Raw genomic sequence first — 461,373 nt, 5'->3', positions numbered from 1 at the left:
CGAAATGGGAGTTGTTCGACAGCCCGTCGGAGTTGGTCATGCTCAGCCACAGCGCGTAGCCGAGCGGGAAGGCCGTCAGGGCGAGGAAGCCCAGTACCCAGGGTCCGGCGAACACGTAGAAGGAGAAGGCGCGGCGGGTGGTCAGCGAGCGGCGCCGGCGGCCGGTGTGCGCGCCGGCCCGGGGCCCGGGCCGGGCGGCCGTCTCCCCGGAGGGGGACGGCGCGCCCGGCGCGGTGATCTGTTCGGTGCTCACCCCACGAGCTCCTTGCCCTGGGCGAGCTGCTCGTTCATCCGGGAGTTGAGCGTGTCGGCGACCTTGCCCGCCGGGGTTCCGGACTTCAGCGCACCCGGCAGCACCTTGGTCAGCACGCCCTCCAGGGCGGCCTGCTGGGCGTACGGGGTGAAGCTGAGCACCGAGAAGTGCGGCAGCTCCTTCTCCTGCACCTCGAACGCCTGCTTCTGGAAGGCGCTGGTCTGCGGCATCTTCGAGCGCAGCGAGGTCAGGGAGGGAATGCCCCAGCCACTCGCCGCGCGCTCCTGGGCGGGCTTGCCGCCGAAGTACCACTCGAAGAACTTCCAGGACGCTTCCTTGTTCTTGGCATCCCTCGGGATCCAGAAGCCGGTGGCACCGAAGCAGGAGCTGACGCGATGGCTGCCGAGCTGCGGGGCGGGCGCGAAGCGAGAGACGGCCGCGAGCTTGGGGTCACCGCCGATGAGCCCGCCGAACCAGTAGCCGTTGCAGCTCATCGCCATGCGGTTGGCCTGGTAGGTGGGGCCGTCCCAGCCGTCCGGGTTGGGGTTGGTGACGCTCGGGCCTATGTCGGCCTTGGCGTAGTCCAGGTACCACCGCAGCGCCTTGAGCGCCTCCGGGGAGGAGAAGTCCACCGTGGCCAGGTCCTCGGCGAACAGGCTGCCGCCGGCCGACGCGGTCATCCCCATGAGCTGCGGGAAGACACCCATTCCGGTGGCGTTGAGGCCGTACACCTTCACCTTGCCCAGACGGCGCTTGACCAGCTTCTTGCCCAGATCCAGCCACTCGTCGTAGGAGATCGGCTCGGTCGCGCTCGGCGCGTCCAGCTTGGCGGCCTCGAACAGGTCGGTGCGGTACCAGAACATGGAGTCCTGGGAGTAGTCCTTGGCCATGCCGTAGCGCGGGCCGGCGCCCTGCTTCTTGCCGTCGAAGCGCCACACGTCGTTGACCGGGTCGAGGTCGGAGACCTTCAGCGCCGAGCTCTTGGCGAAGTACGGGTCCAGATCCGTCATCAGGCCGCGGGCGGCGAAGTACGGGGTCTCGGTCGCGCCGAAGCCGCGGACCACGTCCGGCGGGTTCTTGGCGGCCAGCATGGCGTTGAGCTTGGTGGGGTCCCAGATGATGACGTTGAGGTTCATCCCCAGCGCCTCTTCGGCGGCCTTGAGGGCTGCCTTGTCCGGCCACTCGTTCTGCACCGTCATCACGGTGAGCGTCGTCTTACCGCTCCCTGATCCGCCCGTGCTGTTGCCGGCGGTGCCGGCGCAGGCGGACAGACCGGTCGCGGCGAGCGCGGTTCCGGCGGAGACGGCGAGGAAGCGCCGCCTGTCAAGAGATGTCGTCGTTGACATGGGCATGCCGAATGGCCTTTCGTGCGGGACGTACGCGAGTGCGAGACGTACGGCGGCTGCGGGGACGTGCGACGGGGGTCATGGCGGCAGGAGGGACTGCCGCGGGAAGCGAACGGGAGTGCGCGGCGACCGGTGGAACGCCGGCTCGCTCGGCGGTGGTGCGAGGTACCCGGGACCGAGCGCATCCGTCTGCGTGGACGGGTGCGCACTCCGGTGGCTGGGGACCGCTGGTGCGACGGTGGTCGCGGGTGCGGTGAGCCCGGGGCGGCTTCTCGGCCCAGTTGACTCCAGGTCAATCGTGGCCGACATCTTGCTGTTTCGGTATGACCTGTTTCTAGGGCTCTGCTCAGACTTATCGCTTATTTCCGTCTGAGGAAACCGGTTGACTGAAACTTTCGCGAACGTTAGGTTGCGTCGCCAGAAGGTGTCAAGAGGCAAAAACGCGTCACCTGTGTCCGCAGCAGCGCGGACCGGGCAACGCCCACCGGAGAGGGGGAGCACGTGCCGGAACAGCCCGCCCGGGCCAGGCTCGTGGATGTGGCCCATGCGGCCGGGGTCTCCAAGGCCACCGTGTCCAAGGTGCTCAACGGCCGACAGGACCTGTCCGTACGGCCGGAGACGCGCCGGCGCGTCCATGAGGCCGCCGAGGCACTCGGCTACCGGCCGCACTCCGGGGCCCGGGCCCTGGCCGGCGCGAGCACCCACGCGCTGGCTCTGCTGATTCCCGCCCTTGCCAACCCCACGTACGTCACCATCGCCCGCGGCGCCTACCAGCGGGCCCGCGAACTGGGCTATCTCTCCCTGCTGGCCGAGGACTTCGACGGGCAGGAAGCAGACGAGTCCTTCCACGACCTGGTACAGGAGGGCAGGGTCGACGGGCTGCTCATCGCCTCGGCCCGCCCCGGCCACCCCCTGCTGGACGCGCTGAGCCGCAGCGCGATCCCGCACGTCTTCCTCAACCGCTCGGTCGAGGGCTCCGGCCGCAACATCACCATGGACGTCGCCCGCTCCAGCGTGACCGCGCTCGACCACCTGCACGGCCTCGGCCACCGAGTGGTCGGACACATCGCGGGCCCTCCCGGGATCACACCCAGCGAGATCCGCAAGGAGGCGTTCCTGCGACACGCCGACACACTCGGTCTGGACGCGGCCCCGGTCGCATCCGGAGACTTCACCGAGGACGGCGGCGCGTCCGCGGCGCGGGCCCTGCTGGGCCCCGCGGACGGCGACAGACGGCCACCGGTCACCGCCCTCTACACCAGCTCACTCGCCCAGGCGATAGGCGCCATGGCGGCGATCAGGGACCTCGGCCTCAGGATCCCGGACGACGTCTCCGTGGTCGGCAACGACGACCTGCCCGTGGCCGCGCACCTCCATCCCCCGCTGACCACCGTCGCCATGCCCCTGCACGAGCTGGGAACCGCCGCGGTGGACGCACTGGTGGCTACCATCGAGGGCAAGCCGACGGGAGACGTCGTCGTACCGACCGAGCCGCGGCTGGTCCTGCGCGCCTCCACGGCCAGACCAGCACGACCAGGAGAAACGCCATGACCGTCGCCGCCGCACCGGCACGTTTCACCGGCCGTACGGCCCTGCTCACCGCGGCCGCCTCCGGCATCGGGGCGGCCACCGCCCGCCGGCTGGCGGCGGAGGGAGCGTCCGTCCTCGTCACCGACGTGGACATCGATGGCGCCCGTCGCGTCGCCGACGAGATCCGCGCCGAGGGCAGACAGGCACGCGACCTGCCTTTGGACGTCACCTCGCCGACCCAGTGGGCGGCGGCCGTCGTCGAGGCCGCGTCCTGGACCGGACACCTCGACGTGCTCCACCTCAACGCCGGTCGCAACCTGCCGGGAGCGGCACACGAACTCGACGACGCCGCCTGGCACGACCAGCTGCGGCTCTCCCTCGACTCGGTGTTCTACGGCGTCCGGGCCGCGGTGCCGCTGCTCAGGACGGCCAGGGGTGCGGTGGTGATCACCTCGTCCGTCCACGCGGCCGTCGGCTTCAAGGGCTTCCCGGCGTACGCGGCGGCCAAGGGCGGAATCGACGCCCTTGTGCGCCAGTTGGCCGTCGAGTACGGCGGACAGATCAGGTTCAACGCCGTACTGCCCGGAGCCGTGGTCACCGCCCTGTGGGCCCAGACGCCCTCGGAGTACAAGGTGCAGACCATCGGACGCACACCGGTCGGCAGGCTGGGCGCGCCCGAGGACATCGCCGCAGCTGTGGCTTTCCTCGCCTCCGAGGACGCCTCCTTCATCACAGGACAAAACCTCCTCGTGGACGGCGGGCGCAGCATCAGCTCCCAGGAGTAGGCCGCCGGGCCCTGCCCGTACACGGCGGCCAACCGCCGTGCCCGTCCGACACCGACCCGACCGCCGCACCCCGGCGGACGCCCCCGGCACGTGCACCCGCAACCCTTCCTCGGACCCGCCCTCCCCCCTCCGCGCGGGGAGCCGCCGGTCCGGGGCCGTACACAGCACTGAACACAGAACCCGGAGACCCACCCCATGAAGATCACTGGATACGAGCTCTTCCTCGTCGAACCGCGCTGGCTCTTTCTCCGCATCGACACCGACGAGGGCGTCTCCGGCTGGGGCGAGCCGATAGTCGAGGGCAAGGCCCACACCGTCGCCCGCTGTGTCGAGGAGATGTTCGACTACCTGATCGGCCAGGACCCGGCCCGGATCGAGGAGCACTGGCAGGTGCTCGCCAAGAGCGGCTTCTACCGCGGCGGCGTCGTCCTGAACAGCGCCCTGGCCGGAATCGACCAGGCCCTGTGGGACATCGCGGGCAAGACCCACGGCGTCCCGGTCCACCAACTCCTCGGCGGCCACGTGCGCGACCGGGTGCGCGTCTACGGCTGGGTCGGCGGCGAAACCCCCGAGGAACTGGCCGAGTCGGCGGCCGAGCAGGTCGCCAAGGGCATGACGGCGGTCAAACTGAACCCCTGCGGCCAACTGGAACCCCTCGCCACCCCTGCCGCCATCAACGCCATCGTGGACGGGGTGACCGCGGTCCGCGAGGCCATCGGACCGGAGCGCGACCTGGCACTGGACTTCCACGGCCGGTTCAGCGGCGCGATGTCCCGCCGCGTCCTGCCCCTCCTGGAGCCGCTCCTGCCGCTCTTCGTCGAAGAGCCCGTGCTGCCGGAGTTCTCCCGGGACCTCGGCGCCGTGGTGCGCTCCACCTCCATCCCCATCGCCACCGGCGAACGGCTGTACTCCCGCTGGGACTTCCGCTCGGTCCTCTCCGACGGCATCGCCGTGGCCCAGCCCGACATCAGCCACGCCGGCGGAATCTCCGAGTCCCGCCGGATCGCCGCGATGGCCGAGGCGTACGACGTCATGGTGGCCCCGCACTGCCCGCTCGGCCCGATCGCCCTCGCGGCCAGCCTCCAACTCGACTTCGCGATCCCCAACTTCCTCATCCAGGAACAGGCACTGGGCATCGGCTACGGCGACAGCAGCGGACTGCTGGACTACCTCGCCGACACCACACCCTTCACGTTCCGCGACGGCTACATCCACCGCCCGACCGCACCCGGCCTCGGCATCACCATCGACGAGGACGCGGTCCGCGCCGCCGCCGAACGCGGCCACCGCTGGCGCAACCCGGTCTGGCGCAACACGGACGGCTCACTGGCCTCCTGGTAGCGCAGGGACAGATCCCGGCCATCCACCCGCCAAGCCCCCAGGTCCCGGAGTCGTCTTCCGCGGCCTCCCCAAACAGACACAGGCTCGTCTCCTCCTTGGCCCGCCCCAACCGGAGCGAGGGGGCAAGGGCGGTCTTTCAGAATGCTGAGTCTTTGCGAACGAGGGTCAGGCAGTGTGCGAGCTGGAGGAAGGCGTCGTGCATGTCGTCTCGGGTTTTGCAGCGGGTCCGATCGCTACGGGACGCGAGTCCTAGGTGTTGCGGGTCAGGACGTTGGTGACGGCGCATAGTGGTGGGCAAGTTTGGTGGCGAGGTCGCGGAGGTGAGCCCTGGCTTCGGTGGGGCCGTGCACAGTGATGGCGCTCCCGAACGGCAGTAGTGCTCGCACGTCCTCCAGCTGCAGGAAGCGGATCGTCACCTTGCGGCCGGTGGCGGATTCTTCATGGTCGTCCCAGACGAGTCGTAGGCCAAAGATCCGTTGCGCGCGCTCGATCTGGGTCTGGTCGATGGTGGCGCTGACCTCTATCGCGTGGTTGTGTTCCCACTGATCAATGAGCGCTGCAGCGACGGTGGCCAGGGTCTGGCTCTCGCGGATCCGTCGCGGCTGGTCGACTTCTTTCCACGTCGTGATCCGTTCGAGTCGGTACATCCGTGGCACTCGGGCACAGTCGGCGACGAGGTACCAGATGCCGGCCTTGGCGATCAGCCCGTAGGGATCCACGACCATCTCGCGTGGGCATGACTCGCGTGGGCTGTCGTACTCGATCCGTAGCCGGCGACCTCGCCGCACTGCGCCGATCAGCGAAGCCGGAGTCGTGCCGGAAGCTCGTGCCTCATGCCAGGGACGGCTGTCCACGTGCACTACGTCGGTGAGCGGCAAGAGCTCATGCACTCGACGTGGCTGTGTAGCGGCGATCTTGGAGAGCGCGCGCCGGCTTTCGACCGATGCGTTGAGTTCCGCACGTTGGTTCTCGTCCAGCCCGGTGAGCGACAGATGATCACGCTCGCCCGGTGTGAGTCGCGTGAGGTCGAGCCCGGACCCGGGCAGCATGGTCACGCCTCCGAGGCGGCCCCGTTGTGCGGTCACCGGCAGACCGGCGTCGCGGAGCCAGTTCAGGTCTCGGGTGATGGTTCGAAGGGACACCCCGAGCGCTGAGGCAAGTTCCTGTGTGGTCACGGCATCCCTCGATGTGAGGAGCAGCATCAGGCTGAAGAAGCGATCTGGGGTCACACACCAATTTTCCCAGGAATTGCGACACGATGCGGCGCATATCCCGGTCAGGGTGGTGGATGCGTACCTACGAGCTGCCTGTTCGCCGTGGGCGCGCGCACGCACCCCCCGATCCAGAAAGACGCCCGCGATGAGTGCCAACACGACCGACGCCGCATCACCGGTGGCGTACCACCCAGGGTCTGCCGAGTACGACGAGCACCGTGCCGGCTTCCAGTTGCGGGAGCAACATCAGCCAGCCCGCGTGGTGGCGGCACGGGCCGCCGGCGACGTCGTGGCGGCCGTCCGACACGCCGCGGAGTCATGTACGCCGATCGCGGTCCAGGCCACGGGACATGGACTCGCCAACCCGCTCGCCGGCGAAGGTGTATTGGTGTCGACGCGAAGGATGGACAGTGTCGATGTCGACCCCGGTGCCGGCACCGCACGGGTGGGCGCTGGAGCGCGGTGGCGCGACGTGATCGAGGCCGCCGCACGCCACGATCTGGCACCGCTGTCTGGGAGCATGCCCGGTGTCGGCGCTGTCTCCTACACGCTCGGCGGCGGCATCGGGCTGATGGCCCGTCGCTACGGCTTCGCCGCGGACCATGTCACGCGCTTGGAGCTGGTCACCGTCGACGGCTCCCTGCTGACGGTTTCGGAACACGAGGAGCCGGACCTGTTCTGGGCGCTCCGCGGCGGTGGCGGGAACTTCGGCATCGTGACCGCAGTGGAGATGGCTTTGATGCCGGTCGCCAGGCTGGTCGGGGGCGGTCTGATGTTCGACCTGGGCGAGACGCCGGACGTGGTCTCAACCTGGTTGTGTTGGACGGCGACCATGCCCTCGGAGATGACCTCGGCGATAACCACGCTTGAGGTTTCTGAGCGGCACATGGCCCACGTCCAGATCGCCTACCTGGGTTCGGCTGCGGAGGCAGACGAGTTGGTGGCCCCGTTGCGAGCGTTGAATCCTGCGTACGACGGTTTGCAGGAGATCCCGTACCGGCGGTCCGACACCGTCTTCAGCGAACCGGATCAGCCGCATGCGTATGTCGCCGACAACGTCCTGTTGCGGGCGATCGACGAGGAACGTCTCCGCGACACCATCGCCGCGTCGGCGCCAGGCCGGTCGGTTCGCTCCATCATTTCGGTTCGTCATCTCGGTGGGGCGCTGTCCACTCCGCCGAGGGTGCCGAACGCAGTCAGCCACCGCGAGGCGATGTACCTGCTGTGTGTCGTAGGTGTGGTAGCCCCGACAACCAAGTCGAACGCGGCAAGTGCGCGGGCGCTGCAGGATGAACTGTTGGCCAGCTGGTCCGGGACCGCCGTAGGCAGCTCGCCGAACTTCACGCTCGGACGACCCGACCAACGCGCCGCCGCAGAACTGTTCGACGCCGAGCGTCGTGACCGATTGCTGCAGCTGGCCCGTAAGTACGACCCCGCCGGACTGTTGCACCCCAGCTTCGTCATCGCCTGAGCACCTCCTACGAAAGGTCGACCGATGCGTCTGGTCCGTGCTCAGCTTGCCAAGCATCGAAGGTGGTTCGCTGGTGTGACCGTCTTCCAGTTGGTCAGCGTCACCGCCACCTTGTATCTGCCGACGATCAACGCGGATCTGATCGACAACGGCCTACTGCGCACGGACGTCGGGCACATCTGGACGGCCGGCGGGTGGATGGTGCTCGTCAGTATCGTCCAGCTGCTGGCAGCGGTGATCTCGTCCTATGCTGGAACGCGCGCAGCCACAAACGCCGCGCACGACCTGCGGTCAGACGTCTACGACAAGATCGCTACGTTCTCCAGCCGGGAACATCACGACTTTGGCACGCCGACGCTGATCACTCGCAGCACCGACGACGTGCAGCAGATACAGGCGCTCCTGCTCACCTTCGGCACAGTGGTCGTCGCCGCACCCATCACAATGCTGGGCGGAGCCTATCTGGCGTTGCGTGCGGATGCCGGCCTGTCCTTCCTCATAGTCGTGGCAGTTGCCGTACTGAGTGTGGCGTTGGCGGTGATCCCCCTCTCTGCGCTGGATGACACGGGTGTCGCGCCGGATGCAGGACCTCCTGGATGCGATCAACCGGGTCATGCGCGAACAGTTGATGGGTCTCACGGTGATTCGCGCGTTCACCCGCGAGCGCTTCGAGGCCGAGCGGTTCGGGCAGGTGAACAACGAGCTGGCGGTGGCAACCCGTTCCATGGGGCGGCTGAACGGGACGTTCGTTCCGGCCGTCATGCTGATCACCGATCTGTCGATCCTGGGCGTGGTGTGGTTCGGTGGCCACCGGGTCGAGTCGGGACAGCTGCTGATCGGCGGTCTGACGGCCTATGTCACCTACCTGGTCCTGATCCTCGGGGCAGCCATGATGGCCGCCTCGGCGGTGATGATGTTGCCAAGGGTGATGGTCGCGGCGGAGCGTATTCAGGCGGTGCTCAACTCCACCCCTATGCTCCGGCCATCGGGCGCACCCGCCGGCTCGGTCCCGATCCGCGGTGAGTTGGAGCTGCGCGCCGTTGCGCTGCGGTACCCGGGCGCCGCTGCTGACGTCCTGTCCGGCATCGACCTGCGGGTTGAGCCCGGCGGCACGGTGGCGATCGTCGGATCGATGGGTGCCGGCAAGACGACCCTGCTGTCGATCGTCGCGAGACTTCAGGACGCAACATCCGGATCCGTCCGGCTGGACGGCGTTGATCTGCGCACCATCGATCCCACTGTGCTGCGACGTCAGCTCGCGATCGTTCCGCAGCGTTCACTGCTTTTCAGAGGTACGGTCGCAAGCAATCTGCGGCTGGCCAGGCCGGACGCCACTGACGCCGAGCTCTGGGAGGCGCTGGAGGTCGCGCAGGCTCGCGAGTTCGTCTCCGCGATGGACGACGGACTCGAGTCACCCATCGCCCAGGGTGGAACGAACGTCTCCGGCGGCCAGCGGCAACGGCTGTGCATGGCCCGCGCACTCGTTGCCGCCCCGCGCGTCCTCCTCCTTGACGATCCGGTCTCAGCGCTCGATTCCGAAACATCCGCACGCCTACTGGCAGCGCTGCGCACAGCCACGGCCGACGCGACAGTCCTACTGGTGTCGCAGCGGACTGCCGGTATCCGCAGAGCCGAACGGATCGTGGTGCTCCACGAGGGCAGCATCGTCGGCGACGGGACACATCAATCACTCATGGAAAGCTGTCAGCCGTACCAGGAGCTGGTGGCTTCGCAGGAAGCGATCGGGGCACTGTCATGAGCCGCCGGGAGCATGGTCAGCTTGAAGACGGCGCGAGCTTCGCCGCAACGTCGCGCCGACTGGCAGGCATGTTCCGGCAAGTTCGGGTGTCCGTGATCGGTGCGCTTGCTCTGGCTGTGTTCGGCGTACTGGCCAACCTGATCGGCCCACGGATCTGGGGCAGTGCGATCGATGCAGTTCTGGCTGGCACCCTCGGCTCTGGTTTGCCAACAGGACTGTCAATCCCCCCGATCTGTGGAGACCTTCCTATGCAGCCAGTTCCTCGGTGAGGCTGGCCTGGTAGCTGTGTTCGTAGTCGATCGGGCTCTTGAAGCCGCACACGCTGTGTAGCCGACGGCTGTTCTAGAAGTCGGTGATCCAGGTGGCGATCCGGATCCGGGCCTCGGTGCGTGTGGCGAAGGTGTGCCGGTGGACGTACTCGACCTTCAGAACGCTGTTGAACGCCTCGCTGACGGCATTGACGGCATCGAAGCACGAGCCGACCCGGCCCATCGACTGGAAGACGCCCAGCCGGCGACAGGCCCGGCGGAACCTCCGAGAGCCGTACTCGCTGCCGCGGTCCGGGTGGAAAATGACACCGCGGACGTCCCCGCCGCGTGTCGCCGCGGCCATGTGCAGGGCGGCGACGACCAGTTCGGCATCGTGACGGGCACCCATCGCATATCCGAGCAGGCGGCGGGAGAACAGGTCGATGACCGTGGCCAGGTACAGCTTGCCCTCAACGGTTTCGATCTCTGTCAGGTCCCCGCACCAGACCAGGTCGGGCGCCTCGGCGGTGAAGTCGCGGCGCACGAAGTCCGGGGCGGCCAGCCGCTTCCCCGGCCGGGTCAGCCCCCGACGTCTGCACACCTTCCGCGCGACCAGGCCGAGCTCGGCCATGATCTTCGCGATGGTGTTCACCGAGACCCGCCAGCCCTGCCTCACCAGCCTGATCCAGATCTTCGGCGAGCCGTAGGTGCCGCCGGAAGTGTCGAACTCTGCCTTCACCGCTTCGATCAGATGCTGTCTGCGCAGCTCACGCCGGGTGGGCTGACGGGTGCGGTGCTTGTAGAACCATGACTCGCTCACGCCCAGGGCGCGGCAGGAGACGCGGTGCGAAATGCCGTGCTCGGTCCTGAAGTCGCTGATCACCCCGACCACTTGAGACGGGTCCGCCACGGCTACTTCACCCACAGGACCATGCAGCGTTTGAGGACATCACGCTCCATGACCAGCTCCTTGTTGTCCCGCTTGAGCTGGGCGTTCTCCCGCCGCAACCGCTCCAGCTCGTCACTCCCGCCGGCCGGTACGGTACCTGCCCGACGGGCACGGGAGACCCAGCTCGCCAGAGTGGTCTCGTTGATCCCCAGGTCCTCGGCGACCTCCGCGATCGTCTTGCCGGTCTCCGTGACGATCCGCACAGCCCCTTCACGGAACTCCGGATCGAACTTCCGTCGCTTCTCCGCCATGACTCCCAACTTCCCCTGCAGTCACGGTCTCTACGCTACGAGGGGAGGGACAGACAGACCAAAGAGGCCGCTGTGCAGGCCCTCCGCGACAGCGGCCGAAACAGCTTCGCGGACATTATCGACAGGCTGAACGTTACGCCCGGGTCCGGCATCGACTTCGGTCATGTAGGATATCTACTGCTGACAGCCGCAGGTCTGTACAGCCTCGGTGGCCTGGCGGGATTCGCCCAGCAGAATATCCAGAACAGTGCGATCGCTCGCATCATGAAGACTCTGCGCTACGACGTCGAGGAGAAGCTCAACCGGCTGCCGGTCCGCTACCTCAACGGCTCTTCGCGCGGCGAGCTGCTGTCACGGATGACCAACGACATCGACAACATCGCGACCTCGCTGAGCCAGACGCTGACCCAGTTGCTCTTCGCCCTGCTCATCGTCGTCGGCGTACTGGCCATGATGCTGAGCATCTCACCACTGCTGACACTGCTTGCGTTGATCTCGATACCGCTGACCTTCGCCGTCGGGACCGCGGTGGCGAAGCGAAGCCAACGGATATTCGGCGACCAGTGGCGACTGACCGGAGAACTCAACGCTCATATCGAGGAGTCCTACTCCGGCCACGAACTCGTCACCGTGTTTGACCGCGGAGGCGCATTCCGCGAGACGTTCGCGAACAGGAACGCCGAGGTGAAGAAGACGAGCCATCTCGCGCAGTTCATGTCCGGCCTCATCGCCCCGCTGGTGCTGTTCATCGGAAACCTGAGTTACGTCCTGCTCTGCGTCGTCGGTGCCTTCAGGGTGATCAGCGGCCAGCTGACCCTGGGCGAAGTCGTCGCGTTCGTCCAGTACTCCAGGCAGTACTCACAGCCACTCGGATCGCTCGCCTCGATGTCCAACCTGATCCAGTCGGGCATCGCCTCGGCTGCCCGCGTGTTCGCCCTACTCGACGAGCCGGAGCAGGACCCTGGTAGCCAGGGACGGCTGCCGGTCGTTCGGCCGCGCCAAATCACGTTCGAGAACGTATCGTTCGGCTACGACCGCGAGCCGACCATCAAGGACCTCGACCTGGTCGTCGAGCCGGGGCGGACCGCGGCGATCGTCGGCGCGTCGGGCGCCGGGAAGACGACCCTGATGAACCTGCTGATGCGGTTCTACGACGTTGGCAGCGGACACATTCTCGTCGACGGCACAGACATCACCTCAGTGTCACGGGACGCGTTGCGCTCCGAGATCGGGCTCGTTCCTCAAGAACCGTGGCTGCTCGGCGGAACCATTCGCGACAACATCGCCTACGGGCGGCCGAATGCCACACTCGAGCAGGTCAAGCAGGCCGCTCAAGTCTGTGGCGTCAGCCACTTCGTCGACGCTCTTCCACATGGCTACGACACTGTGGTCGACAGTGCGGACGGACGCCTGAGCCAGGGCGAGCGACAACTGCTTTGCATCGCGCGCGCGTTCATCGCGGACCCAGCCGTGCTGATCCTCGATGAGGCCACCAGTGCGGTTGATGCCCGCACCGAGCGCCTCCTGCAACGGGCGACCTCGCGGCTGCGGCATGGCCGCACATGCCTGGTGATCGCCCATCGGCTCTCCACCATCCGCGACGCCGACGTCATCGTCGTACTGCAGGACGGCCGGATCGTGGAGAAGGGAACGCACACGCAGCTACTGCGAGCCGGCGGTGAGTATCACCGGCTCAGTCAGTACCAGTTTCACGAGCCGAGCGCCTTGCCAGCACTGGACCCCGACCAGCATTCGTCGCTATGAGGAGTTCGGCCTCGTCAAGCTACTCACAGCCAGGCCCTTCGCGGAGATCCTGGCCAACGCCGGCTACCAGGGGCTGGGAGCCCCGACGGGCGGACGTGTGGGCACGCCACCGCATCGCAAGTTCAAGAAGAACGCCCCGGACTGGTACGAGGAAATGCATGAACGCCAGCGCAAGGCCCACTCCTCCCGCCGTATCCGCGTCGAGCACGGCATCGCCCATCTGAAGAACTGGCGGGTCCTCGCCAGGCACCACGGCCGCCGCGAGCACATGACCGACATCATCCAAGCCGTCGCCGACTGCTTGCATCGAGGGTGTCATCGACGTCCGGCGGCCCGGCGAAGTCCGGGTCCGTATGCGCCCGCCACCGTGTTCGCCGACGAGTCGACCGCCGATGATTTGCGCGGCCTGCTGCATCAGAGCCGTTGACCAGAACGTATCCGTAGACAACTCAGCCTTTCGGCGGGCGGTGCTGGTATCGCCATGTGCTGAACAGGCCCACCCCCGTACTGCCTACTGCGGAGAGTGCGGTAGGACCGCCCATGGCGTACACGGCCAGCGACAGGCCGACCAGGGCGAACAGCGCGGCCAGTTCGAGCAGTCGACCTCGCGCATGGGCGGGCTCGTTGTTCTCGTTCTCATCCATGTCGGCAAGTGCAACAGCTCGTCGTGCGGATGCGCGAGGAACGCGAACATCCGCGTCATAAGACGGAACACGGGCTGTACACCGCCGAACAAGTCGGCTGTTCCGGCGAACAACGCGTCTGTAAGGCGTTGTTCGCCGATGTTCGCCGCATCCCCACTGCTGTCGCCCTACCATGATTGCCACGCGCCGTCAGGGGGGCATGTGATCACTCGGAGCAACGGACCGGAGCAGGCGCCGGAGAACGAGTATCAGAGGGAACTTGCGGCCTTCGCGCGAGATCTCAAAGATCTCAAGTTGGTGAACGGCATGGGCTACCGCGACTTCGAGAAGCTCTCAACCAAGCACTCACTCTCCGTAACTCTGTCAGCCTCCGGGGTCAGTGACGTGATGAGCGGGAAGCGCTGGCCAAGCAGAGACTTCCTACTCGCCTTGGTTCGCGTCCTACTGATCCAGGAGGACGGGGGCCTGGTGGAGCTCCGTGATAGCCGCTTGCAGCAGTGGGACCATCGCTGGAGACGCTTGGTGCAGCTGCGTGACCGGGCCAACCAATCCACGCCACTCGAGGTTCAGCACGGCAGCCCCTCTGACGAGCCCGCACCGGTACAAATCGACTTCGTACCCCCGCCAGGTGACGCGACCCTCCAGGAACTGGACTCCGCGAAATCGGATCTCCGGGAGATCCTCTCGAATCTCGAAACGCACGCGAATGATGTGCGCAACGAATTTCGCCAAGTCCTCAATGAACAGTCCAGGGTCGCGGCTGAGCTGAGTCGCCTTGCAGAACTGCTCGAAAAGGAGCGAAATCACAACGAAACACTGGAGCGGCAGATCGAGGAACTCGAACAGCTGCGCGCCGAGCTGGGGCGACAGTTGGAGGATCTGCGTGACCAACTCGCAGAAATTGATTCGGATAAGGCAGTCCTCTTCGAGGACGAAAGCGAACTCAACGACCGGCGGGCCATGTTGAACTTCGATTGGGCCCGCTACGAAGAAGACCGAAGGGCGCGTGCGGAAGCCGAAGCCGCTCGACTGCGAGAGGAACTCACGGATGTCAAGCATAAGTTGGAGGCAGCGGACCGGCTGATCCGCGACGGGCAGTCCCACTGATCTTTAGACGCCGTTCCACCATGAGCAGCGAGCGCCTGGCCGTAAAGCTGATCGAGTACGCCACATTGTTCCAGTACGAAGCCCAGTCCGTCGGACGCCGTCGGCCTGTCTCCACCGGCCCGGCGTGGCTCCGCTGGTATCCGGTCTTCCCTCGCATCCTCTTCGTGGTCACCGGCGCCTCCCGCGCCCGGCTGGGCGGCCGCATCAGCGATCTGCAGGCGATGGTCGCCCACCACCCGCTCGTCGCAGCCCTCGCCCGCGAGGTTCAACTGGGAGCCGCCGTCCTCGAAGACATCGAAAAGCACGCTCCGTCCGGGCCGGCCTGGGTGCCGCTGCCCGGGGGCGAGCCCGGCCCGTGGACCGATCTGTGATCACGTCGATCGTGCGCGTGTACCGGGGGTGTGGGAACTGTCCGCCCTCGGGCAGCACGAATTCGGCGCCCCAGGCGTGGGCGCTCCGGCTCGGCTGCATCCGCTGCCAGAACGACGGCATGCCCATCCCCGGCGACTCCGGTGAAGTCCTGGCCCCGCGACGCCGTCTGCCTGCTCGACGTCCCCACCCCTGCCGGGCCGACTCCCCCGCAGATCGGCATCCCAGCTCAGGCCACCCTGCTGCCGGTCATCGAGATCAACCGGAAACCGACCAAGCAGCAGTGCTCAGCGGCCAAGCTGATTTCGAACGTAATCCGAGTGGGCCGCACCGACCTCGATGCAGTTCTCGTCCAGGCCGTTGACGATCTGCAGGCGGTTGCTGGCGAAGACGAACTCCACCGCCACCGTTCCAGCCGCCAGGTCACGTTCCGCCGGCCGCCACTCAAGGAGCGTGACCTCGCGCAGTTCCTGGCCGACGAACGGTTCGAGGCGCTCATCGCTGCGAGACCACAGCGGCGTGAGCTCGAACCCCTCCCACCCGGTGATGGTCGCCGCGGTGTCGATCGTGTCCCAACCGATCGAGAGTTCGTCGAACTTCCAGTGGCAAACCTCCACCTGGATACCGTCGAAGTCCAGCACCACCGGGCAGTCGGCGAACCAGTCCCCATCCTCGACGAACCGCACCAGTGCGAACCCCGTCAGCCGCCTACCAGCCAGCGCCGCCAGGCGCGATCCGTGCGCCTGCCGAATCGCGTCAACCCCCACCAGGAACGACGGCTCAAAACCAGAGATCCCCATGTCCACAGCACCAGAGTCTCCCGGCCTTCGGCCCAGGACGCCAACACATATCGACCAGGGAGATCTCCGAGCCACTTGACAGCTCGGACTCCACAGAAAATGCGGAAAATCATGCGCAGGTAGCGCCACTGCACTCCCGTGCGGCCTACGTACAAGATCGCGTTCAGCAGTACGGCGGCCCGGAGGGATCCTGGCAGTACGTCGTCCGCAGAGCCCTCGAGCACCACCCCTCGGCCGCGCCGCAACGCTCGCGGGCCGACCAGCGTGCGGACATCGCCCTCGCTGCCTGGCGCGAGCAGGGTGACATCCGGCCGGCTCACCGCGTCGCTCTCCCGCGAACACGGCGGCAGTCCCGCTGTCTGGTCCCGCGCGGTGAACGCGGCAGGCCCGGCTCGCCGACCCCACCGCACGAGTCGGCCACGACAATCAGCCTTGATGTGCTCGACGCGGTTGCCGAGGCGTACGACAACGGGCACCGTGCCGCGGTCGCCGGACTCGGCGCACTGTGCGGTGACACCCGCCGCCTGATCCACGACCTCATACTGGACGCTCAGCCGTTGACCGTCTCGCGCAGGAAGCCGTCGACGTCGTCGCCTCGACCCGCCGCGGCATCCTGCGGGCCGTGTCGACACCTTCCGTGCGCTCATCTCCCGCGTCGCCGCTACGCCCCTGGTGAAGATTCTTCGGAATCGGATGTCACATCGGGAGCCTCTTCCCGCACTAAGCAATAACCCGGCCGCAGTTGGCGGGGGGTGCGCTTCACTGGACGGGCAGAGGAGGAGAGCCGATGGAAGCCTCATTGGTGACCGCGGGCATGTGTGCGGTCGCTTATGCAGCCCGCTGCCTGATGGTGTGGGTGCGTACCCGGCGGGACGCGGACGCCGCCGTCTCTCAGCACCGCGCCGGGGCACACATGGTCCAAGCCCTACCGACCGGCAGCCGGGTACGGATGCGCTCTGCCGCCGGAGACGAGGTCGTGATCGAAGTCGGCAAGCGGATCACACGACGAGTGCAGGGACCACATGGTGGATGACATCTCCCCTCCGTCCGCCAGGTCGGCCTCGGCACGCCTGGGAACCGTGCTCGAGCCGCAAGCCTTTGCCGAGGTCTACCGGGCGGAAATGCCGCTGCTGGCCCGGTTCGTGATGAAACACGGCGCCAGTCCGCAGGAAGCCGCGGACGCCGCCCATGAGGCATTCGCTCAGGCATATGAGCAGTGGGACAGGATCCGGTATCCGGCGCGGTGGTTGCGCACGGTGGCCACTCGGATCTACTTCAGAGCGAAGCTCCGCGAAGACCTCCCTGGCGAGCTGCCCTCACCCCGTGCCGAGTTTCATCTGCCCACGAACATCGAGCTCAGCGATCAAGAGCGCGACGTATATGCCGCCCTCGCCGAACTGCCGCCTCGACAACGGCAGGTCATGGCCTGGTACTACGACTGGTACACGGTCCCGGAGATCGCCGAGGTACTCAACATCGCGGAAGACGCAGTACGGCAGAGCCTGTGCCGAGCCCGGGCCGCGCTCAAGGCCCGCCGAAGCCAGCAAGGAGGTGTCCGATGAGCGAGTACCACGACGTGTTCCCCTACGACGACCCAGAACTGGACTCCTGGCTGAAGGCTGTCGACCAATCGACACTGTCAGCGGTGAAGAACGGCATGGACCTCACCGCCGGCCTGCACGCCATCACCGGCGAGACGAGCCCGGCCGCCGAAGGACCCCCCCTTCAGCCACCGCCGGCCCAGCACGTCACACCGCGAACCGCCTACTCGCCACCGCCCCAGGACACTCCTTGCCCCGAAGGCGAAGGATGGATCAAGGGCACGGTCAAGTGGTTCAACGAAGACAAGGGATACGGTTTCATCGCAGTTGACGGCGGCGCGGACGTCTTCATCCACCACACAGCCCTCGACGACGGAATCGACACTCTCGTAGAAGGCGAACCCGTATGGTTCCGCCTCAGCATGCGCAAGCCGGGAAGCAGCAAAAGGGAGCCCGTCGAGGTCGTCAAGGTACTGCGCGGCGCATGACACACTCCATGCGCCGCCCTCATGGCCTCGTTCGCTGTCAGCGACGGCGTTTGGTCGCCCAGACGGGCGGGGTGATCGACGTCCGTGCCTGGACCCTGCCGCCCGGGTGTGGTTGCTCATGACCCGGAAGAGGGTGCGAAGATGCGTTCATGGTGATAGATGCCGAGTGGGATCGGATTCGCCGGGGGTTGTGCTTCGGGCAGGTCTTCGAAGGCACCGTGGTGAAGGTTCCCCGGCCCGGTGCGACCGGGCTCTTCGTGGACATCGGCCTGACCGTCGCAGGCTTCGTCGACGTCGTGTGGCTTCCGGAAGAGAGCGATGACTGGCCGGCGGAAGGCACGGTTGCAGGTTTCGAGATCTGGTGGGCAGACAGCCGTCAACAGATCCGGCTGCGGCCGTTGGACTCTCGGTATCAGCGGAACGACTTCGCAGACTCCGAGGCACTCATCCGTCCCCATTGGCCGTCCGAAGTCGGTCAGCCCGTTCTTGATCCCGGGCCCCCGACCCTCGACGAGGCGCGGTCCGCGCTGCGATCTGACAGACCGCCGGCCAACTCCCCGTGAGTTCTGATGAGGTGACCGACGGTCGTGGCGTGAGCTAGCCGGCCCCAGCACCGGCTCGGGCACGACTTTCGACATCTGCGGGCATGACCAGCACCTTTCACACTCACCGCCAGCTGGGGTCGTTGGGCCTGCCGGGCAGGACATTGAGGTGACTCGGCGGCGAGAGGAGACATGGCGCGAGGTGGTCGACAGAACGACACGATCATCGGCGTAGGCCGCGGACGGGTCTACAGACCTCAAGGCGGCAAGAGAATCCGCAGAGCCCTGGGATACACGCTGGGCCTGGAAGCCGGATTGCTCTTCGTCACCTTGGGTTTCTACTTCGGCTTGGACAACAGGGCTGCACGACTGCACTTCGATGAACTGGCTCACCCGTCACCCCGCAACGCTGAGCGAGGACGAGCGCGCCGCGCTGAAGGACGTCCTGCACGCTGCCCCGAACTGGATACCGCCGCCGAACACGTCCGGGGCTTCGGCGAGATCCTCACCCTGTACTGGAGCCCCGATGGCACAAAAGGTGCCGCGAACCGCATCAAGAAGATCAGGAGACAGCTCTACGGCCGTGCCGGATTCGAACCACTCCACAAGATGGTCCTGCCCCAATAGGCTCTCTACCCAGCTCTCCAACCATCCCCGGTCACGCCAGCGACTGTGGTGGGCTGAGAAGATCGCCGCGCGATCAGATTCCACAAGACCACGAAGGACAGGGATGTCGAGGAGACTGCCCATCGGTCAGGCCCAGGAGCAACTTCGACATGAGCTGAGCCCTGGGCAACAGCGCCTCACCGAGCTGGACTTGGACAAAGTATGGCTCAGGTTCGTTCGCTTCGGCTCGCAACGCTTCGACACCGCGGACACACCCGACGCCGATGGTCTTCTCTTCCAGTACGGGACCCACACCTTCGAGGGCCCGTGCGTCTTCACGCTGGACCTTGCCCGCCAGTTCGAGGTCAACGACGCGTCCGGCGAACAGGATCATTACATCCAGCTCCACTGCGAACTTCGGTACGAACCCGTCCTCCAACTCCGCGCACTGGGGCACTTCGAGTCCTGGTTCTTCCACGACACGGACGACGAACTCGACCACTGGGCTGACAGCCTGGGCCACCACGAACTCTGGGCGACCCTCCGCAACTTCCATCCCACTGAAATCAGGGTTTACCAAGAACACGTGTGATCAGAGCCGCGAAGCGGCCTGTCCAGTGACCCTCCGCGACCACTCCCCAAGATCTGCGCCAGAGCCCAAAGTCGCTGACACCGATCACGAGGATTGCCGCCACACGACTCCCGAAGTCACGCCGGAGCGACTCGTCGAAGAAGCCGACACAGCCAGGCTCCCGTGCACGGGGTTGAAGTGGCTCCGCGGAGCAAGAAGTTGATCTGGCTCCCCTTGGCTGTCGGCGGCCACGTCACATTCGCCAGGTACGGCCAGATACGTGATCACAGTCGGTGATCGATGAGGGCTGGATCACAGCGGGCCTCCAAGTACGCCTGGTAGGCAGGGCGTATGGAGGAACTTGCACGGCTCAGCGAGATCGAGCAGGCCGCGGCCGGAGACGGACATCCGGTCTGGGCCGCCCAGGGACAAGGCGGTGACGGCCTGGGGCCGGGGGTACGGGCCTGGCGCCACGGCGCGGCGCTGGCGGTGGCGAGCCCGAACCCTCAACAGGACCGGCTTGCGGTCAAGGGCGACGGCGCCGACGCGGCCATGCTGGTGCAGCGGGTCCTGGAGGAGATCGGCCCGTCCTACCGGGTCCTGGGGGAAGCTGCCCTGATCGATGCGCTGGTACGCCGGCTGCCCAACCTGGCGCCGGTGCACAACTTCTTCTGGATGCAGGCCACATCCCCCTCCGGTGCCGCCGCCGCAGGCGTGCGGTGGCTGAACGCCCGCGAGGAGAAGGAGGCAACCTCGCTGTTCGACCGCTTCTTCCCTGACTCCTACGCGCAGCCGGGACGCGCGGGCATGCGCCGCTGGGCCGGGGTCGTCGGCGAAGTGGACAGCAGCGACGGAACGGCACCGCTGGCGGTGGCGGCCGACGCCTGGTCCGCGACCGGGTGCGGATTCATGGGCGGGGTGCTCACCCACCCCGCCGCCCGCGGACGCGGCCTCGCACAGGCCGTGTCCGGCTTCGTCATGGACGCCCTCGTCAACCAGCACGGCCGCGCCGCACTCATGGTGCTCACCGCCAACACGCCGGCCATCGCCACGTATGAACGCCTCGGCATGACCAAGCGCCTCTTCGGAGCGGCACACATCGCGACCCGGTAAAGCCCAGGCCCTGCCGCGGCAAGCCGACCGGGCCCGCTCACGCAACCTGAATCGAGTCGGGTCAACAGCTCCACACACCAGTCGGGTACACCCTGACGGAGCTCTGACCGAGACCCCAAAAAAAACCGCGCCCCCCGTCCCGGCCAGCGGACCACCCAGCCGAACTTCTTCCCTGGCTGTCACCGTGCTGGCGTCACACTCCGGTGTAATTCAGATGCTCGACCGGGGGCCACCCCACTACGGTGGACCCTGTTCAGGTGCGCGGGCTGCGGCTACTTCTCTTGTAAAGAATCCGTACCGCCGCCGACTTCGATCTCTGAACACTCAAGGCCACGAGCCGCCCGCCACGGGGGAAACCGGCGGGCCGCTTCCTCATGTCGCCACAGCAACCCGGCACAACCCCACCAACTGGTCGCACGGGCATCTGGCCGACGCGCTACAGCACCAGCACATCTACGAAGCGCCCCCATACCCAGAGCCTGGTGCCACTCGGGGCTGTCGCCGAGATCCCCCATGCCCCGAACCATCTGGAGCGGCGCCACCTCTTTCGGCGGGGTCACTTCTCTGAATTGGTACTTCATCGGGCCACGTTGGCGACTTGAGCGAGTCCGCAAGGACGTTGCCCGTCCGGCCCAGCCCGGGACCGGTGCGTGCGCACTTCCTTCCACGGCCGCTGCCTGCAGGGCTAGCGGCCTGATGTCGGCCGTGGTGGGAGCTGCCTGCCCCGCCGTCAGTTGCTCGTCCGGTCGTGGTACCACGAGGCTCGGTGGTGCACCGAGACGAAGGCGTTGTGCGAGACGGACTGCTGACCCGGCCGGACTGGGTCGGGTCCTGTGACTGCGGCATCGGATGTTGGACGTGGTGGTGATGCTTGAAGAAGCGAAGCCGCTCGCAGTGGGATGCCCACGTTGCCGAGGGTGGCGCCAGGGCCTGGCCGGTCAGCGGGGAGTGACACCGGGCAGGCCCTGGCTGATCGAGGGGGCGTGGCCCCGAATGCGGGCCGCTATACGGCGAGCCAGACCGCGTGTTCGGGTTTCAGCTGCCCGTCTGCGATTGAGCCGCTGGCCAGCAGGATCGCGGTGTGGTCGGGCAGTTGGTGTGCCTCATCCGAGAGGTTGACGACGCAGAGAAGGCCGGGTGCGCGGCGGAAGGCGAGGACGCCAGCAGGGGCATCTTGCCAGGTCATGGCGCCGTCGCCGAGGGCGGGGTGCTCGCGCCGTATTCGGAGGGCGGTGCGGTACAGCTCCAGCATCGAGGTCTCATCCCCGGTCTGTGCCGCCACGCTGTGCTGGGCCCAGTGGGCGGGCTGTGGCAGCCAGGGTCCGGCGTAGGCGTCGTCGGGGCTGAAGCCGAACGGTTCCGTCTGTCCTGACCAGGGGATGGGCACGCGGCAGCCGTCGCGGCCGCGGTCGGTGTGGCCGGAGCGTTCCCAGATGGGGTCCTGGAGGACGTCCGCAGGGAGGTCCTCGACTTCTGGCAGGCCGAGTTCGTCGCCCTGGTAGATGTAGGCGCCGCCGGGCAGGGCGAGCATGAGGAGGGCGGCGGCGCGGGCGCGGCGGGTGCCGAGTTCCAGGTCGACGGGGCCTTGGGGCTGGTAGCGCTCGTTGGGTACCCAGCGTGCGACGGTCTTGCGGGCGTAGCGGCTGGTGTGGCGTATGACGTCGTGGTTGGAGAGCACCCAGGTGGCCGGTGCGCCGACATCGCTGAGCATGGTGAGGGAGTCGTCGATGACCGTGCGGAGGTCCTTGGCGTCCCAGGTGGCCATCAGAAAGTCGAAGTTGAAGGCGGTGTGCAGGCCGCCGGGGCGGACGTAGGCGGCGAGGCGTTCGGGGGTGTCGGCCCAGGCTTCGGCGACGAAGGCGCGGTCGCCGTCGAACTCGTCGGCGACCTCGCGCCAGGTGCGGTAGATGTCGTGGACCTCGTCGCGGTCCCAGTGTGGGTGCTTGACCTGTTCTCGTGTCAGGTCGGGGAGTTCGGGGTCCTTGGCGAGGCCGTGGGCGACGTCGATGCGGAAGCCGTCGACGCCCCGGTCGAACCAGAACCGCAGGATGGACGCGAACTCGGTGTGGACGTCGAGGTGCTGCCAGTTGAGGTCGGGCTGATCGGGTGCGTACAGGTGGAGGTACCAGTCGCCGTCGGGAATGCGGGTCCAGGCGGGGCCGCCGAATTCGGAGACCCAGTTGTTGGGCGGCTCGGTGCCGTCGGGGCCGCGGCCGGGCCGGAAGATGTAGCGGTCGCGTTCTGGGCTTGCGGGGCCGGCGTCCAGGGCGGCCTGGAACCAGGCGTGCTCGTCGGAGGTGTGGTTGGGGACGATGTCGGGGATGATGCGGATTCCGTGCTCGTGGGCTTCGGCGATGAGCTCTTCGGCGTCGGCGATCGTGCCGAACAGCGGGTCGATGGCGCGGAAGTCGGCGACGTCGTAACCGCCGTCCGCCATCGGGGACTTGTACCAGGGGTTGATCCACAGGGCGTCCACGCCGAGCGACTTGAGGTAGGGCAGCCGGGAGCGCAGGCCGGTGATGTCGCCGATGCCGTCGCCGTCGCCGTCGGCGAAGCTGCGGATGTAGACCTGGTAGATGACGGCACTGCGCCACCAGGGCGAGGGCGTGGTGGAGGACATGGTGGTTGAAGGTCCTTCGATTAGTGAGGGGAAGTGTGCTGCGGCGGCCGGGGGTTACTTGGCCGCGCCGGCGGTGAGTCCGGCGACGATGCGGCGCTGGAAGAGCAGCACCATGATCACCAGGGGGATGGTGACCAGGACGCCCGCGGCCATCTGGCTGCCGAAGGGGGTGTCGAACTGGCTAGCGCCGGCGAATTTGGAGATGGCGACCGGTGCGGTCTGGATGCTGGGCTTGTTCGTCATCGACAGGGCGATGAGGAACTCGTTCCAGGCGGCGATGAAGATGATGATCGCGGTGGTGAAGATGCCCGGTGCCGCGAGCGGAATGATGATCTTGCGGAACGCCTGGCCGCGGGTACAGCCGTCGATCATCGCGGCCTGCTCCAGTTCGTCGGGCATCTGCCGGAAGAACGTGGTCAGATTCCACACCGCGAGCGGCAGCACGAAGGACATGCTCGGCACGATCATCGCCTGGTAGGTGTTGATCCAGCCGATGTCGGTGAACAGCTTCAGCAGCGGGACCAGGATCGAGACGACCGGGAACATCGAGGTCGCGATGATCAGGGTGAGGATCATCCGCTTGAAGCGGAATTCCAGCCGGGCCATGGCGTAGGCGGTGAACGTGGCCAGCAGCAGTGCCAGGACGGTGGTGGTGCCGGCGACGATCAGGCTGTTGAGCAGGGCGCGGCCAAATCCCTGGGAGGGGCTGAAGACCGCCCGATAGTTCTCGAACGACACCGGGGCGGGCAGCAGCGAGGTGTCGAAGATGTCGGAGGTACGGCGCAGGCTGGAGACCAGCATCCAGTAGAAGGGGGCCAGGCAGTAGGCCACCACTGCGGCAACGCCCAGGTAGAGCAGCCAGGTTCGCCATTTCACGGTCGCGGTCATGCCGACACCTCCGCACGGTTCCGTTTCGAGGCTCCTCGGCGCTTCTTCCTGCCCGAGCCGCCCGCGTCGCCGACGACGTCCGCGCCCAGCAGTCGGACGAAGCCCAGCGCGATGAGAAGGACGTAGCCGAAGAGCACCACCGCATAGGCGGCGGCCGGTCCGAAGCGGACGTTGGACGCCTCGTTCTGCGCGAGCATCGACAGGGTCTCCACCGAGCTCTTCTGCGCGCCGACGAGGAGGTAGGGCAGGTCGAACATCCGCAGCGCGTCCAGGCAGCGGAAGAGGACAGCGACCAGCAGGGCGGGCTTCACCAGCGGCAGCGTGATGTGCCAGAACTGGCGCTGGGGGCTTGCCCCGTCCATGCGGGCCGCCTCGTAAACCTCCCTCGGGATGACCTGTAGGCCGGCCAGGACCAGCAGCCCGATGAAGGGGGCGGTCTTCCACACCTCGGCGATGATGACGGCGACCTTGGCGTGGAAGCCCTCGGTGGTCCACAGGATCTGGTGGCCGATCAGGGAGTTGGCGATGCCGTCACTGTTGAAGATCCACCGCCACAGCAGGCCGGAGATGGCCGTGGGCACGGCCCAGGGGATGAGGATGCTGGCGCGGATCAGGGACCGGCCGCTGAACGCCTTGTGCATGATCAGCGCCATCGCGACACCGATCACCGTCTCCAGCCCCACGGTGACGACGGTGAAGAAGGTGGTGTTCCAAAAGGCGTTCCAGAACCGCTGGCCGGCCTCGCCGAAGATGTCGGTGTAGTTCTGCAGCCCGACGAACGGCTCGGTGTCGCTGATGAAGCCGGTCTTCGGGTCCAACCCCTTGGTCCCGTACAGCGATTCCCGCAGCGCCATGATCGTCGGGTAGAGCACGACGACGGTCAGCACCAGCAGGGTCGGGGACACCAGCAGGGCGGCCATCCGGCCGGTTCCCGCTGTGGCCGACTTCCGGCCGCGCCGGGCTTTCTCCGGTGCGGGGTACCGCCAGGGACGGCCTGCTGCCGTGCCGTGCGGCTGGTCCCCGGCCGTTTCAGGTGGGGTCCGAGTGGCCACCACGAGCCTCCTTCTCACTGCGCCGGGAGCTTCTGCAGGGCTTCCTGCAGGTCCTTCAGCGCCTGCGTGCTGGACTTGTCGCCGTTCAGGGCTGCGTACGCCTCCTGCTGGATCGCCGAGGACACGTCGCCGTACTGGACCACCCGCGGGCGGGGCACGGCATTGAGGATCGACTTCTTGAGCACCGGCAGGTACGGGTACTGCTTGGCCAGTGCCTGGTCGTCGTACAGGTCCGCGTACGGCGGGGCGGCCGAGCCCTCCTTGAGGAACGTGGTCGCGCTGTCGTGGTCGGTGAAGTACTTGATGAAGTCCAGTGCGGTGGCCTTGTTCTTGGCGAAGGAGGACAGGGCCACGTTGTGGCCGCCCAGGGTGGAGGAGCCGACTCCGGTCAGGCCGGGCAGCGGCGCGACCGCGAACTTGCCGCCGACCTTGCTCTTCTCGGCCAGCGAGTACACGTAGGGCCAGTTGCGCAGGAAGATCAGCTTGCCGGACTGGAACGCCTGGCGGCCTTCCTCCTCCTGGTAGGTGATGGCCTCCTTCGGGATCGTGCCGTCCCTGAAGGAGTCGACGAGGAAGTCCAGGCCCTTCTTCGCCGCGGATGTGTCGACGTCCGGCTTGCCGCTGGCGTCGGTGACCACTCCGCCGGCGGAGTTGACGGCCTCGGAGAAGTTGACAGTGAGGCCCTCGTACTTCTGGAACTGGCCGGCGTAGCAGGACATGTCCTTGGCCTCGGGCAGCTTCTCGACCTTGGCGCAGGCGGCCTGCATTTGTGCCCAGGTCGTCGGCGCGGCGCTGACGCCGGCCTGCTTCAGCAGGTCGGCGCGGTAGTACAGCAGGCCGCCGTCGGAGGACTGCGGCACGGCGTACAGGTTGTCGCGGTACTTGGTCGTCTCCACCACGGGCTTGAGCATCTGGTCCAACGGGAACTGCGCGGCGGGCAGCTGGTCGATCCACTGGTGGGCGGCGAACTCCGAGGTCCACACCGCGTCCAGGGAGAGCACCGTGTAGGCGTCGGACTTCGTCTCGGCGTTCTGGATCATCTGCTGGCGCTGCTGGTTCACGTCCGACGGCAGCTGGACGAAGGTGACCTTCTCCTTGGGGTGCTGCTTGTTCCAGCCGTCGATCACCTTCTGGACGACGCCGGAGCTGTCCTTGGCGGCCGCGAACGTGATCGGGCCACGGCCCGAGAACGACGGGCTCTTCGACTCCCCCGATGAGCTGCTGTCATCGGAGGAACCGCAGGCGGTGAGGACGAGCCCGGCGGCGATGAGCACGGCCGAGCGCTGAAGGACTCTGCTGGTTGTGGCGTTCACTGTCTCTCCTGGACGTGCGGAACCGAAGTCTCGGTGGGGGCGCCCTGTAGGGGTGGCTACCGAGAGGACTATGAGACGGCTCTGGTACGAGACTGTGCTGTCATAGCGTCTTGTAGATCAAAAGAGCAGGTCAAAGCAGTGAATGATGGACTCACGGCGACGACTTCGACTCCGTTGTGACAACGCTTGCACCGTAGGAGTGCACTCGGGAGAAGTCAATGCGTAACGTCGCGGCAGCATTCATGATCTACGCGACCCTGCACCCTCCCCTTCTTGGGAGGTGTTGGACATTCAGCCCTGAGACCGCGGTCGTGACAGCGCTGTCACGAGGGCTCTCGTCGAGAGGTAAATCTGTGCTAGCTTCCGCTCATGTCACCAGCTCATCGGCACCCCACGTTGGCCGACGTCGCCGAACGCGCGGGGGTCTCCCCGTCCACCGTCTCGCGCACCATGCGCGGCCTGGCCTCGGTCTCACCCGAGGTCCGTGCCCGGGTCGAACAGGCCGCCCGCGAACTGAACTTCGCGGTCTCGCGGCAGGCGTCGAGCCTGGTGACCGGCCGGACCGGCGTCATGGCAGTACTCGTGCCCACGCTCGACTCGTGGTTCATGGGAGCGGCACTGTCCAGCCTGGGCCCGCTGCTGCGCGGCGCCGGCATGGAGATGACCGTCTACGTGGTCCCCGATCTGACCGAGCGGGCCGAGTTCTTCGAACGTCTGCCGGCCCGGCGCAACGCGGACGCGCTGCTGGTCTTCTGCTTCGACCTCACCAAGGACGAGACCGCCCGGCTGGACGATCTCGGCATGCCGGTCATCTACATCAGCCAGCACGTCGAGGGCCGCCCCAGCGTCTACGTCGACGACGTCGCCGCCGCCTGCAAGGCCACCCGCCACCTGATCAACCTCGGACACCGCCGGATCGCCTTCGGACACACCGTCAACGCCCGCGGCTTCAGCTTCAGCTCCCGCGATCGCCTCCTCGGCTACCGACAGGCACTCACCGAGGCGGGCATACCCCTGGACGACGACCTGGTCGTCACCACCCCGCCCCGCGACAAGCGCGGCACCACCCAAGCAATCGGAAGCCTGCTGAGCCTGCGCGAACCACCCACAGCAATCTTCGCCGAACAGGACGAACTCGCCGCCTCCGTCATCTCGGCCCTGCGCACCGTACAGATCGAGGTGCCCGAACGGATCTCCGTCCTCGGCTTCGACGACCAGCTGATGGCCGAATGGCTCGACCTGTCCACCGTCGCCCAGTCCCCCTCCGACATGGGCCGCGCCGCCGCCGAACTGGCACTGGAACTCATCAACGACACCGACGCGGATCGCAGCCGGCACATCGTCCTGCCCACCCACCTCATCCCACGAGGAACCACGGCCCCGCCGCCCGCACCCCACAGCGGGCAGGAAGGTTCCGACTGACCTCCGCGCAGCAGAGGCCGAGAGGTCTGATGCCGGCGCCCATGCCGGCTGCGGGCGCCGCCGCATACAGGATTGGATAGGGCACCGCCTTTGCAGCTGACGGTACGTGGTGCTCCGGTATGCGCCCTTTCGGCTCTGGGACGGTGAGAAAGTGACGCGCCCCTCCCTCAACATCGGGCCGGATGAGAAGGAGGCCGGGCAGCTGATGTGGCCTGGTGATCGGTGCGCTCCCAGCGAGCGCCCGTCCACCATCCGTACGTATGCGCAGCAACGGGACTTCCAGCAACAGCAGCACCGGCGCGCCGTCCTGGGCCGGACCACGACCGACCCGGAGCAGGCAGCCGCGCTGCTTGCCAACTGCACAGCCGTCGGCATCGAGGGCCCGGTGTAAATACAAAAACAGGACCTGCCGCCCATGGTCATCGCCGACCTGCTCGGCATCCGCCCCAAGACAGCCGAACGCTGGGCCACCCTCGCTGGCGGGAACTGGTCCGACTACTTGGCAGCGCGACGGGCCGCCCCGTAGGGCTAGGCAGTTGAGTAGGTCAGTGTTCCGAGTCTGCGCTATTGGGGGATGGTGACCAGGATGCGGCCGTAGCCACCGCCGGCGTCGACGTGGTCGTGGGCCTTGGCGATGTCGTCCAGCGGGTGACGGTCGCCGACTGCGACGGTGAGGTCGCCGACGGCGGTTGCGGAGGTGAGGTCGCGGGCAGCCTGGCCCTTGGCCTCGGCGGGGAAGTCGTCGCTGCCGAGCAGCCGCAGGGTGACGTTGTTGAACAGCAGCGGCCAGAAGGGGATCTCAGTGCGGTCCGTGCGGGTGGCGTAGGCGGCGATGACGGCGTTGTTGGCGGCGACGGCGTTGTCGAGATCGGCGTTGTCTGACAGCGCGACCTCGATGATCCGGTCGACGCCTCGCGGCGCGTGCGAGCGGATGGCAGCGGTGGGGTCGCCGGTATCCAGGGCGACGGCGTGGGAGACGACGGCCGGGTCGACGCGGTCGAGGTCCGCGGTGCGGCGGACGGTCGCGATCACAGCCTCTCCACGAAATGGCCAACTGTCCTTGAGCGCAGCCCGGTCACCAGCAGTCTTGCCGCCGTCTCTGGCCAACTATCGCTGAAGGTCACAACACCCCAGCAACCCAGGAGACCGCGTGGACCGCATGAGTCTCGATGAGCTGCTCGAGCAGGCCCGTGTGGATGTGGCCGCGCTGCCGCCGGCGCCCGCCTCCCCCACCGACCAGCAGGTACGCGCCCGGATCACCGCCCGGCCCGCGTATCCCTGCGCCGTCTGCCAGAAGGGCGGCTCGACAGCCCGTGCCCTTACCACCGGCCAGGGGCCCGTTGGTTGGATCTGTGCCTGAGCCACGGCCTGGCCGTACTCGAGCCCTCGCCGCGGATGCCGACCATGATGGAGGCAATCCTCGCCGACCTCCGCGAAGCCCTGGCCGAGGTCGCGGCCGAGACGGGCAGGACGCCGCACGTGCGGCTGTGGACCGATGAGACCGGCTGGCAGGACAAGCCCATGGATGACCAGCACCGCTACCACCTCACCCTGATCCTCGACGGCAGACCGGCGCGGCACGGCTGGTGGGGCGTCGAGACCGTGGCCCGCGAGAAGTTCACGCTGTGGGTGAGCGAGTGCAGCGGCAAGCCCGGCTCCAGCGTGGTCCTCACCGACGAACACACCGGCGCCGTGTTGACGACGTGGCCGCAACAGCCGTAGCTGCTGCCCTGCTGAGCAGCATGCCCGAAGATCAGCTCTCAGCCGACCAGCCCACCGAGCCGGACAACGCGGCCGAGGAAGCCGGCGAGGCCGTGGCCGACGACATCACCGACCCTGGCTTCGCGCCGACTGGCAGCCGACGGCCGGCGCGTACCGGCTCACTACCCGGTAGAGGGTCAGGCGGCGGCCGCGTGCCGCACCGCCTTCTTCACCGTCATCTCCAGCTCGACACGCGACGTGCCGGACTCCACGGCCGCGGCCGTGACCGCGGCCTGAAACACCACAGCCGCCTCCCGCCACCGCTCCCACTGCACCTCATACGCCACGCCATCGAGCCCAGCGAGCCTGGCACGCGCTTCTTCGGCGGAACGTTCCAGCTTGATCAATTCGTCGGGGATGTCTGCCACGGCCGGATCCTAAGCGAACTGCCAATAAACTCCGCCGACCCCACCCCGGCGGCGTGTGACTGGGTCAGGTCTCGATGTTGGCGATGACGACCGCCGTGCACAGAGCGGCGACGAAGTACCGGCACGGTCCCTGGTCGACGTCGTCCGCGTACTCGCGTAGCCACGGGCTGGCGACCGTGCCGGAGAGCGGTCGCCAGCCCGTGGTCACCGCAGAGCGCGACCAGGACACGGTCCAGGGCGATGGAGCTCAGCCTCGGACGTGACGCCTTCCCGCTGCTTGGCGGCCGCGTCGGAGAAGGGCACCGTCCCGCCCACGGTCCGCCACCCCCGCCGTCTCAATGGAGGCATGGCAGCCCGTGCGCACTCCCCCACCCCCGGACCTGATCCGGCTGGAGCGTTCGCGGAGGACCTGGCGCTGTACCGGCGCAACATCGCGAGATGAGTGAGGACTGCCCTTCGTGACGGAGCACGACAGTTTCCGAGGAGAGCACGTCGGCCGCAGATCGACTGTCCGCCCGGCCGGTCGCCAGCCATCGCATGACGGTGTCCTGACTGACCACAGCCTCAAAACTGTCCCCGCGGCGGGTCGGCTCCATCACAAGCCTCTGGGTGCGCAGTACGGGTCCACCTAGTGCTGTGACCGCGTAGGTTCGCAGGGTTGGTGCTCGGGGCGGTTGGATATGGGGAACGTCCGGTCCGACTGCTGGAGGTGCGATGGCCGAGCCTGTCCGCGTGCGCAGACTGACTGACCAGGAAGGCCAACGGCTGCAGCAGATCGTGCGCCGGGGCACCACCAGCTCGGTGCGATACCGGCGCGCAATGATGCCGCTGGCCTCGGTCGGCGGGAACCGGGTGCCGGTGATCGCCCAGCTGGTCCAGGCCGACGAGGACACCGTCCGCGACGTCATCCACCGGTTCAATGAGATCGGTCTGGCCTGCCTGGACCCTCAGTGGGCGGGAGGCCGTCCCCGCCTGCTCAGCACTGACGACGAGGACTTCGTCATCCAGACGGCCACCACCCGACCCGGCAAGCTCGGCCAGCCCTTCACCCGCTGGTCGCTGCGCAAGGTCCATGGCCGGGTGATCCGTGTCGGCCGCGAGGCATTACGCGGCCTGCTCGCCCGCCGCGGCATCACCTTCCAGCGCACCAAGACCTGGAAAGAATCCCCCGACCTCGAGCGCGACACCAAGCTCGACCGCATCGAGCACGTCCTCGACTGCTTCCCGGACCGCGTCTTCTCGTTCGACGAATTCGGCCCACTGGGAATCCGGCCCACCGGCGGCAGCTGCTGGACCGAGCAGACCCGGCCCGACCGGGTGCCGGCGACCTACCACCGCACCCACGGCGTCCGGTACTTCCACGGCTGCTACTCGGTCGGCGACGACACGTTATGGGGCGTCAACCGGCGCAGGAAGGGCGCCGGGAACACGCTGGCCGCGCTGAAATCGATCCGCGCCACCCGGCCCGACGGCGCACCGATCTACGCGATCCTGGAAAACCAGTCCGCCCACAAGGGCGCCGACATCCGCCGCTGGGCGAAGAAGCACAAGGTCGAGTTGTGCTTCACGCCGACCTACGCCTCGTGGGCCAACCCCATCGAAGCCCACTTCGGACCGCTGAGGCAGTTCACCATCGCCAACTCGAACTACCCCAACCACACCGTGCAGACCCGCGCGTTGCACGCCTACCTGCGGTGGCGCAACGCCAACGCCCGCCACCGCGACGTCCTGGCCGCCGAACGCAAGGAACGCGCCCGCATCCGCTGTGAGAAGGGCATCCGCTGGGGCGGTCGGCCCCTCGCCACGGCGGTGTGACCGCCAGCGATATGCGGCAAGGGGCAGTCGCAGGACCCCTGGTGACCAGCCTGTGCTCACGGGTGGTGGCCATTTTGCTCAGCGGTAGCTGGCCAGTGCGGTAGCGATTTGTCGCATGCTGGGCCGAGGCATGCTTCGTGGCGCGCAGCGGTCGGCTACTCGCCGGTGACGCCATCGATGGCCTCGCGGAGGAGATCCGCATGGCCGACGTGGCGGGCGTACTCCTCGATCACGTGCTCAAGGACGAACCGCACATCGGTGTCACCGAATTCCGGGTTCGGCACGATGCGCGCGAGGTCGACGGTCACCTTCGCGAATACCTGCCGCGACTCCTCGCACGCGTTGAGGTAGTCCTCGTAGACGTCCCTGGCCGGCGTAGCGTCCGACTCGTCGTACCACTCGCCACCGTCAGCGGTGACGTAGGTCCGATAGGGAAAGAAGCGAGGGGTCGTGCCGGCCAACGTCCGCTGGAACCAGGCACGCTCAACCCCCTGCAGATGGCGCATGAGCCCCAGCAGGGTCAACGCCGAAGACCGCACAGGACGTAGCCGCAGTTGTTCATCCGAGAGGCTCTCGCACTTCCACAAGAAGGTCGCTCGGTGGTAATCGAGATTCGAGGCGATCACCTCCAGCCACGGGCCCGATACCGCGCGCTCAGGCCGGACGATCTCCTGGACCACAATGTCGCTCACGCTGGAGTCTCCTCACCGGTCATCAAGCTTGGTCGAGTTCGTATGTGCCCACGGTCCGAGGACTGACCGGCGCCTCTACCGGCACCTCACGAGCACATCCGCCCAAGAAGACCTCTCCTCGTATCGGAACTCATCGCTCGATGCCGCGTCGGGTGTGGCCCTCCACGGCTGCGAATCACAGGCGGCCTGAACGCAACCCGGCGAACCTATGCGGTCGCAGCACTAGCCGGGCCACTGGGCAACTCCTCTCGACCAAGACTTGATGGAGCGTGCTCGGCGTCTCTTTGGAGCGATCAAGAGGCAACCGGTGAACCTGTCCGGTCACGGCACTAGATCTTCCGGACCGCGAGAGCCGCTTCGCCTGCCCCAGTACTGTGACTTCGCATGACCGACACCGAGATCGCGATCACCGCAGACCTGGTCCGTGACCTGCTGCAGAAGCAGCACCCAGACCTTGCAGGGCTGGCCATCCGCGAGGTGGCGGGCGGCTGGGGCAACCAGATGTGGCGTCTCGGGGACGAGTTGGCCGTGCGCATGCAGCGCATGGACCCCACCCCGGAGCTCCAGCTCAAGGAGCGGCGGTGGCTACCCGTGCTGGCTCCGCGCCTGCCCCTACCGGTGCCGACTCCCGTGCGGTTCGGCGAACCGTCCGAGCACTTCCCCAAGCACTGGACCGTGATGACGTGGGTTGACGGCGAGCCGCTGGACCACGGCTCGATCAGCCGCGGCGCCCACGCGGCCGATACACTGGCGGGTTTCCTGCGGGCGCTCCACGTGGAGGCGCCCGCCGAGGCGCCGATCAGCTCGGACTTCGGCACTCACCCCAAAAAGTGCACGGGCGGTTTCGACTACTTCTTTGACGCCGTTGTCCCCGGCGGCCTTGCCGACGAGGTCCGGGCCGTCTGGGACGATGCCGTTGCGGCCCCCGAACGGGAGGGCCCGCCGGTATGGGTGCACGGTGACCTTCATCCCGCGAACGTCGTCGTCTCGGACGGAACACTCTCGGGCATCGTCGACTTCGGTGCCCTGTGCGCCGGCGACCCGGCCTGGGACCTCGCCGCCGCATGGGTGCTGCTCCCCGCGGGCACGGCCTCACGGTTCTTCGACAGGTACGCGCATGCGGACGAGGCGGCGATCCGGCGCGCCCGCGGGCTGGCCGCTATGAAGAGCCTCTTTCTCATGCTCATGGGACAGAACGGAGATCGGGGCCTTCCCGGCGGCAAGCCGAACTGGGGCCCTGCAGGCCGGGCGGCACTCGACCGTGTTCTGAACGGCGTTTGATGCTGGCGTACCGGGGAGTTAGTCCTCCCTGTCGTCAGCTCGTCGCCGCTCCAACCACTCCAACATTTCGACGGACTTCAGGGTGTCAGAGTGCTCCGGCCCTACCACCCGACGCTGCACCTCCAGCGTCTCCTCCCCCAACACCACCGCCTCCTCCACCCGACCCACCTCCCCCAACCGGACGGCCAGCCCGGTCGCCGTGCGCAGCGTGGCCGGATGCTCCGACCCCATCACCCGACGGCGCGTCTCCAGCGTCTTCTCGTCCAGGGCGAGAGCTTCCCCGTGCCGCCCCAGCGCCCACAGCCGGCCAGCAAGGTTGAGGGCGCTGGACAGGGTGCTGGGGTGGTCGTCACCGTGGAGGCTCGGCGGCGGGCGAGGGTGTCTTCGTCCAGGGCGAGGGCGCGTTCGTGGTCCTGGGTGTCGTTGTAGGCGCGGGCCAGGTTGTGGGCGGCCCGCAGGGTGTCGTCGTGGTCGGGGCCCAGTTGCTGCAGGCAGGTGTCATACAGCCGTTGCAGCCGCTCTCGGGCCGGGCGGGCCTGCCCGCGGTCCATCAGGTACCAGCACGCATCCCCCACCACGTACCGCCCCCGGCTGGTGGTGAGCCGGGCGGGGTCGATGGCCAGGGCGTGCGGAAGCAGGACCTGCCACGCCGGCCAGAACCGCGGCTCACTGGAGTTACCGGGGTTGGCCGCGGCAAGGAGTGCTTCGGCGTCGGCCCTCGCCCGGTCGGGCTCCTGGCTGGTCATCTGGCCCGCGAGCATCTCCTGGGTCAGGCGGTGCAGTTGCAGGGTGCCACCCACCCTGGACCCGGGCCAGACCGTGCCGGGCGACCGCATCGACCTCATCAGCCGCAGACTGTCCCGAGACTCCACCCCAAACGGGCGCGACAGGTGACGCACGACCTGGCCGCGCACCGCGTCACTTCTGGGTGTTGGTGCTCTCGTGGGCGGCAGTCGCGTCCAGTGCATGCGGCACGACCACGACCTGTACATCGTCCTCATAGATGACCCGTCCCGGGTCTGCGGACCGCAGAGCCCGGCAGTCGACGCCGTGCACGGACAGGATCTGCAGATAGCCGGAGACGCGAGCGAGGAGATGCGTGGCTGACGGCTTGAACCAAGCCGCCGCGCCAGGGTTGATCTCGTGGTCGTAGACGCTGGGGTCAACGGTTGAGGGGTCGGTGTACGCGGCGTCGTACCAACTGTTGTTGCGGCGGCGGAAGGACTCTTGTTCGTCCGAGAGCTTTCCCTCCCTCGCCAGATTGTTGACGAGCCCGAAAACGCCGGTGAATTGGCCTCGACTGTTCCGGTGAGGTGATTGAAACCGTACGTACTGGACGGCCTCACTGCCGTTATCGATCATCCCCATCAGCACATCCTGCCACTGCTCCGTCTATCACCCCATGGCGTCCTCGACGGGGCAAACGCGCGAACAGAGATAGGACGCTCTTTGAGCTGCGGACCCCGCTGAACGGTCCGGCCGACTCGTCGATCTCGTCCGATCACCACCCGCAGTTCCTTCTCCCCTCGCTCTGTGGTGACACGTTCGGTCAACGGGCGGGTGGGGTTGACCGGGTCGCACCGGCGACGTGGCCGAACTCGTCGCCGATGCCTCCGCCGTGGCGCGCGCCTGGGGCTGGCGCCCCCTCGGGGACCTCGGCGACATATGCCGGGACGTCTGGCACTTCCAGCGGCTCAATCCCCATGGCGACGCAGGATCTCCCCGGCGGCCGGGGGTGCAGGAGAGCTGACCGACCGGTGCCGAGATGCAGTCGGCGCCTCCCCTGCCTACGATCGGTGGAGAAGGCCTAGGTCGACGCGTAGTTCGCGCCCGGCCTCCTCCGAGCAGGGGAGGCTCGCCTTGCGATTGCTGCTGGCCCACCGGCTGATGGTTGTCTACGTCATGCCGACCGCGGGCGCCATCGCTCTCTATATGACCGTTCCCAGCTTGCGGACGCCGATGTGGGTCCTCGTGAGTCTGGGAGGCGCCGCGGCCGTTCTCGCCGGTGTCCACGTCAATCGGCCCGCGCACCGATGGCCCTGGCTGGTGTTCGCCGCCGGGCTGGTCGCCTTGGCTGCGGGCGACACCTACTACAACGTGCAGGAGCAGTACTCCCGGTCTTCCGTTCCGTTCCCGTCGCCGGCCGACGCGTGCCACCTCGCTGTGTATCCCCTCCTGGCAGTGGGATTGTTCGGCCTCGTCCGGTACCGCTGGGTGGACCGCGATCGGCCGAGCCTGCTGGATGCGTTGATCATCACGGCCGGGCTCGCGCTGCCGGTCTGGGTCTATCTGGTGCAGCCGCTCACCGTGCTGGAGGGCCTGACCTGGGAGCAGCGCGCGATTGGCATTGCCTACCCGCTGGGCGACGTCCTGGTGCTGGCGATGCTGGTCCGACTGATCGCCCCCGGTCCCCATTGCGGCCGCGAACGCTCCCTGCAGCTGCTCGCCCTGGGCACCGTCGCACTGGTCGGTTTCGACATCGCCTACGGGATCCTGCGGCTTGACAGCTCATGGGAGGCCGGCACGGTGATGGACTCCGGCTGGATCGTCTTCTACATGGCTTGGGGACTGGCCGCGCTGCACCCCTCGATGAGGGACCTGACTGAACCGGAACGCCGGCCGCAGTCTCCTTTCCCGCCCTGGCACCGGCTCCTGCTGCTCGCTGCGGCCATGCTGGTCGTGCCCTTGGTCCTGCTCCTGGAGGAACGGTCGGGCACCGTCAACGACGTGACAGCGCCGGCCGCCTTCTCCAGCCTGCTGTTCGTGCTCGTGATCCTCCGTCTCGCGGACATGATCGTGGCACACCGCAAGTCCGTGGCGCGTGAACTGACGCTGCGTATGGCGACCGCCTCACTCGTCGCGGCAGAAGGAGCGCGGGAGATCGAACAGTCCTGCAACACGGCGGTCACGGCACTGTTCGGGCCGAAGGTCCGGCACGCGAGCATGCTGCTGTCGGCCCAGCAGGCCCTGTGGCTGTACACCCTCCTGGCGCGGTCTCCCGTCGAACGGTGCAGCACCGGCTCGGACGGCAGCCCGCAGGGCGTGCGGACCGCCACCGCCCTGTCCGGCACCCTCATCGTCGCCGTCCCGGAGCTCGGGCCGGACATCGCCGGCCGGCTCGGCGACCTGCCGGCCGCCCTGGTGTGCCCCATGGCCCAGCCCGACCGCCCGACCGGCGGCGAGCTCCCCGGCGTACTGCTGGCCGCGGGACCCGAGCAGCAGCTCACCGAGATACGCGGCACGCTGGAGATTTTGGCCTCGCACGCGGGGCTGGCGGCGGAACGCGTGGTGCTCCGGCGGGAGATCTCCCGGAAGGAGAGCGAGGCCTACTTCCGCACCCTGGTGCACAACGCCTCGGACGTCATCCTCATCCTCAACGACGACACGACCGTGCGTTACGCCAGTCCATCCGCCGAAGCCGTCTTCGGCAGCGCTGTGCTGACGGGTACGGCACTGCAGGAACTGGTGGATGCGCCAGATCGCGGCCGGGTGCACCGGACGCTGACGGTCCTGCGCAGCAACAAGCAGGAGGAGGCCCACGACCACTGGTGCGTGCTCAAGGACGGCAGCCGCATCGAAGTGGAGGTGCGGTGCCGTGACCTGCGGCAGGACAGGACCGTCGGCGGGTTGGTGATCACCCTGCGGGACGTGACCGAACAGCGCCAGCTGGAGCACGAACTCACCCAGCGAGCCTTCCACGATCCACTGACCGGTCTGCCCAACCGGACACTCCTACTGGAGCGGACCGAGCGCGCCCTGCTGCGCGGCCGCCGGGAGACGACTCTCACCTGTCTGCTCTTCATCGACCTGGACGACTTCAAAATCGTCAACGACACACTGGGCCATTCGGTCGGCGACCAGCTCCTCACCACGGTGGGAGAGCGCCTGTCGAGGATGCTGCGCCGCACCGACACCGCGGCGCGCCTGGGTGGTGACGAGTTCGCTGTGCTGATGGAGGGCGCGAGACAGCCCGTCGATGCCGAAGTTCTGGCCGCACAGGTGGTCCAGGGCCTCAACCGGCCCTTCCGGTTGTCCGACGATTCGGTGAACGTCTCCGCCAGCGTGGGCGTGGCCACGGCGTGGGACAGCGCGGACCCCGAAGAGCTGCTGGCCCTCGCCGATCTGGCCCTGTACTCGGCCAAGAGCGCGGGGAAGCGCCAGTGGCGCCGCTTCCAGCCGGATCTGCGCGACAACATGGCGGCGCGCCACGACCTGCGGGCGCGCCTGGACCGGGCGATCGCCGACGAGGAGATCAGCCTGCTCTACCAACCGGTGGTGGACATCACCGTGGGCGAGGTCGTCGGCTTCGAGGCACTGGCCCGCTGGCCGCACACCCGACACGGGATGGTCCCACCACTCCAGTTCATCGCCCTGGCTGAGGAGACCGGGCAGATCACGCCGTTGGGCGCCTGGGTACTACGGAACGCCGTGGCCGACATCGCCCGACTGCAGAACGGGACCCCACGGCTACTACCGCCGCCGTACGTCAGCGTCAACGTATCCGCCCGCCAATTCCAGGACACGGGCTTCCTGAACGAGGTGCGCAGATCCCTCGACACCGCCGGCCTCCACCCGGGCTCACTGCAGCTGGAACTGACCGAGTCAGTGCTCATGCGGCGGGACGACCACATCGACGCCCTCCTTGGGACACTCAAGGACCTCGGGGTTCGCATCGCGGTCGACGACTTCGGCACGGGGTTCTCCTCGCTGCGCTATCTGCGGGAATTCCCCATCGACGTACTCAAGATCGACAAGACGTTCATCGACGACATCCCGGAGGACCCCAAGCAGGTCGCACTTGTCGAGGGAATCGTCCACCTGGCCGACACGCTCGGCCTGCAGGTGATCGCCGAGGGCATCGAGGAACAGGCACAGCGCGAGCTGCTCGCGTCCCTCGGCTGCCGGTTCGGGCAGGGATACCTGTTCGCCCCGCCGATGAACCTGGAGGAGTGCGAGGTCATCCTGCGTCGGCCCGACGCCGACCCTCCGTCCGGCACGGCAGCACCGCAGCGACCTGCGGACTCGTCGCAGTTCGGGCGCGATCAGCGTCGGGCGTGACCCGGTGATCGTGGTGGTCGGTTCACGACACTGGCTGACCGGCCGGCAGTGACCGATCAACGCCGGCCCGACGCTTGCCGGCCACGGGGACTCCGAGATGGTGCTGCCGACAGGGCGAACGCCGTCTCCGCCAGGGCGATGTGGCTGAACGCCTGCGGTGCGTTGCCCATCTGGCGCCCGGCGTCCGGGTCCCACTGCTCCGACAGCAGTCCGACGTCGTTGCGTACGGCGAGCACCCGCTCGAAGGCCTCGCGGGCCTGTTCGGCGTGCCCCGATGCGGCGAGGGCGTCGGCGTACCACAGGGAGCACGCCACGAACGCGCCCTCGTGACCGTGCATGCCGTCCACCTCGTGCGCGCCGTCACCGCCCGGAACGTACCGCCACAGGAACCCCCCGTGATCCAGCCGCTGCATCTCGCGGACGGTGCTCAGCACCCTGGGGTCCCCGGCGGGCAGGAAGCCGAGCCGGGGCATCAGCAGGGCCGAGGCGTCCAGGTCGTCGGAACCATAGGACTGCACGAAGGACCGCTGCTCCGCGTCCCAGCCCTGACGGAGGACCTGCCGGTGTACCTCGTCCCGCATGGCCCGCCACTCGGCCGAGGATCCGTTGCGGCCCAGCAGCTCCCCCATGCGCAGGGCACGATCGGCGGCCACCCACACCATGACCTTGGAGTGGACGAACTGCCGCCGCGGCCCCCGCACCTGCCACAGCCCCTGGTCGGGTTCCCGCCAGTGCCGCTCCAGGAAGCCCATCATCTCTCCGACCAGGTCCCACACATGGGCGGGCATGGGGATGCGGGCCCGCAGGGACAGGTACAGCGCGTCCATGACCTCGCCGTACACATCCAGCTGGAACTGGCCGACGGCGGAGTTCCCGAACCGTACCGGCTGTGAACCCTCGTAGCCGGGCAGCCAGGGCGCCTCTGTCTCCGGCAGCAGCCGCTGTCCGCCGAGGCCGTACACGGTCTGCAGGTCGACCGGGTCGCCCGCGATGGCCCGCACCAGCCAGGCCAGCCAGGCCGCCGCCTCGTCGCGGTAGCCGCTGCGCAGCAGACAGGACAGGGTGAGGGTGGAGTCGCGCAGCCAGCAGTACCGGTAGTCCCAGTTGCGTTCGCCGCCGATGCACCCGGGCAGCGACGTGGTCGGCGCGGCGACGATGCCGCCGGTGGGCGCGAAGGTGAGCGCCTTCAGGGTAATCAGCGAGCGCACCACGGCGTCCCGCCACGGCCCCTGGTAGCGGCACTGGCCCGCCCAACGCCGCCAGAAGCCCTCGGTCTCCTTGAGCATCGTCTCAGCCGGGACGGACACCGCCGCGGGCGGCTCGGGACGGTGCGAGGGCGACCACGCCAGGGTGAGGGCGAGCCGCTCGCCGGCCAGGACGGTGAAGTCGAGGACCGTGGAGCCATCTTTGCCGTGGGCGCGCACGGGGCCGTCCACGCCCAGCCAGACGGAGTCCGGCCCGGCGACCGCGACGGTGGAGTCGTCGGTGGCCCTGACCCAGGGCACCACGCGGCCCTGGTGGAAGCGCAGGCGCAGTTCGCTGCGTACGGGCACGGCACCCGACAGGCCCTCGATCACGCGGACGACGCACGGCAGTTGGGCGCGGGGCGGCATGAAATCGGTGACCCGGACCGCTCCCTCCGCGGTCTCCCACCAGGTGTCCAGGACCAGCGTGTCGGGCCGGTAGGCGCGGCGAGTACAGGTAGCGGGTGCAGCAACCGGAGCGACCCGCCAGAAGCCGTTGTCCTCCGTACCCAGCAGCGCAGCCAGGCAGGCCGGCGAGTCGAATCGGGGCAGACACAGCCAGTCGATCGAACCGTTCCTGCCGACCATCGCGGCGGTTTCCAGGTCGCTGAGGAGGGCGTAGTCCTCGATGGGCGCGCTCATGACCGGAGCCTCCGTCCCCAAGCCTGGGCACCAGCATTTCCCGCCAGGAGCGGTGCGTACGGTACCGGTGGGCGGTCTCCCTGAGCGATGGGGCCACCACGCACCGGCCGCGACCCTGGTCGAGCAGCCACGGGAGGGCATCGGTGGTCTTCGGCTCGCCGCGCCGAGACGACCGTACGGCCTCGTGCACGAAGAGGGTGAAGAGGCAGACCCCGACCGGCGAGGATGAAGTCACGGAGGCGGGTTCCAGCGTCGCCGCACAGGACGAGTGCGTTCATGATGACCCTCCCGCCGGGGCGGGCCCCTGGGGGCCTACGGATGTGTCCGAGTGGGCCGCGGACCAGGCGACGGTGCGGCGCAACCCCGCCTCCAGCGGCACTACCGGGTGCCAGCCGAGCCCTTCGCGGGCACGCGTGATGACGGGGCGCCGGCGGACCGGGTCGTCGACGGGCAGGGGCAGGAAGCGCAGTCCGCCGTCCGAGCCGGTGATCAGCAGCACCAGCGAGGCGAGTTCACGCATGGTCCACTCGCTGGGGTTGCCGAGGTTGAACGGACCTGCCACATCGGTGTCGACCATGGCCAGCAGGCCGCGGACCAGGTCGTCCACGTAGCAGAAGCTGCGGGTCTGGCTGCCGTCACCGAAGATGGTCAGCGCCTCCCCGTCCAGCGCCTGCCGAATGAAGGTGGAGACCACCCGGCCGTCGTGCGGCCGCATGCGCGGACCGTATGTGTTGAAGATCCGCACGATGCCGGTGTCGGCGCCCTCGCTGCGACGGGACGCCATGGCGAGGGCCTCGGCGAAGCGCTTGGCCTCGCTGTAGACGCTGCGTGGTCCGATGGGGTTGACGTGCCCCCAGTAGTCCTCGTCCTGCGGGTGCACCTCGGGGTCGCCGTAGACCTCGCTGGTGGAGGCAAGGACGAAGCGGGCCTGGTGCCGGAGCGCCAGCCTCAGCAGGTTCTCCGTGCCCCGGCTGCCGGCGGCGAGCGTCTGCAGCGGGCGACGGGAGTAGTCGAGTGGTGAGGCGGCGCTCGCGAGGTGGACGACGGCGTCTACATCCCCAGTGACCCTGGTCCGCTCCGTGACGTCGCACGGGACGCACTCGAATCCGGGCTCGCGCATGAGGTGGCCGACGTTCGCCGCCCGGCCCGAGGAGAAGTCGTCCAGACAGCAGACCCGGTCGCCCCTGCGCAGCAGGGCTTCGCACAGATGCGATCCCAGGAAGCCGCTTCCACCGGAAATGACCACACGCATGGGCTCCTCCTGCCGATCAGCCGAGCCGCGGACGGCCCGGAGCGCACACACGCCGGCCCGCCGAGTGCCAGGCCCGGGCGTCAAGGGTGTTGCGGGCGTCGACCATGGCCGGGTTACGGACCACAGTGGCGAGGCCCGCGGGTCGGCCCGGAGGGGCGCGTAGACCGCGCGCAGCCGCGCCTGCCACGATGCGTTCCGGTCGCAGGGTGTCCTGGATCGCGCATCCCTCGCGCAGAAATTCCGGTTCCAGGCGACGTCGGCGTCGCACCGGCCGCGCGTAGCCGGGCGGCCAGCCGGTCCGCCGTGCCGACCGGCATGGTGGACTTGCCGACCACCGGGCCCCGTTGTGGCCGGCACGGCGCAGCCCCGGTGCCAGTGCGTCCATCACACCCTCGACATGGCGCAGGTCGGCGACGCCCGAGCCGGGCCGCTGCGGGGTGACGACGCAGACGAAGTAAGTGTCGGCGAACCGGGCGACCTCGGTCGACGAGGTGGTGAAGCGCAACCGGCCCGTCGTCACCGCCCGTTGGAACATCCGGGACAGGGCGGGCTCGTAGCGCGGAGGGCGCCCGGCGGCGAGTGCGGCGACCCGCTCCCCGTCGACGTCGAAGCTCAGGACCTCGTGCCCGATCTCCGGCATGCAGGCGGCGTGGTCTGCTCCGGCGTATCCGGTGCCGATGACTGTCAAACGCATGTCGCTCTCCATGGACGGTGTGCGGTCGGCAATTAAAGATGTATATTTACGTCGTATACGTACATTGTTCCCCCTAGGGGGGAGCAGGTCAACACATAGCCTGAAGAGGTTCGGAAGGCGGCCGCCTTCGCCATCTGGCGGGGTCATTCGTCACGGATCCACTGAGGCGGCCCGTCTCGTCCCGGAGGGGCTCGCCAGTTACTTCGAGCACCCCGTCGGCTACGACATCGACGGGATCTGGGATCCCGACTCCATGAGTGGCTCGACGCTCCCTGGCCCTGCCCCGAGCGGGCAGCAGTAGCGGACGCCGCCCTGGGAACCCTGGGACGGGCCCTGTGGTGCACGGTGCTCCCTATGCGCCCCACCGTGGTGGTCGAGACAGATGTCGCCCGGGGCATCACCAGCCGAATCGTGCTGGAGGCCGCTATGGGATGTCGACGCAGGTTGAGGCGAGGCTGGCGGAGAAGTTCCAGGCGCTGTGTCCGCACTTGGACGAGCGTCAGCGTCGGTTGGCCATAGGGGCGGAGGCGCGATCACCGGGGGCATGGCGTGATCAAACTTGTCGCCCGCCCGGCCGGGGCGCGGGAGGGGCACTGTGTTGCGCGGGGCGGCTGAACTGGACTCCGGTGAGGCGCCGTTGGGACGGGCTCGCCGGGAGGGCGGTGGATCTCGGCTCGGGGCTGCGGCCCGCCCTGCCGGCCCTCGTCGAACCGGACATGCGAGTCGACCTATGTCGCCGCTGCGCTGGACGACGAAGTCGACCCGCCACCTGGCCGACGAGCGGACCGGACAGGGCCACCGCATCTCGACGGAGACCGTGGCTGACCTGCTCCGCGAGGAAGGCTTCAGCCTGCAGAGCAACGCCAGGACGGTCGAGAGCCGCCAGCAGCCGGACCGGGACGGGCAGTTCCGCTATATCAACGAGCAGGCAAAGGACCACCAGGCCGCCGGGGACCCGGTGGTCAGCGTGGACACCAAAGGAAGGAACTGGTCGGCAACTACAGGAACGCCGGCCGCGAGTTGCGCCGCGAGGGCGAACCGGCCCGGGTGCGGACCCACGACTTCCTGGACCGGGAGCTGGGCAAGGCCGTCCCGTACGGGATCTACGATCTGGCCGCGAACACCGGATGGGGCAGCGTGGGTACCGACCACGACACCGCGGCGTTCGCGGTGGAGTCGGTCCGGCGCTGATGGAACGGCGGTGGCGCTGGCCGCCGTGGACCTGGACCTGGACCTGGACCTGACAGCGGAGCAGCGGGCCCGGCTGGACGCGGCCCACTGATTCCCCACGCGCGCGTGCCGGCGGCCCGGCTGTTCACGGCGCCTGGGTGAAACGGTCGAGCAGCGCGTCGAGTCCGGCGGTCAGCCCCGCGGGTCCGCCGTGCTCGGCGAGGGCCGGGGCGGCCTTGCGGAGCCTGGGAAGTTCCTGGACCGGCATGCGGTGCAGACCGAGCCGGAACGCGGGGTCGGTCTCCTCGGGGTTGTCCACCATGGCCCGCAGCTCCACGAAGATGTAACCGAGAACCCAGCTGGTGAAGGCCCGGAAGGCTGCGGTGGCCTGCTCCTCGTCCAGCCCGGCATCTTCGAGCAGGGCCAGGACGCGTTCATGGTCCTTGAGCACCGCCAGCGGGCGCCGGGCCAGCGGGACCGCCAGCATGCGGGTGGCCAGCAGCGGTACCGCCTGGGGGTGGGCCAGGGAGACCTGGTAGGTCGCCTGCGCGATCCGGTGCAGTTCGGTGCGCCATCCGGGCTCTTCGGCCCGGTGGTCCGCCGCTCCGGCCGTCGCTGCGCCGGGGCCGGCGGTCAGGTACTCCTCCAGCTCGATGTACAGGGCCTCGACCAGGCCGTCCAGGAGTGCGTCCTTGCTGGACGCGTACCGGTACAGGGCCATGGCCTCCACGTCGAGCTCGGCTCCCAGCCGACGCATGCTCAGCGCCGAGAGGCCCTCGCGGTCGACGAGTTCCAGAGCGGTGGCCAGTACGCGTTCCCGGCTCAGCCGGCCGTAACGCCCGTGGTCCCCGGCACGTCTGCCGGGCGCAGGCTTCCTGTCCTTCGCCATGCCATGCCTTTCGGGGCGTGTACGGAGAAAATGTACGGAGTAAGCGTAGCGGAGCGTGCGATCGGGCGCACGGTTGCAGACCTCCATATGCCCTTATAATTTGGCTATATGGTGCATAGTGGATCAGAAGGGCCCGTTACGGTCGTCGGTGCCGGGCCGTACGGCCTGGCCACGGCCGCCCACCTGAAGGCCCGGAAGATTCCGTTTCGGATTTTCGGCGAGCCGATGGACGGCTGGCGCTCCCATATGCCGAGGGGTATGTACCTCAAATCCTCCCCGTTCTCCTCGTCCATTTCCGCACCCGGTCCGGGACGGGGGCTCGCGGATTTCCGTGCCTCCGAAGGCAGGGAGTTCGGAGGCGAGCGGGACCCGGTGCCCATCTCCGAGTTCGTACGGTACGGACTCTGGTTCCAGCAGCATGCCGTACCCGAGCTGGAACGGGTGACGGTGCGCCACATGGAAAAGGTGCCCAGCGCGGGATTTAGGATCGCCCTGGATTCCGGCGAGGAGTTCGTCAGCCGCGCCGTGGTACTCGCCGTGGGAATCGTCCGATTCGCCAATGTGCCGTCCGTGCTGGCCCATCTGGCCGACGACGGACTGGTCTCCCACACGGCGGACCACGTGGACCTCTCGCCGTTCGCGGGACAGCGCGTGGCCGTGGTGGGAGCAGGGCAGTCGGCGCTGGAGAGTGCCGCGCTGCTGCACGAGGCGGGCGCGCAGCCCACCGTCGTCGCGCGGGCAACCTCGGTGGTCTTCGGTCCTCCTCCGCCGGACGACCAGCCGGCGCAACGTTCGCTTCGGGTGCGGCTGATGTACCCGAACTCCCTGCTGGGCGACGGCTGGCCTCTCGTGGCTTGCAGCAAAGGGCCCGCCGTCTACCGGCGCCTTCCCGACCGGGTCCGCGCCCATTTCCTGCGGACCGTTCTCGGACCGTACGGCGCGTGGTGGCTTCGGGACCGCGTCGACGGACACTTCCCGGTGCGGTGCGGCTTCAGCATCGGCTCGGCGACACCCGGCAGCGGCGGTGTACGGCTTCAGTTGCGGCGACCGGACGGGGGCTCGCAGGCCTTGGAGGCCGACCATGTCATCGCCGGGACCGGCTACCGAGTGGACCTCGACAGACTGGAGCTGCTGAGCCCCGAACTGCGCCGCGAGGTGGTCAGGATCGACGGTGCCCCTCGGCTCTCGGCCGACTTCGAGTCCTCCGTCCCCGGCCTGTTCTTCACCGGGCTGGCCGCGGCTCCCACGTTCGGGCCGCTGCTGCGGTTCGTCTCCGGGGCCGGGTTCGCGGCCGGACGGATCAGCACCGCACTGGGGAACCGCGGTGTGGCGCACGGATGAGCAGGTGTCACGCAGGGGTCTTCTGTTCGCGCAGCGGCTTGGTGAGACGCCGTGCGACCGCGCCGCCGAAGAGGACTGACTCGACGACGGCGGGCAAGGGATCGTCCCAGCTCAGCCAGGCGCGTTCGGTTCCACGACGGGGCAGCACCGCGGACGGGAAGCGGCGCTCCTGCCAGGCGCCGATGGTGGCCGACAGCATGTCCAGCTGGCCCACGACGAACATCCGGCCGTGGGTCTGCGGCCCGCCGGGGATCCGCTGCCCCGTCAGATCCAGGTACATCGCCCGGACCGCGTCGATGCCCTCCTCGGACTCGAAGAGCCGGGACTGCGCCCCCAGACGGGGGTTGAAGTCGACCAGCTTGTAGAGGCCGTCCCGCCGGTCGAAACGCCAGTCGAGATCGGCCAGACCGCTGTACCCGATCCGTAGGCACAAGTCCGTGGCCAGCCCGGCGAGTCGGGGATTGGGCCAGGACCAGGCTCTGGTGGTCGCTCCGCTGCGCACGGGCCAGGACCGGACCTTGTACCCCGTGAAAACGACCCTTGAGGTGCCTCGCTCTGCGCAGTAGTGGTGGGTGATCCAGTCCTCGGCGTCGGGGGCCGGGATGTACTCCTGCATCAGCACCGAGGGGGCTTCGCTCGGCCCGATGACGGCAAGCAGTTCGTCCTCGTCGGACACCACGGTGGTGTGCGTTACGACGGGCGCACGCACCCTGGTGTACGCCTCCAGGTTCTTCAGCACCAGCGGGTAGCCCAAATCACGGCCGAGCGCGACGAGTTCCCTCCGGTCGGCGGGCGCGTGGGCGCGGGGCGTGGGCACGCGATGTTCGGTGCAGATGCGGCGCAGGCCGTCCTTGCTTGTCAGCACGCGTGGCAGAGCGGCCGGCACCGGGGGCAGCAGGAACCACTCCGCGAGGCGTTCGGCGTGCTCGGCCAGCAGTACGGCGGACTCGTCGTCCGTGGGTACGGCGACCGTCCTGCGGCCGATCGCGCGGCCGAGCCGCAGCAGTGTCGAGGTCAGGTCCCGGGGATCCTCCAGTCCCGTCGTCGGTACGACGAAGCGGCCTGTGAGGTGGCGGGACACGGCGCAGGGTGTGAAGCGGTCCTCGACCATGGCGTACACGGGTACCCCGAACCTGCCCAGGCTCCGCAGCGCACCGAGGCAGCCGTGATTCTGCGGGGAGGGGCCCACTTTGACGAGCAGGGCGGGCACATCATGGTTCATGGTGGCCTCGGTCCGTCAGTCAGTACGCGCCGGTCCCGCGGGCGACCGCACCCGGGGTGCGCGCCAGAATGTGCAGGTCCAGGGCGGTCGACCAGTTCTCCACATAGCTTATGTCGAGGCGCACCCGCTCCTCCATCGGAAGCTCGGAGCGTCCGCTCACCTGCCACAGGCCGCTCAGCCCGGGCTTCACCAGCAACCGGCGTTGTCTGATGTCCTCGGGCAGGGCGCAGACCTCGTCCCGCGGCAGCGGGCGCGGGCCGACGAGCGACATCTGGCCTGCCGCCACGTTCAGCAGCTGGGGGAGTTCGTCCAGCGACCAGTGACGCAGAAACGCTCCCACTCGGGTGACCCGGGGATCATCGACGATCTTGAAGAGTGCGCCGTCGCCGTACTGGTTGAGAGCGGCGAGTTCGGCCTTGCGCTGCTCGGCGCCCTGGTGCATCGTGCGGAATTTCAGGAGGGTGAACTCATGGCCGCGAAGCCCGACCCGGTGGTGTCTGAACAGCGCCGGGCCCGCACTGTCGAGCCGTACGAGCACTGCGATGGCCAGCATGAGCGGGAGAAGGAGGATGAGACCGGCTGCGGCGAGCAGCCGGTCGGTGAGTTCTTTGGGGATGCGCGGGAGTCGGGAGAGCGTGGGCCCGCGCAGCTCCATCAGCGGGAGCCCGGCGACCGGTGTCACGGCCAGGCGGCCGGCCGCCACGTCCGCCAGCACCGGTGCCAGCATGAACTCGACGCCCTCCTCCTGGAGTTCCCAGGACAGCTTCCGTAGTTCGGCGGCCTCCAGACCAGGACCCGGCAGGGCGATGACCGCGTCGCTGCCGGTGCGCCGCACTGCTTGGACCGTGTCGTCCACGCCGCCGAACACGGGCACCCAGTCGGGGACGACGCCGTCGGCGCGGGCGGGGTCGGTGAGGCACACGCCGACGATCTCGAGTTCGCGGGCGCTGTTCCGCTCCAGAATGGAGATCAGCAGCGAGGCGGAATGGGTCGGTCCGACCACCACCGCCCGTTCGAGGTTCTGCCCGCGTTGCCATCCCGCGCGTATCCGCAGTTGCCGGATCTGGCGCAGCAGGAGCGTCGCCGTCGTGGTGATGGGCAGTGCGAAGAGTGTGTCGTGCAGCAGGCCGGCCCCCGGTACGAACCACCAGGCCACGCTCGCCCCGACGACGACCAGTCCCGCAGCACGCAGCACCCGGCGGAATTCGTCCGTCCCGGCGCGCAGGCAGTGCTGGTCGTATGCCCGTTGCACCGCGAGGCAGAGGACCCACGCGATGGGCAACACGGCAGGGACGAACCATTGGCCGAAGAGCAGCAGGACCGTGACGGATGCCGCGAGCGCTGCGAGTACGTCCATCGCCAGGAACGGGATCACCGGCACATGGCATTCGCCGGTCCGGTGCGGAGTGTCGGGGATGCCTCGCTGCGGTAGCGGTGACGTGTCCCCTCGGGCTGTCCTCACCGTCGTCATCGGATAGCACCTCTCGGAGAGCTGTTATGCGTACGTTTACGTTGTAAATTTACATTTTGCACCCTGAGAGGAGTCAGGTCAAGAGAGGGGTCTTGACCTCAAGGGTCGAGGGGGGCAAGGTGTACGTATACATCGTAAACGTACGTAGTCACCCTAAGAAAGGTCGTTGCGATGAACATCCTGCACGTCGCGCAGTCGAGCGAGGGCGGCGTCGCGACCGTGGTCGCCGATCTGGCCGGTGGGCAGTGCGCCCGAGGGGACCGGGTGGTCGTCGCCTGTCCGCCGGGCAGCCGGCTGGCCATGGCGGCCGGGAAGAGCGGTGCCGAGGTCCTGGCGTGGACCGCCCGGCGCGCTCCTGGACCCCAGCTCCTGCGTGAAGTGGAGGCGCTTCGGCGCATCGTGGATTACGCCCGCCCGGATGTGGTGCACCTGCACAGCTCCAAGGCGGGACTCGCCGGCCGGATCGCCCTTCGCGGGCGGCTGCCCACCGTGTTCCAGCCTCACGCATGGGCCTTCGATGCCGTCACGGGGCTGTTGCGCGTGGCCACCGTTCGATGGGAAAGGGCCGGGGCCCGGTGGACACACCGGCTGGTGTGCGTCAGTGAGGGAGAGCGTGTGCAGGGCGAGGCCGCCGGAATACCGGCTCCGTACGTCGTGATCCCCAACGGGGTGGACCTTGGTCACTTCGATGGTCTCGAAGGCCTGACACGTGAGGCGGCAAGGCGCCGACTCGGCGTGGCTCCCTCCGTACCGCTCGCGGTGTGCGTCGGGCGGCTGTGCAGGCAGAAGGGTCAGGACGTCCTGCTCAGGAGCTGGGGAGGGATCGTCGACCGAGTACCAGGCGCGCAGCTCGTTCTGGTCGGGGATGGGCCGGACCGGGAGATGCTGGAGAACCGGGCGTCCTCCGGCGTGGTTTTCGCCGGAGCGGTCGAGGACCCTCGGGACTGGTATCGCGCGGCGGATCTCGTCGTCTTGCCTTCGCGCTGGGAGGGGATGGCGCTCGCACCGCTGGAGGCCATGGCATCGAGCCGTCCCGTTGTGGTGACGGACGTGACGGGAGCACGCGAATCGCTTCCCTGGGGCCACGCATCGCGCGTCGTGGTGCCGCCCGACGACGCCGAGGCGCTCTCCGGCGCGGTGGCATCCCTGCTGTCGGACCGCGCGACCTGCGACATCCTGGGCCGGCAGGCGCGTCTGCACATCCGCCGGAACCACAGCGTGGGCCAAGTCGTCGAGCGCATGTACACGGTGTACGAAGATGCCCGCAGCGCCTGGGGTGCGAGCACCGGCCGCTCACCGGCTGACGGGGCGACTACCGGGTGGCCCATCCACGTACGGCACCCACCGTCTTGGCAAGATCGCGTACGGCCGTGACCAGGGGGATGACGGGCAAGGCGGCCCAGTGCCGCCCGTGGACGGCCCGTGCCACCGGCAGCGACAGGTAGACGGCGGCCGCAACGGCTGCGACGCCTCGGGCACGGGGGCCTCGCAGCACCGCGGCGGGGGCGGCGAGGTAGGCGACTCCTCTCAGGACATCGCGGCCCAGCAAGCGCACATCGCCCAACTGCCCGTTGCCCTGGCCGTAACGGAAGTACATCACCGTGGTACTGCGGAGTGTCGGCCGCTGCTCCCAGTCCACTTCGGCGGAGAGGACCAGGGCGGCACGGCGGCCTGCCGCTATGACACTGCGGGCGAAGGCCAAGTCCTCGGCTGTCTTGAGATGTTCGGCGAACCCGTGGGCGTCCTGCCACGCCTCGTGGCTGAAAGCCATGGAACGACCGCTGGGCGTGGACGCCTCGAATGCCCGGCCGAAGCAGCGGCAGTACACACGCGTCCAGGGCCCCGGATGGCGGGCCTCCTCGGGAACCGGGTATCCCACCAGCGCCATGGCTTCGGCGGCCACCCCGTGGCCGCTCACTCGGTACCCGCCCGTCAGCAGGTCGGCCGGGTGTGGTTCGGCCCACGCCGCACGCAACCGGGCCAGCCAGTCCGGAGCGGGGACGCAGCCCGCGTCGGTGCAGGCGACGAGGGAGTTGCGAACCGCGCGGACGCCGGCATTGCGAGCCGTGGGGAGGCCTCGGTGGGGGATCCGGAGAACACGCACTCTGGAGTCCCTGGACGCCCAGGTGGCGGCTCGATCGGCCGTGTCGTCGGTGGAGCCGTCGTCCACTACGACGATCTCGTCGCCGTCCACGGTGAGTTGCGGCAGCAACAGTTCGAGGAGTCGGTCGACACCCTCTCCCTCGTTCCAGAAACAGGTCATGACCGATATCGGTGCCGTACCGGTCAGCCCCGCGCCCGTCAGGCGAGCGGCTTGGGCCAGAGCCTCCGCCAGCAGATCAGCGCACGGCCCCGGACCGGGCGGGGAGACGGCCTGGGTCTTCCCGGCCCTGGCCGGCTCCGCGCGGGTGCCCGGATCCGAGAGCCGGCGCAACGCCGCGGCGATTTCGGCGGGTTCCGCGGGCGGCACCGCAACGACGCCCGGTTCTCCTGGCCATCCTGTCGACCCCTGTGTCACCGCATCGGCGGCGGGGACGAGCCGCGATATGTCAGGCACCCGACCGGTGAAGTCGACCCGATCGGCTATGCCCAGGTCGATCGCCAGCGCCGCAAGCCGCTTCCGCTCGGCCGGCTCGGCCGGCTCGGCCGGCTCGGCCGGCTCGGCCGGCTCGGCCGGCTCGGCCGGCTCGGCCGGCTCGGCCGGCTCGGCCGGCTCGGCCGGCTCGGCCGGCTCGGCCGGACCCTGGGCATCGACCACGGCGAGTCTCCATCGCGACAGTCCGGGCTGGGCGAGCGCCGTGAGGGCGTCGTCCAGGCCATTGTCTCCGGCCGGCCGCGCGGCGGTGAGCAGCAACAGTTCGTCCTGGCCGAGTCTTACCCCTCGCCGGATCAGTTCCGCACGCGCCGTCTCGGGAGACAGCGCGGTGCGGCCTGACGCGGGGAAGGGCACCAGCGTGGCCTTGGGGTGCCTCGATGCGTCAAGCAGAGCAGCCTCCGTCGCCACACAGCCATCGGTCATGGTGGCCAACACCGCCATCAAGGGCCCGTCGAACGAATGGTCGTGTTTGGCCCACACACACCGGACCCCGGCGAGCCACGCGGCCGGAGCGGCTGCCAACGCCGCCTTGACCCCGTTGGCGAGGAGCACGTCAGGGCGGTCGGCGCGCAACTGCTGCGTCAGCCATGCCGTTGCTCCACCGAGTGCGGCGACGGAGTTGCCGGCGGGACGCACGACGCACGGCACCCCTCGACGCGTGAACTCGTCGCGCAGCGGCCCGTCCACCAGCAGGACAGCCTCGACCGCCAGCCGATCGGTGGCATCCAGGAGAGAGAGCAGCCAGGTCCCGGCTGCATCGAGGGCACCGGTGGGTGCCACCACGGTCACGCGCAGCCGATCGGTCATGTGGAACTCCTCTTCGTTCGGCCCACCAGGGAGTGCAGGGCCGGACGCAGCCCGGGGACGCGCCCGGTCATCTGCCGCAGCGCCGTGTAGCCCGGCCGTGTCTTCATCAGGAAGGTCGTGTCCGTGTCGACGGAGGTGACATCGACACGGGGGACGGCAAAGCGGCCTGCCCTTTCGTGCACGCTGAACCCGATCTCGAAGCCCGCATCGGCCACGGCTCTGCGGGCCGCGGCATCATGGTCTCCGTAGGGGTAGGCGAACGCGCGAGGCCGGCGGCCGGTGAGATCGGCCAACGCCCGCAGGGCGTGGGTGACATTGCGGGCCAGCGTCCGGGGATCCGTGCCCGCCAGATGACTGTGGTCCCATCCGTGGCATTCGACATCAAGGCCCGCCCTGACCAGCTCCCGCACGCCGTCGGCGTCCACCAGTGGCTCGTCGGGCATGTCTGCCATCCAGACGGACCTGCCGCCGAGCAGACCGCTGAGCACGAAGACCGTGGCGGGCACGTCGAGCTCCCGCAGCACGGGCAGCCCCTCGTCGAGGAACGCCCGGTAACCGTCATCGAAGGTCAGCAGCACGCTTCGCCTGGGGACATCGCCGCGTAGGTATCTGTCGAGCGTCAAGGGTGTCCAGCCGCGGTCGAGCAGGGTGCCGAGCTGTCTGCGCAGGCTCTCCGGCGAGACGAACAGATTGTGGGGATCGCGCGATGTACTGCGCGTGCCGATCCCGTGATACATCAACACCAAAGCGTCGCTCATCAGATCTCCTTGGCGGCTCGACGACTGACGTGCCGGACGCCGAAGGTCACCCATCCCGCGACCAGCAGGGCCGCGACGATGGCGACAGCGCGAAGCAGCGTGCGGGAGGGCTTGCGCTGCGCGGCGGCCGGATCGGCGGGAGCGGTCACCTCCCCGGAGATCAGCTTGTCGCTGTCGGTGGCCCCGGCGACCACGGAAGCGATCGCGTTGGCGGCTTCGGCGGCCTGAGCGGAGTCCACGACCGTCACCTTGATGTCGACGTTGGCCGTCGTCTGCTGCACCGACACCGACACAGCGTCGCGCAGCCGTGCGGTCGTCATGGAGCTGCGCCGGGCCGCGGAGTCCAGTGTCGTACTCGCACCCGCCACCACCGCGTACTTGGTGGCAGCCAGTTGGACGATGTCCGCCTGGACGCCGGGCGCGCGTGGCGCGAAGGAAACGGTACTGGTGACCGCGTAGCGAGTGGGCTGCTGCGCGATCGCGGCCAGGCCGACGCCGAGCACGACCAGCCCCGCGAGCAGCCCCGCGAGGATCGCAGGCCGATTGCGACGGACGCGACGGGGGACCTTGTCCTGGTCATTCCTCTCTTCCGGCTGCTTTTCCGACTGTGCCCGGGGGTACCCGGCCGACGTCGAGGCTGTCGGATTCTTCATTTCGGCCACCTTTGGGATCGTCATTGCCGGGCATCGCCGACCGGGTACGGGCACATGCCGCGAGCAGGCCGATGAGCAGCCATGTCACCGTCCCCAACACGGGGTTGCGCAGGGAGTAGTCGACGGTTCCCTGGGCGATGACGGCGGCGAGCGCCGCGGCCGCCGCGGCCGAGACACCGCTTTCCACTGAGACCGCCGAGGAGGGCGTGAGCCCGTGGCCGCCGCTCGTGAGGCCGGCGGCCACACCGCGATTGCGCAGTGCTTCCCGCGAGCCCACACCGATCGCGGTGACGAGCGCCGCCACCCCCAGAACCCCCTGCTCCGCGCCCACGGTGAGGTACAGGACGTGGGCGTGCTCGACCTGCCGTACATCGGTGGACTGCGCCAACCCCTGTGCCGCCGCTGCCTGATAGGCGGCGGGGCCGCTGCCCAGCAACGGCCGCTGAGTCATCTGCTGGACGGCCCCGGCCCAGGCGGCGGGCCGTTCGTCGTAGGGACTGCGTTCGCCGGTGAAGATCGAGGAGAGACGTTCGGCGAAGACCGGTGACCCCGATGTCGCGGGCACGGCCACCAGCAGTCCCATGACCACCGCGCCCACACCCGTCAGACAGATCAGCAGTGGCCGGCGAGCCCCGCGGAGCAGCACCATCAGGACGGCCAGGCCCGCGACGGCACCGATCCAGGAGCCGCGGGAGAGGCTGAGTACGAGTGCCGTCAGAGCCAGTACCGAGGCGACTGCGCACAGCGCGCTCAGCGTCGTGCGCCGTCGGCGCAGGGTGACGATGGCCATGGCCAGGCTGAAACAGAGCATCATCGCCGCGCAGAGGCCGAGTTCGTTGGGCTGCGCGAACGTTCCTGTCGGCCGGTTGTCGACCACTGTCGCGTTGTACTGGGCCTGAAGGTTCGGAATCGAGGTGAGGACGCTGCCGCACAGCACTGCCCCCCCGACGACGACGGCCATCGCCAGCACCAGGAGGTCGGTACGCCGCTCCGGCGCCGCGACGGCAGCCGCCGCCAGGGCCAGCCCGACCAGATAGTTCACGCACTGCGTCAGTGAGTGGCTCGGGTTGAAGGTCGTGAGGGTGGACAGGAGCGCGGACACCACCAGGAGCGCCGAGGCCGCGATCACCGGAGACCAGCCGACGCGCCGTCCCCGGCCGTTGATCCGCGCCGCCAGCACGATCATGGCAGCGAAGGCGGCGGTGATCTGCACGAGGTTCATGGCCAGGGGCAGTTGGATGCCCCCTGCCGGAAGGAGCAACGCGAAGCCGGCCACGGCCAGCACCGGTCGACGGATGGCGGCAGCCACCAGCAGGACCAGCACCGGTACGCCGAGGAGGAGTCCGAGGCCGAGGGGGACACTCCGCCCGCCAACCCACAGGGCCGCGGCGGTCAGCGCGGCCGCGCAGCCGACGCCGAGGGCGGTGCGTCCGTCGAGTCCCATCGCCCGGATCACGGGGCCCCGCCCGTATCCGTGGTGTCCGACGGTGCGGCGGTCCGCACGCGGTCGGCCAGCCCGCGCAGGGCACCCGCGGCCCGGGCCGCCGCGAGAGTACCGACGGCCGGTGGAACGGCGGGCAGAGCGGCCCAGCTGCCACGGCGGACGGCCCTGACGACCGGCGGCGAGAGATAGGCGCAGACCACGGCGGCTGTCACCGGCCGCATACGTCGGCGCGTCACCGCCGCGGCCAGGATGCCCGCGTACACGGCTGCCCGGACCGCTGCCCCGGCCAGCTGCCCGCGGTCCGCCAGACGCCCCAGCTCCTCACCCTGACGGAAGGCCTGCTCCCAGCCGGCCTCGGCGCAGTCCACCACGGCGGAGCCCACCACGGCGGCCCGGTGCCCTGTCTCCGTCACCGCCCGCCCGAAGAGCGCGTCTGCGCCCGGCGTGGGCCGTTCGGGGAAGCCGCCGGCGTCCTGCCAGGCCTGGCGGGTGAAGGCGAGCGAACGCCCGGACGGTCCGGTGGTGCAAAGGCCCCGGCCGAAGAGCAGCCGGTGCATCCGAGTCCACGGTCCCGGACCGCGTCGGGCCTCCTCCGGGAGCGGATACGCCAGGGCCACGGCTTCGGAGAACACTCCGTGACCTGCCACCCGGCAGACCCCGGTCAGCAGGCCGGCCGGCTCCGGCTCGGCAGCCGCCGCCCGCATCCGGGCCAGCCAGTCCGGCGCGGGTACGCAGTCCGCCTCGGTACAGGCGATCAGCGCGTTGGCCGCTTCCCGGACACCGGCGTTGCGCCCCGCCCCAGGCGTCGCGCCGGGCCGGGCCAGCAGCCGGACCCGGGCGTCGCGGGACGTCCAGGCAGCCACACGCCGGGCCGTGTCGTCGGCCGAGCCGCGGTCCACCGCCACGATCTCGTCACCGTCGACGGTGAGCTGACGCAGTAGCAGCGCGAGGAGTCCGTCGATCGCCTCGCCCTGGTCCAGCACCGTGACCACCACCGACACCGGTGCCACTCCGCGCAGGCCGGCGCCGGGCAGCCGGGCGGCCCCGGACAGCGTCTGCGCGAGCAGCCGGGCACACTCGGCCGGACCGGGATTCGCGGCGGTCCTGCGGAGTCCGGCCCGGCCCATGGCCGTCCGGGTGTCCGGGTCGGCGAGCCGGCCCAGAGCGTCCGCCACCCTGTCTGGGGCGGCCGGTGGCACGGCGATCCCGCCGGGGGGTGCCGCCGCCGGACCGGCCACCCGGTCGGCGACCGAACCGGGCCCGGTGGTGATCACCGGTACGCCGTTGAGCATGGCCTCGATGGCGGTCCCGCCGAACGCCTCCTGCCCGGGCCCGGTGCCGTCGGGCTTGGTGAGCAAGGCGACGGAGTCGGCTGCCGGGATGATCCGCCAGGCGTCCTGGATCCAGCCGGCGAAATCGACGCGGTCCGCCACTCCGAGCTCCTCAGCCAGCGTGGTGAGCCGTTGCTGCTCGCCCGGATCGCTCGGGTCGGCGGGGCCGACCACGGCCAGGCGCCAGCGCTCACCGCCGGGCCGCGCGAGGGCCGTGACCGCGTCGTCCACGCCCTTGTACGAGACCAGCCGGCTGATCGTGAGCAGCAGCCGTTCGTTGCCGTCGAGTCGCGCCCCGCGCCGGGCCAGTTCCTCGCGGGCGGCTGTGCGGGGCAGAGCGGTTCCCTCCGGCGCGGGAACCGGTACGAGCACGGCTCGCGGGTGGTGCGAGGCGGCGATCAGCCCGGGTTCGGTGCCGATGCAGACGTCGGTGACGGCCGCCAGCGCCCGGGTCAGGGGTCCGTCGTAGGAGTGGTCGTGTTTGGCCCAGACACAGGGCACCCCGCAGAGCCGGGCGGCGGGGGCGGCCGCCACCCCGGCCTTGATGCCGTTGGCGAGGATCACATCGGGTCTTGTGGCGCGCAGCCGGCGCAGCAGCCACGCGTCGGTGGCGGCGATGGCGGCGGCGGAGCGGCCGGTGGGACGCAGGGCGCACGGGATGTTCCGCCGGGCGAACTCGTCCCGCAGCGGCCCGTCGGCCAGCAGCACGGCGTTCACATCGAGCCGGTCGGTGGTGTCGAGCAGGGAGAGCAGCCAGAGTTCGGCGCCTCCGACGACCCCGTAGGGCGCCACGATGGTGACCCGCAGCGGACCGTTCATGTGAGCCTCCTCCGCCGGAGCATTCTGCGTAGGACCTGCACCTGGTGAGGGTCGGTGCGCTGGGTGACCAGCAGCCAGCACGCCACGTACAGCGCTGCCGCGCCGAGCAGGGCCGGTGCGAGAGGCAGGGGCGCCAGCAGCGGTGCGCAGGCGAGAGCCGACGCCGCCACGGCGGGCAGCAGAACCCGGGGCAGCCTGGGCGTTCCCATCCTGGTCCGGCCCAGCAGAATCAGGGCGGCCGCGTAGACCGCGTACGAGAGAGTGGTGGTGAACGCGGCCGCGAGCCCGCCGTAGCGGGGGATGAGGGCGAGGTTCAGGCCCAGGTTCACCACCAGCGCGACCAACGAGCTGTAGAGCGCGCGCAGGGTCGGACCGGCCGCGACGACGGAGAAGGAAGCAAGGTAGGACATGCCGAAAAAAAGAGGTGCCGGGGCGAGCCAGGCGAGCATGCCGGTCCCCTCGTCGGCGAACTGCGTGCCGAACAGAATGCGCAGCACGCCGTGTCCCCGGCACCACAGGAGCGTCGCGTACGGGACATACACCGCCGCCATCATGCTGATGCCCAGCTCGGTGTAGTGCTGGACCCGCTTGGGCTCGGGGGTGCTCGCCATCAGGGGGAAGAGGACCCGGGCGGCCACGAAACCGACGAACAGCGTGGTCTCGAGCAGGCGGTAGGCGGCGGCATAGATACCGACCGCCCGGTCGTCGACGAACCAGGCGATCATCACCGTGTCGATCCGGAAGAGCACCATCAGCACCAGCGAGGCCACGCCGATGATCCAGGTGCCGCGGTTCAGCCGCACCAGACTCGCCCGGGACACGGCATGCCAGTCGGGCGCGACGCCCGTGCGCCGCGTCAGCACGGCGGCGGTCAACGGCCCGACCAGGGTCCCCGCCAGAAACGCCACGGCCAGTCCGGTGAGCCCGGTGTCGCCGAACAGCGCCGCAAGAGCCGCGCCCGCGGTCAGCAGCCGCTGCATCAGGTGGACGATCGCCATCATGCCCTGCCGCTCCAGCACGGCGGCGGCGGACCGGTACGCCTCCGTATAGGTGTCCATCAGTACGGCGGCGACGATGAGCAGTCCGGCCGCGGCACCCTGCCGGCCGGACAGTGACGTGAGCCCCGTCAGCGCGCCGACGACCGCGAAGGCCAGGACGACAAGGAGGGTGCGCATGGCCAGCAGCTCGGCCAGCAGGGCCCGCAGGCGCGTCGATTCGGCGCTGGCCCGCTGGATCACCACCGCGTCGTACCCCCACATCGGCAGCACGGCGGCGAGCATGCCGACCGCCAGCGCATAGGAGAAGGCGCCGAAGTCGGCCACGCCGAGCATCCGGGCGGCGCCCACGGTGAGGACCAGCATGGACAGCTTGCCGACGATCTCGGCGGCGCCGAGAGTCAGCGCGGTGCGGGCGGTGTGCACCGGCCGGTCCTGGACGGGTCTGCGGCCGGCGGGGCCGGCGCGCCTGCGTCCGGTGGTGGCCCGGATGTCGTCGGGGTGCGGGTCGGCGGGCTCCTCGCTCAGAGCCCATCCCCGCTGCACGGCGGCAGGGGGACAGCAGCTCAAACGGGGATGGTTCACCATCGACCACCTTGACCCTGGTCTCCCGAGTGCGTACACGATCAATCAATGCTTGCCCATACGCCCCGCCCCTGCCAGCGGAGGACCCCGTTCGCCGAGCGCTTCGACGGCGCGACGCAGGGCGCCGAAGGCGGGCTTGGCGCTTCCGTCGCCGCGGCGCAGGCCGAAGAAGTTCTGGTTCGACGCGGTGTCGGTCCCGAGATCGCGGTCGGTGTACCAGATCAGCGCACTCACCCGCGGGGTCCGGGCCGCCGTGGGCACCGCGTCCGCGGCGATCGCGGCCTGCCGCTCCTCGGTCACGTGGGCCGGTCCGTTCGTGGGCGCGCCGTACTCGGTGATCCACACAGGCGTGTCGGGCGTGCCGTGCGCGGACAGTACGCCTCGCAGGCTGTCCTGCGTACGGCCGATCCTGTCCCAGGCTGTGCCCTGCGGGGCTCTGGAGCTCGCGAGGTACGGATAGGTGTACGGGTGGTAGCCGACGGCGTCGACGAGCCGGTCGCCGCCCTGTGTCAGCACGGCCGTGAGGAAGTCCGTCGCCGAGATGGCCGCGTTCTCGGTGCTCGCCGCGGCGAGCCCGCCGAGGATGACGTAGGCCGACGGATCCGTATGCCGCAGAGCCCGGCTCGTCGTCCGCAGGAGCGTCGTGTAGGCGGCCGCGTCGGGGGCTGGCTGCCAGAAGCCGGGGATGTTCGGCTCGTTCCAGACTTCCCACGTGCGGATGCCCCGCGGCGCGTACCGTGCCGCGGCAGCCCCGGCGAAGGTGGCGAACGCCTCGGGGTCGGCAGGCGCGCACTTGTCGGCGGTACAGCCCGCCGAGCGCGCCCACGGCGGCGTGTAGGCGAGCACGGGCAGCACGGTGAGGCCGCGTGAGGTGGCCGCGGTGACGACGCGATCGAACAGATGCCATCGGTAGCCGTCCGGCCCGTCGGGCTGGATGTCCTGCCAGGACAGGTCGGCCCGGACCCAGCGCGCGCCCACCGTGACGGCGTCGTCGAGCGCGGCGGCCAGATCCTCGTCGGACATCCAGACGAGGCGGTCGCCGTACGCGATGCCGAGCCGCAGGGACGGGGTCGTGGACGTGGAGTCGTGCGACGCACAGCTCGTGGCCAGGAGGGCCCCGGCCACCAGCACGATCAGCGCGAGCCAGGTGACCGAACGACGGCGTCCGAGGTGGTTCATCGCCACCTGATCCAACGTACGTGTGGAGTTGACTCCCCGCATTCCTGGGCGCAAGGTGTACGTATACATCGTAAATTTACGCACGCATCTATGCTATTTCGGGCGTGAGGCACATGACAGTCCAGTGGCCGCGATGGGAACCGAGGCGCAGCACCGGCCGGCCGCATCACCTCCTGCGCGCCGCGCTGGTGCTCGGCCTCGCCGCCGTGCTCGCCCTGCTCGGCCTCGGCGCCGGCGCGGTGTGGTGGGGCACCAACCACTACGGCGACCAGGTCACCCGCATTCCCGACGCCTTCCCGGCAGGCCCCCGCCCGCCCAGACCTCCGGCCCACGACGGCGGTACGACCTTCCTGCTGGCAGGGGTCGACAGCCGCTCGGGGCGGCCGACCACCGGCAGTGACGCGACGGCGCGCCTGTGGACGTACGGCGCGCAGCGCAGCGACACGCTGATGCTGGTGCACCTGAGCGGCGACAAGGGAACCGTCCATGTGATGTCCCTCCCGAGGGACAGCTGGGTGCCCGTCCCCGGCCATGGCTCGGCAAAGATCAACGCCGCGTTCTCCTGGGGCGGCCCGCCCCTCATGATCCAGACGGTGGAGCAGCTCACCGAGAGCCGCGTCGACCACTTCTGCGTGATCGACTGGAACGGGTTCAAACGCCTCACCGACTCCGTCGGCGGCGTACCCGTCACGGTCCACGAGGACTCGTACGACTCGGCGCGACAGCGGCACTGGACGGCCGGCACCCATGTCATGCACGGCGACGAGGCGCTCGCGTACGTCGGGCAGCGGCATGGTCTGCCCGGCGGCGACCTGGACCGGATCAAGCGTCAGCAGCAGTTCCTGCGCGGCCTGGTCGGTGAGATACGGGGCCGGGTCGGCCTCACTGACCCGCTCGGCGCCGCCAGGATGCTCGACGCGATCACGGGCACGGTGAGCGTGGACGACCGGATGTCCAACGGCGACCTGCGCGGCCTGGTGTTCGGCCTGCGGCACCTGGACGCGTCGGACGCCCGGTTCGCCACCGCGCCGGTCCTCCGGTCGGAGACGGTCAGCGGGCAGTCCGCCCTGGTCCTGGACCGGGAGAAGCTGCGGGCCGAGTGGCGTGCGGTCGAGACCGGGGAAGCCGAATGACAGTTGACCTGGGACGCCCGCGAGGTGCTGATGTTACAGACGCCGTAAATACGCGGTTTATCTCTCAGCTCGAATCCACAGGCTGATCTTTTCTGCTCGAAAGCACCGCATGGCGCCTCCTTCTGGGGACCCGATGCTGCGGGCCGATGTCCTGACGAAGGCGTCGGTGATCCATGAGCGGCCAGGCTTTCCGGCGCTCTGGCCCCGAACCACTTCCGGCTGCTGTCCGGCAGATAACGCGGCCCGGTTCTTGCCTTCGGTCTTGGCTCGGTACAGGGCGGTGTCAGCGTCCCGCAGCGCTTCTGCCGACGTGGTCGGCCCGGTGATGCTCCGCGCTCCGATGCTTGATGTCACGTGGACCGGCCGAGAGTGGACTCCATGCGCTCGTTCAGCAGCGCTCGATTGGCGAGACCCGCCAATGGGTCGTGGGTCGCCTGATGGCTCAGCTACTTCTGGAGCTGCCGCCGACATTGGCCAGCACGGTCAACGGCCACATCAGGATGAGCGCGATCAGGATCGACAGTCGCTGCCGGGGCATCCTCTCCTGGTCTTCCGCCAGCTGTGCCGGCCGGCGGACGAGTGCAGCGCCGCCGCCCCCAGCAGGAGAGAGGAGACCATCCAGCCCGCTTCGGCCACGTCCTCCGGGATCACGGTCCCGGTGGCCAGCGTTCCGTAGTGGAGGCCGTCGGCAGCGAGCAGGATCAGAAGCCATCCGATGCACACGGGATAGGCGATGGACACCGCGAGCGGCCACGCGGACATCTCACTGCGCAGGTAGGGGGCGATGCGAAGACCTGCACAGCTGAACGGTCAAGGACCGCGGGCCGGCGTCAGCGGAGCAGCGGACAGCGGCCGCCCTGATTGCCGGTGACGGCCGTCGCCTTGAATCGGGCCTCCAGCACCGGGTGTTGGCTGACCCTGCAACTGCCGTGCCTCACCCGTGCGGAACCTTGGGCGGACGGTCACGCACCTCGCACGGCAGGAGGGGCGACGAACGCGATCAGCGCGATCCCGTCGGCTGGGCGAGGCGGCGGGCGGGCAGGGTGGCGGTGGGCCACGGGAGGCTGTCGCGCGTGGTGCGGCGGAGGTGTCGTACGTACTGCTCTCGCGGTACGAGAATGCCGCCGAGGTCGCGGACGTGCGGACTTTCCCGCTGCGCGTCGAGCAGCTCGCCGCCGGCCTGTGCGAAGCGCGCCGCGAGGTCGGTCACCGCGACCTTCGAGGCACCGGGACGGTGGAAGAACATCGAGTCCATGCTGAAGACCGATCCGACCTGCAGGCCGAAGACGCCGCCGATCAGATCGCCGTCCTCCCACACCTCGACGCTGTGAGCATGACCCAGATCGTGCAGGCGGACCAGGCTTGCGATCAGCTCGTCGGTGAGCCACAGGGGGACGCGGCCGGCGCGGCATTCGCGGACGACCGCCTCGAACCGCCGGTCCAGGCTGGTCGACCACGGCAGCCGGTTGCGCAGCCGCCGGGCGAGGCTCCGACTGAGGTGCGTGGCCGAGACAGGCAGCACCGGCCTGGGGTCGGGCGACCACCAGGAGACGGCGTAGGGATCGGCCGATTCCTCGCCCACGAGCCGGATGCGGCCTTCCCGGACCTGATCGGCGAAGACCACCTCGTTCAGGGCGCGGGTGTACTCGTCGGATGCCGGGAACGGATAGACCCCGGCCCGGTACGCCGCCAGGAGGCCCGCGGGGCTGAGGTCGGCGCCGAAGGCCACCGGTCCGTCGGGCGCCGCTTCCCGTACGTCCAGCTCCTCCCAGCGAGGGCATCGGCTCACCACTGTGTCGCTTCCTGCCCTTGGCTCTTCACCGACCGGAAGCCGTCGGCCTGCTGGAGGAAGTCGATGTAGCGGTCCATCATCTCCGCGTCCACCGGCGGAATGTCGATCCCGGCGTCCACCAGGGCACGTTCCGCGTTGCCGCGGGTGAACTCCGTGAAAACGCCCTGGAAGTACATCTCGCTCACGGTGATGTCGGCGCGCGCACACCGGTCGACGAAGAGCGGGACGAACGGGGTGATCGGGTCGGTGGGGTGCCCGGCCGCGTACTTCACCAGAGCGGCGACCCACTCGGCGTACGGGATCTGCTGGACCGGGTGACCCCGCCGGCGCAGGCGCTCGGCGAGAGAGTTCAGCAGCGTGGGACGGGGGTTGGTCAGGTGGTAGACCTCGCCGCGGGCGGGATGGCGGGTGGAGATGTGTCCGACGGCGCGGGCTAGGTGGTCGGCCGGCAGGAAGTCCAGCGCCAGTCGGACGTCCGGGCACAGCCCGGTCCGCGCGATGAAGTCGAAGAGGGCGGCCAGCTCGCTGCTGGTGTTCATCACGCCGGTTCCGTCGCGGCCCGTGATGTCCATCAGGCGGTAGACGGCGACCGGCAGGCCCGCGTCGGAGGCCTTCTTCAGCAGCGCTTCGCCGACCCATTTGGTCTCCACGTATCCCACCGACAGATACTCGGGGAAACGCAGCGGCGTGCTCTCCGTCACCTCGCGCACCCCGGCAGGCCCGAATCCGGCGAGCACCGCCATGCTGGAGGCGAAGTGGACCGGGACGGCCCGGCCGGCGGCGAGGCGGATGATCTCGTACGTTCCGTCGACGTTGACCGCGCGCAACTCGTGGTACGGGTAGATGAAGTTGACCTGGCCACCGAAGTGGTAGACGGCGTCGATGGTCGATCCCAGCTCCTCGAACCGGCTTGGGGACAGCCCCAGTCCGGGCTTGCCCAGGTCGCCGACGACCGGCTGGACGCGCTCGCTGGACAGATCGGTGAGAACGTACCGCTGGTGGCTCGCGCGGATCCGCTCCATGCCGCGCTGGTCGTCGGAGGCCCTGACCAGGCACAGGACCCGCCCCGTCGTCCTGCGCAACAGCTCGTCGATCATGTAGGCGCCGCAGAACCCCGTCGCCCCGGTGAGGAGGACGTCGCCGGGGCACCGGGGGTCCGGAGCCGACGCGTCACGGCCCACTGCCGGCATGTGCCGATCGGTCTCGGCGGCGAAGTCGACGCTCCCGCCGTCCGGGTGGGCCAGTGTGCCGGCACGTGCCTGGCGTACGGACTCCGCGAACGCGGCGAGCGTCGGATACCGCAGCAGCGAACGGGTCAGGTCGCGGATCTGTGTGACGCCGATGCCGAACACGACGCGGGTCCGGGCGAGCATCTCCATGGCCAGCAGCGAGTTGCCGCCCAGCTCGAAGAAGTCGTCGTGCGGACGGACATAGTCCACATCCAGGATCTGGCCCCACAACTGGGCCATCCCCTGCGGCACCAGACGGTCGTCGGCGCCAATAGTCCGTGCCGCGGTCACGGGTTCCGGCACGGCCCTGCGGTCGAGTTTTCCGCCGGGTGTGACGGGCAGCCGCTCCACCGCGTGGAAGGCCGCCGGGATCATGTGGCCCGGCAGGACCTCGGCGAGCGCCGAGCGCAGCCGTGCGCGCAGCACCTCTGTTTCGCCGCCGGCCGGCGGCGAGGTCGGCGTGAAGTACGCGATGAGGTCCCGGTCGCCGCCTGCGCGTGTCCGGGCCACCACCATCGCCTGCCCGATCTCCGGGTGGGAGGCGAGCGCGGCCTCGACCTCGGCCGGGTCGACCCGGAACCCGCGGATCTTCATCTGGTCGTCGACCCGGCCCAGGACTTCCAGGTTGCCGTCCGGGCGTCGGCGGCCCAGATCCCCGGTGCGATACATCCGGCCCCCGGGCGCCGAGCCGTGCGGGTCGGGCAGGAACTGCTGCGCGGTCAGGGCGGGTTGCCGCCAGATACCACGTGCCAGCACCGGGCCGCCGAGGTAGATCTCGCCGCGCTCGCCCGGCGGCACCGGGCGCAGTTCGGCGTCGAGCACGTGGACGTGATTCCCCTCCAGGGGCCTGCCGATCGGGGCGACTGCGGTGTCCGGCGCGGCGAGCACTTCCTCGTTCAGGTCGCAGAGCGTGGAGGTGATGGTGGTCTCGGTGAGTCCGTAGGCGTTGACGAGTCGCGCGCCGGGGATCCGGTGCAGAATGGCGCGGCAGTCCTTCGTGGTGACGATCTCGCCGCCGACGATGACGAGCCGCAGCGACGCGAGGCTCTCGTCGCGGTCCGGGACGGAGACGATCCGATGCCAGTAGGCGGGGGTCAGGTCGGCGACGGTGATCCCGTACTCCGGGAGGCGGTGCAGCAGGTCGGTGGGCGCCCACGTATGCGTTCCCGCGGGGACGAGTGTCGCGCCGCTGATCAGCGTGGCAAAGATCTGCTCCAGTGAGGTGTCGAAGCCGAGCGCCGCGGCGTGCAGCACCCGGTCACCGGGCCTGAGTTCGTATGCCCGGGCCACCGCGGTGAGGGAGTGGGCCAGCGACCGGTGCGTGATCATCACTCCCTTGGGAGGTCCGGTGGAGCCGGAGGTGTAGATCACGTAGGCGAGGTCGTCCAGCCGTGGGCAGGGGCCCGGTCGCGGTCCCTCCCGAGGCGCCTGCGCGGCCGGTTCCCCGGTGTGGATGATCCGCGCCTCGCACTCGGCGAACATCGGGGCGTGCTCACGGCTCGAGACGACGAGGCGTGAACCGCTCTCCCGGACCAGTCCGGCCACCCGTTGCCGCGGAGTTGCCGGGTCGAGGGGCAGGAACGCGCCGCCGGAGCTCAGCACCGCCAGCAGCGCGACGACCAGCTCGGGCCCGCGGTCGAAACACACGGTGACGACGGGCTCCGTGTCGACACCCGACTCCCGCAGCCGGTGGGCAAGCCGGTCCGCGCGGCCGGTCAGCTCCGCGTAGCTGAGCCGGCCCTCGTCCGAGAGCACCGCGATAGCGGACGGCTCACGCCGGGCCCGCTCCCGGACCAGCTCGGGCACGGTGCCCCGCCCGGGTCCCGGGGGTCGCCCCTCGGTGCGGGCGCTCGCAGGCCGCATGTCGGTCCACAGACGGTCCACCAGGCTTCCGCACCACCCGGCGGACTCCGGTCCGCCGATCCGACGCCACCCTGCCGGAATCCGACGGTCGGCAGGCCAGATGGCGTACTGCTCCTCGTCGTTGCGCAGCACGACGCACGGTGCAGCCGACTCTGCCGACAGGTGATCACGTTCCGTCACCTCGGACCTCCTGCCTCGCGCGGCGTTCCGCGGAGTACGACCTGCCTCTCCCGCGCGGGAGAGGGCCGCCGCCCTCACCGCTTCCTTTCCGCGGGCGCCCCGGGCGATCCAGCCAGGCGGCCGAGCGGCGGCGCAAGGACGAGGTGCTCCGCCTCCTCGGCGCTGACCGGCTCGGCGAAAAGATACCCCTGGCCGAGTCGGCAGCCCATGGAGATCAGCGACTCCTGCTGCCTCACGTCCTCCACTCCTTCGGCGATCACCGTGAGGCCGAGGGTGTCGGCGAGATGCGTGATGCCCTCGACCAGGGCGTACTGCTCGGACGAGCGCCCGAGTTGGTCGACGAACGACTTGTCGATCTTGAGTATCGAGATCGGGAACTCACGCAGATAGCTCAGCGACGAGTAGCCCGTTCCGAAATCGTCAATCGCGAAGCGGATCCCAAGGTCGGTGAGCGAACTCATCTCAGCCAGGATGCGCTCGTCGTTGTACATCAGCACACTCTCGGTCAGTTCCAGTACGAGAGACGACGGTTCGATGCCGGAGAGTTGCAGGGCACGCCGCACCACGTTGTGGAACTCGTCGTCCCGGAACTGACGCGGCGACACATTCACGCTGACGTAAGGTGCGTTGCGGTCGGCCGTCCCGGCGCGCAGCACAGTGTCCTCCCACCGGACCGCCTCGGCCGCGGCCTGGTCGAGCACCCAGGCGCCGAGCGGGACGATCTGCCCGCTCTCCTCGGCCAGCGTGATGAACTGCTCCGGCAACACCATGCCGCGCGTGGAGTGGGGCCAGCGAACCAGCGCCTCAAAGCCGGCGATCTGCCCGCTGGCCAGCTCCACGATGGGCTGGTAGAGCACCATGAACGACGTCTCGATCGACGAACTGTCCAGACCCTCCTGCAACTTGGCACGCTCGGCCATGCCGCTCTGCAGCTCCGGGTGGTAGCTGCGCCACTGGCGCTTGCCCGCCGTCTTCGCCGCGTACAGGGCGAGATCGGCGTGCGTCAGCAGTTCGACCGAGTCGATGCTGTCCTCCGTCGTCGCGACGCCGACGCTGGCGTACATGCTCACCGGCCCCACACTGAGCCGGAACGGCTCGGCGAACACGGACATCACGTGTTCGGTGAACCGTTCCACGCCCGCCGGCGTAACGGAACCCTCCACCAGGAGGGCGAACTCGTCGCCGCCGATGCGCGCGGCGGTGTCGGAGGCACGGACGGTGGTCTGCAGCCGGAGTGACAGCGCGACCAGGAGTTCGTCGCCCACGCCGTGGCCGTGTATGTCGTTGACGACCTTGAACTCGTCCACGTCGACGAAGAGCACGCCGACCACCGTGCCCTCGCGCTGGGCCTGCACCAGGGCGTGGTTGATCCGCTCCTGGAAGAGCACGCGGTTGGCCAGGCCGGTGAGCGAGTCATGGAACGCCTGGTGGGTGAGTTCGCGTTCGAGCTTGCGCTGTTCGGTCACGTCCCGCAGGGTGAGCACCACCCCACCGACGGTGGCTTCCTCGCGCAGGTCGCTCCACCTCACCTCGACCTCGATGGTCGCCCGGTCGGTGCGGACCATGCGCCAGTGCTCGCGCCTGGTCTGGTATTCGCGGCTCCGTATCCGGTCGAGCGTCTCGGCCACCGCGCGGCTGTCCTGCGGCGGCACCAGATCGATCAGCTGGGTGCCCTCCAGGTCCGGAACGCCCAGCATCTGGTCGGCGGAGGGACTGGCATAGCGGACCCGGTCGTCGTCGAGGATCAGGATGACGTCGGAGGCGTTCTGCACCAGCGTGCGGAAGTACATCTCGCTGTTGCGCCGGTTGACCTCCTGGGCGAGGGTGACCCGCGCCGCGGCAAGTGCCGTCTGCGCGGCGAGAGTCTCCAGCGTGTCTCGGAGCACGAGCAGGTCATGCTCGTTCCCGGCCACGATCAGCGCCCCGACCAGCGGGTCGTCCGAGGGGTGGTCCTGCGAGGTGAGCGGGCAGACCAGCGCGTGGCCGGTGCGGGTGGGCACCTCGTCCGAGCCCGTGATGTGGGCGGCAAGATCGGGCCCCGCAGCACCGAGGGGCACCAGGCGGCTCTCGCCGGACGCGATCAGTTCCCGTACGGCGGCGGTCGCCCGCGCGGACAGGGGCCCGCGTGCGCCGCCGTGCGCCCTGCTCATCCAGAGCATGTTGTCCGGCACAGTGAGCAGCGCGGAACGCTGTGGACTGTTAGGCATCAGCTCCGTCACCGCGGAGTGGACGGCTGCGGCCAGATCTCGCAGATCGCCCGCTCCGCCCAGCGACGACACCGCGTTGCGCAGCACCTTCTCCCGGCCGACTGCCCGCCGGTGGGTCGCCACCACGCCCGCCAGGCGGTAGAGCACGAGGAGGAAGAGCACCGCGGAGAACACCCCGATGACACCGACGTCGGACCTCACACCGCGCACCCCCTCCGTCAGGAGGATGACCGGCGCGATCAACGACGCCAGGGCGAGCAGGCTCACCCGCCCCATGCCGGTCTCGGCGCGCCACGCAACCGGATGGGTCAGCGACCGCATGGTCGGATCGAGAGCGGCGGCCGCCCAGGCGCCGTACAGAACGGCCCAGCCGAGATCGACCGCGGTGCCAGTGCGCCAGGTCCCGTTCAGTTGAATCAGGCCGTACGCCACGTCGGCGGTGAGCAGGCCGACAGTGCCCGCGGCGAGCAGCATGAGCGAGCGGCTCTTGCCGCCACGGCCGGCGAGCAGGCGCAGCAGCATCGCCAGTACGAGGATGTCGCCGAGCGGATAGGCGATGGAGAACGCCTTCTGCACCCAGGTGAGGCCCTCGACGCGGGCATACGGATCGATGAGGAAGAGCCACGACAGCAGCGCCAGGCCGGCAGTCAGCGTCAGCGCGTCGACGAGGCTCGCCCGGTCGCGCCAACTCGTGCGCCAGTGGACAAAGCTCAGCAGCCCGGCCGCATAGAGCGGATATGCCGCGAGATAGAAACCGTCGGCGATCGACGGAAACGGGATCTCCTCCTGGAGCAACTCGATGAGGATGATCTGCGTGGTCTGACCCGCGACGAAAGCGAGGTTTCCCGCGGCGAGCAACAGCCAGGGAAGTCGGTGCGCTGGGCGGTTGAGAAAGACGCCGAGGACAATACCGACAACGCCGGTCGCCCCAATGGCGACGAAGATCATCCGCTGTTCCGGGAATATGTAGTAGAACGCTGTCAATACGACGATGCATGTGCTGACAGCAGCCATCGCAGCCTGGCTTCGCAGTCGCACGTTCATCCCAACTAACCTCCGGGGAGGGCTACTTGTCGGGCGGGCCGAGCTGGGCGACTGGCACCGGGAAGCGGAGAAGCCCGTGAGATCGGGCTGACAAGGGAGAATTCTCCGGGCCGGGACTCGGCCTGGTCACCTATGAACACGGTCGCCGGTATATGTGGTCTCCGGTATACACGGCCGCCGTTCTTGCGGGCTCCTTCTCGCTGAGACATCGACGTGTCTTGCATCCAGCTTACCCGGATTGCCATTGGCCGCACGCGCACGGAGGGACACCGCGTCGCGCCCCTAGATACCGCGCCATGCGCGAAAATGAAGTACAAGGAGGACGCAGTATCCGGGTCTGCTCTTCTCCGCTGCGGGCTTCATCGCACACCTTCCGCCGTAGATGATCGGCGTCGGCACGGACCATGATGCCGATCATCGCCAAGCGGATCACGGTCTCGGACCGGGCCGGAATGGTCTCGTAGTCCCGGGCGAGGCGGGTGTGCTGGACGGCGATGTCCTGCCGGGGCAGAGTGGCGAGCTGCCGGTGGGCGGTGGGCTGGTTGGTCTTGATCACGGCGATGTAATGGGTGTTCTTCGTCTCCGCCAAACTCCGTTAGGACAACCCTGAACGCACGCAGCTCCACTGCTCAACTCCCTGCACCCTCAGCTCGTCACCACATCCACGCACGGAATCGTGCGACGGACCCACCCTCCTGCCCCGTAGAGCAGACGACGGACGGGCATCTGCAGGGAGGGGACCGGAGAGTGGCAGGGTACGGAGTCAGAGTCGGCAAGGGTACGGCGGCGGCGATGGTGGCGATGGCGGCGCTGACCGCGTCACAGGCGCCGCGGGAGGTCCCGGCACGGGCCTCGGCGCCGACAGCGGGGCAGGCATCCGCCAGGCACGGGCGGAGCGTGTCCGGCGACACCCCGTACCGCACCGAGCTCCCGCCACTGCGGGCCGCCGGCAGGCGGGACGGCGCCGCGGCACCGGCGGAAGTGGACGCCGCGCTGCCGGCGAGCGTGTTCGCCGCCTACCGGCAAGCAGAGCAGCAGCTCTCGCGTGAGGCGCCCGGCTGCCGGCTGCGGTGGCAGCTGCTGGCGGCGATCGGGCAGGTGGAGTCCGGACAGGCGCGGGGTGGTCGGGTGACGTCGGACGGTACGACGGTGACGCCAATCCTCGGGCCACGGCTGGACGGCGTCTCCTTCGCGCTGATCCGGGACACCGACGGCGGTGCTCATGACGGGGACACGGCGTACGACCGGGCGGTCGGGCCGATGCAGTTCATTCCGTCGACCTGGGCCCGCTGGGGCGCGGACGGCAACGGCGACGAGCGTAGGGATCCGAACAACGTCTGGGACGCGGCGCTGGCCGCCGGACGCTACCTCTGCGCGGGCGGGCGGGATCTGTCCGTCCCGGCCGAACTTGACCGGGTGATCCTCGGCTACAACCACTCGGCGGCCTATCTACGCACGGTCAGGGTCTGGTACGCGTACTTCCTGGACGGGTACCGGGTGGTGCCGGACGCTTCCACCGGTTCCTCGGTCCGCCCCGAGCCTTCGCGGTCACCCTCGAAGCCGGTCTCACGCGCTCCCTCCGCCCGTCCGAGCGCCACCCCGTCCCGCACGCCGTCGGCGCCCGCCCCGCCAGCCCCCACCACGTCCCGTCCGGACACCGGACCCGAGGAGACCGAGGATCCCCAACTCCCCCTCCCCTACCCGGACATCGGGCTCCCCGGCGACGGCGTGCCGCCCAGCGGCGGCCCAGTGACCAGTAACAACGCGGACTCGATGACCGCCGCCCCCTCCACAACCGCCGATACTGGACGGTAATGTCGCGCCCCGCCGGACGGAACAAGGCCGGTGAGTGAGCGCGAAGGAGCCCTCATGGCGACGGACATGCCTGCGGACATGGAAGCCTCCGACGACCGTTGGCAGCGCATGTGGAGACACCGCGAGCAGCTGCTCAAAGTGGCCCGGCGCCGGTCGATGAGTACGGAGGACGCCGAGGACGCGGTGCACGAGGCGATGCTGCGCGCCGCCGAGCGCCCGGACCTGGACGACGAGCGGCTCGCGGCCTGGCTGACGACCGTCACGATGCGGCTGTGCGTCGACCGCTACCGGCAGGTGAACCGCGAAGCGCAGGTCCACACCAGCCCGACCCTCATCGCCCCCGGGCCGGTGCCCGTCGAGGAGGCGGTCTGCGACCGGGCCGAGGCGAAGTGGCTGGCGGTACGCAGTGGTGAGCTGCCCGCGCGGCAGGCCGAGGCGCTGCGGCTGAGGTCGCAGGACCTGGACGTCGGCCAGGTCGCCGTCCGGATGGGTCTGAGCTACCGGACCGTCGAGTCGCTGCTGGCCCGGGCGCGACGGACGCTGCGGCAGTCGCTGGCCGCGACGCTCGGATTCGCGCTGTTCCTCATCGGGTGGGGACGGCCGCGCGGCGGCGGAAAGGTGCAGGCCGTCGCGGTCGCCTCGACGGCGGCGACGCTGGCGGTGGCGGGGTTCGTGCTGCCGTACGCCCTTGAAGGGGGCGGGGACGGGGGAGGTACGGCGCCTCGGCCCGCCGTCGCCTCGCCGGGCGCGGAGGCGCTGCGGCCGGACGGTGGGGGCTGGGGTCGTACGACTCAGGGGGAGCCCACAGGTGCGTCGGCCGACCGGCCGGCAGCCGAGTCCCAGGCTGACGTGTCGTTCCTGCCGCTGTCCGTGCCGCCACTGCCGGGGGTTCCGGACGTTCCGGAGGTCCCGGTGTCGCCGCTGCCGATGCTGTCCGCTCCGGAAGTGCCGCAGCTGCCCGAGATCCCCGACCTGCCGGTGGACCTCTCCGTCGTTCCGACGGACAGGGCGGTCCCGGACGCTCCCGCCGTACCGTCCGCCGCACTCCCCGTGTCCACTCCGAGCCCCCTTCCGTAGCCTCCGGAAACCCGTCCGAAAAAATCGTCGATCCGAGCGACGGACGCCCGCCCCCTCCCCGTAGAGCAGATGTCAGAGCTGCTCCAGGGCTGAAGGGTGGACCGGATGGGTGTCGAGATCTGTGTGGAAGGGCTGACCAAGTCCTTCGGTCACCAGGTCATCTGGCAGGACGTCTCGCTGACGCTGCCCGCCGGGGAGGTCTCGGTCATGCTCGGCCCCTCGGGCACGGGCAAGTCGGTGTTCCTCAAGACGCTCGTGGGACTGCTGAAACCGGAGCGCGGGTCGATCACGATCCAGGGCCGGGACATCACCAGGCTCCGCGAGCACGACCTGTACGAGGTGCGGAAGCTGTTCGGCGTGCTGTTCCAGGACGGCGCGCTGTTCGGCTCGATGAACCTGTACGACAACATCGCCTTTCCGCTGCGCGAGCACACCCGTAAGTCCGAGAGCGAGATCCGGCGCATCGTCCTGGAGAAGATGGACATGGTCGGCCTGATCGGCGCCGAGGAGAAGCTGCCCGGCGAGATCTCCGGCGGGATGCGCAAGCGGGCCGGGCTGGCCCGGGCGCTCGTCCTGGACCCGGAGATCATCCTCTTCGACGAGCCCGACTCGGGCCTCGACCCCGTCCGCGTCGCCTACCTCAACCAGCTCATCGTCGACCTCAACGCCCAGATCGACGCTACCTTCCTGATCGTCACGCACGACATCGCCTCGGCCCGCCAGGTCCCGGACAACATCGGGCTGCTGTTCCGCCGCGAACTGGTGCTGTTCGGGCCCCGCGAGGAGCTGCTGACCAGCGACGAGCCGGTCGTACGGCAGTTCCTCAACGGCCGGATGCAGGGCCCGATCGGCATGGCGGAGGAGAAGGACGCCGCGCAGGTCGAGCAGGAGCTCGCGGCCCTCGGCGACGACGGCAGGGCCACACAGTCTCCTGGCAGTCAGGCACTGACTCCCCGCCTGCTGCCGGGGCCAGGTATCCCCCGGCCACCGCGCTGGGAGGCGATCGCCCGGCGCGAGGCGGCGCTGCACCAGAAGGCGGTGGCCGACGCATGAGTCTGTCTCCAATCGGAGCGCTGCGGCACTCGGGGAGCCTGTTCGCGATGGCGCTGGACGTCGTCCGGACGATCCCCCGACGGCCCTTCCAGGCAAGGGAGTTCATCCAGCAGGCGTGGTTCGTCGCGAGCGTCACCATCCTGCCGACGGCCCTCGTCTCCATCCCGTTCGGAGCGGTCATCGCTCTCCAGATCGGCAGTCTGACACGGCAGTTGGGCGCCCAATCCTTCTCGGGTGCCGCCTCCGTGCTGGCCGTGCTGCGTGAAGCCTCCCCGATCGTCACCGCACTGCTGATCGCGGGCGCCGGCGGCACGGCGATCTGTGCCGATCTCGGGGCGCGGAAGATCCGCGACGAGATCGACGCGATGCAGGTGCTCGGCATCGACCCCATCCACCGCCTCGTCGTGCCGCGCGTACTGGCGTCGATGCTGGTGGCGGTGCTGCTCAACGGCCTGGTGTCGGTGGTCGGCGTGGCGGGCGGCTACTTCTTCAACGTCGTCCTTCAGAACGGCACTCCGGGCGCCTACCTCGCCTCCTTCACCACCCTCGCCCAGCTCTCCGACCTGTGGGCGGGCGAGGCCAAGGCACTCGTCTTCGGCGCGATCTCCGGGATCGTCGCCTCGTACAAGGGGCTGACCGCGAAGGGCGGCCCGAAGGGCGTGGGCGACGCGGTGAACCAGTCGGTGGTGATCACCTTCATGTTGCTGTTCGTGACCAACTTCGTGATGACCGCGGTGTACTTCCAAGTCGTCCCGCAGAGGGGTTAGCCGATGAGACTGCTCGACCGCCCCCTGCGTTCCCTGGAAGCGCTGGGCACCCAACTCTCCTTCTACGGCCGCTCGTTGGCATGGACCGGCCGTACCCTGCGCCGGTACAAGAAGGAGATCCTGCGGCTGCTCGCCGAGGTGAGTTTCGGCCGGGGCGCGCTCGCCGTGGTGGGCGGCACGGTCGGTGTGATCGCCTTCCTGTCCTTCTTCACCGGCACCGAGGTCGGCCTCCAGGGCTACGCGGCCCTGAACCAGCTCGGCACCTCCAACTTCGTGGCGTTCCTCTCGGCGTACTTCAACACCCGGGAGATCGCCCCGCTGGTGGCAGGGCTCGCGCTCTCGGCGACGGTCGGCGCCGGTTTCACCGCGCAGTTGGGCGCGATGCGGATCAGCGAGGAGACCGACGCACTCGAAGTCATGGGCGTGCCCTCGCTGCCGTTCCTGGTGACGACGAGGATGATCGCCGGGTTCGTGGCCGTGATCCCGCTCTACGTGATCGGGCTGCTGTCCTCCTACCTCGCGGCCCGCACCATCACCACCGCCTACTACGGCCAGTCGGCCGGCACCTACGACCACTACTTCCACCAGTACCTGCCCCCGGTCGATGTCCTGTGGTCCTTCGGCAAGGTGCTCGTCTTCGCCGTCCTGATCATCCTGGTGCACTGCTTCTACGGCTACTACGCGAGCGGCGGCCCGGCGGGCGTCGGCGTCGCGGTGGGCCGTGCGGTGCGGACCTCGATCGTGGCGATCAACGTCCTCGACTTCTTCCTGTCGCTCGCGATCTGGGGCGCCAACACGACCGTACGGATCGCGGGGTGAGCCGCCGTATGAGGGTGCTGAGACTGCGGTTGTACGGCCTCGTCTTCATCGCCGTGCTCGCAACTCTGCTGTCGCTGTCGGTCGCCGTCTACCGGCAGGTGTTCACGCCGGCGGTGCGGATCACGCTGGAGGCCGACAGCCTCGGCAACCAGCTCGATCCGCGGGCCGACGTCAAACTGCGCGGGCTGCTGGTCGGCGAGGTGCGCGAGGTGCACGCCGACGGGACGAAGGCGACGCTCGACATCGCGCTCAAGCCGGAGCACGTCGCGTACATCCCGTCGGACGTGCACGCGCGGCTGCTGCCCAAGACGCTGTTCGGCGAGAAGTACGTCGACCTGGTGCCGCCCGCCGGCTCTGCGTCCTCGTCAGCTCGCCCGATCCGCGCCGGTGACGTCATCACCCAGGACCGCACCCGCGTCGGCATCGAGGTGCAGCAGCTGATGAACGACCTGCTGCCCCTGCTGCGAACCGTCCAGCCCGGCAAGCTCAACGCCACCCTGTCCGCCTTCGCCACCGCCCTCGAAGGCCGCGGCGACCGGATCGGCGACAACCTCACCCGCCTGGAGGCCTACCTGCGCCGCCTCAACCCCCATCTGCCGTCCCTCACCGAGGACATCGCCCGCTTCGCGGAGGTCGCCGAGATCTACGGCGACGCGGCGCCTGACCTGCTGACGATCCTGCGCAACACCGTCACCACCAGCCGCACGATCGTCGAGCAGAAGGACCGGCTCGCGGCGGCCCTGAAGACCACGGCCACCGTAGCGGGCACCGCCGAGGACTTCCTCGACGCAAACGGCGACCGGCTCATCACCCTCGGCCGGGTCTCGCGCCCGACGCTGGAGCTGTTCGCCCGCTACTCCCCCGAGTACCCGTGCCTGCTGGCCGGTCTCGTCCGGCAGGAGAAGGCCTCCGAGGAGGCGTTCGCCGGCGGCAAGATGCACATCACGCTGGAGGTCGTACGGCCGCAGGGGGCATACGAGCCTGGTGAGGAGCCGCGTTACGGCGAACGGTCGGGGCCCAACTGCCGTGACCTGCCGAATCCTCCGGTGCCGGCGCCCGGCGCCCACCTCAACGACGGTTCCGGCAAGGCGAGTCCGTCGTCGAGTCCGGTCGGCGTCTCCGCCACCCTGGCCGAACAGCGGGCCGTCGGCTCGCTCGTGGCCCCTGCCCTCGGCGTGCCCGCCGACGAGGTGCCGCCAGTCGCGACGCTGCTGTTCGGGCCGCTGGCGCGCGGAACGGCGGTGAGTGTGGCATGAGGACCGGTCGTACGAGGAGCGCGGGAGCCCGGCAGACCGCCGCCCCGCTCATCAAGTTCAGCCTCTTCGCGGTGGTGACCGTGCTGGCGACAGCGCTGCTGGCCGCCACCATCGTGAACATCTCCTTCACCCCCGAGCACCGGTACAGCGCGGTGTTCAGCGACGTCACCGGCCTGGAGGAGGGCGACGACATCCGCGTGGCCGGGGTGCGGGTCGGCGAGGTCGAGGGCATCCGGATCAAGGACCGGACGCTGGCCGAGGTCACCTTCACGGTCACCGAGGACCGGCCGCTGCTGGCCGGCACGGGCGCGGTCATCCGGTACCGCAACCTGGTCGGGCAGCGGTACGTCGCGCTGACCGAGGGCGCGGGCAACGGCACCCGACTGCGGCCCGGCGCGACGATCCCGCTGGCGCGCACGCAGCCCGCCCTCGATCTCAACGCGCTGCTGAACGGCTTCAAGCCGCTGTTCGCCGCGCTCAGCCCGAAGGACGTCAACCAGCTGGCCACCGAGATCATCAAGACGCTCCAGGGCGAGGGCGGCACCGTCAACAGCCTGCTGATGCACACGGCGTCGCTCACCACGACCCTGGCCGGCCGTGACGAGCTGATCGGCTCGGTGATCGACAACCTCAACACCGTGCTGGGGACGCTGGACAAGCGCGGCGCCCGCTTCTCCGGACTGCTCAAGCAGCTGCGGCGGGTCGTCTCGGGCCTGTCCGCCGATCGCAAGCCCATCGGGCAGTCGCTGGTGAGCATCGGCGATCTGACGGAGGCCACCTCGGGGCTGCTGAAGGACGCGCGCCCGCCGCTGAAGGACGACATCGCCGAGCTGACCGAGCTCACCGGAACGCTGAACGACAACGAGAAGACCGTGGAGGGCGTCCTGAAGCGGCTGCCGAACAAGCTCAACGAACTGACGGGGACGGCGTCCTACGGCTCGTGGTTCAACTTCTACCTGTGTGACTTCGACGGGCGGATCGTGCTGCCGAAGACGAAGCAGGTACTCACGCCTGATCTGCACGTGGCGAGGGCGAGGTGCGGGGCATGAGCCGTAAGAAACGCCCGGAGCCGCTGTTCAAGGTGCGCGTCGAACCGCCGAAGATCCTGCGGATCCGGCTCCGCCGCCCGCGCCTCGGCCCCTTCCGCGACCGCAACCCCGTCGTCATCGGCGCCGTCGGGCTCACGATCCTCGCGCTGCTGACCGTGGCCGCGTTCAACGCCGACCGCCTGCCGGTGATCGGCGACGGCGAGACGTACAGCGCGGCCTTCGCGGAGGCGGGCGGTCTCAAGCCTGGTGACGAGGTACGGATCGCCGGCGTCAAGGTCGGCAAGGTGGAGGAGGTCGACCTGGACGGCGACCACGTCAAGGTCACCTTCAAGATCAAGGGCGAGCCGGGCTTCGGCACCGGGACCGGTGCGTCGATCCGGGTGAAGACGATCCTCGGCGCGAAGTACCTGGCGCTGCACCCCAAGGGGCGGGGCCAGTTGGCGCCCGGCAGCGAGATACCGCTGAAGCGGACGGTCCCCGCCTACGACGTCGTACAGGCGTTCAGCGACCTCACCACCACGTCGGAGAAGATCGACACCGACCGGGTGGCGAAGGCCATGAACACCATCTCCGCCACCTTCGAGGACTCACCGCAAGAGGTGCGGGCGTCCATCAAGGGCCTGTCGCAGATCTCCCGGACGGTGGCCTCCCGCGACAAGTCGCTGCGCGAGCTGCTCAAGCACGCGAACGGCGTCACCGGCGTACTGGCCGACCGATCGGGCGACTTCACCGCCCTGGTCAAGGACGGCGACAAGCTGTTCAAGGAGATCAGCAAGCGGCGCGAGGCGATCCACAACCTGCTCAAGAGCTCCGCCGCGCTCGGCATCCAGCTCTCCGGCCTGGTCCAGGACAACGACAAGGAGATCGGGCCCGCCCTCAAGGGCCTGAACCGCGTGGTGAGCATGCTCGAACGGAACCAGTCCAGCCTGGACCGGAGCATCAAGCTCCTCGCGCCCTATGTACGCGTCTTCAGCAACACCCTCGGCAACGGCCGCTGGTTCGACTCCTACGTCCAGAACCTGGTCGCCGCTCCGGTCGTGCCGCGGACGGGAGGGGCACAGTGAACATCCCTGTCAGGACGAGAAAGCGACTGGCGCTGCTCACCGTACTGGCCCTCGTCGCCGCGCTCACCTACGTCCTGTGGCCGCGCCCCGAACCGGTCCGCGTCACCGCGTACTTCCCGCGCACGGTCGGCATCTACCCGGGCTCGGACGTCCGCGTGCTGGGCGTCCGCATCGGCGAGGTCAGGACGATCACGCCGGAGGGCGGCCGGGTACGGGTCGAGCTGGAGTACGACGCCGGCCGCAAGATCCCGGCGGACGCACAGGCGGCGATCATCAACTCCTCGGTGGTGAGCGACCGTTATGTGCAGCTGCTGCCGGTGTACCGAGACGGTTCGGTGCTGCGGACCGGAGACGAGATCCCCGAGTCGCGCACGGCCGTACCCGTCGAACTGGACCGTGTCTTCGACAGCCTGCACACCACGGCCGAGGGGCTCGGCCCTGAGGGCGCCAACAAGGACGGCTCGCTGTCGCGGCTGCTGGGGGTCAGTGCCGACAACCTCGACGGCCAGGGCGAGAACCTGCACCAGACCGTGGAGGACCTCTCGGAGGCGGTCACCACCCTGTCCGACGGCCGCACGGACCTGTTCGGCACGATCCGCAACCTCCAGGTCTTCACGGCGGCGCTGGCGGCCGACGACAAGAGCGTGCGGTCGTTCAACAAGAGCCTCGCCGAGGTCGCGGACCAACTCGCGGGCGAGCGCAAGGACTTGGCGGCGGCGCTGAAGAACCTCGGAACGGCGCTGGGTGATGTGTCCGGCTTCGTGAAAAAGAACAAGAAGTCGCTGACCTCCAACGTGACGGGCCTCAGCAAGGTGACCAAGGTACTCGTCACCCAACGAGCCGCGCTGGAAGAGCTGTTGGAGGTGGCCCCGACCGGCATGTCGAACCTCAACAACGCCTACAACCCGTCGGCCGGCACCCTCGACACCCGCAACAACGCCGACCAGCCGCAGGATCCGGCATCGCTGCTGTGCTCCGTACTCAGGACGACCGGGGACGAGGGCGGCGGCGAGAACCCCGACTGCGAGGAGCTGAGGGAACTGTTCGACTCCCTGCCGGACGTCCCGCAGGGCACCGCCGTGACGGGCACGGTCGACCGGACGCTCGGCGGAATCCTGGGAGCGAGCGCATGAGCATCGAGCGCACGAGGATGCTGCGCAAGGGCCGGGTGGCGGCCTGGGCGGCGGTCGGTTCACTGCTGCTGACCGGCTGCGAGTTCAACGGCTGGTACGACGTCCAACTGCCGGGAGGTGCGGCGGCGGACGGAAACGCGTACCACGTCACCGTCGAGTTCCGTGACGTACTCGACCTGGTGCCGCAGTCGGCGGTAAAGGTCAACAACGTCACCGTGGGCGCGGTCGAGAGGGTGGAGCTGGACGGCTGGCACGCGCGCGTACGGCTGCGGGTCGCCGACTCGGTGAGACTGCCCGGCAACGCGATCGCCGAGCTGCGGCAGACCAGCATGCTCGGCGAGAAGTACGTGGCGCTGTCGAAGCCGGCGGACACGGCGCCGGTCGGGCGGCTCGGCGAAGGCTATGTGATCCCCCTGTCGCGCAGTGGCCGCAACCCGGAGATCGAGGAGGTGCTGTCCGCCCTGTCCGCGCTGCTCAACGGGGGCGGTGTGGCCCAGCTCAAGACGATCACCGTGGAACTGAACAAGGCGCTGGAGGGACGGGAGAACCGCGTCAAGTCCCTGCTGAAGGAGCTGAATGTCTTCCTGGGCGGCCTGGACACGCAGAAGAAGGACATCGTCCGGGCCCTGAAGGCCGTGGACCGGCTCGCCAAGCGACTCGGCAAGGAGAAGAAGACCATCGCCGAGGCCGTCGACGCGATGCCGCCGGCCCTGAAGGTGCTGGCCGACCAGCGCCGGGACCTGACGCGCATGCTCACCGCACTGTCGAAGCTCGGCACGACGGGCACGAAGGTGGTCGACGCCTCGCACGACAACACGGTCGCCAGCCTCGAGCAGCTGCGCCCGATCCTGCAACAGCTGAACAAGGCGGGTGACGACCTGCCCAACGCCCTTGAGCTGCTGACCACTTACCCGTTCCCGCGCAACGCGGTGGACGCGATCAGGGGCGACTATGTCAACCTGCACATCACGGCCGACATCGACCTGGCCGGGATCTACGGCAACCTGACGGAGGAGCCGGGCAACGGGAGCGGCGACGGGGAGACCCAGGGACCCGGGCTTCCCGAGACCCCGGAATTGCCGGGCGTACCGGATGTACCGGATCTGCCAGGCGTCCCCACCCCCACCGCCCTGCCGAGCACACCGAGCGTGCCGTCGTCCCCCTCCGCCCCGTCCGGGGATGGCGGTGCCCTGCTGTGCCCGCCGGTGTGCACCAGCACGTACAGCAGGTACGGCGGTTACGGCGGTTACGGCGGTTACGGCGGTTACGGCGGTTACGGCACAGGGGTCGCATGGCCGGAGGACATCGACCTGGACCTGGCCGAACTGATGCTGAAGGGAGTCCGGCCGTGATCACACGTACGGTCAAGGCCCAGCTGCTCGCCTTCGCCACCATCACCGCCGTAGGAGTGTCGTACGTCGGCGCCGAGTACACGGGTCTGGTGGACGAGGTCCTGGACCGCGGCTACATCGTGCGGGCGGACTTCGTCGACTCCGGGGGCGTCTTCCCGGGCGCCGAGGTGACGTATCGCGGGGTGCCGGTGGGGAGGGTGGGCGAGTTGCGCCTGACTGGCGCCGACGGTGTGTCCGTGGCCCTTGACATCGACGGCGGGGCGCCGCGCATCCCGGCGGACACGCTGGCGGTCGTGGCGAACCGCTCGGCGGTGGGCGAGCAGTACGTGGACCTGCAACCGCGCACGTCCGACGGCCCGTACCTGCTCGACGGCAGCACGATCTCGCGCGCAAGCACGCGCGTTCCGCTCCCGACGACGGACCTGGTCCTCAGCCTGGACCGCCTGGTGAACTCGGTGGGCAAGGACGATCTCCAGGTCACGGTCGACGAGTTGGGCAAGGCGTTCGCGGGGACGGGCCCGAACCTGAGCCGCCTGGTGGACTCGGGCAACGCCCTGGTCGAGTCGGCCTCGGAGGCACTGCCGGAGACGATCGCGCTCATCGAGGACTCACGAAAGGCCCTGAAGACCCAGGCGGACCAGGGTTCGTCGATCAAGTCGTTCGCGAACGATCTGGCGGCACTGACAGCCCAATTGAGGGCGAGCGACGGTGACCTGCGCAAGCTGATCGGCAACGCGAGACCGGCGGCGCAGGAGGTGAACTCCCTGCTGAGATCGGCCGGACCGGAGCTGTCGGTCCTGCTGGCGAACCTGATCAGCGGCGGCCAGGTGACACTGGCCCGGCTGCCCGGCGTGGAACAGGCCCTGGTCACCTTCCCGGTGATGGTGGCGGGCAGCTACACGGTCGTACCGGGCGACAGCACGACCCACTTCGGTCTGGTGGTCAATGCCGACGACCCTCCGGCGTGCACCCAGGGCTACGGCACGGCGCGCCGCGACCCCGCCGACACGAGCACCCGCGAGGCGAACACCGACGCCCGCTGCACGCTCCCGCGGGGCAGCGAGTCGTCCGTACGAGGCGCGCAGAACGCCCCAGGCGCGTCGGCCTCCTACGGAGGCGCCCGGCAGACGGCGTACGTCACACCGTACGACCCGGAGACCGGCACCACCGCCGGACCGGACGGAAGGGCCGTCGAGATCGGCTCGACGGGCGGCCAGCGGGCCGTGTTCGGAAAGGAGTCGTGGCAATGGCTGTTGGTCGGACCGATGGCGTGAGGAATTCCGTGAGGAAGGCGCTGAAGGCCATGGACAGGACTCTGTCGGGACGAGCCTGGTCACTGGGCCTGGCAACGGCGACAGTCGTGGTCACCGCACTGACGATCTGGCTGGCTCTCGGCCTCGGCGAACAGCGCCAGGCGGACCAGCGCCGCCAGGACATCCTGGCCGCGGCCCGCCAGTCGGCACTGAACTTCACCTCCCTCGACTACCGGCACTACGACCGCGACAGCGCGAACGTCCTGGCAGGCGCCACGGGCGACTTCAAGAAGCAGTTCGCGGCACAGACGGAGCAGTTGACCGAACTGGTGGCTCAGAACAGATCGGTGTCCGAGGGCCAGATCCTGGAGGCCGGCATCGTCCGCTCCGACGAGAACGCCGCCCGCGTCCTGGTGGTCGCCGACAGCAAGGTGACCAACACGGCCGTACCCCAGGGGGAGGCGCGCACCTACCGCCTGCAACTGGACCTGGTGCACCGGGACGGCCGCTGGCTGACGTCGGACGTCGAGTTCGTCGGCTGACCGGCATGCCGCGAGAAGCCACTATCGAGGAGTACAAGGAGTACGACGATGCCGAAGACGCCCCCCGGCACCACTACCCGGCGAACGATGACTGCGGCGGCTCGCGCGGCAGCCAAGCGCGCGGAACGCAGCCACCACGACGCCGGCTCGCCGGCGACCACCGCCGAGGCGGCCGACGACCGGTCCGCACGGCCGCTCGCGGGCCGCACCGTGCTCATCGAGGCCCCGAAGGACGGCTGGCAGGACCCGCCGGAGCCATCGCCTGAGGCATTCGAGGAGGCAGACACTCCAGAAGAGCCGCAAAAGGCAGGAAATCCCGCCAAGCCCGGCCGCCGAAGGCTGTTCACGGCACTGCTCGGCGTCCTGCTCGTGGCGGGCTTGGTGGCGGCCGCCGTACTGGGATGGCAGTACCGGGACGGACGGCGGACGGAGGCTGCCCGCACCGAGGCGGTCGCGGCCGCACGCGAGGCGGCACCGATCGTCCTGTCGTACGACTACCGCCACCTGAACCGCGACTTCGCGAAGGCCCGTACCCACCTCACCGGTGCCTTCAGCAGGGAGTACGGGAAGACGACGAAGACGGTGGTGGGCCCGACGGCCAAGAAGTACCAGGGCGTGGTGAAGGCAACGATCGCCGCTCCTGCCTCCGGCGGAACCCCGGCAGCCTCCGTCGTCTCGGCCTCCCCGGACGAGGTCGTGGTCCTGCTCTTCGTCAACCAGGTCACCGAGAGCACGCAGGTCTCGGGGTCCCGGGTGGATCTCAACCGGGTGCGGATGACGATGTCCCGCACGACGGACGCGTGGAAGGTGAGCGCGGTCGACGCTCTCTGACATATGCCGCGCCCTGGCCTGGTGGGCAGGATCTGAGGCTCTCAACCCCAGGCGGCGAGGCCGCAGTCTGTGTGGTCGACGTACCGAAGGCGAAGGTGACGCTGTCGTTGGCGGTGTCCGGGTCGTGGAGGGGGATGCCGGCCGGGCCGGGATGCACGGTCGCCGTGCCCTTGGCACCGTCGTACCTCTTGGCCGTCTTCCCCCACAGTGCGAACAGCTGGCTCTTGCACTGTCCCGAACACCGTGCACCTGGACTTGCCCACCGGGTCCTTTGTGTCCATGGTCCGGCGGGAGCCGTGGCCGACCAGCCTCAGTGACTCTCAGGAAGGCCTGGGCGAGTGTCACGACGGTGCCGTGGCTGACGGCCGACAGCAGGTGACGACGGGCCGTGCCGGGACGGCCCGAGCCCTTGAGGGTCAAGCTTAGGGCTGGAGTTGATGGGAGTGGTCTTCTGGAACTTGGTGGGGAGACCGGGACCCGTGAGGCCGCGAAGCGATAGCCTCGGACGGTGACGATGCGGTACTACCTGTACATCAGCGACGCCAAGGTCGACATGCTGCTCTCCCAGATCGATCCTGCTTTCGGCCGCCGGAGCACCACGGAAGCAGGCCTGAGCGTCAAGCTGTTCAGCCTTCGGCGCAGCGTCGAAGCATCTGCGCCGGACCGGACGGCCAAGTTGGAGCGCGTTCTGCGCCACCTGGAGGAGACCGGGCAAACAGGGTCGGTGGACGAGCCGGGACCGTACTTCCGCGGCAGCCTGCCCATGCAGTGGGGGCTCCTGCCCGGTGAGAACGGCGGGGCGCTGGTGTACTTCGGCGGCCGGACCGGGCAGACGATCCTCGGTCTGGGCGGAGCCGGCAGCCATGTGCTCGGTTCGAGTGCGCCGCAGTCTCAGGACTTCGCGCCGTCCTCGGTGCCGACGCTCCTGGCCGGCCTGGCCTCGGCGTTGTCGGCCGACGGTGTCGAGATGCCCGCCGACCAGCCCTCCCTGGCCTGGGTGCACACCGCGGGGCGGCTGCTGCGCGGCCCCCAGCAGACCGTGGAGTTCGTCGCCCGGCGCCTGCTGACCGGCCCCAGCCCCTATCCCGAAGTCGACGCCCGCCCCGGCATGCGGGTGCTGCTCGGCAGCCCCCTGTACGTGGCCCTGGCCGACTGACGGCGCGGCGATGGCGTCTGCGGTCTGGCAGCCCGGCGAGGTGGTCCTCGATCTGTACGAGGTGCTCGACGACGTGCGCAGCGGCGGCATGGGGACGGTCCAGCGGGTCCGGCACCTGGGCTGGAACGTGGACCTCGCGGTCAAGACGCCCCGGCCGGAGCGGGTCGCCTCCGAGAGCGGCAGGCACCGGTTCGAGGCCGAGGCGGGCACCTGGGTGGGCCTGGGCCTGCACCCGCACACCGTCAACTGCGCCTACGTCCGCACCGTCGGCGGCGTGCCCCGGGTATTCGCCGAGTGGGTCGACGGCGGCGACCTCGCCGAGGCGGTGGCCGGCGGCCGCCTCTACGAGGGCGGGCCTCGGGCTGCGCTCGCGCGCGTCCTGGACGTCGCCGTCCAGACGGCGTGGGGCCTCCAGCACGCCCACGACACCGGCCTGGTCCACCAGGACGTCAAACCCGCCAACATCATGCTCGAACCCGACGGAACCTCCAAGGTCACCGACTTCGGGCTGGCCGGGGCGCGCGCGCCGAACGCCGACGGGACGACCGCGTCCGGCGTCACCTTCGGCGGCATGACGCGGCCGTACTGCTCACCGGAGCAGGCGCTCGCCGCTGCCGGGCGCCGGGACATCCGGCTGACCCCCGCGACGGACGTGTGGTCGTGGGCGCTGACGGTGCTGGAGATGTTCACCGGCCGCCGGCCGACCGACTACGGCCAGGCCGCCGCCGAGGCACTCGACGGACTGCTGGCCTGCGGCCCACAGGATCCGCGGGTGCCGCCCCTGCCGCCGGCCGTCGCGGGGCTGCTGCGCCAGTGCTTCACGACCGCCGTCACGGCGCGGCCGTCCCGGCTGGACGAGGTCGTCGGCGTCCTGAGCGAGGTGTACGGCGACGTGGTCGGCACACCGTACCCGCGGCCGGTCCCGCAGGCGGCCGCGCTGCTGGCGGACGGGCTGTCCAACCAGGCGCTGTCCCTGCTCGACCTCGGGCGCACCGAGGAGGCCGAGGAGCGGTGGCGGGAGGCGATGACGGCGGACCCGCACAGTCTGACCGCCACCTTCAACTTCGGCCTGCACCGGTGGCGCGACGCGCGGAAGACCGATGCGGAACTCCTCGCCGAACTGACGTCCGCCCGTGAGATCGGTGGCGACGACGCCCTGGGCGCGCGGCTGATCGGTCTGGTCCACCTGGAGCGCGACGACCGCGAACGCGCCGCGGAACTGCTGCGCCCGGCTGCGCCGGGGGAACCGGAACCGGCCGAAACCACGGACGCGCTGGCGGAGTTGGCACGTGATCCGGGGGCTCGCCCGGTGGTCCTGGCCGGCCACGAGGGGGTCGTGAGCGCCGTGGCGGTGACGGCCGACGGGGGCCTGGTGCTGTCCGGCGACCACCAGGGGGTTCTCCGGCTGTGGGAGACGGGAAGCGGCCGCTGCCTGCGGGAGCTGACGTCCGAGGGCTCGGGCGTCGTGGCAGTCGCGGTGGACGGCGAGGGGCGGATCGGCCTGGTCGGCCGCGAGCAGGGCCCGCCGGAGGCCTGGGACCTCGCTCGCGGCGAGCGGCTGCCCCTTCCGGCCGGCCCGGTCGCCGAGGGCGTCACCTCGGTCGCACTCAGCGCTGACGGGTCGGTCGGCGCCACCGCGCACGCGGATGGCGCCCTGTGGTTCTGGCACCTGGACACGGGGGAGCTCTTCGGCCCGGTCCCGAGCGGGACGGAGCGCATGACCGCGCTGGAGCTCGGTGACGGCGGCGGCATCGCCGCGACCGCCGGTGGCCTGGGAGAGACGACGATCCGCCTGTGGGATGCCGGTACGGGTGCGTGCCGGGCCGTTCTCACCGAGCCGCGGCAGTCCGATCCGTATCGCTCGGCCTGGGGCGGCTTCGTGCGAAGGGCCGCAGTGGCCCCGGGCGTGCGGTACGCCCTGCAGGTGTGGCACGGGCCGATGGTGCTGTGGAACGTGACGACGGGCCGGATCGCCGCTCAGGTGCCCCACGACGTGACGCACGTCTCGGCGCTCGCGCTGACGCCCGACGGCTCGCTGGCCGTCGTCGGAAGCGGTCAGCCGCTCCGGGCGGTGCAGACGGCGACCGGCCGCTGCCTGCGTACGTTCGACGACGGTATGTCCCAGCACACGTTCCACCTCGCGATGAGCGGCGACGGCAGCCGTGCCGTGCTGGCCGTGTTGGACGGGCGGATCAAGGTACAGCCCCTGCCGGTCCCGCGCTACCGCGCGCCGTGGGCGTACGCCCGGCCCCGGGCCGCCGGTGAACTGACCGACCACGCCGGCCGGTTCCGGGCGGCGATGCGCGAGGGCGAGCGGCTCTTCGAGGACGGCCGCTACGCGCAGGCGGCCGCCTGCCTGCGCACCGCGCAGGCGGTGCCGGGCCACGCACGGCATCCCGAACTGCTTCACGTCTGGAGCGAGTTGGGGCGACACGGGCGCCGGACGGGACTGCGCGGTGCGTGGCAGACGTTCGACTTCAACGGGCGTCTCGGGAGTCCTTCGGCGATGGCATTCATCGGGGGCACGAGCGTGTTCCTCGCCGGGCTGTCCCCGGACTGGTTCCTGCTGTGCGACGCCGCCGCCGCCCGGCAGAACCGCACGATCGCCTCGATGGTCACAGCTGCCGCGGCTCCGTTGATGACGAGCGACGGCGCCGCAGCGGTCGTGCTGGGCCGGTCGGAGGCCGCCCTGCTGGACCTGCGGGACGACCGGACCGTCACATTGGAGCGTGACGACATCCAGGCCATGGCCCTGACCGATGACCGCGCCTGGCTGCTGACCGGCGAGGACAGCGGAACGCTGTGCCTCTGGGACGTCGAGGACGTGCGGCGCCAGCAACAGTACGCGGAACCGTCCTCCGGCTTCCGAGGCCACCAGGGGCCGGTGGGCGCCGTCGCGATCAGCCCCGACCGTCGGTACGGGGCGTCGAACGCCTTCGCCGGCGCCGAGGAGGACCGGAGGCGGCGCTCTGACCTGGACGAGCTCTGCGGCTGGGACCTGGCATCGGGCCGGCGTCTGTGGCAGCACACCGGGCGCCCGGGCGGGGCGAACCTGCGCTTCGCTCCGGACGGCCAAAGCCTTCTGGAGTACGGCCAGTTCGGCGTGCACTGCTACGACGCTGCGAGCGGCCGCCGGATCTACGCAGTGGAGGGCCCGTACAACGTCGCAAAGCTCGTGGTCTCCGCTGACGGCCGGCGTGCGGTGATCGCCGGGTACAACACGCTGGTCGTCCTCGACCCGGCGACGGGCCGCGTGCTCCGCGAGATCCCCGAGCCGGGCCTGATCAACACCGTCGCCCTCACCTTGGACGGCCGATTCGCCCTCGCCGGACTCGCGGACGAGGACGTGCACGTGTGGGACCTGGACCAGGGGCAGCGGCTGCGCGTCCTTGAAGGACACCGGGGCCAGGTCTTCGGCCTCGCCCTCAGCGCCGACGCCCGCCGGCTGCTGGTGGCCGAACTCGACTACGTGCGCTGCCTGGAACTCGACTGGGACTACGAGTGGTGACATGCCGTCCTCCGTCACCCTGACCCTGCACGGCGCGCCGGCGCCAGCGGCGTACGTCTTCGACGACCGCACGACCTACTTGGTCGGCCGGGCTCGCGAATGCGGTATCCGGCTGGCCGGAACGGAGAAGAGGGCCTCCCGGCACCACTGCATGCTCGACGTCAATCCCCCGCAGCTGCGGGTGCGGGACCTCGGCAGCCGCAACGGCACGTACGTCAACGGCGAGCGAGTCCCGCCCGGTCCGGCCGGGCGGGACCTGGCCGACGGTGACGAGATCGGCGTCGGCGGCGCGGTGCTGCGGGTCTCCGTCCAGGCGGCGGAACCCGCGACCGCGTTCGCCGAGGCACGGGACCCCGTCGACGCCGTGCACGCCCTCCTGGCCGCGGCCGAGGCCGGAGAACCGGACGTCGCCGGCATCCGCGGCTACCGACTGCTCCAGGAACTCGGCCGCGGCGGACAGGGCGTCGTCCACCTCGCCCGGGACGAGCAGACCGGGCAACTCCTCGCCCTGAAAACCCTGACGGCCCACGGCGCCGTCGACCCCGCCGCCCGCGACGGCTTCCTGCGGGAGTTCGCCTGTACGCGCGCCCTGCGCCATCCCAACGTCGTCGCCTTCCACGGCGGCGGCGCGCACGGCAGCACCTTCTACTTCACCAGCGAGTACTGCCGTCTGGGCAGCGTCGCCGACCTCACTGCCCAAGCGCGCGGCAGGCTGAGCATCGACCAAGCGGTGGGCGTGACCCTCCAGACGCTGCGCGGACTGCAGTACGCGCATGCCGCGGAGGTGCCCGTACGGCTTGCCGACGGGACCTCAGCGGTGCACCGGGGTCTGGTGCACCGCGACATCAAACCGCAGAACCTCCTGCTCACCGGAGCCGGCAACCGCGCGACCGTCAAGATCGCCGACTTCGGCCTGTCCAAGGCGTTCGACAGCGCCGGCCTGTCCGGTCACACCCTCACCGGCGCCATGGGCGGCACCCTGGCCTTCATGCCGCGCGGCCAGGTCATCGACTTCAAGTACGCACTGCCCGAAGTCGATCTGTGGGCCACGACGGCCAGCCTGTACTGGATGCTCACCGGTTCGCCCCCGCGCGACTTCCCCGCCGACGCCGATCCGGTCGCCGTCGTCCTGCAGGAGTCGCCCGTACCCGTACGCGACCGACTGCCCACGCTGCCGCGCCGACTCGCCGCAGTCATCGACACCGCCCTCATCGACAAGCCCCGTATCGCTCCCACAACCGCAGCCGACTTGGCAAAGGCAATCCGTCAAGCACTCTGAACGAGCGTTCACCACTCACTGCGTCAGCCGGGTTACGCGTGCCGGTAAATCGTCCGCCCAACTGGCAGAAAGCGATGGTCGAGCTGGACAGGTCAACCCTGATGGGAAGACAAGCACGTGAAGCTCCGGGTGCACAGCTTGATCTTGGCCGACAACCCATCTACCAGGAGCCTCACCTCTTCCCGGACACCGCCCCGCGCCAACTGACCTTCAGGACGGCTTCAAGTTCCGTGGCTATGTGGGTCTTTGCCGCGAGTGGCAGGTAGCAGGCAGGTACGGGCTTCGTGATCATTGTGGTGTCTTACGCCTGATGATCATGGCTTTGACGGTGGGCCGACGATGACGGCCAGGACCAGGCCGAGCGTGTCCGTAGCCACGTCCCGCTTACGTCCTTTGATTCTCTTGCCGGCGTCGATGCCCTGACTTCACTCGGCGACGTTCGCGGAGGTCTTCACGCTCTGGGCATCAATCAAATAGTGCTGCAGCCCGGCCCTGCGCGCGCCGGGACTTGTCGCGCAGCAGATCATGCACTCGCGCCGCGGCTCCCGGACCGGTGCACGCGGCCCGCCAGGCCACGAACACCGGCTCGACGAGCAGGAGCGGATCGTCGCCCGTCACGAGGAGTTCGGCAAGGACCACGACACGGCGGTGGCGTGGGTCCTCGGCACGGACCAGCGCAACGCCGAACTGGTCGCGGCGACACGGGACAGTGCGGACCTGGTGATTCCACCGACGGCGCTGCCATCGCCGTACGCGATCAGATTCCATCCGAATAGGAACAACTCATGGGCGCCGCGCTGCTGTGATGCCACAGTGAGGGTCGCTTCGACTGCAGAAATGGATTCGGCCGTACGCCCGCTCAAGAATGCCCGGAATCCGGAATTCGAGTCGGGAACGGCCGGACACGGGGGTGTTCTGTGGTATTCGATCTTTTGCTCCAGCCGCACTGCGACCTTCACCTGGCGCTCTCCGGGCCGTCGCTCACCTTGCAGGTGTTCCGACGGGAGGATGATCCGGCGATTCCGGGCCGGTACCGGCTGACGGCGATTCCGCGCGCAGACTGCACGTTCGAGTTCATGGCCCCGCACAACACCCCAGGTCACCGCTTCGACGACCTGCCGACGGTCGACGCGTCCGGCAAGGTGGTCGCCACGCATCCCGGGGTGTACCTCTTTCAGATGCGGCGGGGTGACGAGTACATCGTCGGGCGATTACAGGTCCACCAGCAGATCCTTGCGTGGTGGTTCGGAAACGACTCGATCACCACCGCCAAGCACGACATCGCGCACGCCCAGCCGTCGATCTATGCAAGGGCAGGACGGCCGGGTGGCGCAGTCGCGGTTCCCCAGGACGCGTTCCAGGGCCGGATGGATCGATGTGAGCAGGCCGCGCAGCCGGTCGTCGGGGTCGATGGATGGAGTGCAGCAGGTGGGGCGACTGGGCCGTCGGCCCGCCTGAGCCACGACCTGGTCCATTCGCACAAGAGCTTGGGCAGCCAGTGACGGTAACGAGTCTTTCGACAGGCGGTGTGCAGTCCGTGTAGCTCCTACGCAGATTCTTTGGGCGAGGCGAGGCGAGGCGAGGCGGGGCGAGGCGAGGCGAGGCGGGGCGAGGCGAGGCGGGGCGGGGCGAGGCGAGGCGGGTATGTCCACGCCGAGTCGCCTACGGGATTGATCCGCGCCACTCTGACTGACCGCCCGCAGCGGCTCTGGTGTTGCCGTCCCGGCGATGGGCTTGCCGGGACGTATCCCGTCCGGCCAGTAGTTCCGCTGCCTGATGCTGCGTGTAATCGGCGGCCAGTTGAGCTTCGGCGATGGCGTCACCCCGTTCGCGTACCAGGTTCTCATAGATCGGCAGGCGATCGATTTCGGTGGAGGTGCGTGTCACAGTCGCCCTTTCGGTATGACGGACTTCGGTAAAGGCCGGTCTGCTGTCAGGCTCGGTTGAGCCGGGCGGAAATCCCATGGCCGATCAGCAAATACAAGGCCGCCGGAAGACCGTAGTTGAGGACGACGCGTAGCCCCTCTGTGTCCATCGTGAAAATGTCCTGCGACCACCAGGCCAGCCAGTTCGCCGATCCCCGCACGAACTCGACGAACACATTCGCCGAGTTCGCGTCGAGCAGGGACAACAGGATCCACAGGCCCAGCAGACCTGCCGCGACGTCAGCGACCGTGCAGACAGTGAGGGCCGTGCGGCGCGTGGCGGCCTGGCGGCGCGCGGAGCGGTCCGGGTCCGAGGGCTGCTGGTACGCGTGATATCCGGGAACCGGGTCGAAGTTGCTCACAGGAAATCCGATCGACGTAGTGCCATGTCGGCGCGCTCGCCCCAGGTGCCGGAATCCAGACCGGTTCTGCGCCCCGCTTCTTCCTGCTTCAGCGTTCCGGATGCGCTGCCGTGTTACACCGCCGTCCACGATGACCCAAATATGGTTTCCTATTCAGTCAATTGCTCAAATATTTGGGCGTCGAGGCGCTTTTCCGGATGAAGTCGGGGAGAGTGTTCGGGTGGTCACAACGGCCCGCGGCCCGACGTGTGCGCAATTCGTATTCGAGTCATGATGCCAGCAAGTGCACACCTTCATATGGGTGTCGGTCTCGTGGCCATTTCCGTCCGCCTGTGACACTCCTGGCCGTGCGGCGAGCTCTTGGGTGTGACCCGGGCGGAGTCATTGCTCTGCGAAGTGACCTCGGGGGCTCACACAGTCGTACGGGGGTGCTTCCATCTGTTCGATCAAGGTCTGCCGGCTTGGTCAGGCTGCTTGTTCGTGCCCGGGCTGGTAGGGGGTGCGGTGTTTGAGCATGGCGTGCAGGACGTCGACGCGGCGGCGGGTGAGGCAGATGAGGGCGGCGTTGTGGGCGTCGGTCTTGCCGGTTCCGGGATGGCAGTCGGCCAGGCGGCGCATGGACAGGCCGGGCAGGTAGGCCACCTCGCATCCGCTGGCGCGGGCCACGGCCACCGCCAAGGTCCCCACCGCGGGCTGGTCGACCACGACCAGGACTTTCCCCCGTCGGCCCAGGTGTGCGAACAGCTCCCGCGCCTGGGGCTCGCCGTTGGGCAGCGGCTTGTCGAAGACCGTACGACCGTCGGCCTGCAGAGCTGTGCAGTGATGGGCGGACTTGCCCACGTCCAGGGCGCAGAACACGTCGATCGATGTGAAGTCGTTGCTGGTCACCGGGCTTTCCCTCCCCGGAGTCACCACCGGTGGCCCGCCCGGGCACCGGTGATCGGCAGCCACATTACGCAGCCCTGCCTGTTCGGCGGACACGCTTCCATCAGCGACCATCCGGTACCGCCAGAACCGGCGACGGCACCCCCCGGATCATCAAGGACAGGAGCAACGAGTCATACCGACCCCAGAGGCCACGAGCCCGAACCGGGCTCTACAACGAAGGCAATGAGCAGCGGCGACGGCCCACACGGAGCGCGCGGCGTCCAGTGACTCCTGCATGCCGGCCGCCATGCGGGCGAAGCCGGTGCCCCGCCAACCGGCACACCGCGTCATTCCGCAGGAATGCGAAACTCGAATTCGGGACGGTCCCACGGCACGGCGGGCGGGTTCGCCAGCGCGGTCCCGGTCCGCACCGCACCCATACGGTGGTAGAAGTCCTCGGCGGGAAGATGCGACACGACCTTGAGACGGTCGATCCCGGCGGCGCGGGCCTCGGACTGCATGTGCGCCACGAGCTGCCGTCCAATACCCCGTCCTTGCGCTTCGTCGGCGACGAACAGCAGATCGAGCTCGGGTGGCGCGAGGACGAGCGAGTAGAACCCGAGGACCCGGCCTCCCTGCTCGTCGGCGCCGACGGCCACAAAGGCGCGGTGGGCCTCGATGTAATCAGGACCGACCCGGTAGCCCGCCACTGCGGCCGCGTATTTACCCTGGTAGGCGCCTGAGCCACGCACAAGCCGCGTGAGCCGTTTGGCATCCCGCGCGACGGCCCGCCGTATCGTGATCGGCTGGCTGATCGGGGAAGTGCGTGAACTCATCCGAAGAGTATTTCGCACCGGGGAGCGCCTTCCTGCGGCGGGTCGGCTGCTCGGGCAGGCGTTCCTGCACCGCTCCCGGGAACCACTCGTGCGAGCGCAACCGATCCCACGCCAAAACCGCACCGGAGCGCTTCGGTGCGGCTGGGGCGTCTCACGCCTCCGCACGGAGGTCCCCGTCGGAACGGTTTCCGCCGCCCGTCGGTGAGAGCAGCGGCCGCCGGCGCGAAGGCTCGCGTCTTCCCATGGGGCGAGGCCTCGCGCGGGATCGTCCTCACGGCCGTTGGGGCAAGCGGGAGTTCGCCCCGCCGGGCCGCAGGACGAGGGACAAGGGCCGCGGACCGTTCGCGGGACGTGGGCTCCGGTTTCCCTGCCGGTTCGGTTGTCTCTCCAGGCCCGGGGGCTGGGGGCCGGAAGGCAGGCCCGCGATGGCGGGCCAGGCCGGTTCCCGAGAACGGAACCGGATCCTCACTCGGAAATCCTCGAACGTGCTGACGGCTGTCAAAAGCCGGTGTTCAGCCGGTGGTGGCTTGTTCGGCCCGGGCTTTGGTCTGAGCCGGACGGCAGGAATCCGTGCCGGTCTCGATAATGGCCGCATCGGTGCCCCCAGCGGGAGAAGCACACCCCGTCGCCTTCCCCGCGGGCCGGATGGTCAACTGCCCGACGGCCGACCGAAGAGGGCTTTGAACAGGTCCGGTGGTCGGCGGGCGAGGTCGGTGCGGCAGTCGGAACAGTGCCGGCTGTCCTCGGACGGGGCGTAGTCGTAGCTCAGGGCGGGTGCACCGGTGACGGGCTGGCCGCATCGCTCGCAGGGGCCGGCGCAGGGGGTGCTGCGGCCCTCTCGGTCACCCGTTCACGTTCCTGCGCCGGCCATTGGGTCTGCTGCTGGCGCTCTCGTTCCCATTCGTCGGTACGGCGGTGGCCACATCGTCAACGCCCACTCCGCCCTGTCCTGGCTCGCCGACGGCATGCCCTACGGCGCCTCCAAAGCCGCCCTGTGGTCGCAGAGCAACTCCCTGCGCCTGGAGTTGCAGCCGCGCGGCATCGCGGTGACCGGGCTCCACATGGCCTACGTGGACACCGACATGACCTCAAGCGTCGACGCACCCAAGGCCGACCCCCGCGACATCGCCGTCGCCGCACTCGACGGCATCGAGGCAGGCGCGCACGAGGTACTGGCCGACGACACCACCCGCTGGGTCAAGTCCCAGCTGTCCGCCGACCTGGAAGCGAAGTACGCCCAGCTGAAGCAGTAGCACGCATTCACGCACCTCGATGAGGATCCGCGTGGAAGGGTTCGCTCAGTCACCGTTTCGTCGACGTCGCGCCCGAGGCCGAGCGCCCGGTGCACCGGAGTGGTTGTGCACTGGACGCCGGGAGCCCGAGCCTGAGGACCGTGGAGGCGGTACCAGAATCAGGGGCGGACGAGGCCGGTGTCCGGGAGCGCGGACTGGGCGCCGGCGTCGGCCGTGTGCCTCATCGTGTACGGCCGCAGGTTCCAGGCTCCGACCGTGTAGCCGAGGCTGCCCTCGCCTCCGGCATGGGCCTCGATCCGCCAGGGAGCGCCGCCGGTTGGATAGAACCGCAGGGTCGACGCCCGGCCCGACGGCAGGTAGAGCTCGGCGACGGAGCGGTCCACCACCAGGCGCAGTTCGACCGGGGCGCCGGACACCGCTCTCGCTTCGGGGCAGGGGACGCGGTACGTCCCGCCGTGTGCGCGCGGGTCGAGGGAGGCGTGGTCTCGGTCCACGACGAGGTCACCGGCGGCGTCGATCTTGATGTCGAGGTACTCGGTGCCGTCGGCGGAGGTCACCAGCCGCAGTCTGCCCGCCGTCCCGGCACTCTCGGCATGGCGGGGTTCCAGACGGGCCGTCAGGTCGAAGCTCGGGCCGACCGTTCCCAGGACGGCCGTTCCCGCGGTTTCGCCGGTTGCGGTCACCGCGCGCTCGTCGCGCAGCGCGAGGAGTTCAGCGGCCGGTCGCTGTCGTACGGAGCCGTCCTCGGCGAGAGTCACCTCGCGCGGCAGTGTCAGCAGCCCGGCCCAGCCGCTCTCCCGTACCCACTTCGGGTCGCGGGCCTCCCACGACCAGCCCCACAGCAGCCATCGGCCGTCGGGGGCGTTCAGCAGCGCCGGGGCGTAGAAGTCGGGACCGTGGTCGAGCAGCACGGGATCGCCGGCAAGGAACCGGCCGTCCTGTTCGCGTCCGGGGTAGACCACGGTGCGGCGCGGTCCGAGTTCCGGGTCCCAGGCGCCCAGGAGCAGCGCGCCGCGCCCGTCCGCGTGCAGGTACTGGGGGTATTCCCAGCCCAGCCCCGTATCGGCATCCTGTGCCACCGGCTGCGGGGCCCGGTCCAGGAAGAGTCCCCTGTACTTCCGCTGTTCCAGGTCTCCGGACTCGTAGAGCAGTGCCGCCGCCCGGCCGTCCGCCTGGGCGGTGCCGACGAGCATGCGCCAGCGACCGGCTTCCCGCCACACGTACGGGTCGCGGTACATGGTGGCGCCCTCGGGCAGTTCCGGGATGAGCAGGCTGCCGCGCGGTGTCCAGGTGACACCGTTGTCCCGGGACTCGGCGGTGGTGACCGGCTGGGCCCAGCGGTCGGTGCGGAAAGCGGAGTAGAAGGCGACCATGCGGTCGCCGTCGGAGATGGCGTTGCCGGAGAAGCAGCCGTCGGCGGGTTCGCCGCCCGGTGTGGGGGCCAGCGCGACGGGAAGTTCTTCCCAGGTGATCAGGTCCGGGCTGCGGAAGTGGCCCCCGTGCATGTTCGCGTGCTCGGGGCCGTGCGGGTTGTACTGGAAGCACACAAGTCCATCACCACCCGCGCCTACCCTTTCCGGCAGGCCTCCCTCGGCCTGCGCCTCTTCGGCGACGGCAGCGTCGTCAGATCCATCACCGTCTGGAAGATGGGCAACCTGACCGACTGACCCAGCACAGTCCCCACCAGCAAGCTCAGCCGGTGAACTGCACTGGAGGGGCATGACCCAAAGCCTGCTCGGCCTGCGGCCCGGACGCCCTGGGCCGAGCAGGCGCCGGATGCAGGTGGTGCCGCCTGACCGCTGGCCGTGGGTCCCAGTTAAGCAAGACGGGGCTGCGCAGACTGGAGAAGCCGAGGCTCAACTTCCGATCGGTGCACGCGCCCTGCTCACAGCCGAGGAAGTCAGTAGGCTTCGCCCGGCACGGACACAACGGGGGTTGAGTGCATGGAATCCGAAGAGGCACCGCGATGGGCGTCGGCCCTCGACACGGTCGTGGTCTACGCGCAAGGTGCACTGTGCAGCCGTCTGGCGCGGGGCACAGTACCGTCCGGCGGCCGGGTGCTGGTGACCGGGCTGCCCCGCTCCTTGGACACCGGCTCGGTGCGCGCACGCGTCGTGGGCGACTCCGGTGCACATGTCACCGAGGTGCGCGTGGAGGTGACCGCCGAGCCGTCCGGCCCGGGGCCCTCGGACGGCCTGCGGCAGACCATGGAACAGGTTCACGACGCGTGCGCCGCAGCCCGAGGACGGCGCGACCGGCTCCTCCAGCGGATCAAGGAGATGACCGATCTCCACCCCGTCCCCCCGGCCCGAAAGCGTGATGACCCGCACCGCCGCACCCCTGCCGAGGCTTGGCTGACGCTCGCGGACTTCGTCGACGAGCGGCTGACGAACCTCCACGACCGCCTCGCCGCACAGGAGGAGGAGCTGCTCCGCCTCGAGCACGACCTCGCCGTCGCCGCGGACCGCTGGAACCGGGCCTCCACCGACACACCGCCAGGACAGCTGCAGACCACGGTCTGCGCGGCCCTGAGCCTCGACGGAACCGGCGAGGTGCAGCTGGAGATCGAGTACGCGGTCCCGGGCGCCGTGTGGGTACCGGCCTACCGGCTTTCCTACCGTCAGGGTGACGGCAGCGGCGCCCTCGTACTGCGCGCCTCTGTGGCCCAGCGCACGGGCGAGGACTGGACCGGGGTGTGCATCGCCCTGGCCACCGCCGACCTCAAGCGCCGGACAGAGGTGCCGCGGCTGCGCTCGCAGCGGATCGGACGCCGCCAGCCCGCCCCCGAACCGGCCGGGTGGCGTGAACCCCCGCCCGGACTCGCCGACCTCTTCACCCCGTACGACGCAGCAGGCCCACACCAGACTCCGACCGCCCTACCGGTAGCCGCCGGGTCCGCTCCCCCGCCCGCCACCGGCGCTCCCGTACCTCCTCCCGTCCCCCTGCCCCCGGCCGCACCGGCCTACGGCGCCCCACCACCCGCGCCCGCAGCCCCTGGCGGCCTCGAAGCGATGCCCGCCTTCGCACAAGCCGACGCGATGCCCGCCTTCGCACAAGCGGAACGGCCCCGACCCAACAGACCTCCGCGCGGCAGCGCACCCGCAGCCGCTCCCGCCGGACGACGGGCAGCACCGTCAGGTCCCCTCTCACCCGCGCCGGCAGCCGGTCCTCCGCAACCCAGCGGCGCCGAACTCGACTACGCCGCGCTCGTCCTCAACGGTCCCGACGAGCCCGCCGCCCGCAGGGGCCGGCTGTTCCCCTCCGCAGCCTTCGACCCGGTCGCAGTCGAACACCGCCGACGGGCCGAGGCGGTGGCCGCCCTGCCACTGCCCGGCCACGCCGCGCGGCCCCGTGCATCAGCGGGATCCTTCGACCACCGCTACGACGCCGTCGCCCGCGCCGACATTCCCTCGGACGGCACCTGGCACACCGTCACCGTGACCGAGATCCCGGTCGGTCTGCGCACCGAGTACATCTGTGTGCCGTCGGCGGAGCAGCGGGTGTACCAGACCCTGGTGCTGTCCAACGCGACCGACCAGGCCCTACTCGCCGGTCCCGTGGAGGTCGGCGTCGACGACGACTTCGTTCTGACCGCCGCCCTGCCCACCCTCGCCCCGGGCGGCGTCCGTCGGATGGGGCTCGGACCGGCGGAAGGCATCCAGGTCACCCGGCGCACGAGCCTGCAGGAGTCGACGGCAGGGCTGCGCAACAACATCAGCGTGCTCGACCACGGTGTCCACGTGGAGCTGGCCAACCGTCTCACCAGACCCGTCACCGTCGAGGTCCGCGAACAGGTACCGGTCACCTCCGAAGCCGACGTACGGATCGAGGAACGGGCCGACTGGACGGTTCCCCAGGGCGACGAGGGGCCCGATCACCTCGGCCCGGGCACCCGCGTGTGGCGCGTAGACCTGCCCGCCGGAGCCACCGCCGCCCGCCACGGCGGCTACGAGATCCGCATCCCGGCCGCGAAGGCCCTGGTCGGCGGCAACCGCAGGAGCTGACAGATCATGTCCACGGACCTCGAGCCGATCCCCCTTCCCGTCACCGCCGTCACCTGTCTGGAAGACCGCGCCCAGATCGAGCGATCCGCCACGCTCGGCCTGCGGGCCGGCGTCCAGCGACTGCGCCTCGGGCCAATCAGCGCCCTGGCGGTCGACCGCACCCTCCACGCCGAGCTGACCGGCGACCACCGGGCGACCGTCCTCGACGCCAGGATCGTCCGCACATGGACGCCGCGAGAGCCGTTGCCCCGCGCCGACGACTCGGCTCTGCGCCTGCGCGTTCACGACATCACAGAAGAACAGGCCGCGCTGGAACGGCGACGTGACCGACTGCGCGCCCGCCTCGGCCTCCTCGGCCACCTCGCCACAGACCTGCTGCGGGAGATCGGCGAAGGCGCCGGACACGGAGAGACCGACACCACACGCTGGAGCGCCGAACTGGACCGGGTCGACGAGCAGCGCGACGCCCACGGCGAACACCTACGGGCTACCGAGGCCCGGCTCAAGCTCCTCACCACCGAACTCCAAGCGGCCGAACGCGCCGTCGAGCTCTCCGAACAGCGTCCCACCGAACTGGTCGGTCACGTCGAACTGACCGTGAAAGCCGCCGTCGCCGGCCCGGCCCGGCTGCGGGTGACCCACCTCACCGCGTGTGCGCTGTGGCGCCCCGCCTACCGGGCCGTGCTCGACGGGGACTCGCTCACCCTGGAGACCGACGCGATGGTCTGGCAGCGCACCGGCGAGGACTGGTCCGACGTACGCCTGACCCTGTCGACGGCCCGCACGGCGCTGTCCACCGAACCACCCCGACTCGACGAAGACCGCCTGACGCTCACGGACCGCTCCCCCGAGGAGCGCCGCACGGTCGCCGTCGAACTGCGCGACGAGGAGATCGCGGAGCTGGGCCCGGCGCCGGTGCTCGGCCTGCCGGGAGTGGACGACGGCGGCAGCACGCGCGTCCTGCGCTCCCCCGCCCCCGTCTCCGTCCCCGCGGACGGCCACGCCCACCGGGTGCCGCTCTCCACGACCACCACGGCCGTGAGCAGCGAATACACCTGCTCCCCGGAGCTGTCCCCCCTCGTCACCCACGTGGTGCGCTGCGACAACCCGACCGGTCACGCGCTCCTGGCAGGCCCGGTGGACCTTGTCGGCGTCGGCGGGTTCGGCGGCCGCTCAACGCTCGACTTCACCGCTCCCGGCGCGCCCCTCGAGCTCGCTTTCGGCAGCCACGACGACTATCGAGTGCTCCGCGACACGGAGGAGTACCGCGACACCACAACCATGACCCAGCGCACCACCGTCACCCGCACGGTGCGCCTGCACCTGTCCCGTTTCTCCACCCCCGGGGAACAGGGCGAGCAGGTGGTGGCACTGCGGGAACGGATCCCGGTCTCCGAGGTCTCTGCGGTGGAGGTGAGGCTGCGAAAGGAGGCCTGTTCCCCCGCCCCCGACGCGGTCGACGCCGAGGGCATCGCCCGCTGGCACGTAGCCCTGCCGCCGAACGGGCGCCGCACCGTCACCCTCGTCTACGAACTCTCGGCGAGCGGCAAGGTCACCGGTCTCTAAGCCTGATCCGTGAAGATCGCCGCATGCCTGCGGCGTCGGTCTCCGTCGCGGCGCAGGTGGGAGCGGACTCCCGGAAATCCCGGAGACGCTGCGTGAGCTCTCCTTGAGACCGATGTGAAGCCCGGGGAACTGGTACGGCACGCACAAGGCCTCACCCTCGTCGAGCTGGGGAAGCTGACCGCATACTCCGGGGCCCAGCGGTCCCGGTACGAGCGCGGTATCTCCCCGATGAAGCAACCGTCGTGAGAACGCTCAATCGCTGTCACCGGACACAGACGCGTGGAGTTCAGCGAGGGTCTCGGCGCGCTTGACAGGGGTGGATCTGATGGCCGTCAGCCGGGCATTGCGGCGCGAGATCACGCGCCCGCAGACGCTCACGCACCTCACGTTCCTGATCAAGCGTCAGCTTCTGGCGCAGGATGTTCGGTATGGCAGCCTCTCCCTGCCCACCTCGTACCCGAACTGCAGCGACATCACCGACAGACCGCTCAGTCGCTCCCGTACGCACGCAGGAAGACCTCCACGGCCGCATCCGCGATGCCGCGGAGCTCGGCGGCGGGGACGCGACGGGTGCCCAGCCGGGAGCGGGACTCCAAGGGGCCGGTGAGCAGGGCGAAGAAGTGTTCGGCGGCTTGCTCTGGGTCGCATGGGCGCAGGCGGCCGGCGAGCGAGAGGCGGGCCAGCCGGTCGGCGAGCGCCGCGCGGGGACGGTGCGCGGTGCGCTCCTGCACGGTCACGATCAGGTCGGGGAATCGCGCCATCTGGGCGTAGGTCAACCAGCGCAGCGCGCGGGCGCGTTCGCCGCAGCAGACCCGCAGCAGCCGCTGGGCCAGGTCCGCAAACGCCACACGCAGGTCATCGTCCGGGGCTCGCTCGCGCAGCCGCTCGACGAGCGCGAGGTTCTCCGCCATCAGGGTGTCGGCCGCTGCCTCGATGGTGTGACGGAAGAGGGTCTCCTTGTCGTTCAGGTGGCTGTAGACGGTCAGTTTGGCGACGCTCGCCTCCTCCGCGATCTCCTGGACGCATGCCTGTGTGTATCCGCGCCGCGCGAAGACGGTGAACGCGGCGTCCAGGATCGCCTGTCGCTTGTCGACCCGCCCGCGCGAGACGCCACTGCCCCCGCTTGACGCTGTTGAATCCATGGGTTCATTCCAAGTGCAATACCGATAAGGAAACTTTTCTGAACTGACGAGTTCAATCAAGGGACGGGAAAACATGATCGTTCACACGCTGCGCTTCGCCTTCAAGGACGGGACGACCGAGGAACAGAAGGCCCAGGTGCTCGCGCTGATGCGGCGAACGGCGTCCGTCGAGTCGGTCTCGTTCGCAACAGTCGGGCAGAGCCTGGGCGATCGCGCCGAGGGCCTCACTCACGCCTACTGCGTGGGCGTTGAGGATCTGGAGGCCCTTGAGCGGTACATGCACGATCCGGTTCACCTGGCGGGAGATCCCGAGATCATCCCGCACCTGGCCAAGATCGCCATCGGCCCCGACCTTTCGGACGACATGGCCCCGGAGCTGGCCGGCGAGATCATCGCGCTGCACGCGAAGAAGGCCGCCATGCACCCGGAGTGGGCCGCCCAGCTCGAACCGCTCGTTGAGATACAGATCGCCTCGGGGCCGTCAGATCGTTCGTGACCGGACCGGCCACCGTCCTCGCGGATCCGACCGCAATGGGCCGCTGCCCGCAAGGAAGGCCGACAGCCCGTTTCGTGCACCCGCTCGGGGGTGCGGCAGGGCCGCCACCGTCTGCCTGGCCGCACTCCACCTCGTCCAGCACGGGACATCCCCAGGGCCAAGGGTGCGGTGCATCGCCGTCGGGCTGCTGCCGAACAGCACGGCGAGGGGTTCCGCGGCGAGGGCGACCCGCAGGTGGAGCACGGTGGCCAGGACCTGTTCGGGCAAGGGAAGCCGGGCGGGCGACCGCGCCGGGTATCGCCGTCGAGGGCCAAAGTCCCTGTGAGGGCGTCCAGTTGCTGGTCTTGCTGGCCAAGTCCCAGGCCGGGGTGACCCCGATGGTGGCTATGTGGAGCTGGGGGACGGAGACGTGGTGGTCGGCCTCGGTGTGCCAGTGCGGGCTGCGAGGTGACCAGTACGTGCCCGCCCCCGCCCGGCAGATAGGGGGTCAAGGCGGCGGGGTCTTCGGCGTTGTCGAAGGTGAGCAGCCGTCGCGGGCGGGTGCGCAACTGTCCCCGCAGTGCCTCTACCGCCTCTGCTGGGGACGTGCCAGCGGGTGCAGCGCCGGTCCGGGCGGCCAGTTGGGCAAGCTGGTCGGGGATGAGGGCTAGGTCTTCGGCCGGGATCCACCAGGCCAGCTCGTACTCGCCGCCCGGACCGGTGGGCGTACTCGATGGCGAGCTGGGTCTGGCCGACCCCCGACACGGCCGTGCAGCGCTTGGACAGCTACCCGGCTGTTCGCGGCCAAGGCCTGGCGCAGCCGCACCAGAGGAGAGTCGCCGCCATCAACGAGTGGCTGTGACCGGCATGGTCGCACCGGCCTTCAGTTAATCCTTTGCCGAGGAACCGATGGGCCAGCTAAGTTCGCCCAGCGGTCCATGTCGTTCCGGACCGGCACGGTCGACGAGGAGGTGTGGAGCACATGCGCAGGAGTGCCCAGCAGTTGAGCCCGCGTGCTGCCCTCTGCCACCTCCTCACGACGGAGACACCTTGTCGCTCCGCATCACCCCACTGACCGACCCCGCTCACGGGGCGCACAGCCGACGCCTTGCCTGGCTGGCGTCCGACGCCGATTCCATCCCCGTCGGGACGGCCTTTCTGCGCCTGTTCGATGGCGGACAAGAGCACCTGGCCGAACTGACCCTCCACGTCCACCCCGTGGAGCGGCGCAAGCGCGTCGGCTCCCGTCTCCTCGACGCTGCCGTGGCCGCCGCCCGGGACAACGCCCGACGCTGCGTTGTCGCGCAGGCCGAGGCCGGATCACCCGGCGATCACTTCCTGCGGGACCGCGGCTTCCACAAGGTGCTCACCCTGAGGTTCGCCCGCCTGCCACTGGCCGGCGTGGACGCCAGCGCCCTCGCCGAGATCATCGAGCGTCCGCATCCCGGCTACCGGCTGGCGTCATGGCAGGGAACCGTCCCTGACGACCTCGCCCAGAAGTTTGCCGCCTCACGCCGGGCCATGGACGACATGCCCATGGACGACACCGACTACGGCATTGTGGTCTGGGACGTGGACCGGGTCCGGGCCGCGGCGAAGGCCGTTGAAGATCGCGGCGACCAGCTGCACACGGTCGTTGCCATCGACACCTCCAACGACTCGATCGCCGGGTTCACAGAACTCGTCGTCCCCGGCAACGGCACGGGTGATGGCCAGCACTACGGCACCGGCGTGCTGCCCGAACACCGCGGACACGGCCTCGGCCGATGGATGAAGGCCGAGTCGATCCGACAAGCCCACGAGCGCTATCCAGACCTCGGCGGCCTCCTTACCGACACCGCCGACAGCAACACGCACATGAGACACATCAGCGACAGCCTCGGCTACATGCCCACGCACACGACACTCCAGTACCAGCTCGACCTATAGGGGCGGGAGCACGGGCCGGACCTGGGCATCACTTGGTCCGGCCCGTCGGCACTTTCACAACAGGCCCTAAACTTGATCTTTGACTTGTGCGGCGTGGTCTGCAGGAGCTATGCGGGCAGCGTCGCCGCGGGGCGGATCCGGGGTAGGCGAGGCATGCGCGGCCGTCCGCTGTGATGCGAACGGCCGCGCTTTCCATGTAGGCCTGCGGGGGCTACCGGCTGTCAGACCTTGCCGAGCAGACGCCAGATCTGATTCTTCTTGTTGCTCAGCGCGCTCCCGGGGTCGCAGGTCCACTGGTGGATCAGGGCACCGGCGGTGGTCGAGACGTTGCTGACGTCGACGCACTTGCCGCTGTGGCCGGCGACGAGCTGGTAGTCGTGGCTGTTGCCGAGCGCGGTGACGGGGGTGAGGGTGAACTGCTGGTTGGTGGCGCCGTTGCAGGTGTACTGGACGACGGCGGCGCCGTCGGCGGTGGACGCCGAGGAGACGTCGAGGCACTTGCCGCTGAGCTCGTTGACGACGGTGTATGTGTTGGTCTTGCCGCTGACCGGCTTGAGGTCGAGCATCTGCTGGTAGCCACCCTCGCAGTACCACTGCTGGTACTGGGTGTTGTTGGCGGTGCTCAGGTTGGTGTCGTCCAGGCACTGGGAGCTGTTCTGGCTGACCGCGACCGTGGAGACGGTCGTGTTGGACGGGGGCAGCAGGGTGACGGTGTAGCCGTCCTTGGCGTTGCTCCAGGGGATGCTCACCGAGGCCGCGCTGTTGTTGACGGTCAGGTTGGTGTCGGCGATCGTCTCGGGTCCGGCCACCGCGGCACCGTTGTTGTACGGGATGCGCTGGACGATCGCACGCACCTGGCCGTTCGCCACCACCGAGGTGGTACCAAGGCCGGTGAGGTTGACCGTGACGTTTCCGGCGTTGCCGTTGCTGCCGAGCAGGATCTTGGCGTTCTGGGCCGCGTTGTCCTTGGTCGCCAGGCCGTCGGTGTTGGTCCCGGGGATGAAGTTGACGATGTTGCCGGTCTGGGAGCCGTAGTAGCGGTACATGAACCACTCGCCCAGCGGTAGGTACTGTCCGGCACTGTTCTTGGTGAGCAGGTTCGCCTCGTTGTCGTGCAGGCCGGTCCCGGAGGCCCAGTTGCCGCGCAGACCGTCGGCACCGGCCCTCTCCAGGCGGCCGATGAACCAGGCGCCGCCGCCGGGGGATTGCATGGACAGGGTGGCGTACTCGTTGATCTGGTAGGGGCGGGTGTTGGTCAGCCCCGCCGCGGCGAGGGTGGAGTTGGCGCGGCCGACGTCGGCCGCCGGGTCACCGGGCTCGTCGTGCCAGCTGTAGATGTCGGGGGCGACGTTGTTGGCCTTGACGTAGTTCAGGTAGGTGGTCCACCAGGTGTTGGAGGAGTTCGGCTGGTGCGCCGAGCTGGGGCCGACGATGAGCTGGTTCGGGAACGCGGCCCGCACCCGGGCGTAGAAGCGCGACCACATCTGCAGGTACTGCGCCTGCGAGGCACCCCAGAAGACGCCGCCTTCGAGGTCGGGCTCGTTCCACAGGTCCCACTGGACCGTCATGTTGTTGGCGCGGACGTCGTTGATGAGCTGGGTGACGAAGTTGTCGAACCTGGTCCAGTCACCGTTGTCGCCCGGCCAGCCTTGGTTGGTGGTGCCGTCCGCACCCCACAGGTCGTGCGGGAGCAGCACGAAGGTGCCGCCGAGGGCGGCGGTGCGCCGGTACTGCGCGAGGGTCGAGTTCCAGCGGGCCTGGTAGTCGGCGAGGCTGGTGGCGTAGCCGCCGCTGTTGAGCTGGGCGCCGCCGGCCCGCATGAGGTGCCACTTGATGTCCGTGAAGAAGTGGTCCTGCGGGAGGGAGCCGTCCGGTGTCATGCCGTAGATCATTCCGGAGGCGTGGTACGTCGGGGCGCCTCCGGCGGTGGCGAAGTCGACGGTGACGCTGGTGTCCACGGCCTGGGAGGGAGCGGCGGGCAGCAAGGTCGCGGCCAGGGCGGTCAGGAGGACGGCGACGGAGGAGACTGTCCGGCGCCGGGCGCGGGTCGTGGGTCTGCGAAGTGCTGTGGGCGACTTCATGGTGCGGCTCCTGGGGGAAGGAGGACGGGCGGGGCCCGAACGGTCCCGGGGCTGTGGGAGGACAGCCGGTCAGCGGACGTCTCGGTGAGCGTGCGCTTCCGCGAGGAGGAGGTAGCTGCTGGCGGTCCAGGTGTAGGCGCGGTCGCGCAGGCCCGTGCCGGTGAGGGCGTCGAAGTTCTCGGCGAAGCCGTGGGTCTCGCACAAGGCGCGGAAGCGGGCGCTGATGTCGTCCGCCAGTCGGTCGTGGCCGGCGCGGCGCAGGCCGTCCTCGATCAGGACGGTGGAGGGGGCCCAGATGGGGCCTCGCCAGTAGCCGTCGGGGAGGTAGTGCGGGGAGCTGGGCAGTTCGGTGGCGAGGCCGTACGGGGTCAGGTGGGCCTTGATGTGGTCGGCGAGGGCGCTGCTGATCTCGCTGGGCAGGTGTTCGCCCAGCACGATGGGCATCAGGTCGAGGAGGCTGTTGCTGCTCCAGGTGGCTCCGGTGGCGACTCCCCGGGCGACGAACCTGTCACCCTGCCAGAGCTGGTCGATCAGTTTGGTCTGGGTTTCCTCAGCTACGGACATCCACCGCTGTTCGTCGTCCGTCCTGCCCAACTCCGCGGCCAGGTCGGCGAGTTCGCGCAGCTGGAGGACGAGGAAGGCGGCGAGGTCGGCGGTGACGACCACGCGTTCGGGGTCGAAGGTGGTGGCGTTGTCCCAGCCGCTGTCGTTGCCGTGCTGGTAGTGGGGCAGTTCGGCTCCTGGGGCCCGTCTGAAGGTCAGCCAGAACTCGGTCCAGCGCTCCAGGCGCTCGTACGCCTCGGTGAGTTCGGATCGGCCGGGGGGTGTCGGCAGTTTGCGGCGCAGGTGGCCGAAGGCCCAGCCGTGGATGGGTGGCTTGACGAAGTTGCGGAGGACCTCGGAGTGGGTGACCGAGTCCGGCAGTGCACCGCTCTCGTCCTGGTGGTCGAAGGGCAGCTGGAACTGGTCCCGGGCCAGGTCGGGGCAACCGGGAGCCAGGGCCAGGGCGTTGAAGCAGTGGTCCCAGCTCCACACCTTGTCCATCCAGTGCTTGGACATCAGCACACCGGGCCGCGTGACCAGGCCCGCCGGTGCCACGGTCGCCGACCAGACGACGTAGGCGGCGAGTTCGGCGGCCGGGGTGGCGTCCGAGCGCCAGGGGGCCGCCGCGTCCACGAAGTCCGCGAACACGCCCCGTGCCGATTCCGCGATGTCGTCGAAGCTCGCCGCGGACGCGTACGGCGGACGGGAGGTGTCGAGTTCCTCGACCGCGATCTCCCAGGCGCCGTCCGCAGCCGCGGTCACGGCGAGAGTGCGGTCGGCGCGGGCCAGGGCCTGGGCTCCCGCGGTGTCGGCGATGGTGCCGGACAGGACGGTGACGCGGTAGCGGCGGCCGGTCTCGTACGAGGTGAAGACGTGCCCGTTCGCCGCCGGGTCGTGGAAGAAGTACGTCCCGCTGAACGGGGTCAGGGTCTGCGCGGCGGCGAAGACACCGAAGTCCAGGCCGCTCCCCCGCAGCCGTACGGTGTCCGGCGACTCGTAGGCGAGGTCGACGCGCCCGCTCTCGCCGACCCAGCCGAGCAGGCCCGGTGTCGCCTCGACTCGGGTGTCGGCCCGCTCGCCCGTGGCGGGGTCGAGCGGCACGAGGCGCAGGACGGCGTGCATGCCGTTCTGGTGCGAGACGAGGTGAAGGTCCTCGGCGTAGGTCTTCTCCGCCACCACGGGCGAGATGTCGAACCAGGATCCGTACGTGCTGAACGGAATGTCCTGGACGGAGAAGGCCGGGCCGGATGGGGCGGCGGTCATGTGGCGTGGCTCGTTTCTGGAGCAGGGGGCGACGGCCGGCGGACGTGCGAACGCGTCGGTCGGCATGACGAGGTGGGGGGCTCAGTCCTTGACGGCGCCGGCGGTCACACCGGCGGCGACGTAGCGCTGGGCGAGGACGAGGATCACCGCGGCCGGCAGCGAGGCCACCACGGCGGTGGCCATGATGGCGTTCCACTCCTGGTTGTTGTTGCCGATGTAGTGGTAGATGCCGAGCGTGATGGGTTCCTGGGCACCGCCGTTGACGAGGGTGCTGGCGAAGACGAAGTCTGACCAGGACCACAGGAACGCGAACAGGGACACCGTGACGACGGCGTTGCGACTGAGCGGCAGGACGATTGCCCAGAAGGTCCGCAGCGGGCCGGCGCCGTCGGTCTTCGCGGCCTGGAGCAGCTCGCCGGGGATGCCGGACATGAACGCGGTGAAGATGAGGACGGCGAAGGGTACGGCCAGGGTGGAGTCGGCGACGATCAGGCCGGGGACGGACTGGAGCAGGCCGAGTTGGAGGTAGATGGCGTAGAAGCCCATCGCCATGATGATTCCGGGGATCATCTGGGCGGCCAGCAGGACGAAGCTGAGGATGCCGCCGCCGCGGGGGCGCAGCTTGGCCAGGGCGTAGCCGGCTGGCGCGGAGAGGGCCACGGTCAGGACGACGGTGCCCAGGCCGATGACGAGGCTGGTGCCGAGGTAGGGCAACTGCTCGTCGAGGACGGTGCGGTAGCCGGCCAGGGTGCCGTGGGTGGGGAACAGGTCCGGTGGGCTCTTGCGCATGTCTTGCTCGCGCGTGAGGGAGACGTTGATCATCCAGTAGACCGGGAAGAGCATGATCCCGGTCAGCAGCAGGCCGACGGCCGTTTTCCACCACGTTCGGTTCATGACAGGGCCTGCTTCCGCTGAACTCTGACGTAGACCAGGCCGAAGACCAGGGCGGCGACCACCAGCAGGTTGCCGACGGCGGCGCCGGGGCCGAAGGCGGGCAGGAGGTTGCCGAAGCCGAGCTGGTAGGACCAGGTGGCGAAGGTGGTGGAGGAGTCGGCCGGACCGCCCTTGGTCATGATCCAGATGATGTCGAAGACCTTGAGCGTGTAGACCAGCCCGAGGAGCAGGGTGATCGCGGACACCGGTCGCAGGAGCGGGAAGGTGATGCGCCAGAAGCGCTGCCAGGCGTTCGCGCCGTCGATGGCGGCGGCCTCGTACAGGCTCGTGGGGATGGACTGCAGGCCGCTGTAGAGCACCACAAGGTTGAAGGGGACGCCGATCCAGATGTTCGCGATGATCACCGAGGCCAGTGACCAGGACGGCGAGGTCAGCCAGTTCACCGGGTCGACACCGACTGCGTGCAGGACGGCGTTGACGATGCCCGAGTCGCTGTTGAGCATCCACGACCAGGTGGAGGCCGACACGATCAGCGGCAGCAGCCAGGGCACGAGGAAGAGGGCCCGCAGGGTGGCCGAGAGCCGGAAGTTCTGGTTGAAGAAGACCGCGAGCGCCAGGCCGATGGCGTACTGGAAGAAGAGGCACACGGCGGTGAACACGACCGTGTGGAGCAGGGCCGGGGCGAAGGTCGGGTCGTCCAGGACGGTGCGGTAGTTCGCCAGGCCCGTGAACGGCGCGTCACCCTGGACGAAGGAGCGGACGGTGTAGTTGCGCAGGCTCAGGTCGATGTTGCGGTACAGCGGATAGGCGTAGAACAGGGCGAGGTAGAGGGTCACCGGGGCGAGGAAGGCCCAGGCGGCCCACTGTGTGGAGGTTGGCCGGCGGCGTTTCGTGCTGCGGGCCGGAGGCGGGGCGGCGTCGGCCGCCCCGTTCCGGACGCGCTCGGACCGGTGGTCCGGCAGCTGTGTCGTGTGGTTCATGAACGACCCTTGCGGTCAGGCTACTTGGCGGCGGACTGAGCCGCGGACAGCGCATCCTTGGGCGACTTCGAGCCGCTGAGCGCGGACTGGACGGCCTTCCACATCTGCTCGGAAATCTTGGGGTACTTGGTGCCGAGGTCGTCGCTGGTGCGGCCCTTGGCCGCCTTGACGGCGTCGACCCAGGGCTTCAGCTCGGCGTTCGCGGCCACCTGCTTGTCCTGGACCTCGGCGGTGGGGGCCACGTAGGACAGCGTGTTGTCGGTGTCGTAGAGGTTGGCGGTGCTGGTCAGGCAGGTCACCAGCTTCTGCGAGGTGGCGTAACGGCCGGTGTCCTTCTGCGCCGGGACAGTGACGAACTCGCCGCCGGTCGGGGCCGCGGCGTTGCCGCCCGTGGCGGCGGGGATGGGCAGTACCCCGTAGTCGAAGCCGGCCTTCTCGGCGTTGGCGAGCTGCCAGGTGCCGTTCTCCGCGAAGGCGTAGTCGCCGCTGGCGAACTCCTGCCAACTGGTGGTCTGGGTGTTGTTGAGGACCGAGTTCGGGGCGTAACCGTCCTTCAGCCAGCCCTTCCACAGGGACAGCGCGGCCACGGCCTGCGAAGAATCGAGTTCGGTCAGCTTGGCGCCCGAGCCCCAGAACCAGGGCAGGAACTGGAAGCTGCCCTCCTCCGTGCCGATCGCCGAGAACGTGATGCCCTTCTTGCCCGCCGTCTTGACCTTCGCCAGCGCTGACGTCAGCGACGTCCAGTCCTTGATCGAGGCGACGTCGACGCCGGCGGCCTTCAGCACGTCCTTGTTGTAGTAGAGCGCCAGGGTGTTGGCGCCGATCGGCGTGCCGTAGGTCTTGCCGCCCGACTGGCCGGCCGCGAGCAGGTTGGGGTCGACCTTCGAAGTGTCCAGCTTGTTGTCGTCGGTAGTAGTGAGCACGCCCGCCTCGGCCAGGGTCGAGACCACCGGGTTGTCGACGATGAGGACGTCCGGGGAATTGCCCTGCTGCGCCGCCAGCAGTGTCTTGTTGCCCAGGTCGCTGGTGTCGAAGCCGGTCCGCTTGATCTTCACGCCCGCCTCGGTGCCGCACTTGTCCAGCAGCTTCGTCCAGGCGGACGTCTTGTCGAACTGCGGGTAGGGGTCCCAGACGGTGTACGTGCCACTGCCGGCGCCCTCGGTGTCGGCACTGCCCGAGCCGGAGGAGCAGGCGGTGGTGCTGACGGCGACGGCGAGGGCGGTCAGAGCGGCGGCGGTCAGACGGCGCTGTCTGGAGGAGCTGTTCATTGCAGGGCTTCCTTTGTTTTGGGCATGCGGGTGCCGAAGGCACGGCAAAGAGAGGCGGGACGGCCCGGCGAACCTCACTGTCGAGTGGTTCGGGCGTCCGATGAGATGTGGGAGATCTGTGTGAGGGCAGAGGTGTTACGTGGGTGCGGTCAGGACGCCGCAGCGGCTCCGGCAGGCCCGGTGCTGGCCCGGAGGGAGATCGGGGGCTTCAGAAGATGATGCCGGGGCGGCGCGTCGGGGTGGTCGAGCCGCTCGACGAGCAGGTCGACGGCGAGCCGGCCCATCTGTTCGGCCGGTACGTCCGCCGCAGTGAGCTGCGGGGTCACCGTCTCCGCCCAGCGGCCGGCCACTACCCCGGTGACGGAGAAATCGCGCGGCACATGACGGCCCGCCTGGGCGAGGCCCCGGTAGAGGCCGCCCAGCGCGGCCTCATTCAGGGTGACCAGGGCCGTGGTGGCGGGGTCGTCGTACAGGATCCGCTCGAGGCAGGCCTGGCCAGATGCGGCGTCGTCCCCGCAGCAGTACGTCCGTGCCGTCAGCCCGCGTTCGGCCGCGGCCTTCGTGAAGCCGTCCAGGCCGCGGTGCGCGGACTCGTAGCCGGCCCGCAGCAACTGCTCGGGACGGTTGACGAAGGCGACCCGGCGGTGGCCGAGGTCCGCCAGGTGATGCACGCACGCCGCCGCCAGAGCGGTGTGGTCCAGGCCCACCCACCAGCTGTTCTCCGGGTGGGCGGTGCGGCCGATGGCGACCGAGGGGAAGTCCAGCGCGGTCAGATGGTCGGCCCGGTCGTCCTCCAGCCTGATCTCCATCAGGATCGCGCCGTCGACCCGCCGTTCCCCCAGCAGACGCTGGAAGGAGCGGTCACTGTCCATGCCGCTCGGTGACAGCAGTACGTCGTAGTCGTAGGTGGCGGCGGCCTCGACCACGCTGCCGATGAAGTCCAGCTGCATGCCGGTGTAGTGGTTTCCGGCGGGCGGGAAGACCAGGCCGATCGTGTTGGTCCGGCCGTTGGCCAGGGCGCGGGCGCTCGCGTTCGGGCGGTAGCCGAGCTCGTCGATGACCCCCTGGATCTTCCGGCGGGTGTCGTCCGAGACCGGGCGCTTGCCGCTCAACGCGTAGGACACGGTGCTGCGCGAGACACCGGCCCGCCGGGCGATCTCACCGATGTTCACGGGCGACTCCTTGATCGAACCGGTTCGACTTCTCGGTGGAGAGCGTACTCACCGGCCGCCGGGATGCGAGGTGGAACTGGAGCGAGAGCCGATCGTCGAACCGGTTCGCGTGAAGTGAAGGTAGGAACAGACCGGACGCCTGTCAACACTCCTGACACGACGTCCTACTCTCGCCCGAGGTTCGGATTTCTTCCGGTTGGGGGATTGCTGGCCGAGATCCCCGGTGCTAGCTTCCCCGAACCGGTTCGATGAATTGATCCTTCCGAACTACCGGGCGGGTTCCGCACCCCGCCTGGGAACCAGAACCGCCAACCCTTCCCGGCCAGACGAGTCACTCCGTAGCCGCGAGGCCAGAATCGAACCGATTCGACGTATTGCCGATACTCAAGGATTGAGGACGCAATCCATGTCATCCGCTGACAGATCAGCCCGGCGCCGGGCGTCGGCCGCCGTGGCGCTGGCCCTCGGCGCGGGCCTGCTGGCCGCGCCCGCCATGCCCGCGCACGCGGCCGTGGCGCCGCAGCCCGTCGCCCGCTACACCTTCGACCAGGACGACCTCGCCTCCGGAAAGATCACCGACAGCTCCGGCAACGGACTGACGGCGAGCCTGGTGAACGGCTCGACGGCCCAGTCCGTGGCGGGCACGGACGGCGGCAAGGCGCTGGCCCTGCCCGGCGGGGCCCCCACCTCCGACGGCGCCTACGTCCGCCTGCCCCGCGAAGTGATCGGCGACGCAAGCGACTTGACGGTCTCCGCCCGGGTGAAGTGGAGCGGCGACAAGTCGTCCTGGCAGCGGATCTTCGACCTGGGCACCGACACCACCAAGTACCTCTTCAGCACGCCCTACAACGGCAACGGGCTGTTCCAGACCTCCGTGACCACCGGCGGAGGCGGCGCGGAGACCCAGGTCCGCGGCTATGCGCCCCTGCCCGCGGACGCATGGCGCACGGTCACCGTCACCCTCGACACCACCGCCGGCCGGCTCACCACCTATCTCGACGGGGTGGCGGTCTCCTCCGCCGCGACCGCCATCAAGGCCAAGGACCTGCTGGACGGTTCGGCCACGGCCGCCGGCTACATAGGCAAGTCCTTCTGGCCGGACCCGCTGCTCAAGGGCGCCGTCGACGACTTCACCGTGTGGCACTCGGCCCTCAGCCCCGAGCAGGTGGCCGGTACGGTCCGGGACCTGCCAACCGTCCAGGAGCTCTCGAAGACGTCCTTCGACGTCCGTACGACGACCGGAACCGCCCCGTCCCTCCCGGCGACCGTCCGCTCCTCCTTCTCCGACGGCTACGACCGCGACACTCCGATCGCCTGGGACGCCGTACCGTCCGAGAAGTACGACCGGCCCGGGACGTTCGCGGTGGCGGGAACAGCGGCCGGGCAGGCGGTGAAGGCGACCGTCACGGTGGTCCGCGAGGGGCAGCTCACCGTCGACCTCGGCTCGGACACCGGCGCGTTCCACGGCGGCGCCTCCGGCACCCTGTACGGCGTGTACGGGCCGGACGTTCCCACCAACAACCTCATCGAGGGCATGGGCCTGCGCACGGTCTCCACCAAGGCGCAGGACGGCCCGCAGCACCCCGGCGCCGACGCCCTGGACGTGGTCAAGCCGCTCGCCGACTCCACCGACGGCGACGTCTACATCTACATGACCGACATCCACCGCGGCTTCCCGTACGAGTGGCCGGGCGACACCCCTGCGGAGAAGCTCAAGCTCTATGAGGAGAAGATCGCCAAGCAGGTCGACCAGGTGCTCCAGCTGCCGAAGCAGTACCAGGACAACATCGTCTTCGTGCCGTTCAACGAGCCCGAGGGCAACATGTTCGGCACCGGCCAGTGGAGCTACAACAAGGTCAGCTGGCTGAGCGACCCCGACGACTACTTCGCCGCCTGGGACTCCGCGTACAAGCTCATCAAGACCAAGATGCCGGACGCCCGTATCGCCGGTCCCAACACCAGCGTCCTCTACGACCAGGTGAAGGGCTTCCTCACCCACACCCTGGCCGCGGACACCCTCCCGGACGTCATCACGTGGCACGAGCTGAGCCACCCGGAGGCGGTGCGTGCGAGCGTCGCCAAGTACCGGGTCTGGGAGAAGGAGTTGTTCCAGGGCACCTCGCGTGAGGGCACCCAACTCCCCATCAACATCAACGAGTACGCCTTCAACTACCACACCTCCGTCCCCAGCCAGATGATCCAGTGGGTCTCCGCGATCGAGGAGTCCAAGGTGGACGCCGACATCGCGTACTGGAACATCGACGGCAACCTCTCCGACTCCGCGGTGCAGTCCAACCGCGGCAACGGCCAGTGGTGGCTGCTGAATTCGTATGCCTCGATGAGCGGGCACACGGTGGCGGTGAACCCGCCGTTCCCCGGCGAGAACTACACCATGCAGGGCGTGGCCACCCTCGACCAGAAGAAGAAGCAGGCCCGGCTGCTCTTCGGCGGCTCCACCGGCAAGGGTCACATCACCTTCTCGGGCGTCCCGAAGAAGCTCTTCGGTGACCGTGTGCACGCCTGGGTGCGGGAGATCGAGTGGAGCGGGCAGGTCGGCGACTCCTCCGGCCCGAAGCTGCTCACGGAGACCAACCTCAAGGTCGCCGACGACGGCACGGTCACCGTCGACTTCGGTGACGGCGCGCTGCCGAAGCTGAAGGAGTCCTCGGCGTACGAGATCGTCCTCAGCCCGGCCGGGAAGGCAGCGAACACCCAGTCCCCGCCGGCGCGTTGGCAGGGTTCGTACGAGGCGGAGGACGCGGCCCACGCCGGGTCCGGCTACTCGAAGAACGGCCCGGAGGGCTCCACCTCCGACGTGTCGAAGTTCTACACCTCCGGCGGCTACGACGTGGGCGGACTGCGCACCGGCTCGGACGTCACGCTCGACTTCACGGTGGATGTGCCCGAGGACGGCACCTACGACCTGAGCGTCTTCGCCAACTCCCTCAACACCTTCGACAAGGTGAAGGAACAGGGGCCCACCAATGTCTTCCTGCGCGTGGACGGCCAGGCCGGCAGCGAACAGCAGCTGTATCTGCCGCTCGGCTACAAGTGGGTGGTGTGGGACCACACCGACACCAAGGTGAAGCTCACCAAGGGCAAGCACACCCTGACGCTGGCGGCGAAGAGCCTGGACGGCAAGCGGGCGACGAAGGGTGACGCCATCGTCGACCGCCTCACCCTCGCCCTTCCCGGGGCTTCGGCCGGCATCCAGGTCTACGAGGGCGAACTGGCCTGGCTGAACGGCGGGGCACAGCCCGTCTACAGCCTGCCGAAGCGGGCGGCCACCGGTTCGGGCGCGGCCCGGCTCGCCAAGGGCCAGACCGCCACGTTCTGGGTGTACTCCCCCGCCGACCGTGAAGCCACCCTCGAGGTCGACACCCTCGGCGGCACCGGCGCACGGCTGTCCGTCAACGGACATGACGTCCTGCGCCTGGCCAAGGGCAGGAGCAGCGTCGCGGTCTCCCTCTCCGGCGGTGTCAACAAGGTGACGCTGACGGGCGGTTCGTCGGCCACCCTCGTCGACCGCCTGACGGTCACACCGACCGAGAGCGCGCTGAAAGCCCGTACGTACGAGGCCCAGGACGCGGTACTCGCGGGCTCGGCCGCACTCACCCCGCTGCCCCTGGCCACCGACGGCACGGCGATCACCGGCATCGGCGGCGACCCGGGCAACGGCAACACCGCGACATTCACCGTCACCGCGGACCGGGCCGGTCTCTACGCGCTGCGCGTCCGCTACTCCAACCCGGAGCAGTCCGAGGCCACCCACTACAACCCGGACCCGCTGGCCCGCCATGCCGACATCACCGTCAACGGCGGCGAGACGCGGCGCGTCGGCTTCCCGCACAGCTTCCACCAGGACAACTTCTGGGAGCTGACCGTCCCCGTCACCCTGAAGAAGGGACAGAACACGATCGCCTTCCGCTCCGAGGAGCTGCCCAACTTCGACGGCACGACCTACGCCTCGGAGACCTTCCCCGGGGTCCTGCTCCGATCCCGGTACGCGCCGCTCATCGACCGGATCACCGTGGCGCCGTACTCACGGGAGATGCGCTGAGGTGATCGCCACCGGCGGCGATGTGACGTGCACGAAGACGGGACAGGGCGCCTGCGCTCCCTGCTCCGCCGACGAGCAAGCCACATCGCCGCCCGGTGCCGTGAACAAGCACCCCGTCCAACTGGCTTGACACCTCGACTCCTCCTCACGGGAGTCGTCGGCTGGGTAGGCGATACCGCCTGATGTCTGGCCGGTCAGGCATCCGCGACCACAGCAGGGTGGCTCAGGACACAACTGCAGTCGGTGGGATCACCCACGCCGATCTCCACCAGGCTGAGGCCATCGACCAGATCCACGACTTCCTGGTCACCGCACCCGCCGGCGCCCAGACGGATGGAGCGGCCTGCTCTCGAAAGAACCGTCGGTGGCGTGGCCCGCTGGTCAGGTATGGCGTCGTGGGTTCCGTGGCAGCCAGAGGCCGCTCGGCGGGTAGAGGTACTGCGGGAGGAGGCGGACCGGATCCTTGCCCGGTTGCGGGACCCGAAACGGGACTGTGAGCGGTTCGTGATCTCACGGGAGACGGTGGTCGAGGTCCTCGCTGGTTCCGGCCCTGACGACGTTGCGGCCGGGACTGATGGCCCAGCGATGGTGAGCCCTTGTACCTCGCCCTCATCGACTGAGCGTGCGCCACCGCTTCCCACGGCCGACTCCGCAAGGCCCCAAACGGTCTTCGGTTGCAGCCTGACGTGGCCACGGCCTCGGTCGCTGGCCCCAGCGCGGCCCGTCAGGAGACGGGGAGCTGCCCTAGGACCCGCCCGCGGTCAGCCTGTACCGCCACCAGGCTCCAGCTCGCCGACGTGAGAGCAGTAGGGCCCCGTCCAGGTGTCAGGAGTGGCGATGACTTGCACCTGGATATCAGTCCCGAACCGCCAGGCGGCCTCGTACAGGTGCCGCAGGACATCGAGGGGCCCGAATGTCCAGGCCACCGATATGTGCCCACCACGTTCGAGACTGCGGGTCGAACTGAGCGATGGAGCACAGCAGTTGCCGCTGCCGCCACGCCAGATCGATCCAGGACAGGTGATGTCGCGGATCCGGGCGCGGCGGTCGTGCCGGCGGTGATGTCGAAAGCGGCCCGGCAGGTGATGACCAGCCCGGCGGAAGTGGCCGCGCACTGCCGTTGCCTGGGCGTTGGACTCCGCCTCGGCGTGCGGTATGGCCCCAAAACCAAGGAAGTTGGGACACCCTCGGCGTGTGAGGTTGTCATGCTGCCCCGGAATCACCGCCGATTCTCGATAGCAATTGCGGCTTCTGGCAAAGTTCTGTCCGGAGGACACCCTGAACCCAAGTGCTTCCGAGATGTGGCAGGGCCATGAGACGGATTCCGATCACTGTGGAGGACCGTGGTATCGCAGAACCGATCCGAGGGCGAAGCACCACTCGACCTGGGGACCTCACTGATCGACAAACACCGCTTCCATGACGCGATCGAACCGCTGCTGCGTGCCGCCGCGATGAGCGGTCCGGCGGCTCAGCGCCGAGCGACGGCGATGGCCCTGCTGCGACTCGGATTCGGACTCGGCGAACGGCAGGACTTCGCTGACGCGCTGCGTGTCCACATTCGGGCGGCGGCGATCTTCGCCGAACTCGGGGATGTCGAACAGGAACTGCAGTGCCGCATCCTCACGGGCATCTGCGAGTGGCAGCTCAAAGCGTACGAGAGCGCGATCCAGATCTTCGAATCCAACGCGGAGAACGCGCTCCGTACAGGCAAGACCGCGTTCCGGGCCCTGGCGATGCTGAGCATCTCCTGCATCCTGGTCGACCATCTGCGCCAGTTCCAGCGGGCGGTCCCGTACGCGACCGAAGCCGCGAGGCTCTTCCGGTCGACGGGCGACTACGAGCAGGCGGCCCATGCTCTCCGGCACCTCAACGAGGCGCGGCACGAAGGGAATGCCTGATGGACCGATTCGCCCTCTACTACCCGCACATCCACGTCCGCGACGACGACTGGCTCAAATACGCCGCCCTGTACTGGCCAAAGATGGCCCGGATCCGGCCGCCGGGCTATCCGCTCCAGGACTCGCCCGCCGCGCAGGAACTCCACGCCGCGCGCTGGCTGCTCGACTTCGAACCGCCCGCATGGGCCGCCGCCGAAGTCGCCGTGCCGTTCCTGGAGTTGCTCCACGAACACGGCGCCGCCCTCCGGGACCGCTTCGGTCTCGATCGGATCGAGACCTGGGGCCTGCCGGTCGCTGACGCCTGCTTCGGCAACGCGGGCGGGTTCTCGGCGGGCTGGGAGGAGCCCACCGAGGACAGCCCGACCTGGCTCAACCCGCGATTCGGGTACGTCCACGTCAGCCGCATCAGCGGGGACCTCCTCGACTCGGCCGTCGAGCAGGGGCTCGCGGTCGTCGGTCCGGGGCGAGGCGGGATCTGGGTGGCGATGCACCCCCAGCTGGCCAGCGTCTACATGCTCGCGCTGGCCGAGCAGATAGCCACCGAGAACTGCCTGCACCCGATCACCGACCAGACGCTGCCGCACGCCGCCATGTCGGACTGGACCTTCGAGCGGCTCGCGGCGGCGCTCCTCGATGACCCCCCAGCAGAGGCTTCCGCGGCGCGGCCGGCGCCCGAGGAGGCGTTCGCGTTCCTGGCGTTCGCGACCGTGATCCCGGCAGACCTGCGGAACGTCCCGATCGAGAAGATCCTCGGCATCCGCGCCGAGTTCGGGACCGAACTGGACGGGTTCCGGGAATTCGTGGCCGACCAGGTCCAGCAGCTCGGCGCCATCGAGGACGTGCGGGACGCGGGGCTCTATCAGGAGTACCTGCACACCGAAGTCGACCGAGAGGTCCGCACGCGGCTCAACGATCTGGACGACCGCATGCGCGGCGCCGGCCTCAAGACCGCTCGAGCCGTGGCCAACGTCAGGTCCGTGGCCCTCCCGCCGCTGGCCGCGGTCGCGGCGAACGCGGTCGGCGTCAACCCTGCGCTGACCGTCCCCGCCGTGGTCGCCGGCTGCGTCGTCGGCGCGCCCCTCCAGTGGCGGCGCAAGCGCCGCGAGATCGCCCAGGAGTCGCCCGTCGGCTACCTGTTCCAGCTCAAGCGGGCCCTCGGCCCCGACACGCTGATCGACAAGCTGCGAAGGGTATGGCCGCGATGACCGGCGACGGCGCCTCATTCCCGGAGGCCTTTCACGAAGCGTTCCCAGGGCTCGACGCCGACTCCAGCCACGTACTCATCCCCGAGCCCGCTGCTGATCCGGCGGTCATCGCCCTTGCGGACCGGCAGACCTTGCGCCTGGTCGAGTGTCTCATTGCCGAAGCTCCGTCCGACTGCCGCCGAATCACCGCGGTGTTCGCTCTGACACTCGCATCAGAGGCCTCACGCGTCCTCCACTCGACCGACCGAGCCTCCACCGACGCCGCGCCGAGCCCCGGTGCGCTCCGGCTGGCCCGCGAGCTGCGCCGGACCACCGCCCGGCTGCCACGCGGGCCCTGGTGGCGCATGACGCTCGACCTGCGCGTTGATGGCAGCATCGAAGTGGACTTCGACTACGGTGACGAGCCGTTCCCCGACGAGCATCTGTTCGCACCCGAGGACTACCGGACCGACCTCGAAGCCTTCGACTGGTCGGCGGAGAAGCTCCCGACCTGGTTGTCCGCCTTTGTCAGCCACGGCGGCAGACAAGAGCGCAGCCCGCGGAAGGCCGCCGTGCCGGCCGACACGCACGGCGCACGATCCGCACAAGGTGTCTCGCCCAACGAACTGCCCGGCCTCACCGAGACCTGGGCGCGCTGGGCCGTCCTGTCGGCTGCGTTCGTCGCGGCCGGTTCCGATCGAGGGCCGCGGATGCAACCTTCCCACGCGCGGTTCGAGGGCTCAAAACGCGGCGGTTCGACGCTGTTCCTGCTCACGGGCGACCGCGCCGTCCTCTCCGGCGGCGTCTGGGACTCCCCCCACCTGGCCGATGCCTATCGCGGCGACGCGCCGCACCCCGAGCTGTTCGCGGGAGCGCCGATATGGGTCGCCGATCCGCTGCTCGACGAACGGGGCAAGGCTGGTCTGATGTCCTTCTGCTACTGGTGGGAGAGCGGGCGCTGGCTGCGGGGCGAATCGCCGAAAGCGGAGGAGATCGCGACGGCGATTCCGGGTGTCTGGACCCCCGAGACGGTCGTCGGCATCGTGTCGAGCCTGACCCGGGGCGCTGCGCGAGACACCGAGACGGCCGTGCGGCGCCTGCTCACAGCCGCCGAAGGGGGATTCGCCGAGCGCGGCATGCTGGCGGAGGTCTTCGGGAACGGCGAGGGCGCCGACCTCGACGGCGCCTACCACCAGCTGGTGATGGCGGGCGTCGCGAACCGCACCGACCTGCCGCAGTTGCCCCGCCACCAGGCGATCGCGATCGTTCGACGCTACATGCTCGCCCACGACCTGGACCACCCCGACTACCGGGTCGCGGACCTCGTGGCCGACCGGGTGGACTGCGGATGGATGGTCTACGCACCGGTCACCGCCGGCGAGATGCGGCTCGCCCGCGGGCTCTTCTTCGTCGCCGACGACGAGGTCCTGGAGACCACGGACACCCAGAACTCGTACCCGGACCAGTACGCGAAGGAAGTCGCGCGCCGGTACCGCGAGCGCTGGGGGCTGTGAGCAGGTCAGGCCCGTGGTTCCGCCAGTTCCCAGTCGAGCGTCCACATGCGTACGCGCCCGTCGCTTCCTGCCGAGACCGCGTATTCGCCGTCGGCCGTCAAAGCGAGCTGGCCCAGTTGCCCGGGCTGGGCCTCCACCGTCCGCAAACAGGTGCCGGTCGCCAGGTCCCACAACCGCATCTCCTCGCCGTCGTGGCTCGAGAGCAGGAAGCGGCCGTCCGGGGTGAAACGCATCCTCCGCGCGTTACCGCGCTGGCCTTCGAACACTGCGGTGCAGGCGCCGGTGACGGTGTCCCACACGCGGATCGACAGATCGTCGTAGCCGCCCGCGGAAGCCACCAGGCTCCCGTCGGCGCTCATCGTCACGGCCATGACCCAATGCGTGTGACCGCGCAGCACGGCATCGCAGCGGCCGGTCCCGAGGTCCCACAGACGGACCGTCGCGTCGCTCGCGCCCGTGGCGGCGATCCGGTCGCCCGGGCCGAGCCACACCGCCCGAGGCATTCCCGTGTGGCCCTCGAGCTTTCGCAGGAGGGTACCCGTCTCCAGGTCCCAGAGCCGGAACCGCTGGTCGTTGCCGTCGCCGCCGATGAGCGCGCAGCGCCCGTCGGCGGTGAACCGGGCCGCGTCGGGACTCATGCCCACGGGAATCATCCACCTGAGCGACTCGGCCACGGCGTCCGTGCCGATGAGCCGGTCGTCGGACATCGAGTACCGTTCCGCGCCACTGCCGGTCGACCAGGCCTTGGCCAATCCGCTGCGGCCCCAGGCCATGACGGTGCCGCCATCGGCACTGAGCTGCACCTTGTCGATGCCGGCGAAGGGGCCGGAGCGTTCGCTGCGTTCGTAGGTGATGGTCCTCATGAGCGCTCCGGTGCCCGGGTCCCAGAGCCGGATCTCACCGCCGCCGCTTGTGGCCATCACATCCCCGCCCGCACTGATGTCGAGCGAATCGACGCCCGATCGGTGCGCCGCGAAACTGCGGGCGGGCCAAATCGCACGAATGCCGGTGTGGACCAGTGACCGGCTGAGGGCATGCCAGGCGGCCATCACATCGGGAGCGCGCTCGTGCCCGGGAACCTCGCGGGCCTCCCGGAGCGCCTCGAGCGCAGCGGCGCGGTCGCCTGCCGCCTCCTGGGCCGCCGCGGTCCCGAGCAGTGTCTTGACCTTCTCCTCCAACAGGTTCAGTACGCCGTGCTTGCGGGGCCGGCACACCTGGAACGGAACTGCCGGGGAGCCGGGCATCCGCCACAGCCGCACGGTGTTGTCGAGCGACGCGGACAGCGCGAACCGATCGCCTGCTCCCCAGCGGACGTGGCCCACCTCGCCTTGGTGGCCCCGGAACGTCCGCAGGCACTTGCCGGTCCCCAAGTCCCACAGCCGGACCGCGCCGTCGCGGGCGCCGACCAGGAGTTTCGCGGCGTCGGCGCTGAGCGCGAGCGACTTGGCGGAGCCCGGCAATGTCCGAACGTGCATCCCTGTCCGCAGATCCCAGATACCGATGCCATCGCGGTTGTCGGTGATCGCCGCGACGCCGTTACCGGTGTCGAAGCACAGAACCTGCTGGTTCACGCCTTCCCCGGCCAGCATCTGCGCGCATTCCCCCGTGCGGAGGTCCCACAGGCGGGCAATGCAGTCCTTGTACCCGGCCACAAGGACCCAGCGGCCGTCGGGGCTGAGCTCGGCTTTCGGAAACTGCGCCAGCGGGCCGTGCAGCCGCCAACGGATCTGGCGCCGGCGCAGATCCCACACGACGACGTCGACGCCGTGCACACCGTCCTTCCAGACTGGTTCCGTGGCGACGGCGATGCCCTCCGACGGGCTGACCGCCGCCCAGTCGAAGGACCTCGCCGCCCTGATGGTCCGCAGGCACCTGCCGTCGGACAGGTCCCAGATGCGCATGACCGCGCTGTACTCGACCGAGGCGCAGTATCTGCCGTCGGGAGTGATCCGGACCGACCGGAGATTGGCCTTGTGGCCGCGAAGCGTGCGCAGACACTGGCCCGTGAGCAGGTCCCACACGCGGACGTGTTCGTCGTCCCCGCCGGTCACGGCGGTCCTCCCGTCCGCGGACACGTCGATGTGGAGCATCGGGTCGGGTTCTCCGTCGGCGGTCGGGTTCCAGCGGATCTCGTTGATCCCGATGCAGTCCGCGGACGGCACGGTTCCGGAGCCGAGTGTGTCCAGCGCCTCGCCCACGTCCCGCAGCCCGGGCTGCTCGCTGTCGACTCGCTCGAGAAGCGGGCGGGCCGTGGCGAGGTCGCCCCGTTCGAGGTGGACCAGGCCGAGCGCGTGCCGCGCCGGCCAGGCGTCGTCGGTGTCGGTGCGGACGGCGTCGAGGTCGGTGACCAGTTCTTCGTCGGTGATCTCGCCGCCGCGCCAACGCCACAGCCCCGAGTTCAGGGTCGCGTCGGCGTGCTGCGGGTCGGCTGTCAGCGCCGCGGCGAACTCCGCGGCGGCCTCCTCCTGGCGGTCGAGGTCGAGCAGGGACAGCGCCCGGTTGTTGAGCTCGTCGGCACGCAGGTCGGCGGCCTTCGGCTCCAGGCGCCGGTACCGCTCCCCAGTGACCCGCAGGTAGATATCTGTCAGCTCCTCGGCGACTGCCGCCATCGGCCCCGGCCGCTCCCCGGGCTCCGGGGCGAGGCAGCGCTCCAGCAGATCGGCCAGATCCGGCGGCAGCGGCGGCAGGCCCGGCCCGTATGACTCGATCCCGTGGCGCTCTCGGATCGTGTCGTTCGCGAGCGGCCCCGGGCCCCAGCGCGGCCCACCGGTGAACATCTCAAGCACCGTGACACCGAGGCTGAAGACGTCCGTTTGGCTCCCGACATCCCCGTTCGAAAACTGCTCTGGCGAGGCGTACTCCGGTGTCCGCCCGCCCGCCGAGACCGGGACGCTGACGCCGTGTGGAAGGTCCCCGCCGTCCTCGGCAACGATCGGCCGGATGCGAGCCAGACCGAAGTCGGTGACCTTGGCGACGATGTCGCCGTCTTGTATGTCGAGCAGGACGTTGGCGGGTTTGACGTCCCGATGCACCAAGCCCGCAGCGTGCGCATGGCCCACACCCCAGGCCATCTGGATCGCCAGGTCCACAATGCGCGCCACGGCCACTTCCGGGCCGCCCTCGTACAGACGGCGGTCGGCAATCCAGTCGTGCAGGCTGCCGCCGCCGACGTACTCGGCGAAGACGTAAGGGACGTCTTCATCGACCACGCGCACGTAGTGGCACCCGCAGATGTTCGGGTGCAGCCCGAGCGCGACCCACCGCTCGGCCTCGGTGATGAACCGCTCGCGCTGCTCATCGGTCGCGAACACCTCCGGCTTCGGCGACTTGACCGCCAGGTCGATTCCCCACTGCCGGTGCAGAACCCGCAGCACCCGCCCCATCCCACCCTCACCCGCGACCCCCTTGACCTCGTAGCGATCGTCGAGAACCTCCTCAATTGCCCTGTCGCCCATGTACAACACGCCTTTCGCCGAATCGACTGCAACTTCCTGCTCATTAGAGACCGGGCTATTCGGGTCTGTACGGCCAACGGCGGATCTCCGAGCAGGAAGTGACACCTGATGACAGATGTGATCGTCTCGGCCGAGACCGTGGAAGAAGCACAGCCGGCCGGGCTGCGTCCGGCGCGGTGCCGGATGACCAGGCGACTTGATCAGACAGACGCTGGCAGACTGACGGCACATCGAAGCTCCGGATGGGCAGGGCGACTTGGGAAGGTCACCCCTTCAACTGGAGCTTCGTTGCGTGCGTGGCGGGTCACCGATACACCGTCGTACTGAAGGTGTCCCGCCGCGTGGTCTAGGCCGTGAGCATCTCTGCGGAGGTCCGGTAGAGCACACACCGGCGTAGCGGCCCTTCGGGCACGCTCGGATCCTCGAAGTCGTCCGCCGGGTCCCGGGTCATGCCGATCCGGCGCATCACCGCCTGGGAACGAAGGTTGTTGACGGTCGTCGACGCGACCACCTCCGGCAGCCCGAGGGCCTCGAAGCCGAAGGCCAGGCAGACCAAGGCGGCCTCGGTGGCGTAACCGTGACCCCACGCCGAACGCGTCAACCGCCACCCTATGTCCACCCCCGCGAACGGCAAGTCCTCGTCCACCTCGTCCAAGCCGGCGCGGCCGATGAACGCGCCGGTCTCCCTTGCTTCCAGCGCCCACCACCCAAAACCTCGCTCGTCGAACTCGGCCTGCATGAGTGCCACCGCGGCATCGCTTTGCTCCCGCGTCAGCAGTTCCCCCAGGTGTTCTCGAACTTCGGGATCGGCGTTCATCGCCGCCCACGGCTCAAGGTCGGACTCCCGCCACCGGCGGAGCAGGAGACGATCGGTGCGCAGTTCAGGCATGCCCCACAGCTAACGCGATCAGGATCCGGGTGGCGATCGCTTATATCGAGCCGTGCGGTCCTCGCCCCTGCCAGACCCGCTGCGTAGATTCTCACGGCCTGCACCACCCGGCGGGACGCCAGCGTCGTGCTGCCGTGACCTGCACAGATTCATGAACACCAGGACTTTGAAACCGCCCTGGCGGGCCCTGCTCGTTTTCGAGGGGTAAGCCGTCTTCCTCGCTTCGTGGGGTCAGACGATCTATCCACACCCGCGGACGGATGAACCAGCTGGCGTCAGACGCCCCCGCAGCCAGCCCTGTGCTGAATGGTCCAGGGTAAAGCTGTCGCCCCCAGCCGGGCAGCCCGAACGCAGGGACAGGTCGCGAGCGGCACAGGCTGGAGACAACCGGGAATGGCGCCAGCCCACCTGACCCGCTGGATCGCCATCGCGGCAGCTCTGGACCGGCAGCCTGTAATTTGAAGGCGACCTCGCGACGCACGCCCCCGAAGGGAGTTGATGCACAGCATGAACGTGGAATGGATTGAGCACCTTTCTAGCTGGCTCTCCGATAGAGGGTTCAGCCGGTCGGACGATCGAGAGGTAGGTGGATTTGAGAATATTCTCATTAGGTTTAGGGGTGAACCCTACGAAGTGCATGTCGTGCGTGAACGAGGAGAATGGAACATCGGGATCTCCCCGGCTGGCAGATCACCCCTGATGTGGCCGTACGTCTGGCGTCACTATCTGGATGCCACCACTCCCGATCCGTCTCAGCTGCCCGAATCGCTTGAGGAGCAGCTTGAGTTTACCTATAGAAGACTTGACGAAGTCATGGAAGCGACTCGCCGCGACGCGGAGATCGAGAACCATCTCCGCGCTATTAACCGAGCAATCATCAGCGCCCGCCTCGGACTGGATCCCGTTACATTGCGGCGCGAGAAGAAACCTGAGGACGAGAAGGAATGAGACCTTTCAGCCCTGTCACCTATGAGCTTGTAACTCAATCATGGATTGAGCTTCTTGAGGCGTCACCAGCAGATCAGACCGAATGCGAGGGATACGAACGCATCGTGGAGTTCGCTTCAGCGTTCCCAGGAGACGGCGAGCCGTTTCGACCCACCGCACCGTGCGACGCTGCTTCCGCGCAGCCTCCAGATCAGCCCGCAGCGGCGCCTGTGCTGTGACGTGCGCTGCGCACACCCGGCTCAAGCCCGAGCCGGCGGCTCCTGTTCGAACATGGCGTGGAAGCGCCGCGTGTGGTCCACGTGGCGCTCGGCTCCGGTCAGCGTGACGCTGACCGTCAGGCGCGGATCCGCGCTGGAGGCGGCCAACCGCAGTTCCAGCTCCCCCGCTTCGACGACGCGCCGCCCGTCGCGCCCGGTGAAGGAAGCGAGGTCGGCCGGGACCGTGACACGGACGCGGCGGGCCTCGCCCGGCTCCAACTCGACCCGGGTGTAGCCGGCGAGGCGCTGCACCGGCTGGACGACGGAGGCGACCGGGTCGTGCAGATAGAGCTGGACCACCTCGGCTCCGGGCCGTTCGCCGGTGTTGCGGACGGTGAAGCCGAGGGTGAACTCGCCGTCTGTCGGGGCCTCTTGGACGTCGGCGGTCAGGTTTGTCCAGTCGAACCGCGTGTAGGACAGGCCATGGCCGAAGGCGAACGCCGGGGTCGGGTCGATGTTGGACACCTTACTGGCGTGCGCGAGCCGGGCGCCGAGGTATGTGGCCGGCTGGGAGCCCGGCCCATTCGGCACGCTGACCGGCAGACGTCCCGAGGGATTGACACGTCCACTGAGCACCCCGGCGATCGCGTGCGTACCCTCCTCTCCCGGGAAGAAGGACTGCACGATCGCAGCGGACTCGTCCACGGCGCGGCCGAGGGCGTACGGCCGGCCTGCGAGCAGCACGGTCACCACGGGTGTCTCCAGGTCGAGCAGGGTGTCGAGCAGTTCCTGCTGCGCACCGGGCATGATCAGCTCCTTGGCGTCGCATCCCTCGCCGCTGGTGCCCTGCCCGAAGAGCCCGGCGCGGTCGCCGAGCACCACCAGGGCGACGTCGGCCTCGCGCGCCGCCTGGACTGCCTGGCGGATGCCGGAGTGGTCGCCGTCGTCGATTCCGGTGCCGCGGGCGAACGTGATCTCGGCGTCGGGGAACTCGGCGGCGAGCGTGTCACGAAGGGTGGGCAGCTCGATGCCGAGCGGGGTCCCGGGGTGGCGGACGCCGATGTGCTGCGGGAACGAGTAGCAGCCCAGTACAGCGGTGGGCTCGGCCGCGTTGGGGCCGAGCAGGGCGATGCGGCGCGGCCGGGTGAGCGGCAGGATCCCGTCGTTGGTGAGCAGGACGACCGCCTTCTCGGCGATCTCGCGGGCCAGTTGACGGTTTTCGGGCCGGTCCAGGTCGACCTTGCCGCGCAGGGTGTCCGGGTCACCGGGATGCGCGCCGTCGAGCGCGGCCGGCATGGGGCTCCAGTCGGGGTCGAGCAGACCGAGCATCGCCTTCTGGTGCAGGACGTGGCGCAGGGCCCGGTCGATGAGCTTTTCCGGTATGCGGCCCTCGGTGACGGCCTGCACCAGGGGTGGGCCGAAGGTCCTGACGGTGGGCAGTTCGACGTCGACGCCCGCTGCGAGTGCGGTGCCGGCGGCGTCGGCCCAGTCAGCCGCGACGCCGTGCAGGGTCTTGAGGAAGGCGATGGCGAAGTAGTCGGCGACGACGGTGCCCTCGAAACCCCAGGTGTCGCGGAGCAGTCCGGTCAGCAGTTGCTCGTCGGCAGCGGCGGGTACGCCGTCGGTGTCGGTGTAGGCGTGCATCACGGAGTGGGCGCCGCCCTCGCGGATGGCCATCTCGAAGGGGGTCAGCAGGACATCGGCACGCTCGCGGGCTCCCATGGGGACGGGGGCCAGGTTGCGTCCGGCACGGGAGGCGGAGTAGCCGACGAAGTGCTTGAGGGTGGCGACGATGCCGGCGGACTGAATGCCCTGCACGTACGCCGTGCCGATCGTGCCGACGAGATACGGGTCCTCGCCGATGGTCTCCTCCACGCGGCCCCAACGGGCATCGCGCACGACGTCGAGGACGGGCGCCAGACCCTGGTGGACGCCGACGGACCGCATGTCGCGACCGATGGCGGCGGCCATGCGGCGCACCGTGTCCGGGTCGAAGGCCGCGCCCCAGGACAACGGAACGGGGTAGGCGGTGGCGCCCCAGGCGGCGAAGCCGGCCAGACACTCCTCGTGCGCGACGGCGGGAATACCGAAACGGTTCGCCGCGGCGATACGGGCCTGCGTGCGCGCCAGGGAGAGGGCACCCACCGCCGGGTCGACGGGGACGGTGCCGAAGGGACGGGTCAGCTGGCCCAGTCCGCTGGGCATCAGGGCCTCGAGATCGGTGGCCTCCTCCATGTCGTGCTGGTGCGGAGCCACTTCGCCGCCCTCATCGGACGCGCCCACCCACACTCCGTACAGCTGGGCGGTCTTCTCCTGAAGCGTCATCGCGCCGATCAGGGCGTCGACTCTCGCCGCGACAGGAAGGGCGGGGTCGTTCCAGAGGGGGATTTCGGGGATGGGCTCTGCGGCCACGTCGGCGGTCACTTTCCTTCCACACCCCTCAGCCCCTGGGCCAGGCGCGACGGGCGAACAGGTACACGAGCAGGACGGGCGCCATGGACGACATCACGGCCGCCAGGAGGCCGGTCACCGGCTGAATCCGGCGGTCAGGCCGCTGAGCAGCTGGCGGCGCCCGAAGACGTACAGCGCCAGGATGGGCAGCGTCGTGAGGACGACGGCGGCGAGCACGGCGGGGACGTTGACCCCGTACTGGCCCTGGAACGACCACAGGGCCAGCGGCAGTGTCCGCTTCGACGGGCTCTGGGTGAGGATCAGCGGCAGCAGGAATCCGTTCCAGATGGTCAGCGCGTTGTAGATGGTCACGGTGATGAGGGCCGGCCGGGTGAGCGGCGCCGCCAGCCGCCACAGGGTCGTCCACTCGGTGGCCCCGTCGACCCGCATGGAGTCGAAGAGTTCCTTGGGTACGTCGCGGATGAAGTTGGCCAGCACCAGCACGGACAGCGGGATGGCGAAGGCGATCGACGGCAGGATCAGCGCCAGCAGGCTGTCGTACAGTTGCAGCTTGATGATGATCAGGTAGACCGGGATGACCGTCGCCTGCAGCGGGATGGCAAGGCCCATGAGAAACAGGCCGTTCACCGCCCGCAGGAACCTGAAGCGCCAGCCGCGCACGATCGCATAGGCAGCCATGAAAGAGAAGACAACGGCCGGTATCACCGCGCCGGCGGTGACCACGACGCTGTTCACGAAGTAGGTGAGGAAGTCGGATTCGATGACCAGTTGGTAGTTGTCCAGCGTGGGATCGCCCGACGGCACCAGCGGGTTGCTCGTGTAGTAGCTGCTCTGCGCCTTCAGACTGGTGATGAGCATCCAGTACAGGGGTATGGCGACGACGACCAGCCAGATCCATCCGGCCAGGCCGCCGGGCCAGTTGCGTCGGCGGACCGCCGGACGGGAGTGGTTGCGCCGCTCGCGGCGGGTGGCCTTCTCCGGCCGCTCGGGCTTGGTCAGCGTGGTGGTCACGTCAGGCCCCCTCGAGTTGGCTCTCACCGGCATCCCGGCCCCCGAGCCTGCGCAGCAGCAGGGCGAGGGCCAGGCCCACGAGGACGAGGATGACGGCGATGGCGCTGGCCGGTCCCATCAGGTTGGCCTGGAAGCCCCGTTTGTACATGTCCAGCGCCAGCACCCGGGTGGCGTCTGCGGGACCGCCCTCGGTCAGCACGAAGATGAGGTCGAAGAAGGTCAGTGACCCCACCACCATGAGCGTCGACGAGGTGATGATGGTGAACTTCAGCTGCGGCAGCGTGATGCTGAAGAACTGGCGGACCCGGCCGGCGCCGTCCAGCTGGGCCGCTTCGTACAGGGACTGCGGGATCTGCTGGACGCCGCCCTGGTAGATCAGCGAGTGGAACGGGATGAACTGCCAGGAGACGACGAAGACCACGAGACTGAAGGCCAGCCAGGGCCGCCCCAGCCAGTCCTGACTGAGGAATCCGATCCCCAGCCCGTGGCCGAGCCCGAAGTTGGGGTCCAGCAGCGCCTTGTACGAGATCGCGATCGCCGCGGAGCTGAGCAGCAGCGGAATGAAGTACACCACGCCCAGCACCGCACGGTAGCGCTGGCTGCCGGCCAGGAACGTACCGAGCAGAATACTCAGCGGAGTCTGAACGGCCCAGGACGCGGCCATCACGAGGAAGGTGACCCACAGGGCGTGCGGCAGCCCGGGGTCGGTGAGCACCGCACGCCAACTGGTCAGCCCCGACGGGTGGATGCTGCCGATCCCGTCCCATGTGGTGAAGCTCAGCGCGAAGACACCGACGAGCGGAATCACGGCGAAGCCGACGAAGACCACCAGCGCCGGCATCGCCACCCAGGGCAGGATGCTGCGCGGTTCGCGACGCGGCGGACGGCTGGTGAGTGAGCTCATGTGCCGATGACCGCGTTGAGGTTGGCGGCGAACGTCTTCGGCGAGATGGACAGCTGGAACAGCTTGACGATGTTGTCCAGCAGCGTCTCCGCGGCCGTCGGGCTGAGCGCCTGGTCCCAGGACTGGGCGAACGTCTTGGCCTTGCTGGCGACGCCGTAGGTGAACTTCAGGAACTCGGCGTCCTCGGAGGCGTCCAGCTGCTTCTCCGTGCCGAGCAGGAGCGGGACCGCCCCGGTGCCGATCCAGTCCTTCACCTCGGCCGGCTGGAGGACACCCTTGGTGAAGTAGTCCTTGGCGATCTTCTTCTGTTCGGCGCTGGCCTTGGAGGAGATGTACAGGTACTGACCGGGGTTGCCGACGGTGTCGCTCGGGTCGCCCTTGCCGCCCTCGACGGGCGGGAAGTTCATGAAGCCGAGCCCGCCACCGGAGACGAAGTCGCCGCCGTCGGCCTTCTGGATGCCGTACGACCAGGAGCCGTGCAGCATCATCGCGGCCCTGCCGGTGTACAGCAGCGCCTGGTCGGCGTTGGAGTCGGCGGTGATCGAGGAGAAGCCCTTGACGAACCCGCCCGCCTTGACCAGCTCCTGCACCTTGCCGAGCGCGTCGAGGGCGGCCGGGTTGGACCAGGCGTCCTTCTCGCCGTCGAAGACGGCCTGGAACACCTCGGGACCGCCGATGCGGTCGAAGAGGAACTCCAGCCACATCATGTTCGTCCACCGGGACTGACCACCGAGGGAGAACGGCGCTATGTCCTTCGCCTTGAACTTGGGCACCAGGGCCATGATGTCGCCCCAGGACTGCGGCGGCTCCACGCCGACATCGTCGAAGACCTTCTTGTTGTAGTAGAGAACGATCGGCTGCACGGTCTCGCATGGCATCGCGTAGATCTTGCCGTCGATGGTCGCCGGGCCGAACGAGGACGGGAACAGCCGCTTCTTGACCTCGGGATGGTCGCCGAACCACGAGGTGAGGTCCTCGACCTGCCCGGCCTTCACGTAGCTGCGCAGCGTTCCGCCGCCCCAGCCCCAGATGAGGGTGGGCGCCTGCCCGGCACCGATGGCGGTCTTGATCTTCGTCTTGTACGCGTCGTTCTGGAAGGTGGTGCCCTTGATCTCCTCATCGGAGTGGGCCTTGTTGAACGCATTGAGCGCGTTCGTCCTGACGCCTTCCTGAGGCTGGCCGCTGAGGTACCAGTACGAGGCTCCAGCGCCGCTCTTGCTGGGACCGGACGAGCCGCAGGCCGACAGCGCCACGGAGGCGGGTACCGCGGCTGCCAGCCCGAGGAAGGTACGTCGAGAGAGAGGGATCGCCATGTTTGGTCTCCGCACTCGAGAGCCACCGGCTTCTCGTGAGTCGTAGTGAAAGCTTTTCGAAAAAGCCTTCTTCGAGCCTGTGCATGGAGCTTGTTCGAGCAAATTAAGTTTCGAGCTGATGCCCTGTCAAGGCATGCGCAGCACCGTTGTTGGGCGGCATTCACCTGCGTAGTATCGAGCGAGCACGACTCGCGAAAGGCCACGGCAAAGACCGAAACATTTCGAATATTGAGGTCGAGGATCGCGGAAGGAGGGGGATGCGGTGGCTGCGGCTGATCCACTGCCGGTGACCGGCCAGGTCAGGCTGCGCCGAAAAGACCCGGTGCCGTCCAGGCCGGACCGGGTCGATGCCCTCCTGGCCGGGAAGAGGGTGACGGGGAAAACCGCGCCTCTCGGCAGCCGCCCGGTCGGCAACTACCTGGAGCGCGTGGCCGAAGGCGGCGCCGCACAGGCCAAGCCTGTGCAAGTAGCCCCCGTCGAGGGTGCGTTCGCGGAACTGAGGAGCGTTCCGTCGACAGAGACAGCACAGGGCCCTGACGGGTGTACGGGTCGGCGTACTTGCCGATCGGAACACGTCCACCGGACACCCTGCCGGGTTGCCGTACGGTAAACCGATTCCACCCGCATTGGCCTGCCACGATCGGCGGCTCACCACACCGGTGGACGTACAACTGGGAGGAACTGATGCCACCGAACGCCAGACGCACCACCCTGGCGGACATCGCCCAAGCGGCCGGCGTCTCCGTCGCCACGGTGTCCAAAGTGGTCAACGACCGCGGCGACGTGGCGCCGCAGACCCGCGCCCGGGTGCAGGAACTGCTGCATCAACACGACTACCTCGCGCCCGTGTTCCGCCACACCAAGGCGAAAACCAGTCCCGTCATCGAAGTGCAGTTCCAGGGCAGCCTCAAGTCGTACGTGGCCGAGGCCCTCGAAGGCATCATCGACTCCGCCGCCGAAGCAGGGGCCTCGGTGGCCATCAGCAAAGCGTCCCGCGCCCCGCACTGGGCCCGCGACCTGGTCTCAGCCGGGCGCCGCGCCCTCATCGCGGTCACCAGCGTGTACACCGCCGCGCACCTCAAGGAGTTGGCCCGGGCCGGACTGCCGCTGGTCGTACTGGACCCACTGCACCTGCCGGACAGCCGGGTCAACAGCGTCGGGGCAACCAACTTCGCCGGCGGCCTGACCGCGACCCAGCACCTGCTCTCCCTCGGCCACCGCCGCATCGCCTATCTCGGCGGACCGGCCATGGCCGTGTGCAACCAGGCACGCATGCACGGCTACCGCGCCGCCATGGAAGCGGAAGGAGCGCCGGTACCCGCCGCCTACGTCCGGCCCGGAGAATTCTCGTACCGCAACGGCTTGCTCGGCGCCGCGGCGCTGCTGGACCTGGAAGAGCCGCCGACGGCGATCTTCACTGGCAACGACGAGATCGCCCTCGGCGCCATCGAGACCGCCCGCGCCCGTGGCCTGCGCATCCCCGAAGATCTGAGCATGGTCGGCTTCGACGACACGCACCTCGCTCAGATGGCCTCACCGCCACTGACCACCGTGCGCCAGCCGCTACGGGAGATGGGCGGTGCCGCCCTGCGCACCGCCCTGCGACTGGCCAACGGCGAGAAGGTCGAGTCCCACCACATCGAACTCGCCACCGAACTCGTGGTACGTGCCTCAACGGCGCCGTCGGCAGATCTCAAGCGACCGACCATGTGTTCTGAGCGGTCCGCTTGACCAGATCCCCTTCACCCAGCGGAACATCTGCTCCGGGAAGACATTGCGCTTCGGCACCCTGGCCGCCTCTCGCGAAACCCACTCCCCCACCAGCTCCTCCCGGCGAGTCTCCTGGGCCTCCCTCACCGGGCCGCGGATCAACTTGCGCACGGCCGGGGAGGCGACAGTGCGGCCGTCCACCACGGGGCCCTGGCAGACCCGCCTACGACCGCCGAGCGCCTCGGGATCGATGATGCCGACGCCCTTGAGCACACCAACTACGGCTGCGCGGGCTCGTATCCGTTGGCCCCGACACCAGGCACAGGACGGAGCCGTCCTCGCGAGACCAGGCCGACGGGTCACCCCAGGCCGGGCTATGTCGATCACCGGGGACTCCACGGCGGATCCACCCAGGTGGCCCTGCAGATCTCGGAAACGGTGATCACCTCGCCCACGGCGGGCAACGACCAGTCCCGGTAGGCCCAGAACGCCACCGCCACCATCGTCCGCGCGAACTCGATGCTCCAACTCACGCGCACCATTCTCTGCAACACAGCCAGATTCACGATCACCTGAAGTCCGAGATCACCAACAGACTCCCGGCATTGGCTTCAGGGACAGTTGGGAAAGTGTGTGCCGGCGAGCTGAAGGAGGAGCTCAAGAACCCGATCGCCGGTCGTATCACGAACCTGCGAGGGTGTCCGTCATGAATTCGCAGCCGCCGCCTGATGTCGCTCGTCACCTTGACCAAGGTGGTTCGTTGGCCCGGTTCGCGGGTCGGATTCTTGTGGTCTGTCCGCGATGCGGGGGCCGCGCTCTGGTGATTCCCCGGCCGGGCCTTTCTGATCCCAGACACTTCAGCGAGCTCTTGTTCCAACCGCGTCGTCTGGCTTGCCGAGGGTGCGGTGCTGTCGACGACTGGAAGCCCGAGGTGCAGGGAGCCGGGCTGGTCGGCGCGGTGCTGGGTGGCAGTCAGGACCCGTTCTTTCAGCAGCCACTATGGCTGCAGACCCGTTGCGTCGGCCAGACCTTGTGGGCCTATAACGCGGTGCAGGTCGACGACTTCCCGCACCCACCCGGCGACGGTGGTGCGGTGTATCGCGTTGCCGCCGGTCAGGTCGCCCGGCCGCTGGTCACAGCACAGTACCGCCAGCACGATGCCCGCGATCTTCCCCGCGGGCAGGGCCCGCCACCTGAAGCCGATCGTCTTCAGATGGCCGCGGATCAGGTCAGCGAGCCAATTCAGGGTGGCGCTCGACAGCGGCAGGCGGGCGGTGTAGACAAGTCCGTCAGGGCCTTCGACGGTACTGTTGGCTTTCTTCACACCAAACTCAACTGCCGCCGGGGACTCGCCAGTTACGCCCAGCCCCGCGCGGTCACAACCGCGCGGTGAATCGCCCGTCGCCCCGTTTGTGCAGCCAGCCTCGGTCGGCGAGCCTGGTCATCTTCGCTCGCAGCGGCTCCAGCTTGCCGCGCGCCAAGGTGTCCAGGCCCAGCCGGTTCAGAACCCGCTCGGCGACGATCAATTCCTCCCGCTCGGCCTGGACCTCCTGCAGCTGCTTACCAACTCCCCGGCGAGTGTGTCCAGTTCACCTCGGCGAGCCGTTATCCGCTCCAGTTCCCGCATCCCCACGCCGCTACGGTCTCCCGACGTACCCAGTCCGGTAACGGATCGTAGCGTCAGCACGGTCACCGCAGCCGAACCCGACAACGACCCCGGCCTGACATGTCAGATGATCTAGGAGGTTGGGTCGGGGGTGCGCTGCGGAGCAGCCAGGACCCAGGCGGCGAAGGCTTCGACGCCGTCCACGACTGCCTCGAAGCGCGGGGAGTGGAAGACGTCGAACGCGTGCTGCCCGCCGGGCAGTTCGACGTAGACGACGGTGCTGTCGGAGCCGCGGCGCAGCTGGTCGGCGAAGTTCCGGGCGCCCTCGACGGTCGCCAGCGCGTCCTTGGTGCCGTGGGCGATGAGGAACGGCGGCGCACCGGGGTGGATGTATCCCTGTGGCTGGAGCGGGGGCGGCGGCTCGTCCGGCGGATCGCCGAAGTAGTGGCCGTAGTAGCCGTAGAGGCAGACCGCCGCGGTGACCGAGGTGTCGGCCGACTCGAATCCGGGCTGGAACACAGGGTCGTTCGGCGTGAGCGCGCACAGGGCCGCCAAGTTGGAGCCGGCGGAACTGCCCGCCACGACCAACCCCGACGGATCGGCGCCGTACTCGGGGGCGTGCTCGCGGACCCAGGCGATGACCTTCTTGGCGTCGATCTGATGGCCGGGGAAAGTGGTCTGGGGCCGCAGCCGGTAGTTGGCGCTGATGCACACCCACCCCTGGCTGGCGAGCCGGTACAGCAGGGGCCGCGCCTCACGGTTCTTCGCTCCACCGGTGTAGCCGCCACCGTGGAAGTAGATCAGGACCGGCGCGTTCTGTGGCGCGTCGCGGCGGCGGTAGATGTCGAGGAGATTCCGGCGCCCGGCGTCCCCGTAGCGGATGTTGGGGATCCGCTGCACGTCACGCCGCCGCATCGGGGCCGGCAGCAGCAGGATGCGGACCCAGGGCCGACGGCGGCGCAGCGGTACGTGCACACGAACCCGCCAGCCGGTCCCGAGGCCCTGCTCAAGAGCCCGCCCGACCACCTGATCCGTGCGCAGGCCCCGCCAGGCGGAGACAGCAAGGCCGACGGTGGCGACGGCGGCCACCGCGACCGTCACCTTGGCTCCCGCCGAATCCAGATCGCCCTCTGCGGCGGCCAGTGCCGTGGAGACCACCAGGACGTAGATGCCCACGAACGGCACCTCGTTGAGGCCCAGGCCGAACCAGAAACTCAGGGTCGCCAGTGGCCGGGGCCGGCGTGGCGCGACAACGGCGAAGAAAGTGCACCAGGCGAAGAGCGCGGTCGTCGCCACGTATCCCATCGGCATGCCCATGAACGTACCACCGTCAACTCTGGGACATTTCACGGGACTTGACCGCCCAGCCCCGTCGCCGCAAGTCACTCGTTCGTGAAGATCCAACGAACCCGGTTCAACATCGGCGCACACACGCGTTCTCGTCCCGCGCCCCACACACCAGCTCTGTGACCTGCGACTTCACGATGCACACCACTCAATGGAGAGCGGTGGGTTGGCATGGGTGCCCATCAGTTGGCGGCGAGGTTGCTGAGTAGGTGGCCAAGCTCTGCCGGCGCCTGAAGGTGGGCCAGATGGCCCTGGCCGGCGAGTTCGTGGACTGCGGCATGAGCGACGACGTGCTGCCGCGCGGTGTCGAACGACGTTCCATAGGGAGCTGTTCCGCGGTTGCACTGGCCGATGATCAGGTCGACATGACCTGCCTGTCGCGCCAGCACATCCCAAGGCGGCGCCGCGTTGAGCGCACCGAGTTCGGCGTACAGCGGTCCGCTCCAGCGACGCAAGACAGCCGCCGTAGCTCCAGCCGAAGAGCGCCCTCGTGCTGTCGAACGCGTCAAGGACCACGCCGAGGTCCTCGACCTCTGTCCGCAGCGAGTAGGAATCGGTCAACGGCCCCGAGGGAGTGTGGCCAGAAGTCCTTGCCGTCGCCGGTCGCCGAGCGGCCGGCCTCGGATGGGGAGGTGAAGAGTCCGTCCCAGGAGCGCGAGAACGTCTTCGACGGTGCGTACGGTCCGGTCCATCCGGCCCCCCTTTCGACCGGGATCGATGGTAGGAACGGCGCGGATTCAAGGCCAGGTCAGACTGCATAGGGCGATGGGTGAAGTGGACTGCTGCGGCCCTCGCAGCAAGGAGGGCTGGAAAGCGGCTGAAGAAACCGAACACCGTCTTGAACGGCGGGTAGTCGCTCGGCAGCGCGCTCCACTCGCACCCCGTGTCGACGACATAGCGCAGGGCGTCGACGGTCTCACGGCGCGGGTGCGCCTCCGGGCGGCCGCCGTGCGGAGTCCGGCAGGCCGACACCGACAACAAGGGCTCGATGAGGCCAATTCGAGGTCGGTGGTGTCCGACGGATTCGGGCGCCGGCGCATGCTGTTCCGTCCTTCAGTCGATCAGGTCGAGGGTGGACTCGACGGAGTTGAGCTGGGCGACGATGTGCCGCACCCGCTTGTCCTCCGGATCGAGCGCGACATGCGGGCCAATGGTCCCGGTGATCATGCGGCGGACCTCGGACGACAGCACGTGCACCCTGGCCGTCACGTAGACCTCCAGCTCTACTGCTGAAGAGGCAGTGTTCCGACCCTGCACGATTCGCCCATCAGAGGGCACTGTTTGTCGACGGCGGTGACCTGCCAAGTGCCTCGGATCAGGTCGAGCGTCGCCGTGTAGTCGACGTGTACGGGCGGTTCTTGGCCGTGACGCCACCGCTGCAGCAAGGCGGACAGGCGGATGGTCGCCAAGGTTGGTGTGGTGGCCCCAACAGCTCCGATCCAGTGGGGGCTTTCGCGGATCAGCCGGCCCGTCGTCGCGATGTCCGGTTCGGGGATCATCACTGATGAGGTTTCACCGGCGCTGACAAGCGCAGAGCCGGCCAGCAGGGCCAGCAAACGACTCAGGACCACTGCGGGCATAGCCCGATCAGTTGACTCGACCGTCAGATAGCAGTCGTCATGCCCGGAATACCAGAAGCGCGAGCCCTCGATGTGAGGTAGGACAGGCTCGTCGAAGGCGGCCGTCCCAATGAACAAGGCGATCTCATCAAGCTGGGCCGGGGTCGGCGCCATCGGCACGTCGACCAGAGACAGCTCGTAGGGCGACCAACTGCCATCCAGGAACCGGGGCAGACTGTCGCGGTGCATCACCAGGATCTCCTCACCGAGTCCCGGGGTGGCAGAAGCCCACGCCTCAATCGAGTGAGCGGTGACGTCGGCACCCTGTTCAGCGGCGATCAACGACGGCCGCCATTGCTGGAAGTCCTCGTCCAGGAAGCTGTTCGTCGCAAGGTCCACGACGAGGACCGTGTCGTTCACCGAGCGCGAGAACACATCGATCAACTCGCTAGCCTGGGCCGCCGAAGCACTGATCTGCCACGACCTGCCGGCCTCACGAACGGTGAAACTCAGCGGGAACGGCAAATGGTACGTCCCGACGCTGTTGACGCTGAAGGCTCCATCGCGCTCAACCTCGATCATTGCCGCCTCATCCCCTGTGAACGCGAAGGCTCCTTTTTTCTCGCACAGATCATCATGCGTCGTCGGCCGGGGCAGGCCGCAATACACGGGTAAAACGGCAGCGCGCTGAGCCTGCGCTCCGGCCTGCGCACTCGACCGCACACAACAGCCAACTGCCCGACCAGACGCCGGACGCACAGTCCATGCCAACGCAGTGGGCGAGCACCCTCGGCATGATCCCCACGCTCCCGTCGTCGGTCGGCCGCCAATCCGCCCGCTGCCCGTCCGACGACGCACTGGCCAGATCCAGGAGGCGCAGACGAGTGGCCCGACTGACCCTGCTCGTCGGGGTGAGCCAGCCAGTCCAACCAGCCATTGGGAGGCCGGTTGCTCGCGGGCCGTACGGATCCGGGCCACGAACGGCGCGAGGCACTCGCGTATCTACCGCTCGGCGCGGGGCTGTTCCTCCGGCGGTGAGGGCGCGCTGCGGGCACAGCTCGATGACTTCGACCTCGCAGGTGCGGTAGTGCGGGGGCTGGTGCCCGTCGGGATGAGCTGTGCACCAGCCGGGCGTGGAGGTCAGGGCAGGAGGGCGCCCGAACCCGACGCCTGCCCGCAGGCACCGTCACGTGGCTGCGAGGAGGATGGCGGTGTAGTGGGCGGTGAAGGCGGCAATGGTCAGGGTGTGGAAGACCTCGTGAAAGCCGAACCAGGCCGGTGAGGGGTCGGGACGCTTGAGTCCGTAGACGACGGCGCCCGCGGTGTACAGCAACCCGCCGGCGGTGACGAGTACGACGACCGCGGTGCCGCCGGTGCGCGCGAAGTCGGGCAGGTTGAAGACGGCCACCCAGCCCAGGGCGATGTAGCACGGGGTGTACAGCCACCGGGGAGCCCCGATCCACAGGATGCGGAAGGCGATGCCTGCCAGGGCGCCCGCCCACACCACAGCCAACAGCACCAGCTGCCGGCTTCCGGGCAGCAGCAGTACCGCCAGCGGGGTGTAGGTGCCGGCGATGATCAGGAAGATGTTCGCGTGGTCCAGCCGCCGCAGCACCGCCTCCCCGCGCGGACCCCACGTGCCGCGGTGGTACACCGCGCTGGTACCGAACAGCAGACAGGCCGACACCGCGTACACCGCGCAGGCCGCCACTGCCGCGCCGGTGCGCGAAACGGCGACCAGGACGATGCCCCCGGCCAACGCCAGAGGGAACACGCCGGCGTGCAGCCAGCCGCGCATCCTCGGCTTCAGCGCAGCCGCTGCCCGCTCCACCCCGTCTTCCAGCCTGTTGGCGCTCTGCCCGGCAGCCGGCCGGTCGGTCGCGCCGGCAGGCGCAGCAGTCGCGGGGGTACGCAGGGTGTCGGGCGGGGTGCCGGGGCGGGAGTCGAACTCCCGCCCGTGTACCGGCGGCTGGCCATCTTCGGCGATCATGCGCTCATTTTCTTGAATGGGGCGGGAGAGTGCGGTCCGGCGCGTCTCCGTGGAGTGCGGGTCAGGTGCCGTCCGGGTGCCGGGTTGCGGTGCGGCGGTATTGGGCGTTGATGCGCTGGGCTTCTTCGAGCTGGTCTTCGAGGATGATGATGCGGCAGGCGGCCTCGATGGGGGTCCCCTGGTCGACAAGTTCCCGGGCGCGGGCGGCGATGCGCAGCTGGTAGCGGGAGTAGCGGCGGTGTCCGCCCGCGGAGCGCAGCGGGGTGACGAGGCGGGCGTCTCCAATGGCGCGGAGGAAGCCCTGGGTGGTGCCGAGCATTTCGGCCGCCCGGCCCATGGTGTAGGCGGGGTAATCATCATCGTCGAGACGGCGGTATGAGTCGTCTGCTGTCACCTGGCCTCTCTGGAACACGTGGAGGGCCCTGGCGCCGTACGGCGCCAGGGCCCGAAGGAACTGCTACACCATCTGCCGGCCCTGTTACTGCGCCGGCCTTCTGTCACCGCACACCCGGCCGAGATGCTGCCGGGAATGCTGGGATCGCGGTTGCTTGACCGGAGACCACCTCACTATCGATGTCCTGCGGTACCCGGACTCACATACCGTCCGGGCGATCCTGATGGCGTCCCATTCCTCCGTTTCTCCCTCTGGGATCAATCACTTGCTAAAGGGGACCGCGTACTGCTGGTGATGCGACCTGCTCAGCGGCCTGTGACAGCGCCGCTCTTCGGCAGCCAGCCCCGTTCGCCTGTCCTGCGTCCGCTCTGGCTTGGAACCCCACTGCCGAACCTCCCGGTGCGCGCGCCCGCAGCCGACGCCTTCACCGAGGTACCGCTCGCTGACTTCACTGCTGGGTACTGCTCGCGGCGGCCCCTGATCACTGCGGGCCACCCGGTCCGGCCGTCAGTCCCGTCACCGTCCTGCAACCCTGGCTCCGGAACTCCACCACCGCACCGTCCTGCGCATTGCAACTACATACTGCTGCCTGGCAGTTCGTGTCTGCCGGGCCCTGCTGTCTCTCTGGGCTACGAGAGAAACCATAGCCAGATCCACGACCGAATGTCTACTCCAGCCAGAACAGATTTCTTCGAGCTCCACGGCGAGCTTCGCAGGCTCGTCCTGGCAAGACCGCGGTAGCGGGATCTGCGCAGGCGCAGCGGCCGGCTCCCGGGGAGATGGCGCCTTCGCCCCGCCCAGATCTTGTAGCGGTCCTTCAGGTGTCGCTCTGCTGCCCGGCGCGGGCCGCCTGGACGGCTTCGTGCGCGGCACGGTGGCGCAGGGTGATCTCGGCGGCTTGCGGTGGCCCCACTTGGGCGTCGCGCACCTGGTGGGAGACGGGGCCACTCAAGACCCATACAGGCGCTGTCCGATCTGAGTGGGTCCACTGCTGGCCCAGCCCGGCGTGTCCTCCCCCGGCACCGCCGCCTCCTCACCCCGGGCAGGCGCTGTGCGGGATCCTGTTCGTGCTGCACACCGGGATGTCGACATCGCTCTGCTGTCGGTCGGGCGGGACGGCAGGAGCTGCTACGGCGGAGACGGGGCCATCGGCCCCTTCGCTGACCAGTCCGGCTGAGTCAGCATGTGCATCGGACTGGGCCCATGGCGACGGGTGCCTGCGTCACACCGCATCGGCGCCCCCGCCTCGGCCGGTCAGTCCCCCAGACGCGTTGCGCGTAGTCGACGAAGTTCCGGCCCATGATCTTCTCGATCCGCTCGGTGGCGAATCCGCGCAGCTCCAGCAGGCGGATCAGTTCCCGGAACTGGTCCACGCCCCGCAGGTCGACCACGAAGGGGTAGGTGTCCGCGCGCTCCCCGGCGGCGGAGACCCCGGCCTGCTGCCGCCGGGTGACGTGCTCGGCCAGGTGGGCCCGGTAAGCGTCGAGGTCGTCAATGGCGGTGACCGGTCCATCGGTGCCGATGCCGACGTGGTCCTCCCCGCAGACGTGCACGGCGTGCACGATGTGCTCGACGAGGTCGGCGGCGCGTGCATGGCCGGTGGGACTCAGGAACGGCATGAAGTAGATGCCGACGAACCCGCCACGGGAGGCGACCAGCCGCAGTTCCTCGTCGGTCTTGTTGCGTGGCAGGTCGGTCAGTGCCCGGCATCCGGTGTGGTTGATCGAGACGGGCACGCGGGAGTGGCGCGCGGCCCCCAGGCAGGTGCGTTCGCCGCTGTGCGAGAGATCGACCATCAGGTGCCGGTCGTCGAGGGCGTCGATCACCTCTCGCCCGAAGTCGGTCAGTGCGGTGTCGGCGGACGCCATCGAACCACCGCCGAGGTGGTTGGCCAGTGCTTTGGCCTCGGCGACCTGTACGGGAGTGAACCCGCGCTCGGCGCCTGGGGCGCGTCCGCGGTCGGTCAGAGCCGGCAAACATGTGCGAAGCGTCCGCGCCAAGAACGCACCGTGTCCACGTGCAGACGGGTGTCGGCGGCAATCTTGGCGTTTGCCCGGCCGCGTGCTGCGAGGGAGGACGATGGTGGCACGCTGCCTGGTCTGGTGAGGGGTCTTGTGGCCGTAGGCCATCTTCTTGAGCCGGTGGCGTTCGGCGGCGGTCAGCACCACCGTCACGGCGGCACGAATGGGCATGGTGAACAGACGGCCTGTCGTCAAAAGGTGTCGTGCAGCGTTCTGGCGGCTGTCCACCGGAACTGCTGCCGGCGGTCTTCTGGCCTGGAGCAGCATCCGGTGGCCCCGGTCCCGTGCGGAGGCTGTGGGCACCGACGAAAGGTGTCCTTCAGCGCCGACGAATCGGTCGGCATCGTGATCACCATGCCGACCGTTTGCTGTCTGTGACGTGAGAACGACCTCTGGCTGTTCACCTCGTGGGGCCTGCAAGGTCACCGGCACCGGGCGGATTGGGAGTTCGGTGCGATCCTTGCCCACCACACGTCCCGGGTGGCCGTGGGGCCGCTGTCAGGCGGAGACGTTGCCGAGGAAGTCGAGGAGAAGCGCGGACCATGCCTCGGGGCGCTCGACGAAAGGCAGGTGCCCCGTGGAGAGCTCGGCGTACTCGGCACCCGGGATCATGTCGGCGAGTTGCCGGTGGTGATACGGCGTGACCAACTGGTCCAACGTGGTGGAGATGACCAGGGTCGGCACCGTGATGGCAGCCAGGTCTTCGCGGACGTCAACCTGATCGATAATCAGGTCCAGCTGCCCGAGCGTGCCGGGCGGGATCGTGGTCGCGGTGGCCTTCAGGGCGGTGTCGAGGTCGTCCTGACCGATCGCCTCCAAGGCGGGGGCACTCAGCCCGATCAGGGACACGAACGCGGCCAGACGCTCAAGGTCGCCTGAGCGGAGCAAGTCGCGCCAGAGCCGGGCGGCCAGCAGAAACCGCGGATTGGGGTGGGCGAAGCCAGCTGTCAGGACGAGGCCGGTGACGCGGTCGGGGTGGCGGGTGGCGGCGCGGATGGCGACCGGGCTGCCGAGCGAGTATCCGGCGATGGCGAAGGTGTCCACGTCCTCCTCGACGGCGGCGGCGACCAGGGCGTCGGCCAGGGCGTCCAGGGCGAGGGGGGCTTCGGCGCGGGGGGTGCGGCCGGTGCCGGGATAGTCGGGCCCTACGACGGTGTGGTGGTCGGCGAGATTCGCCAGGATGGGGCCGAAGTTGGCGTCGATGCCGCCGCCGGCGCCGTGGGCGAGTAGCAGGCCCGGGCCGGTGCCGCGCACGATGCGGCCAAGAGAGGAAGAGGGCAGAGCAGTTGAGGACATGGGGATGTCATTCCTTCGGGTTCTCAGGGGGTTACGGGATGGAGCAGGTCATCGGGGTGCGTGGCTGAGCGCGGCGCCGCCTGGCAGCAGTGGCGGCGAGGCCGACGGCGACGAGCGTCACCAGCGCGCCGATCCATGGCAGGTCGTCGAGCGAGGAGCCGGCGGTGACGGCTTGGCCGCCGAGGGTGGAGCCGGCTGCGACCCCGAGGTTGAACGCGGAGGCGCTGACCGCCGTGACCAGGGTGGGTGCTTTGAGAGCGGACGCCAGTGCGCGGTCTTGCAGCAACGGGATCAAGGCGCCGGCGATGACACCGAGGATGAGTACGGTGGCGGCTGCCGCCCAGCGGCTCTGACTGGTGAGTGTGAAGGCGGCCAGCACAGTGGCGAGGACGGCAAGCAGCGCGTGCAACGCTGCCCACGGGGCGCGGTCGGCCAGGCGGCCGCCGAGGATGTTGCCTGCTATGGAGCCCAGGCCGAAGAGCGCGAGCAGCGTCGTGACCCCGGCAGCGGTGAATCCGCTGACCTGGCGCAGCAGCGGGGCGATGTAGGTGTGGGTGGTGAACAGGCCGGCCTGCGCGACCACGATGATCGCCAGCACTGCGGCCACTTTGGGCTTGAGCATCTCCCGGACCTCGCCGCCGGGGCGGCCAGCTGTCTCCGGTGCCGCCGGACGGACCAGCACACTGGTGGCAGTGAGGATGGCGGCGCCCAGGATGGCGATGCCGGCAAAGGTCGTCCGCCAGCCGTAGTGGTCGCCGATCCAGGTACCCCACGGAGCGCCAAGGACCATGGCGAGGTTCCAGCCCGCCGTGATCACGGCGATGGCACGCCCGCGTTGCCCTGCCGGAACCGTGGTTACCGCGATCACCAATGCCGTTGCGAAGACCGTGCTGTGCGTCAGAGCGGTCAGCATCCTCGCCGCCGCCAAGACGCCGAACCCGGTGGCCAGCGCTGCGGCGGCGTTGCCCGCGACGAACACGCCCAGCAAGATCAGCAGCGTGCGGTGGCGGGCGATGCCCAGCATCCCCAGGGTGACCACTGGTCCGGCGACGGCGACCACCAGGGCGTACACCGTCACCAGCACCCCGACGGTCGGCAGCGGACGGTGCAGATCCGTTGACAGCTCCGGCAGCAGGCCGACCATCACCCACTCCGCGGTGCCCACCACGAACACACAGGCGGTGAGCAGAGCCAGTACCGCGCGTCGGCGCACCGGCGCGGGAGGGATGGCGGTCATCGAGACCGCGCTGTTCGTCGTCATGCGACCGACGCTAAAGTCTCACACCAATGTGAGAGTCAACGCGGTGAGGTGCAGGTCACATGCGCATGGGAGAGATGGTCCGGCGAACCGGCGTCAGCGAACGCCTGTTGCGCTACTACGAGGAACAGGGCCTGCTCCACCCGGACCGGCTCCCCAGCGGCTACCGCGTCTACAACGAGGCCGACATCGACACGGTGCGGCGCATCCGCAGCCTGCTGGCCGCCGGCCTGTCCACGACGATCATCGCCAGGATCCTGCCTTGCGTCTGCATCGACGGCCCGACCCTCACCCCCGTGTGCTCTGACACCATCACCGAGCTGCGGCGAGAGCGCGAACGCATCACTCACGCCATCAACGAGCTGCATGCTTCGCGAAGCATGCTCGACACCGTCATCGCCGCAGCCCCAGCCACCTGAACCGCACCCTGGGAAACGATCCACATGGGCGCGGGAAGCAATCACCGCAGCCCTTCATGCACGTCCTGAACCCACACGCGCTCCTTCAGCGTCACCCCCGAAGGACTTCCGGAGTCGGCCACTAAGCGGCCGCGACCGATACCGTTTCCTGCCCGCTGGAATGGCGCCGGCTGTTCCTGCCAAGGGAATGGGCGTCGCCCGCCGGAAGGGAGCCGACGGCGCATGAGCCTGCCCACTGGCGGCCGGCGGTGACCGCCACGGAGGCGACCGGCCTGGTCTCCGAGGCCCTCGTCGTCGACGCCCGCCGTCTGTTCGGATGGAATCTTCTGCATCGACGGCATCTGCTCGGCCGGCGCCGCGAACCTCCTGGCGGGGAACGGCTTCGAGGCGGTCAACAAGTCCCGCGGGCTGGTCCAGTGGCGCGCGGTGGGCGGCCGCCTCTCGCCCCCTTGAGCAGAGGCGACGGACGCCGTACGACGGGCCGGGCGCCGGCCCAGCCTCAGTGACGGACCAGCGTCCGTGCAGTGCGACGGCCGGACACACCCCGGACGACGCTCTCACGGGCTACCACGTGCACGCGGTGGACGGAGAGGTCGGCAAGATCGGCGCGCATTCCGCGGACCTCGGTCCCCACCATGCGGTGGTGCACACCGGTCTCCCGCTGCTGGGCAAGGACGTGGTGATCCCGTCCGAGGCCGTCTCGGGCATCGACCACGCGGCCCGGACCAAGGACCAGGTCAAGGCGGCGCCGGTCTTCGACGAGGAGCAGTACCTTGGCGACCCCCGCTACCGCGACCAGCTCGGCGGCACCCGGGGCTCGGGCCACTGACCCGGGCCTGAGCAGCTTCCTCGGCGAGCGCGATCGGGTGCGCCGCCCTCGCCGAGGACGGCTGCGGGGTCCTGCTCGACCCGTCCGTGCGGTACCGGCCGAGGCGGCCCCTCAGTTGCCCTGCGCGGCCGAGCGGGCGCGCCCCTCCCCCGCGTTCAGGGGCGTGTCCGCGACGCTGCCGGCGAACGGCCTGCCGCTGCCCGGGAGCTGGACCACACGCCACACCCACTCGGCGGCCGGGGTTTCGATATCGCGAGCAGGCAGATCAGTTGAAGATGCTGCCACCGCAGGGGCACAGATTTCCCTCGGGCTCGTATGAGTCCACCGGACGTCACTCAAGATCGCAGGGCGGCCCGTACGCGAGGCAATGGCGCACCGCGTCGTCAGAGGAAGCGGGAGCTGGTCACCGGACCCGAGGACGACAGACTCGTCCGGTCGCCCTGCAGCCAGGTATGGCGGACAGCGGACACGAAGTCGGTGAGCTTCTCGACCGGTTCGGCGGGCGTCGCGCCGTCTCCCTCGTCGGGTGTGGCGTCGGCAGCCAGGATATCCGCGGCGATCTCCTCCTCCGGCCTGTTGTCGGGCGTGCCGCGTTCCGGGACGCCGTCCTCTCCGGCATGCAGTTGCCCTGCCCAGGGCGCCGTCGCCGACTGGTGCAGCAGGGTGACGCTGTCGGCGGTGACCGCCGGTGGGTCGGTCCAGTTGCTCGCGTGTTCGTGCAGGATCTGGCCCGGCGTCCGTTCGAAGAGGCGACCGAGGATCTCGGGGCCCTGCTCGGCGCTGGCGACCTCGTTCAGGTCGTATGCGATGACAACCGTGTCTTCGCGGTCGGGTGCGAAGGGCTTCGTCGGCAGTTCCAGCAGCTGGGCCGCCGCGAGGGCGAGAATGCGGCTGCCCCGGTCGGGGAGCAGGGACACTGACGTGGGACGCGCCTCGGCGGCGTCGAGGACCGCTTTCAGCCTCAGCAGTCCGCGCAGGCACTGGTCGTGGGTGTCCTGCAGCCAGGCGAACCGCCCGGTCATGCCCGCGTCGAACCCATATGGGGACAGGGTGGTGAGCACGGTGCCGCCGATGACGTACTGCCAGCCCCGCAGATCGGTGGCGTCCAGTGGGCTCACCGGTTCGGCCTCGGCGGCCCTCGCCAGCATTGCGCGCTGACGGGCCTGCGCGGGCAGCCACATCTCGTCCTGCGGATCGGGCAGCCGTGCGTGATGACGGCGGGCCAGGGCGAGGTCGCCGGCCATGACGGCGTTGAAGACCAGCAGATATCGGTCCGGCCAGTCGACGAGGATGCTCTCGTGTGCGGTGAGCACTCCGACGGCCTCGCGGTGCCGGCCCTCGCGCTCGTATGCCGATACCAGTTCCCGCAGTATCCCGGCGGAGTCCGGCGCTTGCCGCAGCGCTTCGCGCAGAGCGGGTATCGCCAGATAGGGCACGCCGCGCTCGATGCATGCGTACCCGAAGTCGTAGAGCGCGCGGGCCTTTCCGGGACGGGCAGTCAGGGCGTCGGCAGCGGTGCGCAGGTCGTCGAAGCCGGCACTTCTGGCGGCCCGGGCGGCCACAAGTGCGAGCTCGTCAAGCGGCAGGTCGTCGGTGCCGTGCCGCAACTGGCGCAGGGCGCCCGGCAGGTCACCCTCGTCGAGGGCCTGCCAGGCCTGGAGGAGTTCAGGGGTTTTAGGGCGGCGATTCCTGCGCGAGAACATGCCAAGGATCTTCACCGATGATCGCTGTCCCCCTCAACCGCATTACGCGGGCCGGGAGTCACGGTCGCCGCACGTCGCACCGCCGGACCCGTTCGGCACGCTCCGACTTCCCCAACCAGATCAACAACGTGCTGGGCACTCGGCCATGATCCGCTATCCGATGATCTTTGAAGGCAGGCTCGCGTGCTCCGGCACTCGCAAGCCTTGATCACCTGGGCGCGATCCGGGTCAGGCCTCCTCGGCCGGGCTGTCCACGGGTCACTCCCCCTCGGACGGGTCATGCCCCCGGGCTCCGTGGCGTCCGGTGAGGCAGGCGGCACGTAGCGGGTGCCGGAATGGAAGGCGTCCTTGCCTCCGCTGTAGGCGACGGCGGAGCGTCGGGCTGTCGCGGCGACCTCGTGCGGCACGGTGCTTTGTCGAACGGAACCGTCCAGCCGAACCGCACCCCTTCGATTCACCCTCTGTCGCCCTTCCCTAACTGGCCGTACACTGTCAACTCGGGGAAATTCAGGCGTGATTGACTGGGGGAGCTGTCATGTCCTGGGACCAGAACGCGAATCCGGACTTTGCCGTTCCACCCATGCCGAGCGCACCACCACCCGCTCCGGCGGACCCCTGGCGGGCTTTCGCCGTGGGATTGTTGAACCTCAGCGGCCTGGGGCTGGGCTATGCCGTCGTCCGCCGTTGGGGGTTGACGATCGCGTGCCTGGTGGCCATGGGGATCTTGCTTGTCGTGGCGCTGCCCGCGGATCCGAACGGGATTCCGGGCGCCCTGCTCGTCCTGTATCTGATCCTGTTGGTGGCGGCAGGCCTGCACGGTGCACGGCTGGGCCTGCGCACGCGCCTGGCGTGGCTGCCGAGTGCACTGGTCGCGGCGGTGCTCAGCGTCGTGTTGCTGGCCATACCCGCCGGCGGATATCTCCTGTATGACCAGGCACGTGACGAGGCCACTCAGCAGATGCTCCTGGACCGGCTGGCCACAGCGGACGAGCTGGTGAAGTCGACCGGTACGCAGGCCTTCGACGTGGCGCAACCCGACTACCGCCAGGCACTGGCCATTTACCACGGTCTGGCCGCGGACCATCCGACGTCACGGGCTGCCGCCGAGGTGCCGAACCGCCTCAGGACCTACTACACCACCGTCGGCGCCGCGTACGCGGAGAAGAACTACTGCGGGGCCGTGGCGCCGTTGAAGTACCTGCGTACCGTGCCGCGCACGATGGACAAGAAGACGCTCGGATCCCTGTCCACCTGGCCCGACGACCGGCTGGCGACCTCGCTCTACGAGTGCGGGACGGAGTCGATGAGCGGCGACAGCGCATCCTGGACCGCGCAGTGGGGCGAACTGCTGACGACGTTCCCGAAGTCCGAACAGGCTCAAAAGGTGGGGCCCGCGATCGACGCAAAGGTGGGCGAGGCGGTCACGGCTGTGGGCGGCAGCGATCCCTGCGCGGCCGTTGAGCGCCTGGGCTCCCTGTCCACGCAGATTCGCGGCGTGTCGGGCGAGGAGGCCGGACTCACCGAGGCTCTCGACCAGGCTGCCGACCGGGCGGAGCGGAGCGCGGCGTCAGGGACGTACAACTGCGGTGTGGACCAGTACAAGGACGGCAGTTTCAGCGACGCCGTCACCACGATGGACACGTTCATCAAGGACAACCCCGACAACCCGAAGCGCAGTCTCGCCCGGAAGGTGGCCATCGCCGCGGAGGTCGCCCAGACGGTCCCGGCGGCCGGCAAGCGTCTGCCGACCACCCGCTCGGGCGGCAGCATCACCGTCACAGTCAAGAACGACAGCCCCGACAAGATCACCGTCCTGTTCACCGGCCCGGTGACCGGGAGCTTCACCCTCAAGGCGTGCGGTGGCTGTTCCACCTATTCCTCGCTGAGCAGCTCTCTCGGGTTCGAGTCGAAACCGTGCAGCGACAGCGGCAAGAAGTATCCGCAGAAGACCATCCGCCTGCCCGCCGGCACCACCTACTTCGTCCACAAGTCCCAGGAAGGGATCGGCAACACCCCGGCCTCGGACACCGCCAAGCTGGAGCCGGGCTACATCTACACCGAGTGCGCCTACACGACGAGTCTCGGCTACTGACCGAGATGGATCTTCGTGGTCCAGTCGGCGGCGGGGCGCAGGGTCAGCACGCCGCCGCGAATGTGCCCGAGCTGGAAGCGGTCCTGGCCGAAGACACCACCTGGACCTCCCGCGCCCGCGGGTGCAGCTCTACGGCGCTCACGGCCAGCGCCGCACGGAATGGCCGGAGAGTCAGGGGCACGGGATGGCGCAGGCCCAGGAACCGGGTGGCGACCCGGGCCTCCGGTGTCGCACGCGGTTCCGGCCGGTAGGAGTCGAGTCTGCGGGTCGGGCTCCGGCGGTCGCGTGGCGGGTTCTGCACGCCCAGCGGCAGGCGTTGGCGCACACGGGGTCGTGGGTGGCCCGGTATGGCGGGACCGAAGGTGGCGGCCTGCGGGGCGGCGATACGGCGGCTGGTGTTTCGAGCAGCACCGCAGCGCCGCTATCATCCGATATGAATCATTTCGGGCTAAAACCCCGGAAAAGGGTTGAAGATATTTCGGAGCGGCCCATGTCCCGCAAGGGCCCCGCGTACGACGACGAGCTGCTGGCCAGACTCGGCTCGCTGACGTCCCGGGCGCGTGAGCACGCGGAGCAGCAGCGTTCCCAGGTCGAGCTGGCCATTGCCCTGCAGCGCGGCATGCTGCCCGCGGTGATGCCCACAGCGCCCCGCTATCACCTGGCTGTGCGCTACGTCCCGGCCTACCACGGCCTCAACGTGGGCGGAGACTGGTACGACGCGTTTCACCTGCCAGACGGCCGGATAGGACTGTCCATCGGTGACGTCCAGGGCCACAACATCGAGGCCGCCGCCTTCATGGGGCAGGTACGCGTCGGATTGCGCGCGCTCGCCTCCGTGACAAGTGAGCCCGGTGAACTCCTCGCGCTGACGAATGACCTCCTGCTGTCGCTCGGCTCCGATCTGTTTGCCACCTGCACCTTCCTGCGCCTCGACCCCTCCACCAGCGTGCTGGAGAGCGCCCGGGCCGGGCATATTCCCTGCGTCTGGGCAACGGCGGACGGAAGGTCCGGCGTGGGAAGCGACGAAGGCGGTCCGCCGCTGGGTGTCCAGGCCGGCATGACCTACCCCGTGACCCGTTACCGGCTCACCACGGGCGGCGTGTTCGTGCTGCTCACGGACGGAGTGGTGGAGGGGCCGTCCATGGAGATCGACCAAGGCCTGGACCAGGTGGTACGACTCGCCGGGATCGCCGCCGTAGCGGGCATGGACGCCAGCTCGCTCGCCGCCGCCGTCATCCGGGGCGCGGACCAGGTGGGACACGAGGACGACGCCGCCGTACTGGTCCTCGGCTACGAAGGAGCCGAACCTCAGCGGTAGGGCGGCACGCCGCCGCTCCCGCCTCGCCGGAACGGCGGCCTCGGTGTCTGATGGCTTGTGTGGCGGGTACCAAAAATCTGCGCCCGACCGGCGTCTACGCCCTCCAGACACTGGCCGTCGCCGGCTGCTACTACGCCGCGGGACGACTCGGACTCCTGCGGAATCTGACCGTCGAGGGGGCAGTGTTCACCCCCATCTGGCCGCCCACCGGTATCGCGGTGGCCGCTCTGCTGATCCTCGGGCTGCGCGTCTGGCCCGGCATCGCACTCGGTTCCCTGCTCGTCATCATGCACCTCACCTCCCTGCGGCCCGAAGTGCTCGGCAATCTGGCGGGCAACACGGCCGCGCCCATCTGTGCGTATCTCATGCTGCGTGCGGTGGGCTTCCGTACCGACCTGAGCCGGCTGCGAGACGGCCTGGCCCTGGTGTTCCTCGGAGCCCTGACCGGCATGCTGATCAGTGCCACGGTGGGCGTCGGCATGCTCGTGATCACGGACCGGCTCCACGGCCACGATTTCTGGGCCGTGTGGCTGGCGTGGTGGGTAGGCGACGCAATGGGGGTCCTGATCGTCACTCCCCTGCTGCTGGTGCTCTACGCGGCACGTTGGCCCCCACCCCTGTCCCGTTGGCAGGAGGCCACAGGAGTCACCCTCATCACCTGCGGCACCGTAGTGCTGGTCACACACAGCAGCCTCAGTGTGCTGTTCCTCATCTACCCACTGCTGATCTGGACGGCCCTGCGCTTCCAGCTGGCCGGCAGCATGCTCTGCGCGCTCTTCACGTCCATCGTGGCCACCGTCGCCGCCACGGAGGGGGCCGGCCCTTTCGACGGCCTGGACCACATCGAGGTAATGATCAAACTGCAGGCGTTCAACGGCACCATGGCCCTGACCGCGCTGCTGCTCTCCGCCGTGATCACCGAGCAGCGCAACACCCGGCGCTCGGTGGAACGGGCCTGCCAGGAACTGGTCGAGGTACTCGAACACCTCACCGCGGGGAATGCGCCACGAGGCGGGCCGATTCGACCGAACGGGGAAGCGGAGGACGGGCCCCACCAGCAGAAGACAGGGCGCTGAGCATCACCTCCATGCCGAGCCACGACGGCCGGCCATATCACTCGCCCGGGGGGCCACCGTCAAGCGCGGCTCTGCCATCGAGCGGGGCGACAAGCAGCCTTTGCCTTTTTGCACCCGTGGGACTCTTCCCTTGCGCACGTCGTGCGGCCGGTCGAGGTACAGCTGCTCTACGTGCCCGCGGGGCTGTTCTCCCGGCCTGGGCACCGGGCCGCGTCGCTGTGCCCGGGCCCGCCGGCCAACGGCGTACACAGGCAGGGAAGCCTCTGCAGTCATATACACGCAGCGTGCACGGCTTCACGAACGCCGGCACCGCCGAGGCAGCGAGCGGGCACCGCCGTTGTCGGTGCCGTCTGCGATGATCCCGCGTGGTCCAGAGACACCACTACGGGGAGGGTTCATGTCATTCGGCTTCAAGACGTCATGGCTCGCGGTGCGCGACGCCGGGCCGGAAGAGGTGGCCGATGCCCTCGACCTGCGGCACCGACAGCGCATCGACTGGGAGACCGGCACCGAACTCGCCTACCGGCAAGGTGTCTTCGTAGCCAGACCCGTCCCGGAGTGGACCCTCGCCCACGGCAGGATCCATCTCACGCACGAGACCGACCCCACGCGCCCGGACTTTCCCACCTGGCTGCGGACGCTGGCCGCGCGTGTCGGGGACCTCCAGTACTTCGCCACCGACCGTGTCAGCGAGTACCACGCCTGGGCCAAGGTCGAATCCGGTGAACTGACCCGCGCGTACTGCTACATCGGCATGAGCGGTGACGTTCCCCTGCGCCGCGGAGAACCCACCGTCGCCGAAAGGGAGCTCGGCGTCGGGCTGGTCGGGTGCGACGAGATCCGGCAGGACTGGACAGACGCCGAATGGGACGCCTGGCACGACGCCATGCCCACGGAACAGCACGTGATGCGCATAGCCGCCGACTGGAGCGTCTGCCCGGCACTGATCAAGGACGACTCCGTCACTGCCCCCGGGATACACGGCTTCCCACCAGGCGTCGAGCCGTCCGCGGCCGGATAGAGGCCGTCGTCGTGGCCTACGAGAGTGGACTGGTTCGCCCTGGCGGATGACACGGTCAGGCGCCCGGGATGAATCCCGACGACACCATCAATTTCCAGCTTCTGGACATGTCGATCACGCGGGAGTTCCTCCGCAGCCCCCTGCTCACCGGCGCCATCGCGCCCAGCTCCCCCGCCCTCGCCCAGGCCATGGCCGCCGGTCTGGGCCTTCACCGGGCCAACGTCGTGGTGGAGCTCTGATCCGGGACCGGCGCGATCACCGGAACGGTCCTGCGGCGGCTGGCTCCGGGGACGCGGCTGATCGCGGTCGAGCTCAACCCGGCCTTCGCCTCCCCGGCTCACGGGCCGGTACGCCGATGACAGCCCCGTCGAGGTGGTCCAGGGCAGCGCCGAGGACCTGGCGACAGATCTTCGCTGTTCAGGCGCAGGGCCGGTGATCCCGTGGGAGCTGTGGCCTGTCATGTCGTCGCTCTCCGGGAGGTCGCGGATGCCGTCGGTCGTTGGACTGCTGGAACAGCATGAACTCGCTGCTCGCCGACGAGTGGACGAGCTGCCGACACTTCTGCGGCCCAGCCCCCTCAAGCGCCCCTCGGATCCGCAAGCCCTCCCCCTTCTCTTGTCGATCGCTTGCCGAGTGTGCGAATACTCGGCAAGCGATCAAACGTGTCACCTTCCGAACCGTTCCTCCAAACCCAGCGGAGCTCACCCTTGGTAGACCGCGCCGTACGCCGACGCCGTCAGGCTTTGTTCCTCTTGTTCTTTCTTCCCGGCATCGCAATGTCGTCCTGGGTCACACGCACCCCCGATGTCCGCGATCAACTGAGCTTGTCCACCGGGCAGATGGGGCTGGTCCTGTTCGGTGTGTCCGTCGGTTCCATGATCGGAATCCTGTGTTCCGGCCGCTTCGTGTCCCGATTCGGCACCCGGCCGGTCATCGCGCTCGGCACCCTCCTGATCATCGCGGGCACGGTCGTCATCGGGGTGGGCAGCGCCCTGCCGTCGGCGCCCCTGGTCACCGCAGGACTGTGCCTGTTCGGCGCGGGCATGGGCGGTGGCGAAGTGGCGGTCAATGTCGACGGCGCCGACGTGGAGCGCATCACCGGGACCGCGGTGCTGCCCACGCTGCACGGCTGCTTCAGCCTGGGCACGGTAGTGGGGGGTTCGGCCGGAATGGCGGCCACCGCCGCTGCGTTTCCCGTCCACTGGCATCTGGCGGTGGTCGCCCTTATCGCCACAGGGATTCTGGTCTACGCCCTGCGTGCCGTTCCCACCGGTATCGGCATCAGCGCCGCGCCATCGACGCCGGACCCGAGTCAGGGTTCAGGTCCGGCGCAACGATCAAAGCCGCAGGTGTGGAAGGACCGGCAGCTGCTGCTGATCGGCGCCATCGTGCTGGCCATGGCGCTGGCCGAGGGCGCCGCCAACGACTGGCTGCCGCTGCTCATGGTCGACGGCCACGGCCTCGACGCCGCGATGGGCTCGCTCGTCTTTGTGGGGTTCGCAGCGGCGATGACCCTGGGACGCTTCAGCGGCAGCTTCTTCCTCAGCCGTTTCGGGCGGGCCGCTGTCGTGCGTGCGAGCGCCGTCTCCGGTGCCGTCGGGCTCCTCCTGGTCATCTTCTCCGACAACGCTGCCGTAGCGGCAACAGCCGTACTCTTCTGGGGTCTCGGGGCGTCCCTCGGATTCCCGGTGGCCCTCTCCGCGGCGGGCGACTCAGGTCCCGACCAGACCGCCCGCGTCTCACTGGTCGCCATCATCGGCTACGTCGCCTTCCTCGTGGGGCCGCCCATCCTCGGGTTCCTGGGCGACCACTACGGGCTGCGCTCGGCCATGCTGGTGGTTCTGGTGTTCGTGGCCGCCGCCATCCTCATTGCTCCCGCCGCCGACACCCGTGACCGCACCGCCGCCGCGGTGGACGTGGCCCAGCGCACGGAAACCGGCACCCAACCCGGCACACATCCCGCAGGACAACACCAAGGAGAGCGCTCATGAGCCCGCAGGAAGCGTCCGGCACGATCGGCGTCCTCCTCCCCCGCGACATCCCCCACGCCGACGTCATCGCCTTCGCGCAGGAAGCGGACGACTACGGCTTCGACGAACTGTGGGTCGTCGAAGACCTCGGCTATCGCGGAGGGCTTGCCCAGGCCGCCACCGTGCTGGCTAGCACCCACCGGATCCGCGTCGGAGTCGGGCTGCTGCCCGCAGCCGCCCGGAACGTCGCCTTCGCCGCGATGGAAGTGGCCACTCTGGCCCAACTCCACCCCGGCCGTATCGACATCGCGGTCGGACACGGCATGCCCGACTGGATGCGCAGCGTCGGATGCTGGCCTGCCAGCCCTCTGACCTTGCTGGGCGAGTACGTCCGCACACTCAAGACGCTGTTGGCAGGCCGGGCGGCCGATACAGGCGGCCGTTACATCCGGCTCGACGCAGTGCGCCTGGATCCGTCGGTGGTGCCCGAGCACGTCCCCGACATCTTCGCCGGCGTTCGCGGCCCCAAGTCGCTCGCCCTCGCCGGTGAAGTGGCCGACGGAAGCCTGCTCGCCGAGCCGGTATCACCCGAGTACGTCCGCCGAGCCCTCACCAGCATCAACCCGCAGCGCCCGCACCGGCTCGCCGCCTACAACATCACCGTCGTCGACGACGACCCGCACGCCGCCCTCTCCGTGGCACGGCCCGCCCTGCAACCCTTGGGCGATCCCGACTGGGCGCCCCACATTGTCCCCCTCGGCTTCCATGACGAGTTCGCCGCGCTGCGCCGCACCAGCAAGAGCGTGCAGGAGTTCGCTCAGGCGATACCCGAGGAGTGGGCGCGCCGGCTGGCCCTGACGGGCACCGCCGACCAGGTTCGTGCCCGCGTACAGCACCTCTTCGCGTCAGGCGTCACGAGCGCCGTCCTCAGCCCGGTCGGCCCCGACTACCGGACCGCGCTCGCCAGTCTGGCCAAGATCCTCTGACAAGGTCGCAGATCTGGTGTGAGGGGCGGTCAGGATGCTCACGCTGGTCGTCAGCCGATGTCCATGGGTGAAGACCGCCTGGCTCGTTGGCGGGCGCTGACGGGGTCTGCCGCGCCGTCGGCTGCTGACCCGCCAGTGATGACCGGCCAAGCGCGTCGCACGAGCGTCGATCCGCCAGAGCCTGCGGCGCCCGGCGCGGCCTCGTCGGTGCCGGAGCGGAAGTCCCGCAACCGAGTTCATGGGCAGCTCCGACGGTGACATCGGGGTGCCGTTCCCCGATGTCGAGAGCACCGAGCCCGATCACACCAAGGTCTGGCGGCGCGTGGCCGACGGACCACCGCGGGGCGCGGACATCGTCACCGTCCTCTTCGGCTTCGCCATCGCCCTGGACGAGACCATCGTCACGACTGGTGACCACCTCCCCCAGGAGCTCCAGTGCGCGGTTATGGACGGGGCCCTGCAGGGCTCGCACAACTACATCCACAGCGGATACATCCGCGGCACGACCGCGAACCCGCCTTTCTCCTTCCACGACCCGTTCGTCTTCCTGCTCCACTCCCACGTCGACCGGCTGTGGGCCCGTTGGCAGAACGCGCCGGGTCACGCCTGGCGGCTCGACCCGGAACACGTCTACGGCGTTCACGACACCAATCCGGCCTCGACGGTGAACGCCGTGCTTCAGCCCTGGGCCGGCGGTGCCGACGGCAACGTCCGCCCCTGGTCCACCGGGGAGGACCCGTCGGATCCGCCGACCGCCGAGACGTCGAAGGACCCGACGATCGTGGCCCCGCCGCAGTACGACCGGTGAGCCGAGAGGGGCCCTCGCCGCAGAGGCGGGCGTGGAGCGAGGCGAGCGGCGTTGGCCCCTCGCCTCGCCCCTAGGACGGGTTCTGGGTCAGACCACCGCCGGCTGCGGCTCAGGAGCCTCGCGGGTCAGGTGACCGGCCCTATGCAGTCCATAGAGAGACCCAGCACAGACCAGCCCCAGGACGAGCAGCGCCAGCCAGGGCAACGCGGACATGCCTGCCGACCGCGCGGCGTCGAGGGCCGCCCCGGTGAGCAGGTTGCCCAAGGTGATGCCGACACCGCAGATGGTGTTGTAGAGCCCGTAGTGCGTGGCAACGAGACGGTCGCCCGACAGCCGGACGATGGTGTCCATCTCGAAGGGGTACGCGATCATCGTGCCCAGCGCCAGCAAGAGCGCGGCCAGCGTCGGCGGGACGGCGGCGAGCAGCCAGCGCCCCATCCCCTCGTCCGGCACCGGCACGGCCGTCGCCGCGAGCAGCGGTACGAACGCCACGCCCATGCTCAACAGCCCCCAGGCCAGGGCCTGTCCGGGCTCCATCCGCCCCTTGCACCACGCGGTCACCCGGGTCTGGCCGAAGATCGTGGCCAACCCCGAAGCCGCGAAGAGCATTGCGACGGCCGCGGTCCCGAACTCGCCGTCGCCGCCCAGCCGCCGTACCTCCAGTGGCAACGCCAGATAGACCTGGAAGGACAGGACGTACGAGCCGATCATGGCTGTCGAGAAGAGCAGGAACGCGCGGTTGCGCAGGATCCCGCCCCACTGGGACAGCACACGCTCTCGTCCCCCGGCTTTCGCGTTCGCCTGCCGGGCGGGCAGCGAGCGGATCTGTACGACGCTCAGCAGAGCGAAGACCGCTGCCGAGACGAGGCAGGTGATCCGGAAGTCGAAGCCCGTCAGCAGCATCCCCACCAGCGGGCCGAGCAGGATGCCCGCTTGGTAGAACACGTTGAAGAGTGCGAACGCCTCGACGCGGCGCTCCCCTGCGTCGGCTGCGAGATAAGCGCGCACTGCCGGGTTGAACAACGCCCCCGCGAAGCCGGTCGCCGCCGAGGCGGCGAGCAGCGCGGGAACCGAGTCGACCAGACCGAGCGTGGCGAAGCCGACCGTGCGCAGTACGCACCCCGCGACGATCAGCGGCTTGTAGCCGAGCCGGTCGGCGAGCGTGCCGCCGATGAGGAACATGCCCTGCTGGCTGAAGTTCCGTACGCCCAGGATGAGTCCGACCAGCCAGCCGGCCAGGCCGAGGGATCCGGACAGGTGGGCGGCCAGGTACGGCATCAGCATGTAGAAGCCGAGGTTGATGGTGAACTGGTTCACCATGAGCAGTTGGACGCTCCGCTCGTAGGAGCGGACTTGCCTGAGCATCGTTTTCATCGCGCCGTCCCGTCTTCGGCACCGGCTGCCTCGGTCGTCAGGGAGAGGGGATCACCGACCGTCGTACAGCGGGTCCAGCGGGTGACTTCCTTCTCGTCGGGGCGGCCGACGACCTCAGGTTCGGGCGCGGGAGCAACGTCCAACAGTCCTTGCTTGGCGCAGTATTCGTCGTTGTAGACCGTCTCCAGGTACCGCTGGGGCCCGTCGGGGAAGATCGCCACGATGCGGGTGCTCGCGGAGGTCGTACGGGCGAGCCAGCCGGCCACGAGCGCGACCGCGCCGACGCTCCAGCCGCCCGTGGCGTAGTGCGACGTGGCCAACTGCCTGCAGGCCCAGACGGATTCGCCCGGTGCCACCCAGTGCACCTCGCTGAAGTGGTCGTAGGCGACGTTGCGCGGGTAGATGCTGGAGCCGAGGCCGCGCATGAGGCGGGGCCGGGCAGGCTGGCCGAAGATGGTCGAGCCGACGGTGTCCACGCCCACCAGCCTCATCCCGGGGTACAGCTGGCGCAGGACGCGCGAGATACCGGCCGAGTGACCGCCTGTCCCGACGCTGCAGACCAGTATGTCGATGTGGCCCATCTGTGAGGCGAGTTCGAGGGCCAGCGGGGTGTAGGCGGAGACGTTGTCCGGATTGCTGTACTGGTCGGGGCACCAGGCTCCGGGACTCCGCGTCAGCAGTTCGGTGACTCGGTCGCGGCGGGCCTGCTGCCAGCCACCTGTGGGGTGCGGCTCGGGGACCATGTCGACGGTGGCGCCGTAGGCAGTGAGCAATCGGGTCATGGAGGGTTCGAGGCCCGGGTCGGTGACCAGGGTGACGGGATGGCCGTGGACCATGCCGGCCAGGGCGAGGCCGAGGCCCAGGGTGCCGCTGGTCGACTCAATGATCGGCCGTCCCGGCTGCAAGTCGCCGCGGGCTCGGGCCCGTTCGACCATGTGCAGGGCAGGACGGTCCTTGATGCCTCCGGGGTTGAAGCCTTCCAGCTTGGCCCAGAAGCCACGGTCGGGCGGGGAGAAGGGCTGGGATACGCGTAGAACAGGGGTGTTGCCGACCAGCCCGGAGAGGGTGGAGCCGGCGGGGGTGAAGTCACTCGTGGTCAGAGAGTGCATCTCTTTCGCTCTCGTTCGATGCGGACGCGTGCGGATGCTCATCTCGCGCGCCTGCGAATGCGCGGCGCGCGGCGGTCCGGCCGGGGCCGACCTGCCAGGACGGCGTCTATATGCGCCACTGGCAAAGAGAGATGGGAGTGGGCCGGCCGCCGCTCGGCGGGATTCTTCGCACGGCATCACGGGGATCGTGCGAGACGCGGTCCGCCGCGTCCGTCAGCGACGTAGCGGCCGCAGGCGATGAGACGCGAGCCGAGGGGTTCGAGAACGTGGCTGCCCCGGAACCGGTGTCGTGACAACGATCGGGAGTGTCCGACACGTCGAGGATCTCGTCCTCGGAGTTGTCCGGGGGCAGCGGTACTTCACTCGACGCGGCGGGTAAGTGACCGTACGGCGGCTCCGGCGCGTGGGGCTGCTCGCTGAGGCACGTCAGCAGCGCGAGCAGCAGGACGTACAGCGTGGGCCGGATGAAACGGTTCTTCCGGTGCGAACGCACTCTTGGGGCATGGATGGGGGCGGTTGCAAAGGTGGGGGGCACAGGTCCTCCGCGCGGCACTGCCCTGGCCGGAGGGTTCGCGGCAGGGACAGAGATCAGTGGGGGGTAAGGGAAAGGGTCGTCGACCATCCCCGCACCGCACCGAAGAACGCCAGGCGGAGGAGGTCAGACGCCAGAACGGCGCTGACCTAGATACGCATAACCGCGGAGTCCGCCGCATGCGCTATCGGGGCCACGATGTCCCGGGCCGCGGCGTGACTGGCGTACACCGACTGGGGTACGCCGTTGTCAATACTCTCCGTGCTCAGCGCAGACGGACAGGGCGCAGCGAGGTCGAGCCCCTGCGGAGGCTGCCCCAGCGCGCACTCCCCACCAGCGTGGTGCTGTCCGTGACCGTCGTGATGGTCGTCCAACGGAGCGTCGGGCGTCTCGCTCGCGCGCACCGCCCACGTGGCACTCGCAACCGTCTCGTGGTCCGCGACGGACCCGAAATGAACGTCCGACACCGCGGCGCCTTCGCCGGAAGCGAGGTGACGCACCGTGGCGTCGGGGCTGACGGCGTGCGTATACAGCAGACCGAAGAGGAACAGGCCCAGGCCCAGCACGCGCCACAGACCCGCTGTCGAGCGGCTCCGCTGCACACCGGAAAGCGACCAGGCCGTAATCACGCCGTGATCCTAACCCGCCCCAGGAACCCCTTGCGTATCGAGTGACGAGAACACTGCGTGAACCAGCCACCTGTGGGTGAGCCCGCCACCCAGGGGAACCAATCGAACGGGAGGGGCAGGCACTTCGCCGACTGCAAACGGTCGGATCGGCGCCACGTGGTGCCACGCCAACAGCGGGCCGCCAGGGTCTCGCCCCGACGGCCCACCGTTTTCTGGCGCTGCGTCAGCTCTAGCCGAGCCTCTTGTTCATCTGCTCGATCTCGGCGGTCTGGGCCGTGATGACGTCGTCCGCGAGCTTCGTCGCAGGGCTGTACTTTCCGTCGGCCTTCTCGGTCCTGGCCATCTCGATGGCGCCCTCGTGGTGCTCGACCATCATCTCGAGGAACATCTCGTCGAACTCGGCGCCGGAGGCCTTCCTCAGCTTGTCCATGTCCTCACCGCTCATCATGCCGGGCATCCCGGGGGACATGTCGTGGCCCTCCATGCCGGACATGTCGGCCGGGACCTCCTCACCCCACGAGGTGAGCCAGCCGGACATCGTCCTGATCTCCGGGTCCTGCGCTCCCTTGATCTTCGTGGCGAGGTCCTTGACCTCCTGCGAGGAAGCACGGTCGGCGGCCAAGTCGGCCATGTCGACGGCCTGGCGGTGGTGCTGGACCATCTCCGTGGCGAAGTCGATGTCGGCGTCGTTGTGGTCGCCGGCCTTGGCCGGGGCGGAAGCGGACGGGCTGGAATCGGACTCCATCGAGCCCATGTCGTGGCCTCCGTCGCCGCCTCCACAGGCGGCAAGCACGAGGGCGGCCACTCCCGCGGTGGCAGCGAGGGCGGTACGGCGGATGAGCTTGCGGCGTGCGGTCATGGTTGAACTCCTGGGATCGGATCTGCGAAGGGCATGCCGATGCGCAGCGCCGCGCCCTGATGGGCATGCGGCGTCACGCGGGTCGCTCTAGATCCGCAGGAGCTGGAGTTCGGAGAGTGAGGGCGGCGCCCTGCCGCCGTCGGGTCCGCTGCCGTCCGGAGAGGTGCGCGCGAGCGGCGCTCCGGCGCAGGCCACCACATCGGGCAGCAGGGCGGGCGCCACGCCGGGAGTCCCGGTCACCGAGGCGGAGGCGCAGGTCGGATCCGCGTGCTTCGCGTGTCCCTGGCAGTCGCCACCGCCGTGATCGCACGTCGTGGGCTTGGCCACCGTGGCGCCCATGCCCATGCCCGCGGACGCCACCGTGCGGTCGTGTCCGTGGGCTGTCGCGGCATGCGGTACCGGTCCGAGACCGTGCATGGCGAGCAGTCCCAGCAGCAGAGCGCCCACGAGCAGCCCGCAGGACCGCAGTACCGACTGCGGTCGAGGGGCGAGCTGTACGGGGCGCGTCACAGCGCCATCGTAGGCACAAGGCCGTTGATCCCTTGCATCTCGCCCGTACGCGCGATGGGCCGCAAAATCGGCATGGCGGGCGTGTGAGCGTCCGCCGCCAAGGAAGTCCGACCAGACCAGCCGTCTACTATGGCCTTGCGTACTCGCTTGCGCATTCGGTGGCGAAAAGGAGTCAGGCCCATGCGACGGCTGGGGGATCTCGAGGCTGAGATCATGGACCGCCTCTGGACGTGGAACCGTCCGGCCACGGTGCGTGAGGTCGTCGACGACATAAACAAGACCCGCCCCGTTGCGTACACCACCGTGATGACCGTCACCAACATCCTCTACACCAAGGGGTGGCTGCTGCGCGGCAAGCAGAAGCGCGCCTGGCTCTACTCTCCGGTCCGCAGCCGCGAGGCGTACGCCGCCGCGCTCATGGAGGACGGCCTGGGAGAGAGCAAGGACCGCCCGGCCGCTCTGGTCCACTTCGTCGAGAACATGTCCGAGGAAGAGGTGGCAGCCTTGCGCAAGGCCCTGCGGAACGTCGGACGACAGGCGAAGTCGTGAACGCGACCCCCGCCCTGGTCGGCTACACGACCATGGTGGGTGTCGTCGCCCCCCACGTGATGCTGCGGGCAGGATGGCCGCACCGGGCGCCCGCCCTGGCCGTCGCCGTATGGCACGCCCTCGCAGTGTCCTTCTCGATCGGGGTCGCGCTCACCGCGTACAACCTCGCCATGCCGACCGAACACCTGCACGCGGGCCTGGTGGGCCTGCTGCACTCCTGCGGGCTCGATGTGGGAGCGGGCAGGCCCGACCCCGGCATGGCGGACCGACTGGCCGTTGGTGTGCCCGCCGCCATCGCGGTCGCCCTGACTGCCAGTTTCGCCTACCAGGTGGCGCGCGCCCGTCGAGCGCGGACCGAGCACCGGGAGACGCTCGACCTGGTGGGCCGCCACTCGGCGCGGCTGAGCGCCACCGTCCTGCCCTACGCCATCCCCGCCGCCTACTGCCTGCCCGGTCGCCGCCCCAGGGTCGTGGTCAGCGACGCGGCCGTGCGCGAGCTGACGCCGGAACAACTCGGCGCCGTTCTGGAGCACGAGCAGGCGCACATCGCGGGCCGCCACCACCTGGTCCTGGCCGCCATGGAGGCCTTCCACTCGGTGTTCCGCCTACTCCCACTGGCCCACCACGCCCGGGAGGAGACGGCACTGCTGCTGGAGATGATCGCGGACGACCATGCCCTGCGCCGACACTCCGACGAGGTGCTGGCCACCGCCATGTACGAGATGGCCGCAGCCCGCACCCCGAAGGGCGCGTTCGCCGCGGGCGGCCACACTGTCCTCATCCGGCTGCAGCGAGTCCTGGGGCCGCGCAAGGCACCCCACCCCGCACTCTGGGGCTCCGTCGCCGCCCTGGCCATGGCGGTTCCGCTGCTACCGCTGCTGGTCGCCTGCCCGCCCGGGCTCGGCTGACCGATTCGCGTGAGACACCCGCGACTCGGACACACTTGCGATCCACACTACTAACCTACTAAGTTCTAACGCGCTTGACCGGTCGGCGCCCTGGCGCCGGTACGACGGCCGCCAGAGCCCGTCGCCTGGTACACAGACCGCGCAGAGGAGCTCACCCCACGATGGGAACCCACCGTCGGCCGAAGCCGCCCAGCCGAGCCCGGATAGCCACCCTCGGCATGGCCGCCGGAGCCGTCAGCCTCCTGCCGACACAGAGCCAGGCGGCCCCTAAGCCCACGGTGGACGAGGTGCGCAAGCAGGTCGAGCAGCTCTACGAGGAGGCCGAGGCTCCCACCGAGGAGTACAACGCCATCAGCGAGCAGCAGAAGAAGCTGCAGGGCGAGGCCGACGCCGCGCGGGACCGGCTGGCACGCAAGCAGCAGGAGGTCAACGAACTGCGGGAGAAGATAGGTCCGTTGGCGGCCGCGCAGTACCGCAGCGGCGGCATCGACCCGAGCGTGGAACTCTTCCTGTCCGGCGACCCGGACGACTACCTCGACCATGCCGAGATGCTCGACCGCACGAGCAGTCGGCAGGCCGACGCCCTGCGCGCGATGCAGGCCAAGCAGCGCGAGCTCACCCAGGAGCGGCAGGACGCCCAGAAGCGCCTGGAGTCCCTGGAGGAGACGCGCGCCAAGGCCGCAGCGAAGAAGGACGAGGTCCAGGGCAAGCTCGCCAAGGCCCGCAAGCTCCTCAACAGCCTGACCGCCGAGCAGCGCGCCAGGATGGAGGCCGCCCAGGAGCAGGACGACGCCTCCTCGGGCGCCAGCGACTCCCCCACCTCCTACAACGGCCCCGCCAGCGGTCGCGCCAAGACCGCCATCGAGTTCGCGTACGCCCAGCTCGGCAAGCCCTACGAGTGGGGTTCGACCGGCCCCAATTCCTACGACTGCTCAGGACTCGTGGGAGCCGCCTGGCGCTCGGCGGGCGTGTCCCTGCCCCGTACCGTGAAGCAGATGTACGACGCAGGCCGCAAGGTGTCCAAGTCGGACCTGCAGCCGGGCGACGTCATCTACTGGTACAACGACAACCAGCACAACGGCATGTACGTCGGCGACGGCAAGGCCATCCACGCGCCGCGCACCGGCAAGAACATCGAGATCGTCCCGCTGGACTCCATGCCGTTCTTCGCCGCGTCCCGGCCCTGAGCACCAACACTCGTATCACTCAAGGAACTTCAGTGACCGCACGCCCGGCCGTCCGTAAGCTGCTCGCCGTCGTGGGCGCCTCGATCGCCTCTCTGGCCCTCGCCGCCTGCGGCGGAGGCTCCGCGGGCACGGACACGGCGGCAGAGGCTTCGGACTCGCCGGGGACGCTCTCCCATGTGCACGGTCTGGGCGTCGACCCCGCCGACGGACGTGCTTACGTCGCCACTCACACCGGCGTCTACACCATGGCCAAGGGCGGGAAGTCGAAGCTCGTCGGCGACAGCCGAGATGACTTCATGGGGTTCACCGTGACCGGCGAGAACACCTTCGTGGCCAGCGGGCACGGCGCCGAGGGCAGCGGCCGTCCGGGGAACGTCGGCCTGATCGAGTCCAAGGACGCGGGTCGCACGTGGACGACCCGGTCGCTGTCCGGGGAGGCGGACTTCCATTCACTGGACTCGGCCAAGGGCACCGTCTACGGATACGAGGGCGGACGCATCAGGGTGAGCAGCGATCTGAAGAGCTGGGAGGACCGGGCGACGCTGGAGGCGCTCGACCTCGCGGTGAGCCCGGCCGGAGACGAGCTGTTGGCAACCACCGCCGACGGCGTTGCGGCCAGCACCGACGGCGGGCGCACCTTCGGCAAGGGGGCCGAGCCGGTTCAGGCCTTCCTGTCCTGGCCCGCGGAGAAGTCCCTGTTCGGCATCGACCCGTCCGGGAAGCTGAGCGGCAGCACGGACGGCGGCAAGACGTGGAAGCAGCTCGCGACCGTGCCCGGCGGACAGCCCCAGGCGCTGACCGCCGTGGATGCCGAGCGCGTTCTCGCCGCGACGCAGGACGGTGTGTACGAATCCCGCGACGGCGGCAAGACTTTCAGCAGGCTCGCGCCCCTCACCGCGTGACCGCGGCTATCGGGCGAGGGTCAACTACCCCTGCGTGGAGGGCAGTCACCGGACAGCCGGACGGTCAGGCGAAGACACAGGCCCAATACCTGCCTCAACAACACCAGTTCTGCGGCACCGAGTCCACAACCCTTCGCACAAGGACGGGTCGACCCTTCGAAGGTGATCTCTTTGGCGACAGCAACCATGACATCAGCATACCCAGGTGGGGTATGGACGACCCGCCCTTGCCGCCCGTTACCGAGGAACACCCAGCCCGGCCGCCAGGTCGTCCCGGACCGCCGAACGCTGTTCGCGACCCGTATTTTACGAGACATGATGTCTACGATGTTAAGCAGAGTGTATCGACATCGCCGCCACGTACACTGATCCAGTGCCGAAGCTGTGGAACGAGACGATCGAGGCGCACCGGCGTGCGGTGCGCGACGCGATTCTGAACACCACCGCGGAGCTGGCCGCCGAGAACGGGGTGCGGTCGGTGACGATGTCGCAGATCGCCGAGCAGGCCGGCATCGGGCGGGCAACGCTGTACAAGTACTTCCCGGACGTCGAGGCGATCCTTCTCGCCTGGCACGACCGCCAGATCACCGAGCACCTGGGACTGCTCGCGAAGGTCCGGGACCAGACCGATGGTGCCGCCGCGCAACTCGAGGCGGTCCTGCGGGCGTTCGCCCACATCTCACGTGAGTCCAGCGGGCATCACGGCACCGAACTCGGGGTGTTCCTGCATCGGGACGAGCGGGTCGTACGAGCGCAGCAGCAGCTCCACGGCATGGTCCGGGACCTGTTGGCCGGCGGCGTGGAAGACGGCGACTTCCGCAGCGACGTGACACCCGACGAACTCGCGACGTACTGCCTCCACTCCCTCACAGCGGCTGCTGCCCTGCCGTCCGAAGCGGCGGCCGACCGCCTCGTCACGGTCACGCTGTCCGGGCTCCGCGACGCGCACGTCGCGCCGGAGGACCGGAAGGCGACGAGTCCCCGCGAGCACGGCCATCGCGCACGGCACTCCGATCACTAGCCCGGTCCGCAAGGTCTTCTACGGCATCACGATCACCGGTCTCCCGGTCGCCGCCGCCCTCCTCATCGGCACGGTCGAGCTGCTGTCAATCGCCGCGGAGAAGCTCTCCCTGCACGGTGTCTTCTGGGACCGGATCGGCGACATCAACCTCAACAGCGTCGGCCACGCCGTCGTGGGACTCCTCGTCGTGACCTGGGTCGCCGCGCTGCCCGTCTGGCGGAACGGCCGCATCGAAGAGAAGTGGGCACTCGCGCCACAAGTCGCAGCAGGCTGATGGTTTCGGCGCCGTAGCGCCGACCGCGGCTTGGAGGCAGGCTTCGCCCCTACTGATCCTGGATCCTTCTGTTTACGTGGTCGTCCAGACATACGTGAACGCCGTCGACACAGAGCTGCCAGGGCTGGTCCAAGGCCTCTATCTCGTGGGCTCCGTGGCACTGCACGACTTCCATGCCGGGGCCGGCGACATCGACTTCGTGGCCGTGTCGTCAGCTCCCCCGGACGACCGGGAGCTGGCTCGTACGTCACCTGGGACCAGGTCGCCGCAGACCCGCTGCAGACAGCGCCAGGCCCGCACGTCCACAAGTGCAAGTCCGCATCGTGGAGGAGTGCCTGCGCGTCAGGTGCTGCGCCGCGGAGAAGTCCCTGTACCGCACCTCCTTCGAGCGCCGCTCGCAGGCACTCGCGTTCATCGACAGGGCCATCAACGACGCCCAGCAAAACGCACACGTCTCCTAAGCAGGTTAGTCGATACCGGTGTGATCCGCGATGGTGAATTTCGGCATCACTCCCCTACGTTTCATACCCTTTCCCTACGCCTGCGCCGATGGCCGTGACGGGCAGCGAGGCCGCCGAGCCCGATGAGCTTCACGACGACGACCAGCAGGATGATGGCCCCGGCTCCCCAGCCCCACCACCGCGCGACCGCCAGCACGGATCCGCCCAGGGCGAGGTGCCCGACGACAAACAGCGCCACGATGCCGCCGACTGCCTTGAGGGACCAGCGCCGTGCGCGCCGTGGCGCCTGCTGCGGATGCGAGCCGTCGGTCTCGTCGGCTTCGCCGGGATGAAATCCGCTCACCTCGGATCGCCGCCAGGACACGCTGAGATGATCACGTCTGCCGATTTTTTCGAGGCGTGCGGCGATGAGGCCCTGCATCCGCTGGAGGTCGTCCTCGTTGCTGGCCTCGACGCGCAGTACCAGCGCCTCGGGCGTGGCCCGCAGAGCCCACTGGCCCAAGCTGAGGCGGACCGCCCCCTGGGTCTCGGACCATTCGACATCGCACACCTCAGGGGGCCTGTGCGTGTCACCGCCGCCGTGCGTGCGCGGCCGGTAGTGGGGGCGTTGCCCCATCTGCTGGGTGTGGCGGCAGAGTTGGTCGAGGTAGCGGCTCGCGCGGTCGGTCTCGACGCGGGCCTCGGCGGTCAGCATGGCGTTCCCTTCGGGCTGCTCACCGGGTCAGATCCGGGTGAGAGCGACGAGCCAGGCCCGGATGCCGTCCGGGTCGGTGGTGATGTCGATCGTGCTGGGTTCCATGGAGTCGATACGCCATCCGTCGGCGAACGAGACCTTGATCTCGTCCCGCGTGAGCTTGTGCACCCGGCCCCACTCGCCGGGCTGCCGGTCGCTGAAGCACAGCATGAAGTAGCGGCCGCCCGGCCGCGTCGCGGCCCGCAGGCTGTCGACGTAGGAGGCACGGTCCGCGCCGCCGAAGACATGGAAGAGCCCGCAGTCGAGCACGGTGTCGAAGGACTCCTCGAGGTCGGCCAGCCTCAGGGCGTCCCAGCGGAGGAACCTCGCCGCGCGGCCACGCTCACGCGCCTTCTCCTCGGCGGCGCGCAGGGCTCGGGAGGCGAGGTCGACGCCCGTGGCGTCCAGGCCGACGCCGGCACACATGAGCGCGTGCTCGCCGGTCCCGCAGCCGACGTCCAGTACCCGGCCCTGAATGACGCCCGCGTCGGCGAGAGCGAGGAACGCCGGTTGCGGTCGGCCTATGTCCCAGGGCGGTGGACTGGCGTAGAGGTCGTCGGGCTCCGGCGGCTCGACGGAACCTGGGTGCGGGTGGGGGTAACGGAGTGAGCCGGCCATGCCGGTGTCCTTCCCGTCGCGTCTGCCGTCCGGGGCGTTGCCCGGATCCTCGTGACGGCTACCAGCTTTATGGAGACACTCTGTCTATGTCAATCCATAGTGTCTCCATACCGGCGCCACGTATCCATCGATGAGTACGCAGCCAGGGTGCATCGGGCCCGCGACCCACCGAGCGGGCGGCGGCGCACGCCTTCTCCGGACTGGCTATGATCGCGCCGTGCTCATCGAACGGACGGCTTCAGCCCCGACAGGAGCCCGCACGCGGGCTCCGCGGTTGAGCCGTCTGCTGTGGCTCGCGGCACTGCTGTTCGGGCTGCTGTTCTCTCACGGCCTGCACGGAGAAAGTGCCGCCGGACATCTCGATGCGGGCGTCACCGTGTCACTGACCGCCGCCGAACCGGAGCCCTCCGCCGAGCACGATCACAGTCAGCAGGAGGACGGCGAATCCGCGACGGCCGCACACAACTGCGCGCCGAGCCAGCCGAATGAGGCACTCGACGTGCCTCCGCCCAGCACATCGCCGCTCGAAGTGACCGACGCCTGCCACCTGTTGCCGCGCTCCCGCATGCACGCCGTCGAGGCGGACCCGGACACGAGGCCACCGGGCGCACCGTCCGTATTGCGCATCTAGGCGGACCGAACTCATCTCGCTGCCAGGCCTGTGCCTGCCCTAGCCCGTTTTCAGATCCCTGAAGGGCTTCGTACGCCCCGCGTCGGCAAGCCAGCCATGCACCACGCCCGTTGACCTCCGCCGAACGCCCGGCGTCGCGCTCCCTTGCCCGGCCCGGCCCGGACCGGCCGCCACCCTGCCTTCCCTCGACTCCGAGCCATTGAAAGGCCCTGCCTTGTCCCTCGTCACCGACCACCACTCCCCATCCGCGCCCCAGCAGCCACGCCCCGGAGGCGGCCGAGCGGCCGCCCGTCGCGGCCGCCGCCGCGCCCGCAAACCCGCACCCCTCGGGGGCCGCTACATCGGATACGTGCTGTACTTCGTCGGGGCAGGGCTCATCAGCGGCGCCGTGGTGCACCATCCGCTGGACCCGGCCCGGTACACGAAGATCGCCGTCATCGGGGTACTGGTATTCCTCGCCGCGACGGTGGTCAACGAGTTCCTCCTCGCCACCGACCGCCCGGCACTACGACGCGCGGTCCTCATCATCGCGGCCTCACTGATGCTCTCGTTCGGCATCGGCATGCTCAGCGGCGGCCTGCAGCACTTCGAGGACTTCCCGGATCGGGGTGCCGCGCTGGTCCCCCTGGGGATAGCGGTCTCCTTCATCGCCTTCGTGCTCAAGGACGCGGAGTCCTCCTGGCGCCGCATCTTCGGACCGCTGGGTCTGGCGGTGCTCCTCACGGCCGCCGTCAGCTTCTTCGGCCTGCGGGCGGTGGCGGACGGGCTGGGCGAACCCTCCGGCGAGAGCGGGCACAGCCACGGTGGTGGCACGGAGGAGGAAGCCGACGACGAGCACAGCACCGAGGAGGAGCCCACCGCACCCACCGCCGAGCCCTCGGCGCCGGAATCCAGTGCTCCCCCCGAGGAGGAATCCGGTCACGTAGACGACGGCCACAGCCACTGACCGTCAACGACGCCGGAATCAGCCATCTACTAATGAGCTTAGCTTTGGCCGGGTAACGTAGGCATCGCACTCCCTTCAACGGGGGCGAACCGGAGGGGATATGACCGGATTCACCGACGCCTATGCCCCGAGCAGCACCCCCGGCGCCATTCAAGTCGCCTCCGATATCAAGGAGGACCAGAGCGGGCTCCTGTCGGGGGTCTCCACCTTCGGCTTCATCGCGACGGTGCTGGCTATCGCCTTCGCCGTGGCTCTGATACTGGAGCTGGCATGGCGGGAGAGGCGGCGGCACAGGCGGGAAGAGCCGACGGCATCCGCCTTCGAGCCCGCTTCCCACGAGGGGGACATCTCGCCATAGCCACTCATGCGCCGTCCCCGGGCAGGCCCGGGGACGGCGCGAGGAGAGCGTCAGGCCCGGTAAGCCACGTTCGCCATCATCCCCGCCTCGCCGTGGTACGCGTTGTGGCAGTGCAGCATCCACTGACCCGGGTTGTCGGCGTCGAAGAAGACGGACAGCTTCTTCTTGGGCAGCACGATCGACGTGTCCTTGCGCGGCCCGGCCTCGCCCAGTTGGTACGTGTGCCCGTGCAGGTGCATCGGGTGCCACATGTCGGTGTCATTGACGAAGTCGAGCCGTACACGCTGGCCCTCCTCAATGAGGATCGGGTGGGCGTCAGGGTCGTTCATGTCGAACGGCGTACCGTTGATGGCCCAGTTGTACTTGTCCATGCCGCCGGTCAGCTTGATCTGGTGCGTGACGTCGGCCTTGGCGGACTTCAGGCGTACATCGTCGGCGGCACGCAACTGGGGCGCACCCATGATCATGCCGTCGAGTTCCTTCGGGCGGACCGTCGCCTTCGGCGCGCTCCCCGAGCCAGTGCGCACCAGGGCGAAGCCGGTCGCGTTCTTGCCCTCGGCCAGCGCGACGAGCGGGAAGACCCCGTCGCCGAGGGTGACGAGGACGTCGTACCGCTCCCCCATGCCGACCAACAGGGCGTCCACTTCCTGATGCAGGACCGGGAAGCCGTCAGTGTGCGTGACGGTCAGCTTGTGATCGCCGAGGGCGAGCCGGTAGGCGGTATCCCCGCCCGCGTTGATGATCCGCAGCCGCACTTTCTTGCCGGGCTTTCCGGTGTAGACGTCCGGGTCGGTTGCCACCCGGCCGTTGATCAGGTGGTGCGGGTACTTCACGTCGCCGGCGTCGCCGCCGAGCAGGTCGCTTTCGGCGCCCATGAGCATGAACTTCATGGACATGCCGCCGGACGAGGCTGAGGCCGAGGGGGACGCGGAGTCGCCCATGTCCATCCCGCCCATGTTCCCCATGTCGTGGCCCTCCATACCGCTGGAGCTGGCGCTGGCGCTCTCCCCCATGCCCATACCGCCCATGCCCTGCTTGAGCTCGGCGAAGACCTCGTCGGGAGTGCCGGTGACACCGTCGACCCAGTCGTCGAGAAGGACGACCCACTCGTCGTCGTAGTCCAGTGTCTCGTTGGGGTCCTCGACGATCAGCGGCGCGTACAGGCCGCGGTCGAGCTGGACGCCGACGTGCGGGTGGAAAAAGTACGTACCCGGGGCGTCGGCGACGAACTGGTAGGTGAAGGTGGAGCCGGCCCGGACGGCGGTCTGGGTGGCGGGTGGCACGCCGTCCATGTCGTTGCGCAGCGCGATGCCGTGCCAGTGGATCGACGTGGTCGTCCGGTTCGGGAGCTGGTTGGACAGCTCGGCCACCAGGGTGTCGCCGACGGACAAGCGGACCTCCTTGCCCGGGGTACGGCCGTCGAACGCCCAGGTCTTGGGCATGACGCCGCCGCCCAGGTCGATCATGGCGGTCGCGGCCGTCAAAGTGAGCTTCTGCTGGCGCCCGGTGCCTTTGCGCTTCTTCTCGGCGGCTGCGACCGCCGATCCGGAAGGGTTCACGAGTGCGTTGCTGCCACCGGATCCTGAGCCACTGCTGCACGCGGCGAGCGCGCTCGCGCCGGCGGCTCCCAGTCCGGCGAGCAGGACGGAGCGTCGGTTGATGCTGTTCATGGAGGTTGTGTCCTCTGCCTCGAAACTGCCGATGTGGTCGCGGAGGGACGGCACATCGCGCGCCGTCCGGCGCGGCCTATATGCGCAGTTGCGAGAGCACGGACAGATCTGGCGGGGCTCGGCCGACCGTGGCGCCTGGTGTACGTCCGGCCACGGCCTGGCTCGGATTCACCGACGGGTCGAACGCGGCCTGGGCGGGGCCGGCGAGCTGCACGGAGTCGATGCTCGCCGTGGCGCAGTGCTGCATGCCGGGCGCGGCACACGCGCCGTTGTCGTCGGCGCCACGGGAGGAGCCGTCCGAGACCGACGGTGCTGTCTCATCCGGCATCACGTGAACGCCATGGGCCATGCCCGGCATGGCGGCGTGGGTGGCGCTCGGCATCGACGAGACACCCATCGCGGATGTCTCGTGGTGAACGAGCACGGCCAGCGCGACGCACAGGGTGAGGAACACCCCGTAGGCCCAGCGGACGGCTATGCCGCCACCACGAGCCGTTCGTGCCGTCATGAGCTCCACTCGCCCTCACCGATCACCGGAGTCGACATCCTACCCCCTGGGGGTACCCGACCGTCTCGGTCGTGGACGGTGCCAGCACTACGTGCCGCTTCCTGTTGCACCGCCCACGACCACGCCCCTTGCCCGGTCGCCACCACGGAGACGGCGACGAGCCAGTGAGACGTAACTACGAAATGTACTAGTAGCCACGCACAAGGCGTGGGCACTGCAGACGCATGGCAGTGATCCCCGCCGTGAAATCTCACCGGTCCCTGAACGCTCCCCAATCTCAGGGCGTACTAAGGGCACTAGCAGTTGACAGCTCGAGAGACGCCACGAGTGCTCTGTGCAACGAAGCTGCGTCGGCATCGCAGTCCGGCCGCGCTCAGACGATCGGAGAGGTGAAGATGGGGAGCATGGCGCTAAGTTGGGCCATCGCGGCGATCGCAGCCTTGGTGGCCGCCGTCAGCGCGGTCCGCGTGGTGACCACCAGCGGTGCGGCCCGCCTCGCGGCCGGAGGCGACCTGCTCATGGGCCTGTGCATGGCCGCCATGGCCTTGCCTGCGACGGTCGCCTGGTACGCGGGCTACGGCATGTGGTGGTCGGGAGCGTTTGCTCTCCTCTCTCTCGTAGGCGTGGCGATGGTGGTCAAGCACACGCGCGAGGGCGGATGGAAGCACGGCCGTCACTGGGTGCATCTCATCGTCGGCAGCGTCGGCATGGTGATCATGACGCTTGCCATGACGAGTACGTCGTCCGGCCCAGTCCTCGCCCTGGGGCATTCCTCCATGGCGCACATGCCGGGCATGGAGAGCGCGGCGAGCACTGCGGACACGGCACACAGCCACGAGATGGCCGGCATGGAGTCCATGGAGGGGATGGACTCCGCGCACGGAATGGACATGCACGGCGTGACGCAGGCCGCGGCCGACACCGGCACTGCCTCCGGATCCTCCTCCATGTGGCGGCTGCTGGTCGTGGCGCTCGCTGTGTACTTCGTGCTGTCGATCGGGGCGTCCGTGTGGGCCAGGGCTCGAAGCCCGCGCAAGATCGGCCGGGGCGCCGGGGCTCGGTTCAGCTGGGGTCGCTGGCTGCTCGCCATGCCGGACACGGTGTTCGTCTTCCTGGCGTCCCTGACGACCTCGGCGTGGGACAGGGCCCGTACGGCACAGCGGACCGGTCACGGGCGGCGCCGCAAACTCGGGGCCGCTCCGGAGGCTGCACTGGCGGCCCACATCGGCATGGGCGGGACCATGTCCGCGATGCTGCTGATGATGGCCGTGTGAGGGCTGACCGGCGCTGATCGGCATGGGGTGCCACGGCCCTCCAGGAGGCCGTTTGGCACAAGCGATTCAGGCGCACGGGCGGACTCGGACTCGTGATCCCCGGCCCAGACTGCCCTCGGGCGCCGAACGAAGGGACCTGATCCGATGTCGCCTTCACATCGCCGCCGACGTTCCGTCCCCCTCACCCTCGCAGCAGTCGCCGCCCTGCTGCTCGCAACGGCCTGCTCCAACGGGGACAGCGATCCTTCCCCGGCCCCTCCCAGCGCCACTTCCTCGTCCGCCCCGGCCTCCGCGCCCGAATCCGCGAGCGCGCTCGGGACGTTCACCGCCCCCTCCGAGGCAGGCCGCTACGCCTTCGACTGCACCCTCCACCCGAACATGACGGGCACACTGATCGTCCGTTGAGTCACCGAGGACTTCGGTCGGCGCACGGGCACCGACCGCGGCCACGCCGCCGATGCGTCAGACGACGGGCACGACTGCAATGGACACGCTCGCCGTCGTCCGGGCACGGACCGCCCCAGGGCAGACCCACGGACACGGCCGAGAGCACTCGGAAGTCCTCGTGGGGGTGCACACGCCCCACGGTTCAGGAGGACGACGGGTCAGTGTCTGACTCCCGGGGCAACCCCGGTCACAGGGGCGGCACCGTCCCGGATTCTCACCGGAATTCAGCACGTCGTCGCCTCGATGTGAAGTTGTCGCCACAGGTCGCGGCGCTACTAAGCGAGTTAGCGGATCACCGGATCGGCTGGACAGCGCCGCATGGACAGCACCACAGATACAGAAATACCCCTAGGGGGTATAGTGTTGACGCATCCGGGAGGGCCAGGGAACCACGCCACTCCCGGAGGACGACCCACGCAACCACAGCCTGAGGAAGAAGCCATGACCACTGAGACGAACACCAGCTCCTGCTGCGGCTCCGGTTCCTGCGGCTCCACCGCCGCGGTCGACGTCCAGGGCGTCGGCGTCACCACCGTCTACAAGGTCTCCGGCATGACCTGCGGCCACTGCGAGGGCGCGGTCTCCCAGGAGATCTCCGCACTCGACGGCGTCACCGCGGTCAAGGCCGTCGCCGCGTCCGGCGAGGTCACCGTCACGTCCGCCGCCCCGCTCGACGAGGAGGCCGTCCGCGCCGCCGTCGACGAGGCCGGCTACGAGCTCGTCGGCCGCGCCTGACGATCTCTCCGGGGCCGCCACGGCCCTGGACACGCGAATTCCTCCCGCGCCGGGACGTATCGCTCCGCTGATACGGACGCCGTACGTCCCGGCCTCCCCCTGGAGATACGCAATGACCAGCACGGCTCCCGAAAAGGCCCTACCTGGCACGGCACCCGCGGCCGCGCCTGCCTCCGAGGTCGAGCTTTCCATCGGCGGCATGACCTGCGCCTCGTGCGCCGCCCGCATCGAGAAGAAGCTCAACCGCATGGACGGCGTCACCGCGACCGTCAACTACGCCACCGAGAAGGCGAAGGTCTCGTTCCCGGAAGGTGTCGAGGTCGCAGACCTCATCGCCACCGTCGAGAAGACCGGCTACACCGCCGAGGAGCCGCCCCCGCCCGCATCGGACACAGGAGACGAAGGCGAATCGCAGGCCGCTCCAGCGGCGGACGGCGAGCTGTTGTCCCTGCGCGAGCGCCTGTACATCTCGCTGATTCTCACCGTGCCTGTCGTCCTGATGGCGATGGTCCCGGCCCTGCAGTTCGACAACTGGCAGTGGCTGTCGCTGACCCTTGCGGCTCCCGTCGTGGTCTGGGGCGCCTTCCCGTTCCACAAGGCGGCCTGGACGAACCTGCGGCACGGTGCCGCGACCATGGACACGCTGGTATCCATCGGAACGCTCGCCGCGCTCGGCTGGTCGGTGTGGGCGTTGTTCTGGGGGCATGCCGGGATGCCGGGCATGCGCCACGGCTTCGAGTTCACCGTCTCCCGTGGGGACGGCTCCTCCTCCATCTATCTGGAGGCCGCGGCCGGGGTGACGACGTTCATCCTCACCGGGCGGTATCTGGAGGCTCGCGCCAAGAGGAAGTCGGGTGCGGCACTGCGGGCACTCATGGAGCTGGGCGCGAAGGACGTCGCGGTGCTGCGCGGCGGCAAGGAAGTGCGCGTCCCCGTGGGCCAGTTGGCCGTCGGTGACCGCTTCGTCGTACGGCCCGGGGAGAAGATCGCGACCGACGGCACCGTCGTGGAGGGTGCGTCGGCGGTGGACGCGTCCATGCTGACCGGTGAGTCGGTGCCGGTGGACGTGACCGTCGGGGACGCCGTCACCGGGGCGACCGTGAACGCCGGCGGCCGGCTCGTCGTCGAGGCGACCCGCATCGGCACGGACACGCAGCTCGCGCGGATGGCGAGGCTCGTCGAGGACGCGCAGAACGGCAAGGCCGAGGTGCAGCGCCTCTCCGACCGGATCTCCGGAATCTTCGTACCGGTCGTCATCTTCATCGCGGTCGCCACCTTCGGAGTCTGGCTCGGCGCCACCGGTGACACGGTGTCCGCCTTCACCGCCGCCATCGCCGTCCTGATCATCGCCTGCCCCTGCGCGCTGGGCCTGGCCACGCCGACCGCGCTCATGGTCGGCACCGGCCGCGGCGCTCAGCTCGGCATCCTCATCAAGGGCCCCGAGGTCCTGGAGTCCACCCGCCGCGTCGACACCGTCGTCCTCGACAAGACCGGCACGGTCACCACCGGACGCATGACCCTCCAGGACGTATACGTCGCCCCTGGCGTGGACAAGGACGAACTGCTGCGACTGGCAGGGGCGCTGGAGCACGCCTCCGAGCACCCCATCGCCCAGGCCATCGCGGTCGGCGCGACCGAGCGGACCGGAAGCCTTCCCGTCCCGGAGGATTTCGAGAGCGTCGCCGGCCTCGGCGTCCAGGGCGTCGTCGACGGCCACGCCGTGCTCGTCGGGCGCGAGAAGCTCCTCAAGGAGTGGGCCATCGAACTCCCCCAGGAGCTGGCCGAGGCCAAGGCGGCCGCGGAGGCGGAGGGACGTACGGCGGTTGCCGTCGCCTGGAACGGCGAGGCGCGCGGTGTCCTCACCGTCGCCGACGCCGTCAAGGAGACCAGCGCCGAAGCGGTGGCCGAACTGCGCAGGCTGGGCCTGACGCCCGTACTGCTGACCGGCGACAACCAGTTGGTCGCCGAGTCGGTCGCGAAGTCCGTCGGCATCGACGAGGTCATCGCCGAAGTCCTGCCCCAGGACAAGGTGGACGTGGTCAAGCGGCTGCAGAGCGAGGGCCGTACGGTCGCGATGGTCGGCGACGGTGTCAACGACGCTGCCGCCCTCGCCACAGCCGACCTGGGCCTGGCCATGGGTACCGGCACGGACGCGGCGATCGAAGCGGGCGACCTGACCCTCGTACGCGGCGACCTGCGGGTGGCCGCCGACGCGATCCGCCTGTCCCGCAGGACGCTGGCCACCATCAAGGGCAACCTGTTCTGGGCCTTCGGCTACAACGTCGCGGCCCTGCCGCTGGCCGCCTTCGGCATGCTCAACCCGATGATCGCGGGTGCTGCGATGGCGTTCTCGTCGGTGTTCGTGGTGACCAACAGCCTGCGTCTGCGGTCCTTCAAGTGAGCGCGTGAACGACGCTCCCTCCCCCGCGCCCACACGCTGGACGACTACCGGGGACTCGCCAGAGAGCGTCCACTGCTGGCCGCGAGTCTCGTCATCTGCCTGCTGGGGCTGGTCGGCACCCCGCCCACCGCCGTCTTCCTCGGCAAACTCGAAGCGTTCAGTGCCGCGTTCGACGGCGGCTACGCCTGGCTCGCCGTCCTGGCCGCCGCCAACACCGTGGCCTCGCTCTTCTATTACCTGCGCTGGATCGTGCCCGCGGTCTCCAGGAGCGGGCCGCCGACGTCCGCCGAGGGGAACGGCGCGGCCCACATCGTCGCCTACACCGCTGCGGCGATCTCCCTCGGCCTCGGAATCGCCGGAGGGCCCGTCCTGGATGCATTGGGCTGACGGGTCGGTCACTGACGCCCGCGCTGACCTTCGGCCGCTCGGTCTTTGGTCGTTCCCAGCGCGCGGCGGCGGGGTGTCGACGTCCCCGGGAGGTCCCCGCTGCGACCGGGTGCCTGCCTCGTGCCCACTCAGGTCCACTTGATCTTGTACTTCGGCTCCCGCTCGTGTGTGGGAGACCATGTGACCCCAGTAGGCGTGTTCGACCGAGCACCAGGCTTCGATCTGCCCGCCGAAGAGCCCGGCGACGGCCGGCAGACCCCGGCCTTACTCGGCGAACTGCGGTGAAAGCCTTGTCTCCGCCGGGCTCCTGGTCAACGGCACGGGCTCTCTGTCCGGCCTGGCGAACCTCGGTTACGTCCCGTCGCGATGAACTCCTCATGGGCGAACTGACCGAGGGCTCCTTGGAGCTCACGGCTTCCGCGGTGCGGGTTACGGGTGGGCCCCGCTGCCGGTCTCGGGTACCGGTGTGCCCGGGGGTGTGAACGCGGCGAGCACCGTGGCCGTGATGTGGTCGGCGGCGCGGTCGGAGGTGAGGCGGCCGGCGCGGATCTCGTCTGCCGCGCTGTGCATGACCGCGTGCAGGACGTTGACCATCCAGGCGATCGGCAGGTCGGTGCGGAAGGCTCCCTCGGCACGGCCGCGGGCGACCAGCGCCTCGACCCGGGCGGCGGGCCCGGCGTGCAGCTCGCGGATGCGTCCGGCGGAGAGTTCCCGTTGTGCGGCGACGAGCAGCGCGCGGGCCTGGTCCACCAGGTGCCAGCCGGCCCCGATGTACCGGGCGAGGGCAAGCCGTGGGTCGCCGGTCAGGTCGATCGTGTCCAGGACCTCGTTGCCCCGGTCGATGGCGCGGCTCATCGCCGCGTCGACGACCTCTGCCCGGGAGGCGAAGTGCGCGTACAGCGTCACCCGGCCCACGCCCGCGGCCCGGGCGATCTCGCTCAGGCTCGCCTCCGGGTTCTGTCCGAGGCATTCGGCGGCGGCCTGCACGATCGCCTCAATGCTGCGCAGCGCGTCGGCGCGCTTGGTGGCCGTGGAGTTCTTGCTGCTCATATGTCCACGGTACCCCACTAACTCGTACAGCACCGTTTGGCTTATAACCCTCGGACGTATAACGTGAACAGCCTTGTACGACTTAACGCTGAAGGGTGAGCGCCATGAGCGACACAGAAACCACCACAACACGCGCACCGGATGCACCACATCCGCTGCGCTGGACAGTCCTGGGGCTGCTGGGGCTGGCCCAGCTGATGCTGATCCTCGACATCACCGTGGTCGCGATCGCACTGCCTGACATGGGTGCCGACCTTGACCTCGACCGCGCCGCGCTGACCTGGGTGGTCAGCGGATACGCCCTCACCTTCGGGAGCCTGATGCTGCTCGGCGGCCGGGCCGCGGACCTGTTCGGACCCAAGCAGGTCATCCTGACCGGGCTCGCCGTGTTCACCGCCGCTTCACTGGCCGCCGGACTCGCCACCGGCGCCCCACTGCTGCTCTCCGCACGCATCGCTCAGGGGGCGGGCGCCGCGATGCTCTCGCCCGCCGCTCTGTCCGTGGTGGTGCGGCTCTTCGACGGCGACGAGCGCAACCGCGCGCTGGGCATCTGGTCGGCGCTCGGCGGCGGGGGCGCCGCCCTCGGTGTCCTGCTGGGCGGGCTCATCACGGCCGGTCCGGGCTGGGCCTGGGTCTTCTTCGTCAACGTCCCCGTCGGCCTGGTCGTCCTCGTCGCGCTCGCCCGGATCCTGCCCGGCCTGCCGCGCGCGGCCACCGGCTCCCTCGACATACCCGGCGCCGCCCTCGTCGCCGCCGCGACCGGCGCCCTCATCTACGCCCTGATCCGGGCCGGCGACCACGGCTGGCTGAACATCGTCACCGTGGCCCTGATCGTCGCCGCGGCAGCCGGTTACACAGTGTTCGCCCTCTGGCAGCTCCGGGCGACGGCACCGCTGATGGACCTGCGCCTGCTCGGCCGACGCCCCGTGGTGGCGGGCACCTTCGTCATCGCCGTCACCACGGCGCTGATGGTGGGGGCCTTCTTCCTCGGCTCCTTCTACCTCCAGAACCGCCAGGGCCACGGTGCCCTGATGACCGGCGTGCTGTTCCTGCCGGTGGCGCTGCTGACCATGGCCGCCGCCGCAACCGCCGGCCGGGTGATCGGCCGTCTGGGGGCACGGCTGCTCGCCGTGGTCGCCCTGGCTGTGGCAGCCGCAGGGTTCCTCCTGCCCGTGCTCTGGTCCGGAACCGCCGTGATGGTCACCGGCGTGAGCGTCGCCGCGGCGGGACTGGGCGCCCTGTTCGTCGTCGCATCCGCCACCGCACTCGCCACCGTCGCTCCTCACGAGGCCGGAGTGACGTCGGGGATCGTGAGCACCTTCCACGAGTTCGGCGCCTCGGCCGGCGCCGCAGCCGTCTCCAGCGCCGCCGCCACGAGCATCGCCGCCCACACCGGCACCGGCACCGGCTTCGACGACGCGTTCCTCGTCGCCACGGGCATGGCCGCGGCTTCCGCCGTCATCGTCCTGTGGCTGATCCCTGCCAAGCAGCAGTAGTCGCAAGCCGGCGCGCCCAAAGGCCGGCGGGGGTGGGCTGCACCCAGCACTTCCACGAAGCCGGCAACCGCCCCTTTGGCCCCTGCCGGTCACCGCATCGCAGCGATCCCACCCACGGTGGAGCGGACGTACCGAACGCCCTCGAACCATTCACGGAGGCAATGAATGAACATCGGCAAACGCCGACTGCTCACGGCCGGCATCACCACGGCAACTGTCGGCGCGGCACTGGGCGCAACCCTCCTTATCGACACCCCGCAGCAAGAGAGCGACAGCGGGCGAACCGGCCGTCAGGAAGCGGTCGCCGAACGCGGCCGGACCATGATGCCCTTCGACCTCGAAGAGACCACCCACCACTTCACCCCCACCGAGACGGGCGGGGTCCAGGATGTCGTCGCCGATCAGCCCGACGACGCCAGACAGGTCGACCTCATACGCACCCATCTCCAGCAGGAGGCCAAGTCGTTCGGCCGGGGCGACTTCGGCGACCCCGCCCAGATCCACGGCGATAGCATGCCGGGCCTGAGGGAACTTCAAGAGGGTTACGAGCGTGTCGAGGTGCGCTACCGGGAACGGCCGGACGGGGCCACCCTCACCTATGCCACCGACGAGCCCGCCCTGGTCGACGCACTGCACGACTGGTTCGAAGCCCAGCTCAGCGACCACGGCGGCCACGCCGAAACCGGCCACTGACGAGCCGAGCGTCGGAGCAGGCCCAAGACCCCACACGATCGGAAGAGACCAGCTTGAGCGACCCGTACGAGTTGAGAGTGGGCGTGCCCTCCGTCGAGGCCTTCCGCCGCCTGCGCACCGATGCCGGGCTCTCGGACAAAGACCCGGCAGCGGTTGCCCTCGCCCTGCCCAACACCTGGCATGGGGTAGTTCTCCACCACAAGGGGTCACCCATCGGCATGGGACGGATCATCGGTGACAGCGGCACCGCGTTCCAGATCGTCGACATCTGCGTACACCCCGCACACCAGGGGCGCGGTCTCGGCGCACGCATCATGGCCGCGCTCACCGGCGAGCTGGAGCGCCGAGCGCCCGCCAGCGCCTACGTGTCGCTGATCGCGGACGGCCCCGCGCGCTTTCTATACGAGAAATTCGGCTTCGCGGACACCTCCGCACACGGCTCCATCGGGATGTTCCGCTTGATGCACGGGAGCCATGGGTCGAGCGGGTCACGGGCGGAGCCATGACCGCCACGTCGGGATGCTCCTTCATCATGTCGTCGGTCGTCGCATAGATTGCTGTCGCAAGGGTGTCCACGTCGTTCGTCACAAAACGATCTTGGACACCCTCGTTCTCGTCTCCGCAGGCACCCCTTGGACCACACCACCAGGAGGAACCAGTGTCATACCCGCAACTGCTCACCCCCGAGGAGAAGCTCGCCGACGCGAAGAAGCTGTCGAGCCTCCCGCGTATCGTCGTGATCTGCGGCTCCACCCGCTTCATGACCGAGATGACCGAGGCCGATCTGCGGGAGACCAAAGCCGGAAAGATTGTCGTCAAACCGGGCTGTGACATGAAGTCGCCGCACGAACTTTGGTCCGATCCCGTCGAGGCCGAGGCGCTGAAGGTTCGACTCGACGATCTGCACCGGGCGAAGATCCGGCTCGCCGATGAGGTGCTCATAGTCGGCGACTACATCGGAGACAGCACCCGAGCCGAAATCGCCTACGCCCGGTCGCTGGGCAAGCCCGTGCGGTTCACGCACCCCGAAGTCGACCCTGACGCCTGACCGCCCGCTGCCACCTCGACAACCACGGCCGGCAGCCCGCCCCCTGACCGTCTCGCGGTGGCTCGGCCGCCGCCCACCCCACACTCTCCGCAGACATCCCCTGGAATTGATCATCTAGGTCGTGGGTTGGATGCGGGCGAGTCTTGTCACGAACAGACGCCCACGTCCTGGTCCGCCGGTTCGCCGCCATGCTCGACAACCGTGACGCCGCACCTCTGCCGTCCTGGCTGGACGAGCTTTCCCACAGTGGACTGGTGCGTGACAGAGCCCTGGCACCGCCTGATCACCGTGCATAGGGTTCCCGCTTGACTTCCTCCTCCTCGTGAACGAGGAGGATTCCTACGGCTCGCGCCGTGGGGTTTTCTGCTTCGTCACCGACTGCCCGCCCGGAGAACTCCGTTGAGGTCTTACACCGGCTCCACAGACAGACGCCGCCAGCCCGGCGGCCAGAAGGTTCTTCGCCGCGTTCACGTCCCGGTCATAGGCCGTCCGGGACACCGGCCTGAGTGACCCGAGCTGCCCACCGGAACGCCCCCGAGACCTGGGGACCCGGACGTCACCGATGAACTCGAGGCGGACCAGTGCCGTGCCTTCGGGAGTGATCAGGGCGTACGAGGTCCGGCCGTGCTCGTCGGCCTCGACGGCGGCGGCGCGGATGGTGACCTGTTCGCCCGGACTGTAATGGTGTCCCGCAGGGAACATGACCCCCGCGACTGCAGCAGCTCATGAGGTCCAGATCGGATCATCGGGGGCAGGTCGGCCGGAGAAACGCTGAAGCGGGCCTCCAGCAGGCGAGAGTCGGCGGCGTGCCGTGACGATGAAGTTGTTCTGGGCTGATTCCACGTGTGAACGCAGATCGAACCAGTTCTCTTCGGGGGTCAGGCCGCGTTTGACCTTGGTGTGAAGACGCCATATCTGTTCGTCAAGGACGTGAGCTGCTTCCGCGATGTCCTTGTCGGCGACGAGATTCACCATGCTCAGGGCTTCATTCCATGGCCGCCAGTCGATCGTGGTCCGGTGTACGACGCCTTGAGGGACGGAGCTGGGGCGAGCTGATTGTCGGCGGCGGCTGAATCCTGACCCGGTGTGGGCGGTCGAGTTCTGACCCACCGGGTCTGGTTGCCGGTGTTCAGTCGGTGTCGTGTGTGGCGGTGGGGACGCGTCCGAGTTGGCGTCCGCGCATGCGGTAGGAGTCGCCTTTGAGGGAGTGGACCTCGGCGTGGTGGACGAGGCGGTCGATCATGGCGGCGGCCACGGTCTCGTCGCCGAAGACCTCGCCCCAGCGTCCGAAGGGTTTGTTGCTCGTGACGATCACACTCGCTCTCTCGTATCTGTTCGAGACCAGTTGGAAGAACAGGTTCGCGGCCTCGGATTCGAAGGGGATGTAGCCGACCTCGTCGACCACGATCAGCGGATAGCGGGACAGTTTGGTGAGCTCGGCCTGGAGATGTCCGGCGTGATGGGCGGCGGCCAGACGGTCCACCCATTCGGCGGCGGTGGCGAACGCAACCCGGTGGCCGGCCTGGCAGGCGCGGACCGCGAGTCCGATCGCCAGGTGTGTCTTCCCGGTCCCCGGCGGTCCCAGAAAAACGGCGTTCTCCTTCGCGGCGATGAAGTCCAACGTGCCCAGATGCGCGAGCTGTTGGCGCGTTATGCCGCGCAGATGGGTGACGTCGAGTTCCTCGATCGTCTTGATCGCGGGGAAGCGGGCGGTGCGGATGCGCGCCTCGCCGCCGTGGGACTCGCGGGCGGAGACCTCCCGCTGGAGGCAGGCGACGAGGAACTCGGTGTGTGTCCAGGTCTCCTTCAAGGCGCGTTCAGCCAGGCGTTCGGCGGCGTCCAGTAGAGCCGGGGCCTTCATCGCCCGAGCCAGGAAGGACAGGTCGGCGGCGGTCTGACGGCCGGTCCGGGGCGACGCCGCGGCGGTGGTCTTGGTGGTGGCGGGCATCAGGAGACCTCCGGATCATCGGCCTGGCCGCCGCCCTCGATGAGGGTGAACATGCGGTCATAGGAGTCGAGTTGGCGCTGTTCAACCTCGACGACGTTGGCTGCGGTGACGGCGTTGTGCCGGCGGGCGGCCTGGGCCTGGGAGGCTTGGTGGTGGCGGTAGTCGCCGCGCAGAACGGCGGCGGCGCGGGCATGGACCGGGTCGGTGATGGTCTGCTGCTTGGCCCAGCACCGCGGATGGCGGGCGACTTCCGCCCCGCCGGGCGTGAGAGTCACGACGACCTCGTCGGTGTCGGTGCGGACCTGGACTTTCTTGCCGATGGCCAGGGGGTGCACGGAGTAGTCGCAGGTGTCGACGCGGATGTAGTGGTCGCGGCCGATGCGGGTCGAAAAGCGCCACCAGCGCGGCGGGTCGACCGGCGGCAGGGCGAGCATCTGGGCCCGGTCAGCTTCCCACCGGTCGACGGGGCGGGCGCCCAGAGTGCGGTGCTGGCGCCGGTTGGCGATGGACAGCCAGGTGGTCAGCTGGGTGTTGAAGTCGTCGGGCCCGGTGAAGGTGCGGCCCGGCAGGAAGCTCGTCTCCAGGTAACCGTTGGCCCTCTCCACCAGCCCCTTCGCTTCGGGATCGCGGGGCCTGCAGAGGTAGATCCGGGTGGCGAGCAGGCCCGCGAACGCGGCGAAGTCGCCGGTCACCCTGCCGCGGCCGATGCCGGCCTCGTTGTCCCAGACCAGCATCCGCGGGACCGCGTTCCAGCCGGTCAGCAGCTTCCAGTGGCCGTCGATCAGGTCGCCGGTGGTGCGGGTGGGCAGCATCCGCGCGGCGATGATCCGCGAGTAACCGGACACCATCACGAGGACGGGAGGGCGGCCGGACTGGCCGTAGCCGAGCGGGATGTCGACGGGCGGGAACCACAGGTCGCACTGGGCGAGCTCGCCGGGCTGATAGGTGGTGCGTGAGACCGGATCCACAGGCAAATAGGCGGGCCGCAGCTCGCGTACGCGTTCTTTGAGGACGGTCATGCCGCGGTCCCAGCCGATCCGTTCGGCGATCACGGTCGCCGGCATCGTCGGGGTCTGCTTCAAAAGCTCCCGGATCTGCGGCTCGACCGCGTCGACCGCCGAGCCCTTCGCGGGCCGGGAGTAGACCGGCGGCCGGTCGGTGGCCAGGGCCCGTTTCACGGTGTTCTTCGAGATGCCCAGCTGCCGGGCGATCGCCCTGATCGGCATCTGCTCGGCCCGGTGCAGCCTGCGGATCTCTGCCCAGTCCTCCACGGAAATCACCCTCTTCTCCTGACCTTCGATCAAGATCAGGTTGGTCAGAAGACCACGAAGTGGGTCAGTTTTGATCCGCCGTCAGAGGGTCACGATTCACCCGTCGCCGACACTGATTCCGCCTCACTGAGGCTCACGAGTAATCCTGATGATTCGCGGAGTACCCGTGCACACGTTGCTGCCAACTGCTCCCGGGCCCAATGTCTGTCTTGGGCTCTCCTGCTGACCGCGCTCCCTGCAAAGACACCTATCAGCGTGGTCGCGGCGGCCCCGGCAGGGGCGGCAAGCAAGCTCCACAGCGCAGACATGGGACCTAGTCTGAAGCCATTGAGTGGTGTGCATCGTGAAGCTGCTGGTCACGGGTCTGGTGTGCGTGGGGTTCGGGGTACTCACGCTGGCCGCGGGCGGATGACTTCGGTGAAGATCGTCGGTCACCGGGAGATTTCGCGGTTCGTGAGAACGAGCAGGGCCCTGACCAGGGCGGTTGCCCACTTCGGGTCGGTGCGGACCTTGCCGAGCACGCGCCAGTTCTTGAGGTGGGCGAAGCCGTGCTCGACCGGGGCCCTGACGGCCGCCAACGCCTTGTTGGCCAGCTTCTGACCATGCGTCAGGGGCCGGTTCCGGGCCGCCTTGTAACCGGTGATCACCGCCGGGTCGGTGTCCGGGGCGCTGTCGTCGAGTCCGACGAAGCCCAGGTCGGCGATGGCTCCGAGGCCAGCCGCACGCAGCTTCTGCGTGAGACGGTCGTGCCGGCAGGCGGTGATCTCCGAGGTCCGTCCGGGCCGGGCAGCCGAGACCCACAGCAGTCGCCCCCGGTCGTCGGTGAGCGCGATCACGAGCAGACCGTGGCACTTGTTCTTGCCGGAGTAGTTCTTGCGGTTCTCCTTCCCGGTCCTGCGCCGGGTGCGGATGACGGATCCGTCCAGCAGTACGATGCCACCGCCCTTTCGTGTGATCTTCTTCAGCGCGCGATCCAGACGCGGAGCGCGGGCGGCCAGCAGGCCGACGACTTCCCTCACCCACCGGGTCACGGTGGTGCGGTGTATTCCGTTGCCCCCGGCCAGATCGCCCGGCCGCTGGTCACAACGCAGCACCGCGAGCACGATGCCCGCGATCCTCCCGGCGGGCAGGGCCCGCCACCGGGAGCCGATCTTCTTCAAGTGGCCGCGTATCAGGTCGGCGAGATAGTTCAGGGTGGCGCTCGACAGCGGCAGGCGGGCGGTGTAGACAAGGCCGTCAGGGCCCTCGACGGTGCTGTTGGCTTTCTTCACACCAAACTCAACTGCCGCCGGGGGCCCGCCGGTTACGTCCTGCCGGCAGCGGCCCGCGACGCCGTCACCGGCGTGCGGTGAAGCGGCCGTCGGGCCGTTTGTGCAGCCAGCCGCGGTCGGCGAGCTTGGTCATCTTCGCGCGCAAGGGCTCCAGCTTGCCGCGCATCGAGGCGTCCAGGCCCAGCCGTTCGCCGACCGCTCTGACCTGCACCGGGCCGTCGGCGTCCCGCACCATCGCCAGGATCTTGCGGTAGTCCTCGGGCAGCGCGGCCTCGTCAGGATTCTCGCTGCGATGCGGGATCAGCAGCACCGCCCGCCCCGCCACCCGGGCCGGGGCCGGGGCCGGGGCGACAGCCGAAGCCCGGTCCTGTTCGGCCAGCCGGTTCAGGACCCGCTCAGCAACCGCCAGTTCCTCCCGCTCGACCTGGGCCTCGTGCAGCTGCTTGGTCAACTCCTCGACCAGCGTGTCCAGTTCGCCCCGGCGGGCCACGATCCGCTCCAGCTCCCGCATTCCCACGCCCCCTCATGGTCTCCCGCCACACCGGCCCGGCGACGGATCGTAGGAGCGGCCCGGCGGTCGGCGCAGCAGAACCCGAAAACGGCTCCGGCCGACAGGCCAGACGATCTTCGCGAGGGACACCGGCCGACGACCAGCATGAGTACCCCGATCGTCCCGCACACCAGACCCATGACCTGCAACTTCACGATGCACGGGTCTCATTGGGCGGTCACGAACCCGCGGACAGGACAGCCCAGGTCGAGTGCGCGGCCAACTAGAGGCTCCGCCTGGCCAAGTAGCGGGCTCCACCGCTCCCACTGACTGAGCCGCCTTGAGCGGCTCAGTCACCGCTGGTGCAGCTGAGATCAGAGGAACAGACACCCGCTCTCACAGCGCGATCGGTCGGTACTGCTGAGCCTCATCGACGATCTGCTCCGCAGAGGCGTCGTGCAGGTTGTCCGAGGGATGGAAGACCAGGTCGCTCACCCCGGGATGCGCCACGTTCGCCTCCAGGAGCCGTAGATAGTAGGAGTTGTCCGGGGCGGCCATCAGGAGTCTGCGAACGATCTCAACCAGTTCGTCCCGGGTGACGTCCGCAACCCGTGGAGGAGCCGGCCTGGCCGCATCCCGCGCGAACTCCTCCACACTCCTGCATCCGGCGTACTCGGCGAAGTCGAGCGCCCCATAGTCGTGACCGGTCATCGCGTTGAAAGCCGCGATCGCCTCGCCCGCCACCTCAACGCCGGCTTCCAACAGGCCCGCGATCCGCTCCACCTCTGCGCACAGCTCATCTAACCGCTGCCGACTCACAGGCGGGGGCAACAACTCCGCTCTCAGGTCCACAACCCGCATTGTGTCCGTCAGTGCCGACACTCCCGCTCCGAGCCCTACAGGCGCTGCCAGTCTTCGGCTCGGGCACGGAATTTGAGGGACCGTCACGGAACGTCAGCGGGCGGGCCGCTGCGCGACTGTGATCACACCTGTTCTTGCTAGATCCTGATATCCGTGGGATGGAACTTGCGGACGGTCGTCCAGACGCGTGAAGCCGAAGGTCGTCGGCCCAGCGGTCGAGTTCGTCGTCCGTGTCGTGGAAGAACCAGGGCATGAAGACCATCGGTTCCCGCAGCTGAGGCATTGGGAGGGCTCACTGGGTGCTGGTGCTCTCGCGCTTGGCAGTCAGGCTGGCTGGACTTGGTCGAAGAGGGCGAGGGCTTGAGTGGGGTCCGGGCTCACGAGGCGTTCCAGACCGGCCGTCGTGATCTTCGCCCACCTGCTGGCCCGTGCCCACATCTGTTCCTCGAAGGCGCGGACGGCCTCGTCCAGATCTCCAGGGCCGGTGGCGATGGACTCGGCGAGTTCGGCGCCTTCCAGCATCGCGAGGTTCGCGCCCGCCCCCAATGGGGGCATCAGGTGGGCGGCGTCGCCCAGTAGCGTCACCCCGGGGACGTGGGTCCAGGTGTGGGACACGGGCAGGGTGTAGAAGGGGCGGGGGACGAAAGCGGTGCCGTGGCGGAGGAGGTCGAGGACGGGAGCGGCCCAGCCGTCGAACAGGGCCAGCAGGCTCGATCGCACGGCCTCGACGTCGGCCAGGTCCAGGTGTGTGTGCCAGTCCAGCGGCGCGCGGAATTTGGTGTACACCTTGACGTGGCCGCCGCTGTTGCGCTGGGCGACGAGGGAGCGGTTCACGCCGTACACAGCCACGGAACCGTCGCCGATCAGCCGGGCGAGGTCAGGATGGCGGGTGTCGACGTCGTCGAGGGAGGTCTCGACCGAGGTGACGCCGGTGTAGTGCGGCGTGGCCGACGAGACTGCCGGGCGGATCCGGGACCAGGCGCCGTCCGCGCCGATCACGAGGTCGAACGTCTCCTGTCGCCCGTCCGCGAAATGGACCAGTACGCCATCCCGGGTCCCCGGCACCACCTGCGTCACGCTCCGGCCCCACTGGACGTCGAGAGGGCCGAGCAGCAGGTCACGGAGTTGCCCGCGGTCGATCTCGGGGTTGGCCCGGTCATCTGGACGGGGGCGCCAGTCGCGCAGGACGGTCCCGTCCGCGTCCAGGATGCGCATGGCCTGCCCCTCAGGACGGGACAGCGCCTGGAACTCCGCCAGCAGCCCCGCCTTGTCCAGCGCGAGCTGGCCCAGCCCTTCGTGCAGATCCAGCGTGCCGCCCAGGGGGCGGGCGTCGGGGGCGGGATCGCGTTCGAGGACGGCGACGGGGTAGCCATGGCGGTGCAGGACACGGGCGAAGGTGAGGCCGGCAGGGCCGCTCCCGACCACAGCGATACGATGTCTCATGTCGATACACCGTATTTCCTCGATACGATGTATCGCAACAGTACGATGTGCACATGACTGTCTGGGACCGGCCGGAGCCGCCAACTCGCCCCGCACCGCTCGACCGGGAGCGGATCGTCGCCGCCGCCATCGCGCTCGCAGACGAGGGCGGCCTCGAGGCGGTGTCGTTGCGCAAGGTCGCCGCCCGGCTGGATGCCGGCCCGATGCGGCTGTACGGATACATCGCCACCAAGCAGGAGCTGTTCGACCTCATGGTGGACGAGGTCCACGCCGAGCTTCTCCCGGAGGAGCAGCCCGGTGACTGGCGGGAGGCGCTGAGCGGCCTCGCCCACCGCACCAGGCAGACCGCTCTCCGTCATCAATGGCTGGCCGACCTGCTCGGCGGCCGCCCGGCCCTGGGCCCGAACGGCCTCGCCGTGGCCGAGTACACGCTCGCAGCCCTCGACGGCCTCGCCGACATCGACACCGTCATGCGCACCGTGGAGACTGTCAGCGCCTACTTCACCGGCGCGATCCGACGCGAGATCGCCAACCTGCGGGCCGAGCGCGTCACGGGCCTGTCCAAGCACGACTGGCAGCGCGCATCTGGCCCGCATCTGATGAAAATGCTGGCCACGGGCCGCTTCCCGACGGTGTCCAAGGCCGTGTACGACGGCACGGACGTGGACGCCGAGGCATCCTTCGCGACCGGCCTGGACTGGGTCCTCGACGCCGTGGCCGCCAAACTCACCCTGCCTCCGGCGTGACGGTCAGCTCCTGCCGAATGTGAGCGACGTCGGGGTCGATGTCCACGGGCCGCGCGGGCTTGCGCCACCACCACTTCATGACGTTGGTGCTGCCATCGGGGCGCCGGGAGCGTTCCGTTGCCGAGGCGGCACCGCCTATTGCGACACCGAGGCCATCGAGATCGACGACCACTTCGACTCCACCCTCTACGCCGCCGACGAGCGCGACGTCCTGCCCGCCGAGGCGGTCGCCGCCGTGCTGGGCTGCGGCTGCCCCACCGTGCTGCAACTGCATTTGATAGCACGCGTAGATTGAGGGTTTTCAGCGGTGCCGCTCCAGGGTGAGGACAGCCTTGGCGATTCACGTCATGCGGTTCGGGCTGCAGCAGGCGTGACGGAGGAATTGCCGGGATTGCAGGCGGGCGACTCCTCGTTCGGCGGATACGCGGGCGGCGGGCAATGCCCTGTTGACCGTCTGCTTGGTAGGCCCGGCGCCTTGTCGGCCAGTTGCTCGACGACGGCGGTGCCGTACGCCATGGGCGATACCGACGGAAATTCGGAAACCTGCGGCCAGTTGAGCCAGGGGGTCGTCCCGGCGCAGGTAAGCCAGAGCGATCACCGCACGCTCGGACGGGCGCAGCTTGCAGCGTCGGTCACCTCCGTGGGCGACGGATCAGCATCGTTACCCACTCCACGAGCGTGTGCGGCAGGTCGAGTTCGGCAGGATACGGCATCAACAGGCCACCCACATCGGCGAGTTGAGACCTAAACACTTGCCTCAACGGCACGGGATCCCTGTCCGTTGCCTACGGTTTCGCCGTCACCCGGACCCAGCCTGAAAATGCTCAACACGACAAGTGCCCATATCTCCGTGGGAGTTCACGTCATGGACACCAATCGTTCCGCGGGCTAGCGTGATCACGAACCACCACATCCGCTGAACGACCAGTAGAGGGTGATGCAGTTGCGCGAGAGAACCGAGGACAGCGGGGCATCCGCCGTCAGTCGTCGCACTCTCCTCCGAACCGGTACAGGCATAGCGGCCGCCGCAGCAAGCGGCGGCCTTTCCGTGTTTGCGGCTCAGCCGGCGTCCGCTGTTGTGGGGACGTCGCAGCGCTTCGTTCTCGGCGGGAACGGCGACAAATTCTTTGTGAACGCCCCGCTCCACCAGCCCTACTGGGCGATGCAGTCCTTTGCCTTCGACCACGTCAACGGCCACATCTACGCTGTGCAGACCAAGGTCGGCAGCACAAACGGGGATCTCTGGGTAACCAGGACCGACATGACCGGTCAGATCCGGGGCGCCATGGCGATCCACGGGTTCGACCACGGCTCGAACATAGCCATCGAGCCGGACACGTACGGATCCCCGTATATGTGGGTCCCAGGCGACTGGAGAAATCTGCATCCCGAGGATCCCAACAGCGGACCCAACAGCCACACCATCGCCCGATTCAAATACGTCGACGGGGGCGACCTGAGCTACGCGGACTCGGCGGTCAGGAAATTCAACATCCACCTCTCCGATTTCGTCGACTGCCCGAGACCGGCCATCGATCCCTACAACAACCGGATTCTCCTCCGGTACATGGGAACCACCACCCCGTGGCGCCTCGCGCTCTTCGACCTCCCCAGCGTCCTCAGCAAGGGCTTCGTCGACGACACCCCGCTCCCCCGCCTCGCCGCCCGCGAACTCCCGAGCAACAGCGATATCGGCCTCACCGCGGACGACCATTTCCAGGGCGTGACCGCCTACGGCCAGTACGCCTATCTCCTCTACGGCGGCCCTCCGAAGAAAACCACGGACCCGGCCAAGCCGTCCTACCTGGTCACGCTCGACATGAACGACGGCGCGAAGTCGGTCAAGGACATCTTCCAGACCCACGCGGGTGACACCGTGCTCCCCGGCCGCGAGCCACAGGGAATCGCGGTCTACCGCGGTTCGAGCGGGCCCCAACTCGCGTTCGGCTTCTCCAGCAAATACGACAGCGACACCCCCGTCCAGTTCCGGTCGACCATCTTCTACAAGAGCGACCTCACCTGGTGATGTTTTCCAGGTGCTTTGCTGCAGTTTCGGAGAAGGCGATATGGGCGCGGCGTGTGGAGCACCCGAAAGCTCTCCGCAAAGCCCTCTGCCGAACTACCGCGCGCCGAGAGCCCTTTGCGCACCGAGCCGTCCGTGGCGCGTGTACGAGATCACCAGAGGTTCAAAGATGGGTTCTGATCAACTCCGACAGACGGTGAGACAGTCTTGAGACCCCCAGGTCACGGCGGTGACCTGGGACACGAATCGCGAGACTCTGCACGGGAACACCAGCGAGAGCTGAGTTCGGGATGTCAGGTGGGCTGATGCACTGGGCACGGCCGGAGCCGAGGGGCGGGGATAGTTGTGGAGGGAGCCAACGCCGACGTCGTGACGGGCCGCAGGCTCCACGCCTGACGCACCTCGGTGATCAACGAGCGTGCGCTGTACGGCGACACGGCCAGCTCCAGCCGTGTGTCGGCCAGGCACTGGGGATCACCGGCGGGTCCGCGGGCCGCGGCGTCGGCACTGCGCTGGTCGAAGGTCGGAGAGCTGAAGATCTGCACCAGCGTGAGGGCGTAGTACGTATAGACGGAGGCCTCGTGGATCAGGTAGGTGGCGCCCTCGGGAAGGGCTGACGGGGTGGACGTGCCGGATGCCGATTCGGCCGAGAATCGTTCGAGGGCCTGTGTCAGGGCGTCGGCGTGGCAGGCGCAGGTGGAGCGCAGCTGGAGCATCAGTTCGCGGTAAGAGGTCAGGACACCCGCGTTGTCGGGGGACCACTGCTGTTTGCCGAGCAGGGTCCGGAAACCGGCGAGGGTGTCGGACAGCTCCTCCAGGATGAGACGGCGGGAGATCTCCGTGAGTTCGACGGAGCTTATCCGCTCGCGCATCTCCATGATGCCGCGCCCGTAGCGGATGAGGTCGCGGGGAATGCCTCCGGAGAGGGCATGGGCGAGCAGGACGTACGGAGGTGTCAGGCCTGGAGCCCGCAGGTCCATGATGGCCGTCGACTCGCCGAAGGTGCACGGCTGGACGTGGACGATGTCGTCCAGGGAGCTGTCGGTGGCGTCGCGGTGTGGCAGCCCGCGGCGAATGAAGGCGGCGCCCACGTCCTCGGCGACGGAGATCAGGTAGTACACATGCGGGACGCCCAGAATGCCCTTGATCTCGCGAAGGAACTCCAGTGCCTGGACATCGGAGCCGAGGCGGTCGAGTTCGTCGAGCGAGATCACCGTGCGGTGGCCCTGCCCGTGTACATGGGCGGCGATCCGGGTCAGCAGGGCCCGGAAGTCCTCGACGAGTTCCGGGAAGTTCGACGGGATGGTGGAGAGCCCCGAGGTGTGGGCGCTGCCCAGGGTTATGAGCTGGGTGACGCTCGGGTTGACGGCCGCGGACGTGCTCTGGACCGTCTTGAGTTGGTACAGCTGATCGCGGCACTCCGTGACGAGGTCCGGTTCCGGGGCCTTGGCCCGCAGGCCGGAGACGTACAGGAGAAGCGCTGCCGCCAAGAGGCCGAGGAGCCGGGCGGGGTTCTCAAGGTCGAGGAACATCGCAGTCACGTCGGCGTTGCTCCGCAGGAGCATCCCACAGCCGGCGAGGCAGCAGAGGGCCGCGGGTGTGGTGATCCAGCGTGTACTGATCCGGTGGCTGCCGATCCGGATGTCGCTCTTCACGTAGGCGGTCACCCATAGACCCACGGGAGCTGCCAGGAGGAACAGTGACCCCATGACGAAGAGGGACTGGTCGTCGAGGGCTTGTGCGTGCCGCCGTAGGTCGGCGTCACCGGGAAGGGACACAGTGATGCCGAGCAGCAGGACGTACGAGCCGACGAGACAGACGTTCCGCGGCAGCGCACGCAATCGTCGGCGCCAGCGCGTGGAGAACTGAAGTGCCCAGACGAACAGCCCCGCGAGTGTGATGAGCAGCCCTGCGCCGAGGTCGTCGCCCTGCCAGATCTCCTTGGCCAGCGTGGTCGTCCAGCGCAGGGCTGAGTCGACCGAAGACCGCACGCCGCCGTTGTACCGGTGCCACAGGGACTGGGCCGTCGCGAAGGAGCCGAGGACGACAAGGGCTGCCGCGGGTACGCCGAAGAAGGCTACCCGGCGCAGCCGCCGAAAGGATGTCCGTAATCTGCGCAAGCCACGGACGAAGCCGGAGATCCGGGTGAACTCCGGGACTCCGAACCCCTCCCGCGCGATGAACTGCTCGCAGACTCTGACGAAGAGTGAGAGCAGGAAGTCAGGTGGGGTGTAGGCGGCCGGGACATGGGCGCGGACGGTGAAGTCGTCGTCCGACAGGGCGTTTTCGAGCAGGGTCGTCTTCCCGGCGCCGCGCGGCCCGCAGACGGCGATAGTGCCGCCTTCCAGGATGGACAGCTTGCGCTTCAGGTCCAGCGCCGCACCGCTGGGCACCAGGTATCCCTGGGTCTGGGTGACCCGCAGCCCGTCGAAGTTGTCTGGCAGCAGCACCGAATGGGGATCGTCGCCGAGGAGGGCCTGGATGACCAGGTCGACCACGGGCTCCGTGCCGTTCTGACGGAGGTCGCCCTCCCACCGTTTCGACTCCAACCGGGCGCGCAGCGTACGCACCGCGAACCTCAACGGCCCGAAGACCAGGGTGAAGTGACTCTTGGCGTACGTCTTCGACTGTTCTGAGCTCGCGAGCCAGATTAAGACGGCTCCGCCGACGATGCCCCCGCCCACGCTGGTAGCCAGTGCCGGCAGGATCGCGTTCCCGAACAACTGGTGCGCCACGATGACCCAGGCGAGTATGAGGACGCAGAAGGTCCCGGCGACGACCGAGCGCAGGTCGAATCCCAGGTCGGTCTTGGCTTGGTGCAGGGCGTCCCTGTCCGACCGCAGCCTGTCCGCCGCCGCCCGGTAGACGGTGTACGTCTCCATGCACGGCGCCGTAGCCCGGGTGACGCTCGCTTCCGTGGCCATGGCGGCGCGCACCGCGTCCGCCGTAACGGTGGAACGTGACTCCAGCTTCTGCTGGATTCGCGGGCTGGCCAGGCAGGTTTCGACCGTCCGAAGGTAGACCGCCTGCTCCGCGGGATCCGTCCAAGTGAAGAGGGCCGCGGAGGCCGGGCCCTGGGTCGTCCCGTTCGGCATGCATGCGTCCTTCTCACGGCGACAACACAGAGAGCGGCGAGTCTAAGGCGACAGCACTCCACCTGCCCCCGGTCGAGGGAAATCCGGTGCCCTCGGGTCCCGACGTGTCAGGGCGGCGAGAGGCGCGACTCATGACCTGAAGGATCACTCGGCCGCCTGCCCGACGGCCGCAGTCTTTCGCCGGGTCTCAGCAGCCCAGGCCGCGTGATCACCCGGCGCCAGTCCTCACGACCCAACGGGTGACCACCCAGGGGAAGTACCGCAGTCGTCCACGCTCATCGATGACTCTGGGGGCTCGGACAAGCACACGTCGGCGTTGACAGGACCGTATGCGACGTTGAACGTGTCCAGCCAGTGCGTCCAACCCCTGATGCCCATGGCGCTGTTGAAACGGTAGTTGAGCTGGCAGCGGACCCATTGACCAGGGGCGAGCCGGACAGCCGGGGGCGCCGTTTCCGGGCCGGCAGCGCGAACCGTGGCTTGACCTTGGGAAACTCCCGCAGCCGACCATCTTCTTCACGGAGCTGGACATCGACCTTGCTATGCTGGAGACTAAAAGATCGCGGATGCGGTCGCTCGTCCGCCGAACGAAACCGCGGTCGAGGCGTTATGTGCCCTGTGGGGTGTCCCAGGCGGAACAGCTCCCATAGACGAGACATGACGGGCGTCGCGGCCCCGTGCCGCAGCTGACGCTCAGAGGTGGCCGTCCAGGAACTTCCGTACCTCAGCGACGGTCATAGGCCCCGTGCCGTGCGCCACCGCCTCTCCCTCCTTCAGCAGGACGCAGGACGGGGCGCCGGTGATCCCGTATCGCTCGGTTGCGGCCGGACAACGCGTGATGTCGGTGCGGACGGCCGTCAGGCGGCCCGCGTAGTCGTCGGCGATGCCACCCACGACGAGGTCCATCACCCGGCAGGGCTCGAGTGCCTTGGGCCATGTCCCGGTGAAGTATGCGAGGACCGGAACTTTGCTCATCCCGAGGATGAAATTGAACTCCGCGTCCTCACGGGGTCGGTGAACCCGCTGCGCCATGGAAGCTCCTGATCTCACGTTCCGTCTTTCCATCCCCATCATCCCCCGCGCGGTGTGCCAGGCCGGCGCGAGCGGCCCGCCCCCCGCCCCTGATGCCCGGCCTCCCCGCTACAGCCCGCCGCGCGCCCGTGGATCAGCTCGTGCCAGGACAGCGCCCTCCACGACGACATGAAAGCCCAGATGCTCGATGAGCGCGTCGACGAGCGGGCCGCTGCGCATCGTCCACCGGATCCAACGGTCGAAGAACGCGTCAGCTGACCCCAAGACCGACCGCCAGCGTCAGTTCAAGGACCCGCTGTGGCGATGCGAGATCCGGGAACAGCTCCCGCAGCTGCGACATCCGGTACCGGACTGTCTGGGGATGGACGAACAACGCCGCCGCCACCTCGTCCCGCCTGCCCTGGTGCAGCAGCCATGCCCGCAACGTCTCCTCCAGCCGCCGTGCGGTCGCGACGGGCAAGGTCCGCAACGGTGCGAGGGCTCGGGCTCGCAGGTCTGCGAACGCGTCCGCGTCGGCGCTCAGCACGAGCTCGGGCAGGTGGTCCTCGGTGTCGCGGATATCAGAGGAGAGGGAGCGCGCGCGTACGGCTCGTGCGTACGAGGCGGACGCGCGAGTCCACGGCCGGGGCGGGCCGGCCACGGCGGTGCGGTCGGTCAGCTGCCGCAAGAGATGTGATCGGTCGGCATCGGGGACGAGCAGCACGCCGGTGGCGTCCGGCAGATCGTCGAGGACGAGGGTGCTCGGGTCGAGCGCGCGGTAGGCAGGCCGGGCCTGAGCGGCGGGCAGCAGGACCGCGGTCAGCGAAACCGGGGGCTGCCACCCGGCCCGTTGAACAGAGGCCAGCAGCACGTCCGGGCTCGCGCCGGCGAGGAGGTCGCGGGCCAGATGTTCCAGGTGGCGCTCCTGGTCCCTGCCCCGGGCGGCCAGTTCGTCGGCGTGGCCCGCGGCGCTCGCGGCGGAGAGCTCGTCGATGTAGGCGAAGGTCAGCTCGGCGAACTTGGCGACCTCGGCGGCGGGCAGACCTGCGGGTACGGCACCCGCTGCCAGGCATCGCCAGGCCACGCGGGCGCCGACGCGGTAGGCGCTGAGCAGGGCGTCCATCGAACGGCCGTCGCGCACCTCGCCGCGGCCCAGCTCGTAGGCTGCGTCACCGGCGTCGCCGCCTGTGGCGTTCCCGCTCGCGAGGTCCAGGTAGTGCCCCAGGGCGGTGCGGACGGCTCGGCGGATGGTGGCGCCCATGTGGCCCGCAAGGGCGTTGGCGTAGGGAGGGACCTCGTCGATGATCGCCTGGACGACCTCGTCGGCGGTGCCCTTCAGCGCGGCCCGCAGTGCGGTGACCGTCGTCTCATCCAGGGCCAGTTCGCTGGCCCTCCGGATTGCATGGCTCATGTTTTTGTTCCCTGCGAACAATTCAGCCGACCAGATTTACGTCCTACGGTCAGGACTTTACGCCTTGAGGCGCAGCAAGCTGGAGTCATGACGAGTACAGCCCTCCGCAGCAGGGCGTGGAAACTGCTGGAGATGGTCACGACGCCGCTGCTGCCGTCGGACTACCTCGACCTGGTCAGCCCGCTGCGTGCGGGCGCTGACCTGCGGGGGCGCATCGAGGCCGTGCACCCTGAGACGGGTGACGCCGCGACGATCGTGATCAGGCCGGGACGGGGCTGGGGTGGCCACACAGCCGGTCAGTACGTGCGGATCGGGGTCGACGTCGACGGGGTGCGCCTGTGGCGCGCCTACTCCCTCACCTCGCCGACAAACCGCCAGGACGGCCGCATCACGATCACCGTGAAGGCGATCCCGGACGGCAAGGTCAGCAACCACCTGGTCCGCAGGGCCAAACCGGGCACGCTGATCCAGCTCGACCACCCGACCGGTGACTTCGTGCTGCCGCAGGCCAAGCCCGCCAAGGTGCTCTACCTGACGGCCGGCAGCGGCATCACGCCCGTGATGGGCATGCTGCGCGACACCGAGTTCGACGACGTCGTCATGGTCCACAGCGCGCCACAGCCGCAAGACGTGATCTTCCGCAACGAACTCCACGACCTGGCCGCGGACAAGAAACTGCGGCTCACCGAAGTGCACACCGACACGGACGGCATGCTCGACATCGCCCGTCTCGACGCCCTCGTGCCCGACTGGGCCGAGCGCGAGACCTGGGCCTGCGGGCCCGCGGGCCTGCTCGACGCCGCCGAAAAGCACTGGAGCGAGCACGGCGTCCACGAGCGCCTGCACACCGAACGCTTCCGCCCCAGCATCGTCGTCGCCGGCGACGGCGGCGAGGTCACGTTCAGCACCACCGGCAAGACGGTCGACGCGGACGGCGCCACGCCGCTGCTGGACATCGGCGAGGAAGCCGGCGTGCTCATGCCCTCCGGGTGCCGCATGGGCATCTGCTTCGGCTGCGTCACGCCGCTCAAGGCGGGCGCCGTCCGCGACCTGCGCACCGGCGAGATCACCGAGGCCGAGCCGGGCGTCCTCATCCAGACCTGCGTGTCCGCCGCGGCGGGCCCCTGCGACATCGAACGGTAGGAGCACCTTGACCGCCATCGACCCCACCACCCACCTGACCGCGGAGCAGATCGAGGAGCTAGGCCGCGAGCTGGACGCGATCCGCGACGAGGTGATCGCCGACCGCGGCGAACAAGACGCCGCCTACATCCGTAAGGTCATCTCGGCACAGCGCAAGCTCGAGCTGGTCAGCAGGGGCGTGCTGCTGTTCTCGATCTTCCCGCCCGCGTGGCTGATCGGCACCGCCGGACTGTCCGTGGCGAAGATCATGGACAACATGGAGATCGGCCACAACATCCTGCACGGCCAGTGGGACTGGATGCGAGACCCGAAGATCCACTCCACCACCTGGGAGTGGGATCACGTCTCGCCGTCCGAGCAGTGGAAGCACTCGCACAACGAGCTGCACCACACGTACACCAACGTGATCGGCAAGGACAACGACCTCGGCTACGGCATCATGCGCGTCGACGAGGACCAGAAGTGGCACCCCTTCCACCTCGGCCAGCCGCTGTGGAACTTCCTCAACGCCTGCTTCTTCGAGTACGGCATCGCAGCGTACGACCTGGAACTCGGCAAGAACCTCCACAAGCGCCGCCGCAACAACCCGGAGTTCCGCGCGCGGGCCAAGGCCGTCGGCCGCAAGATCCGCAAGCAGGTCCTCAAGGACTACGTGATCCACCCGCTGCTGTCGGGCCCGTCGTTCCTCCCCACGCTCGCCGCCACGTTCACCGCGAACCTGGTCCGCAACGTCTGGACCCACTCGGTGATCATGTGCGGGCACTTCCCCGAGGGCGTACAGGTCTTCGAGCGCCGCTCGATCAAGGGCGAGACCCGCGGCCAGTGGTACCTGCGCCAGATGATGGGCTCGGCGAACATCAGCGGCAGCAAGGCCATGCACTTCATGACCGGCAACCTGTCACACCAGATCGAGCACCACCTGTTCCCGGACCTGCCGAGCAACCGGTACGCCGAGGTCGCGGTGAAGGTACGCGCGCTTTTCGAGAAGTACGAGCTGGAATACGTCACCGGCCCGCTGCCCAAGCAGGTGTTCTCCGCCTGGCACAAGGTCTTCCGGCTCTCACTGCCGAACAAGAAGCAGCCCAAGGTCGAAACGCCGGACCGCGAGCAGGAGCTCGTCGCCGCCTGAGTCCCCGTATCGGTTCGGACCTCCCGGCCGCAGCGGCGACACCGCCGGGTTCGGTGAGATCCGTTGCGGACGGTGGCCGATCGCGACGTCAGACGGATGAGCTCACAGTCCGGTGCTGTCGCGCCCGGCAGTTGGCTGCTTGCGGATTCGGTCTCCGGGAACGAAGCCGCCAGGCTCGTGCCCCGTCGTGAGTGCAGCACTGCTGGGTCCGCGTCGACGGGGACCAGGGCCCGCCACCCGAGCGAACGACAGGGCCGATCCCTGATCATCACCAGCAATCGGGCGCCCAGCAAAGCGCGCATGTTCCGGTGAACTCGTGCCAGGCGGGGCCGAAGCCTCATGAGTTTGCCCTGAGTTCGGCCCAGAAGTCGTGACACTCGTCGCTGACGAAGCCGTGGTTGACCCGCAAGTTCTAGCCGTGCAATCAGCTGTCGTACGGTGCAGCGTCCACAAGGTGGTACAGCCCGTAAGCGGCAGCCCCAAGGACAAGCAGAAACAGCCCGGAGCGCAGGAACACCGGACCCACGAGGGTCGCTGAGGCGGCCTGTCCCGTGATGGTGCGCCAGTCCCGCAGGCGTCGGATGTCCCCCGCACTGGCCCACCAAAACCCGGCACCGACCACAAGCGAGCCCGCGCCGAAGACGCCGACAAGACCACTGACGACCGCCAAAAACTCTCGTCGGTCGCTGTGGCCAGAGATACTCAAAGTCGCCACCACGAGCGGCACCACGCCCAGCAACCCGAAGATCACGCCTCGCCGCGCAACGTCCGTCGGCCGCAGCCGCGGCAGCGTCACGCCGTCTTGGTCCAAAGCCATGGCCAGCACACTAGCCCGCTCAGCCCGAGCAGCCGCAACGCCCCCTGGCCGCCCTCCGCTGGCAGTGCGATGACCGGTAGCTCGTTAAACCCGGCGGTAGCGTGGGTGGACGGCTGGGTGGTTCGGTCGTAGGGCGCGGTGGTAAGAGGCAACTGCCGCGCTGAGGGCTGAAGATGATCTGAATGTCGTTCGTGTCCGACCGCCAGGCCCGTTGGAGGAGTACGCGGACCGGTTCGACGACCTCTTCGCCGGCCTCGCCCAGTGGCGGGGGTTCCACGAGTACCTGACCGGGCTGCTCGCGCCGCGAGAGCGGAACAAGACGATCACGTGTCCGGCCGGAGCGGGGCCTGACATGCTTCGAGGCATGGAGTCTCGGAAGAGTCCCGTCAAGAGCCCTCTGCGCCTGGCTGATGTCTGCCCTGATCTTGTTGGCGAGATAGTTGCCCTGCTGCGGGACTCACATCCGGGAGACCCGATCGCGGGCGTTCCTGCTGGGTGTTGATCCGTCTCGGTCCGTAGTCACTTGGGTTGATGTACTGGACGGGCGAGATCCGTCTGCCGCATTGCCGCGTCAGTCCTGACTGACGCGTCTGTAGGCGCCGGTCCTGCCCCGAGGTGTCAGTGGCGAGGGTTAGGTTCTGCTCGTGAGGGCTGCCATCTGGGCGGACCACCATGCGGGGAGGGTGGCTTGATGGACCGAAGGCATGAATGGAAGGGGCTGCGCTGGATAGCCGACGCCTACCCCATCAGCTTCACGCTCACCCTCAGCGAGGGTCTCTCGCCGCACGAGCTGCTGCGCAGCCTCGACGCCGAGAAGCAGCACGTTGTCCCGTTGACCCGCTCCGCGGCACTCGAGTTGCTGACCAGGGACGAGGAGGACCACATCAGCGACCTCGAGTTCCTGGACTGGGAGGACGAAGCGGCGGTTGCCCGGCTGACGGACGCGGGCTTTCTTCCCGCCCCGCCGGACACGATCGTCCGGGCGGGCGCGGTGGCCGGTTGGGCGTATGCGCTGGAGGAATTCCACTGTCGTACGGGGGCCTACCTCGCGGCGCTGTCCCAGCGGGGGCGGGCGTTTTTGTATCCACCGCAACGCCAAGGGCTTCAGCCGTATCGAGTACGCCCTCCAGGGCGAGCCGGTGGTGTCCTTCGAGCCCGGCCTGCCGCACCTCACCCACGGGGCACCAGCCGACGAGGCGCTGGGTTTCGTTCACAGTGGGCACGAGGCGGGCGACGTGGCATTCCTGCGGTTCCTGGAGGACGAGCTGGGCCTCTGGCTTCCCTGGGAAGAGACGGAGGCAGAACTGCCCGCGGCCGCATTCGCCTGACGCCACCATCAAGTGGCCACTTTCATCCCCGAAGTGGCACAGCAGGTCAGCAGCCTGCGCAGGCGAAAGACCGGCCCTCCCGCCACCTCACGTGCGTTTCGCTGCGCGTAGTGGGCCGGCATCGGTCGACGCTGCGGCGAGCTTGCGCGCGCATTCCTCGCGCCTCACGGTGCCAGGCGAAGCTCAGGGCGGGAGAGTCAACGGCGTGCTGCCCCTTGCCCCTCTCGTGCGCCGGTTGTGTCCGGCGACGGGAAAGCGGACATCGTCGGCTTCGACAATGACGGCGTATGGGTCGCCCGCGCGTGACGCGGCGGAATCCCCTCTCAGGGCGCCGTCTCGGCCTGTATGGGAAGCCGTGAGCCGATGTTCCTGCCCTTGGTCAGGAGCCAGATCATGAGGATGAGTTCGCCTACGCCGGTGAACACGGCCGCCTCGGCCGAGTACCCGGAGGAGAGAAAGGCGCCGAGGCTGTCCACGAGATAGCCGAGCCCCGCGAGGGCCAGCAGGCCCCAGCAGCAGCAGGTGGACGCCGAAGAAGATGAGCCCGGCGTCCCAGATGTCGTGGTTGCTCGCCTTCAGGTCGGGCTACGTGCCCCGGGTGCTGGGCGTCATACTCGGCGTCTTTGGCCGGGGGCAACGCCCCGACGAATTGGGTGACGGCGACGAGGAGCACTGGTGAGCACGGGGCGCGTCGCGGCGGTGAGCCGCAACACCACGTACGCGTTCAGCAAGCCCAACCACCCGTCCGTCAGGCTGCTCGCCGGCCTCGGAGTGGAAGGGGACGTCCACGCCGGTGAAACAATCCGCCACCGGTTCCGCATGACCTACGAACCGGACCTGCCCAACCTGCGCCAGGTCCACCTGATGCACGAGGAACTCTTCGAGGAACTCGCGCTCAAGGACTACGAGGTCTCCGCGGGACAGCTCGGCGAGAACATCACCACCCGTGGAGTGGACCTCCTCGCCCTGCCCACCAGCACACTGCTGCACCTGGGAGACGACGCGGTGATCGAGGTGACCGGACTGCGCACCCCCTGCTCGAAGATCAACGACTTCCGGACCGGTCTGCTGGGCGAGATGTTCGCCCTGGACCCACACTCCGCCGAGTTCACCTTCACATGCGGTGTCATGGCCGTCGTCCGCCGAAGCGGAGCCGTCCACCCCAACGATCCCATCGAAATTGAACTTCCGGCTCGCCCGCACCGCGCACTGGAACGACTCTAGGGACTACGTGACCGTGCCGCCAGGTTCCGAAGTCGGCCCAGCCACGGGTGGCCACGCTGCTGCAGACCGTCTTCGAACAGGCAGACACCGACGACGTGACAGCCCACAGCTGCGGCACTACCTTCATCGCCCTGGAAGCCGAATTCCCCAAAGCCGCAGCCCACTTGGACACCGCCCATCACGATCTTCTGGCGTTCACCGCGTTCCCACGCGAGATCTGGCGGCAGATCTGGTCCAACAACCCGCAGGAGCGGCTGAACAAGGAGATCAGGCGTCGCACCGACGTGGTCGGCATCTTCCCCGACCGCACCGCCCTGATCCGTGGCGTTGTCGATGAGACAGAGGTTCTGGCACCGCGTGGGGTGCTCGGCTCTTTCCCCGGCGTCCTGATGGTGCCGACCTACGGCCCGTGTCACGGTCGTTCGTCCTCGGCTGCTGATGCATCCCGCAGACCGCCGAGCGCCAGGACCGTCATCGCCACCGCGGCCGCCGCCACGCCGAAGCCGCCGTGTGCACCGCCCGTGTCGACCACCCGTCCCGCGATGCCCGCAGAGGCTGCTGATCCTGCGGCGCTTGCGGAGTTGCCCCAGGTGAACGCCTGGGTGAGGACGGCGCGCGGGACCGACGACTGGGTGAGGACGGAAGTGAGGATCAGGAGGACCGGGACAGCGAGTCCGGTCAGGGCGAGGGTGGCGCCGATCGCGAGGGGCGCGTCGAGGATGGTCAGCGGGAGGCTCACCAGAGCGAGGCCGACTGCGGCCGCGGCCTGGTCGCGCCGGGGTGAACCGCCGTGTCGCCGTGCTCCGTAGGCCCAACCACCCACCAGATTGGTGCAGTTGGAGGCGAAGTAGAGCAGCGCTGCCACGTCCGGTGTACCGCGTCCGACGGCGTATGCGGTGACGGACACCTGCATCGCGCCGAAGAACACCCCGAGCGCGAGGCCGAGCGCGACCTGCCGCAGGAACGCGGAGCCAAGCAGCGCGCGTTGGGCGTGCCGGCGTTCTCCGCGGCCGGGGAGGGGCGGCGTGGTGCGGCGCTGGGCGGCGAGGGCGAGCCCGCCGCCGACGACGAGCGCGGCGGCGAGCAGCACGCCGGCGCCCGGGCGGCCTGCCGCGCCGAGGACACTCACCAGGGCGGGGCCGGCCAGGTAGGACACGCCGTTGGCAAGGGCCTCCAGGGCGAAGGCGGTGGGCAGAGCGGCAGCCCGTTCGCCGCACAGCAGGGCGGACCAGCGAGCGGCGGACAAGGCACCGAGCTGCGGCAGCGTTGCCCCGACCAGCACTCCGGCAACAAGGTCCGGAACGACGCCGGCGAGCAGCAGCGCCACGGCCCCCGCATGTGCGCCCAGCGCGCAGCAGAGCACCCGTGCCTGCCCGAACCGGTCGACGAGGCGACCGATCTGGGGCCCGGCGACGGCGTCCGCGACAGCGAAGGCTCCGGTGACGAGACCCGCGGCGGCATACGACCCGGTGCGTGCGTGCACCAGCCAGACGATGCCAATGCCCGTCATGGCGATGCCCAGACGCCCGACAGCAGCGGGAAAGAAGAAGGCCGCAGCACCCGAAGTGCGCAGCAAAGTGAGGTAGTTCGCCGAAGCCGAAGGCACGGCGCATCCCTTTCGCCGCCCGGCGGGACGCGCCACACGGGGTCGTCGGCGTCCGGATGTGCCGACCCGTGGCTGCGCCCGAAGCCGTCCAGTTGGTGGCATGGAGCGGGGACGCGCACCCCACGCCGACTCCGTCATCGGGCAGATGTCATGTAGTAGTTGACCTCCCTGAGCGTAGAGGAACAGCCCCAGAAACGAACAGAGAAGGGCCCGTCGTGTTCGTCAGCCTGCGGCCTGTTCGGTCCTGGCCCGGGTCTGGGCATGGCGGAAGGATTCGGTGCCGGTCTCGATGATGTTCCCGCCGAAGGTGAGACGCTAGACGACGGCCGCGCAGAGCCCTCACCCCAACTCGCGGGCGTTTTACGACCGCAAGCACGCCGAGGGCAAACGCCATACCCTGAGCGTGATCGCCCTGGGCCGCCGCAGAGCCAACGTCCTGTGGGCCCTGCTCCGGGTCGGCCGCTTCTACGAAGCCGCTTCATCCGATCCCACCGGCTGGTTCGGGTGATCATCGGATCGCCACAACCAGCGCAAGGCATCGGGGAGCAGGACACCACCGTGGTTGGGGCTGTGGCCGCCATCGCCCAGGACGAGGCGGAAGTCGTAGCCGGCTTCTGCGAGCGCCGCCGCGACACGCAAGTTGTCGGCGAGCCAGTTCGCCTCGGGCTCGTTCCAGCGCAGGTCGCGATGGCCCGCCTGGAGGAAGATCCGCAGCGGCTTGCGGGGAACGCGGGCAATGACGTCGGGGTAGGGGTTGCCGTGCGGCATCTGCGCGAAGCTGGACAGGTACCCGATGACGCGGCGGAACGCGTCCGGGCGCAGCCACGCCGCGGTGAACGCGCAGTTGCCGCCGCTGCTGCCGCCGCAGATGCCCCACTGTTCGGGGTCCTCGGCGATCGCGTAGTGCTTCCTGACCTCGGGGATGATCTCGTTCAGGAGGAAGCCGGCATACGAATCGTCGTATGCGTCGTACTCGGTGTTGCGGTTCTTCGGCTCCTCAGCGTCGGGGAAGACGCCAGGGTCGACGAACACGCCGATGGTGACCGGGATGTCCCCTCGGTGGACGAGGTTGTCCAGGACGATCGCGCCGCGGACCTCTCCACCGGGGTCCAGGTACCACCAGCCGTCCTGAAACACCATCAGCGATGCCGGCTCAGCGGGGTCGTACCGCGCGGGCACGTGGACCCAGAACTTCCGTGACGTGCCCGGATAGATGGCGCTGTCGTTCCAGTCGAACGCGATCGTCTCCCCGACGGGCACGCCCGGCTGAAGAACCGAGTCGGGGCCGTGGACGTAGCGAACGTCCGACTGGTCAACCGGTATGGGTTGGTAGGGCACCTCGATCGTCACCCGGGCCAACCTAGGAGAGATCGTGAACCGTCTCAAAGGGGTTTAGCTGGCGCCTCATCCACCTGGCGTGAACCAGCCATCTCCTTGGTGCGAACCTGCCATCGCGGCCGGCGGGTGCTCCGGCGCACCTACGCTCGGCTCCATCGGCGTGATCCACTCAGATCAGTGCAGGTGTGCCACGGCGCCGGGCCGAGCATGGCGCGAACAGGAACGGGCCGGGACGGAGTTGACCATGACCGTTACCCATCCGGACCGGGCCGGTGGCCGGGACCCGGGCATCATCGCGGTCCTCGGTGCGTTCGTCCTCAACGGCGCACTGCTCGGCTCGTGGGCCCCTCGGGTGCCGGCGCTGGCCGAACAGATCGGTGCGGACGAGGGTGCGCTGGGCCTGGCCCTGCTCGGGGCCAGCGTCGGCATGATCTCCGCTTCGCTTCTCGCCGGCCGGCTGTGCACGGTCTTCGGCGCGCGCGTTGTGATGACGGTGTCCGGCGTTGCGGGGTCCGCGATGCTTCCGGCGCTGGGACTGGCGAGGTCGCCCGCAGTGCTCGGCCTGCTGCTGATCGTGCTCGGCGCGATGGTCGGCGTGATGGACGTGGCCATGAACGTGGCTGGCGTGACAGCGACCCGGCGCACCGGCCGGGCGATCATGCCGCTGTTCCACGCGGCCTTCAGTTTCGGCACGCTGGCCGGTTCGCTCGGCGCCGCGGTCGCGGCCGGACAAGGGCTGGCGCCGACCGGTCACTTTGTCATCGTCGCGGTGATCTGCGGCGGCGTCACCGTGGGCATCGCGCGCTGGATTCCCGTCGAGGAACTCCTCAAGGTGCCCGCGAAGAGCGGGAGCGCCGGGCGGGCACCGTTCAGGCGACCGGCGCTGTGGCTGCTCGGCGGCGTGGCCCTGTGTGCCTCGATAGCCGAAGGGGCGACCGCGGACTGGTCGGCGCTGTTCGGTGTGCAGGAGCGCGGGCTGAGCGAGGCCACCGGTGCCCTGATCTACTCGTGCTTCTCGATCACCATGGCGTGCACCCGTCTGTGCGGTGAGGCGATCCAGCGTCGCTGGAGCGCACCACGGATGCTCATCGGGGGCGCGGTCATCGGTGGGCTGGGGCTCGTCACCGCGGTCATCGTGCCTTCGCCGGCTCTCACCTTCGCCGGCTTCGCTGTCGCCGGTGTCGGTCTGGCGTACGCGTCACCCGTCGTCATGGAGTTGAGCGGCGCAGCCGGGCGACGGGCCGACGGGGGCGGCGGTGAGCGCGAAGTCGCGTTCGCGACCACCATCGCCTACAGCGGATTCCTGCTCGGCCCTCCGATAGTGGGCGGCATCGCCGAACTCACCAGCCTGCCCGCCGCACTCGGCGCTGTCGCGGTACTCGTGCTGCTGATCGCCCCGCTGACCCTGGCTGCGGGCACCTACCGGAGCCGGGAGCTGTCATCGGCCAAGGAACCAGCGGCCAACCCCACCCAGGGCACAACGACCCGGCACACAACCGGCTGAACCCACCGCCACTGTCGCCGACACGGGGTTCGTCAAGATGGGCAAGCGCTACGGCGTCGTGGTCGGCCGCACCGTGCGCACCGTCTGGGAAGACGCCTTCCCCCACTCGCCACCCGCGGCCAGGTGACCTCGCGCACAAGGACATGCCAGAGCTGCACGCACGGCGCCCTCACTGACGTCATCACCTTCGGCTCGCCCTCCCCCTCCCTCTCATCTGAGCGGTCGCTCTGAGGAGCGACGTGACGATGGGCGGGATCAACTGGGCCCGCACATCGTCCTGATGAAGGTCAACGAAGCTGTGGAGGCTTCCGGGGCGGTGGAACACCCGGAAGGATGTCCCACAGCGGCCGCCTGCCCCGGGCCCACTGCTCTAATATCCGCCGGTCGACCAAATGCAGACGCTGCTGCCGGGCGAAGTCGCGGGCCGGACCGGAGATCCTTGCGTTGGTCACCATCACGACTACATCGCCGCCGTGTACCGGCCGGCCCGTGCCGTTGAGCGTCTGCAACTCCGGCGTCCCTACAGCCGAGCCGTCCATACCCTTCCTGCGGTGCTTGCACTGGATCACCCACAGCCGCCCCAGCGGATCGTGGCCCTTGACGTCTGCCCCGAGATCTCCCCGACCGCCACAGCGCAGTGCATCACGGGAGCCGTCCCGGGCCAGCAAGTCCCGTACGGCGAGCTCGAAGGCACTGTGGTGCATGGCATCCAGCTGCCCGAGTGAGTACGTCAGGCCCTCAACCCGCAGCCGGGCGGATCTCACCCGATCAACCTGTTGATGGGCCCAAGCAGCCAAGGCAAGAAGCGCCAGGAGGCCGACCACGAGCAAGACCCACCAGTGTGCCCACACCCACTGCCCCACCCTGACCAGCACCAACCCGGCGACCACGAGCCCGCCCCGCGCAATCAGCAGATCATCGTCACCCTTGCGCCGCCGTCGGCGGGCACTCACCGCAAGCCCTCTACCACCGTGCCGCACGACGTCCCGCCCAGGCACCGGCCGACGTGATCGACGTCGTGGAATCCCCTGTCCTCGCGCACAATCCCCCCTCGTCCACAGCTCCGCGGCCAGCACCGTGATCACCAGCGTGGCCGGGCCGCTGGCCGGTGGCACCAGCGGCAGGGGCCGGCTGAACCACAGGAAGCCGGTGACGACGGCCGGGCCGATGCCCATCCGGCGCACGAACGGTCTCGATATCGCAGGGCGTCGGCGACCAGGTTGGTCCGCAGGTGATCGGCAGTTGCCCCGCCGACCACCCGGCGCGAGGCGATATCGATCCCGGTCCGGCTGGGCCCGGCCTGATCATCGACCCTGCCGGAACCGACCACGGCGGGAAGGCCTCCGTGGGACGCCGGTCACCACTGGCCGATGGCCGGCGCGTCCGGTTGGTGTTGCCGCCACATCTCGGTGAGGCGGGCGAGCCGTTCCGCGGCGGCGAAGCCGTGCAGCGCCGCCACCTTGCCGTCGCTGATCTCGAACGCCGCGGCGCCCACGATCCGGTCCTCGAGCACGATGAGCACGGCGGGCCAGCCGTTGACCTGCCCGATGTGGATCGTGGGCGAGCCGCCGACCAGGCGCCGCTTCGCGGGAGTGGGTTTGAAGGCGGTCCGCATCACGGAGGCGATGCGCTCGGGGGTCTCGTAGCGCCACAGCGTCCTGGAGAGGCCGGCGCCGTCGGAGACCGCGGTCGCGTCGTCGGTGAGGAGTGCCACCAGGCGTTCGGTCCGACCCGAGGACGCGGCGGCGAGGAACTCCTCGAGGACCTTGCGCGCGGATGCCGGGTCGACCTCACCGCCGCTGCGGCGCGCGGCCGTGACCCGGCGCCGGGCCCGGTGGATGTGCTGCTGGCTCGCGGACTCCGAGATGTCGAGGATGCCGGCGATCTCGGAGTGGGAATAGGCGAACGCCTCGCGCAGGACGTAGACGGCCCGTTCGACCGGTGAGAGCCGCTCCATCAGGGTCAGGACGGCGAGCGACACCGATTCGCGCTGCTCGAAGGTGTCGGCCGGGCCGAGCATCGGGTCGCCGTCGAGAAGCGGCTCGGGCATCCAGGCGCCGGCCGCGCGTTCGCGGCGCACCGGTGCCGAGCGGAGCCGGTCCAGGCACAGGTTGGTGACGACTTTGGTCAGCCACGCCTGGGGCACCTCGATCCGCTCCCGGTCGGCGGTGTGCCAGCGCAGGTACGCGTCCTGCACGATGTCCTCGGCGTCGGCTGCCGAGCCGAGCAGACGGTACGCGAGCGAGGCCAGCCGTGCCCGGCCGGCCTCGAAACGATCAGCGACGGTGCCCTCCATGCAGACGACCTTATGCGGCAGCATTCTCGGACACGGTGGCCACGGCCGCGGTGCCGGCAGCCGTCATAGTGGCGGGCAGGCGGCGCGTGCGCTTCGGCACGCCGAAGGTCGGGTGCGAGACGGCCCACAGGCTGCCCCAGAGGATGCCCGCCTTCAACCGCGCGGCCTTCCGGCCGCCCAGGAACCAGGACTTCGCCCGTACGTCGCCATCGACCATCTGAAAGATCGCGTCGTACCGCCCGAGGCTGATGTGGTTGCCGATGTAGGTCTTCTTGACGACCGGAACCCGGCGTCCGGTCAGCCGTCCCACGATCGCATCCGTCGCCTGCATGTTGGTATGTCCTGCCGAGGCGCAGGACATCGGCAGCGGCCGGCCGTTCACGCCGATCGCGTACGCGCTGTCGCCCGCGGCATAGACGTCCGGGTGCGAGACCGAGCGCATAGTGTCGTCGACGACGATCCGGCCGTCCTCGGTGACCTCAAGACCGGCGGCTGCCGCGATGGGGTCGACGGCGAACCCGGCCGTCCATACGGTCGCGTCGGCCGGGAAGGAGGTGCCGTCCGCACCGGCCGCGTGCGTCGCCCCGACGGCTTCGATGCCGGTGTGTTCGTGGACGGTGATGCCCAGCCGGTCGAAGGCCTCCCGCAGGTGGAGCCGGGCCCCCGGAGAAAGCCGGGCCCCCAGCTCACCACGGGCGGCGAGCGCCACGGAAAGACCAGGGCGCGACTCGGCGAGTTCGGCGGCGGTCTCGATGCCGGTCAGGCCCTCGCCCACGACCAGCACGGTGCCGCCTGGGCCCAGACTGTCCAGGCGTGCGCGCAGCCGGAGCGCCGACGGCCGTCCCGCGACGTCGAAGGCGTGCTCGGCCACACCAGGGACACCGTGGTCGGCGGCACGGCTGCCGAGCGTGTACAGCAGCGAGTCGTACCCGAGCTCGCCGTCACCGTCCTCGCCGGTCACGGCGACGGTCCTGCGCTCCAGGTCCACCGCGGTGACGCGCGCCACGCGCAGCAGTACCCCGGTGCCCGCGAACACGTCGGCGAGCCGCCGGGTCACCAGCTCCCGGCCCGCCGCGAGCTGGTGCATGCGCATCCGCTCGACGAAGACCGGCTCGGCGTTGACGACGGTGATCTCGGTGTCGGCGGGCGAGAGGCGGCGGGCCAGGCTCCCGGCGGCGAAGGCCCCCGCGTAACCGGCGCCGAGGACGAGGATGCGGTGCTTCATGGTGTGACTCCTGTCTGGATCGCTTGTCCCTTGAGCGGGACAGCTCAGCGATTCCTGACAGGACCGAGTGTGAGGTGGGTCACCGGACCGGCGCGGGTGGCTCTTTGCGGACGCGCCGGAACCGTCCGCAAACAGGGGGCGGCATCAACCACACCTTGAAGCACACCACCCGAACCAGATTCTCGACCTGCGGACACACCGGCGACCAGACCAAGAGAGCCTGACCAGGTCAGTTGAAGAGCAGCGTGCGGCCGGCGAGCTACGACTACGAATCTCCGAGGACTGATCCCGGTCCCACAAGGTCGTCATCCCGAACCGAAAACCTCAGCACTGACCTTGAACTCAGGATGTCGCAGGGCAATAAGTGGGTGCTGCCTGCCGTCGGCCCGCTGAGCCGCACCAGCGATCTGGCCCGGCACCGCAGTTGCGGTGCCGGGCCAGATCGCTGGTGCGGCTCAGGCCGTCAGCCCTGGCGGGCCTTGAAGCGCGGGTCCTTCTTGTTGAGCACGAAGGTGACACCCCGCCGGCGTACCACCTGGGCGCCGGGCTTGGCCTTCAACGAGCGCAGGGACTTTCGCACCTTCATAGCCGTCTCCTTCCGGGGGATCGAACGAGGTCCGCTGTCAGGCGCGGGCGGAAATGGTGGCGCCGTAGCGCCTCTGGAAGCGCTCCACGCGGCCCGCGGTGTCCACGACCCGTGAGGTGCCGGTGTAGAACGGGTGGCTCGCCGACGAGACCTCGACGTCGACGACCGGGTACGTGCTGCCGTCCTCCCACAGGACCGTGCGCTCCGCACGGATGGTGGAGTGGGTGAGCAGTTGGAAGCCTGACGCACGGTCGCGGAAGACGACCGGGCGGGAGACGGGGTGGATGCCGTGCCTCATGGGGTGGCCTTTCTGATGCTGCCGACGGGAGCCGCGAAGACGGGTGTCAGCGTTCTTCTCGGAAGAGGACGTGCGTGCCGACCTGCGGGTCGTACTTGCGCAGGACCATTCGGTCGGGATCGTTCAGACGGTTCTTGCGGGTCACGTAGGTGACTCCGGTACCGGCCGTCGACTTCAGCTTGACGACGGCGCGTGTGGTGCTGCGTGCCATGAGGTGCTCCTTCCGCCACCGTCCGAGCCAATTGACTCGGACATGTCAGACGACTTCTGCAACAACGTCGGCTGGTGCCTCATTCCCGACGGTCACCGCTCCCGGTACGGCCTGGAGCGGTGCGGCCGTGGTCCGGGCGGGTGTTTGTACCCGCCCGGACCACGGCGAAAAATGGAGTGAAGGGCGGTCGCCTACGCGGCGAAAGGCTCTGCGGGGCTTCAGCCGGACGATCGTCCCCGCAGGCAAGAGATGAGGCCCGGGGACACTGTCCCCTTCACTCCCACGCCGCGTTCAACACACCCGCCCCCGTCGGCATTCCCGACGCGGAGATGACGGCCACGCACCGATGACAGCGGCCCTGTCCTACCCCGGCAGACGTCCACCACGGCGCCGTACGCGAAGGCCGCACGACGGCCGGCGCGATGGCGTCCGGCGTGCCGAAGCCACCAGCCAGGGCGCCCCTTCATCCTGATGTCACCCAGGTGCGTCTCGGTGCCTTCCGCGGCCAGAGAACGGATCACCCCCGACGAGACGGTGTTCATGCGCACGCCCAGGGGGCCGAGCCCCAGGGCCACGGCGCCAAAGGTCGCCGCCCGTGTACCCGATGGGCGTCTGCGCTCACTGCGTCCCACGGAAGTAGCCGTGCGTCGGCGGCCTGTCAGGGCACGGAGCACGAGCCGCGGGTGGCTCTGGCGGTCGACGATTTCTCCCCCGAATGTCGCAAGCAGCGGACCACGGCCCAGACGTAGTCAGTGATCGTCAGTTGCGCACCGATACGCGCCCGGCCCACCTGGCAGCGGGACAGGCCGACACCAGTGACGCGGAGGTCGCCTTCGCGTACAGCCGTCACCGTTCCATGTGCTGCGGCCGGGCGGTGACTCCGGGAGGTGGCGGGGACGTCGATGCCATCCGGGTCACCGTCGGGCGAGGCCCGCCGCACTTCGGGGCGTTCAGGTCAGTGAGCTCGCCCGGGTGCGGATGGAGAGGTTCAGCCACCAGCTGTAGCCGAAAGCCTCCTGCTACAACGGCTCGGAACCCTGCCGTCTCCGGCAGGACCCGTGGCGGGTTTACGAGGTGGGCGGCCGGTACGGCGGGGCCGTGAAGCCGGACGTGACGCCGACGGCTCCTACCAGGGAGATGCACGCGATCGAGAGGGCGATGGTGTTCTGTACGGCGGTGTGGCCACTCAGTCGGACAAGGAAGTGGTCGGCGCTCCGGTCGGCTTCGGACATGCCTTCACCGTTCGTCACGGCTCGGCGGTAGCGTCCGATTCTGCTGGGCAGACCGGCGATGCGCTCGATGGACGCGTCGGTGAAGGCAGGTCCGTAGCTGGGCGCGCCGGTCGCGCCTCGGATCAGCCGCTGCCTGCACACGTGCGTGTCATTGCTTTCGATGGCCCACAGGAAGGGCGGGCAAAAGGTGAGCATGAAGCCGGCGAGAATGGTCCCGATCGCTGCCCATCGCTCCGGGGCCGCCTCCGGCACATGTGTCAGCACTGTGTGCGGGGCCCATCCGAGGGCCAGCCAGAGAATGGTGAGCAGGAAGGTATCCTGGATCGCGCATTTCAGTGGAGGGTAGTCCGTCTGATAGGGCTGCCCGCCGGCCACGTAGACCGCCGAGGTGGTGGACGCGATCAGCGCGAAGACCGAGAGTGCGGCACAAACCCAGGCGAACAGGGAGGGGCCGAGGGCCGCTCCGGCTCCCTCCGGGCGGATGAGTTCGGTCAGGGACCAGTAGACGCTCAGCCCGACGGCCGGTACCACCGTCACGAGGGCGCAGCGGGAGCTCGGTCTCAGCCGCGTGAAGTGCAACCACATCCCGTTGCCACAGATCGCCTCGGCGGCGAAGAATGTCATGACGATCGCCTGCACCATCGCCGGCACGTTGACGACGCCCCCCTGCCAGATCGCCGTTGCCGTGGTGGCGCACGTCAACAGCCCACAGGCGGCACACGACCACGCCGGGGCGTCCCTGCGTACCGGTACGGTTCTGGGCTCTCCTTCGATGTGCGTCCGCCACGCGGCTGCCAGCGCCCTGGCGGTGAAGACCACGCACAGCGAAGCGGTAGCGACGACGACCACCACCACACCCCAGCCGATAGGCCTTCGCCCCGCGTGCCATCCCAGCGACGGCGCGAGGGAGATCGTCAGTACAAGGATCCCCGAGAAGGCCGCCACGCTGAAACCCGCGAGCCTGATCCAGACTCGCGCGGCCACGTCCCGCTGTTCGGAGCCCGGCAGTTGGTCCGGGGAGCGGCGGTCGGGATCGCCTTCGATGGCCATCAGTTCTTCGAAGTCGGACTTGAAATACTGGAAGAATGCGCCACCGAGAACGGCGCCCACGATGGTGAGGACGAACGCACCGGTGATCTCGTAGTTGTCCCGCTCCCCCAGCCATGCACCGAAGGTGGAAGCCGCCAGCAGACAGGCGGCGATCCCGACACCTGTGAGGTATTTACCGGTGATGGGCGCCTGGGACGGTGGATGCGTGACGTTCGAGCGGAGCCACCGCAGAGCAACGGCACCGGCAGCGCCCAGCAAAGGGCATGCGAATACGGTCCAGAGTGTGGCGGACTGAATCGTGGAGACAAAAATGGTCGCCAGCCCGAAGAGCCCGCATACCCCCAGTGTCTCCACGGCCGAGATGCTCGCACCGGTCACTGTCGTCCCCGCCAGACCGACCGCACAGGTCACGGCACTGATGAGTGCTGCGTAAGTGAGTGCTCCCACATGCGGATGGGCGTCGACGAACACGATCAGGCACACGGTCAGAATCGACGAGGTGAGAAGCACATCGGCGTACCGGCGGTGGAATCCCCCGGGTACGAAGAACATGGCGCAGCCCACCACTACCGCCGCACCCACCAGCACCACGAGTGACGTTGTCCCGCCGACACTCCCGCCCGAGCCGAGTGCGTCGAAGATACCGAGCCAGGCGTAGCCCGCAGTACACGCGAGAGCCACAACCGCCCACGAGGACGAGAGTGACCGTCTCACCGCGGCATCACCGCTGTGACGCAGGTGCAGTGCCAGGTCCGTCGCCAGCCAGGCGAAGAGCGCGCATGCCGCGACGAGAAATACCGCATGCCACACCCCGGCCGCTGTGAAGGAATGCGGCCTCTGCATAGTCCAGTTGAGCGCCGGCCGGTCTTCGACGAGCCACATGCCAATCACGGTTACACCGACGGCCGTCCCCGCGAAGGCGCCCGCCGTCACCGCTCTCCTACGGTGGGCGATCCCTCCCGGCGGCCGCAGCCGTTCTGTCATCACCCGCAGACAGAGGGCGAGGAGCGGCAACAGAATTCCGTCCCCCCATGTGGCGCTGCGGAATTCGAAGAGGCCGGGAAGATCGGACCTCCGCTCTGCGACCAGCCAGAAGACCCATAACGCGGCGAAGCCGGGAAGGAACACGATCACGGGCCACAACGCCATTCGTACCTTCGACACCAAGCCCCCAGCCGTAGGTGTTCGACATCCAGACCTGATCACGCCGACAAGCTCGGAGCGCCTTTACTCGATGCCCGGTGTACGCGCCTGCTGGGGCGGAAAAGGTGCTGCGTTCCTCTGGTTGCGACGATCGCCGTAACGGTCATCGGACTGCTTGCCGCATAGCTCCGGCCCTCGCAACGAACGACAGCACCCAGCCGATCGGCAGGACGAGCTACTGCTCGCCATCGTCGTCGCCAACGTAGCAGTGGCTGTCGACGGGCCGCCACCAGCTCTGCCAACGCCAGCTAGTTCGTCGACATCGAGAGCGATACCGCCCCGGAGAACTGCTTCCCGAGGTGCCAGATCGTCACGCATGCCAGGGTCGGCGACGAACGCCACTTCGACGGCCTCGTCGAGCGGGCTCGCCGTTCGGCCGAGTCCTCAGACCTTCCGTAGGCGGTACAAGGCGCACCCCCGACAGCGCGGTGCGCGGGGTCTTCGAGTCGATGGTCGAACCGTCCGCCCGCGGCTACCAGATGACGGCTTTCCTCTCGCTGTGAACGGACCCGACGAGACGGGGTCACGTCCAGTCAACGCCGCGCCACACAGGGCCCGTTGAGCCCATAGCCGCGTGTGTGGGTATACATGTCTGCGGGGAGGGTGCGGGGGATGCGTAAGTTTCTGTTGTTGGCAGTGCTGTTGGGGCTGTTGGTGCTGTCCGGAGCCGGTACGGCGCGGGCGGTGGAGACGAACGGGTGTGAGCCGGAGGCGCTGAAGGATGCCGAGGTCACCAGTTCGGTGTGGATGAAGCACGACGGTGAGGATTACACGAGGGCTGAGACCGAGATGGTCGTGAAGGTGCCGAAGGCGTGGCCGCTCTCCGACGATCTGCTGCTGAACGGGGATGCCGGACCGTACCGGCTCGCGATGCGGTGTCTGCTGCACGACTCCTACGGCGATCACCCCTACCGGGACTCCGAGTTGCGGCCTTGGCCCCCGAAGGTGACGGTCGGCGCGCAGGCCATCACGGTGACGTACCGGGCCGTCAGCTCCGTGGAGACCTTGACGGAACGCAGCTTCGGCGTCTGGCTCATCACGCCGGGCAAGCGGCTGTGGACCCTGTCCCTCGCGCGTCCGCCGGCTCTGGAGAAGTCCTGGTGGCGGGAGATCACCATCGACCTCGGGGGCCGCGGGGGGCGCGACATCTGGCCGATGCCCACCAAGGGCACGGCGACCACACTGACGTGGACTTGGGCCAAGTCCGACATGCCGATGCCGGCCCTGTGGGTCCGCCTGCAGCCGCCGGCGACGAAAGCGCTCGTCACTCGGTGGAACGAGGACGGCGCGTGGTCTCTGACACGGTCGGTCACCTGGCTCTCCTGGGATCTTGTGTTCGTTCCGGTGGGCCTCATGCTGGTGCGGCGGCTGTCCTGGTCCCCGGGGCCGGCGACGGAAACGCCGGCGGAGGCGGCGACCCGGCGCAACCTGTTCCTGTGGGTCTGGTTGACCTTGATCATCTCGGTGCTCGTCGAGGTGAATGGCGACCTGCCGGACGTGTCCACGTGGTGGAACGACCATGAGGTCGCCGCGAACTTCATGTTCGGCGCCTGCGTCGGGGTACTGCTGTCCCTGTTCGGCAGGCCCCGGGTATCCGCCGTGGTGGCCGTCGCCGTGGCCGGCGTCTATCCCGTCACGGTGGCGATACGCCCCGAGTGGTTCGCCCTGCCCCACGACTTCTGGCTCGACCAGAACCTGACCGACGAGGTCGTGCACGCCGAGCGCTACGGCGGGTTCTGGTGGCTCGCGCTGGCCAGTTTCTGCGTGGCCTTCGTCTGGCTGGTGGGCACGGTCTCGGTCGTCCAGCGGATCAGGGCCGGGGCACGCGTCCAGACCGCCGGCGCGCCGCTGCGGGGCGTCTTCCCCTGGTGGATCCTGCTCGCCTGCGCGGTCGCGGCGGTGGTCCTGGTGGCCCTGGCCCTGTGGGCCAGACACAACTCCTGGACCCAGATGACATGGCTGAGTGCTCAGGACAGCGTCTACTGGGAGCAGTGGCGCTTCACCTACCACTACAACGGACTCGCCTGGTTCCCCTCCAATTGGTACGGCTGGTTCTACCCGTTGATCGGCTGGTGGTACGGGGTGATCGCCGCGCTCCTCGCCACTCTCGCCGCCCGCGCCGCCGCCCCCCACGACTCGCCGGTCGCCCCCGAGGGCCTGACGCTCGCCCTCCTCACCGTCCTCTCCTTCCACATCGCCTGGCCCACGCCGGGCTGGTACGTGGGCCTGTGGCTGTCGCCGATCACCGTGCCGATCACCCTGCTCGCCGGCCTGCTGCTCCTCGCCATCGGCAAACGCCGCGCGGTGCTGTGGCAGAAGCCACTGCCGGACAAGCCGTTGCGGGACGCGATCAAGGAATCCGACCGGACCTGGCTCATCGAGTCCGCGCGCACCTACCGGGACCTCCACTCCCGGTTACGCCGGCTGGAACAAAGTGACCCGGACGGCAAACGGGCCCAACTGGAACAGGAACTGGACACCCTGCACCACTGGAAACCGCCCCAGGCCGCACCCCCGTTCGCCGGTGCCCGGCTGCCTGACTCGGTGGACGCCGTGGAACTCGCCCTCGCCTGGGGACCGCGCGCGACCTGGTGGCAGAACGCCTGCCGCGCCGCGCTGTTCGCCGCACTGATCTCGCTGCCCGCCAACGCAGTCCTCTTCTGGGCGAACCAGGTACGGGGCTCATTGTGGGACGGCATGACCAGGGACGAGCTCGGTGTCGCCGGGCTCCTCGATGGTGCGATCGCCTACGAGCTCTACTCGGCGGGCCTCGGCTTCGTCCTCGGTGCCCTGTGGCGAGTGCTGCCCGGTAGACGTGGCCCGGCCAAGGCGCTGGGCCTCTTCCTTGTGTACGCCGCCCCCGTCGCCGCCCACTGGCTCCTCACCCGGGCGACCGGCCAGACCTTCGGCACTTGGCCTCTCGACCTGGCACTGACCCTGCTCGTCCTCACCGTGACCGGCGTGACCATGGACATCGACACATTCCGCCACGAGGGCATCTACTGGCCCACGAAGGCCTCACTTCTGCTGTCCATCTACCAGTTGCGCACGGCCTCCGTACAACTGGCCTTCTTCGTCGCTCAGATGGTCGCCCTCGTGGGCGTCTGGCAGCAACTGAAGGGCAACGACCCCATGGTGCTCATCCAGCCGGGCGACCCGACGGACCGCTCAGGCAGCCCCGACGGCACAGGCCCATGACCGCATAGCCGCTCCGCCCGAACGTGTCCCAGGCACAATGCCGTGACTCTGTTGGTGATCTTGTTGGGGCGGTGACGGCGGTCGCTGGTGGTGGTTGGGCTCGTCGGTGGTGGTCGGCTCGTCGCTGGCGGGGCGGCCTCGGTGTGGGGCGGTGGGCGGTGTCGACGCGTCAGACAAGTATCCGGCAGATTCCCCGATGAGGGTCCGGACGGCGTGGGCGGCGTGTCCGAGGGGACGTCGATGATGCTGAGGAGGGGCCGGCTTGATGTGGTGTTCACCGACGAGGACTTCGCTGACCTGTAGTCGGCCGATGACCGACCGGGCTTCTCGCCGGGGCAGTTGGCGCTGGTGTCGGTGTTGCAGTTCGCGGAGAACCTTTCGGACCGGACGGCGGCGGATGCGGTGCGCACGAGGATCGACTGTAAGTACGGACTCGGCCCCGAATTGGACGATCCGGGGGCGACTACTCAGTCCTCAGTGAGTTCCGGGCCCGGCTGGCCCAGGACGACCGGGCGGACCAGTGCTGAAGATGGCCAAGGCCCTGCCACCTTTCAGCCGCCGGAGCCGACCCACACCTCGCCGAGACTGCAGCAACACGTTCAGCGGCAGCCGAATAACCTGACGTAGCGTCAGGAAGTGTGCACAGCAGCCCCTTCGCCCCCCACTCCCCTTCAGGGCCCCAGTACAGTGGGCCAACCATGCCCGGACTCTTCGGAATCAACCACCTAACACTGTCCACGACCGACCTCGACCGGCTCGTGACGTACTACACGCAGCTACTCGGCGCAGCGCTCGCCTTCGAACGCGCCGCAACCTCTTCTGATCCACGCATCGCAGTTCTCGATGTGGGCGGAGACGACCATCTCATGATCGTCGAGACCTCCACCGTCCCCACGACCGGTCTCGACCCCCTCCACAGGGCAGGATGGGGGCTGCGCGTGGAATCCCACGCGCGGCTGTGTGAGGTCCGCGCGCACATCCTGGCTGCCCGGTGGCCGGTCGGGCCGATCGAGACGCTGCCCACCCAGTGGACGATGACCGCCCGGGACCCCGACGGACGTCCCGTGGACATCCGGGCCCACCGCACGCGCACCCCATCACCACAGCCCGTCGGCTGACCACACACCACCAGCAGCAACGTCCCTCTGCCACAGCGCCAGAAGCGCGACCAGCACTCCCGGTCTGCAACAGCACTCCGGCTCTGGCGGTTGACTGATCCGGGGTGGACGGAAGCGAAGAGAACAACCGCAACGACATCACCCAGCTCCTGCCCCTGTTGGGCAAGATCCCAGCGGTCGCAGGACTCGTCGGCCGGCCTCGCAGGCGGCTGGCCGTGCTTTCCGCGGACCACAGGTACGACCACGATCTTGTCAGAGCCAGTGCGCCAAGCCGGCCCCGCCCCTGCTGCCGACGACCTCCTCTCTCAACGGCACCGAGTGTCGTGCGTCACGATCCGGGCAGCTTTACCGCCCGACGGCCGGGCGGTCATCGCGTATCGCCGCAGCGGCTGCACCGCCACAGGTCACGCACGGCGTCCCCGACCAGTCCCCCACTCGATGTCGTTTCCGTCCAAGACGCCCGTCCCGGCCGTGATCTAGCCTCATCCCAGGAGCTCGACCTGTGATGAGGAGACAGCAGATGCGTACCTTGGTCTACACCGGATTCATGTCGCTCGACGGCGTTCTGGACTCGCCCGGCGGGACCGAGGAAGGGCACCGCAGCGGTGGGTGGGTAGTGAAGGACCTGGAGTTCGTCCCGGAGGCCTGGGCTCTGAAGGGCGAGGAACTTTCCGACACGACGGCGCTGATGTTCGGCCGCCGCAGTTATGAGGCCTTCTCTTCGGTCTGGCCCGCCTCGGAGGACCACGCCTCCTACAAGGAGCTGCCCAAGTACGTGGTGTCGAGCACCCTGTCGGACGACGACCTCGTCGGTGGGTGGGGGACGACGACGATCCTGCGCACGACGGAGGACATCGCGAAGCTCAAGGAGAGCGAGGGCGGCTCCATCTACATCCACGGAAGCGCGGAGCTGGCGCGGCAGCTGTCGGAGGCGGGCCTGATCGACCAGTACAACCTGCTCGTTTTCCCTGTCCTGCTCGGTGCCGGCAAGAGTCTGTTCCACCGAGCCGACCGTGACAAGCAGATGCTGTCGCTGCGGGAGTCGGAGAGCTACTCCAACGGGATCCTGAAGCTGATCTACGACGTCAAGCCCTGATCCAGGTCGAGCGCGATCGCCCCGCCAATGCCGTCCCGCAGTTGTCCGACGGTGCGTCCCACGTAGGTGCGCAGCGCCCGGGCGAGGTGCGGCTCGTCGAAGTATTCGAGCTTGGCGACGACGTCGGCGGCCGTGTCGCCGGCCGCCAGCAGCTCCGCCGCCGTACGAGCCCGCTCGATCTGCCGGACGGCGCCTCGCGTCAGGCCGGTGGCGGCTCGGAAACGGCGTTCGACGGTCCGTCCCGACACGGCCGGGTCGTGGCCTCGCAGGACCTCGGCGACGAGCGGGTCACGCACCACGATTCCGGCCTTGACCAGTCGCTCCACCAAGGCCTCGGCGTCGTCGGCGCCCGGGGTCTCCCAGCGCGCGCCGTCCAGCCGGAACGTCCGGCGTGTGGTGTCGGGGAGCTCGACGCCGCCGTCGACCAGCTCCGGCGTGGGCAGGGCCCGCAGCGAGGTGCCCACGGCGAAGTCGATGCCGGTGAAGGCAGCGCCCTCCGGGACCGGTGCCGTGCTGGTCCGGGTCTCGGGGCCGGTGACGGCCGCGTAGGGTCGGCCGTCCTGCTCCCAGAACACCAGTCCCCAGCGCACACCCGCAACGGATGTCATCGCCGTGACCTGCTCGCTGGTGCAGGTCCATACGCTGTCGACCCACGGCGAGTTGGACTGACGTATCTCGAAGGGCAGCTCCACGAGCGCAGAATACGCCGCGCGGTGCTGTGGGTACCGGTCGGCAGTGGTCGTGACGGGCCTCGCGGACGCCTTCGACGGAGGGATCAGCGGCTTCGCGATCTCCCACGGCCCGTGCAGGCCGGTCAGCTTGCGGAACGCCGTCGAGTGGCTGCGGCCCGGCTGTCCGGTGCGCGAGGAAGACGCCGTGGCTCTACCTTTGATCTTGCGCAGTGCTCCGCCCTTCAGGACTCTGCTGAGAAATCCGCGAATCGGCTTGTCAGGCTGCGGGCATGAGGGCTTCGAGGCGGGAGGTGCGGGTGCCGCCGAGTGGGGTGCCGGTCAGCCATCGGTCGATGCGGATGATGTTGAGCGCGGTGGCAGCGAGGACGTGGCCGAGGCGGGTTGTGGGCAGGTTGCGGTAACGGGTGCGGCGGAGTCTGGTGACGCGTACGGCCTGGGAGATTGTGCCCTCGACGCCGGCGCGTCCCCGATCTGGAGCTGCCCGAATGGCAACAGATCATCGAGCGGGAGTACGAGCCGTGGAACCGCGATCACGTCGTGGTCGACACCGCGGGTCAGGAACCGAAGGAGTCGCTGGCTCTGGTTCTCGAGGCCGTGACCGGTCACGGGTAGCCGGGCGAGGAAGGCTCCGGTCTGGAAGGGGCGACCAGGTCCAGGATCTCGGGCACATCGCCGCAGCCCAGCCGCACAGTCTCCAGGGCCCGGCTCGGCCGCGCAGTCCAGTCGATCCTCCTCTGCGGGGAGCGCCAAGGTCTCGTCGGCTGTGGGCGGGCGCGTAGTCATGGGTGCCCTCTCGGCGGTGGATCGGTTCCGTCTGGCGTGAGCCGGAGGGAACCATGGCCACTCAAGTCGGGACAGTCCTAGATCTCTACCGAACCCGGGGCGTTCGGATGGCCCCTGCAAAGCAGGTGAGGGCCTCCGCGCCGCAGCACAGTGATCAGTTTCCCGAACTGCTTCGCGCTCAGCCCGGAGTGCGGCGCTCTCCATGACGGCTCCGACGCCGTGATCACAGCCCCCGCAAGAAGATCATGTCAGTGGTAGTCCCGGCATCCCTGCGCGCTCCATACATACGGGCCGTGGCTCTGCCGCGCCGAGGTCAGTAGAGCCATCGATCCAGCAGCCCTGGCCAGAGAAACCCCTCGTAACCTTTGAACGCCGCAGCGTCGATCTCCCTCAGCTCCTCGGCCAGCCGGCTCAGCTCGGCGAAAGCCTGCTCTTCTTCCTCTTCGGAGAGGTACTCCTCAGGGCCGTCCGGCTCGCTGAGAAGCTCTGAGGCGGTGACGCAGCGGCCGTAACGGTGAAGGACGTCGAGCCACACGTCGACGCTGGAGTTGGCGAACCATGCCTCCCCGCCCGGCATGACGAAGTAGACCGCCCCGGTCTCCGGCTCGATACCGAACGATGACCGCTCGGCTGGCTCATCGGGGTCCGCCTGCTCGGTGAGACGGTAAAGCGGGCCCCGGGACGTGAGCAGGACCGGTTCGGCCTCGATCTGCATCACAACTCGTTCGATGAGGCGCGGAGTTACCGGGATGCCCACCTCGACGAGCTGTGCCTTCATGAAGTCCGGGATCCGCCAGCTGGCCACCACGTCCCGTCTGGCTCGCGTGACATGGCCAGGACCGGCCCACCCGGTGAGCTGGTCGTACGTCGCCATCGAGCGATCCTCTTCCGTCGGCTGTGGTCCTGACCCGTATCGAGCCGGCCTCAGATCAGAACACGGCCGCACCTCCGGGACGGCTCTTGGCTGGTCTACAGCCTGTGTCCGCTTGGGTCTGCGGGCGCCTCTCCGGTAGGGCACGGTTCGTTCTGTTCACGCGGGAGGGGAGAGCCGTTCGCGTACCCATTGGGGGTCGGGGTTGGTGTGTGGCTGGCCCGCCACGACGACGGTCGGCACGGTCTCGTTGCCGTTGTTGGCTGCCCTCACTGCTGCGGCTCCTACCGGGTCGCGCCAGATGTTGACCCAGTACAACTGATGGGCGCTGCGGCCCAGCCGGATGCGCAGTCGCATGCAGTACGTGCAGCCCGGCCGCCAGAAGACGACCGGCCGGCCGTCGACCGCGCTGCGGCGTTGTGCCTCCCGCGCACCGATCGACCTCGGGAAGATCAGGGGCGAGGTGACGCCGGCGAGCGCGAGGAACGCCAGCAGGACGGCTGCGGCTGTGCCGAGGCGCCCCTCGGAGGTCAGCTCAGTCGCGGCGGCTGAGCCGCAGAGGACGAGCAGCATCGGCAAGATCCAAGCGCGCATCATGGTGACGCAGGCTATCGATGATTCGAAATTCTCCTCGAACCAGGTCGCTCACCTGGGTGTTCGCCGGCCGCTGAGGCGGCCTTCGTCTGATCATGTGCTCCGACCAAGGACACACGTGACCACGACGAAGGCCATTCGTGAGCGGACGGACGCCATGGCACTGGGCGTCAGTGGTCCGCGCAGCACGGGGTCGGTTCCGGCACCTCGAACGGGACGAGCACTCCCCCAGCCGCCGGCATGGCCGTCAGTACGAGCTCGCCGTCCTGCCATTGCGGGCGTACGTGGTCGCGCGTCACCACCAACGTGCCGGGGGCGGGCGGGCCGTGGGCGCCCAGGATCGTCACGCGGTCGATCGCGGAGCGCGAGAGCAGCTCCGTGACCGTCAGCGTGCCGGTGAGGGTGGCGGCCCCCGGGTAGAGCACCGCACGGCCGACCGGGTCGGGCAGACCGTCGTGCACCTCGCGCCCCCGGGCCGTGAGCCGCTCCTGGACAGTGCGCAGGAGCGGCTCGGACGGCACGGCGAGAGAGAGGGCGACGCGCGGGCGGTCTCCCCGCACCAGGTGTGTGCAGCCGAACACGCCTTCCGCAAGGGCGAGTTCGGCGGCCAGCGCCTGGAGCAGGTGATCGGCCGCACGCAGATCGCGGACCCCCGGGTCCACCGTGAGGGCGTACTGCGTCACGACGGCAGGACCCAGATCGGGTTGGAGTAGAACCACAGGTCAAGCCACGGGTCGGCGTCGCCCACGACGTCGATCGCGGGACCCGCCGGGTCGACCGCCGCGCCCATCGCTCCGACGGCGGTCCGGTTGCCGTCGCTGCCGCGCAGACGGACGTACAGCGGGCGGTCCACGCGGCCGAGCTGGTGGGTGAGCCGGACGACGCCGGAGGACTCATCCACCCCGTATGAGCGGGCCACCTTCGCCGTCGGCGCGGTGAACGTGTCCTGGTCCGCGACCGGTCCCGTCACATCGCCCTGGATGACGTCCACGCGCGCCAGCTTGGGCACGTATCCGGCCCAGTTGGGGCCGTCGGCGAGGGCCACGTCGACCGTCAGCGTGACGTTCGTGCCCTTCTTCACGTGCAGGGCGCCGCCCAGCGTGGCCCAGCGGCCGCCGCCCGACATCCGGGCGTCCAGGCCGCTGAGGAGCTGTCCGTGGTCGACCCAGATTCGGCCGGCCCGGATGCCGTCCATGACTGCGGCGTAGGAGAAGCCGTCGGCGCCGACATGCGTACGGCTGTACTGGCCGGGCCAGTAGTCGCCCTGGGTGATGTCGATCTTGCCGCCGTAGACGGGGTCCTCGTACCGCCCGTTGGCGTTGAAGTCCCCACCAGGCCCCCGCACGGCGGTGTCGCCGTAGACCTGGTGGCTGTCGCTGTTGGCGGTGATCCACCACGGCTTGCCCTCGGCAAGGAGACTGTCCCACAGACCGCCGACCGTGGCGGTCATCCAGTCGAAGCCACCCCAGGTGCGGTAGCTCTCCAGCGGGTAGCCGGCAAAGGAGCCGGCGCTGGGGCTGTTGTCGTAGATGCCGCGGGCGCGGGCCATGCCGAGAGGCGCGGGCAGGCCGGCGGCCTGGTGGCCGGGGGCGCCCTCGAAGCCGACAGCTATCTGGCGACCCGAGCCGGTCGCGTCCCGCCAGCCCCGGATCTCGTGCGGGGAGTCGACACCGCGCCGAGCCGGGTGGTTGGCGAGCATCAGCGCGTCCTTCACCTTGCGCCGCTGCACCTGCTCGGCAAGGAAGTTGAGGCCCGCGACGGCCAGCGCCTCGTTGGCCGGCGTGGAATCGCTCGCGCCCTTCACGCTGCCGTCGTAGTCGGTCTCGAACTGCTTGAGGACTGCGACCTCGTTCTTGCCGGGGTGCACGAAGACGGTGCCGTGCTCGGCGGCCGGGATGTTCCACTCCAGGCCCTGAAAGACGAGCGTGGCCTCGTAGGCGGCGCGGGCCTCCTTGATGTCCGGGTTCACCTTGTCGACGCCGATCTTGGCGTGCGTGGTGCTGCCGTGGTCGGTGATGACCATCCAGTCCAAGCCGTGCCGGGCGCCCTGGCGGACCTGGTCGACGACGCGGTACTTGCCATCGCTGCTGTACTGGGTGTGGATGTGGTGGTCGCCGGCCAGCCACAACAAGCCGTGGGACCGTCGGCCGCCGGAGCCGGCGGCGGGCGCGGCGGCGGCCGGCGTGGCGCCGGCGAGGACGTTGCCGGCGGCCAGTCCCGCGCCGAGCAGGCCGGCCCGGCGCAGCAGGGTGCGGCGGGACTGCTCCTCGGGTGTGAGGGCCTCGTCGGGCACGGAGGGATCGAACGTCGCCGGCAGGGCGGAGGCCGCCTCGTGCGCGTGACCGTGATCGTCATCGTGTCTGTGGTGGTGATGTCCGTGCCCCATGACGCCTCCTGGTTGCCGCTGCCTTCTGCGGCTGCCTTCCGCCGCGCAACCGCGCCGCGTATGTGGAGGATCAAGGCACCAGGTGAACGGTGGACGAGCAGGGAATGACCGACGGGCGCCCCGCACGCGGCAGCTCGCCACTCCACCCCTTGTCCAACGGCCTTGTACGTAAGGCCGGTTGTCGGCCTGTGCCGCGCCTGCCGTGACAGCCCGAGGCCAAAGGGGCGCCCCATAACCGTCGGCACCATCCCATCCCCTGAGACTCCGTCGTCTCCTGCGGCGGGAGGCCGACGATCAACCTGGGAACGCTGGGGCTGGATTCTTCGCATGCCTTCGCATCTCAGCCACGGTGCTTCCGGAGCCCCCCGACGCTTTGCTGGATGGCTCGCCCGGGGGACGGTAGGCCACCCGATGCTGGAAGGGATCGACTACTGGAAGGAGTTGCGTGAGTCGCCCTCCCAGATGAAGATCTGCGTCGCGATCTTCGCCAACGTCCTCGAACTGGATGAGCGGGGAGAACCGGTCAACGAGAAGCACGCGGAGCGCCGGGCTGCTGCCTGGCTCTACCGGTACTGCACCGGGGAGCTGCCCCCGGGGGAGCCGGACATCGAGCCGTGGGAGTACCAGCTCCATTGACCGCAGACCGGCGCGGCTTGCCTGGTGGGCCGCGACGCACCGGACGTGCACGCTGTGGACGGGCGAGGGCTGTGGCAGGCCCGGCGAGGGCTGCCTCATGTGCACGGTCCTCGGGTCGCGGGAAGGCCCTGCGGAACGTCCGCCACCCGACCGCGTTCCTGGTTCATGGTGCCGCGGCAGGGGCGGCAGGGAATGAACGCCGACCTTGATTGTTGAAAGCGATATGAAAAAGATCGGGTTCCTGTCCTTCGGACACTGGACGCCGTCGCCGCAGTCGCAGACGCGCTCCGCGGCGGATTCCCTTCTCCAGGCGATCGACCTCGCGGTCGCCGCGGAGGAGCTGGGCGCCGACGGCGCGTACTTCCGGGTCCATCACTTCGCGCGCCAGTATGCCTCGCCGTTCCCGCTTCTCGCGGCCATCGGCGCGCGGACCAGCCGGATCGAGATCGGCACCGGCGTGATCGACATGCGGTACGAGAACCCTCTGTACATGGCCGAGGACGCGGGCGCTGCGGACCTGATCTCGGGTGGCCGACTGCAGCTCGGCCTCAGCCGGGGATCCCCGGAGCAGGTCATCGACGGCTGGCGCCACTTCGGGCATGTGCCCTCCGAGGGCATGACCGACGGGGACATGGCACGCGCCCACACCGAGCGCCTCCTGGACGTGCTCAAGGGCGAGGGGTTCGCGCAGCCCAACCCCAATCCGATGTTCTCCAACCCGCCGGGACTGCTGCGCATCGAACCGCACTCCGAGGGCCTCAGGGACCGCATCTGGTGGGGATCGAGCTCGAACGCCACCGCGGCGTGGGCGGCCACGCTCGGGATGAACCTGCAGAGCTCGACCCTCAAGGACGACGAGAGCGGCGAACCGCTGCACGTCCAGCAGCGCAAGCAGATCGAGGCCTACCGCGACGCCTGGCACAAGACGGGTCACACCCGCCAGCCGCGGGTGTCGGTCAGCCGCAGCATCTTCGCCCTGGTCGACGACCGCGACCGCGCCTACTTCGGCCGCGAGTCCAACTCGAAGGACCAGATCGGCTACATCGACGCCAACACCCGCGCCATCTTCGGCCGCTCCTACGCCGCCGAGCCCGACATGCTGATCAAGCAGCTCGCCGAGGACGAAGCGGTCGCCGCCGCCGACACGCTCCTCATCACCGTGCCCAACCAGCTCGGAGTCGCCTACAACGCCCACGTGATCGAGAGCATCCTCACCCACGTCGCTCCCGCACTGGGCTGGCGCTGACCACAAGGGCAGGGCGTGCCGAGGGGCGGCTTGCGTACGTCCGGCGGACCGCCACGTGGCGCGGGGCGACCGACACCTCGCTCGCCCCCGCTGCTTGCCAGAGCCAGGAACGAACGCTCCTGGACGGCTCGACGTTCTCCGCCGGCTGGGGCACCCCGCCAGCCGCTGGAAGCCAGCCTCATGACGCCGGGACTTGTGGCGGAAGTCGGCGTCGACGTCGCCCGCGACGGGCGGCCGGTGAAGACACCCCGCACGCTTCCACCGCCCTGCGGCTTGGCGCAGTAAGCACGCATCCGGGACCGAAGGATGAGCACGGTGCCGCCGAGGGGAGTCGGGGCATGAGTAGGCCATGGGGCTCATGCTTCTGGGCATGGCGGGATGAAACGTTTCTTCCTGAAGCGGAGCGACACACCGCTTCCGTGACGGGGCCGGAAGGGCCCCACAGGGAGAGGAACCACCCATGAAGAGCAAGATCATCGCTTCGGTGACCGTCTGCGCCACGATCGCCGCGGCACTCCTGGCCAAACCGTGGGGGAAGCGCCGCTCCCTTCAGGCAAGCGGTCCGGCACGCTCGGCCGAAGAGAAGGACTGCCCCGGCTGCGGGCACCCGGGTATCGCAACGAAGCACTGCCCCGCCTGCCGCCACCCGGGCACGACCTGACCTCCTTTGGAGCGCCCGCTGCCGCGGGGAAGCGGCAGCGGGCGCACGCATGTTCGCCCGTCGATCAACATCACGCCCTTCACACTTCCGCACGGCCACCGACGGGGGCTTCCGCCGAGGAGCCCTGTGGAGCGTCTGCTCCCCCGTCCAGGGCGTCGGCCCCGTTCGAGTGGCTCGACCTGATCGATCGGGGCAGAACGGCACGTACCCGGGTTCCGGGCGACACGCGTTCGATCGTGCAGTGTCCGCCGATCTCAGCTACCCGCTCCGTCATGGAGCGCAGCCCCACCCCTCGGGACTCCGGGGGTGACCCCGGCATCGGCAAGACCGCCCTCGGTGACGGAGCGGATCAGCACGCTCCTGACGATCGGCGGGTGCTTGAGAAGCGGGTGCGGGCCCATGCCCCTCCGCAGCTTGCCGCCCAACGTGCGCCCATAGTTCTACTTGCTGCTGCCGGGTGTCCGGCATGGCGGATAGCGGAGATCGTCCGGGTGATGTCACCACCGTGGAGAGCTGGCCACATAACTAACGTAGCAGCAATCCTGTGGCTAGCCAAGTATTCGCGGGGGCGAAGATGACCACCTCGGCTCGCATCGGGGTGCGCTGAGCACCTGAATGGCCGACCACGTGAACGAATGCGGCGACCGCCACCAACCTGCGCCCGTACCGCAGGTCACCCAGACACCTGTCATCCTTCACGCGACGTTGCTCGACCCCTCGAAGCGTGAAGAATGGTCGCCCTGCTGCCCCGGGAACGAACCAAGATCAGCGGGTCAGGTGAACGGCGGGGGTTGAACACCAAGCTCAGTGACTCTCGTGTCGGGTGGGCTCTGTGGCTGACGGCCGTGTCGCTGCCCAACTGGCAAGGAGCTTGAGCCGGTCTTCGGAACAGGTGCCGGGCTCGGCGGTATAGATGGTCAGATCGTAGACCGCACGGTCGGCAAGAGGCAGGTCCATGGATCGGTACGCCAGTTCCAGGCGGCCGACGTCGGGGTGCTGCAGCCGCTTGATGCCGTGGTGGTGGATGCGGACGTGGTGGGCGGCCCACTGGGCGCGGAACTGGGTGCTGAGCGTGGACAGTTCGCCGATGAGCTCGCGCAGGGCCCGGTCGCGGGGTTCGCGACCGGCTTCGGCGCGCATCAGCGCGACGGTGGTCACGGCGGCCGCCTGCCAGTCCACGAAGAGATCGGCTGAGCCTGGATCGAGGAAGAGGTAACGGGCGATGTTCGGCCGGCCGCGCCGGTCGATGGTGTCGCTGTCGAACATCGGCGCGTGCAAAGCACGGAACAGCGCGTTGTGGGAGATGACCTCCATGCGGCCGTTGCGTACGAAGGCCGACGACTTCGTCATCGAGTCGAGCATCCACTGGACGGAGGGCGGCACTTCGACATCCCTGCGGCAGCGAGGTGCGCGCCGGGTGGTACCGGCTGCTCGGGCCAGGTCGAACAGGTACCTGCGCTCGTCCTCGTCCAGTTGCAGGGCGCGGGCGACCGCTTCCAGGACGGGGACGGACGCCTGCATGCGCCCCTGCTCGACCCGGGTGTAGTAGTCGGTGCTGATGGAAGCCAGCTGCGCGACCTCCTCGCGCCGCAGCCCGGGCACTCGGCGTGGTCCGCTGGTGGGCAGTCCGACCTCCTCCGGGGTGATCCTGGCCCGTCGGCTTGTGAGGAAGTCCCGGATGTCGGCACGGTTGGCGGCCTGGTGGTCGGGGCCGGGGTCCCGGCGATCCGCGCCATGGGCGGACCGCCGCCCGGGAGAGCTCGGCGATGGGGCAGCAGGGCGGCCCGGGAGGTCGGTCGGCCCGAGGCCGGCTTCACCAGGCATACGCCTGCGGGGCTTCCCCTGGACCCGGCCAGATACGGTCGAGGCGTTCCACGGCCTCGTCGTCCAGGTGCACGGACAGTGCACCGAGGTTGGACCGTAGTTGCTCGCTCGTCGTCGCTCCGGTGGCCGTGGTGGAGACGGCAGGGTTGTGCAGCACCCAGGCCAGCGCCACGTGCGCCGGCTTCGCGCCCAGCTCCCGGCACAGCCCTTCGTACGCTTCGAGCTGGTCGCGGTGCGCGTCGATGCGCTTCAGCATCGACTCATCCCGGATGTGTCCCTCGGCGGCGGACTCGAGTGCGCCCGTGAGCAGGCCGGCGTGTAGCGGGCTGTAGGGGATCAGGCCGATTCCGAGGTGGCGCAGCGCGGGGACGAGTTCGTGTTCCACGGCTCGCACCGCGAGGTTGTACAGGCTCTGTTCGGAGGTCAGGCCCAGGAAGTGCCGTGCTGCGGCGGCCGATTGGGCGAGGGCCACGTCCCAGCCGGCGAAGTTGCTGCTGCCGACGTAGCTGATCTTGCCGTCGCGTACGAGCTGTTCCATCGCCTGCCAGATTTCCTCCCAGGGTGTGGCCCGGTCGATGTGGTGCATCTGGTAGAGGTCGATGTGGTCCGTCTGGAGCCGTCGCAGGCTCGCCTCGCACGCGCGCCGGATGTGGTAAGCGGACAGTCGGCGGTCGTTCGGCCCCAGACCCATCGGCTGGTACACCTTCGTGGCCAGGACGATCTCGTCGCGGCGCCTGAGCCACCGGCCGACGGTCTCTTCCGAGACGCCGTACCCCTTCTTCATGTCCGCCGACTGCGGGCCGCCGTAGACGTCGGCGGTGTCGAAGAAGTTGACACCCGCTTCGACGGCGGTGTCCATGACCGCGAAACTGGTCGGTTCGTCCACGGTGAAGCCGAAGTCCATCGTCCCGAGGCCGATCCGGCCGACCAGCAGACCGGAGCGGCCCAGGTGCCCGTATCTCATCTCGTCACTCATGCACGCACCGTCCGTTCGTGAGGCGTGGCCTGTCAGGGCTTCAGCAGGACCTTGATGGCGCGGCGTTCGTCCATCGCCCGGTAGGCGTCGGCGGCCTGGTCGAGGGGGAGGGCGAGGTCGAAGACCTTGCCCGGGTCGATCTGCCGGCTCCAGATCAGGTCGATCAGCTGCGGCAGGAACTCACGGACCGGGGCCGGGCCGCCGTGCAGGTGCGCGTGGGAGAAGAACAGCTCCTGGCCGTCGAGCGTGACGTCGTGGGAGACGCCGACGTAGCCGACATGGCCGCCGGGGCGGGCGGAGCGGATCGCCTGGAGCATCGACTCCTGGGTGCCGACCGCCTCGATGACGGAGTGCGCGCCGAAGCCGCCGGTCAGCTCCTTGATCTTCGCCACGCCTGCGTCGCCGCGCTCGGTGACGATGTCGGTCGCGCCGAACTCCAGGGCCAGCTTCTGCCGGGAGGCGTGCCGGCTCATGGCGATGACCCGCTCCGCGCCGAGCTGCCGGGCGGCCAGCACGCCGAGCAGACCGACCGCGCCGTCACCGACCACGGCAACGGTTTTGCCGGGACCGGCCTGGGCGGCGACGGCGGCGAACCAGCCGGTGCCGAGCACGTCGGAGGCGGTCAGCAGACTGGGGATCAGGTCCTCGTCCGGGGTGTCCGGGGTGGCGACGAGGGTGCCGTCGGCGAGCGGGACGCGCAGCCGCTCCGCCTGGGCGCCCATCTCGTTCATCCACTCGCGCTGGACGCAGGACGTCTGGTAGCCGGCGCGGCAGTTGGCGCAGGTGTTGTCGGAGGTGGAGAAGCCGCCGACCACGAACTGGCCGGGCCTGACGGTGGTGACGGCGCTGCCGATCTCCTCCACCACGCCCACGTACTCATGGCCGATCGGGGAGCGTGCCTCGAAGGGCTCGGCCCCGCGGTAGGGCCACAGATCCGAGCCGCACACACAGGCCGCCACCACCCGGATGACCGCGTCCGTGGGCTTCAGGATCTTCGGGTCCTCGCGCTCCTCCACCCGGAAGTCACCGGGGGCATGCATCACGACACCGCGCATGAGAGGTTGCTCCTTGCATACGGGGAACCGGCCGCATCGGACGGCCGGGCGGGCTGAATGCCCACGTCATCCAGGGAACCCCCGTTTCGCGCGGGCAACCAGTTGCTGTTGAACCATGTACTGGCAGTACATCCCTACGGCCGCGCAGACGTCGTACGGTCAGGGGTGTGGACAACCGTGACGAAGTCCGCGAGTTCCTCACCTCGCGGAGAGCCAAGATCACCCCGGAGCAGGCCGGACTGCCGGCCGGCACCCGGCGGCGCGTGCCCGGACTGCGCCGCAGCGAGGTCGCCACACTGGCCGACGTCAGCGTCGACTACTACGGCAAACTGGAGCGCGGCAACCTCACCGGAGTCTCCCCCGCCGTGCTCGAATCGATCGCCCGCGCACTCCAGTTGGACGAGGTCGAACGGACGCACCTGCTCCACCTGGCCCAGGCCCAGGAAGGCTCCGACACGCTTGCCCGCCCCCGGTCACGCTCCAGCCGACAGCGGGCCTTGCCCAAGAGCCTGCAGTGGACCCTGGACGCCGTCACCGCCGGGCCCGCGTTCGTGACGAACGGCCGCCTGGACCTGCTCGCCGCCAACCAGCTGGCCCGCGCCCTCTTCGCCGACCTCTATGACAGCGGCTCCCAGCCGCCCAATATGGCCCGTTTCCAGTTCCTCGGCCCGGCGGCCCGCCGCTTCTACCCGGACTGGGACCTCATCGCCGACATGACCGTGGACGTGCTGCGCACCGAGGCCGGCCGCAACCCGCACGACAAGGATCTGCACGACCTGGTGGGCGAGCTGTCCACCCGCAGCGACGCCTTCCGCACCCGCTGGGGCTCCCACAACGTGCGCCGCCACGGCACCGGTGTCAAACGCTTCCACCACGCGGTCGTCGGCGAGCTCACCCTGGCCTGGCACGGCTCGGCCGTGGACGACGAACCCGGTCTCACCCTCCTCATCTACACCGCCGAACCCGGCTCACCCTCCGAAGAAGCCCTGCGCCTCCTCGCCTCCTGGACCGCCTCCCAGGACAGTGCCGACCCTGCCGGTCCTCTGACGCGGTAGCTGCGTAGCTGGCCTCACGGGAGGAGGCGGTCAGGCGGTGGAGGTCGGTGCCTGCTGCCGTGTACGTCACAACGACCCGCACGGCAGCCTGTTCCGCGGCGGAAGTGCGGCAGCCATCGACCAGCAGCTGCGCCACCGACGCACGTCGCCAGCTCAAAGCCGACAACCACGGCCTTCGACCCTGCGACTGGGACCTGGCCGAGCAGCTCGACTTCCCCGTCACCACACATGGCCGTGGGCTCGGGTCAGCAACTCGCCCAGGCGCAGGTCGCCGTACTCGCTGCCCTAAAGTCGTGGGTGCCGACCTGCACAGCCAAGCACCGCCTCATGCGCGAGGCTGCCGCGGCCGGTCAGTTCGTCGGCGCCCGCATCGCCGTCCACCACCTCGGTTGACCGCGGCGGCTTTAAGAGGTCCTAGTGGCAGCCGGTCTCGCATATTGCGCAGGTCTGGTCACCGGTTCGCAACGGACGGCGTCAGGGTGATCGAAAGCGCCGCGGTGTGGCTGAATATGGTCTCTCCAGCTCACGCGGTTACGCAGGCAGCCGCTGCCACCACCTTGGGGGACACATCATGATGATCACGCATCGCCGCAGACAGATCGCGTTCCGGACGCTCGCCCTGAGTGCATGGGCAGCCGGCGTCCTGGCGCTCACCGCCTGCTCCTCCACCTCCTCGGATGCGGAGGGTACGGCGGCGGCCGCCACTCCCTCACCGGCCAAGGGTGAGAACAGCACCGAGGCGACCGCGTCCGCCAACGCGCTGCCCGCCGGGAAGATCTCGCCGTCGCCCGCCAACAAGGTGCCCTCTTCCCCGGCATCCGCGACATCACCGGCGGCATCGGCCGTGGGCTCGCCGGCTGCTGCCGGGACCGGTGGCGAGGACGACGGCTGCGACCACAAGATGCCCATCTCACCCGACGAGATCGCGGTCTACCGCTACACGCCCGAGGGCGGGTCCCTGAGTCTGATCATCCGGCACGGCAACTGGGGCTGCGGCACACCGGATTCCGACGGCGCGCCGTTCGAGACAGTCGGCAAGGAAACCTATCTGCCCCTGGATCAGGCCGCGTACATCACCGTCACCAACCCCATCGTGGCGAGCACCGAGAACCAGCCCATCGGTGTCCAGGAGTTCCTGGACTGGCTGGAAGCACACCCCGACAGCGGCCTGGTTTTCCAGTACCACCTCGGTGCGGACGGAGCCATCGACCACCTTGAGCAGATCTTCACTCCCTGACGCGGACGCGGACGGGTCTCCCACCCGCACACCCGCCGCCAGGGCCGCGGGTGGAACTCCCCCGCTGCAGTACGGCAACCGGGCCCTCGTGCACTGCCGGCGGTAGGCCCTCGCCCGAGCAAAGTCGCGCGGCTGGCTGCTGTCGCGTCGACTGACTCCATCGCTGCGCCTGCGCCGCCTGGAGGGCAAACGGAAAGGGCGCGTAGTTTCCGATTCCGTATCGCTCAAGCAGTCCCGCCAGGCCACCCCGGTACGGGACTTCCACCCGATCGCCTGGCAAACCGTCGCCTCGTCCGGCCGCTGGCAATCCGCAAAGACACTGACAGCAGCGGCCGAACGCACGCCCACTCCACCACTGGCGCAGTCGAGCCAGCCAAGCCCCCCGAGCGGGGTGCGCCCCAGGAGCCGCCCGTGTTCACGGTTCGATCGGGACGTCGGTTACCCGGTCCTCCGCGTCGAAGCGGATGGGGCGAAAACCGCCTCCCAGTTGTCACTTGAAAGCTCAACTGCGTACCGCTTCAGTGAAATCCGGTTCAACAGCGGAACCAGAGTGCTAGACATCGGAACGATCCGATCTGAACAACGCACTGTGACCGCCTCGTTGAGGAGAGTGTCGATCACGAGGCGGATCCGAGCCGATAGGACGACCGTGTCGCAAACCCCCACTGCCACGGGCCGAGGATTCGGTGCCCGCAACTTGCGTGTGGCCCAAAAGCTTCAGGCCATCCTGCTGATCCCGGTACTCGTCGCTCTCGTCCTCGGCGGCGTACGCGTCAAACGCTCCGTCGACACCTGGCAGGCCGCCAAGGACGCGGTCCGCGTGGCGGAACTGATCCAGGCGGCGAACACCTACGCCAGCGACGCCATCAACGAACGCGACGTCTCCGTCATCCCGTTGGTGAAAGGCGACCGCAACTCCGACACCGTCACCAAGGCCCGGCAGATCACCGACCAGGACGCGAAGAAGTTCGACGAAGCGGTCGCCCGCATGCCGAGAACCGCCAGCCTCGAACGCCGGGTCCAACTCGTCCGCGCGGGCGAGAAGCGGCTCGCCACGGTACGCGCCAACGCCTTCACCGCCAACCTGACCGGCGTGCAGACCGAGGAGAGCTACCACGCCGTGCAGCACCCGCTGATGGAAATCTCCAACGAACTGGGCTTCGGCATCAGCAGCCAGGCCACCTTCGGCCGCACCCTGTACGCCATCTCACTCACCCAGGCGGCCGAGTCGCTGATCCGCGCCATCGGCACCCACCTCCTCATCGAGGACCGAAGCAAGCTCGCCCAGGGTGAACTCCAAGCCCAGCTCGCCTCGTTCAGCTCCTACATCTACCTCGAACAGGTCGCGCTGCAGGAGTACACCGGCTTCGCCGGCACCGACGACACGGCTCGGTTACGCAAGGCGCTCGCGAACGCGGAGGGGAAGGGGCGGCAGCAGATCGCAGAGGCCCGGACGCGGGCCGAGGCAGCCGGGCGGACCTTCGTCCCCCCGCCGAGTCTGGACCAGATGACCACCGCCATCGCCTCCGGCGCGACAGCGACACAACTCACCGAACGCGGCGTCACGCCCGCGACGTTCTTCGCCGCCTCCACCCTCAGCTTCGACGCCTACCGCAGCGTCGAGATCTACCTCACCAGCACCGCCCTGGCCGAAGCCCACGACATCGCCGACGACGCCCGCAACGACGCCATCGTCAACGCAGCGCTCGTGCTCGCCTCCATCCTCGTCGCCTTCCTCCTCGCGAACTGGGTGGCCCGCACGATGAGCACCAGCATGCGCCGCCTCAGCGCCTCCGCCCATGCCATCGCCGCACAGCGACTGCCGGAGCGGCTGACCCAGCTCACCCGCGCCGTCCCGGGCCGGATCGACTCCGACGTCGAACCCATCCCCATCACCAGCACGGACGAGATCGGCGAAGTCGCCCGCGCCTTCGACCACGTCCACCGCGAAGCCGTCCGGCTCGCCGCCGAGCAGGCCCTGCTGCGCGCCAACATCAACACGATCCTCGGCAACCTGGCGCGCCGCAGCCAGCCCCTCATCGAGCGCCAGCTCGCCATGATCTCCGACCTGGAGGGCAGGGAAGCCGACCCCGACCAGCTGGAGAACCTCTTCCAGCTCGACCACCTCGCCACGCGTGTGCGCCGCAACGGCGAAAACCTCCTGGTGCTCAGCGGCGAGACTCCCGCCCAGCAGTGGGACCAGCCCATGCCTCTCGTCGACGTCGTCCGCGCCGCGGTCTCGGAGGTGGAGCAGTACGAGCGCATCCAGCTCTCCGGCATCCCGGAAGCCCAGATCGACGGGCGCGCCATCAACGACCTGGTCCACCTGCTCGCCGAACTCCTGGAGAACGCAGCGGCCTTCTCCTCCCCGCACGTCCCGGTCCACATCACCGCCGCACGACTGCCCGACGGCCGGACCATCCTCGAGATTCACGATCAGGGCATAGGCCTGCCCCACGAAGAGCTCGCGGACATCAACCGCATCCTTGCCGACCCGCCCACCGTCGACGCCGCGATCTCCCAGCGCATGGGCCTTTTCGTGGTGGGCCGACTGGCCGACCGACACGGCATCCGCGTTCAGCTACGCCCCTCCCACGAGGATCAGGGGACCACGGCGCTGGTGATGTTGCCCCAAACGGTCACCCATCGAGCGGCGAGGGAAGAACCCGACGCCGACACCATGGCCCTGGTCGCCTTCGTGGACAGTCGCTTCACCAAGGACGCCCCACACACCAACGAAACGTGGGACAACCAGCCGTCCTGACGCAGTGTCTCCGCTCAAGGAGCTCAAGCGCCACGGCCCGCGCACGAGGTCACTACGCGGCAGGATCGCCAGCAGACGTACCCCGGCCCGGATCACCAACTCCTCGACCACAACCTGACCTTGCCCGTTCAAAAGGCCGGCACCCGGCTGGTACCGGGGTCTCGTCAGGTACCGAGATCCTCGATGATCTCGCTCACTTGGCGGCTCAATCTGGGTCCCCACCACGTCGGCAAGGGCGCGAGGCGGGCGACAGCCGCTCCCAGCCATTCCGAGTCACCAAGGCGGTGCAACGCCCGCGCCTCGGACGTCTTTTGGAACAGGGACTTCACCAAGAAGACGTGCGAACCCGTGTAGGGCCGCTCGTGATGGGTGTAGTTCAGCGACCACGGTTCGTAGGGAGCGAAGGGTCCCACCCACGGAGCAACCGCTGGGGCCCGTTTCCAGGTGGCCGCCGCCGAGCGCGCCCAGAACGCCCATGGTGCGGGTGGCATGACGCGCGCGAAATGTGGCTCGGATCTGCAGCTCCACGAACTTGGACCACAGGATGACTGCACGAGGTCCCGGTGCTCCGGGCTCGTGATGCTCCATGCCCTCGGCGGTAAGGACAAGGCACGACCCGCCCTCCCGCTTGGGGTCCTCGATGATCCAGCGGTCCCCCACCAGTTCCAGTGGCCCCAGGTGCTCTGCCATGTCGCCCCGTCGGTCGTCTGTTCGTCCGACCCTGGACCCTACCGTTCCTAAACGGTGTCCAGGAGTGAGCTTTGATCCACATGTCATGTCGAAGGCGCCCCCGCTCGAACGCGAGGCGAAGCGGCGCCTGGCCAGGACCAGCGGGTTCAGTTCAGCCCGCATCCGGCTCACGCTGCCGAACTCCATCTACCGCACTAGGTCGATCCGTGGCCACACATTGGCCCTGCGCCTGCGCTCAAGGCGCCGGATCAGCCGCAGCAACGTGGAGCCGCTGACCGGCATCGACAACTGGGCGGCGAGACGTTCGCCAGCCCGCCCTCCCACTGCCAAGGCCACCTGCCCGCATCGAGGACCCGGTCATGGTCCACACCCCGGGCTACAGGTACGTCGTCCAGGGCCTTGAGGTCACCGGCCCCCGGGCCTTGGCCCAAATGGACATTCCGCGCTACGAGACCCTCAGTTCCCGCCACGGAGCGCGTCGAGGACATGCGGCCAGGCAGCCGCCCCCAACCGGGCGTCCGCTTCGGGCGTGCCTCCGTACTCAAAGCGCGGGGACGCCGACGCAGGGCTCTCGCCGGGAAAACGTGGGCGGTGACCGGCGTCGTGACGAGCGATCAGACGCACCGAGGTCCCGGCTGAACGCCCGCGTTGTGCCAGCTGTTCAGCGAAGGGAAGAGACGGCCACATCGCATCATCGCCACCCGCGACCAACAGCAGATCAGCCCGCGCCGCATCCACGGGGATCTCCGCCGAAGGCAGCAGATCAGCAAACGTCTGCTCGCTGAGTTCGTACCAACCGCGGATGGCGACCGGCCCACCATCCGCCTGTGCGGGAGTCCAGGAATCGTCCAGCGGAACGAAAGGCAACGCCCGCTCCCGCCAGGTCCAGGACGATCGATAAGGGCGATCGGCTCCATCGCGCCCCGGTCCGACGTTGCACCAGACCCGAGACGTGGGCGACACCGCGACGACGAGATCCACGCGCGGATCATGCACCGCCGTCAACAGAGCTGCCTCGGCCCCCTTCGAAGTGCCCAGAATGCCAATGCGTTCCGCCCCGTTCAGCCGCAGACAGTCGACAGCGGCGGTGAACGTCTCCAGGGGGATCTCGCAGATCCCCGGCGACTGCCCCGGACCGCCGAACCAGCGAATCGACACTGCCGTCATGCCCTGCTGGGCAAGGATGCGTGCCCTCTCCCGCTCGATCCGCCCGCTCGAACCCGCCAACACCAGGACACCAATGTCACTGCCGCCGACGGGAGCAGCCAATACGCCCTCCCACGGATCGGTCAGCTCGCGCTCAATGACATCCACGTGGCCCCTCTGCCAGTCCCCTGCAATCCGTCTGCTCAGCCTAATGTTTCGAGATCGGTCAGAAGACGAGATGGGCCTCGTCACGGTCGAGCCGCCGATACGGCCGCACCCTGGCCAACAGACGGCTGCCGGTAGTCGGCCTCTATGTCGTCGACCTGAATGACCAGGAACATCTCGCGGGTACACGGGGTGAGGATCTTCGCCGTGCAGTAGGCGGCGATGTCGACAGCCGCGGCGACCATCAGCTCTTTGAGTCGGCGCTTGTTGCCCAGCGCCCTACCGCAGCGCACGCGCACACCGGGACGGCCGGCGAGCAGCGGGCGGATCTCGGCGCGACCGTGCTGGCTCTGGACACCTGTGTGTGCGGTCTGGGCCGGGTTGCCCCCGGGCGTTGTGCGGCCGTCCCATCAACCGGACTACGGCAGGACGAGAGGCACGGTGATGGTGAGGTGTTCGTCGGTGGTCGGCAGGGCGGTGGCAAGAGCGTTCATACGAGTTGCGAGGTGGCCGATCACCCGGCTGGTCAGATCCTCGTCCCACTGCGCTGTGCCCTCCGGTGGCAGGCACATCTCCTCCTGGGCAGGTGGGTTGCCACCGAGATAGCGCGCGGTGTCCATGTTGACGACCCAACAGGCCAGTGCGATCTTCACCTGCCCGGGTGCCGACCACTGCGCCCGTACGTGGGCGCACATGCTGAAGTCGTCCCCGCCGAATGTGACTGTCGTGGAGAACGACCTGCCACGGGGGTATTGCCGTATCAGCTTGAGTACTGCAGGTTCCACGACGGCTCGCGCCATAGGTTCCGTAAACACCCTCTGCCCCCTGTCGAGCTGGCCTTCAGCGTCCCAGACGGGGCCTTCGACGGAAAGATCAGCTGCCGTCCCGACCTCCTTTCCCCTCCAGGGAACGGCCTGCACCTCCTGAGCATGCGAACCGCACCGGACAGACGGACAAAGGCATTGCCACAGTGACCACGGTGCGGGTGCAGGCCGCGGCGGTACCCAGGTCATCGTCGCCGCCGGGGGCCTTGCCGGGGTCGGCCGCGGTGGCGCTTCCGGTACCGAGCGCCGCGAGTTGAACGCCGGGATTTCTCCGAGGCGTTCTGCCGTCGGCCGGCCACGTCCCGTCCCGGTCGCGGCCGTCGGGACTTTGTAGAGACGGTGGATGCGCCAAGTGCCTTGTCCCTAGGATGTATTGCCTGATGCACCGGTCAGCTCGGTGCGGTACACGACTGGGGAGACGATGGAGTCCGGGAAGCGGTTGTCCACCAAGATCGACGCCACGGTTCCGACGGCCGCGCGCATGTACGACTACTACCTCGGCGGCAAGGACAACTACGCGGTCGACCGTGCCGCCTGCGAGGAACTGGACAAGGTGGTGCCCAGTACCCGGGCGCTTGCGCTGAACAACCGGCACTTCCTGCAGCGGGTGGTGGGGACGCTGGCGCAGGAGTACGGCATCCGGCAGTTCCTGGACCACGGATCCGGTCTGCCCACGCAGAACAACGTGCACCAGGTGGCCCAGCGCATCGATCCGACCTCGCGCGTCGTGTACGCGGACAACGATCCGATGGTTCTGGTGCACGGCCGGGCCCTGCTGGACCAGAACGACCGCACGGCCGTGATCCAGGCCGACCTGCGCGACACGGACGTGATCTTCTCCCACCCCGACACCCAGCGGCTGATCGACTTCTCGCAGCCGGTGGGCGTGCTGTTCAACTCGGTGTTCCACTGCATTCCGGACAGCGACACGGAAGGCCCGCTCGCGGTGGTGAAGCGGGTGACCGAGCGGCTCGTGCCTGGTAGTTGCCTGGTGATGTGCCAACTGGTCAGCGACGACCCTCAGGTGCGGGACTTCGTCACCGACTTCATGGACAAGGCCACGCAAGGGCACTGGGGTCGGGTGCGCGAGGAGAAGGACGTCGCGCAGTGGTTCGAGAGGCTGGAGATCCTCGAGCCTGGCCTGGTGGAGGTGTCCACCTGGCGGCCCGACACCGAGGTGGCGCCGCGTCAGCTGACGCAGGAATGGGTCGAGTTCGGCGGATGTGGCCGCATCCTGTGACGGAGCGGCACCGGCTCACTGGCCCTCGTAACGCAGCTTGACGGTCTCACGCAGACGGTCGAGGGAGTCGCGAGGGCTGAGCGCGTCGTCGGCCAGTTGGTCCAGCGCCACGCGGTACTGCTCGGTCTCGTCACGGTCTTCCAGGAACGTCGCACTCCTGATGTGCTCCAGGTAGACGATGTCCGGGAGGTCGAGGCCGCCGAAGCGCAGGTAGGTGACCGGGATGGCCGGTGCGGATGCGTTGGTCACGTCCAGGGGTACGACCTGCACGACGACGTGCGGCTGCTCGGCCATCTCGATGAGGTGCTCCAGCTGTTCGCGCATGATCTCGCGGCTGCCCAGGATCCGCAGCAGCACCGACTCGTCGACGATCGCCCACAGCTGTGGCGCGTCCGGCCGCCTCAGCAGCTCCGCCCGCTTCATGCGCAGCTCCACCCGGCGGTTCACCTCGCGGCTCGGGGCCCCGGGCAGGCCGCGCTCCACGACGGAGCGCGTGTAGGCCGGCGTCTGCAGCAGTCCGGGAACGTACTGGATCTCGAACGTACGGATGGAATCGGCCGCTTCCTGCAGCCCGACGAGCCGGTCGAACCACTCCGGCATCAACCGCTTGTCGAAACGCTGCCACCACCCGGGCTCACCGGCCCGCCGCAGCAGCTGCAGCAGGACGGACGCCTCGTACTCGTCCGTCTTGTAGAAGTCCAGCAGCGCGCGGACATCGTCCTCGGTAGGTGGCCTGCGGCCCTTGCCCGCCTCGATGCGGGACAGCTTCGCCGGGCTGAACCCCACGGCCCGCGCCGCCTGCTCCTGCGCCATTCCCGCATCCTCGCGCAGGCCCGCCAGCTGCACGCCGACCAGCATCTTCAGCAAGGTCGGGGCGGGCTCGGTGCGCTGCAGGTACGGTTCGAGACGGGAGACACGCGGCGACTCGGAGGGCATCCTGACTCCCGGTGGGCAGAAGGCAACAGCCTGCATTATCGCACCGGTTGGCCACTGCGCGCATGTCCGGGCCCGCGGCGGATGCGGGCGGCGCGCATCTCCTTTCACATCAGGTCGTCGAACTCGCCGTCCTTCACACCGGCCAGGAAGGCCGCGACCTCGGCGGACGTGTAGACCAGCGCGGGGCCGTGCGGATCACGGGAGTTGCGTATGGCCACGCCTCCCTCGGTCAGGGGCGCCACCTCGACGCAGTTGCCCTCGGCGTTGCTGTGGCGGCTCTTGGTCCAGCGGACCTCCAGTGAACTCGCTTGCACCCCGTTCGGAACTGATGGCACTGCAGTCTCCTCGCGCATGGCTGGCTCGATCCACACGTGCAATTTCTCGTGAAATTGCACGGACTGGCTGTCGACGTGGATAATAACCCCGTCGCCAACGTCCGTGCTGGCGCCCAGATCTGACGTCCTGACGCCACCTCAGGAGATGCCGTGTCGCAGCCCGCGCGCCCAGCACCCTGGTCTGACCCGGCCGTGCTCCCGGCACACCGGGCCGCGCCCCTCGCCGCCGCTCCGCGCCCCACCGGCAGGAGCGCCACCCTGCGCCTGCCCGGCAGCAGCGAGGGATGCGTACAGGCACGCGAGTTCACCGAACGCGTCCTGGGCGAGTGGGAGTTGGGCCAGTGCCGGGACGACGCACTGACCGTCGTCTCCGAACTCGTCGCCAACGCCGTCCTGCACGGCCGCAAGAGCGACACCCTCGACGACGCCGAGTCCGAGGTCTGGCTGCGGCTCACACGCCGCACGGCCCACCTGGTGTGCGCCGTGACCGACCAGGGCGACGGACTTCCGCACACGGCGCACGCACCGAACGTGCTCAGCGAACACGGCCGCGGCCTGTTCATCGTCGAGGCCCTCGCACAGCACTGGGGCTGGACCCGCCACACACCCCACTACAAGACCGTCTGGGCCATGCTGCCCACAGGGGCGCGCCGGACATGAAGCCGCGTACCGAGCTCCAAAACGGTCAGGGAGCCGTGCCGCAGCCGCATCAGCCCACCACGCTCCGCGACGTCGCTCTCGTGTCCTGGGGCGACATCGAGGACTCGTCGGGATCCGCCGCCGCCATCCCCTACCTGCTCGCCGCCATCGCCTCGGGCGACAAGGCCGCCGCGCAGAACGCGCTGGACCGATTGCGGCACCGGATCTGCCGACACGGCTTCGTCATCGTGGGACAGGCGACGGCCGTCACGGTCCCCTTCCTCTGGGACCTGGTCCAGCGCCCGCAGACGTCGTGCCGTGTGCAGATCCTCCGCCTGCTGCGGAACATTGCCGACGCCCGGCAATGGGAGACCACGACCGCCGCCTACCCGAAGCTCCGACGCCGCCACGGTGACCACATCGAGTGGGAATCGGCCGCCCGCCGGGCCGTGCACGCCCAGCGCAGCATCATCCCGCGCCTCCTGGCCGAGCGCGACAACGAACTCGTGGACGCGACCGAGGCCCTCGCCTCCACGCTGACCGACTGAGGACCCCGGCGGCTCAGACGCTGCGGGCAACCCCGGCGCAGATACCGCTGGTTCCGAATGGGCCAGCGTGAGGACAGTGCGATCTCGGTGGCCCCGCGAAAGCGTCCGCCGAGAACCTCCGGGAACGCCAGGGCAGTGCGCCCATGCTGATCACTGTCGAGTTCGTCCCGGTCGAAGCAGTGGTTCACGCTGCCCGCAACGCTCGGCACGTCGGGTGGGGTGTGGTTCGTCAGTCATGCGGGGGCGGATCGGGCATGGGCGGAAGGTCGCCTGGCAGTCGCCAAGCCGTACGGCCGCATCCTGGACATCCACCACCTCGCGACCTCCAAGTGGCTCTTGCCAACGACCGCCTGAAGGCCGCCGACTCCAGGATCAGGCCGGATGCCGTACTCCCGCGGAACTCCGTGCGGGAGGCGAGATCACTCTGGCATCGAGGAGGGCGGGTGCGGGGTCGCGCTTTTCCCTGGGGTGTTCGTCAGGCTGCCGTGCAGAGGCAACACGCGTCGGTGAAGACTCGCACGACTTCGCGGTCGTCTCCTGCGCGCCAGACGACGGCCAGTTCACTGGGGGACAGGCCTGTGACGGGTCGGCAGACGAGGTCTTCTCGCTTGTAGATCTCGGCGTTGCCAGCGGAGAGGAGGACTATCCCGAGCCCTGAAGTGACCGCCTCGAACGTCTCGTCGGCGGTTTCGGCCGTCGCGGCGATGTGCGCTGGTGTCCGACGGTGATCGTTGCCGAGCCAGAACTCGCGGAGCGCTCCGGCCGCCGCCGGAAGGGCGATGAAAGGCTCATCGGCAAGGTCCTCGAAGCGGACGACGGGCCGGTCGGCCAGTGGATGACCGGCTGGGAGAGCGACCCAACGATCTTCCCTGGTGATCACTTTGTGAGAGAAATCGCCGCTCGTTGGGATGGGCAGCCAGGCGATGGCGACATCGACCTCGCTGCCGGCAAGTCCCACCGTCGGGTCGGCCCAGGTGACCTGTCGGAACTGGAGTCGCCAACCGGGAAGCAGCTTCTCCATCGTGGCGGTGACGGCCGGGATGAGTCCGCGGCCGATGCTCGTTTGGAAACCGACCGTGAGTGTCGCGTCGTGGGCCGCCACGGCGTCACCCACCGCACGCTGCGCTCCCTCCCACTGCTCGATCATCTGCCGGGCGTGCGGGAGGAGAGCATTGCCGGCGGCGGTGAGGGTGACCGTCCTGCGGTCACGCGCGAAGAGCGCGGTCCGCAAGGAGAGCTCGAGTTGGCGGATCTGTTTGCTCAGCGTCGGCTGCGAGACGAAGAGCCGATCGCTCGCGGCTCGGGTGAAGCTGAGCTCCTCTGCAACCGCGACGAAGTAGCGCAGGTCCCGGACGTGGACATCCATAGCCAAAGGCTATAACAGCAGCTCTTGGACAGACGGCGCGTGTGATTCCACGATTGCTCACCTGGTCGCAAGCAGGCGCCGCACGTGGTCGCCGCCCGGAGCTGATGGAGGTGGGCGCTGGTGGAACTGGGCGTCAATGGTCTGAACGCCAAGGCCACGCTGGGTCCTGGGGAGACGGTCCGGCTGGCTCGGCTGGCGGAGGAGTTGGGATACCGGTCGTGGTGGGCCGGTGAGCACGTCGTACTGCCCAGCCCTCGGGTACCGGCCGCGCCGATGGAGCCGACGGATCCGATTCTCGACCCGCTGGTGCACCTGGCCTACGTCGCAGCCGTCACTGAACGGCTGGAGCTCGGCACCGGGATCGTGATCCTGCCGCAGCGCAATCCGCTGGTACTCGCCAAGCAGGTCGCGAGCCTCGACGTGCTCAGCGGTGGCCGACTGCTTCTGGGGGTCGGAGCCGGATACCTCGAACCGGAGATGACCGCCGTCGGAGTGCCCTACTCGGAACGTGGCCGGCGCACCGACGAGTACTTGGACGCGATGAGGGCGCTGTGGACCCGGCCCGCGCCGTCATATCAGGGCCGGTACGTGGCCTTCGATGGCGTCGACGCACATCCGCGGCCTGTCAGGAAGGACGGACCACGGATCGTGATCGGTGGTCACAGCCCGGCCGCTTTCCGGCGGGCGGTCGCGCGCGGCCACGGGTGGTTCGGCAATGGCGACAGCCCGGATGATCTCGCTGGGCATCTCGCCGGGCTGCGGAAAGCGGCCACCGAGGTCGAACGCCCGGAATGGCTGGGCCGACTCGAAATCACCTTCATGCAGCTCTCCCCGGTGAACGCCGACACCGCCCGGCGTTACGCCGACCTCGGCGTCGACCGACTCGTGGTCTACCCACTTCCGCTGGAGGACCCAGCAGAAGTCGCCGCGTTCCTCGAACGGCACGCTGACCTGCCGCACTGACGTCGTTCAACCTACTCATGAGGAGCAGAATGCGAGCTTTGATCTACGACCCGGAGGCACCCGCAGGCCTGCGTCTCGCCACGGTCCCCGAGCCGATGCCGCATGACTCGCAAGTCCTGATCGACGTGCACGCGGTCTCGCTCAACTTCGCAGAACTCGCCTTCAAGGCTGATCGAACACGACCAGGCACCGTCCTGGGGCTGGACGCGGCAGGCGTCGTCATCCAGGCCGCGGCCGATGGCTCCGGGCCACCGCCCGGCGCACGCGTCGTGACGTTCGGGTGGGCGTCGGGGGCCTGGGCCGAGCGCCGCGCCACCGACACCGCAGAGCTCGCCGCTGTTCCCGATTCCGTCAGCCTCGCCTCCGCGAGCGCGCTTCCGGCAGCAGGCGTCACCGCGCTGCGAGCACTGCGGCAACTCGGTTCCGTGGTGGGCCGACGCGTCCTCATCACAGGGGCCTCAGGCGGTGTCGGACGCTTCGCGGTGCAGCTCGCCGCCCACGCCGGCGCACATGTCATCGCGTCCGTGGGCAGCCACGCCCGCGGGGAAGGGCTCCGCGAACTGGGCGCCGCCGAGATCGTCACTGGCCCGCAGAACATCACCGCACCCGTCTTCGGGGTGCTGGACAACGTCGGCGGCGCCCAACTGGCCGAGGCATTCAGCCTCTTGGAGGACGGAGGCTGCGTCCAGAGCATCGGGATGGCCTCCCGCGAGCCGACCACCATCGACTTCGAACAGGAGCGTCTGAGCGGCGGGCGCAAGCGGCTCGAATCCTTCACGGTCGGCGATCCCTCCTTCGGCCCCGGCTTCGGTCCAGACCTCGCCTACCTCATGGACCTCCTCGAAAACAAGGCACTCGACCCTCAGATCGGCTGGCGCAGCTCCTGGGAACGCGCGCCGGAAGCGGCCGAGGCGCTCCTTGCCCGCCGTGTCCTGGGTAAGGCCGTGCTCGATGTCAAAGCAACGCGGTGAGGTCCCACCTCTGGTGCAGACGCCACTCGCCGCAGGCGCGCTTTGTTGGCCCAGAACCGGATACAGGACACCTACCAGCCGCACCGTTCATCCTCCCCAGCGCCCCCCGCCACCGCGCTGTCACCCGCTGGGACGGTTCTGATCGCTCATCCTGTTCCGCAGGGCCTGCCAGGAAGAGATCACGTCGTCCTGGGTCTCGGCGAGCGCGGACTACAGGCCGTCCCGGTCGGCTTCGGCGCGGGCCTGCTTGTCGGCGAACTCCTGCTTTACACCGGTGAGTTGGTGCCACGCCCATCGCGCGGGTCAGGGCGAGATTGGCCTTCAGGCTGCGGACCTGGTCCTCGAAAGTGGGCAAGTGTGACGGGTCGGGGCGGTGGGAGCCGTACCCGGAGCGCTGGAATCGGATCGGGCAGGCATTGCCTCCCGCCTTCACGTTGGACGGCTCGACGCAGTTGCCCGAGGGTCATGGGCGTGCGGCGGTCGGGTCCACTCAGGTGAGGAGTTTCGCGAGCTGGGCCATCTCGGTGGGCGGGTCGATCACCGGCTGGATGAGGAGTTCGTCGATACCGGCCTGTTCCAGGGTGGTGATGCGGGCGAGGAGGCCGTCGCGGGTGCCGACCAGGGCCAGGGCGTTCATCAGCGAGGGCAGGACCAGGTCCCGGTCCTGCGGTGCGATGCGTCCGAGGTAGTTGGGGTAGAGCTTGGTGTGCCGGTCCGGCGCGGTGGCGGTGGTGCCGCGCCGGTCGAGGAACCGCTGCACCGCCTCGCGTTCCTCGGGGCCGAGTTGATCGGCGAAGGCAGGTGTGTCGGCGGCTGTGTCGGCGGCGAAGGCCAGCAGCGACAGGACGAGGTGGCCCGTCGCGTCCCGGGCCGCGTCGCCGTGGGGGTCCTCGTCCTCGTCGAGCAGGTGGAGCGAGGTGACCACGTAGGAGTTCGTGTGGGAGTCGGGGTCGTGGAGTGTGCCGTGGGCGGCGTGACGGCGGGTGTCGTGCAGCGCCTGCCAGGCGGTGGGGTCCAGCAGGCCGAAGGAGATGAGACCGGTGCCGCGGCGGCCGGCGACGGCGGCGGCCTGCGGCCCAAGTGCGGCCACGACGAACTCGATCGGGTCGGCGGTGTTCACGTGCGCCCCGGCGTGCAGGAACCGGATGTCGCGGACCCGGTCACCTTCGCGGTACGCGGTCGAACGTCCGGCGCACAGGTCCTGCAGTGCGACGGTGAAGTTCTCCAGCTGAGCCGCCGTGGTCGGCCGCATGCCCAGGGTGCGCCGGGCGGTGTTCCCGGTGCCGACGCCGCAGATGATCCGGCCCGGTGCCAGGGCGTTGAGGCTGGCGAGCCCGCTCGCGGCGGCCGGGGCCGAGCGCAGCGCCGGTGAGGTCACGCCGATGCCGAGCCTGATGCGGCTGGTGGCCTTCGCACACAGGCTCAAGGCGACGAAGGGGTCGCCCTGGACCATCGGTGTGTCGTTGACCCAGAAGCTGTGCAAACCCAACTCCTCGGCCCACACGGCGAGATCCTCCACACCGGGCTGCGCGGCGACAACGACGCCTGCACGCATCACAACCTCCAAGGTGTGCGGACCGAATCGATCCTGCTCAGGATGGCAGGTCCCGACAGAGCGGCTGGTCAGGTTGGCGGATCTGCGCTGCAGGCGGGGAGTACGGCAGCCGTTCGTGCGTGTGATGCTGATCGCGGCGTCCGCGGGTGGTGGCCGGCGCCCGTCGTACACGGCGATGGGACAATGGGCCGACGCGGCACCGCAGACCACCCTGGCCCGGCTGGGTACTTGGGTCGTCGTCGCCTTCATGGTGCATATCGCGCCCCGTGCCGCGACCATCCGCCGGGAGGGTGGAGCGGTTCTGCCCAGGTGGGCTGGCCGACTTGGGCGGTGCCGATCCGGCCGGGGGCACGTCTCCTGTCAGCCGTTCACCTGCCCGATGGACCTCCTCGACGTCAGCTGACCAGCACAGCGTCAGATCACGCGACGTTGCAACAGCCCCGGGCGCTCAGGGAGTTCGCCAGGGCCTCTCGCAAATGAGCCACAGCAGAATCGGGGCATGAGCGACGGATCACGCCAAAGCCATGGGCGGGTCGCTGGTGCGACGACTGCGGCGTCCGCCATCCGGCACCGCAAGGGGCATGATTCAAGGGACAGAGCATCAGGAGGAGCAGCGTGACCAACACCAGTGACACCCGCCCAGCAGACGATGCAGCGCAAGCGGCTCAACCGAGCCGACTGCACCGCCTGATGCGCTACATCCCCCTGGTTGCACCCGTCCTGCTGTGGGCTGTGCCCTGCTGGGTACTGCTGTACTCCGGGCAGAACTGGCCGCTGCCCGTCACTTTGGCCGGCACCGCCCTGTTCGTCCTCGGTCTGATCGGTATGCCGCTCGCGATGATGCGCGGTCACGGCCGGCGCCAGCAGGACTGGGCGGCGATCACCGGTGACACGCTGCTGGGCAGCAGCTGGGTCCTGTTCACCTGGTCCGTTCTGCTCGGCATCCTGGTGCGGCTGGGCCTGACCGTCGTCGGCGTCGGGGACGGACAGGATCGGGCCCGCATCGTGACCTGGACCGTCCTCGGTATGGCCGTCGTACTGCTCGCCTGGGGGTACATCGAGGCCCGTCGCGTGCCCCGCGTACGCGAACTGGACGTGCGGCTCCCGCGCCTGGGAGCCGGGCTGGACGGCACCCGTGTCGCCCTCATCACCGACACGCACTACGGCCCCCTGGACCGCGCCCGCTGGTCGGCACGGGTCTGCGAGGTGGTGAACAGCTTGGAGGCCGACCTCGTCTGCCACACCGGCGACATCGCGGACGGCACGGCCGACCGCCGCCGCGCCCAGGCTGCCCCGCTCGGCACCGTGCAGGCCACCCGAGCCCGGGTCTACGTCACCGGTAACCACGAGTACTACAGCGAGGCCCAGGGCTGGGTCGACCTGATGGACGAGCTGGGCTGGGAACCGCTGCGCAACCGCCATCTGCTGCTCGAACGTGGCGGCGACACCCTCGTGGTCGCCGGAGTGGACGACGTCACCGCCGAATCCTCCGGCCTGGCCGGCCACCGCGCCCACCTCGCCGGAGCCCTGGACGGCGCCGACCCCGACCTCCCCGTTCTGCTCCTGGCTCACCAGCCGAAGTTCGTCGACCGGGCGGCCGACGCAGGCATCGACCTGCAGCTCTCCGGCCACACCCACGGCGGCCAGATCTGGCCCTTCCACCACCTGGTCCGTATCGACCAGCCCGCCCTCGCCGGCCTCAGCCACCACGGCACCCGCACGCTCCTCTACACCAGCCGCGGCACCGGCTTCTGGGGCCCGCCGTTCCGCATCTTCGCCCCCAGCGAGATCACCCTGCTCGTGCTCCGCTCCCCCCAGCAGCCCACGGCCCTTTAGTACCGGGCGCCAGGGCACCTCCACTTGGAGCGGTCCAGGGGCAGGTCGTCCGCGGACGGCGATGGTGTCGGCATCCTTCTGCGGGCGACGTTCATGACCGGGCCCGTCACGCTGCGGCCAGGGTCCGGTCCGCTCCCGGGCCATCGCCGTCAACGAGTCGCAGCGGGACACGATGTGCGCGAGTGCGCTCAGCCCTTCCCACGGGAGCGCGGCCCGGCGTCGAGGACGAGCCACGGTCCCTGGCGGACCAGGCACTAGCGGCAACGGCCAACCATCCTGAAGTCTGGCCGCACATGCCTGACAGCGGGCTCCTCCCACCAGGGTGTCGACACGACGACGGAGGCAGCAGTCGATGGACCGAGCCGACGACGCACGCAAGATTCGCAGGGATCACACCGGACCCGTCTGCCCGATCGACCACGGGGATGACGGCACCTGGCAGGTACGCGGCTATCACGCGGCACGCGCCGTTCTGCGCAGCACCGACACCGTGCAGGCGGGCCTCGGGATCGAGACCGTGGAGAAGCTGCCGGCTCGGATCCGGCGGCCCGTACTGTACCGCGACGGGCTTGAGCACCGCGAACACCGCCGTCAGACCGCCCGCTACTTCACATCCCGCCGCGTGGACGAGCACTACCGGGAACTGACCGAACGCATCGCGCGCCGGCACCTCAACACCTTGCAGAACGAGGGCGAGGCATGGCTGGAGGACCTCACCTTCGGCGTCTCGATCGATGTGGCCTGCGGGGTGATCGGCCTGACCCGCAGCAGACGCGGGATCCAGAGCCGGCTGGAGCGCTTCTTCCCCGAGAAATTCGGCAGGCCCGGGCTGACCAGTTGGCACGGGATCTACTGGATGTTCCGCCAGAACAGCAACTGGCTGCGGATCTACCTCGCCGACGTCCGCCCAGCCGTCCGCGCCCACCGCAAACGGCCCGCGGACAACCTGATCTCGCACCTGATCGCCGAGGGTTGTTCCCAGGCCGAGATCCTCGGCGAGTGCCTCACCTACGCCGCTGCCGGCATGGTCACCACGCGCGAGTTCATCAGCGTCGCCGCATGGCATCTGTTCACCGACGCCGCGCTGCGCGAACGCTACACGACCGGAAGTGAGAGCGAACGCCTGGAGGTGATTCACGAACTCCTGCGCCTGGAGCCCGCGGTCGCCCGCCTCAAGCGGCGGACCACCGGCGCCCTGAATCTGCCGAGCACCGACGGGCCGGTCACCGTGCCCGGCGACGCGCTCGTCGAGATCTTCGTGGACGAGGCGAACACCGACCCGGAGGCCGTGGGCGACACTCCCACAGCCGTTCGGCCCGGCAGGCCGACAACGACGGGTCGATACGCGGCCGCCCTGTCCTTCGGCGACGGACCGCACCGCTGCCCCGGTGCCGACATCGCGTTGATGGAGGCCAACGTCTTCCTCGGTCACCTCTTCGCCCTTGAGGGCATCCGCATGCTCGCTCCGCCCCGCGTCACGTTCCAGGACGAGATAGGGGGCTATGTCATCCGCGGACTCCGCGTGGCCGTCGACCGGCGGTGATGTACGCCGGCGCCGGGCTCGCAGTTCTACCGGCCGACCCGCGGCATCTGCCAACGCCAACGCGGGCAGAACGTACAGGGGCTCCGCCAGGGCCCAGGAAACCCTGCAGGCCGCCCTCGACGCGGGCGTCACCATGTTCGACACCGCCGACCTGTACGGACACGGCGAGAACGAGGTACTCCTCGGCCCCTTCGTCCGCGCCCACCGCGAACAGGTCTTCCTCGCCACGAAGTTCGGCATCGTGAGGCAGCCGGGCCGGCCGACCTGGAACCAGGTCCGCGGCGACCGCACCTACGTTCGCCAGTGCGCCGACGCGAGTCTGAAGCGCCTCGGCATCGACACGATCGACCTGTACTACGCGCACCGCCGCGACCCTTCGGTTCCCCTGGAGGAGACCGTCGGCGCGATGGCGGAGCTCGTCCAGGAGGGCAAGGTCCGCCACTTGGGGCTCTGCGAGGTGACCGGTCCCGAACTGCGCGCGGCCCACGCCGTCCACCCGATCACCGCGCTGCAGTCCGAGTGGTCACTCTTCAGCCGCGACGTCGAGACCTCGGCGGTCCCCGCGGCCGCGGAACTCGGCGTGGCATTCGTCGCGTACTCGCCCCTCGGCCGTGGCCTGCTCACCGGCGCGCTCCCTGACGCCAGCGAACTCAGCCCGGGCGACGCCCGGTTGACGATGCCCCGGTTCACCGGCGAGGACGCCCGCACCAACCACGCGCTCCTCGGGACCGTCCGCGCGATCGCCGCGGACCACGCCGCAACCCCCGCGCAGATCGCGCTGGCCTGGCTGCACCAACAGTCCCGCGTCCACGGCCTCACCGTCCTGCCCATACCCGGCTCCCGCAGGTCCGCCCGGCTGCGGGAGAACACCGCGGCGACGGCGCTCACCCTGTCCGCGGCCCAACTCTCCGCGCTCGAACCACTGGCGGCGCAGGTGGCCGGCACCCGTTACGCGGACATGAGCACCACCGCGACCGCCCGCGAGTGACCCGCAGCCCGGCGGCGGTGCTGACCGCCGGTTCCCGATAGGGCCGCATCCTTCGGTTCCGATCCCTCCCCCCGCGGGGACCGGAGCCGAACGCTGCGGGCGGTCTCCGTCCACGCCGGGTGGTGGCGTGGACGGAGGCTTGGGGCGGACCCGCGTCCGACGCGAGAGCGGTCCTGGCGGGACCGTCTCCACGGGTCTCCCAGGGCTCAGGCGATCAGACCGCCGACGTCGTCACACGCTGAGCCGACGGCTCGCGTGGACGACATGTGAGGGGTCCGCTGCTGCGTCGTGATCCTGCCAGTTGTCGCTCCCTCTGAGGAGATTCCGATACCCATCCGGAACTTGAAGCCGCAGGTCAGACGTATAGGGTGAGTTTTCCGGTCCGGATTCCACGTGAAGGAAGCAAGGGGTGGGGACTTGAGTTCCGGCTCGCAGGTACGCACGGCCTTGGCGGAAGGTCTCGCGCTCTTGTACAAGGAGGCCGGCAATCCTCCCCTCAAAAGCGTTTCCGAGGCGGTCGTCCGGCTTCGGTGGGTCGACGAGCGGGGAAGGCCCATACGGGTTTCCGCTCAGCGGATCAGCGACTGGCGTCGTGCCCGGAACGTGCCCGCTCAATTCGCCGCCCTCGCAGCGGTGTTGCATGTCCTGATACCCCAGGCGCGTCGGGAACGGCCGACGCCGGTGTCACCTGGGCTGTACGACCTCGCCCGGTGGCAACAGCTGTGGGAGCGGGCGGTCTCCGACCCGGCCGGCGAACACTCCGCCATCTCCGCCGAAGAGGAAGAGCAGCCGCCGCCCGAAGCCTCGGCCGTCCTTGGTGTCTGTCCCTACCGAGGACTGGCCTCGTACCGGCAGGAAGACGCCCGATGGTTCTTCGGCCGGGATCGCAGCACCGAAGCTCTCATCGCCCAACTCCACGCCGCGGAGAAAACCGGCGGCTTGGTGATGCTCGTCGGCGCCTCGGGCGCAGGAAAGTCGTCCCTTCTCCACGCCGGCCTGGTACCCGCATTGCAGGACGGCACGCGGGACGCCGAGACCACCCAGGCGAGAACGGTGCTCCAACTCGTCCCGGGAACCGATCCCCTCAAGGAGCTGACTCGCCAGATCCCCGAACTCGCGGAAGCCGTATCAGCCGCCGAGGAACCAGCGGCCAGCGAGCCGGGTGTTCCGGCATTCACGCACGCTGTGAGGGATGCCGTCACGACATGGTCGAAACGTGAGGCGGCTTCTGCGGCCCGTCCGGTCGTCATCGTCGACCAGTTCGAGGAGACGTTCACCCTCTGCCCCGACGAGACGGTCCGACGCACATTCGTGCAGATCCTCAACGCCGCGTGCACGCCCCCCGATTCAGGCGGCCCAGCACCCCTGCTCGTCGTCCTCGGCGTGCGCGCCGACTTCTACGACCAGTGCCTCGGGTACCCCGAACTGGCCGACGCCCTGCAGCACCGGCACATGGTGCTCGGGCCGCTGACCACAGCAGAGCTGCGGGAAGCCGTGACCGGCCCGGCCAAGGCCGTAGGGCTGGACCTCGAACGGGGACTGGCAGAACTGATCGTCCGGGAAGTGAGCGCTGATGGTCCCCGTGGAGCACACGACGCGGGCGTGCTCCCGCTGCTCTCCCATGCCCTGCTCTCCACCTGGCAGCGGCGCAAGGGCGGGCGGCTGACGCTCGCCGGCTACCGCGCCGCGGGCGGAATCCAAGGAGCGGTGGCAGCGACCGCCGAGCGGGCTTGGTCCGCCCTCGATCCAGCAGCTCGCACCGCCGCAAGGCAACTCCTCCTGCGGCTCGTCCGACTGGGCGAGGACACCCAAGCGACCCGAAGGCGAGGAACGCGGCGCCAGTTGACGGAGGAGTCGACAGACCCCGACAAGACGGAGGAGTCGCTCGAAGTCCTGGTGCGCGCCCGGCTGGTGACGCTCGATGCGGAGACCGTGGAGATCACCCACGAAGCCCTGCTCCATGCCTGGCCGCGCCTGCGTGACTGGATCGACGAAGGCCGTAGTGATCACCTGTTGCGCCAGCGGCTGGAGGAGGACGGCAGAGCGTGGGAGGGCTCGAACCGTGACTCGTCCCTGCTCTACCGGGGCTCCCGCCTGGAGCAGGCCCACAGCTGGGCGCGGTCTGCCGGTGACACGTATCTGACCCGGAGCGCAGTGGCGTTCCTGGCTGCTTCGGTCAGGCTGCGCAAACGCACGCTGTGGATCAGCCGCAGTGCGGTGTCGGCTCTGGTCGTCCTGGCCATGCTGGCTGTCGGTGCGGCGTGGATCGCGCGGCAGCAGCGAAACGACGCCGTCTTCGAGCAGGTGGTCGCCGAAGCCGACCGCTTCCAGTACACGGACCCTTCGCTGTCCGCCCAACTCGACCTGGTGGCCCACCGCCTGCGGCCGGACGACGAGGGCGCGAACAACCGGCTGATCTCGATAGTGAACGCGCCGCTGGCCACTCCCCTGCTCGGCCACACCGGCGCCGTCTACCTCACCTCCTTCAGCCCGGACGGGAAGACCCTGGCCACCGCCAGCTACGACCGGACCGTGCGCCTCTGGGACGTGAGCGACCGCGCTCACCCCAAGCAGCTGGGGGCTCCCCTCACGGGCCACACGAGCTGGGTGAGCAGCGCGGTCTTCAGCCCGGACGGCAACACCCTCGCCAGCGCCGGCGACGACGGCACGATTCGGCTGTGGGATGTGCGCAACCCCCACCATCCACGGCAGCGCAGCACCTCGTTGGACGGCCACGACGGCACGATCTACCTGGTCGCCTTCAGCCCCGACGGCCGCACGCTGGCCTCCGCGAGCGAAGATCACACCGTTCGTCTGTGGGACATGAGCGATCCGGACCGGCCACAGGCCCTGGCCACCTTGACCAGCGCCGGTGAAGCCATGCGTGCTGTGGCGTTCAGCCCCGATGGACGGACGCTGGCCGCCGGTGGCGACGACGACGCCATCAGGCTCTGGGACATGACCGATGCACGCCGTCCGAAGCGGATCGACACAAAGTTGAACGGCCATACGGACACGGTGCATTCCCTGGCCTTCAGCCCCGACGGCCGCACGCTCGCCAGCGGCAGTTCGGACAACGACGTACGACTGTGGAACGTGACCGACCCACAACAAGCCGCCCAGCTCGGCGCACCCCTCACCGGCCACACCCGTCACATCTGGTCCGTGGCCTTCAGCCCGGACGGAACCAAACTCGCCGTCGCCAGCGCGGACAGCACGGCGAGCCTGTGGAACGTCACCGACCCGGAGTACCCCTCGCAAGTCGGCGAGCCACTCGCCGGCAGCAGCGGCGAGATGTACGCCCTGGGCTTCAGCCCGGACGGCCAGACTCTCGCCACCGGCAGCGGCGACAGCAAGGTCCGTCTCTGGTCCATACCGACCTCGGACATGATCGGCCGCAGAGGAGTGTTCCGCCCCGACGGCCAGGTCCTCGCCACGGCCGCACGCGACGGACGGATCCGGCTGTGGAACGTCAAGACGCCCGACTCGCCCGTAGCGCTGAGCCAGCCATTCCTGCCCGGCGACGGCGGCTTGCGTTCGATGGCATTCTCCCCGAACGGCCACACCCTCGCGGTGCTCACGGAGAACCGGGCAGTGCAGCTGTGGAACGTCACCGACCCGGCACGACCTGCCGCCTACGGGTCGCCGGTCGAACTGCAGGCACGATTCACGGGCCCCGAAGCGCTGGCCTACAGCCACGACGGACGCACACTGGCGACCGCCTACACCGACCGCACCACCCAACTGTGGGACGTCAGCGACCCGTCCCACGTACGGCCCCTCGGCGCGCCACTCACCGGCCACGAAGGCTCCGTCAACTCCTTCGTCTTCGCCCCCGATGACCGCACCCTCGCGAGCGGCAGCGCGGACGGCACCATCCGGCTGTGGAACGTGACCGACCCACGTCACGCCGTTCCACTTGGAACGCCACTCAAGGGGCATCTCGGCCCCGTCAACACGCTCGCCTACACCCCCGACGGCCATACGCTCGCCAGCGGCAGCGACGACGACACGGTACGACTCTGGGACACCACCGACCCCTTGAAGGCTGCACAGGCGGGTGCCCCACTCGCAGGCCACACCGAAGCCGTCGTAGCCCTGACGTTCAACCAAGACGGCCGCACCTTGGTGAGCGGCGGCAACGACAACACGGTCCGCCTATGGAACGTCACGCGCCCGTCGGAGGCTTCTCCTATCGGCCAGTCGATGAGCCCCAATGCCAGAACGGGCAACTTCCTGTCGTTCAGCCCCACAAGCCACATGCTCGGGGTGTCGAGCGGCACCGACACCGTCAGACTGTGGAACCTGGACGTCGACGAGGCGGTCCGCCACATCTGCTCGACCACGCGGGGCGTTCTGACGCAGGAGGAGTGGCATGCCTACCTTCCCCGTCTCCCGTACGCGCCGCCGTGCGATGAGTAGCGCGCAGGGGTTCACCTGGCCTGTCAGCCTGAGGACGTGGCCTCCGTCCGTGCAGATCCGCCCTGCCACCAGCGACCGGTCCTCAACAGGGCAAGGGAGGAGGTTCGGTACACGGTCTGTCAGGTGACGGTCGGCCCCTCGACGTTCCAGATCAGCGCCACTCGGGCGGAATATTGGCGAGCTGCTTCACCAAGTCCCAGTCGGCTGGCCGGAACTTCGGATCGTGCCACAGGACGCCGCTGGCGACCCAGTATCCGCGCAGCTCGCGGACCTGTGACACGTTGTCATCGCCGATACCGGACTCGTTGTGGCAGCGGGGACAGATGACGTACTGCGGCACTCCGTGCTCGTTGAACACCGCGTCGCCATCGTCGTATCCGCAGATCCTGCAGGCGGTCTCAGCCTTGTCTTCCTTACTCATCTCGACCGCAGCCCAGCCGCCAACGCCAAGCGCAACGACGTCCTATCCGGGGTTCATGGTCGCTGAGGCTGAACCACCTCAGGTCGCGACGCTGTCGACGCGTCAGTAGCCTGCTATTCAGTGGATGGTGCGTCCCTCGTGGGTGAGTATTCGCGCCATGGAACGCATCGTTGACCTTGATCAGGCCGTCGTCGAAATCACCGAGCGTCGGCGAGGCTGGGAACGTGCTGGCCTGGTCGTGGAAGCGGTGACCTGGCGGGATGAGGCAGCGCCGTGGCCGCAGGTCCTGGAGACGGAGCGGGGCCGGGTTCAGGATCCCGATTCAATGGGAGTGATGATCTCAGGCTCCAACGAGGCCGAACTCGGCGTCGTCTTGTTCCGAGGGGGCTGGGCGGACGTCGACGCCCTCACACTCGCTGGGGATGTTGTGGCCGAAGCTCCGGCTGTGGACTCACCGGTGCGGTTCGGCGTGCTGCTCGACAACTGCGTGATCCGCACTTTCGGTGTCCTGGCAACGTAGCCGGTCACCTGGCGTCGAGTCCGCGTTCGCCCAGTCGGCGTAGGAGGCGAGCGTCACGCAATTCCGGGCGTTCGCGAAATTCGCCATGGGGACGGCGGCCCGGAGGACTTGTGCTCAGTTTGTGGCGGTAGGCAGTTGTTCGGGCAGCAACTCCACGCCGAAACGTCGGTGCAGGGCCGCCATGTCCTGCCGGTCTTTGTCGTCGATCGGGTACCCCGTGTGGCACAACACCTGTCCCTGCGCGGTCAGGCAGCGTACTGGCTGTCCCTGGATGACTCCGCTGCCGCCGAACCATGAGGCGGCATAGACCCATACCTCGCCGTTTTCCATGGTGTAGTTGCCGTTGCCGTCCCGGTCGAAGACGACGGGGTGGACATCCACGCTACGTCCATCCTGGTCACGGAGGATGAAGCAGGAAGCCTTCGGCGCAACTGATGGGGACGGTGAGGACGACGGCGACGTACGGGCGGCCCCTGCGGCCGTGGTCGATGCCGCGCTCGAGGCAGCACCGGTACAGCTCCGCGTACGAGGCGACAGCAGGTCCCTACCGGAACCGGCGCCATTCGATCACGCCGCCGGTGTGCGGTCATCCGCCACGATCGCGTCGTCGCCAGGGGCGCAGTCGGCACCGGCGACTGCTCACCATCCCCCGTTCGTCACGTACACCGCGTACGGAATCAGGAGTGCCGGCAGGGTCAACAGGCGTGGTGTGAGGGGCCGGCCGCGATACAGGGGGCGGAGGACGTCGAAGAGGAGGAGCAGGAGGAGGACAAGAACACCGAACAGGATCATGGCGATCAGAGCGAAGCCGCCGTTCTCGATCTGGTCGTAGGTGCAGCCGTCCAAGTCCCCGCGGCCCAGGTCGGCGTACTCGCAGTGGCCGTAGGCGATGTACCAGCGCGTACAGAGAATGGCGACGGCCGCGGGAACACCTATCAGGAGGTGGACCAGCAGCGGCGGCAGACAGCCGCGCAGAGCGGGAAGGACGGTGCGCATCCAGCCACCTCACCAGGGCAGGGTCGACCGGAGTATGACGGAAGCCACTCCTCCGGCTACAGGGCCGTCACAGCGGCCTCAGCGTCATCGCTCGCCCGAGCCCGTGCCGCGCCGTACGGAGGACATGCGCACCGCCACCGCTGGAACCCTCGCCTCGCCCGGTTTGCTTGCGCACCCCGAGCCACACCCATGCTCGACCGTCGCTCCAGCCACCGCTCAGGCGGCGCCCATTGAACTGGACGCGGACGTTGCGGGCCGCCTCTTGGTAGGCCTTATCGGCCCAGCAGTTGAGGCCGGCTGCAGTGGGGGCATGCGTCTTCAGGACCGTGTTGCCGCGCCTCCGTCAGGTCGTACGCGGTTCCCAGCGGTGCGGGCGAAACTCGCAGCAGCGATCGCGTCCCATGACCTCGGCGGGGCACCGTTCCACGGGTCAGTGGACGCGATGCCATCCGTTCTGTTGCAGCAGGGACGCCCCCAGGGGTGTCAGGGCGTGCAGCACGGTGTTGGCGTGGCGGTGGCTGGTGATCAGGCCGGCGTCGCGCAGGACCGTCGTGTGGTGGCTGGCGGTCGTGGGGGTGACACCGGCGTGCCGGGCGGCCTCGGTGGTGGTGGCGCCGGTGGCCGCGGCGCGCAGGATGACGGTGCGGGTGGTACCGAGCAGGGCGTGCAGCGGTGCGTGGCCGTCGGCGCGCTGGGGGGCGCCGGGCGAGTGGTGGAGGGGGTAGAGCAGTACGGGAGGCAGGTCGGGGTCGGCCAAGGAGACCGGGGTGTTCCAGCAGAAGTACGAGGGGATGAGGAGCAGCCCGCGGCCGTTGAGGTGGATGTCGCACTCGGTCGGGTATTTGCCGAGTTCCAGGATGGGAGGGCGCCACCGGATCGAGGGCGCCAGGGTGTTCAGAAGCTGTTGTCTTTTCGATCTTGAGAGATGCGCGTCGAACGGGAGTCTCGATCGGGTGGTCGTGGGGTGCTTGGCGCATACGGACAGGGCCTCCTGAACAGCTCGTTGGTGTCGAATCACCGAGCAGCAGGAGGCCCTGGTGCAGCAGTCTTGCGTGCCGATGGCCGGGCAGTCCAGTGCGGTCACCTGGGAGTGTGACTGTCTGGCTCACCGGTTCGGAAACGCCGCCGACAACGGGACGCGGCAGCCTCGCTACCCGACGGACATGACGGACGGGGAGTGGGCTGTGGTCCGCCCGCTGCTGCCGGCGCCGGGCTGGATGCGTGGCCGGGGCGGCCGGCCGGAGGGATACTGCCACCGGGCCATGCTCGATGCGATCCGGTATCTCGTGGACAACGGGATCAAGTGGCGGGCCATGCCTGCCGACTTCCCGCCATGGGACCGCATCTACGCATTCTTCCGCCGCTGGCGCGACAACTCCCTGGTCAAGGAGTTCCACGACCGGTTGCGCGGCCGGGTCCGCGAGAAGCTGGGACGAGACGCGGAGCCGACGGCCGGTGTGATCGACTCGCAGTCGGTCAAAGCGGACGCCGTCGTCGGAACGGACAGTCGCGGTTTCGACGGCGGCAAACTCGTCAACGGCCGCAAGCGGCATGTCGTGGTCGACACGCTCGGCCTGCTGCTGGGCGTGATGGTCACCGCCGCGGACACCGGTGACCGCACTGCCGCTCGCGTGCTGCTCGGGCAGGTCGCCGACGTGCACCACCGGCTGGAGCTGGTCTGGGCCGACGGCGGCTACACCGGCCCCCTCGTCGCCCACTGCCTCACCACGCTCGCGCTGGTCCTGGCGATTGTGAAACGCAGCGACGACATGCGCGGCTTCGTGGTGCTGCCCAAGCGGTGGATCGTCGAGCGCCTCTTCGCCCACCTGATGCGAAGCCGCCGTCTGGTGCGCGACTTCGAACGCCGCACCGCCAGCGCCGAAGCGATGGTCTACTGGTCGATGACCCTGCTCATGACGCGCCGTCTTGCCCGGCCGGCCCCGGGGCGAGAGTGAACCGGCCCGGCTGTTGCTCGGCCAACCAGCCCCGCGCGACCAGGCGCTTCGCCTTCGACCGCAGCGCCTCCACCTTCGCCGGCACCGCGTCCAGCCCGAACATCCCGGCCAACTCCTGGCAGGTCAGCGCCCCTTGACGGAGCCGGTGCCGGTCCGCGAGCGCGGTGAGGATGCGCTGGTAGTCCACCGACAGCACCGACCAGGCCAGCCCCTCACGCCACACCGGCACCTGCGACTTCGGCTTCGCCGCATCCCGGGGTTCCGGCGGCGCGTCCGCATCCCGCGGATCCTCAGTGACCTCCGTGCCGGCGGTGTTGCCGTCGTGCGGAGCCAGCACCGTGTCGACCCGCCTGCGAGCAATCGCCCACTCCTGCCATTCCTGCTCGGCCGCGGCCAGTTCGGCCTGGATCCGGTCGGCCTCTTCCCGCAGCCCGTCGACTCGACGGCGAGCGGCGAGCTCGTGCTGTTCCAGCAGTCCGACGACTGACGGCATTCATGACCTCCCGGGGAACAACGACCCGACAGGCCACGACTCCCACGGAATCACCACTGCTATCCCCGACCAGCGGAAACGCACCGATCACGCCCGAAAAGACAACAGCTTCTGAGGGGGACTACCCAGACGAGAGATAAGGGCTGGAACAGCCCCGGAAGTGGGGCCCCCGAGGTGCGGGTCCTCGAGGCCGGCGGCGCATGGGGTCACTGCCACGTTCGCCTCGCGAGCCGTTCCCAACTACCGTCCTGCCCAGGCGTTGATCGTTAGTTGGTGTGTGTGACTTCTGCTGCTGGTGCGTCAGTTCCCCGTCGGGGCGCCCGGTGAGATCGGCCAAGTCGCCGGCGAACGCACCCGATTCGCCTGGGTCCTCGTTGTCAGCCACGATCCCAGGCAGCCATCTCTGCACCGACCACGCAAGCGGGTTACCGCGTCGACTCGATGTCTGCGGACTCAAGAGGAAATCGAGCTGCGAGTCGATCACCAATGCGGAAGACTCGAGTACTCGTCGCTCAAGTCCCTCGGGTGCCTCGCCGATGGCGGGCTCGTCGAGAGACAGGGCAGGGCGGCGAGTGCCCGGTCCGGCCGAGTCGTACGGGCAGAACAGTGCACGGGATGTGCGGTCGGGGCCCGAGGACTTGCATGCCTTGCGCATGGGAACCGCTCCAGGTGGCGGCAGGCTGCGCGGACAGGATGAGGAGGCGCGCATGCGCGTGGGGATGACGGTATTGCCGGAGTATTCCGGAGAAGCCGCCCGGAAGATCTGGGCAAGCGTCGAAGAGTACGGGTTCGACCACGGCTGGACTTTCGACCATCTCGGCTGGGACGGGCTGCTCGACGGCCCGTGGTACGGCACCGTGCCGACGCTGACGCTCGCCGCGCTGGTCACGTCGCGGCTGGAAATCGGCACGCTTGTGGCCAGCCCGAACTTCCGCCACCCGGTGGCCTTGTCCCGCGATCTGATCGGCCTCGACGAGATCAGCGAAGGGCGTCTCACTCTCGGCGCCGGCGCCGGCGCGGAGAGCGGGTACGACGTCGACGTTTTCGGGGAGGCAGCGCCGAAGAGCCGGGTTCGCAGGTTCGGCGAGTTCGTCGAGCTGCTCGATCGGCTCCTCCGCGAGGACCATGTCTCCTTCCAGGGTGACTACTACTCCGCCGTCGACGCCCGTTCGGTGCCCGGGTGCCGGCAGCGGCCGCGGCTGCCGTTCATAGTGGCGGCCAACGGTCCCGGGGCAGCATCTGTCGCGGCACGGCACGGGCAGGGGTGGGTGACGATCGGAGGGCGGGCGGAGCAGCTCGACGCATGGTGGCGTCTTGTCTCGGAGGCGAGCGACCGGATGACAGCTGCCCTCGCGACGCACGGACGCGAGGCCGATCCGGAGTTCCGGCGAATGCTGCAGACCGATGCCGCACCGGTACTCAGTATCCAGTCGGCCGACTGCTTCGACGATTTTCTGGGCCGGGCCGACGAGCTGGGGTTCACCGATGTCGTCGCCCCGTGGCCGCGTGCGCAGGGTCCCTTCTCCGCGCCGCGGTCGGTGGTCGACCGGATCGCCGCGGACGTTCTTCCCCGGTGGCGGACTTCGGGAAACGACTGACCGTCACCAAGAGCCGGGGGCATCACAGCGGTGCTCCTGACCGGCAGGCTTCACCACTCACGAATCTGCTGATCTACCAACGTGCGCACCGTCTCAGGTGACACCGTCAGCTGGGTAGGCCGGCACGTGGTGGGCTGCCCCTGAGTGAGTGGTTTTGAAGTGGGTGATTCGAGCAACGGGGCAAGACGTGAAACGTCGTTCCTGCAGGGATGCGTGAGTGACGTCGGTGCCCGAGCGGGTGGGTGGTTGGACGCCCGGCGTCTTCCCCCGTTGCTCGGCAGTAACGGTGCCACGGGGCGGCTGTGAGGACCCTGAACGATCCTGAAGACATCTTCAGGAAACCGGGTGTGGTCGTGGGTCATCCTGTGGGGCATGCGGATATTGGTGGTGGAAGACGACCCGCGGCTGGCCGAGCTGCTGCGCCGCGGGCTGGTCGGCGAAGGCTATGCCGTCGATCTGGCCCATGACGGGGTGCGCGGCCTGGAGTTGGCCCATGACAGCGGATACGACGCGATCGTCCTGGACGTGATGCTGCCCCGTCTGAACGGCTACCGGCTCTGCCAGCGTCTGCGGGAGGCCGGGGTGTGGACGCCGGTGCTGATGCTGACCGCCAAGGACGGCGAGTACGACGAAGCCGAAGGCCTGGACACCGGCGCCGACGACTACGTCACCAAACCCTTCTCCTTCATCGCCCTCACCGCTCGCCTGCGCGCCCTGCTGCGCCGCGGCCGCCCCGAACGCCCGACTGTCATCCGGGTCGGGGACCTGGAAATCGATCCTGCGGCCCGCAGCTGCCGGCGCGGCACCGCATCGGTGCCGCTGACCGCGCGGGAGTACGCGGTCCTGGAGTACCTCGCCCGCCGCAAAGGCGAGACCGTCACCAAGTCCGAAGTCCTCGACCACGTTTGGGACGACACGTTCGGCGGCGACGTGAACGTCGTCGAGGTCTACATCAGCACCTTGCGCCGCAAAATCGACACCCCGTTTCGGCGGCGCACGATCCACACCGTTCGGGGCGTCGGCTACCGCCTCGAAGCCGCAGAAAGCCCCGGCGCATGAAACGGCCGCGTGCGCAGGCACTGTGGCGACGGTTACGCCCCCGCACGATGCGCATGCGCCTCACCTTGCTCACCGCTGTCATCCCGCTGGTCCCGCTGACCGCAGGTGCTCTCCTGGTCGGGGCCAACTTCAAGACGTCGCTCTTTGAGGAAGCCCGGCGAACGGGTTCCGAGTGGCTCGTTGAGGGCACGCCCACCGCCCGTGTAGATCCGCCCTGCAGCCAGCAGCTGAAGTCTTGGTGCACCCTCCCGTCCGGGAAGTACCAGCGCATCCTGGGCTCCGCAACCGAGTTCCCGCCCTGCACCCAGCGGCCGGTCCTCGACAGGGCAAGGGAGGAGTATCGGTACACGGTCTGCCAAGCGGCAGTCGGCGCAAACCCAGTGACGAGCGAGACGTTCAAGCCGAAGCTGTCTCTCATCCCCTGGACCGACCCTCAGGAGTCTTCGTTCCTGTGGGGCAGCGTGATCAGCACTAAGATGGTCACCGGCCCTGATGGCCACTACACCGGCGTCGAACGCCTGGCTGTAATCCGTTCCATCGAGGTCTACCAAGCCCGGCTCAACACCATCATGTGGTCCCTGACAGGCAGCGTCCTCGGCCTCACACTCCTCATCGCGGCGAGCACCTGGCTAGCCGTCGGTCGTGCGTTGCGCCCGGTAGAAGTCATCCGCGCAGAGTTCGCCGACGTCAGCGCCCATCATCTCGACCGGCGCGTCCCCGTCCCCAGCGCCGGGAACGAGATCGCCCGGCTCGCCAGGACCATGAACAACACCCTTGACCGGCTCGAGGCCGCAGTCGACCAGCAGCGCCAGTTCGTCGCCAACGCCTCCCACGAACTCCGCACCCCTCTTGCCGCTCTGCGCACCGAACTCGAACTCGCCCTCAACTGGCCCGAGAACGCCAGTTGGCCGCAAGTGGTCACCGACGCCCTCGGCGACACCCTCCGCCTGCAACACCTCACCACCGACCTGCTTCTGCTGGCCCGCCTCGACGCCAGCAACGTCTCTCCACCCAACAGCCGCGAGCTCGACCTGGCCGACCTCGTCCGCGACGAAATCGCCCACCGGACCACTCCGCCCCACATCACCCTCGCCCCCCACACCCCAAGCAACCCTGTACTGGTGCGGGGCAGCCGCAGCCTGCTCGCCCGTGTCCTGGGCAACCTCCTCGACAACGCCGAACGCCACACCACCAGCCTCATCACCGTCCGTCTGACCCACGACCCGGACAGCCACGAAGCCGTCCTCGACGTCATCGACGACGGCCCCGGCATACCCGTAGAAGACCATCAGCGGGTCTTCGAACGCTTCACCCGCCTCGACGACGCCCGCACTCGCGACGCCGGCGGTGCCGGCCTCGGCCTGGCCATCGCCCAACGCATCGTGGCCACCCACCACGGCACCCTCACCATCACACCCGGCAACCATGGCGCGCACTTCAAGCTCCGCCTGCCGACCCAGAACAGCCCGCTTTGACAGAAGGAAGCACCTGGTCACGTAGCAGGCCACTGCTCCGTCGAGATGGTCCGCCTTCAGCCCCGTTTCACCCTCGCACCGGCAGCCTGGAGGGAGTTCCTGGCGTACGCTTCCGCGCGCTGATCCGCTGCCAGTAGGCGATCAGGGCGCGGGCCGTCTCGGTGGGGCGCTCCACGTTGGGAGAGTGGTCGGCGCCTTCGATGATCGTCCGGTCGGCGGCGAGGCGGGTGGCCATGCTGTCCTGCCAGGGGACCGGCCAGGCGTAGTCGTCGCTGCCGGAGAGGACGAGTTTGGGAATCGGTACGGCGGCCAGTTCGGCGACCCGGTCCGGTTCCGTGAGGAGCTGGCGGCCCGTCGTGGTGAGCTGTTCGGGAACGGTGTTCAGCCAGCGGCGGTGGAGGAACTCCGCGACGTCGGCCGGGAGTTCCGCCGCCGCCTGCTCCGACCTCGGTGACTTCTGCATCTCCTGCCACAGGATTTCCTTCCCCAGCACCGGCAGCCACTCGACGAGCAGCCGTACACGCTTCTGCTGCTCGGGCTGCACCGCGGCGGGGCCTGATCCCATCAGGGTCAGGGAGGCCCAGGGGCAGGCAGCCGCGGCGGCGAGAACGGCCGCGCGGGCGGTCAGGGCACCCATGGAGTGCCCGAGGAGGTGCACCGGGGTGCCCGGTGCCTCGTCGAGCGCCGTCGTCTGAGCCCATACGTCGGCGGCCAGTTCGTGCTGCGCATAGGCCTTCTCGTCCGCCGGGCCGGGGGTTTCGTACTGGCCGCGGCCGTCGACCGCCACCGCGCGGTTGCCCGCCTCGCTCAGGGGCCGCAGCAGCGGCAGGAAGTCCTCCTTGCTGCCGATGAACCCAGGCACGAGCAGCACGGTGCCGGCGTGTGGGACCCCGGCGGGCGGGGTGCAGTCGAGGGCGGCGAAGGCGCCTCGGTCGGTCTCCAGGAGTCCTGCGCGTGTCCGTGGGGGGAGGGCGAGGCTCGGGGGTCGGCTCATGGGAGGAGGGTAGGGGAGGAACGTTCGCCGTTGGCCTGGTGTTCGACTACCGCGCCGGGACGCTCAGTTCCTGTCGGACCCGGGTGAGGAAGGCGCCGACCGGGCGCAGATCCCGGTGCGGGGTGAGGCCGGAGACGAGCCGGAGGACGTAGTCGCGGGCGCGACGGGAGTGGACCTGCTGGAGGTTGTCCACCGAGCGGTGTCCGAGGGCCAGGCTCTGTTCCAGGTCTCCGGCCTTGAGGTGGGCGGTGGCGACGACCGCGAGCCGCATGCCCACCGATCGGGTGAAGGCGTTCGGTGCCATCGCCTCCGCCTGCTCGTGCCAGGCGAAGCACGCCCGGGAGTCGCCGAGGTCGCGGTGGATCTCGGCAGCGTCGGCGGCGAGCCGGGGGCGGGTGAAGAAGTCGAGCCACTCCGGTGTGCCATCGGGGGGTGCGGCGTCGAGGAGGCGCTCGGCGGCCGCGAGGGCGGTGCCAGCGGCTCGGCCCTCGCTCGCCCGAGCGTGCGCGCGGGCTTCGATGAGCCGGGTGAACGCCAGGACACGGGTGCTCGCGTGGTGCATGGCCGGGCCGAGCGCGCCCTGGATCATGTCGAGGGCTGTGGCGGGTCGGCTGTAGAGGGTGGCGTGCAGGGCCATGGTGGCCAGGACATAGGTGGTCGCGTCGAGATCGTCGGCCGCGCGCGCCCAGTACAGCGCACGGTCGAAGTGCCGGCGGGCGGCAGCGTGTCGCCCGGTGTCGAGCGCGGCCCAGCCGGCCAGACGGGCCAGTTCGGCACAGATCGCGCACAGTTCGTGTTCGCGGGTGGCTGAGAGCGGCCGGCCGAAGAGAGGGAGGGCCCACTGGTCGAGCAGATGAGCCGCGGCCTGCGCCTGGGCGCTGCCGCCGCCGTACCGGGAGTCGCCGTGCCGGACGGCGGCGACGGCGCGGCGCAGTGCCGCGACCTCCTCCCGGCGGACCTGGTGGCGGTCCGCCTGTTCGGATGGCCGCCACGAGGGTCGGCCGTAGGTGGGTAGGGCGGCGGAAAGGGTGCCACCGCCCGCCGCGGAGAGCAGTATTCGACGGTTCATGGGACGACCTCCGTCGGTCGGCTGTCGGCTCAGGCGGCCGTGGTGAGTTGCCCGGCCAGATCCCGTACGTCTTTCAGGTAGGCGACCACGACCGGCTCGCGGCGCCAGGGCGCGAGCGACTCGGTGTAGATCTTCAGGTAGTCGAGTCCGCGGATGCTCTGCAGCCGGGCGAACAGCCGCAGGGACTCACCTCCCAGCCGCAGCGAGTGCTCCAACTCGCCCGACTGGGCGTGGGCGGTCGCCAGGACGGACAGCCGGATGCCGCGGGAACGCGCGTAGGCGTCCCCGGGCATCGAGCCCAGGGCGTGCCAGGAGAAGGTGGCCCGGGGATGCCCAAGGTCGCGGAAGATCTCCGTGGCGTCGGTGACGATCCGCTGCCGGGAGAAGAACTCGATCCAGGGGCGCTCCCCGGCACCCTCCGCCGCACCGCGTTCCTGGAGCCGCTCGGCGGTCGCGAGACAGGAGGCGGCCGCCCGGGCGTCCCGCTGCCGGGCGTGGGCGCGTGCCTCGATGAGTTTGGCGAACCCCAGTACGCGCGGGTCGGCGGTGGGGACCCGCTCGTAGGCGCCCTGGGCCATGTCGATGGCCTGGGAGGTGAAGCCGCGCATCAGCGCCTGCATGGCCATGGTGCTGAGCACATACGAACCGAGGTGCACGTCGCTGCCTGCCTTGGCCAGCCGCAGCGCCTGGATGAAGTGGCGCTGGGCGACCTGGTGCTGGCCGGCATCGAAGGCGGTCCAGCCGGCGAGCCTGGCCATCTCGGCGGTCACCGAGAACAGGTCGCGTCCGTCGTGCTCGGAGTACCGGCCGTCCAGCAGCGGAGTGACCCGTTCGTACAGATAGGCGGTGAGCGAGCGGGATTTCCAGGTCGCACCGCCGAACCGGGAGTCCCACATCCGGGCGGAGTCGGCCGCCTCCCGCAGTTCCTCGATGTGCGACCGGTCGACCGTGATCCGCCCGGAGGGGGGTGACAGGGCCTCGGTGGGGTTGACGAGCCAACGGGTCACCGGTTCCGAGAAGGCCGAGACCACGAAGGGCGAGCTGGCGAGGAAGGTCCGCCGGTTCACTGTGCTCCAATACGACGATGCTTCGCTGATCGCGTCGCGTTGGCCCCTCGGGAACTCCAGACCGGCGTCGCGGTCCAGATGACCGGGCCGCTCCATGCCGATCTCTCCCAGACCGACCGGCCTGCCCAGCCCTTCGGACAGTACGGCGCAGATGTGCTGCGGTACCGGCCAGCGCGGGCGTACACCGCGCCGACACCAGTTGGCCACGGAGGTGTGCGTGTATTCACTGGTGATTCCGTGCGACAGGCAGATCTGGTTGAGACGGTGGGCAAGTCTTTTGTGACTGATACCGGATTCCTCGATCAGGCTCTCCAGTCGGACGTTTCGCTGCGGTCGGGATTGCCTCTCCGCGGCTACATCAGTCACGTGCGCCCACCTCCTCCGAGGGCCGACTACGCGTGAACACCAGCATAGAGGCGGGCAGTTGGCGTGAGCGTCGGACGCGATTCATGAGCCCCCCTATGAGCCCTGCCGAGGGTTCACAGCGGGCTGATCTCCTGATGAAAGACAATCCGGCTCCCGGAATGGAGAGGATCGTGCGAAAGAACGGAAAGAGGAATTCCGCAGACGTCGGGCGCAGGCGTGCCGGGCGTTGGATGGTACTTACGGCTCGCTGGTCCGCCGCGTTGCTGTGCGCCTATGTGCCCCTGGCGAACCAGCTGCCGTCCCTGATGCCGGCCCCGCTGCTCAACGTGCTGGCCCTGCTCGCCGGGTTGCACGCGCTCCTGCCGCTCGACGGCGTCCCCCGCACGGTTCGTACGAGGGATGCCGCGTCTGCGGCCTGCCGTACCGACTCCGCGCGCCGGGTGCGCACCGCCGACACCGCGCACCCAGTACGTGCCGTCGGCACCCCGTGGGCCGTGGCACGTCACCGCGACCGCACACGGCTCTGCGGACCGAGGCCCCGTGCACACCACCCGGGACGCATGCACCGTCCGGGGCGCCCGAACCGACTTCTGGTGAGGGCGTCGGACGGCTCCGGACCACTGACCGCGAGTGGACGGACGGGGTCCCGCGCACAGGGGGCACCTTCGTCCTCCCACCGCCGAGGAGAGCGCTGAACGCGCAAGTTCGCGCGGCTCGCAGCCTGGCCCGGGCAGGGTCATCTCTCACCCGTTGGGCCGCACACCAACCTCTCCCCCACCAAGTACTCCGGTCGGCATGCGGCGGCCGTGGTCAGTTCGGGGCGCCGTCACCCGTTGTCTGTGGGAGGCTCAGGGGCAGGCCCGCGGAGCCGTCTGGGGGCTCTGTCTCGGCCCGAATCGCAGCAACTGGAGCCATCAGCATGAACAACGATCACCGTCCCTTCCGTCTGCTCGTCACGGGTGGTGGGACCGGCGGTCACACGTACCCGGCCCTGACTGCGGTGCGAACGCTTCACGCCCGTCTTGCGGCGCACGGTGAGCGGTTGGATGTCCTGTGGGTGGGCGAGGCGGACAGCCTGGAGTCGCGGGTTGCGGCGGCCGAGGGCATCGGCTTCGAGTCGGTGGCGGTGGGCAAGATCCGGCGGTCGAAGAACCCGGTCAAGATGGTGTCCCCGGCGAACATCAAGGACATGAGCCGTGTTCCGCTCGGTGTGCTCCAGGCCCGCAAAGCGATCAACCGTTTCGGTCCGGATGTGGTGCTGGCGACGGGCGGCTACGTGGCGGTCCCGGTCGGCGTGGCCGCGACCCGCCTGTGCCGCGTCCCGCTGGTCGTGCACGAGCAGACCGTGCGACTGGGGCTGGCCAACCGGACCCTGGCCTCAGCGGCGACGCGGGTCGCGGTGTCCTCACCGTCCACGCTGCCGCTCCTGCCCGAGAGCGTGCGCGCCGCCGCGGTGGTGACAGGCAACCCGGTGCGACCGGAGGTGTTCACCGGACAGGCCCAGAAGGCGGTCGACGCCCTGGGACTGCAGGGGTTCGACCCGCGGCTGCCCACTGTCTACGTAACCGGCGGCGCACAGGGATCCCAGCAGGTCAACACCCTGGTGCGTGACGTGCTGCCATGGCTGGTGGAACACGCCAACGTGATCCACCAGTGCGGGCGTGACAACGTCGAGGAGCTGCGCCGGCAGACCGGGCACCTGCCCGCAAGCGGCGCGGCGCGCTACCACCTGACCGGGTATGTGGGGGCTGAGCTGCCCGACGTCCTGGCCCTGGCGGACGTGGTGATCTCCCGCAGCGGCGCCGGGACGATCGCCGAGCTCACCGCGCTGGGCAAACCGGCCGTCTTCGTCCCCCTCGCCACCTCGGCCGGCAACGAACAGGCCCACAACGCACGCCACCTGGCCGACAGCGGAGCCGCCGTCGCACTGATCGACGACGTGTCCGCCCAGCGGCTGCAGGACGCCGTGGCACCTCTGCTGACGGACCCGGCACAGCGCGCAGCCATGGCAGAACGGGCCCGTGCGCACGGTCGCCCGGATGCTGCTGAGCGCCTGGTCGATGTGGTGCTTGCCGCGGCCGGGAGGTAGGCCCCGGCCACAGGTGGTCACGGGTGGTGCCGGTCTGCACCCTCCTCTATGAGGCCGGCACACGCGGCGGTTCAGCTGCAGCGCCTGACCACCGACCTGCTCCCGCTGGCCCATCTCGACGAGGTCTGTACCCACACTCTCGGCGGCGCTACTACCCAACACACGCCTCCGCACCGGAGGCGCCCACCTGCTCGGGCCACAGGCAGCCGGGGGCAACAAGGAGCGAATCGGCGTCGGCACCGACGTCGAGTCAGTTGCGGCTCAGTGTCCGCGTCACGCCCGCCACGACCGTCGTTGTCAGGATCCAGCCGACGGCGATCAGCCCGTACGCGAGCCCTTGTACGGCCCTCTCATCCCAGTGCCAGCCGTCCCGCTGGCCGAGCCCGCCGAACGGCACCATCAGATCGAGGGCGTACGCGATGGGGTTGAACGGTGCACCCTCGCCCTTCTTGTTCGGTACGGGCGTGTGCGCGGCGAAGACGACCGAGCCGAGCAGTGTGAGCACCGCGAGCCAGATCCCGGCGATCCACGGCCGGTACCCGTATCCCACGGTTGCTTCGAGCAGCCAGCCCCAGGCCCGGCCGGCCGAACCGAGCGTCGCCCGGCGCCGCCGCTCGCGCACCAGGAGCACGCGGCGTGCCTCGTCCTCGTGCCCGGATCGCCGGTAGTACGAGGCGAGTTGCTCGTAGGGCTGCGGCGCGTAGACCGGCTGGTGGCGCAGCCATGCGAGCCGGTTCGTCACGTCTTCGCGGCGTGTGCCCGCGGTCTCGCCGAGCCAGTCGTAGGTGAATCCGTCCAGGCCGAGTGTCGTGGGCCAGGTGCGGGGGTCGTCCTGGAGTCGGCTCGCGTGTGCGTTGCGCAGGTTCACGCCGCCCGTGGGCGGTTGGGCGAACTGCAGGTCGAGCGCCTCGGTCCGCATCCCCACGCACATCACCGAGGAGCCGGATCCGGTGAGTTCGGCGTCCCGCAGAGAGACCAGGTCGTCCACCTGAGCGCCGCGCAGGCGTATCCGACCGTCGGCCCGCAGGCCCTGGAGCCGCACGTTCGATGCCTTCACGGCGTCTCCGTGGAAAGCGCGCGCGTCCGCCGCCCCGACAGTGATCCGCGCCCCGCGCATCCACAGCCCTCCCGGCAACTCGGCTCCGGGGAAGCCGACTTCGCCCTCCGCATGGAAGCCGTCCTCACAGAAGACGCCGCCACGGGCGACGAGCCCGCCTCCTTCCAGGGCAGTCCGCCCCGGTGCGACCAGATGCGCGCCGTCGAGGCGTACCCCGCCCGCGATGTCGGCGTGCACCAGGTCCACGGCGCTCTCGGTCCCGTCGCGCTCGCCGATGACCGACCGGCGCAGGTCAAGCCGCCCACTGAACTGGGTGGTTGACGCCCTCAGTCCGGGCAGCGTGCAGCCGACGACGGCCACAGCGAGCGTCGTCGCGCCCTCCAGACTGAGGGTCTCGTCGAAGCGGCACGCCTCGAACCGCACGGCCCGCCGGATCTCGGCTCCGTCAAGCCGCAGCATCCCCCTGACCCGGGCGTCGCGCAGGACATACGGCTCCGATCCCGAGCTCTCGTCGAGGATCTCTCGTCTGACGCTCTCGGCGTCGACGCTTCGCTCAGGGGTGGGCGACACGGGGCGCTATGGAGCTGGTGCGGGCGGCGGGGGAAACGGTGAAGGTGAGGCTGGACCCGAGTGCGGGCCTGGGGTCGCGGATGTGGATGGCGGTGACGGGGCCGTGCAGTCGTGCCGCGGTGTTCATTCGACTCCTTGCACTCCCTCCAGCAGGCGCGCGCCCTCATCGTGGACGACGCAAGTGACCGCAGCATTCCACACACGGGGTGCAAGCCACTCGCCTGGTCAGGCTCGTGGGTCGTGTGTTCGCTGGAGGTGGCCGCCCCGACAGGCCGGCGACCGAGACGTGATCAGGGCTGATCGCTGATGGCTCGGTAGGCCGCGATGAACAGGGTGTAGCACAGGTCGATCAGTTCTTCGACGGTGGCGTTCTGGTGGCCGAGTGTCCAGTCCACGAGGAGTTCGTTGACTCCGCCGACCAGGCTCATCGTGGTCATGGAGAGCCGGCTGCAGGAGGTTTCCGGGGCAGGTGGCGGTGCGACGACGGCGGCGATGAGTGCGGCGAATTCGTGCAGGACCTCACGGCGGCGCACTTCGAGGCGGGGGCTGGCGCCCACGACCTCGATGAGCACCAGGCGGGCCATGCGGGCGTCACCGGTCAGTGTGCGGATGAACACCTCGAGGCCGGCGCGCAGTTGGGCGTCGACATCGGGTGCGGCAGCGGCTGCGGCCTGCGCGGTGTCGGCTCTGATCGTAGCGATCAGCTCGTTGTAGACCCCGGCGAGTAGGTCTTCGCGGTCGCGGAACGACTCGTAGAAGTAGCGCTCGGTCAGTCCGGCGTGCGAGCACACCTGCTTGACGGAGACCGAGGCGTATCCGGCCGTGCCGAACAGGTCGAGGCCCGCCTGGATGAGGCGGGTGCGGCGCTCCTGCTGTCGTTGCGCCGCATCGCGTCCGCCGTAGCGCCGCCCGGCGGTCTGTGTGCCGGTCATTTCTCCCCTTCGCAGAGGTGTTGACACCGGTGTGCTCTGAACTGACACTCTAGCTTGTCAGTTCATCTGACATGGCGTCGTGTCAGAATGGCATAGGCCGCCTTCCGCTCAGCGTTCCGCTCATGCCCAGGGCAAGAAAGGGGCTCGACCGTGGCAGCACCGCCCAGGAACCCGTACAGGTTCAGCCGAAGAGACCGCGACAGGCTCCCCCGCACACGACCGCTGACCGGCCGAGTGATCGCGGTCACCGGGGCGGGCCGCGGCATCGGACGTGCCGTCGCGGCCCGGCTCGCCGCAGCCGGAGCCGCCGTGGCGATCGGCGATCTCGACGCGGAGCTCGCCGTCGAGACGGCTGGTGCCATCGGCGCGCATCCCGGTGGCCGACTGCTCGGACTGTCTCTCGACGTCACCGACACGCCTTCCTTCGACGACTTCCTGCACACCGTCGAGACCCAGCTCGGGCCGATCGACGTACTGGTCAACAACGCCGGAATCATGTGGGTGGGCCCCTTCGCGGAGGAACCGGAGGAAGCCGCCCTGCGCCAGTTCGACGTCAACGTCCACGGCGTACTGCGCGGGATGAAACTCGTGATCCCGGAGATGCGGAAACGCGGTCACGGCCACGTGGTGAACATCGCCTCCGCCGCCAGCAAGGTCGCCCCGCCCGGCGAGGCGACCTACGCGGCCACGAAGCACGCCCTCCACGGCTACAGCACAGCCGTCCGCGCCGAACTGCGCGGCACCGGCGTGCACGTGTCCCTGGTGATGCCCGGCGTTGTGGACACCGAGCTGGCCGTGGGCACCGCGACCGGCCCCACCCGGCGCCTGACGACGGATCAGGTGGCCGACGCGGTGCTCGACGTCGTACTGCGCCCGCGGTTCGAGGTCTTCGTTCCCCGCCAGGTGGCCGCCCTGACCCGACTGGCCGCGCTGCTGCCGGGCCGTGCCCGCGACGCCCTGCATCACCGCCTTGTCCCCGACCAGCTCGCCGCCCTGTCCGACCGGTCGGTCCGCGCGGCCTACGAGCAGCGCACCCGGACCGCCCGCCATCCCGAAGGTTGAGCCCGTGACCACCACGCCCAAGCCGGCGCCCAGCGCGAAGAAGGCCCAGGACACCGCCGCTCTGCGTCCCATCCCCGAATTCGAAGGTGTCCACGACATATGGCCCCGCGGTGACCGGCTGCGCGCCGTGCGCAGCGCCGCCGCCACCTACCGTGAGCGGTTCGTCCAGCAGGGCCGCATCCACGCCGTGCGCAGTTTCGACATCGCCGCCGCCCCGTACCCGACCCGGTTCGGCTTCCATGGCGCCGCGCTCGCCGTCAACCCGTTCGTGAGCATCGTCAACCGGATGCTCGTCGTGCAGTTCGACGGCTTCGACGGTGAGCCCAAAACACTGGTGTGGGAGCCGACCGTCGCCGCCGGAACGGCTCAAGCACCGTTCTACGCCCAGCTCAAGCGGCTGGCGGGGGACTTTCTCACCGAGCACGTCTTCGCCCGCTACTACCAGGACCCGAACACCGTCCTGCCCTCCTGCGGTCTGCGACCTGAGGACGTGGACTTCGTCAGCTTCGACCATCTGCACGTCCAGGACGTGCGCATGATCATGGGAAGCACCAGCACGATTCCCGGCGAACGGACGCCCCGCGAAGCGCTGTTCCCGCGCGCCCGGCTGTTGGTGCACCGCAGGGAACTGGGCACCTTCGCATCGACGCACCCGATGCAGTGGGCCTGGTACGTCGACGGAGGCATGGACGGGGTACCGGACGAGCGCGTCACCGCATTCGACGGCGATGTCGAACTCGGTGTCGGCGTCAGCCTGTTGTGGACCCCCGGCCATACGGACGGCAACCACTCCCTGGTGCTGAACACCCCCGACGGGGTGTGGGTCTCCTCCGAGAACGGCATCTCGGCCGACAACTGGCAGCCCGAGCTCTCCCGCATCCCCGGGGTGCGCCGCCACGCCGCGTTCTACGGCCATGAGGTGGTGCCCAACGCCAACACCCTGGAGGACTCCCTCGACCAGTACGACTCCATGGTCAAGGAGAAGACTCTCGCCGACCCCAGCCGACGCGATCCGCGCTGGCTGCAGATCCTGCCCTCCTCGGAGTTGGCGCCCTTCAAACGGCAGTGGCCGGTGCGGCCCAGCTTCCTCCACGGCGGTCTGAACTACGGCGAGTTGACCCCTGCCGGAGGTGGCCGATGACTGGCCCGGCCGCCCGCCGAATCGCCGTAGACAGCGTCGACGGCGGGGAGTTGGCCGCCTACCAGTGGGGAGCGTCCACGGCTCCTGCGGTGGTGCTGGTCCACGGCTATCCGGACACCAGCGCCGTGTGGCGCCCCGTGGCGGAGTGCCTGGCCGACCGCTTCCACGTCACCGCCTTCGACGTGCGCGGAGCCGGTGCCTCCCACCGGCCCAGGGGTCTGCGCGCCTACCGGCTGTCCCGCCTGGAAGCCGACCTGGAGGCGGTTCTCGACGCCGTGAGCCCCGACCGCCCAGTGCACCTGGTCGGACACGACTGGGGATCGATCCACTCCTGGGAGTCGGTCACCGGCACCCGCCTGGCCGGGCGGATCGCCTCGTTCACCTCCATCTCCGGACCCTGCCTGGACCACGTCGGCCACCTGATCCGGGCCCGCCTCCGGCCGCGGCATCCGGATCTGCCGAAGATGCTGCGGCAGGCCGCACGGTCCTGGTACATCACCTACTTCCATCTTCCGCTCCTGCCCGCCCTGACCTGGAGAGCACTGGGACACCGCTGGCGCGCCTTCCTCACCGGATCCCAAGGCGTACCCGGGGACACTCCCTACCCCGCGCCGACGCTGGCCCGCGACGCCGTGTCCGGCACCGCGCTGTACCGCGCCAACATGCTGCCCCGCCTGCTGCGTCCCCGGGACCGGCGGACCACCGTCCCGGTTCAACTCATCATCCCCACCCGCGACTTCTGCGTCACCCCGGTGCTGTCGTACGGAGTGGAGCACTGGACGGGCCAGATACAACGGCGCCCGATCGACGCCGGGCACTGGGTACAGCTCAGCCACCCCGAGGAGATCGCGTCCCGGATCGCGGAATTCGCCCACCGCGTCGAAGACGGCTCCCGCCGCGATCCGGACCACACCCCGCACCCGATCTGACAGCCCAGCAGTACTGGACGACTGCCTGACCGCCCCTTCGCACACACCGATCGCCGAGGGAGGAACTTCTCATGTTCCGAGCCGCACATGCCCGCCCGCACCGTCCGTCCGAGCCCATCGACCACCACGACCTGGTGCTGCAACCCCGGGACGTCACCTTCGACTGGGGCGCCACCCCGCTGCACTGGCTGCCGGGTGAGCCCTTCGCGACCCACACCTTCGATGTGCTCCACCTCATGCTTCCCGAGCTCGAACGCTGGTTCGTGCGCACCTTCGAGCAGGCACTGCCACTGATCACCGATGACCGGCTGCGCGAGGACGTACGCGGCTTCATCGGCCAGGAAGCGATGCACGCCGAGGCGCACCAGGAGGTCCTGGAGCACCTGCTCGCCAAGGGGCTGGACCCGGCTCCGTACACCCAGCAGTCCGAATGGATCTTCCGCAGGGTGCTCGGGGACCGGCCGGAGCTGACGCCGGCCGCCGCCCACGCGCACCTCCTCCAACGGCTCGCCCTCATCGCCGCCTTCGAGCACTTCACCGCGTACATGGGTCACTGGATTCTCAGCAACGGGCACCTGGACCAGGCCGGCGCGGACCCCGCGATGCTCGATCTGTTCCGCTGGCACGGTGCGGAAGAGGTCGAACACCGATCCGTCGCGTTCGACCTGCTGGTGCACCTCGATCCCCGGTATCGGCGCCGAGTGGTCGGCATGCTCGTCACCGCCCCGGTGCTGACCCGGCTGTGGATCCGCGGAGTCCGCTTCCTGATGAGCGCCGACCCCGAACTCGACGACCGCGTCAAGGTCCGCTTCCGCGATTACCTGACCGCGGCCCGCAAGAACCTGTTGCCCCCGCCGGGCGCATTCGCCCGCTCGGTACTGCGCTACTTCCGCCCCGGCTACCACCCGACCCAGGAGGGCTCGACCCAGCAGGCGGTCGCCTACCTGGCGGCGTCCCCCGCTGCCCGAGCGGCTGCCCAGTGACCCAGCAACCAGCAAGGCATCCCATGGACATCAGCACACCCGTCACTTGGCCGCCGGACCTGTACGGCAGGCCGCGCAGCGACTCCTTCATGCAGAAGCTGGCGGCTTTCAGCGACAACGCGGTCACGCGCCTCGCGCGGCGCAGCACTCCTCCCCGGCGCCCGCCGGCCACCGAGATGCCCGTGATCCGGGAACTGGTGGTCGCCGCCAAGCACCAGGAGGCCGAGGATGTCGTCTCCCTGCGGCTGGCAGCACCCGACGGGGCAATACTCCCGCCCTGGCAGCCCGGCGCCCACATCGAACTGCGCCTGCCCTCCGGCCGCAAGCGGCAGTACTCCCTGTGCGGCGACCCTGCCGACCGGTACGGGTACCGCATCGCGGTGCGTCGCATCGCCAACGGCGCAGGCGGATCGGCCGAGGTGCACGACGCCCTCGCAGACGGTATGCGGGTCACCATCACCGGGCCCCGGAACGCCTTCCCCTTCGCCGCCGAGACGTCCATCCTGCTCATCGCGGGCGGCATCGGAATCACCCCGATCCTGCCGATGGCTCGGGAAGCCGCCCGGCGCGGACTGGACTGGCGGCTCGTGCACACCGGCCGCAGCCGCGCCTCGATGCCCTTCGCGGCAGAGCTGGCCGAACTCGCGGCCGCAGCCCCTGGCCGGGTCTCCATCCGTCCTGACGACGAGTCCGGCGCGCCTGACGCAGCCGAGCTGTTGAGCGTGAGCCCGGCGGCGGGTGCGGTGTACTGCTGCGGGCCCGCGCCCATGATCGACGGCGTCCGGCGCGCATTCGGTGGCAGCCGCGCGTCAGCCCTGCACTTCGAGCGCTTCGCCCCGGCCCCGATCACGGACGGCCGTCCCTTCGAACTTCAACTGGGCGGCACCGGACGGGTTCTGCCCGTGCCCTACGACCGCTCCGCCCTGGATGTTCTCCACGAGGCCCTGCCGGACCTGCCGTTCTCCTGCCGCCAGGGGTTCTGCGGCACCTGCCGGATACGGGTGGCCCAGGGCCAGGTCGATCACCGTGACCGCCGGCTCACCGCCACCGAACGCGCGGCCGGCGCCATGCTGCCCTGCGTCTCGCGTGCACCGGAAGGAGAGCGGTTGGTGCTGGAGGTGTGAGCGATGGCCGAGCGCCCGCGGAGCGCGGCCGTCGCCGCGAGGTACCTCAGCGGCAGGGTTGATACCCGACCCATAGAGCGACGGCTTCGCAAGTACCCTCTGCGTTCCCGCGACGCGAAGCTGTCCGCCGAGGACATCGCCTGCGGCTACCGCCAACTCCAGGAAGGGGGAACGGGGCGAAACGCTCAGTGGATCTGGTTCCCTCAGGGCCGCCGGGCTGCCGGCCGGGTCAGTGGGACCAGGCGGCGGTCCCCGAAGGTGACCATCGCGTGCACAGGTGTGGCGCTGGCGCGCATGAGCGCCGCGACGCCCCGGCGGCCCTGCCCGCGGGCGAGCTCCGACCCCGCGCTGATCATCAGGGCGGTGAGGGCCGGCATGGGACGACCGAAGAGCGTGATCTCCTTGATGCGTGCGTCGTCGTCGAGCCGCAGCAGTTGCGCCTCCTCGAACGGCTGGGACCCCACCCGCGCTCGGTAGAACAGCGCGTAGGCGTCGCCCTCGCCGGTCTGGGTGTGGAAGCGGATGTCCTCTACCGCCGTGAACGCCGAGTTCAGGAAGGAGCGCAGCTGGTCAGGTCCCTCGAAGCGGAACTGCTCGGTGAGCGGCGAGCTGAGGACGACGTCCCGGCTCAGGCACGCGACCGCGGCGTCGACGTCACCGCGTTCTGAGGCGGCGCGCCAGCTCGCGACGGTAGCGGCGGCGGAGTGCAGGGTCTCGGACATGGCTCTCTCCCGGTATCAACGACGCGATGGAGCGCGGGGGTGGCGGATGTCAGCCGGCCAGCTTGTTCATCGTGCGGATCTGCTTGTCCAGGACCCAGGCGGGAACGAAGCGGAGCATGCGTGCGCGTCCGGCCATGGGACCGGCGGCGTAGCGCAGTTTCGGCTTCGCGTCGGTCGCTGCCGCGACGACCGCCCGGGCGACCACGGCGGGGTCGTCACCGCCCTTGATCGCCTCCGTCATCAGGCGGTCGAAGACGTGCCGCTGGTCGGCGTAGGTCTGCAGGGGGGTGTCGGGCTTGGCACTGTTGGCCTCGAATCCGGTCCTGGTGTAGGCGGGTTCGACCAGGAGCGACCGGACGCCGTACTGCCGCACCTCGTGGTCCAGGGACTGGGAGTAGCCCTCGATCGCGTGCTTGGACGCGCCGTAGACGGCCATGTAGGGAGCGGGGATGAACCCCTGCACGGACGAGAGGTTGATGATGCGTCCGCGCCCCTGGGCGCGCATGTGCGGCAGCACCTCCTTCACCATGCGCATGACCCCGAAGACGTTGATGTCGAAGACGCCCTGGGCCTGCGCGAGGGAGGTTTCCTCGGCCGCGCCGATCGAGCCGATGCCGGCGTTGTTGACCAGGACGTCGATCCGCCCGAACCGGTCGATCACCTGCTGGACCACGGTGGTGACCGACTTGTCACTGACCACGTCGAGGTCGAAGAACGTCACACCCTGGAGCGGGGTGACGCGTGAGGTGTCCCGGCCCGTGCCGGCCACCTCGAAACCCGCCGCGACCAGCGCTAGCGCGGTTTCCTTGCCGATACCGGAGGACGCGCCCGTCACCAGTGCCACCGGCCGATTTGTCGTCATCATGAACTCCCGGACTCCAGAGGAAACCGATCGGTTTCACCTCCGCCCCACTGTAAACCGATCGGTTTCCACGTACAAGCTCAAGCAAGGAACTGATCCCGGGCACGCCTCACGGGCTGCCTTCAGGTCGGGCTGACCCGTGCTGCGATCGCCGAGTTCGCACCCAAGGGCTGCTTCGGCGACTTCTGCACCTCTGCCGAGACGATGGAGAGGCGAAGGGGGCGCGAGCGGGCATGGCGCACGGGACACAGACCTGCGGTCCGGTGTCGTCATCCATGACCACGACCCGCCGTGCCGCTTGAGGCCGCTTCAGCGAGGCGTTCCGTACCCGTGGATCCCCGGGATGACGAGTTGTCCGCCTGTCTGTCCGGCCTGGTCGATGTCGGCGTCGTCCAGGCTGAGTTGAAGCTTGAGACCGAGTTCGCCGATCGTGTCGTAGAGCCACTCCGGGACGGTGTCCGGGGTGAGGTGCACACGGAGGATGGGTGGCGTGGGAAGGTTTTCGACGCCGGAGACGGTGCCTGTCAGGCTTTCGACGTACATGGTGATGTCGTCGCCCTCGAGGGTGGACGTGGAGCCGGGTGCTCCGTCGATGTGCTGGATCTGCGGGCCGGCGGACACCGCCATCTTCAGGTCGCGGATGTTGACAGCCGCCGCGGAGAACTTGAGTACCCGCTTCGGTCCGGCGGCCGTGTTCACGGTCACCACGCCCTGGAAGACGAGGTCTTGCAGTTCGAGGCGGCTCCCCTGCATGTTCCATGCCTCGGCGGAGAATCGGCCGGCCTGATGGTCCTCGGGGGCTTTGAGGTCACTGATGTCGCAGGTGCGGGCGGCTTCTCGGGCGGACTCCGGTCGGGGCGACGGATGGGCGGTCCGGTGGCTGGGGGCAGGTGATGCGGGCGTCGTGGGCAGTCGGGGCTCGGACGGTGCTGTGGCCTCTGGCCTCGAAGTGCCCGAGCTCGGTGAGGGGCTCGCGTGGGGTGAGGGGCTCGCGTCAGGTGACGGGCTTTCCTGCTCGGCGTCGTCACCCAGGAGGGAACCGAGGATGTCCGCAAGGCCTGTTGTGGGAGAGGTTGCACTGGGGGAAGGGGTGGGAGTGGCGGGCGGTGCTGGGGGCGGGCCCGCTCCCCCGTCGTCCGTGGGCTGCGGCGGCTTGACGTGCTCTCCGCTCGGGTGAGGGCTGGACGTGCGGGGATCAGCGGACGGGGTGGGGGTTGCGGGAGCGCTCGTCGCAGAAGGTGATGTGCCGTCGGGACGGGCACAGTCGACACCGTGGTTTCCCGGTCCGCCCGGCCCCTCTTCGGCAACGGAGAGCGCCGCGGTGGCGCTCGTGTCGACGGACTCGGGCAGACGTTGACTGCCCAGGATGAGGGCGGTCGGCAGCGCGGTCAGCGCGAGAGCCCTCCCGACCGGCAGACGCAGGCGTGTCAGCGCGGACGTACGGGGGCTGGCGTGTCGGCCTCTCGGCGGTCGAACGAGGCGGGGTACTGCGGCCTCGTCGCGGGTGTCGGGTGACTGGTCGCTCACTCCCCCTCTCCTCCCGCCCGGCCGACGGCGGCTGACGGCCCCTCGGCGCCGTCGGCTATGCCCTCCGGGTGCCCCTCCACCGGGCCCCATGCCAGAGCCAGGAGTCCTCCCGTCGCCGCGAGCAGCGTACCGACGAAGAATCCGCCGAAATTGGAGATGGGAAGCGACAGCACGCCGAGGAACACCGCGACGCAGCCGGCGAAGAACCTGATGATCGGCTGGAACCAGAGGAGGCCGCCAAGGACGATCAGCGTCAGGCCGATGACCAGGGATCCGGCCCCGGCGGTGGTGGACATCGCCACGGACAAGGCGCCCAGGGAAAGGTTGAAATAGGGGAAGTAGATGATGGGCGCGGCGGCAAGGAGCACCAGCAGACCCGCCCAGAAGGGGCGGGTGCGCCGCCAGGCCCGGAAGTCCCGGCGGGCGCGGGTGAAGCCGCTGACGCGGTAGGGGTGAGCGGGTGCGCCGGCACTCGCCATGTGGCAGCTCCCAAGTCTTGAGCGAGTCATGGGTCCGTGAGGGGATGAGGTCGCCGGCGCCCCCGGACCGTCGCAACGACAGCGCTTCCACGCGCTTTTCCATGCGCTGGGGGCGACGGGGCCGGCCGAGGTCAGAAGCAGTCGTGCCGGCCGGCCGCGATGTTCATGTGCAGGCCTGACAGTTCGAACGTTCCCGCGGTCGTGGCCCAGACCTTCTGGTGGGCGTCGATGATCTCGACCTTGTCGGCCTGCTGGGCGTAGCCGTTGGGATCGACCTTGTCCTTCGGGTTGACCTGACCCTTGGTCATGGAGCCGGTGGCGACGCCGATGTCGACGTTGGTGAAGGTGCCCTTCTTGGCCTGGAGGTCGGTCATGTCGATGTACAGGTTCTTGGCCTTGACCGGCGTACCCGATCCGCCGGCCTTGAGCGTCATCGTGTAGGTCCCCAGCACGGGAATGTCCACCGGCACGGACTGGCACATGTCGGTGACCGTCGCATCCTTGATGGACGAGACGGAGACGGGCACGCGCTTGCCGTTCTTGGCGACGTCGACTGTGGCGTAGTTGCCGAATCCGGTGCCGCTCAACTTGCCGGCCGAGACCTGGAAGTCGGAACCGGAGATGCTGAACGAAGCGGCCAGCGCGCCCTGGGCCATGGAGACGGCGACCGCTGCCGTGGCGGCCACCGTCGGCACCGCACCGACGGCGAAGCGCTTCCAGTGGGTCTTGCCGATTCGCTGGGACATGGTGTGGTTCTCCGTTGTCGAGGCGTACGAGACGACCGGACCCAGAACTGACTGGCCCGGGACGGGGGAGGAACTGCGGCCGGATGCGGCCGCGTCGATGCAGGCGACTTCCGCGGGAGCATGTTTGTCCACGCAGGCAGACACGCCGAAGAGGCACTCGATAGTGTCGCTACCGAGTGCCTGATAGTGGCACTATCGAGCTGGGTGGGGCAACCCCCGGTAACGCGATACTGGTGGGACAGTTGAGCGTGAGGGAGCGCATGAGGATTTCAGAGCTCAGCCGACGGTCCGGGGTACCGGCGGCGACCATCAAGTACTACCGACGGGAAGGGCTGCTCCCCGAGGGCCGCGCGCTGAACCCGACCACGGTCGAATACGACGAGGAGCACCTCCAGCGGCTCCGCCTGATCCGTTCCCTCATCCAGCTCGGCGGGCTCTCCGTCGCCCGGACCCGTGAAGTGCTCGAAGCCGTCGACCGCCCGCTGGACGCGTTCGAGACCCTGGGCGTCGTCCACCACGCGCTGCCCGTTCCCTCCGCGGAGACGGAGGATACGAACGGGAAGAGCGGCGCGGACGACGAGGACGACGCCGGACCGGAGAGCGCCGCCGACGAGGCGGCACCGGGCGGAGCCGCCGCGAGGGTCGAGGCCCTCATCGAGAACATGGGCTGGCAGATCTCCGACACGTCGCCTCACCGCCCGGCACTCGCCGAAAGTCTCGCAGCGCTGAGCCGTCTCGGCACCGACTACACCGCCGACGACCTCATCCCCTACGCACGGCTCGCCACCTCCACCGCGGACCTGGACTTCGCGCAGTTCGACGGGATCGAGGACCGCATCGCCCTGGCCGAGCGAGCGGTGGTCCTCACCGTGCTGTTCGAGCCGGTCGTCAGGCTGCTGCGGCGGCTGGCCCAGGAGGACGCGAACCACCGTCGACATCATCGCCTTGCGTGCGGGCGGGGTGAGCAGCCGGCGGAGTGAACCCTCGGCGGGATGGCCAGAACACGGCAGGTACTCCCGCTCGCGCCATGAAGACGCAATGGGGGCCGAAGTGCCTCGGGGGGGAAGGCACTTCGGCCCCTTGCCGGATTCAGAACCGACCGGATTTCAGGCTCCGACCGGGTTCAAACCCCGACGGGCACCGGCTTGTCGGCTTCCGCCGGCATGTCGCCCTCCTTGATGCCGAACCGGTCGTAGAAGCGGGCCAGCGGGCCCGGAGCCCACCAGGCCGCCCTGCCCAGCAGTCTCATGACGGCCGTTCCCAGCAGGACCCGCACCACCAGCACGTCCGCCAGGACCGCGAACACCATGCCGACGCCGAAGAGCTTGATGGTCAGCACATCGCTCATCCCGATCGCCGCGAGCGGCACGCACATCAGCACCGCGGCGCTCACGACCAGGCGACCGATGGACTGCAGCCCGGTCGCCACGGCTTCCGTGCTGTCACCCGACTTGTCGTACTGCTCCCGCATCCGGGACACCAGGAACACCTCGTAGTCCATGGAGAGTCCGAAGATCAGCGCGAACAGCATGATCGGCATGTTGGGCTCGATGTTGCCCGTCGGATCGAAGCCGAGCAGGCCGTTCAGATGGCCGTCCTGGAAGATCCAGACCAGGACGCCGAAGGTCGCGGACAGCGACAGCATGTTCATCGCGATCGCCTTCAGCGGCAGCAGTACCGAGCCGAACGCGAGGAACAGCAGGATGTACGTCATGACCGCGATGTAGAGCAGCATCCACGGCAGGGTCTCGCCCAGTGCGTCCAGGGTGTCGTCGTACACCGCCGACTCACCGCCGAAGTACGCCCGGGCGCCCGGCGGTTCGGGGACGTCCTTGAGCCGGTTCACCAGGTCGCGCGCGTGGGTCGAGATGGGATTGCCGTCGTAGGTGACCGACACCCGGGCCGTGGTGCCCTCCATACCGCTGATCCGGGCGCTCGTGGCGCCCTCGGTGGCGCCGAGCCGCTCGGCGTACGCCTTCAGCGCCGCGCCCTGCTCCTTCGAGGTCCCGTCGGACTTCAGGACGAGCAGCGAGTCGATGGACTTCACCGCGTCGCCGTCGAAGTCGTGCTCCATGGCGTTGAAGACCTGGCGGCCCTCGGAAGTGCTCGGCAGCTGCTGCGCGTTTATGGAACCGAACTCGATCTTGGAGAACGGCAGGGCGAGCGTCAGCAGCAGGCCCACCGCGCCCACCACCACGAAACACCGCCGCCGCATCAGGCCGTGCCCGAACCGGTACCAGGCACCCTCACCCGCCGCCGTCGGACGCACGGCCTTCTTGCGGCGCAGCGGGAAGGCGTTGACCTTCGGTCCCATGACGGCGAGCAGCGCGGGCAGCGCGACCAGTGAGAAGAGCACCGCGAGCAGGACCGCTGCCACACCGCCGTACGACATCGACTTCAGGAAGGTCGACGGGAAGAGGGTCAGGCCGGCCAGCGCCGCCGCGACCGTGGTGCCGGAGACCATCACGGTGCGCCCGGCCGTGGCGAGGGTGCGCCCGATCGCCTCTTCGCCGGTGTAGCCGGCCGCCAGTTCCTCGCGGTAGCGGCTCACGATCAGCAGGCCGTAGTCGATGGCGACCGCGAGACCCAGGATCGTGACCAGGCTCATGGAGAACACGGACACGTCGGTGATGTTGGCGATGGTCCGCAGGACGGCCATCGACCCGAGGATGGAGAGCACGCCGACGATCAGCGGGAGGAAGGCCGCGGTCAGACCGCCGAACACGACCAGCAGGAGCAGGAAGAGCACGGGGGCCGAGATGATTTCCGCGGTTCTCAGGTCATGTTCGATCTTCTCGCTCGCCTGGTGGCCGGTGGGCACCGTTCCGCCCTGCAGGGTCTGCAGGGCGGGCGCCGGGATCTTGTCCTTGACCGCCTCGTACGCGTCTTCCTTGGCCTTCTCGCTGCTGCCGTGGAGGTTCAGGGCGACGTAGGTGGCGTGCCGGTCGTGACTGACCTGCGCCGGCATCTTGGTGGTCCAGAAGTCCAGGTAGCCGGTCACCTCCGACGTCGGCAGGGACTCCAACTGCCGGACGACCGCCTGCTGGAAGGACGGGTCGTCGACGGTGCGGTCCTTGTCGCGGTAGACGATCACCGCGTCGGGTGTCCGCTGCGGGAACGCCTTCTCGGCGATGCGGGCCGCGCGCACGCTGTCCGAGCCGGGGTCCTGGAAGCCGAGCGGCGTCAGGGAGCCGAAGACTCCGGCACCGTAGGCCCCGGACAGGACGGCGAACAGCACGGTCAGTATCAGCAGGGGCTTTCGCCTGCGGTGGAGCAGGTGCCCGAATCTTTCGAACATGGATTCTCCTGGATAAGTGGGAAGTTGTTGTCAGCCGAGGCTGAGGACGGCCTCGACCAGCAGGTCGGGCTGCTGCTCCTGGAGGAAATGACCGGCGTCCGGGACCGTCAGATGGGCCCGCCCCTTCGCGCCCGGGATGTGCTCCTGGAAGACCTGCTCGAAGGCGCGCGTGATGTCCTCGTGCGCGGCGAAGGCGGTGAGGAACGGCTTGTCGAAGGCGGTCATCCCCGCCCAGGCGCGGCTCAGCATCGAGGCGGGCGGGTCGGTGGCGTCGAGCGGTACGAGGTGCGGGAACTGCCGTGCTCCGGAGAAATGCCGAGCGGACGGGAACGGAGCGTCGTAAGCGGCCTTCTCCTCCTGGCTGAGGACGTGGGCGGTCTGGTTGAGGGCGCTGTCCGGGCTGCCGATGGCCCACGAGGCGGTCAGGTCCGGTGACTCGGACTGCTCCAGCCAGTGCAGGAAGGCGCCGGCGGCGGGCGCGAACTGTTCCGGCGTGAACGAGGCCATGACGGCCGGTGCGGCCAGGCCGGTGTTGGCGGCGACCACGGCCGCGAACCGGTCGGGGGTGAGCCCGACGTGCACGAGGAAGACGAACCCGCCCCAGTCCTGACCGAACAGGGTGATGTCCGCGAGGCCGAGCTGGTCCAGCCAGACACCGGTCCAGGCCACGTGGGACTCGTAGGTGTACGCGTCCCGGTCGACCGGCTTGTCGGAGCGGCCGAACCCGATCAGATCGGGAACGAGGACGCGGCGGCCGGCCGCCACCAGGCCGGGAATCATCTTTCGGTACAGGTAGCCCCAGGTCGGCTCGCCGTGAGCGAGGACCACGACCGGGCCGTCGGGCGGCCCTTCGTCGACGTAGTGCATGCGCAGGCCCTCACCGACCGTGACGTACCGGGGCGGGTACGGCCAGCCGGCAAGGCCCGTGAAGCGCTCGTCAGGTGTGTGTTCGATGTCCACCCAAGGAACCATAACAGTGTTTTGATTGCTCATCGCAAACCTGTTTGCGCACCACCGCGCCTTGCATCCGCCTCATCCAGGCGCTCGAATTTCCCGCTCCCGGGAGCATTCGTAACGGTGTTGTAATACGCTGGCGCCATGGCCAAGCCCAAGACACATGACGAAGCGCTCCGGCTCAAACTCCTGCACCGCGCGGCCGCCACGGTCTTCGACCGCGGCACGGCCGCTCTGAGCCTGCGACAGCTCGCAGCCGACGCGAAGACCTCGACCACAGCGGTCTACTCGCTGTTCGGCAGCAAGGCCGGGCTGCTCAGCAGTCTGTACCAGGAGGCCGTGCGGCTCTTCGTCGAGCGGCTGGCCGGCGTCCGCCCGACGGACGACCCGGCCGGCGACGCGATCCGGATCGGGCTGGCCTATCGCGAGTACGCCGTCGCCAACCCGCACCTCTACGCGATCCTCTTCTCCGACCGCAGCATCCAGTGCCCGTCCGATGCGGACAGACCGCGCGAGGTCGTCGAGACGTACCGGCCCCTCGTGGACGCCGTGCGCCGCGGGCAGGTCGCCGGGCAGTTCGGTCCCGCGTCCGACGCCGAGGTCATCGCGCTGTCGGTCTGGGGAACGGCCCACGGCCTGGTGTCCCTGGTGCTGTCCGGGAACGAGCCGCCGGAGCGTGCGGTCGCCGACTGCTACGAGCAGGCGCTGCGGGCGCTGGTGAGGGGATGGCAGAACAGCGAGGAGCCGGTTGCCGAGTCCGCGGGTTCAGGCTCCCGCACCGCGGGTGCCCGCGAGTGACATTTTCAACGGGTGATGGCCAGGACAGCGTTGCATCACTTCCGGGACTCCGCGTGAAGAAGACGGACGGGACGACCACGCCCTTGCCCTGGACCGCAGCGGGCCAGGCCCCTCCGATCACCCCTGCGCCGGCAACCCCCCTACGGCTAGCCCACGTTGGACCGCCTCAAGGCAAGGGCTCCCCCGCCAGACGCAGGCCAGGACGGCTCGCAGCTCGGACTTGCGTGCCGAAACCGATCAGTTTACGGTGGTGAAACTGATCGGTTTCTCGCTGTGAGGGCGAGTCTCTGACCCGAATCCCCAGGAGTACGGATGACTGCCGCGCGCGACGCCGAGGGGCAACCGACGGCCCCGGCTCCCAGGCTTTCGGCGAAGCTGGCCGCCCACCCGTCGGTCCAGGCCGTACTCGCCCGGCGCAGGGCCGGTGACTCGGTGAGTCCGCCGGCGGTGATCGACGCGGAATGGCTGCGCGAGCTGTGCCTGGCGGCCGGAGCGGACGACGCCGCCGCGGTCAGCCTGGACCACCCCGACCTGGCCGGTGAGCGCGAGCACGTACAGTCCGCGCTGCCCGGCACCCGCACCCTGATCGCGTTGGCGATCCGGATGAACCGCGACAACTGCCGCTCCCCCGCCCGCAGCGTGGCCAACCAGGAGTTCCACCAGGCCGACGAGAAGGCCAACCACGCCGCCCGCAACGTCACCCAGGCACTCCAGGACGCCGGCTACCGGGCACTCAATCCATCGGTCGGCTTCCCCCAGGAGATGGACCGCTTCCCCGGGCGCATCTGGGTGGTGGCGCACAAGACGGTCGCGGTGGCCGCCGGGCTCGGCGTGATGGGTCTGCACCGCAACGTCATCCACCCGAAGTTCGGCAGCTTCGTCCTGCTGGCCACCGTCCTGGTGGACGCCGAGGTGAGCGCGTACGGGCAGACGCTGGACTACAACCCCTGCATCGACTGCAAGTTGTGCGTCGCCGCCTGTCCGGTCGGCGCCATCGCCAAGGACGGCGCCTTTGACGCGCTGGCCTGCACCACGCACAACTACCGAGAGTTCATGAGCGGGTTCACCGACTGGGCACAGACGGTGGCCGACAGCGAGGACGCCGCCGACTACCGCTCCCGGGTCACCGATTCCGAGAGCGCCTCCATGTGGCAGAGCCTGTCCTCACCCCCTGGCTACAAGTCCGGCTACTGCCTCGCCGTCTGCCCCGCCGGTGAGGACGTGTTGGGCCCCTACCTGGACGACCGCAAGAACTTCATGGACACCGTGCTGCGACCGCTCCAGGACAAGCAGGAAACCCTCTACGTACTGCCGGGCTCCCACGCGCAGGAGTACGCCCGGCGCCGCTTCCCCCACAAGCCCGTCAAGGAAGTGACCGGCGGCTGGCAGCCCCCGGTGAAACCTTCCGCGTCCACCGACCGAGAGACACGTACGTCATGAGTGGCATTCACCCCTTCCGCGTCCTGCGCGCCAAGCCTCTGTGGATCGCTAACGGTGTCATCACGGGCGTACTCGCCCTGCTGTTCGCCGTGTTCTACGTCGGCGCGAACATCGACCCGGTCGATCACATGACCAAGTTGCCCGTCGGCCTGGTCAACGCCGACAAGGGAGCCGTCGTCGGTGGCAAGCAGGTCAACCTCGGGGCGCAGATCACCGATTCGATCAAGAAGTCCACCGCGAGCGGGGACAAGATCGACTGGAAGCTGATGGACGAGAGGGGCATGAAGGAGGAACTCGGCGAGGGCAAGCTGTACGGCGCGCTCGTCGTCCCGGCCGACTTCACCTCCTCCACCACCGCTCTGACCGGTGCCGCGGCCACCGGGACACCGGCCCGTCCGACGCTGACGGTGCTGACCAACCAGTCCGCCGGCAGCGTGGGATCCAGCCTGGCCCGCGCGGCGACGACCCAGGCGGCCGAGAACGCCTCGCTCCAAGTGGGCAGGGAGCTGACCCTCCAGAGCGGGACCGGGCAGGCGAAACTGCCCGCCGCGGCACGCCTCCTCCTCGCCGACCCGGCCGCCGTCACCGTCAAGGACGGCCATCCGCTCGACTCGCACAGCGGCCTGGGCCTGACGGCGTTCTACTACGCGCTCGTCCTCGTGGTCTGCGGCATGCTCTCCGCCAATGTCATCAGCGGCCAGGTCGACCACGCCCTCGGCTACACCCACAACGACATGGGCCCGCTGCGCCTGCACCGCCCGCTGATCCGGGCGACCCGGGTGCAGACCCTCGCCATCAGCAGCACCCTCATGGCCGTTCTGTCCCTGCTGATGGGAACCCTGGTCATGGTGGGCGCGGTCGGCCTCATGGGCATGGACGCCGCCCATCTGCCGCTGCTGTGGCTGTACTCGGTGTGCGCCATCGCGGTCTCCGGGATCGGTGCGCTCACCCTCCTGGCCGTCTTCGGTACGCCAGGCATGCTGGTGGTCACGCTGGTCTTCATCGGGATGGCGGTGCCGACGGCCGGCGCCACCACTCCGCTCCAGGCGCTGCCCGGCTTCTACCGCTTCCTCGCGGAGTTCGAGCCGCTGCGGCAGATCACCGGTGGCATCCGCTCGATCCTCTATTACGACGCCCAGGGCGACGCGGGTCTGACCCGGGGCTGGGTGATGATGGCCGCCGGTCTCGTGATCGCCGCGCTGTTCGGCTTCGGCGTGCTGGGGTGGTACGACCGCAAGGGGCTGCACCGCGTCCCGGCCGGGACGAAGCCCGAGAAGACCACCGTCCCCGCGTAGCCGACGCGACGCACCGATGAAGCGGCCACTACTCGGAATGGGACCGATGCGCGTCGCCGCCCCGTAGGCACGGGACGCGCATCCTCGAGGCTCGGCGACGACCCTTCCCCCAGGGCCGTCGCCGAGCCGCCTCTCGTTGGCCCGCAGGTGTCCGCACGGGACCGACGGCCTACCCGACACCCTCAGGTAAACCGATCGGTCTCATTTGCCCTCGATTCGAGTTAACCTCGTGGCATGACCACCGAAGTGAAGCCAAGCCCGAGAGAACGGCTGCTGGAAGCAGCGGCCACGCTCACCTACCGAGACGGTGTCGGCATCGGCGTCGAGGCGCTGTGCAAGGCGGCGGGGGTGTCGAAGCGCTCCATGTACCAGCTGTTCGAGAGCAAGGACGAACTGCTGGCAGCGAGCCTCAAGGAGCGTGCGTCCGCCTTCGTCGCCGAGCTCCTGCCGATGGCGGACGACGACCGCTCACCCCGCGAGCGGATCCTGCACGTCTTCGGCCGGATGGAGTCGCAGGCGAGTAAGCCCGAGTTCCAGGGCTGCCGATACCTGGCCATTCAGGTCGAGCTCAAGGATCAGACTCACCCCGCGAGCCAGGTGGCCCACCAGATCAAAGCGAACCTGACGGCCTTCTTCCGCTCCGAGGCCGAACAGGGCGGCGCGAGCGATCCCGACCTGCTGGCCCGCCAGCTCATCCTCGTCTTCGACGGCGCCAGCGCTCGCGCGGGAATCCAGGCCGACAACCTGACCGGGCTCATCGCACCCACCGTGACCACCCTGCTCGATGCGGCAGACATGCGCTGACGCACCCCGTCCTCGAGCAGGCTCGGCGGCCGAATCGCTCAGCGGGCCGATGTCCAGCCCTGGCAGCCGGCACAACGGCCGCGTCTTCACGCCCCCGCTTGCCGACCGTCGGCCGAAAGCCCGATGGCCGTGAGGGTGTTGCCGAGCATGCCGCAGGCGAGGAAGCCCGTGGTCTCGTGGACATCGGCGCCCAGCGACAGATGCACGGTGTCCCACAGTCTCATCCAGCCGGCCCGGACGAGCTCGCCCAACTGATCATCGCCCTGCGCCTCGGCGGCCGCCACGACGGCGTATCCCTGCATCTGCATCAGAAGCACTTCGGGGCGTGCCGAGATCAGTCGCGCGTACTCCTGCGCCATGGCACTCAGGGCCTGCTCGCTGCCCTCCGCCCCGCCTGCCGCACGCTCGAAGGCCAGCCGGGTGTCTTCCATGGTCCGCGTCAAAGCGGCGACGAAGATCGCCTTCTTGTCCGGGAAGAGCCGGAACAGGTACGGCTGCGCGACACCGACGCGTCGGGCGATCGCCTCGGTCGAGGTGCCGTAGTAGCCCTTGAGCGCGAACTCGGCGATCGCCGCGCGGATGACGCTCTCGCGCCTCTCCTGCGCACTCATCCTGGCCATGTCGTCATTGTGGCAGGCTTGCACACGGAAACCGATCGGTTTACGGTGAGAGGAAACCGATCAGTTTCGCACCAGTCAGGAACTCATGATGACGACGAACCAGCCCGTGGCACTCGTGACGGGCGCGTCCTCCGGCATCGGGAAGGAAACCGCGCTCGCGCTGGCCGCAGCGGGTTTCAACGTGGTGGGCACAAGCCGCGACACCTCACGCGTCACCCCGCTCGACGGCGTGACGTTCCTCGACCTCGACGTGGCCAGCGACGCCTCGGTCACCGCCGCGGTCCAGGAAGTGATCGAGCGGTTCGGGCGGATCGACGTCCTGGTCAACAACGCCGGCGTCGGCTCACTGGGTGCGGCCGAGGAAACCTCCCTCGAGCAGGCCCAGGGCGTCTTCGACACCAATGTCTTCGGGGTCATGCGCATGGTGAACGAGGTCCTGCCGTACATGCGCGGCCAGGGGCGCGGGCGCATCATCAACCTCTCGTCCGTGGTCGGATTCGTGCCCCAGCCCTACATGGCCGTCTACGCCGCCTCCAAGCACGCGGTCGAGGGCTACACCGAGTCCCTGGACCACGAGGTCCGCGACCACGGCATCCGGGCGCTTCTCGTCGAACCCGCCTATACCAACACCGGATTCGAGACCAACAGCGCACGGCCCGACACACCCCTGCATGCCTACGAGAAGCAGCGGCAGACCGTCGACCGCGTGATGGCAGAGGCGATCAGGGACGGCGACGACCCCGGCGTGGTCGCCCGGGCGGTCGTCGCGGCAGCCACCGACGCGAAGCCGAAACTGCGCTACGCCGCCGGCCCCACGGCCGGACGCGCACGCCTGCTCCGCTTCGCTCCCGCCTGGGCCTTCGACCGGCAGATCCGCAAGATGAACCATCTGGTCGGCTGACACCTGCCCGCACTCACACGCCCCGCCGGACGAACGACGCAACGGAGCGGCGCGTGACGGAGATACAGATCGAGTTCGACGTTCCGGCGGAGACGCGTGACGGCACGGTGCTGCGCGCGGATGTCTACCGGCCCGGGGGTACGGGGCCGTGGCCGGTGCCTCTGGCCCGGCTGCCGTCGTACTCGATTCTCTGGCCGCGGCCAGGCACGGTTTCCTGGTGGTCCTGCAGTACACCCGTGGGCGGTTCGCCTCCGAGGGCGAGCGGGAGCCGCGGAATGGCCCCTGTCGCTGGCCGTGGACACCGACTTCCACCTGCGCGCCGACGGACGCCTGACCCGGTGCCGACCACCGGCGGCGCGCTCCTCATGGGCGGCGGACTCCTGAACACCGACGAGTTCCGTCCCGGGCCGCTCGACCAGGCGGGCGTGGAGGCGCGTGAGGACGTACTGGTCTTCACCACCGAACCACTCACCGAGGACGTCGAGGCGACCGGCCGGGTCCGGGCAGTGCTCTTCGCTGTCCCGGACGGCCCCTCGACCGACTGGATGGCACGCCTGTGCGACGTCGACCAGAACGGCGTCTCGCTCAATGTGGCTGACGGCATCGCGAGGGTGCATGCGGCGACACCGGGCGAGGCGGCCGAGCACGTCGTGGACCTGTGGTCGACCAGCATCGTCTTCAAGGCGGGTCACCGGATACGGGTCCAGGTCACCTCCAGCAACACGGGCGAACCCGAGGAGAGCGCGACCACGGCCCGAGCCGCCCGGCAGCAACCGAGCCGTACGGCGCGCCACTCCTCGAGTCTGAGCTCCGCCCGACGCCACCGTAGCCCTCCGCCGCCCACCGACTTGCGCGAGAAAACCGATCGGTTTACGGTGATGGAAACCGATCGGTTTCTATTCTTCATGGAGGCAGTCATGACAGCAATCAAGGGCGCCAGCGTCTTCGTCACCGGGGGCAGTCGCGGCATCGGCAAGATGCTGGTCGAGGAGCTCTACGCACGCGGGGCCGGCAAGGTCTATGCCACGGCCCGTGACCCGCGCTCGGTGACCCACCCCGATGCCGTTCCGCTGCCGCTCGAGGCCACCGACCCGGCATCGGTGGCGGCCGCTGCCGAGCAGGCCCAGGACGTCACCATCCTGATCAACAACGCCGGTGCCTCCGTACGCGCCTCGTACCTCAACTCCCCGATGGAGGACGTGCGCCAGGATCTGGAGACCAACTTCTACGGGCCACTGCTGGTAACCCGGGCCTTCGTGCCGATCATCGAGCGCAACGGCGGCGGACACATCCTCAACGCCCACTCCGCCCTGTCCTGGCTCGCCGACGGCACGCCCTACGGCGCCTCCAAGGCCGCCCTGTGGTCGCAGAGCAACTCCCTGCGCCTGGAGTTGCAGCCGCGCGGCATCGCGGTGACCGGGCTCCACATGGCCTACGTGGACACCGACATGACCTCGGGCGTCGACGCACCCAAGGCCGACCCCCGCGACATCGCCGTCGCCGCACTCGACGGCATCGAGGCAGGCGCGCACGAGGTACTGGCCGACGACACCACCCGCTGGGTCAAGTCCCAGCTGTCCGCCGACCTGGAAGCGATGTACGCCCAGCTGCAGCAGTAGCACGGAGCCCCGATTTCAAGAAGACCCACCCTGGCACCCCTGGCGTCACCGGTTCGGGGCACTGGCGGCAGCCGGGTAAGCGGTCGTCGTGGGCCACAGCAGGAGCGTCCCGCGCGCCCTCCGGACAGAGCGCAACCCGCAGCTCACGCGCAAGCGCCCATCGAGTTGGGCGCCTGGCAATCCCCCGCGGACCGGGAGTCCTGACCGAGACCCTGGTCTGCGTCCTTTTCGAACAGCCGACTCACTGACCCACCCCAACCAGACAGAGGACACACTGATGCCGGAGCGCAACCCCATCCTGATCACCGGTGCCGCCGGCGAGATCGGTGGTGTGAGCCGAACTATGGTCGAAATGCTGCTCGGACAAGGGCACCCGGTGCGCGCGTTCGTACGCCAGGACGACGAACGCGCGCACTCCCTCCGTCAGGCAGGGGCCGAGGTCTTCGTCGGCGACCTGCTCACCATCGCCGACGTGACCGCCGCACTGAAGGGGGTGCGGCGCATCTACTTCAGCATGAGCCTGTCGCCGTACTACACCGACGCCGTCAGCCTGATGGCCGCAGCGGCGCGGGCCCAGGGCGACATCGAGGTCTTCGTCAACATCTCCGAGTACGAGCAGTCGTTCATGACGTTCGACAAGATGACCGCACCGGAGGAGGAACGTCGTTCCTGGCTCGGCGGACTCATCGCGGACTGGTCGCCGCAGCAACGGGCCCACTGGGTCGCCGAGCAGGTGCTGGAATGGTCCGGCCTCCCGACCGTCAACATCCGGGCGGCCATGTTCGTCGAGAACCCCCTGATGACCTGGCTGGCACTGGAGCCGCTGGCCCACGGCGAACTGCGTCTGCCCTTCGGCCACCACCAGCTCGCGCCCATCGCGGGCTACGACGTGGCGGAGCTGTGCGTGCAGATCCTGGCCGATCCGGCGCCGCACATCTCCAAGTCCTACGACCTCAACGGCCCCGAACTGAAAGACATGCACGGCTTCGCGGAGGACTACGCGGCCGCGCTCGGACGACAGGTCACCTACGTTCCCGAAGACGTGGAAACCTGGAACGAGACCTACGTGGACACCGCCCTGGCCGCGTTCCCGCACACCGCGGAACACCTCAAGACCCTGACCCGGCTGATGGGCGGCGGCGGATACCGCGGCGCCACCGACCAACTGGAAACCCTGCTCGGACGCCCGCCGAAGACTGTGCGATGGGCACTGGAAAACCATCCGCGCATCCGGAAGCTCGCTTCGGCTTGATACTCCTGGTAGACGGGGTCTCGACCAAGATCTCTGTACCCCGGTCAGATCCTCCAGGAGCGCAGTTGGTCCGCGACCTCGGGAACGCGCAGGCGGGTGTCGCGGATCTTGCGCACGAGATCGGACAGGGCGCCGTACGGCGGGTCGATGCCCTCGCCCTTCGTCGGGGAAGGCGTCGTCGAACTCCCCGCGCAGCCGGTCGGCCCAGTGGCTCGCACCCGCGATGAACTGCCTGCGCGACCAGAGCCGAGTAGTCCGCGACGGACATGTCCTCGCCGTTGCCGAGGGCGGCCTCCTGGACGTCGAGGAGCCAGGAGACGTCGATGTGCAGGTGCATCAGGCGGCCGTGGCTCCGCCCGGGCGCTCGGCGGGGGGGCATACAGGCTGTTTCGGTACGGAAGAGGCTCAAGCCGGACGATGGTGTGTATGAGCGCCGCGGCGCGCCATGCGGCGTCCGGGGCGGCGGCCTGAAGGGTGGGCAGCTTCATCTTGTGCCGGGCGACCGCGGCGACTCGGCGCTGCGGATGCGCATGAGACGGTCGCTGGACATGCCACGATCCCTTCTGTGCACCGGTGGCGGGACAAGGCTCACCGGTTGATCAAGATCAAGGGGCGCCGACGAGGCGTCTCCGTATCTGGCGCCAATCGATCATCTAGGTCTGCGGGGCCAGCGTGCGCAGGACGCAGAACTCGTTGCCCTCGGGGTCTGCCATGACCACCCAGTTTCGGTCCGGGCCCTGGCCCACATCCGTCTTGGTGGCGCCGAGGCCGAGCAATCGGGTCACCTCGTCCACGGTGCTGCCGTCGATCGGACTGACGTCGAGATGAAGCCGGTTCTTCGCGGTCCTGCCCTCGGGTACCTGGATGAACACCAAGGTGGGCGGCATCTGGCGGGCCCGAACATCCTCGACGGTCGGCTCCCAGGAGCCGATCTCCACCTTGCCCTCGCTCCGGTCGATCACCTTGAAGTCCAGGACCTCGCACCAGAAGGCCGCGAGGCGCTCCGGATCGTGGCAGTCAACGACCAACTCGGTGAACCTACTTGTCATGCCTCTCCCCGATCGTGCGGACGGGCTCAGGGTATTGCCCGTGCCGCTCATCAGATACGCGAGAAGGCCGCAACTCTCTTTATCCGGCGGTGAGTCCCGCCCGGATATGCTGTCGCGTCGGTTTTGGGGAGCGGGGGGAAACCATGATCGGTAGCGGTGATGCCGTCAGTCAGATCCCGGTGCCACCGCGTTTGGGGGCTGTCGTCGATGTGGCGCCCGTGCCTGGCAGCGATCGGCTCATCTGGCTGACGTTGAGCGAGGACGGAACGGTCAGCCGGTGGGACGTGGCCAGCGGTGATCACGAGACCCTCGCGGCCACCGAGGTTCCGGAGGAAGATCACGAGACATTCGGTGACTTCGAGCTCCGCAGGCACTTGCACGCCTCCCACGACGGCATGTTCGCCGCGGTGGTCAACGACTTCGGCCGCTATGGCGAGGTGGTCGACCTCCAAACCGGCGATTGGACCCTGGAACTGGACAACCATGGTGACAACGAAGAGACAGTGCCGTTCTCACTGGAGTTCGCGCAGAGTCGCGGGCGTTGTGTGGTGATCCACCGCACGGGCTGGAACCGCCTGGATGTGTCGGACGCGCAAACGGGGGCGTTGCTGACCAACCGCTCGATCCCGGCGCCGGAACACGATCTCGACTACTTCCACGGCGCGCTGTACATGAGCCCTGATGGGAAGCGGATCCTGGACGACGGCTGGGTGTGGCATCCAGCCGGGATCCCTGTGGTGTGGGATTTCTACCCCTGGGTCGAAGGGAATGTCTGGGAGTCCGAGGACGGTCCGAGCCGACTCGATGTCTGCGACCGGGGCGACGCCTGGAACCATGGCATGACCTGGATCGATTCGGCCCGGGTCGCCGTCGTGGGTATCAGTGATGTCTACGATGACGTGCCGTCCGGGGCACGGATCTTCGATACGAGTCGAGCCGTTCAGAGTGAACCGCGCAGCCCGCTGGCCGTGGAACTGCTTGCGTTCGAGGGTCCGGCCGGCCGCTTGTTCAGCGACGGCACTCACCTGTTCAGTAGTGGCGACACCGATCTGTCGATATGGGATCCGGCCGAGGGGAAGCTCCTGGGCACCGTTCCCGACTTCTCCCCCACGCATTACCACCCGGGTGCCCGGCAGTTCTTGCGGCTCGACGACGGCGTGGTCCGTCTCTGGACTGCCTGACCGATAGCGGGGCGCCGATGGTGGCGCCCCGCTGCGGTGTCGTCGCGTTGGATCAGTCGGCCGGTGTCAGGGCGACCTCGGCGCTGCCCGAGAGGGACGGCAGGCCGTCGGGGGGCGAGTCCGTGTAGGTGGCGTTGAAGACTGCCTTGAGGTTGTCCGAACCGGAGTGACCGCCGTCCACGAAGGTCACGAACGATCCGGAGCAGCCGTTGCTCGTGGAGAGCGGGTGGCCGTGCGAGTCGTGGCCGAGGATGAACGAGACGCTGACCCTGGAGCAGTCCACCGGCTGGTCGTCGGTGACGGTGACCTGCCAGGTGACCGTGTCGCCCCAGTGGAACGGCGTGCCGCCGTGCGGGGCCGGGTCGGTGGTGAGTGAGACGGTGGGCGCCTTGTTGCCGACCACTACGGGAACGGAGGCGGAGGCCGAACGCCCGGTGCTGTCGGTGACCTTCAGCGTGGCGTCGTAGACGGCGTTGTCGGTGAAGGTGTGCTTCGGGTTCGCCTCCCTGGAGTCCACGGTGCCGTTGGCGTCGAAGTCCCAGGCGTAGCGCAGGGCGTCACCGTCGGCGTCCTTCGTGCCGGCGCTGGAGAACTGGACCGTCAGCGGGCTGGTGCCGTTGACCACATCCGCGGCGACCTTGGGCTCCGGGGTGCGGTTGCCCCGCGTGAAGTCGATGCGGGAGAGCTGGGCTTCGGGCAGTTCCGCGAAGTAGCCGGTGCCGTACTCCAGGACGTACAGGGCGCCGTCGGGGCCGAACTCGGCGTCGATCGGGCCGTCCGTCGTGATCGAGGGGATCGCGTCCTCGATCTTCAGGACCTCGTTCTTCTTGCCAAGGGTGATGGCCTTCATCTGGTCGCGGGTCCACTCGTAGAAGAGCGGCTTGCCGTCGAAGTACTGGGGCCAGCGGTTCTGGGCCTTGTTGTGCTTGTCATAGTTGTACGCCGGGCCGCCCATGGGGCCGATGCCGCCCGTGCCGAGCTCGGGGAACTCCGCGGAGGCTCCGTAGCCGTAGACGATCTCCGCGTCGGTGACCGGGGGCAGCTCACTGCGGCCGGTGTTGTGGCGCGAGTCGTTGACCGGCTTGGCGCAGTTGAACGCGCCGCTGGAGGTCTGGGTGGCGAAGTCGTAGTCCTGGTAGGGCATGTCCTGGGTCACGCAGAACGGCCAGCCGTAGTTGGCGGGGCGGTCGAGGACCATCCAGCGTCCCTGGCCGGCGGGGCCGCGGTTGGGGTTGGCGCTGTTGGCGTCGGGCGAGTAGTCGCCGACGTAGACCTCGCCGGTCTTGTCGTCCACTCCGAAGCGGAACGGGTTGCGCAGGCCCATGGCGTAGATCTCGGGGCGGGTCTTCGCGGTGCCGGGCGCGAAGAGGTTGCCCTTCGGTATGGCGTAGCCGCCGTTGGACTTGGCCTTGATGCGCAGGACCTTGCCGCGCAGGTCGTTGGTGTTGCCCGCGGTGCGCCGCGCGTCGTAGGCGGGGTTGCGGTCGGCGCGGTCGTCGAGCGGGGCATAGCCGTCGGAGGAGAACGGGTTGGAGTCGTCTCCGGTGGACAGGAACAGGTTGCCCTTGTGGTCGAAGTCGATCTTGCCGCCGACGTGGCAGCAGATGCCGCGGTCGGCCGGCACGTCGAGGATCTTCTGCTCGGTGGCGTAGACGAGCTTGTTGCCCACGAGCTTGAACCGCGACAGCCGGGTCACGCCCTTGTACTTGGCGAACTCCTGGGCCGTGCCGAACTGCGGGGCGTCGCCTTCGTTGACGCCCGGGGTGGCCGGGTCGTCCATGGGGGTGTCCAGGCGGGGCGAGTAGTAGAGGTAGACCCAGTGGTTCTTGGCGAAGCCGGGGTCGACGGCGATGCCCTGCACGCCTTCCTCGTCGTGCTGGTAGAGCCCGGCGGGGCTCTTCTTCATGTCGGCGGCGAGGAAGTTCACGCCGCTCTTGGGGTCGTGGATGCGGACCTCTCCGGTGCGCGCGGTGTGCAGCACCCGCCGGTCGGGCAGGACGGCCAGGGCCATGGGCTCGCCCGGGCGGTCGTTGAGGGTGACCTTCTGGAAGTCCGACGAAGCCGGCGGGGCGGGGTCCGGTTTGGCGGCTTGGGCCGGGGTGAGCGGCAGGAGCCCGACGGCTCCGGCCAGCGCAGCCGCCCCCGCGAGGGTGACGATCCGTCTGTTGCGCACTCAGAACTCCTTTGGTCTGGCCGGCGGGTGAAAAGCCAGGCGAAATGCGTGAGTTGGACGCTAGGGCGCACACTTTCAACTCGTCAAGGACAAAGTTTCAACCTTTTCGAGGAAAGTTCGTCTTGGGAATTCCGGTCCTTTCGGGCACGCCCGGGGGAACCCGCCCGGCGCCAAGGCGCCGGGCGGGCACTACGGGTGACGCTGAGTCAGTTGCAGGCGCGCAGGGCCGCGAGGTTGCCGTAGCCGATGCGGGCGAACTCCAGTGACTGGCCGGGAACGCTCGTGCTCGGTGCGTTGTCCTGCTCGACCATCGGGTTGTGGTAGTTCTTCGCACCGACCCGGGTGAAGAACTTCCGGTAGTCGATGTCGCCCGTGCCGAACGGCACCATGTCGTAGCCCATACCGCTCTGGAGGTTGACGACGCCGTCCTTGGCGTGGAAGAGCGGGAAGCGCTGGGTGTTGCGGACCACGAGTGCGGCCGGGTCGAAGACGTCCTTACGCTGCGAGCCGTCGTGGGCGGTGTACGTGTGGAACTTGTACTGGGCCACGTGCGCCCAGAAGACGTCCAGCTCCAGATAGACGCTCTTGCGGTCCGTCGCCTTCAGGAAGTACTCCAGCTTGCGGATGCCCGAGCTGCGGGTCGGCCGGCCCTGGGCGTCGAGCGGGCCGCCGTCGAGCAGGAAGTCGTAGGCCGCGTCGTGGTTGTGGGTGTAGAGCTTGATGCCCTCGCGGCGGGCGATGGAGCCCAGGGTGTTCCACTTCTGCGCGGCGGCGTCCCAGTCGGCCCGGTAGGGGGTGTTGGTGGGGTCGGCGCCGGTGCCCATGTGCTCCATACCGAGGATGTTGGATATCTCCAACCAGCGCTTGAAGGTGTCCAGGTCGGACGGTGTCAGGGGCCAGGACGGCGGGATGAACCCGTGGCTGCCCTGTGCCCGCAGCCCGTACTCGTCGAGCCAGGAGCGCAGCAGCTTCGCGCCCTGGACGGTGCCCAGGTCGGCGCCGCCGGGCGCGTTGGCGTGCTGGCCGTAGCCGGCGAACTCCACCTGGCGGTACCCGAAGCGCGACAGCTGCTTGAACACCTCGCGGAAGCCGGAGGGCAGGTCGGAGGCCAGCGGGTCGCGGCCGACCGCGTCACGGACGGTGTAGAGGATGATGCCGCGCTTGTGCGGCGGGACCAGAGCGGAACGGCCCCGGTCATCGCCGGCGGCCGCGGATCTGTCCTGCGCCAGGGCGGGTGCGGCGCCGAAGACCGGGGCGGCGAACGCCGCGCCGGTGACGGCCGTGCAGGTGGTGAGGAAACGGCGGCGGCTGACGCCGAGTGCGCGGCGCAGGTCGTCGCTGGTGACGGCTTCGTCGTTGAACGCGGTCACAGGGGTTCTCTCTTTCGTTGTCGCGGTGCTGCGGATGCCTGACGGCTGCCGTCCCAGGCGAGGCCGACGAGGCGCAGGAGAAGGGACTTCACTTCGGTGGCCGCGACGCGGCCGGACACTGCACGGGGGGTGGAGTCAAGGACGAGCGGACCTTCGTCGTCGCTCGTGGGGAGGCGGCCGTGGCTGCCGCGGAGGCGTCGTGGGTCATGGGGACGACGGCGAGCCGGTGGCGCATGCCGGGCTTCTTGTCGGCCACCGCCTTGGCCAACTTGAGCCCCACATAGGGGCCTTCGGGATCCGTGGACAGCTGGACGGGGCCGTATCCGGGTTTGCGGTGGATCTGCGTCGTCGGGGCCGAACCGCTCGACGTCGTTGTCCACGCGGCGCAGTTCGGGCCGGTCCTGCTGCTCGGGAGTGGGCGGCGGGGGTGGGGTGAGGCGGGATGGAAGGGGGCGGGTCACTGCGCCTCCCGTAGGCGGTCGGCGAACGACAGCAGTGCGGTGAACTGCTCCGAGAGGCCGGCCGGGCCCGCGTCGGGGTCCTTGAAGTAGAAGCCCAGTTCCGGCAGCGGTCCGGACAGGCCTGCCTCGTGGGCGCGGGCGACCAGGCGGGCCAGGTCCAGCACGAGCGGTGCGGCCAGGGCCGAGTCGCAGCCCTGCCAGATGGTCTGGAGGATCATGCGCGAGCCGAGGAAGCCTTCGAAGGCGATGTGGTCCCAGGCGGTCTTCCAGTCGCCGAGCACCGGCACGTCGTCGATGTGCACCTCGCCCTGCGGTGTGTGTCCGAGGGTTTCGGTGAGGACGCGTTCCTTGCCGGCGTTCTTCGCCGCGGCCGCGCCCGGGTCGGCCAGCGCCGCCCCGTCGCCTCCGCCCAGCAGATTGGTGCCGGACCAGGCCCTCACGTGCAGGGCGCGCTGGACGAACATCGGGGCGAGCACGGCCCGCAGCAGCGTCTGGCCGGTCTTGCCATCACGGCCCGCGTGAGGAAGCCCGCCGGCTGCGGCGGCGTCCGTGAGGGCCGGGGTGCGCAGCCCGGTGGACGGTGTGAAGTTGACGTAGGGGCAGCCGGCTCGCAGGGCGGCGGCCGCGTAGAGGGAGCTGGGCGGCAGTCGTACGGCGTCGGGCGCGGGCAGCGGCTCCGTGGAGGAGACGTTGACGACGACCACCCGTGCCAGCGCGTTGCGCACGCGGAAGGAGGTGAGGTCGGCGGCGAAGTCCGTGATGAGTTCCTCGTCGCTGCGCGGGTCGTTCGGGAGCGGGCCGCCCGGCCGTATCTCCTCGTCCGCGGCCTGGAGTTCGGCGCGCACGGCGGGGGCGAGGCCGTGCGGGAGGACGCCTGCTTCGGTGAGGTGTTCGGCTCGCTTGGGCAGCGGGCAGTGGGTGGTGTCGTGGCCGCCGAAGACGAGTGAGGCCAGGGGCGGCAGGCCGGTGCCGTCGAAGGGTGGCGTCTCGGTGACCATGCCGGTCGGCGGATGCAGGGTGGCGGCGACCGCCGCGCATCCGGCGACGGCGGTGGTGGCCACCGATCCGCGGGCTCCGACGAACCAGACGCCGGTGTGTGCGGTCCGCCCGCCGGTCTGGGATTCCGATGCTGTCCGGTCGTTGCTCACGGACTGCCTCCCTGCCATGTCGAGGTACCGATGTGGTGTGGAGGACGGTGGGTTGGGGGCCCGGGAGCCTCCCCATCCACCGCCGGCATTGGGGCGGCTTCGGCCGCGGCCCAGGAGGACTCCTCCGTGTTCGGCGCGGTTACGGCCTGCGCGGGGGCGGCAAAGGGCCGCCGGTGAGAGATGCGGGATACGTGAGGGTCGTAGCCCTGCGCCGTGCAGGGACGTCCTCCGTGGCCGGTCGCACGAGCCGTGCGCCGTGCGACCTGAATGCGCCGTCAGTTTCGAACCACTGTGGGGTGGTTGTGCACGAAGGGACCGTAGCCCCGTTCGTCCTTGACCGGAACCCTCTGCGCACCGAAGCGACGAACTTTTTCCTTGATCAGGACAAAGTGGTGTCAGGGCAGCCCGGACCGGCCCGGCGGCTCTCCCGCCACCGGGCACCGACCCGGCCGGCTCTCACCAGGTCACAGGCAGGCAGCTGCGGTCGCCGGCGCTCCAACTACGCGCGGGCTGAGCCGATATGCGCCGCGGAGCGCTAGTTGTCGCCGCCTGCGAAGGCAGCGTCGAAGGACGCCGAAGGCGGGTCGAAGTCGAACCGCTTCAGATGGGCGAGCGCACGCGGCGCGCCGACGAGGCGGTCCATGCCGGCGTCCTCCCACTCCACGGAGACCGGCCCGCCGTAACCGATCGAACGCAGCATCCGGAACACGTCCTCCCACGGGACGTCACCGTGCCCGGCGGAGACGAAGTCCCAGCCGCGCCGCGGGTCCCCCCAGGGCAGATGGGAGCCGAGCCGCCCGTTGCGCCCGTCCAGACGCCTGCGGGCCTCCTTGCAGTCGACGTGATAGATCCGGTCCTGGAAGTCGTAGAGGAAGCCGACCGGGTCCAGGTCCTGCCAGACGAAGTGGCTCGGGTCGAAGTTGAGCCCGAAGGCCGGCCGGTGGTCCACCGCCTCCAAGGCACGTTTCGTGGTCCAGTAGTCGTAGGCGATCTCGCTCGGATGGACCTCGTGGGCGAAGCGGACGCCCTCGCTGTCGCACACGTCCAGGATCGGGTTCCAGCGCTCGGCGAAGTCCTCGTAACCGCGCTCGATCATCCGCTCCGGTACCGGCGGGAACATCGCCACCAGATGCCAGATCGACGATCCGGTGAACCCGACGACCGTATCCACGCCGAAGGCGGCCGCGGCCCGCACCGTGTCCGTGATCTCGGCCGCGGCCCGCCGGCGTACCCCCTCCGGCTCCCCGTCGCCCCAGATCCGGGCGGGCAGGATGCCCTGGTGCCGTTCGTCGATGGGGTGGTCACACACGGCCTGGCCGACGAGATGGTTGGAGATCGCCCAGCACTTCAGGCCGTACTTCTCCAGCAGGGCATGCCGCCCGGCCAGGTAGGACGGATCGGCAATCGCCTTGTCGACCTCGAAGTGATCGCCCCAGCAGGCGAGTTCGAGGCCGTCGTAGCCGAACTCGGCGGCCAGTCGGCACACTTCCTCCAGCGGCAGATCGGCCCACTGACCGGTGAACAGGGTGAACGGGCGTGGCATGGTGCCTCCGAGCGGGGTTCCTGACGGCTCTCTAGCGGACTTCGGCCTCGACGGCCTGGACAGGGGTGTAGACGGAGTTCTTCTGCGCGCTCTCCTCCACCGCGGCGAGCACCCGCTGCACCTGCAGACCGTCGGTGAACGACGGCATCGGGTCAGTGCCCGACGCGATGGCCTCGACCAGGTCGCGGGCCTGGTGGGCGAAGGTGTGCTCATAGCCCAGCACATGGCCCGGCGGCCACCAGCCCTCCAGGTAGGGGTGCTCGGCCTCGGTGACGACGATCCTGCGGAACCCCGCCGTGGCGGCGGGCTCCCGGTGGTCGTGGAAGGACAGTTCGTTGAGCCGCTCGAGGTCGAAGGCGAGCGAACCGTGCTCGCCGTTGATCTCCAGCCGCAGGGCGTTCTTGCGCCCCGAGGCCATCCGGGACGCCTCGAACGTGGCGAGCGCCCCCGAGGCGAGCCGGCCGGTGAAGACGGCCGCGTCGTCGACCGTCACCGGAGCGCGCTGGGCGCCGCCGGAAGCGGACAGGCCCGAGGAGGCACCGTCGAGGCGGGGACGCTCCTTGACGAAGGTTTCCATCTGGGCGGAGACGCCGACCAGCAGCTCACCCACCAGGTACTGCGCGAGGTCGACGATGTGCGCGCCGAGGTCACCGAGCGCCCCCGACCCCGCGTGCTCCCGCTGCAGCCGCCAGGTCAGCGGGAAGTCGGGATCGACCAGCCAGTCCTGGAGGTAGCTGACCCGCACGTGGCGCAGCGTGCCGAGCCTGCCGTCGGCGATGAGCCGGCGGGCGAAGGCGAGGGCGGGCACCCGCCGGTAGTTGAAGCCCACCATGGCCAACTGCCCGCGCGAGCGGGCCGCTTCGGCGGCCACGGTCATGGCCTCCGCCTCGGCGACCGAATTGGCCAGCGGCTTCTCGCACAGCACGTGCTTGCCCGCCTCCAGCGCCGCGATCGCGATCTCCGCATGGCTGTCGCCCGGTGTGCAGATGTCGACGAGCTGTACGTCATCACGGACGATGAGGGCGCGCCAGTCGGTCTCCGTCGCGGCCCAGCCATGCTTGTCGGCCGCCGCCCGCACGGCGTGCGCGTCGCGGCCGGCGATCGCGGCCATGACCGGCCGCAGCGGCAGGTCGAACACGCGCCCGACGGTGCGCCACCCTTGTGAGTGCGCGGCGCCCATGAACGCGTAGCCGACCATGCCCACGCCGAGTGCCGGCGGTGCGGTCCGACTGTCCCTCTGTTCCATACGGATTCCTCCTCGTCGGAGTGTCACTGACTCATCACTGTGTTCGCGGGGCGCACGGCCCGGCCCGGTCAGATGAAGCCGGTCGGCAGGTACTGGTCGACGTTGTCCTTGGTGACCACGGCCGAGTAGAGGGTCAGCGAGGACGGGATCTCGAACTCGGCGAGGCCTCCGACGCCCTTGCCCTGGCCGAGCGCCCGGGCGAGATCGATGGCGGAGGCGGCCATCGTCGGCGGGTACAGGACGGTCGCCTTGAGCACGCTGTCGCCGGCCTTGATGGCGTCCATCGCGGACTTGGCACCCGCGCCGCCGACCATCAGGAAGTCGTCGCGGCCGGCCTGCTCGATGGCCCGCAGCGCACCCACACCCTGATCGTCGTCGTGGTTCCACAGCGCGTCGAACTTCGACTGGGCCTGCAGCAGTTGCGCCATCTTCGCCTGCCCGGACTCCACCGTGAAGTCGGCCGCCTGGCGGGCCACCTTCTTGATGTTGGGGTAGTTCTTCAGGGCGTCGTCGAAGCCCTTGGTGCGCTGCTGGGTCAGCTCCAGGTTGTCGAGGCCGGCGAGTTCGACGACCTTGGCGTTCTTCGTGTCCTTGAGCTGTTCGCCGATGTAGTGGCCGGCGTTGAGGCCCATGCCGTAGTTGTCGCCGCCGATCCAGCAGCGGTAGGCCTGCGGGGAGGCGAAGACGCGGTCCAGGTTGATGACGGGTATGCCCGCCCTCATGGCCTGCAGGCCGACCTGGGTGAGTGCCTTGCCGTCGGCCGGCAGGATCACCAGCACGTCGACCTTCTTGTTGATCAGGGTCTGGATCTGGCCGATCTGCTGGGCGGTGTCGTTGGACCCCTCGGTGATCTCCAGCGTGACGTCGGAGTACTTCTTCGCACGCGACTTGGCGTTGTCGTTGATGGCGTTGAGCCAGCCGTGGTCGGCCTGCGGTCCGGCGAAGCCGATGGTGACGGCCTTGCCCGGCTTGTTGTCGGCGACCGGGGCGGCGTTGTCCGCGGCCGGCTCCTGGTCCTTGGGCTCATTGCTGGTGCAGGCCGTCAGCAACGCGCCGGCGGAAACGGCTGCGGTGCCGAACAGCAGCGCTCTGCGGCTGGTGGCGGGGGTTCTTGCCATGGCGGATCGACCCTTCGACTGGGCGGTGTACGTCGGCTGGGGAAGGCGGGGGTGCCGGACGGCGGGGTCAGGGGCCGCCGTCCGGCGGTGTGCGGTACGGCGTCAGGTGTCGCCGTGCAGCGAGCGGCGCTGGACCAGAACGGCGGCGACGATGATGGCGCCCTTCGCGATCTGCTGGACAGCGGTCTCGAGGTTGTTCAGGGCGAAGATGTTGGTGATCGTGGTGAAGATCAGGACCCCGAGGACGGAACCGATGATGGTGCCGCGGCCGCCGCTGAGCAGGGTGCCGCCGATGATCGCCGCGGCGATGGCGTCCAGCTCGTAGAGGTTGCCGTTGGTGTTCTGGCCCGAGCCGGCGAGCACGATCAGCATGAACGCGGCGATACCGCAGCACAGTCCGGACAGCAGGTACAGGTACAGGCGTTGGCGGCGGACGTCGATGCCGGCGAGGCGGGCGGCCTCCGCGTTGCCGCCGACCGCGATCGTGCGGCGGCCGAAGGTGGTGCGGTTGAGCAGCAGCCAGCCGATGACGGTGACCGCGCCGAAGATCAGGACAAGGGGCGGGATGCCGAGGACGTAGGCGTCCCTGCCGCCGAGATCGAGCACCGAGTCCACGCTCACGACCTGGGTGCTGCCGTCCGTGATCTGCAACGCCAGGCCACGGGCCGAGGCGAGCATGGCCAGCGTCGCGATGAACGGCACCATCCTGCCGTAGGCGATCAGCAGACCGTTCACGAGGCCGCAGCCCACACCGACGATCACCGCGGTGAAGAGGATGCCGGCGAACCCGAACTCCTGGGTGGCCACGGTCGTCGCCCACACCGAGGCGAGAGCCACCATCGCGCCGACCGACAGGTCGATCCCGCCACTGGTGATGACGAAGGTCATGCCGACGGTGACGACACCGATCACGGACGCCTGGGTGAGGACGAGCTGCAGATTGCTCGTCGCCAGGAACTCGTCCGGTGCGGTGATCCCGCCGACCGCGACGAGGGCGGCGAGGACTCCGAGCAAGGACAGCGTGCGCACGTCCCACCGCAGACCGGGGCGGCGTGAACTGTCCTTGCCCCCTGGGGACTTGGCGGTGGACGTCGGCGCTTGCTTCTGCGCCGCGGTGGCCGGCTGCGTCATGGCGTCGGGCTCCCTTCCATCACAAGATCGAGTACACGGTGCTCGTCGAGCTCCCGGGCGTCCGCGGTGTGCACGACGCTGCCTTCACGCAGCACCAGCACCCGGTCGGCGAGACCCAGGACCTCGGGCACCTCACTGGACACGAGAAGTACGGCCAGGCCCTCGTCGGCCAGCCGGCGAATCACGGCGTAGAGCTCCGCCCGGGCGCCGATGTCGACACCCCTGGTCGGCTCGTCCAGCAGCAGCACCTTGCAGCCCCGCAACAGCCAGCGTGCGAGGACCGCCTTCTGCTGGTTGCCACCGGACAGGGTCCTGATCGCGGCATCGGGATTGTCCGGGCGCAGGGACAGTTCCCGAACCGCCTGGTGCGTCGCGGCCCGCTCGGTACGCCGGTCGATCCAGCCCGCGCGGGCGAACCTGGACAGGGTGGAGACCGAGACGTTGCTGCTGACGGACTCCAGCATCAGCAGGCCCTGCGCCTTGCGTTCCTCGGGCGCCAGGCCGATGCCGGCACGGACGGCGGCGCGAACACTTCCCGGGCGCAGAGGTGTGCCCTCGACAAGGACCCGACCGCCGTCAGGACGGCGAGCCCCGTAGATCGTCTCCAGGATCTCGCTGCGCCCGGACCCGACGAGCCCGGCCAGACCGACGATCTCACCGGGCCGCAGCTCCAGATCGACGGGCGCGAACTCCCCTCGCCGGGTGAGCCCCTCGACCCTCAGCACCGGTTCCTTCCCCGTGGCGAACCCTGTCTCGGGGCGATCGGGGAAGACGTACTCCACATTCCGCCCGGTCATCAGGGCCACGACCTCCTGGGTCGGCGTCGACTCGGCGGGCAGACCGCCCGCGACCGACCGACCCTCCTTCAGGACCGTGACCCGGTCGCCGATGCGCCGAATCTCCTCGAGACGGTGGGAGATGTAGATGACGGCGACCCCCTCACGGGTCAGATCACCCACGATCCGAAAGAGGTTGTCCACCTCCTCGGGGTCCAGCGCCGCGGACGGCTCGTCCATCACGATCAACCGGACCTCGTGGGACAGTGCGCGGGCCATGGAGACGATCTGCTGCTGCGCCGCGGACAGGTCACCGACGAGTCGCGAGGGGTCGATCTCCGAGTGCCCGAGCCGTTCCAGCAACTCCGCGGTGGCCGTACGGGCGGCGGAGCCGCGCACGACGAACCCGGCGGAGGTCGGCTCGTGCCCGAGGAACACGTTCTCCGCGACGGACAGCCCCTCGATCAGATCGAGTTCCTGGTAGATGGTGGCGATACCCAGGCGCATGGCGGCGATCGGCGAGCCCAGGGTCACGGCCTCGCCCTGCCAGGTGATCTCACCGCTGTCGGGCTGGTGCGCTCCGGCGAGCACTTTGATCAATGTGGACTTTCCGGCTCCGTTCTGGCCGAGCAGGCAGTGGACTTCGCCGGCCTCGACCTCGAGATCCACACCGTCCAGGGCGCGAACACCCGGGAACGACTTGGTGATACCGGACATGGTGAGCAGGGTTGATGGCGGTGCCATGTGGAATCCCCTCGGCAGGTACGGGCCGTGAGCGAGCGGAGCCGGACAAGGTGGATCGGGTACGTGGACAGCTCTGGGAAGCCCGGGGCGGCGTGCCGCCGGGGCGCAGAGGCTGAGCAGGGCAAGGCAGGCCCAATGGCCTGGGAGTCATGCAGGGGTGGGAGCCGGCCGCCGGCGCTTCATGTGGTGAAGACGGCGGGGCTGTGGTGACGCGGTGGTGGTGTTGCCGTGGTTCTACGGGTGTCGTGATGGCGCCATGGGGTCACCGAGGCGCGATGGTTGTGGGGCGACGCCAGTGGGGTTGCAGTGACGTCGTGGCGACGCCACGGGGGTGCAGTGGCGCGAGTGGTGGTCCGTTGCCGATGAGGTCGGGCAGCGGTCAGGCGGGCGAGAAGACGTGGTCGCTGATGAGCCGGGCCGCGCCGATCGCTCCGGCCGCCGGTCCCAACTCCCCCAGCACAATCGGCAGATTGCGCGTGGCGAGCGGCAACGACTGCCGGTACACCTGGGTTCGAACGCTGGCCAGCAACGTGTGCCCGAGCCCGGTCACACCGCCACCGATCACCACCAGCCCCGGATTGAAGAAACTGACAAGCCCGGCGATGACCTGACCCAGACGCTTCCCGCCCTCCCGAATCAGCTCCAGGGACACCACGTCGCCCGCTGCAGCGGCAGCCGACACGTCCTCGGCCGTCAGACGCCCGGCCGTCTCCAGCCGGGCGGCAAGCTGCGGCGACCGGCCCTCACGCGCGGCCTGCTCAGCGTCACCGGCCAACGCGGCCCCGCTGAAGTGGGCTTCCAGGCAGCCCCGGTTGCCGCAGGCACAGGGGCGGCCGTCGGGCACGGCCTGGATGTGCCCGATGTCGCCCGCGCTGCCCGTCGCACCGCGATGGACCTCACCGCCGACGACGATGCCGCACCCGATACCGGTGCCGATCTTGACGCAGAGAAAGTCGCCCACGGAACGCGCGACGCCCGCGTGCTGCTCCCCCATCGCCATCAGGTTCACGTCGTTGTCGACCATGACCGGGCAGCCCAGCTCCTGACTGAGCGCCTCCCGGACCGGGAAACCGTCCCAGCCCGGCATGATCGGCGGAGCCACCGGAACACCCTCGGGGAAACGAACCGGCCCCGGCACGCCGATACCGGCACCGTCGAAACCCTCCGCGAGCCCCGTCGCCTTCAACTTCGCCGCCATGGACAGAACTTGCTCGAAGACCGCGACCGGGCCCTCACGGACGTCCATCGGTTGATTCAGATGCCCCAGGACCTCCAACTCCGCATTCGTCACTGCGACATCGATCGAGGTGGCACCGATATCGACACCGAGGAAACGCAGCGTCGGCGAGAGCCGGATGTTGTGCGACCGCCGGCCGCCCCGGGACGGTGCCAGCCCGTCCGCGACAACCAGCCCCGTCTCCAACAGTCGGTCCACTTCGACGGCCAGCTTCGAGCGGGACAGGTCCACCAGATCACCGAGCTGGGCACGAGAGTTGGACCCGTTGTCACGCAGCAGACGAAGCAGCCGCGCCTGATGCGCGTTCTCAGGTCGAGCAGTCATCCGTCGCACGATCCCTCCTCTCCCCTCACCCACGGCCGGGGATCCAGAAGCCTGTCTGCACCGACTGCACCGTCAGGCTGTTGAAGAGGAACGTAACAACGATTTTCCAGACTGGGAAGTACTTACGTCGGAGTAGGGCGCTTCTTTTTCCACACTCAGGACAAAGTCTGGATGGGTGACGTTCGGGAGTCCTACGACAGGGTCGGCGGCAGTACTGACCAAGCCATCCGGCTTGTCGAGGATCAGCCCCTGGCACTCCTAGGTGGCGAGGTCGTCCGAGCGCAGGACTCCCTGGCCGCGCCATTCGTCGACAATCATCCAGTAGTGGCCGACGCCGAGTTCGAAGACGTTGGGGCCCTCGTGCGGGCGGTGGCCGACCGCGAGGCCGGTGGGCCGCCACTGGTAGAGGTCGGGGCTGTCGGCGGCCGCGGTGCACGACCCGTAGGACTCGTCCTTGAACCACATCCGCCAACCCCGCGCTGTTCCTGGACGGCGACCGCACCACGCTCGCGGTCAAGGTCGCAGGCGACTACGCCAACGAGCACTGCACCAGGCTCTGCACCCTCGTCGCGGCAGGCGCCGCGGTCTACATCGCGCCCGTCCTGATCCTCTTCCTCGTCCTCCAGCGCGGCTTCGGCACGGGCACCGCGACGTCCGGACTCAGGTGACACACCAAGGGTGAGAGTTGTGCCGTACAACCTTGACAGTTGCTTCGTACAACTCGATGATGGCGCCATGGCAGCGTGGAACGAACCCCTCGACGTGATCCACGAGGCGATCATCCTGTTCTCCCGCAACGCCAAGGTGCGCGAGAACAGGATGTACGACGAACTGTCCTTCGTCGCCTACACGATGCTGTCCTACGTGGGGTCCTTCCCCCAGCCGACCGCCTCCGATCTGGCAGAGCGATACGGCCTGGAGAAGTCCACGGTCAGCCGTCAGCTGTCCGCACTGGAAGATGACGGCCTGCTGCGCCGGGTGGCCCATCCCTCGCGGCCCAGGACCAAGTTGCTGGAACTCACCGACACCGGTCTCGCCTGCCTGGCCCGCGTCAGGCAGCACCAGCGCGAGGGGCTCGAAGAGCGGCTCGGCCGATGGCCGGAGGAGGACGTCGAGACGTTCGGCCGTCTGCTCTGGCGGTTCGTCACGGAACTCGACTGAGCCCCGGGCCGGCCCGCCCGACGGACGAGGACCGGGCCGTCATCAGCCACCGCGACACGGACACGAACGGAGACCCGCATGCGACACGGTGTGCACAGCCACCGGTTCACCCGGCACCATGACCCGGCAGGGTTCGGCCCCGCGCCGGACGTCACGCGCCACCACCCCGACGACGCAGGGTCTGCTTCGCCGCAGGAACGGCGGTGAGTGCCGTGCTCTACGCGGAGGACCTTCACCCCGGAACCGTGTTCGAGCTGGGCAGCACCAAGGTCTCCAGGGAGGAGATCCTCGACTTCGGCCACCGCTTCGACCCTCTCCCCCTGCATACGGACGAGGACGCTGCGGCCGCGAGCCGCTTCGGGGGCCTCATCGCCAGCGGTTTCCACACCGCCGCGCTCCTGCAACGCCTAGTGGTGGACGCGGTGTTGTCGCGCGCCGCCCTCATCGCCGGCCGGGAACTCGGACCCGTGCGCATGCGGGCGCCCGTCCGGCCCGGGGACGTACTGCACGGCTCCATGGAGATCATGGAGGTCCGCCCGCGCGACGACGGCACAGCCGTGGTCCGCAGCCGGGGCACCCTCACCAACGACTCCGGCACGGTCGTCATGGAAGTCCAAGGCGAGACGCTCTGGGAACACCGACCTGCGGACGGAAGCGCGAGCGGCGCGGCCTGACGCACGGGTCCGTTCCGAGCAGCCCCGGCGGCGCACTCCCCAGGCCGCCGGGGCACCTCTGTGTCGGCGCGGTGCGGCCTCAGCGCAGGGTGAAGAAGATCATGGGGTTGTCCCTGCTCTCCCGGAGAGGATGGCCCAGAGCAAGGGACCGTTTGACGTCGTTCAGGCGGTCGTGGGTCTCGAGGTCATGCACCCGCGACGCGGTGAAACAGGCGTTATCCCGATCGGCGAGCCAGCGCAGAACGACCGCGCCCTCGGTGAACGGCAGCGGGCGACGGCCATGGAAAACGTCATGGACGCACACCGGGATGCCCGCCCGTATGCGCGGGAACAGCTCGCGGATGTACCAGCGGGCGAAGCTCGCGGAGTGTGCCGCGTCGATGAAGAGGAAGTCCGCGGTGTCCGGGATCTTCTCCAGGTTCTCCCGGGCGTCCCCCTGCGTGAACGTCCAGCGGCCGGTGGACAGTTGCGCGGGGACGTTGCCCACGACGTGGTCCACGATGTCGTACGAGTACAGGTGGCCGGTGCCGTTGTCCCTCAGGGCCTGGAGGATCCAGGTGGTGGACCAGCCGTGGAAGGTGCCGATCTCCACCACCGTCTCCGGGCGGGCCTCGCGCAGCAGCAAATAGGTGATCTCCGCCTCGATGTCGTCGAGTTGGGCCTTCAGCGAGATCGGCGGCGCGAGCAGTTTCCGCTGCTTCTCGCGGACTCGGTCGAGATCGTGGGCGTAGGCGCGGTAGAGCCCGATGATGTGGTCGATGTCGATGTGCTGGTGCATGCGCGCTCCGTGCGAAACCGGTCTGGTTGGTCAGTGCGCGGTGACGCTAAGGCGCGGGAACGTCAGGCCACGTCACACCCGGGTGCCAACTCCGGTGTCGGACCCGGGTACTACGTGCCCTGGGCCGGGTGCGGCCTGCCCGGGGCGACCAGCCCCGACTCGTAGGCCATGACGACGAGTTGCGCCCGGTCGCGGGCGCCGAGCTTGGCGAGCAGCCGGGACATGTGGGTCTTGACGGTCTGCTCGGCCACCACCAGCCGGGCGGCGATCTCCGCGTTCGACAGGCCCTGAGCGACCAGCACCAGCACCTCCGTCTCCCGGGGGGTGAGGCCGTTCAACCGCACACGCGGATCCCGGCGCGGGACGGGGCGGCGCCGGGCCACGTCCTCGATGAGGCGTCGGGTGACGGACGGGGCGAGCAGCGCCTCACCTGCGGCGATCACCCGTACCGCCTGCACGAGTTCGGAGACCGGGGCGTCCTTGAGGAGGAAGCCGCTGGCTCCGGCGTGCAGGGCCTCGTAGACGTAGTCGTCGATGTCGAAGGTGGTCAGCATGAGCACCCTGGGGCGGTGCACCACGCCGGGCGGCGGGTCGAGCAGCTGTCGTGTGGCCTCCAGCCCGTCCATCTCCGGCATCCGTACGTCCATCAGCACCACGTCCGCGTGTGTGCTGCGGCTGACCTCGATACCGAGACGGCCGTTGGGCGCCTCCCCCACGACGTCGATGTCGCTCTGCGCCGACAGCAACGCCGCGAACCCCGAACGCACCATGTCCTGGTCGTCCACGACCACCACCCGGATCACCATGTTCATCTCTCCTGTTCCGGTCACCTGCGAAGTCCACGCGCCCCGGCCACATGACAGGGAGGGCATGCGCGCAGGGCCGTCGCGTACTCATGCGGTGTGGGCGTCGACCGGGCTCACTCTTCCCTCGTGGCAGGGCGGCCGCCTCGGCCGAACGGCCACAATCACCAACCGCCAGGGAAGGTACGTCGGCCGAACGACGGATGACGGAGTGTCACGGACCCGGCAGGGCTGCCGAGGCGGTCACGACGATGACTTCTCCGTCGGCAGGATCGCCGTGACTTGCCAGCCCCGGTGGTCGGATCGGGGTCCCGTGTGCAACTCGCCGCCGAGCGCGGTGACTCGTTCGGTCAGTCCGACCAGGCCGAAGCCGCCGCCCCGTGCGGCGGTCGGCAACCGGGCGCCGCCGCGGCCGTCGTCGCGCACCGTCACCTGCAGCGCGCGGCCGTCGTGGACCAGACCGACCGTCACCTCGGTGGCGTCGGCGGCGTGCCGCCGTACGTTGGTGAGGGCCTCCTGGACGACACGGTAGGCAGCTGCCTGCACCTCGTGCGGCAGGTCGTCGGGCACCGAGGAATCGCGGCGCAGTGCGGCTCTCGGGCCGACCGGCCCGACGAAGCCTTCCACCAGTTCGGGGAGCGCGGCCAGATCGCCCGCCGGGTTGCGGTCGGCCCTAGCGGCCTCCGGGGTCTCGCGCATCAGGCCGACGGTGCGGCGCATGGAGGCGAGGGCCTCGGTGGCGGAGTGTTCGACGTCCTTCAGGATCTTGGCCAAGCGTTCGGGATCCGTCGTGGCCAGGAGCTGGGCCACCTGTGACTGCACCAGGATCCCGGTGACGTGGTGGGCCACGAAGTCGTGCAGGTCGGCGGCCATGGCAAGGCGTTCGGCTCGCTGTGTCTCGGTGACCGCGACGCGGCGGCGGTGGTCCAGGGCGCGCAGGTACCCGCCCAGTCCGGCAACCACACCGACCAGCAGCACCATGGCGAACGGGTTGACCGACGAGCCGTCGGCAGCCTGTCTGTAGGGCAGAGCGAGCATCGCCGCACCGACCAGAGCGCCGCCCACCGCCGCCCACGGCATGGGGCAGTCGCGCACCGCGATCAGGAGCAGGCACAACAGGATCGCCTGTTCGCCGGGGCCGTCCAGCGCCTCACGCCCGGACAGGAACACGGCGGCCGTCACGGCGCCGGAGAGGACCGCGGGCACGGCGGCGCGCACCGCCGTGGTGAGCCACGCCGGCCGCCGGGCGGCGGGCCACAGGACCGCGGCCAGACCGACCGGCAGGACCACCGGCTGAGGCCACCGCGAACCGCCGTCGAGACCGGCGAACAGCAGGTCCACGCCTGCCGCCGACAGAAGAAGGACGATGCCGAACGCCCGCAGGAGGCCCTGCCGACGCCCGTCCGGTCCGGGAGACGCACCGAGGGCGCGCATGCTGCTCAGGAGATCCACGGCGCGACCCTAGCCCTCCGGCCGACACAGCCGGATCGGCCGAATGGCCATCTTCGGCGACGCAGAGGGCCGCGCACCCCGGCCGAACATCCGAGGCCTCGCGCGAACAGAGATCTCCCCCGATTTTTCAGGACCCGAGAAGGGCTACTGACCAATTCGCGGGGGCCAAGACTCGGACACGGCCCACGGCACTCCCCCGCCGACGGCTCAGGCGGCCCCGGCTCACACGCCCTCCCTGTGTGGGCCCCGGACAGCTCCACGCCGTGCCTCCGGCCGTGGCGAGCCCGCGTCCGCGGAATGAGCCGCAATTGGCTCCGCTCTACCGTCGGACGTAGGTTGGCCGCCGATCACTGGTGTGTTTGCAGGGCGAAAGGTACGGCCCGGTGGGACGACGAGAAAAGCCGGTGGATCCCGATGCCGGACCCGTGCAGCGGCTCGCGCACGAACTGCGGCTGCTGCGGGAGAAGGCGGGAAAGCCGCCGTACCGGGAGATGGCCGAGCGGGTGGGATACTCGACGACCGCGCTGTCGCAGGCGGCGGCCGGCGACCAGTTGCCCTCGCTGGCGTTGCTGCGGGCGTACGTCCAGGTACTGGACGAAGACCCCGACGAATGGGAGCGGCGCTGGCGGGAGGCGGATGCCGACGTCCGGGCGGCCTCGGCCGAGGAGCGGGCACCGTATCGGGGCCTGGCCCGTTTCGAACCGGGTGACAGTGATCTGTTCTTCGGTCGGGACAAGCAGGTCGGCGAGCTGCTGGGCCTGATGCGCGCGCACCGGTTCGCGGTCGTGTCGGGCCCCTCCGGCAGCGGCAAGTCGTCCCTGCTGCGGGCCGGGCTGATCCCCACTCTGCGGCAGGCGCAGGGCGCCGACCGCCCGGCGGTGATCCGGGTACTCACCCCTGGTGAACAGCCCGCGCGCACGCACGAGCGAGCGCTCGTCCCGAAGTCCGATGGGAACGGGGAAGGCAAGGACTGCGGTCTGGACACCTGGGTGATCGTCGACCAGTTCGAGGAGCTGTTCACCCTCTGCCATGACCGCGCGGAACGCGACCGCTTCCTGGATCTGCTGCTGTCCGCCCGCGAGCCCGCGAGCCGGCTGCGCGTGGCCATCGCCGTGCGCGGCGACTTCTACGGCCACTGCGGCACCCATCCGCAGCTCGCGGAGGCGGTCGGTCGAGCGACCCTGCTGATCGGGCCGATGGGCCGCGAGGAACTGCGGGACGTGATCACACAGCCCGCGGTCGCCAAGGGCCTGAACGTGGAGCGCGCGCTGACCGCCCGCGTCATCGACGAGGTCACCGACCAGCCCGGCGCTCTGCCGATGCTCTCGCACGCCCTGCTGGAGACCTGGCGCCGTCGCCGCGGGCGCACTCTCACCCTGGCCGCGTACGAGGAGGCCGGCGGTGTGCGCGGGGCGATCGCCGCGACCGCCGAGCAGGTCTACGGCGGCCTCGCGCCGGAGCAGGACCGTACCGCCCGCCGCATCCTGCTGCGGCTCATCACCCCCGGCGACGGCGCCCCCGACACGCGCCGCCCGGCGTCCCGGGCCGAGCTGGGGTCCGACGCGCGGGACGTGCTGGAACGCCTCGCCGCCGCCCGGCTGGTCACCCTGGACGGTGACACGGTCGAGCTGGCCCACGAGGTGCTGATCACCGGCTGGCCCCGGCTGGCCGGCTGGATCGAGGAGGGCCGGGGGCGGCTGCGGGCGCAGCGGCTGCTCGGGGAGTCGGCCCGTGCCTGGCAGCAGCTGGATCGGGACCCGGGAGCGCTGTACCGGGGCACGCGGCTGACCCAGGCCGAGGAGTTGTTCGCCGGGCAGTCCCAGGACGACCTCGCCACGCTGGAGCGGGACTTCCTCAACGCCTCCGGCGCCGCGCGCGATGCCGAGCGGGAGGCCGGGACGCGAGCCGCCCGCCGTACCCGTCTGCTCACCGTGGGGCTCTCCGCGTTCCTCGTCCTGGCCCTGGCCGCGGGCCTCCTGGCCTGGCAACGCGACCGGGCGAGTGACGAAGAGGCGGCCAAGGCGGCCGCCCGCCGCCTGGCCACCGTCGCCGACAGTCTGCGCTCCGCCGACCCCCGCACCGCCGCCCTGCTCTCCGTCGCGGCCTGGCGGCTCGCTCCGCTGACCGAGTCCCGCTCGGCCCTGCTCGACGCCCAGGCCCGACCGGAGCGGGACGCGTTCACCGACCCGCAGACGGGTGAGAACTCCCGGCGCTTCCTCACCGATGAGGGCCGCGCCCTCATCACCGTCACCGGCTCCGAAGTGACCGTTCGCGACGTGGCCGACCACCGTGTCACCGCCACCTACCGGCTGCCCGCGGGCGCAGAGGTCTCCGACGCCGGCCTCGGCGCCCGCTCTGTCGTCCTGACCGGCCAGGACGGCGGCGAACTGTGGAACCTCGCCGCTCACAGACCCGTCGCCGAACTCGGTGACGCGGCCTACTGGGCGGCGTCCGACGGCAGCGCCTTCGGCACCGGGCCGGTGGACGGTCCCGGTCCGGTCCAGGTGCACCGGGCGGGCGACGGCAAGGTGGTGTTCAGCACGGACACGCCACGCGCCCTCACCGCCACCGCGATTGGCCCAGGCGGCCGCCTCCTCGCCCTGTGCCCGGCCGACGGCGCACCACAGGTGTGGGACACCGTCCATGGCACGAGGCTGCGGGGTTCCTGGGAGAAGGCGGGCGGCACCGTCTGCGGCACCGGCTCGGGGGCGGACCACGGCTCCCGTGAGCTGCGGTTCAGCGGGGACGGCCGACGCCTGGCCGTGCTCTCCGGCAACACGGCCACGGTCTGGAACATCTCCGGCGGACAGCAGGTCGCCGACTTCCAGAGCAGCGGCACCAGTGGCTTCACCCAGGCCGTCCTCTCCCCCGACGGGCGGTTCCTGGCCACGGCCGACGACCAGGAGATCGCCGCGTGGTCGCTGGGCCTCGGCGGCGGGGAGGTCTTCCACACTCCGTTGGCCGGTGCCGAGGTGAGCGGCCTGACCTGGGCCCCGGGCAAGGGCCGGACGCTGCGCCATCTCGACGGCGCCACGGTGCGCACGTACGACCTGAGCGACCGCCTGGACGCTCACTGGCAGAGCACCCCGGCCGACGTGACCGCGCTCAGCCCGGACGGCACCGTCCTGGCCACGGCCACCCGTTCCGGCCCCGGCTACCGCTTCGAACTGCGCGCTGCACGCACGGGCGCCGTCCTCGCCCGCACCACGCTCGGTGCCCTGCCGGACGACGGTGCCGACGGTGCCCCACCACTGGCCTTCAGTCCGGACGGTCGGGCCCTGGCCGTCGCCGACACCGTGTCCTCGCGCGGCTCCCTCCGGCAGCGCTTCACCATCTGGGACGTCCCCGCCCACCGGATCCGTACGTCGTTCCAGACGTCCGGTGCGGCGGACCGCATCGTCTCCGCTCTCGCCCTCGGCACCGGCGGCCGGACACTGCTGGCCGCGCGCTCACCCAGCGGCGACGGCACGACCGAGGTCTGGGACACCGCCGCCCACCGACGCACGGCCGGCCTGAGCTCCCTCAACGCGGACAGGCTCGCCCTGCGGACCGACGGCCGACTGGTCGCCGGCTCCGCCGACCGGTACGCCGAGCTGGCGTCCCGTCACGTGCGCGGCCGCGCCCTGGCCGACGGCCGACAGGTCACCGCGCTGGTCTTCAGCCCCGACGGCACCCGGCTCGCCGTCGGCGACTCCACCGGCCACGTCACCCTGTGGGACGGTGACCTGCGCACCCGTACGGGCATCCTGACCGGCACCTCCGACACCGTCTCCGTGGGCGAGCCCGAAGCCGTGGGCGCGCTTGCCTTCTCCCCCGACGGGGACACCCTCGCCGTGGGCGGCCGCAACGGCACCCTTCGCCTGTGGGACACCGCCGGGCAACGGCTCCTCGGCAGCGATCTGCCCACGCCCGGCGACGAGATCGACACCCTCGCCTTCACCCGCGACGGCGCCACCCTGTACGCCGGTGGTCCGGATGTGTTGCTCCAGCGACACCCGGTCGGCGCGGACGACGTCGCCCGCATCCTGTGCGACCGGGTCGGCGGAGGACTCACCGAGGCCCAGTGGCGAACGTACGTTCCCGACCTGCCGTACCGGCAGGTGTGCGCGACGGCGCGCTGAGCGGAATTCTTTTGTTCACCGTGACGGTGACGGTCGCTGAAAAACGCCTCTGACCTGGACGATCGGATTCCGAAAAGCCCTCTAGTTCAGGTTCTGGTCTCATGCGTACGCATCTCCTGTTTCCCTCCCTCCTGCTGCTCGGCTCGCTCTCCCTGACGGCTGCCTGTTCGTCCGTGTCCTCCGGGACGCCGGACCCGACGCCCGCCGGAGCGCGGCCCGGATCGACCTCCGGCACGGCGCCGGTGCACACGGTGGACCCCTCGAAGATCAAGGGTCTGCGGATCGTCAACGACAGCAGTGAGGACACTTCCTGCCCCTTCGCGGCCGGCTACCCGGACGTGCCGGGCGCCGAGGCCATGACAGCCGCGATGAAGAAGGACGTGGACGGTCGCCTGGCCACCTTCCGTTCGGCGTGCGACGACGGCGGCGGGGCCGGCGATGTCGGCGAACTCAACATCAGCCACCAGTTCCTGGTCGCCTCCGGGGACGTCCTCGGCGTCCGGCTCACCACCCTGGACCACTCCGCGGCAGGCAGCGGGCTGAGTGTGCGCACCTATTGGTACGACGGACGGGCGGGCGCGTACCGCACCGCGCTCGGGCTCATCGACGACGGGTCCCGGGACGCCTTCGTCTCCGCCCTGACGAAGCAGCTCAAGGGACGCGAGGGCACCGACGCGGACACGGTGGACGAGGCGTTCGCCGACCCGTCGAACCAGACCACCATCCTGGACGACATGGTCTATACCGCCGACGGCGGACTGCGGGTGACCTTCGACCGGGGCGAGGTCGGCACCCCCGCCGCCGGCACCTATGTCGTGACCTTCCCCAGGACGACGGTCACCCCTTGGCTGTCCGCCTTCGCCAAGCGCGCCCAGCAGCAGACCATGCGGCCGTCCGGCTCGCTCGACCTCGGGGCGGCCGCCACCCCGACCCCCGCCATACCCACGCACACGGCCTCCGGCGACGACGACACCGACTGCAAGAAGGTGAAGTGCGTCGCCCTGACCTTCGACGACGGGCCCGCCGTCCCGGAGACGGCGACCCTGCTGACCTACCTGGCGAAGTACGACGCCCGGGGCACCTTCTTCACGGTCGGGCAGAATGTCGTCGCCCACCCCGACCTGGTCCGCGCCGAGGCACGCGCCGGCAACGAGGTGGGCAACCACTCCTGGAGCCATCCCGACCTCACCAAGCTCACCTCCGAGCAGGTCGCCTACCAGCTGAACCGCACCAGCACGGCCATCAAGGCCGCGACCGGCAAGGAACCCACCCTCTTCCGACCGCCCTACGGCGCGGTCAACAGCACCGTCCGCGGCGCCACCAAGCTCTCACCTGTGCTGTGGACCCTGGACACCGAGGACTGGAAGTACCCCGACGCCGCGAAGGTGGCGCAGAGCGTCATCGGCAAGGTGCAGCGCAATGGCGTCGTCCTCATGCACGACATCCACGCCACGTCGGTGGCCGCGGTCCCCGAGATCCTGCGCACCCTCGGCGCCCGCGGCTACCACTTCGTCACCGTCAGCCACCTGCGCGCCACGATGTGACCTGACAGTCTGCGCGGTCCCCGTCGCGACATCGACGGTCGGGTCTAAATCGATTCAACGCACGACGAACTCATTCTCGGCCCAGGCATTGACCACCACGCCGCGGAACCCTAACCTCCGGGCAATCGCATTGAAACCTTTCACGAGCCGAGGGTGCACCATGTCCTGGGACCTGTCGCGTCGAAGACTTCTCCAACTCGGTGGTGCCACGGCCGCCTCGGTCGTACTGAGCGGGCCCCAGGCACTCGCGGCCGACGCCCCGGGCGGCGTCACGGCCCACGGCAAGCCGCCCGCGCCGACCGGGACACTGGCCGACCTGCTGCCGCAGGCACTCGCCACGAGCGCCGGGCAGCGCCCCCGGTTCAGCTGGCAGGTGCCCGACTTCGGCGCCGGCACCCTCCAGCACGCCTATCAGCTGCAACTGGCCGCCACTCCGGGCGGTTTCGAGGACGAGCGGCTCGTCTGGGACTCGGGCAAGCGCAGGTCCGCCGACTCCACCGCCGTGCCCTACGCGGGGGCGGCCCTGCAGCCTCGTACCGCCTACTGGTGGCGGGTCGCCAGCTGGGGCGAGAAGCGATCGGCCTGGTCGGAGCCCGCCCTGCTCGCCACCTCGGTCGAGGACGAGTGGGAGGCCGAGCCGATCTGGGTGCCGTCAGGACCGGTCGTGACGGACGGCACGTTCGCCGCCCGGCTGAGGATCACCACCGTGGCCGCCGGGGTGTGGTTCCGCGCCGCGAACACCGCCAACAACTACATGTGGCAGCTGCGCGCCGGCAGTCCCGGCATCCTGCGCAAGCACGTCTGCGTGAACGGCACCTACAGCGTCCTCGGCGAGGTCCGCCTGCCGTCCGCCGTCGTTCCCGGGGAGTGGCTCGACCTCGCCGTCACCATGACCGGCTCCACCTTCACCACCAGCGTCAACGGCACCGTGGTCGACACCACCACCGACACCCGTTACGCCTCCGGCAACATCGGCCTGCGCAACGGCCTGACCGAGTCCCAGGTCTACGACCGCATCACCTTCACCGCCGCCGACGGGACCGTCCTCCTCGACGACGACTTCGCCTCCGACAAGGGCACCTTCTCGACCGGCACGGTCTCCGGCGGCACGCTCACCTTCCCCACCGGCGCCTCCTCGCTCTCCTCCTACGGGGCCGACGACACCTGGGCGCTGCTGCGCCACGAGTACGACACGGCCGCGGGCAAGGAAATCGCCGCCGCCGTCCTCTACGTAGCTGCCACCTCCCCCGACCCGGCCCGGCAGTACGTGGCCAAGGTGTGGAGCAACGGCAGTGTGGTCGGGCACGCCTCCGTGCGTTCCGGTACCGGGACCGCGTACCAGGCGTTCGACGTCACCTCGACCCTGCGGGCCGACGGCGGGCCGAACGCGCTCGCCGCGCTGTGCTGGACCACCTCGCAGCAGAAGTTCCTCGCCCAGCTGGAGATCACCTACACCGACGGCAGCCGGACCACCGTCGCCTCGGGAGACCACTGGAAGGCACGCCGCCAGGCCGGGCTGCTGCCCTCGAAGGGCAGCGCGGGCAGCAGCTACTTCACCGTCCCGCAGGAGTACTGGGACCTGCGCCAGGAGCCCGTCGGCTGGACCCGGCCCGGCTTCGACGACAGCGACTGGCACACTCCCGTCGTACGCACCGCGATCAGCGGACTCGTCCCGGCCCCGATCGAGTCGCCGCGGCTGCACGACGTCGCCCCCGCCTCCGTCACGAAGGTCGCCGACGGCCGCTGGCTGGTGGACCTCGGCCGGGAGATCGTCGGCGGGCTGTCCCTGGAGGTCACCGGGATCGCGGGCGACACCGTCGAGGTGCGCCTGGGCGAGGAGCTGAACTCCGACGGCACCGTCAAGCACCAACTGCGCGCCACCAACACCTACCGCGAGGTGTGGACCCTGCGCGACGGCAAGCAGACCTTCGAGCACTGGGGTTACCGCGGCTTCCGCTGGGTCGAACTGCGCACGGCGCTCGACCTGTCCGCAGTCGTCGTCACCGGGCGCGCCTGGCGGCTCGACTGGGACGACACCGACGCCTCCTTCCACAGCTCCGACCCCGATCTCGACCGGGTCTGGGAGCTGTGCCGGTACTCCATCGAAGCCACCCGCGGCGACCTCTACACCGACACCCCGACCCGGGAACGCGGCCCCTACGAGGGCGACGCACTGATCAACCAGCTCTCCGAGTACGGCGTCCAGCGCTCCTACGCCCTGGCCCGCTGGTCCAACGACTACCTGGTCCGCAAGGGCACCTGGCCCACCGAGTACCGGCTGATGTGCGCACTGTCCGCCTGGGAGGACTACCTCGCCACCGGCGACGACCGGCAGCTCGCCAAGGACTACGACCTGCTCGCCGCGAAGAACCTCACCGCCTACCTGGACTCCCAGGGCCTGGTCCGCAAGGCGCCCGGCAGCAGCAGCCAGGACCTGGGCGACCTCGTCGACTGGCCGACCGCCAGCCGCGACGGCTACGTCTTCACCAGCGTCAACACCGTCGTCAACGCCTTCCAGTACGCGGCCTTCGACGCCCTGGCCAAGTGCGCGGCCGTACTCGGCAAGGACGACGACGCGAAGGCCCTGAGCTCCCGCGCCGACACCCTCGCCACCGCCATGCGCGCCACCCTGCTCGACAGCGCCGCCGGCCGGTTCCTCGACGGCGAGGGCACCACGCACAGCGCCCAGCACGCCAGCGCCTTCCCCGTCGCGCTCGGCGTCGCGGATACCCTCGACGACGAGGTACGCGCCCGGCTCGGGGACACCCTCGCCTCGGGCGGCATGCGGGTGAGCGTGTACGGGGCGCAGTTCCTCCTCGACGCCCTCTTCCGGCTCGGCCGCGCCGACGCCGCGCTCGCGCTGCTCACCTCCACGGCCACCAACTCCTGGCTGCACATGCTCGACACCCTCAAGGCCACCATCGTCACCGAGGCCTGGGATCCCGCGCTGAAGTCCAACATGACGCTCTCCCACGCCTGGGCGTCCGCTCCGGCCAACGCGATCCCCCGGCATGTGCTCGGTGTCCGCGTCACCGCCCCGGGAGCTGCCGAGTTCCTCATCCGCCCCAGGACCGGCGCCCTGACCGAGGTGGCCGGAACGGTCCCGTCCGTGCGCGGCCCGGTCAAGGTCGCCGTACACCGGTCCACCGATGGCCATACGACACGGGTGACAGTGCCGCCCAACTCCCGCGCGGTACTGGAGGTGGAGATCGGCGACGCCGACCCGGCGGAGTACCGGGTGACCGCGAAGACACCCGGCGGGCAGGGACGTGTGGAGGTCACCCCGCTTACCGACCTCACCGGCACCGTGCTGCGGATCGGGCCCGTCGGCTCCGGCACGACGAAGGTCGAGCGCACCCGTTCCTGACCGCGTGGCCCCCGGGTTCCGGCCCGGGGGAACTTCCTTGCCGCCTCTGCCCGTTCGCATGTCCTGGCATGGGGATGTCACGTCTTGTTCTCCTCCGCAGCGTGCACCCCGCGTCACGGAATCCCGCCCTCCACGACGTGAAGGTGCACAGATCCTCCAGACCGCCGCGCGTGCTCGTCCTGGACGCCGACAGCGGTACGCGTCCCCTGCCGACGAGGCTGCGCGAGCTCGGCTTCGACGTGTTCGTGGCCGGTCTTGGTGAGGACGCCGTCCCGGCCGGTGTCGCCGTACACCCCGGCCTCGTCGTCCTCGACGTGATCCTGCCGGACGGCGACAGCTTCGAGACCTACCGCGTCACCACGGACGACAAGGTCGTCGGATCCTGCGCCCGCGACGTCGTATTGGAACGCTCCCGCGTCCTGACCGCCGCCGACACCCCCGACACGACGCCGCGTACATGGCAGTTGGTCGACGACTGCGTCCGCACGGCGTCGGTACCGACTGGGTCGAGGGACCCACCGTCTTCAAGGACAACTCCGGTGACGGCTGGTGGGTGTTCATGGACGAGGCCGGTGGACGCGGTTACCTGCCCTTCCACACCGACAGCCTCGCCGAGCCCGACTGGTCGCTACCGAGCGACTACCGGCTCCCTTCACGGCCCCGGCACGGAACGGTCCTGCCTGTCACCGCCGAGCAGCTGGCGCGGGTACGCGCCGCGTATCCGAATTCCTGAGCCACACAGGGCCCTGCGCCCGGCCGTCTGTCACGAGGTGGCCGGGTACGGCCAGTTGCGCGTGACCGCGCCGGACGAGCCTTATCCGGAATTGCCGGAGAAATGCCGCGAGGTTCACCAGAGCGTCTGTTAGTTTCACATCCCACCCTTCGAATGCAGGTGCGACTGCCGCCGGTAACATTCCATCTCCCGCTGGGTTTTGAAAATCGGTCAGAGATAGCGCTTGTCTCGCCCGACTCGCGTATGCGAAGGTGAGCCTCCATTGAGGCAGTTCCCGGCCCTGACCAGGCAAAAGGGCATCCTCAAGGTATGAACCAATCACCCAGCACTTTCCGACGGAACGTCATTTCGCATGCCGTCCTGCCATGAAAAGGAAAGGGTTCCGTGCAGGTTTCCCACCCCCCACGCCCGCCGTACCCACCCCGTCCCGGACTGCCCCTCGGGGAGCCGGATCCGGACCTCGTCGCCCAACTGGGCGGCGACATCGACGAACGACACCACGCGACCGCCGTGTTGCTGGCCCGCCACTGGCTCGCCGCGCGCGACTACGCACTCCTGTGCCTGGCCTCCGCCACTCCCACGGCCCAGTTTGTGGCCGCCAGCGCGTTTCAACGACGCTGGACCGACTCGCGAGCGGCGTACCCGCCGCGGCCTTGCGTCCGCAGCTGCTGGTGACGGTCCGCGAGACCGTCCGCGCCTGGGCCGCGAACGACAAGACTTGCGCAGCTCTACCAGAACTGCGCAAACCGACCGGCGGCCGTGGTCTGCACACGGCCAAGCCGGAAGCCCCCGCCAACCGAAAACTCGCCGAACGCGCCTTCGTGGCGTTGTCGGATTTCTCCCAATGCCTGCTGTGGCACACGGAGGTCGAGGCGGAACCCATCGAGATACCCGCCGGCTTGCTGGGTATGGAAACCGTTGCCGCGAGAACTGCCTTGAGTAGAGCCCGTGAACAATTCCGGACCGGTCTGGTGCGCGCTCACGCGCAATTCGCCCCGTCCGAGGAGTGCCGGTTCTACAGCAGCCTTATCGACGTTCCCATTTGACGGGGCGGCGCACTGCTCCCGGATGTCCGGCAACATCTGAACGAGTGCCCTCATTGCCTGTCGACCGCCGACTAACTCGAATACTGTGAAGGCCGGTTGGGGCCTCTGCTGGCCGATGCCGTGCTCGGCTGGGGAGGGCGGCGTTACCTCGCCACACGCCCCGGCCGCAGTGCCCCCGGAGCGTGGCAGGCCGCACCGGAGCATGACCAGACAGCGCCGGCTGCAGGCGGGCGCCACCGCACCCCGGCCGAGAGGAGACATCGCGCGTTCGCCGCCGCGGTCCTGGCCTCTCTTGCTCTCCTGGCGGCAGTGCTGGCAGCCCAGAACTGGTCCGACGACAACGACGTGGCCGCGCCGGACACACCGGCCTGGGGGCTCCCGCCAACAGCTTCCCGAGCCCCGGCTCCACCGGGCGGACCGGCGCCGTGTCCTCCGCCTCACCGGGCGCCTCCGGCGCGCCCGTCGAGGGCAGGCTGCACAACCTGGCCACCGGAGAGTGTCTGGCCGTCGACAGCCGGGCCACGGTCGGCGCGGCCATCCGGCTGGCAGCGTGTTCGTCGGCCGGGTCCGAGCAGTGGTCCTACGAGTTCGACGGTCTGCTGCGTAGCGGCGCCGACCCCTCCCTCTGTCTGGCCGCCGACCCTCGGACCCGGAACGTACGGCTCTCGCTGTGCGTCGCGTCCACCGGCGAGGTGACATACGTCCTCACGAGCCACGGGGAGCTCCTGCTGCGCCGCCGTCAGGACCTGGCTCTGGCGCCGGAGTCGGGCGGCAAGCTGTCCGAGGTGGTTGTGGCCGACCGCGACGCATCCGGCGGCCAACGCTGGGCGCTCGTGGTCGCAGATGCCGACGCCGCCCCCAAGTCCCATACGTAGGAGCGCGGTTCGAGGTGCGGCGGGACAGGGGGCGACGCCATCGCGTGGATCCGTGCGGTGAATGACCCCCGGCGGGGACCGAACCGTCCATGTACGGCCGGCGACTCCTGTGAAAGAACGCCCGAAGTCTCGACAGACCCCGGGTAACCGGGGGTAACTTCAGCCCCGTCCCCACCGTAACCGCTTTCCCTCCCCAGGAGCCACACCCTCATGCGCAGACTTTTCGCCTGTCTGACGACGGCGGCCGCCGTTCTCGGCGGGCTCACCGCGGCCACCCCCTCCGCGGCGGCCGCCGACTCGGGCACCTTCAGCGTCCTCAGCTACAACGTGGCCGGCCTGCCCGAGGCCATCTCCAGCGCCCCGACGCCCCGCGAGTCGGCCACCACGACGATCGGCGGGCGGATAGCGCCGTACGACGTCGTCCACGCCCAGGAGGACTTCAACTACCACGCCTATCTCTACGCGGCCGACACCGCCCACGCCTACCGCACCGCCACCAGCGGCGGCGCCGCCATCGGCAGCGGCCTCAACAGCCTGTCGAAGATCTCCTACGACGAGGACGACTTCGAGCGGGTGGGCTGGAACACCTGCACCTATGGCTCGGGCGACTGCCTGACCCCCAAGGGCTTCACCTTCATGCGCGAGCGGCTCGCCGAGGGGGTGTACGTCGACTTCTACAACCTGCACACCAACGCGGGCACCAACGCCGACGACCTCGCCGCCCGCGCCGACAACCTCAGCCAGCTCACCGACTTCATCGCCACCCACTCCGCCGGGAACGCGGTCGTGGTCATGGGCGACACCAACACCCGCTACACCCGCTCCGGTGACACCATCGCCGAGTTCGCCGCCGCCAACGGCCTCACCGACACCTGGGTCCAGCTGATCCGCGGCGGCAGCGCGCCCGCCAAGGGCAGCGACGCCCTGGTCTGCGACCAGACCGGGACCACCGTCCCCAACACCTGCGAGGTCGTCGACAAGATCCTCTACCGGGGCAGCAAGCTGGTCTCGCTGAACGCCACGTCGTACAACAACGAGCACTCCAAGTTCCTCACCGACGACGGCCTGATGCTCTCCGACCACGACCCGATCACCGCCGGCTTCAGCTGGTCGCGCAACACCGCGTTCCAGCTCAGCGACCAGTTCGGCGGCCCGCACGGCGACTACTACAACGACATCGGCAGCGTGCCCGCCGGCGCCCGCGCCACCACCATCGCCCTGCGCGCCGGGTCCCGGGTCGACCAGGTGAGCCTCACCCTGGCGAACGGCACCACGCTCACCCACGGCGGGACCGGCGGCACCGCGGCCTCCCTGACGCTCGGCAGCGGGGAGTACGTGACGACGGCGTACCTGTGCCAGGGTCAGAAGGACGACCGCACGCGGATCTTCTACGCCAAGTTCACGACCAACCTCGGCAAGACCCTGGCCGGCGGCACCACCACCTCCGACTGCGTGACCCGCACCGCGCCGTCCGGTTGGCAGATCGCCGGCTTCCACGGCCGGGCCGGTGACGAGGTCGACAAGGTCGGTTTCCTCTACACCCAGCGCTGATCCGCTTCCCGCCCCGGGGCATGTCGCTCCCGCCCCGGGGCGCACAAGAATCACAAAGGCACGTCAGGACGATTGACGGGCGCATGTCCAACCCCTACGGTCTGATCGATTTTCCGAACCACGTTCGAAATCCCGGCCATTTCAGGTGCCCCCGCACGCCACCCTGGAGCCCACGTGAGCAAGAACCCCCACCTGTCCCGTCGCGCGCTGCTCGGCATGACAGCCGCCGTCCCCGTCGCCCTGACCCTCGGCACGGGCACCGCCCACGCCGCCGACTCGGCATACGCGATGGTCTACTTCACCGAGTCGACCAATCTCGGCGACGGCACCGACTACGGCCTGCACCTGGCCGTCAGCCCCGACGGACTGAACTGGACGCCGCTCAACCAGAACAACCCTCTGGTCACCCCCACCGCCGGCGCACTGGGCCTGCGCGACCCGTTCCTGATGCGCAAGCAGGACGGCACGTTCGTGGTGCTCGCCACCGACCTCAAGGGCACCGACTGGAGCTACAACAGCCAGTACATCCACGTCTGGGACTCCGCCGACCTGCGCACCCTCACCGGCTACCGGCGCCTGAAGCTGCACGACATGACCACCCACAGCTGGGCGCCGGAGGCGTTCTGGGACGCCGGCCGCGGTCAGTACGCGGTCATCTACTCCTCCGTGAACAGCAGCGGCCACAACGTCATCATGGTCAACTACACCAGCGACTTCGTCACGGCCTCGGCCCCGCAGGTGTTCTTCGACCCCGGCTACGACGTCATCGACGGCGACATGACGGTCGGCGTGGACGGCTACAACTACCTCTACTTCAAGAAGAACCAGACGCTGGTGAGCGCCAGGTCCACCTCCCTGAACCCGGGCAGCTTCACCGAGTACAGCGCCGGTGTGGCACACGGCGGCACCGAGGCCCCCACGGTGGTCAAGTCCCTCTCCTCCGGCACCTGGTGGCTGTGGGGCGACACCTACACGCCCAACGGTGTCTTCTACGCCTGGCAGTCGAGCAGCCTCGCCTCCGGCACCTGGACGGCCCTGGACCAGAAGACCTACACCCAGCCGGTCAACTCCAAGCACTGCGGCATCGCGACGATCACCACGGCCGAGTACAACAACCTGCTCGCCAAGTGGGGCGCCCCGGCCTGGAACCGGCTCAAGTCCTACAACTACCCGGCCCGTTACGTCCGCCACTCCAACTACGCGGCCCGAATCGACGAGTACCCGGTCGAGCCGTACAAGGACTCCCTGTGGACCCTGGTCCCCGGGCTCGCCGACAGCTCCGGGGTCTCCTTCCGGTCGGTCAACTACCCCACCCGCTATCTGCGGCACTACAACTACGCGCTCCAGCTGGACGCGAACGACGGCACCTCGACGTTCGCCGCGGACGCGACGTTCTACCGCACGGCGGGCCTCGCGGACGCCAGTTGGGCCTCCTTCCGGTCGTACAACAATCCGACGCGCTACATCCGCCACGCGAACTACGTCCTGCGCATCGACCCCGTCTCCACGACCACGGAGCGGCAGGACGCGACCTTCCGTGTCGGGTACTGACATGGAAGACACGCGCGTGTCGAACAGTTCCGCGCCCGGCTGGGCCAGACGCGTCACCGTGCGCGTCCTCGCCCTCGCTCTCGCCGCGTCCGGCCTGACGGCCCTGGCCGGCCACGCTCCATCGGCGCCCCTGGCCGCCGAGCCGACCGCGGTCAGCACCACACAGGCCGCCGTCACCCCGCCGTCGATGGGCTGGGCATCCTGGAACAGCTTCGCCAGCAGCATCGACTCCGACGTCATCAAGGAGCAGACGGACGCTCTCGTCTCCTCCGGCATGGCGGCGGCCGGCTATCAGTACGTCAACCTCGACGACGGCTGGTGGCAGGGCGACCGCAACGCCGACGGCTCCATCGCCGTCGACGCCGAACTGTGGCCGGGCGGCATGCAGGCCATCGCCGACTACATCCACAGCAAGGGGCTGAAGGCCGGCATCTACACGGACGCCGGCAAGCAGGGCTGCGGCTACTACTACCCCACCACCCGCCCCGCGGCCCCCAACACCGGCATGGAGGGCCACTACCAGCAGGACCTGGAGACCTTCCAGCGCTGGGGCTTCGACTACGTCAAGATCGACTGGTGCGGCGGCCGGGTGGAGGGCCTCGACCCGGAAACGACGTACAAGCAGATCGCCGCCGCCAACGAGGCCGCGACCGTCGTCACCGGACGCCGGCTCGTGTTGTCCTTCTGCGAGTGGGGCAGCGGACTGCCGTGGAACTGGGCCACCGGCTACGGCGACCTGTGGCGCACCAGCACCGATGTCATCTTCTGGGGCCAGACCCCGACCACCGGCATGATGCTCACCAATTTCGACCGGGGACTGCACCCGGCCGCCCAGCACACCGGCTACTACAACGACCCCGACATGCTGATGGTCGGCATGAGCGGTCTCACCGCCGCCCAGAACCGACTGCACATGGGCCTGTGGGCGATCTCAGGCGCCCCGCTGCTGGCCGGCAACAACCTGGCCACGATGAGCACGGCCACCCGCGACATCCTCACCAACCGCGAGGTCATCGCCATCGACCAGGACCCGCGCGGGCTGCAGGGCGTCAAGGTCGCCGAGGACACCCGCAACCTGCAGGTGTACGGCAAGGTCCTCACCGGCACGGGCAAGCGCGCCGTGCTGCTGCTCAACCGCACGTCCTCGGCGGCGTCCATGACCGTGCGCTGGGCCGACCTCGGCCTGACCGGTGCCACCGCGTCCGTGCGCAACGCCTGGACGGGAACCGACGCCGGGTCTTCCGCGACCAGTTACTCCACGACCGTCCCGGCGGGCGACGCCGTCCTGCTCACCGTCTCCGGCACGGAGGCCTCCGGGACGACGTACGAGGACACCACCACGGCCACCACACCCGCCTTCAGCGCCGTCACGACCGGCGCCGCGGGCACCAAGCTGGTGGACATCACCTACGCCAACGGCGCCACCACGGCCCGTAAGGCGACCATCCAGGTCAACGGCCAGTACACGTCCGTGGTCTCCTTCCCGCCGACAGGCTCGGCCTCCACGTACCGGACCGTGTCCGTACTGGCGCACCTGGCCAAGGGCACCAACACCGTGCGCTTCGCGGCGGTCTCCGGCGCCACCGCGCCCGACATCGACGCGATCCGTGTCCAGGGCATTCCCGGCACCAATGGCGTCGCCCTCGTCGGCACCGCCTCCAACCGCTGCGCCGGACTGGAGAAGAACACCATCACCGACGGCTCCCAGGCCATCCTGTGGGACTGCTTCGGCGGCCGGAACGAGACCTTCACGCAGACCTCTCGCGGCGAGCTCGTCGTCTACGGCAACAAGTGCCTGGACGCCGACAACAACGGCACCGCCAACGGCACCAAGGTCATCATCTGGGACTGCACCGGCGGCACCAACCAGAAGTGGACCGTCCACTCCGACGGCACGATCACCAACGACCTGTCGGGACTGTGCCTCGACGCCGCGGAAGCGGCGACCGCCAACGGCACCAAGCTGGTCCTGTGGACCTGCAACGGCCAGACCAATCAGCAGTGGGCCCTCCACTGACCTGAAGCGCACTGCCTGCACCGCCCGTCGCCGGGCCGGCCCTCGAGCCGGTCCCGGCGGCGGGCGGTGTCGTCCGCCGGGCGGGACCGCGGGCCGTCAGCGCGGTGGCGGGCCGGGCCAGATGGCAGACGCGTCGTCGCGGTCCACGTCGGGCAGGCGGATCGGGCGGACGGGGACGGTGCGGGTGCGGCCCTCGGACACGGCCGTCCAGGGGGCGGGATGGCCCGAGTAGCACAGGGCGGTGAGTACGAAGACGCCGTCGGCGTAGACCTCGACGTATTCGCCGATGGTGAGGATGCGCAGGGTGGTGGCGGGTTCGGTCAGTGTCGTCTCGCCGAGCCGGTCCCCGTGGGGGCCGGTGACCCAGAGGTTCTTGCCGTCGCAGCCGACGAGCAGGGCCGGGCGGTCCCCGTCGGCGGTGTCGGTGCGCAGGGCGATCTCCACGCGGCCGGTGAGGGTGACGTCGCCGACCGCGTGCAGGGCGGGCTGTTCGGTCTCCTCGCCGAACCAGGCGTTCAGGCCGGGCCACCATTCCAGGCGAGGTGACTGGTCCGGGGCGGTCACCAGGAGTTTGGGCTGGGCGAGCATGCCGCGGCAGCGTTCGCCGGAGTCGGTGAGGTTCACGCGCCGGGGCGTGGTGTGCAGGACGACGCGGGAGCCGTCGGGAGCGGCGATGACGCGCGGGGCGTAGGAGCCGGTCGGGCCGAGCGGGCCGCGGCGGGTCCACGGCCCCCTCAACCGTGGCGCGGTCCACGCCTCGAAGCCGCGTGTGGCGCCGACGGATCCGATCAGCAGCCAGCTTCCGTCGTCGAGACGCTCCAGGACCGGGCACTCCAGCTCGTCGACGTCGCCGGGTGAGATGAGCGGCGGGTGGACGGTCCAGTGCTCCAGGTCGTCGGAGGTGGCCCAGGCGACGCAGCCGCCGACCTCGACGGGCAGGGTGGCGTCGGCGGCGCAGACCACCATGACCCAGCCGTCGGACTCGTCGTCGCGGACGACGAACGGGTCGCGCCAGCCCATGTGTTCGCCGGTGCGGTACCAGCGCGCGTCCGCCTCGACGACGGGCCCGGTGCCGTGCCGACGCCAGCCGGTGCCGTCGGTGCGGTCCGAGTAGGCGAGACCGACCGACTGCAGCGGCCAGCCAGCCGGAGTGAGGCCGGAAACGCCGGTGTAGAACATGGCCATTCCGTCGCCGTGCCGGACGGGGTGCATGGTCCATACGGCCTGCTGATCGAAGCGGCCGGGCAGGCCGTTGCCGAACGCGGTGCCCTCCGGCTTCCAGCGGACCAGGTCGGTGGAGGTGGCCCGGCCGTAGGACGTCTCCATTCTCAGATGGTCGAACTCGGCCGTCCACGGGCCCTGCAGATGCAGCACGGCATAGGTGCCGTCATCGTCCCGCAGCAGGGCGAAGTCGTTCACACAGAGGCCGGGCGGGGCGTATCGCATGCGCAGTTCCTGTCGGCTCGGAGCGCCCAAACGCGTGCGCTGACCATTGACCTCGGAGGTATCGCTTAAGAATCGGCCCAAGTAAAACCCAACGCAAACGCTTGCGCAACAACGATGCCGGGTCTACGGTCACGTCACCCACAGATCACACCGACGTGAAATCAACGGGAGAAAGCGCTGTGACCGTCAGCATCACCGATGTCGCCCGCGCCGCCGGCGTCTCGGCGTCCACCGTGTCCCGCGCACTGCGCGGTCAGCCGGGCGTCTCCGACGAGGTCCGCGCCCAGATCACCACCGTCGCCGCACAACTCGGCTATACGGCATCCCGTTCGGCCTCCAGCCTGGCCAGCGGACGGACCTACACCATCGGGGTCGTCGTCCCCTACATCGGCCGCTGGTTCTTCGGCACCGTCCTCGACGCCGCCGAGAAGGTGTTCAGCGCCGCCGGCTACGACGTGCTGCTCTACAACCTGAACTCACCGGAGGCACGCAAACGCTTCTTCACCAAGCTGCCGGTGCGCAAGCGGGTGGACGCCGTCCTCTCGCTGCTCATCCCCGACCTGGAGGAGGAGTCCGCACTGCGCTCCCTCGGAGTGCCGCTGGCCACCACCGTCGGCGGCCCCCGGGACGGCTTCACGGTGGTCGGCATCGACGACCACACTGGTGCCACCAGCGCCGTACGGCATCTGGTCAACCTCGGTCACCGGCGCATCGGCATGATCTCCGGAGCGAGCGAGCCGCTGCACTGGACCGCTCCGATCGACCGCCGTCAGGCGTACCTGGACGTGCTGGCCGAGGCGGGTATCGCCCACGATCCGGCGCTGGAGGCGGACGGCGGTTACACCGTCGACGGCGGCGAGCGGGCCATGACCGAGCTCCTCGCCGTCTCCCGCCCCCCGACGGCGGTGTTCGCCCAGTCCGACGAGATGGCGATGGGTGCGCTGCGCGCCCTGCGCCGACACCGCCTGAAAGTCCCGGACGACGTGTCCGTCGTCGGCTTCGACGACCACGAACTCGCCGAGGTCATCGGGCTGACCACCGTCGCCCAGCCGGTCCCGGAACAGGGCGCGGAGGCCGCCCGGCTGCTGCTGCGCCGGCTCGACGAACCGGATGCCGAGCCCGTCGGCCAGGTACGGATGCCCATCCGCCTGATGCTGCGGGAGACCACGGCTCCGCCGAGCCCCCACAGACCCTCGTGACTCCCCGCTCCTCGTCGAGCCACCGCCTCTCGAACCCACACACCCCGAATCGTCGAATTCCAGAACCCTCACCCAGCACGGAGGCACCGTCCATGAACGCCGCAAGCAGAAGGTTCCGCCGCACGCTCTGCTCGAGTCTGACCCTCGCCCTGCCCCTGGCGGCGCTGGCCGCCTGCGGTGGAGGCGGCGGCAGCGACACCTCCGCCGAGACGGGCAGCGGCAAGGGCACAATCAGCGTCTGGGCCCACCAGGGCCAGGCGGGCGAGACCGCCGCACTGCAGAACACGGTGAAGACCTTCAACTCCTCACAGAGCGACATCAAGGTCGAGCTGAAGCTCATCCCCGAGAACGACTACACCAAGACCATCACCGCCACCAGCGCCTCCGAGCTGCCGGACGTGCTGGAATTCGACGGCCCGACGATGGCGAACTTCGTCTACAACAAGAAGCTCGCGCAGATCGACTCGTATGTGTCCGCGAAGACGATGTCCAACGCCACCGACGCGATCAAGGCGCAGGGCGAGATCGACGGCAAGCACTACGGCCTGGGCATGTTCGACTCCGGCCTCGGCGTGTGGGGCAACAAGAAGCTCCTGGACGCGGCCGGCGTGAAGTACCCGACCAGCGTGGACGACGCCTGGACGGCCGCGGAGTTCGACGCGGCACTCAAGGCGCTCAAGGCCAAGGACGCCGACGGCAAGGTCCTCGACGTCTCCGAGCAGTACGGCCTGGCCACCGAGTGGGGCACCTACGGCTTCTCCCCCATCGTCTGGTCGGCCGGCGGTGCCCTGCTCAAGGACGGCAAGGCCGAGGGCGCCCTCGACAGCCCGGCCGTGGTCTCGGCGATGAAGACCTTCCAGTCCTGGAAGACGTACGTCGACCCCAACACCGACGGCAACGCCTTCGCCAAGGGCAAGGTGGCGCTCAGCTGGGTCGGCAACTGGACGTACCCCGGCTACGACAAGGCCCTCGGCGACGACCTCGTCGTCCTGCCGCTGCCCGACTTCGGCAACGGCTCCAAGACCGGCCAGGGATCGTGGGCCTGGGGCATCGGCGCGAACACCAAGAACGCCAAGGCCGCGGGCGCCTTCCTGGACCACCTCCTGAGCGACGACAGCGTCGGCGCGATGACGAAGGCCAACGGCTCGGTCCCGGGCACCGAGTCCGCGCTCGCCAAGAGCGAGCTGTACAAGCAGGGCGGCCCGCTCCAGCTCTTCGCCGACCAGCTCGCCAAGCCGTGCGGTGACAGCGACATCAACAAGTCCTGCGTCGCCGTCACCCGCCCCGTGACGGCCGGATACCCCACGGTCACCGCCAAGTTCTCCCAGGCCCTCAACGCGATCTACGGAGGTGCGGACCCGAAGGAGACCCTGGAGAAGGCGGCCCGCTCCATCGACCAGGACTTCTCCGACAACGCCGGCTACGAGATCCCGTAGGCCCCCGCCGGGAAAAGGACCCACACCCGTGAAAACCGTGGAACCCGCGCACTCCGCGGCACCCGGCCGCTCCAAGCAGGCCTCCTCCGCCCCGTCCGCCAAACCCCCGAAAGCCGGGCGCAGGAACCAGGACCGGGTGCACGCCCTGCTCATGGTCGCCCCGGCCGTCGGCGGACTGATCGCCTTCGTCGGCATCCCCTTCGGCTACGCCGTCGTGCTCTCCTTCTACAACGTGCGGCTCGGCTCCCCGCTGGAACCGTCGTTCTTCGGCCTGGAGCACTACCGGCGCCTGTTCACCGACCCCGACCAGTCCGGCCCGTTCCTGCGGGCGCTGCTGAACAACTTCACCTTCGCCGCGGTCGTCGTACCGCTCCAGACAGGTCTCGCCCTCGGCCTGGCGATTCTCCTCAACCGCAAGCTCAAGGCCATCGGCCTGTTCCGGTCCCTGTTCTTCATGCCGGTGGTCTTCCCGATGGCCCTGGTCGCCGTGATCTGGCGGCTGATCCTGGCCCGCAGCGAGCAGGGGATGCTCAACTCTCTGCTGGACGCGGTAAGTCTCGGCAACTGGGGCGCCTTCGACTGGCTCGGTGACACGGGCACCGCGATGGGTTCGATCGTCGTGCTGTCGGTGTGGCAGGGCGTCGGCTTCCAGATGGTCATCCTGCTGGCCGGCCTGCAGCAGATTCCCGGTGAGCTGTACGAGGCCTCCGAGTTGGACCGCGCGAGCCGCTGGCAGCAGTTCCGCCATGTCACGCTGCCCGGCATCCGCGGCACGCTGGTCTTCGTCGCGCTGCTGACCTCGGTGATGTCCTTCCGGATCTTCGACCAGGTGTACATCCTCATCCGCGGCGGCGGCCTGGACGAGGACGCCACCCGCACGGTCATGTACCAGGCCGTCACCACCGCCTTCGACCAGAACAACATCGGTCAGGCGTCCGCGATCACCGTCGTCTTCTTCCTGATCGTCCTCGTCCTGACGATCGTCCAGCGCCGCGTCGTCCGGCCCGACAACGAGGACTGACCTCCCATGGCCATGACCCGCACCCCCGTCCGCCGCATCCTCGACTACAGCGTCCTGAGCGTCCTGGCGTTCGTCTTCGTCCTGCCCGTCCTCTACCTCTTCCTGGGCAGCCTCAAGCCGTCCGACGAGGTCCTGAACGGACTGTCCGGTTTCCTGCCCACCCATCTGACCTTCGACAACTACTCCGCCGTCCTCGACAGCCTCAGCTCCGACAGCACGGGCTACTTCTGGCAGTTCATGGGCGTGTCGGTACTGGTGGCGTTCGTGGTGGTGACGGGCGGGCTGTTCATCAACTCGATGGCGGCGTACGGCCTGTCCCGCCTGAAGTGGCGTGGCCGGGAAGCGGTCTTCACCCTCGTCCTGCTGCTGATGCTCATCCCGTTCGAGTCGGTGGCCGTCCCGCTCTTCTACATGTTCAACGGACAGCGCAACACCCTCTACATCCAGGCGGTGCCCTTCATCGCCAACGCCTTCGCCATCTACCAGTTCCACACGTTCTTCCGGAAGATCCCGACGAGCATCGAGGAAGCCGCCCGGCTGGACGGCGCGGGCCCCTGGCGCACCTTCTTCGCGATCATCGTGCCGATGTCCAAGCCCGTGTTCGCCTCGGTCGCGATCCTGACCTTCCTCATCCAGTGGGGCTCCTTCCTGTGGCCGGTCCTGATGGTCTCCGACCCCTCGGTACGCCCCCTCCCCCTGGAGATCAGCGTCTTCCAGGGCCAACAGCCCCCGGACTGGGGACAGATCCTCGCCTTCGGCGTCCTCCTGGTCCTGCCCGTACTGGTGGTCTTCGCCTTCTTCCAGCGCTGGTTCGTCCAGGGCGTGGCCAGCTCCGCCGTCAAGGGCTGAGAGCTGGGGCGCCGGCCGTTTCGGCGGCTGAAGTCGCGATGAGAGCAACCTGTCAACGAGCACAGGATATTTCCCGCATAGGGGCGCCCGCCGCCCAATTGAGACAGGCCTGAAGGCTCGCGCGTTGAGCTGTCAACAATATTGCTGATAGTTCTCTCATCCAGCGCGCGCGTGTTCTGGACGTCGCCGTCCGCAGAGTCGGCGACGTCCCCGCCTTTCCTTCAGGGAGTGTTCGTGAGCAAAGAGAGAACACGTCGGGCCCGTAGCCGACGAACGTGGCGAGGCATAGCGGGCGTGGCCGCCGGTGTCGTCCTCGTCGGCGGCGGATTCGTGGCGGCCAACGCCGCGACGAGCTCGAGCGACGCCAAGAAGGCCGGGGTCCACTACCCGGTCGACAAGAAGGCCAACGGCGTCGCGGCCGTGGTCAGCGCGGCCAACGCGTTCCTGAACACGCTGGACTCCGACCAGCAGGCGGCCACAGTCCTGGACTACTCCCAGGCGAACGCGACCGCGTGGTCGAACCTGCCGTGCGGCTCGTCCTGCCGGGTCGGCATCCAGACGGGCTCGCTGAGCGACGACCAGCTGGCCGCCCTGAAGAACGTGCTGAAGGTGGCCCTGGGGACCGGCGAGGGCACCGGCTACGAGCACGTCCTTGAGACCCTCCTGGCCGACGACCAGCTGGCCTCGGCGGAGGGCTCGGGCTCCGGGCCCGCCGCACCGTCGGGCAGCGCATCGAGCGACACCTCCGCCTCGGCCGACCCGAGCGCCACAGCCAGCGGCGCCCCGCCGTCCGGCGGAACCGGCGGCGGCGCCGGTGGCGGGTACGGGAGCGACATCTACTTCCTGGCCTTCCTGGGCACTCCGTCGGCGGACGGCACCTGGCAGCTGCAGTTCGGCGGCCACCACCTCGCCGTGAACGTCACCTACAAGGACGGCAAGGTGGCCGGCGCCAGCCCGTTCTTCACCGGCGTCGAGCCCACCAGCTGGACCGCGGACGACGGAACCACGTACGAGCCGATGGCGAAGTTCCGCAACGGCATGCTCGCCCTGACCGGCAGCCTGAGCACGGAGCAGCTGGCCAAGGCCAAGCTGTCCGAGTCCTTCAACGACGTGCTGCTCGGCCCGGGCGAGGACGGCCAGTTCCCGGAGACAAAGGAGGGCATCAAGGCCAGCGAGCTGTCGCCCAAGCAGCAGAAGCTGGTCCTGGCGGCGATCCACCCGTGGGTCGCGGGCGTGGACGACGCCACCGCGAAGAAGCTCATGAGGACGTACGCGCGTGAGCTGAGCAAGACCTATGTCAGCTACTCCGGCGGTACGGGCCTGGACACCCAGGGCGACTACGTCCGCATCGACGGCCCCAGCGTGTGGATCGAGTTCGTCTGCCAGAACGGCTTCGTCTACCAGGACAAGGTCCACTACCACACCGTGTACCGGGATCACACCCGCGACTACGGCAGCGAGTTCTCCTTCTCATGACCGGACCGCGAAACTGGCTGACCGCAGCGCTGACACGCCTGGTGGCCGGGATCGCGATCGTGGTACCGGCGACGCTCCTCCTCGGGGCGTCGCCGGCCGCCGCGCATCCGATGCCGCACTCTGTGGTGCAACTCGACGTGTACCAGGCGTCGGTGAGCGCACGGCTGGAACTGCCTGCCGACGACCTCTCCCGGGCCAGCGGGATCGACCTGAGCGACACCACCCAGGCCACGCTGTCCGGGCAGGCCGAGGCCATCCGGACCTACCTCGGCAAACACATCAACCCGACCAGCACCGGGGGCAAGGCCTGGCAGGTCAGCGTCGGCGACCTGAGCCTCAGCAGCACCGAGCAGACCTCCACCGGCCCCTACCGCGAGCTTGTCGCCGAGGCCGTGCTCACCCCGCCGGCCGGCGCCGACGTACGGCACTTCACCTTCGACTACGACGTCATCGTCCATCAAGTCATCACGCACACAGTCCTGGTGACGGTCCATCAGGACTGGGCCAGCGGGCAGGTCGACGACGAGAGCACCACCCAGGTCGGCACCATCCGGGTCGACACCCGCACCATGAAGGTCCCGGCCCTGAAGGTCGACCTCGGCGACGGCAGCGCCTGGCGTGGCTTCCTCGCCATGGTGAAGCTGGGCGGCGACCATATCCTCACCGGCACCGACCACCTGCTCTTCCTGCTGATCCTGCTCCTGCCCGCGCCCCTGGCGGCCACCGCAGGACGATGGGTCGGACTGGTCGGCGCGCGCTCCGCGCTCGGGCGGATCGGCCGCATCACGCTCGCCTTCACCGCCGGGCACTCCGTCGCGCTGGCCGCGACCGCACTCGGCCGCCTGGACATCCCCGGTTGGCCCGTCGAGGCGTTCATCGCTTTGAGCATCCTCATCGGCGCCGTCCACGCGATCCGCCCGCTGTTCCCAGGCCGCGAGGCGCTCGTGGCAGGGCTCTTCGGGCTCGGTCACGGCATGGCGTTCTCCTTCGTCCTGGCCGAGATGCACCTGTCCACCGGACAGCTCGTGACCAGCCTCCTCGGCTTCAACCTCGGCATCGAGCTGGTCCAGCTCCTGTTGGTCTGCCTCGCCCTGCCCTCGCTTCTGCTCCTCGCACGCCTGCGCATCCAGCCCCTACTGCGGCTGGCCGGCGCCGCGCTCACCGGCACGGCGGCGCTCGGCTGGCTGGCCGACCGCCTCGGCCTGCCCAACCCCGTCGCCCGGGCAGCCGACAGCGCCGGATCCCACACCACTGCGATGCTCGCCGCCCTCACAGTGGCCGCACTTGGCGCCACCGCCTGGACCCTGGCCGCCCGTCGACACGCACGACACGGACCGGCCGAGACCCCGACGACGGCATGTCCCGAGTGCTTCGATCACGACCAACGGCGTGACGCGCACCAAGTGCTCGTTCGCGAGGCGGCCGTGCGAAAGAGGGTCGATTGCGTCGCCGACGAGCACGACTGAAACGCGCAGTACACGCGGCTGGGTGAGCAGGCGCACGCCTGGCGGCACTACCCGCACTCCCCCGCACAACTGCTGCGACGACCCGAACTCGCCTCAGTGCAGGCCTGGTTGGCGCACGCTGCGGACTGCGGCGCGGCTGCCAGGCCAGCGCCGATCAGTGAGCGTTCACCGAGGCCGGCGGACAGTCGCTGCACCCGCCGGTGTTCCCCCTGACGGCCTTGGCGATCGTAGAAGGGCGTGCGCTGTGAGCGCGCGCCCCCTGAATGTCTCGAGCGCTCGTAGGTGAGTCGGCAACTCCGGTGTTGTCGCTGTGCCGTGTCCCTACTGTTGTGGCAGCCGTGAGAGGGAAGGACACGCTCTCCTTCCTGACGACCTGACACGGCATCACTCATCAGTCAGCTCATCGCTCGAGTGCCGGAACGGTCTCCCGGCCGTACGACGGCGGTCGACGGCCCAAGACCGGTTCCCGGCCCGGAGCACGGACGTTCGGGGGGACAGAAATGGATCTCGACAAGAAGACGGACAGCGACAGGGAAGAGCGGCGTCGTCGCCGTCGCTGGGGCGTCATCCCGCGCTGGCTGGAGGTCCTCGCCATCTGCATGGCAACCGTGGCGGCCGGCTTCTTCGGCGGCAGGGTCACGGTGGTTCAGGCCGACGCCCCCACGCCGACCGCCACCATCACGGCAACGGTCACAGCGACACCCGAACCCAAAGTGAGCGCCAACGTCGATACGGATCCACCGACCGACGATCCGACAAGGCCCGAACCGAGCACACCCGAGAACGCCTCCAGCGTCTACCTCGCGGACCTCGACCCCGTAGAGGGGGACCGAAGCGTCCAGCCCATCACCGTCCACGGCCGGCACTACGCCAAGAGCATCACGCTCACCTGCAGCAGCAGCGGAACCAGCGTCGTCTACAGCACCAGCGGATACACCCAGCTCCAGGCACAGGCCGCCATCGTGGCCGACTCGCCCAACGCGATCGGTTCCATGGGGACCATCAAGGTCACCAACGCGGCCGGAGACCCGATCGGGAAGGACGCCACCATCCAGTCCAGCAAGGCCACCGAACTCTCGGTCGACGTCACCGACCAGGACCAGATCCAGATCGCGTGCGTGATGACGAAATCGGGCGACGAGGACGGCTGGTACTTCTACGGCGGCCTGGGCGATGCCACGCTGTCCTGAGCAGCCCGGAACGAGAGAGATTCCATGAGGCCACAGGCGCCCGGAGCGGACATCGTCGTCTTCAGCGCGCTCGGCAAGGAGTCGGCCGCGGTGATGGATCACCTCGAAGGACCACTTACCGAACACGAGGTCCGCGGAGCCCTGTTCGAACTCGGCGAATTCACGGGCGAACACGCAACCTGGCGCGTGGCATGCCATGAGACGGGAGAGGGAAACACCGCCGCCGCAGCCCTCGTCGAACGGGCCGTGACGGAGTTCGAGCCTCACCACATCTTCTTCGTGGGCATCGCGGGCGGTATCAAGGACGTGCAGCTGTGCGACGTCGTCGCCGCCCGCCACATCTACGACTACGAGAGAGGCAAGGACGAGGAGGAGGGCTTCCAGGCCCGTATCACCACGCATCTGTCGACCTTCGCCCTCGTCCAGCGCGCCCAGTCGGTCGCCCGCTCGGAAACCTGGCGGAACCGCATCAGGTCTCCGCTGCCCGACCGCACCCCGAAGGCCTACGTCAAACCCCTCGCCGCCGGCTCAAAGGTGGTGGCCAGTGAGCGCTCCGCCACGGCTCGGCTGCTCGCCCGACACTGCGGTGACGCGCTCGCGGTGGAGATGGAGGGATACGGCTTCCTGCAGGCCGCGTACGTCAACGCGGGCGTCGGCGCACTCGTCGTCCGGGGGATCTCCGACCTGCTGTCCGACAAGGGCGAGGACAACGACGACGTCTGGCAGCCCGCTGCCTCCAGGTGCGCCGCGGCCTTCACCTTCGAGGTGCTGTCCAAGCTCTCCGCTGCCCCGGGCCGGCGACGGGGACTGGGGAACTTCGTAGGCGAGTTACGCCGGACGCGGCAGTCCGGCGGTCAGGCGACGATCGGGTTCGGGCCGGATCACACGGCGGTCGTCATCGGTGGGGACGGATCGATCGAGCGGTGGGATCTGAAGTCGGGCGAGGCTCTGCCCGGTGCCCCGGGCGAAGCCGAACTGCGCCTCGGCCACCAGGCCATCGTCTCCCCGTCCCGCCACAGTGTCGCCATCGCCCGCCGGACGCGCCTGGAACTCGTCCACTTCGTGGGCACGTCCGGCGAACACCGGCGGCATACCGCACCTTTGGCCCAGGACGAGTTCCTGGTCACCAGTGGCGGCACCGTTCTGGCGACCCATGACGGCCGCCGCCTGGCCGTGCGCGACTTCGACGACGGCCGGATTCTCCGCGAAGTGCCCTGCCCTCAGGGCCTCGCGGCATCCGCCATCAGCGCCGACGCCTCCGTTGCCGCCATGGCCACCTCGAACAAGGTCCACGTCCACCAGCACCATCGTGACCCGATCGAACTGGACATCCGCAACCGGCTGGAGATTCTCAAACCGGGCTGCTGGCTGAGCGTCTCCCCCTCCGGAAGGTACGTCGCGTGCGCCACCTTCCGCGAACTACGGGTCTGGCTGACGGCTGATCAAACCATCGTTCTGCACCGGGAGTTCAGCAGACACGAGAGCGCCGACAGCCTGGGAGCCCAAGGCGTGCGCCTGCTCTGCACCGACGAAGGGAGAGTGCTGTGGCTTCGTCGAGGCCTGCTGTCCCAGGTGACCCACCATCCCGAGATCCGCCATCTCGAACAGACCGGCCGTTACGACGATTTCACCGTTCACCCCGACGGAAACCTGCTGGCGGCCGTCAGCGGCACCAGTCTCGTACGGACCTGGGAATGGAACGGCTGAGGCCGCCCAACCCGAACCCCTCAACGAGTGGGCGCGAAACGGGCGTTCGGACGTAGGTTGTGCGATGAATGATCCATACCTCGGCTGAAGGACTGACGCGACTCATGACCGACCCCGTGACGACGCCCGATCCAGCGGAGCACCACAAGATCGACACCTCTGTCCCGCACTCGGCCCGCATCTGGAACTACTGGCTGGGCGGCAAGGACAACTACCCCGTGGACGAGGCGGCCGGCGACGCCTACACCGACGTCTTCCCCGGCATTGTCACCATTGCCCGCAGCAGCCGCGCCTTCCTGCGCCGCAACATCACCTATCTGGTCTCGGAGGCGGGGATCCGGCAGTTCCTTGACGTCGGCACCGGCCTTCCGACGGCCCAGAACACCCATGAGGTCGCCCAGCAGATCGCCCCAGAGGCACGGATCGTCTACGTCGACAACGACCCCATGGTCCTGGGCCACGCGCGTGCCCTGCTCTATTCCACCCGCGAGGGCGCGACCGCCTACATCGACTCCGACGTCACGGACCCGGACCGCATCCTCGCCGCGGCCGCGAAGACGCTGGACTTCGGTCGGCCCACCGCGCTCATCCTCAGCAACATCCTGGGGCATGTCGCCGACCGCGATCAGGCCCACTCCATCGTCACGCGGCTCATGGACGCCCTGCCCTCGGGGAGTTACCTCTCCATCAACGACGGCTCACGCGGCATAGACCCGGTCTTCGAGCAGGCCCAGGACGCCTACAACGACAGCGGGGCGGTGCCGTACAACCTGCGCACTGTTGAGGAAATCACCGCGTTCTTCGACGGCTTGGAACTGGTCGAGCCGGGCGTCGTCTCGGTCACGCAGTGGCGTCCGGAGCCTGGTTCACCCAGTGCGGACGTCATCGCCGAGCACGGCGGTCTCGCCCGGAAGCCGTAGGCGGCAACCGGCTGTACGGAATCTGCGGTCGTCGCGGCACGACCCAGGTCCCGCGATCAAAGCGGTCGTGCGGGTCGGCAACCAGAAGGTACCCATGTCGCCGTCCCGCACGTTGCCACAACCCATCCCGGGGCCCTGGTTGGCCGGCTGTGGGTGCGCGTGTCTACGGTCAGCAGCTGCCGTCCGACACCAGCAGACCCTTGCCGGCGCCTGCCGTCCGACTCACGATGTTCGGCACGCAGGCAGTCGCGTCGAGGCTGTGGGCGTAGGGGATGGTCACCGTGGTGTTGGACTTCGGGTCGGGGCCTGCGGGATGGTTCTCCGAACCGGGGCTGGACCAGGTCACGTTGTCGAAGATGTTGCCGCTGACCTGCCAGTATCCGGCCGCGTCCGTGTAGAAGGTGCCGAGGACGTCCTTGGAGTCCTCGAAGTAGTTGTTGTCCACCTTGGCCTTGGCACCGGCTCGTGAGTTGATGCCGGACTCGTTCAGGCTCACGTAGTGGTTGTTGTACATGTGGGCCGTTCCGCCACGCAGCAGGGGGGCGCGGGAGTCGATGTTCTCGTACCGGTTGTGGTGGTAGGTGATGAAGCTGTTCGAGACGTCAGTCTCGCTCGACCCGACGAGACCACCGCGGCCGGAGTTACGCAGGATGCTGTAGGAGAGCGTCACATACTGGGTGTTGTCCTTCATGTCGAAAAGACCGTCGAACCCCTGCGCCTCCCCACCCGATGCTTCCAGGGTGGTGTGATCGACCCAGATGTTGCGGACGTTGCGCTCCATGCCGATGGCGTCACCGCCGTTGGACGTGGGTGAGCCCGACTTCTTGACGTTCCGGACGGTCACATTCTGAATGATGATGTTGCGGGCGTCGCGGATGTGGATGCCCAACTGGTCGAAGACGGCGCCGCTGCCGACCCCGATGATCGTGACGTTGCTGACCTCCTTGAGCTCGATCACACCGGCGGCGGTGTTGCAGCTGGCGCCCGACACCTTGGTGGTGTTGCCGTGGTTGATGGTCCCCTGGACCTCGATGGTGATCGGGGTGCTGCTACTGGCCCGGCCGCACAGGGCCGCATGGATCGCGGTTCCCGTGGTGGCCCGTACGGTCTGCCCGCCCGCGCCGCCGGTGGTCCCGCCGTTCTGGGTCGCGTATCCGCTGGCGCTACCGGTCGCCGCCGATGCCTCGGGTATCGACAGAACCGCACCGGTCGCGGCCGTGAAAGCCATCGTGGCCAGGGCCGCATAGAGTCGCAGTGGGAGTGGTCGCTTCATCCTCGTCTCCTCGTCTTCTCGTTCGTCTGTCGGGGGCCGGCCGGGCGGTGGGCCTCTGGTTCCGGCAACGGAACACCAGGTGCACGAGCTGAACCCCTGTGGGTAAGCGCTTTCTCGGACCGTAGGGACCTGTCACGACCGCGTCAATAGTGTTGTACTGAATTTGTTCACGTAGGTGAACACGTAGTGGCGCGGCACCTCATGCGGTAGGCCCCTAAGTTTGCGAGTCCCAACCCTGGAGAGGCGTACCAGCCCGCACGGTTAAGGCTCCAACCCATCACACCCCCGCACTGGGGCGCCGCAGCGACCATCACACTGGATTCACGGATACAAACAACGATCATGCACAGACACCTTGACGTGACTATGACACGCTTCTTAACGTCTCCAGAAAGCGCTTTCCCGCCATCTGTTCAAGGCCTCACTCTGGAGACGAATCATGCGCCTGAAGCACGTCGCCGCGTCCACCGCCCTCTCCGGACTGCTGGCCGGCTTCCTCACCTTGGGCTCCGCAGGCGGTGCGCACGCCGCGACCGACCTGTACGTGGCGCCGAACGGCAGCGACAGCAACGCGGGTACGCTCACCGCCCCGTTGAAGACCATCCAACGCGCCGTGGATCTGGCGCAGGCGGGGACCACCATCCAGGTCCGGGGCGGGACATACGCACCGAGCGCGAACCTTCAGTTACTCAAGAGCGGCACTGCGAGCCAGCCCATCACCCTGCGCAACTACAACGGCGAACGCGTGGTCATCGACGGCGAGAACATGCCGTACACCCCGGGAGCGGTGGATTCGAGCATCCCCCGTGCCGAGCGCGGCGCCGTTCACATCGAAGGGGAGTACTGGCGGCTCATCGGCCTGGAGATCATCCACGGCCCCTACGGCGTGTTCGGCCTGGACACCAGCAGCAACGTCTTCGACCGCCTCGTCACCCGGGACAACTACGAGTCCGGGTTCCACCTCCAGGGCGCTTCCAGCAACAACCAGATCCTGAACCTGGACAGTTACGGAAACCGCGACCCCCGCAAAAACGGTGAGAGCGCCGACGGGATCGCCATCAAGGAAGGCGCCGGCAGCGGCAACGTGTTGCGCGGCGCCCGGCTGTGGAACAACGCCGACGATGGCCTGGACTTCTGGATGTTCGACAACTCGCCGATCCTCGTGGAGAACACGCTCGCCTGGGGCAACGGGTACAACCGGTGGAACCTGCCTGACTACCAGGGCGACGGCAACGGCTTCAAGATGGGCGGCAACGGCGTGGCTGCCAACCACACCGTGCGCAACAGCATGGCGTGGGACAACTCCGCCGGCGGCTTCGTCGACAACAACAACCCGGGCCAGATGAAGATAGAACGCTGCACCGCGTGGGACAACGTGAAGACCGGCTTCAATTTCAACCGCTCCTCCAGCACGCTGACAAAGAACCTCGCGGTGGCCAACGGCACCGACGTATCGCTGGGATCGAACTCCACGGGCAGCGGCAACTCCTGGAACCTCGGCGGCAGTTGGTCACTCGCCAGCACCAACGCGAGCACGATCACGGGCCCCCGGGCGGCCGACGGCTCCATCCCGTCCTCCACGTTCCTGCGCCCCAGCAACGGCGCGGATGTCGGGGCACGGTTCTAAGCGGGCGCGCCCGAAAAGGTCGTCAAGAACCTGACGGAGCGACGGCGCTCGCGTTGGCCGAGGCGACGACAGACATGACGCGCGCGTTCAACCGCGTCTCGGTCGTGGGCAGGGCGCCCCGTGCCGGATACTCGACCAGTGCTGCCGAACGACACGACGGCCTTCGGCGACCAAGGCACAACCAGCGAAGCGAACCCGACCGGGAACCAGTCCGCGGGACAGCGAGGAGGGGCACCGGATCGACCGGTGCCCCTCTTCGGCGCGCCCGCCGCTTCAGGTCTGGGAGGGCGGTTCGCCCGAGAAGGCTGCGGCCATCCGCAGCCAGGGCGCCGCCTCGTCGCCACGCCCCTGGCGTTCCAGGGTGCGGCCCAGCATCAGGTGGGCATAGTGCTCCACCGGATCGCGTTCGATTACCTGACGCAACTGCTCCTCGGCGCGCCCCAGTTGGGCCGAGTGATAGTAAGCGCGGGCCAGCAGCAGCCGGGGACCGGTCTGCTCCGGGACCTCCTCGACGACGACGGCGAGAAGACGGGCAGCACCGATGTAGTCCCGGGCCTCGAAGAGCAGTTGGGCCCTCTCCCAGCGTTCGAGGACGCTCTCTTCGTGCGGCACGCCGGCGCCGTTGTCGAACAGGTGCAGAGCGCTGGCCCAGCGGTCGGGCGCGACTCCGTCCTGCGCGTGGTAGTCGTTGAAGCTGTCGGTGTTGTCAGGCATCAGTCTTCCCTTCCTGCCGACTCCCGGGCGTGGTCGGTGCCGCGGGCGGGGAGCAGCGAGACGTGGGTGGGGGCGTCGGGCACATCTGCCGGCCGGCCCAGCGCGAACTCCTTGCGCAGCACCGGGACGACCTCCGCACCCAGCATGTCGATCTGCTCCAGCGCCGCCTTGAGCGGGACTCCGCCGCCGTCCACGATGAACAGCTGGCGCTGGTAGTCACCGGCGTAGTCGCGGAAGGACAGCGTCTTCTCGATGACCTGCTCCGGGGTGCCGACCGTCAGCGGAGTCTGCTCCATGTACTCCTCCATGGCCATCCCGCCGCCCATCACCGGCGAGTGGTCGAAGACCGGGCGGAACTCGCGTATGGCGTCCTGGGAGTTGCGGCGCATGTAGACCTGGCCGCCGAGGCCGACGATCGCCTGCTCGGCACTGCCGTGGCCGTAGTGCGCGTAGCGCTGCCGGTACAGGTCGATCATCTTCCTGGTGTGCTCCTTCGGCCAGAAGATGTTGTTGTGGAAGAACCCGTCGCCGTAGTACGCGGCCTGCTCGGCGATCTCCGGCGAGCGGATCGAGCCGTGCCAGACGAACGGCGGTACGCCGTCCAGCGGCCGCGGGGTGGAGGTGAAGCCCTGGAGCGGCGTGCGGAACTTCCCTTCCCAGTCCACAACGTCCTCGCGCCACAGCCGCCGCAACAGTGCGTAGTTCTCGACGGCGAGGCTGATCCCGTCGCGGATGTCCTTGCCGAACCACGGATAGACGGGACCGGTGTTGCCGCGGCCCATCATCAGGTCCACCCGGCCGTCGGCCAGATGCTGGAGCATCGCGTAGTCCTCGGCGATCTTCACCGGGTCGTTCGTGGTGATCAGCGTGGTGGAGGTCGACAGGATGATGCGCTCGGTGCGGGCGGCGATCCAGCCCAGCATCGTGGTCGGGGACGACGGCACGAACGGCCGGTTGTGGTGCTCGCCGGTCGCGAAGACGTCCAGGCCCACCTCCTCGGCCTTCTGTGCGATGGCGACCATCGCCTTGATCCGCTCGTGCTCGGTCGGCGCACGGCCCGTGGCCGGGTCCGTGGCGACGTCACCAACGGTGAAGATGCCGAACTGCATCGTGATCAGCCTTTCATGATGTTGATACATCAACCACGACACCGTAACGCGCCCCGGTGTATCCGTATTCCAGCTGCACCCGTCAACCGCTCTCGCTGATACCCCACCCACGGTCACTCATCTAGTTGACACATCATCCGCGCTTCCCTATGTTCCTCGTGCCGAACCCGTTGACGAAACAACCAAGAGGCCACGACCCCCGCCGGGACGGGCCACACCGGAGGGAACCACCCCATGTACATCACCGCTGCGGTCCTCAGCGTGCTGCTCGCCCTTGTGTCGCTGGCCGCCGGCGTGCCGAAGGTACTGCTGAAGGGTGACGTGCCCGCGGGGCTCCAGTCCCACATGGGCCTGAGCGCCGCGCTGGTCCGTTTCATAGGACTGGCCGAGGTCGCCGCGTTCGTGGGCCTGGTCGTGGGGCTCTTCTGGCAGCCTCTGGGCATCGCCGCCGCCGTCGGCTTCGGGATCACGATGATCGGCGCGGTGGGCTTCCACACCAAGACCGGCGACTACGCCGACCCCGCCACGCGCGGAAACGCCATGGCCCCCATCATCCTCGCGCTGGTCTCCGCGGCGACCGCCGTCACACTCGTCCTGGCTATGTGAGCCCGACCGTTCTCAGCCCGGCACCACCACGTACTTGCCCGGCGCCACACCGGCTTCCAGGTCGCTCTGTGCTTCGCGCACTGACTCAAGACCCTGGTACACCTTCGCCACGCTGACCTTGAGCCAGCCTTCGGCGATGGCGCGCAACTGGTGGTCGAACACGTCGGCCGGCAAGTCGCCGGCATGTCCGGGTCGTACTGGTAACCCTCGCCGTAACCGATGTTCTTCATGAGCCGGGTCGGCGCGTTCAGGATGTGCAGCGGAGGCATCAGGGAGCCGGTCCGGCGGGCGCGCTGCTGTGCGGCGCCGAACGCCCGGTAGACCGCGATGGACTTGGGGGCGGTCGCCAGGTACGTGACGGCCTGCGCGATGGCCAGTTCGCCTTCGGGTGAGCCGAGGCGCTCGTACACGTCCCAGGCCGCCAGGGCCTGTTGCACCGCCTGCGGATCGGCCGTTCCGATGTCCTCGTTGGCGAAGCGTACGAGCCGGCGGGCGATGTACAAGGGGGCCTCGCCGCCGTCGAGCATGCGGGCGAGCCAGTACAGGGCCGCGTCGGGGTCGGAGCCGCGCATCGACTTGTGCAGCGCCGAAATCAGGTTGTAGTGGCCCTCCTGGGCCTTGTCGTACAGCGGAGCCCGCCGCTGGATCTGCTGGGCGAGACCGGAGGTGTCCAGCGGCGGTGTGCCCTCGGGCAGCGCCTGGAGCTGTTCGGCCATGTTGAGCAGGAACCGGCCGTCGCCGTCCGCCATGGCCATCAGGGCCAGGCGGGCCTCGTCGTCCAACGGCAGTTCGCGCCCGGACAGCTCCTCGGCGCGTGCGATCAGGGTACCCAGGGCCGTGTCGTCGAGGCGTTTGAGGACGAACACCCGGCAGCGGGAGAGCAGTGCCCCGTTCAGCTCGAAGCTGGGATTCTCGGTCGTGGCCCCGACGAGGGTGACCGTGCCGTCCTCCACGTAGGGCAGGAAGCTGTCCTGCTGGGCGCGGTTGAACCGGTGGACCTCGTCGACGAACAGCAGCGTTCCCTGACCGATCTCGCGCCTGCGCCGAGCCGCCTCGAAGACCTTCCTCAGGTCCGCGACACCGGAGAACGTGGCCGACAGCGGCTCGAAGGCCAGCTCGGTCCGCTGCGCCAGGAGCCGGGCGATGGTGGTCTTCCCGCATCCGGGCGGCCCCCACAGGATCGCCGACACCAGCCGCCCCTGCTCCACCATGCGTCCGAGGGGGGCGTCGGGCGCAAGCAGGTGTTCCTGCCCGACGACGTCCTCCAGGGTGCGCGGCCGAAGCCGGTCGGCCAGCGGACGCTGCGTGTCCTCGTCGAACAGCGGCAGCGCTTGTGCTTCGTGCTTCATGGACGGGTCCTTGGCTCCTGGCCGCGCGGTGGATGTGGCGAGCGGCCGGGTGTTCGTCAGTCGGTGACGCCGCCGTGGGCGATGACCTTGGTGGGGTGCAGGCGGACGACGAGTTCGCCGGGGACGGCGTTGCGCCTGCCGAACTCCTCGGCACGGGGGTTACGCCGCAGGTTGCGGGCCTTGGCCGTCGCGCCACCCGTGGTGAACGGGAAGGCCTCGCCGTCGAAGACGTACCAGACGGGGGTGATGTTGGGAGTGCCGTCGGCCCCGACGGTGGCGAACCGTCCGGTAGGCGCGCCGAGGGTGACGAAGGCGTGCCATTCCTCGGTCGACATGCTGTGCATGGGCGGTCCTTGTCCGTGGTCGGTCGGTCGGTTGTCATCCGGGACGGCGGTTGTGCGGAACCGTCTCCAGGACGAGTTGGTAGGAGTGGTCGACGAGTTCGGCGACCAGGTCAGCGGTGACACCCCGGCCGGCTCCTACGGAGATCCAGTGCCGCTTGTCGAGGTAGCGGCCCGGAGTGAGAGACGGGTACTGGCCTTGCAACAGCCGCCCGTACTCCGGTTCCGCCTTGAGGGTGACGATGAGTTCGTCCGGGTCGTCGGTGACGATCAGGAAGACCTTGCCCGCGACCTTGTAGACGTCCAGCTGCTCGGTGAACGGGCGCCCGTGGCCGACTCCCGGCAGCGCGAGTGCCGTCTCGCGGGCGGTGTCCTGGAGCTTCGCGCCGCTGAAGGACATGAGGCGGGTCAGACGAGGCGGCCGTAGGTGTGCGGATCAACAGGCTGCCGGGACTTCGGCAGCCGGCCGACGACCAGCCGGTAGGAGTCGGTCACCAGCTCCCTCACGACCTTCTCGTCGAGGGTGTTTCCGCCCTCCAGCGTGATCCACTCCAGGCCGGCCCCAGGCAGTCCTTCGGCGCAGTCGGCCGCGGTCTTCTGCAGTGCTTCTTCGTCCAACGTCGTCCACTCCTCGATTCCTGTCCTTGCCCCGACCGGCGGGCCAGAGAACGAAGGGCCGTTCCCGCATGATCAGCGCGTGCGGCGGCACCGGCAACACGACGACGGCGAGCCCCGAGCTCACCATCCTTTCCTCGCGAACGACGATCCGCTCGGCAAACTGCGGACACATGATGGTCGACGGACAACACGCGTCGGGAACGAAGCGGAGTTCCTCCGCCCTCTTCACCTCGCGGTCCGACTCCGCCGCACGCGCAGAGCCCGAGCCCGAGTCCGTCCCGCAAGTACGGCTTCCAGCCTCCGGTCGCACCCCGTACGGACTGGAAGTGACCACCGTCGAGGACTTCCACGCCGACCACGACGACTGGCCGCCGTGGAACCCCGCCCCGCCAACGACGGCCGGCTGCTCGGCTGTTCCGTACGAACCCTCAGCCGAGCTGCCCAGGCCGTCACCGGCACCGGAGCACGGCAGGTCATCGACGAGCGCCGCCTGTTCGAAGCACGCCGCCTCCTCGGCCACGCCCGGTGGACCGCCCGCGCGGTCGCCGACCACCTCGGCTGCACGGCCAACTTCGGCCGCCTCTTCCGGCACCACACCGGCCTCACCCCCGCCGCCTACGCGGCCCGTCAGGCCACCCCGGCTCCCTGAGACTCCCCCGCCGGTGGATATCCACCGTCACCCGGTCTCCTTCGCGAGGAGAGCCGTGGCCCAGGACCGGTGTCGCGAGCAGCGTTGTGCCGTCGCGACCACCGGTCGGGCTCAGGATGTCCCTCGGTTCTCACGCACGCCAGTGCACTTTGAAGACCCACGCGTGCTGCCCCGCCCTGCGTGCGGCTTCGGGGACGTCGATCACCAGCGCCCCGTTGCTGACGGTCCACGTCAGGGGTCGGCCGTGGCCGAGCATCGTCACCCTGTCGCCGGCGCGGATCGGGATCGGTGCTTCGACGGTGAGTTTGGTGCCCGGCCTCGCCAGGGAGTGGATGTAGAAGGCCTCGTCCGGGCGGACGGTGAACCGCAGGTCCTCGCCCAGTTGGGCCATCCGGGACCAGTACGTGGTGTCGTAGATCGCCTCTCCGTTGGTGCGGAGCCAGCGGCCTGTCTCACGCAGCCGGGTCTGCATGATCTCAGGGATGGTGCCGTCGGCACGCGGGCCGATGTCGAGCAGGAAGTTGCCGTTCTTGGAGACGATGTCGACGAGGCTGTGCACGACCTCCTCGGTCGTCATGTAGGCGTCGTCCGGGGTCGCCTTGTTGTACCCGTAGCTGAACGGGTCCAGTCCGCGGCTTGACTCCCACTTGGCGACGACCGTGTTGTCGTACGTCGTGTACTCGGGGGTCGTGAAGTCGTGGAAGCCGATGCCCGAACGGTCGTTGACGGTGACGTCGATGGGCCTGGCCCGGTTCTTCGCGTGGTTGAAGTACTCGGCCAGGACGTGGAGGCTGTCGTTGGCGCCGCCGATGTCGCACCAGATGAGCTCCGGGTCGTAGCCCTGGATCAACTCCAGCATCTGCGGGGCCTGGTAGTCCTTCACGAAGTCCTTGCCCCCGGTGTAACCCGTGTAGGGCACCGGCTCCAGGTTGTATGGATTGCGCGGGGCGTGACCCATCCAGGGGTTGTCCGGGTTGAACCACTCGGGCATGGAGAAGTAGAGCCCGCGGTGGAGTTCGGGGGTGTAGCGGCGGGACGCGTCGAAAAGTTCCTTGATGAGATCGCGCTTCGGGCCCATCTTCACGGAGTTGCGGTCGGAGACCTTCGTGTCCCACAGGGCGAAGCCTTCGTGATGCTTCGAGGTCAGTACGTGGTACTCCGCGCCCGCGTCCCGGAACAGTTCGACCCAGGCGCGCGGATCGAACTTCTCCGCCGTGAACATCGGGATGAAGTCGTCGTAGGCGAAGTTCTCGCCGTACGTCTCGCGGTGGTACCCGTAGACGGCGTTCGCCGGGTCCTGCATGTGGTTCCAGTACCACTCGGCGTACTGCTTTCCGACCGGCGACCAGGCGGGCACCGAGTAGACGCCCCAGTGGATGAAGATGCCGAACTTGGCACCCTGGAACCAGTACGGCGCCTGGTGGCCGGAGAGAGAGGACACGGTGGGCTGGTAGTCGGCGACACCGAGGGTCAACCGGCTTTCCTGCGCGGCGACTTGGGTTCCGCGTCCGGTGACGGTCACCGAGCCGTCGCGGACCGTGCCGGGGGCGGTGCCCGCACGGTTGCGGATGCCCACGCGGACGCGGGCCTGCTCACCGGGGTCCAGGCGGCGGACACGGGCGGCCTCGACGGTCCGGGCTCCCGGAACCTCGACGCCCACCGACACGCCGTCCGCGGCCAGGACGGAGACCGTCCCCGCGTTGACGACGGTGGCTTCGATGCTCTGGGCGCCGGACGACTCCAACAGCGAGTTCGTGGACCGGGCCCCGCGCAGGGCCAGTGCGCGCCCCTGGGCGGCAGGTTGCAGGGACAGCGCGAACACATGGAGCGACGCCTTGTTCGCCTGCGCCGGGTTCGTCACCGGGAGCGCGATCGCTACGGCGTCGCGCTGCGGGTCGAGCCACAACTCTGACGTGCCGATGCCCACACGGTGTTCGTCCTTGGTGCCGTCCGGTGTGTAGCGGTACGGCACCGACAGAGATCCACCCGTCGCGTACCAGTCGGATCCGCCGAGGGTGGCGGTCGTGGTCGAGCCGTCCGCGTAGTGGACCGTGGCCTTGCCGGAGGCGTTGCCGTAGCTGCCCGCGGTGAGGAAGAGGGCCGAGAGGTAGCGGCCTTTGGGCAGTGCTACGCGCTGGCCGAGTGCGACGACATTGTTCTTCGCACCTGCGTCCGAGGCCGGGAAGACAAAGAGCGTGCCGTCGACTTCGACACGGCCCGCGGGAAGTTCCTCGCCCGGAAACGTGTAGCCCGAGCCGTCGAAGTCGCCGCCCCGTGCGGAGGCGGTGTCGATGCCGTCGTTGTCGTAGAGGGAGTCGAGTGGAACAGGCACGGGGTCGGGGACGGGGGCCCACGGCCCGACGTACTCGGCGAGCGGTTCGACGGCGTTTGCGGCGGTGGCTGAGGCAAGGGGAAGGGCCGCAGCGGCGGCGACTCCGGCCGCCGTGCCCAGGACCTGACGTCTCGGATACGTACCCATGAGCGGCTCCAATTCATCGGATGTCTGATGATTGAATGGACTCACCACGCTGTCAACTGCCCTGACAGAAGGGGAAGGTTGAGATTATAGGTAGGACGAAAAGGTGGGTGCTCATCACCGCACCCTTCCGGAGCGTGGCTCTCGGCGAGTCGATGCGCGGGGCATGTGGGGCATGTGGGGAAATGGGCCGTCAGCCTCGTCCGGCCAGCGCGTCGAACAGTTCGGCGGTCATGACTTGCTCGTCGAGTGAAGCCATGAAGCGGGCCGTCAGCGCCCTGCGTCGCCACCGTTTACGGGACAGGGGCCGTACGTCTGTCTGTTGTCGCGCTCATCGTCAGGTTCGACACCGACCGTCCGACGTTGATCGGCGCCGCGCAGGCAGCCTCGACCGGTCCGACCGGCGCCATGAACAAGGGCGGCGAACACCAGGCATAGGTGCTCCACGGCCCGGGCGCCGCCGACGCCGCCGTAGGACACGGATCCGACGGCCTTGTTGTCCACTCGCCGTACAGGTAGTCGATGGCGTTCTTGAGGACGCCGGAGGTACCGCACAACGGGCTCCGGAGCCGCCATGCGGATCGGGGCTCAGCCGCACGCCGCCCGGGTTTCGGGATGTCGGGCACCCAGGAGACTCTCAGGGCGCCTTTGCCGCCACTGGCACAGCGATGGGTCGATCAGGCGGAGTCCTCGTCCAGCTTCGCCACCACTCGTTCGGAGATGTCGGCCAGAGTCCGCAGCTCCGCCGGGGTGACATGGTCGAGGAACAGCTCTCGCACCGCCTCGACATGCAGCGGAGCCGCTGCCTCGATCGCCACCCGCCCGGCGTCCGTGATCACCACGAACGCTCCCCGCGCGTCCTCGGGGCACTCCTCGCGGATCACCAACCCTCGCCCGGCCATCCGAGCGATGTGGTGGGACATCCGGCTCTTCTCCCACTCGAGCGCCGCGGCCAGATCCTGGTAACGCTGCCGACCGTCCGGCACATCCGTCAGATTGACCAGCACGCCGAAATCCGCGGCCGAGAGCTTCGACTCACTCTGCAACATGCGCGACAGGCGACCCCCCAGCCGCTCATGCAACCGGACAAAGCTCCGCCAGGCGTGCTGCTCCTCCGCTGTCAACCACCGCACGTCTTCATCCATAAAGCGAGTGTAGATGAGTTGATGGGTCACCCAGTTACCCGAAGGCCAATCCATCGGCCATGACACCTCCCGCGGTGGGTCGCACCTCGCCGTCCACTGCGTCGCCGAGATCGCAGCGAGCAGCTCAGCCTCCATGACCTCGAACGCGACGCCGCCTGCCGACGGCGGCGGCAGGCATCGCCGGCGGTCGAGGTGTCGACGATCGGCAGCATCTCCTGCGAGGAATTCCTCGCGCGCACGACCCCGCCTGTTTCCACGAGGAGCGGTCAGGCGCCCGCAACGACTCCACCCCCGTCCGGGGCGTCGCCGTGCGCGCCGCAACGCTTGAGCACCCGCGACAAGAACGGCGTAGTCGCCGGGCAACTGGGAGGACTCGCTCTACCGGCGGGCTGCGAGCACCGAGCGGAGCACCCTCGTGGGGCAGCGCGCCTCGCGTGGCCCAGCCATCGATCATCCTTTAGTTGACGCATCAATCAAAATACCCATCATTTGATACGTCAACCGTTGGTCCCATGTAGTCACCCCCGCACGCGCAACACCTGCTCACGAAGGAACCCAGCCATGTCTGATCTCGTCTTCGGTCTGGACACGTTCGGCGATGTACCGGAGGACGACTCCGGCACCCCGGTGTCCGACGCACGGGCGATCCGGCAGGTCGTCGAGGAGGCCGTTCTCGCGGAGGAGACCGGCGTCGACGTCCTCGCCCTCGGCGAGCACCACCGCCCCGAGTTCGCGATCTCCAGCCCGGAGACCGTTCTCGCCGGCATCGCCACCCGCACCGAGCGGATCCGCCTCTCCTCCGGCGTGACGGTACTGAGCTCCGACGATCCGGTCCGGGTCTTCCAGCGCTTCTCGACCGTGGACGCGCTCTCCAACGGCGGGGCCGAAGTCATCCTCGGCCGCGGCTCCTTCACCGAGTCGTTCCCCCTGTTCGGATACGACATGAGCGACTACGACGTGCTGTTCGAAGAGAAGATCGAGCTCTTCGCCAAACTGCTGGAGGAGAAGCCCGTCACCTGGAGCGGCACCAAACGACCCGCGCTCGACAACGCCGACGTCTTCCCCAAGACCGACTCCGGACACTTGACCACCTGGGTCGGTGTCGGCGGCTCGCCGCAGTCGGACATCCGCACCGCGCGCTACGGCTTCCCGCTCATGATCGCCATCATTGGCGGCAGTCCGGAGCGCTTCGCACCCTACATCGACCTCTACGAGCGCGCCGCCGACCAGTTCGGTACGACCGCCCACCCGGTCGGCATGCACTCGCCCGGCTTCATCGCCGACACGGACGAGGAGGCCCGGGAGCTGCGCTGGCCGCACTACAAGGTCATCCGCGACCGCATCGGCGCGCTGCGCGGCTGGCCGCCGCTCCGCAAGGAGGAGTACGCGCACGAGATCGAGCACGGCTCCCTCTACATCGGCTCCCCCGAGACGGTCGCCCGCAAGATGGCCGCCGCCATCAAGGCCCTCGGTGTCGGCCGGTTCGACCTCATCTACACCACCGGCGCACAGCCGATCAGCGCCCGGCTGCGCGCCGTCGAGCTGTACGGCACGAAGGTTCTCCCGATGGTCCGCGACCTCCTCGCCGCCTGACCCGACCGACACCGAACGGAGCGGAAATGGCCACCACCGACATGGCGACCATCGGCATCCTGGGCGCGGGAAAGGTCGGCACCGTGCTCGCGCGACTGGCCCGTGCGGCCGGCTACCGCGTGCTCATCGCCGGATCGGGCGACCCCGCCAAGATCGCCCTCACCCTCGAAGTCCTCACGCCCGGCGCGACCCCGGTCACCGCGGCTCAGGCGGCGGCGAAGGCGGACGTCGTCGTCCTGGCCCTCCCCCTGGGCAAGTACCGGAGCATTCCGGCGGAGGCAGTGGAGGGCAAGCTCGTCATCGACGCTATGAACTACTGGTGGGAGGTCGACGGCGTCCGCGCGGACCTCACCGACCCGCGCACCTCGTCGAGCGAGATCGTGCAGGACTTCCTGTCCGGCGCGCGCGTGGTCAAGGCCTTCAACCACATGGGCTACCACGACCTCGAGGACGGGGCCCGGCCCGCCGGAATCCGTGGCCGCAAGGCCATCGCCATCGCCGGTGACGGGCCTGACGACCTGAGTCTCGTCGCGCGCCTCGTCGACGACTTCGGCTTCGATCCCCTCGTCGCGGGACCACTCGCCGCAGGAGTACGGCTCGAACCGGGCACGGAGCTGTTCGGCGCCAACGTCGACGCCGAGGAGCTGCGCGCGATGCTCAGCCGCTTCCCCGAGTCGGAGCGCGGACGGGCCGTCGCCGCCGCACGGGCCGCTCTTTCGGCACCGGCCCGCGAGCCGTCGTAGGCATCGGAACGCCACCGAACTCGGCGACAGCCTGGACGGTCACGTCCCGTGGCCGGCTGGATCACTTACGCCGTTCTGGGGAGCCGTAGTGGGCGTGTCCACCGGTGGGAGCAGCCGGTATCAAGACGGACCGGTCAGCTACGGGATGTCCCGACCAGCTCCCGTACGGCGGGCGCGGCTTCCTCGCCGAACTGCTGGATCGCGATGGGATCGTCGCCGCCAAGAATGCAGCCGGAGATGCCGTGTTCGAGGGTGGCCCCGGCGAGTTGCTCGGCCCACTGGGTGAGCGGTCCGCTGAGGGCTCCGGAGCCGCCGGACGGGGAAGGGGTGCCGATGTTGAGCAGTCGGCGCACGGACGCGGGGTCACGCCTCGCCGCTTCGGCGCCTTCGTCGACGTGACGGCCGGCGCGGGCGAGTCCGGCGCGCCCGCCTTCGAAGGCGCTGAGACTGGGCAGCCATCCGTCGGCGATACGGCCGACCAGCCGAAGGAGCCGTGGCCGGTACGCGCCGACCCAGATGCCGATGTCGTGGGCGGGTGCGGGGCCTCGTTTGGCGCCCGCGACGTGGTAGTGGGTGCCGTCCATGCGCACTCCGCCACGCATTTCGGGGTCCCAGAGCTCACGGATGATCGTGATGGCCTCTTCGAGGGCGTCGACGGACTCGCCGGGTGCCAGCCGCCGGCCGCCGATCGCTTCGATGGCGTCCCAGAATGCGCCCGCTCCCAGCGCCAGTTCGACGCCACCGCCACTGAGCAGGTCCAGTGTCGCGGCGCTGCGGGCAATGACCACGGGCTGGCGCATCGGCAGGTCATCTCGGACCTTCCTGGATAGCTGCTGCCCTTGCGGTTGGGGAGGCTCGGCCGCCACGTCCGGCGACGACAAGTCAGCCCAGGTGCGCCTCCAGCCACCGCAGGACCTCGGGGGTCACGGGGTCGGTGATGTCGGCGAACTCGTCATGCCGCTTCAGGAACTTGGCCACGTACGGGCAGACAGGCACGATCCGCTTTCCGGAGGCACGCGTGTCGGTGAGCGCCTGCCGCACCAGCTGTGCGGCCAGGCCCTGTCCGGCGTAGGCGTCGTCGACCTCCGTATGGAAGAACACGCGCTGCTCACCGTGGTCGCGGTACTCGGTCACGCCGGCGCGCTTGCCGTCGACCACGATCTCGTACCGATGGTGTGCGTCCACGCGCTCGACGACCGGGGCGGCATGGTCGGCAGAAGGCTGGCTCATGGGGGGGAACCTTTCCGAAGGAGGTCAGCGACGCGGAGGGTTGCGGCGCGGCTTGATGGTGGCGTTGGGCAGGGCGGGTGCGGGAAGACGGCCGCCGGGAAAGCGGCACCTCCCGCGCGGGGAGCACGTCGACCCGGGGAGCCCCGGTCGGCCGTACATCGTCGACCGGCGACCCGCATGCCATCACCGCCGGCTCGGCTTCTGCATTGCTCACCGAGACCACCTCTCCTGGAATCTAGTTGTTGCATCAACTACAATGCCATGATCATAGAGCGAAGGCCACAGCAAGCAGACAACGAGCGGGAGACATGCGGATCTTCATCGACAAACAGAGCCCCAAGGCCTTCCACGCCCTTCGGCAGACGGCAGAAGCGGTACGGACGGCGGCCGCCGAAGCGGGGCTCGACCGCACCGCTGTGGAACTGATCAACCTCCGCGTGTCGCAGATCAACGGCTGCGCCTACTGCCTCGACACCCACACCAGGGCAGCCCTGCGCGCGGGTGAGTCGACGCAGCGGCTGGGCGTGCTGGCCGCCTGGCGGGACACCGAGGTGTTCTCCCCCACGGAGCGTGCGGCCCTCGAACTGGCCGAGGCCACGACCGACCCCACCGATTCCGTCGGACAGCAATCCGCCTACGAGACGGCTCGGCAGGTGCTCACCGACGACCAGATCTCCGCTGCGATCTGGGTGGCGGTCACCATCAACGCGTTCAACCGGGTCTCGATCATGAGCAAGCACCCGGTACGGGCGAATCGAGGGGAGAACGGTGCCACAGTGTCCGGTGGGTGACGCGTCCCCCGCGCGGCGTGAGCGTCGTACAGCCGTACGTTCCTCGGGGCGCCGGCCCGCCACCTCCTGCCCGACGCATACCGTCAGCCAAGGAGACAGCGGACGGTGCGTGCGCCTTCGTCTTGCGCGAGCCGCACCAATGCCGCGGCTCGCGCCGGGGCTCAGTCAGTTCGACTCGAACTTCGAGGCGTTCTCGGCCAGCCAGTCGTCGAAGCTCTTCAGCGCCGGGTTGATCTCCCGTACCCGGGTCAGATCACGGGCGCCGGTGAACTCGCGGTCGAAGTCGCCGTAGTACTGGAACATGTTGCCGAGCTCCTCGGCCAACGGAATCTCGAGGGTACGGAAGTAGTCGTAGGGCACGGACTGGAAGCGCACCGGCTCGCCCAGCGCCCCTGCCAGCTTCTCCGCGTACTGCGCACCGGTCAGATGGTCGCCGGCCAGGCCGACCGTCTGGCCGATGAAGCTCGCGCCGCCCTTGAGAATGGCGAAGGCCGTCCGGCCGATGTCCGCCACGTCCACCCCGGACAGGAGCTTGCCGTCCTCCAGGGGCAGGTTCAGCGCCAGTACGCCGTCCTCGCCGCGCTGGGGGCCGAGGCCCTGCAGGAAGCCCTGGAAGTAGAAGGTCGTGTTCAGGAAGGTGGTCGGCACTCCGGCCTGCCTGAACAGCTCATTGCCCTCACCCTTGATATCGAAGTGCGGCACGTTGTACTTCTCCTGCAGCACCGGCATCCGGCCGTCCTCCAGCGGCAGCAGCGCGCGGGTGTCCTCCAGCGTCGACCAGACCACGTGCCGCAGTCCGGTGGCCGCAGCGGCCCGGGCCAGAACCTGAATCTCCGCCAACTCCTGCGCCGCCGAACCGTGCGCCCAGAAGTTGGTGACGAGGAAGGCACCGTAGGCGCCCTCGAACGCGTTGTGCACCGTCGACTCGTCACCGAAGTCCGCCCGCACGACCTCGGCCCCGAGCGCCGCGAGCTCCCTGGCCGCGGGCGAGTCGGGATCCCGGGTGAGCGCGCGCACCGTGAAGCCCGACTCCGGATCGGCCAGGATCGCTCGAGCGGCCCCGCCACCCTGCGCACCCGTTGCTCCGGCGACTGCGATGACCTTCTTGTTGCTCATTAGGGGGTCCTTGTCAGGAGAGGCTCGTTGTTGATGCATCAACAACGCTAGCGCACCTCAGTTGACACATCAACCCGAGGGTCAAAATCGAACCACGATCGTTTCGGCGGGCCGGCAAGGCCTTCACCGCCGATGCCGCGACGACGAGAGTCAGGCTCTTCCTGAACAGTGGGCGCGTGATCCATCAGCTATGGAAGGTCATGACATCAGGGCGGATCCATCTCCAGCCGACCGAGGATGCGTTCACAGAGAACGGTGAGCGCGTCGAGCTCTTCGGGGCTGAGAGGGTCGATGACCAGCCTGCGCACGGTGGCGACGTGGTGGGGGGCGGCCGTCTCGATGGCCGCGCGGCCGTCAGGGGTGACGACCACATGGACGCCGCGCCCGTCCTTGGGGCAGTACTCCTGGGTCACCAGTCCGCGCTTGGCCATGCGGCGGAGGTGGTGGGACATACGGCTCCGCTCCCACTCCACCGCGTTGGCCAGGTCCTGGAAGTGCCGCAGCCCGTCGGGCGCGTCGGTGAGGGCCACAAGAACGACGTAATCCGCGACGGACAGATTGCCGCAGCCCTGCAGTGCGCGCGCCAGCCTGCCGGGGAGCTTCTGATGCACACCAATGAAGGCGCGCCAGGCACGCTGTTCGGGCGGGGTGAGCCAGCCTGATTTCTGCTTCATGCAAAGCCACTCTAGTCGATGGTTGACACGTCATCCTCGTAACGTTGACGCGTCACGTCCGTGTGGCCTGCGAAACGCCGTGCCACGTTTCCAGGCACTGGAGGAGATCCCGTGAGCGAGTCCCCCGAAGACCGGCCTGGACGCCCTGTTGCCCCCGAGGAAAACGTCTTCCCCGCCCTGCAGGCTGCCTGCGAGGGCTTCGACGTCTACGTCGTCACCGACGCCTCCGGAGGTGTGTCGGTCGAGGCCCATGACATGGCCGTACGCCGCATGGTCCATGCAGGGATCGTCCCGATCACGTGGATGGCCGTCCTCGCCGAGCTGCAGCGCGACTGGGCCCGCGCGGACCTCGTCGCACCCGAGGACCTGGCGGCGCTCATGGGCCACTCCGGCGGCGCCGGTGTGGCGTTCGCCTGGGAGATGCAGTTCCTCAACACGCCCGTCCCCAACGAGACCGCCCCCGGTAAGGGGCGGACCGACTCAACGGGGCGGCGCGAGCGCCGGTGCCGCCCCGTGCTCGAGCGATGCCGAGACTTTCCGTATTCCGCCCGCCGTGGCTCAGCCGACAGGAACGACGAGGACGGCGTCGCCCAGATGCTGGAACGGTTCGTCGAGCCGCTCGTACGCCGACCGGCCCGGCACATCCCCTCGGTGTGGACCGTCGGGGACCGCGACGACGATCCCGCCGACTGAACGACTGCTTCGGTGCGATGCAGGCCCTGCTCCCCCACTTCCGCCCCGAGGACGTCTACGCCGGCAACTACCTGGGCATGGTCGATGCGGTGTCCGACGGCGTCACCACCGTCGTGGACTGCTCCCACGGGAGTTCCACGCCCGCCCATGCCGACGCCGCGGTCGACGCGCTGATGGCCGTGCCCGGGCGGGCGCGGTGGGCGTACGGCCGGTTCAGCTTCGACACCTCCTGGGTCACCAGCGACATCGACACCGTGATCGTGGGCGGTCGTGTACTCAAGCACCGCGGCGAGTTGGTCGGGCTCGACCTCACACGGGCGCGACGAGTAGAGGTTGACGCAGCGACTCTCCTTCGGTATTTTTGTTGATACATCAACTACCTCGTGATCGCAGACTTTGCCGAATTCCAAGGAGAACAAGTGACGGTCAAGGTGATCGACCAACCTGAGACACACCGCTACGAGGCCACGGTGGACGGGCAGTTGGAAGTCGCGGGCTTCTCGCAGTACATCCGGACACCGGAACTGATCGCCTTCCTGCACACGGAGGTGCGCCCGGAGTTCGAGGGCCGTGGGATCGGTTCCGCGCTGGCTCGGACCTCTCTCGACGAGGCACGCGCCGCAGGGCTGAGGGTCCTTGCCACGTGCCCCTTCTACGCGGCCTGGATCGCCCGCCACCCGGAGTACGCCGACCTGCTGTACCAGGCCCGGAGCAAGGTCAGCGACTGACTCGGCCGGCCGGGCGAAGACACCGTGAGGGAGACCGGCATGAGCGACACACCCCAGAAGAAGGCCTACAAGGCGCCGGAGATCACCGTGACCTTCGAGTCGAGGCGCTGCCTGCACGCCGCCCGGTGCATCAACGGCCTGCCCGAGGTCTTCGACACGAGCGCCCGTCCGTGGATCCGGCCCGATCGCGCCCCGGCCGACCAACTGGCCGAGGTGGTGCGCCGCTGCCCCTCGGGTGCGCTGCGGTACGAACTGCCAGATGGCGGGAGAGAGACTCCGGACCGCCCCACCCGTATCACCCGGACTCCTGGCGGACAGCTGGTCGTGCGTGGCGACCTGTCGCTGGACACGCAGGAAGGGACGCACCACGAGACCAGGGCCGTGCTGTGCGGCTGCGGGAACAGTCAGATGCAGCCGTACTGCGACCACTCCGGCCGCTGCGGCCAGTAGTACCCGCGGTGCCCGCCGCCCCGCACCTCCCTGAGCCGTCTTCGCGGCTGCGTCCAGGGCGGCCGCGTTGGCGTCGGTGAGGGTTGGACCGGGCTGGCGTCAGCGCTGCGACGGTGCCCGTGCGGGTTCGGCGTCTCGCGTGTGGGGCAAGGCGGTGCGCTGGGCGAGGACCCGGGCTGTGCGGGGTGCGCGGCTGACGGCGAGGGCGGCGAGCGGAACGAGTGTCAGGACCGCGGAGACGGTGCCGACCAGGGGCGGTCCGGTCAGGCCGAGCGAGGAGCCCATGGCCCTGCCGGCGATGGCCGACCCGGCGGCGATGCCGGTGTTGTAGGCGGAGGTGGTCAGCGCTGAGGTGAGGGTGGGGGCGTTGCCGGCGTAGCGGACGGCGAGCGAGGTGACGACCGGGTTGACGGTGAATCCGGTCAGGGCCATGAGGAAGACCAGAAGCGTGGCCGTGACGGGGGTGGCCGACAGCGGGATCAGCAGAAGCAGGCTCAGGGCGGTGGCCGAGGCGGCGGTGATGGTGGTGGCCATCGGGCGGCGGTCGCCCAGGCGGCCACCGATGACGGTGCCGCCCACGGCACCGATACCGAACACGATCAGGACCAGCGGTACGGCGCCTGCCGGGATGCCGGCGCGGTCGGTGAGCAGCGGGGTGATGTAGGTGTAGGCCGCCAGGACACCGCCCATGATCAGCATCGCGGCGGTGAGCGCCAGCCACAGGCGGCCCTGCCGCAGCGCACCGACCTCGGCCCGCAGGGAAACCTGTGAGCCCTGTTCGATCGCCGGGATGAAACGGCCGATGAACGCTGCGGCGAGGCCGGCCAGGACGGCCAGGGCCCAGAAGGGGCCGCGCCAGCCGACGTACTGTCCGGCGAAGGAACCGATCGGTACGCCGATGACGTTGGCCAGGGTCAGTCCGCCCATCATGACGCCGACGGCGCGAGTGGAGTTGCGGGGGCCTGCGGCGGCGGTCGCGACGACGAATCCGACGGCCCAGAACGCTCCCGTGGCCAGGGCGGTGACGAAGCGGGTGACCAGGACGATCGTGAAGGAGCTGCTGAGTGCCGCGATGACGTGGCCGACGCTGAAGACCGCGAGAGCCAGGATCAGTGTCCGGTGCCGGGGCAGGCGCAGGGTGGCCAGGGCCATGGTCGGCCCACCGATGATCATGCCGATGGCGAACGCGGTGATGAGCAGGCCGGCGTGGGAGGCGCTGACTCCGAGGTCGCCGGCCATCTCGGGCAGGAGGCCGGCGATGACGAACTCGGTGGTTCCCATCAGGAACGTGCCGGCGGCGAGCACCCAGACGACGAAGGGGAGCTTGCCGGGGGTGGTCCCGGATGCGGAAGGCATGGGGGGTCTCTCCTTGAGCGGTACGCGGGGATCAGGGTGGCGGCCGAGGTCCGTCGGAGCGGACAGTGCCGCTGAAGGGACGTGAGGAGGAGGGGCTTACGCCCCTTTCCGGCGGCTGGCCGGTCAGGAGGCGGCTTCGATGGTGATGCGGTCGGCCGTGCCGAGCCGGTCGGCGTCGGCGTCGATGTGGCCGAGGATGAGCAGGTCGGCGGAGGCGGAGTCGCCGTCGCGGTAGTAGAGAGCCAGGTTGCCCCAGGGTGCGTAGTAGGCCAGGTCACCGGCCCGGGGCACGGCTGGGTCCGGGGCGCCGGAGGTGGTCAGCCTGCGCGGCAGGTCCGCGATCCGCTCCGTCCGGTGGAAGTCCTCCAGATCCAGGGTGAGCGGGAGCAGGGCGGCGAAGTCGTGGGCGGCAGGACTGTCGTTCAGGGTGGCGTCGACGGGCCGGCCGCCGATGGTGACTCGGATGGCCATGGCGGTGTCCCTGTCGGCTGATGCACTGGGTGCGGTGGATGTCGATGTCTCCGGCCGCCCCGACGATGCCGGGGAGGAGGCCGCGGGGGCCGGTGTGGCTTCTGATGAGTGGCTGGTACAGGCGGTCACGGCCAGCAGGAGAGCCGCCGCCGCAACGGCGCGGACCAGGGCGCGGCGGGCGGCGCAGGTCATGGGAGTGGTGCGGGGGCTCAGTCGGGCAGGGGCTCGGCGTAGTGGCGGAAGCCGTCCCGCTCGCGGTGGATGTCGTACAGCCGCTGGGCCAGAACGACGGGGCTGCTGTGTTCGGCGTCGGGCCGGATGGCGCCGGGGATGATCAGCTGGGCGGCGTGGATGTTCTGCGGGGCGAGGGCGTCGTGGAGCATGCGGGCGTAGGCGCTCTCGGCGGCGAAGGCGATGGAGGTGCCGGCCCGGTCGGGGTGGGGTCGCACGGCGCTGCCGCCGTTGACGAACAGCAGGGTGCCGCGGCCGAGTTCGCGCATGCCGGGCAGGACGGCGTTCACCGCGGTGACGGGGCCCTTGACGGAGAAGGACAGGGGCGCGTCGAGGTCGTCGGCGCTGGTGTCGAGGACCGGCTTCATGAAGTCGGCGCGGGGCACGGGGCTGTACTGGAGGATCTCGATGGGCCCCCATGCCGCAGCGGCCGCGTCCAGGGCTGCGTCCAGGGACTCGGCGTCGAGGACGTCGGCGGTGAAGCCCCGCGCCTGGATGCCGTCGTGGGCGAGTTCGGCGGTCAGTCCGTCCAGCTTCTCGGCGTTGCGGGAGATCAGAGCGACGGTGTGTCCGGCGGAGCCGAAGCGGCGGGCGGTGGCGAGCCCGAGGCCCGGGCCGGCACCGATGAGAGCGAAGGTCGTCATGGGGATTCGTCGTTCCTTCGGTGAGGTGGGTTGGGCTGGTGCGATCAGGCCAGGTTCTGGGCGTAGGTGCCCGGGCCCTGCTCCTTCACACCGGTGTGCGGGGGACGTTCTCGTCCACGTCGAAAATGTAGTTGTCGGGCAGGTAGCGGCGCACCGGGGCGGGGCCGCCGCGCAGGCCGACGTGGGAGAAGAACAGCTCCTGGCCGTCGATCGCGACGTCGTGCGGGACGCCGACGAAGCCGACATTGCCACCGGGCCGGGCGGAGTGCAGGGCCTGGCGCATGGACTCGGAGGTACCGACGCACTCCAGGACACTGTCGGCGCCGATGCCGCCGGTGAGGTCCTTGATACGGGCGATGCCTTCGTCGCCGCGTTCGCTGACGATGTCGGTGGCGCCGAACTCCAGGGCCAGCTGCTGGCGGGACGCGTGGCGGCTCATCGCGATGATCCGCTCCGCGCCGAGTTCCTTGGCGGCGATCACACCGCACAGGCCGACCGCCCCGTCACCGACCACGACGGCCGTAGAGCCGGGCTGCACCTCGGCGGCGAGGGCGGCGTACCAGCCGGTGCCCATCACGTCGGAGACGGCCAGCAGGCTGGGCACCAGCTCGCCGGAGGGGTGCTCGTCGGTGGCGACGAGGGTGCCGTGGGCGTTGGGGATGCGGACGTAGTCGGCCTGGCAGGTGCTCATGAACTCGCGGTGCAGACAGTTGGACTGCCAGCCGTTACGGCAGTTGGCGCAGGTGTTGTCGGAGGTGGCGAAGGAGCCGACCACGAACTGGCCGGGCTTGACGTGCGTGACCTCGCTGCCGGTCTCCTCGACGATGCCGACGTATTCGTGCCCCATGGGATGGGGCACGTCCACCGGTTCGGCGCCGCGGTAGGGCCACAGGTCCGAGCCGCAGACGCAGGTGCCGACCGTGCGGATGACTGCGTCGGTGGGCTGGAGGATCTTCGGGTCGTCCAGCTCTTCGAAGCGCACGTCGCCGGGTGCATGGATGACTGCTCCGCGCATGGGTGGGCCTTCCTTCACTTGCGAGGCTCTGGTGTGCCGCGGCCGTCGGTTGCGTACGGCCGGTCGCTGACGAGCCTCACACGCGGTGGCATGCGCGAAAAGTGGAGAAACCCATCCAGGGAGGGATTCGTCCTGGGAGGAAATTCTCCCCCCTTTCCCCGGTGCCTTCGGTGTCATGCTGGGAAGCATGACCAGCAATGTTCCCCTTAATGAGCTGGGAGAATTCCTCAAAAAGCGCCGCGCCGAGCTGAGCCCGCGCACGGTCGGACTGCCCGAGAGCGACAGGCCCCGCCGGGTCGCCGGGCTGCGCCGCGAGGAGGTCGCCCAGCTCGCCAGCATCAGCACCGACTACTACATGCGCCTCGAACAGGGTCGAATGCAGGCCTCTGCTCCGGTCCTGGACACCCTGGCCCGGGTACTCCATCTGGACGACGACGAGCGAGGCTATCTCTTCCAGCTCGCGGGCAAGACCACCACCCGCACCCGGCGCCGCGGCCGCCAGAAGGTCCAGCCACAGCTGCAGCGGGTCCTGGACGACCTCACCGCCACACCGGCGATCGTGCAGGGCCGGCGCGGGGACATTCTGGCCTGGAACCCGTTGGCCGCCGCGCTGGTCATCGATTTCTCCCGCATCCCGGAAAAGCACCGCAACTATCCCCGGATCCAGTTCACCGAACCGGCCATGCGCACCCTGTACGCCGACTGGGAGACCTCGGCGCAGATCTCCGTGGCGCAGCTGCGGATGGAGGCCGCGAAGTATCCCGAGGACCCCCGGCTGATCGAGCTGGTCGGTGAACTGTCCACGCGGGACCAGCAGTTCGCCAAGTGGTGGGGCGCCCACCGCGTCGCGGCCCGCACCGTGGGCACGAAGACCCTCAACCACCCGGTCGTCGGGGAACTCGTCCTGGACTGGGACACCCTCACCGCCAGCACCGACCCCGACCAGCACCTGACCGTCTGGACCGCCGCGCCCGGCTCCCCCACCCACGAACGGCTGAGCATCCTCGCCTCCTGGGCCGCCGACCAGGACCTGCCCGCGTCCCGGCCGCTCACCTGACGGTTCAGCACGACTGCTGACGCCAGGTACCGCGCCGACCGCGGTCCATGTGGTCGAGAAAACCAAGGGGGGACAAAACTCTCCCAGTCACAGCCGCTACCCGTGATGCCAGACTTCCCGCATCGACAGCCGTACCAAGGCCTGCGGTCGCCAGGTCCGCGGCGACGACGATCCCCCACTCCTGCCGTGTTGCTCTGCATGGCCGATCCGTCCGTGATGCGAAGGCATGCCTATGTCTCTTGACCTCCCTGAATCCGCTGTTCCTCCCCCCGCCGGATCCGACGAGTCCTCCTCGGCGCCCACTCGGCGCACCTTCATCGCCACCAGTACCGCGGTCGGCGGCGCCGTCGTCGCGGGCGGCGTCATCGCAGGAACCTTCCTCGCCGATCCGGAGGAGGCCAGTGCCGCGGGGGCCTCGCCCTCCAGCCGCGTCTCCCTGACGGTCAACGGCACCCGCCGCACCGTGACGGTCGACAACCGCACCTCGCTGCTGGACCTGTTGCGCGAGCACCTGGAGCTGACCGGTTCCAAGAAGGGCTGTAACGCAGGGGCTTGCGGCGCGTGCACCGTGCTGGTCGACGGTCATCGGGTCAACTCCTGTCTGACGCTGGCCGTGAGGCTGGAGGGCGCCGAGGTCACCACCGTCGAGGGCCTGGCCAAGGGCGACCGACTCCACCCGCTGCAACAGGCGTTCATCGACGAGGACGCCTTCCAGTGCGGCTACTGCACGCCCGGCCAGATCATGTCCGGCGTCGGCTGCATCCAGGAGGGCCACACCGGCTCCGCGGAGGAGATCCGGGAGTGGATGAGCGGCAACATCTGCCGCTGCGGCTGCTACGTCAAGATCGTGCGCGCGGTCGAGCAGACCGCGGACCGGAAGTAAGGGGAACAGCCTGTGCATCCCTTCGCCTACACTCGTGTCTCCGACACCGGGGAAGCTCTCAACGCCGGTCGCGGCGGCGGGCGTTACATCGCCGGCGGCACCACGCTGGTCGACCTGATGCGGGAGACCGTCGAGCACCCCGAGACGCTCGTCGACATCTCCGGCCTGCCGCTGCGTGAAGTCCTCGTCACCAAGCAGGGCGGCCTGCGTATCGGCTCCCTGGTGCGGATGGCCGAGGCCGCCGCTCACCCCGCGGTGCGCGCCGCCTATCCGGTCGTCTCCCAGGCCCTGGAGCTCAGCGCCTCGGCCCAGTTGCGGAACATGGCCACCATCGGCGGCAACATCATGCAGCGCACCCGCTGCACGTACTTCCGTGACGTGAGCGCCGACTGCAACAAGCGCGAGCCCGGCTCCGGTTGTGCGGCGCTGCACGGCATCAACCGCTCCCACGCGATCCTGGGCACCTCCGACGACTGCGTGGCCACCCACCCCTCCGACGTCGCGGTGGCCTTCGCGGCACTGGAGGCGCGCGTGCATCTGCTGGATCCGGACCGACGCGAGCGCAGCGTGCCGTTCGCCGACTTCCTGCTGCGGCCCGGCAGCACCCCCCACCGTGAACAGGCGATCCGGCAAGGTGAGTTGATCACGGCGGTGGAGATTCCCGCCCTTCCGCAGCCGCTGAAGTCGGGCTATCTGAAGGTCCGCGACCGCCAGTCCTACGAGTTCGCGCTCACCTCGGCGGCCGTGGCCCTGCACATCCGCGGAGGAACGATCCGCGAAGCCAAGGTCGCCGCCGGCGGCGTGGGCACCGTCCCCTGGAAGCTGCCCGCTGTCGAGCGGGCCCTCATCGGCCGACGGCCCTCGAACGCCCTGTGGACCGCGGCCGCGGAGAAGGCGGCGGAGGGGGCACGCCCTCTCGTGCACAACCGCTTCAAGGTCGCCCTGCTGAGGCGGACCGTCGAACGCCAGCTGCGCATCGTAGGAGGAACCAAGTGAGCCCCCAGCCACAGGCAGCCGTGGGTGCGCCGCTGTCCCGGGTGGACGGGCGCCTGAAGGTCACGGGTCAGGCGAAGTACGCCGCCGAGTTCGACGCCGAGGGGATGGTGCACGCCGTCATCGTCGACGCGAGCATCGGCCGCGGCCGCATCACCTCCATCGACACCGGTGCCGCCGAAGCCCACCCGGGCGTGCTGCGGGTGATCCATCACGGCAACGCGCCGACACTGCCGTACCGCGACAACTCGGGCGGGTCGAACAACCTGCCCGGCCGCAAGGTGCGGGTGTTCCAGGACGACCGGGTTCTCTTCCACGGCTACCCGGTCGCCGTCGTGGTGGCCACCACCCTGGAGGCCGCGCAGCACGGCGCGAGCCTGGTGAAGGTCGGCTACGACGCCGAGCGGCCCTCGACGGAGCTCGCCGAGGGCGAGCCGGGTGAGCCGGCCGCCTACGCGCGCGGCGACGTGGAAGCCGGGCTGCGGGACGCGGACGTACGGCTGGACCTGACCTACCAGCTGGCGCGCAACCACCACAATCCGATGGAGCCGCACGCCACCGTCGCCCGCTGGGACGGGGGCAGGCTCACCGTGTGGGACAAGACCCAGTGGGTGCCCGGCACACAGCTGGAGCTCGCCACGGTGTTCGATGTGCCGCTGGACAACGTGCGGGTCATCAACCCGTTCGTCGGGGGCGGCTTCGGCAGCGGGCTGCGCTGCTGGCCGCACACCGTGGTCGCCGCGCTGGCCGCACGGGAGACGGGCCGTCCGGTCAAGCTGGTCCTGACCCGCAGGCAGATGTACTTCGGCACCGGCTTCAGGCCCTCCTACGACTACCGGCTGAGCGTCGGCGGCGACCGCAACGGCCGCCTGGTCGCCGCGGACCACCGGATCGACGCGGAGACCTCGTCGTTCGAGACGTTCACCGAGGCCGTCATGTCACCCGGCCAGATGCTCTACAGCACGCCCAGTGTCCGCCAGGCCTATCGGACGGTGCCGCTGGATGTGAACAGCCCGATCTGGATGCGCGGTCCCGGCGCCGCCACGGCCGTCTACGCGGTCGAGTCGGCCATGGACGAACTCGCCCACGAGCTCGGCATCGACCCGATCGAGCTGCGCCGCCGCAACGAGCCCGCCCAGGACCCCTCGAACAACGCGCCGTTCTCCACGCGCCGGCTGCTGGAGTGCTACACCACCGGCGCCCGCGAGTTCGGCTGGAACCGCCGCAATCCGAAGCCCCGCTCGACGCGTGACGGCGACTGGCTGATCGGCATGGGCATGGCCTCGGGCGTCTACCACACCGGCGTCGCCCCGGCCCAGTCCCGCGGTCGCCTGAACGCCGACGGCACGGCCGTGATCGAGTCCGCCACCAGCGACATGGGCCCGGGTACGTACACCGCTCAGACCCAGGTCGCCGCCGACGCGCTGGGACTCGCCGTGCGCGCGGTCGACTACCGGCTCGGCGACTCCCGCTATCCGCAGACCCCGCCGCACGGCGGCTCGATGACCATGGCGAGCGTCGGCTCCGCCACCCTCGACGTCTGCAACCAGCTCCGGCAGCAGGCGATCCGACTCGCCGTCGAGGACGAGAAGTCGCCGCTGCACGGGGTGCCGGCCGACGACATCGTGGTCCGGGGCGGCCGACTGCACGTGCAGGGCAATCCGGCACGCGGCGAGACGTACCAGCGACTGCTGACCCGCAACGACCGCGAGCGGCTCGAAGCGAACACCTCCTTCAACCCGCCGCGGGGCGAACAGTTCTCCATCAGCGCCTACAGCGCCACCTTCACCGAGGTGGCCGTGGACGCGACGCTGGGTCTGGTGCGGGTACGGCGGATGCTCTCCGTGTACGACGCCGGCCGCATCATCAGCCCCAAGCTCGCCGACAGCCAGGCCCTCGGCGGCATGGTGGGCGGCATCGGCGCGGCCCTGCTGGAGCACACGGTCACCGACCACCGTGACGGCCGGATCGTCAACGCCAACCTCGCCGACTACCTGGTCCCGGTCAACGCCGACGTCCCCGACCTCAGGGCGATCTACCTCGACGGCGAGGACATGCACGCCGACGCGCTCGGCGTGAAGGGCCTTGCCGAGCTGGTGATCTGCGGCGTGGCGCCCGCCATCGCCAACGCGGTGTTCAACGCCACCGGCCGCCGGGTGCGCCAACTGCCCATCACGGCAGAGACGTTGCTCTGACGCCCCGCGCTCCGGTCGGCGGGCTCATCGTCGACCGGAGCGCACACCGAGCCGTCCGGCAGCGGGCCCCCGTACCGCTGCCGGACTCCCGCCCCCACACCCTTTGCCCGAAGGACCCGTCCATGCTGAACATCGCGGACACACTGCACCGTTGGTGCCGCGGAGCCCGCCCCTTCGCCCTGGCCACGGTCATCGAAGTCCGCGGCAGCGCACCGCTGCCCATCGGCACGTCGGTCGCGGTTGACGAGGACGGCAACGCGGTCGGCAGCATCTCCGGCGGCTGCGTCGAGGGCGCGGTCTACGAACTGTGCCAACAGGTGCTGAGCGAACGGGGCGCCCCGCAACGTGCATGGTTCGGCTACTCCGACGACGACGCCTTCGCCGTCGGCCTGACCTGCGGCGGCGAACTCGACGTCCTCGTCCAGCGGATCGACCCCGCGGCCCAGCCGTATCTCGCCGCCGCCCTCGCCGACGCGGTGGAGGGCCGACCGGCCGCCGTGGCCCAGGTCATCGAAGGCCCTAAAGAGCTGCTGGGCGGGATGCTGTACGTCGACGCGGCGGGCGCCATACGTCCCGGCACGCTGACCGGAGCGGTGCGACGGGAAGTCGGCGCGCAGGCGTGGGCCCTGCTGCGGGCCGGAAGCACGGCCCGGGCGGAGGTCGGCGGGGATGGCGACACCTGCCCGGAACGACTGTCCGCGCTGGTCCACGTGCACGCGTCCCGTCCCCGCATGCTGATCTTCGGTGCGGTCGACTTCGCCGCCGCGCTCAGTCAGGCCGGCCGCTTCCTGGGCTACCGGGTCACCGTCTGCGACGCCCGACCCGTCTTCGCCACCACGGCACGCTTCCCGCACGCGGACGAGGTCGTGATCGACTGGCCCCACCGCTACCTGGAACACACCGAGGTGGACGCCCGAACGGCCATCTGCGTCCTCACCCACGACGCCAAGTTCGACATCCCCCTCCTGCGCCTGGCCCTGGACCTCCCCGTCGGCTATGTCGGCGCGATGGGATCCCGGCGCACCCACGACGAACGCCTGCGCCTGCTGCGAGAAGCCGGCGTCCGGGACGAACAGCTGGCCCTGCTGCACTCGCCCATCGGGCTCGATCTCGGCGCCCGCACGGCACAGGAAACGGCGGTGTCCATCACCTCGGAGATCATCGCGCACACCCATCACGGCAGCGGACTGCCTCTGTCCGGGCGAACAGGGCCCATTCACCGGGAACCGGTTGTGCAGCTGTCATGAAGGCGGCGTCCGGCGCGCATCGTGGGTTGTCCCGCTCCGACGCGGCCTCTGCTTCTTACGGAGTCATGACGTGCGAGCGCGGCCCGGCTCTCCCGCGCGCCGCCGGACCTAGCGTGGCCGTATGCGTGTACTGGTCACCGGCGGTGCCGGGTTCATCGGGTCCCATGTCGTCGAGGCGCTGGCGGCGCACGGGCACGAGCCGATCGTGTACGACGTCCGGGCGGATCCCGGCGCCGACGTACGCGATCCGGCTGCGGTCGCCCGCGCTCTCGCCGGTGTGGACGCCATCTGCCATCAGGCGGCCATGGTCGGGCTGGGCAACGGGGTCGCCGACGCGGCAGAGTACGTCGCGCACAACGACCTCGGCACCGCGGTGCTGCTCGCCGCCATGGCGGAGGCCGGCATCGGGCGCCTTGTGCTCGCCGGGTCGATGGTGGTCTACGGGGAGGGGCGCTACGAGTGCCCGCGGCACGGTGTCGTACGGCCCGGGCCGCGTGCCGTCGCCGACCTGGACGCCGGGCGGTTCGAGCCGCCGTGTCCGCTCTGCGGGACGGCCCTCTCCCCCGGTCTGGTCGGCGAGGACACCGCGGCCGATCCGCGGAACGTGTACGCGACGACCAAGCTCGCCCAGGAGCACCTGGCCGCCGCCTGGGCCCGCTGCACCGGCGGTTCGGCCGTGTCGCTGCGCTATCACAACGTGTACGGGCCGGGCATGCCCAGGGATACGCCGTACGCCGGGGTGGCCTCGTTCTTCCGGTCCGCGCTCGCCCGCGGTGAGGGACCGCGGGTGTTCGAGGACGGGGCGCAGCGCCGGGACTTCGTGCATGTGCGGGATGTGGCGGCGGCCAACGTGGCGGCGCTGGAGGCGTCGTCGGCCGCGGGGGTGCTGACGGCGTACAACACGGGCAGCGGTGAGCCGCACACGGTGGGCGAGATGGCGCGGGCCCTGGCCGCCGCGTACGGCGGGCCCGAGCCGGTCGTCACGGGCGAGTACCGGCTCGGGGACGTACGGCACATCACCGCCGACTCCGCGCGGCTTCGTGCCGATCTGGGGTGGAAGCCGGAGGTCGGGTTCGCGGACGGTATGGCGGAGTTCGCGCGGGCCGGGATGCGCACGGTGTAGAACTGCGGTGCCACAGACCGGTGGTGCTGCCCGCATCAGGAAGCGGCGGCGGGCAGCACCACCTCGAAGCGGCAGCCGCCGGGGATGTTGCGTACGGTGGCCCGCCCCTGGTGGGCCTCGACGATCCCCCGGACGATGGCGAGCCCGAGGCCCGCTCCGGCCGGCGGTGTGCGGGCGTGTGTGCCACGCCAGCCGGTGTCGAAGACGCGGGAGAGGTCCTCGTCGGGGATGCCGCCGCAGCCGTCCGTCACCGACACCACCACCCCCTCGGGCGAGCTCTCGGCGGCGACGGCGACCGTGCCGTCGGCCGGGGTCCGGCGGATGGCGTTGACCAGCAGGTTGCCCAGGACCCGGCTCATCTCCTTGGCGTCCACCTCGACCGGCAGCATCTCGACATGGCCGCCCACCAGCCGCACTCCGTGTTCCCGGGCGAGCGGGTCGGCTCCCGCGAGCGCGTCGCCGATCAGGTCGTAGAGCGAGATCCGGGCGTACGACAGCGGCAGTGTGCCGGCGTGGATGCGGGAGAGTTCGAAGAGGTCGCCGACCATGTCGTTGAGGCGTTCCACCTCGGTGCGCATCTGCTGGAGGTAGCGAGTGGGGTCGGCGGCGACGCCGTCCTCCAGCGCCTCCGACATGGCGCGCAGACCGGCCAGCGGGGTGCGCAGATCGTGCGAGATCCAGGCGACGAGTTCGCGCCGGGACGCCTCCAACGCCCTTTCCCGTTCCCGGGATTGGGCGAGTCTGGCGCTGGTGGCCGCCAACTCACGGCTCAGGTGTTCCAGTTCGGCGGTCGCGGGGATGTCGGGTGCGGCGAAGTCCCCGCCGTCGCCGAAGGAGCGTGCCGCCACGGCGAGTTCACGGCTGCGCGCGACCACCCAGCGGCCCAGGAGGAGCGCGGTGGCCAGCGAGACGACGGCCGCCATCGCCACGACCGTCGTGACGACGGTCAGGTCGTGCGGGGACAGGAACATCGCCCAGGCCACGGCCAGCGTGCCCGCCAGCATGGCGACGACCCCGACGGCCGCCACCACGGCCAGGGACGCGGTCAGTGAGCGGCGCCGGACCACGCGCAGTACGGCCGCTCCGGCCAGCCCGGTGGCGGCGGCGCCGGCGAAGGCGTACAGGGCTATCAGCAGTGTGTCGTTCACGATCCGGTCTCCTCCCCCGTGGATCCCGTGGGATCGAAGCGGTAGCCCACGCCCCACACCGTCTGGATCAGGCGGGGGCGGGCCGGGTCGTCCTCGACCTTGCCGCGCAGGCGGCGGACGTGGACGGTGACGGTCGACAGGTCGCCGAAGTCCCAGCCCCACACCTCGCGCATCAGGTCCTCGCGGCTGAACGCCCGCCCCGGATGCCGCAGGAAGTAGGAGAGCAGGTCGAACTCGCGCAGGGTGAGGGCGAGTTCGGTGTCGTTCTTGGCGGCCCGGCGGGCCGCGGGGTCGACGGTCAGGCCGGCCGCGCCCAGCCGTGCGCCGGTGGTGGCGGGTCTGCTGCGGCGCAGTACCGACTCCACGCGCAGCACCAGTTCGCGGGGGCTGAACGGCTTGGTGACGTAGTCGTCGGCGCCCACTTCCAGGCCGAGGATGCGGTCGTCCTCGTCGCCTCGGGCGGTGAGCATGATGACCGGGACCGGCCCGTGTCCGCGCATCCGGCGGCAGACCTCCAGGCCGTCCATGCCGGGCAGCATGAGGTCGAGCACGACCAGGTCGGGCCAGTGCGCGGCGGCACGGTCGAGGGCCGTCGGGCCGTCGTCGGCGCGGTCGACGACGTACCCGGCGCGGTCCAGGTACCCGGCGACGACCTCGGCGACGGTGGGGTCGTCGTCGACCACGAGGATCCGGGTGGAACCGCTCGCGCTCTCTTCGTGCTGGTAGGGCTGCTGCATGCCTACAGCCTGGCACCACGGCGCCGCCGTCGGCGTGCCCGGACGGTCCCCGAGCTTCGATGTCCGCGTTTCGTAAGGAGCGGGTGTCCGCTATGCCCGATTCCCGTTCGTAGGGTGAAACGGTGACAACGACACCTTCTGACGTCGACGTGGTGCTGCCCTGTCTGAACGAGGCCAAGGCCCTGCCCTGGGTGCTCGAACGGATCCCGCCGGGCTGGCGCGCCCTCGTCGTCGACAACGGTTCCACCGACGGATCCGCCCACATCGCCGACGCGCTCGGCGCGACCGTCGTGCACGAGCCGCGCCGGGGCTTCGGCGCCGCCTGCCACGCCGGGCTGCTCGCCGCCAGCGCCGACGTGGTGTGCTTCTGCGACTGCGACGCCTCCCTGGACCCCTCGCTCCTCGTGCCCTTCGTCGGCGAGATCCTCAGCGGCGAGGCCGACCTGGTCCTCGGCCGGCGCCGTCCGCAGGGCCGGGGCGCGTGGCCCACGCACGCCCGCGCCGGCAACCTCGCGCTCGCCCGCATGATGCGCCGCCGCACCGGGCTGCGCCTGCACGACCTCGGCCCGCTGCGCGCCGCCCGCCGGGAGCCGCTGCTCGCCCTCGATCTCACCGACCGGCGCAGCGGCTACCCCCTCCAGATGGTCGTCCGCGCCGCCGACGCCGGCTGGCGGATCACCGAACACGACGTGCCCTACCTGCCGCGCACCGGAGCCTCGAAGGTAACCGGCACCTGGCGCGGCACCTGGCAGGCCGTACGGGACATGAGCCGTGTGCTGGCCGACGGGAGGGCCGCACGGTGACCACACTCCTCGTCATCGCCAAGGAACCCCTGCCGGGGCGGGTGAAGACCCGGCTGACCCCGCCGTTCACGCCGCACCAGGCGGCGGCACTGGCCGAGGCGTCTCTCACGGACACCCTGCACGCCGTGGCGGCCACACCCGCTTCCCGTCGCCTTCTCGTCCTCGACGGAAGGCCCGGCCCCTGGCTGCCGCCCGGCTTCGATGTCGTACGGCAGTGCGCGGGCACTCTGGACGAGCGGCTGGCGGACGCCTTCGCGCACTGTGCGGGTCCGGCCCTGCTCATTGGCATGGACACGCCTCAGGTGGCACCCGCGCTGCTCGCCGAGGACTTCGCCGGCTGCGACGCCGTTTTCGGTCCGGCCGAGGACGGCGGCTTCTGGGCGCTGGGACTGGCCGAGCCCGACCCCGACCTGCTGCGGGGCGTGCCCATGTCGACCCCGGTGACCGGGGCGGTGCAGCTCGAGCGGCTCATCGCGGCCGGACTGCGCGTACGGGACCTGCCCCGGCTGCGGGACGTGGACACCGCATCCGACGCCGAGGCGGTCGCCGCCCTCGCCCCGCACGGACGGTTCGCGGCACGGCTGGCCCGGTGCGCGCTGGCCGAAGCGGGGCCCTGGTCACCGTCGGGGACCGGACCCGCTGCGCGTTCAGGCACCCGCCGATGAGCAGCCCGCCCGTCACGGCTCGCGCCTGGGCGACCGCCGATCCCTACGCCGCGGCCCTGCGCACCGGGCGCGGCCCGCTGTTCCTGCGCCGCGACGACGGCTGGCTGCTGCCGCTGGAGGTGGAACGCTGGTGCGCACGCGCCGATGAGGTGGACCGGGACGTGCTCGACCGGTGCGAGGGCAACGTGCTGGACGTGGGCTGCGGCCCCGGACGGCTGGTGGCGGAACTCGCCGTCCGGGGCCGGGCCGTCCTCGGCATCGACGTCAGCCAGGCCGCCGTCGAGCACACGGTGCGCCTGGGCGGTCAGGCACTGCGGCGCTCGGTCTTCGAGCCGCTGCCCGGCGAGGGCCGTTGGGACACCGTCCTGCTCATGGACGGCAACGTCGGTATCGGCGGTGACCCGCGCGCCCTGCTGGACCGGGTGGCCGCCCTCCTCAGGCCCGGTGGCCTGCTGATCGCCGAGACCGCACCGGTGGAGGTCGACGAGCGCGTGCAGGTGGCGGTCGTCGGCCTCATCGACAGCGGTGAGGCCGACCTCCCCTTCCCCTGGGCCCGGCTCGGCACGCGGGCCCTGCTCGCGCACGCACAAGGCTGGCGGCGTGCCGGTCAGTGGACCGCGGGCGGACGGTGCTTCGCCGCGCTGCGCAGCCGTAGCGCCAGCAACAGCGCCGACCCCGCGAACAGCACGGCGGTGATCAGCAGCCAACGCGCCGTGAAGCCGTCCGGCGACAGACCGGTGGCGGATCGGTAGCGCCGGTCCACCATCCCGCTGATCAGCGGGAACCACACCAGCAGAAGCAGCCCGGACAGCGCGGCCGGCACCCGCACGTACATCACCCACTCGCGGCGGCCGGCCGCGCCGAGCCCGCGGACCACGGCCCGGTCGAGCACCGCGTAGACCGGAAGCAGCACCAGGTCGTGCAGCAGGGCCGCCCCCACCAACCACAGCGCCACACCGAACCAGTCGCCGTCGAGCAGCCGCACACCCGCGTAACCGGCGAGTGCGAACGAGCTGGCGAGCAGCAGGAGTTGAAAGGGACTTCCGACAGGAATCCGCGGTCGGCGCATCACAGGTCTCCGAACGTCAGCCGGGCCACCCACTTGGTGTTCAGGACACCGGGCGCGGCGGGCACGATGATCCGGGCCGGGTGGCCGTGGTCGGGGGACAGCTCCTCGCCGTTGACGTACAGGGCGAGCAGGGAGCGCGGATCGGCCACCTGGTTGGCGCGCAGGGCCGCCTTGCGGAACGATCCGCGCTGCTGGAGGGATTCGACGAAGACGTCCGGCGGGTCGTCCTCGTATCCGACGAGCGCTGCCAGGTCGCGCAGCCGCACCCCGCGCCACCACTGGTCCGAGGTCGACCAGCCCTCCACGCAGGCGATGGGCAACGCGGCGCTGTGCAGGGGCAGTTCGGCGAGCTGGGCCCGGCTGAGGCGGACGGTGCCCGTGCGCCCCATGACGACGAGCCGCCACGCGTCCTCGCCCGTCTGCGCCGGGCTGATCCCGGCGTACGCGGCGGTCTTGTTGATCTGGAAGCCGTTCGGGCCGCTGCCGGGCTCGTCGGCGCCGTGCGGTGCGAGCAGGGCGGTGCGCCGCAGCGGTCCGTCGAAGTTCTGCCCCACCGTCGTGGCGAACAGCAGCAGCGAGCCGCCCCCGACGAACCACAGGGCACCCCGCCGGGAGACGGTCGGCTCGGTGGGGCGCGGGGAGACCAGGTCGTCGCGCTCCTCCCGCAGCTGCCGCAGATTTCGCAGCGCCATCGGCAGCTTCAGCACCGCGTGTGCCGCGAACGCGGCGAAGAACACCCAGGCGCCGTAGAAGTGCAGTCGATAGAAGGAGCCCGGGAAGATGTAGTCGAGCTGGACGTTGAGCACGCCCGTCACGAACTCGAACAGCCCTCCCCCGACCAGGAGCAGCAGCGAGATCCGTTCCAGGGCGTGCGTGAGGGAGCGGGCCGGCGGCAGGGTGAACAGCCTGGGCACCACCGACCACAGCTTGGCCAGCAGTACCGGGATCAGGGTGACGCCGAGGGTGACATGGACGCCCTGGTTGAGCCGGTACAGCCAGTGCGGGTCGGTCGGCCAGGAGAAGAGGTAGAAGCCGAGGACCCCCTTGTCCGGGGTCTTGTCGTTCACCGGCGACAGGTCCGGGTTGTAGGCGGCGTAGGAGACCAGTCCCGTCACGAACAGCACCGTGATGCCGACGAGCAGGACCAGACCAAGCACCGAGGTGAACCAGGGGCCGCGCAGCGAACTGCGCCAGAAACCGGGCGAGGACGGCAGCCGTGGGTCCGCTCGCAGGGAAAGGCGTGGGATGTCGGGGTCGCGCATGGCCCGACCGTAGGCCCGGACCACCCCATGAAGGGGTGCGCAACCCATGACGAAACGCTGACGTCCGGCCCGGGAGACGGCAAACGGCCGACCGGCCCGCCTAGCGTTCTCCGCGTGACCCGCTCCCTTCGCCGTGACCTGTACACCGCCGGGGCCGCCGGCGTGCTGGTGACCGCCGCCGTGCTCATCGGCCGGCACATCCAGCACACGCACCACACCCTGTTCGTCGACTGGCCCCCGCTCCTGGCGTTCTGGGACCCCCATCTGGGTCCCGGCACCCCGGCCGCCGTGCTCGTGGCGACCGCCACGGTGGTGTACGGCCCCGCCCTCGCCACCCGTCTCCCCTGGCGTGCCCTGCTCACGCTGGCCTGGGCCACGGCCATGGCATGGATCTGGTCCCTCGCCCTGATCGACGGCTGGCACCGGGGCATCGCGCGCAGGCTCACCACCCGCTACGAGTACCTCCAGGTCATCGACCGCTTCCACGACATCCCCGCCGCCCTGCGGGACTTCACCCACCACATCCTGCTCGGCTCCCCCGACCACTGGCCCGCCCACGTCGCCGGTCATCCGCCCGGCGCGACGCTCACCTTCGTCCTGCTGGACCGGATCGGGCTGCGGGGCGGGGGCTGGGCCGGGGCGTGGTGCATCACGGTCGGGGCGGCCGCCTGCGTGGCCGTACTGATCACGATCCGTGCACTGGCCGACGAACAGCGGGCACGGCACGCCGCACCCTTCCTGGTCCTGGCGCCGGCCGCCGTGTGGATGGGCACCTCGGCCGACGCGTACTTCGCGGCAGTGGCAGCCTGGGCGGTGGCTCTGCTGGCCCTGGCGATCACCCGGGGGTCCCTGTGGTGGGCGGGAGGTTCGGGGCTGCTGTTCGGCCTGACCTGCTATCTGTCCTACGGCCTGACGCTCGTCGCGCTGATCGGGGCCGCGGTTCTGGTGCTCGGCAGGCGGGAACTCCGCGAGCGCCCGGCACTGTTGGTGCCGCTGCTCGCCGGAGCGGCCGTGGTGCCGGCGGCGTTCACGCTCGCCGGGTTCGACTGGTGGGAGGCGTACCACCTGCTGGTCACGCGCTACTACCAGGGCGCGGGCGGCATCCGCCCCTACGGCTACTGGGTGTGGGCCAACCTGGCGTGCGCGGTGCTGATCACCGGCCTGGCGACGGCGGCGGGGCTACGGCGGACGGGCGCGCTCCTGCTGCGGCATCGCACCGCCAGCCGTGCCGACGTCCGCCTCGGGGCTCTCGTGGCCGCCGCCCTTGTCGCCCTGCTGATCGCCGACCTGTCCGGCATGAGCAAGGCGGAGACGGAACGCATCTGGCTGCCCTTCGCGCTGTGGCTGTACCCGGCGTGCGCGTTCCTCCCCCGGCCCCGTGCCTGGCTCGCGGCCCAGGCGCTGCTCGCCCTGCTCATCAACCATCTGCTGCGCACCGGGTGGTGACCACCACCCAGGACGCGGAGCTCCCGCCAAGGCGCCCGGAGGTGGCACCGGACGTTGTCAGTGCCGGATGACACCATCCGAACATGAGTGGTGAGGCTTTCAACTGGCACGATTTCCTGGGGCGTTGGCAGGAGGAGTGGGTTTCGCGCGACGAAGTGGACGAGGAAGAGGACGGGGAAGAGGACGAGGACGGCGGGCAGACCGCGAGCCCGGGCCGAGCCGGGGCGGACGAGGCGGTGATCGCCGCGGCCGAGGAGCGGCTGGGGCGGCGCCTGCCGGCCTCGTACCGGGAGTTCCTGGCCGTGAGCGACGGGTGGCACGTGGACCAGACGGCCGGGGTCTATCAGCTCGGCGGCGCCGCGGACATCGACTGGTTCCGCGACCCGTACGACATGACCCCGCTGTACGAGGAGAACCTGGGCGACAACCCACGCGAGGAGGACGTCCTGCTGGCCGGGATGTGGCAGCGGGCGCTCCGGCTGGAGACGGACTCCGACATGTCGTACGCGCTGCTCGATCCGGGCGACACCGACCAGGACGGCGAGTGGGCGCTCTACGTCTACAAGGGCTGGGGCGGTGAACTGCCGGACCGTTACCCCTCGTTCCGCGCCTACATGGAGGCCATGTACCGCGGCTTCCACTCCGACCGGGCGCACAGATCCGACTTCGTGAACGCGACCACGCGCGCTCAGGACGCCCACGTGAAAGACGCCTATCTGCTGGCCCTGCAGGGACGGTACGAGGTGGCACTGTCCCTGCTCGATGAGGCGCGGTCCTTCGGACGGCCACGCAGCGCTGTCCTGCTGAACCAGCTCCGGCACCTGCTGACTCCGCGCAGCCCCCGGGATTACGGCCACCTGCTCGACGACCCGCGCTACCTGGCCGAGATCCTGCCCGTGGAGGCCATGACGCCGGCACGCGGCGAATGGCGGCTGGGCGGGGACGACCACTGGCTCGGGATGATGGCCGCGCGCGGGGCAGACCGGCAGACCGCCGCGACCGTACTGGGCGCGCTGCGGGACGGCACCCATCACTACGCGCCTCCCGGTCCATGGGGGCGGGCCGTCGCCGAGGCCCGGGAGTCGGCGCGCTGGGGGGCGACCGACGCCGCGTGGCAGATTCTGCGGGACGCGCTTCCCCGGTGGGAGACGCCCGGGCCCTCCCTGCTCGCCCCGATCGGCCTGCTCGCCGATCCGGTCCTGGGTCCGCTGGTCACACCGGAGCGTGGGCGGGAAATCCTCGCGACACCGCGGGCAGGGCAGACGGGCCCCGTTCCGGAGCCGGTGCCCGATCTCGACCCGCCGGGCCTCGCATGGCTGGCGGAGCCCGCGGCGAACCGGCAGTCGCATGACGGATACCGCTGTGTCTGGGTCGAGGGGATCGACCCCGCCGGCCTGCCCGCCCTGATCGGCGAGGAAGGCGCCGAACTGAGCGGGCCCACGGATCCGCGCAGGGCGTCCTGGCAGGCACCCAAGCCCCATGAGCGGGAAGGCGTGGAACTCTGGGAGGACCGGCCCGTGGCCGCCGTCGGCCGCACCGCCGAAGCATGGGCCTTCGCCTTCGACGGCCACTCCCACCACCATCTGAACAAGCTGTTCCAGTCCCCCGCTCGGACTGCCTCCTCGGCCGGCCGCGCGGTGGTGGTGTGGCGCGACCCGAGGCGCTCGTCCCCGGGTGAGCGCTCAGCCGCGTTTCATCTGTCGGTGGCCGAACAGGGCGAGGAGCTCTACGCGTTCACCGTGCGGGGCACGGAAATCGAGTGCTCCGGCGCGATACCCGACGCGCTGGATCCCGCACGGCTGTTCCGCCCGGACGACACCGAGCTGGACTGCGAACTGCGTGCGCTGGAAGCCCTGCGCACCGAACTCGGGCTCTCACTCCCCCGATTCGCACTGACCCAAGGCAGTCTTCACACCTTCACCACCCGCTCCTGGACCCGGGCGCCACGCGAGGGCGAGGGATTCGCGTACGTCAGGATCGGACGGCTCGGGCACTGACCGCGGGCGGACGCAAGTCGCGCGGGCCGCTTCCGCCAGGGCCGTTCGGCCCCGCTTCCCGCCCGCACGGCCCCTAGGACCTTCGGCGGGCCCGGAAGATCATGCCGGTGATGACGTGGGCCGGCCACCGCACGCCCCTGCGGGGGTCGCCCACGTCAGCACAGTGCGGGACGCGGCGGTTCAACGGGCCCACGGCGCCCCGCCGTTCACCGTGCCACGGTCACGGGGGCATCCCAGCCCAGGCATCCGACAAGGCGAGACGTATCGTCTTGCCATTCTCATCGTCGTGCCGTACCGTCCTCCACATGGGTTCCCTGTGAGACAGCCGGCGCCAACCGCGTAGAGCACCGCTCCGCGATTGCGCGCCTCGCGTGCAGCCATCCACCCCGATGCCGCCCCGGGCTGAAACCCGCGCGGCCAGGAGGGACCCGATCGTGCACACCTCACAACTCACCCTTCACCACGTCACCAAGCGCTACCCCGGCCGCACCGTCCTCGACCAGGTCTCCTTCACGCTGAAGCCGGGCGAGAAGGCCGGGCTCATCGGTGACAACGGCGCCGGCAAGTCCACTCTCCTCCGGCTCATCGCAGGTCAGGAGAGCCCGGACAGCGGCGAGTTGACCGTGATCGACGCCGACGGCATCGGCTATCTGCCGCAGAGCCTCCCCCTGCCCCCGACCGCCACCGTCCAGGACGCCGTCGACCTGGCCCTTGCCGACCTGCGTGCCCTGGAGGCGGAACTGCACCAGGCCGAACAGGCCCTGGGCGACAGCACGGACCCGGCACAACTCGCCACGTACGCCGAACTCCTCGGCCGCTACGAGACCCGGGACGGCTACGACGCGGACCACCGGGTGGACATCGCCCTGCACCACCTCGGCCTGCCAGACCTCCACCGTGAGCGCCAACTCGGCACCCTGTCCGGCGGCGAGCGCTCCCGTCTCGCCCTGGCCGGCGTCCTCGCCGGCCGCCCGGAACTGCTACTCCTGGACGAGCCGACGAACGACCTGGACGATCAGGCCGTCGAGTGGCTGGAGGCGCAACTGCGGGCGCACCACGGCACGGTGCTCGCGGTCACCCACGACCGCGTCTTCCTGGAGCGCCTGACGACCACGATCCTGGAGGCCGAAGCCGGGAAGGTCACCCGCTACGGCGACGGCTACGCCGGCTACCGCACGGCGAAGGCCGCGGAGCGCCACCGCCGGCTCCAGGAGTACGGGCAGTGGCGCAACGAACTGGCCCGCAACGAGCGGCTGGCCGCCGGCCACGCCATCGCCCTCGACGCCATTCCGCGCAAGGCACCGTTGGCCAACTTCGGCCACGGCGGCTTCCGCGCCCGCGGCCGCGCCCACGGCGCGATGGCCCGTATCCGCAACGCCCGCGAGCGGGTCGAGAGGCTGACCGCGAACCCCGTGGCGCCGCCACCGGACCCACTGGTCTTCCGGGCGCAGATGGCAACGGCAGGGCAAGCCGCGGAGCTCCCCGCCGTCGAGCACGCGGACGCCCTGCTGTCCCTCGGCCTCTTCGACCCGGCGCAACTGCGCTTGCGCATGGGTGAGTTGTCGTACGGCCAGCGCCGCCGCGTGGATCTGGCGCGGCTGGTCTCGCAGCCCGCGGAGCTCCTGCTGCTCGACGAGCCGACGAACCACCTCTCCCCGGCGCTGGTCGAGGAACTGCAGGAGGCGCTCACCGGCTATCCGGGGGCGATCGTGCTGGTCACCCACGACCGCGCACTGCGGTCGCGGTTCCAGGGCGAGCATCTGCGACTGTCCGGACCGGTGAGGTGCCGATGAGGTGACGGACGCGTCCTCCGCGACCAGGCATAGGGATCGATAGGCCACACCTATACGGGGCATCGATTTTTGGTCGTGGACCCTCCGCGCCGGCCCCGGGTTCACTGTGGCCCAAAGCCGGCGCGGACCGATGGGGCTCGGTGTCGCGCGATCAGGGAGGTTGCAATGACGCATACCCCGGGCAACGGACGAGCCGAGCAGGCCGCGCGTATCGCGGCGAAGCCGTGGTATCGGCAGTTGTACGTCCAGGTGCTGGTGGCGATCGTGGTCGGTATCGTGCTGGGCTGGAAGTGGCCTGATCTGGCCACCGACATGGAGCCGATCGGCACGACGTTCATCACCGCGATGAAGATGCTGATCGGGCCGATCGTCTTCCTGACGATCATCGGCGGTATCGCCGGCGTCGCGGACCTGAAGAAGGTCGGCCGCACCGGGATCAAGGCGCTGACCTACTTCCAGGTGGGCACGATCGTGGCCTTGTTGACGGGTCTGGTGGCGATCAACGTCTTCCGGCTCGGAGACGGTGTGCACGCCGATCCCTCGACGCTCCAGACCTCGGGCGACGCGAGTCAGTACGTCGAACAGGGCGAACACCAGCACTGGTGGGAGTTCCTCACCAACATCGTGCCGGACAGTTTCTTCGGCCCGTTCGTCGAAGGGAAGATCCTCCAGGTGATCTTCCTGGCCGTCGTCTTCGGCGTCGCGATCAAGCTGGTGGGCAAGACCGGCGAGCCGATCATCGCGGCGGTGGGACGTCTGACCGAGGTCGTCTTCAAGGTCCTGTCCTTCGTGATGAAGGCCGCGCCGCTGGGCGCCTTCGGTGCGATGTCGTACGCCATCGGAAAGTTCGGCCTGTCCACGCTCACCAGCCTCGGCTCGCTGATCCTCCTCTTCTACGTCACCTCGGCCCTGTTCGTCGTGGTCGTGCTCGGCGGCGTGCTCGCCCTGTACGCGCGTCTGAACATCTTCCAGCTCTTCCGCTACTTCAAGGAGGAGTTCTGGCTGATCCTCGGCACCTCCACCGCCGAGCCCGCGCTGCCCGGGCTGATGCGAAAGCTCCAGTTCATGGGCGCCGAACGGTCCACGGTCGGCCTCGTCGTGCCGACCGGCTACAGCTTCAACCTCGACGGAGCGGCGATCTACCTCTCGCTGGCCACCCTGTACATCGCCCAGGCCACTGACACCTCCCTGTCCCTGGGCCAGCAACTCGGTCTGCTGGCCGTGATGTTGCTGACCTCCAAGGGCGCGGCGGGTGTGGCGGGCGGCGGATTCATCGCGCTCACCGCCACGCTGTCGACGGTCGGTTCCGTCCCGGCCGCGGGCATCATGCTCATCTTCGGCATCGACAAGTTCATGTCGGAGTGCCGGGCCCTGGTGAACTTCTTCGGCAACGCCGTAGCCACCCTCTTCGTCGCCAAGTGGGAGAACGGCCTGGATCTGGAACGGGCCAGGGCGGTGCTGGCCGGCAAGGCGGGAGAGCCCTCCCTCGCCGCAGAGCCCGAGGCGGAAGCCGAGCCTCGCGTCGTGCTCGACAAACAGCGCCCGGCCGCCGTACACCCCGCCGAGGTGGCCCCCTGATGCCGTCCGTCCTGATCGCCCCGGACAAGTTCAAGGGCTCCCTCACCGCCGACGCCGTGGCCCGCGCCGTGGCCGACGGGATCCTGGCGGCCTCCCCGCACACCCGCGTCACCCGGCTCGCCCTGGCCGACGGGGGTGAGGGCAGCATCGCTGCCGCCTGCACGGGCCGCTTCCGTGCCGAGACGGTCATCGTGACCGGGCCCACCGGGCAGCCCCTCACGGCCTCCGTCGCGATCGAAGGCCGTACCGTCCTCGTCGAGGCCTCCGCCATCTGCGGCCTCGACGTACTGCCGAACGGCCGCACGGCACCGCTGACGACCACCAGCCGCGGCATCGGCCAGGCCATCCAGTACGCGCTGGCGGGCGAGGCCGACACCATCGTCCTCGCCCTCGGCGGGGTCGCCACCACCGACGGCGGCGCGGGCCTGCTCCAGTCCCTCGGCGCCGTACTCGCCCGCGCGGACGGCACCCCCATCGGCCCCGGCGGCCAAGGGCTCGCCGACCTCCACACCGTCGACCTCGGCGAGGCCCGCGCCGCGCTCGCGGGAGTCGACCTGGTCCTCGCCACCGACGTGAACAACCCTCTGCTCGGAGCGCAGGGCACCGCCGCCGTCTACGGCCCCCAGAAGGGGGCGACCGAAAACGACGTCCGCGAGCTGGACGCGGCCCTGACGGGGTTCGTACGACGGCTGGAGGCGGCCGGCGTCCCGGACGCGGCCGGCCTCGCCCGTACCGCCGGGGCCGGAGCGGCCGGCGGGCTCGGATACGCCGGGATGCTGCTGGGCGGCCGGGTGTGCTCCGGGGCCGACTACTTCCTCACCCTGCTCGGTGCCGACCAACTGCTCGCGGACGCCGACTTCGTGGTCACCGGGGAGGGCAGCCTCGACGAGCAGTCCCTGTCGGGCAAACTGCCGGTCGCCCTTGCTAGGCGCGCCCAGCAGCGAGGCGTCCCCGTGCACGCCGTCGCGGGCCGCTGCACTCTGCCTCCGGAACGGACCGCCGCCCACTTCCGGTCCGTGCAGGCCCTGACGGACCTCACCGACCAGGACTGCGCCACCGACAGCGCACTGTCCGCGCAGCTGCTCACGGCGTACGGCCGTGCCCTCGCCGACCGCTGGATCGGCGGCTCCGGGGAGGAGACGGTGTCGGCGGCTAGGTTGACCCTGACCTAGGACGAATCGACCGGCGGAGGCACCGTGGACGCGCGCCAGCTGGAGTATTTCCTGGCCATCGTGGAACACGGCGGCTTCAGCAGAGCCGCCGCCGCGCTCCACGTGGCCCAGCCGTCGCTGTCGCAGGCCATGGCGAACCTCGAGGCCGACCTCGGGGTCGCCCTCTTCCACCGCGTGGGCCGAGGCGTCGTCCTCAGTGAGGCCGGCACGGAACTGCTGGAACCCAGCCGCCGCGTCCTGCGCGACCTGGCCGCCGTCCGCGACACCGCCGCCGCACTCGCCGGGCTGCACGGCGGCACGGTCGAGCTGGCCACCATGCCCTCGCCCGGCATCGAGCCACTGACCACCCTCGTCCACCGCTTCGCCGAGCTGCACCCGTCCGTGACGGTCAGCACCCAGGCCGCGTTCACCCCCGACGAGGTCGTCTCCCTGGTCCGCAGCGGGGCCTGCGAGCTGGGTCTGCTGGGTTCCTCGAGCCCCGTCAACCCGTCCGGGCTCGACGTCCTGCACGTCGAGGACCAGCCCTTCGTGGTCGTCGCCGCACCCGGCGGGGCAATCGAGGACGACGTCACCATCCGGCCCGAGGAACTGGCCGGACAGAAACTCATCGCCTCACGCACGGGCAGCCTGATGCGCACCATCGTCGACGACATCACCGCGGACGGCACCGGCACGGAGATCGTGACCATCGTCGACCACCGCACCTCGATCCTGCCGCTCGTCCTGACCGGCGTGGGCGTCGCCGTGCTGCCCTCCTCGTGGACCCGCCTGGCCCGCCGGTGCGGAGCCGTGGTGGCACCCATCGAGCCGACCGCCCACCTCCATGTGGCGATGGTCAGTCTGCCCGCGCACCTCACCCCGGCGGCGCGCGCTTTCCTGACCCTCACCAAGTCGCTCGCCCAGCGCCGAGTTCGCGGCACCTGACGCACCACCGGTCGGACGCACAACCGATCGGCCACGCCTATACGTCGTATCGAATCCACGTCTTGGACGTGCCACGAGGGCGCTGTGTTGACTCGGAGCAACCGCAAAGACAGCGAGCCGGAGGCACCTCATGACCACCGCACCCCGCACGTTCCGCATCGCCGCCATCCCCGCCGACGGCGTGGGCAAGGAGGTCGTCGCCGCCGGACGCGCCGTCCTCGACGCCCTGGCCGAGGACTCCGGCGGAGCCTTCGCCTTCGACTGGCAGGACTTCCCCTGGGGCTGCGAGTACTACGAGCGCACCGGCACGATGATGGACGAGGACGGCCTCGACCAGCTCAAGGACTTCGACGCCATCTACTTCGGCGCCGTCGGCTGGCCCAACGTCCCCGACCACATCAGCCTGTGGGGCCTGCGCCTGAAGATCTGCCAGAACTTCGACCAGTGGGCCAACGTCCGCCCCGTGCACTTCCTGCCCGGCGTGCAGAGCCCGCTGCGCAAGGCCGACGACACCGAGCTGGACTGGGTCGTCGTCCGCGAGAACAGCGAGGGCGAATACGCCGGGCTGGGCGGCCGCAACCTCGGCGGCCGCGGCCCTGGCGGTGAAGTCGCCGTCCAGTCCGCCCTGTTCACCGAAGTGGGCTGCGAGCGGATCATGCGGTTCGCCTTCGACCTGGCCCGTACCCGCAGCCGCCGCAAGGTCTCGTCGGTGACGAAGAGCAACGCGCAGCAGTACGGCATGGTCCTGTGGGACGACGTGTTCAAGCGCGTCGCTCTCGACTACCCGGACGTGGAGACGGAGAGCGTCCTGGTCGACGCGATGTCCGCGAAGTTCGTGCTGAAGCCGGAGGACCTCTCGGTCGTCGTCGCCTCCAACCTCAACGCCGACATCCTCTCCGACCTCGGCAGCGCGCTGGCCGGCAGCCTGGGCCTCGCCGCCAGCGCCAACCTCAACCCCGAACGCCGCTTCCCCAGCATGTTCGAGCCGGTCCACGGCTCCGCGCCGGACATCGCAGGACAGTGCCTGGCCAACCCGATCGGTGCGGTCGGCAGCGCCGCCCTGATGCTGGAGCACTTCGGCCTGCCCGACCAGGCGGCCCGACTCCAGAAGGCGATCGAGACGACGACGGGCGCGGGCATCCTCACCCGCGACGTCGGCGGCACCGCCTCCACGGAGGACGTCACCAAGGCGCTCATCGACGCACTCAACGCCTGACCTCGCTCCCGCTGTACGGGACCAGAGGAACGCCACTTCCGCGGATGACACGAGCACAGCCTTCAAGCTCGAGACTATGGTCGTGTACATGTGGCGCAGGCAGGGGCACGAGAAGGAGTCGTGGAGTCATCCCATGCCGGAGGGTGCGCTCTCAGCCCGGGAGGAGACTCTGCTCCGGGCTGCCGCAGAACGTGGCGACGTGTTCGCCAGCTGGCGCCTCGGCCGTGCACTGCTGACGGTGGACGGCCAGGCGCAGCAGGCCCAGCACTGGCTGACGGCCGCAGCCCGTGGCGGGCACCGCGAGGCCCGCATCCGCCTGGCGTGGCTGGATGCGGGCCGGAAGCTGTATCGCTCTCACCGCAAGCCCAAGGTCGATCAGTGGTTTCGGCGTACTGCCGCCTCTGGGGGCTACCTGGCCAGCATGGCCGGCACCCGCGGACGCCACGGAGAGGTGTTACTGCGCGAACTTGCCGCGGCCGGAGATGCCTTCTCCGCCAGATACCTGGCGATACAAGCTGGCGGGAGCGGGGATACGGACGCTCAGATGCGCTGGTACGCCCGGGCCGCCGAACTCGGGGACGGCGTCTCGGCGCTCCTTCTGGGACAAGCTCTGGAGCAACAGGGCAAATTAGAGGAGGCGGAGGACGTCTACCGACGCGCCGCCGCCTCCGCGGACGCCTCATCCAGACATGAGGCCGCCGCCAGGTACGAGTTGCGTGAGATCCTTCGACGCCAGGGCAAGCCCGTCCCCGCCGACCTCCAGCACGCCGAGCCGCCGCCACCCCTGCTTCGCGGAGATCCCACACCCACGATCGTGGCTACCGCCGTCGTGACCACGGCCCTCGTCCCGTTCATCCAGACACTCGCCACCAAGGCAGCCGAGGAAGCCTACGGCGCGGCCCGCTCTCTCATCAGCCGACTCCTGCACAGCGGCCAGCGGGCCACGGCCCCTCCCCCTTCCGGCCCGGTCTTCTACGTCCTGCAAGACCCCCAGTCGGGCACACACCTCGAACTACGCACCGGCCGCCTCGACGACGAAGCACTGCACGCGCTCACCCTCACCGACCTGGAAGCGCTCGCTGCCCCGGATCCCGCAGGAGGAACCGTCACGATCCGCTGGGACGACTCGGTGGGACTGTGGCGACGTCACGTCGACGAGACGCGGTGATAGCGGTGCTGTCGGCGCATGGTGCCTTACCAGAGCCGCGACAGCGCCCCTATCGAGCCAGAGGCGACGACATGGTCAACCCGCCGACGAGTTGCGCGAATTCCGTGCGCTGCCCGGTGGTCAGGGTGGCGTAGAGCGGTGCCTGCAGCTCGGTGGTGAGTCGCTCGGCACGTTGCCCTTGCGGGAGCAAGGTCGCCGTTGCGGGACGTGGTGTCTCCCAGCCGTAGCGGGCTGCCTGCTCGGTGCCGAGGTTGATGACCATGGCCGTCTGGGCGGTCAGTCCGGACAGACGTACCGCGGCCAGGTGGCAGGCGCCGCGGTGCTCTCGCAGCACGTGGATGCGCTGCATGGCCGCACCGACGGGGTCCTTGTCGGGGTAGGGCTGTGCGCGCCAGCCGGCGAACAGCGGCAGTGCGTCCGCGTCGGCGGCGTCGATCAGCTGCTGCGCCAGCCGGTTGAAGTGTTCCACGTCGACGTCACCGGGGACGTGGGTGCGTCCCCACTGCCAGATCGCCTGGGCGTAGCAAGCGGCGGCAGCCTCTGCCGGCATCACGGCCCGTCCGGCGAGCCAGCCTGCGGAGATCAGACCGGGACCGAGGAAGCCCTGGACTGCCTGCACCACCGGGACCGGCACCTCGCCGAGCACCCCGAACCGGCCACGGCAGTAGAAGCCGCGCCCAGGAGGAAATCCGGCGCGCAGGCCGATCGCACTGGTCGCTTCGTCGGACATGAACTCGTCACCGAAGTCGTGGATGGGCCGGGCCACCGCGTCGATGCAGTCGAAGATCTCCATGCGCCCAAGGTCGCCCACGATGACTCGATAGAACAAGAGGATGTTTTCTCCTGTGACCCTTTAGGTAATCTATCGATTCATGCTGGACATCCGCCGTCTGTACACGCTCAGAACCGTCGTCGCCCGTGGCTCCATCGCGGCAGCCGCGCAGTCGCTGGACCTGACCGCCGGGGCCGTGTCCCAGCAACTGGCCGCGCTGCGGCGTGAAATGGGAGTCGATCTGCTGCGCCCCGACGGGCGCACCGTGGCGTTGACCGAGGCGGGACGGGTGCTCGTCGAACACGCCGACCGGATCTTCGGCGCCGTGCAGGAAGCCGAGAACGCCGTCGCGGCGGTCAGGGACACGGTCGGCCCCACCGCCACCCTCGCCGCGCTGCCGTCGACCATCGCCCGCATCGTGACTCCGGCGCTGACCTCACTGGCCTCACAGCACCCGCAGCTCACCGTCACCTGTCTGGTGACCGACCAGGCGCAACTACGGGAACTGCCGCTGGGCACCGTCGACGTGGTGCTCGGACAGCGCTACCACCACCTGCCCGATGCCCCGCCCCGGGACGTCGACACCTACCCGCTGCTGGACGATCCGCTGCTCATCGTCACCGCGGCAGACCGGGCAGGCGAACAACCCGTCTCCCTGCGGGAACTGGCCACGCACCGCCTCGTCATGCCACCGCCGACCACGGACTGCGGGCAAGCCATCCTGCAGGCCTGCCGACAAGCCGGTTTCGCACCGTCAACGCCTTACGTCACCACCGACATCGCGGCCCAACTCACCCTCGCCCGGGCCGGCCTCGCCACCGCGCTCATCCCCCGAACCGCCATCGACCCGACCACAGCCGGGATCCACACCTCACCCATCGAGGACCACCCGATCCGCCGCTCGCTGTTCGCCGCGACCCGCCACACCAACACGCCGAACCCCACGATCACCGCTGTCGTCACCGCGCTGCGAACAGCCGCTCAGCACGGTCACACCACATGCCTTCCGGCGGATTAGATGGGCTTGATTCGCTTGCGCGGACGTGACGATGCACGGTCGCGAACCTGCGGGGTTCGAGCCGCTCGCTGACGGTGAATGGCCATGCCTCTGATTGCTTCCGGTCGCATCCGAGGGCCTCGTCCTGGACGCTGAGGCGCGGGTAACTGCTCCGTCAGGAACGAGTCTTCCGATGGGCCAGGAAGGCGAAGACCGTCAGAACCACTCCGCTGACTGCGGCGATCACTCCGAGCAGGATCGGCACAACATCGCCAGTAAGAACTCCTGCAACGCACGCACACATCCCTCCGGCGATCGAGACCGCGGAGAAGGCTCGCACTCCTCTTATCGCGTCATCCATCGATGCACCCTTGTGCCGCATTCCACCACCGTTCTCTACGCGTTCGGAGAAAACCCGTTGGACAGGGAGGGAATTGCCGACCCACAGAGATCCACGGGGCCGTAGTACCCTGTTCTATCTATTCTTCACGCGTTGCCCTGCCAGTGGACTTGAAGCGGAACCTGGACGCCTGCATGGTCTACTGCGTGACGCCGGGAGAAACTGGGTTGAGTTCCCGCATAGGCAGTGGATAAACCAGTGAAATCGACCGCGTGTTCCTGAATTCGCCGGGCACTAGGAGCTACGGAGGTTGATAACTATGGTTCCCCTGCTTCTCGTTCTTCTGCTGGCTCTGGTCCTCTTCGGTGCGGGTTTCGCTCTGAAGGCACTGTGGTGGATCGCGATCATCGTGCTGGTCGTCTGGCTGCTGGGCTTCGTCATGCGCTCCGCGGACACAGGTGGCCGCAGGGGCCGCTGGTATCGCTGGTAACCCGCCACTCAGCACCGTGCCTGTGGGCTCCGGATGTATCCGGAGCCCACAGGCACGCTTTCTCAACGAGCAATACCCCTGCCATCGGACAGGGCATTGCTCGAGGTGGTCTGTTTCAGGATGCCTTTTGGTCGGCGGGCTTCTCGATCTCGGTGGTCACCCGCGCCCCTCGGAAGAGCACCGGAAGCCACAGGAGACATGCCAGCAGGGGGACAACGGCGTAGGTGGCCATGCCCACACTGGAGCCCAACCCGTCCATGAGCGCGCCGAGGACGAGATAGCCGAGGCCGATGAGTGCCGACTCCACGAATGCGATCATCGACAGCAGGCTCGCGCGGTGGCGCGACGGCACGGCCTCGTTGAACACGTTGTCCACGATCACGGCGGTGATCTCGGGAATCCCGACCAGGGCCAGGAACGCGGCGATGGTGACCCAGACAAGGCCGAGGCCGCTCAGGGCGAGTGCCGCGGCGAGCGTCAGGAGGGACACCGGGACGATGACCCGATATCCGATGCGCCGGTCCGCGCGGTCCGACAGCAGCGGAGTGAGCCCGCCGACGAAGAATCCCGCCGATATGACCACGCTGACCCATGCGGTGTCCGCTCCCTGATCGGAGAGGGTCTTCTGCGCAAAAATGATGTACGGCGTCAAAGTCGCATGCATCAATCCCGACACCACGACAAGCGTCACGAGCGCCGGCGTGGCGACCCGAAGCATCGCCCGCCATGCTGTGGCGTCGCCGTGCCCCTCGGCTCCCTCCTGCTCGTCCACCGCGTCCGCGCCGCGGATCTCGGGCACCCGCGACATCAGCACCACCACGGCCAGGACGAGGCACGCCGCCGAACCGACGTAGACCACTCCCCAGGAGATCTGCTGCAGTTGGCCGCCGAGGACGATGGCGGCTCCGGAGGCGACCGTCCCGAGCATGGTGAACCGGGACTTGATCTTGATGTAGCCGGCCGTTGCACCACGACGCACGAGCAGGTCGTACAGCAGGGCGGTGTCCGAGCCGGACACACATGCCATGCCCACGCCCTGCCCGATGAACAGCGCCAGGAACACCCAGTAGTTGGAGAACGTCCCCTGGCCGAGCAGACATCCCGCTATCAGCATCTGGCCGATCACGATGCTGGCACGCCTGCCGATTCGGTCGGCGATGACTCCCGTCGGCAACTCCGCGAGTCCGCTGACCAGGTAGAGCAGTGTCTGAAGGAGGGCTACTTGCCCGGCGGAGAAGCCTCGCTGATAAAGGAAGATGACGAATACGCCACGCTGGAACAGCGAGTTGGCGAGCACGGCGTATACGTAGAACGGGCGCGTGACGCTTCGTGCTGCATCGTCGACTGCAGCCGACCCGCCAAGGGCCTCCGTGGTGCCGGTCATGCTGCGGGCTCCCTGGTGACTCCGGTGATCATTGGTGTTGGGCCTCCGCCACCGACCGGAACCTCCACGGCGGTCTCAACTTGGGGGAAAACTCCTCGACCAACCGAGTCAGCATTGGCCGCCAACCGCCGACGCTCCACCCCGGTGCACGGTGTGAAGCCCAGCTGTCTCAACGGAAGGGTCCATCGGTCGCGAAGGCGTGAGCCGCAAGGCGCTTGCCCATTCGCCGGTATGCGGCGGCGGTGGGGTGCAGGCCGTCGGCCAGATCGTCTGTCTCGTCGGGGCCGAGCAGCTCGCGTCCGTCCAGATAGTGGAGATGAGGATCGGACGCCTGTCGTGCCGCAGCTATCCGGGCCAGCTCGGCACGGACGACCGCCAACGACAATGCCCCGCGGGCCACTTCGGCCGGGTCGCCCAGGGCGGCGAGTCTCCCGTCCGGGCCGGTCACGGTCGGCCCGGGAGTCTCCTCCAGGGCCGGACAGCTCACCGGAGAGACCAACAACAGCGGGGTGTCCGGGTGTCCGTCCCGGATCGTGTCCAGGAACCCGTGTACCGCCGGGCCGAACGTCCGCAGCCGGAAGGCGGACAGGCTCACGATGTTGATGCCCACCTTGAGGCTGATCAGGTCGGCGGGCGTATCGCGGATCGTCCGGGCGACGTAGGGATCGAGCAGCGCGTTGCCCGCCTGGCTGAGGTTGATCACCTCCACCCCTCCGAGCGCGGCTGCCACCACCGGCCAGGTCCCGGTCGGGCCGTCAGCCTCGATGCAGTGGCTGATGGAACTGCCGTGGTGCACCCAACGGCGCCGCCCGTCCGGCAGCGGTGCCAGCACCTCGCCGTCAGCGCGCAGTACCACCAGTTCCGTTGGGGTCTGCTGGGGTAGCCACAACTCGACGCTTTTCATGCCGGCCGGCAGCCCAGCGAACCGTACGATCCCTGGCTCGCCCGGGATGAGTCGCTGTACGGCCCCGGGGCCCGCCATCCGCAGCACGTTGCCCACCGGCGCCTGCTGACGTCCGGCCAAGGCGCCGTCCACCAGCAACTCCAGCATCCCGGTCGGGCGGGGGTGGGCGTCGGAGTCGAGCTGGCCGGTGGAGGTGAGTACCTCCAACTCCAATGCGCGCGCATCAGTGCGAAACACCAGCCGCACGCCTGAAGGCATCAGGGTCACGCCGTAGACCGACGGGTCCTGGTACTGCTCCTTGGTCCACGCGGGCAACCGGCGCGGCATCACCCCTGCCGGTGTGGTCTCCAGGTCCAGCGCCCCCCGCAACTCCACCGGCCCGCCCACCAGTGGAACCGCCCGCAGCGTCACCGCCAGCGCCCCTGTCCCAGGTCGATCTGGACCGGAGACGACATCAACCCGGTGCCTTCGTGGCTCATCGACGCCCGCCGAACTCCCAGTCGTGGACCTCGATGTCCGCGTACCGTCCCGGAGTCAGGACGGCGCGTGCCGTGTCCGGATCCGGGGCCTTGAGCAGCACCGCCGTACCAAGCCAGGTGTCGCCGTCGTCGGACAGCAACGGCCCGTACGCGACCAGCTCGTCCTGGTCATGCGGCAGGGCGAGGTCGGCGGCCGGGCCCTCGCCGAGACCGAGCACCAGGTAGCGGTTGCCATCGGTCCGGCCACCGGGAAAGTCCCACATGGTGCGCCCCAGCACGTTGCGCCACCGGCGCAACAGCACGTCCCGGTACGCACCGGCCTGGTAGTTGGGCTCGTCGAAGGCGAACGCCCGGGCGGCTGCGGGATCGGGCAGGTCGACGATGTGCACGCTGCCGGTGGGTGTCTCACCGTCATCGGCGAAGGTCGGGCCGCGAGCGATGAGCTCCTTCGCGTACCGGTCCATGTAGGACCAGTGCTCCTCCAGCAACTCCTCGCGCAACGCCAGGGAGCCGGGCCGATCACGGTGGTAGCAGAAGAACTCCATGACCACAGACCCTTCCCCATCAAGGGGACCATCTCAACCGGCTTTTGGCGGCGATGGCTTCGCGCTCCACACGAGGCAGCATTCCGTCGGACGGAGTGGCCGTCTCGGCCGCACTGCCTGTTGGACGACTCACGGCGGCGAGCGTCGGGGCTGGGATGCTCCGCCCGCCCGAGCGCGCAGTTGGCGCAGGGGAGCCGATGGACACGTCTGGGTGACTGAGCACGGGGAAGATGAGTAGCGGCAGCCACCCGTCGGAAGAAATGGGATAGGAACCGGTCTGGCACGAGGGAGGCGCTCATGGCTGTATCTGGCGGAGGTGGCCCGATCGCCCAGGAGCCGCGCCGGTTCTACGACGGTGGCATCGACGCTTCAGCGGGACAACCGGAAGTCCTGCCCGACCCCGGCTCCGATGCCCGTATCGAGCTCAAGCGGGTCATCGTGGGCCGCCACGAGTACTTCATGATGCAGCGCCGCATCGCGTACCGCGACCGGCACCTGGGCGAGCTCCTGGTGCCGCGGGAGAGCGGCACTTTCTGCACCGACCTGACCTCGGTTCCCGCGTTTCTCACCTGGCTCGTGCCGAAGACAGGCGAGCATCTCCCGGCCACGTTGCTGCACGACGGACTGAGCCACCCGGAGGGCGTCCCGGAGTACACCTCGACCGACGGCAAGGTCGTGCGGCGTGCGGAAGCCGACCGCGTACTGCGCGATGCGATGGCGGATGCCGGCACTGCGCTGATCCGGCGGTGGCTGATCTGGTCGGCGGTGACGATGGCGACCATGTGGCGCGGCGAGGGAACGGACTGGCCGACGTGGCTGAAGTGGCGTTACCGCCTGACCGTGGGCCTGACCGGCTTGGGAATCCTGGTGCTCGGCACCTGGGCGACCATCGACCTTTTCGACGTCGGGATCTCCTGGCTCGGCAACCTGTGGTGGATGGGGAACCGGCCGTGGTGGGAGGAACTCGTCGGCGGGCTGACGGCGGCGATCCTGTTCTCGGTGGGATGGGCGGTGACCTGGGGGCGCTTCTGGAGGGCCGGCGCGGTCGTCGGGGTGAGCCTTGCGGTGCTGTTGCACGTCACGGCGGCGCTGCTCCTCATCTCCGCGATGTACCAGGTGTCGGAACGCTTCACGAAGAAGGCTCCGAAGGCGGCATGCATCCTGGTGTGGCTCGGGCTGCTGGCGGCACTGGCCGGATTCATCGCGGTGCTGGCGACTCCATGAGGCACGGCCCACTGGGCAGTTCACCGCCGGCTTCGCTCACGTCACGGGCATGAACTCGGGCAGGATGAGGGCGGAATGCGCCGGTCGGCCCTCTCCGGAAGGCATGACGCTGAGACTGCGCAGCATGTCGTTGCGCTGCTCCAGGGCTCGAGCGGTGGTGGGGAAGAGTGTGGCGTCGCCCTCGCCGACCTGATCCTGGTTCACCGTCACGAACTCACGGATGTCGTGTTCGTAGGCGGCAATACCCGCGGTGTGGTTCCGGTCGGCCAGGGAGCCGGCGAGCATGTAGGCGCCGACGAGTGCGAGGCTGGAGCCCTGTCCGGTGAGGAACGAGGGCGCATACGCGGCGTCGCCCACCAGCGCGACCCTGCCCTTGGACCAGCGGGGCATGCGGATCTGGCTGACCGCGTCGAAGAACAGGTCGTCCGCGTCACCCATAGCGGCCAGCATGCCGGGGACTTCCCATCCCGCGTCGGCGAAGACCGCGGCGACCAGGTCCCGTTGGGCTTGCGGGTTGCGGAAGGCGTCGTACGGCGGTTGTGGATGGGCGAAGTTCAGGAAGGCGTGCACGTCGTCGCTGTCCCCCACCGCGTAGAGTGCCGCGGCCCGGCCCGGGGTGTTCCACATCGTGAGCTCGTGGGAGAGTCCGAAGGTGTTGGGCATGGTGAATCCGGCGAAGCAGTAGCCGAGGTAGCGGTGAAACTGCTCTTCGGGGCCGAACAGGAGCTCGCGGGTACGTGAGTGCAGACCGTCCGCGCCGAACACCACGTCGAACGTACGCCGGCCGCCCCCGCGGAAGGTGACGTCGACCCCGTGCTCGGACTGGTCGAGGCTGTCGATGGAGTCGTTGAACAAGAACTCCACGTCGTCACGGACCGCCGTATGGAGAGCGTCGGTCAGTTCCCCGCGCGGCACCTCAAGGTCGCGTCCCGCGACACCGCCGGTCACGGTGTACGGGTTGACCGAGGCGACCTTGCCGCCGTCTGCGTCGAGGAAGGTCAGCCGGCGCAGATCGATGTGCGCGTCCCGCAGTTGCGGCAGGATGCCCATCCTGCGGACGACCTCGAGAGCGGTGCCGCGCACGTCGATGGGGTAACCGCCGCCGCGTAGTGCGCTTGCCTTCTCGACCACCGTGACCGTGAAGCCGTAGCGGTTCAGCCAGAACGCGAGGGCGGGCCCCGCGATGCTGGCCCCGGATATCAGGACCTTGCCCCTCGGCATGGTGGTGATGTGCCTCGAGAGATCGGTGCGAGTCATGCCTTGACTCCTTTGCTCATGGTGCGGGCGACGAGCAGGGACAGTGCCGTGACGGCGCCGGCTATGGCGAAGCCGGTGACGAAGGCCGATTCGGCCGGGACATCCGACCCGGAGGGGGTGGCGGCGGTGAGGATCGCACCGCTGGCCTGGACACCCACGGCGAAGCCGAGCACGCGGGTCACCAGGACCAGGCTGGTGGCGATGCCGGTGTCACCTCGGTCGACGGACGTGGCGGTGCTGGTCACCATCGCGGTGACGCACAGGCCGTTGGCCAGCGCGATCATCATCTTGCCGATGACGAGGTGCCAGATCTCGGTGTGCACGGCGGCCAGTGCGATCAGGCCGGCAGCCAGGAGGACGATCCCGGCGGTGACGACGGCACGCGAGCCGTAGCGTCGCGCCCCGAGTCCGCTGATCGGTCCGGCCAGCGAGGCGGCCACGGCGCCGGGCAGCAGGTAGAAGCCGATCGCGGTGGCGCCGGCCCCGAACCCGTACTCGTCGGCAGGCACCGCGAGCAGCTGCGGGACGAGGTAGACCGGCACCGCGGTGCCGACGCAGATCACGAACGTCAGCACACACGACTTCCACACCGCGGGCCGTGCCAGCATGCGCAGATCGACCATCGGCGAGGCCGCCCGACGCTCGACGGCGATCCATCCGGTCACGAAGGCGGCCAGCACCACGATGAGAGCGCCCAATATGAGGGGCTGCGAGGCGAAGTCGGGGGCCAGTGCGAGGACGAGCATGAGCGTGACCAGCGTCCCGCTCAGGAGGATCAGGCCGGGCCAGTCGACGCCGGTGCCGTCCGAGCGGCCCGGCGCATCGTGCGGCATCTGCCTGTTCACCAGCAGCGTGGACCCGATGACCGCGATCGTCGGCAGCGCGAACATCCAGTGCCGGGAGAGCCCTTCCGCCACGGGCCCTGCGGACAGCGTGCCCGCCATCCCGCCCCCGACGAACAACCCGCTGACCACCCCGATGGCCACCTTCGCCTCTCCCGCGGGGAGGTGTTCGCGCACCAGGATGAACGACAGGGGCAGCGCGCCCACCATCGCCCCCTGCAGCACCTGCCCGAGCAGCAGCACCGGCAGGTTCGGCGCCAGGGCGGACACCAGCCCGCCGGCACAGACAACCGCCATCAGCCGGATCAGGACCCGTTTCCCGCCGTAGCGGTCGCCTAACTTGCCTGCGACCGGTGTGATGAGCGCGCCGGTGATGAGCAGCACGATGCTCAGTAAGGCCCCTTCGGCGGGGCTCATATCCAGTTCGCGTTGCAGGAGCGGGAGCGTCGGCGTCACCACCGACTCCAAGGCGCCGGTGGCGACTGCCAGCATGCCGAGGGCTCCGACAGCTGCCCTCCCGATACGGACCGGGGGGGCCAGAGTTGCGGTCATGGAAGTCCTTCCGTAGGTGCCGGGCGAACAAGGGGTCGGCCGTACGCGGAGGGCTGCCGCTTTGCCGGGCCCGGCGCGGGCAGAGCGGCGGTTCGTGCGGGGCGGACTGTGCACGGTGCTGTGTGGACAGGTCGCGAGGTCCTGATCGTCCGGCAGTAAGAACCCGGGGACTGGCGGGAGTTGAGGTTGCGCATGGGCAACTCCGCCTGGCGGAACGGGTATAGGGGCGCGGCATCCACCGAGCCAGTATTACACTACACCGTGCAGTGTAGGACAGTTAGGATGTGCCCATGCCGACCACGAAGACCCTGCGCGAGGGATCCACACAAAAGCGGGCCGCCATCCTCACGGCGGCCCGGGAACTGTTCCTCGCCGACGGCTTCGACCGGTCCAGCGTCGACGCCATCGCCGCCCGCGCCGAGGTGTCCAAGCGGACGGTCTACGACTACTTCGGCGACAAGCAGACACTGCTGCAAGCAGTCGTCGACACCATCGGTCAGTCAATGATCACCACGATCCGGCGCACCCTCGACGACACTCTCAGCGACCCCACCGAGGCCTCCGACCTCGAGGACGCCCTGATCACCTTCTCCATGCGCATCGCCACCGACATGCTCGGCTCGGCTGAGTACGCAACGCTGCAACGACTGGTCCGCGCCGAATCCGGCCACCTGCCGCACCAGGGCTACAACTCCATGGCCGACACCCCCGACGAGGCACTCGCCGAACGGTTCGCCGCCCTCGCCGCGTCCGGGCTGCTCCACGTCCCCGACCCCCGGCTCGCGGCCGACCAGTTCATCGCACTGACCTTCGGCGTCACGCTGGACAGGCTCGGCGCCGCGAACGCCACGGAGGACACCCGCGTCCGGCCACTCGTCGTCGAGGGAGTGCGGACCTTTCTCCGGGCATACCGAACCGTGTAGGACCGCGAGAACCAGCGACTCCGATCACGCTTCGCCGTCGAAGCGGGACTGACCTGTTTCCGTAGAACTACGCAATCCTCTACGGGCTTTCACCGCAAGCGGCACGCGGCGCGTGCGAGGGGCGACGGCGTGTGTGACGCTGTGGCAGGCACATGGTCGATTGCTTGTGAGCACACGGCTCCGTTCCCGAACCGACTCGCTGGTGGACCTCCTCATCCGGCCCTGCAGGTCCGCCCGGTGAGGGAAAGCAGTCTCGAAGCAGGCGGGGGAACTCATGGGAAGCGCACGCACGTTCTTCATACCGGCCGCGGCCGTGGCAGCGCTGCTCACAGTCTCGGGATGTTCGGACGACAAGCCGACCGCCAAGGCGACGGCATCCGCTTCCCCGTCTGAGCTCGCTCGCTACACGGCCGCTCCCGACCCGACCACTCCGGCGCCGAGCCCGACGACGGCCGCGCCCACGGAGTGCGTCAAGACCACTGGCATGAGCGTCGAAAAACTGACCGACTATCTCAAGGAACTGCCCAGCAGCAGCGGCGCATACCAGTCCAAGGGCTTGACCCTGGACTCCTCCGGCCTGAACTTCACCCCGGAGGCGATCCAGAGGCCCTGCAAGGCAGTCACGGTCAAGCTCGCCCGCTACTGGATCGAGTTCAAAAAGACGAGCGAGGAGACTATCGTCACCCCGGCCCGCTACGAGTACCAGTACACGCCGATCAGCGTCACCTCCGTCAAAGCCGGCCCGCAGGACGGCAGAGTCCCCGACACCGCGCCGCCGGGGGGCTCCGACTGCCAGGGCTCGCTTTCGGTGGTCTACCTCGGCGAAGACATTCCGCAGAGATACCTGCCGTCCGACCTGGAGCTGACCGATTCGACAGCCCCCGTCCCGATCGAGGTGGCCGGAGCCGGAGTGCTGTCCGCGCTCTACGTCTCGCCCATCAGCCTGGTCTCCTGCTGACCGCCGATGTGAGTGGCGGTACCACGAGTAGTACGCCTGTCGGCTGATCCCGCGGTACCAGCAACATGGTGTGGCTGGTGTGCCCACGGCGTCTGCGCTGTCCTGGACAGCCCCTTGAAGGCAGCGGATCGCGCAGTCCCCTGCCTGGGTGCCAGGGCATGCTCGCCAGGTCAGTCGCCGCCGTCACCGCCGCCGTACGTATCCACGTCCGCCAGATCGCCGAGGTCGTCGTCGACGTCTGGCGGTCCCTTGCCGGCGCGGGGCGGCCGCGAGGGCCGGCGACGGCCCGCGCCGGTCACCTTGCGTCGACCAGGCGCAAAGAACACGGCCTGCGAGACCCTCAAATCGGTCCCCGCTGCCTCGTCGGCCAGCGCCTGCGAGACGGCGGCGCGACAGCGGCGGGTGAATCGGGGCCAGGGGCGGGACATCTCCGGCGGCCACAGTCCCGCGAGAGGCGCCAGGGCCGCCCACACCGCCATCCACACCATCGTCCACCACCCCGGGGCCTGGTCGGGCAGCCCCCATGCTGAAGCGCAACTGCGGCCCCGACGGTTTCGTGTGGGTACTGGAGCTGTGCCGCAGAGTCCTCGGCGCCACGGGCACAGCCCGGACCCTGGTGGGCGAGCAGGAAGTGCGCGCTCCCTTCTTCCACCACGGCGACCTCGTCGTCGAGGGAAACCTTCAGGTGATGCGCTCCTTCGTGGTCACCGGATCCCTGACCGTCCAGGGCTGTCTGGCGGACTCGCGGACCGGCCTCGGGCATCGTCGTCGGCGGAGACCTGACGGCCCGGGCGGTGTTCGCGAAGGACGACGATGACGAAGCACCGCTGAACCCGGGCGAACTCTTCTCCCGCCTGTGGGAAGGAGAAGCCGTCTTCCGTTCCACTGACCGGCCATTAAGACCGTGACGGCGACGATCCGGTGGGTCCGGTAGTCCCGGTCGTCGTGTCGCGCAGCTCGAGCCTGGTCTGGAGGACGGCGAGGGCGGCTCGCGAAGTGACGCCGGTCTTGCGGTAGATGCGGCTGAGGTGAGATTCGACCGTGCGGGGGCTGAGGAAGAGTCGGGCGGCGATGGCCGGGGTGGTCAGGCCGTCGGCGACCAGGGCGGCGATCTCGCGTTCGCGGGCGGACAGGCCCGGGTCCGGGGCCGGAGGCTGGGCCGGGGGAACGTCGTACACGAGGGGGTGGAACGCATCGGCCAGGCCGGTCAGTTGACGTGCGCCGCCGGCCTCGGCGAGCTGTCGGGCGCGTGTCCACATGGCGCGGGCACGGTCCGGATCGGCGGCGGCGGCGGTCAGGGGTGCGCCGAACAGCAGGCTGAACGCTTCCCACAGCACCACTCCCCCACGGGCCGTCCTGTCCACGGCCTCCTCGAACAGCTCGGCGGCCGCCGCCGTGTCGCCGCCGGCGGCCAGACAGTGGGCGGTGCTGCGCAGCGCCGAGGCCTGCTGCGACGGCAGATTGAGCTGCTCCGCCTCCTTGCGGGCCCGCTCCGCCCAGGTCGCGGCGGCTCCCGTGTCGCCGGTCATGATGGCCGAGTTGACGAGGATCTCCAGGATGAGTGGGCGCATGGACGGGTGGAGCGCGTTCAGGTCGTCGCCTCCGCCACGCAGGACCGCGGCCCGGGCGCGCTGGGGATCACCCGCGTGCATCGCCGCCCGGGCGAGCACGCACCAGGCGATGGACGCCCACCAGTTGGTACGCGCACCTGCCGCGGCGACGGCTTCCTCGGCCACCGCCAGTGCGGCCTGGTCACCGGGCGGGAGGGCGAACATCTGGATATACGCCTTGTTGGTGAGGACGAAGGCCAGCAGTTCGTCGCTGCCGATGCCACGGGCGATCGTCTCGGCCTCGTCCGCGAGTTCCCTGGCCGAGTCCAGGCGCAGGGTCTGGAGTTGAACATATGCCTTGCACAGCAGCAGGTGCGGCAGGACGTAGAGCTGGCCGCCGCGCCGGGCGATGGTCAGGCCGCGATCGGCGTGCCGTTCGGCATCGGCGTACCGCTCCAGGAACGCCTCGGCCCAGCCGAGCCGGGCCAGCGGCTCGCACAGTCCCGCGAGGTCGTGATCGGTAAGGGCGTCGACCAGGGCGGCGGCCCGGTCGCTTGTCTCCCGCGCGGCACCCATGTTGCCTTCGTACGTCTCCCCGAGGGCCGCGACCCCGAGGGCGCCCGCCTGGGCGACCTCATCGCCCAGCGACCGGGCCAGGGCGAGGGTGCCGGCCAGGTCGGCACGCACCTGGGGGTAGGCGGTGGCATGCGGCGCGGACGATCCGAGTTCCAGGCCGAGTTCTACCGTGTCGGCGTCGGACGGGCCCGGTGTCCGGGCGAGCTCGCGGCGCAGCAGAGCAACCGCCTCGGCGTACCGCCCCAGGTAACGCTCCATCACCGCGCACAGTGCCACGGCAGAGGCCCGCACGCTTCGTGGCGCCCCCGCCTCGTCGGGCGGTGACATGGCGATCACCTCATGCAGCAGGTCCCGGCTCTCCCGCAGACCTCCGCACACGCCCAGGGCACGGGCCCGTCGCAGCATCAGATCGCGGCGCAGCGTGGCGTGTTGGGGCTGGTCGGGCAGGTGGGTGAGGGCGACGCCGAGCCAGTGGGCGCTGCTCGCGGGTGCGGTGGCGGCGGAGCGCTCGGCCGCTTCGGACAGTACGGCGACGGCCTGCGGGTCCCAACCGGTCAGTGACTGCTCGACGTGGTGGGCGCGTTCGCTGGCGGGAGCACCCGCGGCGGCCAGTGCGTCCGCGGCGAGGCGGTGCATGCGCACCCGTTCCAGGGGGTGGGTGCTCTCGTGCACGACCGCTCGTAGCACCGGATGGCGCAGCGCCCATCGTCCGCCCGGCCCGGGACGCAGGAGATCACGGTCGGTCAGTGCTCCCAGGTCCGCGGTGACCTCGGCCTCGTCCCGCCCGGTCACCACGCTCAGCAGAGCGGTGCTGCCACGGTCGCCGAGGACGGCCACCGCCTCGGCGGTCCGGCGCTGTGCCGCGGTCAGCGGGGTCAGTTCGTCCAGCAGGACGGAGCCGAGTCCGGCTGAGTGCGGTGGTGCGTCCTGCCCGGTGTTGCGTCCTGCTTGTCCGGCCTGGAGGAGGGCGAGGAAGTACAGCGGATTGCCGTCGCTGGCGGAGTACAGCTCGGCGGCCCGGCCAGGCTGCATGCCGGGGGCCAGTCCGGGGGCCAGAACCTCGACGCACGCCTGCTCGGCGAGGGGGCCGAGGTTCAGCCGCAGCACCGTCCCCATGTCGATGCCCCGGGTGAGCGCGGCGTCCAGGGAGGCCGTGGTCTGGCGGTCGCGACGGGCCACGACGATCACGACGGGGGCGTTCGGGGGATGGCGGACGACGTGGTCGAGGAGTTCCAGGGATGCCGGGTCCGCCCAGTGCAGATCGTCCAACGCCACGACGAGGCCGGGACCGGGGCCGGACCGGGCGATCCGTACGAGCAGCTTCGCGATGGAGCGCTGCAGCCCGAACCGGTCGCCGCGCGCGTCCATGGCACCCGGATCCGCCAGCTCCATGTCGTGGTCGGCGAGGGCGTCGCTGAACGGCTGGTAAGGGATGTGCTGTTCGTACTCGGTGGCCCGGCCGCGCAGTACCGTCATCCCCCTGGCCTGCGCCCGTCGGCAGAACTCGGCCATCAACCGGCTCTTGCCGATGCCCGCAGTCCCGGCGAGGTCCACGACGGAGCAACCGCCGTCCTCGCCGAGTGTCCGGTCGAGCACCGAGTCCAGAAGTTCCAGTTCTGTCGCCCGGCTCACCAGCGGAGTCACATCGCCACCTAACTCCCCATGGCCACGCGGCCGTCGGGGACATTTCTGTGACGATCTTACGTAATCCGTGCCCGGCACAGCCGAACCGGTCGGACTCCACGGGTCATCCCATACTGCTTGGACCCGACGGCCGTGCCCCTGACGCAGCCCTGCCGCCTTCCTACTCAGCCACTGTGCCGCGGTCCCGGGCATCGTCGCAGAACGGCCCTCGCCTCCGGCCGTTCGCACACCGGCGGCGCGTCCGTCACTCCGTATGGACCTGCCGCCTCCGGTCTGTCACCGCTCGGGTTAGTTCGGCGTCGTACTGATCGGCGTCGAAATGGAGAACTGGGGGCCGTACCCTGTCTACGGGCACCTGCCAGTCGGACCACTCCACGATCCCGCCGTGACGCCGCACGAACACGGACAGGTAGCCACAGCATCCGCCGGTGCACTCAGGCTCGCCCAGCACGACACGTCGCCCCTCGCCGGTCGCCCAGAGGGGACCGTGACCTTCGTCGGGCAGCGCCTCCTCCGCAAACGGGCCGCGGCCTCCCTCTCCAACCGCCTGCGCCACCAAGTCCTCGCCGTCGATTCGGAACTGCAACTGGGCAGCCCATCGGGGGCCCGGTGGCAACGCACTGACCTCAAGCCGATTGAACACCCGAGCACCCTACGTGGGTACTGACGGCCACAGGTCCTTTCCTACGGCCGGGTGCGGGGCATCTGGCCACCTGCCAGGCAACGTCCCAAGAGGCGAACGTTGACTGATGCGGCACTAGTCAATGTCGATCTCGGCCAGCTGCAGGCGGAACTTGGCGGATTCGTCGGACGCCGGAGTGCCGAGTTTGGTAGCCCTCAGCCGCAAGTAGCGGCCGGTCGCGGCTGTGAGGGTGTAGGTCTGGGCGGCTCCGCTCGGGTTGGCCTGTCCGGTGACGGTGCGGGCGGTGGTGTAGGTGCCGGATCCGTCGGCGCGGGTCTGCAACGTGAAGTCGACGGGGAAGCCTGCCGAGCCGCCGCCGGATCCGCCTGCGTCGGTGCGCGGGTGGAGGGTGACGGAGCCGATGGACCGGTCGGCGCCGAGGTCGACTTCGATCCACACCGGTGTGTCGCTGACGTCGGCGGCGGGGAAGTCGATGCTGGTGAAGCCCTTGGCGCCGGTGACGCTGGTGGTGGTGCCCTCGAGGAGCCGGGTCTTGCCCCAGTCGCTGTTCTCCAGCGTGCAGTTGGCCTTCACGGTCGTCGCGGCGGTCGGGACGGTGAGTTCGGCGAGTTGCAGGCGGAACTTGGTGGACTCGTCGGAGGCGGGGGTGCCGAGCTTGGTGGTCTGCAGGCGGACGTGGCGGGCGGTGGTGGTCTTGAACCCGTAAGTCTGCACCAGCCCCTGCGGGTTCGTCTGCCCGGTGACGGCGCGGACGTCGGTGTAGGTACTGGATCCGTCGGGGCGGGTCTGGATCGTGAAGTCGACGGGGAAGCCCGCGGTTCCGCCCCCGGCCGCCAATGTGTCGGTGCGGGGGAAGAGGCGTACGGCGTCCAGGTCGGTGTCGGCGCCGAGGTCGATCTCCACCCAGACGGGGTTCGCGCTGACGTCGGCGGAGGTGAACTCGTTGCTGGTGTAGCCCCTGGCGCCGCTCACGCTGGTGAGCTTGCCGTCGGTGAGCCGGTTTCTGCCCCAGTTGGTGTTCTCCAGGCTGTTGTTGCTGGTGACCGTCCGGCCCAGGGCCAGGTTGTCGAGGCGGCCGACGCCCGTCGCCGTGAACGTCCACGTGCCCGGCTGGACCTTGAAGTAGACGTACGAGGAGTCCTTGCCGTCATAGCTCAGACCGCTGACACTGCCCGGTGAGGAACCGCCGGTGAAGACGGTGGTGCCGTTCGCCTTGACGACGGGCTGGGAGCCTCCGTAGGTGGGCACGGCCACCCGGGCGGTCGTGCCGCTCGGCGAAGTGAGCGTCAGGGTCACCTGGGTGCCGTCGCGGGTGATGCCGGAGCGGATCTCACCGTGGACGGTGGGTGTCACGGTGTTGATCTTCGTCAGGGTGCCGGTCTGCGGGATGACCTCATAGGTTTCCCAGCCCGCCTTGGTGGGGCGGACACCCGCGGCGTAGGCGGACAGCGCGTACAGCGGGCCGCCGTTCCAGGCGTGGTTGTCGGTGCCCTCCGACTTGACCCAGACCTCCCACAGTGTGTGGCACGCCGGGTCGGCGACCTGGGCGGCGAAGCGGTTGCGCATCCGCTCCTCGGCGACGGTGGCCGCGCCCATCAGATACAGCGCCTCCAGGACGTAGAACTCCATGTAGGGGCTGGCGTTGAGGTGCGTGCGCAGCACCTCCGTCACGGCCCGGTGGCGGGAGGCGGGGGCCAGGCCCGCGACCACGGCGAGGGCGTTGGCCCGGTCGTCGGTGTCGCCGTTGTAGGCGGGAGAACGGTACTCGTTCCTCGTGGAGTTCCACAGCAGGGTGTCGAAGTTGGACTTGATGCTGTCGCGCTGGGCCTGCCATCCGGCGACGTCGCCGGTGTTGCCGCTGAGGGCCGCGAGCTTGGCGGCGGTGTCCAGGGCCAGGTAGTACCAGCAGTTGTTCAGGACCCGGGTGTCGATGTCGCTGCCCCAGTCCTGCCAGTCCCAGTCCCCGGTGCGGTGGTTGACCAGGCCGTCGCTGCCCAGGCTCCACAGGTCCAGGTACTTCTTCACCGCCGGGTAGGCATCGGTGACCGCGCTCGTGTCGCCGGTGTAGAGGTGGAACGTCCAGAACGACCACACCGAGGCGAGCATCTGGTTGGGCAGTTCGGCGGTCCAGATGGTCGAAGGCATCGGGGAGTACAGCACGCCGCCGGACTCCTGCCAGGACGCCAGCTGCGAGATGGCCTTCTTGCCCAGGTCGTAGGACTTGGTGTCGAACGTGTAGAAACCCTCCTTCAGTTGGTTGACCACGTCGCCCCACCACTGGGCGCGTTCGCGGGTCGGGCAGTCCATGTAGTTGTCCCGCATGTTGACGTACATGGTGCGGGCTGCCTTGGTCCACACGGTGTCGAAGAGGGCGTCGCTGCTGGTGAACGATCCGTCGAAGTCGGTGTCGTAGCCGCTTTCCCGGTACTTGAGGTCCAGGATCGTCACGCCGGCCGGGATGCTGTACCGCACTGCCGTGCCGCTCATCCAGCCCAGCGCCTCGAACTCCTGGATCCCGCCGGCGCAGACGTAGGTGGCGCGGACGTTGAAGATGGTGGCCTGGTCGATGCCCACCAGGCCCCGGCCGTCGTCGTAGTGGTCGGTCTGGATGCCGATCACCGTGCCGGCCGGAGCGTCGACCTTCAGGTACGGCGTGACCTGGATGTTGGACGGCAGGGTGGCCGAGATCGCGGTGGAGCCCTGGCCGGTGGCCGGGAGCGAGGCGTCGTTGGTGTAGGACCGCAGGCCGGAGTACCGGAACTGCGGGATCGGCCGCTCGACGAGGCCGTTCCAGGGAGCGGCACCGACTGCGCCGAAGTCGGTGGGCGCGCTCCAGGCACCGTCGTCGAAGCCGGATGACTGCCAGTCGGCCATGGCGGCGGCGTTGCGGGCGTCGTAGTAGAGGTTCGATTCCGGCAGCCGGAAGTTGACCTGAGTGCCGCTGGTGTTGTTCGAGTAGCCCGGGTGGACGGTGTGCTTCCAGCCGGTGTCGCTGACCAGCCGGGTGGTGGTGGAACCGGTCGTGATGTCCGACTGGAACAGCAGACCGCCCTTGCCGCTGCTGCTGTGCGAGAAGCCCTCCTTGCCGAAGTACCGCACCAGCAGCGCCACCGTGTTGGTGCCGTTGGTCAGGTACGGGGCGAGGTCGATCTCGTCGTAGTAGGTGTCCGTGCGGTTCGGGCCGCGCTTGAGTCCGCCCTCGAAGACCACCAGGGTGCCGTTCACCCACAGCCAGTACTTCGAGTCGGCCGCGATCTGGGTCACCGCCTTCGAGGGCGCGGAGCCGAGGGTGAAGGATCTGCGGAAGGCCACCCACTGATTCGCCGAACTGGACGGAGCCCAGATCCACTTCGCCGTCCACGAGACCGCCGCGGACGCCGCAGGCGCGAGCCCGGGCAGCATCAGGGAACCCAGAGTGGGGGCCAGAGCCACGGCTATGGCCGAGCGCAGGACATTCCGGCGCGTCGCAGAGTGCATCGGGGCTCCAAGCGTTGATGTGCGGCGAGGACAGCAAACGGGCCGACAACCCTGCGAGAGACAAGGCCAGTTGCCGATCACAGGGAATTGAATCGTTTCATTCGCATGTTTGCAGGCGAGATCTTGTCCTTCTGTGCAGCGCTACGTCAATGCTCTTGCAGCAGTTGCTTTCGCCGACGGGTGGGCTGAGTGCGACGAGTTGCTCGCCCCGGGGATCAAACCGGCCGGTTCCATTGACGTGCCCTTGACCAACATCTATCTTCTGCTCGAATTTGCGAACAGCGTTCGACTTCTCGAACCATGGCCCCCTCCACTGTCCTGATCACCCGGCACGAAGGCCGGGCCTCACCCGTACGTGCACCCGAACGTGACATTTGCAGAACGACAGGAGCAGTTCATGCGCGCGGTTCTCTCCAGACTGGCAGCAATGCTGGTCGCCGCCGGCCTCCTCTTCACAGCCCAAGTCCTGATCACACCTCAGCGAGCCGCCGCGGCCGACCCGGGGTACCTGATGACGCACTTCATCGGGGAGGGCTCGACCGGTCAGCAGATGTACTTCTCGTACAGCTCGGACGGCCTGAACTGGAACGATCTCAACGGCGGCGGTATGACTCTGCGCTCCACGGTGGGCACGCGTGGGGTGCGCGACCCCGCACTGGTGCGCTCTCCCGACGGGAGCAAGTACTGGATCATCGCGACCGACCTGTGCATCGGATGCGGCCAGTCCTGGAGCGACTCCATCAACAACGGCAGCCGCAGTCTTGTGGTGTGGGAGTCGGCGGACCTGGTCACTTGGTCCGCGCCGTGGTTGCTCAACGTCGCCGGCGCGATCCCCGACGGGCGCAACGCGTGGGCGCCGGAGGCGATCTGGGACCCGGCCAGCAACGACTACGTCCTGTACTGGGCGACGAACAAGCCCCTCAACGGCGCGACGAAGCACCGCATCTACTACGCCCGCACCAGCGACTTCCGCTCCATCACCACCCCGCAGATCTACATCGAGCGCCCCGGCAGCCAGGAAATCATCGACACTCAGATCGTCGAGGTGCCGTCCGGCGTCGGCAACTACCGCTACGTGCGGGCCTCCGGCGATGGCCAGATCACGATCGAGGGCAGCAACTCGATCCTCGGCACCTGGACCAGCCTCGGCAACCTCTCAGGCATCGGCCTGACCGGCTCGCAGGTCGAGGGCCCGATGTGGATGAAGTTCCGCGACCGCAACGAATGGACCCTCTACCTCGACCAGTACGCGGCCGGTAAGGGATACATGCCGGTCACGACGACCAACCCGTCCGCCACCGGGACCTACAAGCTTCCGACGTCGGGTACCTACTCCCTGGGCGGCACCAAGAAGCGCCACGGCTCGATCCTGAACCTGACGGCCGCCGAGGACGCCCGGATCCAGGCCCGCTGGGTGAACACCCCGGCCAGGCGGCTGCAGTCCTTCAACTTCCAGGACCGCTACGTGCGGCACGCCAACTTCGACGTACGCATCGACCAGAACGTCACCAACGAGGACGCCCAGTTCCGGCCGCGACCCGGCCTGGCCGGCACCGGCACCGTCTCCTTCGAGTCGGTCAACTTCCCCGGCTACTACCTGCGCCACGACGGAGCCGACTTCCAGCTCGTCCGCAACGACGGCACCACCGCCTTCGCCGAAGACGCCACCTTCCGCCAGGTCGCCGGGCTCGCCGACGCCACCTGGTCCTCCTTCCAGTCCTACAACCACCCCGACCGCTACATCCGCCACTACGCCTTCCAGCTCAAACTCGAGCCCATCACCACCGCGACGTCCCGCAGCGACGCCACCTTCCGTCTGACGAGCTGACCCGGCTGAGGGGCCGGCGCCCTCCCCTCAGCGGAGAAGGCGCCGGCATCCCATCCCCACCCCGCCATCACCTTCGTCATCGTTGCCCGCGGCGCTGGCGGAGCGGCAGTCTCAGCTCGAACAAGGCACCTCCCCCGGGAGCGTCACTGACTGTCAATGTGCCTCCGTGGCGTACGGCGATGTCCTTCGCGATGGCGAGGCCCAGGCCAGCGCCGCCGTCGTCGCGGGCTCGGGATTCATCGAGACGGACGAAGCGCTCGAAGATGCGGTCGCGGTCGGCGAGGGGGACGCCCGAGCCGTCGTCGGCGACCTGGAGGACCACCTGGTCGGCGGCCGTGCGCAGGGTGACGGCGACGCGATCGCGGGCGTGCCGGCGGGCGTTGTCCAGGAGATTGCCGAGAACACGGCAGATCTGGCTGCGGGAACCGTGCACCTCCACGGAGGTGACACTGTCGAGGGTCACTCCGTCCCGGGAGGACACTTCCTCCGCCACGACCGCCGCCAGGTCGAAGCGAGCGTCCGGCGGGGGCCGCTCCCCCGCGTCCAGCCGGGCCAGCAGCAACAGGTCGGCAGCGAGGCTCTGCAGTCGTACGGTGTCCTCGACAGCCCCGTCCAGGTCCAGCAACTCCCGGTGGGCGGCGCCCACTTCGAGCTGGGTGCGCAAGGACGCGATGGGGCTCCGCAACTCGTGCGAGGCATCGGCGACGAACGCGCGCTGCCGCGCGATCGAGGTCTCCAGGGCAGCGAGGGTCTCGTTCGTCGTGCGGGCCAGACGGGCGATCTCGTCGTGGGTGCCCGGCTCGGGGACCCGCCGTGACAGGTCCTCGGAGGCCATGATGGCGGCCATCTCGGCACGGATGCCCTCGACCGGACGCAGCGCCCGTCTGGTGACGACGTACGTCACCCCGCTGACCGTCAGCAGCAGCAGCGGCAGCCCGATGAGCATCGTCGTCAACGCGACGTCGACGGCCTCCTCCTGGATGGACAGCGGGGCGCCCGCGTAGACGGTGAGCAGGACACCTCCCGACGTGATCACGTCGACCGCGGCGAACCGGTATTTCGCCGTCACCCCCTCGACGGTCGCGGTGCCCTCGCCGTACCAGGTCTCGTCGGTGACCTCCCCGGTGGTGAGCGCGTCGTTGTCCTCCGTGTCCCGATCGCCCTCCGCCTTGTCGTCGGCGTCGTCGTTGGTCTCGGAGTTCAGCCGGTCCGAGGCGGCGGCGGTCACGTTCATGCCCTCGACGTCCTCGCCGACCGCGACGGGCTTCTCGTCCCGGTCCAGGACCTCGACGGGATTCTCGTCGCCGTCCGGCAGGTTCAGCTGGTCGTACGCGAACCCGTTCGCCAGCGCCGAGGCGGCGTTGCGAGCGACGGAGTCGGCCTCGGCATCCGCCTTGTCGGTGAGGGTGAACCGCAGTGAGAGCACCACGGCGGTGCCCGCCGCGACCAGGGCGATGGCGACGACGACCGTCGCGGCGAGGGTGGCGCGCGCCCTCACCGAACGGAGACGGCGTTTCACGGGCGGACCTCCAGCCTGTATCCGGCCCCACGTACCGTCTTGATGAGCGCCGAACCGAGCTTGCGGCGCAGAGTGCTGATGTAGACCTCGACGATGTTCGGGTCGCCCTCGTACGCGAAATCCCAGACGTGCTCCAGGATTTCGGACTTCGACACGACCTCACCGGCTCTCAGCACGAGCTGCTCGAGGACGGAGAACTCCTTCGTGGTCAGGGTGATCTCGTCCTCGGCGAGGAACACTCGCCGGGCCGCGGTGTCGACCTTCAGATCGCCGACCGTGTGCACGGGTGAGGCTCCGCCCGCCGGCCCGCGCCGCCTCAGCAACGCCTTCACCCGGGCGACGAGGACGACGTACGAGAACGGCTTGGTGAGGTAGTCGTCGGCACCCGTGTCCAGGCCCTCCGCCTCGTCGTACTCGCCGTCCTTGGCGGTGAGCATCAGGATCGGCACGTCATGGCCGCCGGCGCGCAGGGCGGCGCAGACACGGTAGCCGTTCATGCCGGGCAGCATGATGTCGAGGATCACCAGGTCGTAGACCCCCTCGCTCGCCCGGTGCAGGCCCTCGATCCCGTCGTGGACGACGTCCACGGCATACCCCTCGGCCGTCAGACCCTTGGCCAGCGACAGCGCGAGCCGCTTCTCATCTTCCACGATCAACAGACGCATGCGCTCAGCTTGGCAAACCGAACCTGAAGAGGCCTTCAGGGGGTTTCAGCTCCGCTTCAGTGTCGGTCGGCCAGATTGGGTCCCGTCGACAGCAGACGAGGCGGACAAGCCGACTGCGACCGACAAACACCACTGTCATTCGTTGCAGTCGTTCGCATTCTGGAGGAACCCCATGAAGCGCAACACCGTCATCGCCACCGTCGCGGCCGTCGCTCTGATCGGCGGCGGCACCGCGGCCGCCATCGCGGGCTCGGATGACGACGGAGGGCCGGCGAAGAAGACCGTGGCGGTGACGAACGACGTCAACGACACCGATGGCACCGCCCAGAACGGGGCAGGGGAGCAGTCCGCCCGCCCCACGGACGAGGCCGCCGAGGACAAGGTCGAGAACTCCGACGCGGCGAAGGCCGGACAGATCACGGCCGCGGACGCGATCAAGGCGGCGCTGCGGCACACGACCGGTACGGCGGTCTCGGCCGACCTGGACGACGAGGGCACGACCCACGTGTGGGAGGTCGATGTGCTGGCCAACGGCGGTACCTGGCACAGCATCCAGGTGGACCCGGCCGACGGCAGGGTCCTCGGCTCGCACACCGAGAAGAACGACGACGGTGACGACGCCGCCGAGACCGCGCAGATCCGTGCCGCCCTCAAGGGCACCTCGGTGAGCGCCGGGAAGGCCGCCGAGGCCGCCGCCGCCAAGGGCACGGTGACCTCCGTCGACCTCGACGAGGAGAGCAAGGACCGCGCCTGGGATGTCGACACCACCGCCGCCGACGGCACCGGCAGCGAATGGCACGTGAACCCCGACTCCGGCAAGGTCACCGCCGACCGCTCGAACGATTGACCAAGGCGCACGCAATCAGGCCCAGCGGTTGACCGCCTCGGCCGATGACCGAACCCCGGCCTACGCGGAGGCCGCCTTGACGACGAGGCGCTTTCGCCACTCCTGAAGGCTCTTCATCTTGTAGTCGCCGAGGTTCTCGTCGACTCCGTAGATCGTCCCCCGTTCGGCGTCGATCTCCTCGTCCAACAGGTCGAGGGCGTTGCGGATGGAACGCGTCTCGCTCTGCCGCTTCGGGCCGAAGGCCTGGGACTCGGTGTACAGGGCGCGCAGCAGGCGCACCGCTTCGGCCGGTTGGCCGCTCTCGGCGAGGAACTGGGGCGAGCGAACGGCGCATCCTCAGGGTTTCGGGGACGTCGGCCCCGAACTCCGCGGTTCTTTCCGCCACCTCCGCCTCGGACAGTCGTAGGACGTTGGCCTGCCGGTCTTCGCCGGTGAGCTTCCGGCCAGTTGCGCGACTTCGGCCGCTTCACATGCCGAAAGCGCCGCTCGACCCGCCAGGTGCCCGGGGTGCGCCGCGGCCGGCGCTGCTTCTCGACTGTTCCCTGACCGCGCTGGTGATCCCCCATCGGCATGCGCCGAACGTACCGTCAAGGAAGTGGATGCGCAGCTCGCTGATGGTCCCGGTGGTCCGCAGCCCCTCGATCAGCAGCCGGTCCCGGGTGGCGGCGCTCGCGGCACTGCGGCGCTGGGTCCGGACGGCCGACCACACCAGCAGCATCGAGAGCATGACCAGGAGGCCGGGCAGCCAGAGATCGGCGTGGTAGAGGATCCACTGCCCCCAGCCCCAGGGATCCGGCGGCTCGTAGTCCGTCACCACCCACCCGACGCGGTCCGCCTCCACCCAGCCTCGCGACGCGACAGCGACGCCCAGGGCGAAGACGGCGACGCCGATCGCCAGCGCCCATCCGCCGCCGCCCCGTGCGGCCCGGTAGCCGTCGAGATGATGGGCGCCCACGGGCAGCCCCAGGCCCACCAGGAGCATCCCCGCGACCATCCCGGCGACGACGAGCGGGACCGAGACACCGGAGACGTGGGTGCCGGACGGCGCGTTGAGGGAGATCGCGCGCAGTGCGTCGACCCACAGTGAGACGGGCAGAGCGAGCACGAAGGCGCCCGCGGCGCCGAGGACGAACCAGAACACGCCCATACGCAGAGCCGCCGGATTGCCCACCTGACGATCGCGCTTCTGGCGCCGACGCACTGACGGGTCCACGGTGTCCATGGCGCCTCCTGTGGTGCAGGTCGGCGCGTTCGCCGGGGAATCATCGTACTGAACTGATCAGGTGATGGCGGGGCGTGCGGCCGGCAGACCCCCTACTTCACGGACCCGGCCATCACTCCCTGGACGAAGTGCCGTTGGAAGGCGAAGAACACGACCACCGGCACGATCAGGGACAGGAAGGCGCCGGGCGCCAAGACGTCGATGTTGCTGCCGAACTGCCGTATCTGCGACTGCAGTTCCACGGTCAGAGGCTGCGCCGAGCTGTCCGCGAAGAGGAGCGCCACCAGCATGTCGTTCCACACCCACAGGAACTGGAAGATGGCGAGGCTCGCGAGGGCGGGGCGCCCCACCGGCAGGACGAGCTGGATGAAGATGCGCCACTCGCTGCCTCCGTCCATGCGGGCGGCCTCCAGCATCTCCCGCGGTATCTCGGCGAAGTAGTTCCGCAGGAGGAAGATCGCGAAGGGCAGGCCGTAGGAGACGTGGAAGAGGACGACGCCGGGGATGGTGCCGAACAGCCCGAGCTGGCCGAAGAGTTTGGCCACGGGCAGCAGGCCGATCTGCACCGGCACCACCAGCAGTGCGACGACGAGCAGGAAGAGTGCGTTGCGGCCGGGGAAGTCCAGCCACGCGAAGGCGTATCCGGCGAGCGCGGCGATCACCACGACGAGCATCGTCGTCGGAACGGAGATCAGCACGGTGTTCCAGAACGCCCGCGTGATCCCGGAGTTCTCCAGCAGCGCCGCGTAGTTGTCGAAGGACAGCTGCCCCGGGCTGGTGAACGTCGTCCACCAGCCGCCCCTGGCCGTGTCCTGCGTGGATCGCAGGGACGACAGGAGCAGTCCGGCGAGCGGGGTGAGCCAGATCAGTCCGACGACCACGAGGACGGCCTGGACCACGCTGTTGGCGAACCCGCGCCGGAGCGCACTGAGGTTCATCGCTGACTCCCTCGGAAGCGGCGGACGTTGAAGACCATGGCGGGGATCACCAGGAGCAGGAGCAGGACCCCGAGGGCACTGCCGAGCCCCTGGTCGTTGCCGCCGCCGAAGGACACGAGCCACATCTGGGTGGCCAGCACGGTGGCGTCCTCCTGCACGGGCCCTGGCGCGATGATGTAGACGAGGTCGAACACCTTCATCACGTTGATGACGAGTGTCACGAAGACCACGGTCAGCACGGGTGCGAGCAGGGGAACGGTGATCCGCCGGAAGATCTGCCACTCGTTGGCGCCGTCCATCCGAGCGGCTTCCAGCGCGTCCCTGGGAAGCGTCGACAGGCCGGCGCCGATGAGGACCATCGCGAAGCCGGTCCAGATCCACAGGTAGGCGCCGATGATCGCCGGGGTGACGAGCGCCGGGCCGAGCCAGGAGATGCCTTCGTAGGGCGGGGCGAAGTTCGAGCCGGGGAGCGTGACGGTGTACGAGCCCGCGTCGAGGCCCGTGAAGCGGAAAGAGCCGTCGGTGGCGGTGGTCGTGCTCGCGACCGTCTTCCCGTCGCGCACCGCCTCGACCTGCATCTGAGGCAGTCCGCTCTCCCTGGGGTCGACGACCCCCTGTTTGCCTCCGCCGCCGGGGGTGAAGTCCAGGTAGACGACGCCGCGCAGTTCGTCCGCGCCCGCTGTCCGGGCGGCGGCCGCCTGGGCGGGCCGCGCGTCCTGGGGCAGTTCCCTGGGCGCTACGCCGACCAGGCCGAGAGAGAGCGTGTCACCCGGTGAGACGCTCGTGCTCGTGCGGTACGAGCCGTCGGTGCCCTGGGTCAGGCCCTGTCCGTCGCGGGCGCGGGCGGTCGGGTAGGAGGAGGTGCCTTGGAAGGCGTCGTGGATGCCGACCACCGCCGCGTTCAGGACGCCCTTGTCCGGGTCCTCGTCGTAGGCGAGGCGGAAGATGATGCCCGCTGCCAGGAAGGAAACGGCCATGGGCATGAACAGCAACAGTTTGAACGCCGTGGCCCAGCGGACCTTCTCGACGAGTACGGCGAGGATCAGTCCCAGGCCCGTGAGCAGGGCGGGGGCCACGACCACCCAGATGATCGTGTTGCGGAGTGCTGTGAGGGTGGCCGGGTCGCGGAACATCTCGGTGTAGTTGTCACCGCCCACGAAGCGGGTCCCGGAGGCGTCGAAGAAGCTGCGGCCGACCGTGAACAACACCGGGTAGAGGACGAGGGCGCCGAGCAGGAGCAGCGCGGGGAGGACGAAGAGGAGGGCGATGGTCCGCCCCCGCCGCCGGGCGCGCCGCTTGTGGGCGACGGTTCCGGCGGCGGGGGGACCGCCCACCTTCGTGAGCGTGGCGGTCATCGCGATCAGTCCTTGTAGGCCTTGGCCGCGGCGGTCTCCAGCTGCGCTGCGGTCGCCTTGGGGTCGGACGGGTCGCGCAGGAAGTCCTGGAGTATCTTCCATTCGCCTGCGCCCTTGGTCCCGCCGAACGCGGCCGGTGCCTGGTCGGACATGTCGAAGCGGACCGAATCCCCGGCGGCTATGAGGGACTTGGCGGTCGTGCGGGTGACGTCGTCGCCGTAGGAGGCGAGGTCGAGGCCCTTGTTCGGGGAGAGGAAGCCGCCTGTCTTCGCCCACACGGCGGCGGCCTCGGGGGTCGCCAGGTACTCCAGGAGGGCCATGCCGGCCTTGGTGTTCTTGCCGTCCTTGAGGACGACGGCCGCGTCACCGCCGCTGACCACGGGTGCCTCGCCGCCGCCGACGGGCGGGAACGGGAAGAAGTTGGCGTCCTCGCCGATCTTCCGGCCGAACTGGTCCTTGGCGACACCGGCGACGAAGTCGCCCTCGTAGACCATGCCGGCCTCGGGTTCGGGTCCGAAGACCTTCTCGACGGAGCCCGGGAAGTCGGTGTTGAGGGCGCCCGACTGTCCGCCTGCCAGGAGCTGCTTGTCCTTGAAGAGCTTGCCGAGCGTGGTGAGCGCGTCGACGACGCTCTGGTCGGTCCACTTCAGCTGGTGCGCCGCGAGGGCGTCGTACTTCTCGGGGCCGGCCTGGGAGAGGTAGACGTTCTCGAACCAGTCGGTGAGTGTCCAGCCGTCCTGTCCGGCGACGGAGAAGGCGGCGAGGCCCGAGTCGGAGATGGTCCGCCCGGCCTTCAGCATCTCGTCGTACGTCTTCGGCTGCTGGACGCCGGCCTGGTCGAGGGCGTCGGGGCTGTACCAGACGGTCGACTTGTGGGCGGCCTTGAAGTACAGGCCGTAGAGGGTGCCGTCGACGCTGCCGTAGTCCTTCCACACGCTCGCGTAGTTGGCGTCGACGGACTTGCGGGTGGCCTGGGACAGCGGCTTGAGCCAACCGCTTTGGGCGAACTGCTGGAGCACGCCGACCTGCGGGACCATGACCACGTCGGGGGCGTTGCCGCCCTCGATCTTGCTGCCGACGACGGTGGAGACGTTGTCGCCGGTGGAGACGAACTGGGTCTTGGCGCCGGTCTTCTCGGTGAAGGCGTCCAGCACCTTCTGGAAGTTCTTCTGTTCGCTGCCGGACCAGACGCCGGCCACGGAGACCGTCTGGCCGCTGAACGCCTGGTCGCCGCCGCCTGCGGAGACGGGACCGCCGCCACCGCAGGCGGTCGCGCCGAGCGCCAGGACGAGTGCGGTGCAGCCGGTGAGCAGGGTGGTACGTCGTCGCATCATCGTTGATGTCCCTTCGGGGAGGGTGATTGCCGGGGTGGGGAGGTGTGGGGCTCAGGAATCGGTGTCGTCGCCGATCCACCAGGCGGCCGTGGAGCCGGGGAGCACCCCGGCCGGGCAGGGGCCGCTGGACAGCAGGGGGGTGCCGGAGACGGGTGCCGGCGTGGGCGTCGTACCGAAGTTGACGGCGCAGACGAGGCCGTCGCCGCGGACGAAGCCGAGGACGCCGGGCTGGGTGTCCAGCCAGCGCAGCGCGCCCTCGCCCAACTGGGGCAGTGCGGCCCGCAGTTGGAGGCCGTCGCGGTACAGGTGCCAGAAGGAGCGGGTGTCGGCGAGGGCCCGGTCGGTGGCGTATTCGGCGAAGTAGTCCGGCTGCGGCAGCCAGGGCTTGGCGTGCTCGACGCCCGAGGTGAAGCCGAAGGGCGAGGCCTGTCCGGACCACGGGAGAGGCACTCGGCAGCCGTCGCGGATGCGGGCGCGGCTGCCGGTGCGGTGGAAGATCGGGTCGGTGAGCACGTCGTCCGGCAGGTCGACGACCTCGGGCAGTCCCAGCTCCTCGCCCTGGTAGATGTACGCGCCGCCGGGCAGCGCGAGCATCAGCAGGGCGGCGGCACGGGCGCGGGCGGCGCCGAGCCCGCTGCCCTCGGGGGCCGGTTCGCCGTAGCGGGTCACGGTGCGGACCTGATCGTGGTTGTTGAGGACCCAGGTGACGGTGGATCCCGTTCCCGCGATGTCCTGCATGGCCTCGGAGATGACCTTGCGGAAGGCATCGGCGTCCCAGGAGGCGCTCAACAGGTCGAAGAAGAAGGCCTGGTGCAGCTCGTCGGGGCGTACGTACTTCGCGTGTTCACGGGCTGTGGGGACCGAGACCTCGCCGACCAGGAGCCGCTCGCGGCCGTCGTGCGCCGTGTACTCCTCGCACACCGCGCGCCAGCGGCGCCACACTCCGTGCACCTCGGGCTGGTTCCAGGCGAGAGGGTTGACGGAGTCGCGCGTACGGGCGTCGGCCTCGGGGTCCGGCGAGTCGGGCAGTTCGGGGTGTTTGAAGAGCCCGGCGGCGACGTCGATGCGGAAGCCGTCCACGCCCCGGTCGAGCCAGAAGCGCAGGACGCGGTCGAACTCGGCACCGACTTCGGGGTCGCGCCAGTTCCAGTCGGGCTGTTCGGGGGTGAACATGTGCAGGTACCACTGGCCCGGGCGGCCGTTGGTGTCCGTGACCCGGGACCATGCGGGGCCGCCGAACATGGCGTGCCAGTTGTTGGGCGGCTCGGTCCCGTCGGGGCCCTGCCCGTCGGCGAAGTGGAAGCGGGCCCGGGCCGCGCTGCCCGCCTCGGAGGCCAGTGCCTCGCGGAACCAGGGGTGGTCGCTGGAGCAGTGGTTGGGCACGATGTCGAGCAGCACCCTGATGCCCAGCCGCCGGGCCGCCGCCATCAGCAGGTCGAACTCGGCGAGGTCCCCGAAGAGCGGGTCGACGTCGCAGTAGTCGGCGACGTCGTAGCCGTGGTCGTGCTGCGGTGAGGGGTAGAAGGGGCTCAGCCAGATCCCGTCGACACCCAGCTTCTTCAGGTAGGGCAGCCCCGCGCGGACTCCGGCGAGATCGCCGACGCCGTCGCCGGTGCTGTCCAGAAAGCTGCGGACGTACACCTGGTAGATCACTGCATCACGCCACCAGTGCGGCGTGTCGATGTGCTTGGAGCTCACCCCATGGACCTGTCTGTGCGGGCTGACTGTTATGCATGCATGTTAGGTAGCCGTTTCGCACGGGTGTCAATGAACGTGCAGCAGCAATCGAGACAGCAGGTGTCTATATACGGATATATAGGCCCTAAACGAGAGAGGGTGAGACCACGGCGTTACCTAACATGTAGGTAGAGGGGGGGAAGGGGAGACGGCAGAGCTCTCAGCCGCGGCGGGCGATCTCCGCCAGCTCCCTGGCCAGCCGTCGCACCGCCGCCGCGGGAGTCGTGTGCCCGGTCATCGCGTCGTGGACGACCGCCTGCACCACCAGGCTGACCTGGTCGTAGCGGGGGCTCTTCGGGCGCGGCGCGGCCGTGAGGACACTGGCACGCAGGGTCGGCAGGTACGGGAACTTCCGCACCAGTTCCGGATCCTCGTACAGATCCGCGCGTACGGGAGGCAGCGCGCCCTTCTGGAGAACCTGCCGCTGGACGCCCTCACTGGTGAGGTAGGCGATCAGGCGCGCGGCGGTCTCCGGATGCGCGGCATGTGTGGTGACGGCCAGGTTGGAGCCGCCGAGCACACTGGTTCCGGGCCCGTCGGGACCCGGCAGAGGTACGGCGCCGACCTTGCCGGCGACCGCGGAACCCGCGGCGGACGCACTGACGTACGCGTAGGGCCAGTTGCGCAGGAAGAGCAGCCGCCCGTCCTGGAACGCCCGCCTGGACTCCTCCTCCGTGTACGTCAGCGCCTCCTTGGGCACCCAGCCCTCCCGGACGCCACGGGCGAGGAACCCGATACCCTCCCGGGCAGCCGAGCCGACGGTGACACGGTCGCCCTCGTCGCCGAGGATGGTGCCCCCCGCCGAGTACACGGCCTCGGCCGCGTTGACGGTGAGTCCCTCGTAGGGCAGGAACTGGCCCGCGTAGCCGTCGAGTCCGTGCCTGGGCGCGATCGTCTTCGCGTCGCGCTCCAGTTCGGCCCAGGTGCGGGGCGCCGGGACGCCCTCCGCGGCGAGGATGTCCTTGCGGTAGAGGAGCAGGCCCGCATTGGTGACGTACGGGACCGCGTACAGCTGTCCGTCGTACGTCGCCGTGTCCACGACCGGCGGGAGGAAGCTGCCCAGCGGGAAGCGGTCCCGTGGCAGCGGGCGGATCCAGTCGGCGGCGGCGAACTCCGAGGTCCAGGCGACGTCGATGTTGAGCATGTCGAAGCGGCCGTGCTCCCCGTCGCGCAGGTCGGTGATCATCTGGGCGCGGGTCTCGTCCGGGGAGTCCGGCAGTTCGACGAGGGTGACCCGCTCTGCGGGGTGGGCGCGGTTCCAGCCCTGGAGGAGCGAGCCGAGGTAGCCGGTCAGGTCGCCGCCCGTGGCCAGGGTCAGCGGTCCACGGCCCTGGGACCCGCCGTCGGCATGGGCACCGGTTCCGCCGTAACCGGCCAGGACCACCGCGAGGACGAGAAGGCCCCTACCGGCGGCGTGTATCCACCGCATAGGTTCCTCCCTGTACACCGGCGCTGGGCTCCCTCGCCCGGAATCAGAGGCCATGTATACCTGTTAGGTATGGGCGATACTAGGGCCTGGACCACACTACGAGGCTGCGAGGAGGACAGCACGAGTGCGCCTGCCCCTCCTGGCACTGCTGGCACGCGGCCCGGCCCATGGCTACGAGCTCAAGCAGGACCTTGAGCAACTGCTGGGTGCCGCGTACCCTCAGCCGAACATCGGCCAGATCTACGTGACCCTCGGCCGCCTCGAGAAGTCGGGACTGATCGAGGGCGAGGAGGTCGAGCAGTCGAGTCGGCCCAACAAGAAGATCTACCGCCTCACCGACGCCGGGCAGGAGGCACTGCTCGCCTGGTACGAGGAGACGGCCGACGAACCGCGGGTGCGGGACGAGTTCTTCATGAAGTTCGCGCTCGCCCCGCAGACCGGTCTCGCCGACCAGATAAACCTGATCAACAAGCAGCGACGCCACTACCTGAACACCATGCGCAACCTGTCGAAGCTCGTCACGGCCGAGAACCGGGACAACCGGATCGGCCGTCTGTTGGTCGAAGGCGCCATGCTGCACCTCCAGGCCGACCTCGACTGGCTGGAGCGTTGCCAGGAGGAACTGGAGGAGCCGGAGTGAGCGACACCCCCACTCCTGTGCTGCGCGCCGAAGGCCTCGTCAAGACCCACCACGGCGAGGGTGCGCCCGCTCACGCCGTACGCGGGGTGGATCTGTGTGTGCGGCAGGGCGAATTCGTGGCCGTCACCGGTCCTTCCGGCGCCGGCAAGTCGACTCTGCTGCATCTGCTAGGCGGGCTGCAGCGACCGGACAGCGGCAGCATCTGGCTGAACGGCGAGCGTGCGGACGCCTACAGCGAGTCGCGGTGGGCCGTGGAACGCCGGCGCCGGATCGGCATCGTCTTCCAGTTCTTCAACCTGGTCTCCAACCTGTCGGTCGCGGACAACGTCGAGCTGCCCGCACTGCTGGCCGGGGTCTCCCCCAAGCAGGCGCGCGCGAAGCGGGACGAGCTGCTGACCGAGCTGGGTCTCACGGGCAAGGAGCGGAGCATGCCGGGCGAGCTGTCCGGCGGCGAACAGCAGCGGGTGGCACTGGCCCGGGCGCTGGTCAACCATCCGCCGCTGCTGCTCGCCGACGAGCCCGCGGGCAGCCTGGACAGCAAGGGCACTCGCGAGGTGATGCGGCTGCTGTCCCGTTTCCACCAGCGCGGCCAGACCATCCTCCTGGTCACGCACGACGCACGGCTGGCGAGCGCCGCGGACCGGGTGATCAGCTTCTTCGACGGCCGGATAGCCGACGACGCACGGCTGGACGGCACGCCGTCGCCGAGCACGGACGCCTCCGCCGTGCTGCAGCTGAAGGACTGACCGATGCGAGCCACCTTGCGCTGGGCGCACTCGGACCTGCGGACGCATCGCGGCGAGGCGCTGTTCCTGGTGCTCGCCACCGTCGGCATCGTCACCTCCCTGCTGCTGGCGGCGGCGCTCTTCGGCTACGCGACCAACCCTTGGCAACGCGTCTTCACACAGTCCCGGGGCGCACACGTGTGGATCCACACGGAGCCCTCCTCCAAGGTGTCCGATCTCGCCCGGCTGGACGGCGTCGAGGCCGTCGCGGGTCCCTACCCCACGGCTTCCGCCACCGTCACCTCCCGTGGCTCCCGCGCTGCCGTCGAACTGCGCGGCACGACCCAACAGCCCGCGATCGGCCGCCCGTTGCTCACCTCGGGCCGCTGGCTGGACCCGGCGACACCCGACGGCGTGGTGCTGGAGAAGAGCCTCGCGCGGGCTCTGCTGGCCGAGCCGGGAGACGCGCTGACACTGCCCGGCAGGGCCGGCCCGCTGACCGTCCTGGGCATCGCCGACAGTGCCGAGCCGCAGTACCGCCGAGGCGAGCGGTCCGGCGTGGTCTGGGCGCTCCCGTCCGCCGTACCGCACGCCGACTCCGACGGCCAGGTGATCGGGCTGCGCCTGACCGACCCCGAGGACACCGACTACTCCGTCCAGCGCGCCGTCACCGTGCTCGGTGCCGGTGCCGTCGGCGAGGTCTCCACCTGGCGGCAGGCCCAGTCCGAGGCACAGGGCGACAACCGGCTGCTCGGCCAGATACTGGGCCTGTTCGGCCTCGGCGCGCTGGTCGCCGCCGGTCTCGCCGTGCACGGGGCCATCGGCACCCGCATCCGAGGCCATCTTCGGGACATCTCGGTCCTCAAGGCGATCGGTTTCACACCGGGCCAGGTGGTCCGTGTCTTCCTGCTCCAGCACCTCGCGTACGCGCTGCTGGGCGCCGTGGCCGCGGCGACGCTCATACAGGCGCTGGGCAGCCGGATGCCCGGGCGCCTCGGGGACGCGGTCGCCATGTGGCAGGGGCTGCCGGGGCACGCCGTGACACTGGTCGCGGTGCCGGTGGGTGCGGTGCTCTTCATCGCGGCGACCACCGGGCTCGCGGCCTGGCGGGCAGGACGGGTGCCACCTGTTCCCGTACCGCGGGCCGCCGCACCGGCCGCCGGACGCCTGTCGGGCCCGGCGCGCCGCGCCCTCGGCCTGCGGCTGCCGCCCGCGCTGGTCCTCGGCTGGCACAAGGCGTTCACGCGCCGCACGCGCTCGCTGGCCACGATCGCCCGTCTCGCCCTGCCGCTGCTGCTGATCGTGGTGGCGATGAGCGCGTGGACGACCATGGACCGCTTCCACAGCAGACCGGAGCGGATGGGGCTGGCGGCCGCACTCACCGTCCGCGCCGACGACGAGCTGAGCGACCCGGCCACTCGGACGCTCCTGGCCCGCAGTCCCGAGGTCGCCGCCGTCTATCCGGGCGTCGAGGTGGCGGCCCTGGTGCCGGGCCAGACGGCCACGATCGCCCTGCGCGGCCTCGGCACCCGGGAGGATCCGTACCCCTACACGTTGGCCGAGGGACGCATCGCCCACGGCCCCGACGAGGCGGTCGCCGGGCAGGGACTGCTGGATCTGCTGGACGTACGCGTCGGCGACTGGGTGCGCATGACTGTGTTCGGCCGACCCCAGATCCTGCACATCGTGGGCCGCAGCATCGAACCCGAGAACGCCGGCCGGGTCATCTCCACCTCGCTCGACACCCTGCAGGAGAACGACCCGACGCTCCGGCCGATGCTGTACCAGCTCCGGCTGCGGGCCGGTGCGGAGCCGCACCAGGTCGCCGCCGACCTGGCGGCCTCGGCCGGTCGCGGACAGCTGGACGTGCACACCGTGGCGAACCCCGCCGACGGTCTGCCGCCGCTGCGCGCCGTCGTGGTCGGTCTGCTCGGCGTCCTCGCCCTCATCGGACTCGTCGATCTGCTGACCGCGATCGGCGGCAGTGTGCGCGAGGGCGAACGGGACCTGCTCGCGCTCAAGGCGATCGGACTGTCACCCCGGCAGATCACCGCGATCACCGTCACGGCCACCGGTTGCACCGCGCTCGCCTCGGTGGTGGTCGCCATGGTGGTGGGGATCCCCCTTGCACACTGGTTGATCGACGCACAGGGCAGATCGAACGGGATCGGGGCCGGGATCGCGCACGGCCCCTCCCCCATCATGCTGTCGGCCTTCGCCGCGGCGGCGGTCCTGGGCGCCCTCGCGCTGGCGGCGCTGCCGGCCGCCCGCGCCTCCCGCCGCCGGTTCGCGGACACGCTGAGCGGCGTGGCGTAAGGGCCTCCGCCCGAATGAGGCGGTGGCCCCAGGGGGCATCATCGCGCCGAGTCCACCGCGTCCGAGCTCAACCGGAGGAGAACGGCGGTGTTCTCACGCGGCAGCGAGACAGTGAGCAGTCCCGCGTCCGCGTCCCACTTCACGGCGGCATCGGCGGTCGTGGGATGCAGCACCGTGGGCTGAACGTGAGTGCCCCGCAGATGCGGGATGGTGAGGGTGCGGTCGGTGTCGGCGGACGGGTCCGGTGTTCCGGCGTTGCCCGGTTCCCTTCTCCAGACCGTGAGGAACGTGGCGCCTTGACCTCGTAGTCCATGGGAGACCCATGCGTCCTCCCAGACGGGAAGCCCCAGAGGCCAGAACGGGCGCGCGCCGCCGAGCTCCGGCCGGAGCTCCTTGTAGACGGAGATCGCCGAGCGGACGAGGCCGGCCTGCTCTTCGCTCATCAGATTGATGAAACCGGAGAGATGGACGCGGCCGAGCAGCGCCCCGGTGAGGGTGAAGGCGATCTCGTCGAGGGTGTGGTGCGGCTGGGGGTAGGCCCAGACCGCCGCCTGCTCCGGCGTCACGGCGGTGGCGGCCGCGGCGGCGATGGGCGGGTAGCGCAGGAGGTCCTGCTGGTCACTGGTGGACTGCAGCTGGGCCACGGCCAGCTGCGCGTAATCCATGCGCAGGCCGCCCGACCCGCAGTTCTCCAGGACGAGATCGGGATGCCGGTCGAGGAGCGAGGCCATCCAGTCGAGGTGGGCGCGGTGATGCCCGAGCAGACCGGCACCCGGGCTCTCGGAGCCGTTCTCCGTGCCGGGGCCGATGTTGATGTTGTAGTCGAGCTTCAGGTAGCCGACGCCCCACTCGCCGACCAGCCGGTCCACGACCTCGTCGAGATGGGCGCGGGCGGCCGGGTGACGCAGGTCCAGATGGTGCCGCCCGTGTTCGGTGACGCGCAGACCGCCGCGCCGGAAGAACGCCTCGGGCGGCAGCGTGCCGGCCAGGGGGCTGCGTACGCCGACGACTTCGGGTTCGAGCCAGAGTCCCGGGGTCATCCCGTGCGCCCTGATGGCGTCCAGGACCTCCAGCAGACCGCCCGGAAAACGGCGGGCAGCGGGCTCCCACGCGCCGACGGCGTCCCACCAGCCCTGGGCGTCGTCGTCGTACCAGCCCGCGTCGATCACGAACACCTCGGCACCGGCCGCGCCCGCCGCCTCGATCAGCGGCAGGAGCCGCTGCGTGGTGGGGTCGCCCATCAGGGTGTTCATGTAGTCGTTGTAGATCACCGGCAGCGCGAGGCGGTCGGGGTGATCGCGGCGGATGCTGCGGCGGTAGTCGGTCAGTTCACCGAAGGCCGCGTCCAGTCCGCCGGTCTCCGTGTGGACGAGGACGGCCGGGACGGTGTGGAACTCCTCGCCGGGGGCCAGGGTGTGGTGCCACTGGTGGTGGGCGTCGTCGGGGCCGAACAGTGCCACGTAGGCGGCACCTTCGCGCTCACCGGTCTCGAAGCGCCAGCCTGCGCTGGACTCGATCTGCCACAGCCAGGCGCGGCCTGCGCTGTCGGTGAGGCCGGCCACGGGGAGGTGGCGGCCGGTGGACCAGCTTCCCTGCGAGTACCGCTCGAAGCAGCCCCGGCCTTCGTGGCCGTGGGCGGACCGGCTCAGCGGGACGACCCGTTTACGGAAGGCGTCCTGGCGCCATCGGCATTCGGCGAGCCAGTCGTTGTCCGCCCAGTGCAGGGTCAGGTCGTCGAGGCCGCCGTCCGCGTCGACGATGCCGCCGAGTGTCAGGGTGGAGACGCTCTCCAGCCGGAGCGCTGTGGCGCCCTCGTTGGCCAGGCGCACCCGGGCCCGTAGGAAACCGCTGCCCGGACGTGCCTCCAGGGTGACGTCGGCGGCCAGTCCGGTCGTGGGGTCCGCCAGCCGGATCGTCGTGCGCTCCCGGCCGCGGTCCTCGACCGTGTCATGGCTCAGGTAGGTCAGGCGGTCACCGATGGCCGTCTCGATGAAGCGCTCTCCCGACCACATGCGTCCGTGGCCGGTGGCGGTGACCTCGACCAGGGGGACCAGGCCGGCCCAGTCCTGGCCGGGTCTGCCCAGTCTCACCGCGCCGGTGGCGTCCATGACGGCGTGCAGGCCGAGTTCCGGATGCGACCAGACCCGGGACACCTCGGCAGCTTCGACGGCAGCGGTCAACGCGATTCCCCTTCCGGGATGGTTCGGTCCTGTGGCTGGTTCTCGTGGAGCTGATCTGCGAATTCACCCTCAAAGCCGTGAGGATGGGCCGCGCCGCCGAATGTACCGGGGTGATAACCCCCCGGTTACGGTCTCTTGACGCCCACGTTGTGACCGCTCACAATCCTCGCATGTCTGTGACCGGTCACACAAGGTCGGGCGGCCGCTCCGAGCCCCCGCACGGGCAGCAGAAAGCTGCCAGCATTCGCGACGTCGCCCAGGCGTCGGGCGTCTCGTACCAGACCGTTTCGAGGGTCATCAACGGCCACCCGAACGTCCGGGAGGAAACGCGTCAGCGAGTGCAGGAAGCCATCACCGCCCTGGGTTTCCGGCGCAACGCCACCGCGTTCGCGCTGGCCAGCGGCGTGACCCGGTCGGTCACAGTCCTCACGTCGAACACGCTTCTCTACGGCTACGCAGCGACCCTGCAGGGCCTGGAGGAGGCGTCCCGCGCCGCGGGCTACACCCTCGGTGTGCGGGTCCTGACCCCGGAGGACGACCTGGACCGCACGATCGCCTCGGCCGCCGACGCCGGCGGCGGACTGGTGGTCATCGGCTTCGACCGGCTCGGCGCGGCGGCCCTGGAGCGGGTACCGGCCCACGTGCCGTGCGCGGCGGTGGTGGAAGCGCCACCCCAGGGGCAGTCACCCGGGCTTCCCGCCGTGTGGGCCGACGACCGCGAGGCGGCCCGTGCCGCCACCGAGCACCTCCTCGCACTCGGGCACGACACCGTCCACTATGTGGCGATTCCCACCTCGACCGGGACCCAGGGCTCGGTGGGACCGCGCGCGGAAGGCTGGCGCCAGGCCCTGGAAGCGGCCGGCGTCACCGCTCCCGAGCCGTCCGGCAAGGGGTGGGACTCCCAGGCCGGATACGAGGCCGGGCAGAAACTCGCCAAGAACCGGGACGTCACCGCGATCCTCTGCGGCAACGACGACCTGGCGCTGGGTGTCCTGCGGGCCCTGCACCACGCGGGCCGGCGGGTTCCCGAGGACGTCAGCGTCATCGGATTCGACGACGCCCCGCACTCCGCATTCGTCACACCGTCCCTCACCACGGTCCGCATGGACTTCCAGGGGCTGGGCCGCACCGCCTTCGGGCTGCTGCGCACCCAACTCGACACCGAGCAGCAGGCACCCGCGCCGGTGCCGGCCGAACCCACCCTCGTCCTCCGGGAGAGTGCGGGTTCCCCAGAGACATAAGCCGCACCGGACGCTCTCTCGCTCGCCGTCACCCCAGGTCACCGCCCCGCAGCCGGCCCCGCCTGGGCAGCACCGCTCCGCCTCCTTCCCCTTACGACCAAGGATCTCGCCATGAGAAGAGCCGTCTCCGTCCTTGTCACCGCCTGTCTGCTCGGGCTGACCGCCACCGCCTGCAGCGACAGCACCGCCGGCGGCACCGGCGCCGCACCCGAGGGAACGGTCGACCCCACCGCGAACCTCAAGGGCGTCGAGCTCACCATGTGGACGGCCCAGAACAGCGTCGGACAGCCCAAACAGGCCATCGAGGCGTTCGAGAAGGCCACCGGCGCCAAGATCAACACCGAAGTGATCCCCGACCCCTACGAATCGAACGTCCCGACCAAGCTCGCCTCGGGCGTCAAGCCGGACCTGATGTTCTGGCAGCCCACGGGCAGCACACTGCCGTTCATCCAGCCGCAGCAGAACCTGCTCCAACTCGACAACGAGGACTGGGTCTCCAAGCTCGGCAAGACGGAGAAGGGCCTCGGCCAGGTCGACGGCCACCGCTACGCGGCCATCGTCACCAGCCCCGCGGTCCTCGGCATCTACTACAACAAGGACGTCTTCAAGAAGGCCGGCATCACCTCGATGCCCAAGAGCTACGACGACCTCCTCGCCACCGCCCGGACGATCAAGTCCAAGACGGGCACCGCACCGTTCTTCGAGGTCGGCGGCGACAAGTGGCCCCTGCAGTGGCAGGTCCAGGTGCAGATGACGGACCTGCCGCAGACGTTCTGGGACAACCTCAACAAGAACAAGGACAGCTGGACCAACGAGGCCATCGTCGACGCCATCACCAAGTACAAGACGAAGGTCCTCGACGGCGGCCTGGCGCAGAAGAACTACAAGACCGCCACGTTCGTCGACCAGGGCAAGGCGATCATGGACGGCAGCGCCGCGATGGCCCTCAACGTCACCTCGCTCCAGTCCCAGATACAGGCCACCTCCAGCACGGAGGAGATGGACAAGAAGCTGGGCTGGTTCCCCATCGCCAACAGCGCCGCCGGCGCCGAGTACTCGCCCGACCAGACCAACGGCGTCGTCGCCTTCAAGACCGGCGACACCAAGCGTCAGAACGCCGCCCGGCAGTTCCTGTCCTACTGGCTCGGCCAGGACTACCCGGACTACATCAAGGCCAACAAGCTCGTGTCGGTGCAGCCGTCGGTGCCCAACCCCGACGGACTGCCGCAGACCGCGATCGCCCAGGCCGAGGCGCTGTCCACCGCCACCGGCGTCTTCCAGGTCAAGGCACTCACCGCGCCCGACATGCACCTCGCCCTCGCCGACATGATCTACGGCAAGAAGACCCCCAAGCAGGTCGCCCAGGCCGCCCAGGACCAGTTCCAGCAGGTCCTCAAGGCGCGCGGTGTCTCCGGCTTCTGACCGGCGTCCCTTCGCCAGCCCGTTCCCCGGGCCGCCCGTCATCGGCGCGCCCGGGGCCCGTAACCGGAGGTAGGAAAGTGGTGGACACCGCCGCCAGGGGCGTCATCGAGCCCACGCGCGCGAAGGACCGGAGCGGCCCGCCCCGTCGCGGTCGGCGCACCCGGAAGAAGGCCGACCAGCCGTGGTGGTTCGCGCTTCCCGCGCTCGCCGTGTTCGGTGTGTTCTTCCTGCTGCCGAACCTGCTGAACTTCGTCTATCCGTTCACCGACTGGTCGGCGTTCCACCCGCAGATCAGCTTCGTGGGCCTGGACAACCTCAAGACCATCCTCGACGACGGATCGATGCTCCGGGACATCCGCATCACCCTGGTGTACGCGGTCCTCGTGGCCCTCTTCCAGAACGGCTTCGGTCTCGGCCTCGCCCTCCTGCTGGAGCGGGACACCCGCTTCAACCGCTTCTTCCGCGCGGTCTTCTTCCTGCCCGTGCTGATCTCCGCCCTGGCCGTCGGCTACATCTTCAAGGCCCTGCTGGAGCAGGACGGGGCGCTCAACGGCGTGCTGTCCTCCCTCGTGGGACACCAGGTCGACACCCCCTGGCTGGGATCGACCACCTGGACCCTGGTCGTGGTGACCCTCATCCACGGCTGGAAGTGGATGGGCCTGGCCATGCTCATCTATCTGGCGGGCCTGAAGAGCATGCCCGACGACGTGCTGGAAGCCGCCCGGATCGACGGGGCCGGCGCCTGGCGCACCTTCTGGTCGATCCGGTTCCCGCTGCTGGCGCCCGCGGTGACGTTCAACGTGACCACCGCGCTGATCGGCTCCATGAACACCTTCGACATCGTCCAGGCCACCACCGCGGGCGGCCCCGGCAGCGAGACCGAAGTGTTCAACATCTACATGTTCCGCATCTTCGGCCAGGGTCTGTACGCCCAGGCGTCCGCGATGAGCCTGGTCCTCTTCCTCATCGTCGTCGTCCTCGCCGTACCCGTCATCGTCGGCCTGCGGCGCAGGGAGAACGACCAGTGACCACCATGCCCGCGCTCGCCCCCGTACGCCGACGCCCCGTGCGGTGGGTCCAGCCCTTCGTCACCCTGGTCGTCGCGGCCGTCACCATCGGCATCCCGCTCTGGCTGGTCGCGGTGACCTCCGTGAAGCCGCAGGGCGAGGCGATCAAGCCCAACCTCTCGCTGCCGCAGCACATGCAGGCCGCCGAGAACTACCAACAGACCTTCGACGAGGGCAAGATCGTCCAGGGATTCGTCAACAGCCTGCTGGTCGTCGTCCCTTCCGTCGTCCTCGTCCTGCTGCTGGGCGCCGGCGCGGCATGGGTCTTCGCCCGACGCAAGGGACGCCTCGTCGGGACGCTGTACGCGCTGAGCATCAGCGGCCTGCTGCTCCCGCCCGCCGTCATCACCATCGTCATGGAGCTGCGCCAACTCGGCCTGGCGGGCACCCAGCTCGGCATGATCGCCGTCTACACGGGGATGTACCTCTCCACGTCGATCTTCTTCATGACCGGCTTCATCCGAAACCTCCCGGAGGAACTGGAGGAGGCCGCGCGCATGGACGGCGCGAGCCCGCCCCGGGTCTTCTTCCAGGTGATCCTGCCGCTGCTGCGCCCGGTCATCGCCACCGCGACGATCATGGTGATGCTCTTCGCCTGGAGCGACATCTTCTACGCCTTCTTCGTGCTGGGCGGCGGGGAGAAGGCCACGCTCCCGCTCAACCTCTACCAGGTCGCCAACGCCCAGCTGTACCTGAACAACTGGCACCTCGTCTTCGCCTACGTCGTGATGATGAGCCTGCCGATGGTGGCGGTCTTCGTCATCGCCCAGCGCCGGATCGTCGCCGGCATCACCAGCGGCGCCGTCAAGTAGCCCCACTCCCCTGATCTCCGGGGCGTGACTCCCCGCGCGCCCCGGCCCCCACATCCGGGCCACCCGGTCCACCTGGGTCCCCGGGCCCCACTCACGATCCTCCCGCAACGACGCGGGAGGCGGAGGACACACATGCCGCGAACCGAGCACGGATCACGCCACACCGCGCGCCTCATGGGGGCGATCGCCTTCACCGCCGCGCTGATCGGCACAGCCGTGACCATTCCCTCCGCCCAGGCGGCCACCGCGCAGGTCACCGTCGACCTGGGCAGAACCACCGGCGACGTGATGCACGGAGCCAACGGAACGCTGTACGGGCTCAGTGACGACAGCGTCCCCGGTGACGAACTGGTCGCACCGCTGCACATGACCACCGTCATACAGAAGGCTCCCGACGGCGCTCAGCACCCCAACGGCGACGCTCTCGCGATCAAGAAGGGCTACGACCGCAACGGCGGCGGCGAGGTCCACATCTACATGCAGGACGTCTACGCACAGTGGCCGTACGAGAACCTCGGCCTGAGCGACTACCTGACCAAGGTCGACACCATGGTCCGCAAGGTCGCGGCACGCCCCGACGCGGACGATTTCGTGTGGGTGCCCTTCAACGAACCCAACGGCAACTGGTATCCGGATCTGGGCAGTTCCGACAGCGCCAAGTACGCGAGCGCGCTGAGCAAGTTCCAGAGCGACTGGACCACCGTCTACCAGAAGATCCGCTCGATCATCCCCGACGCCCGGATAGCCGGCCCCAACGAGACCCACTACGACGCCAAGCTCATGGGCGACTTCTACCCGTGGGCCAAGGCCAACGGCGTACTCCCGGACATCACGACCTGGCACGAACTGGGCCCGGACTCCCTGAAGGACTTCGAGTCCCACCTCGCCGACTACCGGGCCATCGAGAAGAAGGCCCGGATCAGCGAGCGGCCGGTCAGCATCAACGAGTACGGCAACCGGCGTGACCAGTCCGTGCCCGGACAAATGGTCCAGTGGATGTCGATGTTCGAGCGCAACAAGGTCTACGCCGACCAGGCGTACTGGAACATCGCCGGAAACCTCAACGACAACGCCGCCCAGACCAACATCCCCAACGGCACCTGGTGGCTGCTGCGTTGGTACGCGGGCCTGACCGGCAAGACCGTCAAGCTGGACCCGCCGCAGCCCAACACCATCGACACCGTCCAGGGAATCGCCTCCCTGGACACCGGCCGCAAGCAGGCCCAGGTACTCCTCGGCGGCACCTCCGGCGACGTGAACACCGTGATCCGCAACATCCCGGCGCGCTTCGGCAAGAAGGTCAACGTCACCGTCGAGCGCATCGGCTGGAGCGGCTACGAGGGCGCCGCCGCGCCCAGCGTGGTGTCCCGCACCACCTCCAAGGTCGCCAAGAACGGCAGCATCAACGTGCCGCTGACCGGCCTGGACGCCATGTCGGCCTACCGCGTCACCGTCAACCCGGCCGGCAGCGGCTCGCCCACCGCGGCGAGCCTGCCCTGGTCCACTTCGTACGAGGCGGAGAACGCCACGATCACCGGCGGCACGGTCTACTCCCAGGGCTCGGTGACCAACCCCTACGGCTTCGCCACCTCGGGCACCAAGGACGTCGGCAGCCTGAACCAGTCCGACAGCAAGGTCGCCTTCACCGTCGACGTCCCGAAGACCGGCACGTACGACCTGGACGTCTTCTACGGCAACCAGTCCGGCGGGCCCGCCACCCAGACCCTCACGGTCGACGGCGGCTCACCCAGGACCCTCACCTACGGGTCCACCCTGAACTGGACCTACCGCGCCACGGCGAGCACGCCCGTGTCCCTGACGGCTGGCACGCACACCCTGACCCTGGCCAAGGGCACGAACGAGGTCACCCTCGACAAGATCGACCTCACCGCGTCCAGGACCCCGGACTCCGTCTACCCCGCGGCCTACACCGACATCAGCGGCTCCCCGTCCTACGACTACAGCGCCTCCGGCATCAGCGGCGCCGGCGCCCTGGTGCTGGACCGCCGCGACAAGGCCGCCTTCGACGTCTACGCCCCGGCCGACGGCTACTACACCGTGCACGCCCACTACGCCGCCACCGGCGACGCCACCCTGAGCATGGACGGCGCCGACGCCGCCGTCCTCTCCTCCACCCGGGGCCGCGTGACCGACAAGGCTCTGCGGCTGTACCTGTCGGCGGGCAACAACCGCATCACGGCCGCCGTCCCGGGCAAGGGCAGTCTCACCCTGCGCGACCTGCGCGTCACCGGCGTGGTCAGCACCTCGGGGGCCGAGACCTACGAGGCCGAGGACGCCGCCCCCGCCGGCACCGCGTCGGTCTCCGGCAACTCCTGGGCCTCCGGCGACAAGTACGTCGGCCACATCGGCCTGGGTGCCGCCAACACCCTCACCTTCAAGGTGAACGCCCCCTCGGCCGGGCGCTACGTGATGAACGTGCGCTACGCCAACAACGAGACCGCCGGGTCCGGGAACTACAACACCAACGTCGTCTCCCGGGCCGCGGACATCACCGTCAACGACACCTCCCAGACGGTCATGTTCCGCAACTCCTACAGCTGGTCCAACTTCTGGGACCTGCCGGTCTCGGTGACCCTCAAGGCCGGCGTCAACACCATCACCTTCGCCAACTCCGCCGCATACGCACCGGACATCGACAAGGTAACCGTCGCGCCGCTGAACGGCTGACGGCACCGCACACAATCCTGGCCCCCCGGACGGCAACAGCCGGTGGCGTCGCGGCTTCCTCGACGGAAGCCGCGGCGCCGGTCCGGGCACGGTCAGCCGTCGCGTGGGCCGCGGCTCGTCAGTTGCTCCACAACCTCGGCCGGCCTCAGTCCTCGCAGCCGCTCCAGCAGCGCGCTGATGGCCTTGAGGTCCGCGCGTACTTCACCGTCCTCGGCTTCGCCCCTGGCGTCGAGTTCGCGGACGAGGTCGAGACCCAGGTCGATCTCACCGTCGCCGACCTGCTCCTTGGCGTCGGTCACGAGCTGACCGGCGCGGGCGAGCAGTTTCGCCGCCTTGGCCGCCAGTCGCTCGTCCTTCAACAGGAGGGGGGCGAGCGGGACTTCGACCCGTTCGATCAGGGTGATCCACTCGCGGCCGGCCTCGGTCTTCGCCAGCGCGTCGTCGCGGACGGTACGCAGGGCGTCCACCTCGTTGCGGCGCCCCAGCAGTTTCAGGCCGATCAGGTCGAAGGCGCAGATGCTCTGCTGAGCGAGCGCCATGAGGCCCGACTTGGCATCGCGTTTGATGAGGGTGGGGTCCGCCGGGTGGAAGGAGTCCTCGATGGTGGCCGCCCTCGGCCCGGTCTCGAAGGTGAAGCCGTAGGTCTTGCCCAGGGCGGGGTTGGCGATGTGCCGGCTGTAGGCGTAGTCGCTCTGCGTGCCGGTGGTGGCATACAGCGCGCGCCCGGTCTGCGGGGTGTACGCCCGCCCGCGCACCGCGGCGATCGCGTCCACGATCCGGCCCGCCACCGTCTCGAAGCGCTGCTGGTCGCGGACGGTGATGTACTCCTGGTAGCCGGGAGTACCGATGGGCGCGCACGTTCCCGTCGGCAGTGTCGTGAAGCGCTGCGCCGGGTCGGTGCTCTGGTTGAAGGCGTGGCCCCACGGATACAGGACGAGTTCCGAGTACGAGTGCACGTCCGCGAAGGTGTGGATGGTCCGGGTGTCCAGCAGATGCTTGACGTTGCGTGTCTCCGGCTCCGAGAAGGCGCCGGGCCCGGCGTAGACGTCGCTGCAGGGACTGCACGAGGTCTGGCCCTCGGTGACACCCCAGAGGATGGCCGCGTTGCGGTTGAGGTCGACGCCGTCGCAGGCGGTTCCCGGGTTGTCACGCAGGTTCTTGCGCCACATGCCGTCGACCGTCAGCACGTGCTGGCGGCCGTCGGGGTTGATGCAGGGCACGATCCACACATCGAGGGTCTCGAGGATGAGCTTGACGTCCTGGGCGCTCCAGGTGCGGCCGCCGTAGACGATGTCGGTGCCGTTCAGCCGGCTCACGACAAGGTCGACGGCGAGTTCCACGAGTGCGTCGGGGTTCATCAGCTCACGGGAATGGGTGCCGCCGACCAGGAGCACGCCCCGCCGGTCGGTGCCGCTGCCGGAACGCATGCGCAGGGCGAACACGTCACGTCCCTGCACCGAGCGTTCCGGCAGCCTGACCCTGGTGCACAGCTGGGGGAACCAGTTCGCGAGCGCCGAGGTCAGCGAGTCGAGCTGGGCGACCGTCCGGTACATCACGCACCCCCCGACCGCTCGATGCCCTGGACCCGTTCCTCCAGCCAGGCCATCACCGACTCGTCCGTCTCCACCAGTTCGGCGGGAACCGGCCGTACGGGCACCAGGGCGCGCAGGTGGACCTCGTAGCCGCTTTCCAGCAGCCGTCGGCATTCCTCCGGTGTGACAAGCAGGCGGACCTCGTCCTCGGGATCGGGCATCCGGTCCAGATCGAGGTCGGCGACGGCGCGGAGGCTACGGGCGGTGACGCCGGGGTGCACGGTCGCGTCGAAGCGGATCGCCGGATTTCCGGGCGGTGGCTGCGCAGCGCGTTCTGATGTCTCGTTCATGGTCGTCTCCCTTGGTGCTTTGTCCGTCTCACGTGTGGAGCCGAAGCCGGCGGGCGCGCGCGTGCGCGGGGGAAGACGAAGAGCACGGCGCCGACCAGAGCGGGAAGGCCGGGACGAAGGTCAGCTTCCTTGAATAAAGAAGCAGGTTAAATCCGACAATCCACCATTACTTCCGATACTGGGACCACGCCCGACCTCTGTCAACTTCGACGCCGCAACTGGAAGTCCGTGCCTCCAGAAGCGGCGATCTCCCCCTGCGCGTCAGGGAGTTCGCTTTCCTTCATGGTCACACCACGCCTCTCCCCCGGCCTAGGACACGCCGTCGAGCGGCCGGAGAAAACGGCGTTCGTACCGCTTGATGCAGCGCGTGCGACGAGCCAGTTCGAGCGCGTCCTGGCACTCCGGATCCGACACGCTGTCCGTGCGGTACTGCTCGTAGGCGGCGAGACTGGGAAACGAGAAGAGGGCGTAGGCGATGTCGCTGTCGCCCTCGCTCGGCAGGAAGTAACCGTGGTGCGTCCCGCCGAAACGGTCGACGAGCCGGACCCAGCGACGGCCGTATTCCTCGAAGTCCTCCAGCTTGTCCGCGTCGATCTCGTATTTCAGGTGAATGGTGATCATGGGTACATGATGCATCGAGTCGACGCAGGCTCGATGGGCGACTGCCGCGGGCCCGGTCGTAATTCGCTTGCTCTGGGCACGGGTGAACGCTGCACTGAGCCCAGGCACCACGGGTTGTGGTGCCGGTATTGCGAGGAGGCAGCGGCGCCGATGGAGATTCGTTCCACGACCGACGAGGACTTTGACGTCTTCGTCGACACAGTCCATGCCGCGTTCGGGAGCTTCCCGGAGACCCCGGTCGAGGGCGGCGGGCTCTGGTGGTCGGCGCTCGAGACAGACCGCGGCCTGCTCGCCCTGACGGCGGACGGGCGGCCTGTCGGCACCGCCGCCACGCACTCCTTCGAACTCACCCTGCCCGGCGAGACCCTCGTCCCGGCCCCCGGAGTGACCGCCGTCGGTGTCCTGCCCTCGCACCGGCGCCAGGGCGTGCTCACCGCGATGATGCGGCATCAGCTCGCCGAGCTGCGGGCCGGCGGGGAGTTCCTCTCCGTACTGCTGTCCTCCGAGGCCACCATCTACGGCAGGTTCGGCTACGGACCGGCGACCTACACGGGGCAGCTGACGGTGGAACGCCACCGGGCCGCCCTCGCCCTCCCCCGGGCGCACGGAGCGGCCGAGGCCCGGGCGGCCGGCTCGGTCGAGGTGCTGCGGCGTGCCGAGTGCGGCCAGATCCTGGAAGAGGTCTACGACCGGTACCGCCGCGCCCAGCCCGGCGCGCTGTCCCGGCCGCACCGCTGGTGGGCCTTGCGCGCGGGGCAGTCCCCGATCTCGCAGGCGCCACGCTACGTCGCCGTTCACCGGGACGCCGACGGTGTCCCGGACGGTTACGCCAGCTACTCGCTCGAGTCCGGCACCCTCACGGTCGACGAGACCATCACCACCGATGACGCCGTCTTCACGGTCCTGGCCCGGTTCGTTCTCGAACATGACCTGGTCTCTCAGGTCGTGTTCAAGCACGTCCCGCCCGAGCACCCGCTGCGCTGGCAGCTCGAGGACTTCCGCTCCGGCCAGGTGAGCGGCCAGATGGACTGGCTCTGGGTGCGGATCCTGGACGTCCCCGCTGCTCTGACCGCGCGCGGCTGGTTCACGGACGGCGAGCTCGTCCTCGACGTCGCCGATCCGTTCCTCGGCGAGGACGGCCGCTATCTGCTGACCGTCCGGGACGGCAAGGCCGACTGCGCCCCCACGGACCGGAAGCCCGACCTGTCCCTGGACATCAGGGACCTGGGCTCGATCTACCTCGGCGGCACCACTCCGAGCACGCTCGTGCGTGCCGGACACGTCCGAGCCCACCACCCGGGCGCAGCGACCCTCGCCGACGCCCTCTTCCGCACCGAGCGCTCCCCGCACTGCCTGCACTGGTTCTGACCCGCGCTCGCAGCCCCTGCACGAGTCTCGTTTGTCCGAGCAGGGAACGAGCCATCCGGGCCCCTACGGCAGTTTGCCGTAGGGGCCCGGACGCACAACCTCCGCGCCTCAGCGTGCTATTCGGTGCGCAGTGCCGTGGCGGTTCGGGATCGGGCGGCCCAGCCGGCGGGCAGGAGGGCGCCCAGGGTGGCGATGAGCAGGCCGCCGAGGGTGAGCGGGAGCAGTTCGGCCGCGTGGTAGACGGCGGTGACGGATCCGGGGAGGCGAAGTCCCACACTGTCGCCCATCGCGGGGATGACCCAGCCGTGCAGGGCCACACCGAGGGGTACGCCCAGCGCGCCCGCGACCAGTCCGGTCACGACGACAGAGGTGAGGACCATCGCGACGGTCTGTCGGGGGGTCATGCCGAGCGCCTTGTGGACGCCGATCTCCCGGACGCGCTCGCGGGTGTCGAGCAGCACGCCGTTCAGTACGCCGAGCGCGGCGACGGCGACGAGCATCAGGGTGAGGATCGCGGACAGTGCGTTGAGCGTGACGACCATGTCGCTGCCGGAGTTGAGCCCGCCGGCCCGCGCGGTGGCACCGAGTGGTGTCAGGTCCTTGTTCAGGGTGTCGGCGTAGGCGGTGGCGTCGGTGCCTGAGGTGACCGCGATGTGATGGCTCGTCTCCGTCAGGTCGGGATGCGCGTCCTTGAGCGTCGAGGCGTCGGTGAAGACCTGCATGCCGTCGTTGCGGGTGTCGAAGACCTCGCCGACGATCCGGACGGTGACCGGCCGGGCCAGGCCGTTGAGGGTGACGGTGTCGCCGACGTGGGTGCTGGTGGCGGCCAGGAAGGGGGTGGGGACCACGGCCTCGCCGGTGTGCTCGATCCAGCGGCCCGAGACCATCGTGTAACCGCCCCAGGAGGCGTCGCCGGTAAAGGAGTTCACCTCGATGGTCCCGGTCAGACCGGACACGGTCGCCCGTACTCTCGTAGCCCTGTAGTACCTCCCGGTCCCGGGTGCGGCCTCGATGGCCGCGGCGACCGCGGCGGGATCGACTTCGGGCTGCTTCTCGGAGCCGGTGCTCCGGGGTCCGAAGTCCTGCACGGGCGCGGGGACGACGACATCGGCCACGTTGTGGGCCCTTGCTGTCATCACCTGGCCGAGCGAGGCGCCCATCCCCACCGTGAACGTGACGGCGATGGCGCCGAACAGGACGGCGGTGCCCATGGCCAGCGCGCGGGCGGGCCGTGCGAAGGGCCGGGCGAGGCCCAGGGCGACGGGTTGCGGCAGCGGCAGCCGTCCGGCGAGGCGGGCCGCCCACCGGCCGCGCCCCGCCGAAGCCGTACGCCCGACGGCGAGCGCGTCGACGGTACGCAGACGGCCCGCCCGCAAGGCACTCGCCCAGGCGGTCGCCGCCACCAGGCCGAGCACCCCCGCGATCACCGTCAGGTCGACCCAGGGGGCGACGGCCAGGGACGAGGAGCTGTAGACGTCCTGGGCCTCGGCCAGGACGGGGACGGCGAGCAGGTGCCCGGCGAGCACTCCGAGGGTCGCGCCCACGGCGGCCGGGATCAGCGCCTGGCCGACGTAGGCCCGTACAACCTGGGCCGGGGTGAAGCCGACGGCCTTGAGGACCCCGATACGGCGCGTTCCCGTGCCGACGGCCGACGCGACGACGTTGCCGACGATGAGCACCGACATGACCAGGCCCAGGGCGCCGAAGGCCATGAGGAAGGGGACGTAGAGGGCGGTGTCGCGCTCGACGGTCTTCTTGACGGTGAGCCAGGACTGTTCGCCGACGGCGGCTCCCTGCGGCAGGGACCGGGTAACGGCCTTGCCGCCCGCGGTGATCTGCGCGGCGGTGCCGGCGTCGGTGAAGCGGTAGAGCATCTGGTGGCCGCCGCTGCCGGTCGCGGTGAGCGCCGGCATCTGGGACGGCAGGACCCAGGCGTCGGCGGTCTGCGTGACCGAGCGGGCCTCACCGACCACCGTCAGCGTCGGGTCGCCGGGCAGGTCGGGGAAGGTGACCTTCATGCCCAGGGTCGCGAGGAGCGCGGAGTCGGCGGACACCACGATCTCGCCGGAGTGCCTGGGCCAGCGTCCATCGAGCAGTGTCAGCTCGTCCACGTCCCGGCCGGGACCGTCCCGGCCGACCACGGTCATCGGCCAGCCGGGGCCGCCCATGCCGTCCGACCGCGGGGTGAGTGTCGCTGTGGGGAACGGGCCGGCGGCATCGCTCACCCCTTCGGCGTCCTTGGACGTCGACAGCTGTCCGGCGCTGACCGTGTCCGCGTCGAACTGCAGGGACAAATGCGCCCCGTGCCGGCGCGCGAACGCGTCGTCGAAGGGCGCGCCCGAGACCACGAGCAGGGTTCCGCCGAGGACGGAGGCGGCCACCGCCATCATCGTGGCGAGTCCGATCACCAAGGTCTGCACCCGGCGTCGTGCGACCCCTGAGCGCACCACCTTGCCGAGCGCGCTCATCGGACGGCCTGCGGGGTGACGGCCTGCGACCCGGTGTCCTGCGTGATCCGGCCGTCGGCGATGTGGACCGTGCGGTTCGTGCAGGACCGGGCCAGAGCCAGGTCGTGGGTGACCACGACGATGGTCTGGCCCTCGGCGTTGAGGCCGCTGAGCAACTCGCTGACGTCCTGTCCGGCGGCCGTGTCCAGGGCCCCCGTCGGTTCGTCGGCCAGGAGCAGCGCGGGCCGGTTCATCAACGCCCGGGCGACCGCGACGCGTTGCCGTTCGCCACCGGACAGCCGTCCCGGGTAGGCGCGGGCGTGCCGGTCGATGCCCAGCAGTTCCAGGAGTTCTGCCGCCCGGCGGCCCGCCTCGCCCCGTGCCATGCCGGTGAGGCGCGCGGGCAGCTCGACGTTGTCGGTGACGGTCAGATCGTCGAGCAGGTTGAAGAACTGGAAGACCATGCCGATCCTCGAGCGCCGGTAGAGGGCCGCACCGGCTTCACCGAGCCGGTCCACCCGCACCCCGTCCACGGTGACGGTCCCCGCATCGGGCCGGTCCAGGCCCGCGATCAGATTGAGCAGCGTGGACTTGCCGCTGCCGGAAGGGCCAAGGATCGCGACGGCCTCGCCGGGTTGCACGGTCAGCGACGCCTCGTGCAGAGCGGGCGGGCCGTCGTCGTATCGGCGGCTCACCTCGCGCAGTTCGATCACCGGCATGGTCATGAAGGGCTCCTCGGGTAAGGGCGGTTGGCTGCGTGAACGCTAGGAGCGGGCCCGGCCGGCACGCGTCGCCCGCTCGAACCCCTTGCGGTACCGAGCTGGGATGAGCCCCGCAAACGTCATCCCTGCGATGTAGGCGGGTGATGTATCCGGTGCGGCGGAAATGACCACGGGGGCGGACTCCGCGGGTCCGCGCGGCGGCGAGAATGATCCGGTGACGGACGTACGTACGATGCTGGCGCGGATGCGGGGAGCCGCCCGCCGCACGGTCCGCGACGCCAGGGTTCCGAGCGGTCCGCCGCTGCGGCCCACCCGGCGCGCCTGGCAGTTCGACGCAGTGGTGGCACTGGTGATCGGCATCTCCACCGTCTACTACGGCCTCGACAACGTCGACGTCGTCGTGGTGCGGGAGATCGCACCCGGCGTGGCGTACACCGTGGTGCGCCCGTCCGGCCCCGGCGGGCTGGCCTTCATGGTGAGCCTCGCGGTCGTCGCCTCGGGCGCCCTGGCGCTGCGCCGCCGCTATCCGCTCGCCGTGCTGTGCGTCGTGACGGCGGCGACACTGGCGACACCGCAGAGCGTGCTGCGGCTGACCTTCTACGCGTTCATCATCGCCGTCTACAGCGCCGCCGTGTACAGCCCGTACCGGGTGGCGGCCCTGGCGGCGCTGCCGGTGTCGGTCGTCCTGGTCGGCACCGCGGGGGACCCGGTGACACCGATCGTCCCCAACGACTACATCGCCCTGCTGATCCTGGTCCCGATGGCCGTGGCCGCCATCGGCCTGCGCACCTGGAAACTCCGGACCGACGAGGGCCGTACCCGGATCTCCACCCTGGAACTGGAACGGACCGAGGAACTGCGCCGGGCCGTCGAGCACGAGCGGGCCAGGATCGCCCGCGAACTGCACGACGTCGTCACGCACAACGTCAGCGTGATGATCATCCAGGCGGGCGCCGCCCGCAAGATCATGAACACTTCGCCCGAGGAGGCCGGCGAGGCACTGCTCGCCGTCGAGGCGGGTGGACGGGCGGCCATGACCGAACTGCGCCACGTCATGGGACTGCTCACCATGGCCGACGAGGACGAGGGGACGTCCAGCGGTGCGGACCTGGCCGAGACGGCGGAGGAGCTGACCCCACAACCCGGCCTGGACCAGCTGGAATCGCTGGTGGGGCGGGTGCGGGACACCGGACTGCCCGTCGACCTGACCGTGACCGGGCCGCCCCGTCCCCTCCCGCCCGGCCTCGAACTCGCCGCCTACCGCGTGGTCCAGGAAGCCCTCACCAACACCGTGAAGCACGCGTCCGGCGCCAGGGCCGCCGTGACCGTCGACTACGGCCCGGACCGGCTCCGGGTCGAAGTCACCGACACCGGCGGGCACTCGGGCGGGACCGTCGGAAGCGGCCGGGGCCTGATCGGGCTGCGCGAGCGCCTCGCCGTCCACGACGGAACCCTCACCACCGGCCGACGCCTGACGGGCGGCTACCGTGTGGAAGCCCTGATCCCCCTGGAGGGACCGTGACCGAGCCGCTGCGTGTGCTCCTCGCCGACGACCAGACCCTGGTCCGCACCGGATTCCGGTTGATCCTCCGCGCCGACGGCATCGACGTCGTCGCCGAGGCGACCAACGGGAGCGAAGCTGTCGAGGCGGTCCGCCGTACCCGGCCCAACGTGGTCCTGATGGACATCCGGATGCCCGAGATGGACGGCCTGGAGGCCACCCGCCGCATCCTCACCGGGGCCGCCGACGCGCCGCGCGTCATCATCCTCACCACGTTCGACCTCGACCGGTACGTCTACGCCGCCCTGTCCGCCGGAGCCAGCGGCTTCCTCCTCAAGGACGTCACCCCCGAGCAACTGACCGCGGCCGTCCGCACGGTCCGCACCGGCGACGCCCTCCTCGCACCCACCATCACCCGCCGCCTCGTGCAGCGGTTCGCACACCAGGGCAGCGACACCGCCGCCCTCCACCGCGACCTCGCCTCGCTCACCCCACGCGAACTGGAAGTCCTCGGCCTGCTGGCCCGGGGCCTGAGCAATGCCGAACTCGCCACCCGCCTCCATCTCGCCGAGGCGACGGTCAAGACGCACGTCGCCCGCATCCTCGCCAAACTCGGACTCCGTGACCGTGTCCAGGCCGTCATCGTCGCCTACGAGACAGGGCTGGTCAGCGTCGGCGCGGGCGGGGCCGCCCAGCAGCCGACCGAGCAGACGTAGCGCGAAGCCGAGACCTGGCACTGCCAGGCGGAACCTGCGTCTGTCAGTCCCCGCGCGTCCGCGAGGAGCGCCAACCGCCCTGCCATCACACTGAGTTGGTGGAGTCTCGCTCCGGATGTCGGGTAATTCCCTGCCCGGCCGCGGAGATTCAGGGATCCTGGGTGGCCGTGACCGAAAATCTGAGCGACAACACTCCGGGCCATGAGGTCAAGGCGCTTCTTCGAGTCCTGCACGGGCAACGGCGCCACGTCGTGGACATCCTCGACGGGCTCGATGCGCAGGATCTACGACGGCCCGTGCTGCCGTCCGGATGGCACTGCCTGGGGCTGGTCCAGCACCTCACGCTGGACGTCGAGCGGTTCTGGTTCCGCGCGGTCGTCGCCGGGGACCAGCAAGTCATCCGCGGCCTGACGAGCGACGATGAAGCCTGGCAGGTATCCCCGGAAGTCACGGCCGTCGACGTGCTCGACCGATACCGCCAGGAGGCGGCATTCGCCGACGACGTCATCACCGCCACCCCTGCTGACGCCGCGTTGGCCTGGTGGCCCCACGACCTGTTCGGCGAACCACATCTGCACACCCTGCGCGACGTGCTGCTGCACGTCATCACCGAGACCGCGTGCCACGCCGGCCACCTCGACGCGGCCCGAGAGCTGATCGACGGCCGCCGCTGGCTGGTCCTGACCTGAGAGTCCCGATCCGGCTCCGCGATCCTCCGACCCGATCCCCGGAGAGGGGCGGCCGCGGGCTGGCTGCCCCAGGAGGAAGAGTGCCGGAAATGGGAATATTCTCCTTATATGCCACCTACGCGTGCGCGACCCATCGCCTTGGCGGTCATCCTCGGTCTCGTGGCAGTGCTCGGGATCTTCTGGCTGGTCAGATCCGCCACCATTGATGGGCAGAATGCCTCTGATGAAGGCCCGGTCAGCTCCGTGACCGGCTCAAACGGCACCGATCCCAACGCCAGGACCGGCACCGACCCTGGCACCGGCACCGGTCGCTCGGATGACGGAGACTCCAGCTCCCCATCCACCTCGCAGGGCACATCGACCGCCGGAAACAGCACGCCGGGCGGCGAGACACGCAAGAGCGATCGACGATCCATTCACGTCAACGGCGTCCACCTCGACGGCAACCGCAACGGTCCCGGTTGTGTGACCATCATCAACAAGACGGCCACTGCCGGCACCATCAACAGTGTCTCCTTCACCGTGACCGCCGGCCCGGCCACTCCGGCGGTCCGTTCCGACGACGCCGCGCATTGTTCCCTCGACGGTAACCCTGCGTGTCGCGGGATCAATCTGACCGAGGGCGACCAGTGCGTGGCGGGGGCTGTCCTCCCGTCAGACGCCCCAGCAGGTGAGTACACGGTCACCGCGGTCGTCCACTTCACGTACCTGTGCGACAACGCCGAGAACTCCCCGTGCAACGAGGTGCCGGACTGGGGCGGTTCGCCACCGACGTCGCAGAATCCGGTGCAGATAAGTGGTTCAAGTTCCAACAACGTTCCCACACTGACGATGTCTGTCGGAGGGGCGGCGGAAGACAGCCCGCCGGACGAGTTCTCCCCGCCGTCCGACGACACGCCTGTCCCGGACTCCCCGCCGTCGCCCGACACCGACTCCCACGAGGAGTTCCAGCCCCCGCCCGACGAGCCGTTGACCGGGGAGCAGGGCTGATGGCCACGGTTCCCCCACCCGAACCGCCACCCACGCCCCCTGCCCCGGAACCAGCCGGGGAACCCGAGTCCTCCACCGACCAGCAGCCCGTCTCGGCCCGCATCCGCCAACTGGCCGAGGCCATCGGCCCGACGACACTGGCCACCGCGCTGCTTGTCTACTTCGGCTACGTCGCCACCCGCGCCCGCTACCAGTACTTCGGCGTTCCCCTGGACATGACGGGCCTGTCCAATCAGGACTTGATGCTGCAGGGCCTCGAAGTGGTGTACGTCCCGGCGGCCTTGATGTTCCTCGGTGTCCTGACGTGCGTCGGAATCCACGCCTTCGTCAAGTGGCTGCTCGCTCGCGACACGGGCGACGACTCCTCCACCACCCATGCCCTTCTGGCGTACCTCATCATGCTCGTCGGGGTCCTCCTCATTGCCAGAGCCCTCATCGGCATGTTCGTCCAGGGCTCCGACACCAGCGTCATCATCGGCGCCACACCTCTGTCGCTGGCGATCGGACCGGCGGCGGTGGCGTACGGCATGTGGGTCTACACGCAGCAGCGCGGGCGGACCTTGCTGTCGCGGCGCCTGGCACGCAATGGCGCGCTGTGCGCCGTGGGGCTGTTCATCGCCGGGCTGTTCTGGGCCTCGACCCAGCTGGCCTGGGCGTACGGCACAGGTCGAGGCGAGGAGGACGCATCCAGGCTGGACCTCCGACCGGAAGTCGTCATCGACACCAAGGAACCACTCGACGGCCTGCCCACCGGGGTCACGGCAACCCGGCTCGACAACTCCGAGAAGGAGGGAAGGGCGTACCACCACCGTTACGCGGGCTTCCGGCTGTTGCTGTCATCCGGCGGGCGACTGTTCCTGGTCACCCCGGACTGGGAGCTCGGCCGCGACCGGACGATCGTTCTCCCCTACGGAGACGACATCCGGGTACAGCTCATGCCCCAACCCTGAGCTCCCCTCCCGGTCGACTCCGAGCCGGAGAAGGAGCACGCTGAGCAAACAGCCTTCGATACCTTCGTCCGGCAGTGCGGCAAGGCGTCCCGGGCCCAGGTACAGAAGACGTTAGGGAGCGGGACGATGGACCTGTTGCCGGTCGAGATCAAGGTCAACATCGAGAGCGACGTGGCGGCGGCTCTGTCGCTCCTCGGCGCAGCGCACGGCGAGATGACCACGCGCCAGATCTGGTTCGCCGAGGACCGGGACGGCGCCGCCGAGGGCCGGGTACCACTGCTGGACGCCGGCGTGATCGTGCGGTTCAGGATCGGTGGCGGTGCGGACGATCTGACCGTCAAGTTGCGTCCGTGCGACCGGGGGCAGCTGGTCGGCCGGTTCTCCACCCCGTTCGACGCGGAGCCGTTCACCTACAGGATCGAGGAGGACTGGTCGGTGAACCGCCGTGTGCTCGCCGCCTCCCTGGTGCACAGTCACCCACCGGGGGCGCTGCTGGGCGCGGTGGCTCCCGGAGCCGATCCCGCCGCGCCGATCGATGCGGTGCAGGATCAGTTCCTGCACGCCTGTGCTCCCGCCGTCCAGCTCAATGGGCTGGTGGCGCTGGGGCCGATCCTCGCGACCAAGGTCGACGACGTTCCGCTGGGCGACCTGAAGGTGAACCTGGAGTCGTGGTCGGTCGCCGGTATGGAGTTCCTGGAGGCCTCGATCCGGGTGAAGCCCAAGGACGAGGACGACGCCAAGGAGTTCACCATGCGGGCCGAGCGCAAGCAGCGAAAGCTGCAGGAGGCGGTGCGGGAGCGCGGGGTGTCGCTCTCCGAACACCCGGAGAACAAGACCCGACGCGTCCTCACCGCCTTGGTGGCGGCCGGGCGGCGCTGATCCAGCACAACGAGCGCTGAGGACCAGCTGGCCCATGGTGTGCCTCCCGTCTCGGTTGACGGACTGTCATCACGGCCACGGCTCCGTGGGCCGCACCGTGTCGAAGGCCAGCCCGCTGGAGCTCTCCCCGGTGCCGGGGGCCTTCTCCCGGCGTACCCAGCTGTGCCAGGAGCCGTCGAACCAGCGGGCCAGCACCGGGCGCCGGGTGACGAACACGCCGTCGCGCGGCACCTCTTCCTCGTGCATCCACAGTCCGGGGGTGATGAGCCGGCCCTCCGGGCGTGAGTCGAGGCCGGGGCCGGTGAGCCTGGCCAGCCGGAATCGGATCCGGTCGGTGCCGACGGCTTCCGGGACGAGGGGGAACCAGTAGTCCGGCACGATGCTCTGCACGGCGTACGCGGGCAGTTCGCCGGCCGTGGCGGGCTCGGGGGGTGTGGTGCGGGCCCAGCGGTCGCGGCGGTCGACCTGTTCGCCCCGGCCGTCGGTGTAGTGGTGCTGGACGGCCCACGCCAGGTTCGCCAGTTCGTCACGGGCCAGCACCACGCGCTCCAGCGGCTGCCCCGTCTGGCCGCGTTCGGTGGGCAGGACCAGCAGTCCGGAGGCCGCCGGGTGGTCCGGCTCCGGGCTGCTCAGGGTGAACATCGACCAGGCGGGATCGTCCTGGCCTGCGCGCCGGACCAGATGGTGGCGGCCGAAGACGTCACGCACGAGGAGTTGGTCCAGGACGGTCAGGGAAGCCGTCGGCACCTCCAGGGGCACCAGGAACCAGTCGTTGCCGAAGACCGTGGCGAAGGAGATCAGCAGCAGGCGGCCCGTGTCCAGTGTGGACACGTCCGCCGCCCCGAGGTCGACGCGCGCGTCCTCCATCTCCCAGAACCGGTCGGCCGGCAGTCCGCCGTAGCGGATCGTCGAGGGCAGGCCCTCCTCGGTGAACGTGCTGCGTTCGCCCTGCGATGCCGCCACGGCGTCGGGGTCGGGGTGCACATCCAGGCTGTACCAGTCGAGGCCGTCGCCCTGGTACTCCTCGGCGCGCAGCACGGTCCCGGCGGTGGACAGTTCGGCGCCGTACTCGAAGCGGTGCGGGTCGAAGCAGTCAGGGCCGCGCTCGGCGAGCTGTCCTGCCCACCAGGTCCGCCACCGGGCGGCCACCTCGCCGAGCCGCGCGTCGGGTCCGCTGTCGAAGGTGCCTGCGTCCAGCGCTGCCGCCACCGACGCGGCGTCGGGCAGCCGGCCGTCAAGCAAGCCGATCAGGCTCGTGTCCGTCTGGCCGGACTGCAGCCGGTGGGGTGCCAGTGCCGCGAGGGCGGCGGTGAACAGCCCGGCGTCGTCGGTCATCCGCAGCAGGGCGGCACCGCCCTCGGCGCGCAGCCGTTCGTCGGCCTCTACGGGCTCGTCCTCGACCTGGCTGTCCAAGGGCCCGAGGCGCGGATCGTAGGGCACCCAGTCCGTGCTCCCGCCCGGCCGCCAGGCGTCGATGGGCGAGCTGCCGCCGGCCATGCGGACCACCGCGGGGGAACCGGCGTCCTGGGCGCCGAACTCCCCGAACTGCCACTGCCGGGTGAGCAGCCACAGCGGGTCGTGGACCCGGGCGGCCAGTCCGGTTTCGACGTCGGAGGTGCGATGGCGGGGCTCCAGCATGAAGGGACCCTCCGGGTCGGTGCCCGGCCGGGGGTTCTCGATCCTGGACAGGGCCTGGCCGGTCGCGCCGTGGGGGGAGATCCGGATGCCGGGGATCAGGTCGTCCAGTTCCGGCAGGTCGTCGAGGTCGACGGCGCGCAGCTTGGCCAGTTCGAGGGTCTCGCGCACCACCTGCGCCAGGCCGTCGGAGGTCCAGCCGCGCTCCAGGTTCGGGGGCACCGCGATGAGCACGCTGTGCGGGGCCTTGGCGTCCGGGCGGTCGTAGTGGAAGGCGACTCCGGTCAGTTCGGTCTGCGGCGCGGCCGCGTCCGACGGGGGCAGCTGATCGGAGCCGGGGAGCAGTTCGATCCATTCGTCGAGTACGAGGCCGGTGATGGCCGCGCCGGGCGCGGTGTCTGCCGGTGCGTGCCAGACCAGGTGGGTGGTGGCGGTCGGTCGCTGTCCGGTGGGGAAGGTGCCGCCGATCCAGGCGTCGGCCGCGCCCGTCGGGTGCTGTGCCGCACGCAGCCGCTCGACCCGGTCGGCGCCCGCTGCGGCCAGCAGCAGGGTCTCGTGCAGGGTGCGCACCATCGGTCGTACGGCCGCGTTGCGCCGTAGCCAGTCCTCCAGTTCGGCACCGGGCAGGTCGGTGCGACCGGCCGGGGGTGGGGTCGGTGCGGTGAGGTCGGGCAGGAGCGGGATGTCCGCGCCGAGCACGTCGGCAAGTGTCGTCCGGGCCCGGGAGAGCCAGGCGTCGGCCGCTTCCGGTGTGATTTGCTCCGCCGCCAGGGCGCGCAGCGGGTCCCCGGCCGGACCGCTCTCGGCGAAGGCGGCGAGGCGTGCTTGCAGCCCGGTCGTGTCAACGGTTCGGCCGGCCGGGTCCTCGGGGAGGTGGACGGGCAGCAGTGGCTGGGCGGTGGACAGCAGCGAACGGATCCGGACCGCGCGGCCCCGCAGTCCGCTCCAGCCGGGCCCGTTGAAGGTGACCGGGGTGTCCGGCGTGACGCCCTTGGCGTTCTGTACCGCGCGGCGCAGCCCGGCCGGTTCGACGGAGGCAGTGTCCAGTACGGTGCGCAGCGCGCCCAACTGCAGGCTGTCGACGGTGAGTTCGAACGTCTCCTGGCCCACCGTCCCGGTCAGCGTCCAGCCTGCCGCCGGGCCCAGCAGATGCGCGACCCAGGCCTCCAGGGCGGGTTGCAGGGCGGCGAGCGGATCGGCGGGCCAGCCGGCCGGGGCCAGGGCGGCGGGCAGGAGCGTGGCGACCCGGTGGGTCAGTGCGCGGGCCCGGTGCGGGGTGCGCAGGACGCGGAAGGTGTCCGGTACGTCCTCGCCGCGGCCCAGGGTGTCGGCGGTCAGGCCCGCACGGATGGGGTTGCCGCCCACCAGCTGGTGCACGCTCTCGGCCAGTACCAGATCGCCCACCGCGTCCAGGGCGTCGGCAAGGTCCTCCAACAGCGGTGTCACCGCAGCGAGGTTGTCGTCCGGGACACCGGCCAGAGCGGGAGCATCGGCTCCGGCCCGCACGAGGGCCATGCCGTCGACGACATTGCGTGCCGAGATCGCCTCCGCGCTGCGCGCCCACAGGTCTGCCGCGGGCTGTTCCGCCTGCGGTTCGGGTACGACCGGCAGGGGGAAGCGGCGGCGGAAGCCTTCTACGAGGTGGTCCAGTTCGGCGTCGTGCAGGGCCCGTTCGAACCGGTAACCCAGGAGGGAGCCCAGGTTCTGGCCCTGGCGTACGCCGCCGAGCAGCCAGCGGGCGATGCGGGCACGGCGGGAGGTGAGGTTGACGGCGTAGGTCTGCTCGTCGGGGTCGCTGAGGAAGCCGGAGCGCAGCACGGCCGCCGTCGCCGCGTGCTGGAGCGAGGGCGCGTGGATGTAGCCGTCCTTGTCGGAGATCTCGACGGTGGTGTCCATGTCGTCCAGCACGATGTCGATCTGTTCCCGCTGCACCGGCGGACGCAGATCCTCCACCCATCCGTAGCAGCCGAACCGCACGCCTTCCACTCCGGACTTGCGCAGCGCGGCCAACCGTCGCGACGCGAGCGAGGTGATCCAGGCGTCCAGCCGGTGCGAGTGGACGTCGATGACCTCCAGCAGGAGCTCGGGCAGCCGGGTCACCGGGACACCGGCCAGGGTCCGCAGGGCTTGTTCCAGGCGGGGCAGCTCCGCGGCGGCCCGGGTCGCTGTGGCGACCCGTTCGGCGCGCTCCTGCTCGCTCAGCCCATCCAGTACGTCGGCCACCAGTTGGTCCACATCGCCGGTGACGGCCAGTGCCTGGCGCAGGGGGTCGTCCGTGCCCTCGTCGTCGCCTTGGAAGAAAGCCCAGTTGGGGAGGAACAGCAGGGCGTCGAGCAGCCCGCGGGCGTCCGGTTCGGGTTCCGGCTCCCCGTCGTCCGGTGGCGGCTCCTCGCCTCCCTCGGGCGGCTCCTCGCCTTCGCCGCCAGGCTCCTCGCCTCCGTCGTCAGGCGCAGGCTCCTCCTGGCCGCCGGGAAGGTCGAAGAACGTGCTGCGCCGCGGCGGGGTCTCCCGGCCTGTCGACAACTCCACCGGCCACGCCGCGTCGTAGCCCTCGGCGTTCAGCTCGCCCGCCAGGAAGGCGCGCACCGCGCCCAGGTAGTCCGCGGTGGCCGCCGCCCGGGCCGGGAAGGCCTGCGGGTCAGGGGCGAGCCGGGCGACGAACTCCGGGACGCCGGTCTTCTCGTCCAGGCTCCCGCCGAAGGAGGTGAAGCCGTCGCCCCGTGTGGTCCAGCGCAGCATTGCATGGGGCGGCAGACCGGGCAGGCCCAGCCGCGTGGGGGGCTCCGTACGGTCGGTCCTGCCCACGGCCGCCGCCGGGCTGTCCATGCGCCACATGGACAGGCCGGTCGCCACGGGCAGCCGCTGCAACGCGTTCACCGCGACCTCGTCGACCGGCATGCCCGGCTGGACTCGGGGGATGGGGTCGATGGGGGTCTCGCCCTTCACCGCCGCCCGCCAGCGTTCCCTGAGACGCTCCAGCCAGGGCGCGATCAACCCGTCCACGTCACCGACGCGTTCGGCGCGCCAGTCGTCCAGCGCGGTGGCGGGCAGGATTCCGTACGGCTGGCGCCCGACCCGCAGCATCGGCAGCGGCCCGCGACCGCGCACATGCTCGGCAAGGTGCTCCCTGACCTCACGCCACGGCCTGCCGGGGGCCACACCGGTGACCTGGCGGGTGCCCAGGTCGAGGGTGCTCAGGGCGGCCTCGGCGAATCCCTTGCCGAGCGTCGGCCAGGTGAGAAGGGTCAGCGCGGCGACGGCCGAGGGCTCCGGATCTGCGGCGCCGGAACAGCCGCGCAGGAAGTCGGCGTCGGGCAGACCCAGCCCCGTCGCCAGCCCGTCGGCGACCGGCCGCTCCCCCGCCTTCGGGTCGGGGTCGGGGCCCGGGTAAGCGGGCGCCGAGGACCAGCCGGAGCGGCTGCGCGGGGTGTTGTTGGTCGCGGTGCCGGACGGCAGCAGGCCAAGACCGCCGCCGAACCTGTGGCCGTGCAGGAGGTCGCGCAGCCGCGTCGCGCCGTCCGCCGCCGAGTCGTCGCGCACCCCGACGACGAGCAGCTCGTCCAACTGCTCGGTGCTCTCGGGCGGGAAGACCAGTTCGATGCCCATACCGGCCTTGACCGCCTCGAACCAGTCGGTCTCCCAGCCCTCCTCCTCGGCGCGCAGCAGGCCGATGGGCAGTGGGTCGGGCACCGGGCGGCCGAGCGTGTCCACCACCACCTGGCCGTCGAGCAGGCCCAGGAAGCGCCAGCGTCTCGGCATCGCGACCGTCTGCGGCCGGGGCTGCCCGGGGTCGTCGGTGCGGATCGTCGGCGGCGGCGATCCGGGGCGGGCGGCGCGGACCGCCCAGGACGCGCGGGCCGGGCGCAGCTCGGTGAGCACCTGCTGCCAGGCCTCCGGGCCGGGGTTCTGCCAGTATCCGGCGGCGGCCGCCGCTTCGGCGGGGGTCAGTCGGGGGTCGAAGGCCGTGAGCAGGATGTCGTCCGGGTAGATCCGCACCCGCAGGGTGCGCGGCTCCCACCAGATGGTCTCCACCCGCACGGGCAGCAGGGCGATCGGGGCGGTGTTGTCGTCGGGGAACAGGGCCGTGCCCTCGCCCAGGGCGCGGGTGAGTTCCTCCTCGGCGCCGGTCGCCAAGGAGTTCAGCTCCTCGGCTCTGCGCTGGAGCTCCAGCAGGGCCGCCTCGGCCTCGGCGAGCAGTTCGGGGCTGGGGCGCTGGCCTTGGATGTGGAGGGGGTCCGGCAGGCCGGCCCGGATGTGGTCCTGGAGGCGCTGCACCACGGCATGCTGCTCGTCCGCGAGGGCCTGCGCGGCGTCCGCCTCGGTGCGGGCCCGGTCCACCTGTGCGCGAGCGGCGAACGCGTCGTTCATGGCGGGGGTGCTCCTGTCCTCGGTGCGGTGCTCAGCCGCCCAGCAACGTGGTGGCCCTGAAGGCGAGTTGGAAGGGCTGTTGGAAGGCGATACGGGCCATGTCGGCCGCGTCCCGGCCCCACACCGCGAGATCGGGCGGCGGTGGGGCGGGGGTGGCGGGGGCCCGGCCCAGAAGGACGGACGCACCGCCCGCCACCTGGACGCCGTCCCAGGTGAGATCCGCCCAGGACTCCATCTGGGCGGGCTGGGCGCCGGTGTCGAAGCCGAACTGGGTGCCGCGCATCGGTTCGCGGAACACGAAGAAGAAGTCCTCGGCGCGGGCGCGCTCCGCGTCGAGGCCGGAGAACAGGTAGAGCACGGTGGACTCGTCCAGCGCGAGCGGGGTGGCCGGCACTCCGTCGAACGCGTCGGGCAGTTTGCCCGCCACGCCGCGTACGGCGAGCAGCGCGGTGCCGGGGAAGCGGTGCAGCAGTTCCCCGCGCACGAGCAGCACCAGGTTGCCCGCGCCGCCGGTGCGCAACTGGCTGCCCAGCGGGGCCTCGCGCGGCCACAGGGCGATCTCCTCGACATCCGCGTCGTCGCTCGGCCAGAACCGGGCGAAGGGGGTGCCGCGCTGGTCGGTGGGGAACTCCCGCCACAGCAGCTCCCGGTTGAACTCGTGGTTCAGCCCGACCAGCAGCGCGGCGATGAACTCGGGGTTGGTCTCCAGCAGGGTCACGGAGTCCGGGGGCAGCGCGCTGATGCCGGGCAGCGCCCACTCCGGCCAGCGGGCCAGGAGCTCCTCGGCGACCGGCACGGTGAACTTCGGATGGGCCATGATCGGCCGCAGCGGGCGGGCGTCGTCCTGGGTGCGTTGCGCCCAGAAGTCGCCAGGGACGCGGTCGGTCATCCGCAGTATCTGCAGCCGCGTGGGGCTGATCCGGTCGCGCAGTTCGCCGGACAGGCCCTCGACGTCCATGCCCATGTCCTGCAGGCCCCGCAGCAGGACCGGATCGGGCCGCTCGTCGGGTACCTCGCCGTCCACCCCGCGCTGGGCACGCCGGGCCAGCGCCCCGCCCGCGCGGATCAGCCGTGCGAAAGAGGTGCTTGCCGCTCCCGTGGGCACCTTGTCGCTCGCGACCAGCATGGCGGACAGGGTCTTCGCCTCCGGTCCGGTGGCGGCCAGGGGCACGCGTCCGCTGACCGGCGCCATGACGGTGACCAGGTCGGCCACTCCCAGCGCGTCGAG

389 protein-coding genes, 27 pseudogenes and 1 riboswitch (2 of these 417 running past the window's edge) are annotated in these 461,373 nt (G+C 69.3%); of the genes and pseudogenes, 209 read left to right on the top strand and 207 right to left on the bottom strand.

The annotated features are described in order from the left end of the window. Both OHU89_RS47705 and OHU89_RS47700 read right to left on the bottom strand, forming a co-directional pair. Positions 1-253 carry the 5' portion of a carbohydrate ABC transporter permease gene (locus tag OHU89_RS47705; RefSeq protein WP_405652517.1) on the bottom strand. Its footprint begins 791 nt before the window's first position, so 253 of the gene's 1,044 nt are visible here — the first part of the coding sequence; the start codon lies at positions 251-253; its stop codon lies off the left edge, out of view. Further along, a complete protein-coding gene (locus tag OHU89_RS47700; protein WP_405652515.1) occupies positions 250-1,605 on the bottom strand; it encodes an extracellular solute-binding protein in 1,356 nt (451 codons plus the stop codon). The genes OHU89_RS47705 and OHU89_RS47700 overlap by 4 nt, the downstream gene beginning before the upstream one ends. Before the next feature lie 495 nt (positions 1,606-2,100). Here OHU89_RS47700 and OHU89_RS47695 point away from each other — a divergent pair, with 495 nt between their 5' ends. From OHU89_RS47695 to dgoD, 3 genes are all read left to right on the top strand, one after another. Beyond that, positions 2,101-3,150, top strand: a complete 1,050-nt coding sequence (locus OHU89_RS47695) for a LacI family DNA-binding transcriptional regulator (protein WP_405652513.1) — start codon at positions 2,101-2,103, stop codon at positions 3,148-3,150. Further along, positions 3,147-3,914 (top strand): SDR family NAD(P)-dependent oxidoreductase, encoded by a 768-nt coding sequence (locus OHU89_RS47690; protein WP_405652509.1) that lies wholly within the window; start codon positions 3,147-3,149, stop codon positions 3,912-3,914. Before OHU89_RS47695 ends, OHU89_RS47690 begins: the two co-directional genes overlap by 4 nt. A gap of 195 nt (positions 3,915-4,109) precedes the next feature. Beyond that, positions 4,110-5,255 carry a galactonate dehydratase gene (gene dgoD, locus OHU89_RS47685; protein ID WP_405652507.1) on the top strand — a complete coding sequence of 382 codons (1,146 nt, stop codon included), beginning with the start codon at positions 4,110-4,112 and terminating at the stop codon, positions 5,253-5,255. A 136-nt stretch (positions 5,256-5,391) separates the two neighbouring features. Here the strand turns inward: dgoD and OHU89_RS47680 are convergent. Beyond that, a pseudogene (locus tag OHU89_RS47680) lies at positions 5,392-5,484 on the bottom strand (IS5/IS1182 family transposase); the annotation flags it as partial. A 34-nt stretch (positions 5,485-5,518) separates the two neighbouring features. After that, positions 5,519-6,484: a helix-turn-helix transcriptional regulator gene (locus tag OHU89_RS47675; protein WP_405652506.1), complete on the bottom strand. Its 966-nt coding sequence runs from the start codon at positions 6,482-6,484 to the stop codon at positions 5,519-5,521. 130 nt (positions 6,485-6,614) lie between these two features. Between OHU89_RS47675 and OHU89_RS47670 the strand changes: the two genes are divergently transcribed. The 3 genes and pseudogenes from OHU89_RS47670 (at position 6,615) to OHU89_RS47660 (ending at position 9,699) form a co-directional block, all read left to right on the top strand. Then, positions 6,615-7,940: an FAD-binding oxidoreductase gene (locus tag OHU89_RS47670; RefSeq protein ID WP_405652504.1), complete on the top strand. Its 1,326-nt coding sequence runs from the start codon at positions 6,615-6,617 to the stop codon at positions 7,938-7,940. A gap of 24 nt (positions 7,941-7,964) precedes the next feature. Next, positions 7,965-8,417: pseudogene (locus OHU89_RS47665) on the top strand (ABC transporter transmembrane domain-containing protein); the annotation flags it as partial. 103 nt (positions 8,418-8,520) lie between these two features. Continuing rightward, positions 8,521-9,699, top strand: coding sequence for an ABC transporter ATP-binding protein (locus OHU89_RS47660; RefSeq protein ID WP_405652502.1), 1,179 nt, complete (start codon positions 8,521-8,523; stop codon positions 9,697-9,699). A gap of 342 nt (positions 9,700-10,041) precedes the next feature. On the opposite strand, the gene OHU89_RS47655 is transcribed toward OHU89_RS47660, so the two are convergent. Together OHU89_RS47655 and OHU89_RS47650 are read right to left on the bottom strand one after the other, a co-directional pair. After that, the gene (locus OHU89_RS47655) at positions 10,042-10,857 is read right to left on the bottom strand and encodes an IS3 family transposase (protein ID WP_405652500.1); all 816 of its coding nucleotides are present in this window, start codon (positions 10,855-10,857) and stop codon (positions 10,042-10,044) included. Between the two features lie 2 nt (positions 10,858-10,859). After that, positions 10,860-11,147, bottom strand: coding sequence for a transposase (locus tag OHU89_RS47650; RefSeq protein WP_389341160.1), 288 nt, complete (start codon positions 11,145-11,147; stop codon positions 10,860-10,862). Between the two features lie 72 nt (positions 11,148-11,219). Here OHU89_RS47650 and OHU89_RS47645 point away from each other — a divergent pair, with 72 nt between their 5' ends. Continuing rightward, entirely contained in the window at positions 11,220-12,911 is a 1,692-nt protein-coding gene (locus tag OHU89_RS47645; protein WP_405652498.1) for an ABC transporter ATP-binding protein, read from the top strand. Further along, positions 12,826-13,338: a transposase family protein gene (locus tag OHU89_RS47640; protein ID WP_405652496.1), complete on the top strand. Its 513-nt coding sequence runs from the start codon at positions 12,826-12,828 to the stop codon at positions 13,336-13,338. Before OHU89_RS47645 ends, OHU89_RS47640 begins: the two co-directional genes overlap by 86 nt. A gap of 22 nt (positions 13,339-13,360) precedes the next feature. On the opposite strand, the gene OHU89_RS47635 is transcribed toward OHU89_RS47640, so the two are convergent. Continuing rightward, the gene (locus OHU89_RS47635; protein ID WP_405652494.1) at positions 13,361-13,555 is read right to left on the bottom strand and encodes a hypothetical protein; all 195 of its coding nucleotides are present in this window, start codon (positions 13,553-13,555) and stop codon (positions 13,361-13,363) included. A gap of 138 nt (positions 13,556-13,693) precedes the next feature. Between OHU89_RS47635 and OHU89_RS47630 the strand changes: the two genes are divergently transcribed. Then, on the top strand, positions 13,694-14,662 hold the full coding sequence (locus tag OHU89_RS47630) for a hypothetical protein (protein ID WP_405652492.1): 969 nt from the start codon (positions 13,694-13,696) through the stop codon (positions 14,660-14,662). Positions 14,663-14,673: 11 nt separating this feature from the next. After that, positions 14,674-15,033: pseudogene (locus OHU89_RS47625) on the top strand (hypothetical protein); the annotation flags it as partial. Positions 15,034-15,318: 285 nt separating this feature from the next. Here the strand turns inward: OHU89_RS47625 and OHU89_RS47620 are convergent. Beyond that, a complete protein-coding gene (locus OHU89_RS47620; RefSeq protein WP_405654981.1) occupies positions 15,319-15,831 on the bottom strand; it encodes a hypothetical protein in 513 nt (170 codons plus the stop codon). Positions 15,832-16,910: 1,079 nt separating this feature from the next. Here OHU89_RS47620 and OHU89_RS47615 point away from each other — a divergent pair. The 6 genes from OHU89_RS47615 (at position 16,911) to OHU89_RS47590 (ending at position 20,692) form a co-directional block, all read left to right on the top strand. Continuing rightward, the gene (locus tag OHU89_RS47615; RefSeq protein WP_405652490.1) at positions 16,911-17,393 is read left to right on the top strand and encodes an RNA polymerase sigma factor; all 483 of its coding nucleotides are present in this window, start codon (positions 16,911-16,913) and stop codon (positions 17,391-17,393) included. Positions 17,394-17,644: 251 nt separating this feature from the next. Beyond that, positions 17,645-17,860, top strand: a complete 216-nt coding sequence (locus OHU89_RS47610) for a cold shock domain-containing protein (protein ID WP_405654979.1) — start codon at positions 17,645-17,647, stop codon at positions 17,858-17,860. 149 nt (positions 17,861-18,009) lie between these two features. Continuing rightward, positions 18,010-18,423, top strand: a complete 414-nt coding sequence (locus OHU89_RS47605; RefSeq protein WP_405652488.1) for a hypothetical protein — start codon at positions 18,010-18,012, stop codon at positions 18,421-18,423. A gap of 171 nt (positions 18,424-18,594) precedes the next feature. Beyond that, on the top strand, positions 18,595-19,029 hold the full coding sequence (locus tag OHU89_RS47600) for a hypothetical protein (protein ID WP_405652486.1): 435 nt from the start codon (positions 18,595-18,597) through the stop codon (positions 19,027-19,029). 190 nt (positions 19,030-19,219) lie between these two features. After that, the gene (locus OHU89_RS47595; protein ID WP_405652483.1) at positions 19,220-19,600 is read left to right on the top strand and encodes a hypothetical protein; all 381 of its coding nucleotides are present in this window, start codon (positions 19,220-19,222) and stop codon (positions 19,598-19,600) included. Between the two features lie 330 nt (positions 19,601-19,930). Further along, positions 19,931-20,692 carry a GNAT family N-acetyltransferase gene (locus OHU89_RS47590; RefSeq protein ID WP_405652482.1) on the top strand — a complete coding sequence of 254 codons (762 nt, stop codon included), beginning with the start codon at positions 19,931-19,933 and terminating at the stop codon, positions 20,690-20,692. 1,003 nt (positions 20,693-21,695) lie between these two features. Here the strand turns inward: OHU89_RS47590 and OHU89_RS47585 are convergent. Genes OHU89_RS47585 through OHU89_RS47570 form a run of 4 tightly spaced genes read right to left on the bottom strand, consistent with a single transcriptional unit; the run spans position 21,696 to position 26,565 of the window. Next, entirely contained in the window at positions 21,696-23,312 is a 1,617-nt protein-coding gene (locus OHU89_RS47585) for a glycoside hydrolase family 13 protein (RefSeq protein ID WP_405652480.1), read from the bottom strand. A gap of 54 nt (positions 23,313-23,366) precedes the next feature. Beyond that, complete coding sequence (locus tag OHU89_RS47580; protein WP_405652478.1) at positions 23,367-24,200, bottom strand: carbohydrate ABC transporter permease; 834 nt, start codon at positions 24,198-24,200, stop codon at positions 23,367-23,369. Continuing rightward, positions 24,197-25,252, bottom strand: coding sequence for a carbohydrate ABC transporter permease (locus OHU89_RS47575; protein ID WP_405652476.1), 1,056 nt, complete (start codon positions 25,250-25,252; stop codon positions 24,197-24,199). Before OHU89_RS47575 ends, OHU89_RS47580 begins: the two co-directional genes overlap by 4 nt. Before the next feature lie 14 nt (positions 25,253-25,266). Next, positions 25,267-26,565: an ABC transporter substrate-binding protein gene (locus tag OHU89_RS47570; RefSeq protein ID WP_405652474.1), complete on the bottom strand. Its 1,299-nt coding sequence runs from the start codon at positions 26,563-26,565 to the stop codon at positions 25,267-25,269. Positions 26,566-26,934: 369 nt separating this feature from the next. Here OHU89_RS47570 and OHU89_RS47565 point away from each other — a divergent pair, with 369 nt between their 5' ends. Together OHU89_RS47565 and OHU89_RS47560 are read left to right on the top strand one after the other, a co-directional pair. Further along, entirely contained in the window at positions 26,935-27,987 is a 1,053-nt protein-coding gene (locus tag OHU89_RS47565) for a LacI family DNA-binding transcriptional regulator (protein ID WP_405652472.1), read from the top strand. A gap of 151 nt (positions 27,988-28,138) precedes the next feature. Beyond that, positions 28,139-28,378, top strand: coding sequence for a hypothetical protein (locus tag OHU89_RS47560; protein ID WP_405652470.1), 240 nt, complete (start codon positions 28,139-28,141; stop codon positions 28,376-28,378). Between the two features lie 173 nt (positions 28,379-28,551). On the opposite strand, the pseudogene OHU89_RS47555 reads toward OHU89_RS47560, so the two are convergent. Then, a pseudogene (locus OHU89_RS47555) lies at positions 28,552-29,028 on the bottom strand (NADPH:quinone reductase); the annotation flags it as partial. Positions 29,029-29,137: 109 nt separating this feature from the next. Between OHU89_RS47555 and OHU89_RS47550 the strand changes: the two are divergent. Continuing rightward, positions 29,138-29,347, top strand: coding sequence for a hypothetical protein (locus OHU89_RS47550; RefSeq protein WP_405652468.1), 210 nt, complete (start codon positions 29,138-29,140; stop codon positions 29,345-29,347). Positions 29,348-29,391: 44 nt separating this feature from the next. Then, on the top strand, positions 29,392-29,709 hold the full coding sequence (locus tag OHU89_RS47545) for a hypothetical protein (RefSeq protein WP_405652466.1): 318 nt from the start codon (positions 29,392-29,394) through the stop codon (positions 29,707-29,709). Between the two features lie 176 nt (positions 29,710-29,885). Here OHU89_RS47545 and OHU89_RS47540 read toward each other — a convergent pair whose 3' ends face one another. Then, positions 29,886-30,116 (bottom strand): hypothetical protein, encoded by a 231-nt coding sequence (locus tag OHU89_RS47540; RefSeq protein ID WP_405652464.1) that lies wholly within the window; start codon positions 30,114-30,116, stop codon positions 29,886-29,888. 64 nt (positions 30,117-30,180) lie between these two features. Beyond that, positions 30,181-30,324 (bottom strand): hypothetical protein, encoded by a 144-nt coding sequence (locus tag OHU89_RS47535; RefSeq protein ID WP_405652461.1) that lies wholly within the window; start codon positions 30,322-30,324, stop codon positions 30,181-30,183. Positions 30,325-30,830: 506 nt separating this feature from the next. Between OHU89_RS47535 and OHU89_RS47530 the strand changes: the two genes are divergently transcribed. Then, entirely contained in the window at positions 30,831-31,931 is a 1,101-nt protein-coding gene (locus OHU89_RS47530) for an IS630 family transposase (RefSeq protein WP_405652459.1), read from the top strand. A 155-nt stretch (positions 31,932-32,086) separates the two neighbouring features. On the opposite strand, the gene OHU89_RS47525 is transcribed toward OHU89_RS47530, so the two are convergent. Then, positions 32,087-32,623, bottom strand: coding sequence for a DinB family protein (locus tag OHU89_RS47525; protein WP_405652457.1), 537 nt, complete (start codon positions 32,621-32,623; stop codon positions 32,087-32,089). A gap of 384 nt (positions 32,624-33,007) precedes the next feature. Between OHU89_RS47525 and OHU89_RS47520 the strand changes: the two genes are divergently transcribed. Then, the gene (locus tag OHU89_RS47520; RefSeq protein WP_405652455.1) at positions 33,008-33,904 is read left to right on the top strand and encodes an aminoglycoside phosphotransferase family protein; all 897 of its coding nucleotides are present in this window, start codon (positions 33,008-33,010) and stop codon (positions 33,902-33,904) included. Positions 33,905-33,922: 18 nt separating this feature from the next. Here the strand turns inward: OHU89_RS47520 and OHU89_RS47515 are convergent, their stop codons facing one another. The 3 genes from OHU89_RS47515 to OHU89_RS47505 form a co-directional block, all read right to left on the bottom strand. Beyond that, positions 33,923-34,198 (bottom strand): tetratricopeptide repeat protein, encoded by a 276-nt coding sequence (locus OHU89_RS47515; RefSeq protein WP_405654977.1) that lies wholly within the window; start codon positions 34,196-34,198, stop codon positions 33,923-33,925. After that, entirely contained in the window at positions 34,135-34,749 is a 615-nt protein-coding gene (locus OHU89_RS47510; protein ID WP_405652453.1) for a tetratricopeptide repeat protein, read from the bottom strand. The genes OHU89_RS47515 and OHU89_RS47510 overlap by 64 nt, the downstream gene beginning before the upstream one ends. A gap of 73 nt (positions 34,750-34,822) precedes the next feature. Further along, on the bottom strand, positions 34,823-35,272 hold the full coding sequence (locus OHU89_RS47505; protein WP_405652451.1) for a hypothetical protein: 450 nt from the start codon (positions 35,270-35,272) through the stop codon (positions 34,823-34,825). A 519-nt stretch (positions 35,273-35,791) separates the two neighbouring features. Here OHU89_RS47505 and OHU89_RS47500 point away from each other — a divergent pair. Beyond that, positions 35,792-38,962, top strand: a complete 3,171-nt coding sequence (locus OHU89_RS47500; RefSeq protein WP_405654975.1) for a putative bifunctional diguanylate cyclase/phosphodiesterase — start codon at positions 35,792-35,794, stop codon at positions 38,960-38,962. A 56-nt stretch (positions 38,963-39,018) separates the two neighbouring features. On the opposite strand, the gene OHU89_RS47495 is transcribed toward OHU89_RS47500, so the two are convergent. The 3 genes from OHU89_RS47495 to OHU89_RS47485 all read right to left on the bottom strand — a co-directional run bounded on the left by OHU89_RS47495 (position 39,019) and on the right by OHU89_RS47485 (position 42,794). Beyond that, the gene (locus OHU89_RS47495; RefSeq protein WP_405652449.1) at positions 39,019-40,848 is read right to left on the bottom strand and encodes a glycoside hydrolase family 15 protein; all 1,830 of its coding nucleotides are present in this window, start codon (positions 40,846-40,848) and stop codon (positions 39,019-39,021) included. A 274-nt stretch (positions 40,849-41,122) separates the two neighbouring features. Beyond that, complete coding sequence (locus OHU89_RS47490; protein ID WP_405652447.1) at positions 41,123-42,100, bottom strand: UDP-glucuronic acid decarboxylase family protein; 978 nt, start codon at positions 42,098-42,100, stop codon at positions 41,123-41,125. 16 nt (positions 42,101-42,116) lie between these two features. Next, on the bottom strand, positions 42,117-42,794 hold the full coding sequence (locus OHU89_RS47485) for a hypothetical protein (RefSeq protein WP_405652445.1): 678 nt from the start codon (positions 42,792-42,794) through the stop codon (positions 42,117-42,119). A 431-nt stretch (positions 42,795-43,225) separates the two neighbouring features. On the opposite strand from OHU89_RS47485, the pseudogene OHU89_RS47480 reads away from it, so the two are divergent. Continuing rightward, a pseudogene (locus OHU89_RS47480) lies at positions 43,226-43,982 on the top strand (ISAzo13 family transposase); the annotation flags it as partial. Positions 43,983-44,109: 127 nt separating this feature from the next. Here the strand turns inward: OHU89_RS47480 and OHU89_RS47475 are convergent. After that, on the bottom strand, positions 44,110-44,853 hold the full coding sequence (locus OHU89_RS47475; protein ID WP_405652443.1) for a TetR/AcrR family transcriptional regulator: 744 nt from the start codon (positions 44,851-44,853) through the stop codon (positions 44,110-44,112). 108 nt (positions 44,854-44,961) lie between these two features. Here OHU89_RS47475 and OHU89_RS47470 point away from each other — a divergent pair, with 108 nt between their 5' ends. Further along, on the top strand, positions 44,962-46,194 hold the full coding sequence (locus tag OHU89_RS47470; RefSeq protein WP_405652441.1) for an NAD(P)-binding domain-containing protein: 1,233 nt from the start codon (positions 44,962-44,964) through the stop codon (positions 46,192-46,194). Between the two features lie 7 nt (positions 46,195-46,201). Here the strand turns inward: OHU89_RS47470 and OHU89_RS47465 are convergent, their stop codons facing one another. Together OHU89_RS47465 and OHU89_RS47460 are read right to left on the bottom strand one after the other, a co-directional pair. Further along, positions 46,202-47,416: an ATP-grasp domain-containing protein gene (locus OHU89_RS47465; protein ID WP_405652439.1), complete on the bottom strand. Its 1,215-nt coding sequence runs from the start codon at positions 47,414-47,416 to the stop codon at positions 46,202-46,204. Positions 47,417-47,435: 19 nt separating this feature from the next. Then, positions 47,436-48,791: a sugar transferase gene (locus OHU89_RS47460; RefSeq protein WP_405652437.1), complete on the bottom strand. Its 1,356-nt coding sequence runs from the start codon at positions 48,789-48,791 to the stop codon at positions 47,436-47,438. A gap of 267 nt (positions 48,792-49,058) precedes the next feature. Here OHU89_RS47460 and OHU89_RS47455 point away from each other — a divergent pair, with 267 nt between their 5' ends. Continuing rightward, the gene (locus OHU89_RS47455; protein WP_405652435.1) at positions 49,059-50,261 is read left to right on the top strand and encodes a glycosyltransferase family 4 protein; all 1,203 of its coding nucleotides are present in this window, start codon (positions 49,059-49,061) and stop codon (positions 50,259-50,261) included. Here OHU89_RS47455 and OHU89_RS47450 read toward each other — a convergent pair. The 7 genes from OHU89_RS47450 to OHU89_RS47420 form a co-directional block, all read right to left on the bottom strand. Beyond that, complete coding sequence (locus tag OHU89_RS47450) at positions 50,200-52,290, bottom strand: glycosyltransferase (RefSeq protein WP_405652433.1); 2,091 nt, start codon at positions 52,288-52,290, stop codon at positions 50,200-50,202. The genes OHU89_RS47455 and OHU89_RS47450 overlap by 62 nt on opposite strands. After that, positions 52,287-53,048 carry a polysaccharide deacetylase family protein gene (locus tag OHU89_RS47445; protein ID WP_405652431.1) on the bottom strand — a complete coding sequence of 254 codons (762 nt, stop codon included), beginning with the start codon at positions 53,046-53,048 and terminating at the stop codon, positions 52,287-52,289. Before OHU89_RS47445 ends, OHU89_RS47450 begins: the two co-directional genes overlap by 4 nt. Continuing rightward, positions 53,048-53,701 (bottom strand): hypothetical protein, encoded by a 654-nt coding sequence (locus OHU89_RS47440; protein ID WP_405652429.1) that lies wholly within the window; start codon positions 53,699-53,701, stop codon positions 53,048-53,050. Before OHU89_RS47440 ends, OHU89_RS47445 begins: the two co-directional genes overlap by 1 nt. Then, entirely contained in the window at positions 53,625-55,145 is a 1,521-nt protein-coding gene (locus OHU89_RS47435; protein WP_405652427.1) for an O-antigen ligase family protein, read from the bottom strand. The genes OHU89_RS47440 and OHU89_RS47435 overlap by 77 nt, the downstream gene beginning before the upstream one ends. Before the next feature lie 8 nt (positions 55,146-55,153). Further along, positions 55,154-57,295 (bottom strand): glycosyltransferase, encoded by a 2,142-nt coding sequence (locus OHU89_RS47430; RefSeq protein ID WP_405652425.1) that lies wholly within the window; start codon positions 57,293-57,295, stop codon positions 55,154-55,156. Continuing rightward, positions 57,292-58,836: an oligosaccharide flippase family protein gene (locus OHU89_RS47425; protein ID WP_405652423.1), complete on the bottom strand. Its 1,545-nt coding sequence runs from the start codon at positions 58,834-58,836 to the stop codon at positions 57,292-57,294. The genes OHU89_RS47430 and OHU89_RS47425 overlap by 4 nt, the downstream gene beginning before the upstream one ends. Positions 58,837-58,920: 84 nt before the next feature. After that, positions 58,921-60,054, bottom strand: a complete 1,134-nt coding sequence (locus OHU89_RS47420; protein ID WP_405654972.1) for a cellulase family glycosylhydrolase — start codon at positions 60,052-60,054, stop codon at positions 58,921-58,923. Between the two features lie 113 nt (positions 60,055-60,167). Between OHU89_RS47420 and OHU89_RS47415 the strand changes: the two genes are divergently transcribed. Beyond that, a complete protein-coding gene (locus tag OHU89_RS47415) occupies positions 60,168-61,187 on the top strand; it encodes an LCP family protein (RefSeq protein ID WP_405654970.1) in 1,020 nt (339 codons plus the stop codon). A 57-nt stretch (positions 61,188-61,244) separates the two neighbouring features. Here the strand turns inward: OHU89_RS47415 and OHU89_RS47410 are convergent, their stop codons facing one another. The 6 genes from OHU89_RS47410 to OHU89_RS47385 all read right to left on the bottom strand — a co-directional run bounded on the left by OHU89_RS47410 (position 61,245) and on the right by OHU89_RS47385 (position 70,091). After that, complete coding sequence (locus OHU89_RS47410; RefSeq protein ID WP_405652421.1) at positions 61,245-61,658, bottom strand: diguanylate cyclase domain-containing protein; 414 nt, start codon at positions 61,656-61,658, stop codon at positions 61,245-61,247. Positions 61,659-61,697: 39 nt separating this feature from the next. After that, positions 61,698-61,949, bottom strand: coding sequence for a hypothetical protein (locus OHU89_RS47405; protein ID WP_405652419.1), 252 nt, complete (start codon positions 61,947-61,949; stop codon positions 61,698-61,700). A 238-nt stretch (positions 61,950-62,187) separates the two neighbouring features. Next, complete coding sequence (locus tag OHU89_RS47400; RefSeq protein ID WP_405652417.1) at positions 62,188-62,976, bottom strand: leucyl/phenylalanyl-tRNA--protein transferase; 789 nt, start codon at positions 62,974-62,976, stop codon at positions 62,188-62,190. Next, positions 62,973-66,251: an amino acid adenylation domain-containing protein gene (locus OHU89_RS47395; protein WP_405652415.1), complete on the bottom strand. Its 3,279-nt coding sequence runs from the start codon at positions 66,249-66,251 to the stop codon at positions 62,973-62,975. The genes OHU89_RS47400 and OHU89_RS47395 overlap by 4 nt, the downstream gene beginning before the upstream one ends. A gap of 74 nt (positions 66,252-66,325) precedes the next feature. Then, entirely contained in the window at positions 66,326-69,442 is a 3,117-nt protein-coding gene (locus tag OHU89_RS47390; protein WP_405652413.1) for an EAL domain-containing protein, read from the bottom strand. A gap of 289 nt (positions 69,443-69,731) precedes the next feature. Next, positions 69,732-70,091 carry a hypothetical protein gene (locus OHU89_RS47385; RefSeq protein ID WP_405652411.1) on the bottom strand — a complete coding sequence of 120 codons (360 nt, stop codon included), beginning with the start codon at positions 70,089-70,091 and terminating at the stop codon, positions 69,732-69,734. Positions 70,092-70,249: 158 nt separating this feature from the next. On the opposite strand from OHU89_RS47385, the gene OHU89_RS47380 reads away from it, so the two are divergent. The 16 genes from OHU89_RS47380 (at position 70,250) to OHU89_RS47305 (ending at position 89,456) form a co-directional block, all read left to right on the top strand. Further along, the gene (locus tag OHU89_RS47380) at positions 70,250-71,317 is read left to right on the top strand and encodes a lytic transglycosylase domain-containing protein (RefSeq protein ID WP_405652409.1); all 1,068 of its coding nucleotides are present in this window, start codon (positions 70,250-70,252) and stop codon (positions 71,315-71,317) included. A 54-nt stretch (positions 71,318-71,371) separates the two neighbouring features. Next, on the top strand, positions 71,372-72,394 hold the full coding sequence (locus OHU89_RS47375; RefSeq protein WP_405652407.1) for a sigma-70 family RNA polymerase sigma factor: 1,023 nt from the start codon (positions 71,372-71,374) through the stop codon (positions 72,392-72,394). A gap of 105 nt (positions 72,395-72,499) precedes the next feature. Next, positions 72,500-73,447, top strand: coding sequence for an ABC transporter ATP-binding protein (locus OHU89_RS47370; protein ID WP_405652405.1), 948 nt, complete (start codon positions 72,500-72,502; stop codon positions 73,445-73,447). Beyond that, entirely contained in the window at positions 73,444-74,214 is a 771-nt protein-coding gene (locus OHU89_RS47365; protein WP_266818363.1) for an ABC transporter permease, read from the top strand. The genes OHU89_RS47370 and OHU89_RS47365 overlap by 4 nt, the downstream gene beginning before the upstream one ends. 3 nt (positions 74,215-74,217) lie before the next feature. Then, positions 74,218-75,033, top strand: coding sequence for an MlaE family ABC transporter permease (locus OHU89_RS47360; protein ID WP_405652403.1), 816 nt, complete (start codon positions 74,218-74,220; stop codon positions 75,031-75,033). Positions 75,034-75,041: 8 nt separating this feature from the next. Then, a complete protein-coding gene (locus OHU89_RS47355) occupies positions 75,042-76,289 on the top strand; it encodes an MCE family protein (RefSeq protein WP_405652401.1) in 1,248 nt (415 codons plus the stop codon). Next, on the top strand, positions 76,286-77,338 hold the full coding sequence (locus tag OHU89_RS47350; protein WP_405652399.1) for an MCE family protein: 1,053 nt from the start codon (positions 76,286-76,288) through the stop codon (positions 77,336-77,338). Before OHU89_RS47355 ends, OHU89_RS47350 begins: the two co-directional genes overlap by 4 nt. Next, a complete protein-coding gene (locus tag OHU89_RS47345; RefSeq protein ID WP_405652397.1) occupies positions 77,335-78,402 on the top strand; it encodes an MCE family protein in 1,068 nt (355 codons plus the stop codon). The genes OHU89_RS47350 and OHU89_RS47345 overlap by 4 nt, the downstream gene beginning before the upstream one ends. Before the next feature lie 26 nt (positions 78,403-78,428). After that, positions 78,429-79,535 carry an MCE family protein gene (locus OHU89_RS47340; RefSeq protein WP_405654968.1) on the top strand — a complete coding sequence of 369 codons (1,107 nt, stop codon included), beginning with the start codon at positions 78,429-78,431 and terminating at the stop codon, positions 79,533-79,535. After that, a complete protein-coding gene (locus OHU89_RS47335; protein ID WP_405652395.1) occupies positions 79,532-80,887 on the top strand; it encodes an MCE family protein in 1,356 nt (451 codons plus the stop codon). The genes OHU89_RS47340 and OHU89_RS47335 overlap by 4 nt, the downstream gene beginning before the upstream one ends. Next, a complete protein-coding gene (locus tag OHU89_RS47330; RefSeq protein WP_405652393.1) occupies positions 80,884-82,161 on the top strand; it encodes an MCE family protein in 1,278 nt (425 codons plus the stop codon). Before OHU89_RS47335 ends, OHU89_RS47330 begins: the two co-directional genes overlap by 4 nt. A gap of 29 nt (positions 82,162-82,190) precedes the next feature. Further along, positions 82,191-82,682 (top strand): hypothetical protein, encoded by a 492-nt coding sequence (locus OHU89_RS47325; protein ID WP_405652391.1) that lies wholly within the window; start codon positions 82,191-82,193, stop codon positions 82,680-82,682. 48 nt (positions 82,683-82,730) lie between these two features. Next, the gene (locus OHU89_RS47320; protein WP_405652389.1) at positions 82,731-83,513 is read left to right on the top strand and encodes a hypothetical protein; all 783 of its coding nucleotides are present in this window, start codon (positions 82,731-82,733) and stop codon (positions 83,511-83,513) included. Between the two features lie 514 nt (positions 83,514-84,027). Beyond that, the gene (locus tag OHU89_RS47315; protein WP_405654967.1) at positions 84,028-84,669 is read left to right on the top strand and encodes a DUF7019 family protein; all 642 of its coding nucleotides are present in this window, start codon (positions 84,028-84,030) and stop codon (positions 84,667-84,669) included. 10 nt (positions 84,670-84,679) lie between these two features. Beyond that, a complete protein-coding gene (locus OHU89_RS47310) occupies positions 84,680-88,177 on the top strand; it encodes a WD40 repeat domain-containing serine/threonine protein kinase (RefSeq protein WP_405652387.1) in 3,498 nt (1,165 codons plus the stop codon). A gap of 1 nt (position 88,178) precedes the next feature. Continuing rightward, complete coding sequence (locus OHU89_RS47305; RefSeq protein ID WP_405652385.1) at positions 88,179-89,456, top strand: protein kinase domain-containing protein; 1,278 nt, start codon at positions 88,179-88,181, stop codon at positions 89,454-89,456. 335 nt (positions 89,457-89,791) lie between these two features. On the opposite strand, the pseudogene OHU89_RS47300 reads toward OHU89_RS47305, so the two are convergent. Both OHU89_RS47300 and OHU89_RS47295 read right to left on the bottom strand, forming a co-directional pair. Continuing rightward, positions 89,792-89,929, bottom strand: a pseudogene (locus OHU89_RS47300) (transposase); the annotation flags it as partial. Further along, the gene (locus tag OHU89_RS47295; protein WP_405655127.1) at positions 89,922-90,095 is read right to left on the bottom strand and encodes a hypothetical protein; all 174 of its coding nucleotides are present in this window, start codon (positions 90,093-90,095) and stop codon (positions 89,922-89,924) included. The gene OHU89_RS47295 and the pseudogene OHU89_RS47300, both read right to left, overlap by 8 nt. On the opposite strand from OHU89_RS47295, the pseudogene OHU89_RS47290 reads away from it, so the two are divergent. Together OHU89_RS47290 and OHU89_RS47285 are read left to right on the top strand one after the other, a co-directional pair. Beyond that, positions 90,045-90,200 (top strand): annotated as a pseudogene (locus OHU89_RS47290) (nucleoside/nucleotide kinase family protein); the annotation flags it as partial. The gene OHU89_RS47295 and the pseudogene OHU89_RS47290 sit on opposite strands and share 51 nt — an antisense overlap. A gap of 173 nt (positions 90,201-90,373) precedes the next feature. Then, positions 90,374-90,958, top strand: a complete 585-nt coding sequence (locus tag OHU89_RS47285) for a hypothetical protein (protein WP_405655125.1) — start codon at positions 90,374-90,376, stop codon at positions 90,956-90,958. A gap of 431 nt (positions 90,959-91,389) precedes the next feature. On the opposite strand, the gene OHU89_RS47280 is transcribed toward OHU89_RS47285, so the two are convergent. From OHU89_RS47280 to OHU89_RS47270, 3 genes are all read right to left on the bottom strand, one after another. Beyond that, entirely contained in the window at positions 91,390-91,743 is a 354-nt protein-coding gene (locus OHU89_RS47280; RefSeq protein ID WP_405652383.1) for a hypothetical protein, read from the bottom strand. A 465-nt stretch (positions 91,744-92,208) separates the two neighbouring features. Continuing rightward, a complete protein-coding gene (locus OHU89_RS47275) occupies positions 92,209-92,607 on the bottom strand; it encodes a transposase (protein ID WP_405654965.1) in 399 nt (132 codons plus the stop codon). Between the two features lie 350 nt (positions 92,608-92,957). Continuing rightward, positions 92,958-93,446, bottom strand: a complete 489-nt coding sequence (locus OHU89_RS47270) for a GNAT family N-acetyltransferase (RefSeq protein ID WP_405652380.1) — start codon at positions 93,444-93,446, stop codon at positions 92,958-92,960. Between the two features lie 887 nt (positions 93,447-94,333). Between OHU89_RS47270 and OHU89_RS47265 the strand changes: the two are divergent. Further along, positions 94,334-94,699 (top strand): annotated as a pseudogene (locus tag OHU89_RS47265) (SDR family NAD(P)-dependent oxidoreductase); the annotation flags it as partial. Positions 94,700-94,857: 158 nt separating this feature from the next. Here the strand turns inward: OHU89_RS47265 and OHU89_RS47260 are convergent. Beyond that, positions 94,858-96,204 carry a glycoside hydrolase family 32 protein gene (locus OHU89_RS47260; RefSeq protein ID WP_405652378.1) on the bottom strand — a complete coding sequence of 449 codons (1,347 nt, stop codon included), beginning with the start codon at positions 96,202-96,204 and terminating at the stop codon, positions 94,858-94,860. A gap of 18 nt (positions 96,205-96,222) precedes the next feature. Between OHU89_RS47260 and OHU89_RS47255 the strand changes: the two genes are divergently transcribed. The 3 genes from OHU89_RS47255 (at position 96,223) to OHU89_RS47245 (ending at position 100,269) form a co-directional block, all read left to right on the top strand. Further along, entirely contained in the window at positions 96,223-96,366 is a 144-nt protein-coding gene (locus OHU89_RS47255) for a hypothetical protein (RefSeq protein ID WP_405652377.1), read from the top strand. Between the two features lie 276 nt (positions 96,367-96,642). Then, a complete protein-coding gene (locus tag OHU89_RS47250) occupies positions 96,643-98,703 on the top strand; it encodes a DUF4139 domain-containing protein (RefSeq protein ID WP_405652375.1) in 2,061 nt (686 codons plus the stop codon). Between the two features lie 6 nt (positions 98,704-98,709). Further along, a complete protein-coding gene (locus OHU89_RS47245; protein WP_405652373.1) occupies positions 98,710-100,269 on the top strand; it encodes a mucoidy inhibitor MuiA family protein in 1,560 nt (519 codons plus the stop codon). Between the two features lie 488 nt (positions 100,270-100,757). Here OHU89_RS47245 and OHU89_RS47240 read toward each other — a convergent pair whose 3' ends face one another. Next, on the bottom strand, positions 100,758-101,411 hold the full coding sequence (locus OHU89_RS47240; protein WP_405652371.1) for a TetR/AcrR family transcriptional regulator: 654 nt from the start codon (positions 101,409-101,411) through the stop codon (positions 100,758-100,760). A gap of 73 nt (positions 101,412-101,484) precedes the next feature. Here OHU89_RS47240 and OHU89_RS47235 point away from each other — a divergent pair, with 73 nt between their 5' ends. Beyond that, positions 101,485-101,907, top strand: coding sequence for a Dabb family protein (locus tag OHU89_RS47235; protein ID WP_405652369.1), 423 nt, complete (start codon positions 101,485-101,487; stop codon positions 101,905-101,907). A gap of 159 nt (positions 101,908-102,066) precedes the next feature. On the opposite strand, the pseudogene OHU89_RS47230 reads toward OHU89_RS47235, so the two are convergent. Continuing rightward, positions 102,067-102,254 (bottom strand): annotated as a pseudogene (locus OHU89_RS47230) (ISAzo13 family transposase); the annotation flags it as partial. Between the two features lie 682 nt (positions 102,255-102,936). On the opposite strand from OHU89_RS47230, the gene OHU89_RS47225 reads away from it, so the two are divergent. Next, a complete protein-coding gene (locus OHU89_RS47225; RefSeq protein WP_405652367.1) occupies positions 102,937-103,815 on the top strand; it encodes a GNAT family N-acetyltransferase in 879 nt (292 codons plus the stop codon). A gap of 221 nt (positions 103,816-104,036) precedes the next feature. Here the strand turns inward: OHU89_RS47225 and OHU89_RS47220 are convergent, their stop codons facing one another. The 6 genes from OHU89_RS47220 to OHU89_RS47195 form a co-directional block, all read right to left on the bottom strand. After that, positions 104,037-105,896 (bottom strand): RICIN domain-containing protein, encoded by a 1,860-nt coding sequence (locus tag OHU89_RS47220; protein ID WP_405652365.1) that lies wholly within the window; start codon positions 105,894-105,896, stop codon positions 104,037-104,039. A gap of 69 nt (positions 105,897-105,965) precedes the next feature. Next, on the bottom strand, positions 105,966-107,702 hold the full coding sequence (locus tag OHU89_RS47215) for an amylo-alpha-1,6-glucosidase (protein WP_405652363.1): 1,737 nt from the start codon (positions 107,700-107,702) through the stop codon (positions 105,966-105,968). A gap of 81 nt (positions 107,703-107,783) precedes the next feature. Further along, positions 107,784-108,596 carry a carbohydrate ABC transporter permease gene (locus OHU89_RS47210; protein ID WP_405652361.1) on the bottom strand — a complete coding sequence of 271 codons (813 nt, stop codon included), beginning with the start codon at positions 108,594-108,596 and terminating at the stop codon, positions 107,784-107,786. Further along, positions 108,593-109,576 (bottom strand): carbohydrate ABC transporter permease, encoded by a 984-nt coding sequence (locus OHU89_RS47205; protein ID WP_405652359.1) that lies wholly within the window; start codon positions 109,574-109,576, stop codon positions 108,593-108,595. The genes OHU89_RS47210 and OHU89_RS47205 overlap by 4 nt, the downstream gene beginning before the upstream one ends. A 20-nt stretch (positions 109,577-109,596) precedes the next feature. After that, a complete protein-coding gene (locus tag OHU89_RS47200; RefSeq protein WP_405652357.1) occupies positions 109,597-110,844 on the bottom strand; it encodes an extracellular solute-binding protein in 1,248 nt (415 codons plus the stop codon). 149 nt (positions 110,845-110,993) lie between these two features. Then, complete coding sequence (locus tag OHU89_RS47195) at positions 110,994-112,016, bottom strand: LacI family DNA-binding transcriptional regulator (RefSeq protein WP_405652355.1); 1,023 nt, start codon at positions 112,014-112,016, stop codon at positions 110,994-110,996. A gap of 406 nt (positions 112,017-112,422) precedes the next feature. Between OHU89_RS47195 and OHU89_RS47190 the strand changes: the two genes are divergently transcribed. The 4 genes from OHU89_RS47190 to OHU89_RS47175 all read left to right on the top strand — a co-directional run bounded on the left by OHU89_RS47190 (position 112,423) and on the right by OHU89_RS47175 (position 120,675). After that, a complete protein-coding gene (locus OHU89_RS47190; protein WP_405652353.1) occupies positions 112,423-116,076 on the top strand; it encodes a LamG-like jellyroll fold domain-containing protein in 3,654 nt (1,217 codons plus the stop codon). 1,343 nt (positions 116,077-117,419) lie between these two features. Further along, positions 117,420-117,977, top strand: a complete 558-nt coding sequence (locus OHU89_RS47185; protein WP_405652351.1) for a tetratricopeptide repeat protein — start codon at positions 117,420-117,422, stop codon at positions 117,975-117,977. After that, the gene (locus OHU89_RS47180; protein ID WP_405652349.1) at positions 117,977-119,182 is read left to right on the top strand and encodes a DUF6236 family protein; all 1,206 of its coding nucleotides are present in this window, start codon (positions 117,977-117,979) and stop codon (positions 119,180-119,182) included. Before OHU89_RS47185 ends, OHU89_RS47180 begins: the two co-directional genes overlap by 1 nt. Then, positions 119,170-120,675, top strand: coding sequence for a hypothetical protein (locus OHU89_RS47175; RefSeq protein ID WP_405652347.1), 1,506 nt, complete (start codon positions 119,170-119,172; stop codon positions 120,673-120,675). Before OHU89_RS47180 ends, OHU89_RS47175 begins: the two co-directional genes overlap by 13 nt. Before the next feature lie 5 nt (positions 120,676-120,680). Here OHU89_RS47175 and OHU89_RS47170 read toward each other — a convergent pair whose 3' ends face one another. Both OHU89_RS47170 and OHU89_RS47165 read right to left on the bottom strand, forming a co-directional pair. Then, positions 120,681-124,130 carry a protein kinase domain-containing protein gene (locus tag OHU89_RS47170; protein ID WP_405652345.1) on the bottom strand — a complete coding sequence of 1,150 codons (3,450 nt, stop codon included), beginning with the start codon at positions 124,128-124,130 and terminating at the stop codon, positions 120,681-120,683. Positions 124,131-124,476: 346 nt separating this feature from the next. After that, the gene (locus OHU89_RS47165) at positions 124,477-125,019 is read right to left on the bottom strand and encodes a GNAT family N-acetyltransferase (RefSeq protein ID WP_405652343.1); all 543 of its coding nucleotides are present in this window, start codon (positions 125,017-125,019) and stop codon (positions 124,477-124,479) included. Positions 125,020-125,526: 507 nt separating this feature from the next. Between OHU89_RS47165 and OHU89_RS47160 the strand changes: the two genes are divergently transcribed. Further along, complete coding sequence (locus OHU89_RS47160; protein ID WP_405652341.1) at positions 125,527-125,967, top strand: hypothetical protein; 441 nt, start codon at positions 125,527-125,529, stop codon at positions 125,965-125,967. Between the two features lie 239 nt (positions 125,968-126,206). On the opposite strand, the gene OHU89_RS47155 is transcribed toward OHU89_RS47160, so the two are convergent. The 4 genes from OHU89_RS47155 to OHU89_RS47140 form a co-directional block, all read right to left on the bottom strand. After that, positions 126,207-128,588, bottom strand: a complete 2,382-nt coding sequence (locus tag OHU89_RS47155) for a glycoside hydrolase family 3 N-terminal domain-containing protein (RefSeq protein WP_405652339.1) — start codon at positions 128,586-128,588, stop codon at positions 126,207-126,209. A gap of 102 nt (positions 128,589-128,690) precedes the next feature. Next, complete coding sequence (locus tag OHU89_RS47150; RefSeq protein ID WP_405652337.1) at positions 128,691-129,587, bottom strand: carbohydrate ABC transporter permease; 897 nt, start codon at positions 129,585-129,587, stop codon at positions 128,691-128,693. Between the two features lies 1 nt (position 129,588). Then, the gene (locus OHU89_RS47145; protein ID WP_405652335.1) at positions 129,589-130,491 is read right to left on the bottom strand and encodes a carbohydrate ABC transporter permease; all 903 of its coding nucleotides are present in this window, start codon (positions 130,489-130,491) and stop codon (positions 129,589-129,591) included. Further along, positions 130,488-131,804, bottom strand: a complete 1,317-nt coding sequence (locus tag OHU89_RS47140; RefSeq protein WP_405652333.1) for a substrate-binding domain-containing protein — start codon at positions 131,802-131,804, stop codon at positions 130,488-130,490. The genes OHU89_RS47145 and OHU89_RS47140 overlap by 4 nt, the downstream gene beginning before the upstream one ends. A gap of 684 nt (positions 131,805-132,488) precedes the next feature. On the opposite strand from OHU89_RS47140, the gene OHU89_RS47135 reads away from it, so the two are divergent. Continuing rightward, positions 132,489-133,535, top strand: coding sequence for a LacI family DNA-binding transcriptional regulator (locus OHU89_RS47135; RefSeq protein WP_405652331.1), 1,047 nt, complete (start codon positions 132,489-132,491; stop codon positions 133,533-133,535). 362 nt (positions 133,536-133,897) lie between these two features. On the opposite strand, the gene OHU89_RS47130 is transcribed toward OHU89_RS47135, so the two are convergent. From OHU89_RS47130 to OHU89_RS47065, 14 genes and pseudogenes are all read right to left on the bottom strand, one after another. Then, positions 133,898-134,047: a hypothetical protein gene (locus tag OHU89_RS47130; RefSeq protein WP_405652329.1), complete on the bottom strand. Its 150-nt coding sequence runs from the start codon at positions 134,045-134,047 to the stop codon at positions 133,898-133,900. Between the two features lie 464 nt (positions 134,048-134,511). Further along, entirely contained in the window at positions 134,512-134,838 is a 327-nt protein-coding gene (locus OHU89_RS47125) for a hypothetical protein (RefSeq protein WP_405652327.1), read from the bottom strand. 52 nt (positions 134,839-134,890) lie between these two features. Next, positions 134,891-135,040 (bottom strand): hypothetical protein, encoded by a 150-nt coding sequence (locus OHU89_RS47120; protein WP_405652325.1) that lies wholly within the window; start codon positions 135,038-135,040, stop codon positions 134,891-134,893. 212 nt (positions 135,041-135,252) lie between these two features. Next, entirely contained in the window at positions 135,253-136,431 is a 1,179-nt protein-coding gene (locus OHU89_RS47115; protein WP_405652323.1) for an alpha/beta hydrolase, read from the bottom strand. 218 nt (positions 136,432-136,649) lie between these two features. After that, positions 136,650-136,922, bottom strand: coding sequence for a hypothetical protein (locus tag OHU89_RS47110; RefSeq protein WP_405655123.1), 273 nt, complete (start codon positions 136,920-136,922; stop codon positions 136,650-136,652). A 346-nt stretch (positions 136,923-137,268) separates the two neighbouring features. Continuing rightward, a pseudogene (locus OHU89_RS47105) lies at positions 137,269-137,507 on the bottom strand (transposase); the annotation flags it as partial. Between the two features lie 13 nt (positions 137,508-137,520). Then, positions 137,521-137,676, bottom strand: a complete 156-nt coding sequence (locus OHU89_RS47100) for a hypothetical protein (RefSeq protein ID WP_405652321.1) — start codon at positions 137,674-137,676, stop codon at positions 137,521-137,523. Positions 137,677-137,690: 14 nt separating this feature from the next. Next, positions 137,691-138,608 carry a hypothetical protein gene (locus OHU89_RS47095; RefSeq protein WP_405652319.1) on the bottom strand — a complete coding sequence of 306 codons (918 nt, stop codon included), beginning with the start codon at positions 138,606-138,608 and terminating at the stop codon, positions 137,691-137,693. A 604-nt stretch (positions 138,609-139,212) separates the two neighbouring features. Further along, a complete protein-coding gene (locus tag OHU89_RS47090; RefSeq protein ID WP_405652317.1) occupies positions 139,213-140,016 on the bottom strand; it encodes a hemolysin III family protein in 804 nt (267 codons plus the stop codon). 61 nt (positions 140,017-140,077) lie between these two features. Continuing rightward, complete coding sequence (locus tag OHU89_RS47085) at positions 140,078-140,410, bottom strand: MerR family transcriptional regulator (RefSeq protein ID WP_405652315.1); 333 nt, start codon at positions 140,408-140,410, stop codon at positions 140,078-140,080. A gap of 817 nt (positions 140,411-141,227) precedes the next feature. Beyond that, the gene (locus tag OHU89_RS47080) at positions 141,228-141,362 is read right to left on the bottom strand and encodes a hypothetical protein (protein ID WP_405652313.1); all 135 of its coding nucleotides are present in this window, start codon (positions 141,360-141,362) and stop codon (positions 141,228-141,230) included. A gap of 226 nt (positions 141,363-141,588) precedes the next feature. Further along, positions 141,589-142,386 (bottom strand): dipeptidase, encoded by a 798-nt coding sequence (locus OHU89_RS47075; protein ID WP_405652311.1) that lies wholly within the window; start codon positions 142,384-142,386, stop codon positions 141,589-141,591. A 543-nt stretch (positions 142,387-142,929) separates the two neighbouring features. Then, on the bottom strand, positions 142,930-143,727 hold the full coding sequence (locus OHU89_RS47070; protein ID WP_405652309.1) for an alpha/beta fold hydrolase: 798 nt from the start codon (positions 143,725-143,727) through the stop codon (positions 142,930-142,932). A gap of 31 nt (positions 143,728-143,758) precedes the next feature. Then, on the bottom strand, positions 143,759-144,988 hold the full coding sequence (locus OHU89_RS47065) for an MFS transporter (protein WP_405652305.1): 1,230 nt from the start codon (positions 144,986-144,988) through the stop codon (positions 143,759-143,761). Positions 144,989-145,047: 59 nt separating this feature from the next. Between OHU89_RS47065 and OHU89_RS47060 the strand changes: the two genes are divergently transcribed. Both OHU89_RS47060 and OHU89_RS47055 read left to right on the top strand, forming a co-directional pair. Then, positions 145,048-145,404 (top strand): MerR family transcriptional regulator, encoded by a 357-nt coding sequence (locus OHU89_RS47060; protein ID WP_405652303.1) that lies wholly within the window; start codon positions 145,048-145,050, stop codon positions 145,402-145,404. 502 nt (positions 145,405-145,906) lie between these two features. Beyond that, entirely contained in the window at positions 145,907-146,233 is a 327-nt protein-coding gene (locus tag OHU89_RS47055; RefSeq protein ID WP_405652301.1) for a PRC-barrel domain containing protein, read from the top strand. A 383-nt stretch (positions 146,234-146,616) separates the two neighbouring features. On the opposite strand, the gene OHU89_RS47050 is transcribed toward OHU89_RS47055, so the two are convergent. Further along, positions 146,617-147,936: a hypothetical protein gene (locus OHU89_RS47050; protein ID WP_405652299.1), complete on the bottom strand. Its 1,320-nt coding sequence runs from the start codon at positions 147,934-147,936 to the stop codon at positions 146,617-146,619. A gap of 631 nt (positions 147,937-148,567) precedes the next feature. Here OHU89_RS47050 and OHU89_RS47045 point away from each other — a divergent pair. The 8 genes from OHU89_RS47045 (at position 148,568) to OHU89_RS47010 (ending at position 157,207) form a co-directional block, all read left to right on the top strand. Continuing rightward, on the top strand, positions 148,568-150,028 hold the full coding sequence (locus OHU89_RS47045; RefSeq protein ID WP_405652297.1) for a hypothetical protein: 1,461 nt from the start codon (positions 148,568-148,570) through the stop codon (positions 150,026-150,028). A 490-nt stretch (positions 150,029-150,518) separates the two neighbouring features. After that, complete coding sequence (locus OHU89_RS47040) at positions 150,519-151,346, top strand: PP2C family protein-serine/threonine phosphatase (RefSeq protein WP_405652295.1); 828 nt, start codon at positions 150,519-150,521, stop codon at positions 151,344-151,346. A 50-nt stretch (positions 151,347-151,396) separates the two neighbouring features. Further along, positions 151,397-152,422 carry an MASE1 domain-containing protein gene (locus OHU89_RS47035; protein ID WP_405652293.1) on the top strand — a complete coding sequence of 342 codons (1,026 nt, stop codon included), beginning with the start codon at positions 151,397-151,399 and terminating at the stop codon, positions 152,420-152,422. Between the two features lie 397 nt (positions 152,423-152,819). Continuing rightward, entirely contained in the window at positions 152,820-153,443 is a 624-nt protein-coding gene (locus tag OHU89_RS47030; protein WP_405652291.1) for a hypothetical protein, read from the top strand. Between the two features lie 107 nt (positions 153,444-153,550). Further along, positions 153,551-153,682: a hypothetical protein gene (locus tag OHU89_RS47025; RefSeq protein WP_405652289.1), complete on the top strand. Its 132-nt coding sequence runs from the start codon at positions 153,551-153,553 to the stop codon at positions 153,680-153,682. Positions 153,683-154,150: 468 nt separating this feature from the next. Then, positions 154,151-155,434 carry an MFS transporter gene (locus tag OHU89_RS47020; protein ID WP_405652287.1) on the top strand — a complete coding sequence of 428 codons (1,284 nt, stop codon included), beginning with the start codon at positions 154,151-154,153 and terminating at the stop codon, positions 155,432-155,434. After that, positions 155,431-156,399, top strand: coding sequence for an LLM class flavin-dependent oxidoreductase (locus tag OHU89_RS47015; protein ID WP_405652285.1), 969 nt, complete (start codon positions 155,431-155,433; stop codon positions 156,397-156,399). Before OHU89_RS47020 ends, OHU89_RS47015 begins: the two co-directional genes overlap by 4 nt. 238 nt (positions 156,400-156,637) lie before the next feature. After that, complete coding sequence (locus OHU89_RS47010) at positions 156,638-157,207, top strand: tyrosinase family protein (RefSeq protein ID WP_405652283.1); 570 nt, start codon at positions 156,638-156,640, stop codon at positions 157,205-157,207. Positions 157,208-157,294: 87 nt separating this feature from the next. Here the strand turns inward: OHU89_RS47010 and OHU89_RS47005 are convergent, their stop codons facing one another. From OHU89_RS47005 to OHU89_RS46985, 5 genes are all read right to left on the bottom strand, one after another. Continuing rightward, entirely contained in the window at positions 157,295-158,581 is a 1,287-nt protein-coding gene (locus OHU89_RS47005; protein ID WP_405652281.1) for an MDR family MFS transporter, read from the bottom strand. Then, positions 158,578-159,690 (bottom strand): PLP-dependent cysteine synthase family protein, encoded by a 1,113-nt coding sequence (locus OHU89_RS47000; RefSeq protein WP_405652279.1) that lies wholly within the window; start codon positions 159,688-159,690, stop codon positions 158,578-158,580. Before OHU89_RS47000 ends, OHU89_RS47005 begins: the two co-directional genes overlap by 4 nt. A 681-nt stretch (positions 159,691-160,371) precedes the next feature. Then, a complete protein-coding gene (locus OHU89_RS46995) occupies positions 160,372-160,851 on the bottom strand; it encodes a hypothetical protein (protein WP_405652277.1) in 480 nt (159 codons plus the stop codon). Between the two features lie 229 nt (positions 160,852-161,080). Then, complete coding sequence (locus tag OHU89_RS46990) at positions 161,081-161,710, bottom strand: DUF305 domain-containing protein (RefSeq protein WP_405652275.1); 630 nt, start codon at positions 161,708-161,710, stop codon at positions 161,081-161,083. 87 nt (positions 161,711-161,797) lie between these two features. After that, positions 161,798-162,220 (bottom strand): DUF6153 family protein, encoded by a 423-nt coding sequence (locus tag OHU89_RS46985; RefSeq protein WP_405652272.1) that lies wholly within the window; start codon positions 162,218-162,220, stop codon positions 161,798-161,800. A 180-nt stretch (positions 162,221-162,400) separates the two neighbouring features. Here OHU89_RS46985 and OHU89_RS46980 point away from each other — a divergent pair, with 180 nt between their 5' ends. From OHU89_RS46980 to OHU89_RS46950, 7 genes are all read left to right on the top strand, one after another. Next, positions 162,401-162,769, top strand: coding sequence for a BlaI/MecI/CopY family transcriptional regulator (locus OHU89_RS46980; RefSeq protein ID WP_266883095.1), 369 nt, complete (start codon positions 162,401-162,403; stop codon positions 162,767-162,769). Continuing rightward, positions 162,766-163,677, top strand: a complete 912-nt coding sequence (locus tag OHU89_RS46975; RefSeq protein WP_405652269.1) for a M56 family metallopeptidase — start codon at positions 162,766-162,768, stop codon at positions 163,675-163,677. The genes OHU89_RS46980 and OHU89_RS46975 overlap by 4 nt, the downstream gene beginning before the upstream one ends. 161 nt (positions 163,678-163,838) lie before the next feature. Next, positions 163,839-164,864 (top strand): NlpC/P60 family protein, encoded by a 1,026-nt coding sequence (locus OHU89_RS46970; protein ID WP_405652267.1) that lies wholly within the window; start codon positions 163,839-163,841, stop codon positions 164,862-164,864. Positions 164,865-164,896: 32 nt separating this feature from the next. Next, the gene (locus OHU89_RS46965; protein WP_405652265.1) at positions 164,897-165,766 is read left to right on the top strand and encodes a F510_1955 family glycosylhydrolase; all 870 of its coding nucleotides are present in this window, start codon (positions 164,897-164,899) and stop codon (positions 165,764-165,766) included. A gap of 373 nt (positions 165,767-166,139) precedes the next feature. Beyond that, positions 166,140-166,787, top strand: a complete 648-nt coding sequence (locus OHU89_RS46960; RefSeq protein WP_405652263.1) for a TetR/AcrR family transcriptional regulator — start codon at positions 166,140-166,142, stop codon at positions 166,785-166,787. Further along, positions 166,762-167,061: a hypothetical protein gene (locus tag OHU89_RS46955; RefSeq protein WP_405654964.1), complete on the top strand. Its 300-nt coding sequence runs from the start codon at positions 166,762-166,764 to the stop codon at positions 167,059-167,061. The genes OHU89_RS46960 and OHU89_RS46955 overlap by 26 nt, the downstream gene beginning before the upstream one ends. A gap of 308 nt (positions 167,062-167,369) precedes the next feature. Next, positions 167,370-167,522 (top strand): hypothetical protein, encoded by a 153-nt coding sequence (locus tag OHU89_RS46950; protein WP_405652261.1) that lies wholly within the window; start codon positions 167,370-167,372, stop codon positions 167,520-167,522. 61 nt (positions 167,523-167,583) lie between these two features. On the opposite strand, the gene OHU89_RS46945 is transcribed toward OHU89_RS46950, so the two are convergent. Beyond that, positions 167,584-168,216 carry a DUF2218 domain-containing protein gene (locus tag OHU89_RS46945; RefSeq protein ID WP_405652259.1) on the bottom strand — a complete coding sequence of 211 codons (633 nt, stop codon included), beginning with the start codon at positions 168,214-168,216 and terminating at the stop codon, positions 167,584-167,586. A 27-nt stretch (positions 168,217-168,243) separates the two neighbouring features. Next, the gene (locus OHU89_RS46940) at positions 168,244-168,873 is read right to left on the bottom strand and encodes a class I SAM-dependent methyltransferase (protein WP_405652257.1); all 630 of its coding nucleotides are present in this window, start codon (positions 168,871-168,873) and stop codon (positions 168,244-168,246) included. Positions 168,874-169,147: 274 nt separating this feature from the next. On the opposite strand from OHU89_RS46940, the gene OHU89_RS46935 reads away from it, so the two are divergent. The 3 genes from OHU89_RS46935 to OHU89_RS46925 all read left to right on the top strand — a co-directional run bounded on the left by OHU89_RS46935 (position 169,148) and on the right by OHU89_RS46925 (position 170,808). Beyond that, complete coding sequence (locus OHU89_RS46935) at positions 169,148-169,504, top strand: hypothetical protein (protein ID WP_405652254.1); 357 nt, start codon at positions 169,148-169,150, stop codon at positions 169,502-169,504. A gap of 214 nt (positions 169,505-169,718) precedes the next feature. Then, positions 169,719-170,450 (top strand): hypothetical protein, encoded by a 732-nt coding sequence (locus tag OHU89_RS46930; protein WP_405652252.1) that lies wholly within the window; start codon positions 169,719-169,721, stop codon positions 170,448-170,450. Between the two features lie 100 nt (positions 170,451-170,550). Next, positions 170,551-170,808 (top strand): hypothetical protein, encoded by a 258-nt coding sequence (locus tag OHU89_RS46925; protein WP_405652250.1) that lies wholly within the window; start codon positions 170,551-170,553, stop codon positions 170,806-170,808. A 50-nt stretch (positions 170,809-170,858) separates the two neighbouring features. On the opposite strand, the gene OHU89_RS46920 is transcribed toward OHU89_RS46925, so the two are convergent. Continuing rightward, entirely contained in the window at positions 170,859-172,478 is a 1,620-nt protein-coding gene (locus OHU89_RS46920; RefSeq protein WP_405652248.1) for a multicopper oxidase family protein, read from the bottom strand. 76 nt (positions 172,479-172,554) lie between these two features. Then, a complete protein-coding gene (locus OHU89_RS46915; protein ID WP_405652246.1) occupies positions 172,555-172,986 on the bottom strand; it encodes a DUF6153 family protein in 432 nt (143 codons plus the stop codon). Positions 172,987-173,390: 404 nt separating this feature from the next. Between OHU89_RS46915 and OHU89_RS46910 the strand changes: the two genes are divergently transcribed. The 5 genes and pseudogenes from OHU89_RS46910 to OHU89_RS46890 all read left to right on the top strand — a co-directional run. Then, positions 173,391-174,260 carry a DUF5134 domain-containing protein gene (locus tag OHU89_RS46910; protein WP_405652244.1) on the top strand — a complete coding sequence of 290 codons (870 nt, stop codon included), beginning with the start codon at positions 173,391-173,393 and terminating at the stop codon, positions 174,258-174,260. 144 nt (positions 174,261-174,404) lie between these two features. Further along, entirely contained in the window at positions 174,405-174,665 is a 261-nt protein-coding gene (locus OHU89_RS46905; RefSeq protein ID WP_405652242.1) for a hypothetical protein, read from the top strand. Between the two features lie 206 nt (positions 174,666-174,871). After that, positions 174,872-174,929: riboswitch (cobalamin riboswitch) on the bottom strand. Between the two features lie 219 nt (positions 174,930-175,148). Then, entirely contained in the window at positions 175,149-175,442 is a 294-nt protein-coding gene (locus tag OHU89_RS46900) for a heavy-metal-associated domain-containing protein (RefSeq protein ID WP_266883126.1), read from the top strand. Positions 175,443-175,554: 112 nt separating this feature from the next. Further along, entirely contained in the window at positions 175,555-177,843 is a 2,289-nt protein-coding gene (locus OHU89_RS46895; RefSeq protein WP_405652239.1) for a heavy metal translocating P-type ATPase, read from the top strand. A 15-nt stretch (positions 177,844-177,858) separates the two neighbouring features. Further along, a pseudogene (locus OHU89_RS46890) lies at positions 177,859-178,230 on the top strand (proton-conducting transporter membrane subunit); the annotation flags it as partial. A 429-nt stretch (positions 178,231-178,659) separates the two neighbouring features. Here the strand turns inward: OHU89_RS46890 and OHU89_RS46885 are convergent. Continuing rightward, positions 178,660-179,280, bottom strand: coding sequence for a TetR/AcrR family transcriptional regulator (locus tag OHU89_RS46885; RefSeq protein ID WP_266883147.1), 621 nt, complete (start codon positions 179,278-179,280; stop codon positions 178,660-178,662). A 104-nt stretch (positions 179,281-179,384) separates the two neighbouring features. Here OHU89_RS46885 and OHU89_RS46880 point away from each other — a divergent pair, with 104 nt between their 5' ends. The 4 genes from OHU89_RS46880 to OHU89_RS46865 all read left to right on the top strand — a co-directional run bounded on the left by OHU89_RS46880 (position 179,385) and on the right by OHU89_RS46865 (position 182,517). Next, a complete protein-coding gene (locus OHU89_RS46880) occupies positions 179,385-180,776 on the top strand; it encodes an MFS transporter (RefSeq protein WP_405652237.1) in 1,392 nt (463 codons plus the stop codon). 165 nt (positions 180,777-180,941) lie between these two features. Beyond that, on the top strand, positions 180,942-181,469 hold the full coding sequence (locus tag OHU89_RS46875; RefSeq protein ID WP_405652235.1) for an aspartate carbamoyltransferase: 528 nt from the start codon (positions 180,942-180,944) through the stop codon (positions 181,467-181,469). Positions 181,470-181,522: 53 nt separating this feature from the next. Then, complete coding sequence (locus tag OHU89_RS46870) at positions 181,523-181,975, top strand: GNAT family N-acetyltransferase (RefSeq protein WP_405652233.1); 453 nt, start codon at positions 181,523-181,525, stop codon at positions 181,973-181,975. Between the two features lie 152 nt (positions 181,976-182,127). Beyond that, complete coding sequence (locus OHU89_RS46865) at positions 182,128-182,517, top strand: hypothetical protein (protein WP_405652231.1); 390 nt, start codon at positions 182,128-182,130, stop codon at positions 182,515-182,517. A 339-nt stretch (positions 182,518-182,856) separates the two neighbouring features. On the opposite strand, the pseudogene OHU89_RS46860 reads toward OHU89_RS46865, so the two are convergent. The 8 genes and pseudogenes from OHU89_RS46860 to OHU89_RS46825 all read right to left on the bottom strand — a co-directional run. Then, positions 182,857-183,006: pseudogene (locus tag OHU89_RS46860) on the bottom strand (RNA-guided endonuclease TnpB family protein); the annotation flags it as partial. A 234-nt stretch (positions 183,007-183,240) separates the two neighbouring features. Next, positions 183,241-183,492 carry a hypothetical protein gene (locus tag OHU89_RS46855; protein ID WP_405652229.1) on the bottom strand — a complete coding sequence of 84 codons (252 nt, stop codon included), beginning with the start codon at positions 183,490-183,492 and terminating at the stop codon, positions 183,241-183,243. Positions 183,493-183,646: 154 nt separating this feature from the next. Continuing rightward, positions 183,647-184,465 (bottom strand): IS21-like element helper ATPase IstB, encoded by an 819-nt coding sequence (istB, locus tag OHU89_RS46850; protein WP_405652227.1) that lies wholly within the window; start codon positions 184,463-184,465, stop codon positions 183,647-183,649. Next, on the bottom strand, positions 184,465-185,745 hold the full coding sequence (gene istA / locus OHU89_RS46845) for an IS21 family transposase (protein ID WP_405652225.1): 1,281 nt from the start codon (positions 185,743-185,745) through the stop codon (positions 184,465-184,467). The genes istB and istA overlap by 1 nt, the downstream gene beginning before the upstream one ends. Before the next feature lie 422 nt (positions 185,746-186,167). Beyond that, entirely contained in the window at positions 186,168-187,007 is an 840-nt protein-coding gene (locus tag OHU89_RS46840) for a transposase family protein (protein WP_405652223.1), read from the bottom strand. A 64-nt stretch (positions 187,008-187,071) separates the two neighbouring features. Further along, on the bottom strand, positions 187,072-187,518 hold the full coding sequence (locus OHU89_RS46835; RefSeq protein ID WP_405654962.1) for a hypothetical protein: 447 nt from the start codon (positions 187,516-187,518) through the stop codon (positions 187,072-187,074). 375 nt (positions 187,519-187,893) lie between these two features. Then, a complete protein-coding gene (locus OHU89_RS46830) occupies positions 187,894-188,358 on the bottom strand; it encodes a hypothetical protein (protein ID WP_405654960.1) in 465 nt (154 codons plus the stop codon). A 324-nt stretch (positions 188,359-188,682) separates the two neighbouring features. Beyond that, positions 188,683-189,801, bottom strand: coding sequence for an FAD-dependent oxidoreductase (locus tag OHU89_RS46825; RefSeq protein WP_405652221.1), 1,119 nt, complete (start codon positions 189,799-189,801; stop codon positions 188,683-188,685). Positions 189,802-189,854: 53 nt separating this feature from the next. Here OHU89_RS46825 and OHU89_RS46820 point away from each other — a divergent pair, with 53 nt between their 5' ends. Further along, positions 189,855-190,547: a TetR/AcrR family transcriptional regulator gene (locus OHU89_RS46820; protein ID WP_405652219.1), complete on the top strand. Its 693-nt coding sequence runs from the start codon at positions 189,855-189,857 to the stop codon at positions 190,545-190,547. A gap of 124 nt (positions 190,548-190,671) precedes the next feature. Then, positions 190,672-190,812, top strand: a pseudogene (locus tag OHU89_RS46815) (arsenite S-adenosylmethyltransferase); the annotation flags it as partial. Positions 190,813-191,009: 197 nt separating this feature from the next. Here the strand turns inward: OHU89_RS46815 and OHU89_RS46810 are convergent. Continuing rightward, positions 191,010-191,263: pseudogene (locus tag OHU89_RS46810) on the bottom strand (transposase family protein); the annotation flags it as partial. Between the two features lie 227 nt (positions 191,264-191,490). On the opposite strand from OHU89_RS46810, the gene OHU89_RS46805 reads away from it, so the two are divergent. Then, positions 191,491-192,573, top strand: a complete 1,083-nt coding sequence (locus OHU89_RS46805) for a hypothetical protein (protein WP_405652217.1) — start codon at positions 191,491-191,493, stop codon at positions 192,571-192,573. Positions 192,574-192,863: 290 nt separating this feature from the next. Here the strand turns inward: OHU89_RS46805 and OHU89_RS46800 are convergent, their stop codons facing one another. The 3 genes from OHU89_RS46800 to OHU89_RS46790 form a co-directional block, all read right to left on the bottom strand. After that, complete coding sequence (locus OHU89_RS46800; protein WP_405652215.1) at positions 192,864-195,665, bottom strand: hypothetical protein; 2,802 nt, start codon at positions 195,663-195,665, stop codon at positions 192,864-192,866. 693 nt (positions 195,666-196,358) lie between these two features. After that, complete coding sequence (locus tag OHU89_RS46795) at positions 196,359-196,697, bottom strand: thioredoxin family protein (RefSeq protein WP_405652213.1); 339 nt, start codon at positions 196,695-196,697, stop codon at positions 196,359-196,361. A 250-nt stretch (positions 196,698-196,947) separates the two neighbouring features. Continuing rightward, positions 196,948-198,087: a PucR family transcriptional regulator gene (locus OHU89_RS46790; RefSeq protein WP_405652211.1), complete on the bottom strand. Its 1,140-nt coding sequence runs from the start codon at positions 198,085-198,087 to the stop codon at positions 196,948-196,950. 87 nt (positions 198,088-198,174) lie between these two features. Between OHU89_RS46790 and OHU89_RS46785 the strand changes: the two genes are divergently transcribed. After that, a complete protein-coding gene (locus tag OHU89_RS46785; protein ID WP_405652209.1) occupies positions 198,175-199,230 on the top strand; it encodes a ferredoxin reductase in 1,056 nt (351 codons plus the stop codon). A gap of 7 nt (positions 199,231-199,237) precedes the next feature. Beyond that, entirely contained in the window at positions 199,238-200,359 is a 1,122-nt protein-coding gene (locus OHU89_RS46780; RefSeq protein ID WP_405652207.1) for a fatty acid desaturase family protein, read from the top strand. 424 nt (positions 200,360-200,783) lie between these two features. On the opposite strand, the gene OHU89_RS46775 is transcribed toward OHU89_RS46780, so the two are convergent. Beyond that, entirely contained in the window at positions 200,784-201,176 is a 393-nt protein-coding gene (locus OHU89_RS46775) for a DUF6336 family protein (protein WP_405652205.1), read from the bottom strand. A 1,007-nt stretch (positions 201,177-202,183) separates the two neighbouring features. Here OHU89_RS46775 and OHU89_RS46770 point away from each other — a divergent pair. Then, positions 202,184-202,504: a hypothetical protein gene (locus OHU89_RS46770; RefSeq protein WP_405652203.1), complete on the top strand. Its 321-nt coding sequence runs from the start codon at positions 202,184-202,186 to the stop codon at positions 202,502-202,504. A 323-nt stretch (positions 202,505-202,827) separates the two neighbouring features. On the opposite strand, the gene OHU89_RS46765 is transcribed toward OHU89_RS46770, so the two are convergent. Next, complete coding sequence (locus OHU89_RS46765; RefSeq protein WP_405652200.1) at positions 202,828-202,980, bottom strand: hypothetical protein; 153 nt, start codon at positions 202,978-202,980, stop codon at positions 202,828-202,830. 199 nt (positions 202,981-203,179) lie between these two features. On the opposite strand from OHU89_RS46765, the gene OHU89_RS46760 reads away from it, so the two are divergent. Further along, positions 203,180-203,728, top strand: a complete 549-nt coding sequence (locus OHU89_RS46760; protein ID WP_405652198.1) for an MOSC domain-containing protein — start codon at positions 203,180-203,182, stop codon at positions 203,726-203,728. Between the two features lie 26 nt (positions 203,729-203,754). Beyond that, positions 203,755-204,051 (top strand): annotated as a pseudogene (locus OHU89_RS46755) (transposase); the annotation flags it as partial. Positions 204,052-204,140: 89 nt separating this feature from the next. Here the strand turns inward: OHU89_RS46755 and OHU89_RS46750 are convergent. The 3 genes and pseudogenes from OHU89_RS46750 to OHU89_RS46740 all read right to left on the bottom strand — a co-directional run bounded on the left by OHU89_RS46750 (position 204,141) and on the right by OHU89_RS46740 (position 206,720). Continuing rightward, positions 204,141-205,334, bottom strand: a complete 1,194-nt coding sequence (locus OHU89_RS46750; RefSeq protein ID WP_405652196.1) for an MFS transporter — start codon at positions 205,332-205,334, stop codon at positions 204,141-204,143. A 222-nt stretch (positions 205,335-205,556) separates the two neighbouring features. Further along, positions 205,557-205,670, bottom strand: a pseudogene (locus OHU89_RS46745) (AAA family ATPase); the annotation flags it as partial. A gap of 129 nt (positions 205,671-205,799) precedes the next feature. After that, entirely contained in the window at positions 205,800-206,720 is a 921-nt protein-coding gene (locus tag OHU89_RS46740) for an alpha/beta hydrolase (RefSeq protein WP_405652194.1), read from the bottom strand. Between the two features lie 196 nt (positions 206,721-206,916). Here OHU89_RS46740 and OHU89_RS46735 point away from each other — a divergent pair, with 196 nt between their 5' ends. After that, entirely contained in the window at positions 206,917-208,176 is a 1,260-nt protein-coding gene (locus OHU89_RS46735; RefSeq protein WP_405652192.1) for an MFS transporter, read from the top strand. Positions 208,177-208,463: 287 nt separating this feature from the next. Here the strand turns inward: OHU89_RS46735 and OHU89_RS46730 are convergent, their stop codons facing one another. From OHU89_RS46730 to OHU89_RS46700, 7 genes are all read right to left on the bottom strand, one after another. Continuing rightward, positions 208,464-209,129, bottom strand: a complete 666-nt coding sequence (locus OHU89_RS46730) for a restriction endonuclease (protein ID WP_405654958.1) — start codon at positions 209,127-209,129, stop codon at positions 208,464-208,466. A 404-nt stretch (positions 209,130-209,533) separates the two neighbouring features. After that, on the bottom strand, positions 209,534-210,472 hold the full coding sequence (locus tag OHU89_RS46725) for a sigma-70 family RNA polymerase sigma factor (protein WP_405652190.1): 939 nt from the start codon (positions 210,470-210,472) through the stop codon (positions 209,534-209,536). 10 nt (positions 210,473-210,482) lie between these two features. Continuing rightward, positions 210,483-211,697, bottom strand: a complete 1,215-nt coding sequence (locus tag OHU89_RS46720; RefSeq protein ID WP_405652188.1) for an NAD(P)/FAD-dependent oxidoreductase — start codon at positions 211,695-211,697, stop codon at positions 210,483-210,485. Between the two features lie 463 nt (positions 211,698-212,160). Further along, positions 212,161-212,283, bottom strand: coding sequence for a type B 50S ribosomal protein L36 (gene ykgO, locus OHU89_RS46715; RefSeq protein ID WP_046258531.1), 123 nt, complete (start codon positions 212,281-212,283; stop codon positions 212,161-212,163). 37 nt (positions 212,284-212,320) lie between these two features. After that, positions 212,321-212,581 (bottom strand): type B 50S ribosomal protein L31, encoded by a 261-nt coding sequence (locus tag OHU89_RS46710; protein ID WP_405652185.1) that lies wholly within the window; start codon positions 212,579-212,581, stop codon positions 212,321-212,323. 46 nt (positions 212,582-212,627) lie between these two features. After that, on the bottom strand, positions 212,628-212,792 hold the full coding sequence (gene rpmG, locus OHU89_RS46705; RefSeq protein WP_405652183.1) for a 50S ribosomal protein L33: 165 nt from the start codon (positions 212,790-212,792) through the stop codon (positions 212,628-212,630). Between the two features lie 1,067 nt (positions 212,793-213,859). Then, positions 213,860-216,241: a hypothetical protein gene (locus OHU89_RS46700; protein ID WP_405652181.1), complete on the bottom strand. Its 2,382-nt coding sequence runs from the start codon at positions 216,239-216,241 to the stop codon at positions 213,860-213,862. A gap of 648 nt (positions 216,242-216,889) precedes the next feature. On the opposite strand from OHU89_RS46700, the gene OHU89_RS46695 reads away from it, so the two are divergent. The 5 genes and pseudogenes from OHU89_RS46695 to OHU89_RS46675 all read left to right on the top strand — a co-directional run bounded on the left by OHU89_RS46695 (position 216,890) and on the right by OHU89_RS46675 (position 221,689). Next, positions 216,890-219,475: a DUF6185 family protein gene (locus OHU89_RS46695; RefSeq protein WP_405652178.1), complete on the top strand. Its 2,586-nt coding sequence runs from the start codon at positions 216,890-216,892 to the stop codon at positions 219,473-219,475. A 270-nt stretch (positions 219,476-219,745) separates the two neighbouring features. After that, a pseudogene (locus tag OHU89_RS46690) lies at positions 219,746-219,984 on the top strand (transposase); the annotation flags it as partial. A gap of 189 nt (positions 219,985-220,173) precedes the next feature. Continuing rightward, positions 220,174-220,593, top strand: coding sequence for a VOC family protein (locus OHU89_RS46685; protein WP_405652176.1), 420 nt, complete (start codon positions 220,174-220,176; stop codon positions 220,591-220,593). Positions 220,594-220,718: 125 nt separating this feature from the next. Continuing rightward, positions 220,719-220,868: pseudogene (locus OHU89_RS46680) on the top strand (IS5/IS1182 family transposase); the annotation flags it as partial. A 245-nt stretch (positions 220,869-221,113) separates the two neighbouring features. Continuing rightward, positions 221,114-221,689: a dihydrofolate reductase family protein gene (locus OHU89_RS46675; protein WP_405652174.1), complete on the top strand. Its 576-nt coding sequence runs from the start codon at positions 221,114-221,116 to the stop codon at positions 221,687-221,689. On the opposite strand, the gene OHU89_RS46670 is transcribed toward OHU89_RS46675, so the two are convergent. After that, a complete protein-coding gene (locus OHU89_RS46670; RefSeq protein ID WP_405652172.1) occupies positions 221,671-222,381 on the bottom strand; it encodes a helix-turn-helix domain-containing protein in 711 nt (236 codons plus the stop codon). The genes OHU89_RS46675 and OHU89_RS46670 overlap by 19 nt on opposite strands. A 256-nt stretch (positions 222,382-222,637) precedes the next feature. After that, positions 222,638-222,823, bottom strand: a complete 186-nt coding sequence (locus OHU89_RS46665) for a hypothetical protein (protein ID WP_405654956.1) — start codon at positions 222,821-222,823, stop codon at positions 222,638-222,640. Between OHU89_RS46665 and OHU89_RS46660 the strand changes: the two genes are divergently transcribed. Beyond that, positions 222,823-222,993 (top strand): hypothetical protein, encoded by a 171-nt coding sequence (locus OHU89_RS46660; RefSeq protein WP_405652170.1) that lies wholly within the window; start codon positions 222,823-222,825, stop codon positions 222,991-222,993. The genes OHU89_RS46665 and OHU89_RS46660 overlap by 1 nt on opposite strands. Before the next feature lie 275 nt (positions 222,994-223,268). On the opposite strand, the pseudogene OHU89_RS46655 reads toward OHU89_RS46660, so the two are convergent. From OHU89_RS46655 to OHU89_RS46635, 5 genes and pseudogenes are all read right to left on the bottom strand, one after another. After that, positions 223,269-223,391 (bottom strand): annotated as a pseudogene (locus OHU89_RS46655) (IS5/IS1182 family transposase); the annotation flags it as partial. 86 nt (positions 223,392-223,477) lie between these two features. Continuing rightward, complete coding sequence (locus OHU89_RS46650; protein ID WP_405652168.1) at positions 223,478-224,038, bottom strand: SUKH-4 family immunity protein; 561 nt, start codon at positions 224,036-224,038, stop codon at positions 223,478-223,480. Between the two features lie 156 nt (positions 224,039-224,194). Next, positions 224,195-224,632: a glutaredoxin domain-containing protein gene (locus OHU89_RS46645; protein WP_405652166.1), complete on the bottom strand. Its 438-nt coding sequence runs from the start codon at positions 224,630-224,632 to the stop codon at positions 224,195-224,197. Positions 224,633-224,799: 167 nt separating this feature from the next. Next, positions 224,800-225,312 (bottom strand): hypothetical protein, encoded by a 513-nt coding sequence (locus tag OHU89_RS46640; protein WP_405652164.1) that lies wholly within the window; start codon positions 225,310-225,312, stop codon positions 224,800-224,802. Then, positions 225,309-227,015, bottom strand: coding sequence for a PHP domain-containing protein (locus OHU89_RS46635; RefSeq protein ID WP_405652161.1), 1,707 nt, complete (start codon positions 227,013-227,015; stop codon positions 225,309-225,311). Before OHU89_RS46635 ends, OHU89_RS46640 begins: the two co-directional genes overlap by 4 nt. A 411-nt stretch (positions 227,016-227,426) precedes the next feature. Here OHU89_RS46635 and OHU89_RS46630 point away from each other — a divergent pair, with 411 nt between their 5' ends. The 3 genes from OHU89_RS46630 to OHU89_RS46620 all read left to right on the top strand — a co-directional run bounded on the left by OHU89_RS46630 (position 227,427) and on the right by OHU89_RS46620 (position 229,558). Then, positions 227,427-227,651 carry a hypothetical protein gene (locus OHU89_RS46630; RefSeq protein ID WP_405652159.1) on the top strand — a complete coding sequence of 75 codons (225 nt, stop codon included), beginning with the start codon at positions 227,427-227,429 and terminating at the stop codon, positions 227,649-227,651. 223 nt (positions 227,652-227,874) lie between these two features. After that, positions 227,875-228,897, top strand: a complete 1,023-nt coding sequence (locus tag OHU89_RS46625) for an LLM class flavin-dependent oxidoreductase (RefSeq protein ID WP_405652157.1) — start codon at positions 227,875-227,877, stop codon at positions 228,895-228,897. Positions 228,898-229,357: 460 nt separating this feature from the next. Further along, on the top strand, positions 229,358-229,558 hold the full coding sequence (locus tag OHU89_RS46620; RefSeq protein WP_405652155.1) for a hypothetical protein: 201 nt from the start codon (positions 229,358-229,360) through the stop codon (positions 229,556-229,558). Between the two features lie 804 nt (positions 229,559-230,362). On the opposite strand, the gene OHU89_RS46615 is transcribed toward OHU89_RS46620, so the two are convergent. The 3 genes from OHU89_RS46615 to OHU89_RS46605 are packed head-to-tail and all read right to left on the bottom strand — an operon-like array spanning position 230,363 to position 233,413. Beyond that, positions 230,363-231,382, bottom strand: a complete 1,020-nt coding sequence (locus OHU89_RS46615) for a helix-turn-helix domain-containing protein (protein WP_405652153.1) — start codon at positions 231,380-231,382, stop codon at positions 230,363-230,365. After that, positions 231,372-232,358, bottom strand: a complete 987-nt coding sequence (locus OHU89_RS46610; RefSeq protein WP_405652150.1) for an aldo/keto reductase — start codon at positions 232,356-232,358, stop codon at positions 231,372-231,374. The genes OHU89_RS46615 and OHU89_RS46610 overlap by 11 nt, the downstream gene beginning before the upstream one ends. Positions 232,359-232,390: 32 nt before the next feature. Then, positions 232,391-233,413: a zinc-dependent alcohol dehydrogenase family protein gene (locus OHU89_RS46605; protein WP_405652147.1), complete on the bottom strand. Its 1,023-nt coding sequence runs from the start codon at positions 233,411-233,413 to the stop codon at positions 232,391-232,393. 167 nt (positions 233,414-233,580) lie between these two features. On the opposite strand from OHU89_RS46605, the gene OHU89_RS46600 reads away from it, so the two are divergent. The 4 genes from OHU89_RS46600 (at position 233,581) to OHU89_RS46585 (ending at position 238,469) form a co-directional block, all read left to right on the top strand. Further along, entirely contained in the window at positions 233,581-234,468 is an 888-nt protein-coding gene (locus OHU89_RS46600) for a helix-turn-helix transcriptional regulator (protein WP_405652145.1), read from the top strand. 228 nt (positions 234,469-234,696) lie between these two features. Further along, positions 234,697-234,861, top strand: coding sequence for a hypothetical protein (locus OHU89_RS46595; protein WP_405652143.1), 165 nt, complete (start codon positions 234,697-234,699; stop codon positions 234,859-234,861). A 178-nt stretch (positions 234,862-235,039) separates the two neighbouring features. Continuing rightward, positions 235,040-235,705: a hypothetical protein gene (locus OHU89_RS46590; protein ID WP_405652141.1), complete on the top strand. Its 666-nt coding sequence runs from the start codon at positions 235,040-235,042 to the stop codon at positions 235,703-235,705. Between the two features lie 703 nt (positions 235,706-236,408). After that, positions 236,409-238,469, top strand: a complete 2,061-nt coding sequence (locus OHU89_RS46585) for a nitrate- and nitrite sensing domain-containing protein (RefSeq protein ID WP_405652139.1) — start codon at positions 236,409-236,411, stop codon at positions 238,467-238,469. A gap of 1,146 nt (positions 238,470-239,615) precedes the next feature. Here OHU89_RS46585 and OHU89_RS46580 read toward each other — a convergent pair. From OHU89_RS46580 to OHU89_RS46570, 3 genes are all read right to left on the bottom strand, one after another. Beyond that, positions 239,616-240,473, bottom strand: coding sequence for an acyl-CoA thioester hydrolase/BAAT C-terminal domain-containing protein (locus tag OHU89_RS46580; protein WP_405652137.1), 858 nt, complete (start codon positions 240,471-240,473; stop codon positions 239,616-239,618). Positions 240,474-240,553: 80 nt separating this feature from the next. Continuing rightward, positions 240,554-240,763 (bottom strand): hypothetical protein, encoded by a 210-nt coding sequence (locus OHU89_RS46575; RefSeq protein ID WP_405652134.1) that lies wholly within the window; start codon positions 240,761-240,763, stop codon positions 240,554-240,556. 126 nt (positions 240,764-240,889) lie between these two features. Continuing rightward, on the bottom strand, positions 240,890-241,165 hold the full coding sequence (locus tag OHU89_RS46570) for a hypothetical protein (protein WP_405652132.1): 276 nt from the start codon (positions 241,163-241,165) through the stop codon (positions 240,890-240,892). Between the two features lie 550 nt (positions 241,166-241,715). On the opposite strand from OHU89_RS46570, the gene OHU89_RS46565 reads away from it, so the two are divergent. Then, the gene (locus OHU89_RS46565) at positions 241,716-242,534 is read left to right on the top strand and encodes an SAM-dependent methyltransferase (RefSeq protein ID WP_405652130.1); all 819 of its coding nucleotides are present in this window, start codon (positions 241,716-241,718) and stop codon (positions 242,532-242,534) included. 15 nt (positions 242,535-242,549) lie between these two features. On the opposite strand, the gene OHU89_RS46560 is transcribed toward OHU89_RS46565, so the two are convergent. Continuing rightward, complete coding sequence (locus OHU89_RS46560; RefSeq protein ID WP_405652128.1) at positions 242,550-243,470, bottom strand: helix-turn-helix domain-containing protein; 921 nt, start codon at positions 243,468-243,470, stop codon at positions 242,550-242,552. 104 nt (positions 243,471-243,574) lie between these two features. Further along, positions 243,575-243,805: a DUF397 domain-containing protein gene (locus tag OHU89_RS46555; RefSeq protein ID WP_095046452.1), complete on the bottom strand. Its 231-nt coding sequence runs from the start codon at positions 243,803-243,805 to the stop codon at positions 243,575-243,577. Between the two features lie 150 nt (positions 243,806-243,955). Here OHU89_RS46555 and OHU89_RS46550 point away from each other — a divergent pair, with 150 nt between their 5' ends. Continuing rightward, positions 243,956-244,465, top strand: coding sequence for an ATP-binding protein (locus tag OHU89_RS46550; protein WP_405652125.1), 510 nt, complete (start codon positions 243,956-243,958; stop codon positions 244,463-244,465). Then, complete coding sequence (locus tag OHU89_RS46545) at positions 244,462-244,992, top strand: hypothetical protein (RefSeq protein WP_405652123.1); 531 nt, start codon at positions 244,462-244,464, stop codon at positions 244,990-244,992. The genes OHU89_RS46550 and OHU89_RS46545 overlap by 4 nt, the downstream gene beginning before the upstream one ends. A gap of 475 nt (positions 244,993-245,467) precedes the next feature. Here OHU89_RS46545 and OHU89_RS46540 read toward each other — a convergent pair whose 3' ends face one another. After that, positions 245,468-246,358, bottom strand: a complete 891-nt coding sequence (locus OHU89_RS46540; RefSeq protein WP_405652120.1) for a LysR family transcriptional regulator — start codon at positions 246,356-246,358, stop codon at positions 245,468-245,470. A gap of 120 nt (positions 246,359-246,478) precedes the next feature. On the opposite strand from OHU89_RS46540, the gene OHU89_RS46535 reads away from it, so the two are divergent. Continuing rightward, a complete protein-coding gene (locus tag OHU89_RS46535; protein WP_405652118.1) occupies positions 246,479-247,321 on the top strand; it encodes an LLM class F420-dependent oxidoreductase in 843 nt (280 codons plus the stop codon). Between the two features lie 29 nt (positions 247,322-247,350). Beyond that, on the top strand, positions 247,351-248,292 hold the full coding sequence (locus OHU89_RS46530) for a zinc-binding dehydrogenase (protein ID WP_405652116.1): 942 nt from the start codon (positions 247,351-247,353) through the stop codon (positions 248,290-248,292). Positions 248,293-248,782: 490 nt separating this feature from the next. On the opposite strand, the gene OHU89_RS46525 is transcribed toward OHU89_RS46530, so the two are convergent. Beyond that, positions 248,783-249,847, bottom strand: a complete 1,065-nt coding sequence (locus tag OHU89_RS46525; protein ID WP_405652114.1) for an LLM class flavin-dependent oxidoreductase — start codon at positions 249,845-249,847, stop codon at positions 248,783-248,785. Between the two features lie 615 nt (positions 249,848-250,462). Here OHU89_RS46525 and OHU89_RS46520 point away from each other — a divergent pair. The 4 genes from OHU89_RS46520 (at position 250,463) to OHU89_RS46505 (ending at position 258,636) form a co-directional block, all read left to right on the top strand. Next, positions 250,463-251,683 carry a metallophosphoesterase gene (locus OHU89_RS46520; RefSeq protein ID WP_405652112.1) on the top strand — a complete coding sequence of 407 codons (1,221 nt, stop codon included), beginning with the start codon at positions 250,463-250,465 and terminating at the stop codon, positions 251,681-251,683. A gap of 352 nt (positions 251,684-252,035) precedes the next feature. Further along, the gene (locus OHU89_RS46515) at positions 252,036-253,226 is read left to right on the top strand and encodes a cytochrome P450 (protein WP_405652109.1); all 1,191 of its coding nucleotides are present in this window, start codon (positions 252,036-252,038) and stop codon (positions 253,224-253,226) included. After that, positions 253,186-254,214 (top strand): aldo/keto reductase, encoded by a 1,029-nt coding sequence (locus tag OHU89_RS46510; RefSeq protein ID WP_405652107.1) that lies wholly within the window; start codon positions 253,186-253,188, stop codon positions 254,212-254,214. The genes OHU89_RS46515 and OHU89_RS46510 overlap by 41 nt, the downstream gene beginning before the upstream one ends. Positions 254,215-254,631: 417 nt before the next feature. After that, positions 254,632-258,636, top strand: coding sequence for an AAA family ATPase (locus tag OHU89_RS46505; RefSeq protein WP_405652105.1), 4,005 nt, complete (start codon positions 254,632-254,634; stop codon positions 258,634-258,636). A 151-nt stretch (positions 258,637-258,787) separates the two neighbouring features. Here OHU89_RS46505 and OHU89_RS46500 read toward each other — a convergent pair whose 3' ends face one another. Continuing rightward, positions 258,788-259,057: a hypothetical protein gene (locus OHU89_RS46500; RefSeq protein ID WP_405652103.1), complete on the bottom strand. Its 270-nt coding sequence runs from the start codon at positions 259,055-259,057 to the stop codon at positions 258,788-258,790. Between the two features lie 157 nt (positions 259,058-259,214). Here OHU89_RS46500 and OHU89_RS46495 point away from each other — a divergent pair, with 157 nt between their 5' ends. Next, positions 259,215-259,577: a hypothetical protein gene (locus OHU89_RS46495; RefSeq protein ID WP_405652101.1), complete on the top strand. Its 363-nt coding sequence runs from the start codon at positions 259,215-259,217 to the stop codon at positions 259,575-259,577. Positions 259,578-259,691: 114 nt separating this feature from the next. Here OHU89_RS46495 and OHU89_RS46490 read toward each other — a convergent pair whose 3' ends face one another. The 3 genes from OHU89_RS46490 to OHU89_RS46480 all read right to left on the bottom strand — a co-directional run bounded on the left by OHU89_RS46490 (position 259,692) and on the right by OHU89_RS46480 (position 261,330). Further along, complete coding sequence (locus OHU89_RS46490) at positions 259,692-259,985, bottom strand: nucleotidyltransferase domain-containing protein (protein WP_405654954.1); 294 nt, start codon at positions 259,983-259,985, stop codon at positions 259,692-259,694. A gap of 231 nt (positions 259,986-260,216) precedes the next feature. Next, positions 260,217-260,573, bottom strand: coding sequence for a hypothetical protein (locus OHU89_RS46485; RefSeq protein ID WP_405652099.1), 357 nt, complete (start codon positions 260,571-260,573; stop codon positions 260,217-260,219). Between the two features lie 430 nt (positions 260,574-261,003). Beyond that, entirely contained in the window at positions 261,004-261,330 is a 327-nt protein-coding gene (locus tag OHU89_RS46480) for a winged helix-turn-helix domain-containing protein (RefSeq protein ID WP_405652097.1), read from the bottom strand. Between the two features lie 280 nt (positions 261,331-261,610). Here OHU89_RS46480 and OHU89_RS46475 point away from each other — a divergent pair, with 280 nt between their 5' ends. Then, the gene (locus OHU89_RS46475; protein ID WP_405652095.1) at positions 261,611-262,528 is read left to right on the top strand and encodes an IS5 family transposase; all 918 of its coding nucleotides are present in this window, start codon (positions 261,611-261,613) and stop codon (positions 262,526-262,528) included. Here OHU89_RS46475 and OHU89_RS46470 read toward each other — a convergent pair. Further along, the gene (locus OHU89_RS46470; protein WP_405652093.1) at positions 262,485-263,021 is read right to left on the bottom strand and encodes a hypothetical protein; all 537 of its coding nucleotides are present in this window, start codon (positions 263,019-263,021) and stop codon (positions 262,485-262,487) included. The two genes, OHU89_RS46475 and OHU89_RS46470, sit on opposite strands and share 44 nt — an antisense overlap. 707 nt (positions 263,022-263,728) lie before the next feature. Between OHU89_RS46470 and OHU89_RS46465 the strand changes: the two genes are divergently transcribed. The 3 genes from OHU89_RS46465 to OHU89_RS46455 all read left to right on the top strand — a co-directional run bounded on the left by OHU89_RS46465 (position 263,729) and on the right by OHU89_RS46455 (position 267,153). Then, positions 263,729-264,619: an LLM class flavin-dependent oxidoreductase gene (locus OHU89_RS46465; protein ID WP_405652091.1), complete on the top strand. Its 891-nt coding sequence runs from the start codon at positions 263,729-263,731 to the stop codon at positions 264,617-264,619. Between the two features lie 372 nt (positions 264,620-264,991). Further along, positions 264,992-265,678, top strand: a complete 687-nt coding sequence (locus OHU89_RS46460) for a response regulator transcription factor (RefSeq protein ID WP_405654951.1) — start codon at positions 264,992-264,994, stop codon at positions 265,676-265,678. A 461-nt stretch (positions 265,679-266,139) separates the two neighbouring features. Next, positions 266,140-267,153 (top strand): sensor histidine kinase, encoded by a 1,014-nt coding sequence (locus tag OHU89_RS46455; protein ID WP_405652089.1) that lies wholly within the window; start codon positions 266,140-266,142, stop codon positions 267,151-267,153. 67 nt (positions 267,154-267,220) lie between these two features. Here OHU89_RS46455 and OHU89_RS46450 read toward each other — a convergent pair whose 3' ends face one another. From OHU89_RS46450 to OHU89_RS46440, 3 genes are read right to left on the bottom strand one after another with little or no spacing between them, the layout of a single operon-like run. After that, entirely contained in the window at positions 267,221-268,147 is a 927-nt protein-coding gene (locus OHU89_RS46450; protein WP_405652087.1) for an alpha/beta fold hydrolase, read from the bottom strand. Between the two features lie 46 nt (positions 268,148-268,193). Further along, entirely contained in the window at positions 268,194-269,216 is a 1,023-nt protein-coding gene (locus tag OHU89_RS46445) for a sporulation protein (RefSeq protein WP_405652085.1), read from the bottom strand. Positions 269,217-269,245: 29 nt separating this feature from the next. Beyond that, a complete protein-coding gene (locus OHU89_RS46440; protein ID WP_405652083.1) occupies positions 269,246-270,490 on the bottom strand; it encodes a sporulation protein in 1,245 nt (414 codons plus the stop codon). 1,078 nt (positions 270,491-271,568) lie between these two features. Between OHU89_RS46440 and OHU89_RS46435 the strand changes: the two genes are divergently transcribed. Beyond that, entirely contained in the window at positions 271,569-272,738 is a 1,170-nt protein-coding gene (locus tag OHU89_RS46435) for a UDP-N-acetylglucosamine--N-acetylmuramyl-(pentapeptide) pyrophosphoryl-undecaprenol N-acetylglucosamine transferase (protein ID WP_405652081.1), read from the top strand. Positions 272,739-272,988: 250 nt separating this feature from the next. Here OHU89_RS46435 and OHU89_RS46430 read toward each other — a convergent pair whose 3' ends face one another. From OHU89_RS46430 to OHU89_RS46420, 3 genes are all read right to left on the bottom strand, one after another. Further along, complete coding sequence (locus OHU89_RS46430; protein ID WP_405652079.1) at positions 272,989-274,365, bottom strand: oxidoreductase; 1,377 nt, start codon at positions 274,363-274,365, stop codon at positions 272,989-272,991. Continuing rightward, the gene (locus OHU89_RS46425; protein ID WP_405652077.1) at positions 274,349-274,492 is read right to left on the bottom strand and encodes a hypothetical protein; all 144 of its coding nucleotides are present in this window, start codon (positions 274,490-274,492) and stop codon (positions 274,349-274,351) included. Before OHU89_RS46425 ends, OHU89_RS46430 begins: the two co-directional genes overlap by 17 nt. A 163-nt stretch (positions 274,493-274,655) precedes the next feature. Beyond that, entirely contained in the window at positions 274,656-275,297 is a 642-nt protein-coding gene (locus OHU89_RS46420) for a TetR/AcrR family transcriptional regulator (protein ID WP_405652075.1), read from the bottom strand. A gap of 150 nt (positions 275,298-275,447) precedes the next feature. Here OHU89_RS46420 and OHU89_RS46415 point away from each other — a divergent pair, with 150 nt between their 5' ends. The 5 genes from OHU89_RS46415 (at position 275,448) to OHU89_RS46395 (ending at position 280,536) form a co-directional block, all read left to right on the top strand. Next, positions 275,448-276,359, top strand: a complete 912-nt coding sequence (locus OHU89_RS46415; RefSeq protein ID WP_405652072.1) for an SDR family oxidoreductase — start codon at positions 275,448-275,450, stop codon at positions 276,357-276,359. A 4-nt stretch (positions 276,360-276,363) separates the two neighbouring features. Next, the gene (locus tag OHU89_RS46410) at positions 276,364-277,500 is read left to right on the top strand and encodes a hypothetical protein (protein WP_405652069.1); all 1,137 of its coding nucleotides are present in this window, start codon (positions 276,364-276,366) and stop codon (positions 277,498-277,500) included. Beyond that, entirely contained in the window at positions 277,497-278,429 is a 933-nt protein-coding gene (locus OHU89_RS46405) for an alpha/beta fold hydrolase (protein WP_405652067.1), read from the top strand. The genes OHU89_RS46410 and OHU89_RS46405 overlap by 4 nt, the downstream gene beginning before the upstream one ends. Before the next feature lie 71 nt (positions 278,430-278,500). Next, positions 278,501-279,412 carry a metal-dependent hydrolase gene (locus OHU89_RS46400; RefSeq protein WP_405652065.1) on the top strand — a complete coding sequence of 304 codons (912 nt, stop codon included), beginning with the start codon at positions 278,501-278,503 and terminating at the stop codon, positions 279,410-279,412. Positions 279,413-279,435: 23 nt separating this feature from the next. Further along, positions 279,436-280,536 carry a PDR/VanB family oxidoreductase gene (locus tag OHU89_RS46395; RefSeq protein WP_405652063.1) on the top strand — a complete coding sequence of 367 codons (1,101 nt, stop codon included), beginning with the start codon at positions 279,436-279,438 and terminating at the stop codon, positions 280,534-280,536. Between the two features lie 203 nt (positions 280,537-280,739). On the opposite strand, the gene OHU89_RS46390 is transcribed toward OHU89_RS46395, so the two are convergent. From OHU89_RS46390 to OHU89_RS46370, 5 genes are all read right to left on the bottom strand, one after another. Further along, positions 280,740-281,258, bottom strand: coding sequence for a nuclear transport factor 2 family protein (locus OHU89_RS46390; protein WP_405652061.1), 519 nt, complete (start codon positions 281,256-281,258; stop codon positions 280,740-280,742). A gap of 49 nt (positions 281,259-281,307) precedes the next feature. Then, positions 281,308-282,120 (bottom strand): oxidoreductase, encoded by an 813-nt coding sequence (locus OHU89_RS46385; protein WP_405654949.1) that lies wholly within the window; start codon positions 282,118-282,120, stop codon positions 281,308-281,310. 309 nt (positions 282,121-282,429) lie between these two features. Beyond that, on the bottom strand, positions 282,430-282,873 hold the full coding sequence (locus OHU89_RS46380) for a hypothetical protein (protein WP_405652059.1): 444 nt from the start codon (positions 282,871-282,873) through the stop codon (positions 282,430-282,432). Between the two features lie 770 nt (positions 282,874-283,643). Beyond that, on the bottom strand, positions 283,644-284,126 hold the full coding sequence (locus OHU89_RS46375) for a DUF6114 domain-containing protein (protein WP_405652057.1): 483 nt from the start codon (positions 284,124-284,126) through the stop codon (positions 283,644-283,646). A gap of 131 nt (positions 284,127-284,257) precedes the next feature. Continuing rightward, positions 284,258-284,872, bottom strand: coding sequence for a DUF6230 family protein (locus tag OHU89_RS46370; RefSeq protein ID WP_405652055.1), 615 nt, complete (start codon positions 284,870-284,872; stop codon positions 284,258-284,260). Positions 284,873-285,132: 260 nt separating this feature from the next. On the opposite strand from OHU89_RS46370, the gene OHU89_RS46365 reads away from it, so the two are divergent. Further along, the gene (locus OHU89_RS46365) at positions 285,133-285,852 is read left to right on the top strand and encodes a MerR family transcriptional regulator (RefSeq protein WP_405652053.1); all 720 of its coding nucleotides are present in this window, start codon (positions 285,133-285,135) and stop codon (positions 285,850-285,852) included. A 143-nt stretch (positions 285,853-285,995) separates the two neighbouring features. Here OHU89_RS46365 and OHU89_RS46360 read toward each other — a convergent pair whose 3' ends face one another. Both OHU89_RS46360 and OHU89_RS46355 read right to left on the bottom strand, forming a co-directional pair. Beyond that, on the bottom strand, positions 285,996-288,170 hold the full coding sequence (locus OHU89_RS46360) for an MMPL family transporter (protein WP_405652051.1): 2,175 nt from the start codon (positions 288,168-288,170) through the stop codon (positions 285,996-285,998). 30 nt (positions 288,171-288,200) lie between these two features. Beyond that, positions 288,201-289,130: a haloalkane dehalogenase gene (locus tag OHU89_RS46355; RefSeq protein ID WP_405652049.1), complete on the bottom strand. Its 930-nt coding sequence runs from the start codon at positions 289,128-289,130 to the stop codon at positions 288,201-288,203. Positions 289,131-289,268: 138 nt separating this feature from the next. Here OHU89_RS46355 and OHU89_RS46350 point away from each other — a divergent pair, with 138 nt between their 5' ends. From OHU89_RS46350 to OHU89_RS46335, 4 genes are all read left to right on the top strand, one after another. Beyond that, the gene (locus tag OHU89_RS46350; RefSeq protein ID WP_405652047.1) at positions 289,269-289,922 is read left to right on the top strand and encodes a TetR/AcrR family transcriptional regulator; all 654 of its coding nucleotides are present in this window, start codon (positions 289,269-289,271) and stop codon (positions 289,920-289,922) included. Between the two features lie 312 nt (positions 289,923-290,234). Continuing rightward, entirely contained in the window at positions 290,235-291,362 is a 1,128-nt protein-coding gene (locus OHU89_RS46345) for a 4Fe-4S binding protein (RefSeq protein WP_405652045.1), read from the top strand. Then, complete coding sequence (locus tag OHU89_RS46340) at positions 291,359-292,657, top strand: DUF3533 domain-containing protein (RefSeq protein ID WP_405652043.1); 1,299 nt, start codon at positions 291,359-291,361, stop codon at positions 292,655-292,657. Before OHU89_RS46345 ends, OHU89_RS46340 begins: the two co-directional genes overlap by 4 nt. A gap of 234 nt (positions 292,658-292,891) precedes the next feature. Next, positions 292,892-293,461 carry a TetR/AcrR family transcriptional regulator gene (locus OHU89_RS46335; RefSeq protein ID WP_405652042.1) on the top strand — a complete coding sequence of 190 codons (570 nt, stop codon included), beginning with the start codon at positions 292,892-292,894 and terminating at the stop codon, positions 293,459-293,461. An 86-nt stretch (positions 293,462-293,547) separates the two neighbouring features. On the opposite strand, the gene OHU89_RS46330 is transcribed toward OHU89_RS46335, so the two are convergent. Continuing rightward, positions 293,548-294,081: a TetR/AcrR family transcriptional regulator gene (locus OHU89_RS46330; RefSeq protein ID WP_405652040.1), complete on the bottom strand. Its 534-nt coding sequence runs from the start codon at positions 294,079-294,081 to the stop codon at positions 293,548-293,550. Positions 294,082-294,169: 88 nt separating this feature from the next. On the opposite strand from OHU89_RS46330, the gene OHU89_RS46325 reads away from it, so the two are divergent. The 4 genes and pseudogenes from OHU89_RS46325 to OHU89_RS46310 all read left to right on the top strand — a co-directional run bounded on the left by OHU89_RS46325 (position 294,170) and on the right by OHU89_RS46310 (position 297,853). Next, positions 294,170-294,982, top strand: a complete 813-nt coding sequence (locus tag OHU89_RS46325; protein WP_405652038.1) for an oxidoreductase — start codon at positions 294,170-294,172, stop codon at positions 294,980-294,982. Positions 294,983-295,257: 275 nt separating this feature from the next. Then, positions 295,258-295,752: pseudogene (locus OHU89_RS46320) on the top strand (CocE/NonD family hydrolase); the annotation flags it as partial. Positions 295,753-295,899: 147 nt separating this feature from the next. Further along, on the top strand, positions 295,900-296,601 hold the full coding sequence (locus OHU89_RS46315) for an SDR family oxidoreductase (RefSeq protein WP_405654947.1): 702 nt from the start codon (positions 295,900-295,902) through the stop codon (positions 296,599-296,601). A gap of 277 nt (positions 296,602-296,878) precedes the next feature. Further along, positions 296,879-297,853, top strand: a complete 975-nt coding sequence (locus OHU89_RS46310; RefSeq protein WP_405652036.1) for an NmrA family NAD(P)-binding protein — start codon at positions 296,879-296,881, stop codon at positions 297,851-297,853. Positions 297,854-297,897: 44 nt separating this feature from the next. On the opposite strand, the pseudogene OHU89_RS46305 reads toward OHU89_RS46310, so the two are convergent. From OHU89_RS46305 to OHU89_RS46295, 3 genes and pseudogenes are all read right to left on the bottom strand, one after another. Beyond that, positions 297,898-298,011: pseudogene (locus OHU89_RS46305) on the bottom strand (toxin Doc); the annotation flags it as partial. Positions 298,012-298,227: 216 nt separating this feature from the next. Continuing rightward, positions 298,228-298,365 (bottom strand): annotated as a pseudogene (locus OHU89_RS46300) (toxin Doc); the annotation flags it as partial. A 141-nt stretch (positions 298,366-298,506) separates the two neighbouring features. Further along, the gene (locus tag OHU89_RS46295; protein WP_405652034.1) at positions 298,507-298,902 is read right to left on the bottom strand and encodes a VOC family protein; all 396 of its coding nucleotides are present in this window, start codon (positions 298,900-298,902) and stop codon (positions 298,507-298,509) included. A 143-nt stretch (positions 298,903-299,045) separates the two neighbouring features. Between OHU89_RS46295 and OHU89_RS46290 the strand changes: the two genes are divergently transcribed. Further along, positions 299,046-300,083: a hypothetical protein gene (locus tag OHU89_RS46290; RefSeq protein ID WP_405652032.1), complete on the top strand. Its 1,038-nt coding sequence runs from the start codon at positions 299,046-299,048 to the stop codon at positions 300,081-300,083. Between the two features lie 52 nt (positions 300,084-300,135). On the opposite strand, the gene OHU89_RS46285 is transcribed toward OHU89_RS46290, so the two are convergent. From OHU89_RS46285 to OHU89_RS46235, 11 genes and pseudogenes are all read right to left on the bottom strand, one after another. Further along, positions 300,136-302,256: a PQQ-dependent sugar dehydrogenase gene (locus OHU89_RS46285; protein WP_405652030.1), complete on the bottom strand. Its 2,121-nt coding sequence runs from the start codon at positions 302,254-302,256 to the stop codon at positions 300,136-300,138. 206 nt (positions 302,257-302,462) lie between these two features. Continuing rightward, entirely contained in the window at positions 302,463-303,626 is a 1,164-nt protein-coding gene (locus tag OHU89_RS46280) for a sugar phosphate isomerase/epimerase family protein (RefSeq protein ID WP_405652027.1), read from the bottom strand. Next, positions 303,623-303,981, bottom strand: a pseudogene (locus OHU89_RS46275) (alkaline phosphatase family protein); the annotation flags it as partial. The gene OHU89_RS46280 and the pseudogene OHU89_RS46275, both read right to left, overlap by 4 nt. A gap of 102 nt (positions 303,982-304,083) precedes the next feature. Then, positions 304,084-305,235: an inositol-3-phosphate synthase gene (locus OHU89_RS46270; protein WP_405652024.1), complete on the bottom strand. Its 1,152-nt coding sequence runs from the start codon at positions 305,233-305,235 to the stop codon at positions 304,084-304,086. Positions 305,236-305,770: 535 nt separating this feature from the next. Next, positions 305,771-306,778, bottom strand: coding sequence for a sugar phosphate isomerase/epimerase family protein (locus OHU89_RS46265; RefSeq protein ID WP_405652022.1), 1,008 nt, complete (start codon positions 306,776-306,778; stop codon positions 305,771-305,773). Positions 306,779-306,809: 31 nt separating this feature from the next. Further along, entirely contained in the window at positions 306,810-308,024 is a 1,215-nt protein-coding gene (locus OHU89_RS46260; RefSeq protein WP_405652020.1) for a Gfo/Idh/MocA family protein, read from the bottom strand. Positions 308,025-308,092: 68 nt separating this feature from the next. Beyond that, positions 308,093-309,142: a substrate-binding domain-containing protein gene (locus tag OHU89_RS46255; protein ID WP_405652018.1), complete on the bottom strand. Its 1,050-nt coding sequence runs from the start codon at positions 309,140-309,142 to the stop codon at positions 308,093-308,095. 102 nt (positions 309,143-309,244) lie between these two features. Beyond that, positions 309,245-310,273: an ABC transporter permease gene (locus OHU89_RS46250; protein WP_405652016.1), complete on the bottom strand. Its 1,029-nt coding sequence runs from the start codon at positions 310,271-310,273 to the stop codon at positions 309,245-309,247. Continuing rightward, complete coding sequence (locus tag OHU89_RS46245; RefSeq protein ID WP_405652014.1) at positions 310,270-311,793, bottom strand: sugar ABC transporter ATP-binding protein; 1,524 nt, start codon at positions 311,791-311,793, stop codon at positions 310,270-310,272. Before OHU89_RS46245 ends, OHU89_RS46250 begins: the two co-directional genes overlap by 4 nt. Before the next feature lie 379 nt (positions 311,794-312,172). Next, complete coding sequence (locus OHU89_RS46240; protein WP_266883465.1) at positions 312,173-313,354, bottom strand: ROK family transcriptional regulator; 1,182 nt, start codon at positions 313,352-313,354, stop codon at positions 312,173-312,175. Positions 313,355-313,612: 258 nt separating this feature from the next. After that, positions 313,613-313,819, bottom strand: a complete 207-nt coding sequence (locus tag OHU89_RS46235; protein ID WP_405652011.1) for a hypothetical protein — start codon at positions 313,817-313,819, stop codon at positions 313,613-313,615. Positions 313,820-314,089: 270 nt separating this feature from the next. Between OHU89_RS46235 and OHU89_RS46230 the strand changes: the two genes are divergently transcribed. Beyond that, positions 314,090-314,515 carry a MarR family winged helix-turn-helix transcriptional regulator gene (locus OHU89_RS46230; protein WP_405652009.1) on the top strand — a complete coding sequence of 142 codons (426 nt, stop codon included), beginning with the start codon at positions 314,090-314,092 and terminating at the stop codon, positions 314,513-314,515. 203 nt (positions 314,516-314,718) lie between these two features. After that, on the top strand, positions 314,719-315,189 hold the full coding sequence (locus tag OHU89_RS46225) for a MaoC/PaaZ C-terminal domain-containing protein (protein WP_405652007.1): 471 nt from the start codon (positions 314,719-314,721) through the stop codon (positions 315,187-315,189). A gap of 79 nt (positions 315,190-315,268) precedes the next feature. On the opposite strand, the gene OHU89_RS46220 is transcribed toward OHU89_RS46225, so the two are convergent. From OHU89_RS46220 to OHU89_RS46210, 3 genes are all read right to left on the bottom strand, one after another. After that, positions 315,269-315,967 carry a class I SAM-dependent methyltransferase gene (locus OHU89_RS46220; protein WP_405652005.1) on the bottom strand — a complete coding sequence of 233 codons (699 nt, stop codon included), beginning with the start codon at positions 315,965-315,967 and terminating at the stop codon, positions 315,269-315,271. A 110-nt stretch (positions 315,968-316,077) separates the two neighbouring features. After that, complete coding sequence (locus OHU89_RS46215) at positions 316,078-316,773, bottom strand: response regulator (protein ID WP_405654945.1); 696 nt, start codon at positions 316,771-316,773, stop codon at positions 316,078-316,080. A 240-nt stretch (positions 316,774-317,013) separates the two neighbouring features. Further along, a complete protein-coding gene (locus tag OHU89_RS46210; protein WP_405654943.1) occupies positions 317,014-318,213 on the bottom strand; it encodes a sensor histidine kinase in 1,200 nt (399 codons plus the stop codon). 392 nt (positions 318,214-318,605) lie between these two features. Here OHU89_RS46210 and OHU89_RS46205 point away from each other — a divergent pair, with 392 nt between their 5' ends. From OHU89_RS46205 to OHU89_RS46160, 10 genes are all read left to right on the top strand, one after another. Then, the gene (locus OHU89_RS46205) at positions 318,606-322,343 is read left to right on the top strand and encodes a hypothetical protein (protein ID WP_405652003.1); all 3,738 of its coding nucleotides are present in this window, start codon (positions 318,606-318,608) and stop codon (positions 322,341-322,343) included. Positions 322,344-322,444: 101 nt separating this feature from the next. Next, positions 322,445-323,887 carry a polysaccharide deacetylase family protein gene (locus OHU89_RS46200; protein WP_405652001.1) on the top strand — a complete coding sequence of 481 codons (1,443 nt, stop codon included), beginning with the start codon at positions 322,445-322,447 and terminating at the stop codon, positions 323,885-323,887. A gap of 160 nt (positions 323,888-324,047) precedes the next feature. Next, positions 324,048-327,254: a family 78 glycoside hydrolase catalytic domain gene (locus tag OHU89_RS46195; RefSeq protein WP_405651999.1), complete on the top strand. Its 3,207-nt coding sequence runs from the start codon at positions 324,048-324,050 to the stop codon at positions 327,252-327,254. A 457-nt stretch (positions 327,255-327,711) separates the two neighbouring features. After that, a complete protein-coding gene (locus OHU89_RS46190) occupies positions 327,712-327,987 on the top strand; it encodes a hypothetical protein (RefSeq protein WP_405651997.1) in 276 nt (91 codons plus the stop codon). A 384-nt stretch (positions 327,988-328,371) separates the two neighbouring features. Next, complete coding sequence (locus OHU89_RS46185) at positions 328,372-328,662, top strand: hypothetical protein (protein WP_405651995.1); 291 nt, start codon at positions 328,372-328,374, stop codon at positions 328,660-328,662. Further along, positions 328,641-329,033: a hypothetical protein gene (locus OHU89_RS46180; RefSeq protein WP_405651993.1), complete on the top strand. Its 393-nt coding sequence runs from the start codon at positions 328,641-328,643 to the stop codon at positions 329,031-329,033. Before OHU89_RS46185 ends, OHU89_RS46180 begins: the two co-directional genes overlap by 22 nt. Before the next feature lie 425 nt (positions 329,034-329,458). Then, positions 329,459-329,908, top strand: a complete 450-nt coding sequence (locus OHU89_RS46175; RefSeq protein WP_405651991.1) for an RICIN domain-containing protein — start codon at positions 329,459-329,461, stop codon at positions 329,906-329,908. Between the two features lie 210 nt (positions 329,909-330,118). Next, positions 330,119-331,459: a jacalin-like lectin gene (locus OHU89_RS46170; RefSeq protein WP_405651989.1), complete on the top strand. Its 1,341-nt coding sequence runs from the start codon at positions 330,119-330,121 to the stop codon at positions 331,457-331,459. A gap of 216 nt (positions 331,460-331,675) precedes the next feature. Next, complete coding sequence (locus OHU89_RS46165) at positions 331,676-333,010, top strand: glycoside hydrolase family 43 protein (RefSeq protein ID WP_405654941.1); 1,335 nt, start codon at positions 331,676-331,678, stop codon at positions 333,008-333,010. 1 nt (position 333,011) lies between these two features. After that, positions 333,012-335,027, top strand: coding sequence for an RICIN domain-containing protein (locus OHU89_RS46160; RefSeq protein ID WP_405651987.1), 2,016 nt, complete (start codon positions 333,012-333,014; stop codon positions 335,025-335,027). Between the two features lie 96 nt (positions 335,028-335,123). Here the strand turns inward: OHU89_RS46160 and OHU89_RS46155 are convergent, their stop codons facing one another. Further along, complete coding sequence (locus OHU89_RS46155) at positions 335,124-336,473, bottom strand: mucin-1 (RefSeq protein ID WP_405651985.1); 1,350 nt, start codon at positions 336,471-336,473, stop codon at positions 335,124-335,126. Between the two features lie 179 nt (positions 336,474-336,652). On the opposite strand from OHU89_RS46155, the gene OHU89_RS46150 reads away from it, so the two are divergent. The 9 genes from OHU89_RS46150 (at position 336,653) to OHU89_RS46110 (ending at position 347,737) form a co-directional block, all read left to right on the top strand. Then, complete coding sequence (locus OHU89_RS46150) at positions 336,653-337,672, top strand: LacI family DNA-binding transcriptional regulator (protein WP_405651983.1); 1,020 nt, start codon at positions 336,653-336,655, stop codon at positions 337,670-337,672. Between the two features lie 92 nt (positions 337,673-337,764). Beyond that, positions 337,765-339,108 carry an ABC transporter substrate-binding protein gene (locus OHU89_RS46145; RefSeq protein WP_405651981.1) on the top strand — a complete coding sequence of 448 codons (1,344 nt, stop codon included), beginning with the start codon at positions 337,765-337,767 and terminating at the stop codon, positions 339,106-339,108. Positions 339,109-339,136: 28 nt separating this feature from the next. Further along, positions 339,137-340,129 carry a carbohydrate ABC transporter permease gene (locus tag OHU89_RS46140; RefSeq protein WP_405651979.1) on the top strand — a complete coding sequence of 331 codons (993 nt, stop codon included), beginning with the start codon at positions 339,137-339,139 and terminating at the stop codon, positions 340,127-340,129. Positions 340,130-340,135: 6 nt separating this feature from the next. Then, positions 340,136-340,978 (top strand): carbohydrate ABC transporter permease, encoded by an 843-nt coding sequence (locus OHU89_RS46135; protein WP_405651977.1) that lies wholly within the window; start codon positions 340,136-340,138, stop codon positions 340,976-340,978. 234 nt (positions 340,979-341,212) lie between these two features. Then, positions 341,213-342,454: a DUF3500 domain-containing protein gene (locus OHU89_RS46130; RefSeq protein ID WP_405651975.1), complete on the top strand. Its 1,242-nt coding sequence runs from the start codon at positions 341,213-341,215 to the stop codon at positions 342,452-342,454. Next, on the top strand, positions 342,451-343,920 hold the full coding sequence (locus OHU89_RS46125) for a HupE/UreJ family protein (protein WP_405651973.1): 1,470 nt from the start codon (positions 342,451-342,453) through the stop codon (positions 343,918-343,920). The genes OHU89_RS46130 and OHU89_RS46125 overlap by 4 nt, the downstream gene beginning before the upstream one ends. 500 nt (positions 343,921-344,420) lie before the next feature. Beyond that, the gene (locus OHU89_RS46120) at positions 344,421-345,110 is read left to right on the top strand and encodes a hypothetical protein (RefSeq protein WP_405651971.1); all 690 of its coding nucleotides are present in this window, start codon (positions 344,421-344,423) and stop codon (positions 345,108-345,110) included. A gap of 24 nt (positions 345,111-345,134) precedes the next feature. Next, positions 345,135-346,817 carry a hypothetical protein gene (locus tag OHU89_RS46115; RefSeq protein WP_405651969.1) on the top strand — a complete coding sequence of 561 codons (1,683 nt, stop codon included), beginning with the start codon at positions 345,135-345,137 and terminating at the stop codon, positions 346,815-346,817. A gap of 104 nt (positions 346,818-346,921) precedes the next feature. After that, the gene (locus OHU89_RS46110; protein ID WP_405651967.1) at positions 346,922-347,737 is read left to right on the top strand and encodes an SAM-dependent methyltransferase; all 816 of its coding nucleotides are present in this window, start codon (positions 346,922-346,924) and stop codon (positions 347,735-347,737) included. A 172-nt stretch (positions 347,738-347,909) separates the two neighbouring features. Here the strand turns inward: OHU89_RS46110 and OHU89_RS46105 are convergent. After that, positions 347,910-349,010 (bottom strand): annotated as a pseudogene (locus tag OHU89_RS46105) (polysaccharide lyase family 1 protein); the annotation flags it as partial. 439 nt (positions 349,011-349,449) lie between these two features. Between OHU89_RS46105 and OHU89_RS46100 the strand changes: the two are divergent. Further along, on the top strand, positions 349,450-350,637 hold the full coding sequence (locus OHU89_RS46100) for a right-handed parallel beta-helix repeat-containing protein (protein WP_405651965.1): 1,188 nt from the start codon (positions 349,450-349,452) through the stop codon (positions 350,635-350,637). Between the two features lie 273 nt (positions 350,638-350,910). On the opposite strand, the gene OHU89_RS46095 is transcribed toward OHU89_RS46100, so the two are convergent. Then, positions 350,911-351,351: a tetratricopeptide repeat protein gene (locus tag OHU89_RS46095; RefSeq protein WP_405651963.1), complete on the bottom strand. Its 441-nt coding sequence runs from the start codon at positions 351,349-351,351 to the stop codon at positions 350,911-350,913. After that, on the bottom strand, positions 351,351-352,460 hold the full coding sequence (locus tag OHU89_RS46090; protein ID WP_405651961.1) for an LLM class flavin-dependent oxidoreductase: 1,110 nt from the start codon (positions 352,458-352,460) through the stop codon (positions 351,351-351,353). Before OHU89_RS46090 ends, OHU89_RS46095 begins: the two co-directional genes overlap by 1 nt. Positions 352,461-352,694: 234 nt before the next feature. On the opposite strand from OHU89_RS46090, the gene OHU89_RS46085 reads away from it, so the two are divergent. Further along, entirely contained in the window at positions 352,695-353,066 is a 372-nt protein-coding gene (locus OHU89_RS46085) for a DoxX family protein (RefSeq protein WP_405651959.1), read from the top strand. Here the strand turns inward: OHU89_RS46085 and OHU89_RS46080 are convergent. From OHU89_RS46080 to OHU89_RS46065, 4 genes are read right to left on the bottom strand one after another with little or no spacing between them, the layout of a single operon-like run. After that, positions 352,970-354,415: a replication-associated recombination protein A gene (locus OHU89_RS46080; RefSeq protein ID WP_405651957.1), complete on the bottom strand. Its 1,446-nt coding sequence runs from the start codon at positions 354,413-354,415 to the stop codon at positions 352,970-352,972. The genes OHU89_RS46085 and OHU89_RS46080 overlap by 97 nt on opposite strands. A gap of 56 nt (positions 354,416-354,471) precedes the next feature. Continuing rightward, positions 354,472-354,759: a pyridoxamine 5'-phosphate oxidase family protein gene (locus OHU89_RS46075; protein ID WP_405651955.1), complete on the bottom strand. Its 288-nt coding sequence runs from the start codon at positions 354,757-354,759 to the stop codon at positions 354,472-354,474. A 34-nt stretch (positions 354,760-354,793) separates the two neighbouring features. Further along, a complete protein-coding gene (locus OHU89_RS46070; RefSeq protein ID WP_266883513.1) occupies positions 354,794-355,156 on the bottom strand; it encodes an MmcQ/YjbR family DNA-binding protein in 363 nt (120 codons plus the stop codon). Positions 355,157-355,164: 8 nt separating this feature from the next. Next, a complete protein-coding gene (locus OHU89_RS46065) occupies positions 355,165-355,374 on the bottom strand; it encodes a hypothetical protein (protein ID WP_405651953.1) in 210 nt (69 codons plus the stop codon). 397 nt (positions 355,375-355,771) lie between these two features. Here OHU89_RS46065 and OHU89_RS46060 point away from each other — a divergent pair. Beyond that, positions 355,772-356,023 (top strand): annotated as a pseudogene (locus tag OHU89_RS46060) (helix-turn-helix domain-containing protein); the annotation flags it as partial. Between the two features lie 130 nt (positions 356,024-356,153). Here OHU89_RS46060 and OHU89_RS46055 read toward each other — a convergent pair. Beyond that, positions 356,154-358,502 carry an alpha-L-fucosidase gene (locus OHU89_RS46055; RefSeq protein ID WP_405651951.1) on the bottom strand — a complete coding sequence of 783 codons (2,349 nt, stop codon included), beginning with the start codon at positions 358,500-358,502 and terminating at the stop codon, positions 356,154-356,156. 674 nt (positions 358,503-359,176) lie between these two features. Further along, positions 359,177-359,644, bottom strand: a complete 468-nt coding sequence (locus OHU89_RS46050; RefSeq protein WP_266883521.1) for a MarR family winged helix-turn-helix transcriptional regulator — start codon at positions 359,642-359,644, stop codon at positions 359,177-359,179. 561 nt (positions 359,645-360,205) lie between these two features. On the opposite strand from OHU89_RS46050, the gene OHU89_RS46045 reads away from it, so the two are divergent. Further along, on the top strand, positions 360,206-361,237 hold the full coding sequence (locus OHU89_RS46045; protein ID WP_405651949.1) for an LLM class flavin-dependent oxidoreductase: 1,032 nt from the start codon (positions 360,206-360,208) through the stop codon (positions 361,235-361,237). A gap of 26 nt (positions 361,238-361,263) precedes the next feature. Continuing rightward, complete coding sequence (locus OHU89_RS46040; RefSeq protein WP_405651947.1) at positions 361,264-361,980, top strand: NADPH-dependent F420 reductase; 717 nt, start codon at positions 361,264-361,266, stop codon at positions 361,978-361,980. A 134-nt stretch (positions 361,981-362,114) separates the two neighbouring features. Here the strand turns inward: OHU89_RS46040 and OHU89_RS46035 are convergent, their stop codons facing one another. Both OHU89_RS46035 and OHU89_RS46030 read right to left on the bottom strand, forming a co-directional pair. Then, positions 362,115-362,780, bottom strand: a complete 666-nt coding sequence (locus OHU89_RS46035; protein ID WP_405651945.1) for an LLM class flavin-dependent oxidoreductase — start codon at positions 362,778-362,780, stop codon at positions 362,115-362,117. Positions 362,781-362,862: 82 nt separating this feature from the next. Next, positions 362,863-363,210, bottom strand: a complete 348-nt coding sequence (locus OHU89_RS46030) for a GNAT family N-acetyltransferase (protein ID WP_405651943.1) — start codon at positions 363,208-363,210, stop codon at positions 362,863-362,865. Positions 363,211-363,518: 308 nt separating this feature from the next. Here OHU89_RS46030 and OHU89_RS46025 point away from each other — a divergent pair, with 308 nt between their 5' ends. After that, positions 363,519-364,001 (top strand): carboxymuconolactone decarboxylase family protein, encoded by a 483-nt coding sequence (locus OHU89_RS46025; RefSeq protein ID WP_405651942.1) that lies wholly within the window; start codon positions 363,519-363,521, stop codon positions 363,999-364,001. Positions 364,002-364,166: 165 nt separating this feature from the next. Here the strand turns inward: OHU89_RS46025 and OHU89_RS46020 are convergent, their stop codons facing one another. Beyond that, the gene (locus OHU89_RS46020) at positions 364,167-365,117 is read right to left on the bottom strand and encodes an NmrA/HSCARG family protein (protein WP_405651940.1); all 951 of its coding nucleotides are present in this window, start codon (positions 365,115-365,117) and stop codon (positions 364,167-364,169) included. 206 nt (positions 365,118-365,323) lie between these two features. Next, positions 365,324-365,791, bottom strand: a complete 468-nt coding sequence (locus OHU89_RS46015; protein ID WP_405651938.1) for a MarR family winged helix-turn-helix transcriptional regulator — start codon at positions 365,789-365,791, stop codon at positions 365,324-365,326. 171 nt (positions 365,792-365,962) lie between these two features. On the opposite strand from OHU89_RS46015, the pseudogene OHU89_RS46010 reads away from it, so the two are divergent. The 4 genes and pseudogenes from OHU89_RS46010 to OHU89_RS45995 form a co-directional block, all read left to right on the top strand. Then, positions 365,963-366,223: pseudogene (locus OHU89_RS46010) on the top strand (isochorismatase family protein); the annotation flags it as partial. A gap of 278 nt (positions 366,224-366,501) precedes the next feature. Continuing rightward, entirely contained in the window at positions 366,502-366,852 is a 351-nt protein-coding gene (locus OHU89_RS46005; RefSeq protein ID WP_405651936.1) for a hypothetical protein, read from the top strand. 51 nt (positions 366,853-366,903) lie between these two features. Beyond that, positions 366,904-367,212 carry a GNAT family N-acetyltransferase gene (locus OHU89_RS46000; protein ID WP_405651933.1) on the top strand — a complete coding sequence of 103 codons (309 nt, stop codon included), beginning with the start codon at positions 366,904-366,906 and terminating at the stop codon, positions 367,210-367,212. A gap of 39 nt (positions 367,213-367,251) precedes the next feature. Continuing rightward, a complete protein-coding gene (locus OHU89_RS45995) occupies positions 367,252-367,662 on the top strand; it encodes a (4Fe-4S)-binding protein (RefSeq protein WP_405651931.1) in 411 nt (136 codons plus the stop codon). 99 nt (positions 367,663-367,761) lie between these two features. Here the strand turns inward: OHU89_RS45995 and OHU89_RS45990 are convergent, their stop codons facing one another. The 4 genes and pseudogenes from OHU89_RS45990 to OHU89_RS45975 form a co-directional block, all read right to left on the bottom strand. Further along, on the bottom strand, positions 367,762-369,018 hold the full coding sequence (locus tag OHU89_RS45990) for an MFS transporter (protein ID WP_405651929.1): 1,257 nt from the start codon (positions 369,016-369,018) through the stop codon (positions 367,762-367,764). Between the two features lie 123 nt (positions 369,019-369,141). Continuing rightward, positions 369,142-369,489: a cyclophilin-like fold protein gene (locus OHU89_RS45985; protein WP_405651927.1), complete on the bottom strand. Its 348-nt coding sequence runs from the start codon at positions 369,487-369,489 to the stop codon at positions 369,142-369,144. Between the two features lie 209 nt (positions 369,490-369,698). After that, positions 369,699-370,364 (bottom strand): SDR family NAD(P)-dependent oxidoreductase, encoded by a 666-nt coding sequence (locus OHU89_RS45980; protein WP_405651925.1) that lies wholly within the window; start codon positions 370,362-370,364, stop codon positions 369,699-369,701. A gap of 133 nt (positions 370,365-370,497) precedes the next feature. Further along, a pseudogene (locus OHU89_RS45975) lies at positions 370,498-371,379 on the bottom strand (zinc-dependent alcohol dehydrogenase family protein); the annotation flags it as partial. Between the two features lie 175 nt (positions 371,380-371,554). Here OHU89_RS45975 and OHU89_RS45970 point away from each other — a divergent pair. The 6 genes from OHU89_RS45970 to OHU89_RS45945 all read left to right on the top strand — a co-directional run bounded on the left by OHU89_RS45970 (position 371,555) and on the right by OHU89_RS45945 (position 378,877). Then, positions 371,555-372,436, top strand: a complete 882-nt coding sequence (locus tag OHU89_RS45970; protein WP_266883555.1) for a helix-turn-helix domain-containing protein — start codon at positions 371,555-371,557, stop codon at positions 372,434-372,436. Between the two features lie 232 nt (positions 372,437-372,668). Beyond that, entirely contained in the window at positions 372,669-373,319 is a 651-nt protein-coding gene (locus OHU89_RS45965; protein ID WP_405651922.1) for a (2Fe-2S)-binding protein, read from the top strand. A gap of 12 nt (positions 373,320-373,331) precedes the next feature. Continuing rightward, complete coding sequence (locus OHU89_RS45960) at positions 373,332-374,315, top strand: FAD binding domain-containing protein (protein WP_405651920.1); 984 nt, start codon at positions 373,332-373,334, stop codon at positions 374,313-374,315. Further along, the gene (locus OHU89_RS45955) at positions 374,312-376,507 is read left to right on the top strand and encodes a xanthine dehydrogenase family protein molybdopterin-binding subunit (protein WP_405651918.1); all 2,196 of its coding nucleotides are present in this window, start codon (positions 374,312-374,314) and stop codon (positions 376,505-376,507) included. Before OHU89_RS45960 ends, OHU89_RS45955 begins: the two co-directional genes overlap by 4 nt. Positions 376,508-376,629: 122 nt before the next feature. After that, entirely contained in the window at positions 376,630-377,754 is a 1,125-nt protein-coding gene (locus OHU89_RS45950) for an XdhC family protein (protein WP_405651916.1), read from the top strand. A 121-nt stretch (positions 377,755-377,875) separates the two neighbouring features. After that, positions 377,876-378,877 carry an NAD-dependent epimerase/dehydratase family protein gene (locus tag OHU89_RS45945; protein ID WP_405651914.1) on the top strand — a complete coding sequence of 334 codons (1,002 nt, stop codon included), beginning with the start codon at positions 377,876-377,878 and terminating at the stop codon, positions 378,875-378,877. A 35-nt stretch (positions 378,878-378,912) separates the two neighbouring features. Here the strand turns inward: OHU89_RS45945 and OHU89_RS45940 are convergent, their stop codons facing one another. Together OHU89_RS45940 and OHU89_RS45935 are read right to left on the bottom strand one after the other, a co-directional pair. Then, positions 378,913-380,025: a sensor histidine kinase gene (locus OHU89_RS45940; protein WP_405651912.1), complete on the bottom strand. Its 1,113-nt coding sequence runs from the start codon at positions 380,023-380,025 to the stop codon at positions 378,913-378,915. Continuing rightward, positions 380,022-380,762, bottom strand: coding sequence for a response regulator transcription factor (locus OHU89_RS45935; protein ID WP_405651910.1), 741 nt, complete (start codon positions 380,760-380,762; stop codon positions 380,022-380,024). Before OHU89_RS45935 ends, OHU89_RS45940 begins: the two co-directional genes overlap by 4 nt. A 122-nt stretch (positions 380,763-380,884) precedes the next feature. Between OHU89_RS45935 and OHU89_RS45930 the strand changes: the two genes are divergently transcribed. Genes OHU89_RS45930 through OHU89_RS45920 form a run of 3 tightly spaced genes read left to right on the top strand, consistent with a single transcriptional unit; the run spans position 380,885 to position 382,982 of the window. After that, positions 380,885-381,565 (top strand): glycosyltransferase family 2 protein, encoded by a 681-nt coding sequence (locus tag OHU89_RS45930; protein ID WP_405651908.1) that lies wholly within the window; start codon positions 380,885-380,887, stop codon positions 381,563-381,565. After that, on the top strand, positions 381,562-382,230 hold the full coding sequence (locus OHU89_RS45925) for a DUF2064 domain-containing protein (protein WP_405651906.1): 669 nt from the start codon (positions 381,562-381,564) through the stop codon (positions 382,228-382,230). Before OHU89_RS45930 ends, OHU89_RS45925 begins: the two co-directional genes overlap by 4 nt. Continuing rightward, on the top strand, positions 382,227-382,982 hold the full coding sequence (locus OHU89_RS45920; RefSeq protein WP_405651904.1) for a class I SAM-dependent methyltransferase: 756 nt from the start codon (positions 382,227-382,229) through the stop codon (positions 382,980-382,982). The genes OHU89_RS45925 and OHU89_RS45920 overlap by 4 nt, the downstream gene beginning before the upstream one ends. A 316-nt stretch (positions 382,983-383,298) precedes the next feature. Here OHU89_RS45920 and OHU89_RS45915 read toward each other — a convergent pair whose 3' ends face one another. Beyond that, positions 383,299-384,561, bottom strand: coding sequence for a molybdopterin-dependent oxidoreductase (locus tag OHU89_RS45915; protein WP_405651901.1), 1,263 nt, complete (start codon positions 384,559-384,561; stop codon positions 383,299-383,301). Positions 384,562-384,588: 27 nt separating this feature from the next. Here OHU89_RS45915 and OHU89_RS45910 point away from each other — a divergent pair, with 27 nt between their 5' ends. The 8 genes from OHU89_RS45910 (at position 384,589) to OHU89_RS45875 (ending at position 395,855) form a co-directional block, all read left to right on the top strand. Next, complete coding sequence (locus tag OHU89_RS45910) at positions 384,589-386,007, top strand: hypothetical protein (protein ID WP_405651899.1); 1,419 nt, start codon at positions 384,589-384,591, stop codon at positions 386,005-386,007. Positions 386,008-386,090: 83 nt separating this feature from the next. Next, positions 386,091-388,004 (top strand): SMI1/KNR4 family protein, encoded by a 1,914-nt coding sequence (locus tag OHU89_RS45905; RefSeq protein WP_405651897.1) that lies wholly within the window; start codon positions 386,091-386,093, stop codon positions 388,002-388,004. Between the two features lie 434 nt (positions 388,005-388,438). Beyond that, positions 388,439-389,797 carry an ABC-F family ATP-binding cassette domain-containing protein gene (locus OHU89_RS45900; protein ID WP_405651895.1) on the top strand — a complete coding sequence of 453 codons (1,359 nt, stop codon included), beginning with the start codon at positions 388,439-388,441 and terminating at the stop codon, positions 389,795-389,797. 165 nt (positions 389,798-389,962) lie between these two features. After that, positions 389,963-391,375 carry a C4-dicarboxylate transporter DctA gene (gene dctA, locus OHU89_RS45895; protein ID WP_405651892.1) on the top strand — a complete coding sequence of 471 codons (1,413 nt, stop codon included), beginning with the start codon at positions 389,963-389,965 and terminating at the stop codon, positions 391,373-391,375. After that, positions 391,375-392,547 (top strand): glycerate kinase, encoded by a 1,173-nt coding sequence (locus OHU89_RS45890; RefSeq protein WP_405651890.1) that lies wholly within the window; start codon positions 391,375-391,377, stop codon positions 392,545-392,547. Before dctA ends, OHU89_RS45890 begins: the two co-directional genes overlap by 1 nt. Positions 392,548-392,571: 24 nt before the next feature. After that, a complete protein-coding gene (locus OHU89_RS45885) occupies positions 392,572-393,471 on the top strand; it encodes a LysR family transcriptional regulator (RefSeq protein WP_266883589.1) in 900 nt (299 codons plus the stop codon). A gap of 130 nt (positions 393,472-393,601) precedes the next feature. Then, on the top strand, positions 393,602-394,687 hold the full coding sequence (locus tag OHU89_RS45880; protein ID WP_405651888.1) for a tartrate dehydrogenase: 1,086 nt from the start codon (positions 393,602-393,604) through the stop codon (positions 394,685-394,687). A gap of 199 nt (positions 394,688-394,886) precedes the next feature. Next, positions 394,887-395,855, top strand: coding sequence for a hypothetical protein (locus OHU89_RS45875; protein ID WP_405651886.1), 969 nt, complete (start codon positions 394,887-394,889; stop codon positions 395,853-395,855). A gap of 49 nt (positions 395,856-395,904) precedes the next feature. Here the strand turns inward: OHU89_RS45875 and OHU89_RS45870 are convergent, their stop codons facing one another. Beyond that, the gene (locus OHU89_RS45870; protein ID WP_405651884.1) at positions 395,905-396,648 is read right to left on the bottom strand and encodes a helix-turn-helix domain-containing protein; all 744 of its coding nucleotides are present in this window, start codon (positions 396,646-396,648) and stop codon (positions 395,905-395,907) included. Positions 396,649-396,727: 79 nt separating this feature from the next. Between OHU89_RS45870 and OHU89_RS45865 the strand changes: the two genes are divergently transcribed. Beyond that, on the top strand, positions 396,728-397,645 hold the full coding sequence (locus tag OHU89_RS45865; RefSeq protein WP_405651881.1) for a LysR family transcriptional regulator: 918 nt from the start codon (positions 396,728-396,730) through the stop codon (positions 397,643-397,645). A gap of 638 nt (positions 397,646-398,283) precedes the next feature. Next, positions 398,284-398,454, top strand: coding sequence for a hydrophobic protein (locus OHU89_RS45860; RefSeq protein ID WP_405651878.1), 171 nt, complete (start codon positions 398,284-398,286; stop codon positions 398,452-398,454). A 115-nt stretch (positions 398,455-398,569) separates the two neighbouring features. Here OHU89_RS45860 and OHU89_RS45855 read toward each other — a convergent pair whose 3' ends face one another. From OHU89_RS45855 to OHU89_RS45845, 3 genes are all read right to left on the bottom strand, one after another. Continuing rightward, positions 398,570-399,838, bottom strand: a complete 1,269-nt coding sequence (locus OHU89_RS45855; RefSeq protein ID WP_405651876.1) for an MFS transporter — start codon at positions 399,836-399,838, stop codon at positions 398,570-398,572. Between the two features lie 169 nt (positions 399,839-400,007). Next, positions 400,008-401,159 carry a GDSL-type esterase/lipase family protein gene (locus OHU89_RS45850; RefSeq protein ID WP_405654939.1) on the bottom strand — a complete coding sequence of 384 codons (1,152 nt, stop codon included), beginning with the start codon at positions 401,157-401,159 and terminating at the stop codon, positions 400,008-400,010. A 58-nt stretch (positions 401,160-401,217) separates the two neighbouring features. Then, positions 401,218-401,766 carry a YciI family protein gene (locus OHU89_RS45845; RefSeq protein WP_405651874.1) on the bottom strand — a complete coding sequence of 183 codons (549 nt, stop codon included), beginning with the start codon at positions 401,764-401,766 and terminating at the stop codon, positions 401,218-401,220. 297 nt (positions 401,767-402,063) lie between these two features. On the opposite strand from OHU89_RS45845, the gene OHU89_RS45840 reads away from it, so the two are divergent. Then, positions 402,064-402,990, top strand: a complete 927-nt coding sequence (locus OHU89_RS45840) for a DUF1353 domain-containing protein (RefSeq protein ID WP_405651872.1) — start codon at positions 402,064-402,066, stop codon at positions 402,988-402,990. Positions 402,991-403,026: 36 nt separating this feature from the next. Here OHU89_RS45840 and OHU89_RS45835 read toward each other — a convergent pair whose 3' ends face one another. Both OHU89_RS45835 and OHU89_RS45830 read right to left on the bottom strand, forming a co-directional pair. Next, positions 403,027-404,247, bottom strand: coding sequence for an FAD-dependent monooxygenase (locus OHU89_RS45835; protein ID WP_405651870.1), 1,221 nt, complete (start codon positions 404,245-404,247; stop codon positions 403,027-403,029). Next, a complete protein-coding gene (locus OHU89_RS45830; protein ID WP_405651868.1) occupies positions 404,244-405,641 on the bottom strand; it encodes an MFS transporter in 1,398 nt (465 codons plus the stop codon). Before OHU89_RS45830 ends, OHU89_RS45835 begins: the two co-directional genes overlap by 4 nt. 290 nt (positions 405,642-405,931) lie before the next feature. Between OHU89_RS45830 and OHU89_RS45825 the strand changes: the two genes are divergently transcribed. Next, positions 405,932-406,564 carry a TetR/AcrR family transcriptional regulator gene (locus OHU89_RS45825; RefSeq protein WP_405651865.1) on the top strand — a complete coding sequence of 211 codons (633 nt, stop codon included), beginning with the start codon at positions 405,932-405,934 and terminating at the stop codon, positions 406,562-406,564. Positions 406,565-406,877: 313 nt separating this feature from the next. Next, positions 406,878-407,522 (top strand): hypothetical protein, encoded by a 645-nt coding sequence (locus OHU89_RS45820; RefSeq protein ID WP_405651863.1) that lies wholly within the window; start codon positions 406,878-406,880, stop codon positions 407,520-407,522. Positions 407,523-407,692: 170 nt separating this feature from the next. On the opposite strand, the gene OHU89_RS45815 is transcribed toward OHU89_RS45820, so the two are convergent. Further along, positions 407,693-408,001 carry a hypothetical protein gene (locus OHU89_RS45815; protein WP_405651861.1) on the bottom strand — a complete coding sequence of 103 codons (309 nt, stop codon included), beginning with the start codon at positions 407,999-408,001 and terminating at the stop codon, positions 407,693-407,695. Between the two features lie 44 nt (positions 408,002-408,045). Here OHU89_RS45815 and OHU89_RS45810 point away from each other — a divergent pair, with 44 nt between their 5' ends. Continuing rightward, a complete protein-coding gene (locus OHU89_RS45810) occupies positions 408,046-408,339 on the top strand; it encodes a hypothetical protein (protein WP_405651859.1) in 294 nt (97 codons plus the stop codon). Between the two features lie 79 nt (positions 408,340-408,418). Here the strand turns inward: OHU89_RS45810 and OHU89_RS45805 are convergent, their stop codons facing one another. Together OHU89_RS45805 and OHU89_RS45800 are read right to left on the bottom strand one after the other, a co-directional pair. Next, the gene (locus OHU89_RS45805) at positions 408,419-411,292 is read right to left on the bottom strand and encodes an AAA family ATPase (protein ID WP_405651856.1); all 2,874 of its coding nucleotides are present in this window, start codon (positions 411,290-411,292) and stop codon (positions 408,419-408,421) included. Positions 411,293-412,049: 757 nt separating this feature from the next. Continuing rightward, positions 412,050-415,412, bottom strand: a complete 3,363-nt coding sequence (locus OHU89_RS45800; RefSeq protein ID WP_405651854.1) for a discoidin domain-containing protein — start codon at positions 415,410-415,412, stop codon at positions 412,050-412,052. Between the two features lie 397 nt (positions 415,413-415,809). Between OHU89_RS45800 and OHU89_RS45795 the strand changes: the two genes are divergently transcribed. Further along, entirely contained in the window at positions 415,810-417,240 is a 1,431-nt protein-coding gene (locus OHU89_RS45795; RefSeq protein WP_405651853.1) for a glycoside hydrolase family 43 protein, read from the top strand. A gap of 76 nt (positions 417,241-417,316) precedes the next feature. Here OHU89_RS45795 and OHU89_RS45790 read toward each other — a convergent pair whose 3' ends face one another. Together OHU89_RS45790 and OHU89_RS45785 are read right to left on the bottom strand one after the other, a co-directional pair. Beyond that, positions 417,317-418,759: an ATP-binding protein gene (locus OHU89_RS45790; RefSeq protein WP_405651851.1), complete on the bottom strand. Its 1,443-nt coding sequence runs from the start codon at positions 418,757-418,759 to the stop codon at positions 417,317-417,319. Beyond that, positions 418,756-419,424: a response regulator transcription factor gene (locus OHU89_RS45785; RefSeq protein WP_405651849.1), complete on the bottom strand. Its 669-nt coding sequence runs from the start codon at positions 419,422-419,424 to the stop codon at positions 418,756-418,758. Before OHU89_RS45785 ends, OHU89_RS45790 begins: the two co-directional genes overlap by 4 nt. Before the next feature lie 172 nt (positions 419,425-419,596). Here OHU89_RS45785 and OHU89_RS45780 point away from each other — a divergent pair, with 172 nt between their 5' ends. Continuing rightward, the gene (locus tag OHU89_RS45780) at positions 419,597-420,271 is read left to right on the top strand and encodes a PepSY domain-containing protein (protein ID WP_405651847.1); all 675 of its coding nucleotides are present in this window, start codon (positions 419,597-419,599) and stop codon (positions 420,269-420,271) included. Positions 420,272-420,331: 60 nt separating this feature from the next. On the opposite strand, the gene OHU89_RS45775 is transcribed toward OHU89_RS45780, so the two are convergent. The 7 genes from OHU89_RS45775 to OHU89_RS45745 all read right to left on the bottom strand — a co-directional run bounded on the left by OHU89_RS45775 (position 420,332) and on the right by OHU89_RS45745 (position 428,286). After that, complete coding sequence (locus OHU89_RS45775) at positions 420,332-420,550, bottom strand: hypothetical protein (RefSeq protein WP_405651844.1); 219 nt, start codon at positions 420,548-420,550, stop codon at positions 420,332-420,334. 187 nt (positions 420,551-420,737) lie between these two features. Further along, positions 420,738-421,493, bottom strand: a complete 756-nt coding sequence (locus tag OHU89_RS45770) for a hypothetical protein (protein ID WP_405651842.1) — start codon at positions 421,491-421,493, stop codon at positions 420,738-420,740. 92 nt (positions 421,494-421,585) lie between these two features. Further along, on the bottom strand, positions 421,586-422,431 hold the full coding sequence (locus tag OHU89_RS45765; RefSeq protein WP_405651840.1) for a carbohydrate ABC transporter permease: 846 nt from the start codon (positions 422,429-422,431) through the stop codon (positions 421,586-421,588). Then, complete coding sequence (locus tag OHU89_RS45760; RefSeq protein WP_405651838.1) at positions 422,428-423,786, bottom strand: ABC transporter permease subunit; 1,359 nt, start codon at positions 423,784-423,786, stop codon at positions 422,428-422,430. Before OHU89_RS45760 ends, OHU89_RS45765 begins: the two co-directional genes overlap by 4 nt. Positions 423,787-423,791: 5 nt before the next feature. Continuing rightward, positions 423,792-425,120 carry an ABC transporter substrate-binding protein gene (locus OHU89_RS45755; protein ID WP_405651836.1) on the bottom strand — a complete coding sequence of 443 codons (1,329 nt, stop codon included), beginning with the start codon at positions 425,118-425,120 and terminating at the stop codon, positions 423,792-423,794. Positions 425,121-425,171: 51 nt separating this feature from the next. Further along, positions 425,172-426,818 (bottom strand): glycoside hydrolase family 13 protein, encoded by a 1,647-nt coding sequence (locus OHU89_RS45750; RefSeq protein WP_405651834.1) that lies wholly within the window; start codon positions 426,816-426,818, stop codon positions 425,172-425,174. Positions 426,819-427,017: 199 nt separating this feature from the next. Beyond that, positions 427,018-428,286 carry an ABC transporter substrate-binding protein gene (locus tag OHU89_RS45745; RefSeq protein ID WP_405651831.1) on the bottom strand — a complete coding sequence of 423 codons (1,269 nt, stop codon included), beginning with the start codon at positions 428,284-428,286 and terminating at the stop codon, positions 427,018-427,020. Positions 428,287-428,410: 124 nt separating this feature from the next. Between OHU89_RS45745 and OHU89_RS45740 the strand changes: the two genes are divergently transcribed. From OHU89_RS45740 to OHU89_RS45730, 3 genes are read left to right on the top strand one after another with little or no spacing between them, the layout of a single operon-like run. Further along, positions 428,411-428,926 carry a PadR family transcriptional regulator gene (locus OHU89_RS45740; RefSeq protein ID WP_405651829.1) on the top strand — a complete coding sequence of 172 codons (516 nt, stop codon included), beginning with the start codon at positions 428,411-428,413 and terminating at the stop codon, positions 428,924-428,926. Beyond that, complete coding sequence (locus tag OHU89_RS45735) at positions 428,923-429,672, top strand: ABC transporter ATP-binding protein (protein ID WP_405651826.1); 750 nt, start codon at positions 428,923-428,925, stop codon at positions 429,670-429,672. The genes OHU89_RS45740 and OHU89_RS45735 overlap by 4 nt, the downstream gene beginning before the upstream one ends. A 3-nt stretch (positions 429,673-429,675) precedes the next feature. Next, positions 429,676-431,967, top strand: coding sequence for an FtsX-like permease family protein (locus tag OHU89_RS45730; RefSeq protein ID WP_405651823.1), 2,292 nt, complete (start codon positions 429,676-429,678; stop codon positions 431,965-431,967). A 38-nt stretch (positions 431,968-432,005) separates the two neighbouring features. Here the strand turns inward: OHU89_RS45730 and OHU89_RS45725 are convergent, their stop codons facing one another. Then, positions 432,006-434,075 (bottom strand): alpha-galactosidase, encoded by a 2,070-nt coding sequence (locus OHU89_RS45725; protein ID WP_405654937.1) that lies wholly within the window; start codon positions 434,073-434,075, stop codon positions 432,006-432,008. 242 nt (positions 434,076-434,317) lie between these two features. Here OHU89_RS45725 and OHU89_RS45720 point away from each other — a divergent pair, with 242 nt between their 5' ends. From OHU89_RS45720 to OHU89_RS45700, 5 genes are all read left to right on the top strand, one after another. Then, positions 434,318-435,388, top strand: coding sequence for a LacI family DNA-binding transcriptional regulator (locus tag OHU89_RS45720; protein ID WP_405651821.1), 1,071 nt, complete (start codon positions 434,318-434,320; stop codon positions 435,386-435,388). A gap of 111 nt (positions 435,389-435,499) precedes the next feature. Continuing rightward, a complete protein-coding gene (locus tag OHU89_RS45715; protein WP_405651818.1) occupies positions 435,500-436,810 on the top strand; it encodes an ABC transporter substrate-binding protein in 1,311 nt (436 codons plus the stop codon). A 77-nt stretch (positions 436,811-436,887) separates the two neighbouring features. Beyond that, positions 436,888-437,838: a carbohydrate ABC transporter permease gene (locus tag OHU89_RS45710; protein WP_405651816.1), complete on the top strand. Its 951-nt coding sequence runs from the start codon at positions 436,888-436,890 to the stop codon at positions 437,836-437,838. Continuing rightward, positions 437,835-438,689 (top strand): carbohydrate ABC transporter permease, encoded by an 855-nt coding sequence (locus tag OHU89_RS45705; RefSeq protein ID WP_405651814.1) that lies wholly within the window; start codon positions 437,835-437,837, stop codon positions 438,687-438,689. Before OHU89_RS45710 ends, OHU89_RS45705 begins: the two co-directional genes overlap by 4 nt. A 132-nt stretch (positions 438,690-438,821) precedes the next feature. After that, on the top strand, positions 438,822-441,377 hold the full coding sequence (locus OHU89_RS45700; protein ID WP_405651811.1) for a CBM35 domain-containing protein: 2,556 nt from the start codon (positions 438,822-438,824) through the stop codon (positions 441,375-441,377). Positions 441,378-441,469: 92 nt separating this feature from the next. On the opposite strand, the gene OHU89_RS45695 is transcribed toward OHU89_RS45700, so the two are convergent. The 3 genes from OHU89_RS45695 to OHU89_RS45685 form a co-directional block, all read right to left on the bottom strand. Continuing rightward, on the bottom strand, positions 441,470-442,930 hold the full coding sequence (locus tag OHU89_RS45695; protein ID WP_405651808.1) for a M14 family zinc carboxypeptidase: 1,461 nt from the start codon (positions 442,928-442,930) through the stop codon (positions 441,470-441,472). Further along, positions 442,930-443,259, bottom strand: coding sequence for a hypothetical protein (locus tag OHU89_RS45690; protein ID WP_405651805.1), 330 nt, complete (start codon positions 443,257-443,259; stop codon positions 442,930-442,932). Before OHU89_RS45690 ends, OHU89_RS45695 begins: the two co-directional genes overlap by 1 nt. A 309-nt stretch (positions 443,260-443,568) precedes the next feature. After that, positions 443,569-443,880 (bottom strand): NIPSNAP family protein, encoded by a 312-nt coding sequence (locus OHU89_RS45685; RefSeq protein ID WP_266883669.1) that lies wholly within the window; start codon positions 443,878-443,880, stop codon positions 443,569-443,571. Positions 443,881-444,030: 150 nt separating this feature from the next. Between OHU89_RS45685 and OHU89_RS45680 the strand changes: the two genes are divergently transcribed. Next, complete coding sequence (locus OHU89_RS45680) at positions 444,031-445,248, top strand: GNAT family N-acetyltransferase (protein ID WP_405651803.1); 1,218 nt, start codon at positions 444,031-444,033, stop codon at positions 445,246-445,248. Positions 445,249-445,364: 116 nt separating this feature from the next. Here OHU89_RS45680 and OHU89_RS45675 read toward each other — a convergent pair whose 3' ends face one another. Then, positions 445,365-447,716 (bottom strand): ABC transporter permease, encoded by a 2,352-nt coding sequence (locus OHU89_RS45675; RefSeq protein ID WP_405651801.1) that lies wholly within the window; start codon positions 447,714-447,716, stop codon positions 445,365-445,367. Next, positions 447,713-448,420, bottom strand: a complete 708-nt coding sequence (locus OHU89_RS45670) for an ABC transporter ATP-binding protein (protein ID WP_405651799.1) — start codon at positions 448,418-448,420, stop codon at positions 447,713-447,715. Before OHU89_RS45670 ends, OHU89_RS45675 begins: the two co-directional genes overlap by 4 nt. A gap of 241 nt (positions 448,421-448,661) precedes the next feature. Between OHU89_RS45670 and OHU89_RS45665 the strand changes: the two genes are divergently transcribed. The 6 genes from OHU89_RS45665 (at position 448,662) to OHU89_RS45640 (ending at position 454,142) form a co-directional block, all read left to right on the top strand. Further along, on the top strand, positions 448,662-449,939 hold the full coding sequence (locus OHU89_RS45665) for a sensor histidine kinase (RefSeq protein WP_405654934.1): 1,278 nt from the start codon (positions 448,662-448,664) through the stop codon (positions 449,937-449,939). Continuing rightward, complete coding sequence (locus tag OHU89_RS45660; protein WP_405651796.1) at positions 449,936-450,634, top strand: response regulator; 699 nt, start codon at positions 449,936-449,938, stop codon at positions 450,632-450,634. The genes OHU89_RS45665 and OHU89_RS45660 overlap by 4 nt, the downstream gene beginning before the upstream one ends. Positions 450,635-450,795: 161 nt before the next feature. After that, on the top strand, positions 450,796-451,323 hold the full coding sequence (locus tag OHU89_RS45655; protein ID WP_405651794.1) for a DinB family protein: 528 nt from the start codon (positions 450,796-450,798) through the stop codon (positions 451,321-451,323). 138 nt (positions 451,324-451,461) lie between these two features. Then, positions 451,462-452,313 carry a hypothetical protein gene (locus tag OHU89_RS45650; RefSeq protein ID WP_405651792.1) on the top strand — a complete coding sequence of 284 codons (852 nt, stop codon included), beginning with the start codon at positions 451,462-451,464 and terminating at the stop codon, positions 452,311-452,313. Next, positions 452,313-453,263 (top strand): hypothetical protein, encoded by a 951-nt coding sequence (locus OHU89_RS45645; RefSeq protein WP_405651790.1) that lies wholly within the window; start codon positions 452,313-452,315, stop codon positions 453,261-453,263. The genes OHU89_RS45650 and OHU89_RS45645 overlap by 1 nt, the downstream gene beginning before the upstream one ends. Before the next feature lie 126 nt (positions 453,264-453,389). Beyond that, complete coding sequence (locus OHU89_RS45640) at positions 453,390-454,142, top strand: hypothetical protein (protein ID WP_405651787.1); 753 nt, start codon at positions 453,390-453,392, stop codon at positions 454,140-454,142. A gap of 69 nt (positions 454,143-454,211) precedes the next feature. On the opposite strand, the gene OHU89_RS45635 is transcribed toward OHU89_RS45640, so the two are convergent. Next, a complete protein-coding gene (locus OHU89_RS45635) occupies positions 454,212-460,145 on the bottom strand; it encodes a hypothetical protein (RefSeq protein ID WP_405651785.1) in 5,934 nt (1,977 codons plus the stop codon). Positions 460,146-460,176: 31 nt separating this feature from the next. Continuing rightward, positions 460,177-461,373, bottom strand: the 3' portion of a protein-coding gene (locus tag OHU89_RS45630) for a hypothetical protein (RefSeq protein ID WP_405651783.1). Its footprint extends 1,290 nt past the window's final position; the window shows 1,197 of its 2,487 coding nt (coding positions 1,291-2,487); the start codon falls outside the window, past its right edge — the gene reads right to left on this strand; its stop codon occupies positions 460,177-460,179.

Source organism: Streptomyces sp. NBC_00019, from assembly GCF_045041015.1.
Classification (GTDB): domain Bacteria; phylum Actinomycetota; class Actinomycetes; order Streptomycetales; family Streptomycetaceae; genus Streptomyces.
This window is presented reverse-complemented; position numbering and strand designations above follow the sequence as displayed.

What these genes read in the sequence shown, in the direction of transcription:
- OHU89_RS47700 (WP_405652515.1), bottom strand. Translation starts at nt 1,605, where the DNA reads ATGCCCATGTCAACGACGACATCTCTTGACAGGCGGCGCTTCCTCGCC.
- OHU89_RS47690 (WP_405652509.1), top strand. Translation starts at nt 3,147, where the DNA reads ATGACCGTCGCCGCCGCACCGGCACGTTTCACCGGCCGTACGGCCCTG.
- dgoD (WP_405652507.1), top strand. Translation starts at nt 4,110, where the DNA reads ATGAAGATCACTGGATACGAGCTCTTCCTCGTCGAACCGCGCTGGCTC.
- OHU89_RS47670 (WP_405652504.1), top strand. Translation starts at nt 6,615, where the DNA reads ATGAGTGCCAACACGACCGACGCCGCATCACCGGTGGCGTACCACCCA.
- OHU89_RS47660 (WP_405652502.1), top strand. Translation starts at nt 8,521, where the DNA reads ATGCAGGACCTCCTGGATGCGATCAACCGGGTCATGCGCGAACAGTTG.
- OHU89_RS47650 (WP_389341160.1), bottom strand. Translation starts at nt 11,147, where the DNA reads ATGGCGGAGAAGCGACGGAAGTTCGATCCGGAGTTCCGTGAAGGGGCT.
- OHU89_RS47635 (WP_405652494.1), bottom strand. Translation starts at nt 13,555, where the DNA reads ATGGATGAGAACGAGAACAACGAGCCCGCCCATGCGCGAGGTCGACTG.
- OHU89_RS47630 (WP_405652492.1), top strand. Translation starts at nt 13,694, where the DNA reads ATGTTCGCCGCATCCCCACTGCTGTCGCCCTACCATGATTGCCACGCG.
- OHU89_RS47620 (WP_405654981.1), bottom strand. Translation starts at nt 15,831, where the DNA reads ATGGGGATCTCTGGTTTTGAGCCGTCGTTCCTGGTGGGGGTTGACGCG.
- OHU89_RS47605 (WP_405652488.1), top strand. Translation starts at nt 18,010, where the DNA reads ATGGTGATAGATGCCGAGTGGGATCGGATTCGCCGGGGGTTGTGCTTC.
- OHU89_RS47600 (WP_405652486.1), top strand. Translation starts at nt 18,595, where the DNA reads ATGGCGCGAGGTGGTCGACAGAACGACACGATCATCGGCGTAGGCCGC.
- OHU89_RS47590 (WP_405652482.1), top strand. Translation starts at nt 19,931, where the DNA reads ATGGAGGAACTTGCACGGCTCAGCGAGATCGAGCAGGCCGCGGCCGGA.
- OHU89_RS47585 (WP_405652480.1), bottom strand. Translation starts at nt 23,312, where the DNA reads ATGTCCTCCACCACGCCCTCGCCCTGGTGGCGCAGTGCCGTCATCTAC.
- OHU89_RS47580 (WP_405652478.1), bottom strand. Translation starts at nt 24,200, where the DNA reads ATGACCGCGACCGTGAAATGGCGAACCTGGCTGCTCTACCTGGGCGTT.
- OHU89_RS47565 (WP_405652472.1), top strand. Translation starts at nt 26,935, where the DNA reads ATGTCACCAGCTCATCGGCACCCCACGTTGGCCGACGTCGCCGAACGC.
- OHU89_RS47545 (WP_405652466.1), top strand. Translation starts at nt 29,392, where the DNA reads ATGATGGAGGCAATCCTCGCCGACCTCCGCGAAGCCCTGGCCGAGGTC.
- OHU89_RS47530 (WP_405652459.1), top strand. Translation starts at nt 30,831, where the DNA reads ATGGCCGAGCCTGTCCGCGTGCGCAGACTGACTGACCAGGAAGGCCAA.
- OHU89_RS47520 (WP_405652455.1), top strand. Translation starts at nt 33,008, where the DNA reads ATGACCGACACCGAGATCGCGATCACCGCAGACCTGGTCCGTGACCTG.
- OHU89_RS47510 (WP_405652453.1), bottom strand. Translation starts at nt 34,749, where the DNA reads ATGAGGTCGATGCGGTCGCCCGGCACGGTCTGGCCCGGGTCCAGGGTG.
- OHU89_RS47505 (WP_405652451.1), bottom strand. Translation starts at nt 35,272, where the DNA reads ATGGGGATGATCGATAACGGCAGTGAGGCCGTCCAGTACGTACGGTTT.
- OHU89_RS47500 (WP_405654975.1), top strand. Translation starts at nt 35,792, where the DNA reads ATGGTTGTCTACGTCATGCCGACCGCGGGCGCCATCGCTCTCTATATG.
- OHU89_RS47495 (WP_405652449.1), bottom strand. Translation starts at nt 40,848, where the DNA reads ATGAGCGCGCCCATCGAGGACTACGCCCTCCTCAGCGACCTGGAAACC.
- OHU89_RS47490 (WP_405652447.1), bottom strand. Translation starts at nt 42,100, where the DNA reads ATGCGTGTGGTCATTTCCGGTGGAAGCGGCTTCCTGGGATCGCATCTG.
- OHU89_RS47485 (WP_405652445.1), bottom strand. Translation starts at nt 42,794, where the DNA reads ATGCGTTTGACAGTCATCGGCACCGGATACGCCGGAGCAGACCACGCC.
- OHU89_RS47475 (WP_405652443.1), bottom strand. Translation starts at nt 44,853, where the DNA reads ATGGCGAAGGACAGGAAGCCTGCGCCCGGCAGACGTGCCGGGGACCAC.
- OHU89_RS47470 (WP_405652441.1), top strand. Translation starts at nt 44,962, where the DNA reads ATGGTGCATAGTGGATCAGAAGGGCCCGTTACGGTCGTCGGTGCCGGG.
- OHU89_RS47465 (WP_405652439.1), bottom strand. Translation starts at nt 47,416, where the DNA reads ATGAACCATGATGTGCCCGCCCTGCTCGTCAAAGTGGGCCCCTCCCCG.
- OHU89_RS47455 (WP_405652435.1), top strand. Translation starts at nt 49,059, where the DNA reads ATGAACATCCTGCACGTCGCGCAGTCGAGCGAGGGCGGCGTCGCGACC.
- OHU89_RS47450 (WP_405652433.1), bottom strand. Translation starts at nt 52,290, where the DNA reads ATGACCGATCGGCTGCGCGTGACCGTGGTGGCACCCACCGGTGCCCTC.
- OHU89_RS47445 (WP_405652431.1), bottom strand. Translation starts at nt 53,048, where the DNA reads ATGAGCGACGCTTTGGTGTTGATGTATCACGGGATCGGCACGCGCAGT.
- OHU89_RS47440 (WP_405652429.1), bottom strand. Translation starts at nt 53,701, where the DNA reads ATGAAGAATCCGACAGCCTCGACGTCGGCCGGGTACCCCCGGGCACAG.
- OHU89_RS47435 (WP_405652427.1), bottom strand. Translation starts at nt 55,145, where the DNA reads ATGGGACTCGACGGACGCACCGCCCTCGGCGTCGGCTGCGCGGCCGCG.
- OHU89_RS47430 (WP_405652425.1), bottom strand. Translation starts at nt 57,295, where the DNA reads ATGAACGGTCCGCTGCGGGTCACCATCGTGGCGCCCTACGGGGTCGTC.
- OHU89_RS47420 (WP_405654972.1), bottom strand. Translation starts at nt 60,054, where the DNA reads ATGAACCACCTCGGACGCCGTCGTTCGGTCACCTGGCTCGCGCTGATC.
- OHU89_RS47415 (WP_405654970.1), top strand. Translation starts at nt 60,168, where the DNA reads ATGACAGTCCAGTGGCCGCGATGGGAACCGAGGCGCAGCACCGGCCGG.
- OHU89_RS47410 (WP_405652421.1), bottom strand. Translation starts at nt 61,658, where the DNA reads ATGTCGGCGGCAGCTCCAGAAGTAGCTGAGCCATCAGGCGACCCACGA.
- OHU89_RS47405 (WP_405652419.1), bottom strand. Translation starts at nt 61,949, where the DNA reads ATGTCCGCGTGGCCGCTCGCGGTGTCCATCGCCTATCCCGTGTGCATC.
- OHU89_RS47375 (WP_405652407.1), top strand. Translation starts at nt 71,372, where the DNA reads ATGGCGACGGACATGCCTGCGGACATGGAAGCCTCCGACGACCGTTGG.
- OHU89_RS47370 (WP_405652405.1), top strand. Translation starts at nt 72,500, where the DNA reads ATGGGTGTCGAGATCTGTGTGGAAGGGCTGACCAAGTCCTTCGGTCAC.
- OHU89_RS47365 (WP_266818363.1), top strand. Translation starts at nt 73,444, where the DNA reads ATGAGTCTGTCTCCAATCGGAGCGCTGCGGCACTCGGGGAGCCTGTTC.
- OHU89_RS47360 (WP_405652403.1), top strand. Translation starts at nt 74,218, where the DNA reads ATGAGACTGCTCGACCGCCCCCTGCGTTCCCTGGAAGCGCTGGGCACC.
- OHU89_RS47355 (WP_405652401.1), top strand. Translation starts at nt 75,042, where the DNA reads ATGAGGGTGCTGAGACTGCGGTTGTACGGCCTCGTCTTCATCGCCGTG.
- OHU89_RS47350 (WP_405652399.1), top strand. Translation starts at nt 76,286, where the DNA reads ATGAGGACCGGTCGTACGAGGAGCGCGGGAGCCCGGCAGACCGCCGCC.
- OHU89_RS47345 (WP_405652397.1), top strand. Translation starts at nt 77,335, where the DNA reads ATGAGCCGTAAGAAACGCCCGGAGCCGCTGTTCAAGGTGCGCGTCGAA.
- OHU89_RS47335 (WP_405652395.1), top strand. Translation starts at nt 79,532, where the DNA reads ATGAGCATCGAGCGCACGAGGATGCTGCGCAAGGGCCGGGTGGCGGCC.
- OHU89_RS47325 (WP_405652391.1), top strand. Translation starts at nt 82,191, where the DNA reads ATGGACAGGACTCTGTCGGGACGAGCCTGGTCACTGGGCCTGGCAACG.
- OHU89_RS47320 (WP_405652389.1), top strand. Translation starts at nt 82,731, where the DNA reads ATGCCGAAGACGCCCCCCGGCACCACTACCCGGCGAACGATGACTGCG.
- OHU89_RS47315 (WP_405654967.1), top strand. Translation starts at nt 84,028, where the DNA reads ATGCGGTACTACCTGTACATCAGCGACGCCAAGGTCGACATGCTGCTC.
- OHU89_RS47310 (WP_405652387.1), top strand. Translation starts at nt 84,680, where the DNA reads ATGGCGTCTGCGGTCTGGCAGCCCGGCGAGGTGGTCCTCGATCTGTAC.
- OHU89_RS47305 (WP_405652385.1), top strand. Translation starts at nt 88,179, where the DNA reads ATGCCGTCCTCCGTCACCCTGACCCTGCACGGCGCGCCGGCGCCAGCG.
- OHU89_RS47270 (WP_405652380.1), bottom strand. Translation starts at nt 93,446, where the DNA reads ATGAGTTCACGCACTTCCCCGATCAGCCAGCCGATCACGATACGGCGG.
- OHU89_RS47260 (WP_405652378.1), bottom strand. Translation starts at nt 96,204, where the DNA reads ATGCACGGGGGCCACTTCCGCAGCCCGGACCTGATCACCTGGGAAGAA.
- OHU89_RS47250 (WP_405652375.1), top strand. Translation starts at nt 96,643, where the DNA reads ATGGAATCCGAAGAGGCACCGCGATGGGCGTCGGCCCTCGACACGGTC.
- OHU89_RS47245 (WP_405652373.1), top strand. Translation starts at nt 98,710, where the DNA reads ATGTCCACGGACCTCGAGCCGATCCCCCTTCCCGTCACCGCCGTCACC.
- OHU89_RS47240 (WP_405652371.1), bottom strand. Translation starts at nt 101,411, where the DNA reads ATGGATTCAACAGCGTCAAGCGGGGGCAGTGGCGTCTCGCGCGGGCGG.
- OHU89_RS47235 (WP_405652369.1), top strand. Translation starts at nt 101,485, where the DNA reads ATGATCGTTCACACGCTGCGCTTCGCCTTCAAGGACGGGACGACCGAG.
- OHU89_RS47220 (WP_405652365.1), bottom strand. Translation starts at nt 105,896, where the DNA reads ATGAAGTCGCCCACAGCACTTCGCAGACCCACGACCCGCGCCCGGCGC.
- OHU89_RS47215 (WP_405652363.1), bottom strand. Translation starts at nt 107,702, where the DNA reads ATGACCGCCGCCCCATCCGGCCCGGCCTTCTCCGTCCAGGACATTCCG.
- OHU89_RS47210 (WP_405652361.1), bottom strand. Translation starts at nt 108,596, where the DNA reads ATGAACCGAACGTGGTGGAAAACGGCCGTCGGCCTGCTGCTGACCGGG.
- OHU89_RS47205 (WP_405652359.1), bottom strand. Translation starts at nt 109,576, where the DNA reads ATGAACCACACGACACAGCTGCCGGACCACCGGTCCGAGCGCGTCCGG.
- OHU89_RS47200 (WP_405652357.1), bottom strand. Translation starts at nt 110,844, where the DNA reads ATGAACAGCTCCTCCAGACAGCGCCGTCTGACCGCCGCCGCTCTGACC.
- OHU89_RS47190 (WP_405652353.1), top strand. Translation starts at nt 112,423, where the DNA reads ATGTCATCCGCTGACAGATCAGCCCGGCGCCGGGCGTCGGCCGCCGTG.
- OHU89_RS47180 (WP_405652349.1), top strand. Translation starts at nt 117,977, where the DNA reads ATGGACCGATTCGCCCTCTACTACCCGCACATCCACGTCCGCGACGAC.
- OHU89_RS47175 (WP_405652347.1), top strand. Translation starts at nt 119,170, where the DNA reads ATGGCCGCGATGACCGGCGACGGCGCCTCATTCCCGGAGGCCTTTCAC.
- OHU89_RS47170 (WP_405652345.1), bottom strand. Translation starts at nt 124,130, where the DNA reads ATGGGCGACAGGGCAATTGAGGAGGTTCTCGACGATCGCTACGAGGTC.
- OHU89_RS47165 (WP_405652343.1), bottom strand. Translation starts at nt 125,019, where the DNA reads ATGCCTGAACTGCGCACCGATCGTCTCCTGCTCCGCCGGTGGCGGGAG.
- OHU89_RS47160 (WP_405652341.1), top strand. Translation starts at nt 125,527, where the DNA reads ATGAACGTGGAATGGATTGAGCACCTTTCTAGCTGGCTCTCCGATAGA.
- OHU89_RS47145 (WP_405652335.1), bottom strand. Translation starts at nt 130,491, where the DNA reads ATGAGCTCACTCACCAGCCGTCCGCCGCGTCGCGAACCGCGCAGCATC.
- OHU89_RS47140 (WP_405652333.1), bottom strand. Translation starts at nt 131,804, where the DNA reads ATGGCGATCCCTCTCTCTCGACGTACCTTCCTCGGGCTGGCAGCCGCG.
- OHU89_RS47135 (WP_405652331.1), top strand. Translation starts at nt 132,489, where the DNA reads ATGCCACCGAACGCCAGACGCACCACCCTGGCGGACATCGCCCAAGCG.
- OHU89_RS47115 (WP_405652323.1), bottom strand. Translation starts at nt 136,431, where the DNA reads ATGCCGATGGGATACGTGGCGACGACCGCGCTCTTCGCCTGGTGCACT.
- OHU89_RS47095 (WP_405652319.1), bottom strand. Translation starts at nt 138,608, where the DNA reads ATGATCGAGGTTGAGCGCGATGGAGCCTTCAGCGTCAACAGCGTCGGG.
- OHU89_RS47090 (WP_405652317.1), bottom strand. Translation starts at nt 140,016, where the DNA reads ATGATCGCCGAAGATGGCCAGCCGCCGGTACACGGGCGGGAGTTCGAC.
- OHU89_RS47070 (WP_405652309.1), bottom strand. Translation starts at nt 143,727, where the DNA reads ATGTCCTCAACTGCTCTGCCCTCTTCCTCTCTTGGCCGCATCGTGCGC.
- OHU89_RS47065 (WP_405652305.1), bottom strand. Translation starts at nt 144,988, where the DNA reads ATGACGACGAACAGCGCGGTCTCGATGACCGCCATCCCTCCCGCGCCG.
- OHU89_RS47060 (WP_405652303.1), top strand. Translation starts at nt 145,048, where the DNA reads ATGCGCATGGGAGAGATGGTCCGGCGAACCGGCGTCAGCGAACGCCTG.
- OHU89_RS47050 (WP_405652299.1), bottom strand. Translation starts at nt 147,936, where the DNA reads ATGTTCTCGCGCAGGAATCGCCGCCCTAAAACCCCTGAACTCCTCCAG.
- OHU89_RS47040 (WP_405652295.1), top strand. Translation starts at nt 150,519, where the DNA reads ATGTCCCGCAAGGGCCCCGCGTACGACGACGAGCTGCTGGCCAGACTC.
- OHU89_RS47035 (WP_405652293.1), top strand. Translation starts at nt 151,397, where the DNA reads ATGGCTTGTGTGGCGGGTACCAAAAATCTGCGCCCGACCGGCGTCTAC.
- OHU89_RS47030 (WP_405652291.1), top strand. Translation starts at nt 152,820, where the DNA reads ATGTCATTCGGCTTCAAGACGTCATGGCTCGCGGTGCGCGACGCCGGG.
- OHU89_RS47025 (WP_405652289.1), top strand. Translation starts at nt 153,551, where the DNA reads ATGTCGATCACGCGGGAGTTCCTCCGCAGCCCCCTGCTCACCGGCGCC.
- OHU89_RS47015 (WP_405652285.1), top strand. Translation starts at nt 155,431, where the DNA reads ATGAGCCCGCAGGAAGCGTCCGGCACGATCGGCGTCCTCCTCCCCCGC.
- OHU89_RS47010 (WP_405652283.1), top strand. Translation starts at nt 156,638, where the DNA reads ATGGGCAGCTCCGACGGTGACATCGGGGTGCCGTTCCCCGATGTCGAG.
- OHU89_RS47005 (WP_405652281.1), bottom strand. Translation starts at nt 158,581, where the DNA reads ATGAAAACGATGCTCAGGCAAGTCCGCTCCTACGAGCGGAGCGTCCAA.
- OHU89_RS47000 (WP_405652279.1), bottom strand. Translation starts at nt 159,690, where the DNA reads ATGCACTCTCTGACCACGAGTGACTTCACCCCCGCCGGCTCCACCCTC.
- OHU89_RS46990 (WP_405652275.1), bottom strand. Translation starts at nt 161,710, where the DNA reads ATGACCGCACGCCGCAAGCTCATCCGCCGTACCGCCCTCGCTGCCACC.
- OHU89_RS46980 (WP_266883095.1), top strand. Translation starts at nt 162,401, where the DNA reads ATGCGACGGCTGGGGGATCTCGAGGCTGAGATCATGGACCGCCTCTGG.
- OHU89_RS46970 (WP_405652267.1), top strand. Translation starts at nt 163,839, where the DNA reads ATGGGAACCCACCGTCGGCCGAAGCCGCCCAGCCGAGCCCGGATAGCC.
- OHU89_RS46945 (WP_405652259.1), bottom strand. Translation starts at nt 168,216, where the DNA reads ATGCTGACCGCCGAGGCCCGCGTCGAGACCGACCGCGCGAGCCGCTAC.
- OHU89_RS46940 (WP_405652257.1), bottom strand. Translation starts at nt 168,873, where the DNA reads ATGGCCGGCTCACTCCGTTACCCCCACCCGCACCCAGGTTCCGTCGAG.
- OHU89_RS46925 (WP_405652250.1), top strand. Translation starts at nt 170,551, where the DNA reads ATGACCGGATTCACCGACGCCTATGCCCCGAGCAGCACCCCCGGCGCC.
- OHU89_RS46920 (WP_405652248.1), bottom strand. Translation starts at nt 172,478, where the DNA reads ATGAACAGCATCAACCGACGCTCCGTCCTGCTCGCCGGACTGGGAGCC.
- OHU89_RS46915 (WP_405652246.1), bottom strand. Translation starts at nt 172,986, where the DNA reads ATGACGGCACGAACGGCTCGTGGTGGCGGCATAGCCGTCCGCTGGGCC.
- OHU89_RS46910 (WP_405652244.1), top strand. Translation starts at nt 173,391, where the DNA reads ATGGCGCTAAGTTGGGCCATCGCGGCGATCGCAGCCTTGGTGGCCGCC.
- OHU89_RS46905 (WP_405652242.1), top strand. Translation starts at nt 174,405, where the DNA reads ATGTCGCCTTCACATCGCCGCCGACGTTCCGTCCCCCTCACCCTCGCA.
- OHU89_RS46900 (WP_266883126.1), top strand. Translation starts at nt 175,149, where the DNA reads ATGACCACTGAGACGAACACCAGCTCCTGCTGCGGCTCCGGTTCCTGC.
- OHU89_RS46895 (WP_405652239.1), top strand. Translation starts at nt 175,555, where the DNA reads ATGACCAGCACGGCTCCCGAAAAGGCCCTACCTGGCACGGCACCCGCG.
- OHU89_RS46885 (WP_266883147.1), bottom strand. Translation starts at nt 179,280, where the DNA reads ATGAGCAGCAAGAACTCCACGGCCACCAAGCGCGCCGACGCGCTGCGC.
- OHU89_RS46880 (WP_405652237.1), top strand. Translation starts at nt 179,385, where the DNA reads ATGAGCGACACAGAAACCACCACAACACGCGCACCGGATGCACCACAT.
- OHU89_RS46875 (WP_405652235.1), top strand. Translation starts at nt 180,942, where the DNA reads ATGAACATCGGCAAACGCCGACTGCTCACGGCCGGCATCACCACGGCA.
- OHU89_RS46855 (WP_405652229.1), bottom strand. Translation starts at nt 183,492, where the DNA reads ATGGTGAATCTCGTCGCCGACAAGGACATCGCGGAAGCAGCTCACGTC.
- istB (WP_405652227.1), bottom strand. Translation starts at nt 184,465, where the DNA reads ATGCCCGCCACCACCAAGACCACCGCCGCGGCGTCGCCCCGGACCGGC.
- OHU89_RS46835 (WP_405654962.1), bottom strand. Translation starts at nt 187,518, where the DNA reads ATGCGGGAGCTGGAGCGGATCGTGGCCCGCCGGGGCGAACTGGACACG.
- OHU89_RS46830 (WP_405654960.1), bottom strand. Translation starts at nt 188,358, where the DNA reads ATGCGGGTTGTGGACCTGAGAGCGGAGTTGTTGCCCCCGCCTGTGAGT.
- OHU89_RS46825 (WP_405652221.1), bottom strand. Translation starts at nt 189,801, where the DNA reads ATGAGACATCGTATCGCTGTGGTCGGGAGCGGCCCTGCCGGCCTCACC.
- OHU89_RS46820 (WP_405652219.1), top strand. Translation starts at nt 189,855, where the DNA reads ATGACTGTCTGGGACCGGCCGGAGCCGCCAACTCGCCCCGCACCGCTC.
- OHU89_RS46800 (WP_405652215.1), bottom strand. Translation starts at nt 195,665, where the DNA reads ATGCCGAACGGGACGACCCAGGGCCCGGCCTCCGCGGCCCTCTTCACT.
- OHU89_RS46795 (WP_405652213.1), bottom strand. Translation starts at nt 196,697, where the DNA reads ATGGCGCAGCGGGTTCACCGACCCCGTGAGGACGCGGAGTTCAATTTC.
- OHU89_RS46790 (WP_405652211.1), bottom strand. Translation starts at nt 198,087, where the DNA reads ATGAGCCATGCAATCCGGAGGGCCAGCGAACTGGCCCTGGATGAGACG.
- OHU89_RS46785 (WP_405652209.1), top strand. Translation starts at nt 198,175, where the DNA reads ATGACGAGTACAGCCCTCCGCAGCAGGGCGTGGAAACTGCTGGAGATG.
- OHU89_RS46775 (WP_405652205.1), bottom strand. Translation starts at nt 201,176, where the DNA reads ATGGCTTTGGACCAAGACGGCGTGACGCTGCCGCGGCTGCGGCCGACG.
- OHU89_RS46770 (WP_405652203.1), top strand. Translation starts at nt 202,184, where the DNA reads ATGCGCTGGAGGAATTCCACTGTCGTACGGGGGCCTACCTCGCGGCGC.
- OHU89_RS46735 (WP_405652192.1), top strand. Translation starts at nt 206,917, where the DNA reads ATGACCGTTACCCATCCGGACCGGGCCGGTGGCCGGGACCCGGGCATC.
- OHU89_RS46725 (WP_405652190.1), bottom strand. Translation starts at nt 210,472, where the DNA reads ATGGAGGGCACCGTCGCTGATCGTTTCGAGGCCGGCCGGGCACGGCTG.
- OHU89_RS46720 (WP_405652188.1), bottom strand. Translation starts at nt 211,697, where the DNA reads ATGAAGCACCGCATCCTCGTCCTCGGCGCCGGTTACGCGGGGGCCTTC.
- ykgO (WP_046258531.1), bottom strand. Translation starts at nt 212,283, where the DNA reads ATGAAGGTGCGAAAGTCCCTGCGCTCGTTGAAGGCCAAGCCCGGCGCC.
- OHU89_RS46710 (WP_405652185.1), bottom strand. Translation starts at nt 212,581, where the DNA reads ATGAGGCACGGCATCCACCCCGTCTCCCGCCCGGTCGTCTTCCGCGAC.
- rpmG (WP_405652183.1), bottom strand. Translation starts at nt 212,792, where the DNA reads ATGGCACGCAGCACCACACGCGCCGTCGTCAAGCTGAAGTCGACGGCC.
- OHU89_RS46695 (WP_405652178.1), top strand. Translation starts at nt 216,890, where the DNA reads ATGCGTAAGTTTCTGTTGTTGGCAGTGCTGTTGGGGCTGTTGGTGCTG.
- OHU89_RS46685 (WP_405652176.1), top strand. Translation starts at nt 220,174, where the DNA reads ATGCCCGGACTCTTCGGAATCAACCACCTAACACTGTCCACGACCGAC.
- OHU89_RS46675 (WP_405652174.1), top strand. Translation starts at nt 221,114, where the DNA reads ATGCGTACCTTGGTCTACACCGGATTCATGTCGCTCGACGGCGTTCTG.
- OHU89_RS46650 (WP_405652168.1), bottom strand. Translation starts at nt 224,038, where the DNA reads ATGGCGACGTACGACCAGCTCACCGGGTGGGCCGGTCCTGGCCATGTC.
- OHU89_RS46645 (WP_405652166.1), bottom strand. Translation starts at nt 224,632, where the DNA reads ATGATGCGCGCTTGGATCTTGCCGATGCTGCTCGTCCTCTGCGGCTCA.
- OHU89_RS46635 (WP_405652161.1), bottom strand. Translation starts at nt 227,015, where the DNA reads ATGGGGCACGGACATCACCACCACAGACACGATGACGATCACGGTCAC.
- OHU89_RS46630 (WP_405652159.1), top strand. Translation starts at nt 227,427, where the DNA reads ATGCTGGAAGGGATCGACTACTGGAAGGAGTTGCGTGAGTCGCCCTCC.
- OHU89_RS46625 (WP_405652157.1), top strand. Translation starts at nt 227,875, where the DNA reads ATGAAAAAGATCGGGTTCCTGTCCTTCGGACACTGGACGCCGTCGCCG.
- OHU89_RS46620 (WP_405652155.1), top strand. Translation starts at nt 229,358, where the DNA reads ATGAAGAGCAAGATCATCGCTTCGGTGACCGTCTGCGCCACGATCGCC.
- OHU89_RS46615 (WP_405652153.1), bottom strand. Translation starts at nt 231,382, where the DNA reads ATGCCTGGTGAAGCCGGCCTCGGGCCGACCGACCTCCCGGGCCGCCCT.
- OHU89_RS46610 (WP_405652150.1), bottom strand. Translation starts at nt 232,358, where the DNA reads ATGAGTGACGAGATGAGATACGGGCACCTGGGCCGCTCCGGTCTGCTG.
- OHU89_RS46605 (WP_405652147.1), bottom strand. Translation starts at nt 233,413, where the DNA reads ATGCGCGGTGTCGTGATGCATGCCCCCGGTGACTTCCGGGTGGAGGAG.
- OHU89_RS46595 (WP_405652143.1), top strand. Translation starts at nt 234,697, where the DNA reads ATGGCCGTGGGCTCGGGTCAGCAACTCGCCCAGGCGCAGGTCGCCGTA.
- OHU89_RS46590 (WP_405652141.1), top strand. Translation starts at nt 235,040, where the DNA reads ATGATGATCACGCATCGCCGCAGACAGATCGCGTTCCGGACGCTCGCC.
- OHU89_RS46570 (WP_405652132.1), bottom strand. Translation starts at nt 241,165, where the DNA reads ATGTGCGCCCACGTACGGGCGCAGTGGTCGGCACCCGGGCAGGTGAAG.
- OHU89_RS46565 (WP_405652130.1), top strand. Translation starts at nt 241,716, where the DNA reads ATGGAGTCCGGGAAGCGGTTGTCCACCAAGATCGACGCCACGGTTCCG.
- OHU89_RS46560 (WP_405652128.1), bottom strand. Translation starts at nt 243,470, where the DNA reads ATGCCCTCCGAGTCGCCGCGTGTCTCCCGTCTCGAACCGTACCTGCAG.
- OHU89_RS46545 (WP_405652123.1), top strand. Translation starts at nt 244,462, where the DNA reads ATGAAGCCGCGTACCGAGCTCCAAAACGGTCAGGGAGCCGTGCCGCAG.
- OHU89_RS46540 (WP_405652120.1), bottom strand. Translation starts at nt 246,358, where the DNA reads ATGGATGTCCACGTCCGGGACCTGCGCTACTTCGTCGCGGTTGCAGAG.
- OHU89_RS46530 (WP_405652116.1), top strand. Translation starts at nt 247,351, where the DNA reads ATGCGAGCTTTGATCTACGACCCGGAGGCACCCGCAGGCCTGCGTCTC.
- OHU89_RS46525 (WP_405652114.1), bottom strand. Translation starts at nt 249,847, where the DNA reads ATGCGTGCAGGCGTCGTTGTCGCCGCGCAGCCCGGTGTGGAGGATCTC.
- OHU89_RS46515 (WP_405652109.1), top strand. Translation starts at nt 252,036, where the DNA reads ATGGACCGAGCCGACGACGCACGCAAGATTCGCAGGGATCACACCGGA.
- OHU89_RS46510 (WP_405652107.1), top strand. Translation starts at nt 253,186, where the DNA reads ATGTCATCCGCGGACTCCGCGTGGCCGTCGACCGGCGGTGATGTACGC.
- OHU89_RS46500 (WP_405652103.1), bottom strand. Translation starts at nt 259,057, where the DNA reads ATGAGTAAGGAAGACAAGGCTGAGACCGCCTGCAGGATCTGCGGATAC.
- OHU89_RS46495 (WP_405652101.1), top strand. Translation starts at nt 259,215, where the DNA reads ATGGAACGCATCGTTGACCTTGATCAGGCCGTCGTCGAAATCACCGAG.
- OHU89_RS46485 (WP_405652099.1), bottom strand. Translation starts at nt 260,573, where the DNA reads ATGCGCACCGTCCTTCCCGCTCTGCGCGGCTGTCTGCCGCCGCTGCTG.
- OHU89_RS46470 (WP_405652093.1), bottom strand. Translation starts at nt 263,021, where the DNA reads ATGCCGTCAGTCGTCGGACTGCTGGAACAGCACGAGCTCGCCGCTCGC.
- OHU89_RS46465 (WP_405652091.1), top strand. Translation starts at nt 263,729, where the DNA reads ATGCGCGTGGGGATGACGGTATTGCCGGAGTATTCCGGAGAAGCCGCC.
- OHU89_RS46460 (WP_405654951.1), top strand. Translation starts at nt 264,992, where the DNA reads ATGCGGATATTGGTGGTGGAAGACGACCCGCGGCTGGCCGAGCTGCTG.
- OHU89_RS46450 (WP_405652087.1), bottom strand. Translation starts at nt 268,147, where the DNA reads ATGAGCCGACCCCCGAGCCTCGCCCTCCCCCCACGGACACGCGCAGGA.
- OHU89_RS46445 (WP_405652085.1), bottom strand. Translation starts at nt 269,216, where the DNA reads ATGAACCGTCGAATACTGCTCTCCGCGGCGGGCGGTGGCACCCTTTCC.
- OHU89_RS46435 (WP_405652081.1), top strand. Translation starts at nt 271,569, where the DNA reads ATGAACAACGATCACCGTCCCTTCCGTCTGCTCGTCACGGGTGGTGGG.
- OHU89_RS46425 (WP_405652077.1), bottom strand. Translation starts at nt 274,492, where the DNA reads ATGAACACCGCGGCACGACTGCACGGCCCCGTCACCGCCATCCACATC.
- OHU89_RS46420 (WP_405652075.1), bottom strand. Translation starts at nt 275,297, where the DNA reads ATGACCGGCACACAGACCGCCGGGCGGCGCTACGGCGGACGCGATGCG.
- OHU89_RS46405 (WP_405652067.1), top strand. Translation starts at nt 277,497, where the DNA reads ATGACTGGCCCGGCCGCCCGCCGAATCGCCGTAGACAGCGTCGACGGC.
- OHU89_RS46400 (WP_405652065.1), top strand. Translation starts at nt 278,501, where the DNA reads ATGTTCCGAGCCGCACATGCCCGCCCGCACCGTCCGTCCGAGCCCATC.
- OHU89_RS46395 (WP_405652063.1), top strand. Translation starts at nt 279,436, where the DNA reads ATGGACATCAGCACACCCGTCACTTGGCCGCCGGACCTGTACGGCAGG.
- OHU89_RS46390 (WP_405652061.1), bottom strand. Translation starts at nt 281,258, where the DNA reads ATGTCCGAGACCCTGCACTCCGCCGCCGCTACCGTCGCGAGCTGGCGC.
- OHU89_RS46385 (WP_405654949.1), bottom strand. Translation starts at nt 282,120, where the DNA reads ATGACGACAAATCGGCCGGTGGCACTGGTGACGGGCGCGTCCTCCGGT.
- OHU89_RS46380 (WP_405652059.1), bottom strand. Translation starts at nt 282,873, where the DNA reads ATGCAGGGGAGCCGCCTCGAACTGCAAGACCTCGTCTTCCAGGGCGTG.
- OHU89_RS46375 (WP_405652057.1), bottom strand. Translation starts at nt 284,126, where the DNA reads ATGGCGAGTGCCGGCGCACCCGCTCACCCCTACCGCGTCAGCGGCTTC.
- OHU89_RS46370 (WP_405652055.1), bottom strand. Translation starts at nt 284,872, where the DNA reads ATGTCCCAGCGAATCGGCAAGACCCACTGGAAGCGCTTCGCCGTCGGT.
- OHU89_RS46365 (WP_405652053.1), top strand. Translation starts at nt 285,133, where the DNA reads ATGAGGATTTCAGAGCTCAGCCGACGGTCCGGGGTACCGGCGGCGACC.
- OHU89_RS46360 (WP_405652051.1), bottom strand. Translation starts at nt 288,170, where the DNA reads ATGTTCGAAAGATTCGGGCACCTGCTCCACCGCAGGCGAAAGCCCCTG.
- OHU89_RS46350 (WP_405652047.1), top strand. Translation starts at nt 289,269, where the DNA reads ATGGCCAAGCCCAAGACACATGACGAAGCGCTCCGGCTCAAACTCCTG.
- OHU89_RS46345 (WP_405652045.1), top strand. Translation starts at nt 290,235, where the DNA reads ATGACTGCCGCGCGCGACGCCGAGGGGCAACCGACGGCCCCGGCTCCC.
- OHU89_RS46340 (WP_405652043.1), top strand. Translation starts at nt 291,359, where the DNA reads ATGAGTGGCATTCACCCCTTCCGCGTCCTGCGCGCCAAGCCTCTGTGG.
- OHU89_RS46335 (WP_405652042.1), top strand. Translation starts at nt 292,892, where the DNA reads ATGACCACCGAAGTGAAGCCAAGCCCGAGAGAACGGCTGCTGGAAGCA.
- OHU89_RS46330 (WP_405652040.1), bottom strand. Translation starts at nt 294,081, where the DNA reads ATGGCCAGGATGAGTGCGCAGGAGAGGCGCGAGAGCGTCATCCGCGCG.
- OHU89_RS46325 (WP_405652038.1), top strand. Translation starts at nt 294,170, where the DNA reads ATGACGACGAACCAGCCCGTGGCACTCGTGACGGGCGCGTCCTCCGGC.
- OHU89_RS46315 (WP_405654947.1), top strand. Translation starts at nt 295,900, where the DNA reads ATGACAGCAATCAAGGGCGCCAGCGTCTTCGTCACCGGGGGCAGTCGC.
- OHU89_RS46310 (WP_405652036.1), top strand. Translation starts at nt 296,879, where the DNA reads ATGCCGGAGCGCAACCCCATCCTGATCACCGGTGCCGCCGGCGAGATC.
- OHU89_RS46295 (WP_405652034.1), bottom strand. Translation starts at nt 298,902, where the DNA reads ATGACAAGTAGGTTCACCGAGTTGGTCGTTGACTGCCACGATCCGGAG.
- OHU89_RS46290 (WP_405652032.1), top strand. Translation starts at nt 299,046, where the DNA reads ATGATCGGTAGCGGTGATGCCGTCAGTCAGATCCCGGTGCCACCGCGT.
- OHU89_RS46265 (WP_405652022.1), bottom strand. Translation starts at nt 306,778, where the DNA reads ATGCCACGCCCGTTCACCCTGTTCACCGGTCAGTGGGCCGATCTGCCG.
- OHU89_RS46260 (WP_405652020.1), bottom strand. Translation starts at nt 308,024, where the DNA reads ATGGAACAGAGGGACAGTCGGACCGCACCGCCGGCACTCGGCGTGGGC.
- OHU89_RS46255 (WP_405652018.1), bottom strand. Translation starts at nt 309,142, where the DNA reads ATGGCAAGAACCCCCGCCACCAGCCGCAGAGCGCTGCTGTTCGGCACC.
- OHU89_RS46250 (WP_405652016.1), bottom strand. Translation starts at nt 310,273, where the DNA reads ATGACGCAGCCGGCCACCGCGGCGCAGAAGCAAGCGCCGACGTCCACC.
- OHU89_RS46245 (WP_405652014.1), bottom strand. Translation starts at nt 311,793, where the DNA reads ATGGCACCGCCATCAACCCTGCTCACCATGTCCGGTATCACCAAGTCG.
- OHU89_RS46240 (WP_266883465.1), bottom strand. Translation starts at nt 313,354, where the DNA reads ATGACTGCTCGACCTGAGAACGCGCATCAGGCGCGGCTGCTTCGTCTG.
- OHU89_RS46235 (WP_405652011.1), bottom strand. Translation starts at nt 313,819, where the DNA reads ATGTGGTTCAAGGACGAGTCCTACGGGTCGTGCACCGCGGCCGCCGAC.
- OHU89_RS46230 (WP_405652009.1), top strand. Translation starts at nt 314,090, where the DNA reads ATGGCAGCGTGGAACGAACCCCTCGACGTGATCCACGAGGCGATCATC.
- OHU89_RS46220 (WP_405652005.1), bottom strand. Translation starts at nt 315,967, where the DNA reads ATGCACCAGCACATCGACATCGACCACATCATCGGGCTCTACCGCGCC.
- OHU89_RS46215 (WP_405654945.1), bottom strand. Translation starts at nt 316,773, where the DNA reads ATGGTGATCCGGGTGGTGGTCGTGGACGACCAGGACATGGTGCGTTCG.
- OHU89_RS46200 (WP_405652001.1), top strand. Translation starts at nt 322,445, where the DNA reads ATGCGTACGCATCTCCTGTTTCCCTCCCTCCTGCTGCTCGGCTCGCTC.
- OHU89_RS46195 (WP_405651999.1), top strand. Translation starts at nt 324,048, where the DNA reads ATGTCCTGGGACCTGTCGCGTCGAAGACTTCTCCAACTCGGTGGTGCC.
- OHU89_RS46190 (WP_405651997.1), top strand. Translation starts at nt 327,712, where the DNA reads ATGGCAGTTGGTCGACGACTGCGTCCGCACGGCGTCGGTACCGACTGG.
- OHU89_RS46170 (WP_405651989.1), top strand. Translation starts at nt 330,119, where the DNA reads ATGCGCAGACTTTTCGCCTGTCTGACGACGGCGGCCGCCGTTCTCGGC.
- OHU89_RS46165 (WP_405654941.1), top strand. Translation starts at nt 331,676, where the DNA reads ATGACAGCCGCCGTCCCCGTCGCCCTGACCCTCGGCACGGGCACCGCC.
- OHU89_RS46160 (WP_405651987.1), top strand. Translation starts at nt 333,012, where the DNA reads ATGGAAGACACGCGCGTGTCGAACAGTTCCGCGCCCGGCTGGGCCAGA.
- OHU89_RS46155 (WP_405651985.1), bottom strand. Translation starts at nt 336,473, where the DNA reads ATGCGATACGCCCCGCCCGGCCTCTGTGTGAACGACTTCGCCCTGCTG.
- OHU89_RS46145 (WP_405651981.1), top strand. Translation starts at nt 337,765, where the DNA reads ATGAACGCCGCAAGCAGAAGGTTCCGCCGCACGCTCTGCTCGAGTCTG.
- OHU89_RS46135 (WP_405651977.1), top strand. Translation starts at nt 340,136, where the DNA reads ATGGCCATGACCCGCACCCCCGTCCGCCGCATCCTCGACTACAGCGTC.
- OHU89_RS46125 (WP_405651973.1), top strand. Translation starts at nt 342,451, where the DNA reads ATGACCGGACCGCGAAACTGGCTGACCGCAGCGCTGACACGCCTGGTG.
- OHU89_RS46120 (WP_405651971.1), top strand. Translation starts at nt 344,421, where the DNA reads ATGGATCTCGACAAGAAGACGGACAGCGACAGGGAAGAGCGGCGTCGT.
- OHU89_RS46115 (WP_405651969.1), top strand. Translation starts at nt 345,135, where the DNA reads ATGAGGCCACAGGCGCCCGGAGCGGACATCGTCGTCTTCAGCGCGCTC.
- OHU89_RS46110 (WP_405651967.1), top strand. Translation starts at nt 346,922, where the DNA reads ATGACCGACCCCGTGACGACGCCCGATCCAGCGGAGCACCACAAGATC.
- OHU89_RS46100 (WP_405651965.1), top strand. Translation starts at nt 349,450, where the DNA reads ATGCGCCTGAAGCACGTCGCCGCGTCCACCGCCCTCTCCGGACTGCTG.
- OHU89_RS46095 (WP_405651963.1), bottom strand. Translation starts at nt 351,351, where the DNA reads ATGCCTGACAACACCGACAGCTTCAACGACTACCACGCGCAGGACGGA.
- OHU89_RS46090 (WP_405651961.1), bottom strand. Translation starts at nt 352,460, where the DNA reads ATGCAGTTCGGCATCTTCACCGTTGGTGACGTCGCCACGGACCCGGCC.
- OHU89_RS46085 (WP_405651959.1), top strand. Translation starts at nt 352,695, where the DNA reads ATGTACATCACCGCTGCGGTCCTCAGCGTGCTGCTCGCCCTTGTGTCG.
- OHU89_RS46080 (WP_405651957.1), bottom strand. Translation starts at nt 354,415, where the DNA reads ATGAAGCACGAAGCACAAGCGCTGCCGCTGTTCGACGAGGACACGCAG.
- OHU89_RS46075 (WP_405651955.1), bottom strand. Translation starts at nt 354,759, where the DNA reads ATGCACAGCATGTCGACCGAGGAATGGCACGCCTTCGTCACCCTCGGC.
- OHU89_RS46070 (WP_266883513.1), bottom strand. Translation starts at nt 355,156, where the DNA reads ATGTCCTTCAGCGGCGCGAAGCTCCAGGACACCGCCCGCGAGACGGCA.
- OHU89_RS46055 (WP_405651951.1), bottom strand. Translation starts at nt 358,502, where the DNA reads ATGGGTACGTATCCGAGACGTCAGGTCCTGGGCACGGCGGCCGGAGTC.
- OHU89_RS46050 (WP_266883521.1), bottom strand. Translation starts at nt 359,644, where the DNA reads ATGGATGAAGACGTGCGGTGGTTGACAGCGGAGGAGCAGCACGCCTGG.
- OHU89_RS46045 (WP_405651949.1), top strand. Translation starts at nt 360,206, where the DNA reads ATGTCTGATCTCGTCTTCGGTCTGGACACGTTCGGCGATGTACCGGAG.
- OHU89_RS46040 (WP_405651947.1), top strand. Translation starts at nt 361,264, where the DNA reads ATGGCCACCACCGACATGGCGACCATCGGCATCCTGGGCGCGGGAAAG.
- OHU89_RS46035 (WP_405651945.1), bottom strand. Translation starts at nt 362,780, where the DNA reads ATGCGCCAGCCCGTGGTCATTGCCCGCAGCGCCGCGACACTGGACCTG.
- OHU89_RS46030 (WP_405651943.1), bottom strand. Translation starts at nt 363,210, where the DNA reads ATGAGCCAGCCTTCTGCCGACCATGCCGCCCCGGTCGTCGAGCGCGTG.
- OHU89_RS46025 (WP_405651942.1), top strand. Translation starts at nt 363,519, where the DNA reads ATGCGGATCTTCATCGACAAACAGAGCCCCAAGGCCTTCCACGCCCTT.
- OHU89_RS46020 (WP_405651940.1), bottom strand. Translation starts at nt 365,117, where the DNA reads ATGAGCAACAAGAAGGTCATCGCAGTCGCCGGAGCAACGGGTGCGCAG.
- OHU89_RS46015 (WP_405651938.1), bottom strand. Translation starts at nt 365,791, where the DNA reads ATGAAGCAGAAATCAGGCTGGCTCACCCCGCCCGAACAGCGTGCCTGG.
- OHU89_RS46005 (WP_405651936.1), top strand. Translation starts at nt 366,502, where the DNA reads ATGCAGGCCCTGCTCCCCCACTTCCGCCCCGAGGACGTCTACGCCGGC.
- OHU89_RS45995 (WP_405651931.1), top strand. Translation starts at nt 367,252, where the DNA reads ATGAGCGACACACCCCAGAAGAAGGCCTACAAGGCGCCGGAGATCACC.
- OHU89_RS45990 (WP_405651929.1), bottom strand. Translation starts at nt 369,018, where the DNA reads ATGCCTTCCGCATCCGGGACCACCCCCGGCAAGCTCCCCTTCGTCGTC.
- OHU89_RS45985 (WP_405651927.1), bottom strand. Translation starts at nt 369,489, where the DNA reads ATGGCCATCCGAGTCACCATCGGCGGCCGGCCCGTCGACGCCACCCTG.
- OHU89_RS45980 (WP_405651925.1), bottom strand. Translation starts at nt 370,364, where the DNA reads ATGACGACCTTCGCTCTCATCGGTGCCGGCCCGGGCCTCGGGCTCGCC.
- OHU89_RS45970 (WP_266883555.1), top strand. Translation starts at nt 371,555, where the DNA reads ATGCTGGGAAGCATGACCAGCAATGTTCCCCTTAATGAGCTGGGAGAA.
- OHU89_RS45965 (WP_405651922.1), top strand. Translation starts at nt 372,669, where the DNA reads ATGTCTCTTGACCTCCCTGAATCCGCTGTTCCTCCCCCCGCCGGATCC.
- OHU89_RS45950 (WP_405651916.1), top strand. Translation starts at nt 376,630, where the DNA reads ATGCTGAACATCGCGGACACACTGCACCGTTGGTGCCGCGGAGCCCGC.
- OHU89_RS45945 (WP_405651914.1), top strand. Translation starts at nt 377,876, where the DNA reads ATGCGTGTACTGGTCACCGGCGGTGCCGGGTTCATCGGGTCCCATGTC.
- OHU89_RS45935 (WP_405651910.1), bottom strand. Translation starts at nt 380,762, where the DNA reads ATGCAGCAGCCCTACCAGCACGAAGAGAGCGCGAGCGGTTCCACCCGG.
- OHU89_RS45920 (WP_405651904.1), top strand. Translation starts at nt 382,227, where the DNA reads ATGAGCAGCCCGCCCGTCACGGCTCGCGCCTGGGCGACCGCCGATCCC.
- OHU89_RS45915 (WP_405651901.1), bottom strand. Translation starts at nt 384,561, where the DNA reads ATGCGCGACCCCGACATCCCACGCCTTTCCCTGCGAGCGGACCCACGG.
- OHU89_RS45910 (WP_405651899.1), top strand. Translation starts at nt 384,589, where the DNA reads ATGAAGGGGTGCGCAACCCATGACGAAACGCTGACGTCCGGCCCGGGA.
- OHU89_RS45905 (WP_405651897.1), top strand. Translation starts at nt 386,091, where the DNA reads ATGAGTGGTGAGGCTTTCAACTGGCACGATTTCCTGGGGCGTTGGCAG.
- dctA (WP_405651892.1), top strand. Translation starts at nt 389,963, where the DNA reads ATGACGCATACCCCGGGCAACGGACGAGCCGAGCAGGCCGCGCGTATC.
- OHU89_RS45890 (WP_405651890.1), top strand. Translation starts at nt 391,375, where the DNA reads ATGCCGTCCGTCCTGATCGCCCCGGACAAGTTCAAGGGCTCCCTCACC.
- OHU89_RS45880 (WP_405651888.1), top strand. Translation starts at nt 393,602, where the DNA reads ATGACCACCGCACCCCGCACGTTCCGCATCGCCGCCATCCCCGCCGAC.
- OHU89_RS45870 (WP_405651884.1), bottom strand. Translation starts at nt 396,648, where the DNA reads ATGGAGATCTTCGACTGCATCGACGCGGTGGCCCGGCCCATCCACGAC.
- OHU89_RS45865 (WP_405651881.1), top strand. Translation starts at nt 396,728, where the DNA reads ATGCTGGACATCCGCCGTCTGTACACGCTCAGAACCGTCGTCGCCCGT.
- OHU89_RS45860 (WP_405651878.1), top strand. Translation starts at nt 398,284, where the DNA reads ATGGTTCCCCTGCTTCTCGTTCTTCTGCTGGCTCTGGTCCTCTTCGGT.
- OHU89_RS45855 (WP_405651876.1), bottom strand. Translation starts at nt 399,838, where the DNA reads ATGACCGGCACCACGGAGGCCCTTGGCGGGTCGGCTGCAGTCGACGAT.
- OHU89_RS45845 (WP_405651874.1), bottom strand. Translation starts at nt 401,766, where the DNA reads ATGGAGTTCTTCTGCTACCACCGTGATCGGCCCGGCTCCCTGGCGTTG.
- OHU89_RS45840 (WP_405651872.1), top strand. Translation starts at nt 402,064, where the DNA reads ATGGCTGTATCTGGCGGAGGTGGCCCGATCGCCCAGGAGCCGCGCCGG.
- OHU89_RS45835 (WP_405651870.1), bottom strand. Translation starts at nt 404,247, where the DNA reads ATGACTCGCACCGATCTCTCGAGGCACATCACCACCATGCCGAGGGGC.
- OHU89_RS45830 (WP_405651868.1), bottom strand. Translation starts at nt 405,641, where the DNA reads ATGACCGCAACTCTGGCCCCCCCGGTCCGTATCGGGAGGGCAGCTGTC.
- OHU89_RS45825 (WP_405651865.1), top strand. Translation starts at nt 405,932, where the DNA reads ATGCCGACCACGAAGACCCTGCGCGAGGGATCCACACAAAAGCGGGCC.
- OHU89_RS45815 (WP_405651861.1), bottom strand. Translation starts at nt 408,001, where the DNA reads ATGGCGGTGTGGGCGGCCCTGGCGCCTCTCGCGGGACTGTGGCCGCCG.
- OHU89_RS45810 (WP_405651859.1), top strand. Translation starts at nt 408,046, where the DNA reads ATGCTGAAGCGCAACTGCGGCCCCGACGGTTTCGTGTGGGTACTGGAG.
- OHU89_RS45800 (WP_405651854.1), bottom strand. Translation starts at nt 415,412, where the DNA reads ATGCACTCTGCGACGCGCCGGAATGTCCTGCGCTCGGCCATAGCCGTG.
- OHU89_RS45795 (WP_405651853.1), top strand. Translation starts at nt 415,810, where the DNA reads ATGCGCGCGGTTCTCTCCAGACTGGCAGCAATGCTGGTCGCCGCCGGC.
- OHU89_RS45785 (WP_405651849.1), bottom strand. Translation starts at nt 419,424, where the DNA reads ATGCGTCTGTTGATCGTGGAAGATGAGAAGCGGCTCGCGCTGTCGCTG.
- OHU89_RS45780 (WP_405651847.1), top strand. Translation starts at nt 419,597, where the DNA reads ATGAAGCGCAACACCGTCATCGCCACCGTCGCGGCCGTCGCTCTGATC.
- OHU89_RS45770 (WP_405651842.1), bottom strand. Translation starts at nt 421,493, where the DNA reads ATGGACACCGTGGACCCGTCAGTGCGTCGGCGCCAGAAGCGCGATCGT.
- OHU89_RS45765 (WP_405651840.1), bottom strand. Translation starts at nt 422,431, where the DNA reads ATGAACCTCAGTGCGCTCCGGCGCGGGTTCGCCAACAGCGTGGTCCAG.
- OHU89_RS45760 (WP_405651838.1), bottom strand. Translation starts at nt 423,786, where the DNA reads ATGACCGCCACGCTCACGAAGGTGGGCGGTCCCCCCGCCGCCGGAACC.
- OHU89_RS45755 (WP_405651836.1), bottom strand. Translation starts at nt 425,120, where the DNA reads ATGATGCGACGACGTACCACCCTGCTCACCGGCTGCACCGCACTCGTC.
- OHU89_RS45745 (WP_405651831.1), bottom strand. Translation starts at nt 428,286, where the DNA reads ATGCGGTGGATACACGCCGCCGGTAGGGGCCTTCTCGTCCTCGCGGTG.
- OHU89_RS45730 (WP_405651823.1), top strand. Translation starts at nt 429,676, where the DNA reads ATGCGAGCCACCTTGCGCTGGGCGCACTCGGACCTGCGGACGCATCGC.
- OHU89_RS45725 (WP_405654937.1), bottom strand. Translation starts at nt 434,075, where the DNA reads ATGGACGCCACCGGCGCGGTGAGACTGGGCAGACCCGGCCAGGACTGG.
- OHU89_RS45720 (WP_405651821.1), top strand. Translation starts at nt 434,318, where the DNA reads ATGTCTGTGACCGGTCACACAAGGTCGGGCGGCCGCTCCGAGCCCCCG.
- OHU89_RS45715 (WP_405651818.1), top strand. Translation starts at nt 435,500, where the DNA reads ATGAGAAGAGCCGTCTCCGTCCTTGTCACCGCCTGTCTGCTCGGGCTG.
- OHU89_RS45700 (WP_405651811.1), top strand. Translation starts at nt 438,822, where the DNA reads ATGCCGCGAACCGAGCACGGATCACGCCACACCGCGCGCCTCATGGGG.
- OHU89_RS45695 (WP_405651808.1), bottom strand. Translation starts at nt 442,930, where the DNA reads ATGTACCGGACGGTCGCCCAGCTCGACTCGCTGACCTCGGCGCTCGCG.
- OHU89_RS45690 (WP_405651805.1), bottom strand. Translation starts at nt 443,259, where the DNA reads ATGAACGAGACATCAGAACGCGCTGCGCAGCCACCGCCCGGAAATCCG.
- OHU89_RS45685 (WP_266883669.1), bottom strand. Translation starts at nt 443,880, where the DNA reads ATGATCACCATTCACCTGAAATACGAGATCGACGCGGACAAGCTGGAG.
- OHU89_RS45680 (WP_405651803.1), top strand. Translation starts at nt 444,031, where the DNA reads ATGGAGATTCGTTCCACGACCGACGAGGACTTTGACGTCTTCGTCGAC.
- OHU89_RS45675 (WP_405651801.1), bottom strand. Translation starts at nt 447,716, where the DNA reads ATGAGCGCGCTCGGCAAGGTGGTGCGCTCAGGGGTCGCACGACGCCGG.
- OHU89_RS45670 (WP_405651799.1), bottom strand. Translation starts at nt 448,420, where the DNA reads ATGACCATGCCGGTGATCGAACTGCGCGAGGTGAGCCGCCGATACGAC.
- OHU89_RS45665 (WP_405654934.1), top strand. Translation starts at nt 448,662, where the DNA reads ATGCGGGGAGCCGCCCGCCGCACGGTCCGCGACGCCAGGGTTCCGAGC.
- OHU89_RS45645 (WP_405651790.1), top strand. Translation starts at nt 452,313, where the DNA reads ATGGCCACGGTTCCCCCACCCGAACCGCCACCCACGCCCCCTGCCCCG.
- OHU89_RS45640 (WP_405651787.1), top strand. Translation starts at nt 453,390, where the DNA reads ATGGACCTGTTGCCGGTCGAGATCAAGGTCAACATCGAGAGCGACGTG.
- OHU89_RS45635 (WP_405651785.1), bottom strand. Translation starts at nt 460,145, where the DNA reads ATGAACGACGCGTTCGCCGCTCGCGCACAGGTGGACCGGGCCCGCACC.